General features: G+C 65.3%; 426 protein-coding genes, 7 tRNA genes, 1 other RNA gene and 2 pseudogenes (2 of these 436 running past the window's edge). 182 read left to right on the forward strand and 254 right to left on the reverse strand.

Translation table 11 applies throughout. The annotated features are described in order from the left end of the window. Window positions 1–1357, reverse strand: partial view of a methyl-accepting chemotaxis protein gene (locus tag DCM80_RS08205; RefSeq protein WP_257196514.1) — the 5' portion only. Its footprint begins 326 nt before the window's first position; only the first 1357 of its 1683 coding nucleotides appear in the window; the start codon lies at window positions 1355–1357; the stop codon falls past the left edge of the window. 283 nt (window positions 1358–1640) lie between these two features. Between DCM80_RS08205 and DCM80_RS08210 the strand changes: the two genes are divergently transcribed. Then, a complete protein-coding gene (locus tag DCM80_RS08210) occupies window positions 1641–2141 on the forward strand; it encodes a hypothetical protein (protein WP_257196515.1) in 501 nt (166 codons plus the stop codon). 11 nt (window positions 2142–2152) lie between these two features. Then, window positions 2153–2626, forward strand: a complete 474-nt coding sequence (locus tag DCM80_RS08215) for a hypothetical protein (protein WP_257196516.1) — start codon at window positions 2153–2155, stop codon at window positions 2624–2626. A 73-nt stretch (window positions 2627–2699) separates the two neighbouring features. Here DCM80_RS08215 and DCM80_RS08220 read toward each other — a convergent pair whose 3' ends face one another. Then, window positions 2700–3629 (reverse strand): GTP-binding protein, encoded by a 930-nt coding sequence (locus tag DCM80_RS08220; RefSeq protein WP_257196517.1) that lies wholly within the window; start codon window positions 3627–3629, stop codon window positions 2700–2702. 3 nt (window positions 3630–3632) lie between these two features. Then, window positions 3633–5123 carry an amidohydrolase family protein gene (locus DCM80_RS08225; protein ID WP_257196518.1) on the reverse strand — a complete coding sequence of 497 codons (1491 nt, stop codon included), beginning with the start codon at window positions 5121–5123 and terminating at the stop codon, window positions 3633–3635. Window positions 5124–5971: 848 nt separating this feature from the next. Here DCM80_RS08225 and DCM80_RS08230 point away from each other — a divergent pair. The 4 genes from DCM80_RS08230 to DCM80_RS08245 all read left to right on the forward strand — a co-directional run bounded on the left by DCM80_RS08230 (window position 5972) and on the right by DCM80_RS08245 (window position 8205). Continuing rightward, window positions 5972–6256: a type II toxin-antitoxin system RelE/ParE family toxin gene (locus tag DCM80_RS08230; RefSeq protein WP_257196519.1), complete on the forward strand. Its 285-nt coding sequence runs from the start codon at window positions 5972–5974 to the stop codon at window positions 6254–6256. Between the two features lie 40 nt (window positions 6257–6296). After that, window positions 6297–6593: a HigA family addiction module antitoxin gene (locus DCM80_RS08235; RefSeq protein ID WP_257196521.1), complete on the forward strand. Its 297-nt coding sequence runs from the start codon at window positions 6297–6299 to the stop codon at window positions 6591–6593. A 35-nt stretch (window positions 6594–6628) separates the two neighbouring features. Further along, window positions 6629–7063 carry a hypothetical protein gene (locus DCM80_RS08240; protein ID WP_257196522.1) on the forward strand — a complete coding sequence of 145 codons (435 nt, stop codon included), beginning with the start codon at window positions 6629–6631 and terminating at the stop codon, window positions 7061–7063. A gap of 158 nt (window positions 7064–7221) precedes the next feature. Further along, window positions 7222–8205 carry an alpha/beta hydrolase gene (locus DCM80_RS08245; RefSeq protein WP_257196523.1) on the forward strand — a complete coding sequence of 328 codons (984 nt, stop codon included), beginning with the start codon at window positions 7222–7224 and terminating at the stop codon, window positions 8203–8205. 22 nt (window positions 8206–8227) lie between these two features. Here DCM80_RS08245 and DCM80_RS08250 read toward each other — a convergent pair whose 3' ends face one another. The 3 genes from DCM80_RS08250 to DCM80_RS08260 form a co-directional block, all read right to left on the reverse strand. Continuing rightward, window positions 8228–10045 carry a DEAD/DEAH box helicase gene (locus DCM80_RS08250; protein WP_257196524.1) on the reverse strand — a complete coding sequence of 606 codons (1818 nt, stop codon included), beginning with the start codon at window positions 10043–10045 and terminating at the stop codon, window positions 8228–8230. A 107-nt stretch (window positions 10046–10152) separates the two neighbouring features. Further along, a tRNA-Glu gene (locus tag DCM80_RS08255) sits at window positions 10153–10227 on the reverse strand. Window positions 10228–10284: 57 nt separating this feature from the next. Beyond that, complete coding sequence (locus DCM80_RS08260) at window positions 10285–10629, reverse strand: hypothetical protein (protein WP_028134502.1); 345 nt, start codon at window positions 10627–10629, stop codon at window positions 10285–10287. Here DCM80_RS08260 and DCM80_RS08265 point away from each other — a divergent pair. The 3 genes from DCM80_RS08265 to DCM80_RS08275 all read left to right on the forward strand — a co-directional run bounded on the left by DCM80_RS08265 (window position 10520) and on the right by DCM80_RS08275 (window position 13337). Then, a complete protein-coding gene (locus DCM80_RS08265; RefSeq protein ID WP_373569410.1) occupies window positions 10520–11650 on the forward strand; it encodes an RluA family pseudouridine synthase in 1131 nt (376 codons plus the stop codon). The genes DCM80_RS08260 and DCM80_RS08265 overlap by 110 nt on opposite strands. Before the next feature lie 216 nt (window positions 11651–11866). After that, window positions 11867–12766: an RNA polymerase sigma factor RpoH gene (gene rpoH / locus DCM80_RS08270; RefSeq protein WP_257196526.1), complete on the forward strand. Its 900-nt coding sequence runs from the start codon at window positions 11867–11869 to the stop codon at window positions 12764–12766. Between the two features lie 229 nt (window positions 12767–12995). Then, on the forward strand, window positions 12996–13337 hold the full coding sequence (locus DCM80_RS08275; RefSeq protein WP_257196527.1) for a hypothetical protein: 342 nt from the start codon (window positions 12996–12998) through the stop codon (window positions 13335–13337). A 144-nt stretch (window positions 13338–13481) separates the two neighbouring features. On the opposite strand, the gene DCM80_RS08280 is transcribed toward DCM80_RS08275, so the two are convergent. The 4 genes from DCM80_RS08280 to DCM80_RS08295 form a co-directional block, all read right to left on the reverse strand. Then, window positions 13482–14108, reverse strand: coding sequence for a peptidoglycan recognition family protein (locus DCM80_RS08280; protein WP_257196528.1), 627 nt, complete (start codon window positions 14106–14108; stop codon window positions 13482–13484). 35 nt (window positions 14109–14143) lie between these two features. Continuing rightward, window positions 14144–15361 carry a GGDEF domain-containing protein gene (locus DCM80_RS08285; RefSeq protein ID WP_257196529.1) on the reverse strand — a complete coding sequence of 406 codons (1218 nt, stop codon included), beginning with the start codon at window positions 15359–15361 and terminating at the stop codon, window positions 14144–14146. A 1056-nt stretch (window positions 15362–16417) separates the two neighbouring features. Next, a complete protein-coding gene (locus DCM80_RS08290) occupies window positions 16418–17029 on the reverse strand; it encodes a LysE family translocator (protein WP_257196530.1) in 612 nt (203 codons plus the stop codon). A gap of 184 nt (window positions 17030–17213) precedes the next feature. Next, window positions 17214–17588, reverse strand: a complete 375-nt coding sequence (locus DCM80_RS08295; protein WP_028134496.1) for a response regulator — start codon at window positions 17586–17588, stop codon at window positions 17214–17216. A 123-nt stretch (window positions 17589–17711) separates the two neighbouring features. Between DCM80_RS08295 and DCM80_RS08300 the strand changes: the two genes are divergently transcribed. Further along, window positions 17712–18539 carry an SDR family oxidoreductase gene (locus DCM80_RS08300; RefSeq protein ID WP_257196531.1) on the forward strand — a complete coding sequence of 276 codons (828 nt, stop codon included), beginning with the start codon at window positions 17712–17714 and terminating at the stop codon, window positions 18537–18539. 142 nt (window positions 18540–18681) lie between these two features. Here the strand turns inward: DCM80_RS08300 and DCM80_RS08305 are convergent, their stop codons facing one another. Further along, on the reverse strand, window positions 18682–19488 hold the full coding sequence (locus DCM80_RS08305) for a lytic transglycosylase domain-containing protein (RefSeq protein ID WP_257196532.1): 807 nt from the start codon (window positions 19486–19488) through the stop codon (window positions 18682–18684). 155 nt (window positions 19489–19643) lie between these two features. On the opposite strand from DCM80_RS08305, the gene DCM80_RS08310 reads away from it, so the two are divergent. The 3 genes from DCM80_RS08310 to DCM80_RS08320 all read left to right on the forward strand — a co-directional run bounded on the left by DCM80_RS08310 (window position 19644) and on the right by DCM80_RS08320 (window position 21440). Beyond that, window positions 19644–20171, forward strand: a complete 528-nt coding sequence (locus tag DCM80_RS08310) for a hypothetical protein (RefSeq protein WP_257196533.1) — start codon at window positions 19644–19646, stop codon at window positions 20169–20171. A 212-nt stretch (window positions 20172–20383) separates the two neighbouring features. Further along, on the forward strand, window positions 20384–20728 hold the full coding sequence (locus DCM80_RS08315) for a hypothetical protein (RefSeq protein ID WP_257196534.1): 345 nt from the start codon (window positions 20384–20386) through the stop codon (window positions 20726–20728). A gap of 475 nt (window positions 20729–21203) precedes the next feature. Then, complete coding sequence (locus DCM80_RS08320; protein ID WP_257196535.1) at window positions 21204–21440, forward strand: hypothetical protein; 237 nt, start codon at window positions 21204–21206, stop codon at window positions 21438–21440. Window positions 21441–21593: 153 nt separating this feature from the next. Here the strand turns inward: DCM80_RS08320 and rpoD are convergent, their stop codons facing one another. After that, the gene (gene rpoD / locus DCM80_RS08325) at window positions 21594–23732 is read right to left on the reverse strand and encodes an RNA polymerase sigma factor RpoD (protein WP_257196536.1); all 2139 of its coding nucleotides are present in this window, start codon (window positions 23730–23732) and stop codon (window positions 21594–21596) included. Between the two features lie 376 nt (window positions 23733–24108). Beyond that, a complete protein-coding gene (gene dnaG / locus DCM80_RS08330) occupies window positions 24109–26121 on the reverse strand; it encodes a DNA primase (RefSeq protein ID WP_257196537.1) in 2013 nt (670 codons plus the stop codon). Window positions 26122–26788: 667 nt separating this feature from the next. On the opposite strand from dnaG, the gene DCM80_RS08335 reads away from it, so the two are divergent. Continuing rightward, entirely contained in the window at window positions 26789–27025 is a 237-nt protein-coding gene (locus DCM80_RS08335; protein ID WP_373569411.1) for a BrnA antitoxin family protein, read from the forward strand. Window positions 27026–27095: 70 nt separating this feature from the next. Continuing rightward, window positions 27096–27659, forward strand: coding sequence for a chlorite dismutase family protein (locus DCM80_RS08340; protein ID WP_257196539.1), 564 nt, complete (start codon window positions 27096–27098; stop codon window positions 27657–27659). Between the two features lie 97 nt (window positions 27660–27756). Here the strand turns inward: DCM80_RS08340 and DCM80_RS08345 are convergent, their stop codons facing one another. Next, complete coding sequence (locus DCM80_RS08345) at window positions 27757–28155, reverse strand: gamma-glutamylcyclotransferase (RefSeq protein ID WP_257196540.1); 399 nt, start codon at window positions 28153–28155, stop codon at window positions 27757–27759. A gap of 75 nt (window positions 28156–28230) precedes the next feature. Here DCM80_RS08345 and DCM80_RS08350 point away from each other — a divergent pair, with 75 nt between their 5' ends. Then, window positions 28231–29046 (forward strand): N-formylglutamate amidohydrolase, encoded by an 816-nt coding sequence (locus DCM80_RS08350; RefSeq protein WP_257196541.1) that lies wholly within the window; start codon window positions 28231–28233, stop codon window positions 29044–29046. A gap of 3 nt (window positions 29047–29049) precedes the next feature. Here the strand turns inward: DCM80_RS08350 and DCM80_RS08355 are convergent, their stop codons facing one another. Then, window positions 29050–29670, reverse strand: coding sequence for a LysE family translocator (locus DCM80_RS08355; RefSeq protein ID WP_257196542.1), 621 nt, complete (start codon window positions 29668–29670; stop codon window positions 29050–29052). 298 nt (window positions 29671–29968) lie between these two features. Next, window positions 29969–31414 (reverse strand): LVIVD repeat-containing protein, encoded by a 1446-nt coding sequence (locus DCM80_RS08360; protein ID WP_257196543.1) that lies wholly within the window; start codon window positions 31412–31414, stop codon window positions 29969–29971. 207 nt (window positions 31415–31621) lie between these two features. On the opposite strand from DCM80_RS08360, the gene DCM80_RS08365 reads away from it, so the two are divergent. Further along, window positions 31622–31936, forward strand: coding sequence for a helix-turn-helix transcriptional regulator (locus DCM80_RS08365; protein ID WP_257197902.1), 315 nt, complete (start codon window positions 31622–31624; stop codon window positions 31934–31936). Window positions 31937–32023: 87 nt separating this feature from the next. After that, window positions 32024–32536 carry an SRPBCC family protein gene (locus DCM80_RS08370; protein WP_257196544.1) on the forward strand — a complete coding sequence of 171 codons (513 nt, stop codon included), beginning with the start codon at window positions 32024–32026 and terminating at the stop codon, window positions 32534–32536. Between the two features lie 146 nt (window positions 32537–32682). Here DCM80_RS08370 and DCM80_RS08375 read toward each other — a convergent pair whose 3' ends face one another. Continuing rightward, window positions 32683–33453: a DUF2189 domain-containing protein gene (locus DCM80_RS08375; RefSeq protein WP_257196545.1), complete on the reverse strand. Its 771-nt coding sequence runs from the start codon at window positions 33451–33453 to the stop codon at window positions 32683–32685. Between the two features lie 245 nt (window positions 33454–33698). Between DCM80_RS08375 and DCM80_RS08380 the strand changes: the two genes are divergently transcribed. Then, window positions 33699–35924 (forward strand): ATP-binding protein, encoded by a 2226-nt coding sequence (locus DCM80_RS08380; protein WP_257196546.1) that lies wholly within the window; start codon window positions 33699–33701, stop codon window positions 35922–35924. Window positions 35925–36135: 211 nt separating this feature from the next. On the opposite strand, the gene DCM80_RS08385 is transcribed toward DCM80_RS08380, so the two are convergent. The 7 genes from DCM80_RS08385 to DCM80_RS08415 form a co-directional block, all read right to left on the reverse strand. After that, the gene (locus DCM80_RS08385; RefSeq protein WP_257196547.1) at window positions 36136–36579 is read right to left on the reverse strand and encodes a hypothetical protein; all 444 of its coding nucleotides are present in this window, start codon (window positions 36577–36579) and stop codon (window positions 36136–36138) included. Between the two features lie 2 nt (window positions 36580–36581). Further along, the gene (locus DCM80_RS08390; RefSeq protein ID WP_257196548.1) at window positions 36582–36950 is read right to left on the reverse strand and encodes a nuclear transport factor 2 family protein; all 369 of its coding nucleotides are present in this window, start codon (window positions 36948–36950) and stop codon (window positions 36582–36584) included. Window positions 36951–37031: 81 nt separating this feature from the next. After that, the gene (locus DCM80_RS08395) at window positions 37032–37499 is read right to left on the reverse strand and encodes a MarR family winged helix-turn-helix transcriptional regulator (RefSeq protein WP_257196549.1); all 468 of its coding nucleotides are present in this window, start codon (window positions 37497–37499) and stop codon (window positions 37032–37034) included. 8 nt (window positions 37500–37507) lie between these two features. After that, window positions 37508–39118: an acyl-CoA synthetase gene (locus tag DCM80_RS08400; protein ID WP_257196550.1), complete on the reverse strand. Its 1611-nt coding sequence runs from the start codon at window positions 39116–39118 to the stop codon at window positions 37508–37510. A gap of 210 nt (window positions 39119–39328) precedes the next feature. Then, window positions 39329–40465, reverse strand: coding sequence for an epoxide hydrolase family protein (locus DCM80_RS08405; RefSeq protein ID WP_257196551.1), 1137 nt, complete (start codon window positions 40463–40465; stop codon window positions 39329–39331). A gap of 127 nt (window positions 40466–40592) precedes the next feature. After that, a complete protein-coding gene (locus DCM80_RS08410; RefSeq protein WP_257196552.1) occupies window positions 40593–41048 on the reverse strand; it encodes a GatB/YqeY domain-containing protein in 456 nt (151 codons plus the stop codon). A 51-nt stretch (window positions 41049–41099) separates the two neighbouring features. Continuing rightward, window positions 41100–41810 carry an alpha/beta fold hydrolase gene (locus DCM80_RS08415; RefSeq protein WP_257196553.1) on the reverse strand — a complete coding sequence of 237 codons (711 nt, stop codon included), beginning with the start codon at window positions 41808–41810 and terminating at the stop codon, window positions 41100–41102. Window positions 41811–41956: 146 nt separating this feature from the next. On the opposite strand from DCM80_RS08415, the gene carA reads away from it, so the two are divergent. Then, a complete protein-coding gene (gene carA / locus DCM80_RS08420) occupies window positions 41957–43147 on the forward strand; it encodes a glutamine-hydrolyzing carbamoyl-phosphate synthase small subunit (RefSeq protein ID WP_257196554.1) in 1191 nt (396 codons plus the stop codon). 46 nt (window positions 43148–43193) lie between these two features. Here carA and DCM80_RS08425 read toward each other — a convergent pair whose 3' ends face one another. After that, entirely contained in the window at window positions 43194–43409 is a 216-nt protein-coding gene (locus DCM80_RS08425) for a hypothetical protein (protein WP_024340377.1), read from the reverse strand. Window positions 43410–43554: 145 nt separating this feature from the next. Here DCM80_RS08425 and DCM80_RS08430 point away from each other — a divergent pair, with 145 nt between their 5' ends. Further along, complete coding sequence (locus DCM80_RS08430; RefSeq protein ID WP_257196555.1) at window positions 43555–44076, forward strand: cupin domain-containing protein; 522 nt, start codon at window positions 43555–43557, stop codon at window positions 44074–44076. 124 nt (window positions 44077–44200) lie between these two features. On the opposite strand, the gene DCM80_RS08435 is transcribed toward DCM80_RS08430, so the two are convergent. Then, window positions 44201–44725, reverse strand: coding sequence for a Dps family protein (locus DCM80_RS08435; protein WP_257196556.1), 525 nt, complete (start codon window positions 44723–44725; stop codon window positions 44201–44203). A gap of 114 nt (window positions 44726–44839) precedes the next feature. On the opposite strand from DCM80_RS08435, the gene DCM80_RS08440 reads away from it, so the two are divergent. From DCM80_RS08440 to greA, 4 genes are all read left to right on the forward strand, one after another. Beyond that, a complete protein-coding gene (locus DCM80_RS08440) occupies window positions 44840–45541 on the forward strand; it encodes a class I SAM-dependent methyltransferase (protein ID WP_028134469.1) in 702 nt (233 codons plus the stop codon). A gap of 54 nt (window positions 45542–45595) precedes the next feature. Further along, window positions 45596–45671, forward strand: a tRNA-OTHER gene (locus DCM80_RS08445). A gap of 296 nt (window positions 45672–45967) precedes the next feature. After that, entirely contained in the window at window positions 45968–49432 is a 3465-nt protein-coding gene (gene carB / locus DCM80_RS08450) for a carbamoyl-phosphate synthase large subunit (protein ID WP_257196557.1), read from the forward strand. Window positions 49433–49637: 205 nt separating this feature from the next. Then, entirely contained in the window at window positions 49638–50111 is a 474-nt protein-coding gene (gene greA, locus DCM80_RS08455) for a transcription elongation factor GreA (protein ID WP_018643807.1), read from the forward strand. Between the two features lie 344 nt (window positions 50112–50455). Here greA and DCM80_RS08460 read toward each other — a convergent pair whose 3' ends face one another. Continuing rightward, window positions 50456–50935 (reverse strand): Lrp/AsnC family transcriptional regulator, encoded by a 480-nt coding sequence (locus DCM80_RS08460; protein ID WP_028134467.1) that lies wholly within the window; start codon window positions 50933–50935, stop codon window positions 50456–50458. A 264-nt stretch (window positions 50936–51199) separates the two neighbouring features. On the opposite strand from DCM80_RS08460, the gene trxB reads away from it, so the two are divergent. The 5 genes from trxB (at window position 51200) to DCM80_RS08485 (ending at window position 55201) form a co-directional block, all read left to right on the forward strand. Next, entirely contained in the window at window positions 51200–52165 is a 966-nt protein-coding gene (trxB, locus tag DCM80_RS08465; protein WP_028134466.1) for a thioredoxin-disulfide reductase, read from the forward strand. Between the two features lie 5 nt (window positions 52166–52170). Further along, window positions 52171–53094, forward strand: coding sequence for a LysR family transcriptional regulator (locus tag DCM80_RS08470; protein ID WP_028134465.1), 924 nt, complete (start codon window positions 52171–52173; stop codon window positions 53092–53094). A 462-nt stretch (window positions 53095–53556) separates the two neighbouring features. Continuing rightward, a complete protein-coding gene (dapA, locus tag DCM80_RS08475; RefSeq protein ID WP_257196558.1) occupies window positions 53557–54465 on the forward strand; it encodes a 4-hydroxy-tetrahydrodipicolinate synthase in 909 nt (302 codons plus the stop codon). Window positions 54466–54755: 290 nt separating this feature from the next. Next, entirely contained in the window at window positions 54756–54902 is a 147-nt protein-coding gene (locus tag DCM80_RS08480) for a hypothetical protein (protein ID WP_257176567.1), read from the forward strand. A gap of 152 nt (window positions 54903–55054) precedes the next feature. Then, window positions 55055–55201 (forward strand): hypothetical protein, encoded by a 147-nt coding sequence (locus DCM80_RS08485; protein ID WP_155253294.1) that lies wholly within the window; start codon window positions 55055–55057, stop codon window positions 55199–55201. Between the two features lie 191 nt (window positions 55202–55392). On the opposite strand, the gene DCM80_RS08490 is transcribed toward DCM80_RS08485, so the two are convergent. Continuing rightward, window positions 55393–56070, reverse strand: coding sequence for a ParA family protein (locus DCM80_RS08490; RefSeq protein ID WP_025032179.1), 678 nt, complete (start codon window positions 56068–56070; stop codon window positions 55393–55395). Between the two features lie 350 nt (window positions 56071–56420). Further along, complete coding sequence (locus DCM80_RS08495) at window positions 56421–56765, reverse strand: hypothetical protein (RefSeq protein WP_257196559.1); 345 nt, start codon at window positions 56763–56765, stop codon at window positions 56421–56423. 441 nt (window positions 56766–57206) lie between these two features. Between DCM80_RS08495 and DCM80_RS08500 the strand changes: the two genes are divergently transcribed. The 3 genes from DCM80_RS08500 (at window position 57207) to DCM80_RS08510 (ending at window position 60470) form a co-directional block, all read left to right on the forward strand. Next, window positions 57207–58373 (forward strand): CaiB/BaiF CoA-transferase family protein, encoded by a 1167-nt coding sequence (locus DCM80_RS08500; protein ID WP_257196560.1) that lies wholly within the window; start codon window positions 57207–57209, stop codon window positions 58371–58373. Between the two features lie 2 nt (window positions 58374–58375). Continuing rightward, on the forward strand, window positions 58376–59299 hold the full coding sequence (locus tag DCM80_RS08505; protein WP_257196561.1) for a CoA ester lyase: 924 nt from the start codon (window positions 58376–58378) through the stop codon (window positions 59297–59299). Between the two features lie 226 nt (window positions 59300–59525). Next, window positions 59526–60470 carry an AEC family transporter gene (locus DCM80_RS08510; protein WP_257196562.1) on the forward strand — a complete coding sequence of 315 codons (945 nt, stop codon included), beginning with the start codon at window positions 59526–59528 and terminating at the stop codon, window positions 60468–60470. Window positions 60471–60494: 24 nt separating this feature from the next. On the opposite strand, the gene tenA is transcribed toward DCM80_RS08510, so the two are convergent. Further along, window positions 60495–61169, reverse strand: coding sequence for a thiaminase II (gene tenA, locus DCM80_RS08515; protein WP_257196563.1), 675 nt, complete (start codon window positions 61167–61169; stop codon window positions 60495–60497). A gap of 116 nt (window positions 61170–61285) precedes the next feature. Here tenA and DCM80_RS08520 point away from each other — a divergent pair, with 116 nt between their 5' ends. Both DCM80_RS08520 and DCM80_RS08525 read left to right on the forward strand, forming a co-directional pair. Beyond that, window positions 61286–61447 (forward strand): hypothetical protein, encoded by a 162-nt coding sequence (locus tag DCM80_RS08520; RefSeq protein ID WP_257196564.1) that lies wholly within the window; start codon window positions 61286–61288, stop codon window positions 61445–61447. Window positions 61448–61526: 79 nt separating this feature from the next. Beyond that, entirely contained in the window at window positions 61527–61931 is a 405-nt protein-coding gene (locus DCM80_RS08525) for a nuclear transport factor 2 family protein (protein WP_257196565.1), read from the forward strand. Between the two features lie 57 nt (window positions 61932–61988). On the opposite strand, the gene DCM80_RS08530 is transcribed toward DCM80_RS08525, so the two are convergent. The 4 genes from DCM80_RS08530 to DCM80_RS08545 all read right to left on the reverse strand — a co-directional run bounded on the left by DCM80_RS08530 (window position 61989) and on the right by DCM80_RS08545 (window position 64411). Next, entirely contained in the window at window positions 61989–62465 is a 477-nt protein-coding gene (locus tag DCM80_RS08530; protein WP_257196566.1) for an RES family NAD+ phosphorylase, read from the reverse strand. Between the two features lie 9 nt (window positions 62466–62474). Next, window positions 62475–63185: an antitoxin Xre/MbcA/ParS toxin-binding domain-containing protein gene (locus tag DCM80_RS08535; protein ID WP_257196567.1), complete on the reverse strand. Its 711-nt coding sequence runs from the start codon at window positions 63183–63185 to the stop codon at window positions 62475–62477. A 247-nt stretch (window positions 63186–63432) separates the two neighbouring features. Beyond that, window positions 63433–63509: transfer RNA gene (locus DCM80_RS08540), tRNA-His, on the reverse strand. Between the two features lie 467 nt (window positions 63510–63976). Beyond that, entirely contained in the window at window positions 63977–64411 is a 435-nt protein-coding gene (locus tag DCM80_RS08545; RefSeq protein ID WP_257196568.1) for a phasin, read from the reverse strand. A 631-nt stretch (window positions 64412–65042) separates the two neighbouring features. On the opposite strand from DCM80_RS08545, the gene DCM80_RS08550 reads away from it, so the two are divergent. Continuing rightward, entirely contained in the window at window positions 65043–68522 is a 3480-nt protein-coding gene (locus tag DCM80_RS08550) for a PAS domain-containing protein (protein ID WP_257196569.1), read from the forward strand. A 5-nt stretch (window positions 68523–68527) separates the two neighbouring features. On the opposite strand, the gene DCM80_RS08555 is transcribed toward DCM80_RS08550, so the two are convergent. Beyond that, window positions 68528–69007, reverse strand: coding sequence for a nuclear transport factor 2 family protein (locus DCM80_RS08555; protein ID WP_257196570.1), 480 nt, complete (start codon window positions 69005–69007; stop codon window positions 68528–68530). 174 nt (window positions 69008–69181) lie between these two features. On the opposite strand from DCM80_RS08555, the gene DCM80_RS08560 reads away from it, so the two are divergent. Continuing rightward, window positions 69182–70162, forward strand: coding sequence for a LysR family transcriptional regulator (locus DCM80_RS08560; protein WP_257196571.1), 981 nt, complete (start codon window positions 69182–69184; stop codon window positions 70160–70162). A gap of 65 nt (window positions 70163–70227) precedes the next feature. Here the strand turns inward: DCM80_RS08560 and DCM80_RS08565 are convergent, their stop codons facing one another. From DCM80_RS08565 to DCM80_RS08615, 11 genes are all read right to left on the reverse strand, one after another. Next, a complete protein-coding gene (locus DCM80_RS08565) occupies window positions 70228–71400 on the reverse strand; it encodes a thiolase family protein (protein WP_257196572.1) in 1173 nt (390 codons plus the stop codon). A 341-nt stretch (window positions 71401–71741) separates the two neighbouring features. Next, the gene (serA, locus tag DCM80_RS08570; RefSeq protein WP_257196573.1) at window positions 71742–73331 is read right to left on the reverse strand and encodes a phosphoglycerate dehydrogenase; all 1590 of its coding nucleotides are present in this window, start codon (window positions 73329–73331) and stop codon (window positions 71742–71744) included. Window positions 73332–73415: 84 nt separating this feature from the next. Continuing rightward, window positions 73416–74588: a phosphoserine transaminase gene (locus tag DCM80_RS08575; protein WP_257196574.1), complete on the reverse strand. Its 1173-nt coding sequence runs from the start codon at window positions 74586–74588 to the stop codon at window positions 73416–73418. A gap of 79 nt (window positions 74589–74667) precedes the next feature. After that, on the reverse strand, window positions 74668–74859 hold the full coding sequence (locus DCM80_RS08580) for a hypothetical protein (protein WP_257196575.1): 192 nt from the start codon (window positions 74857–74859) through the stop codon (window positions 74668–74670). Window positions 74860–75031: 172 nt separating this feature from the next. Continuing rightward, window positions 75032–75490 (reverse strand): GNAT family N-acetyltransferase, encoded by a 459-nt coding sequence (locus DCM80_RS08585; protein WP_257196576.1) that lies wholly within the window; start codon window positions 75488–75490, stop codon window positions 75032–75034. Between the two features lie 16 nt (window positions 75491–75506). After that, window positions 75507–76097, reverse strand: a complete 591-nt coding sequence (locus DCM80_RS08590) for a glutathione S-transferase family protein (RefSeq protein WP_257196577.1) — start codon at window positions 76095–76097, stop codon at window positions 75507–75509. A 75-nt stretch (window positions 76098–76172) separates the two neighbouring features. Next, on the reverse strand, window positions 76173–76940 hold the full coding sequence (locus DCM80_RS08595) for an outer membrane protein (protein ID WP_257196579.1): 768 nt from the start codon (window positions 76938–76940) through the stop codon (window positions 76173–76175). A 183-nt stretch (window positions 76941–77123) separates the two neighbouring features. Next, on the reverse strand, window positions 77124–77957 hold the full coding sequence (locus DCM80_RS08600; protein WP_257196580.1) for an outer membrane protein: 834 nt from the start codon (window positions 77955–77957) through the stop codon (window positions 77124–77126). Between the two features lie 237 nt (window positions 77958–78194). After that, window positions 78195–79442 carry an MFS transporter gene (locus tag DCM80_RS08605; RefSeq protein ID WP_257196581.1) on the reverse strand — a complete coding sequence of 416 codons (1248 nt, stop codon included), beginning with the start codon at window positions 79440–79442 and terminating at the stop codon, window positions 78195–78197. Between the two features lie 361 nt (window positions 79443–79803). Further along, window positions 79804–81147: a phosphoglucosamine mutase gene (glmM, locus tag DCM80_RS08610; protein WP_257196582.1), complete on the reverse strand. Its 1344-nt coding sequence runs from the start codon at window positions 81145–81147 to the stop codon at window positions 79804–79806. Window positions 81148–81368: 221 nt separating this feature from the next. Then, window positions 81369–81536 (reverse strand): hypothetical protein, encoded by a 168-nt coding sequence (locus tag DCM80_RS08615; protein ID WP_257196583.1) that lies wholly within the window; start codon window positions 81534–81536, stop codon window positions 81369–81371. Window positions 81537–81644: 108 nt separating this feature from the next. Here DCM80_RS08615 and DCM80_RS08620 point away from each other — a divergent pair, with 108 nt between their 5' ends. Further along, window positions 81645–82781 carry an alpha-hydroxy acid oxidase gene (locus DCM80_RS08620; RefSeq protein ID WP_257196584.1) on the forward strand — a complete coding sequence of 379 codons (1137 nt, stop codon included), beginning with the start codon at window positions 81645–81647 and terminating at the stop codon, window positions 82779–82781. Window positions 82782–82895: 114 nt separating this feature from the next. On the opposite strand, the gene DCM80_RS08625 is transcribed toward DCM80_RS08620, so the two are convergent. The 7 genes from DCM80_RS08625 to DCM80_RS08655 form a co-directional block, all read right to left on the reverse strand. Continuing rightward, window positions 82896–83522, reverse strand: a complete 627-nt coding sequence (locus DCM80_RS08625) for a hypothetical protein (RefSeq protein WP_257196585.1) — start codon at window positions 83520–83522, stop codon at window positions 82896–82898. 56 nt (window positions 83523–83578) lie between these two features. Next, window positions 83579–84418 (reverse strand): shikimate dehydrogenase, encoded by an 840-nt coding sequence (locus DCM80_RS08630; protein WP_257196586.1) that lies wholly within the window; start codon window positions 84416–84418, stop codon window positions 83579–83581. Between the two features lie 114 nt (window positions 84419–84532). Beyond that, window positions 84533–86275, reverse strand: coding sequence for a SulP family inorganic anion transporter (locus tag DCM80_RS08635; protein WP_257196587.1), 1743 nt, complete (start codon window positions 86273–86275; stop codon window positions 84533–84535). A gap of 108 nt (window positions 86276–86383) precedes the next feature. After that, entirely contained in the window at window positions 86384–86656 is a 273-nt protein-coding gene (locus tag DCM80_RS08640) for a helix-turn-helix domain-containing protein (RefSeq protein WP_028134433.1), read from the reverse strand. A 328-nt stretch (window positions 86657–86984) separates the two neighbouring features. Continuing rightward, complete coding sequence (locus tag DCM80_RS08645) at window positions 86985–89033, reverse strand: elongation factor G (protein WP_257196588.1); 2049 nt, start codon at window positions 89031–89033, stop codon at window positions 86985–86987. A gap of 315 nt (window positions 89034–89348) precedes the next feature. Next, window positions 89349–89828, reverse strand: a complete 480-nt coding sequence (locus DCM80_RS08650; protein WP_257176538.1) for a DUF992 domain-containing protein — start codon at window positions 89826–89828, stop codon at window positions 89349–89351. A 291-nt stretch (window positions 89829–90119) separates the two neighbouring features. Next, window positions 90120–91322, reverse strand: a complete 1203-nt coding sequence (locus DCM80_RS08655; RefSeq protein WP_257196589.1) for a pyridoxal phosphate-dependent aminotransferase — start codon at window positions 91320–91322, stop codon at window positions 90120–90122. Between the two features lie 601 nt (window positions 91323–91923). On the opposite strand from DCM80_RS08655, the gene DCM80_RS08660 reads away from it, so the two are divergent. The 6 genes from DCM80_RS08660 to DCM80_RS08685 all read left to right on the forward strand — a co-directional run bounded on the left by DCM80_RS08660 (window position 91924) and on the right by DCM80_RS08685 (window position 95808). Further along, a complete protein-coding gene (locus DCM80_RS08660; protein WP_257196590.1) occupies window positions 91924–92574 on the forward strand; it encodes a glutathione S-transferase family protein in 651 nt (216 codons plus the stop codon). A 160-nt stretch (window positions 92575–92734) separates the two neighbouring features. Beyond that, window positions 92735–92911 carry a hypothetical protein gene (locus DCM80_RS08665; protein WP_164718788.1) on the forward strand — a complete coding sequence of 59 codons (177 nt, stop codon included), beginning with the start codon at window positions 92735–92737 and terminating at the stop codon, window positions 92909–92911. Between the two features lie 85 nt (window positions 92912–92996). Beyond that, complete coding sequence (locus DCM80_RS08670; RefSeq protein WP_257180935.1) at window positions 92997–93158, forward strand: hypothetical protein; 162 nt, start codon at window positions 92997–92999, stop codon at window positions 93156–93158. 126 nt (window positions 93159–93284) lie between these two features. Beyond that, window positions 93285–94094, forward strand: coding sequence for a PAS-domain containing protein (locus DCM80_RS08675; protein WP_257196591.1), 810 nt, complete (start codon window positions 93285–93287; stop codon window positions 94092–94094). A 71-nt stretch (window positions 94095–94165) separates the two neighbouring features. Continuing rightward, entirely contained in the window at window positions 94166–94621 is a 456-nt protein-coding gene (locus DCM80_RS08680) for a GNAT family N-acetyltransferase (protein ID WP_257196592.1), read from the forward strand. A 245-nt stretch (window positions 94622–94866) separates the two neighbouring features. Further along, the gene (locus tag DCM80_RS08685) at window positions 94867–95808 is read left to right on the forward strand and encodes an aldo/keto reductase (protein ID WP_028134426.1); all 942 of its coding nucleotides are present in this window, start codon (window positions 94867–94869) and stop codon (window positions 95806–95808) included. 13 nt (window positions 95809–95821) lie between these two features. Here DCM80_RS08685 and DCM80_RS08690 read toward each other — a convergent pair whose 3' ends face one another. The 3 genes from DCM80_RS08690 to DCM80_RS08700 all read right to left on the reverse strand — a co-directional run bounded on the left by DCM80_RS08690 (window position 95822) and on the right by DCM80_RS08700 (window position 98943). Continuing rightward, window positions 95822–96142 carry an antibiotic biosynthesis monooxygenase gene (locus tag DCM80_RS08690; protein WP_257196593.1) on the reverse strand — a complete coding sequence of 107 codons (321 nt, stop codon included), beginning with the start codon at window positions 96140–96142 and terminating at the stop codon, window positions 95822–95824. Between the two features lie 168 nt (window positions 96143–96310). Then, window positions 96311–97528, reverse strand: a complete 1218-nt coding sequence (locus tag DCM80_RS08695; protein ID WP_257196594.1) for a DUF1501 domain-containing protein — start codon at window positions 97526–97528, stop codon at window positions 96311–96313. 2 nt (window positions 97529–97530) lie between these two features. Further along, on the reverse strand, window positions 97531–98943 hold the full coding sequence (locus tag DCM80_RS08700) for a DUF1800 family protein (RefSeq protein ID WP_257196595.1): 1413 nt from the start codon (window positions 98941–98943) through the stop codon (window positions 97531–97533). 114 nt (window positions 98944–99057) lie between these two features. Here DCM80_RS08700 and DCM80_RS08705 point away from each other — a divergent pair, with 114 nt between their 5' ends. Next, on the forward strand, window positions 99058–99255 hold the full coding sequence (locus DCM80_RS08705) for a hypothetical protein (RefSeq protein ID WP_257196596.1): 198 nt from the start codon (window positions 99058–99060) through the stop codon (window positions 99253–99255). A gap of 392 nt (window positions 99256–99647) precedes the next feature. Here DCM80_RS08705 and DCM80_RS08710 read toward each other — a convergent pair whose 3' ends face one another. The 10 genes from DCM80_RS08710 to DCM80_RS08755 all read right to left on the reverse strand — a co-directional run bounded on the left by DCM80_RS08710 (window position 99648) and on the right by DCM80_RS08755 (window position 111197). Continuing rightward, window positions 99648–100982 (reverse strand): HlyD family type I secretion periplasmic adaptor subunit, encoded by a 1335-nt coding sequence (locus DCM80_RS08710; protein WP_257176225.1) that lies wholly within the window; start codon window positions 100980–100982, stop codon window positions 99648–99650. Window positions 100983–100992: 10 nt separating this feature from the next. Further along, the gene (locus DCM80_RS08715; RefSeq protein WP_257197903.1) at window positions 100993–102741 is read right to left on the reverse strand and encodes a type I secretion system permease/ATPase; all 1749 of its coding nucleotides are present in this window, start codon (window positions 102739–102741) and stop codon (window positions 100993–100995) included. Window positions 102742–102998: 257 nt separating this feature from the next. Next, on the reverse strand, window positions 102999–103268 hold the full coding sequence (locus tag DCM80_RS08720) for a GlsB/YeaQ/YmgE family stress response membrane protein (RefSeq protein WP_028138655.1): 270 nt from the start codon (window positions 103266–103268) through the stop codon (window positions 102999–103001). A 110-nt stretch (window positions 103269–103378) separates the two neighbouring features. Then, entirely contained in the window at window positions 103379–104356 is a 978-nt protein-coding gene (locus DCM80_RS08725; protein WP_257196597.1) for an ABC transporter ATP-binding protein, read from the reverse strand. Continuing rightward, on the reverse strand, window positions 104353–105768 hold the full coding sequence (locus DCM80_RS08730; protein WP_257196598.1) for an amidase: 1416 nt from the start codon (window positions 105766–105768) through the stop codon (window positions 104353–104355). Before DCM80_RS08730 ends, DCM80_RS08725 begins: the two co-directional genes overlap by 4 nt. Next, window positions 105765–105962 carry a hypothetical protein gene (locus DCM80_RS08735; protein WP_257196599.1) on the reverse strand — a complete coding sequence of 66 codons (198 nt, stop codon included), beginning with the start codon at window positions 105960–105962 and terminating at the stop codon, window positions 105765–105767. Before DCM80_RS08735 ends, DCM80_RS08730 begins: the two co-directional genes overlap by 4 nt. Further along, the gene (locus tag DCM80_RS08740) at window positions 105959–107017 is read right to left on the reverse strand and encodes an ABC transporter ATP-binding protein (RefSeq protein ID WP_257196600.1); all 1059 of its coding nucleotides are present in this window, start codon (window positions 107015–107017) and stop codon (window positions 105959–105961) included. Before DCM80_RS08740 ends, DCM80_RS08735 begins: the two co-directional genes overlap by 4 nt. 183 nt (window positions 107018–107200) lie before the next feature. Continuing rightward, window positions 107201–108103 (reverse strand): ABC transporter permease, encoded by a 903-nt coding sequence (locus tag DCM80_RS08745; protein WP_257196601.1) that lies wholly within the window; start codon window positions 108101–108103, stop codon window positions 107201–107203. Window positions 108104–108311: 208 nt separating this feature from the next. Then, a complete protein-coding gene (locus DCM80_RS08750) occupies window positions 108312–109265 on the reverse strand; it encodes an ABC transporter permease (RefSeq protein WP_257196602.1) in 954 nt (317 codons plus the stop codon). 273 nt (window positions 109266–109538) lie between these two features. Further along, entirely contained in the window at window positions 109539–111197 is a 1659-nt protein-coding gene (locus DCM80_RS08755; protein ID WP_257196603.1) for an ABC transporter substrate-binding protein, read from the reverse strand. 199 nt (window positions 111198–111396) lie between these two features. Between DCM80_RS08755 and DCM80_RS08760 the strand changes: the two genes are divergently transcribed. Then, entirely contained in the window at window positions 111397–112992 is a 1596-nt protein-coding gene (locus DCM80_RS08760; RefSeq protein ID WP_257196604.1) for an ABC transporter substrate-binding protein, read from the forward strand. Between the two features lie 127 nt (window positions 112993–113119). Here the strand turns inward: DCM80_RS08760 and DCM80_RS08765 are convergent, their stop codons facing one another. Both DCM80_RS08765 and DCM80_RS08770 read right to left on the reverse strand, forming a co-directional pair. After that, on the reverse strand, window positions 113120–115351 hold the full coding sequence (locus DCM80_RS08765) for a CHASE2 domain-containing protein (RefSeq protein WP_257196605.1): 2232 nt from the start codon (window positions 115349–115351) through the stop codon (window positions 113120–113122). A gap of 79 nt (window positions 115352–115430) precedes the next feature. Continuing rightward, a complete protein-coding gene (locus DCM80_RS08770; protein ID WP_373569394.1) occupies window positions 115431–123053 on the reverse strand; it encodes a LamG-like jellyroll fold domain-containing protein in 7623 nt (2540 codons plus the stop codon). 622 nt (window positions 123054–123675) lie between these two features. Between DCM80_RS08770 and DCM80_RS08775 the strand changes: the two genes are divergently transcribed. Further along, window positions 123676–124407, forward strand: coding sequence for a transglutaminase-like cysteine peptidase (locus tag DCM80_RS08775; protein WP_257196607.1), 732 nt, complete (start codon window positions 123676–123678; stop codon window positions 124405–124407). 112 nt (window positions 124408–124519) lie between these two features. Next, a complete protein-coding gene (locus DCM80_RS08780) occupies window positions 124520–125644 on the forward strand; it encodes a lysozyme inhibitor LprI family protein (RefSeq protein WP_257196608.1) in 1125 nt (374 codons plus the stop codon). Window positions 125645–125815: 171 nt separating this feature from the next. On the opposite strand, the gene DCM80_RS08785 is transcribed toward DCM80_RS08780, so the two are convergent. The 6 genes from DCM80_RS08785 to DCM80_RS08810 all read right to left on the reverse strand — a co-directional run bounded on the left by DCM80_RS08785 (window position 125816) and on the right by DCM80_RS08810 (window position 132663). Next, complete coding sequence (locus DCM80_RS08785) at window positions 125816–127015, reverse strand: ABC transporter substrate-binding protein (protein ID WP_257196609.1); 1200 nt, start codon at window positions 127013–127015, stop codon at window positions 125816–125818. A 138-nt stretch (window positions 127016–127153) separates the two neighbouring features. Beyond that, window positions 127154–128992 carry a long-chain fatty acid--CoA ligase gene (locus DCM80_RS08790; protein ID WP_257196610.1) on the reverse strand — a complete coding sequence of 613 codons (1839 nt, stop codon included), beginning with the start codon at window positions 128990–128992 and terminating at the stop codon, window positions 127154–127156. A 91-nt stretch (window positions 128993–129083) separates the two neighbouring features. Continuing rightward, window positions 129084–129872 (reverse strand): ABC transporter ATP-binding protein, encoded by a 789-nt coding sequence (locus DCM80_RS08795; RefSeq protein WP_257196611.1) that lies wholly within the window; start codon window positions 129870–129872, stop codon window positions 129084–129086. 3 nt (window positions 129873–129875) lie between these two features. Further along, complete coding sequence (locus DCM80_RS08800) at window positions 129876–130634, reverse strand: ABC transporter ATP-binding protein (RefSeq protein ID WP_257196612.1); 759 nt, start codon at window positions 130632–130634, stop codon at window positions 129876–129878. Beyond that, entirely contained in the window at window positions 130631–131782 is a 1152-nt protein-coding gene (locus tag DCM80_RS08805) for a branched-chain amino acid ABC transporter permease (RefSeq protein ID WP_257196613.1), read from the reverse strand. Before DCM80_RS08805 ends, DCM80_RS08800 begins: the two co-directional genes overlap by 4 nt. A 5-nt stretch (window positions 131783–131787) precedes the next feature. Further along, on the reverse strand, window positions 131788–132663 hold the full coding sequence (locus tag DCM80_RS08810) for a branched-chain amino acid ABC transporter permease (RefSeq protein WP_257196614.1): 876 nt from the start codon (window positions 132661–132663) through the stop codon (window positions 131788–131790). A gap of 273 nt (window positions 132664–132936) precedes the next feature. Here DCM80_RS08810 and DCM80_RS08815 point away from each other — a divergent pair, with 273 nt between their 5' ends. The 4 genes from DCM80_RS08815 (at window position 132937) to DCM80_RS08830 (ending at window position 136730) form a co-directional block, all read left to right on the forward strand. Continuing rightward, a complete protein-coding gene (locus DCM80_RS08815) occupies window positions 132937–133686 on the forward strand; it encodes an ABC transporter ATP-binding protein (protein ID WP_257196615.1) in 750 nt (249 codons plus the stop codon). Further along, the gene (locus DCM80_RS08820) at window positions 133683–135209 is read left to right on the forward strand and encodes a permease (RefSeq protein WP_257196616.1); all 1527 of its coding nucleotides are present in this window, start codon (window positions 133683–133685) and stop codon (window positions 135207–135209) included. Before DCM80_RS08815 ends, DCM80_RS08820 begins: the two co-directional genes overlap by 4 nt. Window positions 135210–135330: 121 nt before the next feature. Beyond that, window positions 135331–136143, forward strand: coding sequence for an MBL fold metallo-hydrolase (locus DCM80_RS08825; RefSeq protein WP_257196617.1), 813 nt, complete (start codon window positions 135331–135333; stop codon window positions 136141–136143). A gap of 65 nt (window positions 136144–136208) precedes the next feature. Next, window positions 136209–136730, forward strand: coding sequence for a hypothetical protein (locus tag DCM80_RS08830; protein ID WP_257196618.1), 522 nt, complete (start codon window positions 136209–136211; stop codon window positions 136728–136730). Between the two features lie 103 nt (window positions 136731–136833). Here DCM80_RS08830 and DCM80_RS08835 read toward each other — a convergent pair whose 3' ends face one another. The 3 genes from DCM80_RS08835 to pcaB form a co-directional block, all read right to left on the reverse strand. Further along, complete coding sequence (locus DCM80_RS08835) at window positions 136834–137283, reverse strand: cupin domain-containing protein (protein ID WP_028138677.1); 450 nt, start codon at window positions 137281–137283, stop codon at window positions 136834–136836. Window positions 137284–137565: 282 nt separating this feature from the next. Further along, window positions 137566–138822, reverse strand: coding sequence for an aminopeptidase (locus DCM80_RS08840; protein WP_257196619.1), 1257 nt, complete (start codon window positions 138820–138822; stop codon window positions 137566–137568). A gap of 113 nt (window positions 138823–138935) precedes the next feature. Continuing rightward, entirely contained in the window at window positions 138936–140297 is a 1362-nt protein-coding gene (pcaB, locus tag DCM80_RS08845) for a 3-carboxy-cis,cis-muconate cycloisomerase (protein ID WP_257196620.1), read from the reverse strand. Between the two features lie 369 nt (window positions 140298–140666). On the opposite strand from pcaB, the gene DCM80_RS08850 reads away from it, so the two are divergent. Beyond that, complete coding sequence (locus DCM80_RS08850; RefSeq protein WP_257196621.1) at window positions 140667–142226, forward strand: winged helix-turn-helix domain-containing protein; 1560 nt, start codon at window positions 140667–140669, stop codon at window positions 142224–142226. A gap of 21 nt (window positions 142227–142247) precedes the next feature. On the opposite strand, the gene DCM80_RS08855 is transcribed toward DCM80_RS08850, so the two are convergent. The 4 genes from DCM80_RS08855 to DCM80_RS08870 form a co-directional block, all read right to left on the reverse strand. Next, the gene (locus tag DCM80_RS08855) at window positions 142248–142964 is read right to left on the reverse strand and encodes a hypothetical protein (protein WP_257196622.1); all 717 of its coding nucleotides are present in this window, start codon (window positions 142962–142964) and stop codon (window positions 142248–142250) included. Window positions 142965–143050: 86 nt separating this feature from the next. Then, window positions 143051–143764, reverse strand: a complete 714-nt coding sequence (locus DCM80_RS08860) for a hypothetical protein (RefSeq protein WP_028138682.1) — start codon at window positions 143762–143764, stop codon at window positions 143051–143053. A 136-nt stretch (window positions 143765–143900) separates the two neighbouring features. Next, complete coding sequence (locus tag DCM80_RS08865) at window positions 143901–144149, reverse strand: hypothetical protein (protein ID WP_028138683.1); 249 nt, start codon at window positions 144147–144149, stop codon at window positions 143901–143903. Window positions 144150–144281: 132 nt separating this feature from the next. Beyond that, window positions 144282–145256 (reverse strand): nitronate monooxygenase family protein, encoded by a 975-nt coding sequence (locus DCM80_RS08870; RefSeq protein WP_257196623.1) that lies wholly within the window; start codon window positions 145254–145256, stop codon window positions 144282–144284. Window positions 145257–145381: 125 nt separating this feature from the next. On the opposite strand from DCM80_RS08870, the gene DCM80_RS08875 reads away from it, so the two are divergent. Continuing rightward, window positions 145382–146944: an AMP-binding protein gene (locus DCM80_RS08875; protein ID WP_257196624.1), complete on the forward strand. Its 1563-nt coding sequence runs from the start codon at window positions 145382–145384 to the stop codon at window positions 146942–146944. A 489-nt stretch (window positions 146945–147433) separates the two neighbouring features. On the opposite strand, the gene DCM80_RS08880 is transcribed toward DCM80_RS08875, so the two are convergent. The 7 genes from DCM80_RS08880 to DCM80_RS08910 form a co-directional block, all read right to left on the reverse strand. Then, window positions 147434–148207, reverse strand: a complete 774-nt coding sequence (locus DCM80_RS08880; RefSeq protein ID WP_257196625.1) for a thioesterase family protein — start codon at window positions 148205–148207, stop codon at window positions 147434–147436. Window positions 148208–148353: 146 nt separating this feature from the next. After that, entirely contained in the window at window positions 148354–149322 is a 969-nt protein-coding gene (locus DCM80_RS08885) for a nitronate monooxygenase family protein (RefSeq protein WP_028138687.1), read from the reverse strand. 265 nt (window positions 149323–149587) lie between these two features. After that, window positions 149588–150988: an aspartate ammonia-lyase gene (locus DCM80_RS08890; RefSeq protein ID WP_257196626.1), complete on the reverse strand. Its 1401-nt coding sequence runs from the start codon at window positions 150986–150988 to the stop codon at window positions 149588–149590. Window positions 150989–151024: 36 nt separating this feature from the next. Further along, window positions 151025–151552: a hypothetical protein gene (locus DCM80_RS08895; protein ID WP_257196627.1), complete on the reverse strand. Its 528-nt coding sequence runs from the start codon at window positions 151550–151552 to the stop codon at window positions 151025–151027. A 46-nt stretch (window positions 151553–151598) separates the two neighbouring features. Then, window positions 151599–152201, reverse strand: a complete 603-nt coding sequence (locus DCM80_RS08900; RefSeq protein ID WP_257178275.1) for a YqaA family protein — start codon at window positions 152199–152201, stop codon at window positions 151599–151601. A gap of 45 nt (window positions 152202–152246) precedes the next feature. Then, window positions 152247–152651 carry a phosphoribosyl-ATP diphosphatase gene (gene hisE / locus DCM80_RS08905; protein WP_257196628.1) on the reverse strand — a complete coding sequence of 135 codons (405 nt, stop codon included), beginning with the start codon at window positions 152649–152651 and terminating at the stop codon, window positions 152247–152249. 118 nt (window positions 152652–152769) lie between these two features. Continuing rightward, window positions 152770–153129: a hypothetical protein gene (locus DCM80_RS08910; protein ID WP_257196629.1), complete on the reverse strand. Its 360-nt coding sequence runs from the start codon at window positions 153127–153129 to the stop codon at window positions 152770–152772. Between the two features lie 228 nt (window positions 153130–153357). On the opposite strand from DCM80_RS08910, the gene DCM80_RS08915 reads away from it, so the two are divergent. The 6 genes from DCM80_RS08915 to DCM80_RS08940 all read left to right on the forward strand — a co-directional run bounded on the left by DCM80_RS08915 (window position 153358) and on the right by DCM80_RS08940 (window position 161053). Further along, the gene (locus DCM80_RS08915; RefSeq protein ID WP_257196630.1) at window positions 153358–154410 is read left to right on the forward strand and encodes an ABC transporter substrate-binding protein; all 1053 of its coding nucleotides are present in this window, start codon (window positions 153358–153360) and stop codon (window positions 154408–154410) included. 86 nt (window positions 154411–154496) lie between these two features. Beyond that, window positions 154497–156293, forward strand: a complete 1797-nt coding sequence (locus tag DCM80_RS08920) for a glucan ABC transporter ATP-binding protein/ permease (protein ID WP_257196631.1) — start codon at window positions 154497–154499, stop codon at window positions 156291–156293. A gap of 189 nt (window positions 156294–156482) precedes the next feature. Continuing rightward, window positions 156483–158000: a D-alanyl-D-alanine carboxypeptidase family protein gene (locus DCM80_RS08925; RefSeq protein WP_257196632.1), complete on the forward strand. Its 1518-nt coding sequence runs from the start codon at window positions 156483–156485 to the stop codon at window positions 157998–158000. A 188-nt stretch (window positions 158001–158188) separates the two neighbouring features. Then, window positions 158189–159874, forward strand: a complete 1686-nt coding sequence (locus DCM80_RS08930) for a long-chain fatty acid--CoA ligase (protein ID WP_257178283.1) — start codon at window positions 158189–158191, stop codon at window positions 159872–159874. Between the two features lie 12 nt (window positions 159875–159886). After that, window positions 159887–160459 (forward strand): DUF924 family protein, encoded by a 573-nt coding sequence (locus DCM80_RS08935; protein ID WP_257196633.1) that lies wholly within the window; start codon window positions 159887–159889, stop codon window positions 160457–160459. A gap of 108 nt (window positions 160460–160567) precedes the next feature. Beyond that, entirely contained in the window at window positions 160568–161053 is a 486-nt protein-coding gene (locus DCM80_RS08940; RefSeq protein WP_028138698.1) for a peroxiredoxin, read from the forward strand. 147 nt (window positions 161054–161200) lie between these two features. Here the strand turns inward: DCM80_RS08940 and rnhA are convergent, their stop codons facing one another. Genes rnhA through ispH form a run of 3 tightly spaced genes read right to left on the reverse strand, consistent with a single transcriptional unit; the run spans window position 161201 to window position 163620 of the window. Further along, the gene (rnhA, locus tag DCM80_RS08945; protein WP_257196634.1) at window positions 161201–161665 is read right to left on the reverse strand and encodes a ribonuclease HI; all 465 of its coding nucleotides are present in this window, start codon (window positions 161663–161665) and stop codon (window positions 161201–161203) included. Then, window positions 161662–162645 carry a homoserine kinase gene (locus DCM80_RS08950; RefSeq protein WP_257196635.1) on the reverse strand — a complete coding sequence of 328 codons (984 nt, stop codon included), beginning with the start codon at window positions 162643–162645 and terminating at the stop codon, window positions 161662–161664. The genes rnhA and DCM80_RS08950 overlap by 4 nt, the downstream gene beginning before the upstream one ends. A gap of 6 nt (window positions 162646–162651) precedes the next feature. Further along, window positions 162652–163620: a 4-hydroxy-3-methylbut-2-enyl diphosphate reductase gene (gene ispH, locus DCM80_RS08955; RefSeq protein ID WP_257178292.1), complete on the reverse strand. Its 969-nt coding sequence runs from the start codon at window positions 163618–163620 to the stop codon at window positions 162652–162654. 265 nt (window positions 163621–163885) lie between these two features. Between ispH and DCM80_RS08960 the strand changes: the two genes are divergently transcribed. Beyond that, window positions 163886–164581: a DUF1013 domain-containing protein gene (locus DCM80_RS08960; RefSeq protein WP_028138702.1), complete on the forward strand. Its 696-nt coding sequence runs from the start codon at window positions 163886–163888 to the stop codon at window positions 164579–164581. Between the two features lie 98 nt (window positions 164582–164679). On the opposite strand, the gene DCM80_RS08965 is transcribed toward DCM80_RS08960, so the two are convergent. The 5 genes from DCM80_RS08965 to DCM80_RS08985 all read right to left on the reverse strand — a co-directional run bounded on the left by DCM80_RS08965 (window position 164680) and on the right by DCM80_RS08985 (window position 170781). Next, window positions 164680–165423 (reverse strand): OmpW family protein, encoded by a 744-nt coding sequence (locus DCM80_RS08965; protein ID WP_373569395.1) that lies wholly within the window; start codon window positions 165421–165423, stop codon window positions 164680–164682. A 192-nt stretch (window positions 165424–165615) separates the two neighbouring features. Further along, window positions 165616–165885 carry a hypothetical protein gene (locus tag DCM80_RS08970; RefSeq protein ID WP_257196636.1) on the reverse strand — a complete coding sequence of 90 codons (270 nt, stop codon included), beginning with the start codon at window positions 165883–165885 and terminating at the stop codon, window positions 165616–165618. Window positions 165886–166118: 233 nt separating this feature from the next. After that, complete coding sequence (locus DCM80_RS08975) at window positions 166119–168023, reverse strand: propionyl-CoA synthetase (RefSeq protein WP_257196637.1); 1905 nt, start codon at window positions 168021–168023, stop codon at window positions 166119–166121. A gap of 399 nt (window positions 168024–168422) precedes the next feature. After that, the gene (locus tag DCM80_RS08980) at window positions 168423–169814 is read right to left on the reverse strand and encodes a tetratricopeptide repeat protein (RefSeq protein ID WP_257196638.1); all 1392 of its coding nucleotides are present in this window, start codon (window positions 169812–169814) and stop codon (window positions 168423–168425) included. Between the two features lie 202 nt (window positions 169815–170016). Continuing rightward, on the reverse strand, window positions 170017–170781 hold the full coding sequence (locus DCM80_RS08985) for a tetratricopeptide repeat protein (RefSeq protein ID WP_257196639.1): 765 nt from the start codon (window positions 170779–170781) through the stop codon (window positions 170017–170019). Window positions 170782–171229: 448 nt separating this feature from the next. On the opposite strand from DCM80_RS08985, the gene DCM80_RS08990 reads away from it, so the two are divergent. Further along, on the forward strand, window positions 171230–172000 hold the full coding sequence (locus DCM80_RS08990; protein ID WP_257196640.1) for a hypothetical protein: 771 nt from the start codon (window positions 171230–171232) through the stop codon (window positions 171998–172000). A gap of 59 nt (window positions 172001–172059) precedes the next feature. On the opposite strand, the gene DCM80_RS08995 is transcribed toward DCM80_RS08990, so the two are convergent. The 5 genes from DCM80_RS08995 to DCM80_RS09015 all read right to left on the reverse strand — a co-directional run bounded on the left by DCM80_RS08995 (window position 172060) and on the right by DCM80_RS09015 (window position 177262). Beyond that, a complete protein-coding gene (locus DCM80_RS08995; protein ID WP_257196641.1) occupies window positions 172060–172866 on the reverse strand; it encodes an SDR family NAD(P)-dependent oxidoreductase in 807 nt (268 codons plus the stop codon). Between the two features lie 91 nt (window positions 172867–172957). After that, window positions 172958–173371, reverse strand: a complete 414-nt coding sequence (locus DCM80_RS09000; protein WP_257196642.1) for a DUF1850 domain-containing protein — start codon at window positions 173369–173371, stop codon at window positions 172958–172960. Continuing rightward, window positions 173332–175452 (reverse strand): TRAP transporter permease, encoded by a 2121-nt coding sequence (locus tag DCM80_RS09005; RefSeq protein ID WP_257196643.1) that lies wholly within the window; start codon window positions 175450–175452, stop codon window positions 173332–173334. The genes DCM80_RS09000 and DCM80_RS09005 overlap by 40 nt, the downstream gene beginning before the upstream one ends. A gap of 163 nt (window positions 175453–175615) precedes the next feature. Next, window positions 175616–176563: a TAXI family TRAP transporter solute-binding subunit gene (locus DCM80_RS09010; protein ID WP_257196644.1), complete on the reverse strand. Its 948-nt coding sequence runs from the start codon at window positions 176561–176563 to the stop codon at window positions 175616–175618. A gap of 219 nt (window positions 176564–176782) precedes the next feature. After that, window positions 176783–177262, reverse strand: a complete 480-nt coding sequence (locus tag DCM80_RS09015) for a hypothetical protein (protein WP_257196645.1) — start codon at window positions 177260–177262, stop codon at window positions 176783–176785. A 191-nt stretch (window positions 177263–177453) separates the two neighbouring features. Here DCM80_RS09015 and DCM80_RS09020 point away from each other — a divergent pair, with 191 nt between their 5' ends. Further along, entirely contained in the window at window positions 177454–177762 is a 309-nt protein-coding gene (locus DCM80_RS09020; RefSeq protein WP_257196646.1) for a hypothetical protein, read from the forward strand. A gap of 289 nt (window positions 177763–178051) precedes the next feature. Here DCM80_RS09020 and DCM80_RS09025 read toward each other — a convergent pair whose 3' ends face one another. Next, entirely contained in the window at window positions 178052–179233 is a 1182-nt protein-coding gene (locus tag DCM80_RS09025; RefSeq protein ID WP_257196647.1) for a hypothetical protein, read from the reverse strand. A gap of 55 nt (window positions 179234–179288) precedes the next feature. Further along, entirely contained in the window at window positions 179289–179915 is a 627-nt protein-coding gene (locus DCM80_RS09030) for a CoA pyrophosphatase (RefSeq protein WP_257196648.1), read from the reverse strand. Between the two features lie 63 nt (window positions 179916–179978). On the opposite strand from DCM80_RS09030, the gene DCM80_RS09035 reads away from it, so the two are divergent. The 4 genes from DCM80_RS09035 to DCM80_RS09050 all read left to right on the forward strand — a co-directional run bounded on the left by DCM80_RS09035 (window position 179979) and on the right by DCM80_RS09050 (window position 183832). Then, window positions 179979–180404 (forward strand): PaaI family thioesterase, encoded by a 426-nt coding sequence (locus DCM80_RS09035; RefSeq protein ID WP_194404644.1) that lies wholly within the window; start codon window positions 179979–179981, stop codon window positions 180402–180404. A 293-nt stretch (window positions 180405–180697) separates the two neighbouring features. After that, window positions 180698–181708, forward strand: coding sequence for an aldo/keto reductase (locus DCM80_RS09040; protein ID WP_257196649.1), 1011 nt, complete (start codon window positions 180698–180700; stop codon window positions 181706–181708). Window positions 181709–181724: 16 nt separating this feature from the next. Continuing rightward, on the forward strand, window positions 181725–183065 hold the full coding sequence (locus DCM80_RS09045) for a tetratricopeptide repeat protein (RefSeq protein ID WP_257196650.1): 1341 nt from the start codon (window positions 181725–181727) through the stop codon (window positions 183063–183065). Window positions 183066–183238: 173 nt separating this feature from the next. Further along, entirely contained in the window at window positions 183239–183832 is a 594-nt protein-coding gene (locus DCM80_RS09050) for a hypothetical protein (protein WP_257196651.1), read from the forward strand. A gap of 48 nt (window positions 183833–183880) precedes the next feature. Here the strand turns inward: DCM80_RS09050 and DCM80_RS09055 are convergent, their stop codons facing one another. Continuing rightward, window positions 183881–185458 carry an oleate hydratase gene (locus DCM80_RS09055; protein ID WP_257197907.1) on the reverse strand — a complete coding sequence of 526 codons (1578 nt, stop codon included), beginning with the start codon at window positions 185456–185458 and terminating at the stop codon, window positions 183881–183883. A 76-nt stretch (window positions 185459–185534) separates the two neighbouring features. Further along, window positions 185535–187361, reverse strand: coding sequence for a long-chain fatty acid--CoA ligase (locus DCM80_RS09060; protein WP_257197908.1), 1827 nt, complete (start codon window positions 187359–187361; stop codon window positions 185535–185537). Between the two features lie 353 nt (window positions 187362–187714). Between DCM80_RS09060 and DCM80_RS09065 the strand changes: the two genes are divergently transcribed. After that, complete coding sequence (locus DCM80_RS09065) at window positions 187715–188023, forward strand: hypothetical protein (protein ID WP_257196652.1); 309 nt, start codon at window positions 187715–187717, stop codon at window positions 188021–188023. Between the two features lie 58 nt (window positions 188024–188081). Here the strand turns inward: DCM80_RS09065 and DCM80_RS09070 are convergent, their stop codons facing one another. From DCM80_RS09070 to DCM80_RS09085, 4 genes are all read right to left on the reverse strand, one after another. Then, entirely contained in the window at window positions 188082–189353 is a 1272-nt protein-coding gene (locus DCM80_RS09070; protein WP_257196653.1) for an NAD(P)/FAD-dependent oxidoreductase, read from the reverse strand. Between the two features lie 8 nt (window positions 189354–189361). After that, window positions 189362–190072: a RibD family protein gene (locus tag DCM80_RS09075; protein WP_257196654.1), complete on the reverse strand. Its 711-nt coding sequence runs from the start codon at window positions 190070–190072 to the stop codon at window positions 189362–189364. Between the two features lie 46 nt (window positions 190073–190118). After that, window positions 190119–190778, reverse strand: a complete 660-nt coding sequence (locus DCM80_RS09080) for an FABP family protein (protein WP_257196655.1) — start codon at window positions 190776–190778, stop codon at window positions 190119–190121. A 301-nt stretch (window positions 190779–191079) separates the two neighbouring features. Continuing rightward, a complete protein-coding gene (locus DCM80_RS09085) occupies window positions 191080–191328 on the reverse strand; it encodes a hypothetical protein (protein ID WP_257196656.1) in 249 nt (82 codons plus the stop codon). A gap of 296 nt (window positions 191329–191624) precedes the next feature. Here DCM80_RS09085 and DCM80_RS09090 point away from each other — a divergent pair, with 296 nt between their 5' ends. The 4 genes from DCM80_RS09090 to DCM80_RS09105 all read left to right on the forward strand — a co-directional run bounded on the left by DCM80_RS09090 (window position 191625) and on the right by DCM80_RS09105 (window position 193793). Beyond that, on the forward strand, window positions 191625–192170 hold the full coding sequence (locus DCM80_RS09090) for a sigma-70 family RNA polymerase sigma factor (RefSeq protein ID WP_257197909.1): 546 nt from the start codon (window positions 191625–191627) through the stop codon (window positions 192168–192170). Further along, window positions 192167–192808, forward strand: coding sequence for a ChrR family anti-sigma-E factor (locus DCM80_RS09095; RefSeq protein ID WP_257196657.1), 642 nt, complete (start codon window positions 192167–192169; stop codon window positions 192806–192808). The genes DCM80_RS09090 and DCM80_RS09095 overlap by 4 nt, the downstream gene beginning before the upstream one ends. Window positions 192809–192937: 129 nt before the next feature. Continuing rightward, on the forward strand, window positions 192938–193471 hold the full coding sequence (locus DCM80_RS09100; RefSeq protein ID WP_373569412.1) for an RNA polymerase sigma factor: 534 nt from the start codon (window positions 192938–192940) through the stop codon (window positions 193469–193471). A 19-nt stretch (window positions 193472–193490) separates the two neighbouring features. Beyond that, the gene (locus tag DCM80_RS09105) at window positions 193491–193793 is read left to right on the forward strand and encodes a hypothetical protein (RefSeq protein WP_257196659.1); all 303 of its coding nucleotides are present in this window, start codon (window positions 193491–193493) and stop codon (window positions 193791–193793) included. A 66-nt stretch (window positions 193794–193859) separates the two neighbouring features. Here the strand turns inward: DCM80_RS09105 and DCM80_RS09110 are convergent, their stop codons facing one another. Together DCM80_RS09110 and DCM80_RS09115 are read right to left on the reverse strand one after the other, a co-directional pair. Beyond that, the gene (locus DCM80_RS09110; protein WP_306594642.1) at window positions 193860–194249 is read right to left on the reverse strand and encodes a DUF2177 family protein; all 390 of its coding nucleotides are present in this window, start codon (window positions 194247–194249) and stop codon (window positions 193860–193862) included. A gap of 152 nt (window positions 194250–194401) precedes the next feature. Further along, the gene (locus DCM80_RS09115) at window positions 194402–195205 is read right to left on the reverse strand and encodes a DUF1295 domain-containing protein (RefSeq protein ID WP_257196661.1); all 804 of its coding nucleotides are present in this window, start codon (window positions 195203–195205) and stop codon (window positions 194402–194404) included. Window positions 195206–195373: 168 nt separating this feature from the next. On the opposite strand from DCM80_RS09115, the gene DCM80_RS09120 reads away from it, so the two are divergent. The 3 genes from DCM80_RS09120 to DCM80_RS09130 all read left to right on the forward strand — a co-directional run bounded on the left by DCM80_RS09120 (window position 195374) and on the right by DCM80_RS09130 (window position 198701). Next, the gene (locus DCM80_RS09120) at window positions 195374–196687 is read left to right on the forward strand and encodes an NAD(P)/FAD-dependent oxidoreductase (protein ID WP_257196662.1); all 1314 of its coding nucleotides are present in this window, start codon (window positions 195374–195376) and stop codon (window positions 196685–196687) included. 94 nt (window positions 196688–196781) lie between these two features. Further along, a complete protein-coding gene (locus tag DCM80_RS09125; protein WP_306594643.1) occupies window positions 196782–197480 on the forward strand; it encodes a DUF1365 domain-containing protein in 699 nt (232 codons plus the stop codon). A 3-nt stretch (window positions 197481–197483) separates the two neighbouring features. Continuing rightward, window positions 197484–198701, forward strand: a complete 1218-nt coding sequence (locus DCM80_RS09130; protein ID WP_257196664.1) for a cyclopropane-fatty-acyl-phospholipid synthase family protein — start codon at window positions 197484–197486, stop codon at window positions 198699–198701. A gap of 59 nt (window positions 198702–198760) precedes the next feature. Here DCM80_RS09130 and DCM80_RS09135 read toward each other — a convergent pair. The 12 genes from DCM80_RS09135 to DCM80_RS09190 all read right to left on the reverse strand — a co-directional run bounded on the left by DCM80_RS09135 (window position 198761) and on the right by DCM80_RS09190 (window position 207833). Next, window positions 198761–198836: transfer RNA gene (locus DCM80_RS09135), tRNA-Phe, on the reverse strand. 173 nt (window positions 198837–199009) lie between these two features. Next, a complete protein-coding gene (gene yacG, locus DCM80_RS09140; protein ID WP_257196665.1) occupies window positions 199010–199192 on the reverse strand; it encodes a DNA gyrase inhibitor YacG in 183 nt (60 codons plus the stop codon). Between the two features lie 139 nt (window positions 199193–199331). Continuing rightward, window positions 199332–199961: a Maf-like protein gene (locus tag DCM80_RS09145; protein WP_126260329.1), complete on the reverse strand. Its 630-nt coding sequence runs from the start codon at window positions 199959–199961 to the stop codon at window positions 199332–199334. A gap of 285 nt (window positions 199962–200246) precedes the next feature. Then, complete coding sequence (locus DCM80_RS09150; RefSeq protein WP_257196666.1) at window positions 200247–200714, reverse strand: low molecular weight phosphatase family protein; 468 nt, start codon at window positions 200712–200714, stop codon at window positions 200247–200249. Between the two features lie 6 nt (window positions 200715–200720). After that, window positions 200721–201218 carry a UPF0262 family protein gene (locus tag DCM80_RS09155; protein WP_257196667.1) on the reverse strand — a complete coding sequence of 166 codons (498 nt, stop codon included), beginning with the start codon at window positions 201216–201218 and terminating at the stop codon, window positions 200721–200723. Continuing rightward, the gene (gene hisD, locus DCM80_RS09160; RefSeq protein WP_257196668.1) at window positions 201215–202510 is read right to left on the reverse strand and encodes a histidinol dehydrogenase; all 1296 of its coding nucleotides are present in this window, start codon (window positions 202508–202510) and stop codon (window positions 201215–201217) included. The genes DCM80_RS09155 and hisD overlap by 4 nt, the downstream gene beginning before the upstream one ends. Before the next feature lie 159 nt (window positions 202511–202669). Continuing rightward, window positions 202670–203119: a DUF2948 family protein gene (locus DCM80_RS09165; RefSeq protein ID WP_257196669.1), complete on the reverse strand. Its 450-nt coding sequence runs from the start codon at window positions 203117–203119 to the stop codon at window positions 202670–202672. A 517-nt stretch (window positions 203120–203636) separates the two neighbouring features. Further along, on the reverse strand, window positions 203637–204461 hold the full coding sequence (locus DCM80_RS09170) for an alpha/beta fold hydrolase (protein WP_257196670.1): 825 nt from the start codon (window positions 204459–204461) through the stop codon (window positions 203637–203639). Window positions 204462–204589: 128 nt separating this feature from the next. Beyond that, window positions 204590–205099 carry a hypothetical protein gene (locus DCM80_RS09175; RefSeq protein WP_257196671.1) on the reverse strand — a complete coding sequence of 170 codons (510 nt, stop codon included), beginning with the start codon at window positions 205097–205099 and terminating at the stop codon, window positions 204590–204592. A gap of 191 nt (window positions 205100–205290) precedes the next feature. Then, on the reverse strand, window positions 205291–205599 hold the full coding sequence (locus DCM80_RS09180; RefSeq protein ID WP_028138744.1) for an EthD family reductase: 309 nt from the start codon (window positions 205597–205599) through the stop codon (window positions 205291–205293). Window positions 205600–205913: 314 nt separating this feature from the next. After that, complete coding sequence (locus tag DCM80_RS09185; RefSeq protein ID WP_257197910.1) at window positions 205914–207620, reverse strand: FAD-dependent oxidoreductase; 1707 nt, start codon at window positions 207618–207620, stop codon at window positions 205914–205916. Window positions 207621–207644: 24 nt separating this feature from the next. Then, window positions 207645–207833 (reverse strand): hypothetical protein, encoded by a 189-nt coding sequence (locus tag DCM80_RS09190; RefSeq protein ID WP_257196672.1) that lies wholly within the window; start codon window positions 207831–207833, stop codon window positions 207645–207647. Window positions 207834–208150: 317 nt separating this feature from the next. On the opposite strand from DCM80_RS09190, the gene DCM80_RS09195 reads away from it, so the two are divergent. Then, window positions 208151–208225: transfer RNA gene (locus DCM80_RS09195), tRNA-Thr, on the forward strand. Window positions 208226–208457: 232 nt separating this feature from the next. On the opposite strand, the gene mdoH is transcribed toward DCM80_RS09195, so the two are convergent. The 7 genes from mdoH to DCM80_RS09230 form a co-directional block, all read right to left on the reverse strand. After that, window positions 208458–210584: a glucans biosynthesis glucosyltransferase MdoH gene (gene mdoH, locus DCM80_RS09200; protein ID WP_257197911.1), complete on the reverse strand. Its 2127-nt coding sequence runs from the start codon at window positions 210582–210584 to the stop codon at window positions 208458–208460. Beyond that, window positions 210572–212077 carry a glucan biosynthesis protein G gene (locus DCM80_RS09205; RefSeq protein WP_257196673.1) on the reverse strand — a complete coding sequence of 502 codons (1506 nt, stop codon included), beginning with the start codon at window positions 212075–212077 and terminating at the stop codon, window positions 210572–210574. The genes mdoH and DCM80_RS09205 overlap by 13 nt, the downstream gene beginning before the upstream one ends. Before the next feature lie 344 nt (window positions 212078–212421). After that, window positions 212422–213549 carry an acyltransferase gene (locus tag DCM80_RS09210; RefSeq protein ID WP_257196674.1) on the reverse strand — a complete coding sequence of 376 codons (1128 nt, stop codon included), beginning with the start codon at window positions 213547–213549 and terminating at the stop codon, window positions 212422–212424. Further along, a complete protein-coding gene (locus DCM80_RS09215) occupies window positions 213534–214178 on the reverse strand; it encodes a GDSL-type esterase/lipase family protein (protein WP_257197912.1) in 645 nt (214 codons plus the stop codon). The genes DCM80_RS09210 and DCM80_RS09215 overlap by 16 nt, the downstream gene beginning before the upstream one ends. 1371 nt (window positions 214179–215549) lie before the next feature. Further along, complete coding sequence (locus DCM80_RS09220; protein WP_257196675.1) at window positions 215550–216023, reverse strand: cyclic nucleotide-binding domain-containing protein; 474 nt, start codon at window positions 216021–216023, stop codon at window positions 215550–215552. A gap of 106 nt (window positions 216024–216129) precedes the next feature. Then, the gene (locus DCM80_RS09225; RefSeq protein WP_257196676.1) at window positions 216130–216780 is read right to left on the reverse strand and encodes a ferric reductase-like transmembrane domain-containing protein; all 651 of its coding nucleotides are present in this window, start codon (window positions 216778–216780) and stop codon (window positions 216130–216132) included. A gap of 12 nt (window positions 216781–216792) precedes the next feature. Continuing rightward, window positions 216793–217296 (reverse strand): Twin-arginine translocation pathway signal, encoded by a 504-nt coding sequence (locus DCM80_RS09230; protein WP_257196677.1) that lies wholly within the window; start codon window positions 217294–217296, stop codon window positions 216793–216795. Window positions 217297–217560: 264 nt separating this feature from the next. On the opposite strand from DCM80_RS09230, the gene DCM80_RS09235 reads away from it, so the two are divergent. Continuing rightward, on the forward strand, window positions 217561–218568 hold the full coding sequence (locus tag DCM80_RS09235) for an LLM class flavin-dependent oxidoreductase (RefSeq protein ID WP_257196678.1): 1008 nt from the start codon (window positions 217561–217563) through the stop codon (window positions 218566–218568). 27 nt (window positions 218569–218595) lie between these two features. On the opposite strand, the gene DCM80_RS09240 is transcribed toward DCM80_RS09235, so the two are convergent. The 7 genes from DCM80_RS09240 to DCM80_RS09270 are packed head-to-tail and all read right to left on the reverse strand — an operon-like array spanning window position 218596 to window position 224924. Beyond that, a complete protein-coding gene (locus DCM80_RS09240) occupies window positions 218596–220278 on the reverse strand; it encodes a tannase/feruloyl esterase family alpha/beta hydrolase (protein WP_257196679.1) in 1683 nt (560 codons plus the stop codon). Window positions 220279–220307: 29 nt separating this feature from the next. After that, window positions 220308–221183 carry an amidohydrolase gene (locus DCM80_RS09245; RefSeq protein WP_257196680.1) on the reverse strand — a complete coding sequence of 292 codons (876 nt, stop codon included), beginning with the start codon at window positions 221181–221183 and terminating at the stop codon, window positions 220308–220310. A gap of 12 nt (window positions 221184–221195) precedes the next feature. Then, window positions 221196–221591 (reverse strand): RidA family protein, encoded by a 396-nt coding sequence (locus DCM80_RS09250; protein ID WP_257196681.1) that lies wholly within the window; start codon window positions 221589–221591, stop codon window positions 221196–221198. A gap of 24 nt (window positions 221592–221615) precedes the next feature. Then, a complete protein-coding gene (hpaH, locus tag DCM80_RS09255; protein WP_257196682.1) occupies window positions 221616–222419 on the reverse strand; it encodes a 2-oxo-hept-4-ene-1,7-dioate hydratase in 804 nt (267 codons plus the stop codon). 3 nt (window positions 222420–222422) lie between these two features. Continuing rightward, a complete protein-coding gene (locus DCM80_RS09260; RefSeq protein WP_257196683.1) occupies window positions 222423–223283 on the reverse strand; it encodes a fumarylacetoacetate hydrolase family protein in 861 nt (286 codons plus the stop codon). A gap of 54 nt (window positions 223284–223337) precedes the next feature. Then, complete coding sequence (locus tag DCM80_RS09265) at window positions 223338–223955, reverse strand: flavin reductase family protein (RefSeq protein WP_257196684.1); 618 nt, start codon at window positions 223953–223955, stop codon at window positions 223338–223340. Window positions 223956–223958: 3 nt separating this feature from the next. Continuing rightward, window positions 223959–224924 (reverse strand): tripartite tricarboxylate transporter substrate binding protein, encoded by a 966-nt coding sequence (locus DCM80_RS09270; protein ID WP_257196685.1) that lies wholly within the window; start codon window positions 224922–224924, stop codon window positions 223959–223961. Window positions 224925–225054: 130 nt separating this feature from the next. On the opposite strand from DCM80_RS09270, the gene DCM80_RS09275 reads away from it, so the two are divergent. From DCM80_RS09275 to DCM80_RS09295, 5 genes are all read left to right on the forward strand, one after another. After that, on the forward strand, window positions 225055–225846 hold the full coding sequence (locus tag DCM80_RS09275; RefSeq protein ID WP_257196686.1) for an IclR family transcriptional regulator: 792 nt from the start codon (window positions 225055–225057) through the stop codon (window positions 225844–225846). A gap of 261 nt (window positions 225847–226107) precedes the next feature. Continuing rightward, window positions 226108–227403 (forward strand): O-acetylhomoserine aminocarboxypropyltransferase, encoded by a 1296-nt coding sequence (locus tag DCM80_RS09280; RefSeq protein WP_257196687.1) that lies wholly within the window; start codon window positions 226108–226110, stop codon window positions 227401–227403. 4 nt (window positions 227404–227407) lie between these two features. Further along, window positions 227408–228190, forward strand: a complete 783-nt coding sequence (locus tag DCM80_RS09285) for an alpha/beta fold hydrolase (protein ID WP_257196688.1) — start codon at window positions 227408–227410, stop codon at window positions 228188–228190. Between the two features lie 67 nt (window positions 228191–228257). After that, window positions 228258–228761 (forward strand): DUF6496 domain-containing protein, encoded by a 504-nt coding sequence (locus DCM80_RS09290; protein WP_257196689.1) that lies wholly within the window; start codon window positions 228258–228260, stop codon window positions 228759–228761. An 82-nt stretch (window positions 228762–228843) separates the two neighbouring features. After that, complete coding sequence (locus DCM80_RS09295; protein ID WP_257196690.1) at window positions 228844–229575, forward strand: SDR family NAD(P)-dependent oxidoreductase; 732 nt, start codon at window positions 228844–228846, stop codon at window positions 229573–229575. A gap of 160 nt (window positions 229576–229735) precedes the next feature. On the opposite strand, the gene DCM80_RS09300 is transcribed toward DCM80_RS09295, so the two are convergent. From DCM80_RS09300 to phnG, 9 genes are read right to left on the reverse strand one after another with little or no spacing between them, the layout of a single operon-like run. Beyond that, window positions 229736–230347 (reverse strand): pyridoxamine 5'-phosphate oxidase family protein, encoded by a 612-nt coding sequence (locus tag DCM80_RS09300; RefSeq protein ID WP_257196691.1) that lies wholly within the window; start codon window positions 230345–230347, stop codon window positions 229736–229738. A 24-nt stretch (window positions 230348–230371) separates the two neighbouring features. Then, window positions 230372–230968: a phosphonate metabolism protein/1,5-bisphosphokinase (PRPP-forming) PhnN gene (gene phnN / locus DCM80_RS09305; protein ID WP_257196692.1), complete on the reverse strand. Its 597-nt coding sequence runs from the start codon at window positions 230966–230968 to the stop codon at window positions 230372–230374. Further along, complete coding sequence (locus tag DCM80_RS09310; RefSeq protein ID WP_257196693.1) at window positions 230965–232122, reverse strand: alpha-D-ribose 1-methylphosphonate 5-triphosphate diphosphatase; 1158 nt, start codon at window positions 232120–232122, stop codon at window positions 230965–230967. The genes phnN and DCM80_RS09310 overlap by 4 nt, the downstream gene beginning before the upstream one ends. Window positions 232123–232148: 26 nt before the next feature. After that, entirely contained in the window at window positions 232149–232847 is a 699-nt protein-coding gene (phnL, locus tag DCM80_RS09315; protein WP_257196694.1) for a phosphonate C-P lyase system protein PhnL, read from the reverse strand. Window positions 232848–232869: 22 nt separating this feature from the next. After that, window positions 232870–233667 carry a phosphonate C-P lyase system protein PhnK gene (gene phnK / locus DCM80_RS09320; RefSeq protein ID WP_257196695.1) on the reverse strand — a complete coding sequence of 266 codons (798 nt, stop codon included), beginning with the start codon at window positions 233665–233667 and terminating at the stop codon, window positions 232870–232872. Next, window positions 233660–234556 carry an alpha-D-ribose 1-methylphosphonate 5-phosphate C-P-lyase PhnJ gene (locus tag DCM80_RS09325; protein ID WP_257196696.1) on the reverse strand — a complete coding sequence of 299 codons (897 nt, stop codon included), beginning with the start codon at window positions 234554–234556 and terminating at the stop codon, window positions 233660–233662. Before DCM80_RS09325 ends, phnK begins: the two co-directional genes overlap by 8 nt. After that, a complete protein-coding gene (locus DCM80_RS09330) occupies window positions 234553–235656 on the reverse strand; it encodes a carbon-phosphorus lyase complex subunit PhnI (RefSeq protein ID WP_257196697.1) in 1104 nt (367 codons plus the stop codon). The genes DCM80_RS09325 and DCM80_RS09330 overlap by 4 nt, the downstream gene beginning before the upstream one ends. A 3-nt stretch (window positions 235657–235659) precedes the next feature. After that, window positions 235660–236268, reverse strand: a complete 609-nt coding sequence (gene phnH, locus DCM80_RS09335) for a phosphonate C-P lyase system protein PhnH (RefSeq protein WP_257196698.1) — start codon at window positions 236266–236268, stop codon at window positions 235660–235662. A gap of 4 nt (window positions 236269–236272) precedes the next feature. After that, entirely contained in the window at window positions 236273–236737 is a 465-nt protein-coding gene (gene phnG / locus DCM80_RS09340) for a phosphonate C-P lyase system protein PhnG (RefSeq protein WP_257197913.1), read from the reverse strand. 119 nt (window positions 236738–236856) lie between these two features. Between phnG and phnF the strand changes: the two genes are divergently transcribed. Next, a complete protein-coding gene (gene phnF / locus DCM80_RS09345) occupies window positions 236857–237585 on the forward strand; it encodes a phosphonate metabolism transcriptional regulator PhnF (RefSeq protein WP_257196699.1) in 729 nt (242 codons plus the stop codon). Between the two features lie 128 nt (window positions 237586–237713). Here the strand turns inward: phnF and phnE (DCM80_RS09350) are convergent, their stop codons facing one another. From phnE (DCM80_RS09350) to phnC, 4 genes are all read right to left on the reverse strand, one after another. After that, a complete protein-coding gene (gene phnE / locus DCM80_RS09350; protein ID WP_257196700.1) occupies window positions 237714–238559 on the reverse strand; it encodes a phosphonate ABC transporter, permease protein PhnE in 846 nt (281 codons plus the stop codon). Next, on the reverse strand, window positions 238556–239440 hold the full coding sequence (gene phnE / locus DCM80_RS09355; protein WP_257196701.1) for a phosphonate ABC transporter, permease protein PhnE: 885 nt from the start codon (window positions 239438–239440) through the stop codon (window positions 238556–238558). The genes phnE (DCM80_RS09350) and phnE (DCM80_RS09355) overlap by 4 nt, the downstream gene beginning before the upstream one ends. A 73-nt stretch (window positions 239441–239513) precedes the next feature. Next, on the reverse strand, window positions 239514–240449 hold the full coding sequence (phnD, locus tag DCM80_RS09360) for a phosphonate ABC transporter substrate-binding protein (RefSeq protein WP_257196702.1): 936 nt from the start codon (window positions 240447–240449) through the stop codon (window positions 239514–239516). Between the two features lie 73 nt (window positions 240450–240522). Next, window positions 240523–241332 (reverse strand): phosphonate ABC transporter ATP-binding protein, encoded by an 810-nt coding sequence (gene phnC / locus DCM80_RS09365; protein ID WP_257196704.1) that lies wholly within the window; start codon window positions 241330–241332, stop codon window positions 240523–240525. 173 nt (window positions 241333–241505) lie between these two features. Here phnC and DCM80_RS09370 point away from each other — a divergent pair, with 173 nt between their 5' ends. From DCM80_RS09370 to DCM80_RS09380, 3 genes are read left to right on the forward strand one after another with little or no spacing between them, the layout of a single operon-like run. Further along, on the forward strand, window positions 241506–242165 hold the full coding sequence (locus DCM80_RS09370) for a chloramphenicol acetyltransferase (protein ID WP_257196705.1): 660 nt from the start codon (window positions 241506–241508) through the stop codon (window positions 242163–242165). Further along, on the forward strand, window positions 242162–243355 hold the full coding sequence (locus DCM80_RS09375; protein WP_257196706.1) for an alpha-D-ribose 1-methylphosphonate 5-triphosphate diphosphatase: 1194 nt from the start codon (window positions 242162–242164) through the stop codon (window positions 243353–243355). Before DCM80_RS09370 ends, DCM80_RS09375 begins: the two co-directional genes overlap by 4 nt. An 18-nt stretch (window positions 243356–243373) precedes the next feature. Next, window positions 243374–244072, forward strand: a complete 699-nt coding sequence (locus DCM80_RS09380) for a DUF1045 domain-containing protein (protein WP_257196707.1) — start codon at window positions 243374–243376, stop codon at window positions 244070–244072. Between the two features lie 138 nt (window positions 244073–244210). On the opposite strand, the gene DCM80_RS09385 is transcribed toward DCM80_RS09380, so the two are convergent. From DCM80_RS09385 to DCM80_RS09430, 10 genes are all read right to left on the reverse strand, one after another. After that, window positions 244211–245149 (reverse strand): dihydrodipicolinate synthase family protein, encoded by a 939-nt coding sequence (locus DCM80_RS09385; RefSeq protein WP_257196708.1) that lies wholly within the window; start codon window positions 245147–245149, stop codon window positions 244211–244213. Between the two features lie 131 nt (window positions 245150–245280). Then, a complete protein-coding gene (locus tag DCM80_RS09390; protein ID WP_257196709.1) occupies window positions 245281–247362 on the reverse strand; it encodes a methyl-accepting chemotaxis protein in 2082 nt (693 codons plus the stop codon). Window positions 247363–247468: 106 nt separating this feature from the next. Continuing rightward, window positions 247469–248239: an enoyl-CoA hydratase gene (locus DCM80_RS09395; protein ID WP_257196710.1), complete on the reverse strand. Its 771-nt coding sequence runs from the start codon at window positions 248237–248239 to the stop codon at window positions 247469–247471. Beyond that, window positions 248236–248718, reverse strand: coding sequence for a MarR family winged helix-turn-helix transcriptional regulator (locus tag DCM80_RS09400; RefSeq protein ID WP_257196711.1), 483 nt, complete (start codon window positions 248716–248718; stop codon window positions 248236–248238). The genes DCM80_RS09395 and DCM80_RS09400 overlap by 4 nt, the downstream gene beginning before the upstream one ends. Before the next feature lie 48 nt (window positions 248719–248766). Continuing rightward, window positions 248767–250428, reverse strand: a complete 1662-nt coding sequence (locus tag DCM80_RS09405) for a tannase/feruloyl esterase family alpha/beta hydrolase (protein ID WP_257196712.1) — start codon at window positions 250426–250428, stop codon at window positions 248767–248769. A gap of 82 nt (window positions 250429–250510) precedes the next feature. Beyond that, window positions 250511–251755, reverse strand: a complete 1245-nt coding sequence (gene serA, locus DCM80_RS09410) for a phosphoglycerate dehydrogenase (protein WP_257196713.1) — start codon at window positions 251753–251755, stop codon at window positions 250511–250513. Between the two features lie 149 nt (window positions 251756–251904). Then, complete coding sequence (locus DCM80_RS09415) at window positions 251905–253137, reverse strand: rhodanese-like domain-containing protein (RefSeq protein ID WP_257196714.1); 1233 nt, start codon at window positions 253135–253137, stop codon at window positions 251905–251907. Window positions 253138–253208: 71 nt separating this feature from the next. Further along, window positions 253209–254390, reverse strand: coding sequence for a PepSY domain-containing protein (locus DCM80_RS09420; RefSeq protein WP_257196715.1), 1182 nt, complete (start codon window positions 254388–254390; stop codon window positions 253209–253211). A 2-nt stretch (window positions 254391–254392) separates the two neighbouring features. Then, window positions 254393–256717 carry a TonB-dependent siderophore receptor gene (locus DCM80_RS09425; RefSeq protein WP_257196716.1) on the reverse strand — a complete coding sequence of 775 codons (2325 nt, stop codon included), beginning with the start codon at window positions 256715–256717 and terminating at the stop codon, window positions 254393–254395. A 212-nt stretch (window positions 256718–256929) separates the two neighbouring features. Continuing rightward, window positions 256930–257814: a dihydrodipicolinate synthase family protein gene (locus DCM80_RS09430; RefSeq protein ID WP_257196717.1), complete on the reverse strand. Its 885-nt coding sequence runs from the start codon at window positions 257812–257814 to the stop codon at window positions 256930–256932. A 179-nt stretch (window positions 257815–257993) separates the two neighbouring features. Here DCM80_RS09430 and DCM80_RS09435 point away from each other — a divergent pair, with 179 nt between their 5' ends. Next, window positions 257994–259406, forward strand: coding sequence for an FAD-binding oxidoreductase (locus DCM80_RS09435; RefSeq protein ID WP_257196718.1), 1413 nt, complete (start codon window positions 257994–257996; stop codon window positions 259404–259406). 9 nt (window positions 259407–259415) lie between these two features. After that, complete coding sequence (locus DCM80_RS09440) at window positions 259416–260096, forward strand: GntR family transcriptional regulator (protein WP_257197914.1); 681 nt, start codon at window positions 259416–259418, stop codon at window positions 260094–260096. A 6-nt stretch (window positions 260097–260102) separates the two neighbouring features. On the opposite strand, the gene DCM80_RS09445 is transcribed toward DCM80_RS09440, so the two are convergent. Then, complete coding sequence (locus tag DCM80_RS09445; protein WP_257196719.1) at window positions 260103–260333, reverse strand: hypothetical protein; 231 nt, start codon at window positions 260331–260333, stop codon at window positions 260103–260105. 105 nt (window positions 260334–260438) lie between these two features. Between DCM80_RS09445 and DCM80_RS09450 the strand changes: the two genes are divergently transcribed. After that, window positions 260439–262460, forward strand: coding sequence for a YgiQ family radical SAM protein (locus tag DCM80_RS09450; RefSeq protein ID WP_257196720.1), 2022 nt, complete (start codon window positions 260439–260441; stop codon window positions 262458–262460). A gap of 10 nt (window positions 262461–262470) precedes the next feature. Here DCM80_RS09450 and DCM80_RS09455 read toward each other — a convergent pair whose 3' ends face one another. The 4 genes from DCM80_RS09455 to DCM80_RS09470 form a co-directional block, all read right to left on the reverse strand. Then, window positions 262471–262764, reverse strand: coding sequence for a DUF718 domain-containing protein (locus DCM80_RS09455; protein ID WP_257196721.1), 294 nt, complete (start codon window positions 262762–262764; stop codon window positions 262471–262473). A 354-nt stretch (window positions 262765–263118) separates the two neighbouring features. After that, a complete protein-coding gene (locus DCM80_RS09460) occupies window positions 263119–264780 on the reverse strand; it encodes a methyl-accepting chemotaxis protein (protein WP_257196722.1) in 1662 nt (553 codons plus the stop codon). Between the two features lie 23 nt (window positions 264781–264803). Continuing rightward, the gene (locus DCM80_RS09465; RefSeq protein ID WP_257196723.1) at window positions 264804–265124 is read right to left on the reverse strand and encodes a plastocyanin/azurin family copper-binding protein; all 321 of its coding nucleotides are present in this window, start codon (window positions 265122–265124) and stop codon (window positions 264804–264806) included. 22 nt (window positions 265125–265146) lie between these two features. Beyond that, window positions 265147–266232, reverse strand: coding sequence for a cytochrome-c peroxidase (locus tag DCM80_RS09470; RefSeq protein WP_257196724.1), 1086 nt, complete (start codon window positions 266230–266232; stop codon window positions 265147–265149). 267 nt (window positions 266233–266499) lie between these two features. On the opposite strand from DCM80_RS09470, the gene DCM80_RS09475 reads away from it, so the two are divergent. From DCM80_RS09475 to DCM80_RS09500, 6 genes are all read left to right on the forward strand, one after another. Next, window positions 266500–266958, forward strand: a complete 459-nt coding sequence (locus tag DCM80_RS09475) for an Rrf2 family transcriptional regulator (RefSeq protein WP_257196725.1) — start codon at window positions 266500–266502, stop codon at window positions 266956–266958. A 25-nt stretch (window positions 266959–266983) separates the two neighbouring features. Further along, window positions 266984–267667 (forward strand): class I SAM-dependent methyltransferase, encoded by a 684-nt coding sequence (locus tag DCM80_RS09480; protein WP_257196726.1) that lies wholly within the window; start codon window positions 266984–266986, stop codon window positions 267665–267667. A gap of 795 nt (window positions 267668–268462) precedes the next feature. Further along, a complete protein-coding gene (locus DCM80_RS09485; protein WP_257196727.1) occupies window positions 268463–268927 on the forward strand; it encodes a hypothetical protein in 465 nt (154 codons plus the stop codon). Window positions 268928–269100: 173 nt separating this feature from the next. After that, complete coding sequence (locus DCM80_RS09490) at window positions 269101–270123, forward strand: LLM class flavin-dependent oxidoreductase (protein WP_257196728.1); 1023 nt, start codon at window positions 269101–269103, stop codon at window positions 270121–270123. 100 nt (window positions 270124–270223) lie between these two features. After that, the gene (locus DCM80_RS09495) at window positions 270224–270685 is read left to right on the forward strand and encodes a DUF2846 domain-containing protein (protein ID WP_028138805.1); all 462 of its coding nucleotides are present in this window, start codon (window positions 270224–270226) and stop codon (window positions 270683–270685) included. A gap of 28 nt (window positions 270686–270713) precedes the next feature. After that, window positions 270714–271103, forward strand: a complete 390-nt coding sequence (locus DCM80_RS09500; RefSeq protein WP_257196729.1) for a hypothetical protein — start codon at window positions 270714–270716, stop codon at window positions 271101–271103. Between the two features lie 2 nt (window positions 271104–271105). Here DCM80_RS09500 and DCM80_RS09505 read toward each other — a convergent pair whose 3' ends face one another. Next, window positions 271106–271249, reverse strand: a complete 144-nt coding sequence (locus tag DCM80_RS09505; RefSeq protein ID WP_257198130.1) for a hypothetical protein — start codon at window positions 271247–271249, stop codon at window positions 271106–271108. 37 nt (window positions 271250–271286) lie between these two features. Here DCM80_RS09505 and DCM80_RS31240 point away from each other — a divergent pair, with 37 nt between their 5' ends. From DCM80_RS31240 to DCM80_RS09540, 7 genes are all read left to right on the forward strand, one after another. Next, a complete protein-coding gene (locus DCM80_RS31240; RefSeq protein ID WP_306594644.1) occupies window positions 271287–271436 on the forward strand; it encodes a type II toxin-antitoxin system RelE/ParE family toxin in 150 nt (49 codons plus the stop codon). A gap of 66 nt (window positions 271437–271502) precedes the next feature. Then, the gene (locus DCM80_RS09515) at window positions 271503–271784 is read left to right on the forward strand and encodes a helix-turn-helix domain-containing protein (protein ID WP_257196730.1); all 282 of its coding nucleotides are present in this window, start codon (window positions 271503–271505) and stop codon (window positions 271782–271784) included. A gap of 248 nt (window positions 271785–272032) precedes the next feature. Next, window positions 272033–272380, forward strand: coding sequence for a DUF1236 domain-containing protein (locus tag DCM80_RS09520; RefSeq protein WP_257196731.1), 348 nt, complete (start codon window positions 272033–272035; stop codon window positions 272378–272380). Window positions 272381–272473: 93 nt separating this feature from the next. Then, on the forward strand, window positions 272474–272833 hold the full coding sequence (locus DCM80_RS09525; RefSeq protein ID WP_257196732.1) for a hypothetical protein: 360 nt from the start codon (window positions 272474–272476) through the stop codon (window positions 272831–272833). A gap of 237 nt (window positions 272834–273070) precedes the next feature. Next, entirely contained in the window at window positions 273071–273679 is a 609-nt protein-coding gene (locus tag DCM80_RS09530) for a hypothetical protein (protein WP_257196733.1), read from the forward strand. Between the two features lie 58 nt (window positions 273680–273737). Then, window positions 273738–274091 carry a hypothetical protein gene (locus DCM80_RS09535; RefSeq protein WP_257196734.1) on the forward strand — a complete coding sequence of 118 codons (354 nt, stop codon included), beginning with the start codon at window positions 273738–273740 and terminating at the stop codon, window positions 274089–274091. Window positions 274092–274113: 22 nt separating this feature from the next. Continuing rightward, window positions 274114–274542, forward strand: coding sequence for a hypothetical protein (locus DCM80_RS09540; RefSeq protein ID WP_257196735.1), 429 nt, complete (start codon window positions 274114–274116; stop codon window positions 274540–274542). A 47-nt stretch (window positions 274543–274589) separates the two neighbouring features. On the opposite strand, the gene DCM80_RS09545 is transcribed toward DCM80_RS09540, so the two are convergent. The 8 genes and pseudogenes from DCM80_RS09545 to DCM80_RS09580 form a co-directional block, all read right to left on the reverse strand. Then, window positions 274590–275048 carry a hypothetical protein gene (locus tag DCM80_RS09545; protein ID WP_257196736.1) on the reverse strand — a complete coding sequence of 153 codons (459 nt, stop codon included), beginning with the start codon at window positions 275046–275048 and terminating at the stop codon, window positions 274590–274592. 10 nt (window positions 275049–275058) lie between these two features. Continuing rightward, a complete protein-coding gene (locus DCM80_RS09550) occupies window positions 275059–275277 on the reverse strand; it encodes a hypothetical protein (protein ID WP_028138811.1) in 219 nt (72 codons plus the stop codon). Window positions 275278–275383: 106 nt separating this feature from the next. Then, window positions 275384–276943 (reverse strand): hypothetical protein, encoded by a 1560-nt coding sequence (locus tag DCM80_RS09555; RefSeq protein WP_257196737.1) that lies wholly within the window; start codon window positions 276941–276943, stop codon window positions 275384–275386. An 81-nt stretch (window positions 276944–277024) separates the two neighbouring features. After that, window positions 277025–278173 (reverse strand): glycoside hydrolase family 5 protein, encoded by a 1149-nt coding sequence (locus DCM80_RS09560; protein ID WP_257196738.1) that lies wholly within the window; start codon window positions 278171–278173, stop codon window positions 277025–277027. Further along, complete coding sequence (locus DCM80_RS09565; RefSeq protein WP_257196739.1) at window positions 278170–280329, reverse strand: exopolysaccharide transport family protein; 2160 nt, start codon at window positions 280327–280329, stop codon at window positions 278170–278172. Before DCM80_RS09565 ends, DCM80_RS09560 begins: the two co-directional genes overlap by 4 nt. A gap of 215 nt (window positions 280330–280544) precedes the next feature. Then, window positions 280545–281310: pseudogene (locus DCM80_RS09570) on the reverse strand (sulfite exporter TauE/SafE family protein). A 148-nt stretch (window positions 281311–281458) separates the two neighbouring features. Further along, window positions 281459–281785 carry a rhodanese-like domain-containing protein gene (locus DCM80_RS09575; RefSeq protein WP_257196740.1) on the reverse strand — a complete coding sequence of 109 codons (327 nt, stop codon included), beginning with the start codon at window positions 281783–281785 and terminating at the stop codon, window positions 281459–281461. Window positions 281786–281805: 20 nt separating this feature from the next. Continuing rightward, window positions 281806–282138, reverse strand: a complete 333-nt coding sequence (locus DCM80_RS09580) for a helix-turn-helix transcriptional regulator (protein ID WP_028138816.1) — start codon at window positions 282136–282138, stop codon at window positions 281806–281808. 95 nt (window positions 282139–282233) lie between these two features. Here DCM80_RS09580 and DCM80_RS09585 point away from each other — a divergent pair, with 95 nt between their 5' ends. After that, window positions 282234–283118, forward strand: a complete 885-nt coding sequence (locus DCM80_RS09585; protein ID WP_257196741.1) for an MBL fold metallo-hydrolase — start codon at window positions 282234–282236, stop codon at window positions 283116–283118. A 101-nt stretch (window positions 283119–283219) separates the two neighbouring features. Here DCM80_RS09585 and DCM80_RS09590 read toward each other — a convergent pair whose 3' ends face one another. Then, complete coding sequence (locus DCM80_RS09590; protein WP_257178486.1) at window positions 283220–284263, reverse strand: zinc-binding dehydrogenase; 1044 nt, start codon at window positions 284261–284263, stop codon at window positions 283220–283222. A 13-nt stretch (window positions 284264–284276) separates the two neighbouring features. Then, complete coding sequence (locus DCM80_RS09595; RefSeq protein ID WP_028138822.1) at window positions 284277–284942, reverse strand: class I SAM-dependent methyltransferase; 666 nt, start codon at window positions 284940–284942, stop codon at window positions 284277–284279. A gap of 234 nt (window positions 284943–285176) precedes the next feature. Here DCM80_RS09595 and DCM80_RS09600 point away from each other — a divergent pair, with 234 nt between their 5' ends. From DCM80_RS09600 to DCM80_RS09620, 5 genes are all read left to right on the forward strand, one after another. Next, complete coding sequence (locus tag DCM80_RS09600; RefSeq protein ID WP_257178487.1) at window positions 285177–285503, forward strand: hypothetical protein; 327 nt, start codon at window positions 285177–285179, stop codon at window positions 285501–285503. 294 nt (window positions 285504–285797) lie between these two features. Beyond that, window positions 285798–286262: a GreA/GreB family elongation factor gene (locus DCM80_RS09605; RefSeq protein WP_257196742.1), complete on the forward strand. Its 465-nt coding sequence runs from the start codon at window positions 285798–285800 to the stop codon at window positions 286260–286262. A gap of 10 nt (window positions 286263–286272) precedes the next feature. Continuing rightward, entirely contained in the window at window positions 286273–286713 is a 441-nt protein-coding gene (gene rnk, locus DCM80_RS09610) for a nucleoside diphosphate kinase regulator (RefSeq protein ID WP_257178490.1), read from the forward strand. Between the two features lie 281 nt (window positions 286714–286994). Beyond that, entirely contained in the window at window positions 286995–287258 is a 264-nt protein-coding gene (locus DCM80_RS09615) for a hypothetical protein (RefSeq protein ID WP_257196743.1), read from the forward strand. 127 nt (window positions 287259–287385) lie between these two features. After that, window positions 287386–287745, forward strand: coding sequence for a BA14K family protein (locus DCM80_RS09620; RefSeq protein ID WP_257196744.1), 360 nt, complete (start codon window positions 287386–287388; stop codon window positions 287743–287745). A gap of 104 nt (window positions 287746–287849) precedes the next feature. Here the strand turns inward: DCM80_RS09620 and DCM80_RS09625 are convergent, their stop codons facing one another. From DCM80_RS09625 to DCM80_RS09635, 3 genes are read right to left on the reverse strand one after another with little or no spacing between them, the layout of a single operon-like run. After that, entirely contained in the window at window positions 287850–288875 is a 1026-nt protein-coding gene (locus DCM80_RS09625; RefSeq protein WP_257196745.1) for a tripartite tricarboxylate transporter substrate binding protein, read from the reverse strand. 22 nt (window positions 288876–288897) lie between these two features. Further along, a complete protein-coding gene (locus tag DCM80_RS09630) occupies window positions 288898–290985 on the reverse strand; it encodes an acetate--CoA ligase family protein (protein WP_257196746.1) in 2088 nt (695 codons plus the stop codon). A 3-nt stretch (window positions 290986–290988) separates the two neighbouring features. Continuing rightward, a complete protein-coding gene (locus DCM80_RS09635) occupies window positions 290989–291780 on the reverse strand; it encodes an enoyl-CoA hydratase/isomerase family protein (RefSeq protein WP_257196747.1) in 792 nt (263 codons plus the stop codon). Window positions 291781–291880: 100 nt separating this feature from the next. On the opposite strand from DCM80_RS09635, the gene DCM80_RS09640 reads away from it, so the two are divergent. After that, the gene (locus DCM80_RS09640; RefSeq protein WP_373569396.1) at window positions 291881–292672 is read left to right on the forward strand and encodes an IclR family transcriptional regulator; all 792 of its coding nucleotides are present in this window, start codon (window positions 291881–291883) and stop codon (window positions 292670–292672) included. 12 nt (window positions 292673–292684) lie between these two features. Here DCM80_RS09640 and DCM80_RS09645 read toward each other — a convergent pair whose 3' ends face one another. The 5 genes from DCM80_RS09645 to DCM80_RS09665 all read right to left on the reverse strand — a co-directional run bounded on the left by DCM80_RS09645 (window position 292685) and on the right by DCM80_RS09665 (window position 298168). After that, entirely contained in the window at window positions 292685–293587 is a 903-nt protein-coding gene (locus tag DCM80_RS09645) for a hypothetical protein (protein ID WP_257196748.1), read from the reverse strand. 66 nt (window positions 293588–293653) lie between these two features. Further along, window positions 293654–295519, reverse strand: coding sequence for an adenylate/guanylate cyclase domain-containing protein (locus DCM80_RS09650; protein ID WP_257196749.1), 1866 nt, complete (start codon window positions 295517–295519; stop codon window positions 293654–293656). Between the two features lie 363 nt (window positions 295520–295882). Then, window positions 295883–296239: a 6-carboxytetrahydropterin synthase QueD gene (queD, locus tag DCM80_RS09655; RefSeq protein WP_257196750.1), complete on the reverse strand. Its 357-nt coding sequence runs from the start codon at window positions 296237–296239 to the stop codon at window positions 295883–295885. A gap of 82 nt (window positions 296240–296321) precedes the next feature. Further along, a tRNA-Arg gene (locus DCM80_RS09660) sits at window positions 296322–296398 on the reverse strand. A gap of 276 nt (window positions 296399–296674) precedes the next feature. After that, the gene (locus DCM80_RS09665) at window positions 296675–298168 is read right to left on the reverse strand and encodes a sensor histidine kinase (protein ID WP_028138880.1); all 1494 of its coding nucleotides are present in this window, start codon (window positions 298166–298168) and stop codon (window positions 296675–296677) included. A gap of 363 nt (window positions 298169–298531) precedes the next feature. Between DCM80_RS09665 and rpmH the strand changes: the two genes are divergently transcribed. From rpmH to dapE, 11 genes are all read left to right on the forward strand, one after another. After that, window positions 298532–298666, forward strand: coding sequence for a 50S ribosomal protein L34 (gene rpmH, locus DCM80_RS09670; protein WP_008542748.1), 135 nt, complete (start codon window positions 298532–298534; stop codon window positions 298664–298666). Between the two features lie 26 nt (window positions 298667–298692). Further along, entirely contained in the window at window positions 298693–299094 is a 402-nt protein-coding gene (gene rnpA, locus DCM80_RS09675) for a ribonuclease P protein component (protein WP_028138881.1), read from the forward strand. Window positions 299095–299110: 16 nt separating this feature from the next. After that, the gene (yidC, locus tag DCM80_RS09680) at window positions 299111–300985 is read left to right on the forward strand and encodes a membrane protein insertase YidC (RefSeq protein WP_257196751.1); all 1875 of its coding nucleotides are present in this window, start codon (window positions 299111–299113) and stop codon (window positions 300983–300985) included. A gap of 160 nt (window positions 300986–301145) precedes the next feature. Next, a complete protein-coding gene (gene yihA / locus DCM80_RS09685; protein ID WP_257196752.1) occupies window positions 301146–301799 on the forward strand; it encodes a ribosome biogenesis GTP-binding protein YihA/YsxC in 654 nt (217 codons plus the stop codon). Continuing rightward, entirely contained in the window at window positions 301799–302164 is a 366-nt protein-coding gene (locus DCM80_RS09690; RefSeq protein ID WP_257196753.1) for a DUF423 domain-containing protein, read from the forward strand. Before yihA ends, DCM80_RS09690 begins: the two co-directional genes overlap by 1 nt. 204 nt (window positions 302165–302368) lie before the next feature. Then, window positions 302369–303256 (forward strand): acetylglutamate kinase, encoded by an 888-nt coding sequence (argB, locus tag DCM80_RS09695; RefSeq protein WP_028138885.1) that lies wholly within the window; start codon window positions 302369–302371, stop codon window positions 303254–303256. Between the two features lie 197 nt (window positions 303257–303453). Further along, on the forward strand, window positions 303454–304440 hold the full coding sequence (locus DCM80_RS09700) for a DUF1036 domain-containing protein (protein WP_257196754.1): 987 nt from the start codon (window positions 303454–303456) through the stop codon (window positions 304438–304440). A gap of 193 nt (window positions 304441–304633) precedes the next feature. After that, window positions 304634–305329: a pyrimidine 5'-nucleotidase gene (locus DCM80_RS09705; RefSeq protein WP_257196755.1), complete on the forward strand. Its 696-nt coding sequence runs from the start codon at window positions 304634–304636 to the stop codon at window positions 305327–305329. Between the two features lie 186 nt (window positions 305330–305515). Continuing rightward, the gene (gene dapD / locus DCM80_RS09710; RefSeq protein WP_257196756.1) at window positions 305516–306361 is read left to right on the forward strand and encodes a 2,3,4,5-tetrahydropyridine-2,6-dicarboxylate N-succinyltransferase; all 846 of its coding nucleotides are present in this window, start codon (window positions 305516–305518) and stop codon (window positions 306359–306361) included. A 196-nt stretch (window positions 306362–306557) separates the two neighbouring features. After that, a complete protein-coding gene (locus DCM80_RS09715) occupies window positions 306558–307184 on the forward strand; it encodes a DUF805 domain-containing protein (RefSeq protein ID WP_257196757.1) in 627 nt (208 codons plus the stop codon). Beyond that, window positions 307181–308347, forward strand: a complete 1167-nt coding sequence (gene dapE, locus DCM80_RS09720; protein WP_257196758.1) for a succinyl-diaminopimelate desuccinylase — start codon at window positions 307181–307183, stop codon at window positions 308345–308347. The genes DCM80_RS09715 and dapE overlap by 4 nt, the downstream gene beginning before the upstream one ends. A 48-nt stretch (window positions 308348–308395) precedes the next feature. Here dapE and truA read toward each other — a convergent pair whose 3' ends face one another. The 3 genes from truA to def form a co-directional block, all read right to left on the reverse strand. Beyond that, the gene (gene truA, locus DCM80_RS09725) at window positions 308396–309133 is read right to left on the reverse strand and encodes a tRNA pseudouridine(38-40) synthase TruA (protein ID WP_257196759.1); all 738 of its coding nucleotides are present in this window, start codon (window positions 309131–309133) and stop codon (window positions 308396–308398) included. Between the two features lie 118 nt (window positions 309134–309251). Further along, window positions 309252–310175: a methionyl-tRNA formyltransferase gene (gene fmt / locus DCM80_RS09730; protein ID WP_257196760.1), complete on the reverse strand. Its 924-nt coding sequence runs from the start codon at window positions 310173–310175 to the stop codon at window positions 309252–309254. A gap of 140 nt (window positions 310176–310315) precedes the next feature. Continuing rightward, window positions 310316–310843, reverse strand: a complete 528-nt coding sequence (gene def / locus DCM80_RS09735) for a peptide deformylase (protein WP_257196761.1) — start codon at window positions 310841–310843, stop codon at window positions 310316–310318. A gap of 171 nt (window positions 310844–311014) precedes the next feature. On the opposite strand from def, the gene DCM80_RS09740 reads away from it, so the two are divergent. The 3 genes from DCM80_RS09740 to DCM80_RS09750 all read left to right on the forward strand — a co-directional run bounded on the left by DCM80_RS09740 (window position 311015) and on the right by DCM80_RS09750 (window position 314178). Continuing rightward, the gene (locus DCM80_RS09740) at window positions 311015–312214 is read left to right on the forward strand and encodes a DNA recombination protein RmuC (protein WP_257196762.1); all 1200 of its coding nucleotides are present in this window, start codon (window positions 311015–311017) and stop codon (window positions 312212–312214) included. Window positions 312215–312346: 132 nt separating this feature from the next. Then, on the forward strand, window positions 312347–312649 hold the full coding sequence (locus DCM80_RS09745) for a GIY-YIG nuclease family protein (protein ID WP_257196763.1): 303 nt from the start codon (window positions 312347–312349) through the stop codon (window positions 312647–312649). 173 nt (window positions 312650–312822) lie between these two features. Further along, on the forward strand, window positions 312823–314178 hold the full coding sequence (locus DCM80_RS09750) for an MFS transporter (RefSeq protein ID WP_257196764.1): 1356 nt from the start codon (window positions 312823–312825) through the stop codon (window positions 314176–314178). A 103-nt stretch (window positions 314179–314281) separates the two neighbouring features. On the opposite strand, the gene DCM80_RS09755 is transcribed toward DCM80_RS09750, so the two are convergent. The 6 genes from DCM80_RS09755 to ffs all read right to left on the reverse strand — a co-directional run bounded on the left by DCM80_RS09755 (window position 314282) and on the right by ffs (window position 318186). Further along, on the reverse strand, window positions 314282–314650 hold the full coding sequence (locus DCM80_RS09755; RefSeq protein WP_257196765.1) for a hypothetical protein: 369 nt from the start codon (window positions 314648–314650) through the stop codon (window positions 314282–314284). Between the two features lie 110 nt (window positions 314651–314760). Then, a complete protein-coding gene (locus DCM80_RS09760; RefSeq protein WP_257196767.1) occupies window positions 314761–315192 on the reverse strand; it encodes a hypothetical protein in 432 nt (143 codons plus the stop codon). A gap of 27 nt (window positions 315193–315219) precedes the next feature. After that, window positions 315220–315822 carry a recombination mediator RecR gene (gene recR / locus DCM80_RS09765; protein WP_100174939.1) on the reverse strand — a complete coding sequence of 201 codons (603 nt, stop codon included), beginning with the start codon at window positions 315820–315822 and terminating at the stop codon, window positions 315220–315222. 1 nt (window position 315823) lies between these two features. Then, window positions 315824–316144: a YbaB/EbfC family nucleoid-associated protein gene (locus DCM80_RS09770; protein WP_257196768.1), complete on the reverse strand. Its 321-nt coding sequence runs from the start codon at window positions 316142–316144 to the stop codon at window positions 315824–315826. Window positions 316145–316170: 26 nt separating this feature from the next. Then, window positions 316171–317994, reverse strand: coding sequence for a DNA polymerase III subunit gamma/tau (locus DCM80_RS09775; protein ID WP_257196769.1), 1824 nt, complete (start codon window positions 317992–317994; stop codon window positions 316171–316173). Window positions 317995–318089: 95 nt separating this feature from the next. After that, an RNA gene (gene ffs / locus DCM80_RS09780) (signal recognition particle sRNA small type) lies at window positions 318090–318186 on the reverse strand. A gap of 210 nt (window positions 318187–318396) precedes the next feature. Between ffs and DCM80_RS09785 the strand changes: the two genes are divergently transcribed. The 5 genes from DCM80_RS09785 to DCM80_RS09810 all read left to right on the forward strand — a co-directional run bounded on the left by DCM80_RS09785 (window position 318397) and on the right by DCM80_RS09810 (window position 323238). Further along, complete coding sequence (locus tag DCM80_RS09785; protein ID WP_257196770.1) at window positions 318397–318816, forward strand: HIT domain-containing protein; 420 nt, start codon at window positions 318397–318399, stop codon at window positions 318814–318816. A 6-nt stretch (window positions 318817–318822) separates the two neighbouring features. Further along, window positions 318823–319761 (forward strand): NAD(+) diphosphatase, encoded by a 939-nt coding sequence (gene nudC, locus DCM80_RS09790; RefSeq protein WP_257196771.1) that lies wholly within the window; start codon window positions 318823–318825, stop codon window positions 319759–319761. 6 nt (window positions 319762–319767) lie between these two features. Then, window positions 319768–320718 (forward strand): sugar kinase, encoded by a 951-nt coding sequence (locus DCM80_RS09795; RefSeq protein WP_257196772.1) that lies wholly within the window; start codon window positions 319768–319770, stop codon window positions 320716–320718. Window positions 320719–320788: 70 nt separating this feature from the next. After that, the gene (locus tag DCM80_RS09800; RefSeq protein ID WP_126260215.1) at window positions 320789–321298 is read left to right on the forward strand and encodes an Lrp/AsnC family transcriptional regulator; all 510 of its coding nucleotides are present in this window, start codon (window positions 320789–320791) and stop codon (window positions 321296–321298) included. Between the two features lie 470 nt (window positions 321299–321768). Further along, window positions 321769–323238 (forward strand): methyl-accepting chemotaxis protein, encoded by a 1470-nt coding sequence (locus tag DCM80_RS09810; RefSeq protein WP_257196774.1) that lies wholly within the window; start codon window positions 321769–321771, stop codon window positions 323236–323238. Between the two features lie 37 nt (window positions 323239–323275). On the opposite strand, the gene DCM80_RS09815 is transcribed toward DCM80_RS09810, so the two are convergent. The 4 genes from DCM80_RS09815 to DCM80_RS09830 form a co-directional block, all read right to left on the reverse strand. Then, window positions 323276–324775, reverse strand: a complete 1500-nt coding sequence (locus DCM80_RS09815) for a phosphomannomutase/phosphoglucomutase (protein WP_257196775.1) — start codon at window positions 324773–324775, stop codon at window positions 323276–323278. Window positions 324776–324960: 185 nt separating this feature from the next. Further along, window positions 324961–325473, reverse strand: coding sequence for a TIGR02281 family clan AA aspartic protease (locus tag DCM80_RS09820; RefSeq protein WP_257196776.1), 513 nt, complete (start codon window positions 325471–325473; stop codon window positions 324961–324963). A gap of 251 nt (window positions 325474–325724) precedes the next feature. Continuing rightward, complete coding sequence (gene hrpB / locus DCM80_RS09825; RefSeq protein ID WP_257196777.1) at window positions 325725–328199, reverse strand: ATP-dependent helicase HrpB; 2475 nt, start codon at window positions 328197–328199, stop codon at window positions 325725–325727. 117 nt (window positions 328200–328316) lie between these two features. Continuing rightward, on the reverse strand, window positions 328317–329633 hold the full coding sequence (locus DCM80_RS09830) for a UDP-glucose/GDP-mannose dehydrogenase family protein (protein WP_257196778.1): 1317 nt from the start codon (window positions 329631–329633) through the stop codon (window positions 328317–328319). 202 nt (window positions 329634–329835) lie between these two features. Between DCM80_RS09830 and DCM80_RS09835 the strand changes: the two genes are divergently transcribed. The 3 genes from DCM80_RS09835 to DCM80_RS09845 all read left to right on the forward strand — a co-directional run bounded on the left by DCM80_RS09835 (window position 329836) and on the right by DCM80_RS09845 (window position 335063). After that, window positions 329836–330903: an acyltransferase family protein gene (locus DCM80_RS09835; RefSeq protein WP_257196779.1), complete on the forward strand. Its 1068-nt coding sequence runs from the start codon at window positions 329836–329838 to the stop codon at window positions 330901–330903. A 194-nt stretch (window positions 330904–331097) separates the two neighbouring features. Then, window positions 331098–334181, forward strand: a complete 3084-nt coding sequence (polA, locus tag DCM80_RS09840; RefSeq protein WP_257196780.1) for a DNA polymerase I — start codon at window positions 331098–331100, stop codon at window positions 334179–334181. Between the two features lie 246 nt (window positions 334182–334427). Then, on the forward strand, window positions 334428–335063 hold the full coding sequence (locus DCM80_RS09845; protein ID WP_257196781.1) for a LysE family translocator: 636 nt from the start codon (window positions 334428–334430) through the stop codon (window positions 335061–335063). Window positions 335064–335511: 448 nt separating this feature from the next. On the opposite strand, the gene DCM80_RS09850 is transcribed toward DCM80_RS09845, so the two are convergent. Continuing rightward, window positions 335512–335775: a hypothetical protein gene (locus tag DCM80_RS09850; RefSeq protein ID WP_257196782.1), complete on the reverse strand. Its 264-nt coding sequence runs from the start codon at window positions 335773–335775 to the stop codon at window positions 335512–335514. A gap of 138 nt (window positions 335776–335913) precedes the next feature. Beyond that, window positions 335914–336720, reverse strand: a complete 807-nt coding sequence (locus DCM80_RS09855; protein ID WP_257196783.1) for a creatininase family protein — start codon at window positions 336718–336720, stop codon at window positions 335914–335916. 152 nt (window positions 336721–336872) lie between these two features. Here DCM80_RS09855 and DCM80_RS09860 point away from each other — a divergent pair, with 152 nt between their 5' ends. From DCM80_RS09860 to DCM80_RS09885, 6 genes are all read left to right on the forward strand, one after another. Beyond that, window positions 336873–337895, forward strand: a complete 1023-nt coding sequence (locus DCM80_RS09860; protein WP_257196784.1) for an ABC transporter substrate-binding protein — start codon at window positions 336873–336875, stop codon at window positions 337893–337895. Window positions 337896–338104: 209 nt separating this feature from the next. Next, a complete protein-coding gene (locus DCM80_RS09865) occupies window positions 338105–338920 on the forward strand; it encodes an ABC transporter ATP-binding protein (protein WP_257196785.1) in 816 nt (271 codons plus the stop codon). Beyond that, entirely contained in the window at window positions 338917–339735 is an 819-nt protein-coding gene (locus DCM80_RS09870; RefSeq protein ID WP_257196786.1) for an ABC transporter permease, read from the forward strand. Before DCM80_RS09865 ends, DCM80_RS09870 begins: the two co-directional genes overlap by 4 nt. Continuing rightward, window positions 339735–340724: a 2-hydroxyacid dehydrogenase gene (locus tag DCM80_RS09875; RefSeq protein ID WP_257196787.1), complete on the forward strand. Its 990-nt coding sequence runs from the start codon at window positions 339735–339737 to the stop codon at window positions 340722–340724. Before DCM80_RS09870 ends, DCM80_RS09875 begins: the two co-directional genes overlap by 1 nt. After that, window positions 340724–341446 carry a protease inhibitor Inh/omp19 family protein gene (locus tag DCM80_RS09880; protein WP_257196788.1) on the forward strand — a complete coding sequence of 241 codons (723 nt, stop codon included), beginning with the start codon at window positions 340724–340726 and terminating at the stop codon, window positions 341444–341446. The genes DCM80_RS09875 and DCM80_RS09880 overlap by 1 nt, the downstream gene beginning before the upstream one ends. 170 nt (window positions 341447–341616) lie before the next feature. Beyond that, window positions 341617–342321 (forward strand): tetratricopeptide repeat protein, encoded by a 705-nt coding sequence (locus tag DCM80_RS09885; RefSeq protein ID WP_257196789.1) that lies wholly within the window; start codon window positions 341617–341619, stop codon window positions 342319–342321. A 5-nt stretch (window positions 342322–342326) separates the two neighbouring features. Here the strand turns inward: DCM80_RS09885 and radC are convergent, their stop codons facing one another. The 4 genes from radC to DCM80_RS09905 form a co-directional block, all read right to left on the reverse strand. Next, the gene (gene radC / locus DCM80_RS09890; RefSeq protein ID WP_257196790.1) at window positions 342327–343040 is read right to left on the reverse strand and encodes a DNA repair protein RadC; all 714 of its coding nucleotides are present in this window, start codon (window positions 343038–343040) and stop codon (window positions 342327–342329) included. 122 nt (window positions 343041–343162) lie between these two features. Then, entirely contained in the window at window positions 343163–344122 is a 960-nt protein-coding gene (locus tag DCM80_RS09895) for an MBL fold metallo-hydrolase (RefSeq protein ID WP_257196791.1), read from the reverse strand. Window positions 344123–344295: 173 nt separating this feature from the next. Then, entirely contained in the window at window positions 344296–345120 is an 825-nt protein-coding gene (gene map / locus DCM80_RS09900; protein WP_257196792.1) for a type I methionyl aminopeptidase, read from the reverse strand. Window positions 345121–345251: 131 nt separating this feature from the next. Next, window positions 345252–346568 (reverse strand): mechanosensitive ion channel family protein, encoded by a 1317-nt coding sequence (locus tag DCM80_RS09905; protein WP_257196793.1) that lies wholly within the window; start codon window positions 346566–346568, stop codon window positions 345252–345254. A gap of 207 nt (window positions 346569–346775) precedes the next feature. Here DCM80_RS09905 and DCM80_RS09910 point away from each other — a divergent pair, with 207 nt between their 5' ends. After that, window positions 346776–348569 carry a potassium/proton antiporter gene (locus tag DCM80_RS09910; RefSeq protein ID WP_257196794.1) on the forward strand — a complete coding sequence of 598 codons (1794 nt, stop codon included), beginning with the start codon at window positions 346776–346778 and terminating at the stop codon, window positions 348567–348569. A gap of 241 nt (window positions 348570–348810) precedes the next feature. On the opposite strand, the gene modC is transcribed toward DCM80_RS09910, so the two are convergent. From modC to mepA, 4 genes are all read right to left on the reverse strand, one after another. Next, complete coding sequence (gene modC, locus DCM80_RS09915; protein WP_257196795.1) at window positions 348811–349473, reverse strand: molybdenum ABC transporter ATP-binding protein; 663 nt, start codon at window positions 349471–349473, stop codon at window positions 348811–348813. A gap of 2 nt (window positions 349474–349475) precedes the next feature. After that, a complete protein-coding gene (gene modB, locus DCM80_RS09920) occupies window positions 349476–350171 on the reverse strand; it encodes a molybdate ABC transporter permease subunit (protein ID WP_257196796.1) in 696 nt (231 codons plus the stop codon). Between the two features lie 13 nt (window positions 350172–350184). Beyond that, window positions 350185–351000: a molybdate ABC transporter substrate-binding protein gene (gene modA, locus DCM80_RS09925; protein ID WP_257196797.1), complete on the reverse strand. Its 816-nt coding sequence runs from the start codon at window positions 350998–351000 to the stop codon at window positions 350185–350187. A 196-nt stretch (window positions 351001–351196) separates the two neighbouring features. After that, window positions 351197–352141: a penicillin-insensitive murein endopeptidase gene (gene mepA, locus DCM80_RS09930; RefSeq protein WP_257196798.1), complete on the reverse strand. Its 945-nt coding sequence runs from the start codon at window positions 352139–352141 to the stop codon at window positions 351197–351199. Between the two features lie 462 nt (window positions 352142–352603). Here mepA and DCM80_RS09935 point away from each other — a divergent pair, with 462 nt between their 5' ends. The 4 genes from DCM80_RS09935 (at window position 352604) to DCM80_RS09950 (ending at window position 356824) form a co-directional block, all read left to right on the forward strand. Next, window positions 352604–354766 (forward strand): EAL domain-containing protein, encoded by a 2163-nt coding sequence (locus DCM80_RS09935; RefSeq protein WP_257196799.1) that lies wholly within the window; start codon window positions 352604–352606, stop codon window positions 354764–354766. A 79-nt stretch (window positions 354767–354845) separates the two neighbouring features. Next, on the forward strand, window positions 354846–355568 hold the full coding sequence (locus DCM80_RS09940) for an RDD family protein (protein WP_257196800.1): 723 nt from the start codon (window positions 354846–354848) through the stop codon (window positions 355566–355568). A gap of 113 nt (window positions 355569–355681) precedes the next feature. Further along, the gene (locus tag DCM80_RS09945) at window positions 355682–355972 is read left to right on the forward strand and encodes a hypothetical protein (RefSeq protein ID WP_257198131.1); all 291 of its coding nucleotides are present in this window, start codon (window positions 355682–355684) and stop codon (window positions 355970–355972) included. 270 nt (window positions 355973–356242) lie between these two features. Beyond that, entirely contained in the window at window positions 356243–356824 is a 582-nt protein-coding gene (locus DCM80_RS09950) for a DUF1349 domain-containing protein (protein WP_257196801.1), read from the forward strand. A 69-nt stretch (window positions 356825–356893) separates the two neighbouring features. Here DCM80_RS09950 and DCM80_RS09955 read toward each other — a convergent pair whose 3' ends face one another. Beyond that, window positions 356894–358114: an MFS transporter gene (locus DCM80_RS09955; RefSeq protein WP_257196802.1), complete on the reverse strand. Its 1221-nt coding sequence runs from the start codon at window positions 358112–358114 to the stop codon at window positions 356894–356896. 193 nt (window positions 358115–358307) lie between these two features. On the opposite strand from DCM80_RS09955, the gene DCM80_RS09960 reads away from it, so the two are divergent. The 3 genes from DCM80_RS09960 (at window position 358308) to DCM80_RS09970 (ending at window position 361319) form a co-directional block, all read left to right on the forward strand. Then, the gene (locus DCM80_RS09960; protein WP_257196803.1) at window positions 358308–359609 is read left to right on the forward strand and encodes a serine hydrolase; all 1302 of its coding nucleotides are present in this window, start codon (window positions 358308–358310) and stop codon (window positions 359607–359609) included. Between the two features lie 145 nt (window positions 359610–359754). Continuing rightward, on the forward strand, window positions 359755–360717 hold the full coding sequence (locus tag DCM80_RS09965) for a tetratricopeptide repeat protein (protein WP_257196804.1): 963 nt from the start codon (window positions 359755–359757) through the stop codon (window positions 360715–360717). 191 nt (window positions 360718–360908) lie between these two features. Then, the gene (locus DCM80_RS09970; RefSeq protein ID WP_257196805.1) at window positions 360909–361319 is read left to right on the forward strand and encodes an SRPBCC family protein; all 411 of its coding nucleotides are present in this window, start codon (window positions 360909–360911) and stop codon (window positions 361317–361319) included. A 205-nt stretch (window positions 361320–361524) separates the two neighbouring features. On the opposite strand, the pseudogene DCM80_RS09975 reads toward DCM80_RS09970, so the two are convergent. Then, window positions 361525–361713 (reverse strand): annotated as a pseudogene (locus DCM80_RS09975) (elongation factor 4); the annotation flags it as partial. Between the two features lie 96 nt (window positions 361714–361809). Here DCM80_RS09975 and DCM80_RS09980 point away from each other — a divergent pair. Then, window positions 361810–362898 carry a GTP pyrophosphokinase family protein gene (locus tag DCM80_RS09980; RefSeq protein WP_257196806.1) on the forward strand — a complete coding sequence of 363 codons (1089 nt, stop codon included), beginning with the start codon at window positions 361810–361812 and terminating at the stop codon, window positions 362896–362898. A gap of 2 nt (window positions 362899–362900) precedes the next feature. Here the strand turns inward: DCM80_RS09980 and lepA are convergent, their stop codons facing one another. Next, on the reverse strand, window positions 362901–364712 hold the full coding sequence (gene lepA / locus DCM80_RS09985; RefSeq protein WP_257196807.1) for a translation elongation factor 4: 1812 nt from the start codon (window positions 364710–364712) through the stop codon (window positions 362901–362903). Window positions 364713–364825: 113 nt separating this feature from the next. On the opposite strand from lepA, the gene DCM80_RS09990 reads away from it, so the two are divergent. Next, window positions 364826–366451: a glycosyltransferase family 39 protein gene (locus tag DCM80_RS09990; RefSeq protein ID WP_257196808.1), complete on the forward strand. Its 1626-nt coding sequence runs from the start codon at window positions 364826–364828 to the stop codon at window positions 366449–366451. A 123-nt stretch (window positions 366452–366574) separates the two neighbouring features. Here DCM80_RS09990 and DCM80_RS09995 read toward each other — a convergent pair whose 3' ends face one another. The 5 genes from DCM80_RS09995 to DCM80_RS10015 all read right to left on the reverse strand — a co-directional run bounded on the left by DCM80_RS09995 (window position 366575) and on the right by DCM80_RS10015 (window position 370590). Beyond that, complete coding sequence (locus DCM80_RS09995) at window positions 366575–366892, reverse strand: HPr family phosphocarrier protein (RefSeq protein WP_257196809.1); 318 nt, start codon at window positions 366890–366892, stop codon at window positions 366575–366577. Next, complete coding sequence (locus DCM80_RS10000) at window positions 366889–367290, reverse strand: PTS sugar transporter subunit IIA (protein ID WP_028134014.1); 402 nt, start codon at window positions 367288–367290, stop codon at window positions 366889–366891. The genes DCM80_RS09995 and DCM80_RS10000 overlap by 4 nt, the downstream gene beginning before the upstream one ends. Before the next feature lie 133 nt (window positions 367291–367423). Beyond that, complete coding sequence (locus tag DCM80_RS10005) at window positions 367424–367978, reverse strand: HPr kinase/phosphorylase (RefSeq protein WP_373569397.1); 555 nt, start codon at window positions 367976–367978, stop codon at window positions 367424–367426. After that, complete coding sequence (locus DCM80_RS10010; RefSeq protein WP_257196810.1) at window positions 367975–369771, reverse strand: sensor histidine kinase; 1797 nt, start codon at window positions 369769–369771, stop codon at window positions 367975–367977. The genes DCM80_RS10005 and DCM80_RS10010 overlap by 4 nt, the downstream gene beginning before the upstream one ends. 117 nt (window positions 369772–369888) lie before the next feature. Next, a complete protein-coding gene (locus tag DCM80_RS10015; RefSeq protein ID WP_008542552.1) occupies window positions 369889–370590 on the reverse strand; it encodes a response regulator transcription factor in 702 nt (233 codons plus the stop codon). 241 nt (window positions 370591–370831) lie between these two features. Here DCM80_RS10015 and DCM80_RS10020 point away from each other — a divergent pair, with 241 nt between their 5' ends. From DCM80_RS10020 to DCM80_RS10030, 3 genes are all read left to right on the forward strand, one after another. Further along, entirely contained in the window at window positions 370832–371566 is a 735-nt protein-coding gene (locus tag DCM80_RS10020; RefSeq protein ID WP_257196811.1) for a HugZ family protein, read from the forward strand. A 79-nt stretch (window positions 371567–371645) separates the two neighbouring features. Next, complete coding sequence (locus DCM80_RS10025; protein ID WP_257196812.1) at window positions 371646–374252, forward strand: CHAT domain-containing tetratricopeptide repeat protein; 2607 nt, start codon at window positions 371646–371648, stop codon at window positions 374250–374252. 287 nt (window positions 374253–374539) lie between these two features. Further along, the gene (locus DCM80_RS10030; protein WP_028134019.1) at window positions 374540–376156 is read left to right on the forward strand and encodes a phosphoenolpyruvate carboxykinase; all 1617 of its coding nucleotides are present in this window, start codon (window positions 374540–374542) and stop codon (window positions 376154–376156) included. A gap of 205 nt (window positions 376157–376361) precedes the next feature. On the opposite strand, the gene DCM80_RS10035 is transcribed toward DCM80_RS10030, so the two are convergent. The 3 genes from DCM80_RS10035 to DCM80_RS10045 form a co-directional block, all read right to left on the reverse strand. Beyond that, window positions 376362–377177 carry an acyl-CoA thioesterase II gene (locus DCM80_RS10035; protein ID WP_257196813.1) on the reverse strand — a complete coding sequence of 272 codons (816 nt, stop codon included), beginning with the start codon at window positions 377175–377177 and terminating at the stop codon, window positions 376362–376364. Between the two features lie 25 nt (window positions 377178–377202). Next, on the reverse strand, window positions 377203–377337 hold the full coding sequence (locus DCM80_RS10040; RefSeq protein WP_257178688.1) for a hypothetical protein: 135 nt from the start codon (window positions 377335–377337) through the stop codon (window positions 377203–377205). A 65-nt stretch (window positions 377338–377402) separates the two neighbouring features. Continuing rightward, entirely contained in the window at window positions 377403–379928 is a 2526-nt protein-coding gene (locus DCM80_RS10045) for a glycogen/starch/alpha-glucan phosphorylase (RefSeq protein ID WP_257196814.1), read from the reverse strand. A gap of 187 nt (window positions 379929–380115) precedes the next feature. Here DCM80_RS10045 and DCM80_RS10050 point away from each other — a divergent pair, with 187 nt between their 5' ends. After that, entirely contained in the window at window positions 380116–380349 is a 234-nt protein-coding gene (locus DCM80_RS10050; RefSeq protein ID WP_257196815.1) for a hypothetical protein, read from the forward strand. A 20-nt stretch (window positions 380350–380369) separates the two neighbouring features. On the opposite strand, the gene DCM80_RS10055 is transcribed toward DCM80_RS10050, so the two are convergent. Continuing rightward, window positions 380370–381233, reverse strand: a complete 864-nt coding sequence (locus DCM80_RS10055) for a LysR family transcriptional regulator (RefSeq protein ID WP_257196816.1) — start codon at window positions 381231–381233, stop codon at window positions 380370–380372. Between the two features lie 112 nt (window positions 381234–381345). On the opposite strand from DCM80_RS10055, the gene DCM80_RS10060 reads away from it, so the two are divergent. Next, window positions 381346–382257 carry a DMT family transporter gene (locus DCM80_RS10060; protein WP_257196817.1) on the forward strand — a complete coding sequence of 304 codons (912 nt, stop codon included), beginning with the start codon at window positions 381346–381348 and terminating at the stop codon, window positions 382255–382257. Window positions 382258–382425: 168 nt separating this feature from the next. Here the strand turns inward: DCM80_RS10060 and DCM80_RS10065 are convergent, their stop codons facing one another. Together DCM80_RS10065 and DCM80_RS10070 are read right to left on the reverse strand one after the other, a co-directional pair. Beyond that, complete coding sequence (locus DCM80_RS10065; RefSeq protein WP_257196818.1) at window positions 382426–383196, reverse strand: TIGR02186 family protein; 771 nt, start codon at window positions 383194–383196, stop codon at window positions 382426–382428. Beyond that, the gene (locus tag DCM80_RS10070) at window positions 383193–384110 is read right to left on the reverse strand and encodes a sulfite exporter TauE/SafE family protein (protein ID WP_028134026.1); all 918 of its coding nucleotides are present in this window, start codon (window positions 384108–384110) and stop codon (window positions 383193–383195) included. The genes DCM80_RS10065 and DCM80_RS10070 overlap by 4 nt, the downstream gene beginning before the upstream one ends. A gap of 603 nt (window positions 384111–384713) precedes the next feature. Here DCM80_RS10070 and DCM80_RS10075 point away from each other — a divergent pair. Next, the gene (locus DCM80_RS10075; RefSeq protein ID WP_257197917.1) at window positions 384714–386678 is read left to right on the forward strand and encodes a carbohydrate porin; all 1965 of its coding nucleotides are present in this window, start codon (window positions 384714–384716) and stop codon (window positions 386676–386678) included. A gap of 223 nt (window positions 386679–386901) precedes the next feature. Here DCM80_RS10075 and DCM80_RS10080 read toward each other — a convergent pair whose 3' ends face one another. Beyond that, window positions 386902–388977 (reverse strand): methyl-accepting chemotaxis protein, encoded by a 2076-nt coding sequence (locus DCM80_RS10080; protein WP_257196819.1) that lies wholly within the window; start codon window positions 388975–388977, stop codon window positions 386902–386904. A 241-nt stretch (window positions 388978–389218) separates the two neighbouring features. Between DCM80_RS10080 and DCM80_RS10085 the strand changes: the two genes are divergently transcribed. After that, the gene (locus DCM80_RS10085; protein WP_257196820.1) at window positions 389219–390514 is read left to right on the forward strand and encodes a hemolysin family protein; all 1296 of its coding nucleotides are present in this window, start codon (window positions 389219–389221) and stop codon (window positions 390512–390514) included. A gap of 268 nt (window positions 390515–390782) precedes the next feature. On the opposite strand, the gene DCM80_RS10090 is transcribed toward DCM80_RS10085, so the two are convergent. From DCM80_RS10090 to DCM80_RS10100, 3 genes are all read right to left on the reverse strand, one after another. Continuing rightward, entirely contained in the window at window positions 390783–391022 is a 240-nt protein-coding gene (locus tag DCM80_RS10090) for a PilZ domain-containing protein (protein ID WP_257196821.1), read from the reverse strand. Between the two features lie 94 nt (window positions 391023–391116). Next, window positions 391117–392805: an FMN-binding glutamate synthase family protein gene (locus DCM80_RS10095; protein ID WP_373569398.1), complete on the reverse strand. Its 1689-nt coding sequence runs from the start codon at window positions 392803–392805 to the stop codon at window positions 391117–391119. Between the two features lie 303 nt (window positions 392806–393108). Further along, window positions 393109–393882, reverse strand: coding sequence for a ferredoxin--NADP reductase (locus DCM80_RS10100; protein ID WP_028133978.1), 774 nt, complete (start codon window positions 393880–393882; stop codon window positions 393109–393111). A 383-nt stretch (window positions 393883–394265) separates the two neighbouring features. Here DCM80_RS10100 and DCM80_RS10105 point away from each other — a divergent pair, with 383 nt between their 5' ends. After that, window positions 394266–395069, forward strand: a complete 804-nt coding sequence (locus DCM80_RS10105; protein ID WP_257197919.1) for a RimK family alpha-L-glutamate ligase — start codon at window positions 394266–394268, stop codon at window positions 395067–395069. A gap of 371 nt (window positions 395070–395440) precedes the next feature. On the opposite strand, the gene DCM80_RS10110 is transcribed toward DCM80_RS10105, so the two are convergent. Then, window positions 395441–395641 carry a hypothetical protein gene (locus DCM80_RS10110; RefSeq protein WP_257196822.1) on the reverse strand — a complete coding sequence of 67 codons (201 nt, stop codon included), beginning with the start codon at window positions 395639–395641 and terminating at the stop codon, window positions 395441–395443. A 546-nt stretch (window positions 395642–396187) separates the two neighbouring features. Between DCM80_RS10110 and DCM80_RS10115 the strand changes: the two genes are divergently transcribed. The 4 genes from DCM80_RS10115 to DCM80_RS10130 all read left to right on the forward strand — a co-directional run bounded on the left by DCM80_RS10115 (window position 396188) and on the right by DCM80_RS10130 (window position 401163). Then, window positions 396188–397189, forward strand: a complete 1002-nt coding sequence (locus DCM80_RS10115; protein WP_257196823.1) for an NADP-dependent oxidoreductase — start codon at window positions 396188–396190, stop codon at window positions 397187–397189. A gap of 153 nt (window positions 397190–397342) precedes the next feature. Continuing rightward, window positions 397343–398209 carry a cysteine rich repeat-containing protein gene (locus tag DCM80_RS10120; RefSeq protein ID WP_257196824.1) on the forward strand — a complete coding sequence of 289 codons (867 nt, stop codon included), beginning with the start codon at window positions 397343–397345 and terminating at the stop codon, window positions 398207–398209. A 195-nt stretch (window positions 398210–398404) separates the two neighbouring features. Continuing rightward, the gene (locus DCM80_RS10125) at window positions 398405–399553 is read left to right on the forward strand and encodes an FAD-dependent monooxygenase (RefSeq protein WP_257196825.1); all 1149 of its coding nucleotides are present in this window, start codon (window positions 398405–398407) and stop codon (window positions 399551–399553) included. Beyond that, entirely contained in the window at window positions 399550–401163 is a 1614-nt protein-coding gene (locus DCM80_RS10130; protein WP_257196826.1) for a benzoate-CoA ligase family protein, read from the forward strand. Before DCM80_RS10125 ends, DCM80_RS10130 begins: the two co-directional genes overlap by 4 nt. A 167-nt stretch (window positions 401164–401330) precedes the next feature. On the opposite strand, the gene DCM80_RS10135 is transcribed toward DCM80_RS10130, so the two are convergent. Both DCM80_RS10135 and maiA read right to left on the reverse strand, forming a co-directional pair. Further along, window positions 401331–401843 carry a MarR family winged helix-turn-helix transcriptional regulator gene (locus DCM80_RS10135; RefSeq protein WP_257196827.1) on the reverse strand — a complete coding sequence of 171 codons (513 nt, stop codon included), beginning with the start codon at window positions 401841–401843 and terminating at the stop codon, window positions 401331–401333. After that, complete coding sequence (gene maiA, locus DCM80_RS10140) at window positions 401833–402465, reverse strand: maleylacetoacetate isomerase (protein ID WP_257196829.1); 633 nt, start codon at window positions 402463–402465, stop codon at window positions 401833–401835. The genes DCM80_RS10135 and maiA overlap by 11 nt, the downstream gene beginning before the upstream one ends. Before the next feature lie 175 nt (window positions 402466–402640). On the opposite strand from maiA, the gene gtdA reads away from it, so the two are divergent. Further along, a complete protein-coding gene (gtdA, locus tag DCM80_RS10145; RefSeq protein ID WP_257196831.1) occupies window positions 402641–403681 on the forward strand; it encodes a gentisate 1,2-dioxygenase in 1041 nt (346 codons plus the stop codon). 112 nt (window positions 403682–403793) lie between these two features. Here the strand turns inward: gtdA and DCM80_RS10150 are convergent, their stop codons facing one another. The 4 genes from DCM80_RS10150 to DCM80_RS10165 form a co-directional block, all read right to left on the reverse strand. Further along, complete coding sequence (locus tag DCM80_RS10150; protein WP_257196832.1) at window positions 403794–404612, reverse strand: ABC transporter permease; 819 nt, start codon at window positions 404610–404612, stop codon at window positions 403794–403796. Next, on the reverse strand, window positions 404605–405378 hold the full coding sequence (locus tag DCM80_RS10155) for an ABC transporter ATP-binding protein (RefSeq protein ID WP_257196833.1): 774 nt from the start codon (window positions 405376–405378) through the stop codon (window positions 404605–404607). The genes DCM80_RS10150 and DCM80_RS10155 overlap by 8 nt, the downstream gene beginning before the upstream one ends. A 286-nt stretch (window positions 405379–405664) precedes the next feature. Continuing rightward, entirely contained in the window at window positions 405665–406669 is a 1005-nt protein-coding gene (locus tag DCM80_RS10160; protein ID WP_257196834.1) for an ABC transporter substrate-binding protein, read from the reverse strand. A 32-nt stretch (window positions 406670–406701) separates the two neighbouring features. Next, the gene (locus DCM80_RS10165) at window positions 406702–408066 is read right to left on the reverse strand and encodes an FAD-dependent oxidoreductase (RefSeq protein ID WP_257196835.1); all 1365 of its coding nucleotides are present in this window, start codon (window positions 408064–408066) and stop codon (window positions 406702–406704) included. 108 nt (window positions 408067–408174) lie between these two features. Between DCM80_RS10165 and DCM80_RS10170 the strand changes: the two genes are divergently transcribed. Next, window positions 408175–408447, forward strand: a complete 273-nt coding sequence (locus tag DCM80_RS10170) for a hypothetical protein (protein WP_257196836.1) — start codon at window positions 408175–408177, stop codon at window positions 408445–408447. A gap of 3 nt (window positions 408448–408450) precedes the next feature. Here DCM80_RS10170 and DCM80_RS10175 read toward each other — a convergent pair whose 3' ends face one another. Beyond that, entirely contained in the window at window positions 408451–409254 is an 804-nt protein-coding gene (locus DCM80_RS10175) for an enoyl-CoA hydratase-related protein (protein WP_257196837.1), read from the reverse strand. Between the two features lie 174 nt (window positions 409255–409428). On the opposite strand from DCM80_RS10175, the gene DCM80_RS10180 reads away from it, so the two are divergent. Next, window positions 409429–410403 (forward strand): ketopantoate reductase family protein, encoded by a 975-nt coding sequence (locus DCM80_RS10180; protein WP_257196838.1) that lies wholly within the window; start codon window positions 409429–409431, stop codon window positions 410401–410403. 4 nt (window positions 410404–410407) lie between these two features. On the opposite strand, the gene DCM80_RS10185 is transcribed toward DCM80_RS10180, so the two are convergent. The 3 genes from DCM80_RS10185 to DCM80_RS10195 form a co-directional block, all read right to left on the reverse strand. Continuing rightward, on the reverse strand, window positions 410408–411085 hold the full coding sequence (locus DCM80_RS10185; RefSeq protein WP_257197920.1) for an alpha/beta family hydrolase: 678 nt from the start codon (window positions 411083–411085) through the stop codon (window positions 410408–410410). A gap of 105 nt (window positions 411086–411190) precedes the next feature. Then, complete coding sequence (locus DCM80_RS10190) at window positions 411191–412747, reverse strand: long-chain-fatty-acid--CoA ligase (protein WP_257196839.1); 1557 nt, start codon at window positions 412745–412747, stop codon at window positions 411191–411193. Further along, a complete protein-coding gene (locus tag DCM80_RS10195; RefSeq protein ID WP_257196840.1) occupies window positions 412744–413487 on the reverse strand; it encodes a TetR/AcrR family transcriptional regulator in 744 nt (247 codons plus the stop codon). Before DCM80_RS10195 ends, DCM80_RS10190 begins: the two co-directional genes overlap by 4 nt. An 88-nt stretch (window positions 413488–413575) precedes the next feature. On the opposite strand from DCM80_RS10195, the gene DCM80_RS10200 reads away from it, so the two are divergent. Genes DCM80_RS10200 through DCM80_RS10220 form a run of 5 tightly spaced genes read left to right on the forward strand, consistent with a single transcriptional unit; the run spans window position 413576 to window position 417632 of the window. Then, window positions 413576–414757, forward strand: coding sequence for a lipid-transfer protein (locus tag DCM80_RS10200; RefSeq protein ID WP_257196841.1), 1182 nt, complete (start codon window positions 413576–413578; stop codon window positions 414755–414757). Window positions 414758–414762: 5 nt separating this feature from the next. Then, window positions 414763–415218: a MaoC family dehydratase N-terminal domain-containing protein gene (locus DCM80_RS10205; protein WP_257196842.1), complete on the forward strand. Its 456-nt coding sequence runs from the start codon at window positions 414763–414765 to the stop codon at window positions 415216–415218. After that, on the forward strand, window positions 415218–415625 hold the full coding sequence (locus DCM80_RS10210; protein ID WP_257197921.1) for a MaoC family dehydratase: 408 nt from the start codon (window positions 415218–415220) through the stop codon (window positions 415623–415625). The genes DCM80_RS10205 and DCM80_RS10210 overlap by 1 nt, the downstream gene beginning before the upstream one ends. Before the next feature lie 20 nt (window positions 415626–415645). Next, complete coding sequence (locus DCM80_RS10215) at window positions 415646–416473, forward strand: SDR family NAD(P)-dependent oxidoreductase (RefSeq protein ID WP_257196843.1); 828 nt, start codon at window positions 415646–415648, stop codon at window positions 416471–416473. 13 nt (window positions 416474–416486) lie between these two features. Further along, on the forward strand, window positions 416487–417632 hold the full coding sequence (locus tag DCM80_RS10220; protein WP_257196844.1) for an acyl-CoA dehydrogenase family protein: 1146 nt from the start codon (window positions 416487–416489) through the stop codon (window positions 417630–417632). A 16-nt stretch (window positions 417633–417648) separates the two neighbouring features. Here the strand turns inward: DCM80_RS10220 and DCM80_RS10225 are convergent, their stop codons facing one another. Next, entirely contained in the window at window positions 417649–418629 is a 981-nt protein-coding gene (locus tag DCM80_RS10225) for a helix-turn-helix domain-containing protein (protein ID WP_257196845.1), read from the reverse strand. A 141-nt stretch (window positions 418630–418770) separates the two neighbouring features. Between DCM80_RS10225 and DCM80_RS10230 the strand changes: the two genes are divergently transcribed. Continuing rightward, window positions 418771–419496, forward strand: coding sequence for an alpha/beta fold hydrolase (locus DCM80_RS10230; protein ID WP_257196846.1), 726 nt, complete (start codon window positions 418771–418773; stop codon window positions 419494–419496). 93 nt (window positions 419497–419589) lie between these two features. Here DCM80_RS10230 and DCM80_RS10235 read toward each other — a convergent pair whose 3' ends face one another. The 8 genes from DCM80_RS10235 to DCM80_RS10270 form a co-directional block, all read right to left on the reverse strand. Beyond that, window positions 419590–421578, reverse strand: a complete 1989-nt coding sequence (locus DCM80_RS10235; RefSeq protein WP_257196847.1) for a caspase family protein — start codon at window positions 421576–421578, stop codon at window positions 419590–419592. Between the two features lie 64 nt (window positions 421579–421642). Next, window positions 421643–422782 carry an amidohydrolase/deacetylase family metallohydrolase gene (locus tag DCM80_RS10240; protein ID WP_257196848.1) on the reverse strand — a complete coding sequence of 380 codons (1140 nt, stop codon included), beginning with the start codon at window positions 422780–422782 and terminating at the stop codon, window positions 421643–421645. Between the two features lie 140 nt (window positions 422783–422922). Further along, on the reverse strand, window positions 422923–424050 hold the full coding sequence (locus DCM80_RS10245) for a DUF2252 domain-containing protein (protein ID WP_257196849.1): 1128 nt from the start codon (window positions 424048–424050) through the stop codon (window positions 422923–422925). Between the two features lie 267 nt (window positions 424051–424317). Further along, window positions 424318–424394: transfer RNA gene (locus DCM80_RS10250), tRNA-Arg, on the reverse strand. Between the two features lie 106 nt (window positions 424395–424500). Further along, window positions 424501–425457: a tripartite tricarboxylate transporter substrate-binding protein gene (locus tag DCM80_RS10255; RefSeq protein WP_257196850.1), complete on the reverse strand. Its 957-nt coding sequence runs from the start codon at window positions 425455–425457 to the stop codon at window positions 424501–424503. 126 nt (window positions 425458–425583) lie between these two features. Continuing rightward, window positions 425584–425955 carry a dimethylsulfonioproprionate lyase family protein gene (locus tag DCM80_RS10260; RefSeq protein WP_257196851.1) on the reverse strand — a complete coding sequence of 124 codons (372 nt, stop codon included), beginning with the start codon at window positions 425953–425955 and terminating at the stop codon, window positions 425584–425586. A gap of 27 nt (window positions 425956–425982) precedes the next feature. Beyond that, window positions 425983–426621: an RraA family protein gene (locus DCM80_RS10265; RefSeq protein ID WP_257196852.1), complete on the reverse strand. Its 639-nt coding sequence runs from the start codon at window positions 426619–426621 to the stop codon at window positions 425983–425985. Window positions 426622–426640: 19 nt separating this feature from the next. Further along, entirely contained in the window at window positions 426641–428158 is a 1518-nt protein-coding gene (locus tag DCM80_RS10270) for an AMP-binding protein (RefSeq protein WP_257196853.1), read from the reverse strand. A 244-nt stretch (window positions 428159–428402) separates the two neighbouring features. Here DCM80_RS10270 and DCM80_RS10275 point away from each other — a divergent pair, with 244 nt between their 5' ends. Further along, window positions 428403–429023 carry a hypothetical protein gene (locus DCM80_RS10275; RefSeq protein ID WP_257196854.1) on the forward strand — a complete coding sequence of 207 codons (621 nt, stop codon included), beginning with the start codon at window positions 428403–428405 and terminating at the stop codon, window positions 429021–429023. Window positions 429024–429136: 113 nt separating this feature from the next. Here the strand turns inward: DCM80_RS10275 and DCM80_RS10280 are convergent, their stop codons facing one another. Both DCM80_RS10280 and DCM80_RS10285 read right to left on the reverse strand, forming a co-directional pair. Further along, the gene (locus tag DCM80_RS10280) at window positions 429137–429352 is read right to left on the reverse strand and encodes a hypothetical protein (RefSeq protein ID WP_257196856.1); all 216 of its coding nucleotides are present in this window, start codon (window positions 429350–429352) and stop codon (window positions 429137–429139) included. A 17-nt stretch (window positions 429353–429369) separates the two neighbouring features. Beyond that, window positions 429370–430377, reverse strand: a complete 1008-nt coding sequence (locus DCM80_RS10285) for a 2-dehydropantoate 2-reductase (RefSeq protein ID WP_257196857.1) — start codon at window positions 430375–430377, stop codon at window positions 429370–429372. A gap of 160 nt (window positions 430378–430537) precedes the next feature. Here DCM80_RS10285 and DCM80_RS10290 point away from each other — a divergent pair, with 160 nt between their 5' ends. Both DCM80_RS10290 and DCM80_RS10295 read left to right on the forward strand, forming a co-directional pair. Further along, a complete protein-coding gene (locus DCM80_RS10290) occupies window positions 430538–431134 on the forward strand; it encodes a YidB family protein (RefSeq protein WP_257196858.1) in 597 nt (198 codons plus the stop codon). Between the two features lie 41 nt (window positions 431135–431175). Then, window positions 431176–431448, forward strand: a complete 273-nt coding sequence (locus DCM80_RS10295) for a GlsB/YeaQ/YmgE family stress response membrane protein (RefSeq protein WP_196235992.1) — start codon at window positions 431176–431178, stop codon at window positions 431446–431448. 252 nt (window positions 431449–431700) lie between these two features. Here the strand turns inward: DCM80_RS10295 and DCM80_RS10300 are convergent, their stop codons facing one another. After that, window positions 431701–432486: an SDR family NAD(P)-dependent oxidoreductase gene (locus tag DCM80_RS10300; protein WP_257196859.1), complete on the reverse strand. Its 786-nt coding sequence runs from the start codon at window positions 432484–432486 to the stop codon at window positions 431701–431703. 239 nt (window positions 432487–432725) lie between these two features. Here DCM80_RS10300 and DCM80_RS10305 point away from each other — a divergent pair, with 239 nt between their 5' ends. The 3 genes from DCM80_RS10305 to DCM80_RS10315 all read left to right on the forward strand — a co-directional run bounded on the left by DCM80_RS10305 (window position 432726) and on the right by DCM80_RS10315 (window position 435988). Further along, window positions 432726–433802 (forward strand): acyl-CoA dehydrogenase family protein, encoded by a 1077-nt coding sequence (locus DCM80_RS10305; protein ID WP_257196860.1) that lies wholly within the window; start codon window positions 432726–432728, stop codon window positions 433800–433802. A gap of 16 nt (window positions 433803–433818) precedes the next feature. Further along, window positions 433819–434979 (forward strand): acyl-CoA dehydrogenase family protein, encoded by a 1161-nt coding sequence (locus tag DCM80_RS10310; protein WP_257196861.1) that lies wholly within the window; start codon window positions 433819–433821, stop codon window positions 434977–434979. A gap of 196 nt (window positions 434980–435175) precedes the next feature. Continuing rightward, entirely contained in the window at window positions 435176–435988 is an 813-nt protein-coding gene (locus DCM80_RS10315) for an enoyl-CoA hydratase/isomerase family protein (protein ID WP_257196862.1), read from the forward strand. 213 nt (window positions 435989–436201) lie between these two features. On the opposite strand, the gene DCM80_RS10320 is transcribed toward DCM80_RS10315, so the two are convergent. The 3 genes from DCM80_RS10320 to DCM80_RS10330 form a co-directional block, all read right to left on the reverse strand. Then, window positions 436202–436951: a hypothetical protein gene (locus tag DCM80_RS10320; RefSeq protein WP_257196863.1), complete on the reverse strand. Its 750-nt coding sequence runs from the start codon at window positions 436949–436951 to the stop codon at window positions 436202–436204. A gap of 2 nt (window positions 436952–436953) precedes the next feature. Continuing rightward, window positions 436954–437742, reverse strand: coding sequence for an enoyl-CoA hydratase (locus DCM80_RS10325; RefSeq protein ID WP_257196864.1), 789 nt, complete (start codon window positions 437740–437742; stop codon window positions 436954–436956). A 176-nt stretch (window positions 437743–437918) separates the two neighbouring features. After that, a complete protein-coding gene (locus tag DCM80_RS10330) occupies window positions 437919–439124 on the reverse strand; it encodes an ABC transporter substrate-binding protein (protein WP_257196865.1) in 1206 nt (401 codons plus the stop codon). Between the two features lie 274 nt (window positions 439125–439398). Between DCM80_RS10330 and DCM80_RS10335 the strand changes: the two genes are divergently transcribed. The 5 genes from DCM80_RS10335 to DCM80_RS10355 all read left to right on the forward strand — a co-directional run bounded on the left by DCM80_RS10335 (window position 439399) and on the right by DCM80_RS10355 (window position 444987). Next, complete coding sequence (locus DCM80_RS10335; RefSeq protein WP_257196866.1) at window positions 439399–440250, forward strand: thermonuclease family protein; 852 nt, start codon at window positions 439399–439401, stop codon at window positions 440248–440250. Between the two features lie 134 nt (window positions 440251–440384). Then, window positions 440385–441776, forward strand: coding sequence for a M48 family metalloprotease (locus DCM80_RS10340; RefSeq protein ID WP_257196867.1), 1392 nt, complete (start codon window positions 440385–440387; stop codon window positions 441774–441776). 245 nt (window positions 441777–442021) lie between these two features. Next, complete coding sequence (gene rpmB, locus DCM80_RS10345) at window positions 442022–442333, forward strand: 50S ribosomal protein L28 (RefSeq protein ID WP_247550343.1); 312 nt, start codon at window positions 442022–442024, stop codon at window positions 442331–442333. Window positions 442334–442549: 216 nt separating this feature from the next. Then, on the forward strand, window positions 442550–443737 hold the full coding sequence (locus tag DCM80_RS10350; protein WP_257196868.1) for a hypothetical protein: 1188 nt from the start codon (window positions 442550–442552) through the stop codon (window positions 443735–443737). Next, complete coding sequence (locus tag DCM80_RS10355; RefSeq protein WP_257196869.1) at window positions 443734–444987, forward strand: DNA cytosine methyltransferase; 1254 nt, start codon at window positions 443734–443736, stop codon at window positions 444985–444987. The genes DCM80_RS10350 and DCM80_RS10355 overlap by 4 nt, the downstream gene beginning before the upstream one ends. On the opposite strand, the gene DCM80_RS10360 is transcribed toward DCM80_RS10355, so the two are convergent. Further along, window positions 444952–445395, reverse strand: coding sequence for a very short patch repair endonuclease (locus DCM80_RS10360; RefSeq protein ID WP_257196870.1), 444 nt, complete (start codon window positions 445393–445395; stop codon window positions 444952–444954). The two genes, DCM80_RS10355 and DCM80_RS10360, sit on opposite strands and share 36 nt — an antisense overlap. Window positions 445396–445519: 124 nt before the next feature. Between DCM80_RS10360 and DCM80_RS10365 the strand changes: the two genes are divergently transcribed. The 3 genes from DCM80_RS10365 (at window position 445520) to DCM80_RS10375 (ending at window position 449378) form a co-directional block, all read left to right on the forward strand. Beyond that, window positions 445520–447202, forward strand: a complete 1683-nt coding sequence (locus DCM80_RS10365; RefSeq protein ID WP_257196871.1) for a DUF262 domain-containing protein — start codon at window positions 445520–445522, stop codon at window positions 447200–447202. A gap of 62 nt (window positions 447203–447264) precedes the next feature. Further along, entirely contained in the window at window positions 447265–448593 is a 1329-nt protein-coding gene (locus DCM80_RS10370) for a DUF2235 domain-containing protein (protein ID WP_257196873.1), read from the forward strand. Window positions 448594–449126: 533 nt separating this feature from the next. Continuing rightward, window positions 449127–449378 carry a PilZ domain-containing protein gene (locus DCM80_RS10375; protein WP_257178699.1) on the forward strand — a complete coding sequence of 84 codons (252 nt, stop codon included), beginning with the start codon at window positions 449127–449129 and terminating at the stop codon, window positions 449376–449378. Window positions 449379–449619: 241 nt separating this feature from the next. Here DCM80_RS10375 and DCM80_RS10380 read toward each other — a convergent pair whose 3' ends face one another. Further along, window positions 449620–450027, reverse strand: coding sequence for a hypothetical protein (locus DCM80_RS10380; protein WP_257196874.1), 408 nt, complete (start codon window positions 450025–450027; stop codon window positions 449620–449622). Between the two features lie 398 nt (window positions 450028–450425). Continuing rightward, window positions 450426–451506: the 3' portion of an NADH:flavin oxidoreductase/NADH oxidase gene (locus tag DCM80_RS10385; RefSeq protein WP_257196875.1), read on the reverse strand. The gene runs 32 nt beyond the window's last position; 1081 of the gene's 1113 nt are visible here — the last part of the coding sequence; the start codon falls outside the window, past its right edge; it ends in the stop codon at window positions 450426–450428.

Consider the following 451506-nt stretch of genomic DNA (forward strand, 5'->3'; position numbering starts at 1 on the left):
TGATCTGCGCGCCGATCTCGTCGGTTGCCTTCGCGGTCTGGCTCGCCAGCGATTTTACTTCACTCGCGACCACCGCAAAACCCTTGCCGGCCTCGCCCGCCCGTGCCGCCTCGATGGTGGCGTTGAGCGCGAGCAGATTGGTCTGCGAGGCGATCTGGTTGATGAGGTCGATGACCTCGCCGATCTTGTGCGCGGCCGCGGCCAGCCCCTGCACCGTGTCGTTGGTGCGCTGCCCGTCGGCGGCAGCCTTGTCGGCCACTGAGGCGGCCTGCGCGACGCGCTGGCTGATCTCCGAGATCGAGGACGACAGCTCACCGGCGGCGGAGGCCACGGTCTGCACGTTGCTCGACGCCTGCTGGCAGGCGGATGCGACGAAGCTGGCGCGGTCGCTCGCTTTGTTCGCGGTCTCCGACATGCCCTGCGCGGCCTGCTGCATCGCGCGCGCCTCGTTGAAGACGTCGCGGACGACGGCCTGGACGCTCGCCTCGAACTTGCCGGCGAGGTCGGTCATCGCCTTGCGCTTCTCGTCATCGGCTTTCCGCTTCATCTCTTCCTGTTCGGCATGCATCTGGCGAACGGCCGACGCATTGTCCTTGAACACGGCGAGTGCCTTGGCGAGGCCGCCGACCTCGTCGCGACGATCGATGTAGGGCACCTCGAAGGCGCTGTCGCCGGCGGCCAGGCGCTCGGTCAACGCGGTGATCCGGGCCAGCGGTCCGGTGACGCTGCGTCCGATCAGGAAGGAGGCTGCAAGCACCACGACCAGCACCGCCAGGCAGACATAGCCGAAAGTCATCGCGTTCTGGCGGAACGCCGTGTCGACATCGTCGAGATAGATGCCGGTGCCGATGATCCAGCCCCAGGGCGCAAAGCCCTTCACATAGGAGATTTTCCCGACCGGCTGGTCGAAGCCGGGCTTGGGCCAGAGATAGCCGTAGAAGCCCGCGCCCTGCTTCTTGACCACGTCGACGAAGCCCAGGAACAGGGCGTTGCCGGCGGGATCCTTCATGCCGGACAGATCCTTGCCGTCGAGCTCCGGCTTGATCGGATGCATGACCATCTTGGGGGTCATGTCGTTGATCCAGAAGTATTCGACCTTGTCGTAACGCAAGCTCTTGATCTCGGCCGTTGCGGCGGCCTGGGCCTGCTCGCGCGGCAGTTTCCCTTCGCTCTCGAGCTTCTGATAATGGGCGAGAATGCCGTAGCCGACGTCGACCATCTGCTGCGTCTTGGCCTGGCGATCGGCCACCATCTGGGTGCGCAGGGTCGACAGCGCGATCGGTGCCAGCGCGATCATGCCAAGCAGGCTGATGCCGACAATGAGGACCAGCTTGAAACTGATGCGGGAGAAAATCATCGGGGCTCGCAAAATTGGCGGTACAGATATGCCAATTTATCCCGTCCCCCTTAGCAAAGCCTTAAGCATTTCGGTTCCGCCAGCGGCCGCCGCGGGCCGCGGCCGCGCATCGCTTCCGTCGTCCGACGTCATGGCCCCCGCATTTGAATGTAAACCTCTTCAAATCTAGAACACCTCGATATCGGCCTTCCGCGCGTTGACTTGGCGGGGGCTCTGGCAGAACCATCGATGCAGACAACCAGCGCCAGCCGTGGCGTGAGAGCAGCCAAGGGCCAGAGGCTCCATGCATCCATCGACATCACCAAGGGCTCTCGACCTGCCCGCCCTGAGCGCGGCGGAACGGCTCTTCCTCTGGGGATTCCGGGCCAAGGCCCGCAGCGGAGGTGCCGTTCCGACCGCCACCGACATCCAGGAGGTGTACGACCATTTTCGCGTGGGCGATGCCGTGGCCTCGCTGGAATCCATCATCGAGATATTCGCCTGCACGGCCCATACGGCCATCGAGGTGCATTGCCCGACCTGCCCGCGCGTGTCGGACAGCGAGCGGCATATCCTACATGCCATCGCCGCGGCACAACAGGAACGCATCGACGTCGTGCGCGAGCGGTTCGAGAGCTGGCTGCCGCCGGTCGGCGCCGATTGGGCCCTGGCGCCCGTACAGGGGCTCGCGACCATCTTCCGCATGGCCGGCCTCATCCTGCCCGACCGCCAGGTGAGGTCTTTCGACCATGACCGCACCATGGCGATGAAGAGCTGGCTGGTCGGAAGCCCGACGCTGCACTGACGAGATCGTTCATGAGCTCCGATATTTGCGGTTCTGCGACGGCCCCGGACGCCGGCCAGCCGCGGCTCTGCCCGCTCCAGACCGCGCTTGCAATGCGTCCCTGCGTCGAAAGCTGCGACGAGTTCTGCCGCGTCGCGCTGTCGTTGTTCCGGTTCATCGGGGCGGCCTATACGACCGGCGCGTCCGATTGCTGGGAAGCGGCCTATCGCTTTGCCGACGAGGCGCCGGGCGTCTCCGACAGTCCGCTGCTGGTGGCACGCGCTGCCGCGCTGGTCCGAATCCTGCGCAGCGGCCGGCCATGCGAGTTGTGCTTCATGCCGCCGTCCTGCCGGCGGCTGTCGAAGGACGAGGCCGGATTGATGCAATTGCTGGCAGTCGCGCGACGCAAGCAGCCGGGCGAGCTCGAATCCATCGTCTGCCAGCTGGTCGGCTCCGGCAAGGAAGACGCGGCGACACGGGCGGTCAACGCGCTTGCCCTGTGCTGAGGCCTCGACGGGCCCTGGACGCACATTCTCGGCCTGCATCGAGTCATCCGAATCCTGATCCGCGTTCAGAGCCTTACTCGTTCGCAACGCATGCTGCCATGATGCTGTCGAGCTCGGCGCGCGAGAGCACCCCGAGCTCGACGATGAAGACGATCCGCGCGCGCGGAACGTTCGGCGCGGGCGCATTGCCGGGGGCCAGCGTGGCGCGGCCGCCGGCGAATTGAAACACCATCTGGCGGCCGGGCTGCTCGACCGTCTCGAACAGGCCTTTCGCGCGCGCCAGCTTCGGCGCCAGCGTGGCGATCGCTTGCTGCAGGCGCGGCAGCGAGAGCGGACGGTCGGAGGTCCAGCTCAGCGTCTCGAAACGGTCCTCCGCCGGCCGTTTCGGCCCGGGGCTGCGCGGCGCGGGCGCGCGATCGACATGCGCGGGAAACAGCAACGCGGACGGAATTGCGCCGTGTGGTGCATCCACGACCACCGCGGGAACGCGTTGCGCGCGGATGGCGGCGCGCATCCGTGTCGCCGCGCCCTCGTCCGCCAGATCGAGCTTGCTGAGCGCCACGATGTCGGCGACGCGCAATTGCGAGCGCTGGAGGGCATCGTCGAGGGCGGCCGGCGGTGTGCCGGCGTCGATCACGCACAGCACCGTCTCCAGCAGCGCCTCGCGCAGGATCACCGGATCCATCAGATTGCGGACGATATCGGCGGGATCGGCGACGCCGCTGGTCTCGATCACGATATAGTCGGGCTTCGGATCGCGCCGCAGCAGCGTCGAGAGCGTGCGCAGGAGATCGCCTTCCAGCGAGCAGCAGATGCAGCCATTGGCGAGGCTGACCACGCCGTCGCTGGCGCCCGCGATCAGCTCCGCATCGATGTTGATGGCGCCGAAATCGTTGACGACAGCGGCAATGCGTCGTCCTTGCGCATGCGCCAGCAGATGGTTCACGACAGTGGTCTTGCCCGCCCCCAGAAAGCCCGTGACCAGCAGAATGGGGACCGGCATGGGTCAGCCCTCGACGACGGGGCGGCGCACCGGTTTGCCCGGCCGCGCCGCGACGTCGAGAATGCCGTCGCTGATCAGCACCTCGCCGCTGACGATCAGGTGCCGCACGCCGTCGGAGGGACGGTTCATCGCCGTGAAGGTGGCGCGGTCCGAGAGCTTCTCGTAATCGAACACGACGATGTCGGCATCGGCATCTCTAGCAAGCCGGCCCTTGCTGCGCATCGCCGGCGTGCTCTGGGACAAGATCTCGGCCGGGATCAGCGCGCATTTGCGCACGCCCTCCAGCAGCGACACCGTCTTGCGCTCGCGCACCCATTCGCGGATGAATTTCGTGAAGCAGCCGGCCGAGCGCGGATGCGAGGTCGCATCGTCAGGCAGCGGCCAGGCATCGCCGGTGTAGGTCTTGCCGTCAGAGGTCGTCCACGGCATCGCGTCGGAGGCGATGGCGCCGCCAGGATAGAGCACCGACATGTCGAGCAGGTCGCGGTGATGCGCATTGTGCTCGGTGTCGAGGATATGCCAGAGCACCAGCGCGGACGGCTCCTCGGCCTGCGCCTTCAGCAGCTCCTCGCGGTCGTGGAAGCGATAGCCGTCGGTCACGCGCTGCACGGAATCGTAGCCGGTGCCGTTGCGCTCGACGAATTCGGGGTCGCTGAAGAAGGCGGCGGCCAGCACGGTCGATCCGGTGCCGTAAGGATAGGCCTCGACCGTGATCGGCAGGCCCTGTCCCTGCGCCTTTTCGATCAGCGCGCGGCAGCGCTCCACGTCGGTCTTGCTCGACGAGTTGAAATGGCAGATGTGCATGTGCGCGCCGGTGGCGCCGGCATAGCCGATCAGGCGGATATAGGCTTCCACCGCGCTCTCGGGGTCGATCCGCGACATGAAGGCGACGTGGGTGAAGGTCGGCACGTTCCTGGCCGCGGCCAGCTGGCAGACCGCGGTCAGCTCCTGCACGCCGGCGCCCGGCGCGTAAGCATTGAGGATGCCGATACCGATGCCGCCTTCGTTGAGCCCTCGCCCGAGTCGCTCGAGAATGCCCGAGACCTCGGCGTCGGTCGCGACATTGTCCATCCAGCGGCGGTCGCGCATGGCATTGCCGAACGCCTCCAGCGAACTCTCGGCATTGGAGCCGGTCATCGCGCCGATCCGGGCGAAGGCCCAGTTGGTGGCGGCGCCGTAGTTCAGCACGCGGCCTTTCCTCGCTTGCCGCTCATACCAGGATCCGACCGGCAGCACGCCGGCCTCGAGATCGAGCGTGGTCGTGACGCCGTCGAACGCCTGCATGCGATCGGCCGGGATCGACTGGCCGTGCGCGTGCAGATCGATGAAGCCGGGCGCGACCACGAGTCCGGTCGCGTCGATCACCCGCTCGGCGCCGCCGAGCGATGCGCCGACGGCAGCGATCTTGCCATCCACCACCGCCACGTCGCCGACGGCGTCCATGCCGCTTGCGGGATCCACCACCCGGCCGCCAGAGATCACCACGCCGCTCATATCGTCATTCCTCCACCTCGAGATCGCATCAAGGCAGATTCCCTAAGCGTCGACCACCTCCACTGGAGCCGACGCAGCATGCTCATAGGGAAGATCACTTGATGGAGATTGTTTGGCTGAGATCACTCGAGGGAGAGCACCTGACGGGCCAACCGCAGACATGCGCTTGCATCCTCGCGGCATGATTGCCCGAGCTGTGCTCCTCTTCACACCCTCTCGAAGGAAAGGGCGCAGGGAAGGCCGCCGGGCGCCGGCCGGCACCCGTAAAGACCCCCGTGCTGAACAGATGCACACGCAATGCACAGGGGAGACACAGGGCAACCGAAACCAGGCCTTCCCTGCGCGATGGTTTGACGGCCTATGCCGCGCTCTCCCGGGAGCCGAACTTTCCTTCTGGCCTCCCTCGCCCCGCGAATTGGATGATGCAGCCTGCCCGGTTGGGCTCGCCGGCATCTCCGCGAAAGGCTTGACCGTAGCAACGACGGCCAGGACCACACGGTTTCGCCGTACGCAAGCAGCGCCGTTCGTCTTTGCGGGTCGCGCCTGCTCACGAGGTTGATCTCGCCCTGCACGCGCAAGCCCCGCCTTTAACGCCGCCCGCGTCCATCGCAACTCCCAGCCCGCGCTCGAAACGACGTACGACCGCCCCTTTGGTGGGCTGGGATGGCCGACACATACGACAAATCCGAATTTCGGTAAAGTGGAATATTTTTGCCGGGAGGAGTTGACAAGGAATTGGGGTGCTTTGCCCGACGGGGCCCCAGGCCGACCTGACGAAGGGCCGGAATTGGTATCCCAACAAGATACGAAAGTCTTGAAATACGTATCTCCACGGGATACGTATAACCATGATCAAGAGCTTCAGCGGGAAGTTCGCCGAAGCGATACTTCAGGGTCGAACGATCCCGAAGGGTTTTCCGTCAGACCTCGCAAGGATCGCGCGCCGAAAGCTCATTATGGTGGACGCCGCCGATTTTCTCGAAGCCCTCAGGTCGCCGCCCGGCAACCGTCTCGAAGCCCTCAAGGGCGAGCTGGCGGGCAAACACTCGATCCGCATCAACGATCGGTGGCGGATCGTGTTCAGATGGACGAACGCGGGCCCAGAGGACGTCGAGATCATGGACTATAATTAGTTCGACGGGCCAAGTGTTGCCAACCGAAAGGAGTTCGCAGATGGCACGGAAACTTCCGCCGATTCATCCCGGCGAAATCCTGCGCGAAGAATTTCTCGTTCCGCTTAAGCTGACACCCTACGCGGTCGCCGCCGCGCTGAACGTGCCGCGCACGCGGATCGAGCGCATTGCGCGCGAAGAAAAGCCCGTCACGGCCGACACCGCGCTGCGGCTGGGAAAATTCTTCAAGACGGGTGCGGCGTTCTGGATGAATATTCAAACCCGCTTCGACCTCGAAACGGCGGAAGACGCGCTCGCACCTCAGATCAAGAAGATCGCATCTTACGAGGCCGTTTGAAGGAACTGCAACTGCGATAAGATCGTGTGCACCCAATGCCCGTAGCATTCAAAGATGTCCTCCAGGCTTTCGAGTTCGCCGACGTCAGCGGCGGCATGGGGGAGTGCCACACCTTCGTCTGCAGGGAGACGGGAAAGATCTACTACCAATTCGACGACGACAGTCTGCAAGACCTAGAGGAAGACGAACTGCCTGACGATATCGAAGACGAGGCCAAGTACTTACGGATCCCGAACTCTCGAGATTTCGACCTCGGCAAGCCTCTTGTGATCGCCTTTGTCCGCGAGCTGCTGCCCGATGATTTGGACGAGGTTCGTTATTTCTTCAGCAAACGCGGCGCCTACCAGAAGTTCAAGGCCCTTCTGTCACGACGAAGAGCGATCGGTGCCTGGCATGATTACCGGAACAAGGCGACGGAGCGGGCATTGCGCGATTGGTGCGAGGTCCATTCCATCGAGATCGTCGACTGACCTTGGCATTCACCTGAAAGCTACAAGGCAAGCGACGCGGCTCCGCCGCTATCTCGCCCCCATTGTCATTCAGAGAGCAGATGGGGCGGCGCCGTCGGGGGCAAAGTTCCCATGGGTTCCTTGTGATAAGTCGACGTCCTCTACAAACAAATCCTTCCATGTCGCGCCGCGCTTTGCTCGGCGCACTGATGTCCGCAGGCAGCGCGCTCGCGCTCGGCGGCTGCGCTGGCCTCGGCGCGACCGGCGCGCGCTACGACGCCTCGTCGCTCTCGGTCGATCCCACCCTGCTCGTCGCCACCACGCGCAAGCCCGTGAACGGGGCGCGCAGCAAACCCTGGTTCGGTCCGGAGCGCGCAACCAGCATGACCGTGGCGCGGGCCAAGCTGGTGGCGCCCGACGAGAGCCGCCTGTCGCTTGCCTCGGTCGGACTTGGCGGTTGGCGTCTCGATCGGATCGAACCTGTGCCGGCCGACGCCGGCGACCTCGCCGCGCAGGCCGGCGGAGGCGACGTGCTGATCTATGTGCACGGCTTCAAGCAGACGTTCGAGACGGCGGTGCTGGACGGCGCCTATCTCTCCGATGCCATCAGGTTCCGCGGCCGCACCATGGTGTTCGCCTGGCCCTCCAAGGCCGGGCTATTCGACTACGCCTATGACCGCGACAGCGCGATGTGGTCGCGCGACGATTTCGAGCGGGTGCTCTCTGCGCTGGTGTCGGCGCCGGGGACGGGCCGCGTGCACATCGTTGCGCACAGCATGGGAACCATGCTGACGTTGGAGAGCCTGCGCCAGCTCCATGCGCGATACGGCGAGACGGTGACGGGCAAGATCGGCGCGGTGGTGTTTGCCGCCCCCGACATCGACATGGACGTGTTCTCGTCGGCGGTCCAGCGCATCGGCCCGCTGGCGGGCAAGATCACCGTGATCGCCGCGACCAACGATCGCGCTTTGGCGCTGTCAGGCCAGCTCGCCGGCGGCATGACCCGCGTCGGCGCCGCCGAGAAGGCCGCCATCGCCCGCCTCGGCGTCCGCGTGGTCGACGCCTCGGCGGAAGGCTGGGGCATCGTCAACCACGACCTGTTCCTGTCGAACGGGCAAGTGCAGCAGGTGATCCGGCGCTCGATTGACGGGACGACGGCGTAACAGAGAGGCTGAAGGCGTCAGTCTAAGCGATCAAACGCTGCACCAACGCCGTTTCACTCGAGTACGTCAGCAGCGCCTCGTGCGTCGCGCGGGTCACACCGACATAGGTCAGTCGCACGCACTCCTCGACGGTCTCGCCATGGCGGCCGAGCAGGCCGAGGCCGGCAATGGCGACGCAGGGAAACTCGAGACCCTTGGCGGAATGCATGCTCAGGAATCGCACGGCCACGCGCTTGACCGAGACCCGGTTGCGGTTGTCCTTGGCCATGTCGATCGGCACGCCATGCTTGGCCAGGATCTGTGCGACCCGCCCACCGATCCAGTGCTCGGGGTAGAGGCACGCCATCTGCGACCACTCGTAGCCGGCCTTTTTCCGGTCCAGAAACCACTCGGCGACGCAGTGCGCTTCCGCATCGATGCTCACGCATCGCCGCACGTCCGGCTCCAGCCCCTGCCGGCCGGCATCTTCGGGCAGCAGGATGGCGTGCTCGTCATCGGCTGTCGTGCCGGGAGCGCCAATGACGTCCGCAGCGAAGCGTCTCGCGAAGGCGACGATTTGCGCAGTGTTGCGGTAGTTGACCTTCAGCACGGTGGTTCTGCCCTTGGCCTCGATTCCGAGCTGGCTCCACACCGGGCGTTCGCGCCCTTTGTAGATCGCCTGGATGTCGTCGTAGACGACCATCAGCGCCCTGGTGCGTGGGTTCACCATCTTGGCCGCCAGCGCGAGCCAACGCGGCTCGAAATCGTGTGCCTCGTCGATGAGGACGGCGTCATATTGCTCCGGCGGGATGTGGCCCTGATCGACCGCGTTCACGACCGCGGCAACGCTGGCGGCCAGCCGCTCGGCGTAATCCGGATAGTCCCGCTCGGAGGGCGCGGGGATTCCGTAGGTCCGCAGCATCCGGTAACACCAGGAGTGAAAGGTGAGAACCTGAACGCGGTCCTCCACGCCCCTGCTCTGCATGGCATCTTCGAGCCGCCCCGCGATGCCATTGGCGTAGCACAGGATCAGCACCGGCTTGGCCGCCGCGCGCGCCAGATACTCGGCTCGAAACGCCAGGATCAGGGTCTTGCCCGATCCGGCGACGCCGCGAATGATGCGATGTCCCTCCCCGAGACTGCGCGCGAATTGCTCTTGATGCAGGTCCATGACCGCAAGCGTCCGGTCCGAAGGATCGGCCTTGGGCGCATCGTCCAGAGGCAGGGCGATCTGCCGGATGCGGATCTCGGGAAACAGCAGCGCACGCAGCCGGTCGAACTGCGGCATGGACAGCGGCTCTCCGAGACGCGGATAGACCATGCGCCATAACCTGGACCGGAATTCCTCGGGATCGACGCCCTCCGTCATTTCGTCCTTGAACACACAGAGCTGCTCGGGGAACACCTCCTTGAGGTCGGTCTGATCGAACTGCTTGCGCGTGATGTTCGTGAACACGGCACCATAGCCGAACGGCACAAGTGTGCGGCCCGCGAGGCGATGACCGGGCGGAAACAGCAGCTGCCCGTCCCGCTCCAGCGTGCGCAGAACCTCGAATGTGTATTTGCGCGCCTGCTCGAGCGGATTGCTCTCCCGCACGTTGCCGCGAGTCGTCAGCAGCTCGACCTGCGTCTTGTCCGCCGAGACGATCGTCTCCAGACGCCAGTCCTTCACCTCGAGCACGAGCAGGCCGTTCGCGGGATGGACGATGATGAAATCCGGATGCCGGTTGAGAGGGCCGACGGGGAGATTGTGCCAGACGACGGCGTTCTCTTCGAGAAAATCCTTGAGCCGTTCCGCGAGTCGAAGCTCCCCACGGCTGTCGAAGCGCGCGAAGCCAAGGCTCGGGATCAGGATTGCCATTGCACGACCAATGCGGACCGCCTCATTGGCTACGCAAGTAGCAGGCGGTTTTCCAGGCTGACATGGTTGCCCAGAGTGTGCAGGTTTTCAATGGCTTAGGATTTGACTGGCGCTCCCTAGGGGAATCGAACCCCTGTTTCAGCCTTGAGAGGGCCGCGTCCTAACCGCTAGACGAAGGGAGCGTGAGGGCTAGCCAATAGCCTCGAAATTTGTCCGCCGCAAGGACCCCGGCGCGCCTTTTACGGCTCATTGGCGAATTTCAGCCGTCCGGCGGGCTTCAGGGTATGGGCGTCGAAGGTCCGGATCTCGATCACCCCGCCGAGATCCAGCGTGACCACGAGGCGGTCGCCGGCAACCCCGGTCGAGACGATCCTGGCGCCCTTGGGCAGGGTGGCGGTGACGTCGCCGGCCGCCTCGGGCGCCCTTCCCTCCGACTTGAAAAGGCGGTAGCCCACCGCGATCAGCACGGCGCAGATCGCCAGCGCCGTGGTCAACCCCGCGATCAGCATCATCCGCCGCACCCGCGCGAACAGCGCGGCCTGCTCGGGGGTCGGTTCGGGAACAGCAGTGTCAGACGTCGTCATGGAAAGTCTTGGCCCCAAGGGTCTTGGTTCAGCGCAGAGGTTAGAGGTCGTGGTCGCCGGCGACGAAGGTTCGGCCCGGCTCGACCGCGTGCTGGCGGCGCGCCTGCCGGAGCTGTCGCGATCAAGGCTCAAGACCCTGATCCTGGCGGGCGCAGTGAGCCTGAAGGCGGCCCCGGTCCGCGACCCCGCTTATCACGTCGCATCCGGCGATACGATCACAATCGACGTGCCGGAGGCGGCGCCCGCCGAGCCCAAGGGCGAGCAGATCGCCCTCGACATCGTGTTCGAGGACGACGACATCATCGTGATCAACAAGCCGAAGGGACTGGTGGTGCATCCTGCCGCCGGCCACGAGACCGGCACGCTGGTCAACGCCCTGATCGCCCATTGCGGCGCCTCGCTGTCGGGCATCGGCGGGGTGCGCCGGCCCGGCATCGTGCACCGGCTCGACAAGGACACCACCGGGCTGATGGTGGTCGCCAAGAACGACATGGCCCACGCCTCGCTGTCGGCCCAGTTCGCCGATCACGGCCGCACCGGCGAGATGCGGCGCGGCTACATGGCCTTTGCCTGGGGCGTTCCCGGCCGGCACCGCGGCACCGTCGATGCGCCGATCGACCGCCATCCGCATGCGCGCGAGAAGATGGCGGTGCGCCAGGGCGGCCGCGAGGCGGTGACACATTGGGAGATCCTGGAGAGCTTTGCCGGGCGCGACGGCAAGCCCGTGGCCTCGCTGCTCGCCTGCGAGCTCGAGACCGGGCGCACCCACCAGATCCGCGTCCACCTCGCCCATATCGGCCATCCCCTGATGGGCGATGCGGTCTATGGCCCGCATTTCAAGACCAAGGCGAACCAGCTCGGCCCCGAGTCGCAGGCCGCCCTGTCCGCGCTCGGACGGCAGGCCCTACATGCTTACCTTCTGGTATTGGAGCACCCCAGGAGCGGAGAATTACTGCACTGGGAGGCGGCTCTACCAGAGGATTTGCTTCTCCTGCAAAGCACCCTGAAAGCGGCGCTATGACGCAGCCCTTTTAAGAAAGGCGTTACATTACAAAAAGTTATAGCGGCCACACGGGGACGTGACGTCAGCAATCCTTCCCTTTTTGCCCCCCTATGGAGTATATTGCGCCTGCGTTGGAATGACCGACGCGGAACATCGCAGCCCGACCGGCTTTGACACAGCGGTCGTCTGCCTGGCCCGCCGCTATCGGGGGCCTGAACCTTTGGAGGGCGCACCATGGCCCGTACCGCTGCTTTGCCGGTCCTCAATGGAGAATCCGGCCTATCTCGCTACCTCGCCGAGATCCGCAAATTCCCGATGCTGGAACCCCAGCAGGAATACATGCTCGCCAAGCGTTGGCGCGAGCATGACGATCGCGACGCGGCGCACCAACTCGTCACCAGCCATCTCCGGCTCGTGGCCAAGATCGCCATGGGCTATCGCGGCTACGGCCTGCCGATCTCCGAGGTCGTCTCGGAAGGCAATGTCGGCCTGATGCAGGCGGTGAAGCGTTTCGAACCCGAGAAGGGGTTCCGTCTCGCCACCTACGCCATGTGGTGGATCAAGGCGTCGATTCAAGAGTACATCCTGCGTTCCTGGTCGCTCGTGAAGATGGGCACCACCGCGAACCAGAAGAAGCTGTTCTTCAACCTGCGCAAGGCGAAGAGCAAGATCAACGCGCTGGACGAAGGCGATCTGCGCCCCGACCAGGTGAAGATCATTGCCAAGCGCCTCGGTGTCACCGATCAGGACGTGATCGACATGAACCGCCGCCTCGGCGGCGACGCGTCGCTCAACGCGCCGATCCGCGACGACGGCGAGGCCGGCGAATGGCAGGACTGGCTGGTCGACAACACGCCCAACCAGGAAGCCATGATGGCGGAGCACGAGGAGTATGATCACCGCCGTGAAGCGCTGAACGGCGCCATGGGCGTGCTCAACCCGCGCGAACGCCGCATCTTCGAGGCCCGCCGCCTCGCCGATGAGCCGATGACGCTGGAAGACCTTGCCGCCGAGTTCGGCGTGTCGCGCGAGCGCGTCCGCCAGATCGAGGTCCGCGCCTTCGAGAAGGTGCAGTCCGCGGTCAAGGGCACGATCGCAAGGGCCGAACAGGCCGCGTTGGAAGCCGCGCACTGAGCGGGGCTTCGGCCGCGAAGAGAGATTGGCGGATCGAAAGAGACAGAATGCCGGCGGTGACGCCGGCTTTTTGTTTTGGGTGTAAGCATCGTTCGGATGCGAAGCCAGCCCCCCGCTGTCCTGCCGCGGCTTGACCGGGCATCCAGCACGCCGCGGCCTGCCTTGAACCCGCGCTGCCGATCGACCGACCCAGAATGATCGGACCGATAGCAGCCAGTGGACAAGCGCCGTGTCGATCATCCTGCAATCCACCGTCGGCGGCTTCGAAGCCGAGTTCATGCGCAAGCTGCCGCTGGTCGAGCAGGCGATGCGCGAGCACGGCCTCGAGCCGTCGGAGTTCGTGATCTCGAAGGATTATGCCGGCACGGCGACGATCCCGCTGTTGGGCCCGTTCTTCTACAGCTACAGCGTGTTCTTCGGCGGGGAGCAGTTCACCGTCACCGAGCCGAACGACATGGTGTTCCTGGACTACCTCTTCAAGCGCGTGCTGGCCGCGGACGCGCCGCCGGAGCTGCCGCGCCGGCCGGGACTGATGACGCGGCTGTTCGGCTGGATGTCGCAGCCGGTGTGAGCTCCGCCGTCATTCCGGGGCGCGCCTATTGGCGCGAACCCGGAATCCATCAGGCCGCGGAGTTGGTGGATGAATGGATTCTCAGATGCGCAATCGCGCACCGAAGCTCGCGACTTCGTCGCGCCCCGGAATGACGCCCGCTGTCTACTCCCCCCACATCCGCGCCAGGGTCGCGAGCCAGCAGCCTTCGCAATAACGCGCGTCCTTGTAGTCGATCCAGTTGTGGGCATAGACGCGGTCGAGGGGGATGCCGTAGCGCGTGCGCAGCACCTTGACGAGGATCTTCCACGCCGCGACCTGCGCCTCGGTTGGGCCTGCGGCAACATCGGGATAATTGCCGGCGAACTCGACGCCGATCGAATTGTCGCGCACGACCTGGCGGTAGGTCGGGCCGTTGTCGATGTACTTGTTGTCGTTGCGGTTGGCGCCGTCGCCATGGGTCGGCACCAGGTTTTCGGCGACTGCCCAATAGACCGTGCCGTCGGTCTCGACCCACACCGTGACGCCGCGGCGGGTCGGGGCCTTTGCCTGCGCCAGCGCGCCGCCGCGCGCCGAGCCCGCCGGCCCCTCGGTCTGGTGCACAATGATGTTGCGCCAGGGTCTTGCGTCGCGGACCTCACCCCACGGCGCCAGCCAGACGATTCTGAGGCCGGGAATCTCGGGCGTGCCGGAGGCGCGCGCGAGTCTTGTCAGTTCGGCGTCCTCAGCGACCGCGGGGAAAATCAGGCAGAGAGCGGCGAGAGCGGCCGCGAACAGGCGGGCAATCATCATGCGGGGTCCAACGGCGGCCGCAATCTAGCATGGTCTCAGGCGAAATAGTGCGAGGCCTCGCGCGAGCCGGCCTGTTCGGGTGACAGCGGCGGCGCCGGATCGTAGACGGCAAAGTCGTTCTTGCCGTTCTTCTTGGCGGCGTAGAGGGCGTGGTCGGCATTGGCCATCAGGCGGTCCGGGAACGCGCCGATGCCGTGATCCCACTGCGCGACGCCGATCGAGATCGCGATCGGGATGTCGTTGCCGGTGCAGGCTTCGGCATCCTGGCGGCAGACCTCGAGCACGCGGCGAGCGATCATCGCGGCCTCGCGCAGGGACGAGGACGGCAGCACGACGCAGAACTCGTCGCCGCCGGTGCGGGCGAGCATGTCGCCGGGCCGCAGCCGCGTCTGCGCCATCAGGGTGAAGTGCTTCAGGCAGGCATCGCCGGCGGCATGGCCGTGGGTGTCGTTGATGGTCTTGAAGCCGTCGAGATCGATCACCAGCAGCGAGAACGGCTGGTGGCTGCGCTCGGAGCGGGCGCATTCCTCGGTCAGGCGCTGCAACAGATGCCGCCGGTTGGCGACGCCGGTGAGGTCGTCGAGCAGCGCGAGGTCGGCGACCTCGTTGCGCAGCCGCTCGATCGCCATCAGCAGGCAGGCGAAATTCCAGCCCATGGCCAGAAACACCAGCAGCAGGATCATGATGGACTGCAAGCCGTTGAAGTTGATCGCCGTGATGGCGCCGCCATAGCCGAGCAGCGCCGCGCCGGAGCGGACGGCGTGAATCGACAGCAGCAGAAATCCCACGATCGCAGCGAGCCGGGCGCCGGGGTTCTCCCGGCCGCTCTGCTCGCCGATCAGCAGCGGCAGCGTCATCAGGATCGGGGTCGACTGGGCCAGCGAGTAGATCACGACCCGCATCGGCATGTTGTCGGTGACGACCAGGAAGAACGCGAGCCCGGCGGTCGCGAGCAGCGAATTGACGATGGCGGCCGGCCAGGACACCGGCCGGTGATAGAACCGCGCCACGCCCATGCAGGCGAGCCAGGACGAAAAGATCATGATGCCGCCGCCGGCGATCAGCGGGAAGCGCGGGTCCATCACGTCGCGCAGCATCGAGATCGCCGCGCCTGATGCGGCCAGAAACGCGGCCGCCGTCCAGTACCGCGCCGCCTCGAATTTGGGATAGGCGCGCGCCACATAGGCCCAGACCATGCCCAGCGCCAGGAAGTTGATGACGATGACGGTCCAGAGTGTCGGCACGCTCAGCATGGCGACTCCGGGACGCGCATGGTCCCGCCCTCTTCGTTTGGCAAACGTCCGTACATTACCCCGCCCCCGTGTTCTTGCGGAGGATCATGCGCGCGACGCGCTTAATGGAGTCTCACCGCAATCGCGCAAACTCCGGCGTTGGTTTTGGATTGATGAATCCCGAAAGCGGCCTCCGGCATCGTTAATCGAGCCCTGCCGCGGACGCGCGGGCCGCGCCGCGGCGCGGCGTGAAGCGGATTCGCGCGGCAAAATCACCTGAAAATGTATCTGAGCTGTGGATAACGTGATGACATGGATGTGACAGCGCGGGGCAGAGACCTGCGAATCTGCTGAGTTTGCGCCTGAGGATGTTGCGAGGCTGGCCCTCCGCCGAGCATCCCTCGTGTCGCGTTTCACCATTAACCCTTAAGAGGATCCTATGGCTAAGAAAGCGAAGAAGGCGACGAAGAAGAAGGCGAAGAAGGCCAAGAAGGCGAAGAAGAAGTAACGAGGCTTGTTCTTTGCCCGGGTGGAGCCTCGCTCCGCCCGGGCGTCGGGTCGGGGATTGAGGGTTTGATGTGGCGGGCGCGAGCCCGCTTTTTTATTGGCTTGCTCTCTCACTGGTACGACCGAGCAATAGCCAATAGCGGCTGCACCTGAACGGGCACGCCTCATCCTTCGAAACGACCGCCTCCGGCGGTCCCTCTCCATGAACACCGATTAGGCGCCGGTGGCTGGATAGGGAATGATTTGCTGACCGAGCTGACGAGCCAGCCGGCGCAGAATGCGGTGTTTGGTTTCCAATACTTTCTCCTCGTATTGAGCCACGCCGGGCAACCAGGCGCACCAGAGGATCAAGCAGCCACACTGTCTCCCGGCGGCGCTCCGCAGCCAACGATACCGTGTTCATGGTCCGTGTGCAGTGCCGGTTTTGGCGCTGGCGGCTCAGGATGAGGCTGAGCGGCACTATGGCACGTTGAAGCAGCCGCTACGCCCTCCGCCCTCATCCTGAGGAGCCCGCCTCGAGCCGGCGTCTCGAAGGATGGCGGCAAGGTCACGAACAACCTTGAGAAGAACCTACCGCTCCGCGAACGCCAGCTTGGCGCCGAGTGCGGCAAAACCGGCGGCGAAGCTGCGGCGCAGCCAGGCCATGACGCGGGGGCGCGAGATGACGCGCTCGCGCACCGAGGCGGCAGAGAAGCCGTAGACGGCGAACACCGCGAAGGTCATCGCCATGAAGGCGCCGCTCAATTCCAGCATGCGCGCCAGCACATGGGCCTCGTCCGCGGCGATGAACTGCGGCAGGAAGGCGAGGAAGAAGATCGACAGCTTGGGATTGAGGATGTTGATCAGGAAGCCGGTGACGACGACGCGGCCGCTCGAACGCTCGCTGATCCCGCCCTCGACCGAAAGCGCCCCGCTCTCGCGCAGCGCCTGCCAGGACATGTAGAGCAGATAGGCGACGCCGCCCCATTTCAGCGCGGCGAAGGCGAGCGCGCTGGTGTGGAGCACGGCGGCGAGCCCCAGCATCGCGGCACACATGTGCGGCACGATCCCGAGCGTGCAACCGAAGGCGGCGGCAAGGCTGGCGTGCGAGCCGCGCGTCAGCGCCACAGCCAGCGTGTAGAGCACGCCGGTGCCGGGCGAGGCGACGACGATGAGCGAGGTGAGCAGGAAGGACCAGGACATGGCCGAACCATAGCAGCCCGCCTCGCGACGCGGAAGCTGCGCCTTCAACCACGCGATGGCGGGCTGACAAGCGCTGAGCGCACCAACGAAGCAATTCCTGCGTCATTCCCGCGCAACGGCGAGCCGTTGTCGCTGGAGGTGCTCGCCACTTCGGCGAGCCTCGAAGGATGACGGATGAGGAGGATCAGGACAGCTGCGCGAGCTCGGCTTCACGCAGCACGTCGAGCGGCGCCCAAGGTTTTGCCCAGAATTTTGCGCCCGCGGGCAAGGGTTGCTTCAAGGGGCGGCCGGAGGTGACGACGACGTCGAGCCTGGGATTGCGATCCTTGGCGACATGGGCGAGCTCGACCCCATTCATGCGGCCGGCGAGCTGCACGTCGGTCATCATCAGGCAGAGCGCGCCGGCGCTCTTCTCGAGCACGCGCTCGGCGGCCTCGGCGCTCTCGCACTGGATCACTTGATAGCCGCTCTCTTCCAGCAGGAGACACAGCATCTCGCGCTGCATGACGTCGTCTTCGACGATCAGCGCGGTGGCACGAAATGGCTGCGCTTGTCCCATGGGCGTCCTCCAATGCTCGCTTGCGTAACGTATGTTAAGGATCAAATTCGCGTGGAGTTCGGTTCCATTATGAAAAAATGTAAAGCATAGTTCCATCTGCGGGAGTTCGACGGGGGAAACATTGTGACAGGGATTCGCGGCGCCGCCGCCATCACGGGAGCCGCCAGCGGCATCGGCCGCGCGCTGACCATCGAGCTGGCGCTGCGCGGCTGCGATCTCGCGCTCGCCGATCGCGACGAGGCCGGGCTGAAGACGCTGGCGGCAGAGATTGGATCGACCCGCAAGGTCAGCGTGCACCGCGTCGACGTCGGCGAGCCCGCCGACATCGCGCAATTCGCGGCCGAGGCGATTTCCGCGCATCCGGAGCTCGGCATCCTCGTCAACAATGCCGGCGTGGCGCTGATGGGCTCGTTCGACGAGATCGACCAGGCGCAGATGGACTGGCTGTTCGACATCAATTTCTGGGGCGTGGTGCACGGCACGCGCGCCTTCCTGCCGCATCTGACGACGAGAAGCGAAGCGCATATCGTCAACCTGTCCTCGATCTTCGGCATCATCGCCCCGCCGGGACAATCGGCCTATGCGGCGGCGAAATTCGCGGTGCGCGGCTTTTCCGAGAGCGTGCGGCACGAGCTCAGCGTTGCGGGAAGTCCCGTCAAACTGTCGGTGGTGCATCCCGGCGGCGTCGCCACCGCGATCGCGCGCAATTCCCGCAGCGGAATCGGCGTCACCGACAATGCCCGCCGCGCGCAGTCGATCGAGCGGTTCGAGAACGCGGCCAAGACCACGCCGAAGGACGCCGCGCTGCGCATCATCAAGGGCATCGAACGGAACGAGCCGCGCATCCTGATCGGCAACGACGCCCGCTTCATGGACCTGCTGCAGCGCTTCCGCCCGGGCACCTATTGGGCGCCGCTGCAACGGAAGCTGGAGAAGATGACGAAGGGGTAGTGAGTGACGCGATGGCGTCGCAGCACTCTTCGCTATCGTAGGGTGGGCAAAGCGAAGCGTGCCCACGATTTCTCACGATGACGCAAAGGTGGTGGGCACGGCGCGCTGCGCCTTTGCCCACCCTACGAGACTGAGTGTGCAGCTACTGCCCCGCCAGGCGATCGGCGAAATAGCCGATGGTCTTGCGATACACCACCGCCCTGTTCCACTCGCGCATCGCCTCGAAATTGGCGGTGCCCTCGCCGTAGGGCTGGCCCATCTTGAAGCCGCTGGTGTGCAGCAGGTTCGCGGTCGAGGCGAGCACGTCGGGGATGCTGTGGCGGAGATCGACATGGCCGTCGCCGTCGAAATCGACGCCGTACTTGATGTAGGACGACGGCAGGAACTGGGTCTGGCCGATCTCCCCGGCAAAGGCGCCGATGAGGTCGCGCAGCGGCAGGTCGCCGCGCTGCACGATCTTGAGCGCGGCGAGCAGCTCGCCCTGGAACAGATCGGTGCGGCGGCAATCATGCGCCAGCGTCGCCAGCGTGCGGACCACCGGCATCTTGCCGATGTCGCCCTTGCCGAAATCGCTCTCCAGGCCCCAGATCGCGACCAGGATGTACCTGGGCACGCCGAATTTCTGCTCGATGCGCGAGAGCAACGCGGCGTGGCGCTGCAGCATCGCGCGGCCGCCATTGATGCGGCCCGGGCCGACGCGGGTCGAGACGTATTGCTCGAAGGTCTTGTTGAAGGTGTAGCGCTGGCGGCGGTCGAAGGCGAGCACCGCGGGATCGGGGGCCACGCCACTGAGCGCCGAATTGGTGACGCTCGCCGAGACGCCGGCCGCCTGCGCCTCCTGGGCCATGGCGGCGACGAAGGTGTTGAAGTCGCCGCCGCAGCGCGCGGCCTGCGCCGAACCGCCGGCCAGACACAGCACCGACGCGGCGGCGAGAAGCGATCTCAGCATATTGAGCAATCCCCTTAAAAACACTGGCGCGAAGCAGCGCGGATCATGCCCGGGAAAGAGGCAAGCGTCAAAACGACAGGCTTGATCCGCGTCAAGCCGTCCCACTCCCTGCTTTCTAGATTGCAGTCAACAGGAGAACCGCAGGAGACTTACCCATGACCGGAATCACCCTGACCACCGAGCAAATCCGCAATGCGCCCGCAGCGGTGCGGCAATGGATCGAGCAGGAGGTGATCTCTTCGCTCGGCCTCACGCCCCGCGCGCCCGTGACGATCCCGCCCCAGGCGTCCCATCTCGTCGCCTGCAGCGTGGAGGACGTCGCCGGCGTGCTCGAGCACGTCAGGGGCGTGCTGCCGGCGGTCAACGTGCTGCTCGAGCTCGGCCGCCCCGGCATCAGCTTCGGCCAGCCCGCGGTGATGACGTTCCGCCTGATGGACATCCTGCACCACACCCGCCTGCACGACGTCGGCGAGGTCATCACCTGCCTCGAGATGATCAACCAGGCGCTGGTCGAGGTGAAGAAGGATCCGTCGGTGCGGTTCTGCGGCTTCGACAATGAAGGCCATTGCCTGATCGCACCGCAGACGCAAGCGAGCATCGCAACGCTGTGGCAGAATATGATGGAACGGCAGCAGGCGGCGCAGCAGCACGCAGCCGCCGGCCGGGCTGCGCCGGCGGCGTGAGGGAATGGTATCGCCGCACTTTCTCCCCGTCATTCCGGGGCGCGCGTAGCGCGAACCCGGAATCCATCGGGCGGCAGAGACGGTGTCGCGATGGATTCCGGGCTCGCGACTTAGTCGCGCCCCGGAATGACGGATGAGAGAGTTGGCACTATGATATCGTTGCTTCCGCAGTAACATCGCGCGACGCGTTGAGCCAGAATAAGCCACCAGCCATGAGCAACCATCAGCACCCTCGCGGACCCACCCGCTCCCTGCTCCGCATCCCCCTGTTCCGCCTGCTCGCCATCAACCTCGCGATCGGCGCCTGCGCCGCGGCGCTGCTCGTCGGCGGGCTGCTCTGGCTCAATCCCGGACATCTGCGCGAGCTGATCTTCGCCGACAGCTCGCCCGGCATCGCGCTGGGGCTGCTGCTGGCGTCCTTCCTCATCACCTTCGGCTCGGCCGCGATGGGCAGCGCGATCATGGCGCAGGGGCGGAAAGAGGACAGCGGCAAAGGCGGCGGACACGGATCGCGCCTCGCCGTGCAGGAGGTGGCGCAGCTCACGCGCACGCGATGATATCCGCGGCGCCATGGAGGCCGCTTCGTGCGTTCGATCACGTCATCTGCATGCAGGCAGGAGCACGTGCAGGCCAGCACACCTTGCCGACAACAGCGCGGCCTCATGCGTGCGGGAGGACGTGGAGATGAACAAAGTTGTTTGACAAGCCAACCAATTGCTTCGATGTGGCGCCACATCACACATCGCAGCCAACGCATATCTGATGCGCTCGCTGCGACACCGACGCGTCCACGATTCGCCTTGCCATCGCAGCGCGCCTTCTATAGCCTTCTATTTTAGGTTGTCGCCCCGCCAGCCCCGGGCGACACTGAAGACCAAAATAAACGGCGGGCCCGGCCCGCCGTTTATTGCGGCGAGCGGTTCCCGGGACAAAGCTTTCCGATGCGACCAGTGCCCGGCCACGGCGCCGCGCCGCCCCCGAAGGGCGCGCAAAGTCATTTGACTATGGCGCGGCTATCGACGACAAGCCGCCATGGCCAAAAAACCCGGAACCAATCCCAAAGGCGAATTCGCCTTCTTCAACGTCGTCTATGAAGACGATTCCCAACGCTCCAACCGCCGCGTCCCCGCCGAACTGCTCGGCGGCCTCGACGGCGACGAGCCCGCCCGCGGCTTCATCATGGAGCAGGACCGCGAGATCGCGGAAAAGAGCGGCAAGCCGGCGCTGGAGATCAAGCGACTCGAGCGGGTGGGAGCGAAGAAGAAGTAGGCCTGGCTGCCCCCCGTCATTGCGAGCGCAGCGAAGCAATCCAGAAATGCCTCTGCGGGAAAGACTCTGGATTGCTTCGCTACGCTCGCAATGTCGGCAAAGCAAAAACGGCGGGCCAAGGCCCGCCGTTTTGCTTTCGATCGCTGCCTGCGATCAATTATCCAAAAAGCTCCGCAGCTTCCGCGACCTCGACGGATGCTTCAGCTTCCTTAGCGCCTTCGCTTCGATCTGCCTGATACGTTCTCTCGTCACCGAGAACTGCTGCCCCACCTCTTCCAGCGTATGATCCGTGTTCATGCCGATACCGAAGCGCATGCGCAGGACGCGTTCTTCGCGCGGGGTGAGCGAGGCCAGCACGCGCGTGGTGGTCTCGCGCAGATTGGACTGGATCGCGGCGTCGATGGGCAGGATCGCGTTCTTGTCCTCGATGAAATCGCCGAGATGCGAATCCTCTTCGTCACCGACCGGGGTTTCGAGCGACAGCGGCTCTTTCGCGATCTTGAGGACCTTGCGGACCTTCTCCAAGGGCATGCCGAGCTTTTCGGCCAGCTCTTCCGGGGTCGGCTCGCGGCCGATCTCGTTGAGCATCTGGCGGGAGGTGCGCACGATCTTGTTGATCGTCTCGATCATGTGCACGGGGATGCGGATGGTGCGGGCCTGGTCGGCGATCGAGCGCGTGATCGCCTGCCGGATCCACCACGTCGCGTAGGTCGAGAACTTGTAGCCGCGGCGGTACTCGAACTTGTCGACCGCCTTCATCAGGCCGATGTTGCCTTCCTGGATCAGGTCGAGGAACTGCAGGCCGCGGTTGGTGTACTTCTTGGCGATCGAGATCACGAGACGGAGGTTGGCTTCCACCATCTCCTTCTTGGCCTGGCGTGCCTCGCGCTCGCCCTTCTGCACGGAGTGCACGATCTTGCGGAACTCGACGATCTCGAGGCCGGTCAGGGCTGCGAGCTGATGCACCTCGTGACGGAGGTCCTTGATGCGGTCCTTCTCGTGATGGACGAAGTTCTTCCAGCCCTTCGCGGAGAGCTTCGAGACGCGGTTGAGCCAGCGCGGGTCCAATTCAGAACCCGTGTAGTTGCGCAAAAAGTCCTCGCGCGCGACGCCGTGGCTGTCGGCAAGGCGCATCAGGCGGCCCTCGTGCGAGACGAGGCGCTTGTTGATGTCGTAGAGCTGCTCGACGAGCGAATCGATACGCGCCTGGTTGAGGCGCAGCGACTTCACCTCGACGATGATCTCGTCCTTCAGCTTCTTGTACTTGCGCTCCTGGTGCGGCGAGAGCGACTCGTTCTGGAGCTGGTTCTGGATGTCCTGCTCCTGAAGCTTGCGCAGCTTCTTGTAGCTGTCGGCGATCTTGTCGAAGATCTCGACCACTTTCGGCTTGAGCTCGGCCTCGATCGCCGCGAGCGACATCTGGTTCTCGAACTCGTCGTCGTCCATGTCGGACTCGGCGGCGGCTTCGCCGGGATCCTTTTCCTCGGCTTCGGCGGCACCGGGCGCAGCGGCGGCACGGAACGGGGTCGGCGACGGCGGCGCGGCCGGCGGGGCGACATGCGCGGGCGCCGCTGCGGACGCGGAGGCGTCACCGCCCTCGGCAGTGGCTTCGCCGTTCTCGCCCGTGGGGCCAGCGATCATCGCATTGTTCATGCCGGCCTTGGCGTCGGGGCCGGCATAGGTGGCTTCGAGATCGATGATGTCGCGGAGGAAGATCTTGCCTTCGTTGAGCTCGTCGCGCCAGATGATGATGGCCTGGAAGGTCAGCGGGCTTTCGCACAGACCCGCGATCATCGCCTCGCGGCCGGCCTCGATGCGCTTGGCGATCGCGATTTCGCCTTCGCGGGAGAGCAGCTCGACCGTGCCCATTTCGCGCAGATACATGCGCACGGGATCGTCGGTGCGCTCGCCCGGCTCGCTCTTCTTGACCTCGGTGACGGCCTTCTGGGTGACCTCGACGAGCTCGTTGTCGGTCTCGTCCTCGCCCTCGTCCTTCTCTTCCTCGCCTTCGGTGTCGTCGGCTTCGGTGACGTTGATGCCCATGTCCGAGAGCATCGACATGATGTCCTCGATCTGTTCGGGCGAGGTCTGGTCCGACGGCAAGACTTCGTTGAGCTGATCGAAGGTCACGAAGCCGCGCTTCTTGGCCTGCTTGATCATCTTCTTCACGGCGGCGTCGGACAGATCGAGCAAGGGCGACGGCGCGTCCTGGGAGTCCTTCTCCGGCGCGTCCGCTGCCTTGTCGTCTTTTTCCTTGTCCTTCGCCTGCAGCGTCTTTGCCTTGGTGGCCATCCATTGCTCCTAAACGCGCTTCATGCGAGGCGTCGCCGCGCCTTGCCTGAATTCACATGAACCTGTTGCTCGACGCTCTCGCTTCGGCAGCTCTCGACACGGAAAGGGCGGCGCACATGTCTCTCGCCACCCCCAACTTTCTCTCGCCGGAATTGCCTAACGCTTCGTCAGCCTCTTTGTCGCAGCGGATGCAGGTGTAGTGCCAACAGCGATTGCGCGGATTCATTCCTGACGCGTCTGTTCTGCCTGCGGCCGCCTCTGGGCCAAAGTGCTACAAGACCGTTAAGCCTCGATTAACCCTGTTTTTGCCGCCAAACCCAGGATTTGGCGAGTCTTTTAGCGGTACCTAGCCCGGCCGTCCGCATGATTCTTTCTATTACATGCTCTTCTGGAACCGACCCGACAGCTCGCCAAAACCCTCGATCAGGGCTTCGGTGCCGTCGACCTCGCCGATCCGAGCCTTGACGTCACGCAGCCAGGCCAAATTGGCCTCGCTGGGGTCCTCCCCCAAGGCCAGCTCGGCGTCCTTCAGCTCCCTAAGTAGTGAATGCCATTGCCGATGCAAGGCAACCAGCTGATGCCAGGTGGCAAGAACGTCGTCCCGCGCCGCCCCCTCGCGCGCGCCCCACACCGCCGCGGTGGTGATGCCGTTCTCAACCCTTTGAAGGACTTGCGAAAATCCACCCTTCGCGAGGTCTGACCGCATCTTCTCGGCCTGCTCCTCGGGGTCGGGCGAATGGTGATGGTCGTTGGCGAAGGCGGCGATGATGCCGGCCCTGAGCTTGTGGGCCTCGGGATGGGCCAGCTCCAGGGCCGCAACTTCCTCAAGGTGGTCGTGCAGCAGCCAGGGGTGGTTGATCAGGCATTGCAGGATTAGGGCCTCGCGGCGGGAGATGGCGCTGCGCTGGCCCTTCATGATCGGGCTGGCCGCCAGCTGGGGGCTGGCCGCCTGGTAGGGGCCCGCCGGTAGCGGGGTGGGGGCAAACGCGCCGCGGCCCCTTGCTCCGAATCCCTGGCCGCCGAATCGATTCGCCGCTCCGCCCCTGGGCTGGAAGGGGCGGCCGCCGCTTGGGCCCTGGCGGAAACTGCCGCGGCCGTTGAAGCCGCCGCGTCCGCCCTCGGGGGCGAAGGTGCGCTGCAGCCGCTCGACGAACTCGTCGCGGTAATAGCGCCGCACCACCTCGTCGCGGATGCCGTTGGTAAGCTCCCTGATGCGCGCCTCCAGCGCGGCGCGGCGCTCGGGCGTGGCGAAATTGCCGCCTTCGAGCTCGCGCGACCAGATCATGTCGGCGAGCGGGCGGGCCGCGCCGATCACCTCCTCGATCGCGCCGCGCCCACTGGTGCGCACGAGATCGTCGGGGTCCTGTCCTTCCGGCAGCAGCGCGAAGCGAAGGCTCTTGCCGGGTGCGAGGAAGGGCAAGGCGAGATCCGCGGCGCGATAGGCCGCCTTCTGGCCGGCGCGGTCGCCGTCGAAGCAGAGGATCGGCTCGTCCGCCATCTTCCAGAGCAGCGCGAGCTGGCTCTCGGTGAGCGCGGTGCCGAGCGGCGCGACGCTGCCGGCAAAGCCCGCGGTGACCATGGCGATGACGTCGACATAGCCTTCGACCACGATCAGGGGGCTGCCGTCATGGGTCGCTTTGCGCGCGGTCTGGTGGTTGTAGAGATTGTCGCCCTTGTGAAAGAGCGGCGTCTCCGGCGAGTTCAGGTATTTTGCCGGAACGTCCTTCTCCAGCGCGCGCCCGCCGAAGGCGATGACGCGGCCGCGCAGATCCGTGATCGGAAACATCACGCGATCGCGGAAGCGATCGTAAGGCACGGGAATGTCGTTGCCGGCGACCAGCAGGCCCGTCTCGACCATGTCGTCGACGGAGACGCCGAGCTTGCCGAGATGCTCCTTCAACGCGAAGCGATCCGGCGCGGCATAGCCGAGGCGGAACTGCAATTGCGTCGCCGGCGAGATGGCACGGTCGGCGAGATAGCCGCGCGCCTTGGCACCCAAGCGCGAGGCCAGCGTCTCCGCGAAATAGGTCGCGGCGAGGTCCATGACGTCATGCAGCGTGCGGCGCCGCTGCTCCTGCCGGGCCGCATCCGGCGTCACCGCCGGCAGCGCCAGGCCGGCCATGCCGGCGAGCCGCTCGACGGCCTCGGCAAACGGCAGGCCGTCGGTCTCCATCACGAAGCTGATGATGTCGCCATGCTTGCCGGAGGAGAAGTCGTGGTAAAAACCCTTCTGGTCGTTGACGTAGAAGGACGGTGTCTTCTCCTGCTGGAACGGCGACAGCCCCTTCCACTCCCGCCCCGCCTTCTTCAGCTTGACGCGCTTGCCCACGACTTCGGAGACCGAAAGCCGGGCCCGAAGCTCGTCGAGGAATTGAGGCGTGAAGCGCATGGGCTGTGTCTGGCGCAATCCGGAGTGAGTGGGCTGGGATCAGGGATATAGGTGCGGACTGGCTAAAGGCCAGGTTTGCGCGCGTTATCCGGGTTATTCGACCTATGCACAGGGCAAGAAATCTGTCGCGAAACAGAATCCCCATCCGTGGCTCCTAGACTGCCAGCTATGGACCAAGCAATTTCAATCCCTCCGAGTGGAACCGGAATCATTGACATCCAGCGATTACGTTTGTATATACAAAAATACGGTGAAGTCGCAGCTACGGCTTCAAACGTCATAGCAAAACCTCATGCGCGGCGAATGCAGTGCCATTTGGAAAAGCCATGACGGAAAAATTGCAGCTGCTGTTCACAGCCGTTCGCGACTTCGGACGGGATCCGAAGAAACGCGCAATCAACCTGCGGACCCACGGAATCGACTTCGAGGACGCACGCGGAATTCTCGACGGCTAAACTTTCATCCGCCGCTCGGATCGCAATGACGAAATCAGATACCAGATCTTCGGTTACATCGACGGGCGGGAAGTCGCGGTCGCCTGTGCGATCCGCAGGACGATCTGCTGGCTCATCTCGGCGCGCGCGACGCGACGAGCGGAAGAAGTATTACAATCGTTTCGAGGGACACTCCCAGGAAGGGTAAGACCGACTGGGCGCGCGTCGATGCACTGACTGACGAACAGATCGCTGAGGCCGTCGCGAACGATCCCGATGCAGTGCCGATCGACATCGATTGGTCGGATGCTGTTCTGGTCGTACCGCCCAAGAAGAAGGCCATTTCGATCCGCGTCGACGAGGACGTGCTCGATTTTTTCAAGCGCGAGGGCGAAGGCTATCAGCGCCGCATCAATGCGGTGCTGCGCTCTTACATGCAGCAGAAGTCCAAGCCCAAGAAGCGGGCCTGACCCGAAGCAAATCTTCTGGAGACCGCGACAGAGCCCTTGAACCCGCACCGGTTCCACGCTTCCATAGGCCATGTTCAGGACGTTTCGAGGCGGCCAGAGCGGGGGCTGGCGTGTGACCTCGCTTGCACCGGTGACGGGCGAGCCCCTGCCCTTCGTGCCAGCGCTGTCGGTGACCGACAGCGAGGCCGTGTCGTTGCCGCTGGTGCCCTCGCGCAATGCGTGGCGGCTGATCGGCGTTGCCAGCAGCCTGCGCTACACCGAGCGGGCCGAGAAGGAGAAGCTCGTCGCCGTGCAGGCCGGCCTCGGCCGTCCCGAGGCGACCTCCGCGGCGCTGATCCCGATCCGCAAGTCGCAGGCCTGGTGGGAGCTGACGCAGGAGGAGCGGCGCAAGATCTTCGAGGACAGATCGCACCACATCGCGAGCAGTCTTCGTTTCCTGCCGGCGATCGCGCGCCAGCTCTATCACTGCCGCGACCTCGGCGAGCCCTTCGATTTCCTCACCTGGTTTGAATTCGCACCCGCGCATGCCTCGCTGTTCGAGGAGCTGGTTGCGATGCTGCGGCAGACTGAGGAATGGGCTTACGTCGAGCGCGAGGTCGACGTGCGCGTGGTGAAGGAAGTGCTGTCGGCCTAAAGCGTGATGAGATTTGGATGAATCGTCATCGCGCTTTAGGTTGTTGTTTGCGCATGATCTTTCCGGAAAACCGCTGCGCACTTTTCCGGATCATGATTTAATGCTCCAGGAAACGTCCGGACTCGATGCGGGGCAGGTCGGTGACGGGCCAGTTGTAGACATAGGTCCAGGCCTTGTCCGCGGTGCCGTCGGGCGACGTCACCTCGACCAGCCGGCGCAGATATTCGGTCGGCTCGGGAAAGCCTTCGCCGCAGGCTTCGTACATGTCGAGCTCGCGCAGCAGCTCGTCCGGCACGCGCATCCGAAACAGCTCGCCATGGACGAGATCGGTGGCCGCGCCCGACAGCAGCAAGCCCGGATAATGCTTCACCAGAACGAGCCGGCCGCGGCAGGTCGCTTCGCCCAAGAATTCGGCGTGCCCCGCCAGCAGCCGCGCCATCGGATGGTCGAAGCCGCGCATCAGGGTGCCGTAGACGAAGAGGCGATCGGAGGTCATGCTGTTCCAACGTTGCGACGCCGAGGCAATATCGTTACTTCGTTTCAACACGTAATCGCTTCATAGGCAATCAGGATGGACCTGCATACGGCCGAGGCGGCCGATCAACTGCTCGGCGAGGGCGACGTTCCGCCCGTGCATGAGGTGAATGCGCGGGGGACGTCGCCTTTCCTGCTCACCTCGGATCATTACGGACGGGTCTTGCCCCGCGCGCTCGGCGACCTCGGCGTCGCCGAGGCCGAGCTGACGCGGCACATCGCCTGGGACATCGGCATTGCCGGCGTCGCCGAGCACCTCGCAACGCTGCTGGATGCCCATCTGATCGCGCAGCGCTATTCGCGGCTCGTGATCGACTGCAACCGCCCACCTGCCGCGGCAAGCTCGATCCCGGTCATCTCCGAAGCAACCGCGATCCCGCGCAACGAAGCCATTTCGGATGAGGAGCGCGCAGCGCGGCGGCGCGAGATCTTCGAGCCCTATCATCGTCGCATCGATGCCGCGATCGACCGCCGCGTGCACGCCGGCCGGCCGACCGTGCTGGTGTCGCTGCACAGCTTTACGCCTGTCTATGCCGGCGTCGCGCGGCCCTGGCACATCGCCGCGCTCTATAATCGCGACACCGTGCTGCCGCAGCTGCTGCTCAAGCATCTGCGCGCGGACGGCGACCTCGTCGTCGGCGACAACGAGCCTTATGCGGTGAGCGACCTCACCGACTACACCATCCCCGTGCACGGCGAAGGGCGCGGCCTCGTCAACACCGGCATCGAGATCCGCCAGGACCTGATCGCGGACCAGTCCGGCCAGCGGCAATGGGCCGAACGGCTGGCTGGGATCCTTGCAGCGATACTTGGCGAGATCACGGTCGAGCAGACCGCGAAGCGGCCGGTGTAAGGCTCACTTCGCCCGCGTCAGCGCCAGCCAGATGCCGCCGCCGATCATGAAGCCGCCGGAGATGCGCGACATCATCCGCGTGCGGCGCGCCGAGAAGAACTTTCGCGCGCGGCCGGCGGCGATGGCATAGAGCGCGTCCGTCATCACGGCGGTGACCATGAAGGTGGCGCCCAGCAGCGCGACCTGCGGAAAGTGCGGCTGGTTCATGTCCATGAACTGCGGGATGAAGGCGCCGAAGAACACCAGCACCTTCGGGTTCGACAGCAGCACCAAGAACCCCTGCAGGAAGAAGCCGCCGCGCGGCGGCGGAGGCGGCGTGTCGACCTCGACGCCCTCGACCGGCGCCCAGATCAGCTTGATGCCGAGCCAGATCAGGTAGGCGGCGCCGGCAAAGCGCACCCAGTCGAACCAATAGCCCATGGTCGCCATCAGCGAGGTCAGGCCGACCGCGACGATGCCGATGACGATGGCAAGTCCGGCCTGGGCGCCGGCCACGTTGGTGAGCGCGGCCCGCGTGCCGTGGCGCAGGCCGTTGGCGATCACGAGGGTCACGATCGGCCCCGGCAGCAGCGCCAGCGCAATGCAGGCGGCGACGAAGGCGAGATAGGCTTGCATGGACATCATGGGAGAGACTCGGGCTCAGGGCGGTTTGCGCTCATTAATGCATGGGACGGGCGGGAACGGAAGCGCGCTTATTCCGTCCCGCGCGCGACAAGGGCAACCGAGACCCAGCGCGAGCCTCGTCGTTCGAGACGACCGCTTCGCGGTCTCCTCAGGATGAGGCTAAGCAGCATCGGCGCGCGTTGAACTGGTGCCGCGCACTCTCCTCATCCCGAGGGCCCGCCAAGGGCGGGCGTCTCGAAGGATGGCCACAGTCGAAATCTCTCCACTTGCGATGGCCCTGGCACCGCGCCCCTCATCGTCAGTTCTTCGGCAAGCCCGCCGCCGCGCGGGCCGCTCCGGTCAGCTCGAGGATGTGCAGGCCGGTATTGGCGCGGTCGACGATGTAGATGTAGCCGCGGTCATCGGTCTCGACATTGTTGGTCTGGATCGCAACCTTGCAGCGCTCGCCGCCTTCGATCGGAATGCAGCGCCTGTCGGTTGCAGCGGTGATCGACGGAATGAAATGGCCGACCTCCCTGGGATGATAGGGATCGCGGATGTCGAGCGCGCGCACGCCGGCATTGAAGAAGGCGATGAAGGCCATCTTCTTGTAATAGACCGGCGCCATGCTCTCGTTCGACGAATGCGCGCCGAACCGGCCGCCGCGCTGGCAGAACTGCCCGCTCGCCTCCGGCACCGTGTAGCTCGAGATCATCATCGGCCGCGTCTCGGTGGTGACGTCGGCGAACCACACCATCTGCCGCGCCTCGCCGCATTCGTTGAGGATCGCTTCGTTCACAATAATGACGATGTCGCGGGTCTTGCCGTCCTTGTCCTCGGAAAATTCGGCAATCGGCATGTCGAGCATCGGAAACGTGGTGTGCGCGCCGTTGAAGGCCGACATCGGCAGCCGCGCAATCTCGGGATAGCGCAGATTGTCCGGCGTCGGCTCCTTTGCCCCGCTCAGGAGCTTGTCGCGGTCGACGATCTGCAAAATCCCGCCCTTGTTGGTGCCATAGCCGAAATAGACGCGGTTGCCGCTCGGCCCGGTCGAGATCGGCCCGTGCAACGCGGTCGGCACCGCGCCGGTCGAGCCTGGCTCCTGACCCGGCAGACCAAAGTCGCGGATCTTGTGCGGGCGCGCCGGATCGGAGAGATCGTAGACTTGCGTCATGCGCCGCGTGCGCCAGTCCGGCGGCCCCGAGACGAGGTAGGCAATGCCGGTGTCGCATTCCCACCAGCTCTTGTGCGTGTCCTTCAAGCCGCCGAGGCGCGTGATGAGCACCGGGCTGGCGGGATCGGTGACGTTCCAGATCTCATGCGCCTCGCTGCCGAAGGTCCTGAGCATGTAGACCGCATTGGGATCGCCCTTCGGCAAGGCCTTGCCGTCGCAGACCCGCACCATCTGCGCGCCGCCGGATTCGTACTTGCCCTCCTGCCCCGGCAGGTGCCGCAGATATTTCGGACGCGCGGGATCGGTGACGTCGACAATGGACGTTCCGTTCGGCTCGGCCTTGCCCGTCATCGGGTTGACGGGCGCGGGCACATCCTCCGTGCCGCCATGATGGCCGATATAGGCGATCCAGCGGTCGCCCTGGTGATGGATGGTCGGTTGATAGGCGCTGCGAGCCTGGAGGTCGTGATAGCCGACGAGCTTCATGTTGGACGCTTCAGGCGGCGCGCCGACGGTTTGCTTCTGGGCGTGGACCAGGTTGCTGCAGGCGAAGAGGACAACGGCGGCAGCAAGTGAAGCGCGACGGAACATGAAAGTCCTCCCGGAACCAGTCTGCGCTGGCTGAGATGAGAAGCTAGCACGGCGATTGCGCGCCACAAGAGCACGATCTCTCACGTTGTCATTCCGGAAACGGCGCAGCCATTATCCAGAATCTCGAGATTCCCGGTTGGCGTTTCGCGCGTCCCGGAATCACGTTCCGCTTGACATGCAACCATTTGGTTGCCTATCATCGTTGCCATGGACGAGGTCTTCAAAGCGCTCGCCGATGCATCGCGACGCTCGCTGTTGGACCGGCTTCACGCCAGGAACGGCCAGACGCTGAACGAGCTCTGCGAGGGCCTTGCGATGACGCGGCAGGCCGTGACCAAGCACCTTGCGATTCTGGCGGAGGCCAATCTCGTCACGACCATCAGGCATGGCCGGGAGAAGCTGCACTACATCAACCCGGTGCCGATCCATCAGATCGGCGAACGCTGGATTAAGAAATTCGAGCGCGGCAAGCTCACCGCGCTCGGCGAGCTGAAACGTCAGTTGGAGAAGCGCGATGAGTAAGCCGGACTTCGTCTACGTGACCATATCGGAAACCGGCGGGGCACCGAGGATCCCGCCCGCCACGCTTGGTATCGAGGGAGTTGCGTGATGAACCTCGATCAATTCAAACCGCTGACCGTCTACACCATCTACATCGCCTCGACGCCGGAGAAGGTGTGGGAGGCGCTCACCTCCGCCGAGTTCAGCCGGAAATATTTCTCCGGCTTTGCGGTAGAGATGGAGCCGAAGCTCGACGGCAGCTTCATCGTGCACGCGCCCGACGGCTCCGAGCACATCCGCGGCGAAGTGTTCGAATACGATCCGCCGAGGAGGCTCACGGTGAGCTGGAACGTCAATTGGCCGGACCTCGTGGAAAAGCTCGGCACAACCATTGTCACCTACGAGATTGAGCAGGCCGGCGAAGCCGTCCGCCTCACCTTGAGCCAACGCCACGACCGCGCGCTCAGCGACGACATCCTCTCCGGCGGCCGCACCGGCTGGCCCGCGATCCTCTCCGGATTGAAGAGCCTGCTGGAGACGGGCAAGGCGCCGCATATCGAGATGTCTCCGCCGGTGCGGTTGCTGGAGGCGCTGAAGGCTATGGGCATCAAGACGCCGTAGGCGTTCGTCGTTCCAGCGAAACTATCGTAGGGTGAGCAAAGCGAAGCGTGCCCACGCATCTGTTGCGGTATCGAGCTGGTCGTGGGCACGGCGCAAGTGCGCCTTTGCCCACCCTACGGCACTGCCCAAGGGACGAAGGCAGCGAGCTACACCGGCGCCACCAGGCGCCGGTAGAGATGCCAGGTCGCATGCCCGAGCACCGGCAGCGTCACGATCAGCCCGAGAAAATAGGGCAGCGCCGAGACGATCAGCAACATCACGATCACGGCGGCCCACGAGATCATCGGCAGCGGGCTCGTCACCACCGCGCGCACGCTCGTCACCATCGCCGTGACGAAATCGACCTCGCGGTCGAGCAGCAGCGGAAACGACACCACGGTCAGCGAGAACAGGATCAGCGACAGCACGGCACCGACCGCATTGCCGATGCCGAGGAACAGCAGGCCCTCGTTGGTCGTCAGCACCACCGTCATGAACTCCTGAAGGCTCGAGAACGAGGCGTTCAAGCCGAGCAGCAGCGCGATCAGGAGCCGCACCTGGTACATCCAGACCACGAACACGAACAGCGTGACGAACGCCATCCAGCCGATCTCGCTGCGCGAGCGCACGGCCGACCAGATCGCGCCGAAGGAGACCGGCTGGCCGCGCTCGCGGCGGCGGCTGACCTCGTAGAGGCCGATCGCCACGAACGGTCCGATCAGCGCGAAGCCGGCCGCCAGGGGATAGACCAGATAGACCATGCCGAAGGCGGTGAAGCACAGCATGATGGCGATGCCGCCGGCGGCGTAGAGCGCGCCGAAGCACAAACCGTAAAGCGGCAGTGCCTGGAAATCACGCAGCCCCTCGACCAGCGCTTCGGCGATGTCGTTCGCCGCGATGGGACGCACCACCGGATCGACCTTGCCCGAAACGGACATCAGCATCCTCCACAGCTCGGCGCGATCTTGCGTCGCGCGCGGCTTGAACGCGATATTAGCGCCACTGCGCGCAGGTGCAACTTAAAGCCGGATGATGGGAAGGAGCGGCGGCCGGCAGAGCCACGCCTCGAATTCTTTACTCTTCCATGTGATTTTCGAGCAGATTGCTATGGACTGAGCCGACAATCGTCCGCAAATTTTACCTTCGAACCAGCGCGCGATGATCAGAACGGACCGCCCAACAGATGAGCCTGCGTACCCGGTTACTGATCCTCGTCATCGCGGCCATGCTGGTACCGGCGATTCTGGTCGGACTGCGGTTCGTGCAGAACCGGACCAGCGAGATCGATGCGGCGCTGGCCAATCTGGCCGCGTCCGCCGACGACATCGCGAGCGATCTGGACGAGAAGATCCAGGGCACCGCCCAGCTTCACTATGGTCTCGCTCGTGCGCGCGACCTCGACACGCGCGACAAGGCGGCGTGCTCGGCGTTTCTGTCGGATGTCCGCGAGGAATATCCGCAGTTCACGGGTATCCTGACCATCGATCCTGACGGCAGACTGTTCTGCGACTCGCTGCGGACCAACCGCACGCTAGACCTGAACGACCGCGGTTATTTCAAGGAGGTCAAGACTCTTCAAAGCGTCGTCGCGGTAGAGCCGGTGTTCGGCCGCCTCACCGGACTCTCGGTGCTCCAGATCGCCTATCCCGTGCGATCAGAGACGGGCGCGCTGAAGTTCGTGCTGCTCGCGTCGTTCAACCTGAACAAGTTCGCGGAGTTTCACGACAAGCGGCTGCTCGCCGAAAAGGACATCCTCTTCGTCGATGCCAAGGGTACGGTCCTGGCCGCGCCCAAGGGCGGCGGCTGGCGCGAGCCCGTCGGCGGATCCATCGCGGGCTCCGACCTGTTCCGCTTCGCGGCAGCGCCCGACGGCGAGCCATTTCGGGAGGTGACCGACCGCGACGGCCACGCGCAGATCTGGGGCGTTTCCCGCAATGCCTCGATCCGCAAGGCCGGCCTCTACATCCTGGTCGGACGTTCCAAGGACGGACTGGTCGCGGCGGCCAACCGCCGGCTCTACGAGGACATGGCGATTCTCGCGGTGGCCTCATTGCTGCTCCTGGCCGGCTTGTGGATCCTCACCACGGTGAGTATCGGGCGCCAGGTCGGACGGCTCGCCGTGATGGCGAAAAGGCTCGGGCGCGGCGATCTCAGCGCACGAATTCCGCCGCCCCATCCGCGCGGGGAACTCGGCGGATTGATGACCCTGCTCAATGGCACCGCCGAGTCGCTCGAGCAGCAACGCGCCGCCATCGCCGACCTCAGCCACAAGCTCAGCCAGTCCCAGAAGATGGAGGCCATGGGCCAGCTCACCGGCGGCGTGGCGCATGACTTCAACAATCTCTTGACCGTCATCCTCGGCAATTCGGAGCATCTTGCCGACAGGCTGGCGGGCAACAAGGAATTGCAGCGGATCGCCGGCGACATCGCGACCGCCGCCGAGCGCGGCTCCGACCTGACACGGAGCCTGCTCGCCTTTGCGCGTAAGCAGCCGCTCCGGCCGAGAGAGGTCGACATCGCCGAAAAGATCCTCGGCATGGAGCAGCTGCTGCGCCGGACCCTGGGCGAGCACATCGAGTGCAACTTCTCGTTCGGGCCGGGTTTGTGGCTTGCCAGCGTCGATCCCGGCCAATTGGCAACCGCGGTCCTCAACCTCGTGCTCAACGCACGCGACGCGATGCCGGAAGGCGGCAAGCTGACCGTCGAGGTCCGCAACAGCTCGCTCGGCGAATCCGACCTCGACGTCAACGGCGAGCCGCGGCCCGGCGACTACGTCATGGTGGCGGTCAAGGATACCGGCAGCGGCATGAGCTCCGAAGTGGCGAGCCGCGCGTTCGAGCCGTTCTTCACGACCAAGGAGGTCGGCAAGGGGACCGGCCTCGGCCTGAGCATGGTCTACGGGTTTGCACAACAATCCGGCGGACTCGTGCAAATGCAGTCGGCGCCGGGACAAGGCAGCGTCGTCAGGCTGTTCTTTCCCCGGCTCGCAACACCGCCGAGCGAAGATCCGCCGCCCCCGGAGCGGACGATCACACATGCGGAGCGCGAGACCATCCTCCTCGTCGAGGACGACGACATGGTGCGCGCCTATGTCGAGAACGAGCTGAAGGCGCTCGGCTACCGCGTCATCACCGCGTCGAACGGGCCTGCGGCGCTGGCATTGCTGCACCGAAATGGGGAGATCCAGCTGCTGTTGACCGACGTCGTGATGCCCGGCGGCATGTTTGGGCCGGAGCTCGCAAGACAAGCAACGGCGCTGCGGCCCGATCTCAAGGTGCTGTTCACCTCAGGCTACAGCCAGGATCCCGTCAAGACGCCGGACGGGATCAACGCCCGCATCCTGACCAAGCCGTTCCGAAGGCAGGATCTTGCCGCGATGCTGCGGTCCGCCCTGGCAGCGAGGCCGTGATAATTACAATCGCATGGCCTTAGGTTGAATCGATGGCCGTGGGTCGTTTACCTCTCCCGCAAGCGGGAGAGGTCGCGCCGAAGGCGCGGGTGAGGGCTCTCTCCTCTTGGGGATTCCCAATGCGGAGACAGCCCTCTCCCCAACCCTCTCCCGCACGCTTGCGGGAGAGGGAGTGCATCTACCTTGTAGGCAAACCTGATCTCATTACACTCTAGATGCGCGATGCGAGCAGAAGCGCCACGGCGAAATTGGCCGCGAACAGGCCCGCGTCGATGACGAAGATCCTGAGCATCGGGCCCTTCAGCACCGGCCAGTAGGCGACCCCGACCCGGCCGCCGCGCATCAGCACCGGAACATTGTAGGCGAACTGGCTGAAATGGCAGGCGGCGAAGAACACGAACAGCACGAGCTGGGCTTCGACCGACTGGAAGAAGGACGGACGCGCCGCCAGAAGATAGAGCGACAGCAGCCCTATCGGCAGATTCATTCCGCCGAGGAACGCAACGCTGGCCGCCAGGGTCGGCGCGATCGGATTGCTGCGCTCTTCGCGCGGCAGCAATATCTTCAGCGTGTTGGTTTGAGCGATGCTGAACTGGATGAAGGCGCCGACGAACCAGAGCGTGTTGAGGAGCAGGACGATATCCGAAAGACGCATGGTCATTTTCCGTAGAAGGCTTCGCTGCGAACGACGCGGCCGGCATCGTCGAAATCCATGAATTCGCTGGCGCGGGTGTCGCCCAGCTGCCACCACACCGTCAGCCGCGCGATCGTATCGTCCCAGCTCCAGCTCAATATCTTCAGGTCGGCGCTTTCGATGTGGCCATAGGCCTTCCGCCAATAGGCGCGGATGTTCTTGGCCCCTTCCACGACCGCAGAGCCGGTCAGCGTCAACGCCAGAGGGCTGCGCATCTGCGCGTCGGCGGCAAGATGCGCGACGACGGCGTCGATATCGACCTTGCGCCAGCTCGCGCACCATGCCGCGACGAAAGACTCGGCGGCCGCGCGATTCATCGTCCGTCCGGTCATGACACGGCCCTCCCCTCGCTCGTTAGCGATGAGAGTGGCAAAGTCGGCTTCTCATGTCAACTATGTTGACTTGAGAAATCGTCAATTGTGGTCGGCGATCGCCTCCATGACGGCCATCCAGGCCGCGGCCCCGGGCGCCCCGACGCGATCGAACGCCTCGCGCATGACCTTGCGCTCGTGGTCCGAGGCACGCTGCTCGATGCGCTGCCCGGCGGCGGTCAGGCGCAGCAGCTTTGAGCGATGCTGCTCGGGCGCGCGCTTCGAGGTGACGAGCTTGCGCTCCAGCAGCAGATTGAGCGGCCGGTTCAGCGCCTGCTTGGAAATGCCGAGGACCTCGAGCAGCGCGCCGATCGCGATATCGGGCCGGCGCGCGACGACGTAGAGGATGCGATGGTGCGGACGCGACAGGCCCTGCTTGGCAAGATATGCGTCCGCCTCCAGCGTCATCCCGCGCCAGCCGTAATACATGAGCTCGAGCGCTGCATCGAGATCGTGCAGCTTGTCGAGCGAGGCGCGGTGAAGTCCCGCGGCTTGAGGCGCCTTTGCCATGATCAACGTCAGCCCTTGGCCCGCAGCTCGCGCCGCAGCACCTTGCCGGTGGCGGTCATCGGCAGCGTCTCGGCGAATGCGACGAAGCGCGGATATTCGTGCGCGGCGAGCTGCACCTTGACGAAGTCCTGGATTTCGCGGGCGAGCGCGTCGGTGCCGACAAAGCCCGGACGCAGCACGATCCAGGCCTTGATCGATTCGGTGCGGATCGGATCGGGGATGCCGACGACCGCGGCCATCGCCACCGAAGGATGCTTCATCAGCGTGTGCTCGATCTCGGACGGACCGACGCGATAGCCGGCGGTGGTGATGACGTCGTCCTCGCGGCTGACATACCAGAAATAGCCGTCCGCGTCCTGCACGCCGAGATCGCCGGTGAGCAGGAATTCGCCGGTATATTTCTTCGCGGTCGCCTCCGGGTTGCGCCAATATTCGAGCATGGTGACGGGGCACGGCTGGCGCACGCCGATGATGCCGCGCTGGCCGCGCGGCAATTCCTCGCCCTTGTCGTTGACGATGCGGACGTCGAAGCCCGGCGTCGCCTTGCCCATCGAACCCGGGCGGATCGGAAACAAATTGGAGTTGCTGCCGATCACGAGATTGCACTCGGTCTGACCGAACACCTCGTGCGCGTCGATGCCGAAGGTCTCGCGCACCCAGCCGAGCAATTCGCCGCCGAGAGATTCCCCGCCGGTGAAGATGCTGCGCAGCTTGACGCCGGTATGCTTCACGCCGGCCTGCCGCATCAGCTTCAGCGCGGTCGGCGGCAGGAAGACGTTGCGCACGCCGAGGTCGGCCATCATCTGCATCGCCGCCTGCGGCTCGAACTTGCGCGCACGATGGCCGACCAGGGGGATGCCGTGATACCAGAACGCGAACAGGCCGTTGATGAGACCGCCGATCCAGGCCCAATCCGCCGGCGTCCACATGAGATCGCCGGGCTTGGGCAGGAAGTTGTGGCACATCTCGACGTTGGGCAAATGGCCGAGCACGACGCGGTGCGCATGCAGCGCGCCCTTGGGATTTCCTGTCGTGCCCGAGGTGTAGATGATCAGCGCGGGGTCATCGCACGAGGTGTCGACCCGCGCGAAGTCGGGTGATGCCGCCTTCACCGCATCCCAGAACGATGTCGTGCCAGCCGGTGCACGCGTGCCGACGATATAGACGTTCTTCAGCTCGGGCAGGCGGTCGCGGATCTTCGCAAGCTTCTCCCAGCCGCCCTCGTCGGTGACGATGGCCTTGGCCTCGGAGTTGGACAGGCGGAATTCCAGCGCGTCCTCGCCGAACAGGGCGAACAGCGGGATCGAGATCAGGCCGGAGCGAAACGCCGCGACATGCGCGATCGGCAGTTCCAGCGATTGCGACAGGAAGACCGCGACGCGGTCGCCACGCGCCAGCCCGTCCGCCTTCAGCACATTGGCAAAGCGGCGCGACATCTCGGCGACCTCGTCGAAGGAGGTGCGGCTGGTCCCGCCGTTCTCGTCGACATAGATCAGCGCGAGCCGCCCGGTGCCGTCGGCATGGCGATCGCAGCACGCCTCGGCGATATTGAAGCGCGCCGGGATGTCCCAGCGGAAGTTGCGGACGAGTTCGTCATAGGTCGCGGCTTCGGTCAGCATGGCTTGGCGTTTTCCGGGGTCTTGTTATTCTTGTGCAGTCTAGTCTAGGGCCGCGAACGCACGGGACAAGCCCCGCGCCGTCATTCCGGGGCGCCGAAGGGCGAGCCCGGAAGCCATCGGGCCGCAGGAAACGCCGCTTGATGGATTCTCTCATGCGCAATTGCGCATCATAGCTCGACGCTGGCGCGTCCCCCCGGAATGACGAGACAGTTATCGCACCGTCGCGAAGAACTTCCTGACATCGCGTACGAACAGCTCGGGCTGCTCGAACGCGGCGAAATGGCCGCCCTTTTCCATCTCGCTCCAATGGGTGATGTTGGGAAAGTTCGGCTCCATCCAGCGCCGCACCGGCGTGATGATCTCCTTGGGGAACGCGGCGACGCCGGACGGCACCTCGACCACAGGCGTGGTGCGACGCTTGCCGAAACTTTCCCAGTAGAGCCGCGCCGAGGAGGTCGCCGTCTCCGTCGCCCAATAGAGCATGACGTTGTCGAGCAGCTCGTCCTTGCTGAAGATGTTCTCGGGGTGCCCGTCGCAATCGGTCCAGGCCCAGAATTTTTCCAGGATCCAGGCCGCCTGCCCGCTCGGCGAATCCGTCAGGCCATAGCCGAGCGTCTGCGGGCGCGTCGATTGCTGCTTGGAATAGCCGGAGTCGAAATCGGCATAGTGCTTGAGGCCGGCCAGCGCGCGTTTCTCTTCCGGCGCCGGCTCGCCCTCGATGCGCGGCGGCGAGTTGAAGGACAACGTGATGTGGATGCCCGCGCAGTGAGCCGCATCCTGCGCGCCGAGCGAGCTCGTCACCGCCGAGCCCCAGTCGCCGCCTTGCGCGCCGTAGCGCGCATAGTCCAGCCGCTCCATCAGCTTCGCCCAGGCCGCGGCGATGCGATCGACGCCCCAGCCGGTGGTATTCGGCTTGGCCGAGAAGCCGAAGCCCGGCAGCGAGGGACAGATCACGTGAAAGGCATCGGCGGGATCGCCGCCATGCGCAGCGGGATCGGTGAGCGGCGCGATCACCTTCTGGAATTCGACGATCGAGCCCGGCCAGCCATGGGTGATGATCAGCGGCAGCGCGTTCGGCTCCTTCGAGCGGGCGTGGATGAAGTGGATGTCAAGCCCGTCGATCTCGGTGGTGAACTGCGCGAAGCGGTTGAGCTTCGCCTCGCGCGCCCGCCAGTCGTAATCCCTGGCCCAGTAGGTGCAGATCTCCTGGATCCACTTCAGCGGCGCGCCCTGGCTCCAGTCGTCGACCAGCTCCGCTTCAGGCCAGCGCGTGCGGGCGAGGCGCGATTTGAGGTCGGCGAGGACGTTGTCGCCGACGGCGATGCGGAACGGCTTGACGGCGGTCATCGTGCCTCCCAGTTTCTTCTTGTCATTCCGGGGCGTGCGAAGCACGAGCCCGGAATCCATTGAGCAACGGATTCAGCAGCGCGATGGATTCCGGGCTCGACGCTTCGCGTCGCCCCGGAATGACAGCTCAGCCCGACAGCGCCGCCTTCACCAGGCCGCTGGCCTTGCCGAAATCCAACTGTCCCGCGTATTTCGCACGCAGCACGGCAATGACCTTGCCCATGTCCTTCATGCCGGCAGCACCGGTCTCGGCGATCGCATCCGCGATCGCCTTCTTCACCTCGTCGTCGGCCATCTGCTTGGGCAGGTAGGCCGAGATCACCGCGATCTCCTCGCGCTCCTGGGCCGCGAGCTCAGCGCGACCGCCCTTGTCGTAGAGCTCGACCGCTTCCTGGCGTTGCTTGATCATCTTCTGGAGCACACCGAGCAGGTCGGCGTCCGACAGCGGCGGCTTGCCGTTGCCGCGGGCATCGATGTCGGCGTTCTTGATGGTCGAGTTGACCATGCGCAGCGTGGACAGCTTGCGCTCGTCCTTGGCCTTCATGGCCTCCTTGACCGCATTGTTGATGTCGTCGCGCAGCATGGTCGTGGTCCCTTCGAAGATCTGACGCCTGATCTAGGCGGTTCGTGGCCCCTAGACAACCTCGGTTCCGAGCCATTCGGCGAGCGCGCGCACGGTCGCGTCCGGCTGCTCGGCCTGCGGCAGGTGCCCGCAGCGCTCGAGGATCACGAGCCTCGCGCCGGCGACGGCCTCGGCCATCTCCTTCGAGAACGCATTGGGAATCGTATTGTCGGCATCGCCCGTCAGCACCAATGTCGGACAGCTGATGGCGGAGAGCGACGGCCGCGAGTCCACCCGCGCGATGATCGCGGCCTGCTGCCGCAGATAGCCCGCGACGCCGACATCCTCGTCCTGTGCGTGCACGAGCTCGAGTATCCCGGCATCGTCGCGCCGTGACGGATGCACCAGCTCCGGAAAGCTCTCCTCGCGAATGGCGCGGAGCTCGCCGCGCCTGGCGCGCGCCATCAGGCCCTGGCGGCGCGCGGTCGCCTCGGGGGTATCGGGCCGCGCCTGGGTGTTGATCAGCGCGAGTTTTGCCACCCGCTCGGGCGCCTGGCGCATGATCTCGAGCGCGATGTAGCCGCCCATGGAATGGCCGGCGAGGGCGAAGCGCGGCGGCGCCTCGCTCAGCACCCGGGCCGCGATATCAGACATGTTGTCGTCGCGGATATGGTTGGCGATCATCACGGGGCCAAGCCGCCACAGCGCCGGGATGACGGGGGCGTAGATCCGGGCCGAGGAGGCCAGCCCCGGAACCAGCAGAATCGGGGTCGTCTGGTCCATTATTGCCTCGCAAGCCCCTGAGATTGCCGGAAATTATGCGGCCGAGCTTAAGGGCCCGATGAGGCCTGTCAAATATGCAAAAACGCATGTGAATCCGGCTTCTGGCGCTTTGACGGCGGCGCCCGCGGGGACTATGAAACGCGCTCATGACACAACATGACAACGATCCCGCCTGGCCGGACCACAAACCGACCGCGCTCCTCGTGCTCGCCGACGGCACGGTGCTCGAAGGCTTTGGTCTCGGTGCCGAAGGCCACGCCGTCGGCGAGGTCTGCTTCAACACCGCGATGACCGGTTATGAGGAGATCCTCACCGATCCCTCCTATGCCGGCCAGCTCATCACCTTCACCTTCCCGCATATCGGCAACGTCGGCACCAACGACGAGGATATCGAGACGGTGAACATGGCGGCGACGCCGGGCGCGCGCGGCGTGATCCTGCGCACCGCGATCACCGATCCCTCGAACTACCGCGCCACCAAGCATCTCGACCAGTGGCTGAAGGCGCGCGGCATCATCGGCCTCTCCGGCATCGACACCCGGGCTCTGACCGCGCTGATCCGCAGCAAGGGCATGCCCAATGCCGTGATCGCGCATTCCAGGACCGGCGAGTTCGACCTGCACGGCCTGAAGGAAGAGGCGCGCGAATGGCCGGGCCTCGAGGGCATGGATCTCGTGCCGATGGTCACGAGCGGCCAGCGCTTCACCTGGGACGAGACGCCCTGGGCCTGGGACAAGGGCTTTGGCCGGCAGGACAAGCCGGAGTTCAACGTCGTTGCCATCGACTACGGCATCAAGCGCAACATCCTGCGCCTGCTCGCCGGGGTCGGCTGCAAGGTGACGGTGGTGCCGGCGACGACCTCGTCCGAAGACATCCTGGCGATGAAGCCGGATGGCGTGTTCCTGTCCAACGGTCCGGGCGACCCGGCCGCGACCGGCAAGTATGCCGTGCCTGTGATCCAGGACGTCATCAAGTCGGGCACGCCGACCTTCGGCATTTGTCTCGGCCACCAGATGCTAGGCCTTGCGGTCGGTGCCAGGACCAAGAAGATGCATCAGGGCCATCACGGCGCCAACCATCCCGTCAAGGACGAGACCACCGGCAAGGTCGAGATCACCTCGATGAACCACGGCTTTGCCGTGGACGAGACGACGCTGCCGAAGGGCGCGACGCAAACCCACATTTCCTTGTTTGATGGCTCCAACTGCGGCATCCAGCTCGACGGCAAGCCGGTGTTCTCGGTGCAGTACCATCCCGAGGCCTCGCCCGGCCCGCGCGACTCGCACTATCTGTTCCAGCGCTTCGCCGATCTGATGCGGCAGAAGAAGAGCGCGTAAGGCGACAACACCGCCCGGCGGATAAGTCCGCCGGGGCCCGGCTCCGTCACGGACGCATGAACATGAAGTCCGTATCGGGATCGCAATTCTCGGCGATGAAGCGCAGCTCTGCCTGGATGTCGGCGACCGACCTCGTCTCCAGATATTTCGAAATCACCAAATTGAGCAATGCCCGGCAGACGGCCTCGTGCCCGAGGCCTGCAGTCTCCGCCTCGTCGACGGCCGCCGAGAAATGACGCTGCGCAACGTCGGATGCGTACATGGCGTTCCCTCCTCTTCGCTCGGACTTGCGTGCCCGCCAACGGCCGCCAGTGCCTTGATCTCGGTCAAGCCGGCGTATGGAGTGTCGTCAGGAACAAGAGCGCTTGCGCCCGCTTGATTCCGGTCCGTTGCCAGTGGGAGTCCCCATGTCCGTCGTCCGCGACCATGCCGAGCCGCTCGCCATCGTGTTCGAGGACGACGGCCTCGTGCCGAACAACATCCTCCCGTTCCTGGTCTACCAAAGCGCGGTGAAGCTCGATCCGAAGCACCCGGAAGCGACCATCGAAGACCTGTTCGAAGGCAATGGCTGGGGCGGCACATGGCGCAACGGCGTCTACGATTATCTGCATTATCACGCGACGGTGCATGAGGTGCTCGGCGTCGCGCGTGGCAGCGCGCGCGTCCGTTTCGGCGGCGACCACGGCCAGGAGCTGGACATCAAGGCGGGCGACGTCGCGATCCTGCCCGCCGGCACCGGGCATCAATGCATCAAGGCGAGCGACGATTTCTGCGTGATCGGGGCCTATCCGCCAGGCGCAAAGATGGAGATCACGCGCGCGACGCCGGAGAACCACGCCAAGGCGCTGACGACGATTCCCCAAGTCGCGCTGCCGCCAGCCGATCCCGTGACGGGGAGGGACGGCGCGTTGATGCGGCTGTGGCGGTAGTTACACGCGAAGGTGCGTAGGGTGGGCAAAGCGGAGCGTGCCCACGCATTATTTTGCGATCGAGAGAGATGGTCGGCACGGCGCGCGAAGACGCACGCCTTTGCCCACCCTACGACAGCGCAGCCTACGCCTCGTTGCCGCCTTCCTGCCGCGTCGCCTCGAACAGGAACCAGGTGCGGCGCTCGGTCTCGTCGATGAAGTTTTCGAGGATGCTGGCGCTGGCGACATCGCCGGCCTCGTCGCAGACCTCGTGGGCCTTGCGCATCGCGGCCGCGACGTGCTTGTTGTCCTGCATCAGCTCGCGCAGCATTTCCCGCGGCGGGACGTAGTCCTCGTTGTTGTCCTTGATGGTCTGGAGCTTTGCGACCTGGCCGATCGACTTCAGGGTGGTACCGCCGATCTTGCGGACGCGCTCGGCAAGCTGGTCGGTGGTGGCGAAGATCTGGTCGGATTGCTCGTCGAGCAGCAGATGGTAGTCCCGGAAGTGCCGCCCGCTGATGTGCCAGTGGAAATTCTTGGTCTTCAGATACAGCGCGAAGGCGTCGGCCAGAAGCACGTTGAGCGCCTCCGAGACCTTCTTGACCCCGTCGGGCGACAGATCGGTGGGGGTATCGAGATCGGGCGAGACCTTGTTGTTGGTTTTGCTCACGGGAGACCTTCCTGTTAGGACGCGGACATTGACGGCGCGCCGTCGCACCCCTAACGCAAGGCGGGCAGCGCCGGTTCCCGATCAGGAACCGTTTGGCCGGGACCTTCGGATACCATGGACGATTGGATTGATTATTACGACTCCACGCATACGATCTATGTCAGCAAGCTGCATCGCGACTTGCACTTCCAGATCATCGCGCGGGACATCATCGGCTACATCTCCTCGCCCGACGCGGTGGTGCTCGACTATGCCTGCGGCGAGGCGCTGTCGGCGAACCAGGTGGCGGCCGCCTGCGGCCAGCTGATCCTGGCCGAGCCCGCGCCAGGGGTGCGCGGCCGGCTGATTGCGCGCTTCGCCCCGAACACCAGGATCCGCGTCCGCTCGCTCGATGACGTCCGCAATATGCAGGACCAGTCGATCGACCTCGTGGTGATGAACTCGGTCGCGCAGTACATGGCGCCGGACGAGCTCGATGCCGCGCTGCTCACCATCCGCCGGATCCTGAAGCCCTCCGGCAAGCTGGTGCTGGGGGACATCCTGCAGCCCAATGTCGGCATGTTCAGGGACGTCTTGGCTCTGCTCGGCTTCGGCCTCCGCCACGGCTTCCTGAAGGACGCGCTGATCGGGCTGATCAGTACCGCGCTGTCGGACTACCGCCATCTGCGCACGCGCATCGGGCTGCAGCGCTACAGCGAGGACGAGATCACCGCCAAGCTGAGGGCCGCCGGGTTCGCGGTGCAGCGCGCCCACGGCAATATCGGCCATAACCGCTGGCGCATGACCTTCATCGCTCGGCCGCCCCTGGTTGGTTAAGCTTAACAATTAGCCGTTGTAGCTTGTCGCGCTGCAATCGGTCATGATCGCCGCGGCCCGGTGGCGGAAGCGTCTACGCGAGGGCGGTGCAACGCTCTTCATCCTGGTTCAAATCCAGGCCGGGTCTCCACGCTTCGCCCCTTCGGGGCTACGCGTGGCGCAGCCACGCCGAGGCCCCGCAGGGGCGAAGCGTGTCCGGCGTAGCTGGCGCGGAGCGCAAGCGAAGACGGACCTCCTCACCGGCCGCCACCCAGCCCCCTAACCCGTCAAAATTGCCGGTTGATGGGCATTTTTCGGGGTTTCGCCGCCCCGAAAACTGGTCTAAGACCCACCCGCGCGCGAGGGGAGACCACCGCGCTCTCGGCCACAGGGACGCGCAGCAGCGCGCCCTTTTTTTGTGCCCAAATTCCACTTCGGCGAGAGTTGATGCCCAAACGTACAGACATCACCACCATCCTGATCATCGGCGCCGGCCCCATCGTGATCGGCCAGGCCTGCGAGTTCGACTATTCGGGCACCCAGGCGGTGAAGACGCTGAAGGAAGAGGGCTACCGCATCGTCCTCGTCAATTCCAACCCGGCCACGATCATGACCGACCCGGAATTGGCCGATGCGACCTATATCGAGCCGATCACGCCCGAGATCGTCGCCAAGATCATCGAGAAGGAACGTCATGTCATTCCCGGCGGCTTTGCGCTGCTGCCGACGATGGGCGGCCAGACCGCGCTGAACTGCGCGCTGTCGCTGCGCCGTCAGGGCACGCTCGACAAGTTCGACGTCGAGATGATCGGCGCGACCGCCGATGCCATCGACAAGGCGGAGGACCGCCAGCTGTTCCGCGAGGCCATGACCAAGATCGGGCTCGAGACGCCGAAGTCGCGGCTCGCCAACGCCTCGGCCTTGAAGAAGTCGTTCCGCGACAAGTACCTCGCCGAGCGCGAAAAGCTCTCCGGTGCCGCGCTCGAGGAACATGAGCGGCAGTGGACGCTGGGCGAGAGCGATCGCCGCAAGCGCTACCAGGAATACGCGCTCGGACAGGCGATGATGGCGCTGTCCGAGATCGGCCTGCCCGCGATCATCCGCCCCTCCTTCACGATGGGCGGCACCGGCGGCGGCATCGCTTACAACAAGGAGGAATTCCTCGACATCATCGAGCGCGGCCTCGACGCGTCTCCCACCAACGAAGTGCTGATCGAAGAATCCGTGCTCGGCTGGAAGGAGTACGAGATGGAGGTGGTGCGCGACAAGAAGGACAATTGCATCATCGTCTGCTCGATCGAGAACCTCGATCCGATGGGCGTGCACACCGGCGATTCCATCACCGTGGCGCCGGCGCTGACGCTGACCGACAAGGAATACCAGATCATGCGCGACGCCTCGCTGGCGGTGCTGCGCGAGATCGGCGTCGAGACCGGCGGCTCCAACGTGCAGTTCGGCGTCAATCCGGAAGACGGCCGCATGGTCGTCATCGAGATGAATCCGCGCGTGTCGCGCTCTTCCGCTTTGGCGTCCAAGGCCACCGGCTTCCCGATCGCCAAGGTCGCCGCCAAGCTCGCGGTCGGCTACACGCTCGACGAGATCGCCAACGACATCACCGGCGGCGCCACGCCGGCCTCGTTCGAGCCGACCATCGACTACGTCGTCACCAAGGTCCCGCGCTTCGCCTTCGAGAAATTCCCCGGCGCCTCCACCACGCTGACCACGTCGATGAAATCGGTCGGCGAAGTCATGGCGATCGGCCGCACCTTCCAGGAAAGCCTGCAGAAGGCCTTGCGCGGGCTCGAGACCGGCCTCACCGGTCTCGACGAGATCGAGATCGAGGGCCTCGGCCGCGACGACGACAAGAACGCGATCCGCGCCGCGCTCGGCACGCCGACGCCGAACCGCATTCTCCAGGTCGCCCAGGCCATGCGCCTCGGCTGGTCGAACGAGGACATCTTCAAGTCCTGCAAGATCGATCCCTGGTTTCTCGGCGAGATGCGCGGCATCGTCGACATGGAGGAGAAGGTCGGGAAGCACGGCCTGCCCGGCAACGCCTTCGGCATGCGCACGCTCAAGGCCATGGGCTTCTCCGACGCGCGGCTCGCGGTGCTGGCCGATACGACGGAAGCCGAGGTCACCGCGAAGCGCCATGCGCTCGGCGTTCGCCCCGTCTACAAGCGCATCGACACCTGCGCGGCCGAATTCGCCTCGCCCACCGCCTACATGTATTCGACTTACGAGGCGCCGTTCGCGGGCCTGCCTGCGGACGAGAGCACCCCGTCCGACAAGAAGAAGGTCATCATTCTCGGCGGCGGGCCCAACCGGATCGGCCAGGGCATCGAGTTCGACTATTGCTGCTGCCATGCCTGCTTCGCGCTGCATGATGCCGGCTACGAATCCATCATGGTCAACTGCAATCCGGAGACGGTGTCGACCGACTACGACACTGCCGACCGGCTCTATTTCGAGCCGCTGACCGCCGAAGACGTGCTGGAAATCATCGCCAAGGAGCGCAGCAACGGCACGCTGCACGGCGTGATCGTGCAGTTCGGCGGCCAGACGCCGCTGAAGCTGGCACGCGCGCTGGAAGCCGCCGAAGTCCCGATCCTCGGCACCTCGCCCGATGCCATCGACCTGGCCGAGGACCGTGACCGCTTCAAGCGCGTGCTCGACAAGCTTCGCCTCAAGCAGCCGAAGAACGGCATCGCCTATTCGGTCGAGCAGGCAAGGCTCGTCTCCGCCGATCTCGGCCTGCCGCTGGTGGTGCGGCCGTCCTACGTGCTCGGTGGCCGCGCGATGCAGATCATCCGCGAGGAGAATCAGCTCAACGACTACCTGCTCGGCACGTTGCCAGAACTGGTGCCGGCCGACGTCAAGGCGCGCTATCCGAACGACAAGACCGGGCAGATCAACACCGTGCTCGGCAAGAACCCGCTTCTGTTCGACCGCTATCTGTCTGATGCCACCGAGATCGACGTCGACTGCCTCTGCGACGGCAAGGACACGTTCATCGTCGGCATCATGGAGCACATCGAGGAAGCCGGCATCCATTCCGGCGATAGCGCCTGCTCGTTGCCGCCGCACTCGCTCGGGCCCGAGATGATCGAGGAGCTGGAGCGTCAGACCCGCGAGCTCGCGCTCGGCCTCGACGTCGTCGGCCTGATGAACGTGCAATACGCGATCAAGGACGGCGAGATCTACGTGCTCGAGGTCAATCCGCGCGCCTCGCGCACCGTGCCGTTCGTCGCCAAGGTGGTCGGTACCCCCGTCGCCAAGATCGCCGCGCGCATCATGGCGGGCGAGAAGCTCGCCGATTTCAAGCTGAAGAAGGCGAAGCTCAAGCACGTCGGCGTCAAGGAATCGGTCTTCCCCTTCGCGCGCTTCCCCGGCGTCGACACGGTGCTCGGCCCCGAGATGCGCTCGACCGGCGAGGTCATGGGCATCGACCGCAATTTCGAGGTCGCCTTCGCCAAGAGCCAGCTCGGCGGCGGCACGCGGGTACCGCGCAAGGGCACCGTGTTCGTCTCGGTGCGCGAGAGCGACAAGACGCGGATCGCCGAGGCGGTGCGCGAACTGCATTCGCTCGGCTTCAAGGTGCTGGCGACATCAGGCACGCAGCGCTTCCTGGCCGACCAGGGCATCCCGACCGAGAAGGTGAACAAGGTGCTGGAAGGACGGCCGCACATCGTCGACGCCATCACCAACGGCGACGTCCAACTCGTCTTCAACACCACGGAAGGCCCGCAGGCGCTGGCCGACAGCCGTTCGCTGCGGCGCGCGGCCCTCTTGCATAAAGTGCCGTATTACACCACTCTTTCCGGGGCCGTGGCGGCCGCGCAGGGCATCCGGGCCTATCTGGGCGGGGACCTTGAGGTTCGTACCCTGCAGAGCTACTTTTCGGAAACCTGATTGCTAGCGGCGGTGAAACCGCCGCTAAGTGATTGGCAATGAAGCCACAATGGCCGGAGGAACTGTCCGGCCATGTGGGTTGTTCTGTTCCGGCACCAGACCCACATAGTCCCGGTGGGCGCGGTTCAGCCCCGGGAATACCGACGAATCAAGGTTGCCGCGCCCCGGTCTTCGTGGGGCGCGCAGCTGAAGGACGAGAGAAGAGATGGAAAAGGTTCCGATGACCCAGGCCGGCTTTGTCGCGCTCGGGGAAGAATTGAAGAAGCGCCAGTCGGAAGATCGTCCGCGCATCATCGAGCATATCGCGGAAGCGCGCTCGCACGGAGACCTGTCGGAGAACGCGGAATATCACGCCGCGAAGGAAGAGCAGTCGCATAATGAAGGCCGCATCGCCGAGCTCGAGGACAAGCTCGCGCGCGCCGACATCATCGACATCTCGAAGCTGTCCGGCGACACCATCAAGTTCGGCGCCACCGTGACCTTGGTCGACGAGGATACCGAGAAGAAGACGGTGTGGCAGATCGTCGGCGAGGTCGAGGCCGACGCCAAGAAGGGCCGCATCTCCATCACCTCGCCGCTGGCGCGCGCGCTGATCGGCAAGAAGAAGGGATCGACCGTCGAGGTCAACGCACCCGGCGGCGCCAAGGCGTATGAGATCACCAAGGTGGAGTGGCGCTAGAGATTTGCCGCTGCGCTACGTTGCGAAAAGGCCGCGCAATGCGCGGCCTTTTTTGTTGGGGCGCGTTGAACGCTGGCTCGCCATCCGTCATTGCGAGCGCAGCGAAGCAATCCAGACTGCAGCTGCGGAAAGATTCTGGATTGCTTCGCTGCGCTCGCAATGACGGCGTGGGTAGCAGCAGCGCCCTTCACTCTCGTGTCCCGGACAAGCTGCAACGCTTCAGCGTTGCGGCGCAGAGCCGGGACCCAGTCGGCGACACGGTCCGCCACAGCGCGATGGGCCCCGGCTCTGCAGCACACCGCCAAGGGGGCGTTGCGCTGCGTCCGGGGCACGAGAGCGGAAACTTACTTTCGCCCCTTCACCTCCAGCGGCACCGCCGCCTCGTATTTCGAATTGTGCAGCACCAATGACGTCCGCACGTTGCGGACGTGGGGCGCGGCGGTGAGATGCGTGACGAAATCCTGGAACGTCGCCATGTCGGGAGCGACGCATTTGAGGATGAAATCGACTTCGCCCGACAGCATCCAGCACTCGCGCACCAGCGGCTCGGCGCGGACGAAGTCCTCGAAGGCACGCAAATCCGCCTCGGCCTGGCTGGACAGGTGCACGGCGGCGAACACGGTCACGTCGAAGCCTAGCTTGCGGGCGTCCAACAGGCCGCGGTAGCCGTGAATATAGCCCTCCTCCTCCAGCGCCCGGACGCGGCGCAGGCAGGGCGGCGGCGAGATGCCGACGCGCTTGGCCAGCTCGACATTCGTGATTCGACCGTCGGCCTGAATCTCGGTGAGAATTTTCAGGTCGATCTCGTCTAGGTTCCGCGACACGTGATTGGAACTCCTGGCCTTTGCGACGGTATTTGGTGGCTTGTCGCAATCCTCATAACCAGTCTGCAACGCCAGCGCAATTTTATTGCGCGTGCATCGCAATCGACTTTTGTTCCCTGTTGGAAAAATCCGCCGATAGGGAATGCAATTCTTGCATAGCTCACCAGAAGGCTTAGATTAGCTCTGACATTTCAGCGCCCCGCAACGCCTCCCGGCATGTTCCGCGCCCGCGCTGCAAATCCCCCGTGAAAGGCGTCCATCGAAATGTCCGCTCCCGTTCATGCAAAGGTCGTCATTATCGGCTCCGGCCCCGCCGGCTACACGGCGGCGATCTACGCCGCGCGGGCGATGCTCGAGCCGATCCTGATCCAGGGCATCCAGCCCGGCGGCCAGCTCACCATCACCACCGATGTCGAGAACTATCCGGGCTTCGCCGACGTGATCCAGGGCCCCTGGCTGATGGAGCAGATGGAGAAGCAGGCGGTCCATGTCGGCACCCGGATCGTCACCGACCTAGTCACCAAGCTGGAGACGGCGCAGCGGCCGTTCCGCCTCACCTGCGACTCCGGCGACGTCTATCTCGCCGACGCCGTCATCCTCGCCACCGGCGCACAAGCCCGCTGGCTCGGGCTGCCGTCCGAAGCCAAGTTCCAGGGCGGCGGCGTGTCGGCCTGCGCCACCTGCGACGGCTTCTTTTACCGCAACAAGGACGTCGTCGTGGTCGGCGGCGGCAATACCGCGGTCGAGGAAGCGCTCTACCTCACCAACCATGCCGCGCAGGTCACCATCGTGCACCGCCGCGATCATTTCCGCGCCGAGCGCATCCTGCAGGAGCGCCTGTTCAAGCATCCGAAGATCAAGGTGATCTGGGACTCCGCCGTGGACGAGATCTGCGGCACCGAGAACCCGAACAAGGTCACCCATGTCCGCCTGAAGAACGTCAAGACCGGCGCGCTGACGGACGTGAAAACCGACGGCGTCTTCATCGCCATCGGCCACGCGCCGGCGACCGAGCTCGTGAAAGACCAGATCAAGCTGAAACCGTCGGGCTATGTCGAGGTCGCCCCGAACTCGACCGCCACTTCGGTGCCCGGCCTGTTCGCCGCCGGCGACGTCGCCGACGAGACCTATCGCCAGGCCGTGACGGCCGCAGGCCTCGGCTGCATGGCAGCGCTCGAGGCCGAACGTTTCTTGGCCCTGCGCGCCAGCGAGCGCGCGGCAGCGGAATAACGATCATGCCTCGAACACGCGACGGATTTACGGATATGGATTGGGACAAGCTGAAGGTGTTTCACGCAGCGGCGGAAGCGGGCAGCTTCACGCATGCGGGCGAGCAGCTCGGCCTGTCGCAATCGGCGGTGTCGCGCCAGGTCTCGGCGCTGGAGCAGGAGCTTTCGGTCTCGCTGTTCCACCGCCACGCCCGCGGCCTGATCCTCACCGAGCAGGGCGACCTGCTGTTCCGCACCGCGCATGACGTGTTCATGCAGTTGCAGGCGGCGCGCGCCAAGCTCACCGACAGCCGCGAGCGGCCGAGCGGCGACCTCAAGATCACCACCACGCCCGGCGTCGGCATCAACTGGCTGATCCCGCGGCTCGGCGAGTTCACCGCGCTCTATCCCGAGATCCGGATCTCGCTGATCGTCACCGACGAGGAGCTCGATCTGTCGATGCGCGAGGCGGATGTCGCGATCCGCACCCGCAAGCCGACGCAGCCGGATCTGATCCAGCGCAAGCTGTTCGCGATGGGCTTCCACGCTTATTGCTCGCCGGAATACATCAAGCGCTTCGGCACGCCGCGCACGCTGGAGGAGCTCGACTCCCACCGCATCATCACGCTCGCCGACGGCCACTTCGCGCCGCATCTGCAGAACCGCAACTGGCTGGTCGAAGCCGGGCGCAACGGCTCCGGTCCGCGCGAGGCCTATTTCAGGGTGAACAACATCCTCGGTCTCGTGCGCGCCTGTCAGCAGGGGCTCGGCATCGCCGCTCTGCCCGACTACCTCGTCGAGGAACAGAGCAAACTCGTGCAGCTGTTCGGCGAGTCGGATTCGATCCAGCTCGATACCTATTTCGTCTATCCCGAGGAGCTGAAGACGGTGGCGCGCGTGCAGGTGTTCCGCGACTTCGTGGTCAGCAAGGCGCAGCGCTGGCCGTCCTAATTTCCGCATGACTGACATGCGGCCTCGGCTGTTGCTGGAGGCCGCTCGTCAAGCCCATACTGTTTGCACGCTGAGCCTTCGCGTTGCGCATTTGTCCCCCTCCTCCAGTGGCGCGGGAGTTCAGTAATCCCTCTTGGAAGGTGATTGTGTCGGCCTCACGTGGCCAATACCTAAGCCGGGCCTTCGGGTCCGGCTTTTTTTCGTCCGGATCGGCCTTCGCCCTCCGCGTGTATTGACAGTTGCACGCATACCCCGCATCATTTGCAAATGATCACGAAGTCGTGCGCTATCTCGTTCGAGGCCGTCGCCTCGAAAAAAGGCCCCCATCCCGGGGCCTCGGATTTTTGCGCGCACTAGCAAGCTTCGTCATCGCTGCAAATCTTCGAAAACCCCGCCGCCTGGACGGGGTTTTTTTCATGTGCCCTCCGTCTCAGGTCTTTTTCCCGAGAAGGAGATGGAAACATGACTGGACTACAGGAACAATTGCACGGGCTGTGGTTGCCGCTGGTGACGCCGTTCCAGAACGGCGCCCTCGACGAGCGGTCGCTGCGGCGGCTGACGCGGCACTACAGCGCGCAAGGCATCGACGGCTTCGTCCTGGGCGCAACCTCCGGCGAAGGCATGACGCTGCGCGAGGCCGAGCTCGAACGTCTCGTCGCGGTCGTGAGCGAGGAGATGGCGGCCGGCCGCCGCACCTTGCCGGTCTGCCTTGGCCTGTCGGGCGCCGACACCGCGCGGCTGCAGGACCGTCTCGACGAGACCGCGGACTGGCCGATCGACGGTTATCTGATCGCGAGCCCCTATTACGTGCGGCCCTCGCAGCGCGGCCTGCTGGCGCATTTCGAGGCGCTGGCCGACCACGCGGCGTGGCCTCTCGCGCTCTACAACATTCCCTATCGCACCTCGGTGAACATCACCAACCAGACCATGCTGCGGCTCGCCGAGCACAGGAACATCGTGGGCCTGAAGGATTGCGGCGCCAGCCGCGAGCAATCCATCGCGCTGCTGCGCGACCGCCCGAAGCAATTCCGCGTGCTCACCGGCGAGGATGCGAACTATTTCGAGGCGCTCACCGACGGCGCCGACGGCGGCATCGTGCTGTCGGCGCATGTCGAGACCGCGACCTTTGCGGCCGTCTATGCCGAGCACAAGCGCGGCAACCACGAGGCGGCGCAGGCGCGCTGGCAGGAGGTCGCCGAGCTGACGCGCCTGCTGTTCACCGAGCCGAGCCCGGCGCCGGCGAAGTACTGGCTGTGGCGATGCGGCCTGATCGACAGCCCCGAAGTGCGCCTGCCGATGGTGGAAGTCAGCAGCGAGCTCGCCGCCGCGATCGATCGCGAGATCGAGCGGCGGACGAAGGTCGCGGCGTAGCGGCTTCTTTCGCCTCTCCCCGCTTGCGGGGAGAGGCCGGAACTTGCGCACGCAAATTCCGGGTGAGGGGGAGCCTCCGCGAGTCCAACTCTCACCGTGTTTGCCGAGACAGCCCCTCACCCCACCTCTCCCCGTAAGATGTTCAGACCGGGGAGAGGGAGCGATAGAGCGCTTCCCTTGGTTAACCGCGCCCCAACACCCTTCGCAACTGCCGCATGGCGCATCCACGTCTCGTTTACGCATCCGTCCCTATCGTTGCTCGCCAAGAGCTTCTCAGAGGGGGAATGATCATGGGGCATCGCATCCGGCCGACGGCCGCCCGGCAATTCGCGCCGGCCGATCTTTTGCAGGGAATTCTCGTCGTTTCGTCGTTCGGATTCTGGGCGGTGATGCTCGGCCTGATGCCGGTGCTGCTGTTTCGGATCTGGCTGGCCTGAAGGCGGCAGCGCGCGCGGATGGTTAAACGGCCGTCACAAATGCGTTCAAAATGCGCAGCAGCCTGCAAGCCGGAATCTTAAAACATCCCGGGTATCGTTCACGCCCATAAGCGAAGAAATCGCGGGGGCGTATTGTGAATAGTCAGAATGAAATGGCGTCGCATTTCGACGCCGGATACGGCAAGCTGTCCACCGAGCAGAGCTTCACCACCGAGGACATTCTCTGGGCCGTCGGCATCTGGTCGGTGATCCTCACGCTGTCGCCGGTCATCGTGTTCTACATGCTGATGGTGGCGTAAGCTTCGGCTTGCAGTTCAGCTCTCATTCCTCGTCGTAATGGCCGGGCTTGTCCCAGCCATCCACGGACTTCTACATGACGGCGAGAACGCGGATGCCCGGGACAAGCCCCGGGCATGACGGACCATCATCCAGAAACGCAAAACGCGCGGACACCGCGCGTTTTTCGTCCGGGGAATGATTTATAAAAGAATTAGGCTGCCTGCTTGTGCATTGCGCCGGATGCCGACGCCGTGCCGCGAATGGCCTTCACTGAACGCTCGATCGCCGCCCACAGCCTTGCGATTTCCTGGGCCGCACGGCTCTCGGCCTGATATTCCCGCGCGCCCTCGCCGTGGCTCAGCGCCATCAGCAGATCCGAACGGTTGGTGATCTGGCCGCCCCACACCGGCGCACGGAATTTCGCCAGGGCTTCGCGGGCGATGGTGACGATCGGGCTCTCGGCTTCGTCGCGCTTGGCCGGCGCTCCGTTGAGCACGACCGCATAGGGCTTGCGCGCGGCGCGGCACATCTGGATGGTCTCCTGCACCGCGTTGACGTCGAACACGCCGGGACGGGCGGGAATCACCACCATGGTGGCGTTCTTGATCGCGTCGTCGACCACGGCCGAGAGGTTCGGCGGCGTGTCGATCAACACCCATTCATAACCGTCGCGCTTGGCAGCGGAGACGATGCCGCTGACGGAGTTCACGGCCGCCTTGATCGGCGGTTCGTTGGTGCCGCGCAGCTTGTGCCACAGCGTCAGCGAGCCCTGCGGGTCCGCGTCCACGAGCATGACCTGCTTGCTCGCCTTGATCTGTGCGGCAAGATGTGCGGCGAGGGTACTCTTGCCCGAGCCGCCTTTACGCGATGCAAAAACAATAACGTTCATACCTTCGGCCTCCAGATTGACCCCAGGCCGCGAAAATGAATCACCGCGCTGATTCGTGAAAGATAAATTTATCGGGAGTTGCGCTGCGGTCACGAAATAACAAGGCGTGCTGGCTTTTGAGTCACACTGCAATATGCGAGGCGCGACACGAGCCGCCATCAGACGCTGCGTTGTGGGCGTTTTTTGAGCATTCGTTCGGCATCAAAACGGAATGCAACCTCGCCGCGCAAATCGGCCTCCGATTCTTTTCCGCGCTTTTCCGTCAATATCGCAAGCCTCGCGCCAGCCTGCGCGAACAAAAGGAGTCCGTTACCTTACGAGGTTTCGAAACAGGAACGGCCGCTGCGTCCTCAGCCGTCGCTGGTCTTCTTCTTCTTGGCCGCCGGCTTGGTGCTCTTCCTCGCGGATTTGGGCGCGATGTTGGTCGGCTTGCCGGCGCGCTGCTCGCCCGGCTCGGGTCCGGGACGGAAGAACACCCGGCATTGCGGCGAAAGCTGCGCCTTCTTCCTGATCATGCAGCCGGTGATGGCATCGACGTTCGGAACGAACTCGCTGCACAGCCGCATCGCATCCGGCGTGCAGGCCTGCTGCTCCTCCTGGGTGTAGGCGAAGCCGGCACCGGGCTGGACCAGCACGGCGAGGGCCATGGCGAGGGTTGCAGCAGCCAAGGATGTCTTGAAGCGAAGCGCCGGCATCGAATCCCCCACATGTCGAGTCGCGCGGATAGTGGGTGAACCGCTGTTCGTTGGCAACGGAGGGAGATGCGAAAGCCGCAAGCTGTGCGGTCTCGGCAACAGGCCATCTCCAGCGCTGTCGTCACCCGCGAAGGCGGGTGTTCCAGTATCGAGAGACGCCGGACGTTCCCCGGAAGCTGCGGCGTACTGGATCCCCCGCCTTCGCGGGGGATCACAGCTGGCGCGCGGGGAAAGACGGCCTCCTCCCACAAAAACTGCGAAAACAACCCCATGCACAGTAGCCAAGTCACGGTAATCGCTCGGCATTTTTTAGGATTAAGCGAAGCCCTGTTTGACTTGTCGGGCAAAACAGGGGCATCATGGCGGCATCAAGAAGATGCGCGTGGGGTGGCCGGCTTGTCTCCTGCGCCGGTCGAAAAGCGCACGCGAGGAGAAGGTCGCATGGAAGGGAATGAGGCGGAGCTGCCGCTGGCGGGTGTCACGGTGGTCTCGCTGGAGCAGGCGATCGCGGCGCCGCTGGCGAGCCGACACCTCGCGGATTGGGGCGCGCGGGTGATCAAGATCGAGCGGCCGGGCTCCGGGGATTTCTGCCGGGACTACGACCATGTGATGAACGGCATGTCGAGCCAGTTCGTCTGGACCAACCGCTCCAAGGAAAGCCTTGCCGTCGACATCAAGAGCGAGGACGGCCGCAAGGTGCTCGACGCCCTGCTGCCGCAGGCCGACGTGTTCATCCAGAACCTCGCGCCGGGCGCGGCTGAAAGACTCGGTCTCGACGCGGCATCGCTGCTCCAAAAGTATCCGCGCATCATCGCCTGCGACGTCTCGGGCTATGGCAGCGGCGGCCCCTACAGCGACAAGAAGGCCTATGACCTCCTGGTCCAGTGCGAGGCCGGCGTGCTCGCCATCAACGGCACCGAGGCGGAGCCGGCCAAGGTCGGGCTCTCCGTGGTCGATATCGCCACCGGCATGTACATCCTCAACGGCGTGCTGATGGCGCTGTACCGCCGCGAGCGGACCGGCAAGGGCACGGCGTTCCAAGCCTCGCTGTTCGATTCCATTACGGACTGGATGAGCTATCCAGCCTTCTACACCCACAGCACCGGCCGGCCGCTGCCGCGCACCGGGGCCCGGCACGCCACGATCGCGCCTTACGGCCCGTTCCGGGTCGGCGACGGCGCGACCGTCTTCTTCGGCATCCAGAACGACCGGGAATGGCGCTCGCTGTGCCGCATCGTGCTCGGCGATGCCGATTTCGCCGACGACCTGCGCTTCCGCACCAATCCGCTGCGGATGCAGAACCGCGACGAGCTGCAGGCGCATATCGAGCAGCGCTTTGCCGCGATGACCGGCGAGGCGGTGCTGCGGCTGCTCGACGAGGCCGGGGTCGCCAACGCGCATCTGAACTCGGTCGAGGCCTTCCTGGCGCATGAGCAGCTGCATGCGCGCTCGCGCGTGCAAAGCGTAGGATCGCCGTGCGGACCGGTGATGAGCTTCCTGCCCGCGCTGACCATTCCCGGCCTGAAGCCGCGGATGGATCCGGTGCCGAGCGTGGGGCAGCACAACGCGGCCATCATCAGTGAACTCGGCCTGGCGAAGGAGCCGTGACGATGGCGCAGCAGCGGCCCACGCGGGCCTACCTTGCCGTCCCCGCGCATCGCGCCCGTCTCGTCGCCAAGGCTGCGGCCTCGATGGCGGATGCGGTGTTCATGGACCTCGAGGACGCGGTGCCGCCGTCGGAGAAGAGCCTTGCGCTTGGCGAGGCCGTGCAATCCCTCGCCGCGCTCGACTGGGGCAACAAGCGTGTCACGGTCAGGATCAACGCCGTCGACAGCCCGTTCATCGGCGAGGAAATCCGCGCGCTGGCGGCGCTGCCGCGGCTGGATGCCTTGATCGTGCCGAAGGCGGAGCGCGCCGGCGACATCGCTGCGATTGCCGAGCAGCTGCGCGCGGCTGCGCCGGATCGCGCCGTGCCTGTTACGCTGGAATTGCTGATCGAGACCGCGCTCGGCCTCGTCAATGTCGACACGCTCGCCGCCGCGCACGACAGCGTGGCCGCGCTGCATCTCGGCGTCGGCGATTTCGCAGCCTCGATCGGTGCCCGCACCTCCGACATCGGCGTGTCGCCGGACGGCTACCGCCATGTCGGATCGGCGCAAAGCGGCTATGCCACAGCGCCGCTCGACCTGTTCGCCTATCCCATGATGCGCCTGCTGGTCGCCGCTCGCGCACGCGGCCTCCTCGCCATCGACGGCCCCTGCGGCGCGTTCCGCGATGAGAGGCTGACCGAAGGCAGCGCGCAGAAGGCAGCCGTGATGGGGTTCGACGGCAAGCAGGTCATCCACCCCGACCAGATCGAGCCGACGCTGCGCGCGTTCACACCGTCGGCTGCGGAGCTGGAACAGGCGCGGCGGATCGTCGAGGCCATGGAGCAGGCGGAGGCAAATGGCCAGGGCGCGGTGACGCTGGACGGCAAGATGATCGACTATGCCAATGTGCGCATGGCACGCCGGATCATCGCGCTGGGATCGTAGCCAGGGAAATCGCATTTGAAAGCTATTCCTGCGGCCATCCTTCGAGACGCCCGCTTTAAGCGGGCTCCTCAGGATGAGGACGGAGTGCGTGGTTGCTGTTTCAGAAGGCACTGACGCTGATTAGCCTCATCCTGAGGAGGCGCGTCAGCGCCGTCTCGAAGGACGAGGCGTGCTCGCCGGCCGCCGCCACAAGTCTTATGCGATAGCCCTGGGAGTATAGCTGCGCATGGCCACCTTGTTGATCGTCGCGCCGGTGTTTGCGCTGATCGCCGCCGGCTATGCCGCGGTGCTGTTTCGCTTCGTCTCCGACAGCGCGCACAAGGGCATCAGCGAATTCGCCTTCAGCATCGCCATCCCCGCCCTGCTCTTCCGCACCATCGTCGTCTCGGAATTCCCCGATGTCAGCCCTTACCGGATGTGGGGCGCCTATTACGGCGCGCTCGCGCTGACCTGGATCGCGGCGCTCGCGATCTCCGCGCTGCTGCGCGCGCGGCGCGGCAACAGCGAAGACGGTGTCGTGTTCGCGATCGGCTCGGTCTACGGCAACATCGTGATGCTCGGCATCCCGCTGGTGCTCTCCGCGCTCGGCAACGAGGCGGCGGGGCCGATGGCGCTGATCCTGTCGGTGAACACGCCGCTGCTCTGGCTCTGCGGCATCCTGCAGATGGAGCTGGTCAGCCGCAAGCGTACCGGCTCGGCGCTGTCGGTGATCTATCCCGTTCTGGCCGACCTTGCCCGCAATCCGCTGATGCTCGCGATCGGCTTCGGCGTGATCTGGCGCTTCACCGGCCTCGGCCTCACTCCCGTCGTCGACCGCACCATCGAGCTCTTGGCACAGGCGGGCTCGCCGACCGCGCTAATCGCGCTCGGCATCAATTTGTTCCGCTTCGAGGTGAAGGGCGAGAAGCTGAGCATCCTGGTGATGTGCGCGCTCAAGCTGCTGGCCATGCCGGCCGCAGCGTTCGTGCTGGCCAGACTGCTCGACCTGCCACCGATCGCCGCCGGCGTCGTCGTGCTGTTCGCGGCCATGCCGACCGGCGCGAACGCCTACATCTTCGCGGTGCAGTATCAGCGACTGGTGAACCCGGTGTCGGGCGCGGTGGCGCTGGGCACGCTGCTGGCGGCGGCGACGCTGCCGGTGGTGGTTTGGGTGGTGGCGGGAGGGAAGTAGGCGGCCTGTCGTTTGCCGACACCGCTATGCGACAGCCCGGCCGCCGCGCCAAGCCATCTCCCAGAAGTCTGCCTCCAGGCGGGTGGCTTCCTTGAAGATCGCAATCAGCTCGGCCTCGCGGGCCGGCGTGGCGTAGAGATCGGCGAGATGCTCCATATGCGTCCGCGCTTTGGCCGCGACCTCCTGGTACGGCACACCGGCATATTCGTTGATCCAGACGCGATAGGCATTCGTCGCGGCGTCAGCTTGCGGCCGCGACGCCAGCCGCGTTGCGATCTCCGCGTACCCGATCACGCAAGGTGCAAGCGCGACCTTGAGCGCCAGCAGATCGCCGCGCATTCCCGCGTCCAGCACGTAGCGCGTATAGGCCAGCATCTCGGCCGCCGGAGGGGCTTGTTCAAGGTCGTCCGGGGACAGGCCCCATTCGGCACAGAGCTTCACATGCAGGTTCATCTCGACATCAAGGATGGCCGAAAGGCCGGCCGTGGCTTCACGCATGTCGGCAAGCCTGGGCGACTTGTAGACCGCGAGCGCGTACGCGCGAGCAAACTCGATGAGGAACAAATAGTCCTGAACGAGGTAGTGACGAAACGCCGCTTCGGGGAGCGAGCCGTCCGCCAATCCGTTCGTGAAGGGATGCTCCGTATAGGCCCGCCACTCAGTGGACGCGGCCGTCTTGAGACGCTCGAAAAAACTCACGATCTTTTCCGCCTGCTTGCTTGTCCATCAAACGTCGTTGGCTCGCTACCGATAGCGCATTGCGAACGGAGGAGCTACGGTGGCAGCGGACAAAGCTGGCTTTGAGCATCCTGGTGATGTGCGCGCTCAAGCTGGCGGCCATGCCGACCGGCGCCAATGCCTACATCTTCGCGGTGCGGTATCAATGGCTGGTGAACCCGGTCGCGGGCGCGCTGGCGCTGGCGACGTTGCTGGCGGCGGCGACGCTGCCGGCGGTGGTGTGGGTGGTGAAGGGGTGAGGCGTCACCATTTCAATGATTTTGCCTTTGCACGCAAAGGTCGCTAGGCTGCCCCGATACGTGTTGCAGGGAGGGGCACATGGCGAACCGCGAAGACATGCTCGCATTGATCAGGGCCGGCTACGCCGCGCGTGACGGCGGTGACACTGAGAACCTCGTGTCGGCCTTTCATCCCGAAGGCGCATTCACCCTGATGGGCAACAAGAGTGCGCTCGAATTGACAGGAACAATGCAGGGCCACGCGACCCTGCGCGAAGCTTTCGGCCAATTCACCGCCGGCTTCGGCTTCGAAGGCCGCGAGATCCTGGCCGAGCTGGTCGACGGCGATCGCGTCGCCGTCCACTGCCGCGTCACCGTGCGTTGCCACCCGACCGGGAAGACGACCAGCACCGAGATCCTGGACCTGTTCAGATTTCAGGATGGCAAGATCGTCGAGCTGATCGAGTTTGCGGATACGGCGCAGATCAAGGAGATGATTGCATGAGGGCGCGACGGTGAAACTCTTGCACAGCCCCCGTGATCAGCAGTAAACCAATCAACCTCAGACGTTGCCCGTTCGCAACCCAAACAGCCGCTCGTCGTGAGGATAGCGCCCGACATGCGACACGCGGATGCGCGCCGCATCCACGTGTCTCGGATTGATGAGATAGTTTTGCGCGAACGGCACGATGACCGACGGCACCGACACCACGGCGGTGCGCACCTCGTCAAACCATGGCCTCAGCACGTCACGCGTCACCCTGGGATCGCCGGCCCACTTCTGCGATACTCTCTCAATATCGCTCAAGCTCACCCTTTCGACAGCCACGTTATTAGGCACGTCAATACCAAGCAGTTGATAGCTGGTCGGCAAGTCTTCTGCATCGATTTCCAGATGCACCATCACTTCGAGTAGCGCCGAAGCCGGATGATCCGCGGCATAGACCACGTGTCGACCGCGATCGTGCCAGCGGCCTTCGGCCTTCAGGCCGCCGATACCGGAAAGTTCCTCGAAATTGGAGATCCGCCAGATCCGCACGGCGAATCCTCAGGCAAGAATGCCATGGTCGATCCGATGCAACATCTCCTCGACCACGCGCGCGCCCGCTTCTGTCGCGAGGAATGCGAGCGGCGTCTCCCCGCCCAGGGCCTTCTTCGGCTTGCGCAGCCAGCGATGGCTCTTTGCGGCATCGCCGAACACGTTGGCGGCGAGACAGTCGACCCGACCCAACCGCACCGCCTTGTCGGTCTCCTCGACCGTCAGCGGCTCGCCATCCGATAGCCGCCGCGCCAGCGTGCGCTTCGGCACCACGAGGGCGTGGATTTCGTCGTCGCTGTAATTCGAGAGGCGCTTGAGCGCGGCGGGCTCGATGCGAAACAGGCTGTTGCCGTCGATGACGACGGCGAACAATTCGGCCGAGGCCTGCGGTTGATCCGCGATTCCACCGAGCCCGAGCGACGGCGCATCGGTGATTGTCGAGAGCCCCGTGACCGCATCGAAATGCCCGCGCACGACAACCGCGCCGGGTGGAATTTGATAGGTCTGCTCCGGCTCGGCGGCGGACAGGTGTTCTCGATCCGCAGGCTTCCGCGATGTCTCGGGAGCAGACTTGCGGGTTGGCTTCTTGTGGTCGAGCCGCTCTGTAAGGACCGGCGCCGCGATCGCCTTCAGCGGCTTGGTGGTCAGCGAGCCAGAACCACCAAGCCGGTGCGGGGCGGGTGAACCGGCCCCTTTGCGACGACGCGCATTCTTTGCCATCGAACTCGCCTCCGGACGCTTGTGCCAAATGCCTTAAAAGTTGGGCCAACTGGCATTTAAGCACACGTCCGAGTGCATTCAAAGCACCAGTCGGCGGATGGATGACCCGCGTGTGGGATTAGGCTCGGCGCATGGCTCATCGAAAGCTATCTTGCAATCCAGCTGATTGAAGATGCCACGCGAAATTCGAGGTGAGCTAGGTAGAGGCTGACGGAGTCGGCCACCGGGGCTTCGAGCAGGAAATGATTGGTACAGTTGGGTGGGCTCGAACCACCGACCTCCTGTTCCACAGACAGGCGCTCTAACCAACTGAGCTACAACTGCATCCTGGCGAGCCGCCCTGAAGGGTGCCTGAAAAGGCCATCGACTTAGGGGGCTGGACGGGGCGGAAACTAGGTGCAACGGCCCGGTTTGGCAAGGCCGCAATGGGGTGAAAAACCCGCGGAAATCATCGTCAGTGCGATGAAATCGGGCTGGATGGCGATGACCAGGGTGTCTCTCCCGGCTGCGGACCGACCCCTTGGGGGGAAAGCTCTCACCTGACAATGCTCCTGCGGCCATCCTTCGAGACGCCCGCTTTACGCGGGCTCCTCAGGATGAGGGCGGAGTGCGCGGCGGCAATTTGAGCGGACACCGGTGGCCATCAGCCTCATCCTGAGGAGACCGCGGAGCGGTCGTCTCGAAGGACGAGGCGTGCGCTCCGCGCGGTTGCCCTACGCTTGCGGCAGAGGCAAAGAAAAAAACCCGGGCACCTGGCCCGGGTTTCCTTCAGATCAAACCGGCCTGACCGCTCAGGCGGCGGGCGGCATGTACTTCGAGGCGGAGGCCTTGATCGGCTCGGCGGTCTCGGCGGCGACGCGCTGGGTCAGCTCGACCAGCTCCTTGGCCTGGGACTGCAAGGTCTCGAACTGCTTGCGGGTGTGGCCGGTCCACAGCTCCATCGCTTCCGACGGCGACTTGGCGCCGAACAGCTGCTGGGCGAAGTCGAGCTGGGCGTTGGAATTGGCCTTCATGAACTCGACCAGCTTGGCGGTGTACTCGCTCGCGCCCTTGGAGGCCGAGGTGAACACGGCCTCGACGGTGCCGTTGTGGGTCTCGGCGGCGTCCTTGAACTTGGCGTAGCTTTCGCGGGCCTGCGACACGCCCTTCTCGGCGAACGCACGCATCTGCTCGGGAACCTCGAACGGAATGATCGAGGCAGAAAACGGATCAGTCGCACCTGTCATGGTTGTCCCTCACGCTAATTGAAAAATGGAGTGAGCCTTCTGGCGCGCCCGCCGGCCCCTCATCGGGCCTTCGCATTCAGCGGGTACGAAGACTGGAAACGCGAAACGAATGAGATGGCTCGCCCAGCGCCCAGCACTATGGCTGCCTATCATGTCAATATTGTGCAGCGCAATGCGCCCGGAGGGTGCAATGCGATAATTTAATCTCGGGAAGGGTGAGGTTCCGGTAAGGGGGAACCGGGGGTTGAGGTGAGGAAGTGGCCGCTGCCGTCATTCCCCGGGCCCGAGCGAAAGCAAGGGAGCTTATGGTCCGCACTTGCGCACCTGAGAATCCATTGGGCCGCGGAGATGGATTCCGGGTTCGCGCTGCGCGCGCCTCGAAATGACGAGGGGGAGGCTCGCGGCTCGCGTTACAACCGATTGCTCTGGAGGCCCTCCCCCTCTCGAATCCCTTGGATGCACGCGACCGGCGGCTTGCGGGGGTGGCGGGATTAAGGTTATCGCGGCTTTGGGATACCGGCGGAGGGGCGAGCCGTGGACCTGCGCGCGGGCGCAGGCAATACTAACCCTTTCTTAAGGCTGTCATTCCCGGCAGCCGCCAGCGTCCAGCGTGAGACTTAAAGCCGGTCGGATGACGAGTTCGGATTTCCAGTTGCGAGGGGTGGGCGATCCGCGGCTGGCCGTGCATGCGACCTCCCCTCTGCCGGCCTGGCTGTGGTCGATCGACGGCGCGCGCGTGCTGTGGGCCAATCCGGTCGGCGCAAGGCTGTTCGGTGCGGCGCATAGCGCGGCACTCGCGGGCAAGGTGTTCGGCCCGGCGGACCCGCACCGCCGCCAGGTCGCCCGGCTCGCGCGCCAGCTGCCGGCGAACGGCAGCGTGCGGCTCGAACGTCTGCGCGGCTTCGGCGCAAGGCTCGGCACGCTGATGACCTGCGCCTGCAGCCGGCTCGACTTTGCCGACGGCAGCCATGCCGTGCTCGTCACCGCGATGGATCCGAGCCTGCGCGGCATGCCGCTGATCGAGCGGCTGCATCGCCTGGTCGAAGGAGCGCAGATGCCGATGGCGGCGTTCGCGCCCGACGGCCTGTTCGTCGGCGCCAGCGACGCCGCCCGCGCCCTGCTCGGCTTCCGCGATCTCGGCGAGGCCGGGCTCGAGAAGGCGCGCAGCGATGCGCTGCGCGACGGCCGCGCCGAGACGCCGATCGGGATCGGCCAGATGGTGCTGCAACGGGTCGGCCGAGGCGCCGATATCGGCCTGGTCGCGCTGATCGAGCCGGCTGCCGCCGCGCAAGCCAAGCCTGCCGAGCCTGTGCCGGCCGAGCTCGAGCCTGTGCCCGAGAGCCCGGCGGATGTCGCGAGCGAGGCGCCGGTTGAATCCGCGCCGCAAGCCGCCGCGACCACGCCGAGCGAGCCGCCGCCGTCGCAGCACACCTCGGCCGGGATCTCCTTGTTCGATGCATTCGCCGAGCCGGCCGAGACGTCCGCAGCCGAGACGATCGCGCCCGAAGTGCAGGAGACGGTCGAGCGCGCGGTCGAACCGACCGGGCGGGATCCGGCGCATGAGCTGGCCGGCCAGGCCGCCGACGTCGCGGCAAAGACTCCGGTTGAAAACCCGCCGGAAGCCATCGTGCCGCCGCAAGCCGCGCCGATCACATCCGGCATGGTCGAGCCGCCGTCGGGCCAACAACCGCCCGCACCGCGTCAGCATCCGCTGCGCTTTCTCTGGCAGACGGATGCCGAGGGCCGCTTTGTGCTGCTCTCCGACGAATTCATCCGCCTGATCGGCGCGCGTACCGCGAGCGGCTTCGGCCGTCCCTGGCACGAGATCGCCGCGGCGTTCTCGCTCGATCCAGAGGGGCGGATCGCGCAGGCGCTGGCCAGCCACGACACCTGGGCCGGCATCATCGTGAACTGGCCGACCGACGGCGGCGCGCAGCTGCCGGTCGAGCTCGCCGGCCTGCCGACCTACGATGCCGCGCGCGATTTCGCCGGCTTCAAGGGCTTTGGCGTCTGCCGCGATCTCGACGCGCTCAACCGGCTCGACGCGCTCAGGCGCTTCGAGCTGATCGCCGAGCCGCCGGCGCAACACGGCCCGGCCGCCGATGTAGTCGAGCCCGCGGCCGAGCCGGTGGACGAGCCCGAGGCGGAGCCGATGGCGGAGCTGCCGCCTCCGCCGACCGAGCCGCCGGAGCCTCAGCCCGAGCCGACCGCCGAAGCCGAACGACCCGAACCGACCTGCGACGCGACTTCACCGCCAAACGATCCGGACATCCCAGTGGAAACGCCCGTCGAAACCCCGCCCAATGTCGTTCCGTTCCGCCCGGCCGGCGATGTCAGATCAATCAGCGATCAGAGATCGCCGACGCTGACGCCGGTCGAGAACAGCGCGTTCAACGAGCTCGCCCGGCAATTGTCCGAACGGCTCGAGCGCGAACGCGAGACGATCGCGGACACCTCCGAGCCCGTGACGGAGATCACGACCGAGCCGCCGGCGCCGGAGCCCACGCCGCCGCAGGCTGCGGCCGAATGGCTGACCGAGCCGGCGCCGCCACCGCGCGGGATGAGCGCGCGCGACCGCGCGCTGCTCGATTTGTTGCCGACAGGCATCCTGATCTATCGGCTCGACCGCCTGCTCTACGCCAACCCTGCGTTCCTCGCGCGGATGGGCTATGCCGACATCCATGCGCTGGAGGATGCCGGCGGGCTGGACGCGCTCTATGTCGAGCCCGGCGTGTCCGCGGCGAGCAGCACCTCGCAGGGCGGCACGCCCGTCACGATCAGCGCCACGGTTGCGAACGGCGAGACGCCGCTCCCGACCACGAATGCGCATCTGCACACGATCGACTGGGACGGCGAGAGCGCACATGCGCTGATCTGCGCGCTGCCGCAGCCGGCAGCCGCCGAGCCTGTCATCGCAGCGGCGGTCGTCGCGGAGACGGTTGTCGCCGAAACCATCGTCCCGGAGCCGTTCGCTTACGCTGCCGAACCCGAGCCCGCGGTCGGCGAAGCCGAGGCGGAAGACCTTGCCGCAATCCTCGACACCACGGCCGAAGGCATCGTGATGTTCGATGCCGAAGGCAACATCCACGCCTGCAACCGCAGCGCCGAGGCGCTGTTCGGCTATGACGGCACGGCGCTGCTGGAGCAGAACCTCTTGACGCTGTTCGCGCCGGAGAGCCAGCAGATCGTCGTCGACTATCTCGAAAGCCTCAAGAGCCAGGACATTGCGAGCCTGCTCGACCACGGCCGCGAGGTGCTGGGCCGCGAGAAGAAGGGCGGCGTCATTCCGCTTGCGATGATCATGGGCCGCACGCGGCCCGACGGGCCGAACTTCTTCGCCGTGTTCCGCGACCTCTCCCAGAGCAAGGCGGGCGAGAGCGAGCTGGCGCAGGCCCGCCGCCTCGTCCACAGCGCGGCCAACGCCAAGGCCGACATGCTGGCGCGGATCAGCCACGAGATCCGCACCCCGCTCAACGCCATCATCGGCTTTGCCGAGGTGATGATCTCGGAACGCTTCGGCGCGCTCGGCAACGAGCGCTACGGCGAGTACATGAAGGACATCCGCGCCTCCGGCGAGCGCGTCATCGCCATCATCGACGATCTCCTGGAGCTGTCGCGGATCGAGACCGGCAAGCTCGACCTCACCTTCGCCGACCTCAACCTCAACGACCTCGTCGAAGCCTGCGTGACGGTGATGCAGCCGCAGGCCAATCGCGAGCGCATCATCATCCGCACCTCGCTCGCGCATGCGCTGCCGCAGGTGACGGCCGACGCGCGCGCGATGCGGCAGATCACCATGAACCTGATCTCGAACTCGATCCGGCTCGCCAGCGCCGGCGGCCAGGTCATCGTCTCCACCGCCATGACCGACCGCGGCGAGATCGCGCTGCGCATCCGCGACACCGGCCACGGCCTGTCCGAGCGCGAGGTCGCCGCGGCGATGGAGCCGTTCCGCACCCCGCCGCCGGGCGATGCCGCGGACAGCGCGGCGCTGAACCTGTCGCTGACCAAGGCCCTGGTCGAAGCCAACCGCGCCCGCTTCAACATCAAGAGCGCGGGCCACGGCACGCTGATCGAAGTGGTGTTCACACCGGTGCCGGCGAAGGCGTGAGGCGCTCACTGGCTTGCGGGCAGACCCCGCGCCAGCGTCGCCGCCTGCTGCAGGCTGATGCCATTGGCCAGCGGGTCGGCGTGGCGGTGCGCCAGGTGCCACTCGCTTCCCGCGCGCCGGTAGACGAGCGTCACGCGCAAGGCCCATTCCTGCGCGGGCAGCCCTCCGACCTCGACGCTGTCCCGCTCGATCAGCGCCAGAACGACCATGTCCTGCGAGCCATAGGTTTGGACGACCTCCTGCCTGTGCGTGCCGTTCCTGAAGAACCGGCCCATCCGCTCCCACCTTTCAGGCGTGTACTCCGCAGCCTTTGACGGCACCCCGCCGAACGGCGACATCAGCACGAAATCGTCGGTGATGGCGGTCATCTGCCGGTAGGCCGCAACGTCTCCGCGCATCAGCGCCGCGTTCGACTGCTGCGTATGAGCAATCAGCTTTGCGATCACGTCGTCGGCCGTCGCGGCCTCGGCGACGACGAGCGGCATGCACGCCATCCCCGCGAGCGTGTGACGCCTGGACATCGCAGCGGGCGGGGCTGCGCGATGAGGATCTTGACCGTACTTCATGCGGGGGACTCCAGTGTTGACGGTTCATGCGGTTGCACGGAGCGTGAATGTCACTTTGACCGTAATGAACCCCAGTGATATGATGTCAGGACCATGCTGAATCCTGCTCAGCTTGCGCGAATCGACGTCAGCCTCCTCGTGGTGTTCAGCACCGTGCTGGAGGAGCGCCAGGTCATGCGCGCGGCCGACAGGCTCAATCTCACGCCGTCAGCAGTGAGCCACGGACTGCGGCGGCTGCGGCGCATCTTCCACGACCCCTTGTTCCTGAAAACGCCGAGCGGCGTGAAGCCGACGGAGCGAGCGCTCGCGCTAGCTGGTCCCGTCGCCGAGCTCCTGGCGCGCCTCGACGCGATCGTGTCGGCGACCGCACCCTTTGACGCAAGAACGGCGAGGCGTTCGTTCACGATCGGCGCACCGGATGCGCTGGCCGCGGTCTTTCTCGGCTCGCTCCTCGAGATCCTCGGCCGGGAAGCAGCGGGGATCGACATCCGGCTGCTGCAATTGATGCCGCAACGTCAGGGCAAGTCGTCGAGTGAGGTCTGGCAGGACACGCTGACGGAACTCGATTCGCACCGGCTCGACCTCGCCGTGCTGCCGACCGGTCCGCTGCCGTCGCGTTACGCCGAGCGACTATTGTTCGAGGAAGACTTCGTCGTCGCCATGCGCAAGCGTCACCGCATGGCCCGCAAGGTCACGCTCGCCGCCTATCTGGCGGCACCGCACCTGCTGGTTTCAGCGATCGGCGATGCGCTCGGCATCGTCGACGTCAGGCTTGCCGAACGCGGCCATTCCCGCCGCGTGGCGCTGACCGTGCCCAATTTCATGATGGCGCTGGCGCAACTCGCCGAGAGCGATTTCATTGCGACCTTGCCGCGCCATCTGGTCGAACGCCATGCCGCGCGCTTCGACCTCGTGATGCGTCCAGTGCCGTTTCCGTGGACGCCGGACTCGGTGCGCGTCGTCGCCTCGCAAGCCGCGATCGCAGATGCCGGTGTCGCCTGGCTGTTCGAGACGGTGGCGCGCTGCATAGGGGCAGTGTCGCGCTCAGCGCCCAAGCGTCGCGTCTCCGCCTGATGCCGGATGACAAAAAGGGGCACGGCTTGCGCCCTGCCCCTTTGCGTTGATCGAGGCGTCTGGTTTCAGCTGTAGATCTCGAACAGGCCGGCGCCGCCCTGGCCGCCGCCGATGCACATCGTCACCACGCCCCACTTGGCCTTGCGGCGGGCGCCCTCCTGCAAGAGGTGTCCGGTGAGACGGGCGCCGGTCATGCCGAAGGGATGGCCGATCGCGATCGAGCCGCCGTTGACGTTGTACTTGGCGGGATCGATGCCGAGCTGGTCGCGGCAGTACAGGCACTGGCTGGCGAAGGCTTCGTTGAGCTCCCACAGGTCGATGTCGTCGATCTTGAGGCCGGTGCGCTTGAGCAGCTTCGGGATCGCGAACACCGGGCCGATGCCCATCTCGTCGGGCTCGCAGCCGGCGGTGGCCCAGGCAACGAAGCGGCCGAGCGGCTTGAGGCCGCGCTTCTCGGCGTCTTTGGCTTCCATCAGCACCACGGCGGCGGCGCCGTCGGAGAGCTGGCTGGCATTGCCGGCGGTGACGAACTTGCCGGGCCCCTTCACGGGCTCGAGCTTGGCAAGACCCTCCATCGTGGTCTCGGGCCGGTTGCACTCGTCGCGGTCGACGACGTAGTCGACGATGCTCTCGGCCTTGGTCTGCTTGTCGACCACCTTCATCCTGGTCTTCATCGGGACGATCTCGTCCTTGAACTTGTTCGCCTGCTGGGCCGCCGCCATGCGGCGCTGCGATTCCAGCGAGAACTCGTCCTGGTATTCGCGGCTGAGCTTGTAGCGCTCGGCGACGATGTCGGCGGTGTCGATCATCGCCATGAAGATGTCGGGGGCTACCTTGAGCAGATCGGGATCGACCGATTCCTTCGGCGTGCCGCCGCCCGGCATCGAGATGCTTTCGACCCCGCCGGCGACGATGCAGTCGGCACCGTCGGAGCGGATCGAGTTGGCGGCCATCGCGATGGTCTGCAGTCCCGAGGAGCAGAAGCGGTTGACCGAGACGCCGGCCGTGGTCTTCGGCAGGCCGGCGAGCAGCGCGGCCTGGCGGCCGATGTTCAGCGCGCCATGGGCGCAATTGCCGAGATAGCAATCCTCGACATAGTCCTTGTCGACGCCGGCGCGGTCCACCGCGTGCTTGATGGCGTGGGCCGCCAGCGACATCGGCGGCGTGATGTTGAACCCGCCGCGGCCGGATTTTGCGAGGCCCGTGCGCGCATAGGAAACGATGACGGCTTCACGCATGTGTTTCTCCCTTGTCGAACGATTTTGAACGGAGCGTAGTTACGAGGCGTTCTGGGCGCCATTGGTACACAAAGTTTGACGGGCACGGGAAACAAAAACGCCGCCTCCGGTGAAGGAGGCGGCGTTGTTCCGCGGGTCGGAATATGACGGTGGTTAGAACTGGCTCTGTCGGCTTGCTCTGTCACCTCTCCCCAGCGGGGAGAGGTCGGATTGCTTCGGCGCGCAATTGCGCGCCTGAGCAATCCGGGTGAGGGGCCGCAGCATTCGGTGAGAGCGTAAACTCCGCACCCGGATCGCATCTTGCGATGCGATCCGACCTCTCCCTTCGGGAGAGGTGAAGATCAGAACGTCAGCGCCTTGGCCTGCTTGACCTGCGGCAGCGCCTGCACCTTGGCGAGCAGGTCCGCCGGCACCGCGCCGTCGACTTCGACCAGGGCGATGGCATCGCTGCCGGGCGCGACGCGGCCGAGATGGAAGGTAGCGATGTTGAGCTTGGCGTCGCCGAGCAGGCTCGCGAATCGGCCGATGAATCCCGGCTTATCCTCGTTGGTCACGTAGATCATCGACTTGCCGAACTCGGCGTCGACCCGGATGCCCTTGATGTCGACGAGGCGCGGCTTGCCGTCGGCGTAGACGGTGCCCGAGACCGACCGCTCCTGCCGCTCGGTGGTGACGGTGACGGTGATCAGGCTCTCATAGTCGCTCTGGGCGGCGCGCACGATCTCGTCCACCACCATGCCGCGCTCCTTGGCGACGACGGGCGCGGACACGACGTTGACCTCGCCCAGCATCGGGCGCAGCAGACCCGACAGCACGGCCGAGGTGATCGCCTTGATCTTCATCTCGGCGACGTGGCCCTCATAGGTGATCTCGACCTTGAGGATGCCGCTCTCGGTGAGCTGGCCGGCGAACGAGCCGAGCTTCTCGGCGAGCGAGATGAACGGCTTCAGCTTCGGCGCTTCCTCCGCCGTGATCGAGGGGAAGTTGACCGCGTTCGAGATCGCGCCGGTGAGCAGATAATCCGACATCTGCTCGGCGACCTGCAGCGCGACGTTCTCCTGCGCTTCGGTGGTGGAGGCGCCGAGATGCGGCGTGCAAATCACGTTGGGATGGCCGAACAGCACGCTCTTGGTCGCAGGCTCCTCGACGAAGACGTCGAAGGCGGCACCCGCAATGTGCTTGGCGTTCAGTGCATCGACCACCGCCTGCTCGTCGACGAGACCGCCGCGGGCGCAGTTGATCAGGCGCACGCCCTTCTTCATCTTGGCGATCGCGGCCGCGTCGATGATGTTCTTGGTCTTTTCGGTGAGCGGGGTATGCAGCGTGATGAAGTCGGCGCGCTTGAGCAGGTCGTCGAGCTCGACCTTCTCGACGCCGATGTCCTTGGCGCGCTCCGGCGACAGGAACGGGTCGAACGCGATCACCTTCATGCGCAGGCCGAGCGCGCGGTCGGCGACGATCGAGCCGATATTGCCGCAGCCGACGACGCCCAGCACCTTGCCGGTGATCTCGACGCCCATGAAGCGGTTCTTCTCCCACTTGCCGGCCTGGGTCGAGGCATCGGCCTGCGGAATCTCGCGGGCCAGCGCCAGCATCAGGGTGATGGCGTGCTCGGCTGTCGTGATCGAATTGCCGAACGGCGTGTTCATCACGATGATGCCCTTGGCCGTGGCGGCGGGGATCTCGACGTTGTCGACGCCGATGCCGGCGCGGCCGATCACCTTGAGGTTGGTCGCCTTCTCCAGGATCTTGGCGGTCGCCTTGGTCGCCGAGCGGATCGCAAGGCCGTCGTAATTGCCGATGATCTCGGCGAGCTTGTCCTTGTCCTTGCCGAGATTGGGCTGGAAGTCGACCTCGACGCCGCGATCCCTGAAGATCTGAACGGCAGCGGGCGAGAGCGCGTCGGAAATGAGAACTTTGGGTTTGGTCATGGAGATGTGTCCTTCACACCCTCCCCTGGAGGGGAGGGCACCTAGCGGTGCGTCGACCCTCCCCCTCCAGGGGAGGGTAAGAACTCAGGCCGCCTTCGCGAGCGTGGCCTTGGTCTCGGCGAAGGCCCAGTCGATCCACTGCGTCAAGAGTTCGACGTCCTTGGCTTCGACGGTGGCGCCGCACCAGATGCGCAGGCCCGCGGGCGCATCGCGGTAATAAGCGAAGTCGTAGCCGGCGCCTTCCTTCTCGACCAGCGCAACCAGCTTCTTGGAGAAGTCGGCCTGCGCATCCTCCGAGAGCGAGGTGATCGCGGGATCGGTGAACTTCAGACACACCGAGGTGTTGGAGCGGATCGCAGCGTCCTTGGCCAGGAAGTCGATCCAGGGCGTCTTCGCCTTCCAGTCGGCCAGCACCTTGGTGTTGGCGTCGGCACGCGCGATCAGCGCCTTGAGGCCGCCGATGGACTTGGCCCAGTTCAGCGCGTCGAGATAATCCTCGACGCAGAGCATCGACGGGGTGTTGATGGTCTCGCCGACGAAGATGCCCTCGTTGAGCTTGCCGCCCTTGGTCATGCGGAAGATCTTCGGCAGCGGCCAGGCCGGCTTGTAGGTCTCGAGCCGTTGCACCGCGCGCGGCGACAGGATCAGCATGCCGTGCGCGGCTTCGCCGCCGAGCGCCTTCTGCCAGGAGAAGGTGACGACGTCGAGCTTGGCCCAGTCGAGCGGCTGCGCAAAGGCTGCGGACGTCGCGTCGCAGATGGTCAGGCCTTCGCGGCTCGCGCTGATCCAGTCGGCGTTCGGCACGCGTACGCCGGAGGTGGTGCCGTTCCAGGTGAAGACGACGTCGCTGCTGGGATCGACCTTGGAGAGATCGGGGATCTCACCATAGGGTGCGTTCAGCTTGGTGACGTCCTTGAGCTTCAATTCCTTGACGATGTCGCTGACCCAGCCTTCACCGAAGGATTCCCAGGCGAGCGTGGTAACGGGCCGCGCTCCGAGCAGCGACCACAGCGCCATCTCGACTGCGCCGGTATCCGAGGCCGGCACGATGCCGATGCGGTAATCGGCGGGCACCTCGAGTACTTCGCGCGTCAGATCGATCGCGAGCTTGAGCTTGGTCTTGCCGACCTTCGCGCGATGCGAGCGGCCGAGCGCTGCGTCCTTGAGATTTTGGGCGTTCCAGCCGGGGCGCTTGGCACAGGGGCCGGAGGAAAAATGCGGCACGTTCGGCCGCGAAGCGGGCTTCGCTACTTTCATCGTCTACCCTTCCAGATAGTAAGCCTCCCGTTGGGGGGAGGTGTCCCGCCGCGGCTGATACGGGAATCGGGCTGGGCAGTCAAGGAAGTTCCGGCGTCTCACGCTGGAGTGAAGGCGCGTCCGGAGCGATATCGGGGGATTCCACGACCGCGAGCGCATTCAGCAAGTCCGTGGCCTCGCTGATCAATTGCGCGGCGCGGCGGCGGCTGCCGACCTTCAAAATGCATCGGTCGTTGGCCTGCACGACATAAGCGTTGCCGACCTTGATCATGGAATAGCTTGTCATCGAAATCCCCGAACCGACCGAGCCCGGTTTCTGACGCTGCCTAGCACCGTTCGTTCCTTCATCAACGTGAACGACCGGCGGGTAGTTTACCGGCTCTTAACACGAACGAATGCGCGCTCTGAATTTGCTGATCGTGCAACGCTCGCGCGCTGCTGCCTCAAAAGCGGACGGTCATACCGACGTGACTGGCCGTGAATCCAAGCCGCTTGTAGAAGCGCTGCGCATCGGTTCGCGTCTGGTGCGTCAGCAATTCGACCAGATTGCAGCCGCGTGCCTTGGCTTCCGCCACGGCCCATTGCACCAATTGCTCGCCGATGCCGCGACTGCGACAATCGGTGGCAACGCGCACGTCCTCGAGCAGGCCGCGACTGCCGCCTTGCGAGCTGATGCCCGGCAGGATCGCGAGTTGCAGGCAGCCGATCACCCTGCCCTCGGCCTCGGCCACCACCAGCGCAAGATTCGGATCGCACTCGACCCGCGCGAACGCGTCGTAATAGGCGGCGGGCAACGGATCCTCAACGCGCTCCCGCGCGCGGCCGAGATGATCGTCGGCCAGCATCGCCACGATCGCGGGGACGTCGGCGCGGCGTGCGCTGCGAATGGAGACGGTGCTCATGTCGACAACTCCAAGCTCAGCGCGCCAGCGGAAGGCCGAGAAATGCTTCGACGTCGCCGATCCAGCGGCGGACCGAGGCATATTTGCCGAGGTCGAAGCCGCCTTCGTGCGCCACGCGGGTATAGGCGAGCAGCGAGACGTCGGCGAGCGAGACCGCTTCGCCGGCGAAGAAGCGGCTGGCCGCCAGATGCCGCTCCATGCGGTCGAGCGCCGTATAGCCGCGCTTGACCTTTTCGGGGTCGAGCTCGGATGCGTCCTTGCCGAGATAGACGAGCAGGAAGCGGCACACCGCGATATAGGGCTCGTGGCTGTACTGCTCCCAGAACAGCCATTCGTCCATCTTCGCGGCCGTAAAGGCGTCGCGCGGAACGAGCGCGCTGTCGCGGGCGAGATAGCGGATGATGGCGTTGGACTGCGCCAGTGTGCGGCCGTCGTCGAACGCGACCGTGGGCACCTGGCCGGCGCCGTTCATCGCGAGGAATTGCGGCGTGCGCGTCTCGCCCTTGCTGGTGTCGATCTCGACCCACTGATAGGGCAATGCGAGATGATCGCAGACCCACTTCACCTTCAGACAGTTTCCGGAATTGCTGTCACCGTAGACCTTCATCGCCGCCGCCCCGCTGTGGAGCGACAGAGCATCAGGACGGAGCGAAACTGTCAACCGCGGCGCGGCGAGCTCGTGTCAGAACTTGTAGCCGAGGCCGGCGCGGACGGAGTGGATGTTCGATTCGATGTCGGACGTCACGCGCTGATATTCATATTCGGCACGGGCGAACAGTCCGCCGACCAGCATGACATCGACGCCGGCGCCGGCGGAGTAACCGTAGAGCAGCTTGGTCTTGGTTGCGAACGACGTGGGCGCTGGCGGCAGCGTCGGCACCGGCGATGCCGAGACGGTGCGCTCGACAGTCTGGCTGCCGAGGCCGCCACCGAAGAAGGCGTAGGGCAGGAAGCATCCCCAGGCGTAGCCGGCGCGCATGCGCAACGAGCCGAAATCGGAGATGCCGACGACCGCCGATGAATCGGTGGTGGCAAGCAGCGCGCCCGTGTTGGGGTCGAATCTCTGGCCGACCGATCTCGACGTCGACTTGAAGCCGCCATGAATGTAGTTCGCCTCGACGCTGAGAACGACATCGTCCCATTGTCCGTTGTAGCCGGCGAAGGCGCCCCAGCCGGCGCTGCTGCTTTGCGCGCTGGCGAGACCCAACCAGGGGTAATTCCCGGTCGGCCTCCAAGTTGCCTGAAGGTCACTGTTGATGTTCGAGTCGATCTTAGATGTGACCGTGCCGTACTCGCCCTGGCCGCCGATGTAGTAGCCCTGCCAGTTCGCCCGGACATTGGTCAGCCCGTCGGTGAAGCTGCCGCGCAGGATCGGCAGGTCAGGCATATCGGCCGCGTTCGCGGCAGACACCGTCCCCAACATCGCTGCCGCCAACAAAAGCCCACGCATCGCAACGCTCCATCGAACCCGAACTGTTGCGATGATCATCGCCCGTTAACCTTAACCAATGGTTGCGCCGGAGGCCTTGGTCGGAGCCCGCCATGAAAAATGCACACAGCAAAGCGGCGCGGGATGATCCCGCGCCGTTAAGAGAGCTTAACCGATGAGGCTTGTCAGCGAGAAGGCTTGCGATCAGCCCTTGGTGACGAGCGGCGGCGGCGCGTAGACCGGCGGGCTGTTGAGATCCCAGCGCACACCGAGCTTGACGTCGTGCGAGGTGATGTCCTTGATCTTGATCGAGGTCGGGCCGGAGGCGCTGTTGTCGAACAAGCGATAATTGCCGGGCGCGCCGTCGCCGAGGTTCATGTAGCTGTAGGCCAGTTCGACCGTGAAGCCGGGATTGACCTTGTAGGCCAGACCGGCGTGAGCGGCCCAGGCCAGGTTCCACTTTCCGTGGTCGCCAAAGTAGGCGACGCTGTTGGACAGCACGCCGCCGGAATACGAGACGCCGTCGTCGCGGAAGCCGCTGATCTTGTTATAGGAGCCGCCGACACCGGCGCCGATGAACGGGGTGATGCACCACCAGGTGCCGAGATCGACATAGGCGTTGGCCATGACGACCCACTCGGACTTGCTGCCGCTGTAATTGTTGACGCCGACGAAGCCGGGTCCGACGACATTGTCGCTGCCGTGCAGAGTGGCCTTGCCGCGATACTGGCCGATCAAATCGGCGCGGAACCAGCTGTTGAAGCGATAACCGGCGCCGAGACCGAACAGCGGCGAGGAATCGAAACCGAGGCCTTCCGTCGTCTTCGAATACCCGGCCGGCAGGGCGCTCTCGATGCGCTTGGCGCTCTGGTTGGTCATGCCGATGTCGCCGCGCAGATACCAGCCGCCGAAGTCGGCGGGCGGAGCCGGCGGCGCATACATGGGAGGGGGCGCCGCGATCGGCATGTCCGCCGCGAAAGCCACCGACGAGATCAGGGTTGCCGCACCCGCGGCAAGGAGAGACTTAACGCTACGCATTGGCTTCGTCCTTTTGGCCGGTGAGGCAAACACGCAGGCCTCACGTTCTGGAAACTCACGGAGCGGACGATGCCAGCAAATGTTTAAGCGCCACTTAACCCTAATTTTTAAGGTTGATTTTTTCTCTACTCTCGCGCGCACGGCGCCTGAGCGTTCCAGGAATGCCGCATCGAGTGCGGCGGCTCGAGCGCAATTGCTAACGATCGGTGAAGGTGCGCTGCAGCGGGAGAGGAAGCGTTAACGCGTGTGCCGCGGCAGCTTGGGCAAGAACACCGCAAGCAGGCCGATCGCCGGCAGATAGGCGCAGACCTGGTAGACGAACTCGATCGAGGTGCGATCGGCGAGTTCGCCGAGCACGGCGGCTCCGAGGCCCCCGATGCCGAAGGCGACGCCGAAGAACACGCCGGAGATCATGCCGAAACGATGCGGCACCAGCTCTTGCGCGAACACGATGATCGACGACGTCGTCGAGGAGATGATCAGGCCGATGACGATGCTGAGCACCGCGCTGCCAACGAGCCCGGCATAGGGCAGCGCCAGCGTGAACGGCAGCGCGCCGAGGATCGAGATCCAGATCACGATCTTGCGGCCGAAGCGATCGCCGAGCGGGCCACCGAGAAACGCGCCGACCGCGTTCGCCGCCAGGAAGATGAACAGGTAGATCTGCGCGGCCTGCGTCGACACGCCGAAGCGGTCGATCAGATAGAAGATGTAGTAGCTCGACAGGCTCGAGACGTAGAGCTGTTTCGAGAACAGCAGCGCCACCAGCACGAGCAGCGCGACGGCGACGCGGCGCGAGTTCGGCGCGTCGGGATGGGCTTGAACCGCCGCCGTGTTCTTCGCCTTGATCTGCGGCGCGTACCAGCGCCCGATGCGCCACAGGATGAGGATGGCGAGGAACGCGATCGAGGAGAACCAGGCGATGCTGCCCTGCCCGAACGGCACCACGATCAGCGCCGCCAGCACCGGCCCCATCGAGGTGCCGAAGCTGCCGCCGAGCTGGAACACCGATTGCGCAAAGCCGTAGCGGCCGCCGGAGGCGAGCCGCGCGATGCGCGCGGACTCCGGGTGAAACACCGCCGAGCCGAGGCCAACCAGCGCGGCGGCAACGAGGATGACGAGATATTGCTGCGCGGCGCTGAGCAACAGCAGGCCGAAGAAGGTCGAGGCCATGCCGATCGCCAGCGAGTAAGGCTGCGCCTTCTTGTCGGTGTAGTGCCCGACCACGGGCTGCAGCAGCGAGGCCGTGAACTGAAAGGCCAGCGTGATCATGCCGATCTGCGCGAAATCGAGCGCGTAGGTGTCCTTCAGGATCGGATACACCGAGGCGATCAGCGACTGCATGGTGTCGTTGAGGAAGTGCGAGAAGCTGATGCCGGCGAGCACGATATAAGCCGGCCCCGCCGCCTTGGCGGCGGGTGCCACGTCAGCGACGACGACGGGCTCGGTCAGCGTTTCCTCTGAGACGACGACAGGCTTGTTCAATGCAGCGATCCCGGCGCGGCGAACCGCCGCGACTTCGTAGGTACGATGCTGGCGGCGGCCGAACCACCGCCAATCGCAAATGGCTGGGATGCATGGGTTCTACCCTCCCCTGGAGGGCAGGGCTATCGCATATGAGTTTTCGGAAGTGCCTGAGCAAGCGCCTCGTCCTTCGAGACGACCGCTTCGCGGTCTCCTCAGGATGAGGCTAAGTGGCACCGCGCTCGCTGAAGCTGTTGCCGCGCAAATGGTCCTCATCCTGAGGGCCCGCCGGAGGCGGGCGTCTCGAAGGATGGCCGCAGACGAGTTTCCCGCCGCGTTCCCTTATATGCGATTGCCCTGCCTTGGGAGGGGGAGAACGACCTTACGCCGCGGCCTGGCCCAGCGCGGAGACGATGGTGTCGACGACGTCCTCGACCAGGATGCGGTCCTCGCCCTCGCCCATGACGCGGATCACCGGCTCGGTGCCGGAGGAGCGGATCAGGAGGCGGCCGTGGCCGTTGAGCCGCTTCTCGCCGTCGGAGATCGCCGACTTGACGTCGGAATCGTCGAGCGGCTTGCCGCCCTTGTGGCGGACGTTCTTGAGGATCTGCGGCAGCGGATCGAAGCGATGGCAGACCTCGGACACGGGACGGCGCAGCTTCTGCACCACCGCCAGCACTTGCAATGCGGCCACGAAGCCGTCGCCGGTGGTGGCGTAGTCGGACAGGATGATGTGGCCGGACTGCTCGCCGCCGAGATTGTAGCCGCCGCTCAGCATCTGCTCGAGCACGTAGCGGTCGCCGACGGGCGTGCGCACGAGATCGAGCCCCTGCCCGTTCAGGAAGCGCTCGAGCCCGAGATTGGACATCACGGTGGCGACGATGCCCGGCCGCGACAGCCGGCCGTCCTCCTTCCAGCTCTGCGCGATCACCGCGAGCAGCTGGTCGCCGTCGACGACGTGGCCGCGCTCGTCGACCAGGATGACGCGATCGGCATCGCCGTCGAGCGCGATGCCGATGTCGGCGCGCATCTCGCGCACCTTCTTCGACAGCGCTTCCGGCGAGGTCGAGCCGCAATCCTTGTTGATGTTGAAGCCGTCGGGCTCGACACCGATCGGCACGACGTCGGCGCCCAGCTCCCACAGCGCTTCGGGCACCACTTTGTAGGCGGCGCCGTTGGCGCAATCGATCACGACGCGCAGGCCGTCGAGCGAGAGGTCGCGCGGCAGCGTCCGCTTGGCGAATTCGATGTAGCGGTCGTGCACGCCGTCGATACGGCGGGCGCGGCCCAAGCTTGCGCTCTGCGCAAGCCTCTTCTCGATGGGCTCGTCGAGCAGCTGCTCGATCTGCCGCTCGACGTCGTCGGAGAGCTTGAAGCCCTGCGGGCCGAACAGCTTGATGCCGTTGTCCTCGAACAGATTGTGCGACGCCGAGATCATGACGCCGAGATCGGCGCGCATCGACTTGGTCAGCATCGCGACCGCCGGCGTCGGCATCGGGCCGACCAGCAGCACGTCCATGCCGACCGAGGTGAAGCCAGCGACCATCGCGTATTCGATCATGTAACCGGAGAGGCGGGTGTCCTTGCCGATCACGACACGGTGGCGGTGGTCACCGCGCTGAAACGCAAGGCCTGCGGCCTGGCCGACCTTGAGGGCGAGCTCCGGCGTGATCAGTCCGTTGGCGCGGCCCCGAATCCCGTCCGTCCCGAAATATTTGCGGCTCATATCGTCCCCCAACGCAACGATCAGGGAGTCCCCTCGACAAATACGGGCTGCCCGAGCAGGCCCCGCATCCCTGATTTGCTGGGGTCTTATAAGCCTTGCGCGGCTAACTTGGCTTCAAAAAATATGATGAATCATTACGGAACCAAGCCCGCCGCGATTCCGATAACGTCTTGTTAACGCTTCATTTCCCGCGATCCTGCTGGAATCAGGCGGAACCGGCGCTAGGTGCTGCGCTTGACGTGGCCGTCCTGCCGGCTCGGCGCCGGCTGGGTGACGTTGACGGGATCGGAGCCCGGAAAGGTCTCTTCCAGCCCCTCCTCCAGCGCTTCCTCGAGATCATGCTTTTCCTTGATCTCCTCCGGTGAAGGTCCGGCGTGCGGTTTGGTCATGGCGGCCTCCTGCAAAACCTCGCGCAAACGATTTGGCTGTGCATCCAACCATGCTAGATGACCTCGAAATCTTCTGATGCAAGACGCTTGAGGGCCGGGGAAACGAGCATGAAGCATATCACCTGTATCGACGATCTTCGCGCCCTGCATAAGCGCCGCGTGCCGAAGGCGTTCTTCGACTATTGCGACCGCGGCTCCTATGCCGAGGAGACGCTGCGCGCCAACCGCGAGGACATGCAGGCGATCAAGTTCCGCCAGCGTATCCTGGTCGACGTCTCCAGGCGCGACACCTCGACCACGATCCTGGGCGAGCCCTCGACCATGCCGCTGATGCTCGCGCCCGTCGGCCTGCTCGGCATGCAGCACGGCGACGGCGAGATCCACGCCTGCCGCGCCGCGCAGGCCGCCGGTATCCCGTTCACGCAGTCGACCATGTCGATCTGCTCGATCGAGGACATCGCCGCCAGCGTCGAGAAGCCGTTCTGGTTCCAGCTCTACGTGATGAAGGACCGCGGCTTCATCAAGGAATTGATCCAGCGCGCGATCGCGGCCAAGTGCAGCGCGCTGGTGCTGACCGTGGACCTGCAGGTGATCGGCCAGCGCCACGCCGACATCAAGAACGGCATGACGGTGCCCCCCGAATGGTCGCTGTCGAAGCTGCTGGATTTCGCCAGCAAGCCCAGCTGGGTCTCCGGCGTGCTGCAGGGCAAGCGCCGCACCTTCGGCAACATCGCAGGCCACGTGAAGAACACCGAGGATCTCAACCGCCTGGCCGAATGGACCGCCTCGCAGTTCGACACGTCCTTGAGCTGGAAGGACGTCGAGTGGGTCCGCAGCATCTGGCCGGGCAAGCTGATCATCAAGGGCATCCTCGACGTCGAGGACGCCGAGGAAGCCGCCAAGACCGGTGCGCAGGCCCTCGTCGTGTCCAACCATGGCGGCCGTCAGCTCGACGGCGCGCCGTCCTCGATCGAGGTGCTGCCCGAGATCGCGGATGCGGTCGGCGACAAGATGGAGATCATGTTCGACGGCGGCATCCGCTCCGGCCAGGATGTGATGCGCGCGCTCGCACTCGGCGCCAAATCCTGCATGATCGGCCGCGCCTATGCCTACGGCCTCGGTGCCGGCGGCCAGGCCGGCGTCGCCAAGGCGATCGACATCATCCAGAAGGAGCTGCTCACCACCATGGGCCTGTGCGGCGTCAACCGGATCGACGAGATCGACGATCATATCATCGCGATGTGAGCGCGCAGGCGCCGCAGGGTGGGCAAAGCGCAGCGTGCCCACCACCTTTCGCCGAACGAGAAAAGACGTGGGTACGGCGCTTGCGCGCCTTTGCCCACTCTACGATTGTCCCCCTCACATCGGCGGCGTCAGGCCGTCGCGACCGACGCTGACGCGGTTGGTCTCGAACGAGCCATCCGGCAGTTGCTTGATGAAGGCGATGACCTTGGCACCCGGCTTCAACTCGGATCTGTCGCTCGGCACGAAGGTCACGACCGGCGTGTTGTCGGCGACGAACACCTTCTTCTCGCCGTCCTTGTACTTGACCCGCAGCGTATGACCGTCATTGCCGACGACGCTTTCGGCCACCGTCGCATTGGTCATGCTGGAATTCGGCTTGAGATCCCAGGGCCGCGAGCCTTCGCCGGTGCCGCGCATGCTCTCCGGAAACACGTGAACCTCGACCGCGTTCTGGCTGCCTTCGGGCCCCGGCACGGTGGTCGCGCCGATGAACGAACCCGGCTTGATGTCGGCGAGTGAAATCCTGGTAATCCCCGATACGTTCACGTCGGAAGCAAGGCGGAGCTTCACTTCCTCGCCGCTGCGTGACTTGACCTGCAGGGTATCGTTGCTGACGCTTTCGATGGTGCCGCGCACGCGCGTCGGCACCGGCGCCCTCTGGGCGAAGGCGCAGTAAGTCGATATGGCCACCATCGCGACGGCGATCAGCGGACGGGTGAAAGTTGCACGTTGCACAGACATGACGGTCTCCGATTGCCCCCACGGAAGGAGAACTCCGAAGCACCTGCGCTATTCTCTCAAGTCTTTGTGAGATCGGCCTCGACCAACGCGCGCAGCTCGGCCGTGACCTCGGGCCGGCGGCCGAACCACAATTCGAAGCCGCGCACCGCCTGATGCAGCAGCATGCCGAGTCCGTCGGCGGTCCTCAGGCCGCGCGCTGCTGCGGCAGCGAGCAACGGCGTCAGCAGCGGGACATAGACGAGGTCGGCAACGACGGCCGCCTGCGGCAGGCTCGCGACATCGACATCGAGTGACGGCTGGCCATGCATGCCGAGCGACGTCGTGTTCACGAGAAGTTTTGCGCGCGGCAGCACGTCGTCGAGACCATCCCATGTCACAGCATGCACGTTGGGCCCGAACTGCTCTGACAGCGCCTCGGCCCGCGCGACGGTGCGATTGGCAAGATGCACGCGCTTGATGCCGCGTTCGAGCAGCCCGAACACGACCGCACGCGAGGAACCGCCGGCGCCCAGCACCAGCGCCTCCTCGGCCGCGTCCCAACCGGGCGCACTGGCGTCGAGATTGCCGATGAAGCCTTCGACATCGGTATTGGTCGCGTGCAGCTCGCCATCGGCAAACCACAGCGTGTTGGCCGCGCCCACGGCCTTGGCGCGGGCGTCGGGCGTCGACAGCGCCAGCACGCTCTCCTTGTGCGGGATGGTGACGTTGGCGCCGACGAAGCCGCGCAGCGACAGCCGCAGCACGAAATCGCGCAAGTCCTCGGGCGGAACCGCCTCGATGACGTAGCCGCCTTCGATGCCCAGCGTGCGCAGCCAGTAATGATGGATCAGCGGCGAGCGCGAATGCGCGGCCGGCCATCCGATCAGACAGGCTGCAGGCGTTCTGGGCGCGGTCATCTTTCCCTCGGGGTCGTGCTTCCGAGGCGATCCATTTCGCGTCGCGCCCGCTCTGTCAAGCGCACGGGCGCCACAGCGCCGGTCAGGCCGGCCGGGCGCGGGAAAGGCGTGCCGTCAGCTCGCGGCAGTCTCCTCGCTTGCGCCGCCCTTGATGTCGGCGATCGCGCGCTCGAGGCTCTGGCGATAGCGCGCGCGCGGCGGCGTCACGCCATGGGTGAGCAGCGCGCGGCGGACGGCCGGCGAAGCCCCCGTGATGAACAGCTTTATGCCCTCACGGTGCGCCTTGGCGGCGACGCGGCCGAGCACATTGGCCGCCGTCGAATCCAGGAACGGCACCGCGGCGAAGTCGACCACGAAGGCCTTGCGCTTGTCGGCGACGGCGTCGAGCACGCTTCCGATGGCCGAGGCTGCGCCGAAGAAGAACGCACCGGTGATGCGATAGACCAGCACGTCGCGATCGACCGCAAGCGCGGGATCGTAGGGAACGCGGTCGCCGTTGCCGTCGTCGGGACGGTCGGCGACGGCCAGCGGCGAGCGCTCCTCGATGCCTGCCATCTCCGCCATGCGATGGATGAACAGCACCGCGCCGAGCACGAAGCCGACCAGGATGCCTTCGGTCAGGTCGCGGAAGATCGTCAGCAGGAAAGTCGCGAGCAGCACCACGGCATCGCCCCATGACGAGCGCAGCAAGGTGCCGAACTCGTGCTTCTCCGCCATGGTCCAGGCCACCACGACCAGCACCGAGGCGAGCGCGGCGAGCGGGATGTAGCTCGCGAGCGGCGCCGCAATCAGCATGAACAGCAGCAGGAAGACCGCATGCAGCATCCCCGCGAGCGGCCCGCGGGCGCCGGCGCGGATGTTGGTGGCGGTGCGCGCGATCAGACCGGTGACGCAGATGCCGCCGAACAGCGCCGAGCCGATATTGGCCGCGCCTTGCGCCACCAGCTCGCAATTGGAGCGGTGACGGCGCCCGGTCATGCCGTCGGCGACCACCGCAGACAGCAGCGATTCGATCGCGGCCAGCAGCGCGAACGCGATCGCGTCCGGCAGCACGGCGGTCGCCTTCGCAAGCGAGAACGCGGGCAAGGCCGGCGAGGGCAATTCGCGCGGAATGCCGCCGAAGCGCGAGCCGATAGTCTCGACCGGCAGCGAAAACACCGCACACGCGACGGCCGCGAACACGACCGCGATCAGGATACCGGGCCAGGACGGCCGCCAGATCCGCAAGGCCGCGATAATGGCGATGCTGACGACAGCGACCGCGACCGCGGATGGATTGAGGGTATCGAGGCTGCCGGCGAGCGCGAGCAGCTTGGGCACGAATTCGCTGGGCTCTTTGCCCGCGAGCGTGATCCCTGCGAGATCGCGGAGCTGGCTGGCGAAGATGATCACGGCGATGCCGGCGGTGAAACCGACCGTCACCGGATAGGGAATGAACTTGATGTAGGTGCCGATCCGCAACATCCCCGCGGCGATCAGGAACAGGCCCGCCATCATGGTGGCGAGGATGACGCCGTCGACGCCATGGCGCTCCGCGGTCGCGGCGACCAAGACGATGAACGCGCCGGCGGGACCGCCGATCTGGAACCGGCTGCCGCCCAGCAGCGAGGCGATGAAGCCGCCGACCACGGCAGTGTAAAGGCCGCGGTCCGGCGTCACGCCCGAGGCGATCGCGATCGCCATCGACAGCGGCAGCGCCACGATCGCAACGGTCAGGCCGGCGAAGACGTCGGCGCGGAAATCCTCGAGGCCGTAGCCTTCACGCCAGACGGTGACGAGCTTCGGCAGATACAGTTCGGCAAAGGTCGGCTGACGCGGCTGGTGCAGCCGGCCCGCGTGATCACTCGTGATGCTCATCTCGGCAAATTGCTCCGCTGCCCCCCGATGCTCCCAAGCATCGTGCGTCCCGTGTTGCGACCGATGCGCCAGCCCATCCTGATCCCGAGCGCGATCAACGCGCCCCGATCATGCTCCGACACGGCGTGGCGGTCCGGGCTCCCTCAGGCGAACGCCACGCCCGCCGCCGTCGCTGCGGACCTGCTCGCCGATCAGCTCGACACCGGCCCGCTCGAACGCCTCGACCACCTTGATCAGGGTCTCGACCACGCCACGCACATTGCCGGTCGAAGCCTCCATCCGCTGGATGGTCGGCAATGACACACCGGCAAGCTCGGCCAGGGTTTTCTGGTCAATGCCGAGCAGCGCGCGGGCTGCCCGCATCTGGAATGACGTGATCACCTCGACCTCACTTACCAGAACCCATAAATAATATTTAGAACATATACAATGATATAAAATACATCATTTGGCGGCAAGCGCAAGTGGCTGCCTGTCTGTCTCCTCCGGTATTGCGAGGAGCTCTGGCGACGAAGCAATCCAAGCTGTTTCCGCCGAGACAGCCTGGATAGTTTCGCTTCGCACGCAATGACGGTGGTTTGGGCGCCGGCGCGGCCTGAATGACAGGCGCACCCCCCACACCACGCGCCCTCCCCGTTAGAACGGGGAGAGGCGTGAGAGAGAGCGGTGCCTCCCTTACTGCGCGCCCCTTACGAGGCGAGGGACAGCTTCACGCCGCGTGCTGATGCGCGGCGATGATCTGGTCGGCGGCGCGGCCGGTGACTTCGGCCATGTGGTCGAACTGGCGCGTGAAGCTGCCGGCGCCGGCAGTGGCCGAGCGCAGCTCCACGATCAGCTCGCCGATCTCGGCTTCCGGCATCATGGCGCGGACGCAGTCCCAGCCGCTCCAGCCCTCGCGGGTGTCGAAGCCGAGGATCTGGCCGCGCCGCGCCGACAGGATCGCGTTGATCCTGGCGGTGGCCTCGGTCGGGCATACGATCTCGACCACGTGGATCGGCTCCAGCAGCACCGGCTGGCATTGCGGCAGGCCTTCGTTGAGCCCGATCCGCGCCGCCGTGCGGAAGGCGAGATCGGAGCTGTCGACGCTGTGATAGGAGCCGTCGGTCAGCGTCACCTCCACGTCGGTGACGGGGAAGCCGAGCGGACCGCGCGCCAATCCGTCGACGACGCCTTCTTCGACCGCCGGGATGTAGTTGCGCGGCACGGCGCCGCCCACCACCTTCTCGGCGAACTTGAAGCCGTTGCCGCGCGGCAGCGGCTTGATGTCGAGCACGACGTCGCCGAACTGGCCGTGGCCGCCGGACTGCTTCTTGTGCCGCCCGCGCTGAGTGATCGGCTTGCGGATGGTCTCCTGGTAGCCGATCGCGGGCGGATGCGAGGTGACCTTGACACCGAAGCGGTCGCGCAGCCGCTCGCCGGCGACGCGCAAATGCATTTCGCCCTGCCCCCACAAGACGGTGTCGTGGGTCTGGGCATTCTGCACGACGACCAGGGAGGGATCCTCCTCGTGCAGCCGCGCCATCGCCTGGCCGAGCTTGACGTCGTCCTTGCGATCGGCCGCCGCGATCGAAATCGCGAGCACCGGGGGCGTCGGCTCGATCGTGATCAATGCCGCGGGCGGCGTCTTGCCGTTCGAGATCGTGTCGCCGGTCTTGATCGGATCGAGCTTGGCAAGCGCCACCGTGTCGCCGGCCTCTGCCGCGGCGCGCTTGGTGTCGTAGGCGCCGTTGACGGCGAGGATGCCTGAGATCCGCCCCGCACCTCCGGAGGACGATTGCAGCGTCGCGCCGTCGTCGAGGTGGCCGGCGAGCAGCCGCGTCAGCGACAGCTTTCCGCCATGCTGCGAATGCAGCGTCTTGAACACATAGCCGAGCGCGTCCTTGCTCTCGGGCACGCCGAGGCGTTTTGCGGTCTGTGCGATGCCGGGCGCTTCGTGACGCAGCGCCTTCATCAGGCGCAGCACGCCGTTCTCGCGCGCGGCGGCGCCCAGCAGCACCGGACAGATCAGCCCGTCGCGCAATTCGCGGGCGAGGTCGTCGAACACCGCATCGCGCGGCGGCTGGATGTCTTCGAGCAATTGCTCCATCAGCGCATCGTCGTGATCGGCGAGCTTCTCCAGCATCGAGAAGCGGGCTTCCTTCTCGCGATCGAGATCGCCGCCTTCGAGCGCGACCACCTCGGAGGCCTTGTGCTCGCGATAGATGAAGGCGCGCTCCAGCGCGAGGTCGACGAAGCCCTCGATCAGCTCGTCCTTCCAGATCGGGATCTGGCGCAGCACCAGCGGCACGCGGGAGGCGGGCTGCAGCATCGCGAGCGTCTCGCGGATGCGCTGGCTGGCGCGGTCGATCTTGTTGAGGAACAGGAAACGCGGGATCTTCAGCTCCTCCAGCTCGCGCAGGATGATCTGAAGCTGCGGCAGCTTCTTCTCGTCGGCCTCGCAGACCACGATGGCGGCGTCGACCGCGGGCAGCGCGGCGCGCATGTCGTGGGCGAACTCGACGGAACCGGGGCAATCGAGGAAGGTGTAGCTGTCGCCCATGAAATTCGTGGTGGCGGCAGTCAGCCCGACGGTCATCTTGTGATGACGGGCCTCCGGCGTGGCATCGCCGACGGAGGTGCCGGCATCGACGCTGCCGGCGCGCGGGATTGCGCCCGTTCGCGCCAGGATCGCTTCGAGAAGTGTGGTCTTACCGCTTTGGAAAGGGCCCACCAGCGCGATGCACCGTGGACCTCGGGGACTTCTGACGTCTTGTCCCATTTCGCCGCCTCCTTGATGTGGAGCTCGGCCCGTGATTGGGTCGGCAAACGCAGATGCTCTGCCCCTCCCCGAGATTTGGCAAGCATCAAACGTCGCTGCGGTGCGTCGTCAGTTCGATCAAGTCTTATAATTCCAAAAGCCGTCGGCGCCGTGTTCCACCTCTCCCGAAGGGAGAGGTCGGATTGCATCGAAGATGCAATCCGGGTGAGGGGTTACAGTCTCACCGAACGCTGCGGCCCCCCCCCCGGATTGCTGCGCAATCCGACCTCTCCCCGCTGGGGAGAGGTGACGAGAGGGCCTCGCCCGCAATATGCTTTAACGGCCCGGACGGAGTTCCAGGCTCTCGAGGCCGGCGGCGATGTTGAACCCGACCTGGCCCTGCACGCTGAGCGGCTGGAGCGCGATCGAATTGTTGGAGCCGCCGACCAGCACGTTGCCGCCGAGACCGACGCCGACCGAGGCGCTGCCCTGCGCGCCCACATAATTGCCGGAGAGGTCGCCGGGGCCGAGCCGGTCGACCGGTGCGAACACGCCCCACGCGAGCGCAGTCTCCTGGGTGATGCCGATGTCGAGGCCGACCTTGCGGATCGTCGCGACGTAGCGGTCATCGGGCAAGCCGTCGGCGCGCAGCACGCAGCCGAGATGAGTCACCGATCCCACGATGAAGCCGACGCTGGCACCGCCGCGGCATTCCAGTACGCCCACCCGCGCCATCCGCTGCTGCGCGCTGGTATTTGCGACGGAGGCAACGAGGCCGGCAGCGATGAGGCCGGCGAAGAGAAACGAACGGCGCATGAATATCTCCCGCGATGATGTGATGCGAGCAGAGAGAGCGCCCCACCCGTGTTGCGCGATGGTCTATGCCACAACAGCCGCGGCCGTGCCAGATCGCACGCCGCAAATCGGTGCGCGGTCTTGCCTTCTCCCCTTGTGGGAGAAGGTGGCGCGAAGCGCCGGATGAGGGGTTGTCTCCGCGAAACGCTGTCGCGAGAGAATCACACGCCGAGAGAACCCCTCACCCGTCTCGCCGCTTCGCGGCGATCCACCACAAGGGGAGAGGGGTTCACCTCACTTGCCGCAACAGTCTCAGCGCAGATTGCCGCAGAAGCGTTGGATGCGCTTGCAGGCGTCTTCGAGGTCCGAGGTCTTGGTCGCATAGGAGATGCGGAATGCAGGTCCGAGGCCGAAGGCCGAGCCCTGCACCACCGCGACGCCTTCGGTCTCGAGCAGCTCGGTGACGAAGTCCTCGTCATTGCCGATCACCTTGCCCGACGGCGCGGTCTTGCCGATCGTGCCAGCGCAGGACGGATAGACGTAGAAGGCGCCCTCGGGACGCGGGCACTCGATCCCCTTGGCCTGGTTGAGCATGGAGACGACGAGGTCGCGCCGCTCCTTGAACACCTTGTTGTTGGCGGGGATGAAGTCCTGCGGACCGTTCAGAGCTTCCACCGCTGCCCACTGGGCAATCGAGGACGGGTTCGAGGTCGATTGCGACTGGATCGTTGCCATCGCCTTGATCAGTTGCGCCGGACCGCCGGCATAGCCGATGCGCCAGCCGGTCATGCAATAGGCCTTCGACACGCCGTTCACGGTGAGCGTGCGGTCGTAGAGTTTCGGCTCGACCTGCGCGACCGTGGTGAACTGGAAGTCGTCATAGACGAGGTGCTCGTACATGTCGTCGGTCATCACCCAGACATGCGGATGCTTCACCAGCACGTCGGTGAGCGCCTTCAGCTCCGAACGCGTGTAGGCCGCGCCGGTCGGGTTCGAGGGCGAGCACAGGATCACCCATTTGGTCTTCGGCGTGATGGCGCGCTCGAGCGCCTCGGCCTGCAGCTTGAAACCGGTCGCGGCGGTGCAGACCACGGGCACCGGCTCACCGCCGGCGAGCGCCACCATCTCGGGATAGCTGACCCAATACGGCGCGGGAATGATCACCTCGTCGCCCGGATTGATGGTGGCCATCAATGCGTTGTAGAGCACCTGCTTGCCGCCGGTGCCGACGATGATCTGGTTCGGCTTGTAGGTGACGCCGTTCTCGCGCTGAAACTTGGCGATGATCGCCTCCTTCAGCTCGGGAATGCCGTCGACCGCGGTGTACTTGGTCTTGCCGGCTTCGATGGCGTGGATCGCCGCCAGCTTGATGTTGGCGGGCGTGTCGAAGTCGGGCTCGCCGGCCCCCAGGCCGATGACGTTGCGGCCCGCCGCTTTCAGCGCGCGTGCTTTATCCGTGACCGCGATGGTCGCGGACGGCTTCACACGGTCGAGCGCAGCGGCAAGGAAGGACATCGTCATCTCCTGACAAGCGTCGTGAAACCTTTCGCCTCACGACTCCGATTGTGGGAATGCAGCCACCCTAAAACGTGAGCCGCTGCACCGCAAGAAACTTCGGCCCGATCCCGAGAAAGTTTACGGATCTGGAGCGGGTCGAGGCAGCATTCCCGCAATTTTCCGCAAACCTGCCGCGCAAACCCCTCATATCCGGCAAGGCTTGTCCTCGGAGCAATTTCAGGCCGTTCGCGATCGAGCAGACGGCCCATGCCTGGGCTCGCCATCGTCGCTGGAGCTTGGCTGGCTCGACACCAAGTGCCGAGCGCGACCTCGGCGTAACGGGTCAGTGCCGGCCAATACGATGTGAAGTTTCAGCGCCTCGTAACTGCCGCTCAGCCATTCACACAAGTGCGCGCGAGGATATGTCCCCGCGTTGACGCAAGCGTGAACTGATTTGCATGGCCACGCGGAAATGATCTTCCGCTGCATTGCAATGCGGTAGGGTTTTCGAATTTTTCTATTGGCTGACCCTTGCGGCGGATTCGCATCGGCATCATTGTTTAGCCGCGCTCAGGGGCAACGAGCGCCGCGTCTCCCGTCTTCGGAATCGAACTCCAGAATGTACAAGCTCTATTCGATGCAACGCTCCGGCAACAGCTACAAGGTCCGCCTTGCGCTGGCGCTGCTCAATCTGCCCTACGAAGCGATCGAGGTGGACATTCTGCGCGGCGAGAGCCGCACGCCGGACTTTCTGAGCAAGAACCCGTCAGGACAGGTGCCGCTGCTCGAGGTCGGCGATGACCGTTATCTCGCCGAGTCCAACGCCATCCTCTGGTACGTCGCCGTTGGCACTCCGCTGGCGCCCGAGAATCGCATCGACCGCGCCGAGGCGCTGCAATGGATGTTCTTCGAGCAGCACGCGCTCGAGCCGAACATCGGTGCCGCCTATTTCTGGCTGTCGCTGGTCAAGGGCGGCCGCGACCTGCAGACCCATTCGCTGGAAGACTGGATGGAGCGCGGCTATGGCGCGCTCCAGGTGATGGAGAATCACCTGAAGACCAACGCCTATTTCGCCGCGCGCCAACTCACGGTCGCCGACATCGCGCTGTACGGCTACACCCACCTGGCCGACCGCTGCGACTTCGATCTTTCAACCTTTCCGGCAATCCGGGACTGGCTGAAGCGGGTGGAATCCGCGCCCGGCTTCGTGTCGATGGACTGGCGACCGGCCGACGTGGACGACCCCGCCAGCATTGCCGCCAGCGCATGACCTGCCCCGCCCCGCTGCCCTGGGGAATAGCGGGCATAAAGGTATTATTTGCCGCATTCCGGCCATTTTCAGTAGGATAGCCGCCGCAATGTTGCCGGCTCGAGCTGGGAAATTGTGGAACGTTGCGGGTGATTCGCTCGCGCGTTGAAGGATTTAGACCATGACACGGGCGTCCGGCACGGCCGGCTTTCAGGGCCATCCCGCTACCGTCGCGTCTTCCCGGCTGACCAACGCGGTTGCGGCCTCGCTCGCCGTCGCCGCACTCTCGCTGTGCCTGATCGTCACCCTGACGGTGCTGTCGACCAAGGCGACCATGGCGATGGGCCTGCCGGTCTGATTCCCGTTTCATCCCGGTCCTGTCTTCAAGGCGCCGCATGCCCCGCGCCGGCCGGCATCGCGACAGGACCTCGATGAAATCACCTGTGGTAGTCGTTGCAATCACCTTGACTGCGGCCATCCTGGTCGCGGCGTCATTGTTGATCGTCGTCGGTACGCGCAAGGCGCCGGGGACGTCGACGCTGAATGCGCCTGCGCTGCAACAGCCGCTCAAGCACACGCAGCTCAAGCACACGCACTTGGCTTAAAATCATCCGAAAGCCTTAGGCTTGCGAGCAAGCGCGCCCTAAGCACACTGCACGAATCCGCATCGCAACAGCGCAACGATCAGTCAGACTTGCGGTCTTACCTCCGTCGTGAGGGCGAGACTGTCCATGCGGTTCGGATGGCGTGCGATCTCCGGTCCGGTGCTGACGGCAGCAACCCTGCTGCTGGCGATGCCGTTCGATCGCTTGATCCCCCCGCCCACGCCGGCGCCGCTGCTCGTCGGTATCGTAGCGCTCGCCGGCGCATTGTCGGGTCTCGGCTCCGCCGTCACCAGCGCAGCCATCGCGGTGTCCGGTGCAACGCTGCTCGTGATCGGCCGCCACGGCGTTTCCGCCTCCATCGCCGATCTGGTCCAGCTCGCCCTCCTGGCCGTCACCGCTGCCGGCACCGCCGGCATCACCGGCCTGATGCGCCAGCGGCTGCTCGGCACGTTCGCGGCCGAGCGCCGAAGCCACGCCACCGCCGTGCGGCTGTCGGCCGCGCTCGACCAGGTCGATATCGGCATCGTGCTGCTCGATGCCGAGACACGCGCCGAGTTCATCAACCGCGCGTTCCGCGATTATTTCGCCTTGCCGGACCAGATCGCCGACGGCAAGCCGCCCTTCATCGCGCTGATGTATCACGGCCGCGACACCGGTGCGTTCGAGCTGCCCGAAGACGAGCTCGGCACGTTCATCGCGCAGCGCATGGAGATGGTGCGGACCGGCGATGCCACGCCGATCAACATCGCCCTGCGCAGCGGCGACGTGCTGCGCTTCGCCTGCACGGCGCTGCCGGACGGCGGACGGATGCTCAGCTACACCCCGGTGACCGACCTCGTGCGTCACACCGATGCGCCGTCACGCGCCGACTATTACCGCTCGCTGCGCGATCCCACCGCCCGCGGCCTGATCCGGTATCTGCGCGTCGCGGAGTGATGCAACTGCGCGATTGATCGCCGCACCGATCATCCCGTATGAAAGACGCTTCATCGATCGCGGAAATCCACATGTCCCTCACCGTTCGCTCCGTCACCAGGCAGGACTATGATCAATGGCTGCCGCTATGGGACGGCTACAACGCCTTCTACGGCCGCTCCGGCCCGACCGCGCTCGCTCCCGAGATCACGCGCATGACGTGGCAGCGCTTCTTCGATGCCTACGAGCCCGTGCATGGCCTCGTCGCCGAGAGCGACGGCAAGCTGCTCGGCATGACGAACTACCTGTTCCATCGCAGCACCACGGCGATCGAGCCGTCCTGCTATCTGCAGGATCTGTTCACGCTCGAAGCCGCGCGCGGCAAGGGCGTCGCCTCGGCCCTGATCCACGGCGTCTACGAACGCGCAAGGCTGGCGGGATCGCCACGCGTCTACTGGCAGACGCACGAGACCAACCTGACGGCACAGCGCCTGTACGACAAGGTCGCGGAGCGTTCCGGCTTCATCGTCTATCGCAAGCTGTTCTGAGCCTTGCGCGCACCCTGTGGATAACTCCAGCTGTCACCGGCGCGTAACATAGCGGGGCTACGCTGCCCCTGCGTCTGATCTGGCCCCCCGTCACCGGTCAAGCGCCCCAAAGCGGTCCCCGTCAGTCGCCGCGTCTGACCGGGGCCGCATTTTTTTTGTCCGCATGGCAGCAGCGCGGGCGGACTTCTTGCTGGTGCAGCGCACCGCGGCCAGAATGAGCGCCCTCTTCTGACAGGATCATCTCAATGGAAATTCGCAATCTCGGCGCCTCCGGCCTTCGCGTGTCTGCGGTCGGGCTTGGCTGCAACAATTTCGGCCAGCGCACCGATCTGGAGACCTCGCGCAAGGTGATCCATCGCGCCCTCGATCTCGGCATCACGCTGTTTGACACCGCCGACATCTATGCCGGCATGGGCGGCTCGGAGACGGTGCTCGGCACCGTGCTCGGCGACCGCCGCAAGGACATCGTGCTCGCCACCAAATATGCCAAACCGATGGCGACCGACGGCACCAGGCAGGGCGCCTCGCGCCGCTACATCATGGAGGCCGTGGAAGCGAGCCTGAAACGGCTGAAGACCGACTACATCGACCTCTACCAGCAGCACGATTACGATCCGCTGACGCCGATGGAGGAGACGTTGCGCGCGCTCGACGATTTGATCCGGCAGGGCAAGGTCCGCTACATCGGCAATTCCAACTTCCCGGCTTGGCGGATCGCGGAAGCCGAGTTCACCGCGCGCGCGATGAATGTCAGCCGCTTCGTCTCGTGCCAGGACGAATACAGCCTCCTGGTGCGCGACATCGAGAAGGACCTGCTGCCGGCGGCGCAGGAGTACAGGCTCGGCCTATTGCCGTTCTTCCCGCTCGCCAGTGGTCTGCTCACCGGCAAGTACCAGCGCGGCGCCGCGGCCCCCGCCGACACGCGCTTTGCCAAGGCACCGGCACTGCGCGACCGCTACGTCACGCCGCGCAACGAGGACATGGTCGAGAAGCTCCAGGCCTTCGCCAAGGCGCGCGGCCGCAGCATGCTCGAGCTCGCCTTCTCCTGGCTCGCCGCGCGCCCGCAAGTGTCGAGCGTGATCGCCGGCGCGACCCGCGTCGAGCAGATCGAGGAGAACGTCAAGGCGATCGCCTGGAAGCTCGGCGCGGACGAGATGGCCGAGATCGACAGGATCACGCTGGGTTGAAACCCGCGACCTATTACTTCGCGCCGCCCACCGTCTGTATCACCTCGAAGCCCTCGAACTGGGGATGACCGAGGTAGGCCGGCTTGGTGTCGCCGGCCCGCGCATGCGCGGCGCGAAACGCCTCCGACTTGGTCCAAGCCTCGAACGCCGCATGGTTCGCCCAGACGGTGTGCGAGGCATAGAGCGTGTGGTCCTCGGCTTCCGGCCCGCGCAGCAGATGGAATTCGACGAAGCCCGGCACCTTGTCCAGGTGCGTGTCGCGCGTGAGCCAGACCTGCTCGAAGGCGGCCTCGGAGCCCTTGACGACACGGAAGCGGTTCATGGCGATGTACATGGGGGGTGATCTCCTGGTGCTCGGCTCATCATGTCGTCATTCCGGGATGCGCCGCAAGGCGCAGGCCCGGAATCCATAATCTCGATAGGGAGTATGGATTCTCAGGTGCGCAATTGCGCACCATAGTTCGCGCCAAGAGGCGCGCCCCGGAATGACGGTGTTTGTGGGTTAGGTCACAAGCCCCTTCATCGGCCTTGCGCTTGCGCTGTCCGGAAACACCGTCTCGGCCAGCACGCGGTCGGACAGGCCGAACTGGTCCTGCAGCACGCCTTTGATCACGGAGCGCAAATCCGTGGTCGGCTTGAGGTCGCGGCCGTCGTGGAGGTTCGCAAGCTTGAGGCCCGGCCAGTCCGCGACGACGCGGCCGCCCTTCACCGCGCCGCCGGCGAGCAGCGCGATCGTGCCGGTGCCGTGATCGGTGCCGTCGGTGCCGTTGATGCGCGCGGTGCGGCCGAATTCGGTGGCGACGACGACCACGCTGTCGCGCCAGCGCTCTCCCAGGCCGCTTTCGAATTCGGCGAGCGCGCCGTCGAGCCCGCCGAGCAGAAAGGCAAGACGCCCCACAGGGCCGCCTTCATTGGCATGGGTGTCCCAGCCGTCGAAGGCGAGCGCTGCGATGCGCGGGCCGTCGTCCGCCGCCATCAGCTTGGCCGCGCCGCGCGCGACCTGGCGCATCTGCGCCACCGCATTGCCGGGCTTGCGTTTCATGTCGTCGCCGCTCGCGGCCTTGTCGAGCTGGAGGCCCTGCGACAGCGCCGTCGCCAGCGCGGGATCGCGGTGACGGTAGAGATCGACGAGGCGCATCGCGGTGTCGTCATCCGCCTGCGGCAGCGCCACCGGCGCCCATCCGACGGTCGGCGCGTTGCCACGCAGCACCAGCGGCGTGGTGGGTCCGACCGCAAGACCGCTCGATACGCGCTCGCCGCGCGGCAGCGCCTCCAGCGCGCGGTTGAGCCAGCCGGACTGCACGCGGCCCGGCCCGGCATAGCCGCTTTCGAGCACGTCCTGTCCGTCGAAATGCGAGCGATCGCGATAGGGCGTCGCCACCGCATGGATCACCGCCGCGTGGCGATCGCGATACATGCGCGAAAATTCCGGCATGGCCGGATGCAGCGCGAAGAAGGAATCGAGCGGAATCGCGGGATGGGCGCCGTCCGCGCCGAGCGCGATCGAGCCGTGCAGGCCGGCATAATCGGGATCGCCGATCGGCGCGACGGTCGAAAGCCCGTCGAGCGCCCCGCGCAGGATCACCACGATCAGCCGGGGATCGCGCCCGTCGGCCGCGCGTGCGAATTTCGGCAGGTAAGCCCAGGCCGCGAACGCGGCGCCGCCGAGCAAGAGACCGCGGCGCGAGGTGAGGAGCCGGTTCTCGACGCAGTCGATCATGATCATCTCCTCTGCATTTCCGGCGACATCAGCAGCAGCGCCAGCGCCTGCTGCCGCGACTCCGCCCGTTCGACGGTTCTGCGCGTTTCGATCGAGGCCGCATCGGCCGCCGCGAATTCGAGAAGGTCGAGCGGGTCGATATTGCTGCCGAGCCGCGCGCCGATCTGCGCGGCGATATCGAGCCTGAGCTTGATGCCTTCAGGCGCGGCCCAGGCGGCATTGGTGTCGGGAAAGCCGTTGGGGCCGGGCGGCGACCATAGCGGCTGACCGAGCAGGTTGAGGCCGTTGAGATAGCGACCCGGGTCCTCCGGCACCTGCGCGAGCAGCCGGCCGCTCGCGACCAGGAAATCGTAAGGCGAGCGCATCTTGGTCAGCGGCGCCCTCCACGCTTCATCGGCATCGACCAGCGCCATGGCAAGTGCCTTGAGATCGCCGTCGGTCTTGACGAAGACGTCGCGCAGCCGCGCGACCAGCCCCGGCGGCGGATCGTCGGCAACGAAGTGACGAGCGAACTTGCTGGCGATGAAGTTCGCGCTCGAGGGATGCCGCGCGATGTCGGCGAGCGCGGCCTCGCCCTGCGCGAGCCCCGCCGCCTCGTAGGTCTTGCCGAGCAGCACCTGCGGCCCCGGCTGGTGCGCATTGGCGTTGAACACGAAGGCGCCGGGGGGCCCGAGCTGGCCCTTTCGTCCGGCGAAGGTCCAGCCGGTGATGATGCGCGCGAGCGAGGTGACGTCGTCCTGCGTATAGCCGCCGCCGACGCCGAGCGTATGCAGCTCCATGATCTCGCGCGCGAGATTTTCGTTCAGGCCGCGCTTGCGATTCTGGCCGGCGCGCGAGTCCGGGCCGAGCGATTGCTGGTTGTCGAGGAAGAACAGCATGGCCGGATGCTGTTCCACCGCCCTCAGCATGTCGGCGAAGCGCCCGAGCACGTGCGGCCTGATCGCCTCGCGCTCGAACGCGCCCGCCCAGATTCGCGCCAGCTCGCCCTTGCTCGCCGAGATGCAGAAATGGTTGGACCAGAACACGACGAGCCGTTCGGTGAAGCCGCACTCTGCCAGCGTCGCGCGCTGCAACCGCGCCAGCGCTTCAGCGCGGAAGGTCTTTTGAATGACGTTGAGCGGCTGCGGCGCAGGCTTCTGTTCGGTCGGCGCCGGCATGTCGGCGGACGCGGCGGTCTTTGCCGCCTCGCGCGCCTGCTTGACCTGATCCTGATAGGCGAAGACGGCCTGCCCCAGCTGCGGCGTCGATTGCAGACCGGGCGCCTCCAGCAGCACGCCGCTCGGCCGCGCGAGCTCCGCCTTCACGAAGCCGCGCGGATCCGAGCTTGCGTTGATCAGATCGCCCGAGGCGCCGCCGCGGGCACCGAAGCCGAAACGGTTGAGCGCAACGAGCGCGGCTTGCGAATCGCGGGCCATCGATTTGTCCTTCGCGTGCCGGGAGCCGCTTTCCGAGTCCGCGCGCGACGCCTAATATACCGCAACGACGCATGAACCCGACATGAAAATCACGGCGAAGCTTCGGCGCAAATCATGACAAATCCGAAAGAATCCTCACCGCCGAAACCGCGCCGGCTCGTCTGCTCACGCTGCGGCACCGAGTTTGGTTGCGATCTCTCGGGCAATTGCTGGTGCGCGGAAGAGGTTGCGAAACTACCGATGCCGGTCGCCGGCGAGGATTGCCTGTGCCGGGAGTGCCTGCGCAAAGCGGCGGCAACGGCAGTATCGTAGAGCCTGTGAGCCATTTGGGCATTTGACATCAAAGTGGGGTGAGCGCCGGTCCCGTTGATGTCAGGACATCGGTATCGGATGTCGGGTATGGCTGTGCTGCCTATGCTTTTGCGAGCCGGTGTGGGGCGCGGTTCCTACGTCGGTGCTCAAGGCACAGGTGGGCAAGGCTGCTCCCGGCGGATCGGCCCGCACGGCCAGTCTACTCCAAAAGGCCGTCTCGAACCTCTCAAGGGTACAGGGTGGGCAAAGCGAAGCGTGCCCACCATATGCTCGTTACGTGAAAGGTGGTGGGCACGGCGCTTTGCGCCTTTGCCCACCCTACGAGATCAAGCGTGCCGCACGAGATCCCGGACGCGCGTCAAGCGCGCTCCGGGATTACGTGCTTTCGCGCGTCACTTCTCCCTGAACGCGCGCATCAGCTGGTCGTGCAGCGGCTTCATCAGATAGGACAGCATGGTGCGGTCGCCGGTCTGGACGAAGGCTTCCACCGGCATGCCGGGAATCATCTTGACGTCGCCGAGACGGGCGATCTCTTCCGCCGGCATCGAGACGCGGATGGTGTAGTAGCTCTGCCCGGTGCGCTGGTCGGTGGTTACGTCGGGCGAGACGCGGCTGACGAGGCCGTTGAGCTCGGGCGTGGTGCGCTGGTTGAACGCGGAGAGGCGCAGCAGCGTCTTCTGGCCGATCTGGAGCTTGTCGATGTCGACCGGATTGACCTTGGCCTCGACCTGGAGGTCGTCGGTCTGCGGCACGATCAGCATGAGAGCATCGCCGGCGGTGACGACGCCCCCGACCGTGTGCACGTTGGATTGCAGCACCATGCCGTCCTGTGGCGCGCGGATGTCGATGCGGCGAAGCTGGTCTTCGGCGGCGACCTTGCGCTCGATCAGCTCGCCGATCTTGTCGTTGGTCTCGCGCAGATCCTTGGAGACTTCGCTGACCACGTCCTTGTCGACCTGGATGATCTGCAGCTCGGTCTCGGTGATCTTGCCCTTGGCCTGGGCGCGCGCGGCGATGTACTGCGCGCGCTCGCCGTTGAGACGCGCCGAGTCGCGTTCGAGCTGGGTCAGGCGCGAAAGCTGCACCAGACGCTTGTCGTAGAGATCGCGCACGCCGGTGAGCTCGTTCTGCACCAGCGCGATCTCCTGATCCTTGGCCTTCTCCTGGGCGCTGAGACCGGCGATCTCCTCGTTGAGCTGGGTGATGCGCTCGCGCAGCTGCGCCTTCTGTCCGGCACGGCCGTTGACGCGGACGTCGAACAGCTTGGTTTCGGCGGAGAGCAGCAGCTTGACGTCGGGATCGCCAGCGCGGTCAAGCAGGGTTTGCGGAAATTCGATCCTGTCGACTCCGCGCTGCTCGGCCTGCAACCGGGCCGCGCGCGCCTGCGCGGCGTCGAGATTCTTGGTGACGATGGCAAGGTTGGCCCTGGTGACGGTGTCGTCGAGCCGCACCACGATGTCGCCGGCCTTGACCAGGTCGCCGTCGCGGGCGCGCACCTCGCCGACCACGCCGCCGGTCGGATGCTGCACCTTCTTAACGTTGGATTCGACCACGATCTGGCCCGGCGCGATCAGCGCGCCCGAGATCAGCACCGTCGACGCCCAGCCGCCGAGACCGACGACCAGCACCAGCACGATGCCGAGTCCGAGCAGCAGGTGAAACTTGATCGAGTCCCGGACGGTGTTCTTCGCGGCAGGCTTCGGGCCGCCGATGGCCATCGTGCTCATGGCTTGGTGCTCATGGTTTGGCCACTCCGCCTTCGCTGACGATCTTGATCGGCGCCGGCGGCGTCGCCCGCGGCTGCAGCACCTGGGCCAGCACCTGTTCCTTCGGGCCGAACGCCTGCATGCGACCGTCGCGCAGCACCAGGATCTGGTCGACCGCCTCGACGCCGATCGGGCGGTGCGCCACCACGACGACGATGGCGCCGCGCTCGCGGGCGGCGCGGACGGCGCGGGTCAGCGCCTCATCGCCTTCGGTGTCGAGATTGGAGTTGGGCTCGTCGAGCACGATCAGGAACGGATTGCCGTAGAGCGCGCGCGCCAGCGCCACGCGCTGCGCCTGGCCTGCCGAGAGCGCGGTGCCCTGCTCGCCGACCTGCGTGTTGTAGCCCTCGCGCATCTTGATGATCATCTCGTGCACGCCGGCTTCTTTCGCCGCCGCGATGATGGCGTCGGACGTCGCCTCGGGATCGAACCGGCTGATGTTCTGGGCGATGGTGCCGCCGAACAATTCGACGTCCTGCGGCAGATAGCCAATGTGCCGGCCGAGCATGTCGGACGACCATTGATCGAGCGCGGCGCCGTCGAGCCGCACCTTGCCGCGCACCGGCTGCCAGACCCCGACCAGCGCACGGATCAGCGACGACTTGCCGGAGCCGCTCGGGCCGATCACGCCGAGCCCGTTGCCCGCTGTGAGCGTGAAGTTGATGTCCTGCACGATGAGGCGCTGGTCGCCGGGCGGCACCATGGCGACGCCTTCGACCGAGAGCCGGCTGGTGGGTGGCTGCAACTGCGTCGGCATCGCCTGCGCCGGCATTTGCTCCAGCAGGCGGGTGAGGCGATGCCAGCTCTGGCGCGCTGCGACGAAGGATTTCCAGTGCGCAATGGCGAGGTCGACGGGTGCCAGCGCGCGGGCGGAGAGGATCGAACCTGCGATGATGATGCCGGCGGTCGCCTCCTGGTGGATGACGAGATAGGCGCCGACCGCGAGCACGGCCGATTGCAGCATCATGCGCAGCACCTTGGCGACCGCGCCGAGCCCGCCGGCGACGTCGCTGGCGCGCTGGTTGCCGGCGAGATATTTTTCGTTGGCCTCGCTCCAGCGCTGGTTCATCCGGCCGGCCATGCCCATCGACACCATGACTTCGGCGTTGCGGCGGCTGGCCTGGGCGAGATCGTTGCGCTGGGCGGCAAGGCCCATCGCCTCCTTCGCCGGCTGGCGGGACATGAATTCGGTGACCAGGGTCAGGCCGACCAGGATAATGGCGCCGATCAGCGCGGTGACGCCGATCATGACGTGGAAGGCGAAGCAGATGGCGAGGTAGAGCGGCAGCCAGGGCAGATCGAAGAACGCGCTCGGGCCCATGCCGCCGAGGAAGGAGCGGACATTGTCGAGATCACGCAGCGGCTGCAGACCTTCGTTGCGGCTGCCGACCAGCAGCGGCAGGCGCACGATGGTGTCGAACACGCGCTTGTTGAGCGCCTCGTCCAGCGCGGTGCCGATCCGCCCAAGGATCCGGTTACGGATCATGTCGAGCACGCCCTGCGCCATATAGAGGAAGCCGGCGAGGATGATCAGGCCGACCAGGGTCGGAATGCTGCGGCTCGGCAGCACCCGGTCGTAGACCTCCAGCATGAAGATCGACCCGGTCAAATAGAGCAGGTTGATCATGCAGCTCATCAGGCCGACGCCGACGAACGCCGTGCGACAGGCGCGCAAAGCGTCACCGAGCTCTGAACGGCGGACGCCGGAGGCTGCCATCAGTCTGGTCTCTTTCTGGTGGGGCCAAAGCCCCTGATTTCACGGGCAATTCAGGCTACGCGTCCCGAATTAACATCATGTTGGCGCTGCGTCCAACGCGGGCCGGTTCATTCAGAACCCCGATGGGCCACATCTACTCCCGACGGCCGGGCACGCAAGCCCGGTATTTCACAGTCTTTGCGGCTTTTTGGTGCAGAGGTGGCCGCCCCTCCCCAGGTCTGGAAGAGGCGGCAGTTCCGATCGATCGACCCGGGCGGCTGCTAGAGCCGGCCGCCGCCCCGCACCAGCCGCACCACCAGCAGCAGGATGACCGCACCGATGGCGGAATAGACGATCTCGGAGACCAGGCCCGTGCCGAGGCGGATGCCGAGCCTGGGAAACAGAAGGCTCGCCACCAACGCACCGCAGATGCCGATCACGATGTCACCGATCAGGCCGAACCCGGCGCCCCGCACGATCTTGCCGGCCAGCCAGCCGGCGACCAGGCCGACGAACAGGATGACGAGCAGGCCCTCATTGGAAATGTGCATCGGCGCGGTCCCTCTCCTTCAACGCCCGGCATGGAACGGGAACCGGGATGAATGGAGTCTGAATGACATGAGGCTCGCGCTGCCGCGAGCCTGGTTGATCTCGTCCAAAGCTATGACACCGCAGTGAAGGGCTCCGCCAGCACACATCGTGCCGCCCGCCCCGGGCCAACCTCCACATTCGCAGGCAGCCGCTCCAGGCAACGCGGCTCGGCGAGCTTGCAGCGCGGGGCGAAGGAGCAATTGTGGGGCATTTCGGCCAGCGAGGGTGGCGTGCCGGGGATGGTCTCCAACCGCTGGCCGCGCCTGGCGCCGTGGATGGTGGAGGCAAGCAGGCCCTTGGCGTAGGGATGCATGGGGGTGCGGACGATGTCGCGCAAGCTGCCCTGCTCGACGATCTGGCCGGCATACATCACCGCGACACGGTCGCAGATCTCGATGGCGACGCCGATGTCGTGGGTGACGAAGATCACCGACATGCCGAACTCGCGCTGTAGCTCGCGCAGCAAGAGCAGGATCTGGATTTGCACGGTGGCATCGAGCGCCGTGGTCGGCTCGTCCGCCAGCAGGATCTTGGGCCTACAGGCCAGCGCCAGCGCGATCATCGCGCGCTGGCGCATGCCGCCCGACATCTCGTGCGGATAGGCGTCCAGCCGCCGCTTGGCGGAGGGGATGCGCACGACCTCGAGCATCTCGAGTGCACGAGCCCTGCCCTCCGCATAGGTCTTGCCCTCGTGGCGCACGACGCTTTCGGCGATCTGCGCGCCGATGGTGTAGACCGGATCGAGCGCGAGGGCAGGCTCCTGGAAGATCATCGAGACGGTCTGGCCGCGGAACGACGACAATTGCTCGTCGTTCATGGCGAGCACGTCCTGCCCCATGACGTTGACCTTGCCGGAAATCTGCGTGCGCTTCTTCGGCAACAGCCGCATCAGCGCGCGCAGCGTCACGCTCTTGCCCGAGCCGGACTCGCCGAGCAGGCCGAGCACCTCGCCATCACCCAGCGACAGGCTGAGGTCGTTCACGGCATAGACCGTGCGCTCACCGGTGAAGCGGATGTTGAGGCCGGAGATCTCGACGAGCTTGGTCATGACGGCAGTTTCGGCAATCGATCGTGATAATCGGTGACGCGCTGGAAGGCGGCGCCGATGGTGAGCAGGGTCGCCTCGTCGAAGGAGCGGCCGATCAGTTGCATGCCGACCGGCAGGCCGCTCCTGGTGAAGCCGGAGGGCACCGTGAGCGAGGGCAGGCCGAGGAAATTCACCGGGCGGGTGAACAGCGTCAGCCGTTGCAGCAGCGCCGGCGCGTTCGGGCCGCCGCCGACATCGCTCCCCTCGATCGTCGGCGCCGGCACCGGCGAAGCCGGCGCGATCACCGCATCGACGCCTGCGGTTGCGGCGTTGTGTGCAGCCAGCGCGGGGCCGCGCCAGCGCATGGCCTCCAGATAGGTGATGGCGGGAACGGCGAGGCCGTTCTGAAGCCGCATCAGCACCTGCGGGCCATAATCCTGCGGGCGCTCGATCATCCAGCGCTTGTGGAAGGCGGCAGCTTCCGCGGCGAGCACGAGCTGGCTCGCCGAGGACAATTGCCGCTGATCCGGCAGCTCGACCTTGACGATGTCGGCCCCCTCGCGCTTGAGCAGCGCGATGGTCTCGTCCAGCACGCGCGCGACCTCGGCGTCGAGATCGTCGACGTAGAACGAGGCGGGCACGCCAATCCTGAGGCCTTTTAGCGAGCCCTTGGTGGCGGCGACGTAATCCGACAGCGGCTCGCGGCTGCACGTCGAGTCGGCGGGATCGGGACCGGCCATCAGTGCCAGCAACAGCGCACAATCTTCGGCGGTGCGAGCCAGCGGACCAACCGTGTCGAGCGATTGCGACAGCGGCATCGCGCCAGCGCGGCTGACACGGCCGACCGTGGTCTTCAGCCCCGTCACGCCGCAGAAATGCGCGGGCATGCGGATCGAGCCGCCGGTGTCGGAACCGAGCGCCGCATAGGTCAGCCGCGCCGCGACTGCAGAGCCAGAGCCCGACGACGAGCCGCCGGTGATGTGGGCGACGTTCCAGGGATTGCGCACCGCGCCGTAATGGGCGTTGTGGCCGGTCGGGCCATAGGCGAATTCGGCCAGGTGTAGCGTGCCGAGGCGGACCTGGCCGGCATCCTTGAGCCGTTGCAAGGCGGTGGAGGTCACTGATGGCACGAAGTCGCGGCGGATCAGCGAGCCGCAGGTCGCGACGTGACCCGCGTCGTAGTACATGTCCTTGTGCGCGAGCGGCACGCCGTGCAGCGGACCGCGGACCTTGCCCGCAGCGAGCTCGGCATCGGCGGCATCGGCCGCCTTCAGCGCGGATTCTCCCTCAATCGACATGAAGGCGTTGAGATGCGGCTGCCATTGCGCGATACGGTTGAGCAACGCGCGCGTCGCCTCATGCGAGGACAGCTGCTTCATCGCGATCGCACGCGCGACCTCGGTGAGCGTCATCAGTGCGGGCTCAAGACTCATTTCGACACCTTCTGCGTCTGCACGATCGGGTAGAGCGCGGGCTCGAGATCGAACGGCAGCGTACCGGCGATGGTCGCAAAGCCTTCGAAGGCAGGTCCGATGGAGTTGGAGATGCGGGTCGCGGTCTCGTCGTCCACGGGCACGCCGGCGATTTGCGCGATGGGCTTGATCTCTTTGGGTGTCGGTCTCGTCATGCGGTCTTCTCCCTGGGCGCGCGGCTATGGCCAGAACCCGGAATCGCCATGTAACACGCGGCCTCGTGGCCCATCTTATCCAGCGCCGTCAGCTTTGGTGTCGCATTTGCGCAGAGCGGCTCCGCAAACGGACAACGGGTGTGGAAGCGGCAGCCCGGGGGCGGGTCGATCGGGTTCGGCGGATCGCCCGTGATCGGTGGCGTCTCGGTGCGCCTGTCGGGGTCTGAGGACGGCATCGCGGCCAGCAATGCGCGGGTGTAGGGATGTGCGGGACGATCCCAGACCTGGTCGACCGGACCGAGCTCGACCACCTCGCCGAGATACATCACCAGGACCCGATCCGAGATGTAGCGGACGACGTTGAGGTCGTGGCTGATGAAGAGATAAGTCAGGCCGAACTCGCGCTTGAGATCGGCGAGCAGGTTGAGCACCTGCGCCTCGACGGATTTGTCGAGCGCGGAGACGGCTTCATCCAGGATCACCAGCCGCGGTGACAGCGCCAGGGCACGTGCGATGTTGACCCGCTGGCGTTGGCCGCCGGAGATCTCGTGCGGGTAGCGATTGGCGAAGGTCTCGGGGCGCAGTCCGACCTTGCCGAGCAGCTCGCGCGCGAGGCTGCGCGCCGCGCCATCGGCCATGCCGTGCACCTTGGGGCCGAAGGCGATCGACTCCTCGATCGTGAGTCGCGGGTTGAGCGAGGCGTAGGAATCCTGGAACACCATCTGCATGCCGCGGCGCAGCTCGCGCAGGCTCAACGACTGTCCCACGGTCATGCCATCATAGATGATGTCGCCGGTATCGCGCGGCATCAGATGCATCAAAAGGCGCGCGGTGGTGGACTTGCCGCAGCCGGATTCGCCGACGATGCCGACGGTCTCCCCCTTGGCAACGGCAAAGGAGACGTTGTCTACGGCACGCACGGTGCGCTTGGCAGCGAACAGCCCGCCCCGCACCGGGAAGTGCTTGGTCAGGCCGTTGACCTGCAGCAGCGGCTGCGCGACGCCCCCGACGTCCTCAACCGGCTCGAGCATTTCGACGGATGTGCTCTCGCTCATGGCAGCAGTCCTTCACCTCTCCCCATCGGGGAGAGGTCGGCGCGAAGCGCCGGGTGAGGGGGCGCGGCAAACTCGGGGGAGCGTAACCCCTCACCCGGATTGCACCTGACGATGCAATCCGACCTCTCCCTTCGGGAGAGGTGAGCGGAGCGCGCGGCGCTAGTCAGCATCTCCATCACCATCTCAGTTCCTGATGTCCATGGCGCTGCGCAGGCCGTCCGAGAGCAGATTGAAGCAGATCGAGACCGCAAAGATCATCGCGCCGGGCAGGGCTGCGACCCAGGGATTGACGTAGATCGCGGTGCGCAGGGTGTTCAGCATCAGGCCCCATTCCGGCTCCGGCGGCTTGGTGCCGAGGCCGAGGAAGGACAGGCCGGCGGCCAGGATCATCGAGACCGAAATGAGACTGGTGGCATAGACGAAGATCGCGCCGAGCACGTTGCCGAGGATGTGCACGCGCATGATGGTGAAGGCGCCGGCGCCCGAGGCCCGCGCGGCTTCGACGAAGTCCATGTTGCGCACGCCGGTGGTGACGCTTTCGGCGACACGGGTGATCTGCGGCACGAACACGACGGTGAGCGATACGATGGAGTTGAGGATGCCGGCGCCCAGTGCGCCGGAGATCGCGATCGCCAGCAGCACGGAGGGGAATGCATAGAATACGTCGACCGTGCGCATGATCGCGGTGTTGAGCTTGCCGCCGACATAACCGGCAATGAGGCCGAGCGAGGTGCCAATGCCGAAGGCGAGGATCACCGGCAGGATACCGATCACCAGCGACAGTCGGCCGCCATAGACCAGCCGCGCCAGCATGTCGCGGCCGAGCTCGTCGGTGCCGAGCGGATAACCAGGCGTGCCGATGTGACGGAGGCGGCGGATCATCGAGCCCTTGTAGGGATCTTCGAGGCCGAGCCAGGGCGCGAAGATCGCCGAGAGGAAGATCAGCAGAAGCACCAGCGCGCAGGCCATGCTGACCTTGTCGCGCCGGATGCGGCGGCCGACGGTCGCCCAATAGCCGCGTGCCTTGGTCGCGGGCGCAGCCTGGAGCGCGGCGTCGGCGGTGGCGGACAGGGGAAGCTCGCTCATCGGCTGGCTCCCGTTGCGCATTGCCCCACTCGGTGCAAGTCCGGAAGGCAGTGCACCTCTCCCGCTTGCGGGAGAGGTCGGCGCAACGCGCCGGGTGAGGGCTCTCTCTTCTGGGGGAGTCTTCCTTGTCGAGGCACCCTCTCCCCAACCCGCTCGCGGGGGAGGGAGCGCACTGCCTTCGCGGCGATAGCTGGGCTCGATTTCATCGTCAGCCCCGCTTGATGCGCGGGTCGATCGCGGCTTGGGCGATGTCGACCAGGAGATTGAGGAAGACGAAGAACAGCGCCAGGATCAGGATCGTGCCCTGCAGCAGCGGCAGGTCGCGCTGGAAGATCGCGGAATTCAGCAGGAAGCCCGAGCCCGGCCAGGAGAACACGGTCTCGATCAGGATCGAGCCGCCGAGCATGTAGCCGAGCTGAAGCCCCATGACGGCCAGCGCGGTCGGCGCGGCGTTCTTGATGACGTGGCGGAACACGCCGGTTTCGCGCAAGCCCTTGGCACGCAGGGCCTCGACGAAATCCTGACTAAGAATGTCGCCGGTGAGCGCACGCACGGTGCGGGTGACGATGCCCATGGGAATCACCGACGTCGTGATCGCCGGCAGCACCAGATATTTCAGATGCGCCCAGTCCCAGGCCCAGGAATTGGAGCCGCTCGGGCCGGCGCCGACCGCGGGCAGCCAGTTCAGCTGCACCGAGAAGATGATGACGAGCAGCATGCCGAGCCAGTAATGCGGCACCGACACGCCGGCGATGGCGAAGGAGGTCGCGACCTTGTCGATCCAGGTCTCGCGGAAATAGCCGGCGATCAGGCCGAGCAGGATGCCCATGGTGAAGCCGATGATGGCGGCCGCGATCGCCAGCGTGACGGTGTTGCCGACCGCGCGCATGACCTCGGCGAGCACGGGGCGTCCCGTCGCGATGGAATTGCCGAGATCGCCATGCAGGGCACGAAGCAGCCAAAGCCCGAACTGCACCGGCAACGGCCGGTCAAAGCCATAGGCGCTGCGCAGCTGCGCGGCGAGCTCCTGCGAGGCATCGGCCGGCAGCACCGCCACGAGCGGATCGCCCGGCGTGATGTGCACGAGCAGGAAGCACACCAGCGCAACGCTGATGACGATCGGGACGACATAGACGATGCGTCTGGCGATATAGGCGAGCACGTTGTTTCTTTCTTCCCTTCTCCCCTTGTGGGAGAAGGTGGCATAGGCCGCCTCCGGCGGCCGTTTCTTAAGTTGACGCCGAAGCGAAGCTTCGGCTACGGCGCCGGATGAGGGGTTGTTGCCGCGGATGCAGTCAGTTCATGCGAGTGAGAGGCTCTCCGCGGAGAGAGACCCCTCACCCGGCTTCGCTTCGCGAAGCCACCCTCTCCCGCATCCGCCTTCGCCAAGGCTTCGGCGGACAGGAGGGGAGAGGATGCACTGAGCAAGTCGAGACTATTGCTTTATCGACACCGGCGAGAAGTCGATGAACCAGCTCTTCGGCTGCACGACGCCTGTCACCTTCGGGCTCATGGCGCGCGGGCCGACGTCGTGGGCGACGTAGAGGAAGGCGGCATCGTCGACGGAGGCCGCGTGCAGCTCGGCGAGCGCGGCGTCGCGCGCGGCGGGGTCGAAGGTCTGACGCGCCTTCTTCACCAGCTCGTCGAACTTGGGGTTGTTGATGAAGCCCCAATTGTTCGAGACCGGCGGCGCCATGCCCGATTGCAGGAAGCGCACCAGCGCGAAGAACGGGTCCATCGCCGCATAGGTGACGTTGGTGGCGTTCGAGCCGTTGGCGCTGGGATCCTTGGCGCCGCGGCGCCAATTGGTGAACAGCGTATTCCACTCGATGACGTCAAGCTTCACGTCGAAATAGCATTCGGCCAGCGCCTGCTGCAGATATTCGTTCATCGCCAGCGGCTGCATCTGGCCGGAGCCGGAGGCCGAGGTCTGCGTCTTCACCGTCAGCTTCTTGTTCGGGCCAAAGCCCGCTTCCTGCATCAGCTTCTGGGCGGCGGCCTTGTCGTATTTGATCTCGAAGGTCGGCTTGCCGCGCCAGGGATGGCCGGGCTCGAAGGTGCCGGTCGCGGGCACCATCAGGCCGGCGAGCAGGCCGTCCTTGAGGCCTTCGCGGTCGATGCAGAGGTTCGCGGCCTTGCGCACGCGGATGTCGTTCCAGGGCGAGCCTTCGACGCGCGAGAACTGCCAGGGCCAGACATGCGGCTGCTCGTTGGCGTAGAGCTTGAAGCCCCGCTGCTTCAATTCGGGAATCGCGTCCGGCGCCGGTGCCTCCACCCAATCGACCTGCCCGGAGAGCAGCGCCGCGGTGCGCGCGTTCGCTTCCGGCATCGGCAGCAGCACCATCTTGTCGACCTTGGGCACGCGTGCCTTGTCCCAATAGCTCGCGTTCTTCACCAGCTCGAGCCGCTCGCGCGGCGTGAAGCTCGCCATTTTCCACGGACCGGTGCCCGCGGCGTCCTTGGCAAACGCGGTCCAGGCCGCCTGCGACTTCGCCTTGGCATCGGCACCTTCCGCCTTGTCGTAGAAGTGCTGCCACTTCGCCGGGCTCGCCATGAACAGGTTGGTGAGGTTGATCGGCAGGAAGCTGTCGGGCTCCTTGGTGGTGAGCTCGACCGTCATGTCGTCGATCTTCTTAGCCGACGCCAGCGTCGGCATGCGCGAGGCCGTGACGCCGACCTGGCTGGCGTCGAATTGCGGCGCATCCTGCTTCAGCACCTTCTCGACGTTCCACACCACGGCGTCCGCGTTGAACGGCGAGCCGTCGTGGAAGGTCACGCCGGGGCGAAGCTTGAAGATCCACTTGGTCTTGTCGGCATCGTCGACCTTCCACTCGGTCGCAAGGCCGGGGATCACCACGCTTGCCTTGTCGGCAGAAGACAGGTCCCAGCCGGTGAGCGCGTCGTACATGGTGAGGCCGGTGAAGCGATTGCCTTCAAAACCCTGATCGGGCTGGCCCAGCGTGCGCGGAATATCGGCAGCGGTCATGCCGATGCGCAGCACCGTCTCAGCACTGGCCACGCGCGGCCAGGCGGCCGCCGTCGTTAGAGCGAGCACCGCGATCAATGCCGCGCGTGTGTTCTTCTGAGTAAGCATCGCCTCAATCCTTTTCCGGCTTCGATGACTATTTTTGATGCAATCGCATGCAATGGCTATGCCAAAGAGAAACTTATTCTGCAATTTGGCCCTGCGACGACAAGTCCTTGTAGGCATTACGCAGGTGCACGCGTCGCCCTGCCTATTCTGGCATCAAGATTGCAAGTTTGGTCTCGAAATCCCCTGGGAGCTCTGGACCATGCGTCTTCGTCTGTCGATTTGTCTCGCCGTGCTTGCGCTGGCGTCGTCCGCAATCTCGGCGCGCGCCGAAACCGTGCTGCGCTACGGCATCTCGATGGCGGACATCCCGCTGACCACGGGTCAGCCCGATCGCGGCGCCGGCGCCTATCAGTTCACGGCCTACACGATCTACGATCCGCTGGTGGCCTGGGAGATGGATGTCGCCGATCGTCCCGGCAAGCTGGTGCCAGGGCTCGCGACCGAGTGGAAGGTGGATGACGCCGACAAGACCAAATGGCGCTTCACGCTTCGCAAGGGCGTCAAGTTTCACGACGGCAGCGAGTTCAATGCCGATGCGGTGATCTGGAATCTGGACAAGGTGCTCAACGACAAGGCGCCGCAATTCGACAAGCGGCAGAGCGCGCAGGTGAAGACCCGCCTGCCCTCGGTCGCGAGCTACGCCAGGATCGACGACTTCGCGGTGGAGATCACCACCAAGACGGTCGATTCCTTCTTCCCCTATCAGATGCTGTGGTTTCTGGTGTCGAGCCCCGCGCAGTACGACAAGCTCGGCAAGGATTGGGACAAGTTCGCCAGCCAGCCTTCCGGCACCGGCCCGTTCAAATTGACCAAACTGGTGCCGCGCGAGCTCGCAGAACTCAGCAAGAACCCCGACTACTGGAACAAGAAGCGCATCCCGAAGGCCGACAAGATCGTGCTGGTGCCGATGCCGGAGGCGCTGACCCGCACCAATGCGCTGCTGGCGGGCCAGGTCGACCTGATCGAGACGCCGGCACCGGACGCGGTCCCGCAACTCAAGGCCGCCGGCATGAAGCTCGTCGACAACGTCACGCCGCATGTCTGGAACTATCACCTGTCGGTGCTGCCGGGCTCGCCCTGGACCGACATCCGCCTGCGCAAGGCGCTGAACCTCGCAATTGATCGCGATGGGGTGGTCGGGCTGATGAACGGCCTCGCAAAACCCGCCAAGGGCCAGGTCGATCCGTCCAGCCCGTGGTTCGGCAAGCCTGCCTTCGAGCTGAAATACGATCTTGCCGCGGCGAAGAAGCTGGTCGAGGAAGCCGGCTACTCCAAGACCAAGCCGCTGAAGGCCACCTTCATCATCGCGCAAGGCGGCACCGGCCAGATGCTGTCGCTGCCGATGAACGAATTCCTGCAGCAGAGCTTCAAGGAAATCGGCATCGAGATCGACTTCAAGGTGGTCGAGCTCGAGACGCTCTACACGCATTGGCGCAAGGGCGCGGCCGACGAGATGAATGCCGGCATCACCGCCAACAACATCGCCTACGTCACCTCGGACCCGCTCTACGCCATCGTCCGCTTCTTCCACTCGGGACAGATCGCGCCCGTGGGCGTCAACTGGGGCGGCTACAAGAACGCCAAGGTCGACGCGCTGATCGACGAGGCCAAGCAGACGTTCGATTCCGCCAAACAGGACGAGCTGCTGGCGCAAGCGCACGCACTGATCGTCGACGATGCCGCGCTGGTCTGGGTCGTCCACGACACCAACCCGCACGCGCTGTCGCCGAAGGTGAAGCAGTTCGTGCAGGCCCAGCACTGGTTTCAGGATCTGACGACGATCGGGACGGAGTGAAGGCGGCAAACGCCGCTGCCGTAGGGTGGGCAAAGCGCAGGCGTGCCCACCATTTCAACATTGCGGCGAGAGATGGTGGGCACAACGCTTGCGCCTTGCCCACCCTACGGCGGCGCCGATGCGGCGACTACTTTGTCAGCAGCGCATATGCTCCGGTCCAGTTCTCCGGCGGCGGATTGAGCTGGAAATCCTTGATGCGCGCCTCGTAGAGCTTGAACAGCTTTTCCAGCGTGTCGGCGTCCTCGCTCTTGCGGCCGCGTTCGATCGCATCGAGGGCGCCCTGCCAATCGCGGCTGCGATAGCAGCTGAGCATCTCGATGGTGATGTTGCGCAGGCGCTGGAACGCGGCGGAATGCATCACATCCTCGCGGCCGGCGATGGCGTAGATCACCTCCGGCTCGGTCTTGCCCTTGACCATGATGAAGTCGAGCTCGAGGATCGCGAACTTGTCCTTGGCGGCGAGCGCCGTGCGGGAGCCGACGATGATGGGAAAGCCGTATTCCTTCGACTGGCCCTCCAGGCGCGAGGCGAGGTTCACGCTGTCGCCGAGCACCGAATAGTTCTTCTTCAGGTCGGAGCCCATGTTGCCGACCACGCCGATGCCGGTGTTGAGGCCGATGCCGACATTGAGCGGAATGTAGACGTGGCCGCCCTCGGCGGCTTCCGCTTCGCGCTCCTTGTTGACCGCGTCGATCTGCTCCAGCATCTGGATCGCCGCCTCGCAGGCGTTGACCTCGTGCTCGGCATCGTCGAGCGGCGCGTTCCAGAACGCCATGATGGCGTCGCCCATGTATTTGTCGATGTAACCCTTGCGCTCGATGATGACGTCGGTCAGCGGCGTCAGAAAGCGGTTCATCAGCGCGATCAGGCCTTGCGGGTCGTGCTTGTAGCTCTCCGAGATCGTGGTGAAGCCGCGCACGTCCGAGAACATGATCGTCATCTCACGCTCCTCGCCGCCGAGCACGAGCTTTTCCGGCGACTGCGCCAGCTGCTCGACCAGGACCGGCGACATGTATTGGGCGAACTGCCCGCGGATCTGCACGCGCTGGCGCTGCTCGCGCACGAAGCTGGCGAAGATCAGCGTCAGATAAACCGCCGTGGTCGAGAGCAGCGGATAGGTGAAATCGATGAGGTAGCGGTACTGCGCGTAGAAGAACCAGGACACGCCGACCAGGATGGCGGCGAAGGTCGCACCCGCGAGCACGAGGCGCACCGGACCGAGATTGGGCGTGAAGATGATGACGAGCACGCCGATGATCAGCGCGGCGAGCAATTCGACTCCGAGCGCATAGTTGGGCTGCGAGATCACCGCCCCGCTCAGCACGCTCTCCAGCACCTGGGCGTGGATCTCGACCCCCGGCATGGTCGCGGACACCGGCGTGGTCTTGATGTCGTTGAGCCCGGCCGCGGAGGTTCCGACCAGCACCAGCTTGCCGGCGAACCTGCTTCGCGATTCGCTGTTGTCGAGCACGTCGGCGGCGGAGACGTAGATCGAGGGATCCCGGCGTGCGTAGTGCACCCAGAACTGGCCGTTCTTGTCGGTGGGAATCTCGAGGCCCTTGAGGCGCACAGCCCGCACGCCGGTCTTGTCGGTCCGGACCAGCAGCGTCGGCGTGCCCGTGACGACGCGCAGGATCTCGAGGCTGAGCGAGGGCATGATGTGGCCCTGCGCGCGCATGATCATCGGCACGCGGCGGATGAATCCGTCCCGCTCTTTCCTGATCGAAAACAGCCCGCGGCCGGCTGCAACCTTCTCGATGACCGGCACGTTGCGCAGCAAGCCTGGAAATTCGAACAGGAAGCGTTCGGCACCCTCCTCCCCGACCGTCGCCACTCCCGTGAACGGAAGCGATTTGTCGAGTTCGGACAGGACGGCCGGAAGCCCGGTCTCGCCGAGCACCACACGCGAGCGCTTGATCGCGTCGGCGAGAATCTGGTCGTTGGTTGGCAGCTCACGCAGCTTGGCGCGCGTGGCGTCGTCGAGATGGCGCATCTGGCCCGCAACCAGATCCGGGTTGAGCCGGTCGGGCTCCGAAAACACCACGTCGAAGCCGATCGCCACCGCACCGCTGTTGGTGAGGTTCTGGATCAGGTCGGCAATTCGCGTGCGCGGCCACGGCCACTGGCCGAGCTTGGCGAGGCTCTTGTCGTCGATGTCGACGATCACGACCGGCCGCGCCGCCTTGTGGCGCGGATCGATCAATTGAAACATGTCGAAGGTGCGCAGCCGCAATTCCTGGATCGGCGGCGGATCCCAGAGGCGCGCGCCGGCGAACAGCACCAGCAGCGCAAGGCACATCAGCCGCGCAAAGCCCAGCTTCCGCGCAAACCACCGTCGCAGGATCTTGAGACGTTTCATGGGGGTTGGATATCACGCTTTTGCGGCGGGCGGCAGCGCGGATCGTGTGGATGGACGATCGTGGCCCATCGCGCAGCGATCAGGCATGGACGATGAAGTCGCTCGCATGGACCTGGGCGACGCCCTTCAGGAGGATGGTGTCCGTCGCATTGATCGCGATCAGGGTGTCCGACCCTGAGGCCGTCGAATGCTGGCCTATCCACAGGGCATCGATATCGGTTGGCACGACCGCCGTCAGATCAATGTGGTCCGTCCCGGACGTGAAGTTCACGATCGTATCGTGGTCGGAGTCTGCCGCGAACACGAACTGATCCACAAACCCGGTCCCGAAGAGGACGTCCTTGCCGTCCGTGCTGGCGAGACTCACCGGGCCTTGTTCGCTCAAGTTGAAGATGAGGTTCACCGTGTCAGTCGCGCCCTGACCGTCGGTCACGGTCACGGTTACTTTGTCCGTCGCGGGCGCACTCTGGCTCGGCTCAGTGTAGGTCACGGCGAGGACACCGGAATTCAGTGACGCGCTCGCAGTGGCGCCGGACTCGGCCACCGCAGTGGCGGTCAACGCGTCGTTGCTATCTGCGTCAGCGACGGACAGGCCGTCGACGGTCACGAAACCGCCGCTTTCGGCAACAGTCATCGCGCCGACTTCAATCAGCGGCGCGTCGTTGCTGCCCACGATGGTGACGGTGACGACGCCATTGCCGGTGCCGGTCGCGGCATGCCCGTCATCCGGAACGATGGTGTATTGGAGCGACAAGGTCTGGCCGGCGGCGAGGAAGTCGAAGGCCTGGTTGCCCGAATTGAACTGCCACGTGAACTGGGCGTGGGTGGCCGTGCCGTTGAGGATTTCGCCGGGCGGGACGGTGAAATAGCTCAAGAGGTCCGCATGCGTCAGCCCGCCGACGCTGCCTTGTTGCAGCACTCCGTCGAGAGTGACCTGCATCTGATCAATCGACACTGTGACGTGATCGGTCGCGTCGGCGTCAGAGAGTGTCAGCACGCCATGGGTTTGCAGCCCGGCGTTGGTTTCCGTGAGATCGGCAAGGTCGATGCCGAGGCTTTGGCCGGCATTGACCTTGTTGGCGACCGTGGTCCCGCTGCTGCCGCCGAGCTGGTAATACGCAGCCAGATTGGCCTCGTTGCCGATGAGCGCGGTGAAGTCGATCGACTGGATCTGCTGCTGCGTGAGCGCGGTGGTCCAGACGCTGACATCCGCGATCGAGCCCGTGAAACCTTGCTCCCCGAACCCTGGGGCGTACCTGTCGCTCGCCGCCCCGATCATCATGTAGGACGGATCCTGACCGCTACCGACCGCGTTCGCGCTTCCACTGTGGGAATAGACGGCATTGCCATCGACGTAGAGCGTGTAGGTGCCTTGGTGGCGCGTCAGGGCGAGGTTGTACCAATCTCCTGCCGTGAGCGCGAAGCCGGTATCAAGGATGTCGACACCGCCTTCGAGGATCTCGATCTCCAGATGGCCGCTGACGACCGTCCCGATCAGACCGAAACCGGCCGTCGAGGTATTGCCGTTGTAAAACAAGACCTGGCCGTCGGGCGCAGCGCCTCCGTTCCAGTTCACCCAGCCATCCAGCGTTACTCCATCGGATGCAACCGTCGGCACCTCGCCGACGGCGATGGTCCGGCCGTCGAATTCCATGTGGTCCGACGTGGCATAGGAGATGGCCGGCGCGTCGTTGCTGCCGGTGATGGTGACGGTGACGGCGGCAGTGTCGGTCCCGCCCTTGTGGTCATCGAGGGTGATGGTCGACACCACGGTCGCGGTCTGCCCTTCGCCGAGGAAGTCCAGCGCCTTGTCGGCGATGGAATAGCTCCAGGCGATCGCGCCGTTGTTCTTGTTGCCCGGCTGCTGAATCGTCAGCGCCTGCTCGAGGGCGATGATATCGGCCGGCGACAGCGTCAGCTGCGTGGTGTGATCGGCATCGAGCCACGTCACCGCTTGGCTGGTGATCGTTGCTGTCGGACGGTCGGTCAAGTCGATATCGGTGAAGTGGATCGTACCCGTCCCACCCGAGGCCGGATCGAGCGTGGCGGAGCCGGTGGTGTCCGCAAGCTCGGAGAAGCTCACGGTCGGTGACGCCTCGGCCGCGGCGAAGTTCGGCGCATCATCGTTCGCGTTGAACGTGATCAAGGTGCCGCCATGGCCGTCGCTGCTGCCGGCAAAATGCCCGTTGCTGTAGTCGGCGCCGGTCAGGTTGAGGCTGATGTGGTTGCCGTCGGCGTCGGTGACCGTCAGCACGCCGCCGGTCGAGGGATCGGCGTTGGCGACATAGACCGCGCTGGTGCCGACGCCGTATTTGATGGTGGACAGGTCGATCGTGTCGTCGGCGGACAGTTGCGCAATCGATCCGCCAAAGGTCGCCGTGTCGATCTGAAGCGCGGCGCCGTCATCCTCGTCATCCTCGTCATCCCCGAGCGTGATCGTCTGCGTGACCGTGCCCTCAAGCTTCAAGAGCGCGCCGTCATGGACGGTAACCGACCCCGTGCCGGACAGCGAGCCGAACAGCGTGAGAGTGCCGTCGTTGACTTCGATGGTGCCGGTGTTGGTGATCGCGCCGGAAATCTTCGTCGTTCCCCAGCTGTCGATCTCATGTGAATTGACGATGCTCAGGCCGCTGCCGGTAATCCAGGCCCCATTGAGCAGGTCGATGTCACCCGCATTGACGATCGAGGACGCATTGCCGAAGACGCTGGTGCCGGAGACGGTCCAGATGCCCCCCGCCTGATTGTTGAAGGTGGCGGTGGCAACCGAAATGTTGCCGTTGATGTCGCCGGAATTGTTGATCGTGACGGAGCCGCCGGTCTCGACGATCGCATACGTCGTCGAGGTCACCGCGCCTGCATCGTCGGGCCCGATCGTGCCGGAATTGTCGATCGTCACCGTGCCGGTCGCATTCCCTTGAATGTAGATCGCGGCGTAGCCGGTCGGAGCTGTGATCGAGCCGGAATTGGTGATGTGTGTGGATCCGGTCGCGTCCACCGCGTTCTGGGTGACGCTGATGCCGGCCAGGCTGGTGCTGGTGATATCGCCATGATTGACGATGGTGACGTCGCCGCCGCCGGTCGCAAGAGCCGCCACGCCGACCGATCCAGTGGCGGAGCCATTGTTGGTGACGCTAACGTCACCCCCGCCGTGATCGAACGCGCCGATCGCGATGCCTGCGGCGTCAATATCCGAACTCTCGCCGGTCGTGACCGTGACGTTCCCGGCGCCCCAGGTGAACGCCTCGATGCCGTAACCTGCGTCGGCTATGATCGTCGCATCGCTGGTGACGATGACATCGCCGTTGACTGCGCTCGAGAACGCGCCGGTGCCGCCAGGCTTGTAGCCGGCGATGATCCCGCCCGGCGTAGTGCCGTCGTTGTTCAGGGTCGAGCCGGAATGGATCGCGCCGTGCGCCTCGACCGAAATCGTGCTGCCCACGGCGGCCGCGATCGCGACGGCGTAATTGACGGCGACGATGCCTGAGCTGCCCGAGGTAATGTTGTCGCCGTCCGCCAGGGTGACCGTAATGTCGCCAGCATCGAGGCTGAAGGCCCTGATGCCGTAGCTCGTCGCACCCGAGATCGTGACGTCCTCGCCGAGCGTGACCGTCACGTCGCCGGTGCCGCCGCTCAATGCCGCGGCGTTGATGCCGATGCTCTGAGCGCCCGAGACCGAAATCGCCGTCCCGGCGAAGCTGTTCACCGTGACGTCGCCGTTTCCGTAATTAAAGGCGTTGATGCCGTAACCGGCCACGGCGGTGATGTTGGCGTAATTGTTGACGATCACGGTGGCATTGACCAGCGTGTTCGCGCTGGTGCCGTTCGTGGCACCGGTATAGCCGGCCTCGATGCCGGCCGGGGCATTGCCGGCCAGGTTCGGGCTGCTGCCGGAATTGATCGTGCCGTGGGCGTTGACCGTAATGGTGCTACCAGCCGCGGCGTCGAGCAAGGTCGCACGATTGACCGCGACGATACCGGAGCTGCCCGAGGTAATGAGGCTGCCCGCCTCAGTCGTGACGGTCTGGTTGCCGCTGCCATAGCTGCGCGACCGGATGCCGTAGACCGAGCTGCCCGTGATCGCGCCGCCGGCGTCGATGGTGATGTCGCCGTCGCCCTGCGTGACCGCGTCGATACCGTATGCACCGCCCCCGGCGCCGCCGAGCTGGGTAACCGAGATGTCACCGTCGTTGGCGGCGTTCGAATTCTCGACCAGCACGCCGATCGAATTGGCGCCGATGCCGGTCGCCTTGCCGGTGACATTGCTGACCGTGATGTTGCCGGTGCCGGTCGTCCCGTCGCTCAGCCAGATGCCGTGGCCGGCGAGGCCGGTGACGTCGCCGGTCGCGGTCAGCGTGATGTCGCCGACGCCGTCCTGGGTAACGACGATGCCGTTGATCGCGCCCTTGAGCGTGCCCGTCGGCGTCAGCACGACGTCGGCATGCGCCGCCTGCGATACCGTAAAGTCGAGCGCATTGCCCGTCGACGCTGTGATGTCGGCGTCGCCGGTGATCGTGAATATGCCGTCGGCCGAGATCTCGCCCGAGATGGTGCCGGTGAAGCTTTGGCCGGCGACCTTGTCGAGCTGCAGCGTACCGGTGCCGCCGGCGAACGTGACATTCTGCGCATCGGCGCCGCCGAGCTGGAGCTTCGCGCCATTGTCGATGATCAGCGTGCCGGCGCCGATGATGCCGCCGGCGAGGTTGAGCGTGCCGGCCTGGACCCTGATGGTGCCGCCGGTGTTGGTGACACCAGCCGAGATCGTGCTGGAGCCCGAGACGCTGTAGAGATTGCCGGCATTGCTCAGGCTGCCGCCATTGATCGAGACCCCGGTCAGATAGAGCGTTGAGGCGTCATCGACCGAGATCGTCCCGCCGGTATTGGCGACGACGGCAGCCGTCAGCTTCAGCGTGCCGCCGGTCACCGCCTCGATCAGGCCCTGATTGGTGATGGCGTGGATCGTAGCCGGATCGATCGTCAGCGTGCCGCTGGTGACGGACAGGATGCCGGTGCTGGCGATCGTGATGTCGGCATCATCGATGGCGCTGATGCCGGTCGATTCCAGCGTGCCGAGAATGACGACGGTGCCGCCGTCGACCGTCGCACCGTCGACGATCAGCGTCGCGCCGGCATCGGTCCGGATGGTGCCGCCGGCATTGGCGACATCGCTCTTCAGCACCAGCGTGCCGCCGGTCAAATCGATCGTGCCGGAATTGGCGATGACGGTCAGCGTGTCGATCGTGCCGCCTGCTTGCAGGGTAAGCGTGCCCGCGTTCGTGATCGTGCTGGTGTTGGTGACGACCGCGCCGGATGTCCGGGTGATCGTTTCGACATCGATCGCCCCGCCGACGGTGACGTGGCTTCCGAGCGAGTTGGTGAACTTCGCGTCGGCATTCAGGGTGAGCTTGCCGCCGATGGTCAACGTGCTGTTGTTGATCACCTCGGGCACCTTGTGGCCCGGCGTGGTGTCGTAGTCGTCGAGCGTCAACGACTTGGCGAAGGCCGCCACGTCGATCGTCACCGGATAGGACGGGGTCAGGCCGTGGAGCTGATCGGTGATGACGATGACGTCGTCCTGGTCGGTCGGGACCGTGCCGGTGGCCCAGTTGCCCGCGTCCTTCCAGAAGCCGCCGGACGGAGCGCCGGGCTCCTCGGTCGCGATCCACACCACGGCAGGCGCATCAGTCCCGGTGATCGTGACGGTGATGGTTTGCTGCGAGGACCCGCCTTGCGAGTCCGTGAGCGTCACGGTGTAGACCAGCGTCAGCACCGCACCCTCTGGGATGAAATCGGCGAGATAGACCGGCAGATCGGCCAGCGACCAGTTGATGGTGCCGGTGCCGTCCCCGGTGCTGTCGGCGCCGGCCGCGATCGCGACGGACATCGCGCTCTGGAACGCCGCAAGCGGTCCCGGCGGCACGTCGCCATCGGGCAGAGTCGCACTCGTCAGCGCCACCGACACGGTATGGTTGTCGGTGAGGTCGACGTCGTTGAAATTCAGCGTGCCCGACGTCGGAACCTCGCTGGTGAGCGGCCCACCCGGCACGCTGGTGCCGCCCTCGAAGGTGATGATCGGGACATCGGTGGTGATCACCGGCTTGTCGTTGGTCCCCGTGATCGTGATGGTGATCGGGATGAACGCCGATTCGGGGCTCACTGCGAAATTGGTATCGACGCGGACCATGTAGGTCAGCGTCACGGTTTCGCCGGCGGCGAGGAAGTCGAAGACGTGGTCCGGGATCGTGTAGGTCCAGACCGCCGAGCCGTTGTTGTTGTTGCCGGCGTCGGGGACGACGCTGATCTGGATCTGCGTCGCTGCAATGCCTTGCTTCTGCAGATCGGTCAGCGAGCCGGTGACGTCGTGCTGGCCGGCGTCCTTGTAGACATAGTTCGGCGCTTCGGCGAGGCTGATACTCACCGTCGGCCGATCGCCGAGGTTTTGGTCGACGAATCGGATCAGGCCGGAGATCGTGTCAGCGTCCGTGGCGCCGGTGGCGCCGGCGCGCTCGGTCAACGCGAACGCCGTCTTCACAATGCCGCTGGCGTCGAAGCTCTGCGCAATCGGCTGGCCGGGGATACGCACGATGGGCGGCGTGGGCGTGCTGGGCCCCTCCTGCCCTTGCGGATTGAGGTTGACGAAGGTCGCGATCGCGGTCGGGCCGGAGCTCGACTTGAACACCACGTCGAGGCTCATCGGCGTGAGCGTGTCGGTGAAGTTCGTGGTCAGCTTGGTGTTGGTGTTGTTGTCGGAGAACTTCAGCGTGAACACGTCGGTGATCAGCTTCTGCACGTCCGGCGACATCAGCGCATTTGTGATCGAGACGTTGCCGCCGCTGATCTGGATCATCTGGCCGGCCTGATTGACCGTCGCGATCGGCAGCAGCGTGACCTTGTCGAACAGGATGTAGGAGCCGGTCGTGCCGTTCGGCTCGACCAGCACCTGGAAGCTCGCTTGCGGCTGCGGATCGCCCCCGCCGGCGGGAACGACGAAATTGATCTGGGTGAGCACCGCGGTGCCGCGGATACCCATGGTGGCGACCGGGGTGTCGATCTTCATGTCGCCGTGCTTGGCGGTCTCGCCGGCGACGAAGGTGATGGTGCCGGCGACGAGGCTCAGCAACGAGGAATTGCTCGACCCGTTGGGGTCGTAGACCATTTCGTTCAGCACCATCCGCGCATTCGAGGACAGGCCGAACACGGTGCCGTCGATGAAGGTGATGCCGAGGGTCGAATCGGCGCCGGTCGAAACCACGTCGCCCTTCTCGACGTTGTCGCCGTTGTTCAGGATGACCGAGACGCCGTTGCGGATCGCGGTCGCGCTGCCGACGAGCTTGGTGACGTGGCCGATGACCTGGCCCGCGCCAGCGCCGGGCGCGGCTTGCGCCACCTGGACATGGCCGGTGAGCGCGCTGACGATTTCGCCGGTGAGGTGGGCGCCATCGGGCGAGGCGAGCGCGGCGCGCTTATCGCCCCGGAAATAATCGTGAACGACGAACTCGTGCCCCTCATGGGACAGGACGAGATCGAGGCCTGTGCGCTTGAACTCGCCGTTGAAGATCAGGTTGGGGTCAGGAACGACGAACGCGCCCTCGGGCACATGCCCCTGCGCTTTCGCCGTAAAGGAATCGACATGGGCGTCGCCGGGCGAGCGGAAACCCTTGCCGTCCAAGGAAATCGCGCCGTCAAACTGGCCAGCGTAATTCAACCGGGCACCGTCAAAAGGGTTAAAATTTAAGTAAGTATCAACTGCCTAAGCTTGCATAGCATTAGCAAGTCCTTAGCGATACCACCTATTGCTTGTGTGATTCCGCATCACTTGGCTTCAGGAGCCCCCACGGATACGGCTTTCGTAAGAGGAGAGGAAGTAATACGTCAAATACTCTGAAGTCGAATCCGGCCGTTTTGCGCGCATTTCCAGTCATCCAAAGTAATCTGCTGTATAGTCGCGGGAGCAGATACTTATGTCATCTTCCCGTCGCGAAGTCCCGCCACATCCTGCGGCAAATACGGAGTTAAATCTGTGACCTAACTAACAGAACCCCATGAAATTGGGGGGTGTTAGCCATCGCGCGCAGATTCGGCCCTCCCACAACCTGTGTCTGCATTTGCCTCCGTTTGGCGGCAGCCGGACACCTCCTAGCCGGCGAATCGTAAAATTTTACGCAATCTGGACTGGTCCATTTCATCCTGTCTCCCGGTTTTGCCACCCCAGCCGGGCGCGTTAAGCAGAACAAAACCGCCCGTCTCGCACTATCTCCCCGAAAGCAACAAAGCCCGGCACGTCGAGGTCGAGGGGGACCCGGCGAAGCCAGGGAAGGGGATGTCAGATGGAGACCGCTGCTCGCTCGCGCGCCTGGCGCGCAATCCTTGTGCTATGCGGACTGATCCTTTTCGGATCGGCCGCCGAGCTTCGCGCCGGCTCATTGCTGTCGCCGGGAGCCGGCGTTCTCGTGCGCAAGTCCGCCGAGCCGTTCGGCGTGTTCGCCTTCGCCATTTCGTCCGGCAGCCTGCGGCAGAAATGGCTTGCGCTGAAGGACCGGCTCGACGACGACATGGTGCAGCTGGCGCTGTGCGACGGCGACCGGGACAATTGCACATCGCCTGCGGCCCTCAAGCTGCTCACCATCGTCGACCAGGCCCGTGCTCGCGACGGCCGCGCCCGCCTCGGCGAGACCAACCGCGCCATCAACCTGGCCATCCGGGCCGCCAATGACGGCATCGACGACGTCTGGAGCTCGCCGCTTGCGACCTTCGCGAACGGCACCGGCGATTGCGAGGACTACGCCATCGCCAAGCTGGCCGCGCTGCGGCTGGCCGGAATTGCCGCCGAAGACCTTCGCATCGTCGTGGTGCGCGACCTCAGGGCCGGTGAAGATCATGCGGTTGCCGCGGCAAAGCTCGACGGCCACTGGCTGATGCTCGACAACCGCCGCATGGCGATGCTCGAGGACGACGCTGCGCGCAGCTACCAGCCGCTGTTCGCACTCGACCGGTCGGGCGTGCTGAAATATGTCGACGAGCCCGTGCGATTCTCCATGGTCGCCGCCGAGGTCCGTTGACCGGTCCGGCGGACTCATAGCCCGGACATCGCCTCAGAGGTCCCCACAAGGCCATTCCACCGCGCCCTGCGTGACGCTAGCATGGCCGGGGCCGTGCCGGGGGACGAAGAGAATGCGCATCACCGTGCTGTCTATGCTTGCGCTACTGGCATTGCCGGCCGCACCGGCCTTGGCGCAATCCGCGCCGTCCGACCGCTCCATCGCCGATCAGCTTCCGCTCTTCACCAAGAACAACTGCCAGCAGATTCGCGACCCCGGCAACCAATTGTTCTGCGGTGATGTCGCGCTCGCGGCCGCCGCCGAGAAGCTGAGCACGGCGATCGAGGCGCGGCTCGCGCGCCTGCCCGATCGCCTGCCTGCGATCGAGGAGAACGCGATCTGGATCCGCCAGCGCAACCTCGGCTGCGGCATCGTCGGGCAGAGTCCCGTCCGCGCCGACGATTTCGATCGGGTGAAGGCGTGCCTGCTCAAGGTGACCGAGGAGCGCGCCGCGATCGTGCGCGATCCCGACTTCGACTGCCTGGCAGCCAACACCGCGGCGGGCGCGCTGATCTGCGCGGACCCGTCGCTGGCGCTGGCGGAGACGGAGCTCAATGGCCAGGTGCTCGGCCTGATCGGCAAGCTGGACCCGACTGCGGCGCGCTTTGCCTTCGCCGAATATGGTAGGTGGACCCGCGAGCGCGATCGCAAATGCAATCTGGTCGGCAAGGACAACGTGCCGCTGCAGGAGCTCGAAACCGCGGAGGACTGTCTCGCCGATCATCTGAGGCGCAAGACCGAGGAAATCCGCGCGGCCAAGGGAGACCCAAGGAAGGCGTTCGGCCGGCAAATCGCGGCCCGCCTCCCCGACACCGACGCGATCGACTTCTGCGCGGCGCGGATCCATGCGGCCAATTCCTGCGGCAATTTCCTGCGCATCAACCGCGTCTACGCGCTCGACAGCCAGGTGACCGAGCAGGAGGCGCAGGTCACGGGCGAAATCGAGATGGCCGTGCTGGCGCCCTTCACCATGTGCAGCAAGGTCGCGACCACCTGCACCGGCACCTGCTGGGACGCAAGGACAGGCCGTCCGCAGGCAGGCGCGGCCAACAACGGGCGCTCGGCGGAATCGTTCAACGTGACGCGCCGCCTGCGCATCCAGCGGACCTTCGCTTTCGTGAAAGCCGCCGACGGCTGGCGCTGCCGGGAGGACGAGCTGGCCCCGGTGAATGCGGGAACGGCGGGCGGGGGATCGTAGCTTGTCTCTTCTCCCTCTCCCCGGTCTGAACATCTTCGCGGGGAGAGGGTTGGGGTGAGGGGCTGTCTCTGCGATCACGGTGAGAATTGGACTCGCGGCGAGTCCCCTCACCCGCATCGCATCTTCGATGCGACGCGGCCCCTCCCCGCACGCGGGGAGAGGCCGGAAGCATCAGAACATCAGATTGTCCTTCACCAGCACCCAGCGGCCGCCCTTGACCTGCTGCACCTGGGTGATGGTGTTGGCGAGGTGGTCGGTCTTGGAGAACTTGGTCGGCGGCGAGTTGAAGATGTCGAGGAATTTCTCGCCCGATTCCAGCGCATCGAGCATCTTCTGGCCCGTGAGATCCTTGCCCGCCTTCTGCGCATAGAAGGCGAAGGTCATCATCGCATTGTAGCCGATGATGGCCTGCGTGTTGGCGTCGGCGCCGAACATCTTCTTGTAGTTGACGAGCCAGTCCTTCACCTTGCCCTTGGCCGTGTCCTCATAGGGAATCTCGAAGCCGCTGGCCGCGTAGAGCCCCTCGACGGCTTCCTTGCCCAATGCAGGAACCTCCATCACGTTGGTGGGAGTGGCACCGAGGAAGGTGACGTCCCAGCCCAGCTTCTTGGCTTCGGACATCGCCCCGATGGTCTCGCGGAGCACGGTGCCGAGCACGACGAGGTCGCAGCCGTCGGACTTCATCTTGGCGACCTGCGCGCTGAAATCGGAGGCGCCGCGCTTGTAGCTCGTGATCGAAGCCGGCTGCGCCTTCATGGCGGTGAGCTGCTGATTGAAGCCGTCGAGCACGTTCTTCCCGTACTCGTCGTCCTGATGCATGATGCAAGGCTTCTTGAAGCCCTTCCATTCAATCATGTACTTCACGGCCGCCCGCGTGCTCTCCACGTAGGGCAGCAGATTGTTGAACTTCAGCCGCTCCTGCGGCTTAGCCGGGTCGAACTTGAAGGTGAACTCGGCCGCCGTCAGCGGGAACAGCTGCAGCACGCCGGCGTCGAACAGAATGTCCTGCGCGGCGAGCACGGTCGGCGATCCCATCGGTCCCACCATCGCGAAGATCTTATCGCGCTCGATCAGCTTCTGCGAAGCCAGCACGGCCTTCTTCGGATCGTAGCCGCTGTCCTCGACGACCAATCGGATCTTGCGGCCGTTGACGCCGCCGGCCGCGTTGATCTCCTCGGTCGCCATCTTCATGCCGTTGGAGACCGGAACGCCCCATCCCTTGATCGGACCCGACAAGTCCTGGTGCGTGCCGACGACGATCTCCGTCGCCGAGATGCCCTCGTTGGTGACCTTGGTCTGCGCCGCGGCCGGCAGACAGGTGAGCACCATTGCACTCACAGCAAGGCCGAACGCGCTGAACGATTTCGACATTGACGTCTCCTCTCCTAAAGGCCCGTGTTACGCGAAGGGCGGGGGCCGTCGCTCCTTCGCTTTCTCAGATGCGACTTTTCTTTGCGCATGCCCCTTCTCGGAAAACCGGTTTCCACTCTTCCGGGGCATGCGGATGCGTCATGCTACGGCGCGCTGGCGATACATCGCTTCGATCTCGGCGGCATAGCGCTTGTTCACGAAGCCGCGCTTCAGCTTCATGGTCGGCGTCAGCTCCTCGTCTTCCGGCGTGAGCTGGCGCTCGATCAGGTAGAACTTCTTGATGGTTTCGACGCGAGCAAAATTGCCGTTGACCTGCTCGATCTCGCGCCAGATCAAGTCCTGAATCTCCACCGCCCGGCACAGGCTGGCATAATTGGTGAAGGGAATGTCGTGGTCCTGGGCGAACTTCTCGACATTCTCCTGGTCGATCATCACGAGGCAGGTCAGATACGGCCGCTTGTCGCCGATCACGACGGCATCGGAGATGTAAGGCGAGAACTTGAGCTGATTCTCGATCTCGGACGGCGTGATGTTCTTGCCGCCGGAAGTGATGATGATGTCCTTCATCCGGTCGGTGATGCGGACGAAGCCTTCATTGTCGATGGTGCCGACGTCGCCTGTGTGCAGCCAGCCGCGTGAATCGATGGTCTCGGCGGTCTTCTCCGGCTGGTTCAAATAGCCCATGAACAGGAAGTCGCCCTTGATCAGGATCTCGCCCTCCGGCGACAGCGCGACCTCGCCCCAGGGCACCGCGGTGCCGACCGAGCCGAGCTTGATCCGCTCCGCCGGCATCATGGTGGCGACGCCGCAATTCTCGGTCTGGCCGTAGACTTCGTGCACGTCGATGCCGAGCGCGAGATACCAGCGGATCAGCTCCGGCGCGATCGGCGCTGCGCCAGTGAAGGCGATGCGGCAGCGGTCGAGCCCGATCATGCGGCGGATGTTGCGGAAGGCGATGCGATAGGCGAGACCGTTGACGATGCGCAGCGATAGCGGCGGCGGCTTGCCCTCGAGCCTGTAATCGACCATGCGGTAGCCGATGCCGATGGCGCGGCGATAGACCCATTGCTGCAGCGGCGTCGCGTCCTTCAGCGCGATGGTGATCGCTGAGTAGAACTTCTCCCAGATGCGCGGCACCGCGAGGAAGACGGTCGGCTGCACCTCGCGTAAGTTGTCGGGCACGGTCTCCGGGCTCTCTGCGAAATTCATCACCGAGCCGAGCGCGACCGAGATGTAATAGCCGCCGATGCGCTCGGCGACGTGGCAGAGCGGCAGGAAGATCAGCCTGTCCTCGTCCTCTCGCGCCGGGATGAAGTCGTTGGCGTGCCGCATCTGGTGGGTGACGCTGCGGTTGGCGTGCATCGCGCCCTTGGGCGGGCCGGTCGTGCCGGAGGTGTAGACCAGGATGGCGAGATCGCCGGCGCTACGGCTGTCGATCATCTCCTGCCACAGCGCCTCGCGCCCGACCATGTGATTGCGGCCGAGCGCGCAAAATTCGTCGAGCGACATCACCATGTCGTCGGAGAAGCCGCTGAGACCCTCCATGTCGAACACGATGATCTTCTGCAAGGACGGACAGCGCGCGCGGCAGGCGAGAATCTTGTCGAGCTGCTCCTCGTCCTCGGCGAAGATGACTTTCGTCCCGGAATCGTTGACGAGGTATTCGACCTGGGACGAGGAATCGGTCGGGTAGATGCCCGAGGAGACGCCGCCGGCGCACAGAATGCCCATGTCGGCATGGACCCATTCCGGGACGGCGTTGGCGATGATGGAGGCGACCTCGCCGGGCCTGAAGCCGGTCGCATGAAGCGCGTAGGCAATCTCCTTCGAGATTTCCAGCCATTGGCGCCAGCTGGTCGGCTGCCAGATGCCGAACTTCTTCTCGCGGATAGCCGGCCGATCGCCCCGCGTCTCCGCAGCGCGCAAAAAGCTCTTTGCGATCGTATCAGCGACCGTCAGCACCGCCGGTCCGGCCATGCGCGTCTCCTCCTTGTCGCTCTGCCCTCCGCTGCCTGCCTTGCCGGCGGTCTTTGCTTGCGGGCAATCCCATCTTACTGCCGGCGCTTCCTCACCGCCACGTCTTCTTCTTCTTCCAGCGCCGCTCGCCGCGCGCGCCGGCTTCCTTGGCGCCAAGGTAGAACTCCTGGATGTCCTGGGAATGCATCAAGCGGTCGCAGCTGTCGTTCATCACGATGCGGCCGATCTCCAGCACGTAGCCGTAATGCGCCGTCTCCAGCGCCACCTTGGCATTCTGTTCGACCAGCAGGATCGACATGCCCTGCTCCTCGTTGACCCGGCGGATGATGGTGAAGATCTCCTTCACCAGGAGCGGCGACAGGCCGAGCGAGGGCTCGTCGAGCAAGAGCAGCGTCGGCCGGTTCATCAGGGCGCGCCCGATCGCGAGCATCTGCTGCTCGCCTCCGGAGAGCTGGCCGGCCGGCTGGTTGATGCGCTCCTTCAAGCGCGGGAAATAGCCGTAGACGCGCTCCAGGTCCTCCACCACGCCGTCACGGTCCTTGCGCGGATAGGCGCCCATCATCAGGTTCTCGCGCACCGACAGGAACGGGAACACCTCCCTGCCCTCCGGCACATGGCTGAGGCCGAGCCGGACGATCCGGTCCGCCTCCATGCGCTGGATCGGCTTGCCCAGGAATTCGATCGAGCCCTTCTGCGGGTCGAGAATGCCGGAGATCGTCTTCAGCACGGTGGTCTTGCCGGCGCCGTTCGCCCCCAGCAGCGTGACGATGCGGCCGCGCGGCACCTCCAGCGAGATGCCGCGGATCGCCATGATCGGCCCGTAATAGCTCTCGATGTTGGAGAGCTTGAGGATGATATCGGGTGTCGCCGCAGCATCCATGCGTCAGGCTCCCAGATACGCGGCGACGACGTCGGGGTGCTGCTGCACTTCGGCGGGCGAGCCCATCGCCAGCACCCTGCCGTAGTTCAGCGCGATGACCCGGTCGGAGACGCGATTGACCAGCGACATGTCGTGCTCGACCATCAGCACGGTGATGCCGAGTTCGCTCTTCATGTCGCGGATCCAGAACGACATGTCGTCGGTTTCCTCGACGTTGAGGCCGCTTGACGGCTCGTCGAGCAGGATCAGCTTCGGCTCCGAGCACAGGGCGCGCGCGAGCTCGATCACCTTGCGCACGCCGTAAGGCAGACCGGAGATCAGCTTGTCGCGATAGGGTTCGAGGTCGAGGAATTCGATGACCTGCTCGACCCTGCGGCGGTGCACCTTCTCGTTGGCCCGCACGCTCGGCAGGAACAGCAGCTCCTGCCAGAGCTGCGTGGCCGAGTGCCGATGCCGGCCGACCAGGAGGTTGGCGAGCACGGTCGCGTTCTCGAACAGCTCGATGTTCTGGAATGTCCGGGCGATGCCGAGCTTGGCGATGTCGTAGGGCGCCTCTTCCGTGATGTCCTGGTCCTCGAAGAAGATCCGGCCCGACGTCGGCCGGTAGATCCGCGATATCAGGTTGAAGATCGAGCTCTTGCCCGCGCCATTCGGCCCGATGATCGAGAGGATCTCGCCCTTCTCGACCGCGAAGGATACCGCATCGACGGCCTTGAGGCCCCCGAAATGCAGCGACAGGTTCTCGGCGCGGAAATAGCTCATCGGTTCCGCTCCGACTTCACGTAGATCTTCTGCCGCTTGAAGGTGGCGCGCTTGTAGAGCGGGAACAGCTGGAAGAAGAGCTTGATCTTCAGCCAGCGGCCGTAGAGGCCGAGCGGCTCGAACAGCACGAACAGCACGATGATGATTCCGTAGATCGCGCCCTTCAGGCCGTTGAGCGAGGCGAACGCCGCGACCTTCGACTGGATATCTCCCGCCATGGCCGGGCCGGCGCCAAAGGCCGCCGCGATCCCGGCGATCACGCCGGGCATGTCGTCCTTGAGGTAGGTCAGGAACGGATCGATCATCACGATGAAGATCGCGCCCAGCACCGCGCCGTGCAGGCTGAAGGCGCCCCCGATCAGGATCACGATGATGAACTCGATCGAGAGCTGCAGCGTGAACATTTCCGGCGAGATGAAGGAGAGCTTGTGGGCGAACAGCACGCCGGCAAAGCCCGTGATCGCCGCCGAGATCGCAAAGGACTTCACCTTGTAGAGCGCGACATTGACGCCCATGCTGCGGGCCGCGGTCTCGCTGTCGCGGATCGCCACAAAGGCGCGTCCGGTCGGCGAGCGCAGCAGGTTGAGCGCGCCGACGATGGTCAGCACCAGGACGGCAAGGCAGAGATAATAGAAGGTCGGGCTGTCGCGGGGTACCGTGACGCCGAGCAGCGACAGCGTCTTGACCCGCATGCCCTCGTTGCCGTGGGTGACGCTCTCCCAGCGCGCCAGGATCTCCTCGACGATCAGGGCAAAGGAGATCGTGGCAATGACGAGGTAGATGCCGGTGAGGCGCAGGGCGGGAAAGCCGACCATCGCGCCGATGATGCCGGTCAGACCGCCGGCGGCCAGGAAGTAGACCGGGAACGGCACGTTGTATTTCTGCAAGTAGGCGGCCGTGTAGGCTCCGATGGCGAGGAACGCAGCGTGGCCGAGCGAGGCCTGGCCGGTGAATCCGGTCAGGATCAGAAGCCCGACGCCGACGATCGCATAGATGCAGACGAAGACCAGCTGGCTCATCAGGTAGCTGGAGAGCACATAGGGCGCGATCAGCAGCAGCGCGAGCAGGATGCCGTACGAGACCCAATAGCCCGAATGCGGGAACAGCTTGATGTCGTCCTCGTAATCGGTCTTGAACAGGAAGCGCATGGCGTTCAGACCTTCTTGCGGACGTGGTGGCCGAACAGGCCTTCGGGCTTCAGGAGCAGCACGGCGAGCAGCACGAGATAGGGCGCCACGTCCTTCCAGCCCTCGGGCAGGTAGAAGCCCGCCATGCTCTCGATCACGCCGATCAGGACGCCGCCGACCACCGCGCCCGGGATCGAGCCGAAGCCGCCGAGCACCGCGGCCGGGAACGCCTTGAGGCCGAGCACGAGGCCGACATTGGAATGGATGAAGGTGATCGGTGCCAGCAGCACGCCGGCGCAAGTCGCAACCGCCGCGCTGATCGCCCAGACGATCGACACCACGCGCTTGACCGGAATGCCCATGTAATAGGCCGCCAGCATGTTCTCGGAGCTGGCCCGCATCGCGGTGCCGAGCGTGGTCTTGTTGAAGAACAGCCACAACAACGTGCACAGGATCATCGTCGCAGCGATCACCGACAGCTTGTCGTAGGCGAGCACCAGCGAGCCGATCCGCAGCACGCCCTGGCTGAACGGGGTCTCGATCTTCAGATCGTCGGTGCCCCAGATCATGCCGGCGATCGAGCGCAGGAAATAGCCGAGGCCGATGGTCGCCATGATAATGGAGAATTGCGGATAGCCGAGGATCGGCCGCACCACCACGCGCTCCGCCAGCATGCCGAACAGCGCCATCGCGGCCACCGCACCGGCAAAGCCGAGCCAGTAGTTCAGACCCATCATGCCGATGAAGGTGAAAGCGAAGAAGCCGCCGAGCATCATCAGATCGCCCTGGGCGAAATTGACGACCTCGGTGGCCTTGTAGACGAGCACGAAGCCGAGCGCGATCAGCCCGTAGACGCAGCCGAGCGCAACACCGCTGACCAGCTGCTGAACGAAATCCAGCATTGACGCGCGTCCTCCCGATGCAACCGGCGGCTCTTCCCGACCGCCGTGCCGCATCTTGTGTCCAGTCGCTACGCAGTCGTTTCGCTGCGTTAGCGCCATTTGTCCGGAACCAATTCAGCCTGAACCGCTCAGCGCTGTCAACAAACGGTGACTTGTAGGGGTGACTTGCCTTTAGTCCAATCCGGATGACGGAATTTGCTGCAGCGCGATTCACCGCGCCGAAACATCTTCGGATCATGGTCGGAAGCGATGCAAAACCGGATGGTGGCCGTCATGAAGCCGGACAGCTCGGCGCTCGAAGTCATGGGGTTAACGAAGCGTTTTGACCGTCTGGCGGTCGACAGCCTCGATCTGACCGTCCACGCCGGCGAATTCTATGCGCTGGTCGGCCCCAACGGCGCCGGCAAGACCACGACTTTGCGCATGGTTGCAGGCCTGCTGCGCCCCGATGCCGGCCGCGTCTCGATCTTCGGCATCGATGCGCTCCAGGATCCCGTAGCCGCCAAGCAGGTGATGGCGTGGGTCTCCGACGAGCCGATGATCTACGACAAGCTGACCCCGCTCGAATATCTCGAATTCGTCGCCGGCCTCTGGGGCATCGCGCCGCAGGTCTCCGAGCCGGTCGCGCAGGACCTGCTCTCCTCGCTCGGGCTCGCGCCGCACCGGCACGAGCGCTGCGAGGGGTTCTCCAAGGGCATGCGTCAGAAGGTGGCGCTGGCCGGCGCGCTGGTGCACGATCCCCGCCTCATCATCCTCGACGAGCCGCTGACGGGGCTCGATGCGGTCTCGGCCCGGCATGTGAAAGGCCTGCTCAGCGAGCGGGTCCGGGCCGGCTGCACCGTCATCATGACCACGCATATTCTCGAGGTGGCCGAGCGCATGGCCGACCGCATCGGTGTGATCGCTTCGGGCCGCCTCGTCGCCGAGGGCACGCTGACCGAATTGCGCCAGCAGAACGGCGATGCCGACACCAGTTTGGAGGATCTCTTCATCGCGCTGGTGACGCTGCCGGAAGCCGCATGAGCTCGGCGACCGCGCTCTCCTGGTTCGCCCGCCACGAGCTCCGGCTCGCCTGGCGCGAATGGTTCGCCATGATGACCGGCGGACGGCGCAAGCGGACGCGCGCCGCTATCATCGGCCTGGTCTGCTTCGCCGCGCTGCTGCACCTGCCGGCCTGGGCGGTGATCGGCCGTTTCGCCGATCTGCAGCTGCCGCTCGACAAATCCTCGCTGATCGTGATCTCGGCGACGATCTTTCTCGCCTGGACCTTGATGCTGTCGCAGGCGATCGAATCGGTGACGCGGGTGTTCTACGCCCGCGCCGATCTCGACCTGATCATGTCCTCGCCGGCACGGCTCGCCAATCTGTTCTCGGTCCGCATCGCCGCGATCGCGCTGACCGTCACCGTGATGGCGCTGCTGTTCTCGACGCCCTTCATCGACGTGCTCGTGATCGGCGGCGGCGCGCGCTGGCTGGCGGCGTTCGGGGCCGTCGTCGCCATGGGCCTGTCGGCCGCGGCGATCGCGATCGCCGTCACCATCCTGTTGTTTCGCCTGATCGGCCCGGCGCGGACGCGCCTGATTGCCCAGATCCTCGCCGCGATCATTGGCGCCGGCTTCGTGATCGCGCTCCAGGTCGCCGCGATCATGTCCTACGGCACGCTGTCGCGCTTCACCATTTTGACCTCCGGCACCTTGGCCGCCTACGCCCCCGACGTCGACAGCATCTGGTGGTGGCCGGCGCGGGCCGTGATGGGTGACAACGAGGCCCTGCTGCTGCTGCTGGCGCTCGCTCTGGTGCTGCTCGGAAGCGTCATGGCGATCTTCTCGCACCGCTTCGCCGACACGGCGATCGACGCCGCGGCCTACGGCGCGTCCGGCGGCAGGCGGACGAAGGAGCGGCCGTTCCGCAGCGGCTCGCGGCAACAGGCGCTGCGGCGCAAGGAATTCTCGCTGCTCTGGCGCGATCCCTGGCTGATCTCGCAGACCCTGATGCAGCTGCTCTATCTGGTGCCGCCGGCCCTGCTGCTCTGGCGCAATTTTGGCGACAGCTCGGCGGCGCTGACGCTGATCACGCCCGTCATCGTGATGGCGGCCGGGCAGCTCGCCGGCGGACTTGCCTGGCTGACCATCTCGGGCGAGGACGCACCCGACCTGGTCGCAACGGCGCCGTTGACGCCATCCAGCCTCATCCGCGCCAAGATCGAGGTGGTGCTGATCGCGATCGCCGTCATCTTCTGCCCGCTGGTCGCAACACTCGCTTTCGCCTCGCCCTATCAGGCCGCGATCAGTGCCGGCGCGATCATCGTCAGCGCGGCCTCCGCGACGGCGATCCAGCTCTGGTTCCGGGTGCAGGCCCGGCGCAGCCAATTCCGGCGCCGCCAGACCTCGTCGCGGCTGGCGACCATTGCCGAAGCCTTCTCCTCGATCGGCTGGGCCGCGACGGCGGCGCTGCTGCTCGTGCTCCCCGTCGCGGGCCTCATCAGCGGCCTGATCACCGCGAGCCTTGTTGCGGTCACCTGGAAGTTCAGCCCAAGACGGGACTAGAGGGCGGGACTAGGACGAGGGGGCGGCAGGTGCGACACTGACGCGCTGTTGATCGCCGGCAGTTGGCGCGGCTCGGCATTGCACGCTACACTTTGTCTTGGGCGTCATCGGGGACGGATTCATGTGGCGACTTGTTTCGGCGGCTTTGGCGCTGTTCGGCGCAGCTCTCTCACCTGCCCTCGCCCAGCAGCCCCAGCGCAGCGAGTGCCTGGCGATGGCGAACGCGGCACCCCGTGCGATGCCGGTCGCATTCCGGCAGGCGGCGGCCGCGGCCGAGGTCGAGATCAGCTATGCCGGCCATTCCACCTATTACATCGACACGCCCGGCGGCTTGCGCATCGCGACCGATTACAGCGGTGCCTATCAGGTGGGACGGCTGCCCGACGTCGCCACCATGAACCGCGCCCACAGCACCCACTACACTCTTTTTCCCGACAGGCGCATTCCGCACGTGCTCCACGGCTGGAGCGACGACGGCAAGCCGGCGATCGTGTCGGAACGCATCGGCGATGCCTTCATCCGGAATGTCACGACCGACATCCGCCGCTATTTCGGCGACGATGCCGGCTCCGACATGATCCGCGACGGCAATTCGATCTTCATCTTCGAGGTCGCGGGCCTCTGCATCGGCCATCTCGGCCACCTCCATCACAAGCTCGACGACAGCCATTTCGCCCAGATCGGGCGGCTCGATATCGTGATGGTGCCGATCGACGGCACCTACACCATGTCGCTGGACGGCATCTCCGATATCACCAAGCGGTTGCGCGCCTCGGTGGTGCTGCCGATGCACCGCTTCGCGACCCCGCTCGACGACTTCATGCGCCGGATCGGCCAGCATTTCGAGATCGACCGGCACTCCGGGCGGTCATTCCGGATGTCGCGGGATGCGCTGCCGTCGAAGCCGACGGTGATCATCCTCGACGGGGTCTGAGACGCAATTTTCTCCAAGCCGGCCGCCGGCCGGTCGTGTTGATCTGCCTGCAACAGGAGAGCGACATGACCGACTTTGCCAGACTGTTGCACGCGGACGGACCGAACCCCGAGCATGCGGCGGCGCTTCAACTCTATGGCCGCTTCGTCGGCGACTGGGATGCCGAGATCACCGCCCATGGATCCGATGGCACGAGACACACGGCTCCCGGCGAGATTCATTTCGGCTGGGTGCTGGAGGGCCGTGCCGTCCAGGACATCTGGATGATACCCCGGCCGACGGGCGCGCCGGCCTTCCCGATCGCCGGCAATTGGTACGGCACGACGCTGCGCGTTTATGATCCAACCATCGATGCGTGGCGGATTTCCTGGTTCGATCCCGCGCGCTGCGTCTTCCGCCACCAGATCGGCCGTCCGCGCGGAGAGGACATCGTGCAGGAAGGCACCACCGAAGCCGGCGAACTGACGCGGTGGAGCTTCACGGAGATCAGCCAGGACTCCTTCCATTGGCTCGGCGAAACCAAGCCCGCAGCGGCGCAGGATTGGCGGCTGACCGTGGCAGTCAAAGCACGACGGCGCTGGCCCTAGGCATCGGCCGGCCGTGATATCGAAACGAGAAGAGGGGCCGGGATGTCGATCCGGCCCCTCTTCGTCGTGGCCGCTGGGAAGCGTCCTTGAAAGCTTTTTGTCCTTAGCCGGCACCCATCAGCGAGGCCGGACGGGGCGCGCCGGTGGAGACGAACATCTTCTTCAGCTTGTTGACGACGCGGATCAGGAAGCCGATCATCACGGGATTGGTCTTGCGGCAGAAGGCGATCTTCTTGACGTGGCCTTCGACATGCCATTTGGCATGCGCGCCGTCGCGGAAGAAGATGACGTCGCCGGGGCCGTAGCGCTTCGGCGGCATGCCGTCGCTCTCGAGCACGATCGATCCTTCCATGATCATGATCGTCTCGTCGATGTCGTAGTACCAGTTGAACCGTCCTTCAGTGCAGTGCCAGACGATGGTCTGGGCGGTGCGGTCTTCGCTGGTGGACAGGACGCGCGAGCGCGCGACCGGATTGCCCTCGATGATCCAGGACGGCTCGATCGGGCTCGGCTCGAGGTCCACATTGAAACTGCCGACTTCAATCAATGCCATTTGCTTCCTCGGAAATGATATTTTGCGGCCGGCTCCGGCCGGGAGTGTTCGAAAGACGCACGGACGCTAGTCGTCCGTTTCTAATTCTTTCTTACATCGATTCCGAGAATCAGCCGGAAGCAACACGTGCAGACGGTTAACGTCGCAATTCCCCTGCAAATCCGCGGACATGACCAGATCCATCCCGGGTGCGACAAAGTGCGCAGGCACCGGAACGGAGCCCGAGAATGCCGTCGCGGCCGCGCTCCGCCGCTCGTCAGCGCTCAAACAGGGTGATCCAAACTACTTCGCCCACTCGCCCTTGCGGAATACCGGCACCTTGCTGCCGTCGGGCAGGATGCCGTCGATATCGGTCTCGGCGGAGCCGATCATCCAGTCGATATGGATCAGGCTCTGGTTGCCACCTTGCGCCGCGATCTGCTGCGGGGTGAGTTGCGCGCCATTCACGAAGCATTTCGAATAGCATTGGCCGAGCGCGATGTGAGATGCCGCGTTCTCGTCGAACAGCGTGTTGTAGAACAACAGCCCGCTCTGCGAGATCGGCGAGGAATGCGGCACCAGCGCCACTTCGCCGAGGCGCCGCGCGCCCTCGTCGGTGTCGAGCACCTTGTTCAGCACCTCCGCGCCGCGCGAGGCCTTTGCGTCGACGATCTTGCCGTCCTCGAAGCGCACCGCGATGTTGTCGATCAGCGTGCCCTGATAGGACAGCGGCTTCGAGCTCACGACATGGCCGTAGACGCGGCGGCAATGCGGCGTGGTGAAGACCTCTTCGGTCGGAATGTTGGCGTTGCAGCTGATGCCGTTCTTGGAGAGCGAGGCACCGCCCTCCCATTCGTGGCCGTCGGCCAGGCCGATGGTGAGGTCGGTGCTTGGTCCCGAATATTGCAGGGCGCGAAAGCGCTGGCCGTTGAGCCAGTTGGTCCGCTCGCGCAGCACCGCATTGTGGCTGGCCCAATTGGCCATCGCATCCTCGCGATCGACGCGGGACGCGGCGAAAATCGCATCCGCGAGCTTGCCGACCGCGACCTCCTCGGGATCGTTGGGGAAGACCTGCTTGGCCCAGGACGGGCTCGGATAGGCGATGATGTTCCAGTTGGTGTCGAAATTGACGATCTTCTCCAGCGCGGGCTGATACGCCATCGAATTCGCCTTGCTCGCGCGCGCCACCTTGGACGGATCCTCGCCCGACAGCAGCATCGGATTGTCGCCGACGATGGCGAGCCGCGCGGTGTTCTCCGAGAACGCCTTGGCCATACCCTCATAGAGCCAGCCGGCGGCACGATCGAAACTGCCGTCATGGCCGTGGCGGTAGCGCGCCAGCGTCATCTCCTCGTCCGACAGGATCGGCGTCACGATACCGGCGCCGGCCTTGTAGGCATGCACGGCGATCCGCCTGACCAGCGGCAGCGCGATCGCGGGCGCCGTGAGCAGCAGATCCTGTCCCGGCCGCAAGCCCAGGCCCACCTTCACCGCCACCTCGGCCAGCCGGTCGAGCTTCGCGGGATCGATGGGAGCGTTGGAATTGCGGTGATCAGTCATGCCGGGCCCTCTGCCGAAAGTCTCTGGTTCAATCTAAGCCTAGCACCGCAAGGCGCAAGTGCGCGAGCACCTTGCGACACGGAGAAGATACGCAGTTTCACGCATATTGGTTTTCAACGCGTTGCCGATTTCAGCACCCGGTCAACCATGGCAGGCGCGAGCCCGAGGTAATTTTTCGGTGAGGTGAGCGCCTCGATTGTGACACGGTCGATGCGGCTCGAGACGCGGGCGTCGGAGGACAGCGCATCCGCCAGGCTCAAGCCCTTGTCGTTGGCGAGCCGGCAAGCGTCATAAACCACGTCATGGGCCTCCTGCCGGCCCAGCTGCGGCGCGAGCCCCATCATGACCGCTTCGGCCACGATCAGGCCGCGGCTGATCGCGAGATTGTCGTTCATCTTCGTCTCGTCCACGATGAGGCCCGCCAGTGCGAACTTCGCCTGATGCAGCGCGCCGGCCGTCAGCACGAAGCTTTCGGGGATGGCCATCCATTCGGCGTGCCAGGGACCGGTGGCGCGCTCGAAATCCTGCACCATGGCGTCGAGCATGAGGCCGGCGTGCTGGCGCACCGCTTTGGACGCCGCCAGCATCAATTCCGACGAGATCGGGTTGCGCTTCTGCGGCATGGTCGAGGAGGCGCCCCGCCCCTTGACGAAGGGCTCATAGACTTCGCCGAACTCGGTCGAGGCCATGATCATGATGTCGAGCGCGATCTTGCCGAGCGAGCCGGTGACGAGCGCAAGGAAGTTCACGGCCTCGGCAAAGCCATCGCGCGCGACGTGCCAGGTCGAGACGGGAACGCCAAGCTTCAGCTCTGCGCAGAGTGCCTCCTGCACCTCGAATCCCTTGTCGCCGAGCGAGGCCAGCGTACCGGCGGCGCCGGCGAACTGGCCGACCAGCACGCGCGGCTTCAACTGCGCCAGCCGCTCGGCGTGGCGATCGAACATGGCCAGCCAGATCGCGGCCTTGTAGCCGAAGGTCACCGGCAGCGCCTGCTGGAGGTGAGTACGGCCGGCCATCGGCGTGTCGCGGTGGCGTCTCGAGAGGTTCGCCAGGATGCCGCGGAGCTCGTCGATGTCCCGCGCCACGATATCGAGCGCAGCGCGGAGCTGCAGCACCACGGCGGTATCCATGATGTCCTGCGTCGTCGCGCCCCAATGCACGTAGCGGCCGGCGTCGCCGCATTGCTTCACCATCTGATGCACCAAGGGGAGGATCGGATAGCCGACGATGTCGGTCTCCTGCCTGAGCAGATCGAAATCGAGCGCGGCGACGTCGGTCCGCGCCGCGATCGCCTCGGCCGCCTGCTGCGGGATCACGCCACATTTGGCTTCCGCCTTCGCCAGCGCCACCTCGACCTCGGCATAGCGTGCGACCGTCGCGACGTCGGAGAACACCGCGCGCATCTCGGGTGTGCCGAAGGCGTCGCGAAAAAGCATGGAATCGAGCACGGTGGTGGAAGCGCTGAAGGCGGGCATGGGCTTTTCTTCGTGGTTGGCGTTTTGGTGGGAGATAGCTTACGCAGTCGGCGCGGCGCGGCAAAGGGCATTCACCGTTCGCCACATCCACCGCAGGGCGGCGTATAACGGCACGTCACGCTTTCACCCCCTCATCCTGAGATGCGAGACATGGGACGCAACGCGTCCCATGGAGAGGCGCGAAGGATGACCGTCTTGGGTGGCGAGCGGTTACAACCTGGTCGCAGTCGTATTCCCTCCGAAAACCGCATGACTGCCATCACGCAATCTCGATGAACCAGGCGGGCCTTTCGGCAGACACATGGCTTTCGACCCAAATTTCTTTTCATTTAGCCCATCCGATATCGCAATGAGGCCCGAGTTTTCGACGTGCAGTTTCTGTTCCAGGACCACCTTCTCGATACCGACCGGCGCGAGCTGAGCCGCGAGCAGGTTCCAATTGCCGTGGAGCCGCAGGTCTTCGATCTCGTCGTCCACCTCATGCAGAACCGCGACCGGGTGGTCAGCAAGGACGAGTTGATCGACAAGATCTGGCACGGGCGCAGCGTCTCCGAATCCACCCTGACCAGCCGGATCAACGCCGCACGCAAGGCGATCGGCGACAGTGGCGCGAGCCAGGCGCTGATCCGCACCATCGCCCGCAAGGGTTTTCGCTTCGTCGGCGATGTCGAGGCCAAGGTCAGCGCGACCGCGCCGGAGCATGGCCGCGCCGCCGGGGCGCCGCGCGCTGCGCTGGCGCTTCCCGAGCGGCCCGCGATCGCCGTGCTGCCCTTCACCAACATGAGCGGCGAGGCCGGACAGGATTATTTCTCCGACGGCATCAGCGAGGACATCATCACCGCGCTGTCGAAGCTGCGCTGGTTCTTCGTCATCGCGCGCAACTCATCCTTCGTCTACAAGGGCCGCGCCGTGAATATCCGCGAGGTCGCGCGCGAGCTCGGGGTGCGCTACGTGGTCGAAGGCAGCGTCCGGCGGAGCGGCGAGCGGGTGCGCATCTCGGCCCAGCTCAACGACGTCTCGACCGGCAGCCATCTCTGGGCCGAGCGCTACGATCGCGAGCTCGCCGACATCTTCGCCGTGCAGGACGAGATCACCGAGGCGATCGTCGCCGCAATCGAGCCGCAGCTCTATGCCGCCGAGAGCTTTCGCGCCGAGCAGAAGCCGCCCGGAAGTCTCGACGCCTGGGATCTCGTGATGCGGGCATTGTCGCACCATTGGCGTATTACCCGCGAAGACAACGCCGCCGCGCAAGCGCTGCTCGAACAGGCCGTCGCGATCGATCCCGCCTATGGCAAGGCGCTGGGCCTGCTCGCGACCAGTCACATCTTCGGCGCGCATATGGGCTGGGCCGACATGGAAGTTACGCTTCCCATCGCCGAGCGCTCGGCGCTCGCGGCGGTGGAAGCCGACCGCGAGGACGCCTGGGCCCATCACGGCCTCGCCTACACCTATCTGTTCCGGCGCCGCTTCGACGACTCGCTGGCCGAGTTCGAGCTGGCGCTGCAGCTCAACCCGAATTTCGCGATGGCGCATGCCTTTCACGGCGTGACGCTGTGCTATGCCGGCCGATGGCAGGACGGCGACGCCGCCGCGCGCCGGGCGCTGCGGCTCAGTCCGCGCGATCCACTCGCGGCGATCTATTGCGGGGTTGCGGCCTATGCCCGGTTCGTCGGCCGCGACTACGAGGGAGCCGTGCAGATGGCGCGGGAATCGCTACGGCAACGCGGCGATTTCGTCGGCGCGCACCGCGTGCTGACGGCTGCCGCCGGGATGTCAGGAGATCCGGCGCTCACAGCGTCCGCCCTGGACGGTCTACGCCGCGCTCAACCCGGGGTCTCGCTCGCCTGGATCACCCGCGAGCTGCCGATGCTGCGGGACGAGGATCGGGCGCATTACCTGGAAGGATTGCGGCGCGCGGGGCTGACGTGACAGCGGCTCGACAATGATGCGCTAATCGTCGTCGGGCCCGAACAGCCTGATCTGCGGGAAGCCGCCGCGCGGCCGGCCCGCATAATCGCGCGCATCGGAATCTTCGCGGATGTTGCGCGCGACGTCGTCCCAATCGGTGCGGTCGCGCATTCCGCGCTGCTCGCGGCCCTCATAGTATTGGCGGCGCTCGGCCCAGCGGTCGCGCCGCTCGGTCCGGCGCCGCTCGGACGCAGCGCGCCTCACGTCGGAATCCTTCGCCTTGGCATAGGCGTTGTCAGGCGAAGCGGCCGGATCGATCGACGCTTGCTGCTCGCCGGGCTTTGCGGCTTTCGGTGACGATGCGACCGCTGGCTTTGACTGTTCCTTGGGCGGCTCAACTGCAGCCGCCTGCGAAGGCGGGGCGGCCGGCGGTTCGGCATTGGCCTGAGCGGGCTGCGCGTCAGGCCTTGCGACTTCGGGCTTTGCGGCTTCAGACTTGGCTTCGGCCTGCGCCGGTGCGGCGATCATGGCGCCGAAGGCTTGCGAGCCGGTGAGATAATTGACCCGTTCGGAGGGCGCGTTTGTCGCCGCCGGCGCCGCGGCGGATTCGGCGCGCTGCGCCATCTTGCTGGTGTCCGGGCCCTGTTTGGACGGGACCGGATTCATGATGTTGCCGGCCACGATCCCGCCGCCCAAACCAATGGCGATCGCTGCAACGATGGTTCCGGCACCGACGAAATAGGCTGTCGAGGCGCGCATTGATCCACTCCCTCTTTGGAGCGAGCAACGCGCGTCGATTGCCGGATGTTCCTGGTACGGAAGCAGTTCCCAAAGGAACTTCAGCGTCAGATCTGCTGCGCGACCTTCTCGAGCCCGATGAGGCGAGCGAGCTTGCGCACTTCCTCTTTCTGGTCGTCACGCAACTGGAACAGCAACGGCATGGCCGCCGACTTCAACTGCTGGACCTCATCGCAGTTCGGGTCGATCTGAGCGCTGGGTGGCGCGTTCGGATTTGAGAGCTTGTTGGCCGAGATCTTGCGGACAACGTTGCGCAGCGCGCTCTCGACCGAGGGCCAGTAATATTCCTGCGACGAGGACAGTTTCAGGCGGTCCCTGATCCCCGCAATCTGTGCGTCGGACAGCAGCGTATAATTCTTCTGCGGCTGCGGCTTGGCCACCACCTTCGGCTTGGCGGGGACTTCGACGGCTGGAACCTCCGCCGCGGCGGGCGCCTCGGACACCGCCGGCTTGGGCATCGGGAAATCGGACGGCGTTGCAGCGGCGAAGGCCTGGCGCAGCGGCTCGGTCAGCAAGGGCGCTTGCGAGAGCCTGTCGGCGGGCACCTGGACCGGCTCGAATGCGGCCGATGCCAAGGCGAGGGTCGGGACCAGACGGTCGGCCTTGGCGGCGCGGTTGGTTGCGAGCGGCTTGGGCGGAGGCGTCTGGGCGATCATGTCTTCGCTGACGCTGGGGACGCTGTCGCGGCCGAGAATGGCGGTGGTGGCGGCGCCGAGGACGAGGAAGCAGGTCAGCACAACGATGGTGATGGCTTTGGACAAACGTCTCTCCGGGAACGGACGCTTCACGAGTTTGTTAACGATGCCCGGCAAAAGGGCACGAATTATGGCTTGAGTGTGCCTTCGTTGCGACAATCAGCATGTCTGCAGCGACATTCTGCGTAAAAGGCAAGGGAAATCAGGCAGCTGCAGCCAGTTCGTAGGCGTCCTGGATGTCCGCGACGATCTCCGAGGCCTCCCAGACCGCGCGCGGCTCGACCGATTGCAGCGCCACCGTCCAATTGCCGCCCCGGCGGGTGCGGGGGACGCTGACGATGTCGAAACGGACGTTGCGGCACAGCGGGTGGCGGGCCAGGGCATGAGCGACGCGGACGCGGATTTCGTCCAGCGAAGCCGCCGTCTTGGTGTTGAGATAATCGAAGTCCATCGCCTGTCCCTCTCGGTCCTGATTGGCGGCCGTGAGAGGATTCTTGGCGGGCGATGGTTAATCTGCCGTTAAGTGGGCGGGGACGGAAGAGCGCGGGATTAACCGTGATCGAGGACGAGCGGAGCCGCAATTCTACGGGGAGCGGCGCGCCCTCGCCTCACGATATTCGGCCACCGTCCGCGCAACGAGATCATCGACCGCGAGCACGTCGGTGACGCCCGAGCTGGAATGCCCACCGCTCCAGATGTCGCGCCAGCGCTTCGGACGGCTCTCGCGCGCGGCAACGTCTATATCCGCAGCGATGTCGATCGCTCCGTGCGCCGGCAGATCGTCGGGATCAAGCCCGGCGGCCACGATCGACGGCCTCAGCATGCTGGTCTGCAGGCCCGTGAACGCGGTCGTCAGCAGGATGTCGTCGGCGCTGCTCTCGACCAGCATACGCTTGTGGCGATCGTCCGCCATGCTCTCACGCGTCGCAATGAACTTGGTGCCCATGTAAGCGAGATCGCAGCCGAGCACTTCGGCCGCATACAGCGCGCGGCCGTCGCTGATGCCGCCCGCGAGCACGATGACGCCGTCATAGAACGCGCGCACCGCGCGGACGAAGGCGAACGGGTTGAGCCAGCCGGTCTGCCCGCCGGCGCCCGCGGTGAGCAGCACCAGCCCATCGGCACCTGCTTCCGCCGCACGTTCGGCATGACGGATGGAAGCGACGTCCGCCAGCACCAGCGCACCGGCATCGTGCAGCGGCTTGACCATTGCTGCGGGCGAGCCGACCGAGGTGATGACGATCTCCGGCCTGTGCCGCAGCAGCACGGCGAGATCATGCTCCAGCCGCGCATTGGAGCGGTGCACGATCAGGTTCGGGCAGAGCGGCGCTGCCTTGCGGCCGGTCTGGTCTTCGTGCTGGCGCAGCCGTGTCTCGATCGTGGTCAGCCATTCCTCGAGCTGGTCCGTGCTGCGGCAATTCGCGGTGGGGAAGCTGCCGATCACCCCATTGCGGCAGGCCGCGACGATGAGTTCGACGCCGGACACCAGGAACATCGGCGCTGCGATCAGCGGCAGAGCGAGACGATCGCCGAAGCGTTGCAGCCGATCTGACGTCACGCAAATCTCCTTGTCACGCATGCCTCCCTCGCGCGGGCCTTGTCGTTTCCTCCCGCAGTCTCTGTGCTAGCGTCGCCGGCAACATTGGCACGTCAGAAGCCGGTGACAAAGCAACGAGGAAACATATGACCGATCCGCTGCACGCATCGTCACCGACTTGTGCGCAGACGCTACGGGCGCTGTCGCGCTATCCCGGCCGCACCGCCTTCGCCTGGCCCGGCGGATCGTTGAGCTACCGGGGCGCCATCGATCTCATCGGGCGCATCCAGGGCGTGTTCATGCGTCTCGGCCTGCCGCCAGGTGCGCGCGTCGCCTTCCTCACCGCGAACCGCGCCGACACCTGGTGCGCCGGCGTCGCCGCGCAATTATCGCGGCTCTGCATCACCTGGCTGCATCCGCTGGGATCGCTGGAGGACCAGCTGTTCCAGCTCGAGGATTCCGAGGCCGAGATGCTCGTGGTCGATGCCGCCGCCTTCCGCGACCGCGGCGGCGAACTTGCAGCAAGGGCGCCCCGGCTGAAGGCGGTCTTCACGATGGGGCCGGCCGGCTACGGCGCCGATCTGTTGGCCGCCATCGAGAGCGCCGGACACGCCAGCGCGCGGAGCCTCGCCGGCCTCGACGATCTCTCCACGCTGAACTACACCGGCGGCACCACCGGCAAATCCAAGGGCGCGCTACGCTATCACCGCGAGAATGCCGGAGCCGCGGCCGCGATCCTCGCCGACTTCGAGATCCCCGACGCGGCACGCTATCTCACGGTTGCGCCGATCAGCCATGTCGCCGGCACCAAAGTGCTGCCGACCCTGATGCGCGGCGGCACCGTGCACATGCTGAGGGGATTCGATCCCGAGGCGGTGATGACGACGATCGCACGCGAGCGCATCAATTTCACGCTGTTCGTGCCGACCATGATCTACGTGCTGCTCGATCATCCCGCGCTTGAAAAGACCGATCTCACCTCGCTCGAGCTGGTGCTCTATGGCGCGTCGGCGATGTCGCCGAGCCGGCTGATCGAGGGCATCGATCGCATCGGACCGGTGTTCTCGCAGCTCTACGGCCAGACCGAGTGCTATCCGGTCTCGGTGCTGCGCAAGGCGGATCACGATCCCAAGACGCCGGAGCTGTTCCTGTCCTGCGGCTTCCCGATCGCGGCCTGCGAGGTCAGGATTCTCGATGACAACGACGAGGAGGTGAAGACAGGCGAGGCCGGCGAGATCTGCGTGCGCGCCCCGCATGCGATGGCGGAGTACTGGAGGCGGCCCGACATCACCGCCGAGACGCTCAGGAACGGTTGGGTCCACACCGGTGACATCGCGCGTCAGGACGAGCGCGGCTATATGTTCATTCTCGACCGCAAGAAGGACATGATCGTGTCCGGCGGCTTCAACATCTTCCCGCGCGAGGTCGAGGACGTGCTATCGCAACATGCCGATGTCGCCATGGTCGCGGTCGTCGGCATTCCCGACGAAAAGTGGGGCGAAGCCGTCACCGCCATCGTCGTGCCGCGCGAGGGCGCAACGCCGGACCCGGACGAGCTGATCAACCTGGTCAAGACACGAAAGGGCTCGGCGCATGCGCCCAAGCAGATCCGGTTCGTCAAGCAATTGCCGATGACCGGCGTCGGCAAGGTCGACAAGAAGGTGTTGCGCGCAGGCTTCTGGAGCGGCCGGGACCGGATGGTGGGATAAATACCCGGGATTCTACGGGGCCGTTGTGTCCCCGACACCACAACGCGGAAAGGAGTGGTTGGCGGCGCGGCCCACGCAATTGCCGGCGAATCGGGGAATCACCTAGACCGCTGCTGGGGCTGGGAAGCGGAGAGTGAGATGAGAGTCGCTTCCCTGGAAAGTGTGGTCGCCGCGGTCACGTTGATCACGGCTATCATCGTGGTGCTGTGGGAGATCAAGATCTTCTACGGAATGTGAACTGGCAGGATGCCCGGGTCGAACCCGACCTCGCATCCCTTCCGCGGCGGCGGAAGCCTGCCGTTCAGTTGCGCAATGCGCGACATAGCTTTCTCACGATCGGTGTCATTGTCCGGTTTGACCGGACGATCCAGTATTCCAGAGACAGTCGTTGTTGAATCGAGAGGCCGCGGCGTACTGGATGCCTCGGTCAAGCCGAGGCATGACAGTGAGGTCGACGCGCGAGCATCGCTCGCTCGTCATGCCGTCGCCTCAGCGCTTCTCGATCACCAGACTCTGCACCGCGCGGCCGAAATAGCCCTGGCGGTCGGCGAGGCGCGACATGGCAAGCCCGCTGCCGTCGGCGCCGATCCAGGACTCCCCGTCGAGCAGGATCCACTCGCCGACCGGCTGACGCGCGAAGCTCACGCTGAGGTCGGCATTGATGTAGGTCCAGGCGCGGAAGTCGAGCGTCGAGGCGGTGCCGTTGGAGAAATCGGCGGCGACCACGGCGCGCATGGCCTGCGAGATCGCTTCCCCCTCGATCAGCGGATGGTCGACGCGAAACCAGATCGCGCCGGCGCCGGCCTGGCCGAAGCGGCCGCGCGCGGCACGCATCGAGACCGAACGCACGAACGGGCTGGTGGCGGCGTGACCGTCCTCGGCCAGCGAGTCCTCCGGCGAGGGCAGCGTGACCGGAAGCTCCTCGACCTCGTCGGGCAGCGCCAGGGCCTGGCGCCGGATCTTGAGCACGGTTGCGCCGACCACCTGGACGCCGTCGGCCAGCAGCTTGATGTTGCAGAGCTGGATCTTGCGGCCCTCGCGCAGGACCTCGGTAGCGATCGTGAGCGGCGCCACCGGGACGGGGCGCATCAGGTCGATGGTGACGCGCGCGATGTCCATCGGAGCAGGCGTCGGGATGCGCTCGGCCGCCCACGTCACCAGCGAGGCCGGCGCCGAGCCGTGCTGCATGCGCCGATCCCAGGGACCGGCGGCATCCGGGCTGGTGTGGACGCTATTTCCGTCGACGCGGTAGATCGCGGTCATCCGTTCAACCCGTCTCAGTTGACGTTCCCCGGACGCTGCGCAGCGCGTAGCGGTGCGCTGCCGATCCGGGGTCCATACGTTGCTGCAGTGGGTCCCGGCTCTGCGCAGCAGCGTTGCACGCTGCAGCGCGTCCGGGACACGTGAAACTACAACGGCGGATCGATCGCTTCGTCATATTCCTTCTTGAAGCGCGCGATCAGCTCGGCTGCGGGCACCACTTTGTCGATGCTGCCGATGCCCTGGCCGCTCCCCCAGATCTCCTTCCAGGCCTTCGGCTTGGCGCGTTCGCCGGAGGCGTCGGTGCCGAAATTCATCTTGGAGGGATCGGAGGTCGGAAGATTGTCCGGATCCATGCCGGCAGCCAGGATCGAGGGCTTCAGATAATTGCCGTGCACGCCGGTGAAGAGGTTGGAATAGACGATGTCGTCGGCGCTCGAGCCCGCGATCATCTCCTTGTAGCGCTCGACCGCGTTGGCTTCCTTGGTGGCGATGAAGGCCGAGCCGATATAGGCGAAGTCGGCGCCGAGGATGCGTGCGGCGCGGATCGCCTTGCCGTTGCCGATCGCGCCCGACAGCGCGATCGGGCCGTCGAACCATTTTCGCGTCTCGGCCACGAAGGCGAGCGGCGAGATGGTGCCGGCGTGGCCGCCGGCCCCCGCCGCGACCAGGATCAGGCCGTCGGCACCCTTCTCGATCGCCTTGTGCGCGAACTTCTGGTTGATCACGTCGTGGAAGACGATGCCGCCCCAGCCGTGCACCGCCTGGTTCAGCTCCTCGCGGGCCCCGAGCGAGGAGATGATCATCGGCACCTTGTACTTGGCGCAGAGCTGCATGTCGTGGTCGAGCCGGTTGTTCGACTTGTGCACGATCTGGTTGACAGCAAACGGCGCCGACGGCCGTTCCGGATGAGCGCGGTCATAGGCCGCGAGCTCCTCGGTGATCCGTGCCAGCCATTCGTCGAGCAGCTCCGGCGGGCGCGCGTTCAGCGCCGGAAACGAACCGACCACCCCCGCCTTGCACTGCGCGATCACGAGATCGGGCACCGAGATGATGAAGAGCGGCGAGCCGATCACGGGGATCGACAGGCGCCCCTTGAACAAGGCAGGCATGGACATTGCGAGACGATCCTCTCTTTTGGCCGGTCATGGAAGGTTGGGCGCCATACCAACAAGGCAATCTTTCCACTGTCAAGTATTGCGTTTTGACGCCGTGGCGGAGGCGCCAGCGATACTATTCCAAGGCGTGGAATTCTCTCGGCGTCATTCCGGGGCGCGCCGAAAGGCGCGAGCCCGGAATCCATTGGGCGTCAGTATGCGCCGTGAAATGGATTCCGGGTTCGCGCTTCGCGTGCCCGAAAATGACGAGAGGACAGACCAGCTCCTACTCAATCAGATCCGGATTGATCAGCCGCTCGAACGAGAACATCTCGTCCCACTTCTCCTGCGTCAACAGCTGGCGTTCGACCACCACGATCTGGTGCAGCGACTTGCCGCTCTTGTAGCCCTCGCGCGCGATCTCGGCGCATTGCTTGTAGCCGAGCAGCGGCTTCAGCACCGTGACGATGCCGAGCGAGTTCAGCACCATGTTGCGGGTGTGCTCCTCGTTGGCTGTGATGCCGACCACGCAATTCTCGCGCAGGCTGTTGACCGCGCGCTCCATGGTTCGGATCGAGAAGAACAGCGCGAACGAGATCACCGGCTCCATCACATTGAGCTGGAGCTGTCCCGCCGAGGCCGCCAGCGTCACCGTCGTGTCAAGCCCGATGACGAGGAAGCTGGTCTGGTTGACCACTTCGGGGATCACGGGATTGACCTTGCCGGGCATGATCGAAGAGCCCGGCTGCAGCTGCGGCAGGTTGATTTCGTTGAAGCCGGCGCGCGGGCCGGAGGCGAGCAGGCGGATGTCGTTGCAGATTTTCGTCAGCTTGCTCGCCGTGCGCTTCAGCACGCCCGAGAGTTGCACATAGGCGCCGGTGTCGGAGGTCGCCTCGACGAGATCGCCGGCGAGGATGAAGTCGACGCCGGTGAGCGCGCTCAGATGCCGGACCGCGAGTTTGGGATAACCGACCGCGGCCGTGACGGAGGTGCCGATCGCAGTGGCGCCGAGATTGATCTCGCGCAGCAGCGCACGCGCTTCCGAGATGCGCTCGACCTCCTCGCCGATCGTGGTGCCCCAGCCGCGGAATTCCGCACCGAGCGACATCGGCACGGCATCCTGCAGATGCGTGCGGCCCATCTTCAGAACACGGTCGAACTCGCGCCCCTTGGCGAAGAAAGCTTCCTGGAGCTGGCGCAGCGCGGTCATGTAGCTCTCGAGCCGCAGGATCAGCGCGAGGCGAAAGGCGGTCGGATAGGTGTCGTTGGTCGACTGGCCGTAATTGACGTGGTCGTTGGGGCTGACGTGCTGATAGTCGCCCTTGCCGAAGCCGAGCGATTCCAGCGCGAGATTCGCGATCACCTCGTTGGCGTTCATGTTGGTGGAGGTGCCGGCACCGCCCTGGATGAAATCGGTGACGAACTGATCCATCATCTCGCCGGCGATGACGCGGTCGCAGCCGAGGATGATCGCGTCCGCGACCCTGGCGTCGAGCACGCCGAGATCGCGATTGGCCATGGCGGCGGCCTTCTTGACGTAACCGAGCGCCTTCACGAAGTAAGGCTCCTGGTTCATCGGAATGCCGGTGATGTGGAAGTTCTCCTTACCCCGGATGGTCTGGACGCCGTAGTAGATGTCGTCGGCGATCTCACGCTGTCCGAGGAAGTCCTGCTCCGTCCGGCTCATGGGCGCTCCTTGTTGCTTGCGCGCGAGACCATCACGTCAGTTCTGGCATAGGGCACTGGTCACGAAAGTATCGGTGCGGCAGTCGTCCGGTTTGCGTTGCCGGCCGGGGATCAAGACCTTGGCCGAGCATTTTTCCGCGGAATCGGCATTCAGGCTCTTGCCTTCCTTGTAGCCCTTGCCCTGGCAGAGCTGGTCGGCGGCCTGCTTGCAGTCTGGCGCGCCGTTCGACGAGACCGGGCAGGCCACGCGCCCCGACACCATGGTCGAGGGCTTGGCCAGCCGTGACAGGTCATTCATGGTTTCACTGGGGCTTTTGATCGGCGGCAGGATCGAAGGCAACTTGTCGAACAGCTTGCCCATTTCATTGATCAGCCCGGGATTTTCCTCTTGCGCCGGCGGCGCCGATGGAGCGGGTGGCGGCGCGGCCTGCGCGCCCGGCGCCTGCAAGCCGAGGGATGGTGGCGCAGATTGCGTCAACGCGGTCCCGCCACCGAGCAGGAGCGAAAGCACCGCGAGAATCAACGTGGCCGGTCGCATGACCTGTTTGCCGGATCGATCCGTCATGACCACAACCGTAGCCGAACCAGAGGTGACGGCAAAGCGCGGAGGTCTAGATCAGCTTGATCGCCACCACGAAGCCGAGCACCAGGACGATGGCGCCGAGGGCAACCCAGAGTCCGAGATGCCGCTCGATCCTGACCCGGATCCAGTCGCCGTAGCGGTTGAGCAGGATCGCGACGACAAAGAAGCGTCCGCCGCGCGCGACGATCGAGCACAGGATGAACAGGAGGATGTTGTAGCCGGCAAAGCCCGAGGTGATGGTGACGAGCTTGTAGGGAATCGGCGTCAGCCCCTTGAGCAGGATGATGACGGCACCCCATTCCGCATAGGAGGCCCGGAAGGCGTCGACCTTGTCGGCGAGGCCGTAGACCTGGATCAGCCATTGGCCGACCGAGTCGAACAGCAGCGCACCGATGGCATACCCGACCACGCCGCCGAGCACCGAGGTCACGGTGCAGATTGCGGCGTAGAGCCAGGCGCGCTGCGGGCGCGCCAGCGACATCGGAATCAGCATCACGTCCGGCGGGACCGGAAAGAAGGAGCTCTCGGCGAAGGATACGGCCCCCATGATCCAGAGCGCGTATGGCTTGTGGGCGGCGTCGATGCACCAATCGTAGATACGTTTCAGCATGGCGCCGCGATGAAGCACCATGGGACGGATTTGTCCATGCCGAGATTGGGGCGAATTGTGAGGTTTCTAGTGGCGCTTGCGCGCGGCGCGCCCCTCGAGCGCGACAATTGGCCGCCTGGCGGCCACGCGCGGTGACGCGACCTTGGGCAGCTTCATCGAGGATTTCGGCAGCTTCTCGGCGATGCCGAGCATGTCTTCCCGCCGCGTCATCTCGCGCCAGACGTCCTCGGGGCGCACGCCGGCAGAGGCCCAGAGCACGGTGAGATTGTACAAGAGGTCGGCGCTTTCCCGGATCACGGCCTCGGAGTCGCCATTGACGGCATCGATCACGACCTCGATGGCCTCTTCGGCGAGCTTCTTGGCCATTTTCGAGGGCCCGCGCTGAAACAGCCGGGCGGTCCGCGATGTTGCCGGATCAAGATCCCTGGCCGCGAGCACAGCCAGATATAGCCGCTCAAGCGAATCACTCATGGTACTCAAAACTACTCTAAACAAATGGCGGGCGTGTTAACGCTCGGCAATGAAAGCAGAAAACAGGCCGGCGCGGCAAGCGCGACGGCCTGTTCTCCGATGCCGCAGGGCCGATCAGTTAATAGCAGCTGTAGCCCGAATAGCCGTGGGCGCAGACGTTCGTGTAGCCACCATAGCGATGGCGGTTGTAGGAGCCGTAATGGGGTCCGTAGCCAGGGCCGCTGTAGTAGACCGGGCCGCTGTCGTAATAGTAACCCGGACCCGGATCATAGGCGTAGGCATCGCGGCTGGCTGCGATCGCCAGGCCGGTCGCGGCCAGGCCGAACATCGCTGCGGCAGCGGCGGCGCCGCCACCACCGCCATGCCAATGACGACCGCCCGCGTAAGAGGCGGTGGGTGCAGCGGCGGTCAGAGCCACCACGGCGGCGGTAGCGAGAATGGCCTTGCGGCCCGCAATCTTGGAGAATCGGTCGAACATGTCTTGGGCCCTCCTTTGGGACCTGGGAATGGACGCCTGCGGACAGGCTCATGCTTTCAAACCCGCATGACCTAAGTTGGGTTCCCCAACCCCAACACAAGCTGAACGGGGTTGCGTAATCGTGACGCAACCGCCGCTCATCCGCCGTTCATGTTCGCGCGCGCACGGTGTCGCCGGCCGGCGCTGCGAGCGTCACGAAACCATAACAATGCGGGACCGGCGCAACTGATGTCGGAATTCAAGACGATCGCGCTTCGTTGCCTGCTGGCCTTCACGATCTCGCTTGCGACACTGATTCCACGCGGTGTCAGCGCGGCCGAGACGCCTGCGCCGTCCTCAATTGCCATTCACTTCAGCTTCGACCGCCCGCCCGACGCAAGCATGGCGCCGTTCTTCCTTGCGGCAAAGGACGGCAGGTTCGGCACCGAGCGTCTGAACGTGTCCTTCAGCAGCGCGGCCGGATCGCCGGAGGCACTCGCCCGCGTCGCCAAGGGCGCCAGCGAGCTTGCGCTCGTCGACATCAACGAGCTGATCCGGTTTCGCGACAAGGAGGACGCGGCGCCGGTCAAGGCGGTGTTCGTGCTGTTCAACCGCGCGCCCTACGCGATCATGGCGCGCAGGAGCCGCGGCATCCATCTGTTGCCCGATCTCGACGGCAAGACCGTCGGCGTTGCCGAGGCCGACCTGTCGATGCGGCTGTGGCCGGCGCTGGCGCAGCAGAACGGCATCAAGGCATCGCGCGTCAAATTCCACAAGATCAGCGCGGCGGTGCGCGAGCCGATCCTCTCCGCGGGACAGGTCGATGCCGTCGCGGGTTTCAGCCACCTCTCGGCGGTGAACCTGCGCGACCGCGGCGTGCCCGGCGCAGATCTCGTGGTGCTGCGCTATGCCGATTACGGCTGCGAGGCCTATGGCTTCGCCGTGGCGGTCAATGCCGCCTTCGCCGCAGCAAAGCCGGACGCCGTGAAAGGCTTCGTCCGCGCCTTGATCGCCGGCATCGCCACGACCGTGAAGGAGCCGGCGCGTGCGGCGGACGACGCCGCGAGCCGCATCGGCGGCGGCGACCGCGACCTGGAGCTGCAACGCTTGCGCACCGTCCTTGCCGACAACGTCCTGACCGACGAGGTCAAGCGCAACGGTCTCGGCGGCATCGAGCCACGGCGCCTGGAACGCTCGATCGACCAGATCGCGCAGGACTTCAAATTCCGCAAGCGGCCGACCCCGGGTGACGTCTTCGACGACCAATTCCTGCCGCCGGTCGCCGAACGGCTGATCAATTGAGAAAAATCGGCGGCTTCCGCTATATCTCGCGCGCGATCCCGGCTTAGAATACGGGCTCCGTCGTCCGCTCGAGCTTCGTCACCCGCATGTCCATCCTCCGTCTCTATACTCGCGTTCTCGAATTACTCGGCAGCGAGGCGCGGCTGGGCTGGCTGCTCGCGGTCGCCAATCTGCTGCTGGCGGGCTCGCAATTCGCCGAACCCGTGCTGTTCGGCCGGATCGTCGACGTGCTCTCCGGCAAGACCGTGGCCGGCTCGAACTCGGCCTGGCCGTTCCTGGCCGCCTGGGTCGCGTTCGGGCTCTTCACCATCCTGTGCAGCGCGATCGTGGCCTTGCAGGCCGACCGGCTCTCGCACCGCCAACGCCAGGCGGTGCTGACCGACTATTTCGAGCACATTCTGCAACTGCCGCTGACCTTCCACTCCGGCACTCATTCGGGCCGGCTGATGAAGGTGATGCTCAACGGCACCGACGCCTTGTGGCGGCTGTGGCTCGGCTTCTTCCGCGAGCATTTTGCCGCGATCCTCTCGGTCGTGGTGCTGCTGCCGCTGTCACTCTACCTGAACTGGCGGCTCGCCATCCTGCTGTTCGTGCTCTGCATCGTCTTCACCGCACTGACGACCTTCGTGGTGCGCAAGACCTTCGGCATGCAGATGGAGGTCGAGGAGCAATATAGCAAGCTCTCTGCGCGCGCTTCCGACGCGCTCGGCAACGTCGCGCTGGTTCAGAGCTTCGTCCGCGTCGAGGCCGAGGTGAAGGGCCTGCGCTCCGTCGCCGATCAATTGCTCGAAGCCCAGATGCCGGTGCTGTCGTGGTGGGCGCTGGTCACCGTCATCACGCGCGCCTCCACCACCATCACGGTGCTGGCGATCTTCACGTTCGGCATCGCGCTGCACGACCAGGGACTGACCTCGGTCGGCGAGATCGTGATGTTCGTGAGCTTCGCCACGATGCTGATCCAGAAGCTCGAACAGGTCGTGAGCTTCATCAACAACGTGTTCATGGAAGCCCCGCGCCTGCGCGAGTTCTTCAATGTGCTCGACGCCGTGCCCGCCGTGCGCGACCGGTCCGACGCGATCGACGCCGGCAGGCTGTCCGGCCTCGTCGAGTTCAACGACGTCACCTTCTCCTATGACGGCAAGCGGCCGGCGATCGAGGATCTCACCTTCACCGCGCTGCCCGGCCAGACCATCGCGCTGGTCGGCCCGACCGGCGCCGGCAAATCGACCGCGATCGCGCTCTTGCACCGCGCCTTCGACCCGCAATCCGGCGTCATCAAGATCGACGGCATGGACCTGCGCGGCGTGACGCTGACCTCGCTGCGGCGGAACATCGGCGTCGTGTTCCAGGAAGCGCTGCTGTTCAACCGGTCGATCGCGGAGAATTTGCGCGTCGGCAAGCCGGATGCGACCGAGGCCGAGATGCGCCAGGCGGCCGCGCGCGCGCAAGCGCTCGAATTCATCGAGCGCAGCGGCGGCTTCGAGACAAATGCCGGCGAGCGCGGGCGCATGCTGTCCGGCGGCGAGCGGCAACGCCTGTCGATCGCCCGCGCGCTGCTGAAGGACCCGCCGATCCTGATCCTGGACGAAGCCACCTCGGCGCTCGACGCCGTCACCGAGGCCAAGGTGAATGCCGCTCTCGACGAAGTGATGAAGGGCCGGACCACCTTCGTCATCGCCCATCGCCTCTCCACCATCCGCAACGCCACGCGGATCCTGGTGTTCGAGAATGGCCGCGTGACCGAAAGCGGAACTTTCGATGAACTCGTGGCCAAAGGCGGCCATTTTGCCGAGCTCGCCAGGGCTCAGTTCATGGTGCAGGAAAACGCACGGGCCAGCGTGACGACCTCCGAGGTTGCCGCGACGGCCGCCAAATCCCCCTAGCAAGTCCCCACAGCGCCGTCGAAATTCGGCCTATTTCATTGCGGAATACCGCACCCGGCCCCCTATTCTCGACGCATCAGCCGGTATAGGTTCGCTGCGCCGCAAGCGGCGGCGCTGGATTTCAGAACCGACAATCAGATCACGAGAGCCGCCGGGAACCGGCGGGCCTCCAAGGACCGGAATCGGATAGTGCACGCCCTACGCCCGCTGCTTCGCAAATCCTTGTTCAACCTGTTCGCTGCGAGCTTCGCATGTGCCGCGCTGCTGGCGCCGCGCGGAGCGAGCGCCGAGGCGCTGCTGCTCATCGAGGCCGACAGCGGCAAGGTGCTGCAGGCGGACAACGCGACCATTCCCTGGTATCCGGCCTCCGTCACCAAGATCATGACCGCCTATGTGACGCTGAAGGCGGTCAAGGAGGGCAGACTGACGCTCGACACGCTGCTCACGGTCTCGCCGGTCGCCGCCGCGCAATCGCCCTCGAAGATGGGGTTCCGTCCGGGAACGCAGCTCACCGTCGACAACGCGCTGAAGATGGTGATGGTCAAGTCGGCGAACGACATGGCCGTGGTGCTCGCCGAAGGTGTCGGCGGTTCGGTCGACGGCTTCTCTGCGATCATGAACGACACCGCGAGGAAGCTCGGCATGACGCAGACCAGCTACGTCAATCCGAACGGCCTGCCCGCCGAGGGCCAGATCACGTCGGCGCGCGACCTCGGCATTCTCGCGCGCGCGTTCCTGCGCGACCTGCCGGAGTACGAATATTTCGTGCACATCCCGGCGATCCGCTTTGGCAAGCGCGTTACCGGTAATTTCAACAAGCTGATCGGCCGCTATCCCGGCGCCGACGGTTTCAAGACCGGCTTCATCTGCGCCTCCGGCTACAATCTCGTCGCCTCGGCCACGCGCAACGGCCGCCGGCTGATCGCGGTGGTGCTGGGCGCGAGCTCCGGCACCGCGCGCGCGGTGAAGGCCGCGCAGCTGCTGGAGCGCGGCTTCAGCCAGGACACTCTGACATGGCTTCGCCCCTCGCTGGGCACGGTCGATAACCTCGTGCCGGTCGACGCCTCGCCGCCGAACCTGCGCGACGAGATGTGCGGGCCCCACCGCAAGCGGCCGGCCAGCGACGACGACGATGCGCTGATTGCCGCCAATGGCGGCGCCACCGGATCGGCGTCCGCGACCGGCGGCGAAGCCCAGGTGACCTTCTTCACCGCCGGCCTGCAGCCGCCCCTGATGAAGGCCTCCGAGCTGATGGCCTCGGCGCCGGCGCCGACCGAGCCCGTGCTGGTCTACACCGGCCCGACTCGCACCGGCCCCGCCCTGATCGCGGCGGTCGCGGCCGATGCCGACCAGCAGGCGGCGTCCTCCAAGCCGCGTGGCAAGAAGTCGCGCGTGGCCAAGAAGCCGGATGCGGCCGACAAGCCGAAAGACGCGGCGGGCAAGGACGCCAGCAAGGACACCAAGGCCGCGGCGGTGAAGCCGGATGCCAAGCCGGCGGGGGTGAAGAGCAACGGCGGGAACAACGGCAAGAACGACGCAAAGAGCGACCACAAGATTGCGGCGAAGCCGGCAGCGCCCAAGCATGCTGCCGCCAAGCCTGATGCGGCGGCTAAACCCGCCGAGAAGCCTGCGGCCGGCGGCGATCCGAAGCCCGCCAAGCCCAAGGCCGCGACCAAGCCCGCGGCCAAGCCGGCCAACAACAGTTAACGGCGCACCCCGGGCCGATCCGGCCCGGCTTCGCACCTGCGACAGCCATTCGCGACGATTCCAGTAGCCACTTCCCGACCTTTGCCCTAAGCGTCGACGGCTTGCCACCGGTTCCGGCAGGCTCGATACTGGCGGCAATGCGGCAAGCCCGAGACACAACGGGCTCTGGTCAATGAGGGGAGTTTTCCATGGAGCGCATCTGGCTCAAGCAATATCCGCCCGGCGTGCCCGCCGATATCGAGCCGACCCAATACGCATCGCTGGTCGACCTGCTGGAGGAGAGCTTCACCAAGTTCGCCGATCGCAAGGCGTTCATCTGCATGGACAAGTCGATCAGCTACCGCGACCTCGACCAGATGTCGGTCGCACTCGCGGCCTATCTGCAGGGCCGCGGACTGCAGCGTGGCGCCCGCGTCGCCCTCATGATGCCGAACGTGCTGCAATATCCGGTCGCGACCGCGGCGGTGCTGCGGGCCGGCTTCGCTGTCGTCAACGTCAACCCGCTCTACACCCCGCGTGAGCTCGAGCACCAGCTCAAGGATTCCGGCGCCGAAGCCATCATCGTGCTGGAGAATTTCGCCCACACCGTCGAGCAGGTGATCGCCAGGACGGCGGTGAAGCATGTCATCGTCGCCAGCATGGGCGACCTGCTCGGCTTCAAGGGCGTGATCGTCAACCTGGTCGTTCGCCGCGTCAAGAAGATGGTGCCGGCGTGGTCGCTGCCGGGCTCGGTCTCATTCAACGACGCCCTGTCCGCCGGCCGCGGCATGACCTTCAGCAAGCCCAAGCTCTCGCCCGGCGACGTCGCCTTCCTGCAATATACCGGCGGCACCACCGGCCTCTCCAAGGGCGCCACCCTGCTCCATCGCAACATCGTCGCCAACGTGCTGCAGAACGATGCCTGGCTGCAGCCGGCGCTGGCCGCGCCGCCGCATGTCGATCAGCTCATGATCGTCTGCGCGCTGCCGCTCTATCACATCTTCGCGCTGACGGCCTGCTACCTGCTCGCGGTGCGCGCCGGCGGCTGCAATCTCCTGATCCCCAATCCGCGCGACATCCCCGGCTTCATCAAGGAGCTGGCGAAATACCAGGTCAACAGCTTCCCGGCCGTCAACACGCTCTACAACGGCCTGATGCACCATCCCGACTTCAAGAAGCTCGACTTCTCCAAGCTGAAGATCTCCAACGGCGGCGGCATGGCGGTGCAGCGTCCCGTGGCCGATCAATGGAAGGCGGTCACCGGCTGCTTCATCGCCGAGGGATACGGCCTGTCGGAGACGTCGCCGACGCTGACCTGCAATCCGGCAACGGCAACCGAATTCACGGGATCGATCGGCATCCCGGTGCCGTCGACCTGGATCTCGATCCGCGACGACGACGGCAACGAGGTCCCGCTCGGTCAGGCCGGCGAGATCTGCGCCAAGGGTCCGCAGGTGATGTCGGGCTACTGGAACAGGCCGGAGGAGACCGCCAAGGTGATGACCGCGGACGGCTATTTCCGCACCGGCGACATCGGCATCATGGACGAGAAGGGCTACACCAAGATCGTCGACCGCAAGAAGGACATGATCCTGGTCTCCGGCTTCAACGTCTATCCGAACGAGGTCGAGGAAGTGATCGCGGGCCATCCGGGCGTGCTCGAATGCGCCGTGATCGGCATCCCCGATTCCAAGTCGGGCGAAGCGGTGAAGGCTTTCGTGGTGAAGAAGGATCCCAACCTCACCGCCGAGGCGGTGATCAAGTTCTGTCAGGAGCAGCTCACCGGCTACAAGGTGCCCAAGCAGATCGAATTCCGCACCGACCTGCCCAAGACCAATGTCGGCAAGATCCTGCGCCGGCAGCTGCGCGACGAGAAGAAGGCCGAGGCGGCGTAAGCTGCTCCGCTGATGACGGACGTCGGTGACATCGCGCCATCAGGCATTCTTGCCTTCTGGCGCGAAGCCGGCCGCGAGCGCTGGTACGCGCGCGACGACGCTTTCGACGCGGAGATCCGGCGCCGCTTTCTTGCGCTGTGGCAGAAGGCGGCCGCCGCCGAACTGGCATCATGGGAAGACAGTGACGCAGGCGCCCTCGCGCTCGTCATCGTGCTCGACCAGTTTCCCCGCAACATGTTTCGCGGCACGCCCGAGGCCTTTGCCAGCGACGCGCTGGCGCGCGAGGTCGCCCGCCGCGCCATCGACCGGGGTGTCGATGCCAGGGTCGATCCGATCCTGCGCGAATTTCTCTATCTGCCCTTCATGCATTCGGAGCACCTGCCCGACCAGCTGCATTGCGTCGCGCTGTTTCAAGACGCCGAAAATGCCAACAAGGCCGACAATGCCGAGAACCTGAAATACGCCCGGGAGCATGCCGACATCATCCGCCGCTTCGGCCGCTTCCCTCACCGCAACCGCGTCCTCGGGCGTACGTCCACGGCGGAAGAGCAGGCCTTCCTCGACAGTGGCGGTTTTGCCGGCTGATGACATCGAGGTGAAGGACCGCCGCCTCCGCCGCTTTCACCGCCGGCAATATTGTGCAGGCCCGCCGCACGGTCTAAAAAGCGGGACCGATTTTCAGGGAGACTGACGATGGCGATCCAGATTGGCGACAAGCTGCCCGAGGCGAAGTTCCGCGTGATGACCGCGGAAGGCCCGCAGGTGAAGACCACCGACGATATCTTCAAGGGCAAGAAGGTGGCGCTGTTCGCGGTGCCCGGCGCCTACACCGGCACCTGCCACAAGATGCATCTGCCGAGCATCTTCCTCAACGCCTACGCCATGAAGGACAAGGGCGTCGACAGCATCGCGATCGTCTCCGTCAACGACGCCTTCGTCATGAACGCCTGGAAGCGCGACACCGACCAGCGCGACGAGGCCACCTTCCTCGCCGACGGCAACGCCGACTTCACCAAGGCGATCGGCATGGAGCTTGACGCTTCCGCCAACGGCCTCGGCATCCGCTCCAAGCGCTATTCGATGCTGGTCGAGGACGGCGTGGTCAAGAAGCTGAACCTCGAGGCGATGCCCGGCAAGGTCGAGGTCTCCGGCGGCGATACGCTGCTCGGGCAGCTGTAAGCGCGTCGCGACAACAGACGCTGTCATGCCCCGGCTCGACCGGGGCATCCAGTACGCCGCGGCCTCTCGGCTCAATCACAAGCGTCTCTGGAATACTGGATCGCCCGCCTTCGCGGGCGATGACAGTTGAGGGTGAGGCGATGCAGCCTACTCGCTCACCCGCTGCTGCAACCGCGCCTTCACGATGCCGTCTCGCGCGAGTTGATCGGCGCGCTCATTCTCGGGGTGGCCGGCGTGGCCCTTGACCCAGTGCCAGCGGATCTCGTGCTGCTTCAGCGCGGCGTCGAGGCGCTGCCATAGCTCGACATTCTTCACCGGCTTCTTGTCGGCGGTGCGCCAGCCGTTGCGCTTCCAGCCGAAGATCCAGCCGGTGATGCCCTGCCGGACGTACTGGCTGTCGGTGTAGAGATCGACGATGCACGGCCTCTTCAGCGCTTCGAGCGCCGAGATCGCCGCCATCAGCTCCATCTGGTTGTTGGTGGTGTGCGGCTGCCCGCCGTTCAGCTCTTTCTCCTTGTCGCCGAACCTCAGGATCGCGCCCCAGCCGCCCGGCCCCGGATTTCCCGAGCAGGCGCCATCGGTATAGATCGTGACATTCGGACGCTCGCTCACGCCACAAGCCCCGAGGGCATCAGCCCGTAGTCGCGCACGCTGCCGACGCCCTGGTGAAAGCGCAGCTTGCGGACATATTCCAGCGGATCCTTCGGCTTCACCAGCGCACCGGGCGGCACGTTGAGCCAGTCGACCAGCCGCGTCAGCAGGAAGCGGATCGCCGCTCCGCGGGCCAGCAGCGGCAGCGCGGCCTCTTCCGCCTCCGAGAGCTTTCGCACCCGGCCATAGGCGTTGAGGAAGGCCCTCGCCTTGGTGACGTTGAAGGAATGATCCGGCTCGAAGCACCAGGCGTTGAGGCAGATCGCGACGTCGTAGGCCAGCATGTCGTTGCAGGCGAAGGTGAAGTCGATGATCCCGGACAGCTTGTCGCCGAGGAAAAAGACGTTGTCGTTGAAGAGGTCGGCGTGGATCACGCCTTCCGGCAGATCGGTCGGCCAGATTCCGCTCGAGAGATGATCGAGCTCGGCCGCGAGGAAGGCGCGCAGGCCCGGCTGCACCTCGTCGGCGCGGTGTGAGGCCGCATCGAACAGCGGCCGCCAGCCGGAGACCGACAGCGCGTTGGCGCGCCTGATCCCGAAGTTCGCCCCGGCCAGATGCATCTTCGCCAAGCCCTCGCCGACGCCGGCGCAATGCGCCACGTTCGGCTTGCGCGGCCACATGCCTTCGAGAAAGGTGATGATGGCCGCAGGCCGCCCCGACAGCTCGCGCAGCGCCTCGCCGTCGTGTCCCTTCACCGGCAGCGGGCAATTGACGCCGTGCTCGGCCAGATGCGTCATCAGCGCGAGGAAGAACGGCAGATCGTTCTTCGCCACGCGCTTCTCGTAGAGCGTGAGGATGAACGACCCCTGACTGGTATGCAGCAGGAAGTTGGTGTTCTCGACGCCCTCGGCGATGCCCTTGTAGGAGAGCAATTCGCCGAGCTCATATTGCTTCAGGAAATCCGCAAGCTCGTCGGCGGCGACGTCGGTATAGACCGCCATCAAGGTCTACTCGGCGGCGGCTTCGGGACGTACCTGACGCGGCAGCGGGAAGAACTCGTTCTCTTCCGCGGCCGAGACCGTCTCCACATGCAGCGTGTAGCGCTCGGCGAAGGCGTCCATGATCTCCTCGACGATCACCTCAGGCGCGGAGGCGCCCGCGGTGATTCCGAGGCTCGTGAGGTTGCCGAACTTGTCCCAGTCGATGTCCGCGGCACGCTGCGCCAGCACCGCGATCTTGCAGCCCTCGCGCTCGGCGACCTCGCGCAGGCGCTGCGAGTTCGACGAATTGGGGGCACCGACGACGATGAGCGCGTCCACCACCGGCGCCACCTTCTTCACCGCGAGCTGGCGGTTGGTGGTGGCGTAGCAGATGTCTTCCTTGTGCGGGCCGTTGATGTTGGGGAAGCGCTCCTTCAAGAGCGCCACGATCTCCGCGGTGTCGTCGATCGACAGCGTGGTCTGGGTCACGAAGGCGAGGTTGTTGGGATCCTTCGGGGCGATGGTCTTGGCGTCCTCGGCGGTCTCGATCAGGGTCACGGCACCAGCCGGAAGCTGGCCGAGCGTGCCGACCACCTCGGGGTGGTGGGAATGGCCGATCAGGAAGATCTCGCGGCCACGCTTGAAATGGATCGCGGCCTCGCGATGGACCTTGGTCACCAGCGGGCAGGTCGCATCCAGCGAGAACAAATTGCGGGATTGGGCGTCGGCCGGCACCGATTTCGGCACGCCATGCGCCGAGAAGACCACCGGCGCGGACGTATTCTCCGGGATTTCGGCGAGTTCCTCGACGAAGATGGCGCCCTTCTTCTTCAACCCGTCGACGACGTATTTGTTGTGCACAATCTCGTGGCGAACATAGACGGGGGCGCCGTATTTATCGAGCGCCCGTTCCACGGTGTCGATCGCCCGGACCACCCCGGCACAGAAGCCGCGGGGAGAACAAAGCACGATCTTGAGGTCTGGTTTGGCTGACATTGAGCGATCTCGGGACCGAATCACCCGTTTCGCCTTCTGGCGGGGGCGGTCGATGGATGGAATAGGGCTTAAAACGGTCGGGTTGAACTATACCGCGATTTCTAAGGGAATTGGGCCCCCTTTCGGGCGCTGTCAAGGCACTATCTATAGCAGAACCATTGCGTGGCCAGCCCCTCCCGGCTTATATAGCGCGAATTCCCTGTCATCGCTGATGACCACCGGTTTCGCCTCCAAAGGGGTGGGCGAAGCACAAAGGAGATTTGCCATGAGCAACGCACCTCTGATGCCCAAGGCGACCGCCGTCTGGCTGCTCGACAACACCGCGCTGACGTTCGACCAGGTCGCCGATTTCACCAAAATGCATCCCCTCGAGGTGCGCGCGATCGCCGACGGTGATGCGGCCCAGGGCATCAAGGGCATGGATCCCCTCTCCAACGGCCAGCTCACCCGCGAGGAGATCGAGAAGGGCGAGAAGAATCCGGATTACCGGCTCCGCCTGCAGGAGAGCAAAGTGGTGCTGCCGCCGCAGCCCAAGCGCAAGGGCCCGCGCTACACCCCGGTGTCGCGCCGCCACGAGCGTCCGAGCGCCATCCTCTGGCTGCTGCGCAGCCATCCCGAGCTCAAGGACGCCCAGATCATGCGTCTGGTCGGCACCACCAAGAGCACCATTGCCAGCGTGCGTGACCGCACCCACTGGAACACCTCCCAGCTCACCCCGATCGATCCCGTCACCCTCGGCCTCTGCTCGCAGATCGAGCTCGATTTCGAGGTGCAACGCGCCGCGAAGGAAAAGCCGATCGATGCGGCCTATGGCGGCGCCACGCTGCTGCCGGCCTCCGAGACCACCCGCAAGGACGAGTACGAGTCCGCGGAGAAGTCCAGCGACGACCTCAACGTCGATGCCGTGTTCGCCAAGCTGAAGACGCTCGGTGGCAAGAAGCAGGACGACGAGGAGGAGTAATTCCTGCTTCGACGATACCGCACAAAAAAACGCGGCAGGGAAACCTGCCGCGTTTTTCGTGTGAGATCGCGGGCGTCGAGACGAACGCCGCAAGCGCCTCAGAACTTGTAGGTCACGCCGGCGCCGACCAGCCACGGATCGATATGCGCGGTGCCGGTGACCGGCAGGCCGGAGACGGTCGCGCTGAAATCCGGACGCAGCCAGAGCTTCTTGACGTCGACGTTGAGACCCCAGTGCCGGTCGATCATGTAGTCGAAGCCGAACTGGACGGCGCCGCCCCAGGCGTTGCTGACGTGCAGGTTGGTGGTGGTGGCGACGATCGCGGGCGGACCGGCGATGGCGGCGGGCGCATTGGCCGCCGAATTGTTGAAGAACACGGTGTAGTTCACGCCGGCGCCGACATACGGCTTGAACGCGCCGAACTGGTCGAAGTGATATTGCAGCGTCAGCGTCGGCGGCAGCAGCGTGGTCTTGCCGATCGGCAGGCTCGCGAGCGAGCCGGTGCCGGTGATCGAGTGCCGGGTCACGCCGAGGATCAATTCGGCCGCGATGTTCTTGGTGAAGAAATAGCTGATGTCGAGCTCGGGGACGACCTGGTCGCTGATCGAGAGGCCGGAGTTCGGCGAGGACAGCGAGGGCACGCCCGCCACATTGACGGTCGAGCCGCCGCCGTCCGGCAACACGCCGAGCACGCGCAGGCGAATCATCCACGGATTGAAAGCCTCCACCGGCGGCGGCGCCTTCTTGTAAAGCAAATCGGCGGCCTGCACCGATGCAAACGTGCCCACGAGCATCGCGCCAAAAGTCGCAAGCCGCGCCAGGTTTCTTGTCGTTCTCTGCATTTCAATCCCCTTCAGCCATTTCCCGCGCATCGTTGCGCGACATGAGCGTCAGAGCAGAAAGGGGCCGCTGGGGGATTTGATCCCGATCAATTCAGGCGAAGGCCGCCACGATTTGGCCACGGCGTTGCAGATGTGTCACGAAATGCACGAAGGCGAGACGCGCCAGGCGGCAACATGGTGCCGCATCCCGCGTCAGGGCCGCTCGGGATGGTTCAGCATGTATTCGCCGAGGTCGCGCTGGCGGCGGTCGGCGCGCGCGGTGGCGGCGTTGCGCTGGACGTCGCGGTCCTTGCGGCAGGCCACGTATTCCGGCGAACCCTGCGCATAGCCGCGGCCCTGGCACACCGCGTCGTCATCGTCGCCGCCCACAGCCACCGCATTCTGGTAGCGCGAGGAGCAGGCGGAGAGAACGACGGCGAGAGCCAAGACGGTCAGCAGGCGTGGCGCGGCGGCGAGTGGCATACGAGATCCCCTGTTGGCCGGCCCTGTTTAGCGCGGAATACGGAGATTGTAAGTCCCGGGACGCTACTTGCGCGCACGCTGTCATTCCCCGCGCAGGCGGGGAATCCAGTACGCCGCGGCGGTCATTGGGTCACACTGCTGCCGCGGCGTACTGGCTCCGCTTCCGCGGGCGATGACAGTTGAGGTTGGAGAGACGGCCTCGCGCCTCACTGGCACGACTGTCAGAGCAAACCTCACACCCGCCCCTTCAGCGCCTCCCCGATCTCGTCGAGCGCCTTGGGATCCTCGATCGTCGCCGGCATGGTCCAGGAGTCGCCGTCGGCGATCTTCTTGATGGTGCCGCGCAGAATCTTGCCGGAGCGTGTTTTGGGCAGGCGGCCGACGGTGATGGCGAGCTTGAAGGCGGCGACCGGGCCGAGCTTGTCGCGCACCAACGCAATGATCTCCTTCTCGATCTCGGCCGGCGCGCGTTTCACGCCGGCCTTGAGCACCAGGAAGCCGCAGGGCACCTCGCCCTTGATCGCGTCCTTGACGCCGAGCACGGCGCATTCGGCGACATCGGGATGCGAGGCCAGGATCTCCTCCATGCCGCCGGTGGAGAGCCGATGGCCGGCGACGTTGATGATGTCGTCGGTGCGGCCCATGACGAAGACGTAGCCGTCCTCGTCCTTGTAGCCGGCATCCGAGGTTTTGTAGTAGCCGGGGAATTCGCTCAAATATGCTTCCTTGAAGCGCGCATCCTGATTCCACAGCGTCGGCAAACAGCCCGGCGGCATCGGCAGCTTGATGACGATCGAGCCCATCGTGTTGGGCCCCACGGGCTTGGCCGCCTCATCGACCACGTCGACCTGATAGCCCGGCATCGGTACCGTCGGCGAGCCGTGCTTCACCGGCAGCATGCCGAGTCCGACCGGATTGCCGGCGATGCACCAGCCGGTCTCGGTCTGCCACCAATGGTCGATCACCGGCACCTTCAGCTGCGCTTCCGCCCATTCGACCGTCGGCGGATCGGCGCGCTCGCCGGCGAGAAACAGGGTGCGGAATTTCGAAAGGTCGTATTGCCGGATGAATTGTCCTTCCGGATCCTCCTTCCGGATCGCGCGGAACGCAGTCGGCGCGGTGAAGAACGCAACCGCCTTGTGCTCCGAGATCACGCGCCAGAACGCGCCGGCGTCGGGCGTGCCGACCGGCTTGCCCTCGTACATGATCGTGGTCGCGCCGTGCAACAGCGGGCCATAGACGATGTAGCTGTGGCCGACCACCCAGCCGATGTCGGAGCCGCACCACCACACCTCGCCCGGCTTGACGCCATAGAGGTTGAACATCGACCATTTCACCGCGACGAGATGGCCGCCATTGTCGCGCACGACGCCCTTCGGGATGCCCGTGGTGCCCGAGGTGTAGAGGATGTAGAGCGGATCGGTCGCCGCAACGGGCACGCAAGCTGCCTTCTTGCCCTCGTTCAGCGCCTTGCGGCGCAGGCTCGCCCAATCGTAGTCCCGGCCCGGCGTCAGATCGCAGGTGAGCTGCGGACGTTGCAGCACGATGCAGGCTTTCGGCTTGCTGCCGGCAAGCTTGATCGCCTCGTCGAGCAGCGGCTTGTACTGCACGATGCGGCCGGGCTCGATGCCGCAGCTTGCGGAGAGAATGAGTTTCGGCTGCGCGTCGTCGATGCGGGTGGCAAGCTCCTTCGCGGCGAAGCCGCCAAACACCACGGAATGCACCGCCCCGATCCGCGCGCAGGCGAGCATCGCGACCACGGCCTCCGGCACCATCGGCATGTAGAGGATGACACGATCGCCCTTGGCGACGCCGAAATCATGCATGATGGCGGCGAGCGCCTGCACCTCGTTCAGCAGCTCGGCATAGGTCAATCTGGTGACGCTGCCGGTCAGCGGCGAATCGTGGATCAGCGCGACTTGGTCGGCGCGGCCGCCCGCGACATGGCGGTCGAGCGCGTTGTAGCAGGTATTGACGACACCGCCGGTGAACCAGCGGCCGTAGGTTCCCTGGCCAGGGTCGAAGATCTTCCTGGGCGGCTCGATCCAGTCGATGTCTTTGGCGGCCTCGGCCCAGAAGCCCTCGGGGTCGGCGAGCGAGCGCGCATGGACCTCGTGATAACGACTTTTACCGTTCATTGCGCGCTCCCGTTCCCTTTATTCGCCCGGCCCCGAACCTCGTGGCAGGACAGACGCCCCGCCATGACCAGGATCAATGCCGGCCTTGTTTGAGGGCTATTTTCCCGGGAACGGGCCGCGGTTCAAGCTGAAAAGAGACAGGTTCTCCCCGCTTGCGACAGGGTCGTCGCATGTGGCTTCTTTGAAAGACCTGAGCGCGCGCCTCGTCCTTCGAGACGACCGCTTCCGCGGTCCCTCAGGATGAGGCTTAACGGGCCTCGGCGCCCGCTAAAGCAGCTGCCACACACTCCGCCCTCATCCTGAGGGCCCGCCGGAGGCGGGCGTCTCGAAGGATGCGCCGCAGCGGAGCGACACCAAGGCCATGGCCCTGCCGCACGCGGGGAGATGCGAAGGGGCGCCTCAGCTCTCCATCGCGTTCAGCCGCAGCAAGCGATCCTGCATGACCTTCTTCAGGTCATAGCCGGGGCGACGGAAGCTCGCATCGCGCGTGACGAGGAAATCGCGCTGGGACTTGCGCAGGCCATCCGCCGCGCGTTTGCCTGCGGATTTCAGCACACGCGCATAGGCCTCGGCGATCTGACGGTCGAGCACGCCAAGCTGCGGATCGGCGCAGATCACTTGCTCGACCTCGCGCTTTGCGGTGGCGCAATCGAATGACGGACCGCGGTCGTCGGGCGAGCGCGCGTGCATGGGCCCCGGGGACGCCGCGCCGAACTTCGCGATCTCGGCAATCATGGCCCGGCGGCCATTCGCTGCGTTCTCGTTGCCGGGGTCTAGCTTCAGCGCCATCTCGTAATCCGCCAGCGCCTTCTTACGCTCGCCCATCTTCTTGTAGAGCACGGCACGGTTGTTGTAGGTCTTTGCGAAATTCGGATCGAGCTTCAGTGCGGCCTCGTAGTCGCTCAGCGCGGCCCCGAGCTCGCCCTTGAATTGATAGGAATCGCCGCGGTTGGTCAGGAAATTGGCGCGCGGCTCCCGCCGGATCGCGAGGTCGTAGTCGGCAATGGCCTTGTCGTACTCGCCCATCGCAGCATAGGTCAGGCCACGGTTGTCGTAATACTCCGGCACCTTGGGATCGCGCCTGATCGCTTCGCCGTCATCGGCGACCGCCTTGTCGAGCTGGCCGAGCTTCTTATAGGCCGCCCCACGATTGGTATAGGTGCGGGGCCGGTCGGGGTCGAGCCGCAAGGCCTCGTCGAAGTTCTTGATCGCCTTCTCGTTGTCGCCGCCGAGATAGTGGGCCACGCCGCGGTCGGACCAGGCCTGCGCATAGTCCGGCTTCAGCTTGATCGCCTGGTCGTAGTCGGCGAGCGCGCGGTCGAGCCGGCGCTGATTGGTGTAGACGACGCCGCGCAGCTCGTAGGCCTCTGCGTCTGCGGGGTCGAGCTCGATCGCCTTGCTGAGGTCGGCCGCGGCGCGGTTGAGATCGCCGCCGGCCTCGCGCAGGAGGTCGCCGCGCAGGCGCCAGGCCTTTGCATTCCTGCCGTCGAGCGCAATGGCGCGGTCGAGGTCCCGCAGGGCCTGGGTGAGGCCGCCCGAAGTCCGGGCATGGGCATCGGCGCGAACCAGCAGGGCCGCGGCGCGATCGGAGGCGGGATTGGCGGCCTGGTCGATGATGGTCGTGCAGGCGGGCAGCAGCTCCGCTGGAGCAGCCTTGCTGCCCGTCACGCAGTCGGTCCCGGCCGAGGCCGGCGCAACGAGGACGAAACTCATGGCAGCGCCGAGAAAAAAGGCGCGAAACGAACTCTTGGCAAGCCAAAGCGCTTGCGCGGAATGATGCGTGCCGCACATGGCAGTTTGCTCCGTGACGTCAGGTTTTCACCATTGTCGCGGCGGGCAAGGGATGGGTTCAATTCGGGCCTGTCCACGCCGGCGTGGCCGGGCTCGACCCGGCCATCCACGCCTTACCCTCAGCACTAAGACCGTGGATGCCCAGGCCTTCGCCGCGCCGAAGCGGCTTCGGCCGCGCCGGCGGGACAAGGCGGGCATGACCTCAATACCCGTCCACCCCGTTGATCTGTTGCAGCCGCTCCTGCATCGCCTTCTTCAGATCGTAGCCCGGCCGGCCGTACGCCGCGTTGCGGCGGGCGATGAACTCATCCTGCTCGCGCTGGAGCTTCCTGGCATCCGCCGGGTTGCGCGCCTCCCGGATCGCGCGCGCGTTGGACCCGAAAATCTCGCGGTCGAGATCGGCCAGCTCGCGATTTCGACAGATCGCCTTCTCCACGGCCCGGACCGCATTCCGGCAGTTGAAGCTGGGCTTGCCGGCGACGGCCATCTGCGCGCCGATGCGCTCGAGCTCGCGCGCCATCGCCTTGTGATTGGCCTTGGCCTTCTCGTGGTTTGGATCGATCTTCAGGGCCGCAGCGAAATCCTGCACCGCCTTGGGCCTGTCGCCCTTCCTGAGCCAGAGCTCGCCACGCGCATTGAAGATGTCGGCAAGCGTGGGATCGAGCAGGAGAACGCGGCTGTCGTCGGCGATGGCGCGGTCGACCTGATCGTGCCGCGCGTAGAGAGCCGCGCGCGCGACCAGCACCTTGATCAGGTCCTCCTTGGCGGTCTTCTCATTGTCGATCACGGCGGCGCAGGCCGTGGCGGCCCTGTCCATCTCGTCGGCCGCGGCCGCCGCGAGGCATGATTCGACATCGATCTTGATCACCGCTGCCGGCTCGCCGCCGGTCGCAGCCTGGGCGGCGCCGAGCGAGAGCGCGCAGAGCACCACGGCACCTGACGATTGGATCAGTTTCTGAACGCGCATGCTCGTCGCAGTCGGAAATTTTGCTTTCGGTCTTGGTTCGGTCTTGCCTTACGCCTTGCCTCGGGACCGCACAATCCATGACGGCCGGATTGGTGCTAGCTTGTGGCACCGCGCACATCGGTTTCGGGGATCATCGTGTCGACATTCGAACGGATCATCGCGTTCTGCTCGGCGCCATTGGCCTTATCGGCGCTGACGCGGCGGATCAAGTCCCCTATCCGGCGTTTCTCGCCGTCGGCGGCGCGCTGATCGCCTTCGTGCCGTCCAGTCCGCCTGGACGCTGGAGCGCAACCTCGCGCTGGCCTTTTTGTCGCACCGGTCCTGCTCGACGCCGGATTCGACACCTCGCTGCGATCGCGCAGAATTGAGCGCTCACGCTTGTGCGGGACGAGCGCGGAGGATGAACGGCCACGTTGAACCAAACCCCACCATCCCAGACTCACTCGTGATGACGACCCTGACCGACGACCGTCGTGTGCGCGCGCGTGATGCGTCGCCTGCACGATATTTTTATCTGCATATGTCCCTGGCCTGCGCGGCCACCGCGTTTCTCGGTTTCGCGCCGACCTATTGGGTCCCGCTCGCGCACCGGACGTTGTCCGCAAGCCCCGTGATTCATTTTCACGGATTCTTGTTCTTCACCTGGTCGCTCTATTTCGTGCTGCAGAGTTGGCTCGCGGCCTCGGGTCGTGTGGTCAATCACCGCTCGCTCGGCATCGCCGGCGTGTCGCTCGCCACCGCGATGACGATCTTCGGCTTCCTCGCCTCCGTGCACGTGATGCAGCATTCTGCCGCGCTCGGGCAGCGCGAGGCCGGCATTGGCTTCTCGATCGTGCCGATGAGCGGGATCGCGTTCTTCGCCATCGTGTTCGTGCTCGCGATCGTGAACACGCGCAGGCCCGAGGTTCACAAGCGGCTGATGCTGCTTGCTGCGGTCTCGATCCTCGACGCCGCCATCGCGCGCTGGTTCCTGACCTTCCTGGCGCCTCCCGGACCTCCCGGCCCGCCGCCGGTGCCGGTCACGATCCCGCCGGCCGTCGTCGCATCGCTGCTGCTCGTCGTCGCCATGGTGCGCGACTGGCGCGCCGAAGGCCGCGTGCATCCGGTCTATATCTACGGCACGCTGGCGTTGCTGGCGGTGAAGGTGCTGAACTGGCCGGTCAGCGAGAGCGCGGCGTGGCATTCGTTCGCCGGTGGCATCCTGGCGCTGGCGCGATAGCTCTCGCTGTCGTCCCGGACAGGCGTAGCGTAGATCCGGGACGACAGCGGAGATTGACGCTAAGCCCCCGCCTTGCAGGTGATGCCGCCGTCGACCACGAGCTCGATCCCCGTCACATATTTCGACTCGTCCGAGGCCAGGAACAGCGCGGCGTTGGCGACGTCGAAGGCATCGCCCATGTGCCCCATCGGCACCTGCGCATCGCGGGCGCGCCACATCGCCTCGACGTCGCCCTTGGCGTAGCTGGCGGCGAGGCCTGCGGAATGCTCGACCATCGGCGTCTTCATCAAGCCGGGCAGGATCGCATTGACGCGCACATGGTGGCGCGCGAACTCGATCGCGGTGGTGCGCGTCATCTGGTTCATCGCCGCCTTCGAGGTGCCGTAGGTGACGTAGGAGATGCCCATGTGGCGGATCGAGGCAATCGAGGAGATGTTGATGATCGAGCCGCCGCCCTGCTTCACCATCACGGGGATGACATGCTTCATGGCGAAATAGGCGCTCTTGAGATTGACGCTGAAGACGCGGTCCCAGCTTTCCTCGGTGACCTCGACCACGCTGCCCATCTCGGCGATGCCGACATTGTTGTCGAGCACGTCGATGCGGCCATAGGCCTTCAGGCACGCCGCCACCATGGCCTCGATCTCGCTCGCGCGGGACACATCGGCCGTGAACGCCGTCGCCTTGCCGCCCTCGCTGGTGATGATCTTCGCGGTCTCCTCGGCCGCAGCGCCGTTGCGGTCGATGCAGAACACCTGGGCGCCCTCGCGCGCGAAGGTCACCGCGGTGGCCTTGCCGTTACCCCAGCCGGGCCCGATCGAGCCGGCCCCCACCACCATCGCAACCTTGCCCTTGAGCCGATCCATCGCATGTCTCCCGCTTGTTGTTCTTGTAGCCCGGATGAACGGAGCGACATCCGGGGACAATTGTCCCCGGATGTCGCTCCGCTCATGCGGGCTACGGGTTGTCGCAGACCTTCATCGTGGTGACATTAGCACCAATGGGATGCCCGATAATCTCCGACAGCGTCCGGCATTGTCCGTCATGGCACAGCCGCCATTCCCCGGCCGCGCCGGAATTGCCGAGCACGACCTGCTGCATGGCGGGGCGCTTCGGCTGCCACTGAAACCAGCCGTCGACCAGCCGTGCCTCCGGCGGCGGCTCCATGCCGGGGCCGGTGCCCTTGACGCGGGCCTGCACCAGTTCGAGACCGGCGGCGGTGACGCGCCAATCCTCCTGCCAGTCGACCTTGGCGACCGAATGCGTCCAGACCAGCGTAAAGGCGGCCAGCGCCAGCGCCTTCACGCCCAATGCCGTGGCGAAGCAGAGGCTCACACCGCCTCGACCGGCGCCGGCGGGCGCTGCCGCCATTGCCACAGTGCGAGCGCCGCGGCGAGCACGAAGCCCGCGGTGTCGCTGAACGGGAATTCGCCGAGCAGGCAGAACGCCGCACCGAGCGCGACCAGGCGCTCGATGAGCGTCAACCGCGTGAACAGGAAGCCGATTGCGGCCATGCCGAACAGGCCGATCGCCACCAGTGCCTTCAAGGCCGCCAGCGCCACCGCCCCGTAGAAGCCGAGCTGGGCCGCCATGGGATCGCCGCCTTGCAGCATCAACGCGGGAGAATAGACGAAGATGAAGGGGATGACGTAGCCGGCGAGCGCGATGCGCATCGCCTCCCAGCCGATCTTGTCCGGGTTCTCCTTCGCGATCGGCGCTGCCGCGAGCGCAGCCAGCGCCACCGGCGGCGAGAGGTCGGCCATGATGCCGTAATAGAACGCGAACATGTGGCTGGCGATCAGCGGCACCCCCAGCTTTGCAAGGGCCGGCGCGGCGAGCGCGGCGGTGATGATGTAGGTCGGGATGGTCGGGATGCCGGTGCCGAGCAGGATCGATAGCAGCATGGTCATGACCAGCGCCAGGAACAGGCTCTTCTCGCCGAGCCCGATCACCCAGCCGCCGAAGATGGTGCCGACGCCCGTCTGCGACATCATGCCGATGATGACGCCGACGATGGCGCAGGCCATGCCGACGGTGATGGCGGATTTGGCGCTCTCGGCCAGTGCGTCGCGGCAGGAACGCAGCGCGGCAAAGCCGCCGCGGACGAAGGCGGTGATCACGATCAATCCAACGACGACGCTGGCGACCGGCGCGATCTGGAGGCCGTCACGCGACAGCGCGGCGACCACGAGCGCGAGTCCGATCCAGAAGATGTAGCGGATGATGGTTGCCGAGACGCCGGCCGTGATGCTGGTGCCCAGGATCAGCGCCACGGTCAGCGCGAGGCCCATGCTGCCGGCATAGAGCGGCGTGAAGCCCTCGAACAGCATGTAGATCAGGGCTGCGAGCGGCAGCACGAGATACCAGCGCGTCACCAGCGCCTTCCACGCGCTCGGGATTTCCGAGCGCTTCATGCCGACGAGGCCGTGCTTGCCGGCCTCCAGATGCACCATCCAAAACGCGGAGGCGAAATAGAGCATCGCCGGAATCGCGGCCGCCTTGACGATCTCCGAATATTGCACGCCGAGCGTCTCGGCCATGATGAAGGCGACCGCGCCCATCACCGGCGGCATGATCTGCCCGCCCATCGAGGCTGTGGCCTCGACGCCGGCGGCGAAGGCACGGCGGTATCCGAACCTGATCATCAGCGGAATGGTGAATTGGCCGACGGTGACGACGTTGGCGACGCCCGAGCCGGAGATCGTGCCCATCATGCCGGAGGCGAACACCGCGACCTTGGCCGGGCCGCCGCGGGTGCGGCCGAACAGGCCGAGCGAGACGTCGGTGAACAGCTGGATCATGCCGGCGCGCTCCAGGAACGAGCCGAACAGGATGAACAGGAAGATATAGGTGGCCGAGACGTAGATCGGCACGCCGTAGAAGCCTTCGGTGCCGAACGACAGGTGCGTGACGATCTGGTCGAAGCCGTAGCCGCGATGGTTGAGCGGCGAGGGCAGATATTGACCGAAGAACCAGTAGACGAGGCACGCGCCGCACATCAGCGGCAGCGCCGCACCCATCAGGCGCCGCGTGCCCTCGAAGATCAGCACCGCCAGCAGCGTGCCGACCACGAGATCGAGCCGCGTCGGGTCGCCGTCGCGCGCGATCAGGTCGGCGTAGAATATCCATTGGTAGAGCCCGCAGAGGAAGCCGGCGCCGCCGATCGCCCAGCCGAGCGCGCGGCCGGCATTGCTCCTCGCCGTGAAGTTGGCGATCAGGCCGAACGTGAGCAGAACGAGGAAGCCGACATGGACGCCGCGCACCACCTGGCTCGGCAGATAGTTGAAGGCGGCGACATAGAGCTGGAAGGTGGCGAAGGCGATGCCGATCCAATAGGCGAGCGCGCCCCAGCCACGCGGGCCGAAACCTTCTGGAAAGCCGTGCTCGAAATTGTCGAACTCGACCTTGACCTTCTCGGGCGCCCTAGCCGTGCCCTCTGCCTTTTCCAGCATGTCGCTCGTCCTTTGCCGTCCAGCGCTCTTAAGCTTGGCACGGTCCGCCCGCGCCGTCATGCCCGGGGCTCGTCCCGGGCATCCACGATCTCTCTCACTTGCCCCTAGAACGTGGATGGCCGGGACAAGCCCGGCCATGACGTCCGACGAAAGGGAGCCGACCTTACTTGATCAGCCCTTTTTCCTTGAAATAGCGGATCGCGCCGGGGTGCAGCGGAACCGGGCTGCCGCTGGCCGCGGTCTCGAGCTTGATCTCCTTGCCGGCGGCGTGCGCGTTCACGAGCTCCGGCAGCGATTCGTAGACCAGCTTGGTCATCTGATAGGCGAGATCGTCCGACACGGCGGAGCTGGTGACGAGATAGTTGATCACCGCCGCCGTCGGCACGTCCTTGTCCTGGCCGGTATAGGTGTTGGCCGGAATGATCGCGGAGACGAAGGGCGGGCCGATCTTGTCGACCGTCTCCTTCGGCACCGACACCACCGTGATCGGGCTCGAGGTCGACAGGTCCTTCAGCGAGGCGACGCCAAGCCCGGCCGATTGCAGCGTCGCGTTGAGCTGCCGGTTCTTCATCAGATCGACGGATTCGGCGAAGGGCAGATACTCGACCTTGCCGAGATCCTTGTAGCTCATGCCGGCCGCCGCCAGGATCGCACGCGAATTCAGCTCGGTGCCCGACTTCGGCGCACCGACAGAGAGGCTCTTGCCCTTGAGGTCGGCCAGCGTCTTGATGCCGCTGTCGGCGGTCGCGACGATCTGGATGTAGTTCGGATAGATCGCGCCGATGGTGCGGAGCTTGTCGAGCTTGGTCTTGAAGCCGGCTTCCTCCTCGCCGTTCCAGGCGGCTTTCAGCGAATCGCCCAGCGTGAAAGCCAGTTCGCCGCGACCCTGCTGCAGCAGGATCAGGTTCTCGACCGACGCCTTGGTGGCCTGTACCTGCGTCTTCACGTTCGGGATCTTGTCGCCGTAGATTTTTCCGATCGCGACCCCGAGCGGATAATACACGCCGGAGGTGCCCCCGGTCAGCACGTTGATGAAGGATTGCGCCTGCGCGCAAGGTGCCGACGCCGCCAGAGCAAGAGCCGCGGCAACGCCGAAAATGGTCCGTTTCATGGTTGTTGTTCTCCCCAAACCAGTCGCGAAATTGGCTGGATGAGGCATGCGGGTCAACCCATCCAAAAGACAAAACAGGCGTGCGGTAACGATCCGGCTTGATTTTTCGGGAACCCGGCGGTTGCGGGGATCTTTCCTCCAGGGATTGTCCCAATGCGGAGACACCCTTTTCCCAGCCCTCCCCCGCAAGCGAGGAGGGAGCACACCGTCGCCGGCACTCTACTGGAACGTCATGTCCAGGCACTTCGAGATGTCGGAGCCGAGGCCGGAGGAGATGGTGATGCAGCCGCGCACCTTCTGCGCGCCGACGTCGGCGGCCCAGACCGAATAACCGCCGGGTCCGAAGAACGAGTTGGTGTTCGGCGGCTCGGTCTCGGTCGCATCGAAATCATACTTCCCGTCGGTCTCGAAGATGCGCGGCTTCTTGATGCAGCCGCCGTCGGTCTGGACGTTGATGACCTCCTTGTTGTCGCGGGTCAGCGCCAGCGAGACCTGGCAGCGGAAATATTCCGAGGTCTTGGTGTTGAAGAGATAGGTGTAGGATTTGCATGTCGCCGTGTTCAGCTTGCCCGGGGCAAGGCCGCGGCTGCACGAAATGCGCTGGTTGTGGCTGAGCTGGTAATCATCGGCCCGGGCGACCGGCGCCAGCGCCGTCAACGACAATGCAGCAGCCCAGCAAAGTTTGATCACATGGCGCATCCGAATCATCCCTATCGATAATCTTGTCGAGTTGCGTTCTAGACGGAAAGCGGAACATAGTCGCGAGGGGACGGAGGGAAAATCACAAACTGCGGGACAAAACGTGATGCGCTGCGGCGCTATTGCAAATTGACCCGGATACATCGTTCGTGATTTGTTCGGCCGATGCCCACGACGGGGAGGATGGGATCATGGCGTTTTCAACGAAGGCACTTGCACTAGTTTCGGTCGCATCGGCGACGCTGCTCGCCGCGCCCGCATGCGCGCAATCGACGGCAACGCCCTGGGAGCTCAAGCCCGACATGGGCTATGCGTATGACAGGGACGGCAAGACCTATTCCTACAAGATGGGCACCAGCAATGCCGGCGACCTGCTGAAGGGCGCCAAGAAGGTGCCGAAGGGCACGCTGTTCTTCATCGGCCAGAACGGCCAGCTCTACATGCGCAGCGGCCCCTACCTCGAAGGCGACGGCAAGTTCAAGTTCGGGCCGGATCAGTAGGGGGGACGCAGGCGCCAGTTTCGTAGATTCCATGGGCGGTGAGCGTGGCCTTTCCGGTAGGTTTGGGTTTCCACACTCGAACCCACGGAGAGTCAGATGCAAGCATCGACAGCCACGCTCACCACCGACCATAATGGCACAATTTTCCAGATGCTGTCCAGGATGCCGAAGGCACCGGCAACGCCGGCGCAACGCGTCCTGGACTGCATCGAGCACGGCGCTACCATATCGCTCAAGGGCGATCTCCCCTTGACCACGGGTAGGAGGTCCTACGGCAGCTTGCCAGCGGCTAAAACGCCGCCGCCAATTCCCTGGCGCCGGGCTTGCCGCTGTTCACGTCCATCCGATCGTCCGTCACCGCCAGCAGCTTGGCCACCGTGTTGTGGCGGATCGCGACCGGATTGCGCTCATAGCCGCCGCGCTGGAAAAAGTTCGAGGTCGGCACCTGCTCGCGCATGGCCTGCGGCATCGTCACCATGTCGAGCCCGGTGCCGTCGCCGGTGAGGTTCATCATCTCGAGCTCGGCCGCGGAGAGCGGGCGCGAATGTCCCTTGGCCCGGGCGAAATGCACCGACGTCAGCAGCTTGTGGGTCTGCAGCATCGGCCCGATATCGATGTCGAGCACCATCGCATGCATGGCCCAGCCTTGGGGAGTGCTGCCCATCTTCTCGTGCTCCGACCAGGTGTCGGGCACCGATTTGGCGTGCGTCACCATTTTCTTCAGGACAGCGAGCTTGTGCTCGAGCGCATGCCGCGCCGGCCCCGACGTCCGCGCCACCTTCTCGGAGAGCGCGCGAATGATTTCGTGCCCCTGCTCCGCCAGCAGCTCGACGCTGTTGGTGGTCAGGAGCTGGTTGTAACCCATCGCGGTCGAGATCGCGCGCTTGCCGCCATGCTCGATTCCCGCCTGCACGTCGTGGCTGCCGGTGCCGCCGGTCTCGAAGGCGTAGACCCGCACGGCCTGCTCGCGCGTCAGCCCGGAGGCGAGCGCGTAGCGCGCATAGGCGCGCTTGAACTCGACCTCGCTGGACGGGCGCTGCGGCGTGAACTGGTAGAGCTCCTGCGCCGCGCGCAGGAAATCGGCGACGACGGGAATGGGCTTGCGGGGCGGCCGCTCCGGCGTTTCCTCCGGCTCCGGATTCACCGGCTTCTTCGGACCATTATAGAGCGGCGGATGTTGCAGCACGTAATCGTCGAGCGTCACCTGCTGCCCGCTGCGCCGCTTGGCGTTGCGCCCTTTTCGCTTCTCCGAGATCTGGCTCCAATAGGCGCTTGCCTCGGCGTCGAAGGCCGCGCGCGCGGCCTGATATTCGGCGAGCTTGCGGCGATATTCGAGCACGGCCGGCGAGGCCCCGGCGCCTTGCGCAAAGAATTGCGACAGCAGCTGGGCGTTGGCGCCGCGGACGGACGGTGCGATCAGGACAAGCGCAAGTGGAACCAGCGCCAATGTGTTTCGAATCGATCGATGCATGCCGCCCTCTTAGCAGGCGTCCGGTAACCGTCACGTTAACGCGCCGTTTACCATGTCACTTCCAGGCGAACACCGGCTGTTCCAGATCGGTAACGCGGGTGTGCCGTCCCGCCAGCACCTCGCGGAACTGATAGATCAGCGCCGCCGTCGGCGCGTGGATCAGGCTCATCTGGTGATGGAACCGGATCACGCGGCGCGTGCTTTCGGGAATCGCCGTGAAATCGAAGGCCTCGTCGCGTTCGATCGTGTCGAGTGCGATGCGATGGACGGAGGCGACCTCGTCCGGATTCGGAATGATCGCGGCACTGTCGACCGCCCAAACCACGACCGGCGTGATCAGATAGCCGGAGCGGGTCGGATAATCGTCGAGCAGGCCGAGCACCGCCTCGGCCGGAAGCTTGAGCGCGAGCTCCTCGTCGAGCTCGCGCAGCGCTGCCTCGACCGGCGTCTCGCCGGCATCGCAGCGTCCGCCGGGCAACGCCCATTGGCCGCGATGCGCGCGCAGGTGTGAGGCACGCTTGGTGAGCAGGAAGGCGGTGTCGCCACCGTCGCTGGATTCGGTCAGCGCCAGCACCACCGCGGCGCGCTTCAGCGCCGACGGCACGGCCTCGTCGGGCAGCCGCGCGAAGGATGCGCAGGCCTCTGCGATATTCCGCCGGGTGGCATCGCCGAAAGGTCTCATGGTGCTTGACTACACCACGTCCCGCCTCGATGAAACGAGGATGCAAGCACAGGAATGGACGAGATGACCAACAAGGCCGCGGCAAGGCTGAAATCAGAGGGCTGGAGCATCCTCGAGACCACCGGCTTCATGCATCTGGTCGGCCCGTTGTGGGAGCGCAAGGTTGACGGCCATTACGAGTTCGCGCTCGCGACCGAGGACAAGCACCACAACCGCCGCGGCATGGTCCAGGGCGGCGTGATGATGACTTTCGCCGACCGCACCTGCGGCATGACCGCCCGCTACGTCTCCGGCAAGGAGTTCATGGCCACGGTGCAGCTCGACACCCATTTCGTCGAGGCCGGCCAGATCGGCGACATCCTGATCTCGCGCCCGCGCGTGGTGCGCTCGACCCGCAGCCTGATCTTCATGAGCACCGAGGTGACGGTCGACGACCGCTGCATCGTGATGGCGAACGGCGTGTTCAAGATTCTGAAAGGACCGGGGTAGGCTCGCGTTAGGCTGTGCTAACCACACCCACCGCTGTCGTCGCCCGGCTTGACCGGGCGACCCAGTACGCTGCGGCTTCTCGGCTCCATCACAACCGTCTCTGGAATACTGGATCGCCCGATCAAGTCGGGCGATGACACCGAATATGCGGCATGAGCGTGCCCGCCGTCATTGCGAGCGCAGCGAAGCAATCCAGAATCCCTCCACGGACACATTTCTGGATTGCTTCGCTGCGCTCGCAATGACGGAACTGGGCGGCTATGCTCATACAGAGGAAGCAGCAAGGATAGTCCATGCACTACCGCCAGCTCGGCCGCTCCGGCCTGAAAGTGTCGCCGATCTGCCTGGGCACCATGATGTTCGGCGGGCCGACCGATGAAGCCGCCTCGAAGCGCATCATCGACAAGGCACGTGGGGCCGGCATCAACTTCATCGATACGGCCGACGCCTATTCGAAAGGCGCATCCGAACAGGTCGTCGGCCGCGCCATTGCCGGCGACCGGCATGCCTGGGTGCTCGCGACGAAGCTCGCCAACCCGATGGGCGATGATCCCAATCGTGTCGGCCTGTCACGGCGCTGGGTGCTGCAGGCCGCGGACGAGAGCCTGAAGCGGCTCGGCACCGACCACATCGACATCTACTATCTGCACAAGGAAGACCATTCGACGCCGCTGGAGGAGACGGTGCGCGCGATGGGCGATCTGATCCGGTCAGGCAAGGTTCGCTATTTCGGCGTCTCCAACTACCGCGCCTGGCGCGTCGCCGAGATCTGCAACATCTGCGACCGGCTCGGCATCGACCGTCCCGCGGTGAGCCAGCCCTATTACAACGCCATGAACCGCATGCCCGAGGTCGAGCACTTCCCTGCCTGCTCTTATTACGGCCTCGGCATCGTCCCCTATAGTCCCATGGCGCGCGGCGTGCTCACCGGCAAGTACAAGCCGGACGCCACCCCCGACAGGGAGACCCGCGCGGGGCGCAACGACACCCGCATGATGCAGACCGAATGGCGGCCGGAATCGCTTCAGCTCGCGCAGGAGATCAAGGCGCATGCCGAGAGCAAGGGCATCACCGCCGGCCAGTTCGCGGTTGCCTGGGTGCTCAACTCCGCCTTCGTCTCCTCGATCGTCGCGGGTCCCCGCACCGAGGAGCAGTGGGACGGCTACATCAGCGCGCTCGACTATCGCTTCACCGCGGAGGACGAGGCGCTGATCGACCGGCTGGTCACCCCGGGCCATCCCTCGACGCCGGGCTACAACGATCCCGCCTACCCGATCGAAGGCCGCCGCGCCCGGACGGCATGACCTATCGGAGACGACGATGGCGCATCAAGACCGCTACGGCCTACCGCTCTCCACCGCATCCGATGCGGCTGCCGGTGCCTACCGCGACGGCGTCGACCTCATGCTGTCGGGGTGGACCGGCATGGCGGAGACGCTGGAGCGCGCGATCGCGGCCGATCCCGACTTCGCGCTGCCTCTGGTCGCCCGTGCCCGCGTGCACGCCTTCTACCAGCAGGGCGATCAAGCGCGGAGCAAGGCGGCGCTCGCACGCGAGCTGGTGGCCAGGCGCGGCACCGAGCGCGAGCGCTCGCATGTCGAGACGCTGGCGCTGTCGATCGAGGGCCGGCTGCCCGAGGCGATCGCATCGACGCTGAGGCACATCGAAAGCTGGCCGCGCGATGCCTTGGTGCTGTCGCTGCCGCTCGGGGCGTTCGGCCTGTTCGCCTTCTCGGGCATGGCCGATCACGACCGCGCGCGGCATGAGTTGTGCGAGCGCGTCGCGCAGCATTATAGCGAGGACTGGTGGTTCCTGACCATGGCCGGCTGGGCAATGACCGAGAATGGCGACGTCGCCCGCGGCCGCGCCGTCACCGAGCGCGGCTTCAATTTGCGCCGGGCGAACGCCCATGCCGCGCATGCGGTGCTGCACGCGATGTTCGAGGACGGCTCGATCGAGGCGGCCGATCGCCTCGTCGACGACTGGATTCCAACCTACGACCGCGCCGGCCTTCTGCATGGCCATATCCGCTGGCACCAGGCGCTCGGCGCGCTCGAGCAGGACGATTCGGCACGCGCGCTCGCGATCTATGCCGACGTGCTTCAGCCGGCGGTCACGCAGGCGCCGCCGCTCAACGTCATCACCGACGCCGCTTCGCTGCTCTGGCGCCTGTCGGCGTACGGTCATACCGTGCCGAACACGCTGTGGCAGGACGCCGACGCCGCCGCGCAGAAGATGTTTCCGAAGTCGAGCCTGTCCTTCGCCGACGTCCACATGGCGCTGTTCGCGGCCGCGACGCAGAACCACGCGGCGCTGGCCGCGCGCCTTGCGACGATCGAGCAGCGGCTCGCCGAGGGCAAGCTGCCGGGCGGCCCCGTCGTGCCGGCGATCATCCGCGCGCTGGCGGCCTTTGCCGACGAGAATTACACCTCTTGTGTGCAGACGCTCGCGCCTGTGCTCACCGAGGTCGTGCGGATCGGCGGCAGCCACGCCCAGCGCGAGCTGATCGAGGACACCTACATCGTCGCGCTGATGCGCAGCGGCGAATTGCCCCGCGCCCGCGCCCTGCTGGACGCCCGCCTGCACCGCCGGCCATCCCTTCGGGATCGGCGCTGGCAGATGGCGATGGCTAGTTCTGCCACGAAAAAAACACCGGCCTGACGGCAAGTGCCGGGCGGACGGGTTGGCGATGTCAAGCGAATCGCCGTCGGGGTGGCGCGGTGGTATTCCAGGCGGGTCTTGCAGAACAAACGGGATCGCAACCAATTTGCGGTCCGATGGTTATGCTGCGGAACTTTTCCGCCGCCACGGCCCTCCGGCACACGAGCCCGACGATGCGCCCTCGCCGACCGGTTCTCGCCGCCGCCTTGACCATGGGCTGGGTCGTGGGCTTGGCAAGTCCTTGTTTTGCCGAGACTTCCAACCCGATCCCGGTCAACAATCCGCCGGCGCAGCAGAATTCCTTCATCGACCTGCTGGCGCTGATGTCCGGCCATTGCAAGACGTTCAAGGTCGCCGGCCGCACCTTTGCCTGCAAGACGGTGGCCTATGCCCATGGCGACAAAGGCCGGGTCAATTTCGCGGTCGCGGTCGACGATCCCGCCGACGACAGCCACGTCGTGTCGTTCTCCGGCGAGAACGGCCAGCGTGCCGACGACAATTCCTACGAGCTGCGGATCGACCGCATGCTGCTCAACTCCAAGCACCGCCCCAAGGTCGACGGCCTGCCGGTGCCGGCCGAGCAGACCTCCACCGGCCTCTGTCGCCAGACAGGCAATTTCGCCGCCAGGAAGGTGAACGACGTCACCTGCTCCGCCACCGACAGCGAGGGCCGGCGCTACGAATTGCTGTTCGTCTCGGACGGCACGCCGGTCAGCGTGCGCCGTATCCGCCAATCGGCACCGTCGATCCAGGACCCGTTCAAGTAGCTCGTCTCACCCCTCTTTCCGTATGAACGGGGCGAGGGAGAAACAGCTTCACGCGAACGCTTTCTCCAGCGTCGCGAAGATCACCGACAGCGACTTGTCGTGCCGCGTCACCGGAGGCACCGGGCGATCGACCTTCATGAGCTGGTAGACCGCCATCTGCGCCGCACGCACCGAATATTCGACGGTGAACACGACGTCGTCGGGGATCTCGACGAACTGGCTGACAAAGGCGAGATTGACGGAATTCTTCGGCACCGGCAGCGGCCGGTCGGCCAGGTTGCGCGGCATGAACATGCTAGTGATGTAGGGCATGCGGCAGGGGATGCAGATTGCATCCTCCAGCACGACGGGATCGAAGTTCAGGTGGCCGCTGAGCTCCTTCAGGATCTCGGCGCCGCCGCACTCGGACATCGGCTTGGCGACGAAATTGCCGACGCGGTCGGGATGCAGCGCATAGCCCCAGAACACCTGCACGTTGCTCGGCTGCCCCGTGAAGTGCGGCTGGTGATAGAGCACGACCGACATCAGCCAGTTCGAGTCCTTGAACGTGACGAGACCGCCGGTGCCGGCCCGGTTGCCCGAGAACGCTTCCATCCGGTCGAAGAACCGTGGATCGCGGCAGGTGACGGTGAACGACAGCCAATAGGATTCGGGGATCGAACTGTTGAACGCGGACGGATTGCCGAATTCGGGACGTCCTTGCGCGATCGTCTCCCACAACGCCCAGCCCTGGCTGTCCTTCTTGGTCAGGCGCGGCGGCGGCTCGGTCATCGTGCCGAGGCTCGAGGCGTCCGTCATCGAGCCGTTCTGGAAGAACACGACGTCGTTGTCCTCGAGCCGGACATTGGCCGTGCGGCTGTCACGGTCGAGCGTGAGCTGGCGCACGCGCAGGCGTGCGCCGTCGGCCTCGAACGCCATGTCGGTGACGCGCGTGTCGCGCACCAACTGCACGCCCTGGCGCTTGAGCCAGTCGGCGAGCGGCCGCACGATCGCGTCGTATTGATTGTAGACCGTGCGCTTGACACCGGCGAGCGTCTCGATGCGCGGAAATTCGTTCATGAAGCGATGCAGATAACGCTTCAGCTCGACCGCACTGTGCCAGGGCTGGAAGGCGAAGGTGGTCTGCCACATGTACCAGAAATTGGACTCGAAGAATCCAGGCGACAGCCAGTCGGTGATGCGGCTGTTGCCGAGCGCCTCTTCCGAGGCCTCGGTGAACCGCAGCAGCTCCATCCGGTCGCGCGCGGAAAAGCCCATATTCGAGACGTCGATCTTGAAGCGGTTGCGGTCGACCAGACGTGCCCTGGAGTGCGCCGGATTCTCCACGTTGAAGGCGACCGTCTCGTCGCGCACGCTGAGGCCGGGATGCTCCAGCGAGGGAATGCTCGAGAGCAGGTCCCAAGTGCATTCGTAATGGTCGGTGGTGAGCATGCGGCCGCCGCGCAGCGAATAGGCGCCGTTCGCAAGCTGCGCGCCGTCGAGGCTGCCGCCGATCAGCGGCTGCGCCTCGTAGATCACGATGTCGCGCCCCGGCAGCTGCGCATCGCGAACGAGGAACGCCGCGCCTGCGAGCGATCCAATGCCACCGCCGATGAAATACGCCTTCATGACTTGCCTCGACTGCAGTTCGAATGTCGCGGCAAGATTGCATGGTGTGGCGGTCGCCAAAGTTGCGCTGGATCAAGGGGGAGACGAAGCGCAATCACGTCGACGTTATCGGGCTCGGCTTCTTCGCGTAGATGTGCTCGATCTCGTCCGCGAAGCGGCGCTCGAGCGCGGGCCGCTTGTTCTTTAGCGTCGGCGTGAGCAGGCCCGCCGCAATGGTCCACGGATCCAGCGTCCACCACACCGCCCGCGGCGTCGCGTAGGACGGATGGGCCTTCACGGCCGCGGCGATCCTGGCCAGCAGCGCCGCCCGTTCCGCCGCGCCGCCTTGCTGGCCGCGCGCCGCAAGCCGTTCCTTCTCCTCGACCCAGGCTTTGGCATTCAGCACGACCAGAGCGGCGAGGAACGGCCGCTGCTCGCCGACCACCAGCGCCTGCTCGAACAAGGGATCGGCAAGGATCGCGGTCTCCAGATCCACCGGCGCGATCTTCTCACCGGTGGAAGTGACCAGGATGTCCTTGATGCGGCCGGTGATGGTGATGCGCCCATGCTCGATGCGGGCCTGGTCGCCGGTGTGCAGCCAGCCATCGGCGTCCTTGGCGCGGCGCGTTTCCTCCGGCTTGTGCCAGTAGCCCAGCATCACGCTGGGGCCGCGCACCAGCAATTCGTCGTTCTCACCCAACTTGACTTCGACGCCGTCGAGCACGTGGCCGACCGAATGCGGATCGTTGTCGTCGGGGGTATTGACGGAGACCACCGGCGAGGTCTCGGTCATGCCGTAGCCCTGGAGCACGTCGAGCCCGAGCGCGAGAAACAGACCGATGACGGGCTCCGCGATCGGTGCGCCACCGGAGACCGCGACGCGCAGGCGGCCGCCGAGCTGCGCCAGCACCTTGTCGGCGACCAGGCGCTTGAGCAGCGGCCAGGCCAGCCGGTCCAGCAGTGACGGCACGCCATGGCGCTGCCGCGCGTCGAAGCGCCGCCCGCCGACGGCGATGGTGAGGTCGAGCAGCGTGCGTTCGATCCAGCCCGCCGATGCGCGATGCTGCAGGATCAGCGCGTAGATCCGTTCGTAGATCCGCGGCACCGAGACCAGCACCGTCGGCCGTACATGCTGCAGATCCTCCGAGAGCTGCGGCACCGAGCGCGCATAGGCGACACAGGCGCCGATCGAGATCGGGTAGTAATAGCCGCCGGTGCGCTCGAACGTGTGCGAGAGCGGCAGGAAGGACAGGAAGACGTCGTGCGGCTCGGCTTTGACGCGGCGCGCGATCGCCTTCACGTTGGCGACCACGTTGCCATGCGACAGCATCACGCCCTTCGGCCGCCCCGTGGTCCCCGAAGTGTAGACGATCGCCGCGAGATCGTCCGGCTCGATCGCGACATCGGGCAGCGGCGCGGTCGCGCCAGGTGCTTGCGCCAGCCAGTGGTCGAGCCCGACAATGCGCGCATCCGGCGTGATGAGCCCGCCTGCATCCGCGCAGACGACGCGCTTGAGATGGTCGAGCGGCTGGCCGGTCGCCACGATCGCCTGCCAGCGCTCCAGCGTATCGATGAACAGGACCAGCGCGCCGGAATCGGCGAGGACGTAGGCGATGCTGTCGGGATTGTCGACGGCGTGCATCGGCACCGGCACCAGGCCACGCGACAGCGCCGCCTGGTCCATGGCGATATGCGCGACACCGTTCGGCATCAGGATGGCGATACGCTCGCCCGGCGCGAGCGCCTCCGCGGCGAGCGCCCGCCGCCACAGCTCGAATTCCGCATCGATCTCGCGCCAGGACTGGCTGACCCAGCGCTGGGCGGCCGCGTCGAAATGACGATAGGCCTCCGCCGCCGGCGTCGCCTTGACGCGCCAGCGCAGCAGCTGCGGCAACGTCCTGATCCCGGCAAGGCCGTCCGGTTGACCCGCCGGCACCGGCATGGCGCTCTCTTGCATCGCATCGATTCCCGACATGTGGTGCCTCGACACTAGCCCGGCCAATCCTTGCTGCTTTGATCCTCAGCAAGGCGGCCATGCGTTGGAGCGGTCATGACGCGCGACCGACTGCTTCTGCAGCCCTCGGATTTCGAGAACTGAGATGATCGCATCGATTCGTCGCTTCGTGAGATCTGGGGCAATACTAAGGCAGAGCGGGCGCGACAATCGATCGCGCAACGTTGTCTCGTTCACGAACGTTAACGTACGTTCATCGGAACCATTATCTGCGTCGTTTCGACGCCGGAACGCGGCGTGCGCACGCCCGTTGTGTCACGACATCCAACTGGAGTGATGACATGAAGTATCTCATTGTCGCGATGGCGGTCGGAGCTGCGGCGCTTGCCGGCGGATCGGCGGCGAACGCGGCCGGCAGTTCGAGCGCCAAGCAGGGCGTTCAGGAAAGTCAGACCACCGACATCAGCGCGCACCGCAGGCACCATCGCTGGCATGGCCACCATCATCATTGGCGGCACAGCCACTACCGGCCGTACTACCGAAGCTACGGCTATTACCCGCGCCATCACGGCTATTACGGCGGCGGACCTTACGGATATTATCGTGGCGGCCCCGGCGTGACGTTCAGCTTCGGCGGCGGACGCTGGTGAGACAGGAGGCCCGCAGCAATGCGGGCCTCCCTCTTTTTATGCCCGGATGATCCCGGCTTTATTCTCGCAGAATTATACCGGCCGTCTCCAGGCCGCTCGCCAGCGCCGCTTCCACCGTGCCCATGTCGGGCCCGCGATAGAGCGCTTCACCGGAGAACAGCACCGTCCCATCGGCTCGCGACAGAATCGCCTGCGCCGCCCGAGTCCGCGGTGTCGCCCAGGAATAGGCGCCGCGGGCAAAGGGATCGTGCGCCCAGTTAGTGGCCTCCGCCGCCACGAGCTCGCCCGCGACGTCCTCGCGCGGCAGCCTGAAGATGGCCGCGAGCGAATCGAGTCCGGCCTCGATCAGTCCTTGCGAATCGAGGCTGTCCAGTTCCGCGGTGCGCGGGCCGCCGAACCAGCCGGTGAGCATCGCATGCCGGCTCGGATATTGCGTCCACCACACCGGGATCCTCTCGTCCGACAGCAGAAAGGTCATGGCTGCGAGATCCCGTTGCCGCTCGCGCCACCATGGCCGCGCGAAGCGCAGCAGGATCTTGATGACATTGCCGAAGCCGATATCGTCAGTGGCGGCAAGCTTCGCACGCGAGCTCGCCGGCAGGGCGATCTCGCGCAGCAAGGGCAGTGGCACCGTGAGGATCACCCGGTCGGAGCCGTGCACCTCGCCGCCGGCGCAGCGAACGACAACGTCGCGTCCGTCCTCCTCGATCGCCGTCACCACGCAGCCGAGATCGATGGCGACGCCATGCCTGCGGCAGTCCGCCGCCAGGAAGTCGACCAGCCCGCCATAGCCGCCGTCGATGCGCGCCTGCGGAGCATGCCCGCCATCCATCCATTCCTCGCGCAGCGCCAGCGTCGAGGCGCGCTCGGGGTCGGCCGCGTCGTAGCCCTCGACCATCCGCTCGATCGAATGGCGCATCGGCGCATAGTGGTCGCCGGCAAAATGCCGGCGCAGGAATTCGGCAACGGGGAGATCGTCCTGCAAATCCCTCAGCACGGCTTGCAGCTCGGCCTCGTGGGGATCGTCCTGCGGTTCGCGCGAGAGCGTCATCCCGTCGAAGCTCCACTGCTTGCCTTCGATCTCCTGAAGCGAGAGCCCGGCCTCGCGCAGCAATCTCCGCGTGAGCGGTGCTTCGCCGTGGACGAATTCGGCGCCGCCCTCGGCGACATAGCCGAACTCCGAGGCCGGCAGCGGATGGATGCGGCCGCCGCAGCGCGGGCGCGCCTCCAGCACCGTTACCTTGCGGCCGGCACGCGCCAGCTCGCGCGCCGCCATCAGGCCCGCAGCACCGGCGCCGACGATGACGATGTGCTTGGACGTATCGGACATGGCGGGCATCACCGGCCTGCGGCCGGCGGATCGTTCCTGATCAGGTAGCGCAGCAGCAGGACCCCGCCGCCGAGTTCGCGCATGCTCTCCAGCGTCATCGCCGCGATCGGCGCGCGCTTGTCGCTGTCAGCTTCCGTCGAGGAGAATACGAAGGGCGCGCCGGTGGCGCCGTCGATCGCGGGACTGAGGATCAGGTTGAATTCGTCGATCAGGCCGGCACGCAGGAATGCCCCATTGGCGACGCCGCCGCCCTCGACCAGAAGGCGCTTCACGCCAAGCTCGCGGTGGAGGATGTCCAGCACCAGCGCCAGGTCGATCTCCGACTTGCCGGCGAAGATATAGGACACGCCCTCGCCGCGCAGCCCTGCGAGATGCGAATCCGGCACGCTCTCGGTCAGCACGACGACGATCGGGTCGCCGCCGATGTCCGAGCGGCCCCAGCCGATCTTGCCCTGCGCATCGAGCACGACGCCATAGGTTTTCGCGTCGCGCCGCGCGAACCAGTTTTGGCGCGGAAATGTCTCATGCGTCTCCGTCGAGTACGGCTTGCCCTTGGCGAACTCCGACCCGGTGACGCGGCCGATGACCCAGGCATCGCCGCCGAGCTCCTCATGGATCTTCTCGAACCAGTCGGTGCCCGCGCCCTTCGGGCGCCAGCGGCTGGGATGGGTGCGGCCGTCCAGGCTGGAGTGCATCAGACAGATCACGTAGGGCTTCATGCAACTCTCCGGAAATGCGCTTTACAGCGTCGGCCGATCGCTCTTGTCATCGCCCTTGTCTTCCTTTGGCGCGATCGCTGACGATCGTTGCGAGCGGATTGGGCTCTGGCGGCGCGACCAGCTGCAGCGTGTTGGTGTCGCGATGATTGAACGGTGCACCGCGCACGAACAACTCGGTCTGGATCAGATAGGTCCAGCTGCCGTCGTCGTTGAAGGTGATGTCGCAGCGATAGGAATCGGTGCGGAACGCCTGTTCCAGGAAATCGGTCGAGCAGATCCCGTAGGCGGTGTCGCCGCGCCTGGCGGTGACCGAGATGGTCCTGTCGCCGGCTGCGGCCTTGCCCGAGGCCAGCAGCACCTGCCCGCGCGGAATCGCCAGCGTCTGCATGATCAGCCCGGTCGCGGGCTCCCACAGCCAATAGCCGACCTGGTCGTGAAAGGTGATGTCTTCCTCGGGCGTGTTGATGTGGATGTGATAGCGCAGCCCGTAGAGCAGCTGCGGGCCGTTGGCCTGCGGATCGATCGGGTCCATCCGAATGCGCTCGATGAAGGTCCGCCGTTCCGGCCCGTCCGCCTTCGGATTGATGTCGATGCCCTTGTCCGCCTGCCAACGGCCGGCGAGGCGGCGCAGCGGACCGAGATTGGCAAGGCCGTCCGGCGAGACGTCCTCGGGCTCGGTGAAGATGTCGGCGGGAATGGGAAGCATGGGAGTCCTCGCGAGAAGCTGCGGGCACAGCCATAGCATGGCGGCGCGAAGCTGGCGTGTGCTCACGCCTCACAATCGCGAATGGACGTCGGCGTTGCGCGCGGGGCGATCGTCGGGCTTTTGAGGAAGACCGTGCATTGCCTGTCGCGGTAGCGTTCTCGGACAATACGCCGGATGGCCTGCATCAGGCGGAAGGGTGCCGAGCCTGTTCGTTCAACTGGTCACGCGCTGACGGTCGATGCGTCGATCTCGCCAGGCGCGCGACATCGCTGCCGCTTTCCGATGTCGGCGACGGCCGCTCTCAAGCCGCTTCCGACAGCGATTTCGCGCGCTGCTCGAGCATGGCGATCGTGGCGACCAGATTGTCCCGCCGCGCGCGAAGGTTAAGCGCGAGCAGCGGATAGTTCGGCTGCTGCGCGTCGAACACCCCGGCTTTGGCCTCCACTTCGAGAATATCCGTATTCAAGAGTCGAACGCGCCACCACAGATCGGCGATCAACGCATCGAGCCGGAGCTCGCCGGCAGTACCAGTACGGGACACTTCTTGCATCGCTTGCCTCAACCTGAAACGGGCCTCTCCGCCGAGGCCCGGCTTTGGTCAGGACTGAGCAAGCGGAGTGCCAAAGCCGGAGGCCGCCGGCAGACCATCCGGAACTCGCAAAAACCCGCGTTCCGCAGTGATCCGGCGGCCGGCCCCGGTCGTTCTCAGCCAAAGAGGTCGCTTGTCGAGGCGCTATGATCGCTGCTATCCGGGCTTTGAATGTGCCAATCCGGGCTGAGGCTGGTTTTCCCCGGAGGGTTGCGGGGCGGCTGTCGATTGGTGCGAGCAAAGGGCCGAAGACAAAGGTGGATTGGGCTGATTTGATCGGACGCGTCGCCTCTGACGGCGACCGGGAGGCTTTCAAGCGGCTGTTCGAGCATTTCGCGCCCCGCATCAAGGGGCTGATGCTCAAAGCCGGCTGCAGCCCCGACGAGGCGGAAGAGATCGCCCAGAACAGCATGATCGCCGTATGGCGGAAGGCGCACCAGTTCGATCCTGCGACCGCCGGCGCGCCGGCCTGGATTTTCACGATCGCGCGCAATCTCCGGATCGATCTGTTCCGCCGCCGGGCCCGGGTCGACCGCCTGGAAGCCGGATCCGAGCTGCCTGATGCAGCGGATCAAGCCGAACCGGCCGATATCCTGATTTCGCGCGGGCAGGAAGCCGCACGGATCGCATCAGCCATAAAGCAACTCTCGGCGGAGCAATCCACGGTGGTGAAGCTATCGTTCATCGAGGAAAGACCGCATCCGGAAATCGCGAGCGCGCTCGGGATTCCGCTCGGGACGGTCAAGTCACGGATCAGGCTTGCGATGAACCGGTTACGCGACATTTTGGACGAAGAAGCATGACGATCAGCCATCATCCGCCGGAAGATCTTCTGGCCGATTTCGCGGCCGGCAGGCTGGAAGAGGCCCATCATCTGGTCGTCGGGGTCCACGTGGCAGGCTGCGCGCGCTGCGCCCGCTTCGTGCAGGCCATCGAGCAGCTCGCGGGCGCCGCGCTGGAGGATGTCGAGCCGGTGCCCACCGCACCGGATGCGTTCGATCGCGTGATGTCGCGAATTCACGACGCTCCGGCACACACAGCCGCGGCCCCCCTCACGTCGGACATGGATGATGATATTCCGCCGGCACTGCGAAGATATCGCATCGGCAAACGCCGGCGTGTCGCGCCGGGCCTCAGCCTGCGACCGATCGAGCTGTCCGGCTCGGGCACGGCCCGTGCCTTCCTGCTTCGGTCGGCGCCAGGCTCGCGGATGCTCGAACACACCCACACCGGCACCGAGTTGACGCTCGTGCTCGAGGGCAGCTTCAGCCATGAGGGCGGACGGTTTGGCCCTGGGGATTTCGACTACGGCGACGATGAGATCGATCATCGCCCCATCGTCGGCACCGAAGGCCCCTGCCTTTGCCTGGTCGCGATGACCGGCGACCTGCGCATGAACGGCTTGCTCGGCCGACTGATCGGGCCCTTCGTGCGGCTGTAACCTGCTTCGTCCTTCTCCCGCCGGGTGATCCGGCCCTGCGCCCCGAGCGTTTCGTAGGAAACGCAAGGGAGACAGGACATGGCCAGTTCAAGTCCGGCAAGTCAGGTGCCGAGCGAGAGGTTGCAGGACGTGCTGGCCCGCGTCTCCGCAGGCGAGCCACGCGCCTTCGCAGAGCTCCATACGCTGACGCGCGGCAGACTGCGAAGGATCGCGCTGGCCGTTGGAGCCTCGCCGCACGATGTCGATGACATCCTCCAGGAAAGCTTCCTGAAGATCTGGCGCAACGCCGCTCGGTTCGATTCTGGTCGGGCATCGGCCATGACCTGGATGTCCGCAATCGTCCGAAACACCGCGATCGATCATCTGCGGATCAGGAGACAGCCAAGTCTCGAACTGGACAAGGCGCTCATGGTCCCGACGGCGGCCGGGCCATCGCCGACCGAGGATTTCGATTACGCCGGCGCCGAACCCATTGCCTTGGGAGCATTGGCTCGCCTGCCGGCAGATCGCCGCAGGCTGGTCGCTCTGGCTTATCTCGAAGGTGAGAGCCGCGCGAGCCTGTCTCAGCGCTTCGGCGTGCCGGTCGGCACCATCAAGACCTGGCTGCATCGGACCATGTTGTTGGTGCGCAAGGATTGCCTTGCCGCATCGGCCGCGGCCTGAAGCCGGCAAGAGCCCGTGCATGGACGCCGAGATCATTGAATTTCCCGAGCGTGGACGCGAGAACCGACTTGTCGCCGCGACGGCAAGGCTCGAAGCGATTGTGCGAGAAGTCGAAAGTATCGCATCCGACGAGCCTGCAGCCGACGCCGATCGGCTGCTCGCAATGATGGAGCGCATGGGCGATCGACTGATCGATCTCGCGTGCCTTTTGCTCGACCAGGAGTCGAAGCTGCAAGCTCAGAGGGCGTTCAAATCCCTGTCCGACAAGATCGCGGAAACCCGGGAAGCGTTCGGGCAGCTCGGAGACCACAAGCAGACCTGACGCGAGATCAACCCAGCTCTCGCGCCAAGCCTTCCAGCTCTCGCGCTAGGCCTTGGTTGCGCGGGATCAGTGCGCCAGCTTCTGCGCGACAACGAATCCGATCCAGGCACTGATGCCGGCGAGAAGAGTTCCCCAGCAAACGTCCGCAAGGGTCAGCCCGGTCGACCAGTTGCGCAGCGTCGCCTGGTTGGTCAGATCGTAGGTCGCGTAGGTGAAGCAGCCGAGCAGCAGGCCGGAGGTGAACGCGCGCAGCGCGCCGCCATCCTGCTGTGCGGGCAGCACGGCAAACCAGATTAGGCCGACGGGATACAACAAGTAAAACGCGGCCGCGGCCGCCAGGTTGGGCTGAGCCCGCAACATATCGCCCAGCACCGGCCGATACAGCCTCTCGACCATGAGCGTGAGCCAGACCATGTCGATCGCAACGAAGGTCACGGCCACCGCAAGATAGGTCAAGAAAAGGTTCATGCCCGTGTTCCCAGTCCGGCTGCATCTGACCGACTCATCGCGCCGGTCGTCAGGTTAACGACGCGCAAGCCGTGACGGATCACATCGGCAAGTCGCTTGCCTTTGCGCCCAGTCAGCAGTCCGCAATCGCCAGAACATGATCACACAACCTGTCGCACCGGCCATGGGAAGAATGCGCTGGTGCGCGCCTGATACTGACGATATCGCTCGCCGCGCGATTTCAGCATCTGCTCCTCGAGCGGCGGTATTCCCGTCACATGGACCAGGATCCAGTACATGATCACTGGCGCCGCCAGGCTGGCCCAACCCCATGCATATCCGGGCGACAGCGCGATGACCGGGTATGCCAGCCACCCTAACCATTCGAAGAAATAATTCGGATGGCGCGACCAGCGCCATAGACCGACATCGCAGACAAGCCCGGCATTGGATGGGCTGAGCTTGAAGCGCCGCAGCTGCTGGTCCGCCAATGCCTCCCCGGCGACGGCGATCAGGATGATGACGATGCCGGCATAGTCCTGCAGGCGCAGTTCAGGCGCCGGCGCGTGCGCCGCGAGGAAAACGGCGAACGGCAGCGGCACCGAGACCAGCGCCTGCGACTGTAGGAACAGGAACATCCGGCGAGGCGCCGCAGCTCCCCATTGCCGCGCGTAGTTCGCATAGCGTGGGTCGTCGATCCCCGCTGCGGAGCGGCGTGCAATGTGCGTCCCAAGCCTCACCGACCAGAGCAGCACCAGCGCTCCGACCAGCAGCCGGCGAGCCGGGGAACCTCCGTCGAGCGGCCATAAAGCTGCACCCGCGCCGACGAGACCGGTCGCGTAGGACCAGATCGCGTCGACCCAGCCGGAATTGCCGGTGCGCTGCTGAACGACCCAGGCCAGCGCCATCAAAAGGCAGAGGGCCAAGGCAATGCCGCCGATCGCCTGAATGTGCAGAAGAATCATACCCTCACCGCAATCGATATCTCTGGATACGGCCGCTGGGGGCGCCGGTTTCGATGTGCGGAGGGGCGCCGGACGGCCAGCAAAGTGATCTGCGCCATCTCGCCAAGCGTTCCCTGACGGTTGTTTCGAGGACCGTCGCTGACGGTACCGCAGTGGGGGCGACAGAGAATGCGTTTGGCCGTGATCGGGACGGGAATTGCCGGCAATGCCGCCGCGTGGCTCCTGTCGAAACGTTACGCCGTCACTGTTTACGAGCGTGAGCTACAGCCGGGGGGACATAGCCATACCGTTCGTATCGACTATGACGGTGAGCCGATCGACGTGGACGTCGGCTTCATCGTGTTCAACGAGGCGAACTACCCGCAATTGACCGCGCTGTTCGCGCATCTGGGCGTGAAGACCATCGAGACCTGCATGAGCTTCGCCATGTCCGTCGATCATGGCCGATTCGAATGGCGTGGCGGCGGCGAGACCGCGTTGCAGACGGCCTGCGGCCTGTTTGCGCAACCGCGCAACCTCGCATCGCCGTCCTACTTTCGCATGCTGGCCGAGGTCATGCGGTTCAACCGGCAGAGCGTCGCCGATCTGCACGCGGGCCGGCTGCACAACCTGACGCTCGGCGAGTATTTGCGCAAGGAATCATTCGGTTCGCGCCTGTTCTCCGACTATCTCGGCCCGATGGGGGCCGCCATCTGGTCATCCTCATCGGATGACATTCAGTCTTTTCCGGCGGAGAACTTCGTCGCCTTCTTCAACAATCACCGGCTCTTGCACCTCGATCGACCGCGCTGGCGGACCGTGGAGGGTGGCAGCCGGCGCTATGTCGACAAGCTGACCGCTTTGTTCAAGCACAACATTCGGCTAGGCTGTGCAGTGACATCGATCAACCGAGCTGGGCCTGGCGTGACCGTCCGCGACAGTCATGGCGGTGTGGAAAGTTACGATGCCGTTGTGATGGCCTGTCACAGCGATCAGGCCCTGGCGGCCCTGTCGGATGCCGACCCGCAGGAGCATTCTATTCTCGGGGCGATCAGATATGCCCCCAACACCGTCTATCTGCACCGTGATCCCCGTCTCATGCCCCGCCGGCGTCAGGCATGGGCATCCTGGAACTTCCTGCGGTGGCCGCGGCAAACACCCGCCCACAACGATGTCGCGGTGACCTATTGGATGAACCGGCTGCAGGGCATCGACGAGCGCAAGCCGTTGTTCGTCAGCCTCAACCCTCCCTTCGAGCCGGCGGCCCATTTGACGTTTGGAAAATTCAGCTTCGCCCATCCGCAATATGACCTGGCCGCATTCGCGGCGCAGCGGCGACTCCCCACGATTCAAGGGCGTCGGCGAACCTGGTTCTGCGGCGCCTGGACCGGCTACGGCTTTCACGAGGATGGCTTGCATGCCGGCATCTCGGTTGCCGAGGCACTCGGCAGCGAGGCTCCATGGCGTCAACCGGCCCCGCTGCTGGCCGAGGCTGCCGAGTAGCACGATGGCCCGAACGACACCGACCAGAGCGGAGGATACGAGGGCGCCCGCCGCACTCTATTGGGGAAAGGTGATGCACGCGCGGTGGCGCCCCGTGCAGCACAGGTTCACCTACCGCGTGATGAACCTGCTGATCGATCTCGACCGGCTGAAGGAAGCGGAGCGCCAGTCCTGGCTGTTCGGCATCAATCGCGCGGCACCCTTCAGCTTTCACGAGCAGGATCACGGTGACGGCAACAACGCGGGCCTCAGCCAATACGTCCGCCGCATCGCAGCAGAACGCGACATCGACCTCACCGGCGGCCGCATTCTGCTGCTCTGTTATCCCAGGGTCCTGGGCTACGTGTTCAACCCGCTTTCGATCTATTTTTGCTATAGCGCATCCGGCAATCTCGCGCTGTTGATCTACGAAGTCCGCAACACGTTCGGAGAGATGCATTCCTACGTCCTTCCGGTGCAGGGGGCGGAGCCGGGCTGCGCCATCCGCCAAAGCCAGACGAAGGAGTTCTACGTTTCGCCTTTCATGGAGATGGAAACACATTACCGCTTCAGCGTTTCTCCCCCGCAACAGGATGTGAAGGTCAGAATCGTGCAGAGCAGCGAACAGGGCGCGATGTTTGCGGCGGCATTCTGCGGGCGACGTCGTGCTCTGACCGGCCACTCCCTGCTGGCGGCGTTGTTCGCCTTGCCCTTCCTGACCATCAAGGTCATCGCAGCCATCCACTGGGAAGCGATGCGGCTCTGGTTGAAGGGTGTTCCTTACGTGCCTCGTTTGAAACAACGCGAGATCTGAACCATGGACCTGGCAGCCACCCATCAAGACCTTCACTTTGATGGCGTCCCGTTCTTTGCCCGCCTGGCTCTGCGCCTTGCATCGCAACTTCGGTGCGGCACCATTCACGTGCGCCTTCCCGACCAGAGAATGGTCACGTTGCGTGGCCAGCTTCCGGGCCCGTCGGCCACGATCGAGCTCAACAATTACAGGTTCGCCCGCAGCCTCGTCATCGGCGGCGATATCGGCATGGCCGAGGCCTATGTTCGAGGCGACTGGTCCACGCCCGATCTTGCCCAGCTTCTCTACGTGTTCTGTCTCAACGAAGACCTGGTCGACAGCGCCTTTGACGGAAACATGCTGGTTCGCCTGTGCCGGCGGGCGCTTCATCGCCTGCGCCGGAATACCAAGGAGGGATCGAGGCACAACATCCACAAGCATTACGATCTCGGAAACGAGTTCTTCGCCGCGTGGCTCGATTCCAGCATGACCTACTCATCGGCGCTGTTCCCGGCCGACACCGCCGACCTTCCCGCCGCCCAACAGCACAAATACGAACAGCTGGCGCAGGCCATCGAATTGCAGCCCGGCCAGAGCGTGCTCGAGATCGGATGCGGTTGGGGCGGCTTCGCCGAATTCGCCGCCAAGACCTACGGCGCCAGCGTATTGGCCCTCACCATCAGCAAGGAGCAGCATGAATTCGCCCGTCGCCGGATCTACGAGGCCGGGCTCGCCGAAAAGGTCGAGATTCGATTGCAGGATTATCGCGATCAGGACGGTCGCTTCGACCGCATTGCTTCCATCGAGATGATCGAGGCCGTTGGCGAGCAGTTCTGGCCTGCCTATTTCAACCAGCTGAAGCAGCGGCTCAAGCCCGGCGGTCTCGCCGGCATCCAGGCCATCACGGTTCGCGACGAGCTCTTTGGAAGCTATCGGCAGCGTGTGGACTTCATCCAGAGATACATTTTTCCGGGCGGCATGCTGCCGTCGGCCAACATCCTGCGCGCGCTCGGCGAACGCTTCGAGCTGCCCGTCATTCGCGAGCGCCTGTTCGGACAGGACTACGCAAGGACGCTCTCACTCTGGCGTGACAATTTCAGCCAAGCCTGGACCGACCTGACCACGCTCGGATTCGACGAGCCCTTCCGCCGGCTGTGGGAATATTATCTGTGCTATTGCGAGGCGGGCTTTCGGGCCGGGAAGATCGACGTCGGGCAGCTGGTGTTTGCGCGGCGGGGGTGAGGGAGCGGGTGGCTCCGCTGGTCGCGACGATGGCTATCGTGTGTTTGGGCTCAGGCGAATGGTGCCCAGGGGCGGAATCGAACCACCGACACTGCGATTTTCAGTCGCATGCTCTACCAACTGAGCTACCTGGGCGTGCTCCAAGAGAGGGGCCAAAGCCCATCGAGCGGGCGGGTTATAGTGGGCCGGAAGCGGCCTGTCCACCCGGCTTCGCCAACAGGCTTCGCCGGGCGCGGCCCGGCTGTGCACAAGCTGCTGCGGCTGGCGCGCGGCGGGGCGGGCGGTCAACTAACTGATTGATATCATTCTTATTCCACGTCATCGACGTCGTCGTCGCGGCCGGGGATGACGTAGCTGCCTTTCAGCCAGCGGTTCAGGTCGACGTCGCGGCAGCGCGAGGAGCAGAACGGGCGGGTGGCTTCCGATTGCGGCTTGCCGCAAATCGGGCAGGTCTTGAGTGGGCTGGCGGGCTTTTTGACCTGGTCGTCCATGATCTCGACAGCTTGCGCGGATTAAGGGTTCAAGAGCCTGTCGGCGAACGGGTTCCCGGCGACGGCATATGCGCCCCATCGGACATTCTACTGTGCATGGGGTTGTTTTCGCGATTCTGTCAGGCCGCGGCTGGCCGGCTCACACGGCGGTGGAATTGAGCCAGCCGAAGCGGATCGGAAAACCCTCGCCGCCGAGCAGCGTGGTGGTCTCGTAGAGCGGCAGGCCGACGACGTTGGTGTAGGACCCGACCATCTTCACCACGAAGGAACCGGCGATGCCCTGCACGGCGTAGCCGCCGGCTTTGCCGCGCCATTCGCCGGAACCGATATAGGCCTGGATGTCGTCCTCCGAGAGGCGCTTGAAGCGGACGCGGGTCTCGACCAGGCGCTGGCGGAAGGCTTCGCGCGGCGTGACCAGGCAGATCGCGGTATAGACGCGGTGGTTGCGGCCCGACAGCAGGCGCAGGCACTGCGCCGCTTCGTCGACCAGATTCGCCTTGGGCAGGATGCGGCGGCCGACCGCGACCACCGTGTCGGCGGCGAGGATGAAGGCGCCGCGCAGCTCGTCGTCGAGCTGCACCGATTTCAGCGCCGCATCGGCCTTGGCCCGCGCCAGCCGGTTGGCGCAGGCACGCGGCAGCTCGCCCCGCCGCGGCGTCTCGTCGACATCGGCCGGCCGGAGCGCATCCGGCTCGATGCCGGCCTGGTTGAGCAGCGACAGGCGCCGCGGCGAACCGGAGGCAAGTACGAATTTGGGGCGGCCAAGCATCAGGTGATTTGGGGGATGAAGCGGGGGTGAATTGCGCGCGGAACCTATCGGAAGGGGGCTGATTTCACAACCCGGGAACCCAGGCTTTGGTGATTCGAGATTGCCGAGATGGCTGTGCCCGCGGTCTGTGACGCGGGTGTTACGGAAGGCCTCGTGTCCCGGACGCGGCGCGGCATGAAATGCTGCGACGCTGAGCCGGGACCCATGAGCTTGCGCCTGGAGGTGAGATGGGCCCTGGCTCTGCAGCGCACCGCGAAGGGGCGCTGCGCCTCGTCCGGGGCACGATCAGCCTGACGCCGCCCCCACCTTGGCGAAGCGCCGGCGGATGCGCATCAACAGCTGGTCGCAGACGTCGCGATAGGCCGCCAACTTCTGGTCGCGGCTGCCTTCGATGGTGGTGGGATCCTGCGTCGGCCAGTACTCGACCTCGGCCGCGAGCGTCCGCGTCAGCTCCAGCGCCTTGTGATGCGCTTCCGGCGAGAGCGTGATGATGAGGTCGAAATTCAGCCCCTCCCAGTCCTCCAGGTCCTCGAAGGTCTGCGGCTTGTGGGCGGAGATGTCCTGGCCGAGCTCGGCCATCACGGCCACGGCGAACGGATCGAGCTCGCCCTTTCTGGTGCCCGCCGACTTCACATAGAGCCCCTGCGGAAACATGTGCTGCAGCAGGCTTTCGGCCATCGGCGAGCGCACGCTGTTCATCGCGCAGGCGAACAGCACGGACTGCGGATTGCTTGCGCGTGGGGGCGCAGCCATCCGTGTTTAACCTTTCCAGTGCAGGACGGTAATGAGCGTGAACAGCCGGCGCGAGGTCTCGAAATCGACCCGCACCTTGCCCTTCAGCCGCTCCTGCAGCGTGCGCGATCCCTCGTCATGGATGCCGCGACGACCCATGTCGATGGCCTCGATCTTGTCCGGCGTCGCGGTGCGGATCGCCTGGTAGTAGCTGTCGCAGATCATGAAATAGTCCTTCACGATCCGCCGGAACGGCGTCAGCGACAGCAGATGCGCGACCACGGGCGTGCCGTCCTCGCGGCGGATGTCGAACATGAGGCGGTTGCCGGTGATGCCGATATGCAGCGTGAACGGACCCTTGCCCTCCGCGCCCTCGGGCGCAAACAGGTTCTGCTCGATCAGGTCGTAGATCGCGATCGCACGCTCGTGCTCGATGTCAGGCCCGGAACGGCCGATCGATTCCTCGTCGAGCGTGACGCCGACGATGCGATTGTTGGAGTCGTCCTGATCGGGCGGCTTTGTCATGACAGATTGAGGCGCAATCCAATCGAGCGCGAATGAGCGTCCAGCCCCTCCGCCTTGCCGAGCGTCATCGCGGCCGGTCCCAGCGCGCGGAGCTGGTCCGGGCCGCATTTCAGGATCGAGGTACGCTTCATGAAGTCGTGCACCGACAGGCCTGAGGAGAATCGCGCCGAGCGCGCGGTCGGCAGCACGTGGTTGGAGCCGCCGACGTAATCGCCGATCGCCTCGGGCGTGTGCGGCCCGAGGAACACGGCACCGGCGTTGCGGATCTCCGCGGCAAGCGCATCGGGATCGGCGGTCATGATCTCGAGATGCTCGGCGGCGATCGCATTGGCGAGCGGAATGCTGTCGGCCAGATTCTTCACCATGATGACGGCGCCGAAATCAGCCCAGGACGCGCTGGCGATCGCGGCGCGCGGCAGCGTCTTCAATTGCGCCTCGACCGCCTTCTCGACGTCGGCGGCAAGGCGCGCCGAGTCGGTGATCAGGATCGATTGCGCGCTGGCATCGTGCTCGGCCTGCGCCAGCAGGTCGGCGGCGATCCAGTCGGCATTGCCGGTGTCGTCGGCGATCACCAGCACTTCGGACGGGCCGGCGATCATGTCGATGCCGACCTTGCCGAACACCAGCCGCTTGGCGGCGGCGACGTAGGCATTGCCGGGGCCGACGATCTTCGCGACCGGCGCGATGGTCGCGGTGCCGTGCGCCAGCGCGGCCACGGCCTGCGCCCCGCCGACGCGGTAGATCTCCGTGACGCCGCCGAGATGCGCGGCCGCCAGCACCAGCGGATTGAGCTTGCCGTCGGGCGAGGGCACCACCATCACGAGGCGCGAGACACCCGCGACCTTGGCAGGCACCGCGTTCATCAGCACCGAGGACGGATAGGCCGCGGTGCCGCCGGGCACGTAGAGGCCGGCCGATTCGATCGCGGTGTAGCGCCAGCCGAGCTCGACGCCGAGCGCGTCGGTGAAGCGCTCGTCCTGCGGCAATTGCCGCCGGTGGTAGGTCTCGATGCGGTCGCGCGCGAGCTCGAGCGCATCCAGCGTCGCGGCATCGCAGGCCTTCGTGGCCGCCTCGATCTCGGCGGCGGTGACGCGCAGGCCGGAGGCATCCAGCTCGAGGCGGTCGAACTTTGCGGTGGCCTCGAGCAAGGCGGCGTCGCCGCGCTTGGCAACGTCGTCGACGATGGCGCGCGCGGCAGCCTCGACGTCGGCCGAGGCCTCGCGCTTGGCAGCGAGGAAGGCCGCGAATCGCTGGTCAAAATCGGCGCTGCTGCGGTCGAGGCGAACGGGCATGTCTGGCTTGATGTCTGGCTTGGCTTCTGGCTGGTCCTGGGGCGGATTGGCGCACCAGGTCCCATGCTCAATGGCGCGGCGGGGAAGCGGCGTCAACCCTCGTAGGGTGCCGATCTCCCCTCAGGGCCGGGGGGTGGTGGGGCTGGTTTACGGGCCGCCTCACGTCTCACCCTCGATCTCCATCCCCGTTCCCAGTGCGTCCGCCCCGAGATCGGTCAGCTCGCATTCCAGGCATTCGACATCGAGCCGGATGGCGCCGCCTTGGGCGAACAAAAGCAGCGCACTGCCGGCAGGCTCCTCCTCGCGCCCGCCCCTCGGGTGAAACTCGATGCCGACGAGGTCCAGCACCTTGTCCGGAGCAGCCAGGTCGATGTTGCGCGACTTGCAGGCCAGCACGCGGTCGAAGCGCAGCGCGGCGACCAGCCGGCGCGGCTCGGCCTCGCCCTCCAGCGTCTGCTCCCAATCCAGCCGGCTCATTCCGACCACAAGCCGCTTCTCGCTTTGTCGCCAGATGATGTCGGAGGCCTGGACATGGGCGTCCTGGACATGGGTCGAGATCACGGCGAGATCGTCGGCGTCGAGTGCGATCAGTTTGAGCTGGGGCGACATCGCCGGCGCTTCTCCTTCGGAACGGACCGGCCTCAACGCGCACGGGCCGCAAAATTTCCGCACAAACTAACGGACCGGCCGGCTAGAGGCTATTGATATCCGCCATCTCCAGCACCTTCCGCGGATACCCCTCCCGGGCGAGGCCAGGGCAATCGCATATGGGGCTGATCTCACCTGTGGCCATCCTTCGAGACGCCCGCCGTTGGCGGGCCCTCAGGATGAGGACCGGGTGCGTGGCAGGAGTTTCAACTGGCACCATGCTGCTTAACCTCATCCTGAGGAGCTTGCGTAGCAAGCGTCTCGAAGGACGAGGCGCGCGCTCAGGTCCCGCAATGCGCCATATGCGATAGCCCTGCGGGCGAGGCGGATCATGGCGCGGCGCGAAGCGCCGGATGAGGGGTCTCTGTCCGCATGCTCAATGCCAGAGGCTCTAGCGGAGAGAGCCCCTCACCCGTCCGCTACGCGGCGAGCCCCCCTCTCCCACGAGGGCAGAAGGCAAGAGGCGCGCGCGCTCCCCTCACTCCTTGAAGAACGCCAGCAGATCGGCGTTGATGGTGTCGGCGTGGGTGGTCGGCATGCCGTGCGGAAAACCCTTGTAGGTCTTCAGGATGCCGTTCTTCAGCAGCTTGGCCGAGAGCGGGGCGGAATCGGCGTAAGGCACGATCTGGTCGTCGTCGCCGTGCATCACCAGCACGGGCACGTTGATCTTCTTGAGGTCCTCGGTGAAGTCGGTCTGCGAGAACGCGACGATGCCGTCGTAATGCGCTTTCGCCCCGCCCATCATGCCCTGGCGCCACCAGTTCTGGATCACCGCTTCCGACGGCTGTGCGCCGGGGCGGTTGTAGCCGTAGAACGGGCCGGCGGGGAGGTCGCGATAGAATTGCGTACGGCTGGCGGCGAGCTGCTTCTGGAGATCGTCGAACACGCTCTTCGGCAGGCCGCCGGGATTGGCGGGGGTCTGCACCATCAGCGGCGGCACCGCCGACAGGATCGCGGCTTTCGCCACCCGGCTCTCGCCGTGGCGCGCGATGTAGTGCACGACCTCGCCGCCGCCGGTGGAATGGCCGACATGGATGGCGTTCTTGAGGTCGAGATGCGCGGTGACGGCCGCAAGGTCGTCGGCATAATGATCCATGTCGTGGCCGTCGGCGACCTGCGCCGAACGGCCGTGGCCGCGGCGGTCATGGGCGACGACGCGGTAGCCGCGCGTGACGAAGTATAGCATCTGCGCATCCCAATCGTCCGACGACAGCGGCCAGCCATGGCTGAACACGATCGGCTGGCCAGAGCCCCAATCCTTGTAGAAGATCTCGACGCCGTCCTTGGTGGTGATGGTGAGCATTGTGGAACTCCTTTTGAGCTCGAGTCATTCCGGGACGCGCGCTAGCGCGGACCCGGAATCTGGAGATTATTGTGCGGGATTCCGGGTTCATCGCTGCGCGATGTCCCGGAATGACGAGATGTCAGCGATCAGGCAAACGCCATCGGCTTGAAGCGGCGCCAGGCGCCGATGGTGAGCACCACGAAGAACACCAGCACGATGCCCTGCACCACCGCGAACACCGGACCCGACGGCGGCGCCGGCGGCACGGCGGGCGCGAGCGCGGCAAGCGCCGGCACCTTCAGGAACGACTGGATCACCAGCACGAACACGTTGAAATAGAGCGAGATCATCGCGGTCACGATGTAGACCGGACGCCAGGCCCCGGCGAGCTTCATGCCGTAGAGCGCGACGCAGGCGATCGCGAGCAACGCCAGCGAGATGATGCCGATGACGTGCGAGGGCAGCAGCTTCTCGAACGGAAACAGGAAGCCGGTGGCGCTGGTGAGGATGGTGAAAGCCAGGAAGATCGCGGTGAGGCCCGGCATCGATTTCGAGCCGAGCAGGCCGAACATCACGACAAGGCCGGCGGCGATGGCGATCAGGCTGATGACGACATGGACCATCGTGAAGGCGGGCAGGCTCAAGCCAAGGACCATGACATCTCCTCCTACGCTCCATTGAGGTTCAGGAGAATAATATTACGGTCCTCATCGGATTACCACCTGCGTTGTCGTCGCACGGATATGCGAAGCCATGCGTCATCGTGCGAATCGACAAACGCATGGCTGAATTTTTTGCACCGCTGTCACAAACGTGAGCAGCCCTCAACGAAAGTCGAGTCGTATTCTCACACGTCCTTGGTGTCGAAGATCAGGAGGTCGGCGCCGCCGCTGGCGAATTTCGGCACGTCCGCGCCGGTCGCCTTGCCTTCCGGGCTGCCGAATGCGGCCTGGATATCGGCCACGCTGTCGAAAGTGAGGATGGCGACGAGATGGATTCCGGACGGCCCGGTCGGGGATGCGACCGGCCCCTTGCTGACGGCGTACTTCTTCAGGCCGGGAAGTTTCTTGGCGAGCGGAATGTGCGTCTCGGCATAGTATTTGTCGAAGGCGGCAGCATCCTTGGGCGTCTTATAGAGCACGACAACTTCAGCCATTTAGTCCTCCCTATGAAACTTGTTCTGTTGGATCCTCATGGTGAGGAGCGTGCGAAGCACGCGTCTCGAACCATGCAGGCCCAGATGCATCCGGGCCTTCATCCTTCGAGACGCCGCTGGCGCGGCTCCTCAGGATGAGGGGATAGTCTGTAGTTGCCGGCAATATGGCAAGCCTCATTCGACTTGCCATCTGCTTGTCTTGTCCTTGACTAGAGCCTCGTTCCGCTTCCGATGGAATCGGAACGAACCTCTAGATTCTTGTTTTGACGCGTTTTCTTAACGCGAACCGGAATCCACTTCGCTCGAAAACGCTATTAAAGCGCCGGTTTTGCGGCATCGCCGAGATAGCCGTGCAGAGAGGCCACGACCTGGGCGCCCTCGCCGATGGCGCCGCCGACGCGCTTGACCGAGCCGGAGCGGACGTCGCCGACGGCATAGACGCCGGGCACCGAGGTCTCCAGCGGCGCCACGAGGCGGCCCTGGTTCTGCTCGGACTGCGCGCCGGTCACGACGAAGCCGCCGCGATCGAGCGTCACGCCACAGCCGTCGAGCCAGGCGGTGGCGGGATCGGCGCCGACGAACAGAAACAGATTGCGGATGTCGGCGGAATCCACGTCGTCGGACAGCCGGCTCTTCCAGTGGATGCGCCGCAGCAGCGAGGCCTCGTCGCCCTCGAGCGCCGTGATCTCGGTGTTGAACATCAATTCGATGTTCGGCGTCGCTTCGATGCGCTCGATGAGATAGCGCGACATGCTGGCGCCGAGACCGCCGCCGCGGATGATCATCAGGACGCGCCTGGCGTGACCCGACAGGAACACGGCGGCCTGGCCCGCCGAATTGCCGGCACCGACCAGCGCCACCTCCTCGCCGGCGCACAGCCGCGCCTCGATCGGCGAGGCCCAATACCAGACGCCGCGTCCCTCGAACTTGTCGAGGTTTGCGATCTCTGGCCGGCGATAGCGCGCGCCGCTCGCCACCACGACCGAACGCGAGCGCAAGGGATCGCAGCCGTCGAGCGCCACCGCGAACGCGCCGTCCTTGCGCGTGCAATCGAGCGACTTCACTGTCACGGGAATCATGATGTCGGCGCCGAATTTCTGCGCCTGCGTGAAGGCGCGCGCAGTCAGGGCCTGTCCGGAAATGCCGGTGGGAAAGCCCAGGTAATTCTCGATGCGCGCGCTGGCGCCGGCCTGGCCGCCGAAGGCGCGGATGTCGAGCACGGCGACCGACAGCCCTTCGGACGCAGCATACACGGCAGTGGCGAGCCCGGCCGGCCCGCAGCCGACGACGGCGACGTCGTAGATGCGGTCGTCCTTGGCGCCGCCGATCATGCCGATGGCGCGCGCAAGCTCGGTCTCGCTGGGATTGCGCAGCACCGCGCCATCGGCCGCGACGACCAGCGGCCAGTCCTCGGGCCTGGGCGAATAACGCGCGATCACCTCGGCGGCGTCGCGATCGCGCTCGGGATCGAGCAGATGATGCGGCTGGCCGTTGCGGGTGAGGAAGCCCTGCAATCGCACCACGCCGGCCGAATGCGGCGGCCCGATCAGCACCGGGCCGCCGATGCCGCCCTGGATCAGATTGACCCGGCGCAGGATCAGCGCGCGCATGATGCGCTCGCCGAGCTCGGCTTCGACGACCAGCAGCGCGCGCAGCCGGTCCGGCGGCAGCAGCAAGGTCTCGACATCGCCCTCGGCGCGGCCGTCGACCAGCGCCGGCTGGCCCGAGAGCTGGCTGAGCTCGGCCAAAAATTGCCCCGGCCCCTGGTCGATGACCGGCGTGACGTGACCAAGCCCGTCGCGCTGGGTGATGGCGACATGGCCTTTCAGCACCACGAACATGCCGGGCCCGGGCTTGCCGGTCTCGAACAGGAACTCGCCATCCTCGTAGCTGTGGACCTCGCCGAAATGCCTGATCCGCTCGATCTCGGCCGGCGTCAGCGTGGGAAAGGTCTGTTCGGGCCGGGTGAACCGCGACATCAGCGCGTCACCGTTGGTTCGTTGCCGTCCGTCTTGCCCCATCGTCATTCTCACCATTCCAATGTCTCACGTGCCGGCTTTCCCGGCGGTGCCCTTATCGAGGCAACCATCGTCGTCTGGAGCGAGCTCAGCGCCAGCGGCGCGTTCGCGCGCCTGCAGCTTTCGCCGCTTCAGGTTTTCGCGCAGCGCCGATTTCAGCCGGTCATCCCGAGCCGTCTTCGCTTGGCGCGCGCTCTTCTCGTTCTCGTCAATCATTGGGGATCCGATACCGGCCATCGGCGATAGCATGCCCGGAGATTGCGGCAGCTCAAGAGGCTGCTTGCGATCCGACCGTGCGAAACTCGAAATGGACCGAATCCGATCGCTTGGCCACCTGGCCAGTTGGTGGGATCAGCGGACCTCGAATCGGCGGAAAGCCGATGGTTTCGAGCCAAAACGAGCATTTTGGCCCCGATATCGACCCGATTTTCTCGATTTGACCGGCCTAGCAAGCTTGCGCGGGAGGGGGGCTTGTGGCAGATATCGGCCCGCTTGGCAGGGCCCTTCGGGCGCCCGATTCTTCACCAGCACATGCTGCCGTAGCTCAGTGGTAGAGCACTCCATTGGTAATGGAGAGGTCGACAGTTCAATCCTGTCTGGCAGCACCATCCATCCTGCTGTGAACGTTGATTTATTGGACATTCGGTTCTGAGTGCCAACAGAATCGAAATGCCTCCCTAAGAAGTCGCTTGGACTCCAAAGAGCGTACTTGCGCAGCGGCGCAGTAAGTGGATCCCGTTTCACTTGTCGCGCGTCAGACTGAGCCGGCCTGCATCAAGATCATCACCATTGGCGCTTTGGCTCGAGCCCAAGCCGAGTCCGCCAAGCGCCATTGCGCGTTCACCACTTCTGCAACACGGTCGAGAGCGCCGGCCCGTCGTTCAAGATCGAGAATATCTCCCGCGAGGACAGATGCTCTGCGGCCTCCTCGAAAGTCTCGCTCGCATCGATCTTGGCACGGCCGACCGCCAGGTTGGCGTCGACCGTGTCAGGCCCGGCGGCGCGAGGAGGCGGTAGTTGCGCCAGATGGAAGGCCAGGAGCGCGGGATCTCCCCGCAGCTCTTCCAACGCGGATTTGAGCCCTGCCTCCGCGGAGACGCTCAATTCGTTCGCCCGGCGCAGCACCGGTGGCGGCTCTCGGTCTTCAGGAGTGACAAACAATCTTTCCGAGGCGGGCATGGCGGTCAGCGCGCCAATGGGAACGGCGAACAGCAGCCCGACGATGACCGGCGACATCCAAAGCAGAAGGGGAAGCGAAACGGCGTAGGCACTTGCGGCCATCGCAACGCCGCACAGCGTTGGAACGCCGTATTTCCGATAGAGTTCGCGGCGCTCCACCGTGCCGTCGTCGCGCCTTTGCGTCTGCCAGCCCGCATCGCGGCCGGCCAGAATCTCGACCACCCCGATCGACTGGAAGATCATCATCACGGGCGCTATCAGCGCCGACACGACAATCTCGGCCAAGACTCCGGCCGAGGTACGCAATGCGCCGCCGAACTGCCTGCGCGCTGATCGCCGCGTCCAGACGAGGATCAGGCTGAGCAGCTTCGGCAACAGCAACAGGCCCATGGTGGCGACGAACACCCAGATGGCGAGCACGGGATCCTGGGCCGGCCAGGTGGGAAACAACGAGAAGCCTTTTGGGAAATACTCCGGACGCACGAAGCGGGCCTGGAGGGAGATCAGCATTCCCAGCAACAGGAACAGCAGCCAAAGGGGCGCTGTCAGATATGCTCCTATGCCCACCATGAAATGCAGGCGCGAGACCCAGTGGAGACCTCGCGCTGGCACGACAGCCAGATGCTGAAGATTGCCCTGACACCAGCGTCGATCGCGCGCCGCAAAATCGAGCAGCGAAGGGGGCACCTCTTCGTAGCTACCGCCGAGCGTTGGCAGCATGTAGATGCCCCACCCGGCCCGCCGCATCAACGCAGCCTCGACGAAATCGTGGCTGAGGATGTGCCCGCCGAACGGCTTCCGGCCCCGCAGCTGCGGCAACGCAGCCGCTTCGGCGAACGCCTTCACGCGGATGATGGCGTTGTGACCCCAGTAATTGCCTTCGGAGCCGTGCCACCAAGCGACGCCGGCGGCGATCAGCGGACCGTACAGGCGGCCGGCGAATTGCTGGACGCGGCTGAACAGGCTTCGCGCATTGACGATCATGGGCAGCGTCTGGACCAGCCCCGCGGTCGGATTGGTCTCCATGGCATGGACCAACCGCACAATGGTCTGCCCGCTCATGAGACTGTCGGCGTCGAGCACGATCATGAAGTCGTAGACGGCGCCGAACCGGGTGATCCACTCGGAAATGTTGCCGGCCTTGCGCGCCGTGTTGTCGGCCCGGTGACGATAGTACAGCCGCGGCGTTCCGACCGCCTGTCGCAATGCCAGCAGCGCCTTTTCCTCGGCGACCCAGATGTCGGGATCGGTGCTGTCGCTCAGAACGAACCAGTCGAACAGCTCTCCGTGCGAGGTCGCGTCCACGGATTCGATGATGGCGCGAAGCCGGGCCGTCAATCGGTGCGGATCCTCGTTGTAGGTGGGAAGCAGCATGGCCGTGCGGCTTGCGATCGCGGGCAGCTCCACACCAGGCGCGAAGGCATCCCCGTCAGGACGATGGGTCAGCAGCACGAAGAAGCCCGCCACCGCGGAGGCGAAGGAAAAGGCGACCCAGGCGAGCAGGACGAGGAACAGCGCCAGCACCATGGCTTCGAGGACGGTGACGCCGCCGACCTGCAGCACGCGATACATCTCGTACCCGCCCGCCCCGGTCAGCGCGGCCGTCGAGAGCAGGATCAAGCCGCGCCGCCAAGCGATGGTGGTCGCAGCCGGTGCAGGAACACGGTCCGGTACCCGATTCTTCCTGAGATCGCCCGGAGCCATGGCAAGCGGGGACTCGCGCGGCAGCAGGCGTTGGCTCGCGATATCGCCCGCGATTGATCGCGGTGCCGGGTTCAAGGTGCCCATCGATAGACCCAGACTTCCGACAATTGCTTGTCGCCTTCGGTCAGAAACGCCCGCAACTCGATCGGCTCGCCCTTGACCTGGCACTGGAAGCTCAACCGCCAGCCACCGGTGTAGGGGTTGGGCTGCGTGACGATGTTCTTCACGTCAGACTTCTCCGACGTGACCACGCCCTTGACCCTCGCAGGATCGATGCCTTTCAGGTTGTCCCCGACCAGATCGAGGACGAACAGGCGGGCGTCTTCGCCCCTCGCGCCGATACCTGTGCGCGTGAAGCGGGCGAGTGAATGCGGCTTTGGGCTGTCCGGTCCCCAATGCAGCCGGTAGGTGTAGTTGTGTTCACCCTTGGCCTGCAGCGGGTTCTTCGGTCGCCAGAACGCGGCGATGTTGTCGTGGACCTCCTCCTTGGTCGGGATCTCGAACAGCATGACCCCGCCCTCGCCCCAGTCCCCGATCGGCTCCATCCAGAGACTTGGGCGCCTTTCGAAGCTGGATTCGATGTCCTGATAGGCAGCGAAGTTCCTCTCCCGCTGCATCAGGCCGAAGCCGCGGGGATTGAGATCCTGGAAGGTGCTGATCTGGAGGTCACGGGGATTGCTGAGCGGCCGCCACAGGCTTTCGCCCTTGCCGTTGAAGATCGCGAGCCCGTCGGAATCGTGAACGGAGGGACGGAAATCGTCGATATCGTTGCGGTCGTTCGGGCCGTAGAAGAACATGCTGGTCATCGGCGCAAGGCCGGCCCGCTGCATCTCGACACGCGGGTAGACCGACATCTCGACGTCGAAGACCGTCGTGTCCCCGGGCCGAACAGTGAACCGATAGCTGGCCGCGCAGCTCTTGCTGTCGAGCAGAGCATGGATCACCAGCGAGGTCGCACCCGGCGCCGGCCGCTCGAGCCAGAACGCCTTGAACAGCGGAAATTCCTCGCCCTTGGCTTCGCCGGTATCGATTGAGAGCCCCCGGGCGGAAAGCCCGTAAGTCTGCCCCTTGGCGACGGCGCGGAAGTAGCTCGCGCCCAGGAACACGCAGACCTCGTCGTAGTAGTCAGGGCGATTGATCGGCGCATGGATGCGGAAGCCGGCGAAGCCGAGATCGGTCTCCTCGAACGCCGCCACCTTCTCGCCGAAGGAAAAGTCTTCCTTGCGGTATTTGATCTCGCTGGCCTTTCCGTCCGCAACCTCGAAGATGTTCACCCGGTTCTTGTAGAAGAAGCCGCGATGGAAGAACTGCGCTTCGAACGGAAGATTCTTGCCGCGCCAGAGCGCGCGCTCGGGTAGGAAGCGGATCGAGCGGTACTGATCATAGTCGAGGTCCTTCAAGCCGCCCGGCAGCTTCTCGTCCGGCCCCTCGTACGGCTTGCTCGCCAGCATCCGCGCCAGGTCCCTCACGGTGGACGGCCCGAACGCATTGTCCGGCGGGGCAGCCAAACTGCGTCGGGAAGCAAGCAGCAAAGCCGGCAGCAACGCCGACCCTTGGACTAGCTGGCGTCGGTTCACGTGCACTCCTCGCTACTGCTGCCGCGGCCAAGCAACGACCACCGCGCCCGTGAGTTCCACCGCGCGCTCGCAAACAGCTCAGGGCAAAGGCAAAGCAACTCGCCCTGTTGATCCGCCTCGAAATCAACCGAGATTGACGGATATCGGGTTGCCGCGCGGCGACTCTCAAGGGTGCCACGCAGAGACAGATCGCTGGACTCAAAACATCAATAAAATCAAGACGAGACAGCATTGACTTTCATAGTTCAATCCCGCCTGGCAGCACCATCCATCCTGCTGTGACCGTTGATTTATCGCGCATTCGCGCCGGAGGGAGGGTAGGCCTGCGGAGCACCGCGGCGTGCTCAGGCCATGGCGGGGCGGCGGACAGCCTCACCGTGCAGCGGCAGCAACGAGGCACGGATCAGCCGCTGCGCCGGTTCCTCGAAATAGCGATAGGTGACATGCGACGCCAGCAGCGTGATGCCGATGAAGGTTGCAAAGAACACCTCGTCGTAGAGCGGGATCGGGACCTGCATCAGGGAAAAGCCGAGCACCATCGCCAGCTGGATCGGGAAATGCAGCAGATAACTTGAATAGGTCACGTTGCCGGCCGCCTCGACGATGCGTTGAAGCCGGGCCGGCAGGACGATGTCGCGCGAGAGACTATAGAGCAGCAGCGGTGTGCAGATCAGAAGCAACAGCAAGCCGATCGATCGCAGCTGGCCGCCCATCAGCCAATATCCGCAGACCACGGCCACGACAGCGAGCCAGATGGCGCCTTCGGCCGCCCGCGCACGAGCGGGCGAGGACTGCAGGGATTGGCGCGCCATCGCCGCGAGCCCGCCGACGTAGAAGTAGGTAAAGCAGTCCGCGACCTCTCCGGGAATCGTCAGGCAGACGGCGATCAGCGCCACATTGAGCCACCAGGAGCGGGTCCCCAGCAACAGCATGAAGAAGACGAAATAGACCAGCACCTCGACCGACACCGACCAGATCGGGCCGTTGAAGCTCAGCGCATCCTGCGACGTCGCGGTGCCGGCCATCAGGAGCTGCAGCACGAAATGCGTGAGATCGTTGTTCTGGTACACGAACGACGATCCGTGAAGCCCGGCGTAGAGGGGCTGCAGCAGGGCCACGAGCAGGAGCGTGGCGAGGTGCAACGGGTAGAGCCGCGAGAAACGCAGGACGAAGAACTTCCAGCCGTCGAGCACCCGGTCGGCGATCACGTCGCGATACTTCCAGAAAAAGATGAAGCCGCTGATGCACCAGAAGACGCGGACCGCATAGGGCCCGCTCCCATAGAGCGGGGCGAGCAGCCAATGGAGCGGCAGTTGATCCTGGAGAAGCCCCACTTCCCTGTCGCCAACGAAGGCGAATTGGCGATAGTGAAACACCAGGATCGCGAACGCCGTCAGGAACCGCAACAGCTCCAATCCGAGCAGCTTGTTCGCTCGCGCAGGAGCAATCAGCGGCGTCAGCTCGCCTTGCATGCGACGGATGCTCCCTGCAGGACGGCTTGATTCCACAGCTGATAGCCGGCAGCGTTCAGATGCACCCCGTCGATCGTGTGCGGCACCGGCATGGGGGACAGCGCGGCAAAGGTCGCGCCGCCACGGCTGGCGAGCTCGGGCAAAGCGGAATTGTAGCTTTCGATCAGGCGCATCGCTTTCGCCTGCGCCTCGGCGGCCAGACTCGGTGAAACCTCGAGTGGCGGGACCGCCAGCACGACAATGCGGGCTTTCGTCTCCGAAAGCTTCGCCAGGAGTGCGCTGTAGTTCGCCTTGAACTCCGCCAGATCGCGCGCAGCTCCGAGCCCGTCGTTGATACCCAGGGCCACCACGATCGCAGCGGCAGGCCTGCCGTCGAGCACATCCATCAACCAATTGCCGAGGTCGCTGGTGGTGGAGGCGCCGCCCAGGCCGGCATTGACGATGGCATGACCGCAGTGCTCGCGCGGCAGCGTTGCGGCTTCGACCAGGCTGTCACCGAGAACGATGATGGGATCGTCGACCCGGGCCAGCGTATAATGAACGATGATCTGGCGGTTGCGTCGATGCGATTCGAAGAACGCCTGCTTCTTGGCGACGGAGGTTCCCGCCGCAACAGCACCGATCAGCACGACGGCCAAGCCGATAAGTATCCTGTTCATGTACCGGCTCGAAACGTGCCCAAGTGTTGTGTACCCAAGTGTTACGCATCCAGGTGTTTAGCTTCGAAGTGCCGGGTGGCATCGACCGAGGCATCGCCTGCTCTTCGACGTCAACGGCGCCACGCAGGAGTGCCACACAAGATCACATCGCCGGCCCAATAAAATGCGATCAAATTGATGCAAATTGGAATGAATGCGTGCATCTGTCCGGCAGCATCATTCGCCTCGCGCCGACCGCGCACGGATCGGCATTCTCGCGGCCTGAAACGCCCGAGTTTTGCTCTTCGCTTTCGCCCTTTCAGTGAAGAGGGCGCAGGGAAGGCCGGGTGCCGACAGGCACCCGCGGTCCGCTGCGCGAAGATGCACACGCAGGAAGAACCGCACAGCAGCATACAGGTGGTGCCGATCACTCGGCCTTCCCTGCGCGATGGTCGGACGGCTTATGCCGTGCTCTCCCGGGAGCCGAACTTTCCTTCTGGCCTCCCTCGCCCCGCGAATTGGATGATGCAGTCTGACCGGTTGGGCTCGCTCGCACCTTCGCGGAAGCTTGACCGTAGCAACGACGGCCAGGACCACACGGTTTTGCCGTACGCACGGCCCGCCATGTCGCCGCAGTATTCCCGGGCCCCGTCGACGGAGCCGGAAACTTACAGACGAGACAGAGCCTAGCAGCGCCGTTCGTCCGCACGCGGCCACGGGCTCACAGGGACTACCCGCCCTGCCCGCACCTCTCGTGCCGACGCTGCCGCGTCCATCGCAAGCCCGGCTCGCGATCAAGACGACCTCGAGATCGCCCCTCCTGGTGAGCCGGGATGAGCGACACATACGACAAAACCGAATTTCGGTAAAGTGGAATATTTTCGCGGAAGGGGCTTGACGGAGTATTGGGCGTTTTGCCCGACGGGTCGCTGCCGCTACGGTGCAGGACGATCGCGCATGAATGAAACGGGGACTGTTTGCGAGCTTGCTCCGCCTCTCCCGCTTGCGGGAGAGGCCGACGCGCTCGCAGAGCGCGGCGGGTGAGGGCTCTCGCCGCGCAGGGACGGCCTCCGTCATTCTCAACAATCCCTGCGCAGAGATACCCTCTCCCCAACCCTCCCCCGCAAGCGCAGGGCTATCGCATATGGCGCTTTGCGAGACCAGAGCGCGCGCCTCGTCCTTCGAGACGACCGCTTTCGCGGTCTCCTCAGGATGAGGCTAAGCAGCATTGGTGCTCGTTGAAACTGGTGCCGCGCACCTGGTCCTCATCCTGAGGGCCCGCCAACGGCGAGCGTCTCGAAGGATGGCCACAGGCGAGATCGCTGCCATATGCGATTGCCCTGCCCTACACCCGACCCTCCGTCAACCGTCGCTCACCAGCCGCGCGGCGAATCGCTCGTCCGACCGGCGCAGGCGCCGGCACAGCTCGCGGTTGATGTTCTGCAGGACGATCACGTAGGCGTGGATGTCGGCCTTGTAGCAGGCGTAGAGATCCTGGGCGGTCAGCTCGTACAGCACCGTCGGCGCCTCCGCGACCACCGTTGCCGAGCGGTTCTGCATTTCGATCAGCGTCATCTCGCCGAAGAAGTCGCCGCGCTCGAGAACGGAGATCGGGATGACGCGGCCCGAACTCGCCCGCTTGCTCACCGCGAGCCGGCCGGATTTGACGATGAACATCGAGCGTCCGGGCTCGCCTTCCGCGACGATTGTCGCGCCGAGCTCGAAGCGGCGCTCGGTCAGCATCGACACCAGGAGGTCGAGACCTGGGTCCGACAGGCCGCCGAAGAACGGCGTCGCGAGCAGGAACGCTTTCAGATCTGGGGCCGTGGCGTTCATGGCGCGAGGTTACGCCCCGTCGTCATTCGGGACAAGCTGAGCGACGTAGCCGGATGGAGCGCAAGCGTAGTCCGGGGCCGTAGGCCGCGCGTACAGCGGTCCCGGATTACGCTTGCGCTCCATCCGGGCTACGGCTCTCCCCGTGCAGCGACCGTCGCTTTCGCCAAACCTTCAGGTCCATCATGACCTTCACGGTCGCCGCAACGACCACCACGCACAGCACGGCCTTCGAAAACGTCTCCATCGTTCCCTCGATCAGGAGGCAATGGACCACGCTGCCCACGACGATGACGATCGCCAGCGGCATGTGAATGAAGCGCCAGGTGCGCGGCCGCAGCTCGAGCCGCCGGCGCAGCAGGGCGAGGAGCGCGACAATGAAGATCGCCCACATCGCGGTCACGCCGAACGGCGAGAACGGCGTCGGCGACGAATAGGTCAGCGCGTCGATCATGTCAGGCGGGCTGGTGATCCAGAGGCCGGCGACGTGGATCATGACGGCCAGCACCAGCGTGCCGCCGATCCAATGATGGGCCCGCCGTCCGCGATAGGCCGACAGCGGCGCCAGATATCCGCCGATCAGCAGCGGCTGAACCAGCACGAGGCCGAGCGCGATGATCCCGGCGAAGCCGGCGAGGATGTAGACCGGATCGCGCCAGGCGAGCTGCTCGCTGGTCGCAGCCAGCGCAGTCGGCACGCCGATGGCCAAAGCCAGGGCGACCCAGATCAGGATCGCCCGCGCCGATCTCCATCCCGCCATCCGCGCGCCCGATCAGGCCGGCTGCAGCACGAAATGCGCCTCGAGGCTGCTGTCCTTGGCGCTCCGCATCACCGGCCGCAGGAACACGGTTTTGAATTCGCCGCTGTCATAGGCGAGGTGGCCGTGCGGCTGGCCGAAGATCGGAATGATCTGCGGCATTTCCAGCCGGAACTTGCCGTCCTTGTCGGTGAGCGTGGCACCGTGGCTGTGCGGCTCGTGCTCCCGGCCTTCGACCGTGTGCGCCCAGATCTGGATGCGCTGGCCGGCCAGCGGCGCGCCGTCGCCGGCGCGGCGCACGGTGCCGCTCATCCAGAAGCCGCCCTTGCCGATGCGATCGACGATCGCCGCGCCCTTGCGGTAATTGTTCGCCCCGCCCGACATCGATTCAGTGGGCGCGAGGCCGTTCGCATGGGCGGGCACCAGCAATCCGGAAACGCCGGTCGCGAAAACCCCGCTCGCCAGGACGGAGCCGCCGGCGACGAGGAGATTGCGGCGGTTGAATGCGACGGTGGTCATGTCGGTTCCTCTTGGCGAGCGCGAGGTGCTCCACGAAGGCTACAGCAACAGGCGGGAAACGCCCAGTTGGAACGGACGGCGCCATAGGTCGCAATAACAGTGTTGTGAACGGAAGGGCGACGGATGCGTCGGATAGAGCAAGCGCAGCGAATCGCGTCGAGGCCGCGATCAGCGGCGGAGCATGATCGGTTTCGCAAGTACCCTACCGATCCGGCGCACCGACACTACATGTGATGGCGCAGCCCTCCACCCGGTACCCCCCACATGATCCCTTTCTCCGTGCTCGACCTCGCGCCGATTTGCCAGGGCGGCGATGCCGCGCAGGCCTTCCGCAATTCGCTCGACCTCGCCCGACATGCGGAAGGCTGGGGCTACAAGCGGTTCTGGCTGGCCGAGCATCACAACATGACGGGGATCGCGAGCGCGGCGACATCCGTGGTGATCGCTCACATCGCCGGCGGCACCAGGACGATCCGCGTCGGCTCCGGCGGCATCATGCTGCCGAACCATTCGCCGCTGGTGATCGCCGAGCAGTTCGGCACGCTGGAATCGCTCTATCCCGGCCGGATCGATCTCGGGCTCGGGCGGGCGCCCGGCACCGACCAGTTCACCGCGCGGGCGCTGCGACGGGACCTCGCGACCACGTCCGAGAATTTTCCGCAGGACGTCTTGGAGCTGCAGGCGCTGCTCGGCGACGTGCAGCCGAACCAGGCGATCCGCGCGGTGCCCGGCATGGGCACCAAGGTGCCGCTGTGGATTTTGGGATCGAGCACCTTCGGCGCGCAGCTGGCGGCGATGCTGGGCCTGCCGTTTGCCTTCGCCTCGCATTTCGCGCCGCAGATGATGATGCCGGCGCTGCGCGAATATCGCGCGCGGTTCGAGCCGTCGGCACAGCTCGAAAAACCCTATGCGATGATCGGCGTCAACGTATTCGCAGCAGACACGGACGAAGCGGCGCAGCGCATGTTCTCCTCGCTGCAGCAGGCGTTCATCAACCTGCGCCGTGGCACGCCGGGCCCGCTGCCGCCGCCGACTGGCGACATGGACGCGCTGTGGTCGCCGGCGGAGAAGGCCATGGTCGGCCAGTCGCTGTCCTGCACCGCGGTCGGCTCGCCCGATGTGGTCGAAGCCAAGCTGAAGGCACTGATCGCCGAGACCGGCGCGGACGAATTGATCACCACCGGGCAGATCTACGATCATGCCGCACGGCTGCGCTCGTTCGAGATTGCGGCCGCGGTGCGGGACCGGATCGCGAAACAACCGGTCGCGTGAGCCCGGTCCGCCTCGCCTCGCGGCCGCCTAAGGCGCGGCGCAGGTGAAGTTCTCGGACTGCTCGATGCTGCCGTGGCCGAGATAGCGCGCCTGGCGCGGATAGGGACACAGCGGCCGGCTACGGTCCGGCCAAGGCGTTTTCGCACCCGCGCGGGCCTCGATGCGCTCGGGCGCGCGTCCCTGCTCGACCCACGCGACCAGCGGTGTCAGCACGTCGAAACTGTCGGTGGCGGGACCTCCCGAGCAATGGTTCATGCCCGGCACGAGGAAGAGCCGGGCAAAGTCGGCCGTCTCCCTCTCTCCGCCCACCGCGTTCGTGAGGCGCTTGTACCAATCCACGGTATCAAGCGCGGAGAAAGTGGGATCGCTGACGCCGTGATAGAGCAACAGCTTGCCACGCCGCGCACGGAAGCCGGAAAGATCGACCGAATTGGCCGAGATCGTCTGCACCGAGCTCTCGGGCATCGCCGCGCTGGTGCCGAAGATTCTTGCATGGGCCTCCGTGACGTCGACGGAGCGATAGAAGTCGTAAACGGCCTCCGCTTCGCTGGCCAGGGGCGCTTGCGGCGGCGTCATATAGAGGTAGGCCAAGGTTGCGCCAAAGGACACGTTGAAGGCGTTGACGCGGCTGTCGGGCGCTGTGCCGAGAATCCAGCGCCGCCATCCCTCCGTGGCAATGCCGGCATCATAGGGATAGGACGCATAGATCCGGCGACCTTGTGCCGTGGTCGGTCCGTCGAAATAGGTTTCGAGCGCTGCGACCTGCGTCGAGGACAGACAGCTCGCGGTCTTTTCGACGGGACATTGCAGCGTGCGCGGGGAGAAACGGCACGCGGCCACGTTGTCGATGATGCCGTCGGCAAGTCCGTCGGTTGCATCGCAGGATTGAACGATCGCCCTGGAGAGCAGATCCATGTCGGCCTGCGACAAGGCCTGCGCCAGGATCGGACGGCCGTCCGATGCCTTGGGCGAGATCGCCGCGAAGGCTTGCGTCGCTGCAGCGCCTGCAAGGCCCTTCTCGGGCATTCGAAAAGCGGGCGCGCCCGCCGCGACCCCGTCGAAATGATCCGGAAAGCGTTGCGTCACCACCATGCCGTGCCGCCCGCCATTGGAACAGCCGAGGAAGTAGGAATAGCGCGGCAAGCGACCGTAATAAGTCTGGATAAATTGCTTCGCGCGCCGGGTCACGACGTCGTCGGCGCGATAGCCGAAATCGATGCGCGCCTGCGGATCGAGGCCGAAGCTGGCGCCTCCGAGCGGGCCGGGCGCATTGCTGTGGCCGGCATCCGTCGTAACCGTCGCGTAGCCCTGGTTGAGCGCGCTCGGCTGTCCGCCGCCGGGCTGTGCGTCTCCGTTGCCGAGGACGCCGTCAGTGCCGCCCTGCCCTTGAAACACGAAGCGGCCGTTCCATGCCTCCGGCAATCTGAGATGCAGGCCGATCGCAAACTTCTGGCCGTCGGCGACGGTTCGCTCGTCCAGATGAGCGATCACCTCGCAATGCGCGGGCAAGCCGCTCGCCGCCGGCCGCTGTTGCGCCTCGCTGACACGCATCGCCGCGCCGGCTTCCGCCTTGAGCCGGTCGCATGCCGTCACGGGCGAGATCGTGTCGCCGCCGGCCGCCGGAGACGCGATGGCGACGACGCCCGCGATGCAGCCAAGCGCGGCCTGCCAGACCTGACGATGCAGCCTTTTCCGTACCGAGACGATCATCCGACAACCTCCGATCGCAGACGCTCCGGCTAATCCGCAAACCCGAAAAGCTTTGCCGGATTGTGCACGAGAATCTTCTCCAGCTCGGCCTGATCAGGCGCGTAGCGGTACATCAGCTCAAGCAGGTCGGCATCGTTCGGCGGCTGCTTGACCGAGACCGGATGCGGCCAGTCGCTGGCCCAGACGCAGCGGTCGATTGCGGCTTCGATATAGGCGCGCGCGATCGGGATCACGTCGTCGTAAGGCGCGCCGGTCTTCGAAGTCTTCTCGCCGAGCGACAGCATGACCCAGAAATTGCCCTTCTTGAGCAACTCGAGCATCTTGCGCAGGTTGGGATCGTTGCTGCCGGCCTCGGGGTCAGGCCGCGCCATGTGGTCGATCAGCACGGGAACGTCGAGGTTCTCGTACTTGGCGACGCTCGACATGATGCCGTCCTTCTCGGGCTGGATCTTGGCGTACCAGCCGAGTTCGCGGATGCGCGCGATGGCACGGGCGAAATCGGCGTCCGACAGCACGGCGCCGAGCTCCTGGCGGAAGCTGAAGCGCGCGCCGCGCACGCCTGAAGCATGCAGCTTGGCGAGATAGGCATCGTTCGCCTCGGCGAACACCAGCGCGTTGGCGCAGCCGCGATAGTTCGGCCCCATCGCTTCGAGCCCGTCGAGCACGACGGCGTGATCGGCGCCATAGGTCGTGGTCTGCACGATGATGCCGCGCTCGATGCCGAGCGTCTTGTGCATGCGCAGCGCCGCTTCCCAGGTCGCACTCGGCATCCGATAGGCCGCGCCGGGGCGCTCCGGATATTTGTCGATCGGACCCAGCACGTGGAACTGGCTGTCGACGGTCTTCGGCGGCGGCGCCTTCAGGGGGCGGCGGGGATTGGGATCGAACGGCAGATAGGTCGGCATGCAAGCGCTCCTTCAGTCGATCACGGCGGTGAAGTCGCACTGCACCAGCGCGCCGCCATCCATGTTGTCCATCGGCAGCGCGTGGCGCGCCGGGCGCGAATGCTCGTCCGGAAACATCTTGAGCCATTCGACGTTGATGGGCCCGCGGTTGCCGCGGTCCTTCAGCCACACCGTCATCTTGATGATGTCGTCCGTGCTGCCGCCCGCGGCCTCCACCGTCGCCTTCATGTGCGCGAACATGTTGGCGCATTGCGCCTCGAGGCTTTCGGGCATCGCATTGGTCGCGGGGTCGCGGCCGAGGATGACGCCCGACATCACGAGATTGCCGATGCGGCAGGCGTTCGGAATCGGGTTGACGTGCTTGAAGCCGCCGATGTGGATGCTCTGGCGCCGCTTCTGACTTGTCATGGTGCGCTCCCTTTTATTGTTGGTTCAGACGAACTGGCACGACACCGAGCCGAACGGACCGTAGTCGGCATGAAAGGTGTCGCCGCGGCGGATATCGACCGGCCGCGTGAACGATCCCGCCAGCACCACTTCGCCGGCCTCGAGATGCTCGTCATGCGGCGCGAGGCGGTTGGCGAGCCAGGCGATGCCGTTGGCAGGATGATTGAGGACGCCGGCGGCAAGGCCGGTCTCCTCGACCTCGCCGTTGCGGAACAAGAGCGCGCCGATCCAGCGCAGATCGGCATCCATCGAGCGGATCGGCCGGCCGCCGAGCACCAGCGCGGCATTGGCCGCATTGTCCGAGATGGTGTCCATGACCTTGCGGGTCTTGCCGGTCTCGGGATCGACGCGATGCATGCGCGTCTCCAGGATCTCCAGCGCGGGCGTGACGTAGTCGGTGGCGTTGAGCACGTCGAAGATGGTGCAGTCGGGCCCGCGCAGCGGCGCCTTCAGCACGAAGGCGAGCTCGACCTCGATCCGCGGCGCGTGAAAGCGATCGAACGGGATCGGGGTCGCATCGGCGTAGAACATGTCGGCGAACAGCACGCCGTAGTCAGGCTCGGAGATGCCGACCGCGTTCTGCATCGCCTTCGAGGTCAGGCCGATCTTGTGACCCTTGATGATGCGGCCGCGGCCGAGCTGGAGCTTGGTCCAGGCGCGCTGGACCGCGTAGGCATCCTCGATGCTGAAATCCGGATACTCCTTCGAGAACATCGGGATCAGCGATTTCGTGCGCTCGGCCTCGTCGAGGCGCGCGGCAAGGCGTTCGATCGTCGCAGTGTCCAGCATGATCTAGCTCTCCGCGACGACCTTGTTGCGCAGCACGCCGATGCGGCGCGACTCGACCTCGACGACGTCGCCGACCTTCAGCCAGCGCGGCGGATCGAAGCGCGCGCCCGCCCCGGTCGGTGTGCCCGTCACGATCATGTCGCCGGGCTTGAGCGTCGCAAAGGTGGAGAGATAGGAGATCAGGAAGTCGAACGGGAACATCAGCCGCTCAGTCGTGTCCTGCTGCCGTACTTCCCCGTTGACGCGTGTGACGATGTCGTGCGGACCGCGGGGGTCGAGCTCGTCCGACGTGACGATCCACGGGCCGATGCTGCCGGAGCGATCGAAATTCTTGCCCTGCGTGACGTTGAACTTGCCGTGGCGCAACCAGTCGCGGATCGTACCCTCGTTGCACAGCGTCATGCCGAAGATGTGCGACCACGCCTGGTCGCGCGGAATGTGACGACCACCCTGCCCGATCACGATGACGAGCTCGCCTTCGTAGTCGAGCTGGTCGGAGACCTCAGGCTTCTCCAGCGGCTGGTCGGAGCCGGTCATCGACGACATGCTGCGCACGAACAGGCTGGGATATTTGGGCAGGTCCGAACTGTCCTTGTATTCGGCGTTGCGCTCGGCGTAGTTGACGCCGATGCACCAGAGCTTCTCCGGCGCCAGCACCGGCGGCAGCAGGACGAGCTCGTCCAGCGCGTAATCAGGCTTCTGTCCGGCAACGACTTCCTGCGCGTCGGCTAGCGCGTTGGCCGCGATCAGCGCCTTGACGTCGGAATAGTCACGGCCGATCCGCCTGGTGAGATCGACGACGCCGCCTTCGACGGCTGCGCCATAACGCGGCTCTCCGTCCAGGAGATAGCTCAGGAGTCGCATGGTCATTTCTCCGATGAATGTCGAGGCGGCCGGGCCGGCGACCGGCCCGCGCGCTCAGTCTTTCGATTTGGGCGTCTGGAACACCGTGTTCAGCGTCACGATCTCGCCGAGGCGGGCGTAGCGGGGACCGCCGATGCGCGCGATCGGATCGAGCGCCCTGGTTTCGACCTTGCCGTCGTTCACGAGGCCGTCGCGCAAATGGAACATCACGACCTCGCCGACGATGAGCCGGCTCTTGGCATCACCGAATTCGAGGCATTGCCGGAAACGGCACTCCATCGCCACGGGCGCGGCGGCGAGCCGGCGCACCTTGATGCGATCGCAGGGCAGCGTCTCCAGGCCGAGATGCTCGACCTCGCTAATTTCAGGCGGATGCTCGACCGAGCTGTCGTGCACCGCATTCATCAGCGGGGTATCGGCGATGTGGATGACGTATTCCTCGGTGTCGAGGATGTTGTGCGCGGTGTCCTTGTAGTCGGCGCCCTTGCGGCCGACGCTGATGGCGAGCATCGGCGGCTTCTGCGAGACGAAGGTGAAGGCGCTGAACGGGGCGAGGTTGAGCACGCCCTTAGCTGACAGGCTCGTGACCCACGCGATTGGGCGCGGCACCACGATGCCGGTCATCAGCCGGTAGATGCGCTCCGCGCCGAGCTCGGTGGGATCGATCCGCATCGATCAGTCCGCCCTGATGTTGGCCTTGCGCACGACCGGAATCCACTTGGCGTCCTCGCGCTCGAGATAAGCCTTGAATTCGGCCGGCGTCATCGGCGTGGCCTCGCCGCCGAGCTTCTCGAACTTGTCGACCACGGCGGGGTCCTTCAGGATCGCGAGCAGCGTCTCGTGCAGCTTGTCGATGACGGGCGCCGGTGTGCCCGCGGGCGCGAACAGGCCGGTGAAGGTCTGGCCGTCGAAATCCTTGTAGCCGAGCTCGGCGAAGGTCGGCACGTCAGGCAGCGACTTCAGCCGGTGCGGGCTGGTGACGGCGAGGGCGCGGAACAGGCCGGCCTTGATGTGCTGCAGGCTGACCGTGAGCTGGTCGAAGGCGAACTGCACCTGGCCGCCCAGGAGATCGTTGATCGCCGGCGCATTGCCGCGATAATGCGCGGTGACCCATTGCACGCCGAGGTTCGACTGCATCAGTTCGCTGAGCAGGTGGTTGGTGGTGCCGGGGCCGGGCGAGGCCATGGTCAGCTTGCCGGGCTCGCGCTTGGCGAGATCGAGGAATTCCTTGAGCGTCGTCGCCGGCACCGACGGATGCACCTCGAGCACCAGCGGCGTCATCGAGATGGTCGAGATCGGTAGGAAGTCCTTCTTCCAATTATAGGCGTCGCGCTTGTTGATCTCGGTCGCGAACAGCACCGGACCGTTGGCGCCGACGAACAGCGTGTAGCCGTCAGGCGCGGACTTGGCGAAGGCTTCGCCCGCGATCATGCCGCCGGCGCCGGCCTTGTTCTCGATGACGAAGGGCTGGCCGAGCTTTTCCTGCAGCTTGTCGGCGACGATGCGCGCGGCGCTGTCGACGTTGCCGCCGGCGGGATAAGGCACGATCAGCTTGACGTTGCGCGCCGGCCATTGCTGGCCCGACGCGGGGGCCGTCAGCATCGCGGCAGCGGCAGCTATGGCAATCCAGATTAATCTCATGTTAACCTCCCGGGCAGCGCTTCAATTTCTTGCCGAGTGCCCTGCCGTTCCGCAGGGCAACTCGATTCCGCGGCAATCTCCAGACGCGCGCTTTACCTGTCGAGTGAATTGTGGCGTTGTTGTCCATATTATGGACAGAACCAAGATCGCTCACGATACGACACCACCGCGGCAGGGCGCACAGGCGATCCGGCGCGCGCTCGCGGTGCTGCGCATCCTTGCCGCAGGCCGCGAAGACGGTGTGCCATTGGCCGAGGTCGTGCAGGCGACCGGCCTCACCCGCCCGACCGTGCATCGCATCGTCCACGTGCTGATCGAGGAAGGCATCGTCGAGCGCAACGCGCGCAGCGGCCGCTACGCGATCGGCAACCAGGTGCCGGAGCTGGCGCTGGCGCGGCCGCGCCCCTCGCGGCTGCTGATTGCCGCCAGTCCGTCGCTGCGGCGCGCCTCCGCCGAGATCGGCGACACGCTGTTCCTGACCGTGCGCACCGGCAACGACACGCTGTGCGTCGACCGCAGGATCGGCGTCTACCCGATCCAGGTGCTGTCGATCGAGGTCGGCGCGCGGCGACCGCTCGGCGTCTCCAGCGCGGGCGTCGCCATCCTGGCCGCGATGCCGGCGCAGGAGGCGCGAAAGATCGTCGCGGCCAACGAGAAGCGGTTCGAGGCTTACCGGACCGATACGGCGACGGTGCTCGGCGAGATCACCGCCGCGCGGCGGCTGGGATACGGCATGAGAGAGATCGGCCTCGTGCAGGGCACGAAATCGATCTCGACCTGGATCAAGACCCCGGACGGCCGCCCCGCCGCGGCCATGACCGTCTCCGCAGTGCGAACGCGGCTCGGCCCAAGGCGCGAGCAGGAGGTCGCGGAGATCTTGTTGCGGGAGGCGAAGATCATCGAGCAGGCGATCGGGGGATAGGCATGGACGGCGGCGCTTCTTCGCCTCTCCCGCTTGCGGGAGAGGCCGACGCGCTCGCAGAGCGCGGCGGGTGAGGGCTCTCACCACGCAGGGACATGCGCTGCGATCCTCGACAATCCCAACGCGGAGACACCCTCTCCCCAACCCTCCCCCGCAAGCGGGGGAGGGAGCGCACCGTCTTGGCGGCACTGTCAATGGCTGACTTCGCACGCCATTCTGTGGCACAACGCCCCCACCGCCGACCGACCAACGAGGCCATGCATGCCCGCGCCAAAACCGCCTGCCTTCGAGACCCTGAGCCTGCATGCGGGCCAGCATCCGGATCCCGTGACCGGCGCCCGGGCGGTGCCGATCTACCAGACCACGTCCTACGTGTTCCAGGATTCCGATCACGCCGCGGCGCTGTTCAACCTGGAGCGCGCCGGCCACATCTATACGCGCATCTCCAATCCGACCACCGGCGTGCTGGAGGAGCGGCTCGCCGCGCTCGAAGGCGGCGTCGGCGCGATCTGCACCGCGAGCGGCATGGCCGCGCTGCACCTGGCGATCGCGACGCTGCTCAATGCCGGCGATCACATCGTGGCGTCGAGCTCGCTCTATGGCGGCACCATCAACCTCTTGGCGCACACGCTGCCGCGCTTCGGCATCACCACCACGTTCGTCAAGCCGCGCGATCTCGAGGCGTTCCGCAGCGCCATCAAGCCGAACACGAAGCTCGTCATCGGCGAGACCATCGGCAATCCCGGGCTGGAAGTGCTCGACATCCCCAAGGTCGCGCAGATCGCGCATGACGCGAAGATTCCGCTGCTGATCGACAACACCTTTGCCACGCCCTATCTCAGCCGGCCGATCGAGCTCGGCGCCGACATCGTCATGCATTCGGCGACCAAATGGATCGGCGGCCACGGTATCGCGATCGGCGGTGCGATCATCGACGGCGGCCGCTTCGACTGGCGCTCTTCCGGCAAGTTCGGCGTGCTGACCGAGCCCTATGGCGGCTATCATGGCATCGTCTTCGACGAGCAGTTCGGCACGGCGGCCTTCATCATGCGCGCCCGGACCGAAGGCCTGCGCGATTTCGGCGCCTGCCTGTCGCCGACCAACGCATTCCAGCTGCTGCAGGGCGTCGAGACGCTGGGCGTGCGCATGGACCGCCACATGCAGAACACCCACCTCGTGCTGGAAGCCCTGAAGTCCAACAAGGCGGTCGACTGGGTGCTGCATCCCTCGCTGGAGACGCATGCGGATTATCAGCTCGCCAAGCAGCTGCTGCCGCGCGGCGCCGGCTCGATCATCTCCTTCGGCATCAAGGGCGGACGGCCCGCCGGGCGCAAATTCATCGAGAGCCTGCGCATGATCAGCCATCTCGCCAATGTCGGCGATGCCAAGACGCTGGTGATCCATCCCGCTTCGACCACGCATCAGCAGATGGACGCCGAACAGCTCAAGGCGGCCGGCATCGGCGAGGAGCTGGTGCGGCTCTCGGTCGGCATCGAGACCGCAAGCGACATCATCGACGATCTGGCGCAGGCGCTGCGCATCTCGCAGAAGGTCTGACACCATGAAGCTCTCCGTCAACGGCGCTGATGTGTTCGTCGCAACCGGCGGCCGCGACTTCGACAAGTCCCTGCCTGCGGTCGTGTTCATCCACGGCGCCGGCTTCGACCATTCGACCTGGGCGCTGCATACGCGCTGGTTCGCCCATCACGGCTTCGGCGTGCTGGCGCCAGATCTGCCCGGTCACGGCCGCTCGGCCGGACCTTCGCTCGGCAGCATCGCCGAGATGGCGGACTGGACCGCGACGCTGCTCGATGCGGCAGGCAGCTCGAAGGCGCATCTGATCGGCCATTCCATGGGCTCGCTGATCTCGCTGGAGACCGCCGCCCGGCATCCCGACAAGGTCTCCGCGCTGAGCCTGATCGGCACCGCCGCGACCATGACGGTGGGTGCGGATCTGCTGAAGGCCGCCGAGGCCAACTCGCAGGATGCCAACGACATGGTCTCGATCTGGGGCCTCGGCTTCAACGCCGAGCTCGGCGGCAGCCTCGCGCCGGGCCTGTGGATGCATGGCGGCGCGCAGGCGGTGCTGAAGGCGTGCGAGCCGGGCGTGCTGTTCAAGGATCTGTCCGCGTGCAATTCCTACACGAATGCGCTTGCCGCCGCGGCGAGCGTCAAGGTGCCGACAACGCTAATCCTCGGCGAGCGGGACATGATGACGCCGGCGAAGGCGGGCAAGGCGCTTGCGGCCGCGATCCCGCATGCGAAGACCGTCGTGGTGCGCGGCGCCGGTCACATGATCATGGCCGAACGTCCGGACGAGCTGCTGGCGGCGCTGAGGTACTGACTGGATCGATCTTCTGCCTTGCGCGTTGCGGTGAGACATCCTTCTCAATCAAGAAGGGAACTCGACCATGCCAAGACAGGAAGTCATTCGCAAAGCCAGGCAGGACAAGCGCGCCGGCAAGTCGGCGAGCACGCAGGCCGGCGAATTCGTCAAGGACGAGATCGACAGGATCAGGAAGGGCAAGCACGGCGCACGCTCGACCAAGCAGGCCATCGCGATCGGCCTGTCCGAAGCACGCCGCGCCGGCGTCGACCTGCCGCCACCACGCAAGGGACGCACCAAGAAATCGACGCGCCGCAGCGCCAAATACGCCTATGAGGTCGGCCAGGGCAAACGCACACCGAAGCGCCGGCCGAAGGTGTCGCGCGCCGTCGAAGGCGTGCTGAAGAAGGAACCGCGCTCGACGGCGTCGCGGAGTGCACTGTCCAAGCAGGGCAAGCGTGCCGCGAGCGGGCGAAGCGCTGCCTCGCGCTCAGCGGCTGCGCGCAAGGCGAGCCACACCAAGGGCGCCAAGGTCCGCTCCGCCGCAGCAAAGAAGGCAGCGCGCACCAGGGCGCGCCGCCGGAGTTGATGCCCTCTAGCGACCTTGTGAGTTGAACGCCAGCGGCTGCCGCCTGACGATCCGGCCGTCCATCGCATGAATCGGAGCTTGCATGTCAGAGACTCTGAAGGGGCGCACCGCGCTCGTGACCGGCGGCTCGCGCGGGATCGGCGCCGCGGTCTGTCGCGCGCTGGCGGAAGCAGGCGCTGCCGTGGCGATCAATTGCCGCGAGCAGATCGGGCAGGCCGAGCAGCTGGCTGGCGAGATCGTCAAGCAGAGCGGCCGCGCCATCGTCGTCGCTGCTGACGTCTCGCAGCGCGAGGCCGTGGCCGGAATGGTCGAGCGGGTGACGGCCGGGCTCGGGCCGGTCGACATCCTGGTCAACAATGCCGGCATCGCCATCACGCGCGGCATCGACGATCTCACCGAAGACGATTTCGACCGCACCATCCTGGTCAACCTGAAATCCGCCTTCCTGTGCACGCAGGCCGTGCTGCCGTCGATGCGATCGAGGAAATGGGGCCGCATCGTCAACATCTCCTCGGGCGCGGCGCGCGGTGCCGGCTCGATCGGCCCGCACTACAATGCGTCCAAGGCCGGCATGGAAGGCCTCACACGAGGCTATGCCGCGCGGCTGGTGAAGGAGGGCGTTACCGTCAACGCAGTGGCGCCGTCGCTGATCGAGACCGACATGATGAGCAGCCAGCCCCAACTCGTCAGCCGCATCCCGCTCGGCCGCTTCGGCACGGCGGAGGAGGTGGCGAAAGCGGTGATGCTGTTGGTCGACAATGCCTACATGACCGGGCAGACCGTGGCGCTCAGCGGCGGGATGGCGTTTAATTGAGGGGAAGCGGCGACGCGTACGCCGCCGCCAGGCTCGGGAGGTGCCGTAGGGTGGGCAAAGCGCAGCGTGCCCACGATTTGCGTGTAACTAGAGAGAACTCGTGGGAACGGCGCAAGTGCGCCTTTGCCTACCCTACAATTCCGGACTCGTCGATTGGCCCTCACCACATCGTCGCAGCCGCCCGCTCGGGCCAGGCGCGGTCATACTCCGCGCCGCCGACCTTGTTATCGCTCATCTCGGCGAGGATCTGGCCCGGCGTCGGCAGCGTCTTGGGGTCGATGCGCTTGTCGGGATTCCAGAGGTCGGAGCGCACGATGGCGCGGGCGCACTGGAAGTAGATCTCGTCGACATGCATGACCATGACGCTGCGCGGCGCCTTGCCTTCGACCTTGAACGAGGCCAGGAGCTCGGGATCGATCGAGAGATGCGCGCGGCCATTGGCGCGGACCGCATTGCCTGAGCCGGGGATCAGAAACATCAGCGACACCCTGGGATCGCGCACGATGTTGCGCAGCGAATCGACCCGGTTGTTGCCGCGGCGGTCCGGCAGCATCAGCGTCTTGGGATCGTGGACACGGACGAAGCCGGGCAGGTCGCCGCGCGGCGAGCAGTCGATACCTTCCGGCCCAATGGTGGCGAGCGCGGCGAACGGCGCCTTCTCGACGAAGACACGATAGAGCGGCGTGACGTGGTCAGCGACTTTCACGGTCGAGGCGTCATTGGTGGCGCCGTAGATGGCCTCTAGCTGCTCGACCGTTTCGATCACCGACATTCCGTTCTCTCCGTGGTGGACCGGCTATTCCTGCCGGCCTTCGCTCCTGATGACGCGCACGAGCTCGCGGCTGTGATCCTCTGCGCGGCCGGCGTTGAGGATGGTGATATCGGCCTGCGCCGTCGTGTCGTCGATACTGCGGGTGAGACGTTCGGCAAGATCGCCATCGCTCTGCCGCGCCCGTGCGGCGAGCCGTTGCGCCAGCACCTCGGGCGGTGCCGTGATCGCGACCACCACGACATTGACATAGGTCTGGCGCAACCTGCCGATCACCGTGCGCGAGACGTTGGCGACGACCGTGCGTCCGGCGCTGATATGGTCGTCGATGTCGCGCGGCAGCGCGTAGGAATGACCGTGTGCGTCCCAGTGCACGGCGAAATCGCCGTGCTCGCGGGCCCGGCGGAATTCATCCGACGTCAGCGCGACGTTGTCCTCGTCGGCGGAGGATTCGCGCGTCACGGCCCGGCGCGGAAACACGACGCCGGGATCACTGGCGCAGGCCGCCTGCGCCAGCCGCAGCAGCGTGTCCTTGCCGGCGCCGCTGGGGCCGACCACGAGCACGAGCCGGCCGGGGCCGATCGCCCCTGCTTTCTCCTCGGCCGTGGTCGCGGTCTCGCTCATGCGACCCGGTGTCCCTCGCGCCAGACGCTGCGGACCACGGGAACGTCTCCTGCAACATGCACGCGGATCAGATCGGCGCGCTTGCCGGTCGCGACCTCGCCGCGATCGGTGAGGCCGACCGCCTCGGCCGGCGCCTTCGTCACGGTGCGGATCGCATCGGGAAGGCTGATGGCCGGGACATGGTTGGGCAGTTGCAGCGCGCCCATCAGGAGGCTCGAGGGGATGTAGTCCGACGACAGGATATCGAGCAGGCCTTCGCGGGCGAGATCGACCGCAGCGATGTTGCCGGAATGCGAGCCGCCGCGCACGACGTTCGGCGCGCCCATCAGGATGTCGATGCCGGCCTGGTGCAAGGCGCGCGCGGCTTCCAGCGTGGTCGGGAATTCCGCAACCGAGACGCGGTCGCGCACGGCATCCGCGACGTTCTCCTCGGTGGTGTCGTCGTGGCTGGCGAGCGGGATGTCGTACTGATGCGCCAGCGCCACGATCTCGCGCATATTGGTTGCGGCATATAGTTTCTGGTACTCGAACCGCTTGGCGAACAGCTCGTCGAGCTCGGCATCGGTCTTGCCGCCGCCCTTGCCGCGATAATAATCGCGCAGCTTGACCTCATCGCGGAACTGGCGCTGGCCGGGGGTGTGATCCATCAGCGACATCAGCTTGACGTCGGGACGGTCGATCAGCTCCCTGGCCTCCTCGACCACGCTCGGCATCGGGATCTCGCAGCGCAGATGCAGGAAGTGATCGGCGCGCAGCAGGCTGGCCTCGCGCGCGGTGGTGATGGCGGCGGCAAGCACGCCGGCGCGGCCGTCGACCTCCTCGGCGCCATCCTCGCGCCAGACCCGGAGCGAATCGAACACGGTGGTGATGCCGGACGTGGCGAGCTGGCCGTCATAGGAGACCACCGCCGCGACCGGATTCCAGAACACCTTCGGCCGCGGCACGTAATGGGCTTCGAGATGGTCGGTGTGGAGCTCGATCAGGCCCGGCATGATGAGGTCGCCGCCGGCATCCTCGGCGCCTGCGGGCGCCCGGCCCTCGCCGATCTCGGCAATGCGGCCATCGGCGAGAGCGAGCCAGCCCTGCTCGATCACCCGGTCGGCCAGCACGATCCTGGCGTTGGCGATCACAATGTCCTTCGGCTTGGCGTTCATTTCCAGATCCTTCAATTCCACGTCCCTCAGGCCGCGGCGGCAAAGCTGGTGACGTCGACGATGCGGTCGGCAATCAGATGCCGGATTTCGTCGTCATGGACAATGGCGACCATGGCGACGCCCCGGCACTTCTTCTCGGCAATCAGCTCGACTACGACGGCGCGGTTGGCGGCGTCGAGCGAGGCGGTCGGCTCGTCGAGCAGCAGGATCGGCAGGTCCGAGATGAAGCCGCGCGCGATGTTGACGCGCTGCTGCTCGCCGCCGGAGAAGGTCGCGGGCGGCAGCCGCCACAGCCGCTCGGGGATGTTGAGACGATGCAGCAGCTCGCCGGCACGGGCCTGTGCGTCGGCGCGGACCATGCCGTTCACGATCAGCGGCTCGGCGACGACGTCGATGGTGGCAACGCGCGGCACCGCCCGCAGGAACTGGCTGACATAGCCGATGGTGGCGCGGCGGACGTTGAGCACCTGCCGCGGCTCGGCGCTGGCGAGATCGATCAGCGCGCCGCGATGGCGGATGCCGATCCGGCCGGAGTCGCAGCGGTAATTGCCGAAGATCATCTTCAGGATCGACGACTTGCCGGCGCCCGACGGACCCGACAGCACCACGCACTCGCCCGGATTGACCTGGAAGGTCACGCCGCGCACGACCGGCAGCTCGATGCCGCCCTGCAGGTGCATCGTGAAGGTCTTGTTGGCATCGACGACGTCGATCATGGCGGTCATTGCAGAACCCATATCGAGAGACTCATGGCGGCAGAATCGAGGAGACGAGGAGTTGCGTATAGGGCTCGCGCGGATCGTCGAGAACCTGGTCGGTGAGACCGGTCTCGATGACGCGGCCGCCCTTCATCACCATCACGCGATGCGACAACAGGCGCGCGACCGCGAGATCGTGGGTGACGATGGTGACGGCAAGATGCAGCTCGGCGACGAGGCTGCGCAGGAGATCGAGCAGGCGGGCCTGCACGGAGACGTCGAGGCCGCCGGTCGGCTCGTCCATGAACACCAGCCGCGGCTCGGTGACGAGGTTGCGCGCGATCTGGAGCCGCTGGCGCATGCCGCCGGAATAGGTGCGCGGCGCATCGTCGATGCGCGCGACATCGATCTCGACCCGGGTCAGCCAGTCCGACGCGGTGTCGCGGATGCGGCCGTAATGGTTCCAGCCCACCGCCATCAGTCGCTCGCCGACATTGGCGCCGGCCGACACCGCCATGCGCAGGCCCTGCGCGGGATCCTGGTGCACGAAGCCCCAGTCGGTGCGGAACAGGAAGCGCCGCTCGGCCTCGCCGAGCGTGGCGAGATCGCGGGTGACGCCGTCGCGCATGCGGTAGGAGACGTGGCCGCCGCTGGCCGCAAGCTGGCCCGACAGCAGCTGGAGCAACGTCGACTTGCCGGAGCCGGATTCGCCGACGATCGCCAGCACCTCGCCGGGATAGAGCGCGAACGAGACGTCGCGGCACGCGGCGATGCGGCCGAACGACTTGCTGAGGGATGTCGCGACCAGCAGCGGCTCGTCGTTCTCGCGCATCTCTGGATCAGCCATTCGCGCCTCCTTGCGCCTTGTCCTTGTACGGCGCGGCGCTGAGGCTGCCGTGATGGCCGGCGGCCTGCCGGCCCTCGCAATAATCGGTGTCGGAGCAGACGAACATGCGGCTGCCCTTGTCGTCGGTGACGATCTCGTCGAGATAGGAATTCTCCGCGCCGCACAGCGCGCAGGGCGCGTTGAAGCGGTAGGGCTCGAACGGGTGATCCTCGAAATCGAGCGACACCACCTGCGTGTAGGGCGGGATCGCGTAGATGCGCTTCTCGCGGCCGGCGCCGAACAGTTGCAGCGCCGGGCAATTGTCCATCTTGGGATTGTCGAATTTCGGCGTCGGCGACGGATCCATCACGTAGCGCGCGTTCACCTTCACCGGATAGGCATAGGCGGTGGCGATGTGGCCGAAGCGGGCGATGTCCTCGTAGAGCTTCACGTGCATCAGGCCGTATTCGGCGAGCGCGTGCATGCGCCGCGTCTCGGTCTCGCGCGGTTCGAGGAAGCGCAGCGGCTCCGGGATCGGTACCTGATAGACCAGGACCTGGTTCTCGCTCAGCGCCGCCTCGGGAATGCGGTGACGGGTCTGGATCACGGTCGCCTCCTCCGTCGCCGTCGTGGTGGCGACGCCCGCGGTCTTGGCGAAGAATTTCCGGATCGAGATCGCGTTGGTGGTGTCGTCGGAACCCTGGTCGATCACCTTGAGGACGTCGGAAGGCCCCAGGATCGCGGCGGTGACCTGCACGCCGCCGGTGCCCCAGCCATAGGGCATCGGCATCTCGCGGCTGGCGAACGGCACCTGATAGCCGGGGATCGCGATCGCCTTGAGGATGGCGCGGCGGATCATCCGCTTGGTCTGCTCGTCGAGATAGGCGAAATTATAGGCCGGCGCGTTCATTCCGCGGCCTCCTTCATGGCATCGGGCGTTTGGGCATCCGCGAACTCCTTCCGCAGCTTGCGCAGCAGGCCGAGTTCGGACTGGAAGTCGACATAATGCGGCAGCTTGAGGTGCTCGACGAAGCCGGTCGCCTGGACGTTGTCCGAATGCGACATCACGAATTCCTCGTCCTGCGCGGGGGCACGCACCTCCTCGCCGAGTTCACGGGCGCGCAGCGCGCGGTCGACCAGCGCCATTGACATGGTCTTGCGCTCGCTCTGGCCGAAGGCGAGGCCATAGCCGCGGGTGAAGCACGGCGCCTCGGTTGCGGAGCCCTTGAACTGGTTGACCATCTGGCATTCGGTCAGCTCGATCGCACCGAGCGGCACGGCGAAGCCGGCGTCCTCCGCAAAGAATTCGACCTCGACCTCGCCGAATCGGATCTCGCCGGCAAAGGGATGGTTGCGGCCATAGCCGCGCTGGGTGGAATAGCCCATCGCCAGCAAAAAGCCTTCGTCGCCGCGCGCCAGATTCTGCAGGCGCAGGTCGCGATCGGCCGGAAAGTTCAGCGGCTCGCGGGTGAGATCGCCGACGCCGGCGCCCTCATCCGCCTGCGGCGAGGATTCGATCAAGCCGTCGCGGCCGAGAATATCCGTCACGCGCGGCGTCGGCGCCGTGGATGCGTCGGCCGTGGCCGGCGCCTCCGGCGCAAAGCCTTGCGCGAGCGAGGGATCGAGCAGGCGGTGCGTGTAGTCGAAGGTGGGGCCGAGGATCTGGCCGCCGGGAATATCCTTGAAGGTCGAGGACACCCGCCGCTGCACCCGCATCGCGCCGGTGTCGACCGGCTCGCTGGCGCCGAAACGCGGCAACGTGGCGCGGAAGGCGCGGACCAGGAAGATCGCCTCGATCAGGTCGCCGCGGGCCTGCTTGATCGCCAGCGCCGCGAGCTCGCGATCGTAGAGCGAGCCTTCGCTCATGACGCGGTCGACGGCGAGGCCGAGCTGCTGCGAGATCTGGTCGAGGGTGACCTCCGGAACGCTTTGGTCGCCGCGCCGCTTGTGGGCGAGCAGGCGATGGGCGTTGTCGATGGCGCGTTCGCCGCCTTTGACTGCGACATACATGCTTCAGCTTCCCTTGCTCACGACGCGCGTGGTGCGGGGGATCGCGACCAATGCGTCATCGGCGACCAGCACGACATCGATGCCGCGCGGGAACAGCGCCTCGTTGACCTGCAGGCGCTCGAACAGATCGAACGGCTTGATCGACGCATCGAGCCTCGCGGCGCCGTCGATGCCGGGACCGCGCAGCTCGAAGCTGCGGCCCGCGTCGAGGCTCTCCACCTGGAGGATGATCGTGGTGGAGCGATCCGGATATTCGCTGGTGCCGAGCGCGAAGCGTTCGAGCGGCGGAAGCGCGGCGCCGTCGCCGATCAGCGCGAAGCTCGCCACCGAGCTATCCTGCACCAAGGGCGCGCCGGTGTGGAACTTCAACCATTTCGCCGCGTCCGGGTTCGCCGCCATCCGCGCGTCGAGCCAGAGCGGCGTGTCGTGGTCGAACAGCGTCAGCGCGATCGCGGCGGCGCCGCGCATCATCGTATCAGGCGCCCCCGCCATCGGCACGATGCGCTGGACCGAGCCAGGCCGCGCCATCGCGTCCATCACCGAGCGAAAGGTCGATTGTGCCGACAGCACCTTGTCGGCGAATCCCGGCGGCAATTCGGCAATCGTGGTCATGATCTCAGCCCTCACCGCGCACCATGGTGTAGAAATCAACCTTCGTCGCGGCGGTCTCGGCCGCCGCCTGCTTGCGGCGAATCATAAGCTGCTCGCGCAACGGCGCGATTACATCCCGCTCCACCGCGCCGCCGAAGTCGCGGGACTGCACCAGCGCATCGCACAGCGCGATCAGCCGCGCCTTCTCACTATTCCGCCCGAGCGTGTAGCCGAAACCGACCTCGCCACTCGCGAGCTTCACCGCTGCGCGCGACACCGTGGCTTCGCCGAGATTGAACGGCGCGCCGTCGCCGCCGGCCCGGCCGCGCAGCATGACGAGGCCGTTTTCCGGCGCGCGCAAATCCTGATGGTCAGGGATGCTTAAGTCGCGGAGGCGGGCGGCGATCTCGCCCGCCTCCGCGTGCGCCAGCACGGCCATCGCGGCCTTGCGCTGGGCTTGCTTGGTATTGTGCTGGGTCACCTGGTCCACCGAACCTTTGACAGAACTTGCCGCATCGAAGTTGTCTATGATACTAGACAACTTCATACGGACGCGCCATGACTGTTTCGTGACAAGTGCGTGATTTCTGGGCTAGGCTGACCGGCGATATGAGCATGCAAGACACTGCATCGTCCGGCGTCGCGCTGTGGCGCCTCGTTGCCGACGGCATCGAGCGCGGCATCGCCGACGGCCGTTTCGCGGCCGGCGACAAATTGCCGGGCGAGATGGAGATCGCCGAAACCTACCGCGTCAACCGCCACACCGTGCGGCGCGCGCTGGCCGCCCTCGCCGAGCGCGGCCTGGTGCGCGCCGAGCGCGGCAGTGGCACCTATGTCGAGGCGCAGAAGCTCGCCTATCCCCTGCGCTCGCGCACGCGGTTCTCCGAGATCGTCGGTGCCGGCGGCCGCGAGCCGCGCGGCCAGTTGATCGAGGCCTCCGACGACGTCGCCACCCGCGAGCTGGCGCGCGAGCTGGGCTTGAAGGCCGGCGCGCCCCTGGTGCGGATCGAGGCGATCCGCCTCGCCGACCGCACCCCGATCTGCGTCTCCACCACCTGGCTGTCGGCCGAGCTGTTCCCGAATGCGGGCGCCGTGTTCGCGGCCACGCGCTCGATGACCAAGCTGCTCGCGCATTACGGCGTACGCGACTATCGCCGCGGCGCGACCCGGATCACCGCCGGCATCGTGGACGCCACCGACGCGGCCCGGCTGGATCTCGCGCTGGGACGCCCGATCCTGGTGGTCGACGCCACCGACCACGCCCTCGACGGCAGGCCGCTGATGACCAAGCATTCGCGATTTGCCGCGGAGCGGGTGGAGTTTTTGGTGGAGTCGTAGGGGGAGCGCTCTCCGCGACACCGGTCTCGTAGGGTGGGCAAAGGCGCACTTGCGCCGTGCCCACGATCATTCTCCATCGCTAAAGGTGGTGGGCACGCTTCGCTTTGCCCACCCTACGGCACCTGTGGTCAGGCGACAGCGCGCTTGCCGATGATCGCAAAGCGCAGCTTGCCCGAGACGAAATCGATCGCGGCGACCGCGACCAGGATCATCAGGATCAGGAACGACACCTTCTGCCATTCCAGCACGCGGATCTGCTCGGCGAGTTGCAGGCCGATGCCGCCGGCGCCGACGATGCCGATGATGGTCGCCGAGCGGGTGTTGGATTCGATGTAGTAGAGCACCTGGCCGGCGATGACGGGCAGCACCTGCGGCATCAGGCCGAAGCGGATCTCGTGCAGGGCACTGCCGCCGGAGGCGCGGATGCCCTCGACCTGCTTCTGGTCGGCACCCTCGATCGCCTCCGAGAACAGCTTGCCGAACGCACCGAAATCCGACACGGCGATCGCCAGCACCCCGGCAAACGGCCCGAGGCCCACGACATTGATCCAGACCAGCGCCCAGATCAGGGTGTCGACGCCGCGGATCGAATCCAGCACGCGGCGCACCGGAAAGCGCAGGAGCTTCGACGGCACCACGTTGCGCGCCGCGAGCAGGCTGACGGGGAGCGCGAACATTGCGGCCAGCGTGGTGCCAAGCAGCGCGATCGACAGCGTCTCGCCGAGCGCCTTGAGATAGACCGGCAGCGAGGAGCCGGGATCTGGCGGGATCATCATCAAAGTGATCCAGCCGAGCTGGCTGAGGCCGGCGAAGAACCGCGAGGGCGAGAAGTCGAGATCGACCAGGCCGTAGATCAGGATCGCGAACGCCGCGACGATCATCGCCGGCATCGCGAGCCGCGCCGAAGCGGGACGGTCGAACACGTCGGGATAGCGGGCGCGAAGCTCTCGCGGATCGACCTCGTGCGGCGTCACGTCCGCGCCTCCTTGCCGAACAGGCGGCCGCGCAGCCAGCAGGTGCCGATGTCGATGATGAAGACGGTGACGATGATGGTGAGCAGGATGGCGCTGACGTCGGAGTAATAGAACTTGCGAATGGCGACGACGAGCTCCTGGCCGATGCCGCCGGCGCCGACGAATCCCATGACGGAGGCTTCGCGGACGTTGATCTCGAAACGCAGCAGCGCGTAGCTGGCATAGCCCGCCGTCACCTGTGGCACCACCGCGAAGCGCATGCAGGACAGCCAGCTCGCGCCGGTCGAGCGGATGCCCTCGACCGGCTTCATGTCGGCGTTCTCGACGATCTCCGAGAACAGCTTGCCGAGCGCACCGGTGGAGTGGATCGCGATCGCGAGCACGCCGGCCATCGGCCCGAGCCCGAAGGCGATCACGAACACCAGCGCGAACACGATGCCCGGAACGGTGCGCGCGAATTCCAGCAGGCGCCGGACGATGAAGCGCAGCCAGGGTGCGGGCGAGGTGTTATCGGCGGCGAGGAAGTTCAGGCCGAATGCGAGGGTCGCGCCGATCAGCGTGCCGACGTAGGAGATCAGCAGGGTCTCGCCCAGCATCTTCAGCCATTTGCGCCAGCCCCACAGCCATTCGCCGACATCGGTCCAGACGCGCTGGCCGCTATCGAGCGTGAAAATGCGGTCGAAATAGCTGACGAAGTTGCCGAAATAGCTGAACAGCGTGCGCAGATTCACTTCCGCGCCGATCGCGGCGAGAACCAGCGCCGCGGCGAAGATCGCGGCGCCGAACAGGAGGCGGAGCCGCCGGCGTGCCACCGCCTGGCGATAGGCGGCGTTGAGCACGGCGAGCTGCTGCTCGGGAAGGATCGAAACCGCTGTTGTCATGGGCTCGAGATGAAGTCCCGTCAAAGAAAGAGCCGGGTCGAAGGACCCGGCTCCAGTGGCATCGCCCCGATACTCAGGACGCCTTCTTCTTACGCAGGGCGTCGACGAACTTGATCAACTCGATCGTGCCATCCCAATCCTTGGTGGTGGCGGGATGGAAGCCTTTCTTCTGGCCGTCGGAGAGGCGATCGAAAGCGGCCTTGTCCTTGGTCGGCGCGTCGAAGAACGCCTTCGCAATGGCGGCCCTGGCGTCTTCCGGCAGGTCGGAATTGTAGGCATAGGGGCCGTTGATGATCGGCGCCGACTTATGGACGATGCGGAAGTCGCCCTTCTTCATGGCCGAGCCGTCGGCGTTCTTCAGCATGCCCTTGGTCAGCATCTGCGCCAGCGTCGAATCGTCGTCGCTGGTCCACTGGTTGGCGGCAACCTCGACCGTGCCTTGCGCCAGCGCCAGCATCGCGTTCTCGTGGCTGCCGGTGAAGACGACCTTGCCGAAATAGCTGTCGGCGTCATGGATACCCAACTTGTCGAGCTCGAAGCGAGGCACGTTGTTGCCGGAGGTCGAGTTCGGGTCAACCAGGCCGAGATTCTTGCCCTTGAGCTGATCGAGGGTCTTGTAGGCGCTGTTCGCCTTGACGAAGAACACCGAATAATAGCCGGTCGAGCCATCGGCGTTGATGTCGTTGGCGAAGGCGTCGGTCTTGACGCCGGTCAGGCGGGCGCGGGCGAACGAAGCCGAGCCGTAGCTCGCGATATGGATGTTGCCGGCGCGCTGGCCTTCGATCACGGCGGCGTAGTCGTTGGCGATGCGCAGCGTGACCTTCACGCCCAGCTCCTTGGAGAGATAGCTCACGAACGGCGCCCAACGCTCGGTGACGCCGGAGGCATTCTCGGCCGGGACGACCGCGAAGGTCAGCTCGGGATATTTGGCCTTCCAGTCGGCGGCGAGGGCCGAAGTCGTGAATGCGAGCGCGACGGCGCCGGCAAGGACCAGTCTGCGAGTGATCATGATACCCTCTTCATCGGTTGGGGTCGGTTGACGCAAAAACTTGCAAGGAAGACTTGCAACGAAACAGATCTGCTCAGGCGGCGGCCGCCGTCCCGAGCGCGGGAACGCCCGCGGGCGCCGGCGCAGGCACGGCGCCCATGACGTCGGCAGCTTCGAGATCGTAGAGCTCGCGTGCGACGTGATCGGTCAGCGCGGCCGGCGCGCCGTCGAACACCACGCGGCCCTGCGCCATGCCGATCAAGCGATCGCAATAGCTGCGGGCGAGATCGAGCGAATGCAGGTTGCAGAGCACAGTGATGCCGAAATGCTTGTTGATGCGCAGAAGCGCATCCATCACGATCTTGGTGTTGCGCGGGTCGAGCGAAGCGATCGGCTCGTCGGCGAGGATGATGTCGGGCTGCTGCACCAGGGCGCGCGCGATCGCGACGCGCTGCTGCTGACCGCCGGAGAGCTGGTCGGCGCGCTGGGCGGCGAGCGAGGCGATATCGAACTGCTCGAGCGCGGACATCGCCAGCGCCTTGTCCTGCTCCGGCCACATTTGCGACAGCGAGCGCCAGGCCGGCATCGTCGCAAGCCGCCCCATCAGCACGTTGGTGAGGACATCGAGCCGGCCGACCAGGTTGAACTGCTGGAAGATCATGGCCGAGCGCGCCCGCCATTGCCGCAGCTCCTTGCCGCGCAGCGCGGTGACGTCGATCCCGTCGAACAGGATGCGTCCCTCGGTCGGGGTCACCAGGCGGTTGATGCTCCGCAGCAGGGTCGATTTGCCGGCGCCGGACCGTCCGATCACACCGACGAAGCCGCCGGGAGAAATTTGAAACGAGGCATCGTCCACCGCGGCTTTCGCGCCGAAGCGACACGTCAGACCATCCACCACCAGCATGCAGGGCTCCAGATTAACTGGGGCCAATCGCTAACGCCGGCGCTTGACACTTGTGTGACAGGCACGTTGCGGTGCGGCGATCCTGCACAGCTCATTCCCTGTCATCGTCGTGTCATGACATCGTCATCGAGCCGCATGAAGAGGTACGCCCGCCCTCGCATTCCGGATTCGACATGGCCGCCAAAGCTCTTTCAGTTCAGCCGACCATCGATCCCTCGGCCAGGCTGCACGAGGCCCGGCTCGGCGCCTATACCGAGGTCGGTGCGCGCACCATCCTGCACGAAGTGGCGATGGGCGATTACTCCTATGTCGTGAACGATTCGCAGATCACCTACACGACGATCGGAAAGTTCTGCTCGATCGCGGCGATGACGCGCATCAACCCCGGCAACCATCCGATGCATCGCGCGACGCAGGCGCACTTCACCTACCGCTCCAGCGCCTATTTCGACGGCGAAAGCGACGATGCCGATTTCTTCGACTGGCGGCGCCAGCATCACGTCCAGATCGGCCACGACGTCTGGATCGGCCACGGCGCGATCGTGCTGCCGGGCCGCAACATCGGCACCGGCGCGGTGATCGCGGCCGGCGCCATCGTCACCAAGGACGTGCCGGCCTACACCATCGTCGCCGGCAATCCGGCCCGAATCGTGCGGCGACGGTTCTCCGAGGAGATCGCCGGGCGTCTCGCGCGGCTTGCCTGGTGGGACTGGGATCACGACAAATTGCGCGAGGCCCTGCCCGATTTCCGCAAGCTCGGGATTGAAGATTTTCTGGCGGCATACGAAGCACGGGCAACTCTCCCTGCCAGCAAACGAAGCGCGGTCGCGTGACAGACATCTTGCTTGAAGGCGGCCGGACCCTGATCGGCACCGAATTCGTCGAAACGTCATTGGCGGTGTCCGGGCAGGACATCACTGCGATGGACGCCTCTCGCGGCCGGGCGCGGCTGGCGATCGATGCACGCAACCTGTTGGTGCTGCCCGGCATCGTCGATCTTCACGGCGATGCCTTCGAGCGGCAGATGATGCCGCGTGCCGGTGTCGACTTCCCGATCGACGTCGCGCTCGCCGACAGCGACCGCCAGGCCATCAGCAACGGCATCACCACGGTGTTCCACGCCACCACCTGCTCCTGGGAGCCGGGTCTGCGCAGCGCGGACAATGCGCGCGGACTGATGGAGGCGATCGAGCGGCAGCGCCCGCAATTCGCCGCCGACACCCGCTTCCATCTGCGGCATGAAACCTACAATCTCGACGCCGAGGCCGAGATCGCGCAGTGGCTCATGGAAGGCCGCGTCGACCTGTTCGCTTTCAACGACCACATGGACGGCACGGTCGCCGACATGGCCAAGCCGCGCAAGCGCAACCGCATGGTGGAGCGCACCGGGTTGTCGGGCGAGGAATTCGACCGGCTGGTCGAGCGTGTGGTCTCGCGCGCCGACGAGGTGCCGGCTTCCGTTGCGCGTCTGGCCGCCGCGGCCCGCGCGGCCGGGGTGCGAATGCTCTCGCACGATGACGCGACGCCGGCGATGCGCCGGCAGTTTCGCGAGCTCGGCGCTTTGATCGCCGAGTTTCCGATCAACGAGGAGACCGCGCAGGCGGCGGCAAGCCACGGCGATGCCATCGTCTACGGCGCGCCGAACGTCGTGCGCGGCGGCAGCCACACCGGCTGGACCAAGGCCTCGGACATGATCGCCAAAGGGCTCTGCTCGGTGCTGGCATCGGATTACTACTATCCCGCCCAGCTGCTCGCCGCGTTCCGGCTCGCCGCCGACGGCGTGCTGCCGCTGACGGAGGCCTGGAATCTGGTCTCTGCCGGCCCTGCGCGCGCGACCGGCCTGACCGATCGCGGCGTGCTCGCGGAAGGCCGCCGCGCCGACATTCTGCTGGTCGACGACGACGTGCCGCTGCGGCCGCGGCTGATCGCGGTGATATCGGGCGGCAAGCTGGTCCATCTCACCGATGCGACGCGGCTCCTGAGTGCGGCGGCGATGCCGCGCGAAGCTGTCGCCGCGGCCTAAACCGGCTATGCTCGCGCGATGACAGGCTTTCCCCGCTACGCGATCTATTTTGCCGCAGGCAACAACAGCCCCCTCTCCCGCTTCGGCGCCGAGCTGCTCGGCTACGATGCCTATGCCGGCAGCGAACTGCCGTTTCCGCGCGAGGCGCTGGAGGTCGCGCCTGACTGGCGCGACATCAGCGCCGATCCGCGCAAATACGGCTTTCATGCCACGCTGAAGGCACCGATGGCGCTGGCATTTGGCAGGACCGAAGCCGAGCTGATGACCGCCTGCGCGGCCTTCGCCGGCAAGTCGCGGCCGCGTCCCGTGATCCGGCCAGTCGTCGATGCCATCAGCGGCTTCATCGCCGTCATTCCAGCCGAGCCGGTCGCGGCCCTGCAGCAGCTCGCCGCCGATTGCGTCCGCGAATTCGACGCTTTCCGTGCGGCGCTGACCGCGGAGGATCGCGCGCGGCGCAAGCCGGAGAAGCTGAGCGAACGGCAGCGCGACTATCTCGACCGCTGGGGCTACCCCTACGTGATGGAGGAATTCCGCTTTCACATGACGCTGACCGGACGGCTCGATGCGGAGCGGCGCGGACCGATCCTGGAGATGCTGCGGGCGCGGTTTGCGGCGCTTGGAATTGAGACGCTCGAGATCGACCGCATCGCGCTGTTCAAGCAGGGTGATGCAAGGGCGCGGTTTCGCATCATCGGTGAGTGGATGCTGACGCGTTAGCTGAGGTGGCGCGTCGCATTCAGCGTTCGTAGGGTGGGCAAAGGCGCAGCGCGCCGTGCCCACGATCTTTCTCTCAATAGCAACAGGTGGCGGGCACGCTTCCGCTTTGCCCACCCTACGGCAGTGGAGCCTTGGGCGCTACTTCCCCCACCGCAGCGCCAACGCATCGCGCTCCTTGGCGAGCTCCAGCAACCCCGCCCGGGTCGCCGGATGCAGCGGCTGGAGCGGATGGCGCACCGCGTCCGACTTGATGACGCTGCCGGCCTGCATCATGACCTTGCAGGCGATCAGGCCGCATTGGCGGTTCTCGTAATTGATCAACGGCAGCCAGCGTTCGTAAGCGGCCTTTGCCTTGTCGCGGTCGCCGGCGAAATAGGGATCGATGATCTGGCGGATGCCGTCGGGATAGCCGCCGCCGGTCATCGCGCCGGTGGCACCGGCGTCGAGATCGGCGAGCAGCGTGATCGCCTCCTCACCGTCCCACGGGCCTTCGATGTCCTTGCCGCCCGCCTCGATCAGGCCGCGCAGCTTTGAGGCCGCGCCCGCTACTTCGATCTTGAAATAGCGGATGTTGGAAAAGTCGCGCGCCAGCCGAGCGAGCAGCTCGACCGACAGCGGCGTGCCGGCCACCGGTGCATCCTGGATCATGATCGGAATGTCGATCGCGTCCGAGAGCACCCTGAAGAACTCGACGATGCCCTTCTCAGGGACCCGGAAGGTCGCGCCGTGATAGGGCGGCATCACCATCACCATGGCGGCGCCCGCCGCCTCCGCCTGCTTGCTGCGCGCCGCGCACACGGCCGAGCTGAAATGGGTGGTTGTGACGATCACGGGAACCCGTCCCGCGACATGCTCCAGCACCGCATGCATCACGCTCTCGCGCTCGACATCGGTCAGCACGAACTGCTCGGAGAAATTGGCGAGGATGCAGAGGCCGTGCGAGCCGGCATCGATCATGAAATCGATGCAGCGGCGCTGCCCCTCGAGGTCGAGCTCACCGCGCTCGTCGAAGATGGTTGGCGCGACCGGGAATACGCCGCGATAGGGGCGCTGGGCCTGGTGGGGGGTGACCGGCATCGAACTCTCCATCCCTGATGTGTCTTGCGTCCGGCGCTGCGCTCACGGCGCGAGGCGGCACAGATGTAGCCGCCGCGCGGACCGGCGGCAATGCCGAACGCACGATCTCAGAATGGAAGAATGAGGCGAAACTAGGCGGTCTTCACCGCGCCCAGGAAGCCCTCGACCGCGACGCGGAGACGATCGGCGTCGGCCGACATCTTCTTGACGGATTCCGACAGAACCGTGCCGGCATTGCCGGTCTCCTGGTTGAGCCTGGCGACGCTGCCGATGGTGTCGGTGACCTCGCGAGTGCCTTGCGCGGCCTGCTGGAAGTTGCGCGAGATCTCGGTGGTGGCGGCGCGCTGCTGCTCGACGGCGGCGGCAATCGCCGTCATCTTCTCGTTGATGCCGCTGATGGCGCCGCCGATCGAACGGATGGCGGCAACCGCCTGGCCGGTCGCGGCCTGGATCTCCTCGACCTGGCGCGAGATCTCTTCGGTCGCGGTCGCGGTCTGGGACGCCAGGCTCTTGACCTCGCCGGCGACCACGGCGAAACCGCGGCCGGCCTCGCCCGCGCGTGCGGCTTCGATGGTGGCGTTCAAGGCCAGAAGGTTGGTCTGGCCGGCGATGGCGTTGATCATCTTGACGACTTCGCCGATGCGGCTCGCCGTCTGGTCGAGGATCTCGACCGTCGCGTTGGTCTGCTCGGCCTGCGCGACGGCCTCGCGGGCCTCGCGGGCGCTGGACTGCACCTGCGCCGAGATCTCGCCGACGGATGCGGAGAGCTCCTCGGTCGCTGCGGCGATGGTCTCGAGATTGTTGGTGGCCTGTTCGGCGGCGGAGGAGACCGCCGCGGTCTGGCTGCTCGACTGCGACACCAGCGAGCGGACGCCGGTGGCGGTGGCATCGAGCTCGCGCGTCGAGGCCGCAACGCTCTGGATGACCGCCTGCACCGTGTCGTCGAAGCTGCGGCAGGCGGAATCGACGGTGCCGGAGCGCGCGAGCTGCAGCGCCTGCTGCGATTCACGCTCCCGGCCCAGCCGTTCCGCGGTGGCCGCGCTCTCGCGCAGGCTTTCGAGCGCGGCGGCCATGGTGCCGAACTCGTCGGGATGCCGGGATTGCGGCACCGGCGTCGCATAGTCGCGCGCGCTGATGCGGGCGATGGCATCGAGGATGGCGCGTACCGGCCGCATCAGGCGATTGCGCACCACGAACACGCCGGCCAGCGTCACGGCCAGCGCGAGCAGGAACGCGAACGACTGCACGATGAGATTGGTGAGGGCTTTGGCCTGGACGGCTTCCGCACGCGCGATCGACTGGTCGAGCGCCGTATTGGCGACCGCGACGATCGGCGCGAACGGCGACTGGCACAGCGCGTTCCATTCCGAGGCCGGCATTGCCGGCTTGCCGCTGCCGTCGAGATTTTTGGTGAGATCGCCGATCTGCTTGAGCACGCCGTCGGTCTTGGCCCTGGCCTGCTTCGCGGTATTGACGAGGTCTGACGTCACGTCGGGCGCGGCCAGCAGTTCCTCCAGGCCGGTCCAGCCGGCGGTGACGATGCCGTTCCAGCCGGCCACGGTCTGCTTCTGGGTCTCGTCGAGCGGCTTCGACGTGTTGACGTTGGGACGGAGGGTCGAGCACTGGATGCCGTAACGGTCGCGCACCTGCCAAGCCAGGCGGCGGGCCTGGATCATGCGGGCGATGAAGGGATCGTTGGTCCAGGCGCGGTTCGACACCGCAGTGGATGCCAGATTCGCGGTCTCGATCACCTTGGTGATGCCATCATACCACGGCGCGGTGCGCTCGACCTTGCGCTCGGCACGCGGCAGCTTGGCCTCGTCGTAGAACAGCTGGAACTTCGGCGCGGCCTCGCTCCAGCGCTGCTTCAGCGTGCTGGCGAGCTCGTCGCGGCGGGCGAACTCGACGGTAGAGAGCGCCGCGACGATGGCATCGTAGCCGGCCTGCTCGGCCTTCTCGGCGGCGCCGAGCTTGGCACGCGGATCGTCCTCGCCGAGCAGCGCGCTCTGCGCATCGCCGCGATTGTTGCGCAATGCGAGCACGCCGTGGAAGATCGCCTTGTCGGCAGCCGCGAGCCGCTCGGTCTCCAGGCTGTCGCTGTAGCGGCCGAACGCCCCGACCATCTGGAACGCGGTGCTGGCCAGCGCGCCGGCGGCCAAAAGCGCCATCAGAACAAGAAGTAGCTTGCTTACCGATTTCTTAAAAATTGACATGGCTAAGGGGACCTGCTCTCCACGAGCGGTCACCTTGCATCGTGACATGCCAAAAGTCCGTTAAGCTTATATCAAATGTTAAACGCCGGCCTTTCGAGCCACTGATTCACGCGACCTTGGTGAAATCAGGCGACCGACGCTCGGCGAAGGCGGTAAACGCTTCGCGCGCCTCGGCGGTGCGCAGGCGCTGGGCGAACTGCTCGCCTTCGGCCTGCATCTGCGCCACCAGCACCTCGCCGTTGCGCATCAGGCGCTTGGTGGCGGTGAGGGCGCCGGCCGGTTGCCGGGCAAGGCGCTGCGCGAGTGCGAGCGCCTCGGCATCGAGCTTGTCGAGCGGCACCACGCGGTTGGCGATGCCCCATTGCAGTGCCGTCTGCGCCGGCACCGCCTCACCCAGCGCGAACATCTCGTAGGCACGGGCATGGCCGATGCGCGCCGGCATCAAGAGGCTGGAGGCCGCCTCCGGCACCAGCGCGAGGCTGACGAAAGGCGTCGACAATTGCGCGTTGTCGGCGAGCACCACGAGGTCGCAATGCAGCAGCATCGTGGTGCCGACGCCGACGGCACGGCCCTGCACCGCCGCGACCAGCGGCCGGGTGCAGCGCGCCAGCGACTGGATGAAGCGGATGACGTTGCGGCTGCCTTCGGACCTGCCGGTTGCGACCGCGGCGAATTCGCCGACGTCGTTGCCGGCGGTGAACATGTCGCCCTCGCCGCGGATCAGGATCACGCGGGTGAAGGTGTCGCCCTCGGCGGCTTCGATGGCGTCGGCGAGCTTGCCGTACATCGCATCGGTCAGCGCGTTCTTCTTGTCGGGACGCGCCAGCGTGAGAGTGAGAATTCCGCCGTTGGTCTCGATGCGGACGTGCTCGGTCATGGGTTTGCTCCTTCGATTCGTCTGAAGGCCTTGTCGTCCGAAGGCCTCGGAAACTTGTCCTGAATGCTGGTCAGCCAGCGCGCGACGATGTCGATCTCGGCGGCCGTGAACCCCTCCGTCAGGGCCGCGTTGATCTCGGCCGCGCCAGCTTTCGCCTGCGCCAGCACGCTGCGTCCCTTCGGCGTCAGGAAGATGCGCCAGGCGCGGCCGTCCTCGCGGTCGGCCCGCCGCTCGATCAACCTCGCAGCCTCGGTGCGGTCGACGAGGCCGGAAATGCCGGCCGGCCCCATGTCGAGCGCCGCGCCCGCCTCGCCCATCAGGACACCGTCCTGCTTGCCGAGGATGAACAACAACCCCGCCTGCGCCGGCGTCACCTCGCTCTCGGGCCGCGCCGCCATCCAACGCTGCAAGCGGCGCTGCGCGACACTGAGCAGGTAGATCAGCCGATGATGCCGCGCGTCGGCGCCATTATTTCGCATGCGAAATATCTAGCTGAGCGCGAGGTCATTGTCAAACGAGCCGTTTGGCTACGGCGCGCAGGTGAAGCTCGCCGCTTCCGTCACCGGTCCCGATTTGTAGTGCGGCCAGGCCGGCCAGCGGCACAGCGGCAGCGCGCGCAGCGTCGTGAACGAGGGCGCCTCGACCTTCTGCTCGGCCACTTCGAGATCGCCCGGCGCCTTGCCCTTCTCGACCCAGTCGACCAGCACGCTGAGCATGTCGACATTGGCCGGTGCGCCGGAGCCGACATGGTCGACACCGGGTGCGGTGTAGAGCCGCGCGAACTCGGCCGTTTCGGCCTTGCCGAGCTTGCGCTCGACGCTCTCGAAATAGCGAATGCCGGCATAGGGGCTCTGGGCGTAGTCGGCCATGTGCTCGAGCATGATCAGACGGCCGCCGCGCGCGCGGAAGCGGCTGAGATCGGGATTGGTCGAATCCATCAGCTTCGACACTTCGAGCAGCCGCGCCTTGTGCTCCTCCACCTTGTAGGTGGTGACGTCGAGCTTGGGATCGCGCGCGAACACATATTGGATGCCGCCGGCGCCGTAGATCCAGGCGATGCCGTTGTTGGGCGCGGGCGGTTGTGCCGGCGGCGCGGTGCCGAGCCACCACGCGGTCCAGCCGCCGGTCGGGCCGATCGCCGGAATATCCTCGCCCGAGACGCCCCAGCCCGGATAATCGTCGAGGCCGTTTTCGAGCGGGAACGGGAATTTGTAGGTCGCGTGCAGCGTCTCGATCGCCTTGATCTGCGCATCGGTGAGACACCGATCGCCGCTTTGCCCGGTCGCGCAACGCAGCGTCTCGACCTTGAAGGCGGCCTTGCAGGCGACGGGGTTCTGCACCAGCGCATCGTCGGAGCCGTCGGCCTTGTCGCAGGCCGCCCGCACCGCCTCGCCGACGAGCTTCACCTGCGCCGGATTGATCCAGCCCGCCCCCATGGTGACGAGACCCGACCGCGTGCCGGCGTGCTGCAGGCCGACCCAGTTGATGACGGGCACGCGGGCGAAGATGCCATCGAAGTCATCGGGATAGCGCTGCGCCATGGTGAGGCCTTCGCGGCCGCCCTCGGACGAGCCCATGAAGTACATCTTGTCGGGCTTCCTGCCGTAGGCGCGCTCCATCAGCGCAACCGCAACGTCGCGCACTCTCTTGTAGGCGCGGTGGGCGAAGTTCTCGAACGCCTCGTCGTTCAGCGCGAAGACCTGCGGCGGCTCGCCCGGCTTGGTCTCGTGGCCCGAGTCGGTGCCATAGGTGACGAAGCCGCGTGCCAGCGGCGACGGCTTGTCGAAGGGATGGGCCGGCGGCAGCGCAAGGCCGGTGATCAGCACGCCGTTGAAGCCGCCGCCGCCATATTGCAGCGAGCGTCCGTTCCATTCGACGGGAAGGTTGACCTGGAATCTGATCGGCGGCGCCTTGGGATCGATGGGGTCGATATGGCCGAGCACCTTGCAGAAGGCCGGGTTGGCCGGCGTGATACGCGCCGACGGCGTCGGTCCGCGTTCGGCGACAATGAGCTGTGAGGGCGCCTGAAGCGTTGCGGAATCGATCTTCACGGCATCGGCGCCGCCAACGAGGCCCTTGCAGACCGTCTCTGCATCCGCTGTCAGCGTCGCGGCCCCCGCGACGTTCGCGCTCAGCGCCGCCGCCGTACCCACCAGCCATGCGCACAGCTTCGCTCTTGTCAGCGTCATCGTTTCCACCCGGTTTGTAGTTGTTATTCAATCCACCAGAGGCCGCATTCAATGCGACCGCCGGCTCACCGTCAATGACGCTTTAGTGCTCGAACACCAGCCGCGCGCCGATCGTGCCGTCGAGGCTGCGGATCTGCTGCAGCAGCGCGGCCGAATCCTGCCCCGCGAGATCGGCATCGAGCACGACGTAGCCGAGATCGCCCGATGTCTCCAGATATTGCGCGGCGATGTTGATGTCGCGCTGCAGGAAGACCTCGTTGAGCCGCCGCAGCATGCCGGGCACGTTGCGATGGACATGGCTGAAGCGCGCCCCGGAGGGACGCAAATGCAGCTGCACTTCCGGAAAATTCACCGCGCCCATGGTCGAACCGGTGATGAAATAGTCGACCAGTTTTCGCGCGACTTCCCCACCGATGCGCTCCTGCGCTTCCTCGGTGGAGCCACCGATATGCGGGGTGAGGATGACGTTCTCGAGGCCCTGCACCGGGCTCTCGAAGCGATCCGCGTTCGACGACGGCTCGACCGGAAACACGTCGATGGCGGCGCCGGCGAGGTGGCCGTCGCGCAAAGAGCGCGCCAGCGCATCGAGATCGACCACGGTGCCGCGGCTGTTGTTGATCAGGAACGAGCCCGGCTTCATCGCCCGCAGCTCTTTCTCGCCGATCATGCCCGCAGTCTCCGGCGTCTCCGGCACGTGCAGGCTGACGACGTCGCTCTGCGCCAGCAGCTCGTCCAGTCGTTCGACCGGCTCGGTGTTGCCGTGGCGGAGCTTGTCGGTGCGATCGAAATAGATCACGCGCATGCCCATGGCTTCGGCCAGCGTCGAGAGCTGCGAGCCGATATTGCCGTAGCCGACGATGCCGAGCGTGCGGCCGCGCACCTCGCGGCTGCCGGTCGCCGACTTGTCCCAGCCGCCGGCATGGGCCGACACCGAGCGCGGGAAGATCCGCCGCAGCAGCATCACGATCTCGCCGATCACGAGCTCGGCGACGCTGCGCGTGTTGGAGAACGGCGCGTTGAACACGGGAATGCCGCGCTTGCGCGCCGCCGAGAGATCGACCTGGTTGGTGCCGACGCTGAAGCAGCCGACCGCGAGCAGCTGGTCGGCGGCGGCGAGCACCTCATCGGTGATCTGCGTGCGCGAGCGGATGCCGAGCAACGACACGCCGTCGAGGGCCCGGCGCAGATCCGCGCCGTCGAGCGCCTTGGTCAGCCGTTCCACATTGGTGAAGCCCGCGCTCCTGAAAAGGTCGACAGCGCTATCATTGACGCCTTCGAGCAGCAGCGCCTTGGCGTTCCGCTCAGGGCCTTGGCCTGGGGCTGACATGGTGTCTCCGTAGATGATGAGCTTTGCCTGAGCACATAGACCGCGGAGGATGCGCAGCACAATAGGGGCAGATACGGGAGAAGATGGCGGGATGTAGCTGAGCTTGGCATCCCACCAACTCCGTCATCTGCACGCGACGGCCGGCAGAATCAAATCACGTAGAACCCGTGCGTGCCGTCGCGGCGGAGCTGCTCGACGAGGCCATATTCCCAATCGAGATAGGCCTGCATCGCGGCTTGCGCGACGTCGGTACCTTCATAGGGCCGGCGGTAGCGGTGGGCCGGATCGGGTCTGGGCAGCACGCGCGGCGGGCCGATCTCGAGCGTGGCGTCATAGCCGGCTTCCAGCACATAGACCTCCCACCCCATCTGCGCCAGCCACGACGCCGTCATGTCGGCGCGGACGCCCCTGTCGTCGGTGAGCAGAATGCGCGCCCCGCGCACTGGAGCCGCCATGTCGGTTTCCTGCACGAGCTGGCCGCCCGGATAATGCCGGAAGCCCGGGAGGTGACCGGCCGTGTATTCCTCGGCCTCGCGTACGTCGAAACGGTAGAGCGTGCGATCCGTCTGCGCGACCAGCGCCGCCATCTCGCGCGCCCCGATGTGGCGAACGCCGGCACGATAGGCGACATCGCGTGCATTGGCAGGGCCACCGGCGAACGGCCCGATCTCGCCACGCCTGTCGGCCCCGTGGTCGAGCCTGTGCCGCGCCAGCGTCCAGCCGATGGTGCCGTTGCGCAGCGCGCGCACCTTGTTGGGCACGCCGGCATTGATCAGCGACTGGGTGCCGATGATGGAGCGGGTGCGCCCGGCACAATTGACGATGATGGTGGTGTCAGGATCCGGCGCGGCCTGCCCTGCCCGCAGCACCAGCTCGGCGCCGGGCACGCTGACCGAGCCCGGAATGTTCATGGTCGCATATTCGTCGAAACGGCGAACGTCGAGGATGGCGATATTGGCCTCGTCGGCGATCAGCTTGGCGACCTCGTCGGCGCTGAGCGAGGGCGTGTGCCTGCGCGATTCGACCAGCTCGCCGAACGCTTTCGAATAGGAATTGACGTCTGCGAAGACCTCGTAGCCCGCCGCGCGCCACGCCTTCAGCCCGCCGTCGAGCGCGCTGATATGGGTATAGCCGAGCGCGGCAAGACGCTCGGCGCCGCTCGCGACCAGCTCCTCTCCATCATCATAGAGCACGATCGGCACTTCCTTGCGAGGTAGCCTGGTCTCGGCCTCGATCGCGATCCGGTCGACGGCCATGTTGGCCGCGAATAGCGGATGCCCGGTCGCAAAGCCTGCCTCGTATCTGAGATCGAGCAGCGCGATCTCCTCGCGCAGCAACAGTGCGCGGCGGATGTCGGCGGGAGTGACGGTCGGGAGCTTCATGGCACGGACCCTAGCGAAGACAGGCCATGGGCTTTTGACCGATTGCAAGCGCGTTGGCTAGCCTTGTCGGCTCACTCGCCGGGAACGAGCCGCCCGAGCGGTGGCGGCGTCGAACGGCGCAGCCTGCGGCGCGACAGATAGAGCAGGATTCCGGTGACCGAGAACAACGGCATCAGGATCGCGGCGATCATGAACGCGAGCTTGCCCGGCCAGCCCAGGATTTCGCCGCGATGGGTGTCGTAGATGGCCGCGATGATCGTCTCGCCGAACGTCTTGTCGGCATAGCGCTCCGCGGAGACCAACTGCCCCGTGACGGCGTCGATGCGAAATTCGTCGCGCGCGGTTTCGAGCAACGAGGCCTTCCCCCAAGAGCGGATGCGGATCGTCTTACCCGGTCCGCCCGGCAGCGTCAGCAAGGCCCTGGAGAACCGATCGCCCTCCTCGCGCTGGAACGTGGTCCATGCCGGATCGAAGCCGATTGACGGCACCGGCCCGGAGTTGGCCAGGCGCGGCGGCTTTGCCGCCATCTTCGCTGCGGCGGCGTGCGGACGCGCCAACAGCCAGGTCACGCCGTCCTTGTACCATTCGAAGGAGAAGTAGAGCCCGGTGAGCGTCATCGTCAGATAGACCGGCAGGAGCCATGTCCCGATCACGGTGTGCAGCGAGCGATGCAATCCGCGGCCGCTGAGTCCAAAGTTCGGCTTCAACCACATCTTCACGCTGCCTGCCCGGCGCGGCCAGCGCAGCACCAGGCCCGACACCAGCATGACGATCAGGCCAAGCGCGATAGTGCCGGTAATCCGTCGTCCCCAGCCCTTGCCGTCGCCGGGGATGAGGAGCCAGCGATGCAGCCGGCGCACCGTCGCGAAGAACGCCTCGCCGCGGGGCGAGCCCAGCACGCGCGCGTCGTAGGGATCGACATAGAGCGAGGTCGGCCGGTCGCCCCGTTCGTCACGCGCAAAGCGGACATGGACCGCCGCCGACGGATCGCTCGACAGCGTGACCGCCGAGACCTTGCCGAGATCCTGTCCTGCCGTCAGCCGCGTCACCAGCTCGTCAGGCATCAGCGCCGGCGCCTGACGCGGCGCGACCTGCATGATGCCGGAATTGAGATGATCGACGATCTCGTCCTCGAAGCTCATGATCGCGCCGGTCAGCGCGATCACGGACAGCAGCAGCGCGAGGATCAGGCCCGCGATGGAATGGACCTGGAACAGGACCGCCTTGATGGTGCGTCCAGTCCGTGCCGCCATGGCTAGAACTTCACCGTCGCCGACAGCGACACCCGCCGCGCGTCGCCGAGGGCGACGTTCAAGGCATTTCCGGTGCTGGACGTATAGTAGAGCTTGTCGAACAGGTTCTTGACGTTGAACTGATAGGTCACGGGCAGATTATCGATCTTCGTGTCGTACGTCGCAAAAATGTCCGCCACGGTATAGGCCGGCATGAAGAAGGTGTTGGCCGAATCGCCCGCCCGATCGCCGACATAATGCGCACCGCCGCCCAGCCGCAGGCGTCCGGGGAGCCTGTCGCCGAAATCGTAGACGAGATAGAGCGAGGCCGTGTTCATCGGAACATTGAACAGCCTGGCATTGCCGACGACGGGATCATCGATCAGCCGTGCGTCGGTATAGCCGTAACTTCCGATCATGCTCCATTCGTCGGTCAGTCTGCCCGTCACGTCCAGCTCCACGCCGCGCGACCTGGCCGCACCGGTCGTGCGCGCCGCAGACTTGCCGCCGCCGATATCGTCCAGCACCAGCACGTTCTTCTTCTGGATGTCGTAGACCGCCAGAGTGCCCGACAGCCGCTTGTTGACGTCGAATTTCAGGCCGGTCTCCCACTGCGTTCCTGCTTCAGGCGCGATGGTGGAATCGACAACGAAGCCGGCCGTGAACGGCGGAATGACCGACGTCGGCTTCAGCGACTGCGTGTAGCTCACGTAATAGGAGAGCTGATCGTTCAGCTTGAAGATGACGCCGCCGAGCGGCAGAACCTTGTCGCCCGAAAGATCGGTCGCGGTGACGAAACGGGGTCGCCCTTTTCCCGCGAGTTGCTCATATTCCATCCAGCGCACACCGCCGATCACGGACAGCCAATTCGTCAGGTGAAACGTGTCCTGGGCAAAGAAGCTGCGGGTGCCGAGCTTGTCGGTCTGCTCGCTGTCGGTCGCCGAGACCGTCGTGCCCGGCGCGACCAGTCCATAGACCGGGTTGTAGAAATTGAAGCTCGGTGTCGCCTGGCGAATCAAATCGTGGCGATCGATCGTACGGTACAGCGCCTCGCCGCCGAACAGGATCTCGTGGCGGAAACCGCCCAGCCAGACGTCGCCCTGCAGATAGGAGGTGCCGTAGCTGGCGTTGCTCAGCGAGTTGCGCGTCCCGTCGTTGCTGCGGGTTTCAACACCGGTCGTTGCGTTGACGCCGGTGATGCGAAGCTGGTTCGCGCTGAAGGTCTCGGTGTTGTAGCTGTAGGCCGCCGTGACCTTCCAATTGTCGTCGAGCTTCTGCTCGACGGAAGCCTGCACCAGGTCGGACGTGCCCCACATGTTGTTGAAGGGCTCGTCGAGCCGGCGCGTCTTCGGGATCGCCAGTGGAGCGCCCTTGACGAAGGCCGTGCCGCGGTCGAACGGAGTGATGAACTCGCGGTGCTCATAGGTGAGCTGCACCGTCGTTGTATCGCCGTACCAGGCCAGCGACGGGTTCACCAGCATCTCGCGATGGCGGCCGAAGTTGCGCCAATAGTCCTCGCTGACGCCATAGCCGATGAAGCGATAGGCGAGGCCCTGATCACCGATCGGGCCGGTGACGTCGATCGTGCCGTCGGCGCCGCTGCGGTTGTTCGCATAGGTCGAGCCGAGCAGCGCGACCGAGCCGTGCTGGTAGAGCTCCGGCCGCTTGCTGATGGTGTTGACGATGCCGCCGGGGTCCATGATGCCGTAGAGCAGCGAGGCCGGCCCCTTCAGCACCTCGACGCTTTCGACGGCAGGATTGAGACTGCGGCCCTGCACCAGCGGCATGCCGTTGCGCATGATCGAGCCGTCGCGATTGTCGCCGAAGCCGCGGCGGATCACCGCGTCCTGCGTGCCCGCAAGCGTGTTGGCCTGGGTGATCCCGCTGATGTTGACCAGCGCATCGTCGATGTTGCGCGGCAACTGGTCTTTCAGCACCTGCGCTGGCACGACGTTGACGGTCTGCGAGGTATCGAGCGGCGAGGCGCCGCTGCGCAGTGTCGTCGCGCTCGGCATTGCGCGGTAACCGAGCTTGGCGGCCTGCTGCGCCGCGGCGTCCGCTGCGGCGCGCTCGGACAGCGTCGGCGCGGCGGGTGCCAGGCTGCGATCGCGCCGGCGGGCGGCGCTCTGGGTGCGGCGAGAGGATTGATCTGCGGCGCGCGCCGGTTTCGACCGCGGTGTCGGAGCCTCCACCGTCACGGGCGGCAGGGCCGATTGCGCCTGCGCGGTCGTCGTGCTGGAGTGGCATTCGGCGAGCAGCACGGCTGCTCCAATGAGAAGACCTGCCCGGCGCTTGCCGGCACGGTAACGATGGCTGCTGACGCGTTGGCCATCCGGATGAGCACGCACGTTCGATTCACTTCCAGGTCAGACACGGCATTGAAGCTCGCGCGTCTAACAGCCACCGTGCGCGAAGAGAACCGCAGGCGGAGTTGAATCGCTCTAGTATTGAATCGTTCTAAGAAACGGGCGCCAGTGAACGGCAATCTCCAATTGGCGTCGGGCGGCCCGCGACACGTCGCACGCGAACTCGCGGCGACGTATCAGGATTTCGTGCGGTCTCACGCGATGGCAGGCGCCGTCAGCTCGTCGAGCTTGCGCTTCAACGCAGCGCCGTCGGATGATGCGCGCAGCGGCGGACGCACCCGCAGCCAGGCTGCATCGCCGGTCTGTGCCGCAAGGATTGCTTTCAGCGCGGCGGTGGACGACGGCGTCTTCAGCACGACATCGATCGCGGCCTGCATGCGCGCTTCGACGTCCTTGCCGTCGACCATGGCCTTGACCAGCTCGGGCACGACATTGGCCATGCCGCAGATGGTGCCGGCCCCGCCGACGGCCATCGCGCGGGCGATATCGGCCTCGTTGCCGACGGTGATGGCGAGCTCCGGGGCTGCGGCACGGAAGGCCTGGAATTGCTTGAAGTCGCCGCTGGAATCTTTCAGGCCGGCGATCACCTTGCCGTAGCGCTTGCGCAAGCTGGCAGCGACGCCGGTCGGAATCGCGACGCCCGACACCTGCGGAATGTGGTAGAGATAGGTGCGCAGCCTTTCGTCGGCGACGCCGTCGATGATCGCGGCGAAGGCATCCTCGATGCCGTCAGGCGTGACGTTGCGATCGAAGTAAGGCGGCAGCACCAGCACATGACGCAGGCCAAGCTCGAGCGCCGCGCGTGCGAGAGCGATGCTGTCCGAGAAGGCGGGAAAGCCGCCGCCGATCCCGATACGGTCGGCGGCAACGCCGGCCTTGAGCATCGCCTCCACGGTCGCGATGCGCTCGGCGACGCTGAAGGTGGTGCCCTCTCCGGTGGTGCCGAACAACACGACGCCATCGACGCCTTTGCCGAAGAGCTGTTTGGCGTGAGCTGCGAGCTTTGCCGAATCCACGCTGCCGTCGGCCGCCAGCGGCGTCGCCGATGCCACCCAGAACCCGCGAATTGCCTCGGTCATCACACTGCCCTTTGCTTCGAGCCCGAACTAAGCCGCTGATCTTCAACGATCTTCCGAGGCCTAATCGGGCGTTGTTTTTACTTTACTTTTCGTCTTGTACCTTACATACAAGGCATACGCAAACCCTTTCCACCGCGAAGGCGCGCCTGTGGCGCGGCCGGCTTCCGAGGAGGTCTCGCATGAACATGGTGAGCTCCATCGGGCGACCCGAGCAATTGCTCGGCGCCCTGCGCGACAAGCTCGGCGCGGCTGCGGTGTTGACCGGCACCAACGTGCCGGCGCGCAATTGCAACGACTGGAGCGCGAGCCTGCCGCAGACGCCGCTCGCGGTGATCCGTCCCGTCGACGCGCAAGGCGTGGCCGACGCGATTGCCACCTGCCGTCAGGCCCATCTGCCATTCGTGCCGCAGGGCGGACTGACCGGACTGTGCCGGGGCGCTTCGCCCGAAACCGGCTGGGTCGCGATTTCGCTGGAGCGCATGACCGGCATCGAGGAGATCGATGCGGCCTCCGCGACGATGACGGTGAAAGCGGGCACGCCGCTGGAGACGATCCAGAAGGCCGCGGATGAAGCCGGCTTCTTCTTTCCGCTCGATCTCGGCTCGCGCGGCTCCTGCGCGATCGGCGGCAATCTCTCCACCAACGCCGGCGGCAACCGCGTGATCCGCTACGGCATGACGCGCGAGCTGGTGCTCGGGCTCGAGGTCGTGCTGCCCGACGGCACCATCATCACCGGTCTCAACAAGCTGATGAAGAACAACGCCGGCTACGACCTCAAGCACCTCTTCATCGGCTCCGAAGGCACGCTCGGCATCATCACCCGCGTGGTGCTAAGACTGTTCCCGAAGCCGCGCTCGACCATGGCGGCGCTCTGCGCGCTGAAGGACTATGCCGCGGTGGTCGCGCTGCTCGGCGCGGCGCGCAGCGGGCTCGGCCCGCTGCTGTCGGCCTTCGAGGTGATGTGGCCGGACTATTGGGACGTGATCACGAATCGCGCCGGCGTGAAGCCGCCGGTCGCCGCAGGCCACGGCCTCTACGTGCTGGTCGAGGCGCAGGGCACCGACGAGAGTGTCGACGCGCCGCGCTTCCAGGCCTGGCTCGAGGAGCTGATGGAGCGCGGGCTGTTGGCCGATGCCGCCGTGGCGCAATCGCTGGCGCAGACGCAGGCGTTCTGGCGCGTGCGCGACATCTGCGCCGAGTTCGGCCAGGTGCTGGGGCCGCACATCTCCTACGATATCGGCCTTGCGGTGGCACGGATGGACGAGTTCGTCACGCGCTGCAAGGCGGCGCTCGCTGATGGCATCACGGGCTGCGAGAGCGTCTATTACGGCCATATCGGCGACGGCAATCTGCATCTGGTCTCGTGGGTTACCGGCCTGTCGGTCGCGCAGCAGCCGAAGGACGAGATGGACGCGATCATCTATGGCCTCGTCCGCGAGATGGGCGGCAGCGTCTCAGCCGAGCACGGCATCGGCACGCTGAAGAAGCAATGGCTGGGCCATGCCCGCAGCGAGGCCGAGATCACGCTGATGCGGACGCTGAAGGCGGCGCTCGATCCCGACCATCTGCTCAATCCCGGCAAGGTGATCTGAGGCATGCAGATGCGCTCGCTCAAGCTCGATGCGCCGAAATCGCTGTCGCAGCGGGTGATGCAGCGGCTGCGCCAGGCGATCATCGACGGCGAGTTCGCGTTGGGCGCCGCCATCTCCGAGGAGATGGTGGCCAATTCCTTCGGCGTCAGCCGCACGCCGGTGCGCGAGGCGATGGGCCAGCTGCAGGCGCAAGGCCTCGTCATGATCCGGCCGCAGGTCGGCAGTTTCGTGTTCACCCCGAGCGCGGACGACATCAACGCGCTCTGCACCTTCCGCATCGCGCTCGAGCCCAAGGCCGCCGAGCTCGCCTATGGTCACGATCGCGACGGTGCAATCGCGGCGATGACCGAGGCGATCGCGGCGATGGAGCCGGCGGTCGCGGCGAAGGACAACATCGCCTATGGCCGCGCGGATGCCGCCTTTCACGAGGCGCTGTTCGCCCATTGCGGCAACCGCTATCTCGCCGAATCCTATCAGCTGGTCTCCGGCCGCGTCGCCGCGCTCCGCACCAACCTGACCTCGCCGATCGACGTGCGGACCCGCACCTCGTTCGACGAGCATCGCAAGCTGCTCGATCTGTTCGCGCGCGGCGAGCTCGCTGCCTTCGCGGAATTGATGACCACGCACATCACCAATTCGGGCGTGGTCTATGCCAGAGCCCTAAAGGTGGAGACGCCGAAAGCGGATTGAACGCGATCATTTCGCGTCCTTCGAGCCCGGCCTGTCGAGGAAATCCAGCGCGGTGTTGATCTGCTCGAGCTGGTGCTCGATTTTGTCGCGATCTTCGACCGACGGCGCCTTTTCGAGCTGTTCCACGAGCTTCTGCTTCCGCAACAGCAAGTTCTCTATGACCGTGCTCACAGCTCCCCCATCGCCACCGGCGGATGTCGCGGGCGCGCGCGAGCCGGGCTCGCCGCAACCCTCCATCCAAATGTCCGCGGAGACGGATGGTTCCTGGCGACCCGGGAACCCGCGATCTTTCGCGCCTCCGTCGGTTGTATTCGGGAGCCCGGGGTCCTATGCGTATCCGCCATGGACACCCAGATCGCCACCGCCGCAAAGCCGCTGATGGCCCAGGCCCAGCCGCGCAAGCCGGCGCCGTTCCTCCCCATGAGCCGCGCCGAGATGGATGCGCTCGGCTGGGACGCCTGCGACATCGTGCTGGTGACGGGGGACGCCTATGTCGACCATCCGAGCTTCGGCATGGCGATCATCGGCCGCCTGCTGGAGGCGCAAGGCTTTCGCGTCGGCATCATCTCGCAGCCCGACTGGCACTCGGCCGAGCCGTTCAAGGCGCTGGGCAAGCCGAAAGTGTTCTTCGGCGTGACCGGCGGCAACATGGATTCCATGGTCAACCGCTACACCGCGGACCGCCGCATCCGCAGCGACGACGCCTATACGGCCGGCGGCGAAGGCGGCAAGCGGCCGGACCGCTGCACCGTCGTCTACGCCCAGCGCTGCCGCGAGGCGTTCAAGGACGTCCCGATCGTGCTCGGCGGCATCGAGGCCTCGCTGCGCCGGATCGCGCATTACGATTATTGGTCCGACAAGGTGCGCCGTTCGGTGCTGGCCGACGCCAAGGCCGACCTGCTGCTCTACGGCAATGCCGAGCGCGCCGTCGTCGAGGTGGCGCATCGGCTCGCCGCCGGCGAAGCGCCGCGTTCGCTCGACGACGTTAGAGGCGTCGCGCTGTTCCGCAAGGTGCCGGAGGATTACACCGAGCTGCACGCCGACGATCTCGATTCCGCCGACGAGGGCGCAACACGAAAGACCGGCGCGACGGTGATCCGGCTGCCGGCGCTGGAGCAGGTCGAGCAGGACAAGGAAGCCTATGCCCGCGCCTCGCGCGTGCTGCACCGGGAGAGCAACCCCGGCAATGCGCGGCCGCTGGTGCAGCGTCATGGCGACCGCGACCTCTGGCTCAACCCGCCGCCGATTCCGCTGACCAGCGAGGAGATGGACGCGGTCTACGACCTTCCTTACGCGCGCGCGCCGCATCCGTCCTATGGCGAGGCGAAGATCCCGGCCTGGGACATGATCAAGTTCTCGGTCACGATCATGCGCGGCTGCTTCGGCGGCTGCACCTTCTGCTCGATCACCGAGCACGAGGGCCGGATCATCCAGAACCGCTCCGAAGGTTCTATTCTGCGCGAGATCGAGAAGATCCGCGACAAGACGCCGGGCTTCACCGGCGTGATCTCCGACATCGGCGGCCCCACCGCCAACATGTACCGGATGGCGTGCAAGGACCCCAAGGTCGAGGCGGCGTGCCGGCGGCCGTCCTGCGTCTTCCCCGAGATCTGCCCGAACCTCAACACCTCGCATGACGACCTCATCCGCCTCTATCGCAAGGTGCGCGAGACCCGCGGCATCAAGAAGGTGATGGTCGCCTCCGGCGTGCGCTACGACCTCGCGGTGGAGAGCCCCGAATACATCAAGGAGCTCGTCACCCATCACGTCGGCGGCTATCTCAAGATCGCGCCTGAGCACACCGAGCGCGGCCCGCTCGACAAGATGATGAAGCCGGGCATCGGTGCCTACGACAAGTTCAAGCGGATGTTCGACGAGGCGGCCGAGCGCGCCGGCAAGAAATATTACCTGATCCCCTATTTCATCGCGGCGCATCCGGGCACGACCGACGAGGACATGATGAACCTCGCGCTCTGGCTGAAGAAGAACCGCTATCGCGCCGACCAGGTGCAGACCTTCCTGCCCTCGCCGATGGCGACGGCGACGGCGATGTACCACACCGGCGTCAATCCCCTGCGCGGCGTGCGCCACGGCGGCAGCGACAAGGTCGAGGCCATCAAGGGCCTGCGCCAGCGCCGCCTGCACAAGGCCTTCCTGCGCTACCACGATCCCGACAATTGGCCGGTGCTGCGCGAGGCCCTGATCGAGATGGGCCGCCGCGACCTGATCGGCTCGCAGCCGCACCAGCTCGTGCCTGCGCACCAGCCGCCCGGCACCGGCAAGGCCGCGGGCACGCGGCGACCGGTGCGCCCCAGCGGCAGGACGCAGAAGTTCACGACCAAGGGCCTGCGGGTGATGAAGTAGCGGCTGGCTCTTAGAGAGCCAGCACGACCTCGCCCGACACGGCATCGGTCACGCCGCGTCCATTACCCTGGTCCTCGAGCACGGACCTGAAGCTGTCGAGGGTCTTGATCATCGCCGATCGCGCGGCGACCAGCGCATCCTGGCTGGACCACGTGCCGATGAGGCAAAAGGTCTGGTCTCCGGTCTTGATGATGACGCCATGCTCGAGGCCGGGCCATTTGGCCTTGCCGTTGCGATGCGCGTCGAGAAAGGCGGCCGCCTCGCCCTGCTTCACCTTGAACTTCACCACGTTGTAAACCTGCATGACGCGCCTCCGAAAAATGGATGGATGAAAACGGGCGCCGTGTGAGGGACAGGACGAAAAGTCCATGACGTCGCCCCGATCGAATGTTGCGCCTCGCGCGTCGGGCCGTCACCGTGACAAATCGGCATGCCGGGCCGCTTGCAATGGTTCAGGCCAGCCAGGACAAAAATTTCGAAAACAACCCCATGCACAGTAGACGGGGTGAGCAGGATCAATGACTTAGGGCGTGCGCAAAGCGATTGATTCCCGGCGATGAGCACGTTGCTGCGTCGGGCAAAGCAGGCGCAGGGTGACATCATGCACACTCCCGGATGGAGAGGCGCCCTCTCCATTCGCCGCTCGCGGCCGCCTCGCTCAGGCCGCCACGTTGGCGAGGAAGCGATCGACCGAAGCCCTGAGCTGGACCGCCTGATTGGAGAAGTCATGCGCGGTGGCGAGGACGAGGTCCGCGGAGCGATTGGCGTTGTCCGTCGCCTCAGCCGTGCCGGCAATGCTGCGCGCGACCACGGCCGTGCCGTTCGCCGCCTGGCCGATATTTCGCGAGATCTCGCCGGCCGCGGCGTTCTGCTGTTCGACGGCGGCAGCGATGCGCCCGGTGAAGCGGTCGATGTCCCCAATAATGAGCGCAATGGCGCCGACATTCTCGACGGCCTGGCGTGTGGCGGACTGCACGTCGGTGATCTGCGACGAGATCTCCTCGGTCGCCTTCGCCGTCTGGGTGGCGAGAGCTTTCACCTCCGAGGCCACCACGGCAAAGCCGCGGCCCGCCTCGCCGGCGCGTGCCGCCTCGATCGTGGCGTTGAGCGCCAGGAGGTTGGTCTGCCCCGCGATGGTCCGAATGAACCCGACGACCTCGTCGATCTGCTGTGCCGCGGTGGCCAGCCTGCCGATGGTCTCATTGGCGGCTTCGGCCATCGAAGAGGCACGCTGCACGATGGCCGCGGCGTCGGCCAGTTGCGACGTAATCGCCTGAACGGAGGCGCCGAGCTGGCTGGCGGCGCTCGCGACGGTCTGCACGCTGGCGGAGGTCTCCTGAGCCGTCGAGGCGGCCTGGCTCGACTGCAGTCCGGCGGTGCGCGCGGTGGAGGCGAGGTTCTGCGCCGTATCCGTGAGCTCGCCGGTCATGCGATCGGTATTGCTCAGCACCGCCCCGAAGGCGGAGCGGAAGGCATCGATCTCGGATTCGAGGCGCTGACGGCGACCGGTCTGCTCGGCGCTGCTTTGGTCCTTGGCCGCAATCAGAGCGAGATCCTCGTCGGCGCGAGCCTTGAGGCTGGTCTGCATGACGGCGAGAGACGTCAAGAGACGGCCGAGCTCGTCGCGACGACGCACCGAGATGTCGTCCGTGAGATTGCCGGCCGCAACGCGCTCCGCGATGCGCACCGCCGCCGAAATCGGCCGGCTCATGGAGTAGGAGAACGCCAATGCGATGATCAATCCGATCGCTACCGTCCCCACGGCGACCGAAAGCATCGTCGTGCGGGCCTGCTGCACCGCGGCCTCTGCGGCCGTGCGGAATTCATAACCATAGGCGGCGACGAGCTCGACCAGATCGTCGATCGAAGTCATCAGCTTGTCGCCCTGTTGAGCGAGCAAAAAGCTGGTCGGGATTTCGTTCACGCCTCCGGGAGACGGCTTGAGGATCTTCAGGGCAGCGACCGACCAATCCTTTAGCTCGCTCTCGACCTTTTCGCGCGCGGCCGCGACGGGCGGTGATGGCGCTCGATCGCGCACCACGCCGAGATCGTCAAAGCTGCTGCGCACCAGTTTCTCAAACTTTTCGACCATGCCGCTCGAGGCGCCTGCGACGAGGCTACGCTGGAGCACCAGGCGCGCCTCGTGCAGCGCGGCATGTGCAGAACGTGCATGGTTGATGCCCATGAGCGGGCCGTCATAGAGCCGGACCACGGTGTCGCCGGCATTGCCGATGGCCCGGATGCCGTAGAATGCGATGGCGCAGGCGAGCAGAACCACGACGCTGAAGGCACCGAAAATCTTGTAACGTATCGACATCATCAATCTCCGGTGCCCAGGCGGTGCTAGTCGGTCACCTTGACCGTCATCTTCATGCGCGGATGGATCGCGCAGATCACCTGCACGTCGCCGGCTTCCTTGAAGGTGACGTCCGTCGAGGTCCCCGGCGTCTGAGACCCGAGGTTGAATTCGTTGCCCTTACTGGCCGACATGATGTTGTGCGGCACGGTGTCGTCGTTGAGAAACGTGACCGCTCCGCCCTTCTTGACCGAGATCGTTTCGGTCGAAAACAGTCGGCCTCGCTGATGGATCACCTCGGTTGCGGCGAAAGCGCCCGCCGACAAGCCGCAGATGATGACTCCAGTGAACAGGACGAGGGTGCGCATGGGCTATCCTTTGAGTGAAATGCTAACGAGGCAGGACCGGCACGGCAGTGGGGCCGAGTTCGCTGGTCAGGGTCTTGAGGAATGCGACGAGGTCGGCCTTCTCCTGCGCCGTCAATCCGAGGGGCCGCATCAGATCCGACCGGCTCGGCCGGTCCACTCCGGCATGGTCGTAATGATCGATCACCTGCTCGAGCGTCGCCAGCGAGCCGTCATGCATGAACGGGCTGCGGCGATCGATCTCACGCAAGCCAGGTGTCTTGAAGGCGTGCTGCATCTTGATCACGGCAGGCAGAAATTCGCCGCGACCGACGTCCTTGCTCGGCAGGCCGATGTCCTGGAAGCCTTCGTTGGTGAAGTTCCAGCCTTCGTGACAGGCGGCGCATTGCGCCTTGCCGTTGAACAGCTCGAAGCCGCGCTTGGCGTCCGCGGAGATCGCCTTCTCGTCGCCCTCGATCCAGGCGTCGAACGGCGCGCGCTCGGAGACCACCGTGCGCTCATAGGTGGCAATCGCTTGGGCAAGCGTGCTCGGCTTCATACCCTCGCGGGGGAACGCCGCCTCGAACATCGGCTTGTATTCGGGAATCGCGGCAAGCCGTTCCATGAGCTGGTCGAGCTTCATGTTCATCTCTCCCGCTGCCTGAATCGGACCAAGGGCCTGCTCTTCCAGGGTCGGCAGTCGCCCATCCCACATGAAGATCGCGCTCCAGGCGGCATTGATGATGGTCGGCGAATGACGGCCCAGATTGACCATGCCGTGACCGACGCCGACTGCAAGTCCATCCCCCCAGCCGAAGCCCGGGCTATGGCAGCTCGCACATGATTGCGCCGACGTCACCGACAGGCGCGTGTCGAAATAGAGCTTCTTGCCCAGCGCCGCCTTCTCAGGCGTGTAGGGATTTTCCTTGGGGAACGGAATCGTCGACGGCCGGCGGTATTGAGCTTTCAGCGCGTCCAGGCCGCTCTGAGCGTTCTGGGTGATCTCGACCTTGCGGCTCTCGCCGACAACTGCGGCGCCGAAACCGACGTTGCTGAAACCGACGAGACTTGAAGCTGTGGAGGCGATCGCCGCCGCGAGAAGCGCCGCATGGGAGAGGCCGGACTTCGACATGCATTATCCCCGGAGGATGTCATTCGACATCGAAAAGCTTCGGCGTGCTAAACGTTTAAGCAACATGCCCAAATTGCGGGCAAAACGTTAAGCTAAGCTTTCTCAGCCGGGCGTTCCGGCACAATTTTTCGGTATTTCGGCAATTTGTGGATGCGGGAAAAACTGGCAACAACCTGCACATGGCACCGGCAGCGCGATCTGTCGAACGGCACCCCGCGACCTGCCTGCCCACTTGACTCAGGTCGGTCATGTAACATATAAAGTTACATGAAACGAGACAGCCGATTATCCGGCGTGCTGCACGTCCTCTTGCACATGGCCCAGCAGCCGGGGCCGTTCACGTCCGAGACGCTGGCGAAAGCCATGGACACCAATCCCGTGGTGATCCGACGCATCATGGCGGGCCTGCGGGAGATCGGTTACGTGCGCTCGGAGAAGGGGCACGGCGGCGGCTGGACCCTCGCCTGCGATCTGTCGAAGGTCACGCTGCGCGATATCTATGCCGCGCTCGGCAGTCCCTCGCTGCTGGGGATGGGCAATCGCACCGAAGCACCCGGCTGCCTGGTCGAGCAGGCCGTCAATGCCGCGCTCGATCAGGCCTTTGGCGATGCGGAGGCGCTGCTGCTGGCGCGCCTCGGCGAGGTGACGCTGGCGATGCTGAGCGAGGACCTCCGCACGCGGCTCGGCTCTCGAAAGAATCACGACATCGGCGCGCATCGCGCGTGAACGGCTCCAATCACGGGACAACATCATGACCGACATTCAAGCCGCATTCTCCGATCCGCAATTCGTGGCCCGATACACCGAAGGGCCGCGGCGGTTCGTGCCGGGCTATGACGCCATGCAATCCATGGCATCCATTCTGCTGGCCGAGAGCGTCCCCAGCGATGGGCAGGTGCTGGTCCTCGGCGCCGGCGGCGGCCTGGAGCTCAAGGCCTTTGCGCAGGCGCATCCCGGTTGGCGTTTCGACGGCGTCGACCCGTCCGGGCCGATGCTGGCGCTGGCCGGGCAGACCCTGGGAGAGCTCGCATCACGGGCGCGCTTTCATCAGGGCTATATCGATGATGCCCCGGAGGGACCGTTCGACGGCGCCACCTGCCTGCTCACTCTGCACTTCGTCGATATCGCGGAGCGGCGCCGCATTGCTTCGGAGGTCCGCCGCAGGCTCAAACCACGCGCGCCCTTCGTGGTCGCGCATCTGAGCGCGCCCGACGGCTCCGAGGAACGCCCGCGATGGCTGTCGCGATACTCCGCGTTCCTGGCCTTTTCCGGCGTCGAGCCCGACAAGGCGGCCGCCGCGCGAGACGCCGTCACCAACCATCTGGAGATCCTCACGCCGGCCCAGGACGAGGCGGTCCTGCGCGAGGCCGGCTTCTTCGACCCGGCCTTGTTCTACACCGGCTTCGCCTTCCGCGGCTGGGTGGCCTACGCGTGAGGCGGCAGGACATCTGGCGAGACGTCTTGGGAAGCTGCTGGGATGAACCCCGCAGCGTCCCCTTCTTCAATCACAAGGCGACGATCTTGTTACCGTCGGGTCGGATCGTTGGACCCGCCAGGACGGATCGTCTGGGGACCGCCCTGGCCGGCGTTACCCGCGCCATTCCCGCCGCTCGCAGCGCTGGATCCGCCGCCCCCGGCACCAATACCGCCCGGCCCCGGTCCGGCTGCGCCGGTCGTTCCGCTCGCCGAGCCGGTGCCGGCTGCTCCGGCTCCCGCACTCGCGCTGCCCGCTCCACCTGTGCCGGTTCCTCCGGCTCCCGCGCTGGCACCCGCGCCGCCCGCTCCACCTGCGCCTCCGCCTGCGCCCCCTGCACCGCCTGCCTGCGCATGGGCAAAACCGATCGACGCGCCGGCAAGCAACGCACACATGGCCACTGAGAAGATTGTCTTTCGCATTGTTCAGACTCCGGTTGACGATGACATGCCAATCGAGGCCGCATGCAAACGTTCCTATGAGATTTGTCGCAGGCTTCCGCAGCTCGCGGAAGCGATCATGCATCGAACAGGATCTAGTTCCTGCGGTCAGGACGGTTTCATGCCGTCACGCGCCGACGCCAGCGACAAATCGTAGCCGCCATTCGATGACGCGAACGAAGCACGTCAGCTGACATCGGATCGCCAGCGTTAACCCTATCGGCAAATGATTCGCCTCAGCTCGGCGGCCGTCGGCAAAGTTGCCTTATTGGCGCGGAGAATTTTCGGCGGCACTAACCGAGGTTAGAGGCGCGTTATGCTGAGAATGGCGTTGTTGGGCCTCCTCATCCTGCTGAGCGTGGGAATGCTGTCAGCCATGGAGCTCAGCACTCCACCGCGACGCGCCGCCGCCATCATCGCGCCGCCAGCCGAGCAGAGCGCGGACATCTCTGCATCGCATGATGCGCTGGCGAAGGCCGATCGTCTCGAAATTGCCGCTGCGAGCAGCGCGACGCTGGCAGAGCCAGCTTCGGTCGATAACGCAGCTGCTCCGCAAGACATCCATGACGGTCCGTCAGCGCCGACACCGATCGTCCGTCAGCGAAGCGAACCGAAGCCGATCGCGACCGCCGAACGTCCCAAGCCGAAGCCAAAGGCAACCGTCGTCAAACGAAGCGACAATGTTCAGCGCGCAAAGGCCGCCAGCGAGACCGAACAGTGTCGGCTCAAGGCATTCGGCGGCTTGCTCAAGGCATTGAATTTCACCGGCTGCGAAATCTGAGCCCGCTTCCACAGCGGAATGGCTTTGGGTTCATCGATTGCGGCGGAGGTTCACCTCTCCAGTTGCGGCAGAGGGAGTGCACCTCCGGCGTTTTGCAGGTTCACGCCCGTGTCGCCGATCTTTCCCTCGGCCGCCGTCTCGCAAATTCCGCCGAGCATCCCTAAATTGCCCCCATGAAAAAGATCGGATTCCTCTCCTTCGGGCACTGGACGCCCTCGCCGCAATCGCAGACCCGTTCCGCCGGCGACACGCTGCTGCAATCCATCGAGCTGGCGGTCGCGGCCGAGCAGCTAGGGGCCGACGGCGCCTATTTCCGCGTGCACCACTTCGCGCGGCAGCTGGCCTCGCCCTTCCCGCTGCTCGCCGCCGTCGGCGCCAAGACGAGCCGCATCGAGATCGGCACGGCTGTCATCGACATGCGCTACGAGAACCCGCTCTACATGGTGGAGGACGCCGGAAGCGCCGACCTCATCGCCGGCGGCCGGCTGCAACTCGGCATCAGCCGCGGCTCGCCCGAGCAGGTGATCGACGGCTGGCGCTACTTCGGCTATCGCCCGGCCGAGGGCCAGAGCGATGCCGACATGGGACGCCGTCATGCCGAGGTCTTCCTCGACCTCTTGCGCGGCGAAGGCTTTGCCGAGCCCAATCCGCACCCGATGTTTCCGAACCCGCCGGGCCTGTTGCGCCTGGAGCCGCATGCGCAGGGCTTGCGCGAGCGGATCTGGTGGGGCGCCGGCTCGAACGCCACCGCGGTGTGGGCGGCCAAGCTCGGCATGAACCTGCAGAGCTCGACGCTGAAGAACGACGAGACCGGCGAAGCTTTTCACGTGCAGCAGGCGGCGCAGATCCGCAGCTTTCGTGCGGCGTGGAAGGAAGCAGGCCATGCGCGCGAGCCGCGCGTGTCCGTCAGCCGCAGCATCTTCGCGCTGACGAACGATCGCGACCGCGCCTATTTCGGCGGGGAGCGCGGCGGCGAGGACCAGATCGGCTTCATCGATCCGCAGACCCGCGCGATCTTCGGCCGGAGCTATGCGGCGGAGCCGGACGCGCTGGTCGAGCAGCTCAAGCAGGACGAGGCGATCGCGGAGGCGGATACCCTGCTGCTGACCATTCCGAACCAGCTCGGCGTCGATTACTGCGCGCATGCGATCGAAGCGATCCTGAAGCACGTCGCGCCGGCGTTGGGGTGGCGCTGACATGAGCTGGCGCGGCACGACCAGAAGTCGCGATTGCCTTCGCGCACCACCCCCGCCAATGATCCCCCCGGGGACTGTTGGACTGAATCAGGGGGTTGGGATGGGCTTGCGTCCGGGGATCTTCGTTGCGGCTTTCTTGCTTGCGGGGTGCGCGTCAGGGCCGATGGGCAGCACGGCTCTGACGGATAATGTGAAGGCAAATACTGCAAGGCTGGTGGTCTATCGTTCATCCGCGCTGGGTTTCGCGATCCAGCCAAGCTATTCGGTCGACGGACGCTCCGTTGGAGGCAGTCAGGCTGCGGGTTTCCTGGCCTGCGACCTGCCTCCTGGCCGTCACGAGGTTGCCGTCAATAATCTTCCGCTGAGCAGCAATCTGTTCGGGCAGGGAAGCGAGAAGGTGAGCGTCGATTTGCGCGCCGGCAGCACCACCTATCTCTCCGCCCAGCCGCAGATGGGAATCATCACGCCCGGTGCAATCACGTTGATTCAGGTCACGGAAAGCCAGGGCCGCGCAGACGTCGCCAGCTTGCATCAGAGCAACAGCTCATGTGGCAAGGCATGATCTGAGGCGCTCCGCTGCCGACACGCGGATGAAACGCCTCGTCCTGCAAATCATCCTGCGCCTTGGGCGCTATGCGGTCCTTCCCGCCGTCGCGCTGGCCTGCACGATCCTCGCCGGTTGGCTGATGATCATGGACCGGCACACGATTGCGGCGCTGGCCACGGCACCGATCGTGTTCACAATCTTCATGGCGGCGATGGCTCTCGCCATCGGGCTCCTGTTCCTGCCTTCGCGCAAGCATCGCAGCTTCGAGGCCGACGAGGAGACCGCCCCGGGGCTCTGGGCCGTATGGAAGGAGCTCGATCGCAGCTGCGCTGGGGTGGCGTCGCGGCACTGCTGTACGCGTCCAACCCGTTCGCGCGAGCCGCAACCCAACTCACGCTTGGCGCCTCTTGCTTCGATCTCAAAAATGAGATAACGTCAGACCGCCCCTGGCAAGTCACGATCCTCAACGAAACCGTTGTCGCGGAGATCGCCGCGCTTCCGGCCGACATGCAGGCACGCTTTCTGCGGCTTGCCGAGCGCATTGCCTCGGCTGGCCTGGAAAGCCTCGGCGAGCCTCACGTCAAGCACCTTCGAAGGGAAGCTTTGGGAGTTGCGGTTGACGGGACGTGACGGAATTGCCCGCGCCCTCTACGTCACCGCGATCGGTCGACGAGTCGTCGTCTTGCGCGCGTTCATGAAGAAGACGCAAAAGACCCCACGTACCGAGATTGAACTGGCGTTACGGAGAGCCAATGAGATCACATGAAAATCTCGCTCGAATAGAAGGTTAGTTTTTGTCATAGGCGATCGCGCCAAATGGAAAGAAGGTCACATGACGATCCCGTTCGACAAGCTCAAGGCTCGCCTTCTGGCCAACCCAAAGGTCAAGGCCGAGTATGACGCGCTCGCTCCGGAATTCGAGATTGCCGCTGAACTGCTCCGGGCTCGCCTGCGGGCTGGCTTCTCACAGGCCGAATTAGCCACCCGCATGGGCACCAGCCAGTCGACGATTGCCCGACTTGAGAGCGGGCAAACGCTGCCGAGCACGAAGACACTCTTGCGCTATGCCGAGGCTACCGGCAGCAAGTTCCGGGTACGTCTATCGGCAGCCTGATCTGCCACCCGGCCACTCACCTCGGCGCCTTCGCGTTCACTGCATGGTGCCGATGAGATAGATGCCGCCGCCGACGACCAGGATGGCGGGCACGGCCCAGAGAATCAAGACGGGCATTTTCCTCTCCTCCAATCAGCTGCTCCCGAAAATGCAACGGGAAAAAGCGGCAAACGTTCCGCCGCGAAGGGAACAGGCAGGTGGATGGCGAGTTCATCGCAGCGCCGCATGCAGCGGCGAGGGAGAATGCGATGAAGAGATTCATGCTGATATCGGCCGCCGCCCTGGTGGTGTCGACCAGCGCGATGGCGCAAACCACTGTGACGACGACGACGACCGGCGCCGGGCACGGCGCAACCGTGCAGATCGAGCCGGAATACCGCACCAAGATCCGGTCCTACGTCACCGAACGCAAGATCCGCCCGGTCGAAACGCGCGAGAAGATCGTGGTTGGCTCGCCCGTGCCGCGCGACGTCGAGCTCGCGACCGTTCCGAGCGACTGGGGCCCGTCGCTCACCAAATATCGTTACGTCTATTCGGGCAGCCACGTGATGCTGGTCGACCCCGAGACCCGCATGGTCGTCCAAGAGGTCGACTAACGCCGCTGTGGCGGGCCGTGGAGGAGCGGCCCGCCGCGCATGTCCAATTGTTTGATTGCCCGGTGGCGCCTGATGCCGATCGTTCGATATATCATGTTTGCCAGCTGTTTCATTCTGGCTGCGCTGTTCGCACTCGATCGCTCCCTGCCACCGCTCGCCGAGCTGTCTCCAGGGACCGATGTCGATCGCAGCGTCATTCGCATCCGCTCGGCACGCGCCTGGCCCGAAAAGATCGTCCTCGACACCTCCACCCAGATCGCGACCACCGTCTCCTCGCCCTTGCTGTCAACCGAGCGGCAGGACGATCATGCCGGCCAAGCGTTTGCGACAGCGACGCCGGGGCAGTCGGACACGAAAATCATGGTCGCACCGCCCGACGCTGTTCGCGCAACCAGCCTCCGTTCGAAGCGGACAGCGCGTACGGCGTCTTCCGCATCTTCGATCGTCAGGTGATGGCCGGAGCGTTCTGACAGAAGCAGGCCTCGGCAGAGGCACGCAACGCACAGCTTCGCGCATCGGTCACATGAACAATCAATGAATGAAAGCGTGCCTCGCCGCCTCGCGCCGAGGAACTTCGCATTGTTGCTGATTCATTGCGTCAGCATGTCCGACATGAGGAACGTTTGCGCGATTGCCAGTTTATCCCGAGCCTGATTTGGCACTTTTTAGCAAACCCTGGAGGAGACTGACATGAGGATCCTGAAGCTTTCCGCGGCTGCGGCCGCGCTGCTCGCCGGCACGGCGCTCGCCGTGGCACAATCGAGCTCGACGATCGGCACCGGCGGTTCGTCGGCCGGCGGCGGCACCAGCAGCTCGACGGTCGGTACCGGCGGCTCTTCCGCCGGCGGCAGCGGGTCGGGCTCCGCCTCGACGCTCGGCACCGGCGGCTCGTCGGCCGGCGGCGGCACCAGCAGCTCGACCGTGGGCACCGGCGGCTCCGCAGCCGGAAGCGGCACGGGCAGCGGCTCGGCATCGACGCTCGGCACCGGTGGCTCATCGGCCGGCGGCGGGAAGAGCTCGTCGAGCGTCGGCACCGGCGGCTCGGCGGCGGGTAGCGGCACGGGCAGCGGCTCGGCCTCGACGCTCGGCACCGGTGGCTCATCGGCCGGCAGCGGCAAGAGCTCGTCCAGCGTCGGCACCGGCGGCTCGGCCGCAGGCAGTGGCTCGACCGTTGGTCAGTCGGGCGCGTCGAAGTCGCCCGGCATGGGCGACGGCAAGTCCGGCAGCCATGCCAGCGACATGGGCATGGAAAAGGGCAAGGGTCACAACAAGGACGAGTGGAAGAAGGACAAGAACTAGTCCGATCCCGGGAGCGGCCGCGTGCCGCTCCCTTTCTCCATGTTGAGGAGGAGCCGCAATGAACAAGTCAATCGTTGCGATCATGGCGCTGGCCTTGATGGGTGGCGCTGCATCGGCGGAAACTATGGAAAAGACCGGCAAGACGGCATCGGGCGAGACCTGCAAGGTCACGGTGGTGAAGCACGCGGACGGCAGCATCAGCGCGGCCGGCTCGTCGGGTTCGGGCACCACCGGATCATCGGCGTCGAGCGGCTCGCTGTCGAGCTCGAGCTCGGCCGGCGGATCGTCCGTGAATGTGCAGGCGGGCGGTGGCCATGTCTCGAGCTCCTCGTCGACGTCGGGCGGTCCTGGCAGCACCAGCGCCAGCACCATCACCGTCAACGGCTGCACGATCTCGACCTCGTCACCTTGAGATTCATCGAAAGGATCGAAACATGAAGACTTTGCTTACGACCTCGGCGGTCGCACTGCTGCTCGCCGCAGCTTCACCGGCGCTCGCCCAGAAAAGCATCACCGGCGGCAGCGCGGGCTCGGCCGCGGCGGGCGGCACCTCGGCCTCCACGGTTGGCACCGGCGGTACGTCCACCTCGGCGACGGGCAGCACCGGCTCGTCGATCGCGGCCGGCGGCAGCGCTGCGGCGGTGAACGGCAAGACGCAAACCGGCGTCAGCATGAACAAGGGCAACGGGCCGGTGATGAATTCCAACGCCCGCGCGCAAGCCCATGAGGGCGGCACGTTCAGCCGCTCGCATACGCGGACCAAAGTCAAGGCCGGACAGGAGGTGGGCTCGACCACCAAGACCATGTCGCACGTGCCCGGCTCGAAGCCGACCATGTCGACGACGTCGACGACCTCGCGCTAAACCTCACCACCAGCCGCCCGAACTGGCTCGGGCGGCTGTTTTCCGGTTCAGTCGGCGCTCAGGCTGTGGCTGATCCGCGTGACGACTCGATCCCAACGCCGCTTCTCGGCCGCGGGATAATTGATCAGCACGCAGTGCACGTAGCCGCGCGAAAAATTGCAGCGGTTGTACCAGATCATGTCGCGCTTGATGCTGGAGACCACGAAGAATCTCGGCGTGATCCGTTGATAGATGATGCCGGACGGCGGATTCTTCCTGGCCAGGAACTCAGCCGGCGAAAGACCCTGCCGGTTGGAAACGGCCTGGACGGTGAGATCGGCCCTGCCGTCGGCGGTGCGAAATTGCTGGCCGTGACCATCGGGCTTGCCGGCCAATTCGGTGAAGACCGAGACAGGAACGTCGACCGATGTCCTGGACTCGGCGATCCGGTAGGTCGTCCAGCTCTCCGCGCGGGCGGCCGACAGCGTGGCAAGCAGCGTCAGGGTGGCAGCGAGCGTCGTTTTCATATCCGCCTCATCAGTTGCGGGGCATCAGTTGCAGCTCCATCAAGGCAATCCGTTGCAGGTCGGCGAGATCACGCTCGCCCGCGCCCGCGGTGCGCAGGATGGATTCGGCGAGCGCATTGACGTGCGAGGCGTGGACCGGCTCCGGCAGGCTCGCGACCGCAGCCTCCAGGGCGCGCGTCATGATCTCGATCACCTCGGGGGAAAATGCAGCGTTGGAAAAGTTCTTCATCGTGCGCGCCGACCGCTGATGCGGACCACGGCTCAACGCCGGGAAAAAATGGAAGTTCCCGCCACAGCGTCAGGCCGGCGAGCAGGACCCCGAGCCCGAGGCCGAGCTACGTTGCGGGCTGGTAGTGCGTGAGAGGCTCGATTTCCGTATCCTGGCTGGCGACCGCCTGCATTCTCACATGGCTGCCGATGACGAGCCCGGCGAGCGAGAGCATGAGGCCGAGCGCGAGCGGCGCGAACAAGGCTTCTTCCTGGAACAATCCGTTGACCAGCACGACCATGACGCCGAAGCCGGCGAGACCCTGCGTCAGATAACCCGACGAGGCGTAGAGACGCCAGGCCTTGAGCGCCACCGCGACATAGAAGCCCAGCGGCACGAAGGCGGCGATACCCATCTGGTACAGCAGCACGCCGATCGCGCTTTCGACCGCGCCGTCGATCGTTCCGGCCGCCTGCGCGGCACTCCAGTCGATGGAGAAATAGCTGTCCGACAAATTGCCGCCGATGCCGAGACCGCGACCGAAGGGTCTCTGCACGAAGCCATCCAGTCCGCCCATCAGCCCGATGACGTGATAATCGCCGATCTGCAGGCCGACGCGGATCGCCAGAACCGCAAAGGCGATCAGGCCGAGGAAGCCGAGCAGCAACGTCACCACGGCGCCGAGCAGCCGGGTCGCGATCCACGCCGCGGCCACGAAGATCGCCACGATGAGCGCACCCTTCACGCTGCAAAAGACCAGCAGTGGCAACGCCGCGAGCGCCAGCAGCGGCCGTCCTACCGAGAACAGGAACAGGGCGCAAAAACCGACTCCGTAGGCGAAGCTGATCGGGTGCATGTTCGGACCGTTGATGCGCAGCATCTTCGACAGGCCGAACCCTTCGAGCAGGGGCGTGTTCAGGAAGTCGAAACTGAAGCGATCCTGGAGGGTGACCGGCACGTTTCCGGTCTGGCGCATCTGGGTTTCCCAGACGCCCGAATGGGTCGCCTTGAGCTCGTCGAAACCCCAGAACGTGTAACCGTTGGTGATGGCCAGCCAAACATCGCGGAAGACGAGTTCGACATAGCCGCACAACATGAGGATGACCGCGAGCGTCACCAGGAACGGCGTGATCCGCACCTCATAGGTCGCCGCCGTCAGCAGCGACAGCTGGAACAGGAACAGCGGCAACACGATGTTGCGCAGATAGACCGCCGCCGGCTGCCCGTCCTGGCTGAAGCCGATCGCGAAATACAGCGACACCACGGCGAGGGTGACGACACCCCAGCGCATGATCCGGTTCACTTCCTCCGATTGATTCCTCTGGCCCAGCACGTAGAGGCCGAACGTCGCCAGCCACATCACGGAGCAGACGAGGAAATTGTAGCCCTTGATGAAGTCGAGATCCGACGGCAGCGGCACCAGCGGCGACAGGATCGAGACGAACAGGTTCTGGAAGAACAGGACGAAGATCGCGATGGCCGGCGCATAGCTCGGGACCGCCACGACGATGGCGATGCCGACGAGCACCTCGACGGCAATGGCGAGGATCGGATTGGCGAGGTGCAGGATCGGAGCGGAGCCGATCGTTGCCGTGGCCAGGCCGAAGATCAGGACCAGCTCGCGCCAGGCCGGCGGCGATGAGCCGGCCTGCGCCGTCTCGACCTGCGGTGAATTCCCGGCGCTCATCGATCGTCCCTTGGCATCGCGCGGCTGGCACGATAGCGGGGCGATGTGTAAGGATGCGTTAACGATAGCGGATCCGCGCCGTCAGCGGCGGCCGGCCCGGGGCGCGCCGAGCAAGGCCCGCATCACGTCGGGATCGGGCCTGCCGGTGTTGCGATCGACGAGGCCGAAGCCCTGCGCCAGCTCCCAATGCGCCCAGCCCCAGCAATGATCGCGGGCGTAGGCTGTGACCTCCGCCAGCCAGCGCAACCGGCTCTCTCTGGGCGCACCGGCCTTCAGCACGCCGAATTCGTTGACGATGATCGGCCGTGCGAATTGCCGCTGCCATTGCAGCGCGGGCGCAAGCCAGCGATCGGCCGTCGGCTTGTCCCTGGCGGCGGCGACCGCGACGTCGAGCATGCCCAGCGCCTTGGTCGCGCCCCTCAGCTCAAGATCCTTGCGCAGGACCTGAACCTTGGGATCGCCGGAATTGATCGGATAAGGCAGATCGATGATGTCGTGCAGCGGATCCTGTGCGTCCCAATGGGCCTGATGGGTGAACACCATCGGATCATAGAAGTGGATGGCATAGACGACGTCAGGGTCGGGAAGCGGACGGAATCGCGGCAGCGAGTCCGCCCGCTGCCAGTTGACCGGACCGACGACGAGGGTATTGGCGGGAAGCAATTTGCGCACGAAGGCGGCGAGCGCCTCGACCTCGGTCTGCCATCTGTCGGCGTCGATGTCGGGCTCGTTGAGCAGCTCGGCGAAGACGCGATCGGCCGGATAGGATCGAATGACCCCGGCAAGACCGCTCCAGGCTTCCTGCATTTGCTGCAACGCCGCGTCCGGATCTTCCTTGTGCAGGTGGTTGAAGCGCTCACCGGGATGAAGATCGACGGAGATGGCGTAGCCGAGCGCGGTGAGCTGCTTCAGCGCCTTGTCGAGCACGCGCAGCGTCGCCTCGCGCTCGTCCTTCGCGGCGAAACCAGGCATCACGCGCTCTGCCGGCACCGGCAGCCGGACATGGCTCATTCCCGCCCTGCGCAGCTGCTGCAACAATTCGGCGCTCGGGGTTGCACCGTTGATCCAGCCGTCGGCATTGAAGCCGCGAGACAATGCGGAGAGCCTGCCAGGTGCGACCGTCTGCGGCACGGGTACGCAATCGCCGGCGAGGACCGGCGGGCCCGACGAGGTCGACAGCAGCAGCATCGCGCCGGCCAGCAGGCGACCACGCCAGCCTGCGATCGTCACACCGCAAGTCCTAAGGCGCCGCCCTCGGGGTGCGGCGCCTGCGAGCCGGCAGGCGCATGATTGACGACGAGTCCGGTCGGCACGGCCTCGTACCGCAACAGCGCCGCGGTGACGCGGCGCATTGCCGCCGAACCGAGCTCGCCGGCGCGCGCCACCAGGACGATCAGGTCCGCATGCGCCGCCAGCGCGATGGCATCGGGCTGCAAGGCGAGATTGCCGGCATGGACGATGATTAGGTCGAACTCCGAACGGATATCGTCCTCAGGCCGCGCATCGGCCTTGCGGCCGGCGCTGAGGAGCTCGTCGATCGACTGCAGTCCCGCCGTGGTCGACCCATCATTCCATTCCGTCACCGGAGGCTGGTGGCCGGCGAATTCCCCCTGCAACCGGATCAGGACGCTCATCATGCCGCGCGTCACGGCGGCGCGATTCAGCGAGCGCGCAACGGTGTTGCCGCCGGCGCTCTTGCCGACCGACAACACCAGGGCGACCTTGCAGCCGCGCACCGGCACGCGATCGATCCGCTCGAGCAGCGGTCGCAGATGGGGACCGAGATCGAGCTCGCCGGGGGAAGCAATCGGCTTCTGCCAGACGGTGCTGGTCGCGGTCGTGGACGACAGATCGGGGATGCGGGCCCAGACGGGAAGCCGCGGCATCGCGTCCGGCCGGGCCGCAGCCGAAGGCTGGGCTTGCGGCTGGAGCTGGGATTGGATCTGCCGCGCCTGCGTCTCCGTCGCGGCTGCCTGCATGGGAGCCTCGGTCGGCGCGGACTGATCGGACATGCTGGTCGTCACCGCAACGACAGCGGTCGACGTCAGCAGCGAGCCGATCGCCAGCGCCGCCAGCAGCAGCGCGAGCGGCGGGCGCGTCGGGCGCAGCGGCGGAATGGCCGCCGAGGCGATCTTGGTCTGCGAGGCCTGCAGCTGACGCTGCTCGTCGGTGGTCTTGAACCGCGACAGGAACTGCTCGTAGATGTTCCGGTTGGCATCGGCGTCGCGCTGCAGCTCCTGCAGCTTCACCAGCGCCTGGCCGTCGACCAGCATCTTGGTCTCGACCTCTTTCAGCTGCTTTTCCAGCGCCTTCTGCTGCTCCAGCTGGGCTTCATATTCGGACTTCGCCGTCTCGATGTTCTTCTTCCGCTCGACCTCGATCTGCCGGTTGATATCGGCGAGCTGGCTGTAGGAGATCGCGAGATCGGGATGGCGGTCGCCAAACACCGCCTTCTTCTGCGCGATCTGGTCATTCAAGGCCGAGCGCTGCGCCCGCAGCATGCTCAGCAGGTCCTGCTTGACCGGCCCTTCGACATTGGCCTTGAGATCGCGTTGCACCTGATCGTAGCGCGCCTTGGCTTCCTCGGTGCGCAGCCGCGCGGCGGAGACCTGCTGATTGAGATCGGTCACCCGCAATTGCTGCGTGGTGGAATCCTTGCCGGCATTGAGGATCTTGTGCTCGAGCCGGAAGGCGGCGACGGCGTCTTCCGATGCGCGCAGGCGCTCGTTCAGCGTCTTCAGCCGGTCCTTGAGCCAATCGGCGGCCTCGTCCGTGGCGGCGGTGCGGACGCGGCCCTGGCTGGCGACGAACGCCTCGGCGATGGCGTTAGCGTAGGCGGCGGCGCGTTCCGGGCGGTTCGAGGTGAACGAAATCGCAATGACGTAGGTGAGCCCGCGGCGCGTGATCTCCAGACGGTTGCGAAATTTCTCGAGCAGGCGTGTCATATCGGTATGGCCGCCCGCGATGTCGTCGTCGGCGGCGATCTTGAGCTGCTCGATCAGCGGGCGGAGAAAGCCGTCCGATTTGGCGATCTCGATCTGGCTCTGAAGCGCCGCGGCGTCCTGGCCGATGCCCGGCAGGACGTCCTGCTCCGTGGTGATGCGCAGCTCCCGGGGATCGAGCACGACCAGGGCCGTCGCGGCATAGCGGACCGGCAGGATCATGAGAACGATGACGCCGAGGGCGAACAGTGCCAGCGCCAGCGTCAGGATGCGCCGGCCGTTCTCGCGCAGGAACGCGAGCGCGCCGGAGACGGTCAGCGATCCCTTGATCAGCGCCGGCGCGGCGCCGTCAGTCCTCGTCCGCGCAGCCTGCGGCGCTTCCCACGAAGCCGCTGGCTCCGTCGGGGCGATGCTTCGCGGAGATGCGCGGCTACCGAACGCCATGGGGTTGGACTCGAAATCAACTGACTGTCATAGCTCAGAGGCTTGCGACACCGTAAATATCCATGGTTAACCGCCGGTTACGGCCGGCGACGCGAAGCCGTCAGGAGGCGCGGCTCGGCCATGCCGGCGGCGACGGCGCCCGGAACCGCCGGCGGTGCAGGCCGATCTTGGCGCACACCGCGCCGAGGCGACCCTGAAGAATCACCAACGACGGATCAAATCCAGCCCAGGCTACGGAGCAGCATGTAGGCCGCGACTGCGAATATGAGCACCGCAAATACGGCGTTCAACGCACCCTTGCGGCCAGCAAGGGAGGTTGCGGACCGCGCGCCGAGAAGCCCTCCAACAACGCCGCCGACGATGAACAGCCCTGCGAGAGACCAATCCACAAGGCCGGACACGGCGTAGTTGGCCGCAGTTGTCAGCCCGAACGCGGTCACCGCCAGGAGCGAGGAGCCAACCGCGTACAAGATCGGCATGCCGGTGGCGGCGATCAGCGCGGGCACGATCAGGAAGCCACCGCCGATCCCGAAGAAGCCGGACAAGGCGCCTGTGGCGAGGCCCAAGCCCACGAGCTTCGGAAGATTTTCCCGATTGAGTCTCACCGACGGCTCCCCCTCGCCGGAACGGCCCCTCAGCATCAGCGCGCCGACGACCATCATGACGATGGCGAACAAGGCGAGAAAATTCTGACCATCGATGATCTTGCCGAGAGTGGAGCCAAGAAAGGCACCGGCTATGCCGGCGAGCGCGAACACCGAGGCGCAGCGCCACTTCACGTTGCCGGCGCGGACGTGGTTCGCCAGACTGGCGGCGGCGTTCGCCGCCACCGCGGATCGCGACATGAGGATCCGCCACCCCGACCAGATAGATCAGGAGCGGGACGGCCAAAACCGAGCCGCCGCCTCCGACCAGCCCGAGCGAGAAGCCGACCAGCGAGCCGGAGGCGACTCCAAGCGCGCCTTGGGTCAGGGTTAGCATCGTGAGCTCCTCAATTGCGATCATGCCGCGACGGCACGTGGTCGTCCGGTAATGCCGGGGTGCTCACATCAAGACGGCCATGCAACGGGAGGCGGCCGCCGCGACGATCGGTCCGGCACCAGCCTGCATGTGGCGTTGAGCCCGCGGCTCAACGGCGCCCGCCTTCAACCGGGAGCCCCGCCTTGCGCCATGCGTCGAGCCCGCCTGCCACGATGAAGGCCTCGCAGCTTCGGTCCAGTTTCGACGCGAGGCGGGACGCATTGATCTGGGTACGGGCGCCGCTCTTGCAGTGGAAAATGACCTGCTTGCCCTGATGCGCCGCAAGGTCGGCCTGATCGAGCTTCGACAGAGGCAGGTTTCGAGCGCCCACGATCCGTTCGCGGGCATGTTCATCGGCTTCACGGATGTCAATGAGGATCGCGCCTTTCTCGACGAGATTGCGCGCTTGTGCGGGATTGATCGAGGGTAGCGACATTCCTGGCTCCTTTTGTTGATTCATCGGCGTTTCGCTCTGACGGGTGCGCAAAACAGCCTGTAAAGCGTGGCGAAGAGCTGCTCGATGCGCGGATCGGCAATGCGATACCAGAGCGTTTGGCTCTCCCTTCGGAACGCGACGAGCCCCTCCTCGCGCATTTTCGCGAGGTGCTGGGACAGGGCCGATTGCGACAGGCCGACGGCTTCGGCGAGGGAACTGACGTTGTCCTCGCCGAATTCAACCAGTCTGCACAGGATCATCAACCGGCGCTCATTGGCGAGCGCCCGCAAGATGCCGGCAACCTCGACGGCCTGTTTCTCGAAAGTTTCCGGATCAAACGTCGGGGACGCCATCGGTCCACCTCTTTTACTTTAGATGTTGCTTATTTAGAATCTGCTAATATATCCGTCAAGACCCAATCGGACGCTGACATCAGGAGGTTCCAGACATGTCACGACCCATCATCCAATCGTTCTTCGACGAGCCGACTAACACGGTGAGCTACGTGGTCGCCGATCCCGCGACCAAAAAGGCCGCCATCATCGACCCGGTGCTCGACTATGACCACAGTTCGGGCGAGGCGGATACGCGATCCGTCGAGGCGATGCTGAAGGCCGCCGAAAATGCCGGCAACACCATCGAATGGGTGCTGGAGACGCACGCGCACGCCGACCATCTCTCAGGCGCGCCGTTCATCAAGGCGAAGACCGGCGCGAAGATCGGCATCGGGGAGCACATCAAGGACGTCCAACGCATCTTCCGGCCGATCTTCAACGCCACCGACCTAAAGACCGACGGCAGCGATTTCGATCATCTGTTCCGCGACGGCGAGCGCTTCAGGATCGGCGAACTCGAGGTCGAGGTGCTCTATACGCCGGGGCACACCCCGGCGGACATCTCCTACAAGATCGAGGACGCCGTTTTCGTCGGCGACACTCTGTTCATGCCGGACTACGGCACCGCGCGCGCCGACTTCCCCGGCGGCGACGCTCACAAGCTTTACCGTTCGATCAAGCGGCTGCTGGCGCTGTCGCCGGAAACACGGCTGTTCATGTGTCACGACTACAAGGCGCCCGGCCGTGATGCGTTCGCGTGGGAGACCACGGTACGCGAGCAACGCGAGAACAACGTCCACGTCAAGGACGGTGTATCCGAAGACGAATTCGTAGCGATGCGGCAGGCGCGCGACACCAAACTGTCGGCACCGAAGCTGCTGCTGCCTTCCATTCAGGTCAACATCCGCGCCGGCAAATTCCCGCCTGCCGAAGCCAATGGGGTGCGCTATCTCACGATCCCCGTGAAGCTGAAGGGCGGCGCGCAAACCTGCGTATAGGTCCAACGCGGTCGCACATGATGCGGCCTCTCGACAAGCGAGAGGTGGCGGCGCAGCAATTCGGATGCCTGCGTGGAAGCCGTGCGTCCCCGCCGCCGCGCTCAGCTGATGTTCAGCAGGATTCGTCCCGACGTGCCGCTGCGCATCAAGTCCAGCGCGTCGTTGACGTCGTCGAGCGCGAATTGGTGGGTCACGATGCCGCGGTAGTTCACCTTGCCGGCGTCGCTGAGGCGAACGAGGCGCGGGATATCGCGCGCCGGCTGGCATTGCCCGCCTTCCGAGCCCTTCAGCACCTTCTCGAAGTGGAGCGGCAGCGTGTAGATCTCGGCCTTCTCGCGCGGCACGCCGACCAGGATGCAGCGGCCCTTCTTCGCGGTGATCTCGTAGGCGAGCTCGATCAGATTCTTGACGCCGGTGGTCTCGACCACTTTGTCGGGTCCCTCAGTGCCGGTGATCGACCGGATTTCGGCGGCGACATCCTTGACCGCCTCGGAGTTGATGGTGTGGGTGGCGCCGAACTGCTTCGCCATTTCGAGCTTGTTGTCGAGGCGGTCGATCGCGATGACGGGATAGGCGCCGACCATCGCGGCAAATTGCACGATGTTCAATCCGACCCCGCCGACGCCGAACACCACCACGGCTTCGCCGATGGCGATCTGGGCGTCGTTGTTGACGACGCCGAGCGCGGTCGTCACGGCGCAGCCGAGCAGCGGCGCGCTGGTGCGGTCGATCGTATCAGGAACCGGCGTGACGCGATTCTCCGACACCACGGCATATTCGTTGAAGGTGGTGACCCAGCCGGCATTGAGGCGCTTGCCGCGCCAGGAATAGACCGGCGTGTTGGACTGGACGCCCTTGCCCGGCCGCCAATGCATGACGACGGTGTCGCCCCGCTTGCAGGAGACCACGCCCGGTCCGGTCTCGACGATCGTCGCCAGCGCCTCGTGCCCCAACAGGTGCGGCAGGAACTTGTCGACGCCCTTGACCGCGTCGATCTCGTTGATCTGCGCGCCGCAGATGCTCGACGTATGCACGTGCGCGAGCACCTGGCCGTGTTCGAGCCTGTCCGGCAAGCTGAACTCGTCGACGATCAGCGGCTTGCCCGATTCGACGAGGATGGCCGCCTTGGCGGTCTTGATGTCCATGAGGAGCGCCCGATCACTCGAAATAGATGAATTCGTAGTCGCCGGTGTAACCGAGCTTGCCGTACAGCCAGATCCATTCGGAGGTGTGCAGGATGGACTCCGCCGTCAGCGCCCAGCATTCGAGGTTGTGCAGTTCGGCGACGGTCCGGTAGCCCTCGACCATGACGTATTTGTTCTTGCCGACCCGCTCGATCTCCTTGAGCGCCGCCTCGAGCTCATAGAGCCGCAGATTGTGCAGGGTGCCGAGCGAGATGACGAGGTCGAAACTGTCGTCACCGTAGGGATAGATGTCCTGGGCGCGATAGTTGAAGAGGTAGGGCTTCACCTGCTCATGCGCATTGGCAAGACCGTGCTTGGAGATGTCGAAGCCGACGACCTTCAAGCCCGGCAGAATCTTCTGCATCTCGTAGAGCAGGAAGCCCTTGCCGCAGCCGACGTCGAGAACGCTGGATCCGTCCTTCAGACCATAGGTTTCGATCAGCGCCTTGGCGACCGGCGCCCAGCGTCCCTCGATGAAGCGGTATCCGCCGTAGCCGAAGCGGCGGTCGCCGTCCCAATAATCGGCCTCGTATTCCCGCGCCTTCAGCGAGCAGCCGATCTTGTCGTCGTTCATGCGGGCCATGTAGTCGCGCTTGGTCGCCGTATGCAGTGGCGTCACGATATTCAGGAGTCGTCCCATTGAGTCCTCGGATTCCAGGCGCGTTGCGATTGTCGCGACAGGCCGGAAAGGCTCGGATCGCAACTTGCGAATCGCTTTAGCATCTGGCGACGTCACCATCATTGCTTCAGATCAATGACGTGGACTCCGGCGCCCGCGCCGCCGGCGTCCGGCATCGGTTTCTGGCGCCGACGGCGACACCAAGACGCATGGAACAGAATGCGAGGCGCGGCGTTCGCTGCAAGGGAGCCCGTCATGCCGACCAAGCCGACCATCGCCCGCATCTGGCGCGGCCGTACCCGCCGCGAGCTCGCCGACGCCTACCAGGCTTATCTGCAGGCCGAGGGCATTCCGCCGCTGCGCAAGACCGCGCTTGGCGTGCAGCAATTGCGCGAGGACCGCGACGAGGAGACGTGGTTCACGACCATTTCCTATTGGGCGGACATCGCAGCCATGACGGCTTTCACCAAGGGCGAGCCCACCAAGGTCCATCATCTCGCGCGCGACGCGGAGTTCCTGATCGAGCTGCCGCAGCGCATCGAGATCCACCGCATTCTGATCGACGAACAAGGGCTACGGTAAAACTGCGCTGCGGCATCTGAAGCTCACATCGCCGCCAGATTGCCGCTTGGTGGCAATATCCAACCAGCTCGCGGCTGTGCCGTTTCGCCGCAATGTCTCCGGCGGAATAAGTGATTATATCTGGCACGTCATGGCATATGTCGTCGACATAGACGCGCGCACCGCGCGCTTCGGTCTTCACGCCGGCCGCCTCCAAGCAGGCGGTTAGCCGGACGGTGCTTGCGCCGTCCGGGCTCTTTTCCAGCTTTCGTGACCTCTCCCTGCGAGGTCGTATTGAAGCAGAAGGAGTGTGCCGTGCTGCCTTTTCCAAAGATCGCGCTCGCCGCATCGGACTATCCCCGTCTCGAACAGCTCGCCCGCCACGCCGCCCAACGAGGTGATCTGGACGGGATCTTCCTCCTGGGCGAGATCAACCGCGCCGACATCGTGCCGGACGAAATGAACGATCTCGATTCCCGCGTGACTGTTGGATCATGGGTCACTTTTTGCACCAATTGGGGCGTTCCGCGCCGCACCGTGCAACTGGTCTGGCCCGAGGAGTGCTGGTCGGATCCCGCCCGCATCTCGATCCTGTCATCTCTGGGAGCGGCTTTGATCGGCCTGCAGGTCGGCGATCACATGCCGTACCTCGTCGCGGGGTGCCTGAACGTCGTCAGGGTTCAGAGCGTCACGCGATCAAACCCGAACGTGGTCAATCTGTTTCCGGCGGGTCGGCGCAGCACGCCGCTCGACGACGATCCCGGACCCACTGCAGCCTAGGAGACATCAAATGCACAATTTCGAAGCCGAGATTCGACGAGACCAGCCCGCGTTGCCGCCGATCAGGATCGCGGAGGACGATTCGCGGCGTCTCAGCTCGCTGGCGAATTCGACCATGGATCTGTTTCCCAATGTCGCCCAGTTTCTGGCTCGCGAGCTGGACCGCGCGACGGTCGCGGGAGAGAACGACTTGCGCGGCGTGGTCAGGATGGGCTCCAAAGTGACCTATCGCGATGACAAGGGTGCGAGCCGCGAGATCGTGCTGGTCTATCCGCACGAGGCCAACATCGCGCTCAGCCGGATCTCGATCCTGACCCCCGTCGGGGCGGCCCTGATCGGACTCTCGGTGGGACAGCGCATCGCGTTCGAGACGCCGGACAAGCGTATCAGAGGACTGACCGTCCTGGCTGTCTCCGAATCAGAAATGATCGACAGACCCGACCGAGCATGACTCTCTCGCAATGGCGGGCGCGCCGCTCCGGATGCGCCCCTTTGCGAGCGGTGACCTGCCGCACGGATTTGACGGACGACGACCTGGAAGTTGCTCCTGGAAGTTGCTCCTGGAAGTCGCTCCTGGAGTTGCTGCAGCACAACGAATTCGCTTCCGAGCCTCGCTACCATGTTCCGGCAGGCGAACTCACGGGAGCGGCGAGGGCGAGGAGGTCGGCCGTCAGGGAACACCTCGTCGCCCTCCGCAATTGCCCCTCGTCAGGCACGGGAACGGAAACAGCCATGAAGAATATCGGTGCCGGTCAGATTGCCCTGTTGGTTGCGCTCGGAGCCATGTTGATCCTCACGGGCGTCTGGGGATTTTCGGTCTGGGAATCCAGCAGCGGCGTCGAGATGGGCAAGCACGGCTGGATCGCGCTTGGTCTCGGAGCTTTCTTCTCCCTGCTGATCGGCTGCGGGCTGATGGCCCTGATGTTCTTCAGCAGCCGCAGCGGTCACGATGAGGTCGCCGATCCCTTCCGCCGCCGGGACGGCGAGGACAAGTAGCGGCACGTCGGCCAGCATCCTTACCCATTATTCATTTTCCGCGACCGTCTGTCGCTGATCCCGCGCTGAAGGAACGGAGCGGGCAAGCGGCCGTTGCTCCGATATCCTCAACAACATGGAGCCCGACATGACAATGCGCAGAACTTTCGTCGCCCTCGCGGCCGCTGGAGCGATGCTCTCGACTGCAGCTTCGCCGGTGCTCGCGGCGCCCCTGCCGATCGCGAATCCGGGTGCTGACTCCGGCGTGCAGCAGGTGCAGTACCGGCATGGACACGGGCATCGGCATGGCCATTACGGGCATCATCACCGTGGGAACGGCGCGGCCGTGCTTGGCGGCCTTGCGGCCGGTGCAATCATCGGCGGCGCAATCGCCAGCAGCCAGGCTCAAGCCAACGCCACGTCCTACTGTGCGCAGCGCTATCGCTCCTACGATCCCGGCTCAGGAACTTATCTGGGTCACGACGGCCTGCGTCACCCCTGCCCGTGACGCGCGCATGAGCCTTCGGCAGCCTCCTCGCTCTGAGAGAGGCTGCCGACTTTCGGCAAGGGCTTGCGATTCATTCAAAGGCGAAACAAGCGCATCCCGCGCGTCTATTGCACCTCGATATTCGCGTCCTTGATCAGCTTGCGCCAGCGTTCCTCCTCTTGGGCGACATAGCGATCGAGCTGTTCCGGAGCGCTGCCGACCATGATGAGGCCTTCGTTCGCCTCCAGCTTCTTGAAGGCACCGGACTGAACCGCCTTTGCGATGGCTTGATTGAGACGCGCGATCACCGGAGCGGGCGTCCTGGCCGGAGCATACAATCCGTACCAGGATTCGGCGGCGTAGCCGGGCACCCCTGCCTCGGCGACGGTGGGCAATTGCGGAAACGCCGCTGAACGCTCGGCGGATGTGACGGCGAGCGCCCGGAGCTGACCTGCAGCCACCAGCGAGGCCGCACTTGCCACCGTGGTGAACATCACGTCGATCTGCCCGCCCAGGAGATCGCTGATCGCCGGCGCCGCGCCCTTGTAGGGCACCGCCGTCATCTTGACCTTCGCCATCGCATTGAACAGCTCGCCGGCGAGATGCGCCGAGGTGCCGGTGCCGAAGGTTCCGAAATTGAGCTTGCCGGGATTGGCCTTGGCCTCCGCGATCAAATCCGAGATCGAGTTGATCTTGGATGCCGGGTTGACCACGACGATGTTGAACGAGCGCGCGATCAGCGAGATCGCCGCGAAATCCTTGTGTGGATCGAACGGCAGCTTGTTGTAGAGGCTCGGATTGACCGCGTGGGCGAAAGTCGCCATCAGCAGCGAATAGCCGTCAGGCTCGCTGCTCGCCACCGTCTGGGTTCCGATAATGGTCCCGGCGCCCGGCTTGTTCTCGATGATGACAGACTTGCCGAGATCCCCCTGGATCTCCTGCGCTGTGGTTCGCGCCATGATGTCGGTGCCGCCGCCGGCTGCAAAGGGCACCACGATCTTGACGATCTTGTCGGGATATTCCGCGCGCGCCGGCGTCAGTCCGAGCCCTGCGAAGATCGCACAGGAGAGAATGACGAGACCTCGCCAGTGCCGCACGGCGGGAGCTTTCCCACCAGCTTCGTCGTGCTTGATGATATCGCCAATGGCCATCTGGAGATCCCTCCGGTTTTGCTCAGACATTGAGAACAACCAATCCGTCCGCGGCCTTCACGCCCTGGCCCGCCGGCAGCACGAACACCGGATTGATCTCCGCTTCGGAAAGCCGGTCACCGAGCTGCGCAACCATGCGCGAGAACGCGACGACCGCGGCTGCGAGCGCTTCGACATCGCATGCCGGCCAGCCGCGAAAGCCGTCCAGCAACGGCCAGGTGACGAGATCGCGCGCCATCGCCCGCGCCTCGGACAGATCGAGGCCGCCGTTCGGCGGAAGCAGACGCATCGTGGTGTCCTTGAACAATTCGGCCGCGACGCCGCCCATGCCGAGCAGGATCGCGGTTCCCAGGGAATCGCGATGCATTCCGAGAATGATTTCGACGCCACCTGAAATCATCTCCTGAACCAGGAATTGATCGGCCCGCTTCCCGGTCCTGGCCTCGACCTCATCGGCCATCGCCGCCAGGCGGCCGCCGATCGCGTCAGTGGTCAGATTGACCGCGACGCCGCCGACGTCGCTCTTGTGCGCGATCTCGCGCGAGAGGATCTTGAGCACGACTCGGTCGCCGAGACAGCGCGCCGCCTGTTCCGCTTCGCGCGCGGTTGCGACCACCTTCTCCGCTACGACAGGAATCCCAAAGCGTGCGAACAGCGCCTTGGCCTGCGCTTCATCCAGTGGTCCAGCCGGGAAATCGCCGGCATCAACGATCGTCAGGGACGAGGCGGGTGTCTGGACCTGCTCCGGCCTTGCGGCCCGCAACAGCCCATCGAGCGCGGCGGTGCAACTCTCCGCGGAGGTATAGGCTGGGACACCGCGCCGCGTGAGGACGGAGACGACCTCGGGCGCATAGGGACTGACATAGGCAATGACCGGCTTGTCGCTGAGCGGCAAGCAGTCGTGGATGGCGTCGGCCATCAGGGCTGGCGATCCCACGGCCGACGAGCCGGCAATGACCACCAGCGCGTCATAGGACGGACTTGCGAGCAGGATGCGGATGGCGCCGCGCAGCAGCTCCGGCTGCAGGCCGGCCAGGGTCACGTCGATCGGATTGCGATCGAGATTGGCGTGCGAGCCCGACTGCAAGGCCCGCAATTGCGCGGCCGTTTCCGCATCGGGTGCGGGTGTCGTAAAACCGGCGACGCCGAGACTGTCGGATACGATCGTGCCGGCACCGCCGGTCGAGGTGAGGATCGCAACGCGCCGGCCGGAGAGTTTCCGTCCCGCGGCAAGGACGGCAGGAATGTCGAGCAGGTCTTCGAACGTCCTGGCGCGGATCACGCCGAGCTGCCGGAACAAGGCGTCGTACATGCGGTCGGAGCCGGCCAGCGCGCCGGTGTGCGAGACGGCCGCCTGCGCGCCCGCCTCCGATCGCCCGATCTTGAAGGCGACGATGGGCTTGCGGGCGCGGCGCGCCCTCAGGACCGCCTCCCGAAAGCGAAGCGGATTGCGGATCGCCTCGATGTAGAGTGCAATGACTCTGGTCGCATCGTCTTCAGCGAGGACGTCGATGAAATCGGCGAGCTCGAGATCGGCCTCGTTGCTGGTCGACACCAGCTTGGACAACCCAATTCCGCGTGCGGCGGCGCGCGACAACACGGCACCGAGAATCCCTCCGCTCTGCGAGATCAGCCCGATGGCCCCCGCCGGGAAGTGATCCATCGCCAGCGCGCCCGACGCCGACAGCACGATATTGTCGGTGAGATTGACGAGGCCGATCGTATTCGGCCCGAGGATCCGCATGGACCCCGCGGCCTGCATGAGCTGATGCTGGCGCGCGGCACCCTCCGCTCCGGTCTCGGTGAAGCCGCTGGCTAGAACGATTGCCGCGGCAGCCCCCCGCTCGGACAATTCGCGCACCGCGATATGCGCGCGCTCGGCGCCGACGAGGACAAGGCCAACGTCAGGCACATCAGGCAGCGAGGCGACGTCCGCATAGCATTTGAGGCCGCCGATCTCTCCAACCTTCGGATTGACGGGATAGATCTCACCCGCAAAGCCGTGCTTCTGGAGATAGGACACCGGTCGGCCCGACGTCTTCGTCGGATCCGCGGATGCACCGATGATTGCGATGCTGCGCGGCCGGATCAGGCGTTCGATCGCGCTCATCGCTCACTCCTTCGACGAGGATTGCGCGAGGAACGCCGCCACGGCGTCGCGGTGTTCCGCGCTGGTGTAGCAGATGGCCTGCGCCTGGCTGCCGAGATTGAAGATATCGTGCGCGGAATGCTCGAAGGTCTCGTTCAAGATCTTCTTGCTCAGCGCCAGCGCGGTGGGAGACCCCTGAGCCAGCTCGGCCGCCCAGGCCTGCGCGGCCGGCAGCAGCTCGGGCGAGGCCACTTTGCGATCGACGATGCCGAGCGCGAGCGCCTCGTCGGCCTCGACGATTCGGCCGGTGAAGATCAACTCCTTGGCCTTCGCGAGCCCGACCCGGCGCGGCAGGACATACAGCCCGCCGCCGTCGGGGATCAAACCGCGCTTGATGTAGGACCAGGTGAATTTCGAGCGTTCCGTGGCCATGACGAAGTCGCAGGCCAGCGCGGTGTCCGCACCTAAGCCCGCAGCGGCGCCGTTGACGGCGGCAATGGTCGGCTTCGGCAGGCCGAGCAGCAACGACTGCACGTGGTGCACGCCCTGCTGACGGCTCCATCCGTTGAAGGCGACCTCACCCTGCGGCGCCTCGAGCCGGCGTTTCATGCCGCTGATGTCGCCGCCGGCACAGAATGCGTTGCCGCGTCCGGTCAGCACCAGAGCTCTGATGGACCTGTCGCGCGCCACGGTGTCGAGCGCGCTGAGAAACTCGGCGCGCATCTCGTCGCTCATGGCGTTGCGGCGTTCCGGGCGATTGAAGGCGATGGTCGCGACGGCGGCTTCGACGGAAAATTCGATGAGCTGATAGGACATGGCGTTTCCTCGTCAAGCCCGCGCGGCCGGGCATTCTTCTTCCCCCTGCTGATAGCGGCTTGCTCCCGCCGGAGCATCCGCCTAATTCCACTGAGTGGAAATGTTGGCGGAGCTGGGCATGATGCAGGCGCGCAGATATGCGGGCGGGGTTGACGGCAACCGGTCGCTCGAACGAGGGATCGAGATCCTCCGGGCGTTCCGTCCCGGCGTCGACACGCTGGGCAACGGCGAGATTGCGGAGCGATGCGGCTTGCCGCGATCGACGGTCAGCCGGCTGACACGAACGCTGGTCAATTCCGGCATGCTCGACGAGGTCCGTAGCGAGCGGGCCTACCGCCTGGCCGCGTCGGTCGTCAGCATCGGCCACGCGATGCGGACGGGGTCACCGGTGCTCAACGCGATCGGGCCGATGATGCGGGCCGAATCGGCGAGGCGCCGGCTGAACGTCGGGCTAGCGACCGCGGATCGCACCATGATGGTCTATCTGGAATCGATCCGCTACAGCCCGCGCGCGGCGCTGCGCAACGTGGTCGCCGGCCAGCAGGTCCCGATGGATCTGACGTCGCTGGGCCGCGCTTACCTCGCCGGCATTGCAGAGGCCGATCGCGAGCATTTGCTGAAGCAGTTCAAGCGGCGCAGCACGGCCGCCACCAGGGCGCTGCTCGCGGACGTCAGGAGATCGATCAGCTCCGTCGAACGCGACGGCTATTGCGCCGTGTCCTGGCAGCCCGCTGTGCTCGCCGTCGCAACGCCCATCGTGCTGCCCGGGCTTCCGGTCTACGCCCTCAACATGAGTCTGCAAAATGTCGACCGGTCCGATGCGCTGGCGAGCGAACTCGGCGCGTACCTCAACGCCTTTGCAGCGAAGTGCAAGGAGGTGCTGGCGGGCTGAAACGACGCCCCCTTACAGCTTTCCATAAACTCGCGCCGCGACCGCCTTGAGGCGCTCGACCGAGCCGGACTCCGGATGCGGCTTCACCGGCGCGAACAGGATTGAAGCCTGCCTGCCGTTCTTCCAGACATAGATGTTGACGGCGTTGCCGTTGCCCTTGGTGCAGGAATGCTCGCCGAACGCTTCGCTGCCGAACTCGGGGATCGCCACGTGCTTGCAGGGACCCGCGCGCTTCATCATGCCGATGGCGGTGTCGCGCGAGGTCGCGATCACCGCGACGGTCATGGTGTTGGCCTCGCGATCGAACATCATGCAGCTGCCCGCGCCGGTCCGCTGCACCGTCAGCGTGCTCGCGTCGAGAAAGCCGTCGGCATCGGCGGCCGTGAGCCACTCGCAATTGCCGAAGCGCTCGCTGCTCTTGCTCACGCTGCCGACGGCAATGCGCGCGGCTTCGGTGAGCGGTCCGAGCAGCGCATCGTCGGCACGCCGGCCGATCGGATAGACGGTGAGCTGGAGAATATAGTCGCCGGACAAGGCGACCACCGAGGCCTCCTGGCGCTCCGCGCCGGCGGCGCTCGTTCCGCGCTGGCCTTCATCGCCGATCCCCGTCACTGCGCTCAGCTTCATGCGCTCGGCCAGCGTCTTGACGAAGGTGGCGTACAATTCCCTGGCGCGGTCCTTGTCGGGATTGCGGAACACGGAGAGCATCATCGTGTCGCCGCGCCCGGCCTGGTAGATGCAGCCGCGGCCGTCCTGATTGGAGATCAGCGACCATTTGAGCGCCGGCATCGCGCGCGCCAGCTCCTGGGCGCTGATGAACGGGCAGGTCTCTGCCGCGCGCGCGGGGAGCAGCGAGGCGGCTGCGACTCCAAGGAACAAGACGAGGCGGGAGAATAGATGATGGATAGTGCGCATCGGACGAACTTACTATCGAAACGGCGCGCCCGACGAGATGAAACTGAGATGCTACACAAAATCCTATTACGCAGCCCCCGGTGCCTTCGCCACCGTCAGGTCCATTAGGAACTGCTCCATGAGCGGCTTATTGCCAAAACGGCGATAAGAACGCTCTGCCTCCAACGAGAATGTCGGTTGGGCCGCTACCAGGTTTGCCATCGTCAGCTGCGCCGCTTCGATGTCGCCGCGCCGCCCTAGTAGCGCAGCCTGGATTAGCAGGCAGTTGGCATCGCGCGGCGCCCTTACAAGGCATTCGGAGATCACGGCAGCCGACTCGTCGCGACGATCAGCGGCGTAAAGGGCCTGGCCATGCACATAGGCGTAATATTCCGGCGCCATGGGATGAAGGCGACGTGCCCGCTCGGCATTGGCAACGGCGTCCGCGTAGTCCCCGAAACGGACTTGCGCTTTTGCCAATGCCATCATGCTATCCGGGTCATTGGGATTCAGTTCGACGGCGCGCTTGGCGGCCTGCAAGCCGCCCGCATAATCGCCCTGCACCGCCAGCCCGAAGCTGATCACCTGATAGCCGAGCGAGAGGTTGGGATCGAGGCGCACAGCCTGGCGCGCTTCGCTGAGACCTAGTTCCAGCTCATGCGCTGTCGCCCGGCCGTTCGACCTCCTGGCCACATCCGCGATGTAAGTGAGAGCCAAGCCCGCACGGGCGGTGGCATAGGCCGGGTCCATTTCCAGCGCACGCTGATACATGCCGCGTGCCTCCATAAGTGCTTCCGCATCCTGGACGCCATGCCGGTATCGATGACGCGCCCGCAGGAGAAGATCGTAAGCCTGAAGATTGTCGGTCGGACGTTGCGCGGCAGCAATGGCTTCACTTCGGCCGATATACGGCGCGAGCTGGGCGACGATTTCCGTGGTCAGCTCGCTTTGTACCGTGAAGACGTCGGCAACCTGCCTGTCGAAGCTGCGCGACCAAAGGTGCGCGCCCGATTTCACGTCGATCAGCTGCGCCGAGACGCGAAGCCGGTCCCCCTCGCGGCGCGCGCTGCCTTCTACCACGTAGGAAACGCCCAGCTTTGCTCCGAGCTTGCGCATATCGCTTTCTTGCCCGCGCACGGCATATGTGGAGTCGCGCGCGATGATCTGAAGCTCGGAATTCCTTGCAAGCGCCGTGGTCACATCCTCGGTCAGCCCGTCTGCAAAGTACGACTGGTCGCCGCCCATGGCCGCAAAGGGCATGACCGCAACTGACGGCCGCGGGTCGGCGCGGGTCTGGTCGAACAACAGGGCGGCCGGGAGCCGGCTGACCATCGCCGCCAGGGAAAGCGGCTGGATTTGGGTGCCGATGAGGACAAGGGCTATTGCGGCGACGCCATACGACCAGCGCGCAGCGGTACCGTGTAGAACGCGCGGAATTTTTCGCCAGCGAGACCACGAAGATTGCGCGCGCCGTACCCGGTAGACATTAAGACGCTCGGGAATGTTTTTGGCGCGCCTGCGGCCCACACGCGCGAACACCTCGCCGCGATTGCGGTCTGCGGCCATGACGACAGCGCCGCTGACAAAGATGCTACCGGGATCGGCCATCGCCTCAAGCCGTGTGGCGACATTGACGCCGTCGCCGTACATATCGCCATTATCCTCGATGACATCACCGAGGTTGATGCCTATGCGCAGCTCAAACGGGGCGTTGTCGAACCCTTGCTGGATGGCAGTGCCCGCATCAACGGCTTCGTTGACGCTGGGAAACATCGCCAGAAAGCCGTCCCCGGTCATCTTGAAGATGCGTCCGCCATGCTGCGCGACCGTGGGCTCGATCAGATTGTCGAAGACCGTGCGCAGCTCTTTATAGGTGGAGGCCTCGTTTTCGGCCATCATCAGGCTGTAGCTGACGATGTCGGCGGCCATGATCGCGGCGAGCTTGCGTTCCATCAACGGTTTCCCTGTACAGGGCCAGGCACAAACTGGCGTTGCGGACATTCGACGCCAGCTTGAAACTAAACCGTCCGACCCGCATACGGGTATCAACACAGCTCATATGTGCGTGAGTGATGAGCCCCCTCCCCGGCGGCGTGCAGGCAGCGGCGCTCCGCGCAGACGGCTGATCCTGAGTTTCCCTGCGGGTTCCCAGGGTTAGAAACGGCGGCTGCTGGCGTTCGCCGTTCCATACCGACGCGGCGCGCAGGGAACGCTTCGAACGTCCCCGGCCGATTCGCAGGCTGATGCTCCATCCACACCATGAGCGGCTACAGCTCATGGTAGTGAGGCCGGCGCCGGGTCAGCGCCGGGCCGACGTCATCGCCCCTGATATTCGGCCCAGCAATCCGCCGTTTCATAGACGCGGACCGCCGAGAGCTGCGAGAGGCTCGGCTGCAACCGGTCCCAGATCCAGATCGCGATATTCTCGGCGGTCGGGTTCTCCAGCCCTTTGACCTCGTTCAGGCAGTGATGGTCCAGCGCCTCCAGGATGCCGGCGAAGCATTTTTCGATATCGAAGAAATCGGCGACGAAGCCGGTGTGCGGGTCGACCGGCCCGTCCAGCTGGACCTCGACCCGGTAGGAATGTCCATGCAGCCGGTGGCATCGATGGGTCTCGGGCACGTTCGGCAGCCGATGCGCCGCCTCGAACTTGAACGCCTGCGATATCTTCATTCCGCTCCTCACACGGCGAAGCCATCCGGTCTCGGCCCGTCTGGCGACCAGATGCTGCTTTGTCCTGACCTTCGTCGAAGAATGGCGCGCCCGGAACGATTCGAACGTCCGACCCTCAGATTCGTAGTCTGATGCTCTATCCAGCTGAGCTACGGGCGCGTGTTTCGCAAACAGCGCGGGCATAGCCCGCGACGCAGCCCCCGGCGGAGCCGGAGGGGGTGCGAAAGAGCGCTCTGACTAACCGCTCTTGTCCCGATTGGCAAGGTCCGGGATGGGGAGATTTTTGCAGATCTCTACGTCATTCCGGGGCGACGCGAAGCGGCGAGCCCGGAATCCATAACCACCAGCCGGGGTTATGGATTCCGGGCCTGGCCCTTCGGGCCATCCCGGAATGACGGAAGCAAAGAAATTGCCGCCCACTCGGCCGCTGGCCGACTAGGCCCGCTGCCGCTCGTTGCGGATGGAGAGCAGCTCCACGGGGCGGTCCGGGATGACGATACGGAAGGTGGCGCCGATGGTGCCTTCGACCAGGTGGATCTCGCCGCCATGGGCGCGAACCAGCTCGGCGGCGATGGCAAGGCCAAGGCCGCTGCCGCCGGGACGGCCCGAAGTCTGGAAGGCCTCGAACAGGCGCTCCCGCGTCTTCGGGGGCACGCCGGGACCGGTGTCGGAGACCTCGAGGATCGCCACCGCGCCTTCGCGCTTTCCGGTGATCCGGATCTGCTGCGGACCGCCGTCGCCGGAGGAATGACTCTCCAGCGCCTGGGCGGCGTTGCGGACGAGGTTGAGCAGCACCCGGAACAGTTGGTCGGGATCGGCATCGACCGCCAGCCCGCGCTCGATTGCGGCAACCCAGGCGATCGAGGCGTCGGAGGCGAGGCCTGCGGTCTCGCGCACCTCCAGCACGACCGGCTCGATCAGGATCATGCGGCGGTCGGGCGCGGCCTCCTGGGCACGGCCGTAGGACAGCGTGGACTGGCAGAAGGCGATGGCGCGCTCGAGCGAGCGCACCAGCTTGGGTGCAAAGCGCTGCACCCGCGGATCCGGCACGCTGGCGAGCTGGTCCGACAGCAGCTGAGCCGAGGCCAACAGATTGCGCAGATCGTGGTTGATCTTGGACACGGCAAGACCGAGGGCGGCGAGCCGGCTCTTCTGATGCAGCATCGACATCAGATCGCGCTGCATGTCCGACAATTCCCGCTCGGCGACCCCGATCTCGTCGCTGCGTTGGCTCGGCACGATGATTCCCGCCGAGCTTTCGGGATTCTCGTGGAAACCGACCAGGCTCGCGGTCAGCCGCCGCATCGGGCGCACGAAGAGATAATGAAGCGCGAGATAGACGAGGCCGGCGGTCAGCGCCGCGATGACCAGCGCGACCACCACGAGGTTGCGGGAGAAGCGGTACATCTGCTGCCGCAGCGGCAGCTCGTCGGTGACGACCTCCATGAACTGGGCCGTGCCGACGCCGGGCCCGACGATCCGGATGGCCTGGTTGCCGGTCTCCAGCATCATCCGGAACGAGCCGGTGATCGCCTCCCATGCCGTCATGTCGCGCAGGTCGATATCATGCTCGATGGTGGCGGGAAGGTTGTCGCTGGCGAGCAGCCGGCGCTGCTGGCCCATCTTGATGGCAACCGCGCGGGCATTGATGCTCTTGAGGATCTGGCGCGACAGCGAATCGGGAACCATGCCGAGCGGCGCGGCATCCAGCACCAGCGCCGCTGTGTTCGCCGCCGCGACGCGGTCGTTCAGCCGGTTGACCCAGAAATTGGCAATGGCGGGCACATAGAGCAGGACCGCCGCGATCATCACCAGGGGAACGGTCAGCAGCAGCAGCTTGCCCGACAGCCCGAGGCCGCCGCGGGAGCGCATCACCGGCTGCTCCGGCTGATCCTGATCCTGGATCGGCTGGCGGTCTGTCGCTGCCACGAAATTCGCCCTCGCTGCCTGGCGGGTGAAGGATTGGCTGTAGAAGGATGCGACCCAGCCCCGGCCCGGTCAAATTACAGATCGCTAATCTGCCGAGGTGGGATGTAAGCGCTGATATGGCTACTCGCCACCTCAAGGGTTAAAAACCCCGCACAAACAGCGATATTCACGAAAATCGCGCGCTTGTGCGGCGTTGACGAAAACAAGGCGCTCGCTTATAAGCCGCGCAAATTGTCCGCGATGACCCGGTGCGACACCGGGAGCGGCTCTCTTGGGGCCGGAAAAGGGCCCGTTTTGGGCCGCATCTTCCGGACTTTACCATCAATTCTACAGGCAAATTGCCCGGTCAGCGGAGAAAAACCCGTGAAGCGGACTTATCAACCCAGCAAACTGGTGCGCAAGCGCCGTCACGGTTTCCGTGCCCGTCTCGCCACTGCCGGCGGCCGCAAGGTTCTCGCCGCCCGCCGCGCGCGCGGTCGCAAGCGTCTGAGCGCCTGAGCCAGACCCCCTTTTGGGATTTCATCATGGATCGGCTGAGGCAGCGGGCGGATTTCCTCGCCGTTGCCAATGGCGCGCGGGTGAACAATCCTGCGTTCGTCCTGCAAAGCCTTGACCGTCGAAGTCTTGCCCGCGATGACGACGGCCCGGTCCGGATCGGCTTCACGGTCACCAAAAAGAACGGCAACGCCCCCGAGCGCAATCGCATCCGGCGCCGGCTTCGCGAATTGGTGAAGCGGCTCGATCCGGTGTCGATGCAACCCCATCATGATTATGTGCTGGTCGGCCGAAGGGACGCGCTCTCGCGCCCCTTCGCCACCATGCTCGACGATCTGCGCATAGCGTTCACGAAGCCCGCGCGGCATACGGCCAAAGCGCGCGGCCACAGGCCGGGTCCCGCCGCAGCGACCAGCCGCAAACCAGATTGATGACGAGACAATCGAGATGACCGACAATCGTAACACCATCCTCGCCGTCATTCTGTCCGGCCTGGTGCTGATCGCGTGGCAATATTTCTACAACGTGCCGCAGATGGAGAAGCAGCGCGCCCAGCAGCAGACGCAGGCCGAGCTGCAGAAGGGCAGCACGCCCCAGCCGAGCGCGTCCGCGACGCCAGGCGGCGCGCCGGCGACGCCAGGCGGCGCGCCGCAGCCCGGCGCGGCCCAGCCGTCGACGCCGGCGGTGAACCAGGTCCAGCCGGTCGTCGCCCGCGAGACCGCCATTGCAGCCAGCCCGCGCGTGAAGATCGAGACGCCGCGGATCGTCGGCAGCATCTCGCTGAAGGGCGGCCGCATCGACGACATCGCGCTGGTGCAATATCGCGAGACGGTCGATCCGAAATCGCCGCCGATCGTCCTCTATTCGCCCTCGGGCACGGCGGAGCCCTATTACGCCGAATTCGGCTGGGTTGCGGCGACAGGCGTGACGGCAAAGATGCCGGATGCGCAGACCGTCTGGCAGCAGGAGGGCGGCGGCAGCCTGACGCCGTCGACGCCCGTGGTGCTGAAATGGGACAATGGCGACGGCCTGACCTTCCGCCGCACCATCGCCGTCGACGACCATTATCTTTTCACGGTCAAGGACGAGGTGAACAACGTCGGCAATGCGCCTGTCACGCTCTATCCGTTCGCGCTGATCTCGCGCCACGGCGCGCCGCAAGTTTCCGGCTATTACATCCTGCATGAAGGCCTGATCGGCTATCTCGGCGACGAGAAGCTGAAGGAATATGCCTACAAGCAGGTCGACGAAGCCAAGCAGGTGAATTTCAACAACGTCACCAATGGCTGGCTCGGCATCACCGACAAGTACTGGGCCTCGGCGCTGCTGCCCGACACCAATGCGCGGCTGCAGGCGCGGTTCTCGTCGAACCCCGTCGGCAAGGTTCACACCTATCAGACCGACTATCTGCTCGACCCCGTCACGGTCGCGATCGGCGGCACCGCGACGGCGAACGCGCGGCTGTTCGCCGGCGCCAAGGAAGCCGGCGTGGTCGGCATCAACTTCCCGCTCGCCGGCCATGGCGGCTACAACAAGGAGCTCGGCCTCAACCATTTCGATCTGCTGATCGACTGGGGCTGGTTTCACTTCCTCACCAAGCCGATGTTCCTCGGCCTCGACTTCTTCTTCCGCTTCTTCGGCAATTTCGGCATCTCGATCCTGCTCGTCACCGTGATCGTGAAGCTGTTGTTCTTCCCGCTGGCGAACAAGTCCTACGCCTCGATGGCGAAGATGAAGTCGGTCCAGCCCCAGCTGCTGGCGCTGAAGGAGCGCTACCCCGACGACAAGGTGAAGCAGCAGCAGGAGATGATGGAGATCTACCGCAAGGAGAAGATCAATCCGGTCGCCGGCTGTCTGCCCGTGCTGATCCAGATCCCGGTGTTCTTCGCGCTCTACAAGGTGCTGTTCGTCACCATCGAGATGCGGCACGCGCCGTTCTACGGCTGGATCAAGGACCTCTCGGCGCCGGATCCGACCAACCTGTTCAACCTGTTCGGACTGATCCCGTTCGATCCGACCACGATTCCGGTGTTCGGCCATTACCTCGCGCTCGGCATCTGGCCGATCATCATGGGCATCACGATGTGGTTCCAGATGAAGCTGAACCCGACGCCGCCGGATCCGACGCAGCAGATCATCTTCAACTGGATGCCGCTGATCTTCACCTTCATGCTGGCGGGCTTCCCCGCGGGCCTCGTGATCTACTGGGCCTGGAACAATCTGCTCTCGGTGGTCCAGCAGAGCTACATCATGCGCCGCAACGGCGTGAAGGTTGAGCTGTTCGACAATCTCAAGGCGACCTTCGCGCGGAAGGCGACGTAGGTCTCCGTCAGCAGGTGTCCGCTCACGTCATGCGGGCACCATGCCTCCACATCGTCATGCCCGGGCTCGTCCCGGGCATCCACGTTTTGGAAGCGCGCCCAGTCACAAGACGTGGATGGCCGGGACCAGCCCGGCCATGACGAAAGGATAGAGTCTTCGCATGACCGACGACAAAGATGCGAAGCTGATCGAGGCCGGGCGCAAGCTGTTCGCCCGCGACTGGCAGTTCATCTGGGCCTCGCCCTCGATCCAGACGCTGCCGCCGATGGCGGGGCTGGAGGTCGCCTTTGCCGGCCGCTCCAATGTCGGCAAGTCGAGCCTGATCAACGCGCTCACGGGGCGCAACGCGCTGGCGCGCACCTCGCACACGCCGGGCCGCACCCAGGAGCTGATCTTCTTCGAGGTCCCCGGGAAGACCGACCTGCGTCTCGTCGACATGCCCGGCTACGGCTATGCCAAGGCGCCGAAGAGCCAGGTCGCGTCCTGGACCGAGCTGATCCACAAATTCCTGCTCGGACGCGCCAGCCTCGCCCGCGTCTACGTACTGATCGACGCGCGCCATGGACTGAAGGACGTCGATCTCGAAGTGCTGGACACGCTCGATCGCTCCGCCGTCAGCTACCAGATCGTTCTGACCAAGGCCGATCAGGTGAAGGCGTCCGAGCTGCAGGCGCGCATCGCCGAGACCGAGGCCGCGCTGGCCAAACATCCGGCCGCGTTCCCGAACGTGCTCGCGACATCGTCGCGCAGTGCGACCGGCATGGAGAGCCTGCGCGCCGCGATGGCGAAGCTCTTGGAAGAGCGAAGCAAGTAATGCCGGCCCATCGCCTCCTGATCGGGCTTGCCGGATTGATGGGCGCCGCCGGCGTCGCGCTGGCCGCGGCCTCCGCCCACGGCGCGGATGCGAGCCGGCTTGCCACGGCGAGCGCCATGCTGCTGTTTCATGCAACGGCCATCCTTGCGACCACAGCGCTGCTCGCGCGCGGCCTTCTGCATGGCGGAATTGGCCTCGTCGCCGCATTCGGCCTCGCGAGCGGCGCCGCGTTGTTCGCGGGCGACCTCACCTTGCGGCAATATGCCGGGCATTCACTGTTTCCGATGGCGGCGCCGACCGGCGGAACGGTGATGATCGCGGGCTGGCTGGCGCTGACGCTGGCGGCGGTGGCGACGAGGAAGTAGCGCTCGTGCCCCGGACGCAGCGCAGCGCGTGAGCGGTGCGCTGCTGAGCCGGGGCTCATGTGGCTTTTTGGGTCCCGGCTCTGCGGCGCGTCACTGCGTGCCGCACCGCGTCCGGGACACGCGATCGCATGCCAGCCACACTTTGCGCCGCGCCCGCCAATCGGATAGAACGCGCACCGACCGTCCCGCCAGCGAGACCGCGACATGACCGACATCTCCCCGCTCGACCAGGCCCGCATCCTGTCCGAAGCGCTGCCGCATATGCAGCAATATGACGAGGAAACCATCGTTATCAAATATGGCGGCCATGCCATGGGCGACGAGGAGACCGCGAAGAACTTCGCCCGTGACATCGTGCTGCTGGAGCAGACCGCGATCAATCCCGTCGTGGTGCATGGCGGCGGACCGCAGATCGCGACCATGCTGAAGCGCCTCGGCATTCAGTCGGAATTCGCGGCCGGCCTGCGCATCACCGATGCCGCGACCATCGAGATCGTCGAGATGGTGCTCGCCGGCTCCGTCAACAAGCAGATCGTCGGCTACATCAACGAGGCCGGCGGCAAGGCCGTCGGGCTGTCGGGCAAGGACGGCAACATGGTGAAGGCGTCGAAGACGACGCGCACCATCGTCGACCCGGGCTCCAACATCGAGAAGGCGATCGATCTCGGCTTCGTCGGCGACCCCGAGAAGGTCGATCTCACGCTGCTCAACCAGCTGATCGGCTACGAGCTGATCCCGGTGCTGGCGCCACTCGCGACCTCCAAGGACGGCCAGACGCTGAACGTCAACGCCGACACCTTTGCCGGTGCGGTCGCCGGCGCACTGAAGGCCAAACGCCTGTTGCTGCTCACCGACGTGCCGGGCGTGCTCGACAAGTCGAAGAAGCTGATCCCGCAATTGTCCGTCAAGGATGCGCGCAAGCTGATCGCCGACGGCACCATTTCCGGCGGCATGATCCCGAAGGTCGAGACCTGCATCTACGCGCTGGAGCAGGGCGTCGAAGGCGTCGTCATCATCGACGGCAAGATGCAGCATGCGGTGCTGCTCGAGCTGTTCACCAACCAGGGCACGGGAACGCTGATCCACAAGTGATGCGGGAGACGCCACGCACGAGAGCCGTCATGCCCGGGCTTGTCCCGCCTGCGCGGCCGAAGCCGGTTCGGCGCGGCGAAGGCCCGGGCATCCACGACCTTTCTTCTCGTGGCAAAGACGTGGATGGCCGGGTCAAGCCCGGCCGTGACGACGCGAGAGAGCGTCATCCACATCGCTCCCGCCTCACCCGATTCCTGATGACGCTGCCGGCCGCGGCCGTCTCGTTTTTCTTCTCCTCCGCCCCGGCCTTCGCCGACCTCAAGATCTGCAACCGCATGTCCTATGTGGTCGAGGCCGCGATCGGCATCGACGACAAGGCGGCGACCGCGACGCGCGGCTGGTTCAGGATCGATCCCGCCACCTGCCGCGTGGTTGTGCAGGGCACGCTGACCGCCGACCGCATCCTGCTCAACGCCCGCGCGCTCGGCGTCTATGGTGCCTCCCCGATCCCGCAGAGCGGCCGCGACATGCTCTGCGTCGCCCAGGACAATTTCGTCATCGCGGCCGCCCGGCAATGCCGCACCGGCCAGGCCCAAGCCGCCTTCACGCAAGTGACGCCGACGCAAGCCGCGGACGGCCACCTCGTCGCCTACCTTGCCGAGGATTCCGAATATGACGACGAGCAGGCGCGGCTTGCCGGCATCCAGCGCCTGCTGGTGATCGCAGGCTATGACGCCGCGCCGATCGACGGCGTCGACGGGCCGAAGACCCAAGCCGCGCTGTCCGCGTTCCTGAAGAGCCGCGGCCTGTCGTCGGACATCGTGGGCTCGCCGAGCTTCTTCAAGACCATGGTCGATGCGGTGCAGACGCCGTCTGCGGCCGGCCTCACCTGGTGCAACGACACGCCGCACAAGGTGATGGCGGCGATCGCGACCGACGACGGCAAGTCCGTCACCAGCCGCGGCTGGTATCGCATCGATCCCAAGACCTGCTTGCACCCCGACGTGACTGGCCAACCGAAACAGATCTTCAGCTTCGCGGAGGCCGTCGACGCCGACAACCGCACCGTTAAGCTGAAGGACAGGCCGCTGAATTGGGGCGGCGACCGGCAGCTGTGCACGCGCGAGACCAAGTTCGAGACCAATGAGCAGACCGATTGCGGCGCGCGCGGATTTGCGGCAACGGGCTTTGGTACGGTCGACATGTCCAGCGGCGGCAAGACGCTGCGCTTTGCGGTGCCGTGATGGGTGTCATGACAAGCCCGCAAGCTTCAACAAGCTCCGCTGTCGTCCCCGCGAAGGCGGGGACCCATAACCCCAAGGGAGTGGTTGTGGCGCGAAGCTGGCAACCCCGAGTCTTCGCCCAACGCCTCCCTGTGGTTATGGGTCCCGGGCTCGCGCTTCGCGCGCCCCGGGATGACGAGTCGAGAATGTTGATATGAATTCCCCCCGCACCTTCGACCACGTCGACACCTGGGTGTTCGACCTCGACAACACGCTCTATCCGCATCACGTCAACCTGTGGCAGCAGGTCGATGCGCGGATCGGGGAGTTCGTGTGCAACTGGCTGAATGTCGGCCCGGAAGAAGCACGCAACATCCAGAAGGATTATTACCGGCGCTTCGGCACCACCATGCGCGGCATGATGACCCTGCATGGCGTTTCCGCCGACGACTATCTCGCCTACGTCCACAAGATCGACCACTCGCCGCTGGAGCCGAACCCCGCGCTCGGCGAAGCCATCGCAAGATTGTCCGGGCGCAAGCTGATCCTGACCAACGGCTCGGTCGACCACGTCGATGCGGTGCTGGCGCGACTCGGCTTCGCCGGCCATTTCGACGGCGTGTTCGACATCATTGCCGCCGAGTTCGAGCCGAAGCCGGCGGCGCAGACGTATCGGAAATTCCTCTCCGACCATTCGGTCGATCCGACCCGCGCCGCCATGTTCGAGGACCTCGCCCGCAACCTCACCGTCCCGCACGCGCTCGGCATGACCACGGTGCTGGTGGTGCCGGACGGCACGAAAGAGGTGGTGCGCGAGGACTGGGAACTGGAGGGCCGGGACGCCGTCCATGTCGACTACGTCACGGATGACCTGGCGGGGTTTTTGGGCGGACTGTCCCACCCCAAGTAGCCGTCATACCCCGCGAAGGCGGGGTATCCAGTGGTCACCGCCATCTCGATTCATCACGACCGCCGCGGCGTGCTGGATCACCCGCTTTCGCGGGTGATGACACCGAACCAAGCTTGACTCCGCCCCGCCAAATCCCGAAAAAGCGCCTCAATCCACCAAAATTCCCGTTTCCCAGAGGAAATCCCGATGTCCCTGTCCGCCCTCGAATCCACCATCAACAGCGCCTTCGACGCGCGTGACGGCATTTCGACCTCGACCAAGGGCGAGGTGCGCGAGGCCGTGGACCAGGCGCTGGAGACCTTGGACAAGGGTGAGGCGCGCGTTGCCGAGCGCGGCACCGATGGCAAGTGGAAGGTCAATCAATGGCTGAAGAAGGCGGTGCTGCTCTCGTTCCGCCTCAACGACATGGGCGTCATCAATGGCGGCCCGGGCAAGGCGACCTGGTGGGACAAGGTGCCCTCGAAGTTCGAGGGCTGGGGCGAGAACCGTTTTCGCGATGCCGGTTTTCGCGCGGTGCCGGGCGCCGTTGTCCGCCGCTCGGCCTTCATCGCCAAGAACGTCGTGTTGATGCCGTCCTTCGTCAACCTCGGCGCCTATGTCGATGAGAGCACCATGGTCGACACCTGGGCCACCGTCGGCTCCTGCGCGCAGATCGGCAAGCGCGTGCACATCTCCGGCGGCGCCGGCATCGGCGGCGTGCTCGAGCCGCTGCAGGCCGAGCCCGTGATCATCGAGGACGATTGCTTCATCGGCGCGCGCAGCGAGGTCGCCGAGGGCGTGATCGTGCGCAAGGGCGCGGTGCTGTCGATGGGCGTGTTCCTGGGCGCCTCGACCAAGATCGTCGACCGCGAGACCGGCGAGATCTTCATGGGCGAAGTCCCCGAATATGCGGTGGTGGTGCCCGGCGCCTTGCCCGGCAAGCCGATGAAGAACGGCCAGATCGGACCCAGCACCGCCTGCGCCGTCATCGTCAAGCGCGTCGACGAGCGCACGCGCTCGAAGACCAGCATCAACGAGCTGCTGCGGGATTGACGGGAATTTCTCCTCCTCCCCCTCTCCCCGTTCTGAACATTCTTACGGGGAGAGGGTTGGGGTGAGGGGCCCCACACGCTGGATCGTCGAGAGACCTGTACCCCCTGACAAGCGGCACCAGCCTGCCCCGTCGAACCGACCTCCCCTTCATCGCGACCAATCTTCGGGCGGCCCCGTTCCGCCCGGAGCCGCTCGCATGGACTGGACCTGGTATCTCTTCCGCTTCGACGGCCGCATGGGGCGCGCCGGGTTCTGGTGCTGCCTGATCTCTGTCCTGTGCGGCACGATCCTGCTGTTCTTCCTCTGCCTGGGCGTCATGGCCGCGCTCGGCAGCGAGGTCAAATCCTTCAATCTGAATGCTGACGACGTCTTCAATATCGTCGATCCCGCGGCCTATCGATGGTCGCTGCTGGACAATCTGCCGGTGCTGCTGCTCAAGCTGGCCGCAACCGGGCTGATGCTCTGGATCTATCTCGCGATCGTCGTGAAGCGCCTGCATGACCGCGACAAGAGCGCATGGTGGCTGCTCGCCTATTTCGTGCTTCCAGGCCTCTACGCGCAGTTCGAGGATCGCCTTCCGGACACCTACTGGATGCTGCCGCTCGGGCTGGGCAGCGTGGTCCTCTCCGTCGCCGCTTTTGTCGAGACCGGATTCCTGCGCGGCACCAAGGGGCCCAACCGGTACGGTCCCGATCCGAAAGCCGAGGACGATTCCGCACCCGCGGCGATCTCCGCAAGAGGCTGGGACCAGAGCCGCGAGATCGAAATTGTCCCGCGCCATGCTAGCCCACCCGGCGGCATGCATGTTAAGCGGGGCGCATGACCGATGCTCTGTCCATTGCCCGCGACCTCATCCGCTGCCCCTCGGTGACCCCTGAAGATGCCGGTGCGCTCGGGGTGCTCGAAAAAGTCCTCGGCGCTGCCGACTTCACCTGTCACCGCGTGACGTTCAGCGAGCCGGGCACGGCCGACGTCGACAATCTCTATGCGCGGATCGGCACCGAAGGGCCGCACATCACCTTTGCCGGCCACACCGACGTGGTGCCGCCTGGCGACGAGAGCGCCTGGAGCGTCGGTGCCTTCTCCGGCGAGGTGAAGGACGGCGTCCTGCACGGCCGCGGCGCGGTCGACATGAAGGGCGGCATCGCCTGCTCGGTCGCGGCGGTGCTGGAGCATCTCGCCGCCAACGGCGGCCAGCCGCGTGCCGACGGCAAGGGCTCGATCTCGTTCCTGATCACCGGCGACGAGGAAGACGTCTCCATCAACGGCACCATCAAGCTGCTCAAATGGGCCGCCGCGCGCGGCGAGACGTTCGACCATTGCGTGCTCGGCGAGCCCTCCAATGTCGAGACGCTCGGCGACACCATCAAGGTCGGCCGCCGCGGCTCGCAATCCGGCACGCTCGTCGTCGACGGCGTGCAGGGTCACGTCGCCTACCCGCATCGCGCTTCCAATCCGGTGCCGGACATTTCGCGGCTGATCGTAGCGATCTCCGACGAGCCGCTCGACCATGGCAGCGCGCAATTCCAGGCCTCCAATCTCGAGTTCGTCTCGGTCGACGTCGGCAACAAGGCCTTCAACGTCATCCCCGGCGAGGCGCGCGCCAGATTCAACATCCGCTATAACGACAATCACACCCAGGCGAGCTTGCGCGAGCTGGTCGAGACGCGCCTCGCCAAGGCCTGCGGCAACCGCATCAAGGCCCGCATCGTCTGGGAGCCCTCGAACTCCAACGTGTTCGTGACCAAGCCGGGTGCGTTCACCGATCTTGCTGTGTCCGCGATCGAGGAGGTGACGGGGCGCAAGCCGGAGCTGTCGACGTCGGGCGGCACGTCGGATGCGCGCTTCATCTCCAGCTATTGCCCGGTGATTGAGTTCGGGCTGGTCGGACAGACCATGCACCAGGTCGACGAGCGCGTGCCGGTTGCCGATCTGGAGAAGCTGACGCGGGTCTATCGCGGGATCTTGGCAAGGTATTTTGCTTAAGGCACTACTCGCCGCCCAACCCACCGCCGTTGCGGAGCGGGCGCTAGTCTAATAATCCACCTTCATCAAATACAGCCCCTCCGGCGGCGCGACGATGCCGCAGGCGGCGCGGTTGCGGGCGGCGAGGGCCGCGGAGAGATCGTCGGCAGTCCAGCGGCCCTCGCCCACCCACACCAGCGATCCCACCATCGAGCGGACCTGGCTGTGCAGGAACGAGCGCGCCGAGGTGACGATCGTGATCTCGCGACCGTCACGCGTGACGTCGAGCTGGTCGAGCGTCTTCTCCGGCGATTTGGCCTGACACTCGGTATCGCGGAAGGTGGTGAAATCATGCTTGCCGAGCAGGCGCTGGGCTGCCGCATGCATCGCCTCGGCATCGAGCTTGCGCGGCACGCGCCAGGCGTGGCCGGCGTCGAGCGCGAGATTGGCGCGCGTGTTGATGACGCGATAGCGGTAGTGCCGCTTCACCGCCGAGAAGCGCGCCTCGAAGCTGTCGGGCACGATCTCGGCCTCGAGCACCGCGATCGGATGCGGGCGCAGATGCGCGTTGAGCCCGTCGCGAAGACGGCCCGGCGGAAACTGCTTGTCGACGTCGACATGCGCGACCTGGCCGCGCGCATGCACGCCGGCATCGGTGCGGCCGGCGCCATGCACCCGCAGATCCGCCCCCGTCATCGCCTTCACGGCCGCTTCCAGCGCGCCCTGCACCGAGGGCAGCGTGTTCTGCACCTGCCAGCCGAAGAACGGCGCGCCGTCATATTCGATGGTGAGCTTGTAGCGGGGCATTTTATCCAGTTTCACTGTCATTGCCCGCGAAGGCGGGCAATCCAGTACTCCGCAGCCTATCCGTTCAGCCGAGAAGCTCGGCGTACTGGATACCCCGCCTGCGCGGGGTATGACAGTGTCAGGTGAATTTGGCTCCCGCCTTCAACGGCACGCCGCGCAGGAAGTCGGCGGCCTGCATCCGGCCCTTGCCCTCGCGCTGGAGCTCGACGATGCGGATCGCGCCCTCGCCGCAGGCGACGGTGAGATGATCGCCGAGCACCGCGCCCGGCTCGCCCGCGCCTTGCGCCAGCTGACAGCGCAAGATCTTGACGCGCGCGTTCTCCAGCTCGGCCCAGGCGCCGGGAAACGGCGACAGGCCGTGGATGTGGCGCAGCACCTCGTGCGCCGGCTTGCGCCAGTCGATCCGCGCCTCGGCCTTGTCGATCTTGGCGGCATAGGTGACCCCGTCCTCGCTCTGCTTCCTGAGCTGGAGCCCGCCGCGATCGAGCGCGGCCATCGCCCGCACCATCAGATCGGCACCGAGACGCGAGAGCCGATCGTGCAGCTCCGCCGCCGTCATGTTGTCGGTGATCGCGAGCCGCTCGGCCATGGCGACGTCGCCGGTATCGAGACCGACATCCATCTTCATCACCATCACGCCGCTCTCGGCATCGCCGGCCATGATCGCGCGGTTGATCGGCGCCGCGCCGCGCCAGCGCGGCAGCAGCGAGGCATGCAGATTGTAGCAGCCGAGTTTCGGCGCATCGAGGATCGCCTGCGGCAGGATCATGCCGTAGGCGACCACGACGGCGGCATCCGCCTCGAACGCACTGAACTCGTCGAGCGCCTCCTGGGTTTTCAACGTCTTCGGCGTCAGCACGGGCACGCCGAGCTTTCGCGCGGCTTCCTCGACCGGGGTCGGCTGCAATTGCAGCCCGCGCCGTCCGCCCGGCTTCGGCGCACGGGTGTAGACGGCCACGATTTCATGGCCATGCGCGACCAGCTCGAGCAGCGTCGGCACGGAGAAATCGGGCGTGCCCATGAAGATGAGGCGGAGGGGCATGTGACGAGACAATCCTCGAACAACAAGCAAGGTACTCGTCATGGCCGGGCTTGTCCCGGCCATCCACGTTCTTCCTGCTCGGAGCCGCAAAGAACGTGGATGCCCGGCACAAGGCCGGGCATGACGGCGGAGGACGTGGCCTACTCGCCGGCGCGCTTGGCGGCCTTCTCGAACTTCTTCATGACGCGGTCGCGCTTGAGCTTGGAGAGATAATCGACGAACAGCACGCCGTTGAGATGGTCGATCTCGTGCTGGATGCAGGTGGCATAGAGGCCTTCGGCGTCCTCCTCGTGCACCTTGCCGTCGAGATCGGTGAAGCGCACGCGCACCTTCGCCGGGCGCTCGACCTCCTCGTAATATTCGGGGATCGAGAGGCAGCCTTCTTCGTAAACAGAGAGTTCCTCCGAGGCCGCGATGATCTCCGGATTGATGAAGACGCGCGGCAGCGGCTTGGTCTCGCCGTTTTCGTCGCGCTTGGCGAGATCCATGGTGATCAGCCGCAGCGGCTGCGCGACCTGAATCGCGGCGAGGCCGATGCCGGGCGCGTCGTACATGGTCTCGAACATGTCGTCGGCAAGCTTGCGGATCTCCGAGGTGACCTTCTCGATCGGCTTGGAGACCAGGCGCAGCTGCTTGTCGGGCAGGATGATGATTTCTCTGAGGGCCATGGCCGCGATTTAAGCCCCATGCCCGATGCGGTCAATGCGGCCAGGAACCCTGTTAACCCCTCGCTAACCATAAAACTTCAGGTTTCGTTAACCATAAAAATTAACGGAGCATTCACCATAAATGTTCGCTATTCGTTCGTACGCCCAGGCGAATCGGCTAGAAGGGTCGGCATGAACGACATCATTTTCATGCTCGGCGACTGGCCGGTGCGCGTCGTGGACGCGCTGATCGGCTTCGGCGCCCTGGTTCTCATCCTGCTGGTGGTGATCGCGGTCGTGATCGCGCGGTCCGGGCGGCGCGGCGCGGAACTCGCCATGGCGCACGCGATCCGGGCCGACGAGCTCGAGGAGCGCCTGAGCGAGGTGCTGCGGGCCCAGAGCGAATCCTCCGGCCGGGTCGACGCCATGACCCAGGCGCTGGCCGGCCGCCAGGCCGAGATGGCGCGGGCGGTCAACGAACGGCTGGATTCGGTCACCCACCGCGTCGGCCAGTCCATGGAACATTCGACCCGCAACACCATGGAGAGCCTGCGCGCGCTGCACGAGCGGCTCGGCATCATCGACAGCGCGCACAAGAATCTCACCGACCTCACCACCCAGGTGACCACCTTGCGCGACGTGCTCGCCAACAAGCAGTCGCGCGGCGCCTTCGGTCAGGCGCGGATGGAGGCGATCGTCCAGGACGGGCTTCCCAAAGGCTCCTACGAGTTCCAGTTCACGCTCTCGACCGGCAAACGGCCGGACTGCGTCGTGTTCCTGCCCGACCAGCGCCCGCTCTGCATCGACGCCAAATTTCCGCTGGAGGCGATGACGGCGCTGCACGATGCCCGCACCGACGAGGAGAAGCGCCTCGCCACGCAGCGGCTGCGCGGCGACGTGATGAAGCATGTCAGCGACATCGCCGAAAAATATCTCGTCGCCGGCGAGACCCAGGAGATGGCGCTGATGTTCGTGCCGTCGGAATCGGTCTACGCCGAAATCCACGACGGTTTCGACGACGTGATCCAGAAGGCCTATCGTGCCCGCGTCGTGCTGGTCTCGCCCTCGCTTCTGATGCTCGCGATCCAGGTGATGCAGCAGATCATGAAGGACGCGCGCATGCGCGATGCCGCCGACCAGATCCGCACCGAGGTGATCAAGCTCGGCGACGATCTCGGCCGGCTGCGCGACCGCGTGCTGAAGCTGCAGAAGCATTTCGCCGACGTGAACGAGGACGTCCGCCAGGTGCTGATCTCCGCCGACAAGATCGAGAAGCGCGCGGGACGCATCGAGGAGCTCGATTTCAGCAAGAGCGACGCCCCGGAGGGACCGCGGCTGGTGGCGACCGGCGCAAGCGAGCTGTTTCCAAGGAAGCTTCAGGCGGGAGAGTGAGATTAGGGCACGCTGTCGTGCCCCGCGAAGGCGGGGCATCCAGTACGCCGCGGCGGTTGTGATCGAACCGAGACGCTGGTGGTTACTGGATCGTCCGCCTTCGCGGACGATGACACCGAGAGGGTGAGTCGCATGGGCGGACGCCATTACTACGTCTACATCCTGGCCAGCAAGATCGGCGGCACGCTTTACATCGGCGTGACAAACGACCTCGTTCGCCGAGTGGCGGAGCACAAGTCAAAGCTGATCGAGAGTTTCACGGAAAAGTACGATGTCTCACGACTGGTCTACTTCGAACAATTCGACGATCCTGAAAACGCGATCAAGCGCGAAAAGCGGTTGAAGAAGTGGAACAGGGCATGGAAGGTTCGACTGATCGAGCAGCATAACCCGAACTGGGATGATCTCTATCCCGGGATAGCCGGGCCACCATGATGCTGTCATGCCCCGCGAAGGCGGGGCATCCAGTACGCCGTGACAGTCATTGTTGAACCGAGGTGCTGGTGATTACTGGATCGTCCGCCTTCGCGGACGATGACACCGAGGGTGTTGAGGCTTCTCTCGCCTCGCCGCGAGTCTTTTCCCCCAGAATCTGCTAACACCACCCCATGACCGCACCCGACGCGACTTCGCCCGCTGCCGCTCCTGCAACCTCCTGGCGCGACAGCCTTGCCGTTTACCTGCAGCCGCGGGTGCTGATCGTGCTGTTTCTCGGCTTCTCCTCGGGGCTGCCGCTGGCGCTGTCGGGCTCGACGCTGCTGGTGTGGATGGCCGAGGCGGGGGTCGATCTCGGAACGATCGGGCTGTTTGCACTGGTTGGAACGCCGTACACGCTCAAATTCCTATGGGCGCCTCTGGTCGATGCCCTGCATGTCCCGTTCTTCACGCGCAGCTTTGGCCGCCGGCGTGGATGGCTGGTGTTCTCGCAATTGCTGCTGATCGGCGCGATCCTGCTGCTGGCGCTGACTGATCCGGCGCGCTCGCCGCTGTTCGTCGCGCTTGGTGCGCTCCTGGTCGCGACGATGTCCGCGACGCAGGACATCGTGGTCGATGCTTTCCGCGTCGAGAGCCTGCCCGAAAGCGAGCAGGCCGCCGGCATGGCGGCCTATGTCGCCGCCTATCGCATCGGCATGCTGATATCGACCGCGGGCGCCCTGTTCATCGTCACCGGCTTCGAAGCGATCGTCCCTCGTGGCGCCGCCTGGATGTGGGGCTATGTGGTGATGGCGGCGCTGGTGCTGATCGGCACGGCGACGGCCCTGGCCGCTACCGAGCCCGCACAATCCGGGCGCGCCGAAGCCGCCACGCAGGACGAGGACGCGCTCACGCGGGTGTTCCACGCGGCGCTGGGCGCGTTCTCGGAATTCCTGCGACGCAAGGAAGCATGGGTCGTGCTCGCCTTCGTCGTGCTGTTCAAGTTCACCGACGCGTTTTCCGGCAACATGACCGTGCCGTTCGTGATCGACATCGGCTTCACGCGGAACGACTATGCCGTGATCGTCAAGGGCGTCGGCATCGTGGCGACCCTGGCCGGCGGCTTTGCCGGCGGCTTCGTGGCCCGGCGCTATTCGCTGGCCACGAGCCTGTGGATCGGCGGCATCGTCCAGGCGATGTCCAACCTGTCGTTCTCATGGCTGGCGCTGGTCGGCGTCAATGAATGGGCGCTGACCCTCGCCATCACCTCGGACAATTTCTGCAACGCCATCGGCACCGTGATCTTCGTCGCCTATCTGTCGGCGCTGTGCCAGAACCCGCTGCACACCGCGACCCAGTATGCGCTGCTGACGGCGCTCGCCGCCGTGGGACGCACCTATTTGTCATCGGGTGCGGGCTATCTGGCGAAGGCGACGGGCTGGCCGATGTTCTTCGCGATCTCCGTCCTCGTCGCCATTCCGAGCCTGATGCTGCTGGCGTGGCTGCAGAAGCGCGGGCATTTCGAATCGCTGGAGCAGGTGCGGGTGTAAGCCTAAAGCGCGATGCGATCAGGATGAAGCGTCATCGCGCTTTAGCTTGTTGTTTAAGCATGATCTTTTCGGAAAACCGCGGCGCACTTTCCCGGATCATGCTTCAGCGCTGCATCTCTTTCCGAACGCGTCCGTTGAGCCCCTCGAAATCGACGACCAGCGCATCGCAAGCGGCCTTGGAGGCTTCGCACAGGACGTTCATTCGGATGACGACTTCGCTTCCTTCCTGCACGACGCGGCGCTGAATGGCTGCCGGATAGGCCGGATGTCCCTTGGGCGGAAACGACCACAGGCTCAGCGTGGCGCCATCCTCGATCACGGTCCAGCCGGATTGAACGGACGTCTTCACCCCCGGCTTGGCGCGCAGCGATTCGAGCGCGGCTGCGGCAGTCGGATAGGAGGCGGTGTCCGGTGCAGCCGCGACCGACGAAGGAAACGCGACGACGAAACCAAGCAGGGCGGCAAGGGTCATTCCACGCACGGCTGAGCGATCTCCCCAAGGCTCGATCGCTTGCACTATGCGCGACGCACAACCGGAGATCAAGGCATGGTCCCCGTCACCGGCCCGGCGATGCCGCCCTACTACTTCTTGATGATGCTCCACTTCGTGATCACGGCTTCGCTCATCTGGCCGGCATCGCTGGCGCAGGCGATCTCGTCGACCTTGACCGAGATTTCCTTGCCGACGAACGATTTCAGCTGCGTGGCCTGCGCGTCGGTGGAGGTGACGAGCTGGAAGGTCTCGGGGCCGGTCTCGAGATTGCATAGCCCGTTCGGCGCCGGCAGGCGACGCGGCTCGGAGGTGATCTGATACATCGGAACCCGCTTGCCGTTCTTGACGTCGCGCACCTTCATGGCGTTCAGCTCGCCCGACAGCACGTCGCCATTGTTGATCGGCTTGCCGGGCTTCGACGGCGGCGGGGCCTCGTCGCCCGGCTGCGCGGAGATGGCCGGGGTCACCAGCATCGCCATCGTCGCAACCAAAGCCAATCGTGTGGCGAAAAGTTTCGTCATGTCGTCCGTTCCGTGATCTGTGAATGGCTAGAACAGGGTGCGCTGCCGCATCGCTGCCGATAGCGTACCTTCGTCGAGATAATCAAGCTCGCCGCCGACGGGAACTCCATGAGCGAGCCGCGTCACCTTCACATTGGCGTCCTGAAGCAGGTCGGTGATGTAGTGCGCCGTGGTCTGACCGTCGACCGTCGCATTCAGCGCCAGGATGATCTCGTGCACCTCGGCAGCATGGGCGCGCGCGACCAGTGCGTCGATGGTCAGATCCTGCGGGCCGACGCCGTCGAGCGGCGACAATGTCGCGCCCAGCACATGATAGCGCCCTTGAGTCGCATTGGCCCGCTCCAGCGCCCAGAGATCGGCGACGTCTGCGACGACGACGATGATGGCGGGATCGCGCTTCGGATCGGTGCAGACGGTGCAGGGATTTTGCGTGTCGATGTTGCCGCAGGTCTTGCAGACCTGAACCTTGTCCAGCGCCACCTGCATGGCGGAGGCCAGCGGCATCATCAACGCTTCGCGCTTCTTGATTAGATGCAGCGCGGCGCGCCGCGCCGAGCGCGGACCAAGGCCTGGCAGCCGTGCAAGCAGCTGGACCAGCCGCTCGATCTCGGGACCTGCAACAGCGCCCATATTACTGGCCGAACAACCCCGGCGGCAGGCCGAGCCCCCCGGTGAGAGCCTGCATCTTCTCCTGCATCGCGGCCTCCGCCTTGCGGCGCGCATCGCCCATGGCGGTGACGAGCAAGTCTTCCAGCACCTCGCGCTCTTCCGACTTCATCAGCGAGGGATCGATCTTGACGGCCTTGACGTCCATCTTCGCGGTCATGCGCACGGCGACGAGGCCGCCGCCGGAGATGCCCTCGACTTCCACGTTGGCCAGTTGCTCCTGCATCTCCTGCATCTTGGATTGCAGTTGCGCCGCCTGCTTCATCATGCCGAGAAAATCAGCCATCGGTGTCTGTCCTTGAAAAGCTCGGCTCAGAGATCGTCGCCGTCGGAACCGTCGGGCGGATCGTCACTGCCATAGTCGGTGTTTATATCGGATTCCGGTGTCTCGGGGGCAAGCCTGCGGACCTCGACGACCTTGGCGCCGGGGAAACGCGACAGCACCTCCTGTACGCGCGGATCGGCCTCGGCGGTCCGCGCATGCTGCTGCTTGGCGGCCTGGTTCACCGAGCGCAGCGTCGGCTGGCCCGGCTCGTTGGAGACGATGATAGTCCAGCGCCGGCCGGTCCACAGCTCGAATTTCTTCGCAAGCTCCGAGATCATGGTCTTGGAGGCGTTCGGCTCGAGCGCGACTTCCAGCCGGCCCTCCTCGAAACGGACGAGGCGCATATCGCCTTCGAGCGCGCCCTTGGTGATGAGATCGCGCTTCTGCCCGGCCAGCGCAACGAGCTGGGTGAAGCTCGTGATGCGCAGTTGCGGCGCCGCTCCTTGCGGATCCGGCGCCGGCGCCGCCATCTGCGGCCGCGCTCCACCGCCCCCGAACGAAGGCGGCGACGAGGTCGGCATGCGAACCGGCGCCGCGGACGCCACCGGCGCGGCCGGCGCGCTGCTGCGCGCCGCACTGCCGCCGCTCACGACCGGCGAGCCGCCGCCGTTCTGCTCCAGCATCTTGATGGCTTCATCGGGCGTCGGCAGGTCGGCGACATAAGCGATACGCACCAGCACCATCTCCGCGGCCGCCGCCGGCCGCGTCGCGGCCTGCACCTCGGTGATGCCCTTGAGCAGCATCTGCCACATCCGCGACAGCACGCGCATCGAGATCTTGGAGGCGAAATCCTTGGCGCGCACGCGCTCGGTCTCGCCGTAAGCGACGTTGTCGGCGGTCGCCGGCACGATCTTCACGCGGGTGACGAAATTGACGAATTCGGCGAGATCCGACAGCACGACGATGGGATCGGCGCCGACGTCGTACTGGTCGCGGAACTCCTTGAAGGCGGCCGCGATGTCGCCCCGCGCCAGCGAATCGAACAGGTCGATCACGCGGGTGCGGTCGGCGAGCCCCAGCATCTGCCTGACCGCATCGGCCTTCACGGTGCCTGCCGCATGCGCGATCGCCTGGTCCAGCAGCGACAGCGAATCGCGCACCGAGCCTTCGGCGGCGCGCGCGATGATGCCGAGCGCCTCCGGCTCGATCTCGACGTTTTCCTTCGCGGCGATGGTGGCGAGGTGCTTCATCAGCACGTCGGCGTCGACGCGGCGCAGGTCGAAGCGCTGGCAGCGCGACAGCACGGTGACCGGAACCTTGCGGATCTCCGTGGTCGCAAACACGAATTTGGCGTGCTCCGGCGGCTCCTCCAGCGTCTTCAGGAAGGCGTTGAACGCCGCCGTCGACAGCATGTGGACTTCGTCGATGATATAGACCTTGTAGCGGGCGCTGGCGGGGGCATAGCGCACGCTGTCGTTGATCTGGCGGACGTCGTCGACGCCGGTGTGCGAAGCCGCGTCCATCTCCAGCACGTCCATGTGCCGGCTTTCCATGATCGCCTGGCAATGCACGCCCAGGGTCGGCATGTGGATGGTCGGGCCCTTCACCGAGCCATCCAGCATCTCGTAGTTGAGCGCGCGGGCCAGGATGCGCGCGGTGGTGGTCTTGCCGACACCGCGGACGCCGGTGAGGATCCAGGCCTGCGGAATCCGTCCGGTCTCGAACGCATTGGAGACGGTGCGGACCACCGCCTCCTGGCCGATCAGATCGTCGAATGAGGACGGACGGTATTTGCGCGCCAGCACTCGGTAAGGCGCGTCGCCGGCCGGACCGGCGCTATCGGGATTGGAAGGGGCGCCAGCGTCGGTCATCGGTCGATCCGCAATGAAATGTCTCTTGGCCGGCTTTTGCGGAAAGGAGCGCGCTGGCGGCTGCTGCCGCCGGCGCTGGTTCGCTCGAAAAACAGGTAGGAGACTGACGAGCGACCCGATCCGGACCTCGTTAGGGCTGCTTCCTTCCGGACCTGACCCGGTTGGCGAGTGGCTCGTCCACCGCCAATCTCCCGGTCCCTATTTGGGGCCAAAGGGAGCGGAAAGCAAGCGGGGTCTACGGCTGTTCCGGCGGCCGTTCGGGGACTTTCAGGCCCGAACCGCGCCGTTCCGCCCTCGAACGGCGCGCCCTACCCGGTCCGGCGCATAAGGACCACGGCGCATACGCATGTTGTCTGGGGACCTGGTCTCTGCGACGGTAAGAATCAATCCAGAGAAGCCTTCATGTCCGAACCCGCCTGGTCGCTGCACTCGCGCCTGAAAGAAGACACCATCGACATCGGCGATTTGCCGCTGTCCAAGGTGCTGGTCATCAAGGACGCGCATTATCCCTGGCTGCTGCTGGTGCCGCGGCGGCTAGATGCGGTCGAGATCATCGATCTCGACGAGGTACAGCAGGCGCAACTGATGACGGAGATCTCCCGCGTCTCGCGCGCGCTGAAGGAGGTCACCAAATGCGACAAGCTCAATATCGCAGCCCTCGGCAACCTCGTGCCGCAGCTGCACGTCCACATCATCGCGCGCCGCACCAGTGACGCGGCCTGGCCGCGCCCGGTCTGGGGTGTGATGCCGCCATTGGCGCACGACGCCGCAGAGGTTCAGAATTTCATCAGTGTGCTTCGCCGCAAGATCTGGTTGGGTTGATCGATAATGTCAGCATTCGACGCATTTCCGCTGGGGCAACCGGCCTTCATCACCAACATCCTCGACCGCGCCGCGCATCTGCGCCGCGACGAGGAGAAGCTGTTCGCGATGGAGCAGAAGCCGAGCTCGCGCGCCTATGTCGTCTACCGCGACTCGCTGCTGGTGAGGCGCGAGGGCGACAAGGTCCGCGCGCTGCTTACGATCGACGAGGCGCTGAAGTGCGGCGCCAATCCCGGCACGATCTTCCTTGGGCTTCGCGACGGCGCCGCGATGTTCGGCATGGGCCTGTCGCAGGCCGCGGCCGAGAAGCTGGTGGGACGCGAGGACTACACGCTGACCGAGCTGCGCGGCATGGCGATGCAGGGCGCGATCCCGCCCGGCGAGCTCTCGGCGATCGCGATGGCGAAGTCGATGGTGAGCTGGCATCAGCGCCACGGCTATTGCGCCAATTGCGGCGCGCGCAGCGCGATGAAGGAAGGCGGCTGGAAGCGCGACTGTCCGGCTTGCAAGGCCGAGCATTTTCCGCGCACCGACCCGGTCGTGATCATGCTGGTGGCGTCCGGCGACAAGTGCCTGCTCGGCCGCCAGAAGCAGTTTCCGCCCGGCATGTATTCCTGCCTCGCCGGCTTCGTCGAGGCCGCCGAGACCATCGAAGACGCAGTGCGCCGCGAGATCCTGGAAGAATCCGGCATTCGCTGCACCGACGTGCAATATTACATGACCCAGCCCTGGCCCTATCCGTCGTCGCTGATGATCGGTTGCAGCGCGCGGGCCGTGAGCGAGGACATCGTGGTCGATCGCATGGAGCTGGAGGACGCGCGCTGGTTCACGCGCGAGGAGGCCGCCCTGATGCTGACGCGGACGCATCCGGACGGGCTCGCCGGCCCGCATCCTTTCGCCATCGCCCACCACCTGCTTGGCCGCTGGGTCCACGACAAGAGCTGACCGCCGATGGCGCAACTTAAGGCCGCGCCGCGCATCCTCTGCATCGGCATTCCCGTGCGCGACCTCACCTTTCGGGTCGCGGCCGTGCCCGCGCGCGGCAGCAAGGCCAACGCCACGCATCTCGCCGAGATCTGCGGCGGCAATGCGCTCAACGCCGCCATCGCGATCACGCGACTTGGTGGCCGCGTCGCCTTCGCAGGGCCGATGGGTGACGTTCGCGAGACATCGAGCGGCTTCATCCTCGCGCAGATGGCGCAGGAGGGCATCGACACCACGCACATCGTGCGCATGCCCGATGTGACTACGCCGGTCTCCGCGATCATGATCGAGCCTTCGGGCGAGCGGACGCTCACGATCTATCGCGATCCCCGTCTATGGACCGTGAAACTGCCCGACGCCGACAATTTGCTCGCCGATTGCCGGGCCCTGCTGGTCGAAAGCCGCTGCGCCGCGTTCGCGATCGCCCTCTGCACCGAGGCACGCCGGCGCGGCATTCCCGTCATCGTCGGCGTCGACCGCGCGATGTCGTTGCAGGACGGCCTGCTCACGGCGGCATCGCATCTGCTGTTCGCCAGCGAGCAGGTGCAGGAGACCGCCGGCATCGCCGACGACGGCGAGGCCCTGAGGCGCCTGGCCGGGCTGACGCCTGCCTTCCTCGCGGCCACCCGAGGTCCGGATGGCACGATCTGGCTGAACGAGACAGCCGCGATCGAGGAGACGCCGGCTTTCGCGGTCCAGGCGGTCGATACGCTTGGCGCCGGCGACGTCTTCCATGGCGCCTTCACGCTCCGCTTGGCCGAGGGCGAGCACGTGCGGGAGGCGCTGCGATTCGCCGCGGCCGCCGCAGCGCTGAAATGCACCCGCCACGGCGGCGGCCTAGCGGCCCCGCAACGTATTGAAGTTGAAGAACTTTTGTGCCGCGCCCCAATGCTGGGGCCCGGAGGGGCGCCGCGATAAGGGGCTTGCTCTAGAAATATTTTCTCTATATCAGAGAAATATACCCCAGAAATGGAACAAAGTTCTTCAAATGACCGATGTTGCCGTCCAGATCCCCGAGACCAGCCGCCGACTCGATGCCATCGACCGCAAGATCCTGATGGTCCTTCAGGAAGATGCCTCGCTGTCCGTCGCCGAGATCGGCGATCGCGTCGGCCTGTCCTCGACCCCCTGCTGGAAGCGCATTCAGCGGCTGGAGGCCGACGGCGTGATCATCAAGCGCGTCGCCCTCGTCGACCAGAACAAGATCGGCCTCGGCATCTCCGTGTTCGTGTCGGTCGAAAGCTCCGACCATTCCGACGCCTGGCTGAAAAAATTCGCCGAAGCCGTCAGCGCCATGCCCGAGGTGATGGAGTTCTATCGCATGGCCGGCGACGTCGATTACATGCTGCGCGTCGTGGTCGCGGACATGCAGGCCTACGACGTGTTCTACAAGAAGCTGATCAGCGCCGTGCCGCTGAAGAACGTCACCTCGCGCTTCGCGATGGAAAAGATCAAGTCCGTCACCGCATTGCCGATTCCCGCGGTGGTGGCGGCTTAGGTTGCCATCCAACGTCAAGGGCAATTTGGCGACGCGTCTTTCTCGCCCCTCAGTACGCTTCTCGGTATCTCGGTAAGCAAGCATTAACCGGGAATTAGTGGCACACACCTAGCCTTGCGGCATGGAGGGGAGAGCAGCGATTCCGTCGCGGCGGTGGCCTGCCTGGGCGAATTCGGCAGCGTTGCTGGTCGCAGGGTGGACTGCGCTTGCAATCCTCACCTTACAGGTTCGTCCGGGCGCGACAATCGTCGCAGTTGCGTTTCCGCCTTGGTGGAGCACGCAACAGGTGTTTCAGGCCGCGGGATCGGCGCAAGCAGGGATCGTCAGGGCAACTGCCCTCCCCACTCTTCTCGTCGTCCGCCCGGATGACCATGACGGACTGAGCCGCCTGCACGAGGCCGGCGCCTGGTTCGTGATGGACGCGCAAGCGGTTTCAGCATGCTTTGGCAGATAGCCCCGGGGAAGACGAAATGATTGTCGAGAACGATGGATTGGAATCACTGCGCCAGACCACCAGCAAGGTCCTTGCCGCAGTGCTCTGGCTGCACCTGCCGATCAGCGTGATCATCGGCCTCGTGCTCGGCAAGGCCTGGCTCCTCCCCGCAATCTTCATGACGATCTTCGCACTCGCGGCGACGCTGTCCTGGCGCATGTCGGGCAACGGCCTCTCCACGCGGCTCGTGTTCGCCGTCGCGCTGATGAGTGACGTGTCGACGTTCACCTGGCAGCTCGAGGGGCATCCCTGGCAGATCGACATGCACATGTACTTCTTCGCGGCTCTGGCCTGCATCGTGGCCTATTGCGACTACCGGCCGATTGTCGCCGCGACAATTGCGGTCGCTCTGCATCACATCGCGCTGAACTTTCTGCTGCCCGCGGCGATCTATCCCGGCGGCTCGGACTTCGGGCGCGTCGTGCTGCATGCCGTGATCCTGCTGATCGAAGCCGGCGTGTTGATCGCGCTCGCGCTCAAACTCCAGGAGCTGTTCGAGACCACGGCCGTGAAGACGGCCGAGGCTCGGACCGCGATGGCTGCGGAAGCGCGGGCCAACAGCGAGCGCCACGAGATCGAGCAGCGCGCCAAGGAGGAACGTGAGGCAGCCAAGCAGCGGCTCGCCAGCAATTTCGAGCGCAGCATCGGCGGCATCGTACAGGCGGTGGCGATCGCCGCCGGCGAAGTGCAGCAATTGTCATCGGCGATGAGCAGCAACAGCGCGGATACCGCGCGCCAGACCGCCGCCGCGGCCTCGGCATCGAACCAGGCCTCTCGAAATGTCGAGACTGTGGCGGCTGCCACCGAAGAGCTCACTGCGTCGGTGAGCAGCATAACGCAGCAAGTTTCCCGCTCCGCAGAGATCGCGGCCAAGGCCGCGAGCGAAGCGCGCCGGACCAACGAGGTGGTCGAGGGCCTCGCCAGCGGCACCCAGAAGATCGGCGAAGTCGTCACGCTGATCCAGACCATCGCCAGCCAGACCAATCTGCTGGCGCTGAATGCCACCATCGAAGCGGCCCGTGCCGGCGAACACGGCAAGGGTTTTGCTGTCGTCGCGAGTGAAGTAAAGGCGCTGGCGAACCAGACCGCGAAGGCGACCGAGGAGATCTCGGCGCAAGTCCAGAGCATCCAGAGCGCAACCAGCGACGCGGTCAACGCGATCCAGGCGATCGGCGCAACCATCGCGGAGATCGATCAGATCTCCGGCCAGATCTCCTCCGCGGTCGACCAGCAGGGCCTGGCGACGCGCGAGATCGCGGGGAGCCTGCAGCAAGCTGCCACCGGCACGCGCGAGGTGAACAACAATATCGTCGGAGTCAGCAAGGCGTCCGAGCAGGCAGGCCAGGCCGCCTCGAAGATGCACCAGGCTGCCGCCGGACTGTCATCACAATCCGAGCGCCTCAAGGCCGAGGTCGACGGCTTCCTCGGCTCACTGCGGACGGCGTGAGGCGGGCTGCGGCAAACACCGCAGCGCCAGCCTCCACTCAGATCGTCTGATTGTACTCGCCGACTTCGGGATGCGTGCGCAGCACGCTGTTCACCATCTCGAACATGTCGTGCATGCGCTGCTCGGAGACCGGGCTCTCCACCACCACGACGAGCTCGGGCTTGTTGGAGGAGGCGCGCACCAGGCCCCAGCTGCCGTCCTCGACCGTGACGCGCACGCCGTTGACGGTGACGAGATCGCGGATCGACTGTCCCCCGATCTTCGCGCCCTTGGCCTGCAGGCCCTCGAAGTGTTTCACCACCTTATCGATCACGCCGTATTTGGTCTCGTCGGCGCAGTGCGGCGACATGGTCGGCGACGACCAGGTCTTCGGCAGCGCGTCCTTCAGATCCGCCATCGACTTGCCCGGCGCGCGGTCGAGCATGTCGCAGATCGCGATCGCCGAGACCAGGCCGTCGTCATAGCCGCGGCCATAGGGCTTGTTGAAGAAGAAATGGCCCGACTTCTCGAAGCCCGCGAGCGCGCCCGTCTCGTTGGTGCGCCGCTTCATGTAGGAATGACCGGTCTTCCAATAGTCGGTCCTGGCGCCCTGCTTCTGCAGCACGGGATCGGTGACGAACAGGCCGGTCGACTTCACGTCGACTATGAAATGCGCGTCCTTGTGGATCGCGGACATGTCGCGCGCCAGCATCACGCCGACCTTGTCGGCGAAGATCTCCTCGCCGGTATTGTCGACGACGCCGCAGCGGTCGCCGTCGCCGTCGAAGCCGAGACCGACGTCGGCCTTGTGGTGCAGCACCGCATCGCGGATCGCGTGCAGCATCTCCATGTCTTCCGGATTCGGATTGTATTTCGGGAAGGTGTGATCGAGCTCGGTGTCGAGCGGGATCACCTCGCAGCCGATTGCCTCCAGCACCTGCGGCGCGAAGGCGCCGGCGGTGCCGTTGCCGCAGGCCGCGACCACCTTGAGCTTGCGCGTCAGCTTCGGACGAGAGGTGAGATCGGCGATGTAGCGCGCCGGGTAATTCTCGTGGAATTGGTAGGAGCCGCCCGCCTTGTTCTTGAATTCGGCATTGAGCACGATCTCCTTCAGCCGCGTCATCTCGTCGGGGCCGAAGGTGAGCGGGCGGTTGGCGCCCATCTTCACGCCGGTCCAGCCGTTGTCGTTGTGCGAGGCCGTGACCATGGCGACAGCGGGCACGTCGAGATCGAACTGCGCGAAATAGGCCATCGGCGTCACCGCCAGGCCGATGTCGTGCACCTTGCAGCCCGCCGCCATCAGGCCGGAGATCAGCGCATATTTGATCGAGGCCGAATAGCCGCGGAAATCATGACCAGTGACGATCTCCTGCTTGACGCCGAGCTCGGCGATCAACGCGCCCAGCCCCATGCCGAGCGCCAGCACACCCATCAGGTTGATTTCCTTCTGAAACAACCAGCGCGCATCGTATTCGCGAAACCCCGTCGGCTTCACCATCGGCTCGGATTCGAAGGCGTAGGTGTTGGGCAGCAGGACGGATTTCGGCTTCGGGAACATTGAGACGGTCTCGTGAATGGGCAGGAATGAGGCAGCCTTAGCGAATGCCAGGCCACAGCGGAAGGCGGGAATGCAGGCTTATGGCCGATAATTGCGGCAGTTTGGTAACGAAGAAACGTTACCGCCGGGGCATCCGAAGCAAGGACTTTTTTGAAAGAGCGGCGCCCGATCGCGGCAGGCTCTGCCTATTGCTCCAGCACCATCTGGCCGTTGGCATATTCGAACCGCTTCAGGCGGGACAGGAAGGAGAGGCCGAGCAGGTTCTCCGACAGCGCCGCGTCGGGCAGCACCATGGCGTCGACGTCGCGCACGATGAGACCGCCGACGTCGAGCATGGCGATGCGGGCGCGGGCGGCCTTGATGGTGCCGTTGGCGGTGGAGACTGTGGCGTTGTACTCGCTGCGCGAGGGACGCAGGCCAAAGCGAGCCGCCGAGGTCTCATTGAGCGCGACCACGGAGGCGCCAGTGTCGATCATGAAGCCGATGCGCTGGCCGTCGATCCGGCCCTCGGTCTGGAAATGACCGCGGCCGTCGCGGGAAATGGCGAGGCTGCGGCCGCCGGTCGGCGCGGTCGACGCAACCGCGACCGTCGTGCGCGGCGCTGAGGTGGCGGAAGCCGAGCTCATCTTGTCCGCCATCTGCGCCATGAAGGTGCCGAGGCCGATCATGACGGCCGCCATGATCATAATGTTACGCATCACACCACTTCCGAGCCTAAAGCCCGATTTCACCACGCGGCACGCCCGACCGCGAGCAAAGCCGCCGTTGGAGCGCCGCTATTTTGACGAAAAGGATGAGCGGAGGGTTAATGCGGTGGTGTCACGGCGACCCAGGTCCTCATCCTGAGGAGCCGCGAAGCGGCGTCTCGAAGGATGGCCGCACGCGAGATCCGGACCTGCATGGCTCGAGACGCGCGTTCCGCGCTCCTCACCATGAGGGTCAAATTCTGTCACGTCCCGCGCGGCTTCGCCCGCCGGGTCGGCAATGCATTGGCCGGATCGTCGGGCCAGGGGTGGCGCGGATAGCGACCGCGCAGGTCGGAGCGCACCGCGCTGTAGCTGCCGCGCCAGAAGCCTGGGAGATCACGCGTCACCTGCACCGGGCGCTGTGCCGGCGACAGCAATTCCAGCACCAGCGGCACCTTGCCGGCCGCGATCGAGGGATGGGTGTTGAGGCCGAACAATTCCTGCAGCCGCACCGCGATGGTCGGCCCCTGCTCGGCCTCGTAGTCGATCGCGAGCACGCTCCCCGTAGGCGCCTCGAAATGCGTCGGCGCCTCGCGGTCGAGCCGCGCGCGCATCTCCCAGGGCAGCAGCGCCATCAGCGCGTCCGAGAGGTCGCCCGGCGAAATGTCCTTGAGCGCGATCTTGTCGTAGAGCGCCGGCACCAGCCAGTCGTCGCGCCGGGCGATCAGCCCGGCGTCGGACAGATCCGGCCAACTGTCGCCCTCGGCCTTGCGCAGGAACATGACACGGTCGCGCCACTGCTTGGCGGCCTTCGACCAGGGCAGCCGGTCGAGCCCCGCGGCGATCAACCCATCTGCAAGAATGCGCGCGGTGTCCTCGGATGGCGACACGGCAAGGGTCGCTTCGGACAGCGTGATCGCATGCAGCACGCGCTTGCGCCGCGCCCGCAGCGCCATCGCGCCGCGATCGAACGAGATCTCGTCGGCGGTCTCGATGTGCTCGGCGAAATGCCGTTCGATCTCGCCCTCGGTGATTTGCGCGGCTAGCAGGATCCGCCCGCTCGCCGCCGTGCCCGTCATCTCTCCGATCGCGATATAGGGCGCGCGGGCGAGCGAGGAGGTCTGCTCGACGGACGCGCCGCGGCCATTCGCGAGCACGAAGCTGGCATTGCCGCGGTTGCGCGCGACGCGGTCCGGAAAGGCATAGGCGAGCATCAAACCGGTCGAGAGCTCCTCCGGCGGCCCGGCCTTCTCGGAAGCCGCCACCTGCGAGGCCCAGCGCCGCGCGAGGTCGCGCGCGCTGGCGGCACGCGGCGAGCGGTCACGTCGGAACTGGTCGCGGCGATGTTCGAGATCGACGCTGTCGCCGCCAAGGCCGCGCTCGGTGATGATGGCCGCGATCTCGGCGGCGGCCTCGCCTTCGCCCGCACGGTGCGAATCCACGATCATCCGCGCCAGCCGCGGCGGCAGCGCCAGCGCGCGCAGGCTTTTTCCCTCCGCAGTGATGCGGCCGTCGGCATCGAGCGCATTGAGCTCCGTTAGCAGGCTCTTCGCTTCTTTCCACGCCGGCCCCGGCGGCGGATCGAGGAACGACAGCGCGGCAGGGTCGCTGACGCCCCATTGCGCGAGATCGAGCACCAACGAGGATAGATCCGCGCTGAGGATTTCCGGCTGGGTGTAGGGCGCAAGCGAAGCCGTCTGCGGCTCGTCCCAGAGCCGGTAGCAGACACCGGGCTCGGTACGGCCGGCGCGACCGCGGCGCTGGTCCACCGCCGCGCGCGAGGCGCGCACGGTCTTGAGCCGCGCCAGGCCGATATCCGGCTCGTAGCGCGGCACGCGGGCGAGTCCGGAATCGACCACGATGCGCACGCCCTCAATGGTGAGCGAGGTCTCCGCGATCGATGTCGCCAGCACCACCTTGCGCGTGCCCTTGGGCGCCGGCGCGATGGCGCGGTCCTGCACGGCGGCGTCGAGCGCGCCGAACAGCGGCACGATCTCGATCGAGGCGTCCTGCACGCGCTCGCCGAGGAAATTCTGGGTGCGGCGGATTTCGGCGGCGCCCGGCAGGAAAGCGAGCACCGAGCCGCTGTCAGCGCGCAGCGCGGATGCGATCGCGTCCGCCATCTGCCGCTCGATCGGCGCATCCGCCTTGCGGCCGAGATAGCGCGTCTCGACGGGGAAGGCGCGGCCCTCGCTTTCGACGACGGGCGCATCGCCGAGCAGCTTGGCCACGCGCGCACCGTCGAGCGTTGCCGACATCACGAGGATGCGCAGATCCTCGCGCAGGCCGGTTTGCGCATCGCGGGCCAGCGCGAGGCCCATGTCGGCATCGAGCGAGCGCTCGTGGAATTCGTCGAACAGGATGGCGGCGACGCCGGACAATTCAGGGTCGTCGAGGATCTGGCGGGTGAAGATGCCTTCGGTCACCACCTCGATGCGCGTGGCGCGCGAAATCTTCGAGCCGAAGCGGACGCGGTAGCCGACGGTCTCCCCGGTGCGTTCGCCGAGCGACTTGGCCATGCGGTCGGCGCTGGCGCGCGCCGCGATACGGCGCGGCTCCAGCACGATGATCTTCTTGCCCCTGGCCCAGGGCGCATCGAGCAAGGCCAGCGGCACGCGCGTGGTCTTGCCGGCCCCGGGCGGCGCCACCAGCACGGCGGCATTGCTAGCCTCCAGCGTGCGCGAGAGCTCGTCGAGCACGGCATCGATCGGGAGGGGCGTGTCGAAACTGCGGGGCAAGTGTCCGTCCACTCGTCATGCCCGGCCTAATGCTGGGCATCCACGTCTTGGACTAGAAACAGACGTGGATGGCCGGGACAAGCCCGGCCATGACGGAATTATGCGCGAGGCGGCTCATCAGCCCTGCACCGGCGGGCGGCCGACGCTCTCATAGACGAAGCCGGCGGCTTCCATGTCTTCGGGGCGGTAGATGTTGCGCAGGTCGACGACGACGGGCTGCGCCATGACGCTCTTCAGCCGGTCGAGATCGAGCGCGCGGAACTGGACCCATTCGGTGACGATGACGAGCGCATCGGCGCCTTGCGCGCAGGCATAGGCGTCCTCGCAATAGGTGATGTCGGGCAGTTCGCCCTTGGCCTGCTCCATGCCGACGGGATCGAACGCCTTGACCTTCGCGCCCATGTCGATCAGGCCGGTGACCAGCGGGATCGACGGCGCATCGCGCATGTCGTCGGTGTCGGGCTTGAAGGTGAGGCCGAGCACGGCGACGGTCTTGCCGCGCAGATTGCCGCCGAGCGCCTGGCTCACCTTGCGTGCCATCGCGCGCTTGCGGTTCTCGTTCACGGCCAGCACGGATTCGACGATGCGCAGGGAGACGTCGTAGTCCTGCGCGATCTTGATCAGCGCCTTGGTGTCCTTCGGGAAGCAGGAGCCGCCGAAGCCGGGACCGGCATGCAGGAACTTGGTGCCGATGCGGTTGTCGAGGCCGATGCCGCGCGCGACCTCCTGCACGTTGGCGCCGGCTTTCTCGGAGAGATCGGCGATCTCGTTGATGAAGGTGATCTTGGTCGCAAGGAACGCGTTGGCGGCGTATTTGATCATCTCGGCGGTGCGCCGCGCGGTGAACATCAGCGGTGCCTGGTTCAGCGACAGCGGGCGATAGATATCGCCCATCACCTTGCGGCCGCGCTCGTCGGAGGTGCCGACCACGATACGGTCAGGGAATTTGAAGTCGCGGATCGCGGCGCCCTCGCGCAGGAACTCGGGGTTGGAGGCGACCACGACGTCGGCGCTGGGATTGGTCTCGCGGATGATGCGCTCGACCTCGTCGCCGGTGCCGACAGGCACGGTCGACTTCGTCACCACCACGGTGAAGCCCGACAGCGATTGCGCGATCTCTTTCGCAGCGGCGTAGACGTAGGACAGATCGGCGTGGCCGTCGCCACGGCGCGAGGGCGTGCCGACTGCGATGAACACCGCATCGGCGTCTGCGACCGGCTGCTTCAGATCGGTGGTGAAGTCGAGCCGCTTGGCTTTGACGTTGGTCGCCACCAGCTCGTCGAGGCCGGGCTCGTAGATCGGGATCTCGCCGCGGTGGAGCGCCGCGATCTTCTTCTCGTCCTTGTCGACGCAGGTGACGTCGTGACCGAAATCGGCAAAGCAGGCGCCGGACACCAGTCCCACATAGCCCGTGCCGATCATCGCGATACGCATGAAAATCCCTGTTTTTAGATTGGTTAACGAAAATGAAACCCCGGCGCGGGGCGGTTTAGCATTTTCTCGCAGGGAAGGAACAGTCCGCAGCGAAAAAAGCGGCACGGGAAGTGAATCGGTAAAGAAGTGGGAAACCGTAGCGGCCCCACACTGACCCAGCCCCGAACAGGACGGGGCGGAACACGCCTCGAAAAGAGACACCATGGCACCATCAGGCACAATCGCAGGCAGCGGAGGCGTTGCGGCCACGGCTGCCGCACGTGTCGACTGGGTCGACTACGCCAAGGGCATCTGCATCATCATGGTCGTGATGATGCATTCGGTGCTGGGGGTCGAGCTCGCCGCCGGCGAGACCGGCTTCATGCATGTGCTCGTAGCCTTCGCAAAGCCGTTCCGGATGCCGGATTTCTTCCTGATCTCGGGCCTGTTCCTGGCGCTCGTGATCGACCGGGACTGGCGGACCTATCTCGACCGCAAGGTGGTGCATTTCGCCTATTTCTATGTCGTCTGGGTGACGATCCAGTTCGGCTTCAAGGCACCCGGTTTCGCGGCGGAGACGGGCTGGCACCACGTTGGCCTCTTGTATCTCGAATCCTTCGTCGAGCCGTTCGGCACGCTGTGGTTCATCTATCTGCTGCCGATCTTCTTCGTCGTCACAAAACTGACACGCAAGCTTCCGCCGCTCGCGATCTGGCTCGTCGCCGCCGCGCTCGAGACGGCCCGCATCACGACAGGCTGGACCGTCATCGACGAGTTCTGCGCCCGCTTCGTCTATTTCTATTCGGGTTATCTGTTCGCGCCTTATGTGTTCGCGCTCTCGGATCGCGCGCGAAAGCATCCGGCGCTCGCGCTCCTGGCGCTCGCGACCTGGGCGCTTGCCAATGCCGGCCTCGTCGTGTCGGGGGCCAGCGAATGGAAGCTGGTCTCGCTGGTGCTTGGCTTTGCCGGCGCCTGCGCCATCATCACGACGGGCACGCTGCTCGCACGCGCCCAATGGATGAATTTCCTCCGCTTCTGCGGCGAGCATTCGATCGTGATCTATCTCGCCTTCTTCTTGCCGATGGCGGCGACCCGGACGCTGCTGCTGCGCACCGGCATCATCCCCGACATCGGCACGGTGTCGCTGGTCGTCACCGTCGCCGGCGTGCTCGGTGCGCTCGCGATCTGGCAGGTCGCGCTGCGCTTCAATGCGCGCTTCCTGTTCGAGCGGCCGGACGCGTTCTGGATCGCGCCGAAGAAGGCGGCGCCGGTGTTGCAGGCGGCGGAGTAGCTGCGATCCCGCCGTCGTCGCCCGGCTCGACCGGGCGCCCCAGTATTCCAGAGACAGCAATTATTGACCGATGCGCCGCGGCGTACTGGATTCCCCGCTTTGGCGGGGAATGACAGTGGGGATAGCTGCGCCGACGCCTCAAAAACTCGGGGTCTGAGGCTGTCAAAGCCCGCAAAAATTCATACATTGCGGCCATGCCCAAGACATCGCCGAAGACCACCGCCAAAGCCGATACCAAAGCCGCGCCCAAGGCCGCCGCCAAGGCCTCCGCGACAGCTGCTGCCAAGCCTGCTGCCAAGCCGATCGCGGCCAAGGCCGCCGGCAAGGGCGACCACGTGTTCCTGGTTGACGGTTCCTCCTACATCTTCCGCGCCTACCACGCGCTGCCGCCGCTGAACCGCAAGTCCGACGGGCTGCAGGTCAACGCCGTACTCGGCTTCTGCAACATGCTGTGGAAGCTGCTTCGCGAGATGCCCGAGGACAACCGGCCGACGCATCTGGCGATCATCTTCGACAAGTCGGAGATCACGTTCCGCAACAAGATCTATCCCGAATACAAGGCGCACCGGCCGCCGGCGCCTGACGACCTGATCCCGCAATTCGCGCTGATCCGCGAGGCGGTGCGCGCCTTCGACCTGCCCTGCCTGGAACAGACCGGCTTCGAGGCCGACGATCTCATCGCGACCTATGTGCGGCAGGCCTGCGAGCGCGGCGCCAGCGCGACCATCGTGTCCTCCGACAAGGACCTGATGCAGCTCGTGACCGATTGCGTCACGATGTACGACACCATGAAGGACCGCCGCATCGGCATATCAGAGGTGATCGAGAAATTCGGCGTGCCCCCGAACAAGGTGGTGGAGGTGCAGGCGCTGGCCGGCGATTCCACCGACAACGTGCCCGGCGTGCCCGGCATCGGCGTCAAGACCGCGGCGCAGCTGATCACCGAATATGGCGACCTCGACCAATTGCTGTTCCGTGCCGGCGAGATCAAGCAGCCCAAGCGCCGCGAGGCGCTGCTCGAGAATGCGGAGAAGGCCCGCATCTCGCGGCAGCTCGTGCTGCTCGACGACAAGGTCGAGCTCGAGGTGCCGCTCGACGATCTCGCCGTCCACGAGCCGGACGCGCGCAAGCTGATCGCCTTCCTCAAGGCGATGGAGTTCACCACGCTGACGCGGCGCGTCGCCGAATATGCGCAGATTGATCCCGCCAATGTCGATGCTGACCCCGGCTATTCGAGCGGCGCCAGCGTGTTCACGCCGCTGCCGTCCTCGGACGTCGTGCCCGCACCGGGCACCGGCACACCGGCGCAAGCCGCACCGAGCCGTCCCAACAAGTCGGCAAGCAAGGAGGACAAGGCTGCGAGCCCGAAGGGTGCGCCGATCTCGCTCGCCGCGGCGCGCGAGGAGGCGCTGCGCAAGCTTCCCGTCGATCGCAGCAAATACCAGGCGATCAAGACGCTCAAAGAGCTGAACGCCTTCATCGCCCGCGTCCACGATGCCGGCCATGTCGCAATCGAGATCAAGGCCAATTCCATCGATCCGATGCAAGCCGATCTCTGCGGCATCGCGCTGGCGCTGGCGCCGAACGATGCCTGCTACGTGCCGCTGGCGCACAAGCAGTCCGGCGGCGGCGCCGGCCTGTTCGACGCGGGCCTCGCGCCCGACCAGGTCAAGCATGCGGATGCGATCGAGGCGCTGCGGCCGGTGCTGGAATCGGCAGGCATCCTCAAGATCGGCTTCGACGTCAAATTCACCGCCGTGATGCTGGCGCAGCACGGCATCACCCTGCGCAACATCGACGATGCGCTCCTGATCTCCTACGTGCTCGATGCCGGCCGCGGCTCGCAAGCGCTGGAATCGCTGTCCGAGCGCTGGTTCGGTCATGCCATGATGAAGGAGAACGAGCTGCTCGGCAGCGGCAAGGGCAAGATCACCTTCGACCAGGTGCCGATCGACAAGGCCGCCGCGCTGTCGGCCGAAGGCGCCGACGTCGCCTTGCGGCTCTGGCGCGTGCTGAAGCCGCGCCTCGTCGCCGAGCACATGACCACCGTCTACGAGACGCTGGAGCGGCCGCTGGTGTCGGTGCTCGCGCGCATGGAGCGGCGCGGCATCTCGATCGATCGCCAGGTACTGTCGCGGCTGTCCGGCGACTTTGCCCAGACCGCCGCGCGCGTCGAGGCCGAGATCCAGGAGATCGCGGGCGAGCCGGTCAATGTCGGCAGCCCCAAGCAGATCGGCGACATCCTGTTCGGCAAGATGGGACTATCCGGCGGTACCAAGACCAAGACCGGCGCGTGGTCGACCACCGCGCAGGTGCTGGACGAGCTCGCCGAGCAGGGCCACGACTTCCCGAAGAAGATTCTGGAATGGCGCCAGGTCTCGAAACTGAAATCGACCTACACCGACGCACTGCCGACCTATGTCAATCCGCAGACCCATCGCGTGCACACGACCTATGCGCTAGCGGCCACCACCACGGGCCGGCTGTCCTCGAATGAGCCGAACCTGCAGAATATCCCTGTGCGCACCGAGGACGGCCGCAAGATCCGCCGCGCCTTCATCGCAACGCCCGGACACAAGCTGGTGTCGGCCGACTATTCGCAAATCGAGCTGCGGCTGCTCGCCGAGATCGCCGACATTCCCGTGCTGAAGCAGGCGTTCCGCGACGGCCTCGACATTCACGCCATGACGGCGTCGGAAATGTTCGGCGTGCCGATCAAGGGCATGCCGAGCGAGATCCGCCGCCGCGCCAAGGCGATCAATTTCGGCATCATCTACGGCATCTCGGCGTTCGGCCTCGCCAACCAGCTCGGCATCGCGCGCGAGGAAGCCTCGGCCTACATCAAGAAATATTTCGAGCGCTTCCCCGGCATCCGCGCCTACATGGACGAGACGCGGGACTTCTGCCGCAGCCACGGCTACGTCACCACGCTGTTCGGCCGCAAATGCCATTACCCCGACATCAAGGCCTCCAACGCCTCGGTGCGCGCCTTCAACGAGCGCGCCGCGATCAACGCGCGGCTCCAGGGCACCGCCGCCGACATCATCCGCCGCGCCATGACGCGGGTCGAGGACGCGCTTGCCGCGAAGAAGCTGTCGGCGCAGATGCTCTTGCAGGTGCATGACGAGTTGATCTTCGAGGTGCCCGACGCCGAGGTCGAGGCGACGCTGCCGGTCGTGCAGCACGTGATGCAGGACGCGCCGTTCCCGGCGGTGCTGCTCTCGGTGCCGCTGCACGTCGATGCGCGCGCGGCAAGCAATTGGGACGAGGCGCATTAGGGCTGCTTTCCCCGGATGCTGCGCAGCGCACCGCCCTTCGCGGCGTGATGCGCTGCTGATCCGGGGTCCATGTCGTACCACTGGGTCCCGGCTCTGCGGCGCACCGTACCGGACGATGCTTCGCATCGCCGGGAACGCTGCGCCGCGTCCGGGACACGAGATACTCAATTGTCCTCCGTGCAATTGCGCGATGGCCGGGCACGCCCTGGCATATTAGAACCGGTGCATCTCCGCACCGGTCCCGCCATGCCCCACACCTCCGCCCTGCTCGGCTTCGCCCTCGTCAGCCTCGGTCTCGTGCTGACGCCGGGACCGAACATGATTTACCTGATCTCGCGCTCGATTACGCAAGGCCCCGCCGCGGGCATCGTCTCGCTCGGCGGCGTCGCGCTCGGCTTCGTGTTCTACATGCTGTGCGCCGCGTTCGGCATCACCGCGCTCTTGCTCGCCATTCCCTTTGCCTATGACGCGCTGCGCTTTGCCGGTGCGGGTTATCTGCTCTGGCTCGCCTGGCAGGCGGTGAGACCGGGCGGGCGATCGCCGTTCCAGGTCAGAAAGCTCGCGATCGACAGCCCGCGCAGATTGTTCGCGATGGGCTTCGTCACCAACCTGCTCAATCCGAAGATCGCGATGCTGTATCTGGCGCTGCTGCCGCAATTCATCGATCTCGCCGCCGGCAGCGTGCTGACGCAGTCGATGATGCTGGGCACGATCCAGATCGCGATCAGCGTCAGCGTCAATGCGATGATCGCGCTGGCCGCCGGCTCGATCGCGCTGTTCCTGGCGAACCGGCCGAGCTGGATGCTGGTGCAGCGTTGGCTGATGGGCACCGTGCTGGCCGGGCTCGCGGTGCGGATGGCCGTGGAAGCGAAGAAGGTGTGAGGGCTTTCTTCCTTCTCCCCTTGTGGGAGAAGGTGGCGCGAAGCGCCGGATGAGGGGTGTCTCTCCACGCATTCGAATGAGAGTTGGACTCGCGGAGAGAACCCCTCACCCGTCTCGCCGCTTCGCGGCGAGCCACCCTCTCCCACAAGGGCTACGGCATTCACACATCGTTGTTGAAGACCGAAAGGATGTCTGATTCCGTGTCCATCCTGGACAGGAGGATGGCATGGAGCTCGGACTGGGACGGTTTGGCGACCGTCGCCTGGAAAAAGGGGTAGTCCCAGCGTTCCTCCGCGAAGGACAGCGCGGTCCCCGTCGACGACACGACGTGGTTGGAGGGCAGATAATTCGGAAAGGAGATGTCGCCTTCGACGCCGAGCAGCAGGCCCGAAGCGAGGCGCCCGTGTCGGACGCAGGATCCACGTGAGATCGGCCTCAGGTACTCAAATCAGTAGCAGGTACGAACGCGGCCGACGTACTGGCCGAAGGCGTTGTACTGGGCCACCCAGCCGCAGCGGTGATAGCCGTGATAATAGGGGTCGTTGGTGGCGGCGATCGCAGAGCCGACGACGGCGGCGGTGGCGATGCCGGCGCCCACACCCCAGACCCAGCCGGGCTGCTTGGCTTCGGCCTGCGAGGTGGTGGACACGATGCTGCCGGTGAGGGCGAGCGTGGCGAGAGCGGCGGCGGCAAGCTTGGTCTTGATCGACATGAGAAGCTCCATCCAGGTGAGGCGGTCCGTTGTGGCCCGCGTGCTCAGTTGGACGGAGGCTCCTCGCATCCGGTTCGAAAGCGGCAAATCCGCTGCCGGAGCCGAGACCTTTCCCGAATGATTCCAGGAATATAAGGGCTAACCGAGGGGCCCCTTGGCGAGCCTGTTCACGTCGAAGTTATCGACCTCGCCCAGCAGCTCGCAAAAGGCGCGCGCGCCCTGGTCGAGCAGCTGCTCGCCCTTTGCCGGCTCGGCCAATGTCGCGTTGCCGATGGCGCCGCTGGCGTTGAGATCCTGCGCCTGCCAGGCGAACGGCGCGGGCCGCTGCGTCGACAGCCAGCGATATTGCTTTTCCAGTGCGATGCTGCTCGCGGCAAAATCGGCGATCGCGGCTCGACGCACCTGATCGGGATAGCGCGCCAGCATGATCGAGGTCTCGATCGCGCCGCCATGAATGCCGTGGCGCACTTCCTCCGCCGGAAACAGTCTGTCGGCGCCCGACAGCCGCGACCACGACGTCGTCACCACGAACAATTTCTGGTGCGCGCGAAGATCCTGTGCGACCAGCATCATCGCCGCGCTGTTGCCGCCATGGCTGGTGATGATGACGAGCTTCTTCACGCCGCGCCGCGCGATGTCCTCGCCGATTCCGGTCCATCGCTTCAGCGCGACCTCGGTCGGCAGCGTCTGCGTGCCCGGATAGTCGATATGCTCGATGGAGATCCCGACCGGCTCGACGGGCAGGAACGTCACCGGGACGCTTGCGGGCAACAGCTCCCGCGTGCGCGCCAGATAGGCGTTCGCGATCAGCACGTCTGTCGTCAGCGGCAGATGCGGGCCGTGCTGCTCGGTCGCTGCCAGCGGCAGCACCGCGATCCAGCGCGCCGTCTCCGCCGGGGGCACACCGGCCCAGCGGATCTCGGTCCAGTCGCGGGACGGCGTCATCAAGGTTTCTTTGCCCGAATTTGTCACGTAATTTGGGTATCAGGGGATGCGGACCCGGCCGGCTCGCGTCCCCTGATGTCATGCGGTTCTATCGCGTTGCGCTCATATGAGCCAGACGCGATTGGGCTTCAAGCGAACGACGGAGTGCCATTATGACCCATTTTCATCTGCGGCGGACGCTCACGGCGGGCCTCTTCGCCGCTCTCGTCGCTCTCGCACCGGCGCGGGCCGAGACGCTCGACAAGGTCACTTTCGGCACCAATTGGGTCGCCGAGGCCGAGCATGGCGGCTTCTTCCAGGCGGTCGCCGACGGCACTTACAAGAAATACGGCCTCGACGTCACCATCGTCCCCGGCGGTCCCAACGAGAACAACCGGATGTTGCTGATCGCCGGCAAGATCGATTTCTTCATGGCCGCAAACACCCTGATGTCGTTCGACGCGGTCGCCAACAACGTCCCCGTCGTGACCATCGCCGCGATCTTCCAGAAGGATCCGCAGGTGATGCTGACGCAGCCGGATGCCAAGGTCGGCAAGCTCGAGGACCTCAAGCCGCTGACGTTGTTCGTCTCCAAGGAGGGCATGGGCAGCTATTTCCAGTGGCTGAAGTCCGAATACGGCTTCAGCGAGAAGAACGTCCGCCCCTATAATTTCAATCCGCAGCCCTTCATCGCCAACCCCAAGAGCGCGATGCAGGGCTACGTCACCTCCGAGCCCTTCGCGGTCGAGAAGGCGGCGGGCTTCAAGCCCAACGTGCTGCTGCTGGCCGACTACGGCTTCAACACCTATTCGACCCTGATCGAGACCCGCCGCGACATCGTCGAGAAGAAGCCCGATCTGGTCCAGCGCTTCGTCGATGCCTCCATGGTCGGCTGGTACAATTACCTCTATCGCGACAATTCCGCCGGCAACGCCATGATCAAGCAGCTCAATCCAGAAATGACCGACGATCTGCTCGCCTATTCCGTCGCCAAGATGAAGGAGCACGGCATCGTCGATTCCGGCGATTCCCTGAAGAACGGCATCGGCGCGATGAGCGACGAGCGCTACAGCTCGTTCTTCAACAAGATGGTCAAGGCCGGCGTCGTGAAGGCGGATCTCGACTTCCGCAAATCCTACACGCTCCGCTTCGTCAACAAGGGCGTCGGCCTCGAGCTGCGTCCGAACAAGCCGTAACGCATGCTGAGCTCTTGCGGAGGTGGCTCGGCGTCCTGCACCTCTCCCGAAGGGAGAGGTCGCATCGCATCGCCAGATGCGATGCGGGTGAGGGGTTACGCTCCATCCGTTGTGCCGCTCTCCCTCACCCGCGCCTGCGGCGCGACCTCTCCCCGTCGGGGAGAGGTGGAAGACGCCGCGCGACTGTGCCTCCCAACAGCCGGCGATCGATGATCGAGCACTCAACGTCATCCGCGGTCGGGACTGGCCTGACGCATCTCGCCGTCAGCCTGCGCGGCGTGACCAAGACCTATGACAACGGCGTCATGGCGCTCGGCCCGTTCGACCTCGCGGTGCGCAAGGGCGAGTTCATCTCGCTGCTGGGCCCGTCCGGCTGCGGCAAGTCGACGGTGCTGCGGTTGATCGCGGAGCTCAGCGCGCCGTCCTCCGGGATCGTGCGGGTGGCGCGCCGCGAGGGCGAGCTGCAGCCGGGTCACGGCATCGGCTTCGTGTTCCAGGAGCCGACCCTGATGCCCTGGGCCAGCGTGCGCGAGAACGTGCGGCTGCCGCTGAAGCTCGGCGGCGTCGCGAAGGCCGAGGGGCGCGCGCGGGCCGACGCCGTCTTGGCCAGCGTCGGCCTTGCCGATTTCGCCGATGCCTTTCCGCGTGAGCTCTCCGGCGGCATGAAGATGCGGGTGTCGCTGGCGCGCGCGCTGGTCACCGATCCCGACATCCTGCTGATGGACGAGCCGTTCGCCGCGCTCGACGAGATCACGCGCTTCCGCCTCAACAACGATCTGCTCGCGCTGTGGCGGGCTCTCGGCAAGACCGTCATCTTCGTCACCCATTCGGTGTTCGAATCCGTCTATTTGTCGCAGCGTGTGGTGGTGATGACGGCACGGCCGGGCCGCATCCAGGCCGATATCCGCATCGAGACGGTCGAGCCGCGCGGCGAGGAATTCCGCACGTCGACCGCTTACGGCGACTATTGCCGCAGGGTCTCCGGCGCGCTGGCGCCGTCTTATTCGGGGCGCCCGCTGCTATGAGCGCCCCGCCCGAGAGCATTTCCAGGCCGCAAGGCGCGCAGCGTGCGCTGCGCCTGGTGCTTCCCGTCATCGTGTTCGCGGCCGGCCTTATCGCCTGGGAGCTGGTGGTCCGCCTCAAGGAGATCCCGCCTTACGTGCTGCCGGCGCCCTCGATCATCATTCTGACGCTGATCAAGGATTGGCAGGTGCTGTCGCAATCGCTCGGGACCACGCTGCTGACCACGCTCGAAGGGTTTGTCGCGGCCAGCATCGGCGGCATCGCGCTGGCGCTGCTGTTCAACCAGTCGAAATGGGTGGAATACTCGCTGTTCCCCTATGCGATCGTGCTCCAGGTCACCCCCGTCATTGCGATCGCGCCACTCTTGCTGATCTATCTGGAACAGCAGACCGCGGTTGTGGTCTGTGCCTTCATCGTCGCCTTTTTTCCCGTGCTGTCCAACACCACGCTCGGGCTCAATTCGGTCGACCGCAACCTCGCCGGCCTGTTCCAGCTCTATGGCGCATCGAAGCCGCAGACGCTGCGCTTCCTCAAGCTGCCGGCGGCGCTGCCTTACGTTCTCGGCGGCCTGCGCATCGCAGGCGGCCTGTCGCTGATCGGCGCGGTCGTGGCCGAGATCGCGGCGGGAACCGCGGGCGCCGGCTCCGGGCTCGCCTACAGGATCGCGGAATCGGGCTATCGATTGAACATACCCCGCATGTTCGCAGCGCTGCTGCTGTTGTCGCTGGCCGGGATTGTCATCTATGGGGTGCTGGCGCTAGTTTCGCACCTCGTTTTACGGCGCTGGCACGAGAGCGCGCTTGGAGAGGAAAACTGATGGCTGCCGGTTCGATTTCGTCCGAAAAGATCGACCTTCTGATCTATGGGCCGGTGCGGCCGATCCTCGAGAATGGGTTTTCCGATCATTTCGTCGTGCACAAGGCGGAGACGCACGGCGACCTCGAACGGCTGACGCCGGCGATCCGCGAGAAGATCCGCGGCGTCGCCGTGACCTATCACACCGTGCGGGCCGACAGGGGGGCACTGTCGCAACTGCCCAAGATCGAGATGGTGGCGAGCTTCGGCGTCGGCTACGACCACGTCGATGCCAAATACGCCGCCGAGCACAACATCATCGTCACCAACACGCCCGACGTGCTGACCGAGGAGGTCGCCGACGTCGCGATGGGCCTTCTGATCGCCACCTTGCGCGAGTTCATCAAGGCCGACCGCTACGTCCGCTCCGGGCTGTGGCAGACGCAGAACTATCCGCTCAGCGTCGGTTCGCTGCGCGACCGCAAGGTCGGCATCGTCGGCATGGGCCGGATCGGTCAGGCCATCGCGCGACGGCTCGATGCCTCGCTGGTGCCGGTGGTCTATCATTCGCGCAACCCGTCCAAGGACGTTTCCTACAAGCACTACCCTGATCTGATCGAGATGGCGAAGGCGGTGGACACGCTGATGGTGATCGTGCCCGGCGGCGCCTCCACCAACAAGATGATCAATGCCGACGTGCTCAAGGCGCTCGGCCCGCGTGGCGTTCTGATCAACGTGGCGCGCGGCTCCGTGGTCGACGAGCCGGCGCTGGTTCAGGCGCTGAAATCGGGCACCATCCTCGCCGCAGGTCTCGACGTGTTCGCGGCCGAGCCGAACGTGCCGGACGAGCTCAAGGCCATGCAGAACGTCGTGCTGCTGCCGCATATCGGCTCGGCTTCGGTGGTGACGCGCAACGCGATGGACCAGCTCGTGGTCGACAACCTCAAGTCATGGTTCTCAGGCAAGGCGCCGTTGACGCCGGTTGCGGAAACGCCGTTCAAGGGACGCTGATGCGAAGTCTTCGGGCCGTTGCATTCGCCGTCGCGGCCTCTTTGGCCGCGATCGGCGCCGTCGCGGCCTGCCTGGCCGCGATCGGCGCTGCGCATGCGCAGGATGCGGCGAGCCTGAAGAAATCGATGCCCGGGCAGTGGGAGCTCTCGACCACCGAGCGCAGCAAGACCTGCGTTGTCACGATGAAGGGCGATGCCGCAGGCCAGGGCTACAAGCTGGAGCTGGAGCCGGCCTGCAAGACCGCGCTGCCTTTCACCAAGGACATCGTCGCCTGGAGCGTCAGGGGCCTCGACATCGTGCGCCTGCAGGATGCGGCCGGTGAAGCCGTAATCGACTTCACCGAGGTCGAGGCCGGCATCTTCGAGGGCCTGCGCCAGGGCGAGGGCGTCTACATCCTGCAGGATCTCGCCGCGGCCCGCTCGATGGCCAAGTCGATGGACCAGATGATCGGCGATTGGGCGATGGTGCGCGGCAACGGCCAGCCGGTGTGCGGGCTGACGCTGACCAACACCGAGGCGAGCCCCGACAATTTCCAGGTCTTCCTCAAGCCGAGATGCGACGCCGCCATCGCCCAGTTCAATCCGGCGCAATGGCGGCTCGAGCGCGGCCAGATCATCCTGATGTCGAAATCGGGCGATGCCTGGCAGTTCGAGGCCGACGACAACGCGCAATGGCGGCGCGTCCCCGATACCGCCGATCCCCTGATCATGCTGCGTCAGTAACCGGCCCGGCATTCGCCGTCGCCGAAGCCGTGCAGCGCTGGATCGAGCCGTGACCGGACGAGCCCGGACGGACCAAAATCCGCTGGTTTGGGAGTTCTTGCCGAATTTCGAACTTTTCCTGCGTCTCGGGCGACCAAGGCGGAATGGCTCAAACACGATCGGGCTTTGACATGAAATTCGTTGCCCTGGCTTTTTCGTGCCTTCTGCTGCTCGCGATGCCCGCCAGCGCGAATGACACGCGCACCTTTGATGCGATGGTCGTGTTGGCCAATCGCGGAGATGCCGAGGCGCAATATCATGTCGGCATGATGCACAACAATGGCATCGGCACGCAGCAGGACCGCAGCCAGGCATTCGAGTGGTTTCAGAAATCGGCCGCCGGCAACGACCCCTTGGGGGCCTACAAGCTCGGCTGCTATTATGACGGGCAAGGTGCCGGCATTGTTGCAACCGATGCCGATCAAGCACTGAAATACAAGCTCGTGTCCGCCAGGGCCGGCTATGCGCGCGCTCAGCACGACGTTGGCCTGATGTATGACCGACAAGGCAATTCGGACGAAGCGCTGAAATGGTGGAAGATGGCTGCCGATCAGGGGCTTCCCGAGGCCCTCTTCAGCCTGTCTCGCGCCTATTCGGCCGGCAAGGGGACGCCGAGAGATTTGTCCCTATCATATGCGTATTTCAAGCTGTCGAAGGTGGCGCCGGCCAGGAATGTGAAAGAGATGGCGTCGATGTTGTCCAAGCCCGAGCTGGAGAAGGCCGAGAAGCTCGTTGCCGAATGGAAGCCGCAACCGACCGCCTTGACGCTCAAGGCACTCAGCGGGTTCAGGGCCGCTGAAGAGCATTTGAAGGTCGCCAAGAACCCGGTGTTCTGACCTGGTCAGATCAACCGCATCCCGCGCAAGCTCGCATGTCCGCTCTTGCCGACGATGATGTGGTCGTGCACCGCAATCCCCAGCGGCTTTGCGATGTCGATGATCGCCTTCGTCATCTGGATGTCGGCCTGCGAGGGCGAGGGATCGCCGCTAGGATGATTGTGCACCAGGATCAGCGCGGTCGCCGATAATTCCAGCGCGCGCTTGATCACCTCGCGGGGATAGACCGGGGTGTGGTCGACGGTGCCGGTCTGCTGCACCTCGTCGGCGATCAGCTGATTGCGCTTGTCGAGGAAGAGCAGGCGAAACTGCTCCTTGTCGGCGAACGCCATGCTGGAGCGACAATAGTCGATCACCGCGTTCCAGGACGACAGCGCGTTGCGGCTGTTGACCTCGCCCTTGGCGACGCGATGCGCCGCGGCGGCAATCAACTTGAGCTGGTTGATCGCGGATTCGCCGATGCCGTCGACCTCGCGCAGCCGCGCCACCGGCGCATGCACGACCTCGGCGAACGAGCCGAACGTCTTGATCAGCGCCTTCGCCAGCGGCTTGGTGTCGCGCCGCGGCAGCGCGGGAAACAGCGCCATCTCCAGCAGTTCGTAGTCGCTGAGCGCATCCGCGCCCGCATTGTAGAAGCGTTCGCGCAGCCGCTCGCGATGGCCGTGATAGTGCGGCGCATCGGCGGATGGAGCGTCTGGTTGGTCATTCTTGCGTGGCATCGGCGCAAGCATGCCGCGCCGGGCGGTTTTTGCAACTCTGAAGTGTTGGGGGATGACCCGGCAATGGCAAAGAAAAAAGGCGCCGCGCGAACACGGCGCCTCATTCAGGGCGTGCGGCGCGATCAGGCCTTGACGGCGGCGAAGGCGTAGCCGTTGCCGTCCTTGGTCAGCGTGCCGACGTTCGGAAAGCCGAAATGATAGCCGGCGATCATGCCCTTTTCCGCGATCACGCGATCGAAGAAGGCGCGCCGCGTGGCTTCCGCCTTCGGTCCGTCGCTGTCGAAGCCGGAGAACCAGCCGGGATTCCTGACGAACAGCTGGTGGATGCCGGTGACGTCGCTCTGGATGAAGAGCTGCTGCCCGCCGGAGGCCACCAGGAAGGACATGTGGCCGATCGTGTGACCCGGCGTGGCGATGGCCTTGACGCCGGGCGCCAGGTCGGCGCCGTCGCCATACTGCTTGATGTTCTTCCAGGTCGGGAAGGTGGCCTGAATCCGCTTGACATGGGCGCGGTTGGCTTCGGGCACCTTCTCCACCAGGGCCGCATCGGTCCAGAACTTGTACTCGACTTCGGGCATCATGATTTCCGCGTTCGGAAACACCTGCGCGTTGGTTTCCTTCACCCACAAGCCCGAAATGTGATCGGGATGGAAATGCGAGATCACCACCGTCGACACCGTCGCCGGATCGAGGCCGGCCGCCTTCATGTTGCCGGCGAGCTTGCCGACGCTGGCGGGACCGTTGCCGCCGAAACCGGTGTCGAACAGGATGACCTTGCCGCCGGTCCGGATCGCGGTGACCGTGAAGGGATTGTCGATCTTGTCGGGTCCGATGCCGGCTGCGGTCAGCGCCTTCTTGACGTCGTCGAGCCCGGCATTCTTGACAATGCCGTCGGTCACCGGCCGTTCGATCGAACCCTCATGCAGGCTGAACATGTCGATGTCACCGACCTTGTAGGTAAGGCTCTCGGCGGCGCGCTGGGCCGAGGCGGCACCGATGAAGGACACGGGCCCCTGGAGACCGAAGACCAGCGCTGCCCCCGTGCTACCGAGGACCAGATCGCGACGTGAAACCTCGAACATTATGGTGCTCCCTTTGAGTGAATCCTCGGAAGGCGCTTTACACCGGTTGAAAGCGCCCGCGATGGTTCGACACCGGGATGCGTTGCCTATTCCCTGGCGATGGTCACGCGGGGAACGGCAAGATGACGCAGGCTGTTGCTGTATTGAGAGCGATTTGCAACAAGGGTTGCAGCTTACGCTGCCGCGATCTGCTTCTCGCCGTGCCGCTCCGACAGCGTGAAGATCTCGACGCCGGTGGCGGTGACGCCGACGGAGTGCTCGAACTGCGCCGACAGCGAGCGGTCGCGGGTGACGGCGGTCCAGCCGTCGGAGAGGATCTTCACGTGCGGCTTGCCGAGATTGATCATCGGCTCGATGGTGAAGAACATGCCGGGCTTGAGCTGCACGCCTTCGCCCGGACGGCCGATATGGATGATGTTCGGCTCGTCGTGGAACATGCGGCCGAGGCCATGGCCGCAGAAGTCGCGCACCACGCTCATGCCCTGTGGCTCGACGAAGCTCTGGATGGCGTGACCGATGTCGCCGGTGGTGGCGCCGGGCTTCACCGCGGCAATGCCGCGCATCATCGCCTCATACGTCACCTCGATCAGCCGCTCCGCCTTGCGGGCGATCGGGCCGACCGCGTACATCCGGCTGGAATCGCCGTACCAGCCGTCGACGATGAACGTGACGTCGATGTTGACGATGTCGCCTTCCTTCAGCGGACGGTCGCCGGGCATGCCGTGGCAGACCACGTGGTTGAGCGAGGTGCAGGTCGAATAGCGATAGCCGCGATACATCAGCGTCGCCGGATAGGCGCCGTGGCTGAAGGCGAACTCGCGGACGAACTGGTCGATGCGCTCGGTCGGCACGCCGGGCCCGACGATGTCGGTGAGCTCGTCCAGGCACTTGGCCACCAGCGCGCCCGCCTTGCGCATGCCGGCAAAGGCGGCCGGCCCGTGCAGCTTGATCTGTCCGGTCTTGCGCAGCGAGGTATCGGTGGCTTCGACGTAGCTCATGCTTGTGCAGTCTTCCTTGGGCGGTCCGGCTGATCGCGATTATCGGCGGAAAGGCTTGATTTCAGGCCCCAATTTAATGATTGCGGGCCTTCATGCAAGCTGGAGGGTGCCGACCGGGCGGCGAAAGCGACCTAATTCGGGACTTCTACGGTGGTTTCCACGGGGAGGGCGCCGCCGCGGATGCGGATTTCGCGGACCGGATAGGGAACTCGGATGCCCTCCTGCTTGAAGGCGTCCCACAGCGCCAGCATCACGTCGCTCTTGACGGTGTCCATGCCGTCGGGGTCCGCGAGCCAAAGGGTGAGCGAGAACTTCATGCCGGCCTCCGCGAACTCGGTCAGAATGCAGTTCGGCGGCTTGCCCTTCTGCGCCCGGGGATGAGCGGCGGCGGTCTCGGCGGCGAGCTTGCAGACGAGCCGCGGGTCGGCGTCGTAATTGGTGCCGAAGGCGATCTTCACCAGCGTGTTCTTGTCGGTATAGGTCCAGTTGACGACCTTCTGCGTCACCAGATCCTCGTTCGGCACCAGGAACTCGCGGCCGTCGCCGGCGGCGACGGAAATATAGCGCGTCTTCATCGCGCTGATGCGGCCGGTATTGTCGCCGATGGTGACGAGATCGCCGGGCTTCACCGACTTGTCGGCGAGCAGGATGATGCCGGAGATGAAATTGGCGACGATCTTCTGCAGGCCGATACCGATGCCGACGCCGACCGCGCCGGAGAACACCGCGAGCGCGGACAGGTCGATGCCGACCGCGCCGAGCGCGATGACGATGGCGACGGCCAGGAGCCCGATGCGGATGATCTTGACCAGCAGCACCTGCACCGACGGCGTCAGGTCGGTGGTGGCGTTGATCCGGCTCTCGGCGAAATTGCTGGCGATGTTGGTGGCCCAGAGCGCGATGAGGAGGAGCGCGCCGGCCTTGATCGCCAGCAACGGGGTCAGCCGGAGGCCGCCGAGCACGATCGCGTAGGCATCGAGCAGCTCGACGGTCGCATCGAACTGCCCGAGGATGGACAGTGCGGCGACGAACCACGCCGTGATCGACACCAGCTTGACGATGAAGGCATTGCGCAGCACCGAGGTCAGGAGCCGGATCGCGAGCCAGGCGAAACCAAGCTTGGCCGCGACCATCAGGAGATAGGAGCGGCTTGGCCAGGTCGCGTGATACATCACCACGCGCGAGACGATCACGAGCAGCGTGAATACCGCCGTCGAGGCGCTGGCGACCATGACCCGCACGAAATGCCTGAGCGGCAGCGGCCAGCGCAGCGCCAGCGAGGTCAGGTCGACCCGGCTGCGAATGGCGGCCTCCGCCGCATAGGCGATGCCGGCGGCGGCCAGAATGAGGCCGAATTGCAGGTAGAACCAGGGCGAGGAGATCTCCGCCCCGACGCTGCGCGCGGTGGTCTGCACGAACTCCATGAAGTCCTTGAGGTCCATGTCCATCGGTCTCGTCGGCAAGCGGGGAGGATATTGATTCGAGGGAGCCGCAGAATCCCACAAAGGGCGCGGCCGGGCCACCGATACACCGGCATGTGATGGACGTTAAGGCCGTAAAAGACGGGCAGATTGCCGCGAGATGCGAAAATGGGTTGGCGCGTGAGTCTGCCGACGATAAGGATGCCATTCCAGCTGTTTTAACCCGGAAGGTGGATGGCCTCCCTCGACTCCGTCAGCCTCGCCATATTGCTCGGCGCCGTCCTCGTCATGGCCGGTATCCTGTCGAGCCTGCTTGCGCTCCGCTTCGGTGCGCCCTTGCTGCTGGTCTTCCTTGCGGTCGGCATGCTCGCCGGCGATTCCGGTCCCGGCCAGCTCCAGTTCGACGACGTCCGCACCACCTATCTGGTCGGCTCGGTGGCGCTGGCCCTGATCCTGTTCGATGGTGGCCTCAGGACGCGCTTTGCCAGCATCCGCACCGTGCTTGCGCCGTCCGTGGTGCTCGCGACCGCCGGCGTGCTGCTGACCGCGTTGATCACGGCGCCTTTCGCCAAATTCGCGCTCGATCTCAACTGGACGGAATCGCTGCTGGTCGGCGCCGTGGTGGCCTCGACCGATGCCGCGGCCGTGTTCCTGCTGGTGCACACCCAGGGCCTGCGGCTGCGCCCGCGCGTCGGCGCGACGCTGGAGGCGGAATCCGGCACCAACGACCCCTTCGCGATCTTCCTCACGCTCATGCTGGTCGAGTACATCTCGGTCGGCTCGAGCTCGCCCGGCCACGTGCTGACGGAGTTCGTTCAGGAGGCCGTGCTGGGCGCCATCGTCGGCTTCATCGGCGGACGCCTCGTCGTCATCGCGCTCAACCAGGTGGCACTGCCGCAGGGCCTGCACGCGCCCTTCGTGACCACGGCCGCGCTGGTGATCTTCGGCGCCTCCCAGATCATGCACGCCTCCGGCTTCCTCGCCGTCTATCTCGCCGGCATCATCATCGGCAACCGGCCGACGCGCGCGCATAACCACGTCGTGGCCTTCCTCGATGCCGCGACCTGGCTGGCGCAGATCGTGATGTTCGTGCTGCTCGGCCTGCTGGTCTCGCCGAGCAGGCTGGGTGACAGCATCGTGCCGGCGGTCGCCGTCGCGTTCGTGCTGATGCTGGTGGCGCGGCCGATCGCGGTGTTCGCCTGCCTGGCGCCATTCCGCTTCAACTGGCGCGAAAAGATCTTCATCGCCTGGACCGGCCTGCGCGGTGCGGTCGCGATCTTCCTGGCCTCGATCCCGATGCTGGTCGGCCTGTCCAAGGCCTATCTCTATTTCGACGTCGCCTTCGTCGTCGTCATCATCTCGCTCTTGCTGCAGGGCTGGACCCTTGCACCGGCCGCGCGAAAACTGCACGTGGCGCTGCCGCGCGCCGAGCGCGGCCCGCGCCGTGTCGAATTGGATCTGCCCGGCCAGCTCGAGCAGCAGCTGGTCGGCTATCCGGTGCGCCCCAAGAGCCTGTATTTCCGCCGCGGCCTGATCCCGTCCTGGTCCAAGCCGACGCTGGTGATCCGCAACGAGAACATCCTGACGCCGCTGGAGGCCGACCCGATCGCGCCCGGCGACTACATCTATCTGCTGGCGCCGCCGGAAAAGGCCGAATCGCTCGACCGCTTCTTCGTCGACATGCAGCCGAGCTCGGCGCCGGATCCGCATCTGCTCGGCGACTTCATGGTCTCCGGTGAGCATACGCTCGCCGAGCTCGCCGAGATCTACGGCGTGACGGTGAGCGAGGAAGCGCGCAAGCTCACGCTCGCGGATTTTTTCGACATCCATCTCGACCACGCGCCGAAAGAGGGCGCCGAGCTGCCGCTGGACGAGATCGTGCTGGTCGCGCGCAGCATCTCCGGCGGCCGCGTCAGCGTCGTCGGCCTGCGCCTGCCGGAAGAAGACGAGACGCCCCCGCCGCTGACCCGCGCGCAGGCGCTGCGGAAGAAGCTCTCGGATATGTGGGCCTCGGTGGCCGGGGTTTGAGCTGCCGTAGCGTGGGCAAAGCGAAGCGTGCCCACGCATTTTTGCGATCGAGAGAGTTGGTGGGCACGGCGCAAGGGCGCCTTTGCCCACCCTGCGATGGCTACGCTCGCAATGATTCGTGTCCCGGACGCGCCGCAACGCGCAAGCGTTGCTGCGCAGAGCCGGGACCCATGGCGCGGCGTGGGCCCCGGCTCTGCGACGCATCACTGCGTGCTGCGTCGCGTCCGGGGCACGAAACGCCTCACGCCAGCACCTTCACCCCGCCGACACTCGTCACCCGGCCCTGTTTCAGCATCACGATCTGCGTCGCGAGCTGGCGCAGCTCGGCGGCGTCGTGGCTGACATAGACCATCGGCACGTTGGCCTCGTCGCGCAGCCGCACCAGGTAGGGCAGGATCTCGAGCTTGCGGCCCTCGTCGAGCGCGCCGAGCGGCTCGTCGAGCAGCAAGAGGCGTGGCCGTGACAGCAGCGCGCGTCCGAGCGCGACGCGCTGGCGCTCGCCGCCGGAGAGTTTTCCGGGACGACGATCGAGCAGGGCGCCGATGTCGAGCAGGTCGATGATGCGCCTGTGTTGGGCGGGATCGGGCGCAAGGCCGTTCATGCGGCGGCCGTAGTCGAGATTCTGCGCGACGTCGAGATGCGGGAACAGCCGCGCGTCCTGAAACACGTAGCCGATGCGGCGGCGATACGTCGGCACGTGGATTCCGGCCGCGATGTCGTCGACGGTTTCGCCGTCGATCACGATGGTGCCGCGGTCGGGCCGCAACAATCCTGCGATCATGTTGACCAGCGAGGTCTTGCCGGCGCCCGACGCGCCGAACAGGCCGATGACGCGGCCTTCGCTGGTGAAGGACGCCTGAAGCGAGAACTCGCCGAGCTTCTTCTCGACATCGACCCGCAGCATGGTCAATTCCCGTGCAGTCGCGCGGTGGCGCGGCGGGCGAACCATTCGGCCGATATCAGCGCGCCCAGCGCCAGTGCGATCGAGACGATCACCAGCCGTCCCGCCGCGGCGTCGCCGTCCGGCGTCTGGATCAGCGAGTAGATCGCCGAGGAAATCGTCTGGGTCTCGCCGGGAATGTTGGAGACGAAGGTGATGGTGGCGCCGAACTCGCCGATCGCCTTGGCGAAGCCGAGCACCATGCCGGCGAGCACGCCGGGCAGCGCCAGCGGCAGCGTCACGGTGAAGAACACTTTCCAGGGCGCGGCGCCGAGCGTCTCGGCGGCCTGCTCCAGCCGGCGGTCGATCGCCTCGATCGACAGCCGCATCGGGCGCACCAGCAGCGGAAACGCCATCACGCCGCAGGCGAGCGCCGCGCCGGTCCAGCGGAACGAGAACACGATCCCGAGATGGTCGGCGAGGAAGCCGCCGACGAGGCCGCGCCGGCCGAAGCTGAGGAGCAGCAGATAGCCGGTGACGACAGGCGGCAGCACCAGCGGCAGATGCACCACGGCATCCAGCACCGACTTGCCCCAGAAATCCCTGCGCGCGAGCAGCCATGCCAGCGCGATGCCGAACGGCGTCGCGACCAGCGTGGCGATGATCGCGACCCTGAGCGAGAGCAGGATCGCGGTCCATTCGGCGGGAGAGATCTCGAACATCGAGTGCTGAATATCAGATTGTCGGGCTGACCAGGAACTTGAAGCCGTATTTTTCCAGGATGGACTTGGCCACCGAGGAGCGCAGGAAGGCGAGATAGTCGCCGGTGCCGGCCTTCGCGATCGTGGTCGCGGCGACCGGATAGATGATCGCGGGATGCGAGTCCGCCGGGAAGGTGCCGACGATCTTGACGCCGGGCTCGACCTTGGCGTCGGTGGCATAGACGATGCCGAGATTGGCCTCGCCGCGCGCCACCAGCGTCAGCGCGGCGCGCACGCTCTCGGCCATCGCGAATTTCGCTTCGGCTGCCTGCCAGGTGCCGAGCTTCTCGAGCGCCGCCTTGGCATATTTGCCTGCGGGCACCGACTTGACGTCGCCGGTCGCGACCCGGCCGTCGCCGGCGAGCTTGGCGAGGTCGAAGCCCCTGGCAATCGCGACGTTGTCGATCCTGGAATCCTTCGGCGCGATCAGCACGAGGCTGTTGCCGAGCAGATTGACCCTGGATGGCTCATTGATGGTCTTCCTGGCGATCGCGTAATCCATCCAGTCGGTGTCGGCCGAGACGAACACGTCCGCCGGCGCGCCCTGCTCGATTTGGCGGGCGAGCACCGAGCTCGCGGCATAGCTGACCGAGAACTTGACGCCGGTCCTGGCGGTGTAGGCGGCATCGACCTCGTCGAGCGCGTTCTTCATCGACGCGGCGGCGAACACGGTGATGGTCTTGTCCTCGGCTGCGGCCGGCGAGAGGGGGGCGGCGGCAAGGATCACGAAGGCAAGGATCACGAAGGCAAGGATCACGAAGGCAGTGAGTAGTCCGGACAGACGAAACATGGATGCGCTCCGTGCGAGCTCGCGCGCGCAGGCGGCGCACGCAAATCTGGCGTTGATTGGGTCAGATGCGACGGGCGGACGCGCCGTTCCACGGCTCCACTTTGGCTTACGGCCAGCGTGGGATATCGCAGCAGCGAAGATAGCAGGCCAGGTCGGAAGGTCAAACCGGGCGCGGTGGGCGAGGGGACAGCGTATCCTACGGCTTCGCATCGCCTGCGTTCAGCACCGCCTTGCAGGCCGCGGGCATCTGCGCCAGCGTCATCGGCGGCTTCGGCTTTGGCGGCTCCGGCGGCGGCTTGGGGTGCAGCACGGCGTCGGAGAACCAATAGGCGAGATCGGCGGGCTTGCAGCCTTCGTCCTCGGCCTGCGACGGCTGGCCCTCGCACTCGCCGGCGCCGGCCGGGCAGCGCATGCGGATGTGGAAATGGTAGTCGTGGCCCCACCAGGGCCGGATCTTCGACAGCCAGGCGCGGTCGCCCTTGGCCTCGCGGCACAGCGCCTTCTTGATCGCGGCGTTGACGAAGATGCGCTGCACCGCCGGCTCCCGCGCCGCATCGCGCAGCACCAGCACATGGCCCGGCGTGAACACTTTCGGATCGATGTCGAGCCGGTCCTGGCGCACCATCATCACCGCCGACATGTCTTCGCGCTCCTCGCGCGAGAGCCGGCGGTCCGGCATCGGCGTCAGCCAGATGTCGGCGTCGAGACCGATCTGGTGGCTGGCATGGCCCGACAGCGCCGGGCCGCCGCGCGGCTGCGCGATATCGCCGACCAGGATGCCCGGCCATCGCGCGTCCTTGTGCGCCTTGGCCGCGAGCCGCTTGATCAGCGCGATCATCTCGGGATGGCCATAGCTGCGGTTGCGCGACAGCCGCATCACCTGCCAGTGATCGCCGTTGACCGGCATCTGCTCCGCGCCGCCGATGCAGCCCTTGGTGTAGGAGCCGATGACATGGGCGGGCCCCTTCGACGGCAGCAGCTTGCGCGCGAACAGCTCCTTGGCGGCCAGATCCGGGTCATTCGGATTGGCGAGCGGCGGCAGCGGCTTCGGATTCACGCTGCCCTTGTCCTGGGCCAGCGCGCCGCCGGCGGCCAGGGGGACGAACCAGAGCAGGAGGAGGATGATGCCGCGGCGACTCATGCAGATGTCCTTATAGCCCAATGCTGCATCAGGGGTAAGAATGAGGCTGGAGCCGGCCGCCGGCTCGGCGCTGCCCGTTAAATCGCGTGCCAGGCCGCGTTTCTTAAGGCGGCAATAACCGTATCCTGCATTGACCAAAATACGTGCGCGGCGCGAGGAAAATCCGCGGCTCGCATGCAATCGCGCCTGATTTCGGAACTGATACAAGCGCGCGCGCAATTTTGCATCAGGCCGACCAACGATTGCGGCTCCAGACACAATGTGACGGCGCCATGCCGCCATGGCCACGCCGCGCAAACAGGCAGCAAGGTCCGCCTCGCGCGGACCGCGGCCGGGCAAGATTACTTTTTTTTCAGACACTTGCCCCAAGACTTTTTCATTCAGGACTTGCGCGGGCGGGCGCAACGGGAACGAGTGAAGTTGGGTTTGAAGTCTCGAAAAGCAAAAAAGCGAAGGCAAGGCTTGCCTGCCCGGGCCGGCCGCTCGCCGCGCAAGCCGCGCTTCGCATGCGCAGCGCGACCCCTGTCCGAACGCGACGAAGTCCTGCGCAGCCGCGCCGAGGCGGAAGCCGCGATCGCGGACGCGCGCAAATCGCATGAGCGGCTGCGCCAGGCCATCGACATCCTGCCGCAGGGCATCGTGTTCCTCGATGCCGAAGGCCGCTACGTCCTCTGGAACAAGAAATACGCCGAGATCTACAGCAAGACCGCCGATCTGTTCGAGGAAGGCGCACGCCTCGAAGACACGCTGCGCATCGGCGTTGCCCGCGGCGATTACCCGGAGGCCGTGGGCCAGGAGGACGAGTGGATCGCCGAGCGGCTGCAAAAACTCTATCAGCCCGGCGCGCGCCACGAGCAGATGCTGTCGGACGGCCGCGTCATCCTGATCGACGAGCGCTTGACCGATGACGGCGGCGTGGTCGGCCTGCGCGTCGACATCACCGAGCTGAAGCAGCGCGAAGCCTCGTTCCGCCTGCTGTTCGACGGCAATCCCGTCCCGATGATCGTCTGCGCGCTGGACGACGAGCGCATCCTCGGCGTCAACGATGCCGCGGTCGCGCATTACGGTTACAGCCGCGCCGAGTTCGAGCGGCTGAAGATCCGCTCCTTGCAGGCCTTCGACAGCGAGCCGCCCTGGACCGCCGACCGTTCCAGCGAGGAGCAGGCCGGCCGCACCTGGAAGCACGTCAAGGCCGACGGCGCGCTGATCGACCTTGCGATCTATTTCCGCGAATTGACCTATGCCGATCGGCCCGCGGTGCTGCTGGCGCTGATGGACATCACCGAACGCAAGCGCGCCGAGGCGCGGCTCGCCTTCATGGCCCAGCATGACTCCCTGACCGGCCTGCCCAACCGAACCCTGCTGCGCCAGCAGACCGACGAGATGCTGCTGCACACGCGGCGCAGCCCCGAGAAGGTCGCGCTGCTGATGCTGGGGCTCGACAATTTCAAGGCGGTCAACGACACGCTCGGACACGCGGTCGGCGACAAGCTGCTGCGCGGCGTCGCCAAGCGGCTGCGCTCGACCTTGCGCGAGGAAGACGCGCTGGCGCGGCTCAACTCGGACGAGTTCGCGATCGTGCAGAGCGGCCTGATGCGGCCCGAGGACGCGGTCGGGCTGGCAAAGCGCCTGCTCGAGGCCATCGCCGATCCCTATCTGCTCGACGGTCATTCCGTGGTGATCGGCGCCTCGATCGGCATCGCGATGGCGCCGGGCGATGGCGACGATTCCGAGAAGCTGCTCAAGAGCGCCGACATGGCGCTGTCGCGCGCCAAGCAGGACGCGCGCGGCAGCTTCGCCTTCTTCGAGGCCGCTTTGGATGCGAAAGCGCAGAGCCGCCGCAAGATCGAGGTCGAGCTGCGCGACGCGATCCAGAACGACGTGCTGCGTCCGTATTATCAGCCGCTGATCGACCTCCAGAGCGGCCGCATCACCGGCTTCGAAGCGCTGGTGCGCTGGCCGCATGCCGAGCGCGGCATGGTCTCGCCCGCCGAGTTCATTCCGGTCGCCGAGGACACCGGCCTGATCAATCCGCTCGGCGGGCTGATGCTGCGCCGGGCCTGCCTCGATGCCGCGGCTTGGCCGGACGACGTCCGCGTCGCCGTCAATCTGTCGCCGCTCCAGTTCCGCAGCGGCAATCTGCTCTCGATGGTCACGGAGGCGCTCAAGGGGTCAGGCCTGCCGCCGCGGCGGCTCGAGCTCGAGATCACCGAGACGCTGCTCCTGGAGAAGAGCGCGCAGGTGCTGGCGACGCTGCATGCCTTGCGCGCGCTGGGGGTGCGGATCTCGATGGACGATTTCGGCACCGGCTATTCCAGCCTCAGTTACTTGCGCAGCTTTCCGTTCGACAAGATCAAGATCGATCAGTCCTTCGTTCGCGATCTCGGCGCCAACCGCGAGGCGCAGGCCATCATCCGCTCCATCGTCAGTCTCGGCAAAGGCCTGGGCGTCACCATCACCGCCGAAGGCGTCGAGACCGAAGCCGAGCTGAGCTGCCTGCGCGCGGAAGGCTGCCACGAAGGCCAGGGCTTTCTGTTCAGCAAGGCCAGGCCCAATATCGAGATCGTCAGCCTGCTCGCCGCACAGCGCGGCATCGACGGCGACGAGGATGCGCTGGTGGCGTGACGAGCCTTGGTGTGCAATCAAGTCTGCCACGCGCTCCGCCTTTCACGACGAGTTCCAACGAACGTAACGGCTTTTTCCCATGACCTCCGATGCACCTCCGCCGGCCGGACCGGCCTATGCCCGCTTCTCGCGGCGGTTCAGGGCCGTTCTGGTCGACTGGATGCTGGCGACGGCACTGTTGTTCGGAGCCTTGACGATCGCCAGCCATGTCGCGAGCGATGCGCTCGGCCGCGGTCTCGGTATCGCGGTGGTCGTCATTCTCCTGCTCTATGAGCCGGTGTTGGTCTGGCGCATCGGCGGCACGCTCGGACATATCTGGACCAATTTGCGCGTCGTCGACGATCGCGGCGGCAATCCGAGCTTCGCCAAGGCTCTTGCGCGCTTTGCCATCAAGAGCATCTTGGGCTGGTATTCGTTCGTGGTCATCGCTGCCACGCGCCGCAACCAGACGGTTCACGATCTGGTCACGCATTCGACCGTCCAGATCCGCGATCCCGCCAAGGCGAAGCCCGGCCAGTTCATCACCGAGCGGCGTCAGGATGATCCAACTATGCCCTCGCGGTTACGGCGCACGCTCGTGACGGTGGTCTATGTTGCGCTCAGCCTCTTCCTCTATATCGGCGTGCTCGCGGCCCTGGTCCGGTCCGGCGTGCTGTCGCGCGCGTGCCTCTACCAGGACATTTGCAACGGAAGCGACCGCATCGCCGATACCGCCGCGGCCGTGGTCCTGCTCCTGATGATTGCCCTGGTCATCGTCATGGGCTGGCGGGGCCGGCTGCTCGGTGCTCGCAAGGCAGCCTGACGCTGCGAAGGCGTGTCGTTGTCTGCGTGTCGGAATGTAGGGAACACGCTGCTCACTCCGTCAACCTGTCCCCGCTTGGAGGTTTCGGCGCGTCCCGGGAGATGCGAAGCAACGTGGCGTGGTCGAGACAGGCCGTGATCATTGCGCAGACGCTGCACGGGCCGCGGCACCAGGCGGCCGAGGCATCCGCCTCGGCAATTCCCTCCGGCAGCTACATGAAGGTCCTGATGGAGCCTCGCTGCCAAGGTGTCGAGACCGAAGCCGAGCTGAGCTGCCCGCGCGCGGAAGGCTGCCACGAAGGCCAGGGCTTTCTGTTCAGCAAGGCCCGGCCCAATATCGAGATCGTCAGCCTGCTGGCGGCGCAACGCGGCATCGGCGGCGATGACGCCGCGCTGGTGGCGTGAGCGGCGGTCGCCGTCTGGCGATGCCGATGTAACCGGACGCGCCGCTCTCTCCATCGTCTCGACACGAGGCCGAAACTCGAAGTCCGACCAAGGGGCGGACTCATGACGCCGGCTTGCTGACGCAAAGCCTTCGACAATGGCGGACCTGAGGTCGGCCAGCCGCGTTGGGCTCCAGGAGAAGGTGTCCCACCCATGTGCCGAGTACAAAATTCTTTTTCTGCGCGCTTGGTTGTTGGACAGGGGGCGTCCGGTTCAGAGGGAGCACGACGAATGTTTGGTAAGTCTGACGGCACTTGGTTGAACGAGCCGAAAGCATGGTCCGAAAAGGAAAACCTCCTTGAACTGGTAACGGACCAGGCCACTGACTTCTGGCGCGAGACACATTACGGCTTTGTCCGCGATAGCGGACATTTCCTCGGTTTTGAGACGGGAGATGCGTTCACGGCCGAACTTCGCATCCGAGCTGATTTCAAGGCGCTCTACGATCAAGCGGGCCTGATGGTGCGTATAGACGAACGTCGCTGGCTCAAGGCGGGGATCGAGTTTTCGGACGGACGCGCCATGCTGTCGAGCGTGCTGACTGCGGGGCAATCGGACTGGGCAACAGCCCACTATGAGCACGACGCCAGTGACTTCCGATTGCGTGTCACGGTTGCGCATGGTGTTCTTCGTTTGCAGGCCTCGACCGATGGAAAGGTGTGGCCTCTCATGCGGCTCGCGCCATTCGCGGAGAGTTCCTCCTATCTCGTTGGCCCTATGGCCTGCACGCCGGAGCGGTCGGGATTAGCGGTCGCCTTTTCCGATTTTCGGCTGGTGCCGCCGCTTGGCAAGGAGCTTCATGATCTTGAATGAGGAGCACGAGCGAAAGCGAGTTGACGTCCGCTAGCCAGGGCAAATTGGCGATGTCCTCGCTCGTCGAAATCAGGCCGCGGCGCGGCCGAGGGCGAGCGAAGGCCCGCGCCTGGTCGGGAAGCTCAGCGCCACCGCGACGGCGGCCAGCCCGATCGCGAACGAGCCGGCGTGCAGCCAGGTGTATTGCTGGAAGCTGTCGAACACGAGCCCGCCGGCCCAGGGTCCGAGCGCCATGCCGAGGCTGGCGAAGGCCGACACCGCGCCGAACACCGTGCCCATGATGCGGGCGCCGAAGAACTCGCGGACCAGCACGGCATAGAGCGGCATCACCCCGCCATAGGCGAGGCCGAACACGACCGACAGCGCGTAGAATTCGCCGAGCTGCGCCACAGCAAGATAGGTCGCGATGCAGATCGCCTGCACCAGGAGCCCGCCGACCAGCACCGGCTTGGCACCGATGCGATCGGCCAGCGCGCCCAGCAGCAGGCGGCCGCCGAGGCCCGAGACGCCGGCGACGCTGTAGACCGTCACCGCCGTGAGCGGAGCGATGCCGCAGACCATCGCGTACGAAACCATGTGGAAGATCGGGCCGGAATGCGCCGCGCAGCAGGCGAAGTGCGCCGCCGCGAGCGCGATGAATTGCGGCGTGCGCAACGCCTGCGCCGCGGTCAGCTCGACCTCCGGCGCCGCGTCTGCGCTCGCGTCGACCCCCGCCGCCGGCGCCGGACGCACCAGGAAGCAGGCGGGGATCAGCAGCGCCCAGGCTGCACAGCCGATCACCAGCATGGCGGTGCGCCAGTCATAGGTCGTGATGAGCCAGCTCGCGGCCGGCGCGATCGTCACCGGCGACACGCCCATGCCGGCGGAGACGAGCGCTACAGCAAGGCTGCGGTTCTTCTCGATCCAGGCGCTCGCCAGCGCCATCATCGGCGCATAGAAGCTGCCCGCGGCAATGCCGATCAACACGCCGAAGCAGAGCTGGAACTGCCATAGGCTGGTCGCCTGACTCGCGGTGACGAGGCCGAGCCCCAGCAACAGGCTTCCCGCGAGCACCACGATGCGGGTGCCGAACCGGTCCGACAGCGCGCCCCACAGGAACGCGGCAAATCCCATGAAGAGGAAATCCAGCGTCGCCGCCGCCGATACCCCGGCGCGCGACCAGCCCATGGCGTCCGAGATCGGCTGCAGGAACACCGCCAGCGACAGCATCGTGCCGAACCCGACACACGTCATCAGCGCGCCTGCGGCGACAACGACCCAGCCATAGTCGAAGCGTGACGGCTTGCTCATGCGTTTCCTCGGCGCTGTTGCTCTTGTTGATGCTGCGCGTGGAGGGATGGTGGCCCATCCGCTTCCGGAGAGCAAGGCGCGCTGGGCGCACGGCTGACACCGCCTGCCCGTCATGATAGCGTGCCGCTCGCCACCGGCCTGCTTTGTTGTTCTCACTAACGCACCCGCAAGAACGCGTGAGGAGGCAAGTCCAATGACATGGGAAGCGCTCTGCAGGCCGCGCAATTGCCGCGGGCTTGTCTTGTCTGCGATGCTCGCGGCCGCGGTTGCGGCATCTCCAGCCTGCGCAGACGACGGCCGCAGCTCCGCCCGCGAGCCGGGGCCGGTGTTTTCGGATAGCGGCCCGGATGCCGAGCTCTACGGCGCGGCTGAGGGCTATCCGATCGGCACACGCGGGGGCGCCCCCCAGCTTGACAGGCTGGTCGGGGCCTACAGTCATTTCGACGAGCTCTATCGCTCGCGCCCTGTTCGCAGCGCAACGGCGACCTGGTCATTCAAGCGCGCGCCGGAGCCGCCGATTGCCTATAGCTTCGATAACCAGCGGCTGAGCATCGCGGATTACCTCAAGCGCAACCCGGTGACGGGACTTCTGATCGCCCGGGACGACACCATCCTGTTCGAGCACTATCAATATGCACGGACCGACCGCCACCGCTTTGTCTCGCAGTCCATGGCGAAGACGCTGGTGGCCATGCTGGTCGGGATCGCGGTCTCGGAGGGGCGGATCAAGTCCATCGACGACCTCGCCTCGACCTACGTTCCCGGCCTTGCGGGAACGGAATATGGAAACACATCCATCCGTGCCCTGCTGAACATGTCTTCAGGCGTCGCGTTCTCGGAAGTCTATGACGGCAAGGACGACATCGCCCGGCTCGGGCGGGCCCTGTTCGTCGACGAACCGAAGGACCCCGCCGCAATCGTCGCGCAATTCAATACCCGAACCGCACCGCCGGGGACCAGTTGGCACTATGCCAGCGTTGAAACGGAAATCCTCGGCCTGGTCCTGCGCGCCGCGACGGGCACGCCGGTTGCCGACTATCTCCACGACCGGATCTGGGATCCCATCGGCACCGAAGCGGATGCCTCGTGGGCGATCGACGGCAGCGGGCAGGAGATTGCGTTCTGCTGCTTCAACGCAACCTTGCGCGACTATGCGCGCCTCGCCCGCCTGCTCGCGCATGACGGCGCCTGGGAAGGTCGTCAATTGATCCCCCGGCAATGGCTGCTCGATGCCACGACGGTCAGGCCAGAGGATGGTCATCTCGCGCCGCGCGTTGCCACGCCCTTTCTCGGTTACGGCTATCAGGTGTGGCTCCTCCCCGGCGAGCCGCGCAGATTCGCCCTGCTCGGCATCCGCGGCCAAATCATCCTGGTCGATCCCGCCTCCAAGCTCGTCATGGTGCACACCGCCGTTCGCAAGAAGCCGACCGAGCCCGGTGGCCTCAGGGAGCCGCTGGCGCTGTGGTCTGCCGTGCTTCAGCAGCTCGGGCACTGATGAATTGCCGATGCCTGCCAATGGCATACAGCCGCGCCCGGCGCGGTCCGTCGCGTCGGAAAGCCGCGGCTGCATTGAACCTGTCCGGCTTCCGGGAGCACCAACGGCGCGTAGGTCCCTGATGTCAGCGACGAGGGAAGGCGCGATGAAGGCTCTGAAAGCATCCATCTGTGTTGCAGTCACGGCGCTCGCCTTGAGCCTGTCCTTCGGCGCGCCATCCCATGCCGAGGAGGACGAGGCGGGCACGCTGACCCGGCAGATGAAGCAGCTTTATCGGGCCGGGAAGTACATGGAAGCGCTGCCTCTGGCCCAGAAGTCGCTGGCTCTGCGCGAGAAGGAGTTCGGCCCTGATGATGCGCATGTCGCGATGCCGCTGAACGACCTCGGCACGATCCACTACAATCTCGGCCAATACGCCGTTGCCGAACCGCTGTACAAGCGCGCGCTGGTGATCCGGGAGAAGACGCTCGGTCCGAACCATGCCGAAGTCGCAATGGTGCTGAACAATCTCGGCGATCTCTATCGCGCGGAAGAGCGTTACGCGGAAGCGGAGCCGCTGCTCAAGCGCTCGATCGCCATCAGCGAGAAGACGGTCGGCCCCAATGATGCGTCGATCGTGCTGGCGTTGAGCAACCTCGGCGCGGTCTACAGCAATCAGGGCCGGTACGATCAGGCTATACCGCTGTTCAAGCGAGGCCTCGCCGTGCTGCAGAAGGCGCTCGGCCCCGACGATCCCGAAGCCACGGTGCTGATGAACAATCTGGCCGACGCCTATATCAATCGCCATCGCTATGCCGATGCCGAGCGCCTGCTGAAGCGGTCGATGGCGGTGACCGAGAAGGCGTTCGGCCCGGATCATCCCGACATCGCGCAGGCACAGAACAATCTGGCTGCACTCTATGGGCGTCAGGGCCGTAACGCGGAGGCCGAGCGCCTGTACAAGCGGTCGGTGGCCACTTTCGAGAAAACCCTCGGCCCCAACCATCCGGATCTCGCCGGCGTTCTGGAAAACCTCGCCAGTCTCTACAAGTATCAAGGCCGCTATGCCGATGCCCAGCAGGTCCTGAAACGGTCGATAGCCATCCGAGCGAAGACAAGGCCGATCTGAACCAGGATGGTAGGGCGTTTGCCCACATCACGTTCTCCAACTTTTTTGGCACATTGACGCCGAACCATGTCGGCATGGGCCGGTCTCGATCGTCCTTGGGTCGACACGTCGCGGACGTGCTGGAATGGACCCGGCACATGTGACGAGATTCCGTCAACTCGAGCCGTCAAAGTCGCATTGGAGCAATGCCCATGAGGATCACCGTCGAAACCAGCGTAGCTGCCCCGATCGATCAGGTCTGGCAGGCCTATACGACGCCAGCCGACATCGTGAAGTGGAATACGGCGTCCGACGACTGGCACACGACCAGGGCGACGGTTGACCTGCGGGAAGGCGGCGCCTTCTCGTCCCGGATGGAGGCCAAGGACGGCAGCATGGGCTTCGACTTCGCCGGCACCTACACTGGGATCGTCGAGCACAAGCGGATCGAATATGCGTTCGGCGATCGCAAGGCCGAGGTCGAGTTCGTGCCGGGCGCGAAGGGCGTCGTCGTCCGCATCGTCTTCGATGGCGAGACGACGCACTCGGAGGAGCAGCAGCGGAGCGGTTGGCAGGCGATCCTCGACAATTTCGCACGGTACGTCGAGGCGAAGAAGGCGTGATCGATCAGGCTGCGGACGGGAACGCCCGCATCACACACCCTGCGATGCTGCCGCCATTCCTCTGTTTTGCCCGACGGAGCAAACCGGATTCGTAAAATCGAAAAGGCGCAATGCCGCCAAGGGGGCGGCTACTGTGCATGAGGTTGTTTTCGCAATTTTTGTTGGCTGACCCCGAACAGGGGGCGACCGTGCCGAGAGCCTCGCCTCAGCTGTCCACCTTCAGCGCCGCAATGAAGGCTTCCTGCGGGATGTCGACCTTGCCGAACTGCCGCATCTTCTTCTTGCCTTCCTTCTGCTTCTCCAGAAGTTTGCGCTTACGCGTGATGTCGCCGCCGTAGCACTTCGCGGTGACGTCCTTGCGTAGCGCGCGCACCGTCTCGCGGGAGATCATCTTTGCAAGCGCCTATAAGGTATTGAAACTACCAATAGTTGAATGTAACGTCGAAGCATTGTTTCATTGCAAAATTGCTTGGCGCTATTGGGAGGATGCATGGACAGCGAGACTCTACTCTTGCCTCCTGAGATCGGCCTTTCGTCCGAGGGACAATCCCAGTTATTTGAGACGAAGAAAAATGAATTCAAAGAGTATTTTGCGGGCAACTCGCAACTTTTCGTTGCCGCGGAAAAGGCCTTCCGCAATTTGATCGCGCAGTTGACCGATACGGAAGATTTTGAGCAGCCGAAAGTAACTTCGCGGATCAAGGATCGCGATGAGTGCATAAAAAAATTCAGTCTCAAGTACAGGAATGAGGCTGAGAAGAAAGATGACTATCACATCAAAGACTACATAACGGACCAAATTGGTGTCCGTGTGATCTGTCTTTATGAGACAGACATACCGAAGATCGAACACATAGTTCGGAATAACTTTGATATTGTTTCGGTGACTGACAAAACCCAGGTGCTTCTGAGTGATGTCCGGTCCTTTGGATACAAGGGACTTCACTTCGACATCAAATTGAAGCGTGATCGCCTGGCTCTTCCTGAGTATTCACGGTTCGATGGGGTATGTGTCGAGCTTCAGCTCAGGTCCATCGTACAAGATGCTTGGAGTGAAGTTGAGCACAAGCTCCGATACAAAAAGCAGTCTCCTCCGTCATTGCAGAGAAGGATTATTCGTCTTGCCGCTCTGTTTGAACTGGCTGATCAAGAATTCTCCGCGCTCAACGCCGAAACGGAAGTGGCGTTAATCGAGGCAACCGCTCGAGAGGATGCCGGTGTTCCGGTCTTACAGGACGCAGCGCTGGATGCCTTCTCTTTCCTTGCCATGATGAAAAAATTCCATCCAAAATATCGCTTTGACGACGAAGCAATAGACGGCTTCGTGGACGAAATTAAGAGCATGGATAAGAGCTTCTCGCTCGGGAGTCTTAAGGAAGCAATTTCAAAATACCGCAATCATGTTTGGGACTTTAAGCAGGACCAGCGAAAGAAGGACATAAATATCAATCCGTTCACTGAGATACGCCACGTTCTATATGCCTACGATAAAAAGAAGTTCGAGGATATGTTGTATCCTCAACAGCGCGAAACCTTCGTTCATTGGCTGGCGCACAACAACATAAAAATCTGGAACTAGCCTCAGCTGTCGACCTTCAGCGCCGCAATGAAGGCTTCCTGCGGGATGTCGACCTTGCCGAACTGCCGCATCTTCTTCTTGCCTTCCTTCTGCTTCTCCAGAAGTTTGCGCTTACGCGTGATGTCGCCGCCGTAGCATTTCGCGGTGACGTCCTTGCGCAGCGCTCGCACCGTTTCGCGGGCGATCACCTTGCCGCCGATCGCCGCCTGGATCGGGATCTGGAACATGTGCGGCGGGATCAGCTCCTTCATCTTCTCGACCATGGCGCGGCCGCGGCCTTCGGCGCGGGTGCGGTGGACCAGCATCGAGAGCGCGTCGACCGGCTCGGCGTTGACCAGTATCTGCATCTTGACGAGGTCGGCCGGCTTGTAGTCGGTGAGGTGATAGTCGAACGAGGCGTAGCCCTTGGACACCGACTTCAGGCGGTCGTAGAAGTCGAACACCACTTCGTTCAGCGGCAGATCGTATTTCACCATGGCGCGGGAGCCGACGTAAGTCAGCTCCTTCTGCGAACCGCGGCGGTCCTGGCACAGCTTCAGCACGCTGCCGAGATATTCGTCGGGCGTCATGATCGTCGCCTCGATCCAGGGCTCCTGGATCTCCGCGATCTTGACCACGTCGGGCATGTCGACGGGATTGTGGATCTCGAGCTCGCTGCCGTCGGTGAGCTTCATCTTGTAGATGACGCTCGGCGCGGTCGCGATCAGGTTGAGGTCGAACTCGCGCGACAGCCGCTCCTGGATGATCTCGAGGTGAAGCAGCCCGAGGAAGCCGCAGCGGAAGCCGAAGCCGAGGGCGGCCGAGGTCTCCATCTCGAAGGAGAAGCTGGCGTCGTTGAGCCGCAGCTTGCCCATGGCGGCGCGCAGCGTCTCGAAGTCGTCGGCATCGACCGGGAACAGGCCGCAGAACACCACGGGGATCGCCGGCTTGAAGCCCGGCAGCATTTCCGTGACAGGCTTCCTGTCGTCGGTGATGGTGTCGCCGACGCGGGTGTCGGCGACTTCCTTGATCGCGGCGGTGATGAAGCCGATCTCGCCGGGGCCGAGCTCGTCGACCTGCTGCATCTTCGGCGTGAAGAAGCCGACGCGCTCGACGTCGTAGGCGGCGCCCGTGCCCATCATGCGCACGCGCTGGCCCTTCTTCATCGTGCCGTCGACGACGCGGATCAGAACGACGACGCCGAGATAGACGTCGTACCAGCTGTCGACCAGCAGCGCCTTCAGCGTCGCGTCGCGGTCGCCCTTCGGCGGCGGCAGGCGGGTGACGATCGCCTCCAGCACGTCGGGGACGCCGAGGCCGGTCTTGGCCGAGATCATCACCGCGTCGGAGGCGTCGATGCCGATGACGTCCTCGATCTGCTGCTTGACCTTCTCGGGCTCGGCGGCAGGAAGGTCGACCTTGTTCAGGACCGGGACGATCTCGTGATTGTTGTCGAGCGCTTGGTAGACATTGGCAAGCGTCTGCGCCTCGACGCCCTGGCTGGCGTCGACCACGAGCAGGGAACCTTCGCACGCCGCCAGCGACCGCGACACCTCGTAGGCGAAGTCGACATGGCCGGGCGTGTCCATCAGGTTGAAGATGTAGTCCTTGCCGTCCTTGGCGCGGTATTGCAGACGCACCGTCTGCGCCTTGATGGTGATGCCGCGCTCGCGCTCGATGTCCATGGAATCGAGCACCTGCTCCTTGCCCGCCATTTCGCGGTCGGAGAGGCCGCCGGTCATCTGGATCAGGCGGTCGGCCAGCGTCGATTTGCCATGGTCGATATGGGCGACGATGGAGAAGTTGCGGATGTTGGAAATGGGGACGGTCGTCATGGGCGCGGGATACCACTCACATCCCCCTGCGGCAACCTTATTGCTGTAATTTCAGGGCCTTTGTTCACGCCAAGCTGATTCCACGATCGCCCAAAACGCGCTAGCAACGGCCCATGTCGATCACGTCTCTTCCCACCACAAGGGCACGCGCAAAGACCCGCCTGAGCTTGACCCGCGTCCGGGCCTGGCTGGTGGCCTGCGCGGTCCGCCCCGAGGCGAGATTGTGGCTGGTGATCCAGCTCGCGATCCTGCATGCGGTGCTCTGGACCTTCATCCTGATCAATCTCAAGGCGGCGCAGGACGTTCACATGGACGTCGCTGAAGCCTATGGCTGGGGCCAGAAATTCCTCTGGGGCTACGGCAAGCACCCGCCGCTGTCGGGCTGGGTCGCAGGCGCCTGGTTCACGGTGTTCCCGGCAGCGGACTGGGCAACTTATGCGCTGGCGATGGCGACCGTCGGCGTCGGCATGGTGATCTGCTGGCTGGTGGCCTTGCGCGTGGTGGACGCGCGCCGCGCCTTCCTGGTCGTGGTGATGGTGGCGCTCTACCCGATCTTCAATTTCAAGGGTTTCAAGTACAACCCGGATCTGCTGCAGCTCGTTACGCTACCGCTGCTGGTGCTCGCTTATCTCAACGCGTTCGAGAAGCGGAGCTGGCAGTCCGGCGTCTTGCTCGGGCTCGCCGGCGCGCTGGCGCTGATGACCAAATATTGGGTGCTGACCATGATCGGCGCCATCGGGCTTGCCGCGCTGATCCATCCGGAGCGGGTGAGATTCCTGCTCTCACCGGCGCCATGGGTGGCGATCGCGACGATGGCGCTGGCGATGATCCCGCACATCGTCTGGCTGGCCGAGGCGCATTTCGTGCCGCTGACCTATGCCGGCGACACCTACAGCCTCCAGGACAAGAGCCAGGTGCATCAGCTCGTCGCCGGCTACTTCCTGCATAATTTCGGCTTGCTGGCCTTGCCTTTGGCGCTCGCCGGGCTGGCGATGGCGCTGGTGCCGCCGTGGCCGGCGCTGCTGGTGCGCGCGCCCGCGCGCATCGTCACGCGGGCGTGGCGGCACGGCGCCAATTCGGGCGTCAATGTCTCGCAGGCGCTGAACGTCTGGATCATCCAGATCGTCGTCGCGTTCGGCCCGCCGCTCGGCGCGCTGGTCTTCAGCATCTACATGAAGACAGATTGGGGCATCTCGCTGTTCTTCCTGGTGCCGCTGGCGCTGGTCGCGATCCCCACCTTGCGCGTGCAGAGCGCGAGCCTGTTCAACATCGCCGCGATCTGGCTCGTGCTCAGCGTCGCGACGCTGATCGCCTCGCCCTGGATTGCCGCGCGCGAGATGACGGCCAATGCCGGCAACACCGCGACCTATGGCGCGCGCTCGGAGCTCGCGCGCGAGCTGACCCAGGCCTGGCACGCGCGCTTCGCCTCGCGCTGGGCCGTCGTTGCCGGCACGATGGAGACGATCCAGCCGATGGTGTTCTACAGTGCCGATCACCCCAGCCCGTTCACGCCGAACGAAGCCTGGGCCTCCGGGCTGACCTCGCTCGACGACGTCAAGCGCTACGGCTTCATCGGCGTGGTCGATGCCAGCGACGAACGCCTGCCCAAGTTCGAGAAATGGATCTCCGAGACCGCGCCGAACGCCGAGCGCATCGTGATGACCACGCGCCGCTTCACCCACGGCAAGCCCGGCCCGTCGATGAGCTGGAATGTCTACATCGTACCGCCGGGGAAATAGTCGAGCTGTCGTAGTGTGGGCAAAGGCGCACTTGCGCCATGCCCACGATCTCTCTCGGTCGCGAAAAGATGCGTGGGCACGCTTCGCTTTGCCACCCTGCGGCACTGCGTGCGTTAGAGAGGGCTAAATCCCTTCCTCGTTGAACTTGCTTTCAACGAGCTCGGTGATCGCCGCGAGCGCAGCTTCGGCGTCCGCGCCGGCGGCGGCGACCGTGATGGTGGTGCCGGGTCCTGCGGCGAGCATCATCAGACCCATGATCGACGTGCCGCCGACGGTCTCGCCGCCGCGCGTCACCCACACTTGCGCGTCGAAGCGCTCGACCGCCTGGACGAATTTGGCCGAGGCGCGGGCGTGCAGGCCGCGCTTGTTGATGATCAGGAGATCCTTGGAGATCGCGCCCGCGGGCACGCCTGTCCCCGCTTGTGACGCATCGCCGGTCATTTGCCGGCGAGCACGCGGCTGGCGATGGTGACGTATTTGCGGCCGGCTTCCTGGGCCATCGCGATCGCGTCGGGCAGCGTGCGCTCCTCGCGCACCTTGGCGAGCTTCACCAGCATGGGCAGGTTGATGCCTGCGAGCACTTCGACCTTGGGCCGGCTCATGCAGGATATTGCAAGGTTCGACGGCGTGCCGCCGAACATGTCGGTGAGGATCGCAACGCCGTCGCCGGAATCGACGCGGTTAACCGCTTCGATGATGTCGCTTCGGCAGAGATCGGAATCGTCTTCGGCGCCGATCGTGATCGCTTCGATTTGTTTTTGTGGGCCCATGACATGCTCAAGCGCTGCCTTGAATTCGTCGGCAAGGCGCCCGTGGGTCACAAGTACTAGACCAATCATCGGAAAACTCCTCGCGGGCGCTTTTGGTGCACCGCACGAACGCGCCACTTTGACCATCCAGAGCCCCCGCGCAAGAGGGGATGTTGCGTATCTCCCTGAATCTAGACGGATGGATGAGGGGAGCTGCGCCGGTCTATTCGGTCGCGATAGTGGGGTTCATATGGTTACCATTTCCCTTCAAACAATCGCCTGAAGAGTTAACGGAAGATGAACTCTTGGTAGTGGTCAAGGCGGCAACAACCAAGGGGAGGGGTGATTGGTCGCGGCCCACCGGGATTCGCGGTATTTCGACACCAGAAATGCTGGTTTTCAGGGCTTCGGGCGGCGGCAGGCGCTCAGCGTCGGCGGCGTCCAGGTCGACCACGAGACCGACGGTCGCATGCTCCACGAAGTCGCAGCAGCGGATCCCGAGGCCCCGGATCTCGATCAGGCCCTTGAGGCGCGGCGCCGGGCGGACCTCGATTTCATCGCCGAGTGTCGCCAGATGGACACGGTCATCCCCGACCAGAACGGCCCTATCGACCACGCCCGCGCGTCCCGCCATGATCAAATCGAAGGCAAGGCGCGACTTGCCCGAGCCGGAGGGCCCGCGGATCAGCACCGCCACGGGCCCGACCTTGACTGCGGAGGCGTGAACGCTGGGCTCGGCCTCGATCAAGCTGCCGTCGTTCAATCTGCCCTGGCTCATAGCGCCGGCAGCCTGACCACGAAGCGCGCACCTGCGACCGTCGGGACGCCCTCGTCATCCGGCGGGCCGGCACGGTTCTCGGCCCAGATGCGTCCGCCATGGGCGTCGACGATCTGCTTGGAGATCGACAGGCCGAGGCCGGAGTTCTGGCCAAAACCCTGATGCGGACGGTCGGTGTAGAAGCGCTCGAAGATGCGCTCCAGCGCGTCGTCGCGAATGCCGGGGCCGTCGTCGTCGACCACGATTTCGATCTCGGAGCGCACGCGGCGGCAGGTGAGGCGCACCTTGTTGCCGGCTTCCGAGAACGATTGGGCGTTGGAGAGCAGGTTGGAGACCACCTGTCCGAGCCGCGAATCATGGCCGCTGACGGCGAAGGTGTCGCTCGGGCTGCGGCCCTCGAAGCGCGTCTCGACCGCGACGTCATGGCCGAGCTTGGTTTCATTGGCGACGGACACCAGCGTGGTCAGCAGGCGGCGCAAATCGACCGGGATCGCATCCTGGCGCTGCAATTCGGCATCGAGGCGGCTGGCGTCGGAGATGTCCGAGATGAGGCGGTCGAGCCGCTTGACGTCGTGCTCGATCACCTCGAGCAGGCGCGCGCGGCTGGTCTCGTTGCGCGCCAGCGGCAGCGTCTCGACCGCCGAGCGCAGCGAGGTCAGCGGGTTCTTCAATTCGTGGGCGACGTCGGCGGCGAACATCTCGATCGCCTCGATGCGGCTGTAGAGCGCGCTCGTCATGTCGCGCAATGCGCCTGAGAGATGGCCGATCTCGTCGCGGCGGCGGGTGAAATCCGGAATCTCGATGCGGGCCTTGATGCGGCGGCGGACGCGCTCGGCGCTGTCGGCGAGCCGGCGCACCGGACCTGCGATCGTGCTCGCGAGCAGCAGCGACAGCATGATCATGACGGCGGCCGCGACGCCGCCGACCTTGAGGATGGCGAGGCGCTCGGCGGTGACCATCTGGTCGATGTCGTCGCCTTGCGTCGACAGCATCAGGGCGCCGTGAATCGCGCGCGAGCGCAGCACGGGGACCGCGACCGAGACGATCACCTCGCCGCGGGCATTGACCCGCACCATCGAGCGCTTCTGGCCCTGGAGCGCATCGCCCACCTCCGCATAGCCGTTGCCGTTCTCGGGACCGAGCTCGCGATAGAGCGGCAGGTCGCCGCGGTTCAGCCAGGTGCGGACCGCGACCATGCCGCGCTCGACGATGCCGGGCTTCTCGGCCGGCGGCGGCAGATTGTAGCGCAGCACGTTTTCGAGGTTGCGGCTGTCCACCAGCAGGCTGCCGTTCGGATCGTAGATGCGGGCGCGCGTCTTGGTCGGCGAGATCAGCGTGCGGAGCACCGGCGCGACCCGCTCCGGATTGATCGGGAAATCCAGCGGCGAATATTCGTCCGAGCCGCCATAGGTCTCGCCCGGCTTGAGGTCGAGCAGCCGGTCGGGATCGATGGTGATGGCGTTGGTCTGCACCGTGGCCGAGGCCGCGATCGCGCCGGCGATGATCTCGGCCTGCACCAGCAGGCTCTGCGCGCGCGCGTCGATCAGGCCGGCGCGGAATTGCGACAGGTAGAGGATGCTGGCGACCAGCGCGACGAGGCCGGCGAGGTTGAGCGAGACGATGCGGCGGGTGAGGCTCGAAAAGGACAGCGCGAAGAAGAACTGCCCGGCCCGCTTCAGCCAGTTCAGCGGTCGGAAGCCCTGCGGCTTGGCTTCGGCAAATGGCTCCTGAACGCCGTCGGATGCGACGTCGCCGGCGCTCTGGTTGGGATCAGGCTGCGTTCGATCCAGCAATGCTTACGCCTGCGTTAGGACAGCTCGTTGAGGGTCCCTGCATCCTAGAGCGATCCCGGTCCCGATGGAACGAGAACCGGAGATGCTCTTGAGTCTTTCGCGAAGGCGCCTGCCGCTTCAGGCTTCCTTGAAACGATAGCCGACGCCGTACAACGTCTCGATCATCTCGAACTCGTTGTCGACCACCTTGAACTTCTTGCGCAGCCGCTTGATGTGGCTGTCGATGGTGCGGTCGTCGACATAGACCTGGTCGTCATAGGCGGCGTCCATCAGCGCGTTGCGGCTCTTGACCACGCCGGGCCGGGTCGCCAGCGCCTGCAGGATCAGGAATTCGGTGACGGTCAGCGTCACCGGCTCGTTCTTCCAGGTGCAGGTATGCCGTTCGGGGTCCATGCGCAAAAGGCCGCGATCGAGCGCCTTGGCGTCGTTCTCCTTCGGCGCGACGGTCGGGTCCTTCGGCGCCGAGCGGCGCAGCACCGCCTTGACGCGCTCGACCAGAAGGCGCTGCGAGAACGGTTTGCGGATGAAATCGTCGGCGCCCATCTTGAGGCCGAACAGCTCGTCGATCTCCTCGTCCTTGGAGGTCAGGAAGATCACGGGCAGGTCGGATTTCTGCCTGAGGCGGCGCAGCGTCTCCATGCCGTCCATGCGCGGCATCTTGATGTCGAGGATGGCGAGGTCGGGCTGGGTGGTGCGGAAACCGTCCAGCGCGGAGGCGCCGTCGGTGTAGGTCATGATGCGGTAGCCTTCGGCTTCCAGCGCGATCGAGACGGATGTGAGAATGTTGCGGTCGTCGTCGACCAAAGCGATTGTGGGCATGAGCCTCTGCTTTCTGCTTTCCGTTTGGGTCGTGGCTTGAAACGGCGAGCAATCCACTGATGCGCCGCATACATGGGTGCCGAAGTCGGCGTTCGAACCTTGTCACCGAGCAATGCAAGCTGGGCTGAAGTGTGACCAAGTTCCACGAAACACGGCAGATTCGCCGCATGTCGACCCATAACCGGGCCCCCGTTTACCCGAAAAAAGGCCTCCCTTGCAACCACCTGAGCTGAGAAAGCCGATGCAACCGACCCCTGATTTCGACCCCGCAAAGCTCGCCAAATCCCTGCTGCGACGATCGCGCCAGGGGGCGCTGGCAACCCTCATGGCCGGCAGCGGCGACCCCTATTGTTCCCTGGTCAATCTGGCCAGCCATCCCGATGGCTCGCCCATTCTGCTGATCTCGGGCCTTGCCGTGCATACCAAGAACATCCTGGCCGACAGCCGGGTTTCGCTGATGCTGGACGAGCGGGCGGAAGGCGATCCGCTCGAAGGCGCCCGGATCATGCTGTCCGGCCGGGCGGAGCCGGCCGAGGCCGAAAAGGACCTGCTCCAGCGGCGGTATCTCAATGCCCATCCATCGGCGGAAGGCTTTGTTTCCTTTAAGGATTTCTCGTTCTTCCGGATCCGCCCCACGGGAACCCATCTGGTCGCCGGTTTTGGCCGGATCGTCGATCTCCAGCCCGAGCAGTTCCTCACGGATCTCACCGGGGCCGAGGATCTGCTGGCGGCCGAGGAGGGCGCCGTCGTGCATATGAATGCCGACCATCGGGAGACCATGGGCCTCTATGCGACCAAGCTGCTGGGGGCCGACCCGGGTGATTGGCGCTGCACCGGCTGCGATCCGGAAGGCCTCGACATGCAGGACGGCCAGATCGCGCTGCGGCTGGATTTCCCGGAGCGGGTGACCGACGGCACGTCGCTGCGCAAGATGCTGGTCCGCCTTGCTGGCGAAGCGCGCAGCAAGATGGACTGAAGCGCAGCGCTTTGAACGCTCTCCTCCGCCGCGGCGACCCAACACCGGTATGGTTCGAGGTCGGCCGCGAGAGGGGTTCATGACACGTCGTCGTTTGACGCTGGTCGCAGGTCTGGCGCTCGCGATCACCGCATCGCTGGTGACCCCCTGCCTCGGGCAGAAGGGTCTTCTTGCCGAGAAGGGTCTTGCCGCCGAGAGCGCGCGGCTCAACGCGCTCATCCGCGCCGGAAAATATTCGGAGGCGCTGCCGCTCGCGCAGGCGATGGTCGCTGGCCTCGAGAATGACAACGGCCGCGATCTCTCCGGCGCGTTGAACAATCTCGGCCAGGTCCATGCCGCTCAGGGGCGAGACGATCTGGCTGAGCCGCTCTACAAGCGCGCGATCGCGCTCATGGAAAAATCGCTCGGCCTCGACAACGCATTGGTTGCAGCCGAGCTGACCAATCTCGCCGCGCTCTATCAGCGGCAAAGTCGCTTCGCAGAGGCCGAGCCGCTGTTCAAGCGTGCACTGGCCGTGCGCGAGAAGGCGCTGCCGCGCGAACATCCCGACGTCGGTCAGTCCCTCAACAATATCGCCACGCTCTACGCCAAGCAGCAGCGCCCGGCCGACGCCGAGCCACTGTTCCAGCGGGCGCTCGGGATTTACCAGAAGGCTGCCGGGCCCGAGCATCCCGCGGTCGCGACCGTCCTGAACAACATCGGCCAGGTCTATCGCGACCTCAATCGCAATGCCGACGCCGAGGCGCCGATCAAGCGCTCGCTGGCGATCCGCGAGAAGGTGCTGGGGTCCGATCATCCCGACGTCGCGCGCTCGCTGAACAATCTCGCCGGCCTCTACGAGCATCAGCAGCGCTATGCCGATGCCGAGCCGCTCTATCGCCGTGCCCTGTCGATCCGCGAACGCGCGCTTGGGGCGGATCATCCGGACACCGTGATCTCGACCGGCAATCTTGCTTATTTCCTCTACGTCTCCGGGCGCACCGCCGATGCTTTGCCGCTCGCGGACAAGACGCTTGCCAGCGGTCGCGCGCAGCTGCGCATCGTGCTGCCGATCCTGCTATCCGCGCGGCAGCAGCATCTGCTGCCCGACGACAAGGCGTGCGACAAGGCGCTGGCGGCGGTCCAGCGCGGCACGCAATCCTCCGCCGCCGCTGCCGTGAACAAGCTCGCGGTGCGGATGGCCGCCGGCAGCGACCGCCTCGCCGAGCTCGTGCGCCAGGATCAGGATCTCGCCGCCGAGTCCGAGGCGCTCGACAAGGCGATCGTCGCGGCGGTGTCGAAGCCATCTGCGCAGCGCGACCGCGCGGTCGAGCAGCGCAGCCGCACGCGGATTGCCACGATTGCGAACGAGCGTGCGGGCTTGCAGAAGACCCTCACGCTCGAGTTTCCCGACTACGCCTCGCTCTCCAACCCGCTGCCGCTGGCGGTGAAGGACATTCAGCCGCTGCTGTCGGCCGACGAGGCGATGGTGATCTATGCCGTCGTCGACAGGCAGAGCCATGTCATCGCGATCACGCGCGAGGGCGCCGACTGGAAGGAGATCCCGCTCGGCGCGGACACGGTGACGCAGCAGGTCGCCGCCTTCCGCAAGGGGCTGGATGTCGGCAAGGCGCGCGATGCCTCCGGCAAGTCGGGCCTGTTCGACCTTGCGCTGGCCCATGAGCTCCATGGAGCGCTGCTCGGCCCGGTCGAGGCGTTGACGAAGGACAAGCGCAATTTGCTGGTGGTGCCCTCGGCGGCGCTGACGGCGTTGCCGTTTCATCTGCTGGTCACGGAGAAGCCGCAGGCTGCGATTCCGGACCGGCTCGAAGGCTATCGCGATGCCGCCTGGCTGCTGCGGCGTCAGGCCGTCTCGGTGCTGCCGTCGGTGATCTCCCTGAAATCGCTGCGTGCCTTTGCCCGCAAGGATCAGAGCGTGAAGCCGATGACCGGCTTCGGCGATCCCGTCTTCAACCCCGCGGCCGAAGATCCGTCCGACCGTCGCGCAGCCGGCGGCAAGGTCGCCGTGCGCAGCATCGCGACGATCGCCTATACCGATTTCTGGCGCGGCGCCGGCGTCGATCGCGCGCGGCTGGCGCAGGCGCTGCCGCAACTGCCCGATACCGCCGACGAGCTGAACGCGGTGGCGAGGGACGTCGGCGCGGCCAAAGCCGACATTCATCTCGGCCGCGATGCCAGCGAGACGACGCTGAAGCGTGCAGCGCTTGCTCAATACGGCATCATCTATTTTGCCACCCACGGTCTCGTCGCCGGCGACGTCAAGGGGCTGGCCGAGCCCTCGCTCGCGTTGTCCATTCCCGATCAGCCGTCGGAGTTCGACGACGGTCTTCTGACCGCGAGCGAGGTGGCGCAGCTCAAGCTCAAAGCCGATTGGGTGGTGCTGTCCGCCTGCAACACCATCGCCGGCGACAAGCCCGGCGCGGAGGCGCTGTCGGGATTGGCGCGCTCGTTCTTCTACGCTGGTGCCCGCGCGCTTCTGGTCTCGCATTGGGCCGTGGATTCGGAGGCCGCCACCCGCCTGACCATTTCGACATTCGAGCTGCTCAAGAACGAGCCAAAGATCGGTCGTGCCGAGGCCTTGCGCCGCGCGATGTTAACGTTTGTCGACGACGCCACTTCGCCGCGCAACGCCTACCCAGCCATGTGGGGACCGTTCGCGCTGATCGGCGAAGGCGAGGTAAAATGAAATGATTCCTGAGAGATTGTGCGTCGCAATAACCTGACGTAACGCGCAAACACGCATTTGGTTGCGCGATCATTTGTGTTTTCTGGTTGCCCCCGCTCAGAGCTGACATGCGCGACGTTTGGCGCGGTCCTTGAATAAACCAAATCCTGCGGGATCAGCTTGGCAACGCCAGCGTTCATGATTATTAGGTCGTTCAGCCGAGGCCGAATGGCCCATTCATCACGGTGACTGCGATGGCGTCCAAACTTGGTCGCGCAGGGTGTCGCGGGTTCTAGGAGGATTTTTTCGTGCAAGAGACGGGCGTGCGCAACGGTGCATTCGGCGCCGACAAATTCGGCTTAAAGAATCTCAAGCAGGTTCACTGGAATCTTGGTGCGCCGCAGCTCTATCAATACTCGCTCGCGGCCGGCGAAGCGGTGCTGTCCGCTGACGGCGCACTCTGCGCCGACACCGGCGAGTTCACCGGGCGCAGCCCGAAGGACAAGTTCACGGTGCGTGACGCCACCACCGACAAGAAGATGTGGTGGGCCGGCAATCAGTCAATCACCGCGGAGCAGTTCGAGACGCTCTACCAGGATTTCCTCAAGCACGCCGAAGGCAAGAAGCTGTTCGCGCAGGACCTCTACGGCGGCGCCGACCCGGCCTACCGGATCAAGACGCGCGTCTTCACCGAGCTCGCCTGGCACTCGCTGTTCATCCGCACGCTGCTGATCCGCCCCGAGGCGATCGAGCTGTCGACCTTCGTGCCGGAGCTCACCATCATCGACATGCCGAGCTTCCGCGCCGATCCCAAACGTCACGGCTGCCGCTCGGAGAACGTCGTCGCGATCGATTTCGCCCGCAAGATCGTCCTGATCGGCGGGTCTTATTATGCCGGCGAGATGAAGAAGTCGGTCTTCACGACGCTGAACTATTACCTGCCCGAGCGCGGCGTGATGCCGATGCACTGCTCGGCCAATGTCGGCGCCAAGGGCGACACCGCGATCTTCTTCGGCCTGTCCGGCACCGGCAAGACCACGCTGTCGGCCGATCCCAACCGCACCCTGATCGGCGACGACGAGCACGGCTGGGGCCCGAACGGCGTCTTCAATTTCGAGGGCGGCTGCTATGCCAAGTGCATCAAGCTGTCGAAGGAAGCCGAGCCCGAGATCTTCGCGGCTTCGACCCGCTTCGGCGCGGTGCTGGAGAATTGCGTGCTCGACGAGGACACCCGCGTGGTGGATTTCGACGACGGCTCCAAGACCGAGAACACGCGCTCGGCCTATCCGCTCGACTTCATCCCGAACGCCTCGCGCACCGGCCGCGCGCCGCAGCCGAAGAACGTGGTGATGCTCGCCGCCGACGCCTTCGGCGTGCTGCCGCCGATCGCCAAGCTCTCGCCGGCGCAGGCGATGTATCACTTCCTGTCCGGCTACACCGCCAAGGTCGCCGGCACCGAGCGCGGTCTCGGCAACGAGCCGCAGCCGGAATTCTCGACCTGCTTCGGCTCGCCCTTCCTGCCGCTCGATCCATCCGTCTACGGCAACATGCTGCGCGACCTCATCGCCCAGCACAATGTCGATTGCTGGCTGGTCAACACCGGCTGGACCGGCGGCAAGTATGGCGTCGGCTCGCGCATGCCGATCAAGGTGACGCGCGCGCTGCTCACCGCCGCGCTCGACGGAAGCTTGCGCAACGTCGAATTCCGCACCGACAAATATTTCGGCTTCGCTGTCCCGACCGCGCTGCCCGGCGTGCCCAGCGAGATCCTCAACCCGGTCAACACCTGGAAGGACAAGGACGAGTTCGACAAGACCGCCCGCGCGCTGGTCGGCATGTTCCAGAAGAACTTCGCCAAGTTCGAAGCCCAGGTCGATGCCGACGTGCGTGCGGCCGCCCCGGACGTGAAGCTCGCGGCGGAGTGATTTCGCTCGGTTCGAGTTGCAAAAGGGCGGCCCCAAGGCCGCCCTTTTTTCTTTCCTTCTCCCCTTGTGGGAGAAGGTGGCGCGAAGCGCCGGATGAGGGGTTCTCTCCGCGAACTCAATAGAGCTTGATCGCGGAGAGAACCCCTCACCCGTCTCGTCGCTGCGCGACGAGCCCCTTTCCCACAAGGGGAGAGGGTAAGAAAGCTCACGCCTTGAAGTACGCGATCTGCGTCGTGGTCGCGAGCAGCCGGCCGTTCGGCGACCACAGCTCGGCGTTCTGGTCGGCGTAGCTCTTGTGCATGATCTTTGAATCGGCCGTCGCCAGCACGCGGGTGATGTCCTCGCTCGCGAGCTCCGCGCTGTCGGTGTGGAAATACGTCGTCAGCGACACCGTGCCGAACGGCACCAGCTCGCGCCGCGCATGGAAGATGCGGCCGAAGAAGGCGTCCGACATCGACGTCAGCGACAGCATGTCGAGCTTGCGCGGCGTGCGGTCGCTGATCCAGATCTTCGAATAGGTGCTGGCGGGCTCGGCCTGCTGCGGGCCGATCCGCATCTCGCCCTCGACGAAGCGGAATTCGTACTGGTTGGCCCAGGACGCCTGGATCTTCGGAAACGGCATCGTCTCCTCGAACGGCTTGGCCTCCGGATATTGCGCCACCCGGTGCTCCCAGGACGGCCGCCGCTCGGCGAACACGGCCGTGGCGAGCGTTGCGACCTCGCCGCCGCCCTGGCTGAGCTCGACGCACCAGTGCTGGCTGGAGCGGTTGGCCTTGACCAGCCGCACGTCGAGATCGAACGCGCCCTTGGCGATCGGCGCGCAATAATTGACGGTGAGCGCCAGCGGATCGCCGGCGGCCTGCGGATGCTCGATCAGCGCGCGGAGGATCGTCGCGGCCGTGGCGCCGCCGAACGGGCCGACGAAGGCCCAGTAATCGTCGCTGGTGTGCCCCTGCCAGCTGGAGTCACCGGCGGTGATGCGAGTGGCTTCGTCGAAGGGGTGCGCGAGCTTGGCGTGCATGGGAGTCCTCGGTGTCGCCCATCCGTCATTGCGAGCGCAGCGAAGCAATCCAGACTGTCTCCGCGGAAAGATTCTGGATGGCTTCGCTGCGCTCGCAATGACGGCGTTTGAGGTGGCGGCGTCGGTTCACCGACTCCGCCTTGGGGATGATGGCAGTCATATCATCATCCGCCTTGCGAGATGCAAATAACCTCGCAGGTAATCCCGCTTCCATCTCGCGGAAAATCAGCCTGCGACGTTCCTCAGATCCGGCAGCAGCGGCGTGGTCGGGTTGACCGGCACGTTCCAGATCTCCTCGGCGTATTCGCGGATGGTGCGGTCCGACGAGAACCACGCCATGCGCGCGACGTTGAGGATCGAGGCGCGCGTCCAGGCCGGCGAGACCTGCCAGCGCGCATCGACCGCGCGCTGCGCCTCGTAATAGGAATCGAAATCGGCGCTGACCATGTAATGGTCGAGATAGCGCAGCGCGTGCGCGATGGATTCGAAACGGCCGGGATCGCCGGGCGAGAACTCGCCGCCGCCGATCGCGTTGATGGCGCGCTGCAGCTTCGGCGAATTGCGGATCACGTCGGAGGCGTCGAGCCCCTGCTTGCGGCGGATCATCACGTCGCCGGCCTCCATGCCGAAGATCGCGATGTTCTCAGGCCCGACATGGTCGCGAATCTCGATATTGGCGCCGTCGAGCGTGCCGATGGTGATGGCGCCGTTCAGCGCCAGCTTCATGTTGCCGGTGCCGGACGCTTCCATGCCGGCGGTCGAGATCTGCTCGGAGAGGTCGGCCGCGGGAATGATCACTTCGGCCAGGCTGACATTGTAGTCGGGCAGGAACACGACCTTGAGCTTGCCGGCGATCGCGGGGTCGTTGTTGACGATTTCGGCGACGTCGTTGATCAGCTTGATGATCAGCTTGGCGTAGCGGTAGCTCGCCGCCGCCTTGCCGGCGAAGATCTTCACCCGCGGCACCCAATTGCCGTTGGGATCGTCCTTGATCGCCTGGTACAGCGCGACCGTCTCGATGACGTTCAGGAGCTGGCGCTTGTACTCGTGGATGCGCTTGATCTGCACGTCGAACAAAGCGGTCGGATCGACCTTGATGCCGAGCCGCTCGCCGATCAGGCGGGCGAGGGCGGTCTTGTTGTGAAGCTTGACGCTGCGGAACCTCTTCTGGAATTCGACGTCGCTGGCGCGGGCCTCGATCAGCGAGAGCTGGGTGGGATCGTCGAGCACGGCCTCGCCGCAGGCTTCGCGCAACAGGTCGGTCAGCTTCGGGTTGGCCAGCATCAGCCAGCGGCGGAAGGTGATGCCGTTGGTCTTGTTGGTGATGCGGCCGGGATAGAGATGGTTGAGGTCGTGGAACACGGTCTCGCGCATCAGGTCGGAATGCATCGCCGAGACGCCGTTGATGCGGTGTGAGCCGACGAAGGCGAGCTGACCCATGCGCACGCGGCGGCCGCTCTTCTCGTCGATCAGCGAGACCGAGGCGCGGAAGTCGATGTCGCCCGGGCAGCGCGCCTCGGCGAGCGCCAGGTGCTGCACGTTGATGCGGTAGATGATCTCGAGGTGTCGCGGCAGCAGCCGCTCGAACAGCTCGACCGGCCAGGTCTCCAGCGCCTCCGGCAGCAGCGTGTGGTTGGTGTAGGAGAGGGTGGCGACGGTGATCTTCCAGGCCTCGTCCCAGCGGAAATTGTGCAGGTCGACCAGGATGCGCATCAGCTCGGTGACGGCAAGGCTCGGATGGGTGTCGTTGAGCTGCACCGCGACCTTGGACGACAGGCTGCGCAGCTGGCCGTCGGAGGCGAGATGCCGCTTCACCAGATCCTGGAGCGAGGCCGAGACGAAGAAATATTCCTGGCGCAGCCGCAGCTCGCGGCCCGCCGGGCTCTCGTCGTTCGGATAGAGGAATTTGCAGATCGCCTCGGCGCGCGACTGCTCGGCGCTGGCGCTGACATAATCGCCCTTGTTGAAGGCATCCAGCTTGAGCGGATCGGGCGAGCGCGCCGACCACAGCCGCAGCGCGTTGACGTGCTGGCCGCGCCAGCCGACGATCGGCGTGTCATAGGCGATCGCCTGCACCGTCTCGGCGGGATGCCAGATCGCGCGGTCGCGGCCCTTGTCGTCGACATGCTCGACGCCGCCGCCGAAATTGATGTCGTAGATCACCTCGGGCCGCTGCAATTCCCAGGGATTGCCGAAGCTCAGCCATTCGTCCGGATATTCCTGCTGCCAGCCCTGATTGATGATCTGGCGGAACAGGCCGTAATCGTAGCGGATGCCGTAGCCGATCGCGGGGATCGACAGTGTCGCCATGCTCTCCATGAAGCAGGCGGCGAGGCGGCCCAGGCCGCCATTGCCGAGCGCGGCGTCCGGCTCGCATTTGCGCAGCTCCGGCAGCGAGACGCCGAGATCGCCGAGCGCGACCTCGAAGATCTTCAAAAGGCCCATGTTGTTGAGCGCGTCGCTGAACAGGCGGCCGATCAAAAATTCGAGCGAGAGATAATAGACGCGCTTGCGGCCGGCGTCGTAGCTGTGCTTCTCCGCGGTGAGCCAGCGATGCACGATGCGGTCGCGCAGCGCGAGCGCTGCGGCCTGATACCAGTCGTGCCTGGTGGCCATGCCGGCATCCTTGCCGATGGCAAGCCGCAGCTTCGCCAGGATTGCGCCCTTGATCTCGGCCAGCGCGAGTTCGTCGATGGGCTGCCCCGGGGCCGGAAAACTGGGTTGGAACGATGAATCCTGCAAAGCCGTCATTTCCTAGGTCGAACTCTTACCAATCTACGCGTCGTGCCCTTGCACCGGAACGGTGGCAGTGCATTGCGCTGGCGCTAATTTATGCAAGGAACGGGCCGAATTGGGAACCCGGGTGAGCACGGAGAAACCTACGATTCGGTGCTAGATTACGAAACAATTCAGCCATCAGTGTGGAGAGGAGACGATCATGAGACTGATGATTGACATCGCCGCTGCGGCCCTGCTCGTCCTCTGCATCAGCGCCTCCGGCGCGGCGTTTGCCGCCGGCAAATCCGGCCGCAGCGCCGATGGTCTCAGCTGCGGCTTCACGGCCCCGCAGAAGGCCTCGCCCGCGGCTCGCTGCGCTGCGATCAAGCGCCAATGCGGCGGCAAGTTCTATGCGAATGCGTGCGGGGATAAACTGCTGTCGGCGGCGAATTGAGCGCCTGACCTCGAGCGGGCTCAAGCCGCCTTCGCCTGCACCGCATCGCAAAATTCGGCGAGACGATCCGCAAGCCGCAGCGTGGCCGGGCTCGCATCCGGCGCAGCCATCAATGCGACCTCGGTCTTGTTGATCGGTGCAAAACCTTCCTTCGCCGTCAGCACGCGGTGATCGGACTGGATCGACATCTCCGACAGGATGCTCAGCCCCATGCCGGCGGCGACCGCGGCCTGGATGCCGGCGAGGCTCGAGGAGGTATAGGCGGTGTGCCAGGCCCGGCCCGCGCTTTCCAGCGCATGGATCGCGCCGGCGCGGTAGATGCAGCCGAGCGGAAAGCCGATCAACGGCACCGAGGGAACGTCGACATCGACGGGATGGCTCTTGCTGGTGACCCAGTGCACCCGCTCCGGCCACACCGCGATCGCGCCGTTCGCGCCGGCCTCGCGCTTGTAGAGCGCAAGGTCGAGCTCGCCGCGCTCGAGGTCGCGCGCCAAGTGCTTGCTCTGGTCCGCCCGCACGTCGAGCCGCAGGCCGGGATGCGAGCGCGCGAACGCGCCCAACAACTTGGTCAGCCGGTACGCCGCGAAATCCTCGGGGATGCCGAGCCGGACCGTGCCTTCGCCATCCGGCCGGCGCAGCACGTCGCGCGCCTCCTCCGCCAGCGAGAGCAGACGGCGCGCATAGGAGAGCAGCCGCTCGCCGGCCTCGGTCGGCCGCACGCTCTTGCCGTCGCGATGCAGCAGTACCTGGCCGATATCGTCCTCCAGCCGCTTGATCTGCTGGCTGACGGTCGACTGTGTGCGGTGGACGCGCTCGCCGGCGCGGGTGAAGCCGCCGGCCTCCACCACCGAGACGAAGCTGCGCAGCAGCTCAAGATCCAGCATTGCCGCTTTCATTCGAAAATCAACTGATCGGAAGTTAATCATTTAATTTCCAAATGACAAGCGGCGTCCCTAGATCGAGGGCCGGAACAAGAACATCCCGAGAATGCCCCTCATGTCGCTCGCCCCCTCGATTTCGGTCCCAGGCACCCGCTTCAACACGCTGCCGCTCGCCATCGGCCTGTTCTGCCTGCTCTGGAGCTACGCCTTCGTCGCGGGCAAGATCGGCGTCACCCATTGCCCGCCGCTGATCCTGCTCGCCGCGCGCTTCTCGCTCGCCGGCATCTTGATCCTGGGCGCAACGCTGATCCGCGGCGATGCCTGGTCACTCTCCTGGCGCGATGCCGCGATCTTCGCCGTGCTCGGCATCGCCAACAACGCGCTTTATCTCGGTCTCGGCTACACCGGCCTGCAATCGGTCTCCGCCGGCCTCGGCGGCCTGATCGTCTCGGCCAATCCGGTATTCACAGCCGCGTTGGCAGCGCTGCTGCTCGGTGAAGGCATGACCTGGCGCAAGGCAAGCGGCCTCGTGCTCGGCGTCGTCGGCGTGACGGCGATCGTCTGGCATCGTCTCTCGGTCGGCACCGACTCGCTGCACGGCATCCTGTTCACGCTGGCCTCGCTCGCCTCGCTCGTCGCCGGCACCATCCTGTTCAAGCTGCTCGCGCCGAAGGGGTCGTTGTGGATCGGCAACGGCGTGCAGAACCTGGTCGCCGGCATCGTGCTGACGCCGGTCGCGCTCACTTTCGCCGACATTCACGCGATCGATGTCACACCGAGCCTGATCGGCGCCTTTGCCTTCCTCGTGCTCGGCGGCTCGATCCTCGCCTACTGGCTCTGGTTTCATCTGCTGAAAGTGTGCGGCGCCACCGCCGCCAGCGCCTATCACTTCCTGATGCCGCCGCTCGGCATGCTGTTCGCGTATCTCGTTCTCGGCGAGCACGTCGAGGCGCGCGATCTGCTCGGCATCATTCCTGTCGCGCTCGGCATCTATCTGGTGACGCGGCCGGCGAGGGTGTCGGCGTGAGCAGGGCGCCACAACCTCAACTGTCATCCCCCGGCTCGACCGGGGCATCCAGTACGCCGCGGCGGTTGTTGTGAGCGAGCTCTCCGACGAAGGCCTCTGGAATACTGGATCGCCCGGTCAAGCCGGGCGATGACGAGCGAAGAGGGATGCGCACGGAGTGACGCGCCCTCAATCCTTCCTGAACACGATCGACGCCATCCAGCCCGTCATCAGTGCCATCGCCACCGTGGCGAGGCCGTACAGGAACCCGTTGTGCCGCGCGGTCGTGGCGACGAACTGCTCGAAGCCGACCTTGACGATCTCGAACGCGGTCTCGGTCTTGCCGATGAACGCGCCGTTCGCGAACAGCTTGATCTCGACCTCGTAGGTCCCGATCGGCACCTCCGCCGGCAGCGGAATGCCGGTCCGGAACAGCGTCGGCGTCAGGAACGTCACCGCGCTGCCGTCTTCGCGATAGAGCCCGCGCTGGGTACGCAGGCGGATGAAGGCCGAGCGGAACGCGTCGTTCGGCACCACGTCGGCGAAGTCGCCGCTGACCCGTTGCGTCAGCAGCACGTTGTTCAGCCCGATTTGCTGCCGCCGTGCGATCTCGGGCGAGGTGATCGTTTCGAAGGGACGGTTGGCGAACAGCGCCAGATAGCTCGGCACCTGCAGGAACTGACGGTAGTCGGTGTTGATCCAGATTCCGAAGGTACGTTCCTTCCGTCGCGTCACCATGTCGGCGCGCGGGCCCATCACGGTGACGACGAGATCGTAGGCGGTGCGGTCCGCCGGCGTCGTCGCATCCTTCTCCACCGAGCCGAACAGCACCAGCTCCTCGCCGGAATAGTTCGGTGTCACCGTGACCCGGTGGTTGGAGACCGACACGATCAGCCGCTCGGCGCGTGCGGCGCCGCCGAGCAGCAGGACGAGAAGGATGGCGAGAAGCGTGCGCATCATCCGCTCACTCCCAGCTCGCGGATGGTGAAGAGGTCCGAGGGCTGGATCACCAGCTCGATTGCGAAGCGGATTCCGACCGAGAGGATCAGCAGGCCGAGCAGCAGGCGCAGCTGCTCGCCGCGGATCTTCTGCCCGGCGCGGGCCCCGAACTGCGCACCGGTGACGCCCCCGATCATGAGGATGAGCGCCAGCACGGCGTCGACCAGGTGATTGGTCGCCGCATGCAGCATGGTCGCGAACAGCATGGTGACCAGCGTCAGCACCATCGAGGTCCCGATCACCGTCGAGGTCGGCACCCGCAAGAGATAGATCATGATCGGCACCAGGATGAAGCCGCCGCCGATGCCCATGATGGCGCCGATGAAGCCGATCACGATGCCGACCACCACCACCGGGATGACCGAGAGATAGATCTTCGAGCGCTTGAACCGCATCTTCAGCGGCAGGCCGTGGATCCAATTGTGCGTGCGGCGCGGCGGCAGCGCACCGCGACGGGTCCGCATCAGAGCGCGCAGGCCTTCCGAGAACATCAGGCTGCCGACGGTGGTGAGCAGCACCACGTAAGAGAGCGCGATCATCAGATCGAGCTGGCCGAGCGCACGCAGCTGCGTGAAGGTCCACACGCCGAGCGCCGTGCCGGTCACGCCGCCGCAGAGCAGGACGCTCGCCAGCGCCGGATCGATCGCGCGCCGCCGCCAATAGGACAGCGCGCCGGAAAACGAGGAGGCCGCGATGTGGCTGGTGACCGAGGCGACCGCGACCGCGGGCGTGATGCCGATGAAGATCAGCAGCGGCGTCATCAGGAAGCCGCCGCCGATCCCGAACATGCCCGAGACGAAGCCGACCGCGGCCCCCATCGCCAGCACCAGCAAGACGTTGACGGGAAGATCGGCGATCGGAAGATAAAGCTGCATCGAAGGACCACGCTCCGGCGAGACGGACGATTGCGCAAATGCCCGCCGGACGGTCGGAACGATTGCCGCGTCCCTCAATAGCGGAATTCGGTGCGGGGAGGGACCCTAGAATTCGGGCGTGGTGAATGGGGGCGCGAGTGGTGATATCGCGATCGTCACCACAACGAAATCTGCGCTCCCTCCCCCGCGTGCGGGGGAGGGTTGGGGAGAGGGTATCTCCGCAGTGGGACTCCCCAAGAGGAGAGAGCCCCCACCCCGGCCCTCCCCCGCAAGCGGCATGAATGACCCCGCCCGGCTGTCCCCCCGGGCGGGGTCATTCATGTTGGAGCCCGCTGGATTGTTGCAGTCTCGTCATACAGCGGTGCGATCCATCCTCAGGGGCGATCCAGATTTAGTTGCTATTGCGAATTAGTCGCAATAAGACTTATCGCAGGGTCAGCAGCTTGGGACGAAGTCGGCTCGGCCGAGGTCATCTCGGCGGCGCGCAGGCGCCCAAGATTGATGACAAGGCCGCCGCAAATCGGCAGGGATGTCGCGGCGGATGGATGACATTCGCGTTTGGGGGCGTGCGTTTTGACGTTGAGAGATCACCGCTACAGGACCTTGCGGACGGCCGCGGCGATTGCCTCGGGCGTGCTGGCTTTTCCCGCAACCGGCCGCGCGGCCGATCTGCCGCTCAAGGCGCCGGCGCTGAAGGCGGTCTACGACTGGACCGGCCTCTATATCGGCGCGCATGCCGGCGTCACCCGCGGCACGTCCACGGCGACGCTGACCGATCCCACATTCGCAACCGACAACAACGTCTTCACCGGCGCGACCGGCGGCGTCCAGGCCGGCTACAATTGGCGCCTCGCTTCGGGCCTGCTGCTCGGCGTCGAAGGCGACATCTCCTTTCCGAATTATCTGCCCTCCAACCACGTCGTGTCGTCGACGGGGACCGCGCTGTCCTTCGCGGAGGAACGCTGGGACTATGTCGCGAGCCTGCGCGCGCGGCTCGGCTATGCCAGCGGCAATTGGCTGGTCTACGCCACCGGCGGCGCGGCCTTCACCGGCGAGCGTTTCCTCTCGACGCCGAACGGCGGCACTGAAGAGAAGGTGCTGCACACGCGGTTCGGCTGGACCGCGGGCGGCGGCGTCGAATACGCCTTCGCGCCGCATTGGACCACGCGGCTCGAATATCTCTACAGCAAATACGACAACGCCAGCGTCACCTTCCCCTCGGGCGGGCAATATTCCTCGTCGATGGATCTTCACAGCCTGCGGCTCGGCCTCAATCGCAAGATCGACTGGCCGGGCGTGCCGACCTACAACCCGAAGTCGGATGTGACCGACACCGAGTCCAGCCGCTGGGAGATTCACGGCCAGTCGACCGCGCTGGGCCAGGGCTACCCCGCGTTCCGCGCGCCCTATACCGGACCGAACAGCCTGCTGCCGTCACCGGATTTTCAGCAGACCTGGAGCAATTCGCTCTATCTCAATGCGCGGCTATGGGACGGCGGCGAGGTCTACTTCAACCCCGAGCTGCTGCAGGGATTCGGTTTCAACAACACGACGGGCGCCGCCGGCTTCCCCAACGGCGAAGCGCAGAAGTCCGGCTTCCCCTATCCGCACTTCAACGCCTCGCGGCTGTTCGTGCGACACACCTTCGGCTTCGGCGGCGAGCAGGAGGAGCTTGCCTCCGGGCAGCTCCAGCTCGCGAGCAAGGTCGACGTCTCGCGCCTGACCCTGCAGGTCGGCAAGTTCTCCGTGGTCGACGTGTTCGACGGCAATTCCTACGCGCACGATCCGCGCAAAGACTTCATGAACTGGTCGATCTGGGCCTCCGGCGCCTTCGACTACGCCGCCGACAAGCTCGGCCTCGGCTACGGCGCCACGGCCGAATTGAACCAGAAGCAATGGGCCCTGCGCGCCGGCTATTTCCTGATTGGCGCGGAATCGAACTCCAGCAATTTCGACATGAATGTCGGTCGCCGCGGCGAGTATGTCGCGGAGCTCGAGACCCGCTATTCGCTGCTCGGCCAGCCCGGCAAGCTGCGCGTGCTCGGTTTCGTCAACAGCGCGTTCTCCGGCAGCTACCGCGAGACGCTGGACAATCCCGCGTTCGGCGTCGACATCAGCCAGACTCGCCGCGGTCGCATCAAATACGGTTACGCGCTCAACCTCGAACAGGCCGTCATCGACGACATCGGCGTGTTCGGCCGCTGGAGCTGGAACGACGGCCGCAACGAGATCATGGCCTTCACCGACATCGACCGCAGCCTGTCCGGCGGCGTCTCGGTGAAAGGCACGAGGTGGGGCCGGCCCGACGATGTCGTCGCCATCGCCGGCGCAGTCAACGCGCTGTCGCAGGACCATCGCGACTTCATCGCCGCCGGCGGCCTCGGCCCGCTGATCGGCGACGGCCGGCTCAACTACCGCAGGGAACGCGTGCTTGAGACCTACTACGCCTATGCGCTGAACAAGGCGCTGACCTTCACCGCCGACTACCAGCTGATCGTCAACCCCGCCTACAACGCCGACCGCGGCCCAGTGTCGGTATTCTCAGGACGGCTACACGGCGAGTTCTGAGCAGCGACTGGGGTGCCATTTGAGCGCGCGCCTCGTCCTTCGAGACGCCCGCTTGCGCGGGCTCCTCAGGATGAGGCTAAGCAACATCAGTATTCGTTGAAACTGCAGCCGCACGTTCCGCCCTCATCCTGAGGGTCCGCCAACGGCGGGCGTCTCGAAGGATGGCCACGGGCGAGATCGCTCCCATATGCGATTGCCCTGCCCGCAAGCGGGAGAGGTGAACCTACGCCGCGCGGATCGCGTCCAGGAACTTGCCGACCTCGACCTTGAGACGGCTGCTCTCGCCGGACAGCGATCTCGCGGACGTGAGCACGTTGGCCGAGGCCGAGCCGGTCTGGCTGGCGCCGCGCTGCACGTCGACGATGCTGGCGGAGACCTGCTGGGTGCCGCGTGCGGCCTGCTGCACGTTGCGGGAAATCTCCCGCGTCGCCGCGCCCTGCTCCTCGACCGCCGAGGCGATCGCGGAAGCGATCTCCGACATGCGGGTGATGGTGTCGCCGATCGCCTTGATGGCGCCGACGGACTCCTCCGTCGCGGTCTGGATTCCCGAGATCTGCTGGCTGATCTCGCCGGTCGCCTTGGCGGTCTGCTCGGCGAGCGCCTTGACCTCGGAGGCGACGACGGCAAAGCCGCGCCCAGCCTCGCCGGCGCGCGCCGCCTCGATGGTGGCGTTGAGGGCGAGAAGATTGGTCTGGCCCGCGATCTGGCTGATCAGCTCGACGACATCTCCGATCCGCCCTGCGGCCTTGGCGAGCTCGCCGACATGGTCGTTGGTCCGCCCCGCCTGCTGCACCGCCTCGCCGGCGATGCGCGCGGAATCCTGCACCTGGCGGCTGATCTCGTCGACCGACGAGGCCATCTCCTCGGCCGCCGCGGCAACGGTCTGCACGTTGGTGGAGGCCTGCTCGGAAGCGGCCGCGACGGTTGCGGTGACCTTCTCCGATTGATCGGCCGTGCTCGTCAGCGTGCCCGCGGATGCTTCCAGCTCGGACGAGGCCGACGACACCGTGTTGATCACATCGCCGATCATGGCTTCGAACTCGCGCGCGATCTGATCCATGCGCTGGCTGCGCCGGAGCTTGGCCTCGGCCTCGGCCGCAGCGGCCTCGTCGGCGGCCTTCTTGGCGAGCAGCGAATCCTTGAAGTGCTGCAGCGAGCCCGCCACCTGGCCGATCTCGTCGTCGCGACCGGTCGTGGGGATCTCGACATCGTGCCGTCCGGCGGCGAGCGTTCCGATCACGTCCGCGATCCGGCCGAGCGGGGTCACCACGCGCTTGCGCAGCATCATGGTGACGCCACCGAGCGTTCCGAGCAGGGCCAGCACGGCGACGCCGGCCAGCGCGAGCATCGCGAGGGCGCCGTTCCGCGCCGCCGTGGCGCGCTCGGCCGCTTCGGCCAGCGCGGCGTCGCGCACGCCGTAGAACATTTGGATGGCAGGAACGATGACCTTCGCCAGCTCCTCGGCGTTGACGCCATACTTGCCGTCGCCGCGGGCCGCGGACATCTCCTGATCCACGACCGGGCCTGCTTTTCCGAAATAGGACTCCGTCGCCGCCTTCAGCGCGGCGGCGATCCGGGGCGGATTGCCGAGCTGCTGCATGCCGGCCTCGATGCGCTCGCGGTCGGCTTCGACGCGTCCCTGCATGCGGTCCATCAACGAGATTTCGGCCGCCTGCAGCGGTCGGCGTGCCGACAACGCCGGCGACAAGGTGGCGGCGCGGCTGCCGGCCGAGACACGCAGATCCTGCGCGGTTCGCGCCAGGCTGAGGAGCGCTGCCAGCGAGGAATCGGCGTTGACGACCTGGCCTTCGAGCTGGTTCATGATCGGCTCGATGTTGCTGATGACCTCGGCAACGGCGGGAAGGAAGCCCTTGACCACAGCGCTGTCGCGCGCCGCCAGGGGGACACTCATCGCGCGATCTGCCGCCGTGTAGACGTCCTTGAGCCGTCGGGCGGCGCGATCCAGGGCGTCGATCATCCCTGCGCTGTCATCGAGCACCATGATGGCGCGCCTTGCCGCCTCGAATCCGGCATCGGCCGCTTTGGCGGCCTTCCCGGTAACTTCGATCTGGGCCGGTGTCGCAGCGCCTTCCTGGAAGATCGGGGAGATGTAGGGCGCACGAAGTCCGGCGACGTGCTGGCTGACGGTCAACATCGCACCGAAGGCGTCGACCGTCTTGATCGCGTCGGAGCGGTTCGTGAAGATGCGCGTCTGGGGTATCAGCACCTCGGCGCCGAGGACGACCGCAAAGACCGTCACCGTCAGCATCGACAGTGCAAAAAGCTTCCCGATTCGCATCTTGGGTCTCCCGACTACATTTCTGCTATGTCGAAAACCTAGCTGCCGGCCATGAAGGGGGCGTTAAGCATCGCTCCGTAGTTCCGCGGAGTGTCAGGCCGTCGCGGATCCCGGGGAGGACTGCGTCGCTTTGGGTTCCGCCCGGCAGCGGAGGCGGTAAAATTGACGGCATTTCCGCTCTGAATACCTATATCGAGGCAGTGCCGATCATGCGGCCACACCCCCTTACCTTGGAATCGCAATGCTCTCGCTCGAACTCGTCATCGTCGTCGTCCTGATCGTGATCAATGGCCTGCTGTCCATGTCCGAGCTGGCCGTGGTCTCGTCACGTCCGGCGCGGCTGTCGCTGCTGGCGGCCAAGGGCGTGCGCGGCGCCGAGCGGGCACTGGCGCTGGCGGCCGATCCCGGCAAATTCCTCTCGACGGTGCAGATCGGCATCACGCTGGTCGGGGTGCTCTCCGGCGCGTTCTCGGGCGCGACGCTCGGACAGCGCTTGACGCAATGGCTGCTCGAGCTCGGCTTCTCCAAGGGCATTGCCGACATCGTCGGCGTCGGCCTCGTCGTCACCCTCATCACCTACGCCACCCTGATCGTCGGCGAGCTGGTGCCGAAACAGGTGGCGCTGCGCGACCCCGAAAGCATCGCGGTGAGGGTCGCCCCCGCGATGCACGTGCTCGCGAAGGTCTCGCTGCCGCTGGTGTTTCTGCTCGACGTCTCCGGCAAGCTGATCCTCACCTTGCTCGGCCGCGGCGGCAAGGCCGAGGAGAAGGTCTCGGAGGACGAGATCCATCATCTTGTCAGCGAGGCCGAGAATGCAGGCGTGCTCGAGCCCGGCGAGAAGGAGATGATCGCCGGCGTGATGCGGCTCGGCGACCGGCCGGCCGGCGCGGTCATGACGCCGCGCACGGAGGTCGACGAGATCGACCTGAGCGCCCCGCCTGAGGAGATTCGCGAGATCATCGCCAACAGCCCGCACTCGCGCTTTCCCGTCTCCGACGGCGACCGCGACAAGCCGATCGGCGTGCTGCAGGCCAAGGACCTGCTGGTCGCCTATATGAACGAACGCAGTCCCGACCTGCGCGCGCTGGTGCGCGAAGCGCCCGGCATCCCGGCGTCGGCGGACGCGCGCGACGTGCTGACGATTCTGAGGACCGCTCCGGTTCATGTCGGTTTCGTCTACGACGAATACGGTGGCTTCGAGGGCATGGTGACGGCCACCGACATCCTCGAGTCGATCGTCGGCGCCTTCCATTCCGAAGCGGGACCGCCGGAGCCGGCCTATATCAGGCGCGCAGATGATTCGTTCCTGATCTCCGGCTGGATGCCGGTCGACGAATTCGGCGATCTGCTCGGCATCGAATTGCCGCCGCACCGCTACAACACGGTGGCGGGCCTCGTGCTACAACAATTCAGCGCGCTGCCCGAGGCCGGCGACGCCTTCGACTTCGGCGATTGGCATATCGAGGTGGTCGATCTCGACGGGCGGAGGATCGACAAGATCCTGGCGAGCCGGTTGAGCGAGGTCGAGACTGGGTGAATTGAGCGAGAGCGCGAATGCGTACGCAGGTGCGGCGCATGCTGCCGCATCCATCTCCGCTCGTCGTCCCGGACAAGCGCACCCTGAGCGCGCGCAGATCCGGGACCCATACTCCCGGGACGTGATTGGGCGAAAGCTAGCCGTTCGGTATTGCTACCAACTGCGACCGATAGATCACGCGGTATGGATCCCGGATCTGCGCTCCGCTCCGCTGCGCTTGTCCGGGATGACAGTTGAGCTTGCAGCACGCACTCGCGCCCAACTCACCTCACCCGAACCTCACGCCAATCCGCTTCTCCTTGCGCCAGACCACGGTGCATGACAGATGCGTTGCATCCGCCGGAACGAACAGGATGAAACGCTCGGGAATGCCGAGCGGGCTGGTGACGTCGAGCGCGGCGCCGGTGTCGGACAGGTTGCGCACGGTGCAGTCGATCGCGCCGCCGCCGAACTCGATCGTTCCGGCCTTCAGCACGCGATGCCTTGCCTTGTCGCGCCGTTCGTCCATGGGTCCAACTTACACCCAAAGTTGAACCAACCGTTAAAAGCCCGCCGCGCTCCCGCCGCACCTTGCGCACGCCGGTATCGCGGTGGGGCAACTGCTACAGCGCCGGCTGGAACGTGTCCGCCCGTGCCAGGCGCCAGGCGTCGCTGAAGCGCGGGTCCGCGGTGCCTTCGAGCAGCTCGCCCGGGCGCAGCTCCGGATAGAGCTGGGCAAAGGATCGCACCTGGGTCGTCGAGGTCCGCTGGCTGAAATGGATCGGTCGCAGCTGCTGCGGATGCTCGAGGCCGGCCGCGGCGATCAGCTCGGTCAGCGAATGCAACGTCGCGTGGTGATAATTGTGCACACGGTCGATCTTCAGCGGCACGTAGAGCGCACGCGCGCGTGTCGGATCCTGCGTCGCCACCCCGGTCGGACAGCGGTCGGTGTGACAGCTCAGCGACTGGATGCAGCCGAGCGAGAACATGAAGCCTCGCGCCGAGTTGCAATAGTCTGCGCCGATCGCCATAGCGCGCGCCATGTCGAAGGCGGTCGCGATCTTGCCGGATGCCCCGATCTTGATGCGGTCGCGCGCATTGATGCCGATCAGCGCGTTGTGGACGAAACTGACGCCCTCGCGCATCGGCATGCCCAGATGATCCATGAATTCCAGCGGCGCCGCACCGGTGCCGCCTTCATTGCCGTCGACGACGATGAAGTCCGGATAGATGCCGGTCTCGAGCATCGCCTTGCAGATCGCCAGGAATTCCCAGGGATGGCCGATGCAGAGCTTGAAGCCGGCCGGCTTGCCGCCCGAGAGACGGCGCATCTCGGCGATGAACTGCATCATCCCTGACGGGGTGGAGAACGCGCGGTGCGAGGCCGGCGAGATGCAGTCCTCGCCCATCGCGACGCCGCGGATCTTGGAGATCTCCTCCGAGACCTTTGCCGCCGGCAGCACGCCGCCGTGGCCGGGCTTGGCGCCCTGACTGACCTTGAGCTCGACCATCTTGATCTGGTCGTCGCTCGCGACGCGCGCGAACGCCTCGGGATCGAAGGTGCCGTCGAGATGACGGCAGCCGAAATAGCCGGAGCCGATCTCCCAGATGATGTCGCCGCCCATCTCGCGGTGATAGGGGCTGACGCCACCCTCCCCGGTGTCGTGCGCGAAGCCGCCCTTCTTGGCGCCGGCATTGAGCGCCCGCACCGCGTTGGGGCTGAGCGCGCCGAAGCTCATCGCGGAGATGTTGAAAACCGAGGCCGAATAGGGCTTCTTGCAATCGGGACCGCCGATGGTGATGCGGAATTTCTCCTGGGCATGCGTCTTCGGCGAGACCGAATGGTGCATCCACTCATAGCCCTCGCGGTAGACGTCCTCCTGGGTGCCGAACGGGCGCTTGTCGAGCTCCATCTTGGCGCGCTGATAGACCACCGCGCGGGTGTCGCGCGAGAACGGCATGCCGTCCTTCTCGCTCTCGAAGAAATATTGCCGCATCTCGGGCCGGATTTCTTCGAGCAGGAAGCGGATATGCGCGGAGATCGGATAATTGCGCAGCACCGCGTGGCTCTTCTGCAGGAGATCGCGCACGCCGAGCAGCGTCAGCGCGCCGAAGATCAGGATCGGCACCAGCATGATGTCGAAGATCTTGCGGTCGGCGAGGCCGATACCGATCAGGAGCGCGGTGACGACCGCGCAGATCGTCAGCACGATGAAGCGCGGCGAGAAAGGCAGCAGCAGGGTCTCCATGATCCCCTCTTCCGCCAGCGGCAGGCGTTTGGGGGCTTGCTGCGTCTTGTTGTCCTCGGCCACGATCCGATCCTCTCGCCAGAAGGCGCTACAATACGCCTCCACCGGTCATACGGATATGACGCGGCCCTTGTTTCAGGCTAGCGAATTCGGCCGAGACAAATCAATCAGCCTGATGGCGGTTTTGCGGTGCAGCAGAGGGGCGGGATGGAGGCGGCAGTCGATCCTGAGCAGACGCCGCGATGGGTCGCCAGTGGGACGCACGCACTTCCACATATTCAGTTGTCGTCCCGGGCAAGCGTAAGCGCCGACCCGGGACGACAGCTGAGTGGATAATTAGGCGTTCGGCACGATGGCGTGCGGCGGTTACCGCTCGACGAACGCCTTCTCGATCACGAAATGGCCGGGCTTGTTGCCGCTGCCCTCGATGAAGTCGCGGCTCTCGAACATCACCTTCAGCTCCTCCAGCATCGCCGGGCTGCCGCACATCATGATGCGGTCGGTCGCGATGTCGAGCGGCGATTGCCCGATGTCGTTGAAGATCTGCTCGGAGCTGATGAGGTCGGTGATGCGGCCGCGGTTCTTGAACGGCTCGCGGGTCACGGTCGGATAGTAGACGAGCTTGTCCGCGAGCAGCTCGCCGAACAGCTCGTCCTCGCGCAAGGTGGCGACGAGCTTCTCACCATAGGCGAGTTCGGAGACCTGGCGGCAGCCATGCACCAGCACGATGGACTCGAACTGCTCGTAGACCTCGGGATCCTTGATCAGGCTCGCGAACGGGGCAAGGCCGGTGCCGGTCGAGAGCAGCATCAGCCGCTTGCCGGGAAGCAGGTTGTCGGTGATCAGCGTGCCGGTCGCCTTGCGGCCGACCAGGATGGTGTCGCCTTCCTTGATCTTCTGCAGGCGCGAGGTCAGCGGGCCGTCCTGCACCTTGATCGAGAAGAACTCGAGCTCTTCCTCGTGATTGGCGCTCGCCATGCTGTAGGCGCGCAGCAGCGGACGGCCGTCGACTTCGAGGCCGATCATGGCGAACTGGCCGTTCTGGAAGCGGAAGCCGGTGTCGCGCGTGGCGCGGAAGCTGAACAGCGTGTCGGTCCAGTGCTGAACGGAAAGAACCTTCTCTCGGTAAAACGCGCTCATGATTTTCGATATTCCGAATTATTGCGGTTTTCGGGCAACAGCGTTGCCCAGCCCCGAACACAGGGCGGACACCATTGCCATGGCGGAGGATTTCGCGTGTGTGATCTACGCCATTGAGACCAATAATCAACCTCGTTTCGGCGGCAATTGATGCCGATCAAACCGGCATTTGCGGCGGAATTGGACGCATCATTAATGAATCTGCTGCCTCGCCTGCAGGACAGGCAATTTCTTTTCCCTCCGGGGCTCGATTGCAGCACTTAATTTCCGTCGCGCTCGCAAGAATTTCATTAAGAATAGCTCTGATTTTCCGCGCGATTGACGCCGTTGCCCGCATTTTTGCGGCTTTCGGCGACGGGGAACGACAAGACATGACAGGCGATTTGGCAGGCGGCGAGCGCATCTTCGTGCAGGCGATCCGGCGCTATTGCACGGACCACGGCATCGCCGTCGATGTCCGTGCCGGCGGCTGGCTGATCGCGATGCGCCGGGGCCAAAAGCGCCGCTTCGCCTTCGGTTACGACATCGGCCTCAACAGCGCGATCGCGCACCGTCTCGCCAACGACAAATCGGCCACTGCCGAGGTGCTGAGGCTGGAGCTCGTGCCCTGCATTCCGCACCAGCTCTTCCTCAATCCGAAGCTGGGCAGCAACGTGGTCGGCGCCGGCTGGCGGGAGGCCATGCTCGAGCTGCTTGGCGACAATCCGCAAGGGGTGGTGGTGAAGCCGAACGAGGGAACATCGGGCCGCTCGGTGTTCAAGGTGGCGACCGAGGCAGAACTCGACCGCGCGGCCAATGAGGTCTTCTCGATGAGCACCGGACTCGTGATCACGCCCTATGTCGCGATCGAGGACGAGGTGCGTGTGGTGCTGCTGGATGACGTGCCGCGCGTCGTCTACAGCAAGCGGCGCGGCACGGATTGGCGACACAATCTCGATGCCGGCGCAAGGCCGATGCTGCTCGAGGATGGCGATGTCCGCACGGCCTGCGTCAAGCTCGCGGTCGACGCCGCGCGCGCCATCGGCATTGTCTTTGCGTCGATCGACGTGGTTCGCGTCGACGGTGCATGGCGCGTGCTCGAGATCAATTCCGGCGTGATGATGGAGGCCCTGGCGAAGCTGCATCCGGAGCTGGTGCAAGCGACGTACGACGCGGCGCTGGACCGGGTGTTCGAGCCAGAGCACTGAGCCGCCAGCGCCGGCCGCCGATATCCTGCGATAGCCAATCGGCAAAATGGAACGAGGCCCGGAATACCGAGCCTCGTTACCCCGGCAACTGCATCGAGTTTCAGAGAGAGCCGTCAGGCTCCAAGACGTTATCGCACGTCCTGCTCGTATCGGTTGCGCCAGCGCAAACAACAAAGAGATACGGCGACGCGCACGCTGCGATTCTCGCAAGACCGCATCGGCCGCCGACAGGCTCCCGGTCCGCTAGATCAGGCAGGCGAGAAAGACGACCGCCCCGCTGAGGACGACTGCGACGGACCAAAATGCCGGGTCAAACGGCTCGGTGGCAACGCCGCTCTCGATTCTGCTCACTCGCATCGCGGATCTCCGGGTCAGGGAGCGGCGACGATGGACAAAGCGCTCAGAACCACCGGCTTGCCAGGCTTGAATACGGCGGTTCTCTCGATCGATACGGTTCTCGCGCCGGCGTGGAGGGAAACGGCAAGACCGGCGACGGCCGTACCAACCAGCAGCGCGACGATGACGATCCGCGCGTGAGTGGCGCGGTCGGCGCTATAAATCGAATGATTCATTGGGCTCTCCGAACTCTGTTCCGCAAGGCATTGTTAAACGGAACCGCCGGGCCGCGCGATTGAGCGGCTTATCTTAGGGCGAGTCCCCTAAGTAGTCTGCCGGAGAGAATTCAACCTCCGAAGTTGCAACGTCAACGTCGCACCGTCCGCTTCGCAACAAGAAATCCGCGACTCCCATCTTTCGGACTGCGGACAGGAACGAAGCGCACCAATTGGCTTTGGCGATGTTCGCTCTCGCCTGTACGGCCGTGACACTGGTGGCGGGGCAGCTTTACATGCAGCAGCGCATGGATTTGCGGACTTTCACCGGCAGACACGAGCCGGCGCGATCGCTGGGAGTTTGGCCGGCTGCGGCGATGCGCGGTGATGCAAGACCAGATTTCGTCGGGACGAGGCGGCCCTGGTGTCCAGCCGTTGGCAGGATGTTCCCGTTGTGAAAGCGAACGCGGCGCTCTAGCCTTCGTGCGGCGCGCAACACATGCGGCTCGCACGTCTCGTTTGCGGCGGCTGCACAATCATCGTCAAGACATCAATGAGGGAAACGCCATGAGCGGCAACGCCAATCGCCAGATCCTGCTGGTCGAAAAACCCGGCGGCAAGCTCGGCCTCGAGCATTTCAGGATGATCGACGGCGCAATGCCGGAACCGAAAGACGGCGAAGCCCTGCTGCGCGTGCGATACATTTCACTCGACGCCGCCAACCGCGCCTGGATGCACGGGGCGACCTATCGCTCCGCGGTCGAGGCCAACAGCGTGATGGCCGGCGGCGCCATCGCCGAGGTCGTCAGCTCGAAGGCGCCGGACCTGGCTGCCGGCGACATCGTGTTCGGCGACGCCGGCTGGCAGGAATACGCCGCGGTGCCGGCGAAGCATCTCACCAAGATGCCGAAGCTCGAGCCGATGACGCATCTGCTCAGCGTGTTCGGCATCGCCGGCCTCACCGCCTATTTCGGCCTGCTCGATATTGGCAAGCCCAAGGAGGGGGAGACCGTGGTGGTCTCGGCGGCGGCGGGCTCGGTCGGCTCCATCGTCGGGCAGATCGCCAAGATCAGGGGATGCCGCGTCATCGGCATCGCAGGCGGCGCCGACAAGTGCAACTGGCTCACCTCCGAGCTCGGCTTCGATGCCGCCGTCGATTACAAAGACGGTTCATTGTTCAAGGCGCTGCGTGCGGCTGCTCCTGATGGCATCGACGTCTATTTCGACAATGTCGGCGGCGACATTCTCGAAGCCTGCCTGCCGCAGATGAACAATTACGGCCGCATCGCCTGCTGCGGCGCGATCTCGCAATATGACGGCGTGCCCGCAGCGCACGGCCCGCGCGGCGTGCCGGGACTGATCGTGGTGAAGCGGCTCGTCATGCAGGGCTTCATCGTGATGGACTACATGAAGGAGAGCCAGCGCGCGCTCGCCGATCTCCAGGCCTGGGTCAAGTCCGGCAAGCTGAAGGTGCAGGAAGACATCATCGCCGGCCTCGAGAATACGCCGAAGGCGCTGATCGGATTGCTCGCCGGCGAGAACCGCGGCAAGCGCATGGTCAGGCTCTGACCACGCCGGCACATCGTCATCGCGGCGTCACAATCTGCTTGCGGTAGCAGCCGAAGCGGCCAATGATATCGCTCGCGAAGCATCACTCGCGACGATTGCGCGCGACCTTGATAAAGCGTCGAACAATATCGACAGGGGCAGGAATTCATCCGGATGGTCAACACGTTGAAACAAGTCGCAACGCGCAAGGCGTTGCTGGCGGCGGCACTGTTCGCAACTGCAACAGGAGCGTTCGCGCAAGCGCCGACCGACGCCCAGAAGAGCGCCATCCGGTCCGCGTGCCGCTCGGACTTCATGGCGCATTGCTCGAGCGTGACGCCTGGTGGCGCCGAAGCGGTTCAATGTCTGCAGAAGAACCTGTCGAGCCTCTCGTCGGGATGCCAAACCGCGGTTCGCGCGATCGCTCCGCCGGCGGCGCCGAAGACCGAAGCGGCGCCCACTCCGCCGAAGACCGAAGCTGCACCCAAGGAAACGGTCAAGGAAGCGGCCCCCAAAGCCGAGCCGGCGACGGCACCTGCCGCACCGAAGGCTGAATCCGCTCCCGCTGCGAAGCCGGCCGCAGCGCCACCGGCGCCGAAGGCCGCCGCGCCCAAGCAGCCCAGCAGCGCGCAGCTTGCTGCGATCAAGAGCTCCTGCCGCGGCGATTATCCCAAGGTCTGCGCCAGCGTGCCGCCCGGCGGAACGGCCGCGCTCGAATGTCTGGAGAAGAATAAGGCCAAGGTCTCGCCAGCCTGCGAGAAGGCCGTGAGCGCTGCGACCGGTGCTGGCGCGGCCGCCACCGCTGCGCCGCCGGGGGGCGCGGCAGCCGCGCCTGCCGCGGCGCCGACCGTGCTCGTGCTGCGTCCCTTGCGGCCGCGCGAACAGCTGTTCGTCGCCCAATCGGCCTGCGGCGCCGACATCCGCACCATCTGCGCCGGCGTCGAGGCCGGCGGCGGCCGCATCGTTCAGTGTCTGGCCAGCAATGCCGCGTCGCTGTCACCGGCGTGCAGGGACGTGCTGGCGCGATTCGCGGCGCGATAGCCCGCCTGACCCGCGAATAGCCAAGCCGGCGCGGTTTGGCTATGATTCGGATCTAACGGTTCGGATGCTCGCAAAACGTGTGTCCGACGATGAGTTTCGGCGCCCGCTCGGCGGATAATTCCGCTGGCGCCGGACGCCGGAGCACATTAGTCTACCTCTAGATAGTAAGCATACTGTCAATTAGGGAGGCAGACGTTGCGGATCGCCGTGATTGGCGGGGGGCCCGGTGGGCTCTACTTCGCCTATCTCTGGAAGAAGCGTCATCCCGAGGACCAAGTCGACCTGTTCGAGCAGAACCCGGCCGACGCGACCTGGGGCTTTGGCGTGGTGTTCTCCGACCAGGCGCTGGAATTCCTGCGCGCCGACGACCCCGAGACGGTCGACGCGATCGCGCCGCACATGGAGAGCTGGGAGAACATCACGCTGAACCTCGGCGGCGACAGCGTCGCCATCGACGGGGTCGGCTTCTCCTCGATCGGGCGGCTGGAGCTGCTGCGATTCCTGCAGCAGCGCGCGCTCGACGTCGGCGTCACGCCCCGCTTCGACACGCAGATTCACGCCATCGACCAGCTCCATGGCCACGATTTGATCGTCGCCGCCGACGGCCTGAACTCGCTTGTGCGCCGCGCCTATGAGGGCGATTTCGGCACCTCGCTGTCCTACTCCTCCAACAAGTTCGTCTGGTACGGCACCTCGAAGCGCTTCGACACGCTGTCGCAGACCTTCGTGAAGACCGACCGCGGCGCCTTCAACGCCCATCATTACCGCTACTCGCCGGCCATGAGCACCTTCCTGGTCGAATGCGACCACGCGACCTGGCAGGCCTATGGCTTCGCCTACAAGGACGTCGAGCAGTCCAAGGGCGTCTGTGAGGAAGTGTTCGCGGACACGCTTGGCGGCCATTGCCTCGTCTCCAACAAATCGGTCTGGCGCAACTTCCCCTGGGTCTGGAACGAGCATTGGTCGTTCAAGAACATGGTGCTGCTCGGCGACGCCCTGCACTCGGCGCATTTCTCGATCGGCTCGGGCACGCGGCTTGCCATCGAGGACGCCATCGCGCTGGTCAAGGCGCTGGAATCGGATGCGCATCTTGCGACCGCCCTGCATCGCTACCAGGCCGCGCGCAAGCCGGTGGTGCAGAAGCTCGTCAACGCCGCGCGCACCTCGGCGTTCTGGTACGAGCACTTCGCCCAACACATGAAGCTTTCGCTGATGGATTTCGCCTACAGCTACATCACCCGCTCCGGCCGTATCGACGATTCCCGGCTGCGTGCGATGTCGCCGGCCTTCATGGCCCGTTACGAAGCGGCCAAGGGTGGAAACAACGGCGGAGACGAGGCATGAGCGACGAGATTCGCGACCGGGTGCCCGCCGACAGCGCGGGGGCACGCGAGATCGGCTTTGCCGTTCCCGAGGTCTACAACGCCAGCCGGGTGCTGTTCGACAACCTCGCCAAGGGCCGCGGCGACAAGCTGGCGCTGTTGGGCCCCGCGGGCACGCGGACCTATGCCGAGCTGTGCGCGGAAGCCTGCCGCTGGGGCAACGGCTTTGCTTCGCTCGGCCTGAAGCGCGGCGACCGCGTGCTGCTGTTCCTCGACGACACGCCAGCCTATCCGGCCGCGTTCTTCGGCGCGGTGCGGGCCGGCTTCGTGCCGCTGCTGATCAACACGCTGACGCCGCCCGACCTGCTGCAATTCTATCTCGCCGATTCCGGGGCGGAAGTTGCGGTGGCGGACGCCGAATTCTGCGCGCGCTTCAATGCGGAGGCCTGCAAGGACACCAGGCTGCATACGCTGATCGTCGCCAACGGCGCGGTGGGCGATCACGCGGCGCCGAGAGCGGTTGCGGCGGCCGACTGGCTGGCGCAATTCCCGACCCAACTGGCCGAAGCCTCCACGCATCGCAACGAGATGGCGTTCTGGATGTATTCCTCCGGCTCGACCGGCCGGCCCAAGGGCATCGTGCATCTCCAGCACGACATGGCCTACAGCGATCTCGCATTCGCGCAGAACATCCTGAAGCTGACGCCGGACGACATCTGCTTCTCCGTGCCGAAGATCTTCTTCGCCTACGGCTTCGGCAATTCCATCACCTTCCCGTTCTCGGCGGGAGCTGCGACGCTGCTGCTCCCGGGCCAGCCGAAACCCGCCGCGATCTTCGCCGCGATCGCGCAGCACAGGCCGACGGTCTTCTTCGGCCTGCCGACGCTGTATACGGCGCTGACCAAGGCCGAGGGCGCGGACAAGACCGACTTCTCGTCGCTCCGCATGGCTCTCTCCGCCGCCGAAGTGCTGTCGGCCGAGGTCTTCAACGGCTGGAAGGCGCTCACCGGCCTTGAGATCGTGGAAGGCCTCGGCTCCACCGAGGTGCTGCACATCTATCTCTCCAACCGGCCCGGGCAGAAGAAGCTCGGCGCCGCGGGCCTGCGCGTCCCCGGCTACGAGGTCGCGCTGCGCGACAAGGACGGTCGCGAGGTCGGCGACAACGAGGAAGGCATCCTGTGGGTCCGCGGCGATTCCAACACGCCGCTGTACTGGAACCGGCCGGACAAATCCGCCGAGACCATCCGCGAGGAGGGCTGGATCTACACCGGCGACCGCTTCGTCAGGGATTCCGACGGCTTCCACTTCTTCCGCGGCCGCGCCGATGATCTGATCAAGATCTCCGGCCAATGGGTCTATCCGCTCGAGGTCGAGCTGTGCCTTGCCGACCACCCCGAGATCCGCGAATGCGCGGTGTTTGCCGCCGAGCTGCCGGATCGCCGCATGACGCTGAAGGCGGTGGTGGTGATGAACAACCGCGCTGCCAACCAGGGTGACACGACGCGGCGGCTGCAGGATTACGTGAAGGGCAGGCTGCTGCCCTACAAATATCCGCGCGAGGTCATCTTCATCGACGAGCTGCCGAAGACCGGCACGGGGAAGATCGACCGGCAGGCGCTGCTGAGAATGTGAGGCGAGGACGGCTGATCCACGCACCGCAATCGTAGGGTAGGCAAAGCGAAGCGTACCCACGACTTCGGATCCGTTTGAGAGAGATCGTGGGCACGGCGCAAGGGGCGCCTTTGCCCACCCTACGAGATCTGAGCATGGGCGCGCGCGTCGCCCCACTCACTTCCCCCTCATCCCGTCTTGCCCAGATGCTCCAGCGCATCCTCGGCCCGCAGCGGCACGCGTGAGGCCTCGTTGTTGAGGTCGACGAGCTGCGACAGGAGCCCCATCAGCGTCTTGCGGTCGGCCGGCTTCAGCGGCTCCAGCATGCGCGCCTGGGCGCGCTCGACGGCGGGGATGATCTCGCGCAGGATCGCCGCGCCTGACTTGGTCAGATAGAGCAGCTTGATGCGCTTGTCCTCGGGCGCCGGCTTGCGCTCGACATAGTCCTTGGCCTGCAGCCGCTCGATCACGCTGCCGAGCGTGGAGCGGTCGAAGGCGATCACCGCCGACAGCCGCGTGGCGTCGATGCCGGGATGGGTGTGGATCGCGATCAGCGCCGCATATTGCACCGGGGTCAGGTCGAACGCCTTGCACTCCTCCATGAAGATCGAGACCGCGATCTGCTGCATGCGCCGGAACAGATAGCCCGGCGCGGCATAGACAGCGTCGATCGTGATCGGAGCGGCAGGCTTACTCGGCATCGGGCTGCTTCTCCGGCGCAGCTTCGGCGAACGCCGGCAGCGCCTTGGCGGCGGCTTCGGCCTCGAGCAGGCGCGGATAGGCCGAGACGTCGACGCCGAAGCGGCGCGCATTGGCGAGCTGCGGCACGAGACAGAGATCGGCCAGCGTCGGCGCATCGCCGAAACAGAACGGGCCCGGCTCGTCCTTGATCAGGATCTCGCAGGCCGCCAGGCCTTCGCGGTTGGCCCAGGCGGCCCAGTCCTGGACCTTGTCCTCGGCCAGGCCGAGCTCGCGCAGCCGCGCCAGCACTTTCAGATTCTGCAGCGGATGGGTGTCGCAGGCGATCGCCAGCGCAAACGCCCTCACCTTGGCGCGCTGCAGCGCATCCGTCGGCAGCAGCGGCGGACGGGGATGCGTCTCGTCGAGCCATTCGATGATGGCGACCGATTGCGTCAGCACCGTACCGGCATCGTTCTCCAATGCCGGCACCAGACCTTGCGGGTTGATGGCGAGATAGGCGGGCGCGCATTGCTCGCCCTTGCGCAGATGATGCGGCAGATGCGCGGCCTTGAGGCCCTTCAGGTTCAGCGCGATCCGCACCCGATAGGCGGCGCTGGAGCGGAAATAGCCGTGCAGCTTCATCAAGACCTCCCTCTTTCCGTCATTCCGGGGCTCGCGAAGCGAGAACCCGGAACCTCGAGATTCCGGATTCGATGCTATCGCATCGCTCCGGAATGACAGCAACAACATCTGCCAGCATTGACGGTACCTAGATCGTCAGTATACTGTCAATCAACAAACGATCGGGAGCGCCGCCATGGAAGCCGTGACCAAGACGCCGGAACGGGAAGCGTTCTACAACAAGATCGACGGCGAAAACCTCACCGCGCTGTGGACGGTGATGAGCGATCTGATCACGCCGGAGCCGAAGAGCGCCTGCCGGCCGCATCTGTGGAAATTCGACGTCATCCGCGACTATATGATCGAAGCCGGCAAGCTGATCACCGCCCGGGAAGCCGAGCGGCGCGTGCTGGTACTGGAGAATCCCGGCCTGCGCGGCCAGTCCAAGATCACGACCTCGCTCTATGCCGGCGTGCAGATGGTGGTCCCCGGCGACGTCGCGCCTGCTCATCGTCACAGCCAGTCCGCGCTGCGCTTCGTGCTCGAAGGCAAGGGCGCGCACACCACGGTCGACGGCGAGCGCACCGCGATGGAGCCGGGCGATTTCATCATCACGCCGTCGATGACCTGGCACGATCATTCCAACGAGACCGACCAGCCGATGTTCTGGCTCGACGGCCTCGACATTCCCATGGTGCAGTTCTTCGACTGCTCGTTCGCGGAAGGATCGAAAGAGGACCAGCAGAAGATCACCAGGCCCGCCGGCGACAGCTTTGCGCGCTACGGCCACAATCTGCTGCCGGTCGACGTGAAGCGCTCATCGAAGACCTCGCCGATCTTCAGCTATCCCTATGCCTATACGCGCGAGGCACTGGAGAAGGCCAGGACCAGCCAGGAATGGGACGCCTGCCACGGCCTGAAGCTGAAGTTCAGCAACCCCGAGACCGGCGATTTCGCGATGCCGACCATCGGCACCTTCATCCAGCTGCTGCCCAGGGGCTTCAAGACCGCGCGCTATCGCTCGACCGACGCGACCGTGTTCTGCCCGATCGAAGGCAAGGGCCGCAGCCGCATCGGCGATGCCGTGTTCGAATGGGGCCCGCGTGATCTGTTCGTGGTGCCGAGCTGGCAATGGGTGACGCACGAGGCGGACGATGACGCGGTGCTGTTCAGCTTCTCGGACCGCCCGGTGCAGCAGAAGCTGGATCTGTTTCGCGAGGACCGCGGCAACGCGTGACGGTCTCGTAGGGTGGGCAAAGGCGCAACGCGCCGTGCCCACGTCTTCTCGTGATCGTGAGAGGTGGTGGGCACGCTTCGCTTTGCCCACCCTACGCCGGCGGTGATCGCGGCTACCGCCAGTGCAACAACCGCATCTCCAGCCAGCCGATCACCTTACCGATCGCGAGCCCGAACACCGACAGGATGACGACGCCGGCGAGCAGCTGATCGGTCTGCATGAGATTGCCGGCCTGGAGCACGAAGGCGCCGATGCCGTATTGGGCGCCGATCATCTCGGCGCTGACGACGAGCAGCAGCGCGACGGAGGCGGTGATGCGGAAGCCGGCGAGGATCGCGGGCAGCGCGCCGGGCCAGATCACCTTGCGCACGATGGTGGCGAAGGGAACGTTGAAGCTCTGCGCCATGCGGATCAGGTTGCGCGGCACGGCGTCGACGCCGCTATAGACCGAGATCGCGGTCGAGAAGAACACCCCGAGCGCAATGGTCGCGATCTTCGGCTCCTCGCCGATGCCGAGCCAGAGGATCAGCAGCGGCAAGAGCGCGATCTTCGGAATCGGGAACAATGCCGAGATGAAGGTGATGCCGACGCTGCGCGCCAGCCGCGACAGGCCGATGGCGAAGCCGACGGCAACGCCGGCGGCCGTGCCGAGCAGCCAGCCGACGCCGATGCGCAGCAGCGAGGCGGACACATGCTGCCAGAGCGCGCCGGAGATTGCGAGCTGATAGATCGCCCGGACGATTGCAGCAGGCGTCGGCAGAAACAGCGCATTGACGAGCCCGGCGCTGCCGGCGGCCTGCCAGATCGCGATGACGAGGGCGAGCGCGATCCATCCGCCGTAGCGGCTGCTCGCGGGCACGAAGCCGGCGCCGCGGAAACCGACGCGCCGCGTCGCCTCGTCCTTTGCAGGGAGGCCCGCCCGATCAAGCATGCTGGACCTCGCGCTCGGCATCGATCGCCTCGTTGCGGATCAGCGACCATATCTGGGTCTGCACCGCCAGCAGCTTCTCGCGCGCCGCGGCTTCGCCGCGCTCGATGCGCGTCATCGGCACGGTCACGACCTCACGGATGCGGCCGGGCCTGCGCGACAGCACCACGATGCGATCGGCGAGCCGCGCCGCCTCTTCGAGATTATGCGTGACATAGACAGCGCCCATGCCGCCATCGGCCAGCAGGCGGACGAAATCCTCCATCAGCAGCTCGCGGGTCTGCGAATCCAGCGCCGACAGCGGCTCGTCCATCAGCAGGATGGCCGGTCGCACCGCCAGCGCGCGCGAAATGCCGACGCGCTGGCGCATGCCGCCAGAGAGCTGCTTCGGATAGGTCTTGCGGAAATCGGTCAGGCCGGTGCGGTGCAAGGCATCGTCGACCAGCGCGCGGCGCTGCGTCGCCGAAAGCTGGGCATGCAGCAGCGGGAATTCGACGTTCTGCTCGACCGTGGCCCAGGGCAGCAGCGCGAAATCCTGGAACACGAAGGTCAGCGGATTGAGGCTGTCCGCCGGCGGCGAGCCGCGCAATTCGGGCGCGCCGGACGAGGGCTGCAGCAGCCCGCCGAGGATCGACAGCAGCGTGCTCTTGCCGCAACCCGAGGGCCCGACGACCGCGACCACCTCGCCGGCGCCGACGGTGAAGGAGACGTCATCGAGCACGGCGAGATCGCCGAAACGATGGGAGATGTGGCTGGCGATCAGGTCCATGTGCCGCGCGTGCGCTCTTCACCCTCCCCTGGAGGGGGAGGGTCGGCTCGCATGTCGCGAAGCGAAATGCGAGCCGGGGTGGGGTGACGGTCTATCCACGATTGCGCTGACAATGCCCGCCCTCGAACTTTCCGCGGGTGCTCGGGGCGAATGACGGACGGACCGCCGCCCTGGCTCACCCCACCCCGCTCGCACCGGACGATGCTGCGCATCGTCGGTGCGATCGACCCTCCCCCTCCAGGGGAGGGTGGCAGGTTGCCCGTCGCGAGTGTCCGCATCGTCAGCATCAATCCGCCTTCACAAATTCCTTGGCGATGATCGCATCCGCGTCAAAACCCTTGTCGGCGAAGCCCTGCTCCTGCAGCCATTTGATCTGGTTGTCGACGTTCTTCACGTCGAGCTTGCCGTCGGGATCGATATAGGCGCAATTGCCGACCACCTGCTCCACCGGCAGATTGGTGTACTTGGCGATGATCTCGAGCAGCGGCTTGGTCTTGTCGTTGATCGGCGCGACGCCGTCCTTCATCGACGCGAGGATGACGTCGTAATATTCGCGGTCGGCCTTGGCCAGGGCGCCGAGCAGCTTTGTCACCAGCGCCTTGTTGGTCAGCGTCTTCGGCGATGCGAACACCGCCCCCAGCTGCCACGGCGTCTCGTCGCCGACCCAGCCTAAGAATTTCGCGCCGCCTTCGTCCATGAGCTTGCGCGCGGTCGAGATCGGCAGCAGCGCCGCATCGACGGTCTCGCCCTTCAGCGCCGCCGCCGCATTCGACAGCGATTGCAGCGGCACGATCTTCACGTCCGCGAGCTTGAAGCCGTATTTGTCGGCGAGCAGGCCGAGCGAATAGTGAAAGCTCGATCCGACCTGCGTCATCGCCACGCGCTTTCCGGCGAGATCCTTTGGCGTCTTGAGGCCGGCCGCATAGGCGTTGTTGCTGGCGAAATAACCGATCAGGGGATAGCCCGCCTTCTCGCGGCTCATGCCGCCGATCACCTTCAGCGTGCCCTTGCCCGCGAGATTGTAGAGACCCGCGGTGAAGGCGGTGATGCCGAAATCGACGTCGCCCGACGTGGTCGCGACCGCGATCGGCTGGGCCGCGTCGAAGAATTTCAGCTCGACCTCGAGGCCGGCCTCGCGGAAATAGCCCTTGTCCTGCGCGATGAAGACGGGCGCGGAGGAGGACAGGCGGAGCACGCCGATCCTGGCCTTCAGCGCGTCCTCGGCCCTTGCACCGCCCATCGCCGTGATCGCCAGAAGGCCCGCGAGTGCGAGCCGCACCATTCCGATCATCCGTTTCCTCCGCTTTGTTCTCTTGCCGCCCGTCACAATCCTTCCGGCACCCTTTGGTCCCGGCCGATGAAGGCACCCTGTTGTTTCAACGTTTCCTGCAATTTTTCAATGGGGATTTCGCGTGGAATCCGGTTTCCTGAGAGCGCCAGCGCGGCGGCGGAGCCGGCGGCCTCCCCCATCGCGAAGCAGGCCCCGGACACCCGCGCCGCGGACTGGCCCTCATGGGTCATGGAGGCGCAGCGGCCGGCGACCAGCAGGTTGTCGACGCCTGCGGGCACCAGCATCCGATAGGGCAGCTCGTTATAGCCGCGGGATTCGGGGATCGGCGGGAAGGTGAAGACGACGTCGCCGGGCACATGGGCCTCGATCGGCCAGCCATTGACGCCGATGGAATCGTCGAACGAGGCGCAGCCGAGCACATCCTCGCCGCTGAGCTGGTAGCCACCCATGATGCGGCGGGTCTCGCGGATCCCGAGCTGCGGCGGCAGGTCCACGATGTAGGACTTTTCGAAGCCCGGCACGGTGCGCAGGAACTCGAACGCGGCGAGCGCCTGCTTGCGGCCCTCGATCTCACCGCGGGTGAGATCGTCGGGCTCGACGCCATTGATGGCGTGGCCGTCCTCGCGCGCCACTTGCGTGAAGTTCACCCGCCATTCGATGCCGGATTTCTGCGGCCGCACGATCGCGCTTCTCCGCGGAAATTGATGCGTGCCGGCGGCGAGGGCCTTCTCCATCAATTGCGGAATGGTCCGCCAGGCGTCGCCCGCCCGCGCAGGATCGATGCCGTTGAGACGGAGCATCATCGAGGGGTACATCGGATGACCGTGCGCGTCGCCGATCTCGAACGGCGCGCCGGCCCAGACCGCGAGGTCACCGTCGCCGGAGCAGTCGATGAAGATCTCCGCGCGCACCGCCTGCCGGCCGGCCTTGGTCTCGACCAGCAGCGCGTCGATGCGGCTGCTGTCGCCCATCACGACGCCGGCGCCGAGCGCGTGGAACAGGATGTGCACCTTGTGGCTGGCGAGCAGCTCATCGGCCGCGATCTTGTAGGCGGCGGTGTCATAGGCCTGCGCAAACACCTTGCCGAGGATCAGGTGCGGCGTGTTCAGGCCGCCCAACCGGTCGATCCGCGCCAGCAGCTCGGAGGCCATGCCCTGCACCAGCCGCCGGTGCTCGCCATGGACATTGCCATGCAGGCCGCAGAAATTGGTGACGCCGGCCGCTGTGCCCATGCCGCCGAGGAAGCCGTAGCGCTCGATCAGAAGCGTCTTCCGCCCGGCGCGCGCCGCGGAGGCCGCCGCCACGATGCCGGCCGGACCGCCGCCGAGCACCACGACTTCGTATTCGCCGTAGAGCGGCACCTGCCGTGCCGGTTCCTCGATCGTCATGGCCGGCATGGCGCGTTCCTTCCCGAACCTTTGAATGGGATCACGGATTAGCCGGCAGACGGCATCGTCGCAAGATCGCGGTTGCCCGCCGTCGGTGAACCTGAGACAAGTGCGGCCATGGATTCGATCATCGTCAGATGCTGTTTCGCCGCCCTGCTCGTCTTCGCGGCCTGCGCCGCTCCCGCCGCTGCCGTGGAGCAGAACTGCCGCTTCATCCAGGCCAAGCCCGAGCGTGAAACCTGCTACAAGCGGCAGGAGGACGAGCTCGCGGCAAGGCGCAAGCCTGCGCCCGCGACCGACGCGAGCAACACGCTCGAAACGCTGCGGCAGATGCGGCAGGACGACGACGCCGTCTATCGCAGCATCAACAACATCTGCCGCGGCTGCTGACGTTCAGCTCTTCCCACCGCCCCACCTCCCCGCCCGCTTCTCCGCGAACGAGGCCAGTCCTTCCGCGGCCTCCGCGCTCTGCCGCTTAAGCGAATGCAGCTGCACGAGCCGGGTGTAGGCGGCATCGTCCACCGCCATGCCGCCGAACGAGCTTTCCAGTGCGAGCTTCTTGGTCTCGGCCATCGCTTCCGGGCCGTTGGCGAGCAATTGCTCGACCACCTTGCTGCCGGCAGCTTCGAGCTCGGTGAGCGGCACCACCTCGTGGACGAGGCCGATGCGGCGAGCGTCCTCGGCGCCAAAACGCTCGCCGGTGAGCGCGTAGCGGCGGACCTGGCGGACGCCGATGGCATCGCAGAGCTGCGGGATGATGATCGCCGCGGTCAGGCCCCAGCGCACCTCGGTGATCGAGAACAGCGCATTGTCCGCGGCGATCACGACGTCGCAGGCCGCGATCACCCCGGTGCCGCCGCCGAAGCAGCCACCCTGCACCAGCGCAACGGTCGGTATCGGCAGCGTGTTGAGCCGCTGCACCGCTTCGAAGGTCGCGCGCGAGGCCGCCTCGTTGGCCTCCGCGGATTGTGGCCGCACGCCGTTGATCCATTTGAGGTCGGCGCCGGCCTGGAAGTGTCTGCCGTTGCCCTTGAGCACGACGACGCGCAGGTGAGGCTTCGTCCCGAGATCGTCCATGGCCGCGAGCACGCCTGATATCAACGCGCCGTCATAGGCGTTGTTGACCTCGGGGCGGTTCAACGTGACGGTCGCAACCCCACGCTCATCGAGGGTCCACAGGACGGGGCTGGCAGTCATCGGCGATCCTCCGGTCGTTTGATTGGCGTGCACTATGGCCGAGGCGATGCGTCCCGATCCATATCTTTCCAGCGTGGGGCGGTCGCGCCCATCGCATGGCGGCTTGTGCCATGCTCTACCCGGGTGGCGCCAAGGGACGGGCAAGGGACAGACAAGGGACAGGACGGAATCATCATGCGCATCTGCATTTTCGGCGCGGGCGCCGTCGGCAGCCACATCGCGGTCCGGCTCGCCCGCGCCGGCCATGACGTTTCCTGCGTGATGCGGGGTGCGCATCTGGAGGCGGCGCGCGCAGGCGGCCTCAAGCTGCGCGTCGGCGATTCCGAGGTCGGCGCCAAGGTGAACGCATCAGGCGATCCGGCCCAGCTCGGCCCACAGGACGTCGTGATCTCGACGCTGAAGGCCACTGCCTTGACCGGACTGGTGTCCAGCATCAAGCCGCTGCTGCAGGACGATACCGCCATCGTGTTCGCGCAGAACGGCATTCCCTGGTGGTACGGCATCGGCCTGCCGCCGCGGCATCCGACGCCGCCGGACATCTCCTTCCTCGACCCCGGCGGACGCCTGCGCGCCTGCATTCCGAAGGAGCGCATCATCGGCGGCGTCGTCTTCTCCTCCAACGAGGTCACCGCGCCGGGCGTGGTGCAAAACCTCACCCCGGACCGCAACCGCCTCCTGATCGGCGAATGCGACGACCGCCATAGCGAACGCATCACCAGGCTGCGCAATGTCTTCAACGACGCGCGGCTGGAATCGCCGCCGGTGGCCGATATCCGCGAGGCGATCTGGTCAAAGCTGCTGACCAACATGTCGCTGTCGGTGCTGTGCCTGCTCACCGGCCAGACCGCGCGTGGCGTGCGCGACGACCCCGCTTTCGCCGAGGTCATCCCGCGCATGCTGAACGAGGCCAACGACATCGCCCAGCACTTCATCCCCGAGGTCAAGCGGGTGACCCGCAGCGGCCCCGCCCCCAATCACAAGCCCTCGTTATTGCAGGATTACGAGCTCGGCCGCGCCATGGAGATCGACGTGCTGGTCCGGGCGCCCGCCGCCTTCGCCCGCACCGCCGGCTTGTCGACGCCGACGCTCGACCTGATCGCCGCGCTGGCGATCCAAAAAGCGCGCGACAAGGGGCTCTATGCGGCGTGAGACTTCAGGCGATTCGATCGATCCAGGCCGCGAGCGTGTCCAGCACCTCGGTGAGCGCCTCGTCGTTGGTACGGCCGGATTTTTTCAGCACCGCGAACGAATGGTCGCCGCCCGCGATCTCGTGCAGCGTCGCCTTCGCCCCCAACGCCGCAACGACGGGCCTTAGATGGCCGAGATCGGCAAGCTCATCGCGCGTGCCTTGCAGGAATAGCATCGGGACGATGATGCCGGCGAGATGCTCGGCGCGCTCAGAGGACGGCTTCTTCGCGGCATGCAAGGGGAAGCCGAGGAAGGCGAGCCCGCTCACGCCTGGCAGCGGAGACTTCGACTGCGCTTGCGAGGTCATGCGGCCACCGAATGACTTGCCGCCGGCGAATAGCTTTAACCCGGGACAGAGCCGCGCCGCCTCCGCGACGGCCGCGCGGATCGCAGCGTGCGCCACTGCGGGCTGGTCGGGACGCCCCAGCTTCTTCTCCATGTAGGGGAAATTGAAGCGGAAGGTCGCGATGCCGCGGTTCGCAAGCTCCTCCTCGACCCTCTCCATGAAGGAATGGCGCATGTCGGCCCCGGCGCCATGCGCCAGCACGTAGCAGGCACGCGCACGGCCCGGCTGCCTCAGGATCGCAGAGACCGTGCCGATGCGTTCGATGTCAAGCTTGAGCTCGCGCGTCTCGACCAAGATTGGATGTTCCCGATGAGTCCCGCAAGAGATACCCGCGCGTCCGCGATGTGGAAACATGAAACTTCGCCCGCATCCACGGCGGCACGCCTTAACGCGTGGGAGCCCTCAGCTGACCCGCCGTTCCCGGCCATCCCAGAACGGCCTGCGCAGCTCGCGCTTCAGCACCTTGCCGGCGCCGGACAGCGGCAGCGGTGCCTCGGTGATCTCGATGCTGCGGGGACATTTGTAGCCGGCAATCAACGTCTTCGTGAACTCGATCAGCTCGCCGGGCGAGACCTCCACGCCGCTGCGTCTGACCACGACGGCGTGGACCTGCTCTCCCCATTGCTCGTTGGGAATTCCGATGACGGCGCATTGCAGCACCGACGGATGCTGCGCCAGCGCGTTCTCGACCTCGACCGAGTACACGTTCTCGCCGCCCGAGATGATCATGTCCTTGACGCGGTCGACGACATAGATGAAGCCGTCCTCGTCCATGTAGCCGCCGTCGCCCGTGTGCATCCAGCCGTCGATGACGGCGCGCGCGGTCTCCTCCGGCCGCTCCCAATAGCCCATCATCACGGTGTCGCCGCGCACCACGATCTCGCCGACGGCGCCCGCCGGCACCGACCGGTCGTTCTCGTCGACGATGCGCACCTCGCAGCCGAGCGTGGCGCGGCCCGCACCGCGATGACGTCCCTTCTTGCGCCCCTCCCCGACATGCTCGTTCGCATGCAGCAGCGTCGCGATCGGCGACAATTCGGTCATGCCATAGGCCTGGGTGAAGCGCACATGCGGCAATGCGCGCGCGGCACGGTCGAGCACCGCCTCGCTGATCGGCGAGGCTCCGTAGATGATGTGCTGGAGCGACGACAGGTCGTACTTTCCGATCGCGGGATGGTCGACCAGCATCTGGATCATGGTGGGCACCAGCAGCACGTCGGTGACGCGCTCGTTCTGCATCGCAGCCATCACGCCTTCGGGCGTAAAACCCTGAACGATCACGTTGGAGCCGCCGGAGAGCAGCAGCGAATACATCGCCGCGCCGTTGGCGAGATGGAACATCGGCGCCGCATGCAGATAGGTCGTGCTCGCGGGAAACAGCCCTTCGCCGAGGGCGTTGAGCGCATTGGCCATCAGGTTCTGGTGGCTGAGCATCACGCCCTTGGACCGCCCGGTGGTGCCGCCGGTATAGAAGATGCCGGCGAGATCCTCGCCCTTGCGCATGGCATCGGCGACCGGAGCGCTGCCCGCAACCAGATCCTCATAGCTCTCCATCCCCGCCGGCACCTCGCCGTCGTCGGCATAGACCAGCTTCAGCCCCGGAATGGCACCGGCGAGTTGCGCGCCGACCTGTGCGAAGGCCTTGTCGACCAGCAGCACGGAGGCGCGGCAGTCGCGCAGCGCATCTTCGTTTTCGAGGGCACTCCAGCGGATGTTGAGCGGCACGATCACGCCGCCCGCCCAGCCGGTCGCCAGATAAAGCTCGAGATAGCGGTCCGAGTTGAAGGACAGCACGGCGACCCGATCACCGTCGTTGATCCCGCGCGTGCGCAGGCCGCCGGCCAGCCTGGCGACGCGTTCGCCGAGCTCGCCCCAATTGCGCCGCCGCTGGTCATAGACGGTGGCCAGCCCCTTCGGGTTGATCTGCAGCGCGCGCCGCAGCCCATGTGTGATGTTCATCGTGTTCCTCCTCCTGTACGCTTCTTCCCTATCGTCCCGCGCCCTGAGTTGCGCCGTTGCGGCGCCCTCGGCGTCTTCTTTGTCATCTGCTGCCGGCCCGCGGTCGCCAGGCCTTCCGTCAGCCGAACCGTGAACTCGTCGGCGATCTCGGTCGGCGAGAGCTCGCCGTCGCGGCGATACCAATGGCCGATCCAGTTGAGCGCGCCCGCAATCGCGAACGCGGCAAGCTTGGGATCGCAAGGCTTGATCGAACCGTCGTCGATGCCGCCGGCGATGTACTTCCGGAACGTGGCGTCGATCCGCTTCTTGGCGGCACGTGCGACGGCGGCGTTCCGCTCGGTCAGGTCGCGCAGATCGAAACGCACCAGGCTCGCGCCGAAATCGGTCGCCATCAGCGCGGCATAGGCATGCACCAGCTTGCGCAGCTTGGAGAGGCCCGAACCGCCGCCGGCGTTGATCTCCGTGATGACGCTGTCGACGAGCTCGGCGCCCATCGACCAGCATTCGAACAGGATCTCGTCCTTGCCGCGGAAATAATTGTACAGCGCGGGCTTGGTGATGTTCAGCCGTTCGGCGACCTCGTTCAGCGTCACGCGGTGATAGCCCTGCTCCAGGAACAGCTGCACGGCGGCGCGCAGCACCGCCTCGCGCTTTTCGTCGCGGGCGCGGCGGCGGCTCTCGAACGGCAGCCACGGCGAAGCCTGCGGCGACGAGGACGGAACGGGCGGCGCGGAATCCATGCTGGGTCGTTGACTCTCGTGGGCATCGACCGATATGTTACCCGCGGGTAAGAAAAAGTCCAACGGGTAATTTGTTTGGGAGGAAGCGATGTCTGACGTCATCGTCGCAGGGGTCGGCATGATCCCCTTTGCCAAGCCGGGCGCCAGCGCGCCGTATCACGAGATGGGGACGGAGGCGGTCAAGCTGGCGCTCGCCGATGCCGGCCTCGGCTATGACAAAGTGCAGCAGGCCTATGCCGGCTACGTCTACGGCGATTCCACCTGCGGGCAGCGCGCGCTGTACCACGTCGGGATGACCGGCATTCCCATCGTCAACGTCAACAACAACTGCTCGACCGGCTCCACCGCGCTGTTCATGGCGCGGCAGATGATCGCAAGCGGCGCGCTGGACTGCGTGCTGGCGGTCGGCTTCGAGCAGATGAAGCCGGGCGCGCTCGGAAGCGTCTACACCGACCGCCCCAGCGCGTTCGAGGAATTCGACGCGGCTGCCGACCAGCTGATCGACGCGCCCGGCATTCCGCTGGCACTGCGTTATTTCGGCGGCGCAGGCCTCAGCCACATGAAGAAATACGGCACACCGCTCGATGCCTTCGCCAAGGTGCGCGCCAAGGCGAGCCGTCATGCCAGGAACAATCCGCTCGCGCTGTTCCGCAAGGAAGTCAGTGCGGAGGACGTCATGAACGACCAGGTGATCTGGCCGGGCGTGATGACGCGCCTGATGGCGTGTCCGCCGACCTGCGGCGGCGCTGCCGCAGTGCTAGTGTCCGAGCGGTTTGCGGACAAGCACGGCATCGGCAAGGAGGTGCGCATCGCGGCGCAGGCCATGATCACCGACACGCCCTCGACCTTCAAGGCTGGCGACATGATGCAACTGGTCGGCTACGACATGGCCAAACAGGCGGCAGGCCGGGTTTACGAGAGCGCCGGCATCGGACCTGATGATCTCGACGTCGTCGAGCTGCACGACTGCTTCGCCCACAACGAGCTCATCACCTACGAGGCGCTGGGTCTCTGCGGCGAGGGTGAAGCCGGCAAGTTCATCAATGACGGCGACAACACCTATGGCGGGCGGATCGTGACCAATCCGTCCGGCGGATTGCTGTCGAAGGGACATCCGCTCGGCGCCACCGGGCTTGCGCAGTGTTACGAGCTGACGCGGCAGCTGCGCGGCACGGCCGGCGCCACGCAGGTCGAGGGTGCCAAGGTCGCGCTCCAGCATAATCTCGGCCTCGGCGGCGCCTGCGTCGTCACGCTCTACAAGCGGCACTGACATACATGGTCGATCAGTCCGCCGTAGGGCGCAGCTTCACGCCCGTCACCGCGCGCGTGGAACCGGGCCGTCTCCGCTACTTCCTCAACACGCTGGGTGAGCAGAACCCGGTCTACCGCAACTCGGATGCGGCGCGGGCGGCTGGCTTCACCGGCATGCCGGTGCCGCCGACCTATTTGTTCTGCCTGGAGATGATGGACGTCGACGACCCCTTCGAGATGTTCACCGCGCTCGGCATCGATCTCGCCCGCGTGCTGCATGGCGAGCAGAGCTTCGTCTATCACGCGCCGGTCCTGGTCGGCGATACCCTGACGTTCCGGCCGCGCGTGGCCAGCGTGACGGACAAGAAGGGCGGTGCGATGACGCTGATCGGCATCCGGTGCGAGGTGACCAACCAGGACGGCGTGCATGTCGCCGATACCGCGCGCACCATCGTCGTCCGCAACGAGGTGGCGTCGTGATGGTATCCTCAGTCATCAAGCCCGGCGACCGTATCGTCCACAAGGTCTTTCCGCCGATCGCCCGCCACACCCTCGCACTCTATTGCGGCGCATCGGGCGATCACAATCCGATCCATGTCGATAGCGACTTCGCCAAGGCGGCCGGATTTCCTGACGTGTTCGCCCACGGCATGCTGGTGATGGCCTATCTCGGGCAGGCGCTCACGGACACGGTACCGCCGTCGAAGCTCCGCAGCTTCGCGACCCGGTTCGTCGCGATCACCCAGCTCGGCGCCACGCTCACTTGCGAAGGCACCGTGACCGAGCTGTTCGCCGAGAACGGCGAGAATCGCGCGCGGCTTGCGCTCACCACCAAGGATGATCGCGGCGAGGTCAAGCTCGAAGGCAGCGCCATTATCGCGCTGTGACAGCAAGAGGACTCATTGGAATGGCAAAACTGCAAGGAAAGGTCGCGCTCGTCACCGGCTCCGGCCGCGGCATCGGGCGCGCGATCGCACTCAAGCTCGCGCGCGAAGGCGCCAGGGTGGTCGTCAACGATCTCGATGCCGAGCCGGGGAGCGCCGTGGTCGCGGAGATCAAGGCGCTCGGCGGCGATGCCGCTGCCGTGAACGGCAGCGTCTCGGAGGCCGGTTTCGCCGACCGCTTCGTCGGTGCCGCGCTGGACAGGTTCGGCGGGCTCGACATCATCGTCAACAATGCCGGCTACACCTGGGACTCCACCATCCAGAAGATGACGGACGAGCAATTCCAGGCCATGCTCGACGTCCATCTGGTCGCCCCGTTCCGACTCCTGCGCGCAGCCGCCGAGCCGATCCGCGTCTTCGCCAGGAAGGAGGCCGAGGAGGGACGCGAGGTATTCCGCAAGGTCGTGAACATCTCCTCGATCGCAGGCCTCTACGGCAATGCCGGTCAGGCGAGCTACTCCTCGGCCAAGGCCTCGCTGATCGGGCTGACCCGGACTATGTGCAAGGAGTGGGGCCGCTACAAGGTCAACGTCAATTGCGTTGCTTTCGGCCTCATCAACACCCGTCTGACCCAGCCGATCGAGGCGCAGCAGAAGACCATCGACGTCGCCGGCCGCGACATCAAGGTCGGGGTGCAGCCGCAGATGCTGGAGGCCATGTCGCGCATGATCCCGCTCGGACGCGGCGGCACGCCGGAAGAGGCGGCCGACGCCGTCTATCTGTTCTGCAGCCCGGAATCCAATTATATCAGCGGTCAGGTGGTGGTCGCCGGCGGCGGCCTGATTGTCTGAGAGCGAGGCGCTGATGCAATACCGATCGTCGTGGATGACCGAAGAGCTGGACACGTTCCGCGACCAGTTCCGGAAGTATCTTGCCAAGGATCTGGCGCCGCATGCCGAAAAATGGCGCGAGCAGAAGATGGTCGACCGCTTCGCCTGGCGCGGGCTCGGCGAGATGGGCGCGCTGCTGGCGAGCGTGCCGGAGGAATATGGCGGCCTCGGTGCCACCTTCGCCTACGACGCCGCGGTACTCGACGACCTCGAAAGCACCGTGCCGGAGCTGACCACCGGCGTCTCCGTGCACAGCGCCATCGTCGCGCATTACATCCTCAATTACGGCTCGGAGGAGCAGAAGAAGCGCTGGCTGCCGAAGATGGCCTCCGGCGAGATGGTCGGTGCCATCGCCATGACCGAGCCCGGCACCGGCTCGGACCTGCAAGCGGTGAAGACCACGGCGAAGAAGCAGGGCAATTCCTACGTCATCAACGGCCAGAAGACGTTCATCACCAACGGCCAGGCCGCCGATCTCGTCATCGTGGTCGCGCGCACCGGCGAAGCCGGCGCAAAAGGCATCTCGCTGATCGTGGTGGAGACCGCGGGCGCCGACGGCTACAAGCGCGGGCGCAACCTCGACAAGATCGGCCTGCATGCCTCCGACACCTCGGAACTGTTCTTCGACAACGTCACCGTGCCGCCGGAGAATTTGCTCGGCAAGGAGGAAGGCCAGGGCTTCGTCCAGCTGATGCAGCAGCTGCCGCAGGAGCGGCTTGCGCTCGCGGTCGGCGCCGTCGCCTCGATGGAGCGCGCGGTCAAGCTCACCACCGACTACACTAAGGAGCGCAAGGCGTTCGGCAAGCCGCTGATGGATTTCCAGAACACCGCCTTCACGCTGGCCGAACGCAAGACCGAGGCGATGATCGCGCGCGTCTTCGTGGACTGGTGCATCGAGCGCCTCGTCGCCGGCGATCTCGACACGGTCACGGCGTCGATGGCCAAATATTGGTGCTCGGAGAAGCAAGTCGAGACCGCCGACGAATGCCTGCAGCTGTTCGGCGGCTACGGCTACATGCAGGAATACCCGATCTCGCGCATCTTCATCGATTCCCGCATCCAGAAGATCTACGGCGGCACCAACGAGATCATGAAGCTGTTGATCGCCAGATCCTTGTAGATCAGGTCGCTGTCAATCATCGCGCGCGCCAGTCGCGCGGCCGGCAGCCGAAGCGCTGCTTGAAGCGCCGCGTGAAGTGGGAGAGATCCGAGAAGCCCCAATCGAACGCGATGGCGCCGATCGCACGATCCGCCATCGCGGGATCGCTGAGATCCCTGGCCGCGCCGTCGAGCCTGTTGTCGATGACGTAGTCGGTGAAGCTGCAGCCCGATCGAGCCAGCAGCTTGTGCACGTAGCGCTCGCTGATGCCCACGGCGCCGGCGACATCGGCGACCGCAAGGCCAGGCTCGCGGAGCCGCCGGTGAATGGCGCGCTTCAATGCCAGCGTGGTTGCATCGGCGAGACCCTCCGTCTCCGCAGCACCTGCCCGGCCACGCCGCGACAGGCTGACGGCGACCAGCTCGATCAGCGCCCGGAACAGCCGCGTCCCCTCGTCTTCGGTCATCCGCAGCGCGCCGTCGGCGAGCGTGCGCGCGGTCTCGACGATGAGGTGGCCGACGACGGCATCGTCGGAGAGACGTGCCGCAGGGACGTCGAACGAAGCCGGCAGCCGTTCGCGCAAGGCCTCGGACGGCACCCAGAACGAGGCGACGCGCAACTGCGGACCGCGGTCGTGCAGAAGCGCAAACTGCCGATCGCTGTCGAAGATGCCGACCTGTCCGGGTGCCAGGCTGATCTCGCGATTGCCCTGCTGGATGCGGCAGCGGCCGGCCAGCTTCAGGTTGAGGTAGAAGCAGCTGCGGTCGGATGCCGCGATGTCGGCCGCAGAGCGCCGCACTACATGCTCGGGAAAGCTGACGCGGTTGATCGCGGCCTCGCCGAGGCGGACGTGCTCGACGCTGGCGGGAAAGCCGGGTGCGGCCGCCGGCTCCGGCGTCAAATCCATGAAGGCCTGGCAGATCGCCTCACGATAATAGGCAAATTGCTCGGCCGGCCGGACGCCAGCAGTATCCCAGGCCGATTGGCGTGACGGCATGGCGTGCTCGACCTGCTGCATCGGTTCACTCCGAGACCAATCCTGTTCGCTTCCAGCCAAGCGCCTTATCAGCCGCCAGTCCATAATTGACGCGCGGCGGCACCGCTGCCGGCCCAAGCGGCGCGGCGTCAATCTAATCACAGTCTCGGGAGGAGCCACAACATGTCGACCTACGTCCTCGTCCATGGCGCCTGGCACACCGGTGCCGAGTTCGAGCCTGTCGCCGCACCGATCCGGGCGGCCGGCCATCAGGTCCATACCCCCACCATCAAGGGCAACCGTCCGGGCGATGCTAAGACGATAGGGTTGAAGGAAGCGATCCAGTCGATCGCCGACTACCTTGCCGAGAACGATCTGAAGGACGTGATCCTGCTCGGCCATTCCTATGGCGGCATGATCATCACCGGCGTGGCCGACCTTGCTCCCGATCGAATCCGTCGTCTGGTCTACTGGAATGCCTTCGTGCCTAACGACGGCGAATGCCTCAACGACATGGTGCCGCCGCATTATGTCGGGCTGTTTGACGCGATCGCCGCCGAACGCGGCGACGGCTCGGTCGTGTTGCCATTCCCGGTCTGGCGCGAGGCCTTCATCAACGACGCCGATCTGGAGACGGCGCAGCGCGCCTACGACGTCCTCAACCCGCATCCGCTGGCGACCTTCACCGACAAGATCACGCTCAAGAGCAATCCGGCCGAGATGCCGCTGGCCAAGTCCTACATCAACTGCACGGAAGATACCGCGCTGCCGCACAGCCATGGCTGGCATCCGCGGCTGTCGGAGAAGCTCGGCCTATTCCGCCTGGTGCAAGTGCCGGGAAGCCACGAACTGTGCTTCTCCGATCCGGCGCGCCTCGCCAAGGCGATCATGGAGGCGGGACGCGACTGATCGGCGCGCAGGACCTCCATGGCCGCGATGCCGTCAGCGCCCGAACGACGTCTTCGGAGACGAATCTCGCGATTCCCGATCAGGTGCTCGACATCATTTGCTGACAAAGAAGAAGTCCTCTCTGCCCGGCAGTGATCCATAAGTGTAGGGCTCTTGCCGTCCCGCGGTCGCTTCCAACACATCGTCGCGGACGAGCCGAAAGACCTTGTTCATTTCCACGCCAGGCGTTGCAATGCGCTGAACCAGCGCTATTGCAAAGGGCGAATTCCGTCCTTCCCCGTCAAGGGCAGTCTGGCCATGCTTTGCCGCGAAAACGACGAGCGAAGCGCCCTTTACCTTGATTTCGCCAAGTCCCCGCCCAACCGCGCGAGTCCCGATCTCGCCGACGTTGCTCGCATCGAGCGTCACGGCTTCGCGCGGTCCCGTTCGCTTGATCGTATCCGCGAATGGGTTGTTGCGACAGGCGTCCAGCACGATCAGCTTCAGCTTACGCGCGCCATCTATCGATGCCATCACTTGATCAACGGGCACCGCTTCGAACTGCACGTCTCGGTCAGTCCTCAGCACAACGTCGATCGGAAGCAAATAGTTTCTTCCCGCCATCTCGATGCCGTGGCCCGAATAGTAGACGACGGCCCAATCGGCAGCGTCAGAAGCGCGCGCGAACCCCTGGAGGGCCGCCGTAAGTCGCTCCTTCGTCGTATCTGTCGCCACCATCACTTCGTCGAAACCAATGTTTCGAAGAGCGGCTGCAACGGCTTCAGAATCGTTCAGGGGGTTCTTAAGAACTCCGGCTTTTTGATAGGCGGCGTTACCGAAGACGAGTGCGACCCGGCGGCCTTGACGCTCGGAACCGGGCGGCAAACGGGGAGCGGTCAATACTGGCGCAATCAGGGGCGACGTGGTGACCGCAAATGGGGCCACAGGCTTGCCCGTCGTGACGGGTATGACGGGCTGGGCTTCACCCGAATCCAACGCCGCAAGCCTCGCTCTCGCGGTTATTTGCGCTTCGAGATTGGTGTCATATTGCTGCGCGGGAAATCCAAGGGCTTTTTCGAAATCACTCCGGGCTCTCTTCAGATCGCCCATCCGCTCATAGGTTAGCCCGCGACCAGTATACGCGGTAGCAAAATCGGCCCGCGAACCGATCGCTCTATCAAAATCCTCGAGTGAGCGAGAAAACTCCCCCCGAAATCGGAAAAGGTCTCCGCGCGCGCAAAGTGCGATAATCGGCTCCACCTTGTTTTTCTCGAACAATGCAATCGACCGAGTGAGATCCGTGAGCGCGGACTCCAGATCCCCGCCTTTCAAGTGATACTTGCCGCGATGAGCTAACGGCCCCGCCTGGCCTTCCGGATCAAGTTTGAGTCTCGTATTGATGTCTTCGATGGCGCGGCCGTATTCTCCCTTGCCACTGAAGGCTACAGCCCGGTTGCCATAAGCCTCTCCGCTCTTCGGATTGAAGGAGATAGCGCTGTTTGCATCGCGAATGGCGCTGTCGAAATCTCCGAGACCGTTAAAGACGCTTGCGCGGTTGTTGAAAGCAACGTCCTTCTTGTCCGCCAGATCGATCGCTCGCTGCAGATCCCTGAACGCCTGATCGAAATTCTTGGTCTGGATTGAGATGAGGCCGCGACGGTTATACAGGTCGGTCTGATTTGGATAGACCGCCATGGCTTCTTCGACGACCGAGAGCGCCTTGTCGTAGTCCAGAAAGCAAAAGAGATAGATCTCGATCTTTCCCAGGAACCCGTGCATTCGAAAGAACTGCCGATCCTCCGCGCTCATCTTCTTGCGTGCGACGAGCGGATCATTGAGAAGTAATCGCATGGACTCATTCTCGTCGGCCAAGGCCCGCTCGCAATCTTGTTTTGCAAGCCAGGCTTTTGCACGGACGTGAAGATGGACAAAGCTGTCCCAACTCCGCTTTTGCAGAAGGTCTGTGCAAGCCCGGATTATTCCATCAGCGTCGTAGCCCCTGTTTTTGCAGTTATCGCGCGATTGCGATGCAGCCAAACAATCCGGCACGAGCAGCAACGAGGCGATGGTGACGAGCAGGGTGAATACCGCAGGCCTTCGCATGAATCTCATGGCGGAAGGAGCGAAAGGGGCCCGAACGATATCTCTCACTGCCGCCTCACATGCTTCAATTCGGATGCCACCAGCGGCCGCCGATGACGACGCCCTCGGAGACGATCTTGCGGTCGCCAATCAGATGCTCGCCGACCACGTCCTCATAGTCGAACTGGCCTTGCTTCACTGTGATAAGCGTGGCATCGCCGACGCTGCCGGGCTTGAGGCTGCCGAGCTCGGGGCGGCGCAGCGCCATCGCCGCGTTCACCGTCGAGGCCGCGATCACGTCGGACAGCGCCATGCCCATGCACAGGAACTTCGACAGGGTCGTGACCTGGTCGAAGGCCGGGCCGTCGATGCAGAGCTGATGGATGTCGGACGAGATGGTGTCGGGATAGAAGCCGTTGGCGAGCATCGCGCGCGCGGTCTTGAACGCGAACGAGCCCTTGCCGTGGCCGATGTCGAACAGCACGCCGCGCTCGCGCGCCTCCAGCACCGCCTTCTTCACCGTGCCTTGCGCGGTCGCCGGTGTGTTCGGGAACGGGCGGAACGCGTGGGTCAGCACGTCGCCGGGGCGCAGGCGGGCCAGCACCTCCTCATAGCTCGGCGGCGGATGGTCGATATGCGCCATCAAGGGCATACCGACCTCGTTCGCCACCTCGAGCGCGATGTCGAGCGGCACTGCCCCCGACGTGCCCGAAGAATGCAGCCCGACGCGCACCTTGATGCCGACGATGAGATCGCGATTGGCATCGGCCACCTGCGCGGCCTCGATCGGGTTCATCAGCCTGAGCTCCTCGCTCTCGCCGACCATGATGCGGTGCGAGAAGCCGAAGATGCCGGCATGCGAGACGTGCAGGTAGGCGAGGATGCGGACCTGGCTCGGCTCGATCACATGCTTGCGGAAGCCGGCGAAATTGCCGGGCCCGGCGCTGCCGGTGTCGACCGCGGTGGTGACCCCGGAGAGGCGACAGAACTCCTCGGCGTCGATGCCGAGCGAGGTGCCGCCCCAATAGACATGGGTATGCAGATCGATCAGCCCCGGCGTGACGATGTATTTCGAAACGTCGCGCACATCCGTGCCGGGATCAGCCTTGAGTCCGGTGCCGATGGCGGCGACCTTGCCGCCGGCAAAGCCGACATCGGTCACAGCGTCGAGCTTCTGCGACGGGTCGATCACGCGGCCCCCACGCAGGATCAGGTCGAAAGGCATCAGGGTCTCCGGGATTGGCAGGGCGTGGCAAGGCTGGTGCGGGCGCGCCGCTCCCTGCCTCGATCGGATCGCCTATAGCAAATCTTGCACCAACCAGGCAAAGCGCGGGAATCACCGAGAGCGAGCCCGGCATTCACCGGTCAACCGTGCCTGCGCCACTCCCTGAAATCACCTTCGACGAATGCGGCAGCAGCCTTTGCGGCAGCATGGAGCCAATTATCGTCGCGCTTTCTCAGGTCTGCGGCGATCCTCTCCGGTGCGCCTCCGGCGGCGTGAATGGCGCCGATGTCGAAGCCCATGACGTTGAGCAGATCGAGCTCCACCTCCATGTTCGCGTGATCCCCGAGATTGATCTTGCGGGAATCGGGCGCAAGGCGCCGGATCACGAAGCCGCTCTGGCGCTCGAGCGTGAGGTGCGGATCGGGCGCGCGATATGGACCCGTTGCGAGGTCGAGAAAGCGCAGCTTGCCGTGCTTGTCATGCGCCCAATCCCAGGCTGACGGCACCAGCGCCTTGGCCTCCCTGACGACTTGGCCGCCGCGCCATTCGGCGATGGCGACGAAACGCGGCCGGCCCAGGCTACCGGCACCTGCCACGCGCCTCGCGAAGCGGCCAAACGAGGCATCGGGCGGCAATTTGCTGCGGAGCGCGGCAGCCACAGGGGGGCGCGGCTTCGCCCGCGGATATTTCCCCACCTCGTCCCAGAACTCCTGGCGTTCGTCGTCGGTACATGCCACGTAAGCGCGCATCCAGCTCGCCTGCTCATCCAGGAGCGAGGGTCGCGGCCGCGTCAGACCCTTCTTGTAACCATCGAGGATCGCCTTGGCGGCGCCGCCATTGCCGACGTGGGTCATGGCCCTCGCCTTCCTCTTCTTGGCCTTCGGGGCGAGCCGCGCGCTCGTCGCAAGGCGCACCAGATCGAAGGGATAGGCCATAATCGCGGCCTCGTCGAAATCGTTGACGCCCCAGACGAGACGCCCCTCCACGTCGCGCCAGGTCCCGAAATTTTCGATATGGGTGTCGCCGATCGACGGCACGCGCGGCGCGTCCTTCAACTCCGGGCAGATCGCTTCGATACGTCTGGCCCAGCGGAAGAAGGTTGCACGAAGGAAGACGAACGGGTCGTCCTTCATCCTCTTGTGCTTTTCTTCGAGGTCGCGCGCGACGACTTTGCATTCGGAGCGCAGCCAGCGCTCGAACTCTTTGTTGTCGTCGAGAAATGAACGCGGCGCGATCGCGCCGGTTCGGTTAGACGTTTGCTTGATCACGGCGAGAGCTTCCCGAAGCGAAGATGGCGAGCAGCCCGCGGACAGGACTTGCTGCACGCTGCTACAAGGAACGAGACACTCGACCATTCAACCAGAGAGCGAGCAGGATAGCCCCGCCGTTACGCGTCCGCCAGCCGGAATGATCTGACCTCGCCACCGTCGGCACGGGACGACGGGCGAGCAGGCCGGTGACTCCAGAGGATGGGGAAGATGGACGCAAGCCGCGCCCCAGGATCGGCCGGCAATCACGTCACGCATCTGAGATAATGGCGATCCCGGGAAGACTCGAACTTCCGACCTACGGTTTAGGAAACCGTCGCTCTATCCGGCTGAGCTACGGGACCGCGGAACCCGCCGCACGGTCGGGTTGCCTTGGTGTACATATCAAAGCGGCGGCGGGATCGGAAGCCCTCTGCCCCGGCCAATGCGCAAGGACCGCGGCCCGGCCAGTTACGCCCTGATATTGTTGTCCTTCACCACCTTGCCCCAAGTGGCGACCTGCTTGTCGAAGAAGGTCTTGAAGGCGGCGCCGTCCTGGAGCAGCAGCGTCATGTGCTGCGTCTCCTTCAGCTGGGTGGCGGTCGCGGGCTGGCTCAGGATCTCCTTGGACGCGGCCGCGAAGGCTGCGACGACGTCGGGCGGCGTGCCTGTGGGCGCGAAGATGCCCCACCAGGCCAGCGTCTCGAAATCGGGAAAGCCCGCCTCGATCGCGGTCTGAGTGTCAGGCAGGGCCGCCAGCCGCTCGCGGCCGAGCTGCAGGATCGGACGCAGCATGTTGGTGCCGAGCTGGGCGGCGACCAGCGCCGCCGATCCCGCGATGAGATCGACATGGCCGCCGAGCACGTCGTTCATCGCCGGCCCGCCGCCGCGATAGGGCACGTGCGTGATCTCGACGCCGGCCTTGCTGCCGAGCACCGTCATGGCGAGATGGCCGAGCGTGCCGATGCCGACCGAGGCGTATTTCACCGCACCCGGCGTTGCCTTGCAGGCGGCCACGACGTCGGCAAAGCTCTTGTAGGGGCGGTCGGCGCCGGCCGCGATCACGTAGGGCGCGGTGCCGATCAGCAGCACCGGCATCAGCTCGCGCTCGACATCCAGCGGCGGCTTGTCGAGGATCGACGGGATCACCGCATGGGAATCGAACGTGACCAGGAAGGTCGAGCCGTCCGCCGGGCTCTTGGCGACTTGCGCCGCGCCCAGCGCCCCGGCCGCGCCTGACTTGTTCTCCACCACGACGATGCGATTGAGCTTGGTTTGCAGGCTGCTCTGCAGCAGCCGCGCCATCGCGTCGGTCGAGCCGCCCGGCGGGAACGGCACGACCAGCGTGATCTTGCTCCCTTGCGCCATCGCCGGCGTCATTGCGAGAATGGCCGGCGCGGCCAGGAGCGTGCGTCGTGTGATCGTCATGGTCCCCTCCCTTTGATTTCAGCGCCCGGCTTTTTTGCTCTTGGCGCTGGAGCGTGATCCGGAAAAGCGTGCAGCGGTTTTCCGACAAGATCATGCTCAAAAAAATAGCTTAAAGCGGGAAGCGCTTCAGCTCGTGCCGAAGCCCGACCCCGCTTTCTTGTATTCTGGCCGAGGCGGACTGAAGATGTCCAGCACCCGGGCCCCATCGGGGCCGGCACGCATGGTGTGCGGCACGTTGCCAGGCGTGCGCCAGAAATCGCCCTTCTTCACCGGAATTTCCTCATCGCCCTGGACGCGGATGGCGGAGCCGTCCAGCAGCACGCCCCATTGCTCCTCGGGATGATGGTGCAGCGTGCCCTGCGCATGCGGCGCCAGCGTCACCACCGACAGCATCGCCTGCTCGCCGGAGAAGATGCGCGTGGTCACGCCGGCAGCGAGCTCGCGGAAGAGGCCGTCGCTGGGATCGTCGATGTTGTGGAATTCGTCCTTCTGGCTCACGCCATCCTCTCCTTCATTCTCGTTCGATCAGGACTTGCCGTAAGAGCCCTTGTAGCGGCCCTCGCGGATCGCCTTCAGGGTCTCCTCCTCGCGCGCGACCTGGGTCCGCACGGCTTGCAGCAGCGCCGCGGCCCCCGCGGCGGGAAACGACACCACGCCGTCCTCGTCGCCGACCACGATGTCGCCGGGCGCAATCACGCTGCCGCCGATCGACACAGGCACGTTGATCTCGCCCGGCCCGCTCTTGTAGGGACCGCGATGGATCACGGCACGGGCGTAGCAAGGAAAATCGTCGGCCGCGAACGCGGCGACGTCACGGATGGCGCCGTCGATCACATAGCCTTCGGCCTTTCGCCATTGCGCGATGTTCTTCATGATCTCGCCGACCAGCGCCCGCGTCTCGTCGCCGCCGCCATCGACCACGATGACGTCGCCGGGACCGACCAGCTCGAGCGCACGATGGATGGCGAGATTGTCGCCCGGACGGGTGCGCACGGTGAAGGCCGTGCCCACCAGCTTAGCCCCGCGATGATAGGGTTTCAGCCCGACCGCGCCCGGCAGCCGGGCCAGATTGTCTGAAATGACCGAGGTCGGCGCATCCCGAAAACCCTCGATGATCTCGGCCGGCGGCTTCGGCACGCTGTTGGCGGCGATGGTGATCGTCATATCCCTTGATCCTTCCTTCTTACTCGGCGGGCGCCCGCGTCTTCATCGGCCAAATCCGGAAAGCACGCCCTTCCTTCATCCACGCCGCGCGCTCGTCGCGCAACAGGGTGCGGCGAACTTTTCCGGAATCGTCGCGCGGCGGGACGCTGACGAACTCGAAGCTCTCGGGATGCTTGTAGCGGCTGAGCCGGTCCTTGAGGAAATCCGCCATCCCGTCCGCAATGACCTGCCCGTCCGCATCGCCCTCCGGCTCGATGATGGCATGCACGCGCTGGCCCAATTCCGGATCGGGCAGTCCGACCACGACGCAGGAGCGCACGCCGGGAGCTTCGGAGACCGCGGCCTCGACCTCGGCCGGATAGATGTTGGCACCGCCGCGCAGCACCATGTCGGCGAGGCGATCGCCGAGATAGAGATAGCCGTCTGCATCCAGCCTGCCGATGTCGCCGAGCGATTCCCAGCCGTCGGCACGACGCTTCGGCTCGGCGCCGAGATAATGATAGGTGGCGTCCTTGCCGTCATTGTTGAGGAAATAGATCTCCCCGGTCTCGCCTGGCGCGACGTCGTTGCCGTTTTCGCCGATGATGCGCAGCTTCGCCATGTCGCCGATCTTGCCGACCGAGCCCTTGTGCGTCAGCCATTCGGTGCCGGAGATGATGCAGGCGCCCTGCCGCTCGGTGCCGCCATAGAGCTCCCAGATCCGCTCGGGTCCGAGCCAGGCGATCCAGTTCTCCTTCAGCCACGGCGGCATTGGCGCGGCCATGTGGAAGACGGTCTGCAGGCTCGACAGGTCGTAAGAGTTGCGCACGTGCTCCGGCAGCGCCCAGATCCGATGCATCATGGTCGGCACGAAATTGACCCATTGCACGCGCTCGCACTCGATCTGCCGCAGCGTCTCCTCGGCGTCGAACTTGGTCAGTCCCGTGAGTTGGCCGCCGACGAACAGCGCGTAATGCGACACGATGAACGGCGCATTGTGATAGAGCGGACCGGGATTGAGCAGCGAGACTCCGAAGGGGATGTTGAGCGGCGGCGGCGCGACGGTGTCGGTCACCGCCGGATGATGATCGAGGATCACTTTTGGCCGCCCGGTCGAGCCGCCCGAGGTCATCGCCTTCCAGTAGCGTGCCACCGGGGGATTGAGCGGCTCGTCCGAAAATCCCTCCGGCACGAAATCCCCCGGCAAACGGTTCGGCGCGTTCCAGTCGGCTTCGCCGCCGACCACCAGCGCGGGCTTGAGGATGTCGAGCACCGCGGCCGCTTCGCCGCGCGGCAGCCGCCACGACAGCGAGGTCGGCGTTGCCCCGCACTTCCACACCGCGAACGAGGTCTCGAAGAACGCATTGCCGTTGGGCAAGCCGATCGCGACGAAATCGCCGGGCTTGACGCCCTTGGCCGCAAACGCCCGCGCGCGCCGGTTGGCGCCGCGCTCGAGCGCGTCCCATGTCAGCGTGTCCTGCCCGTGACGGACGGCGATCGTGCCATGTGGCTTGCGTTCAGCGTGCCAGCGCGGCACGTCGGACAGGGGTAGCAGCATCGGGCGTTTCCATTTCGCGTTCTTGGTTCGTGTTATTTGGCGTCGCCTCAGGCGAGACGCCCGCAAAGCGAAGTGTAGCAGCCGGCCGGCGCGACGCTGTGACTCCTGCGCCACGTCAAGCACAAAATGTCAGCATCGCAGCCATGAAATTCCTGGGTTCCACGGGTGACAAGCCGGCGATAAAGAGGCAAAAATCCGACTCGACTCAGTTTGGGTTGAGTTTTGCAGGGAATGCTCTCGTAGAATGTCGTCCGTGATCGCATTGCGTCGTGCGGCGCTGTTTCCCGTAGCCATGGCAGGATTTTTTCTGCTGACGCTGCCGCATGCCCAGGCCCAATGGTGGAAGCGCGCGCCAGTCGATTTCGAGGAATGCGCCGACGCCGCCGAGAAGGCTGCGACCAAGGCCGAGAAGACATCCGCGCTCGCCGATTGCAACGCCAAATTCGCCGGCCGCCGCAAGCCGGGCGGCGGCTATTCCTATTACGACTTCCTGCAGGATCGCACCTTCGACATCGCCGGCCCCAATCCGACGCCGGAGGAGCAGAAGAAGATCGACGAAGCCTACACCGCCTATCTCGCCAGGGAGCGCCGCAACAACGAGGCGGCGCAAGCGACCGCGCGTCAGCAACGCGAGCAGCAGGAGCAACAGGCGCGGCAGATCCAGCAGGTCGCATTGAGAACCGAGGTCGCGCGCGTGCCGGTGCCGGTGGAGCGGCCGAAGGTGCAGCAGACCGTCGGCCAGCGCAAGGGCGCGCCCTGCGCCAAGGGCTCATTCTCTTGCGAGTGGCCGCGGCTGTCGGAAAGCTTGAACGACCTGAAGAAGCTGTTCAGCCCGACCCCGAGCAAGCCTGCGAAGAAGAGCTGAAGCCGCAGACTTGTAGGGTCGGCAAAGGCGCGCAGCGCCGTGCCCACCATCTCTCTCGGTCGCAAGAATACGTGGGCACGCTTCGCTTTGCCCACCCTACGAGAGGGGCGCGCTTAGTTCGTGCGCTTCTTCTTGCGCTGCTTTGGTTTGACCACCGGCGCATCCACTGGCGCTACCGTCGTCGGCGAACTGCCCAACTGCGATCTGCTTTCCTGCAACCGCCTGTCATAGCCGGGAGAGTTCTGGACTGTCGGTGGCCTTGCATGGACGAGCGTCGAGGAGCCGCAGAGCATCAACAGCGCCAGTCCCATCATCGAGCAACGCTTCATCACACTTCTCCTCGTGCTCAAGTCCCGCCGCGGATCTGCTGCGGCGTCAGGCGCGGCGGTCCGTTGCCGGCCGCCTCGGCCTCCCTGATCAGCGCAACAATACGGCGCATCAGCGGCACCTCGACATGGTTTTGCTCGGCGAGCGCGATCACGGCGCCCTGGAGATAGTCGATCTCGGTCTTGCGGCCCTGTTTCAGGTCCTGCCACATCGAGGAGCGCGCCTCGGGATCGATCTTCATGGTCCGCCCCAGGATCGCGCTGAAGATCGCATCCGGCAGCCGCAGCAAGGTCGGAGACCAACTCATCGGGATCGGCGTCGAGGACACCGGCGCGATGCCGGCGGCCTTCAGCGCGGCAAGTCCCTCCGCCATCTGGTCGGCGAACAGCCTGCGCCAGTCGCGATTGGCCAATTGCGCGGCGAGCGGCATGTCGGAGAGCGCGCTGAGCGCGTTGTTCAGATTGATGATCAGCTTGCCCCATTGCACGCCGGTGATGTCAGCGCTTGCGCGCACGGCGAGGCCAGGCACCGAGAGCGCAGCGGCCGTGTTCGCGGCGTCCTCTCCGATATGGATGTCGCCTGAGGTCGAGCGGTGGAAACGGCCCTCGCCCATCGCGATCACGTTGAAGGGCACCATCCCGGCGAGCACGCGGCGGCCGCCGAGACGTTCGCGCAGCACCGCGACATTGCCGATACCGTTCTGGAGCGAGACGATGACGGCATCCTCGGGCGCATGCTGCGCGATCTGATCCGCGATTGCGGCGGTGTCGGCGCTCTTCACGGTGACCAGCACGATGCCGGCATTGTGGAAGATCGCAAGATTCTCCGACAGCGCGAGCTGGCCTGCGCTGAGCTTTTTCTTGGAGCCGTCGAAATCGGTCAGATGCAGGCCGAACCGCTCGATCTCGGTCTTCACCCGCGGCCGCACCAAGAGCGCGACACGGCGGCCGCCGACCGCCAGCATGCCGCCGACGAAACAGCCGATGGCGCCGGCGCCGGCCACCACGATCGGTCGATCCGCAACCACTGAGCCTGCTCCCTGAACGTCCTGCTCTCGATAGCAGAGGCGGGGCCGACAACCAATCGCGTCGCCGCCGACTTGTAACGGTCATGACGGCCCCATATGTTTTCGCCCCGGGGCAGTCAGCGGCGAGCGCTCGCCGAACGAGACGCCAAAGGAGAGCACCATGGGTCTACTCGACGTCCTCAACGGCATGCAGAACGGCCCGCGCGGCCCCTCTACGACGAGCACCGAGAAATCCTCCGGCGGCATGTCGCCGATGACCATGGCGCTGCTCGGCCTGCTGGCCTGGAAGGCGTTCAAGCACATGACCGCGAACCAGTCCGGTACGGCACCGCAGCCGTCGCCGACGCCGGCGCCCCCGCCGGTCAACACGAACACCGCCGACAGCGGCGGTCTTGATAACGGCGGTCTTGGCGGTCTCGGAGGCCTGCTCAAAGGCGGTCTCGGCGGCCTGCTCGCAGGCGGCGCCGCCGGCACCGTGCTCAGCGGCGGCCTCGGCGACCTTCTCAACCAGTTGCAGCAGGGCGGCCATGGCGACGCCGCGAAGTCCTGGGTCGGCAAGGGCGAGAACAAGCCGATCGCGCCAGGCGATCTCGCCAGCGCGCTCGGCGCCGACCAGATCGACAGCCTGTCCGCCCAAAGCGGCCTGCCGCGCGAGGATCTGCTCAACGGCCTCAGCCAATATCTGCCGCAGGTGGTCGACCATCTGACGCCGGACGGACGGCTGCCGACCGAGGACGAGCTCTCGGGCAGGATCTAATCAGACCTCGATCGACGCGCTTTCGGGAAGGGGAGCACTTCATGAGCATGGGCGGCCTGTTGTGGATCATCGTCGTCGGCTTCATTGCCGGCCTCATCGCGCGCTGGCTGGCGCCGGGGCCGAACAATCCGAGCGGCTTCATCCTCACCACCATCCTCGGCATCGCCGGCGCGTTTCTGGCCACCTGGATCGGCCAGGCGATCGGCCATTACAGCCCCGACCAGGGTGCCGGCTTCATCACCGCAACCATCGGCGCGGTGGTGGTGCTGTTCATCTGGAATCGGCTGGTGGCGAGCGGCGTGATCAAGGGGTGACGCTTGGTCGTGTAGCGTGAGTCTCGCGCCTCAAATTCCGCCGTCGTCCCGGACAAGCGCGCCCTAAGCGCGCGCAGATCCGGGATCCATAACCACAGGCCGGAATTTGGCGAAGGCTCGGAGTGACCAGCTTCACGCAACAACCACCCCTGTGGTTATGGGTCCCCGCCCCCCGTGCGCAATTGCGCACTAGGCGGGGACGACACCTGTATTTGCCGCAGCAGTGGAACGTCACTGCGACAAGACACCCAATCACGTCACCAAATGCATCCCCGCATCCATGCGCACGACCTCGCCGGTCATGTTGCTGGACGCCGGCATCGCCAGGAAGCAGACCAGTTGCGCGATGTCCTCGGCGCTTGAAGCGACCTTCAGCGGCACCTTCGCCACCACGCTGTCGCGCACCTGCTTGGCGCCGGCCTCGCCGCGGCCCTTGGTGAACCAGGGCGTATCGATATAGCCGGGGCACACCGTGTTGACGCGGATCAGCGGCGCCAGCGCGCGCGACAGCGACAGCGTCATGGTGTTGAGCGCGCCCTTGCTCGCGGCATAGGCGATCGACGAGCCGACGCCGCTGATGCCGGCCACCGAGGACACGTTGACCACGGCGGAGGGCCGCCCCGAGGCTTTCGCGCCGGCCTCGAGCAGGCTGCGCGCGGCGCGTACCATCTGGAACGGGCCGATGGTGTTGACGCCATAGACCCGCTGGAAATCTTCAGCCGACAATCCGTCGAGATCGGCGTGAGCGACATGCTTGGTGGTGCCGGCATTGTTGACGAGGATGTCGAGCCGGCCCCAGCCGCTGGCGGCCGCGACGATCTTGCGGCAATCCTCGTCCTTCGAAACGTCGCCCTGCGCAACCAGCACCTCCGCCGCGCCGGCCTTGCGGCAGACGTCCGCGGTGACCTCGGCCTCCTTCTGGCTCGACGAATAGTTGATGACGAGCCGCGCCCCGCTGCGCGCGAGAATCTCGGCCGTCGCCGCGCCGAGCCCGGAAGCAGACCCCGTCACGATTGCGCACAGATTGTCCTTGGCCATCCTGATTTCCTTCCCCGTGGCTCTGATCGTTCGCGCCCTGTTTAGCGAGTTTGCGGCGCCCTGCAAATCGAGCAAACTCCGCTAAGCGGAATTAGCTTCCCCTCGATCCTTGCGCCCATGCCCGCGCCGCAGGTTGGCCTGCGATCAACGCTTGTCAGGGCCATGGCTTTTTCGGATCATCGGGCGCAAGAAGACCTGCGCGCCCCGGGAGGCGCCAACGGCAAAACACGGGGAACGCTGTGGCGGAGAGTGACAACATCGTCGTCGAGACCGCGGAGAAGATCTTCGCCGATCTTGCCGATCCGCAAACCATCAACAACGACAAGAAGGGTGCGTGGCAGGCGCCGCTATGGCATGCGCTGAGCGAGGCCGGCCTGCCATTGTCCTGGGTGCCCGATGAGCTCGGCGGCTCCGGCGCGAGCCTCGCCGACGGTTTTGCGCTGTTGAACGCCGCCGGCCGTTTCGCCGTCGCGGTTCCCCTGGCCGAGACCATGCTGGCGGGCTGGCTGTTGGCGCAGGCGAAGATTGCTTCCCCCGAGGGCGAGATGACGGTGCTGCCGGCCTCGCCGAAGGACCGCATCAGCCTCGATGCCGACGGTTCGCTCTCCGGCCGCGCCCGCGGCGTGCCTTTTGCGAAGGCGGCGAAGCATTTCGCGGTGCTGGCGCACGGCAAGGATCATGGCAAGGATGGTGTCGCGATCGCGCTGGTCGACGCCGGCAAGGCGCGCATCGAGCCGGGCCTCAATGTCGGCTACGACCACAGCGATACCGTGACGCTCGACAAGGTCCAGCCCGTCACGCTCAAGCCCGCGCCTGATGGCGTTGACCAGACCCATCTGATGCTGATGGGCGGCGTCGCGCGCAGCCTGCAGATCGCGGGCGCACTGGAATCGATGCTGGACATCTCCGTGCGCTATTCCAACGAGCGTGTCGCCTTCGAAAAGAAGATCTCGAAATTCCAGGCCGTGCAGCACAATCTTGCCCGCCTCGCCGGCGAATCCGCAGCGGCGCTTGCGGCGGCAACGTCCGCGGCCGACGCCATCGCGAATGCCAGGACGTTCAACGACGAGGTCTATCTCGAAGCGGCCTCCGCCAAGATCCGCTGCGCGGAAGCCGCGGAGAAGGGCGGCGCCATCGCGCATCAGGTGCACGGCGCGATCGGCTTCACCATCGAGCACATCCTGCACCGCTATTCGCTGCGGGCGCTGGCCTGGCGCGACGATTTCGGCTCGGAGAGCCATTGGGCCGTCGAGCTCGGCAAGTTGGTGGCGAGCCGCGGCGCCGACGAATTGTGGCCGCTGGTGGCGTCGCGCTGATCAGGGAGAGAAACACATGACCGCTGCGCTTCGTTTCGATCCGATCCGACTGCCCGAAAAGTGCGAGCAATTGCGCAAGGAAGTGCGCGCCTTCCTCGCCGAGGAGATCGCCGCCGGTACCTTCGACCCGCACAAGCCCAACCGTGAGGATACCGACGCGCCGGAATTTTCCCGCCGGGTCGGCGCCAAGGGTTGGCTCGGGATGACATGGCCGAAGAAATATGGCGGCCAGGAGCGCTCCTTCCTCGAGCGTTACGTCGTGACCGAGGAGATGCGCGTTGCCAACGCGCCGACGCGGCGCTTCTTCGTCGCCGACCGCCAGAGCGGTCCGGTGCTGCTGAAATATGCGCCCGAGCATATCAAGATGGAGATCCTGCCGCGGATCTGCCGCGGCGAGATCTGCTTTGCCATCGGCATGAGCGAGCCGAACTCCGGCTCCGACCTGTTCGCGGCGAAGACGCGCGCGACCAAGACCGACGGCGGCTATCTCATCAACGGCACCAAGATCTGGACCTCCTCGGCGCATATCGCCGATTACATGATCGCGATCTTCCGGACCTCGCCGCCGACCAAGGAAAACCGCCGTCACGGCCTGACCCAGTTCCTGGTCAAGATGAAGCAGCCGGGCATCAAGGTGAACCCGATTGGCCAGATCACCGGGCAGCACGAGTTCAACGAGGTCGTCTTCACCGACTTCTTCGTGCCCGACGACCACGTGCTCGGCGAGGTCGACGGCGCCTGGAAGCAGGCGACCAGCGAGCTCGCCTATGAGCGTTCGGGCCCCGAGCGTTTCCTCGAAACCTATTATGTGCTGACCGAGCTGGTGCGCGCGGTCGGCCCCAATCCGGACACGCGCAGCGCCGAGGGCATCGGGCGGCTGGTGGCGCAACTCCACACCATGCGGCGGATGTCGGTCTCGGTGGCCGGCATGCTCGAGGCCGGCAAGGAGCCGGTGGTCGAGGCGTCCATCGTCAAGGACATCGGCACGGTCTGGGAGCAGCAGCTCCCGCACCGCGTCCGCGATCTCGCCGCCTTCGTCGAGGAGACCGCGACCAACCGCGAGACGCTGGAGCGGCAACTCGACTTCGCGATCAAGACCGCACCGAAACTCACCATCCAGGGCGGCACCACGGAGGTGCTGCGCGGCATCATCGCCCGCGGCCTTGGCTTGCGCTAACACGCATGGACGACGCTATCGCGGCTCGCTCCGATCACCTCTCCCATAGGGAGAGGTCGATTTGCGCCAGCAAATCTGGGGAGGGGCTGGGCTTCACCGAGGGATTGCAACCCCTCACCCGGCGCTACGCGCCGACCTCTCCCCCTGGGAGAGGTGGTTCTTCGCTACGGATATATCGAGTTACGGGAGGCAAATAATGAGCACCTACACAGACATCGGCGTCGAGAAAATCGGACATGTCGGCACCATCGAGATCCGCCGCCCGCCGCTGAACTTCTTCGACATTTCGCTGATCAACCAGATCGCGGACGCGCTCGACGAGTTCGACCGCGACATCGAGATCCGCGCCTCGGTGCTGTCGGCACAGGGCAAGGCCTTCTGCGCCGGCGCCAATTTCCAGGATCCGGCGCGGCAGGCGCAGGAAGCGCGCGAAGCCGACAAGAAGGGCGACCCCGCCGACAGCCTCGGCGCGATCAACCATCTCTACATCCAGGCCGTGCGCATCTTCCGCGCCAAGAAGCCGATCGTCGCCGCCGTGCAGGGCGCCGCCATCGGCGGCGGCCTCGGCCTCGCGGTCTCCGCCGATTTCCGCGTCACCTGCCCCGAGGCGCGCTTCTCCGCGAATTTCACCAAGCTCGGCTTTCATCCCGGCTTCGGCCTGACCGTGACGCTGCCCGAGCTGATCGGCAAGAACAACGCCGAGCTGATGTTCTACACCAGCCGCCGCGTCACCGGCGAGGAGGCCTACAAATGGGGCCTCGCCAACGAGCTGGTGCCGCAGGACCAGGTCAAGGCGGCCGCCATGAAGCTCGCCGGCGAGATCGCAGAATGCTCCCCGCTCGGCCTCCTCTCCACCCGGGCCACGATGCGCAACGGGCTCGCCGACCGCGCCATGGCGGCGACCAACCACGAGCTCGCCGAGCAGACCCGCCTGCGCGCGACGGAGGATTTTAGGGAAGGCGTGAAGGCGACGGAAGAGCGGCGCGCGGCGAATTTTAGGGGAAGGTGATTGCGGCGCGATCTCGCCGTATCACCTTGACATCGCCGCAACCTCCCCTGTCATCCCCGCGAAGGCGGGGATCCATAACCACAGGGAGAAGTTTGACGAAGTCTCGAAGTTATCATCCCGCGTCATAACCTCGCCCTGTGGTTATGGGTCCCGGATCGGCGCGCGCCTCGGGGCGCGCTTGTCCGGGACGACAGCGGTACTTGCGGCAAGAGCTCAAGCCGTTAGCCGAAACGTCACGCCGCCGAGCAAGAACTCATTCCCCGCCACCGCATGCCCCTTCGCTCGCGCGGCATGCAGCACGCGCGACGCGTCAGTTACCCGAAACTCCAGCGCGCTCATGATCTCGCTGGCGCCCTTCACGAAGCGGAAGGTGGCGTTGGGTAGCTTCAGCGCGGCGCCATCAGCCGCAATTCCGATGATCTTGCCCCAATGCTCCGCCAGCCCTTGCGGGTCCGGACTCTGCATCTCCACGGCCGTCAGCGCCTGCGTCACGTCCTTGCGGATGAAGTTCTGCCAGTCCGGTCCCGCCGGCGGATACGCGCCCAGAATATCGTCGCTGCCTTCGGTGTGATTGAACTCGATGAAGGCGGCGCGGCAATCGCGGGGATGGAGCTGCACGCCGTGATAGGGCGCGTGGTCGATGACGTTGGCGGTGCGCACGCCCATCGCGTTCGCATGGCGTCCGCGCTCGTCGGGATCGTTGCAGCAGAAGATCGCCATATAGCCGCCGCGACCGCCGGTCTTCTCGATGAAGCGGCCGGCCGTGGTGCCGTCCTTGAAGGGCGCGACCACCTCCAGCAGGATCGTGTCGACCGGGAGCAGTGCATTCTCCAGGCCGTATTTCGCTACATTGCCGTCGCGGTAGCAGACGGCAAGGCCCATGATCTCCGCGATGTCGGAGACGACGGGCGCGAGCTGCGGCGCGACGAGGCAGATCTGCCGTAGCCGCATATAGGGCGCCATGGTCACGCGCCCTTGAAGGTCGGCTTGCGCTTCTCGACGAAGGCCTTGGCGGCCTCCTTGTGGTCCTCGGTGTCGCCGCAGCGGGTGTGGTGGATGGCCTCGCCGTCGAAGCAATCCTCCAGCGCCAGATGCTCGGCATTGTTGATGTTGCGCTTGATGAAGCCGAGCGCGATCGACGGCCCTTGCGCCAGCGACAGCGCGAGCTCGTGCGCGGCGGCGTCGATCTCGGCATCCGGCACCACCTTGGTCACCATGCCGATGGCGTGGGCTTCCCTCGCCGTGAGCACCGGCGACATCAGATAGAGCTCGCGCGCCCGCGCGCTGCCGAGCAGCTGGGTGAGGAAATAGGTGCCGCCGTAATCGCCGGAGAAGCCGACCTTGGCGAAGGCCGTGGTGATCTTGCAGGATTCCGCTGCGATGCGCAGGTCGCAGGACAACGCCATCGACAGGCCGGCGCCGGCCGCGGCGCCGTCGAGCTGCGCCACCACGGGCTTGGGCATCTGGTGCAGGATGCGCGAGACCTCCATGCCGCGACGCAGGTTCGCAAGCTTCTGCTCGAACGGCAGCGGCGCGCGACCCGCCGCCATCGACTTGACGTCGCCGCCGACGCAGAACGAGCCGCCGGCGCCCTTGAACAGCACGGCGCGCACCTCAGGATCGTCGGCCGCGCGGCGCGCCGCCTCGACCAGCCCGACCACCATCTCCGGATTGAGCGCGTTCTTCCGCTCCGGGCGATTCATGGTGATGGTGAGCAGCCCGCTTTCGAGCTTCTGCAGGACCATGTCGTTCATGGGGCGTCTCCCTTGTTGTTTTGCTCCGTCATTCCGGGGCGCGCCCCTTGGCGCGAGCCCGGAATCCATCTCTCAACAGTCACTGCGGCCCGATGGATCCCAGGCTCGCGACTTCGTCGCGCCCCGGGATGACGAACTGTTGTTGGGCGCGCTTTTTGCCACGTCGGCTCACGCCGTCACTTCTTCACCAGCGGACAGCGCGACTGCTCCAGCGGCTGGAACGCCTCGTTGCCGGGCACGGTGGCGAGCAGCTTGTAATCGTCCCAGCGGCCCTTCGACTCCGACGGCTTCTTCACCTCGAACAGGTACATGTCGTGGATCATGCGGCCGTCCTCGCGGATCTTGCCGTTCTTGGCGAAGAAGTCGTTGATCGGCGTCTCCTTCATCAGCTTCATCACGGTCGCCGCGTCGGTCGTGCCGGCCGCCTTCACCGCCTTCAGGTAATGCGTGACGGAGGAGTAGACTCCGGCCTGCGCCGAGGTCGGCGGCCGCTTCACGCGCTCCTGGAAGCGCTTGGAGAAGGCGCGGGTCTCGTCGTTCATGTCCCAGTAGAACGCTTCCGCCAGCAGCAGCCCCTGCGCGGTCTCGAGGCCGATCGAGTCGATGTCGGTGACGAAGACGAGCAGCGGCGAGACCTTCTGGCCGCCCTTCATGATCCCGAACTCGGCCGCCTGCTTGATGGCGTTGACGGTGTCGCCGCCGGCATTGGCGAGCCCGATCACTTTGGCCTTGGAGGCCTGCGCCTGCAGCAGGAAGGACGAGAAATCCGAGGTGTTGAGCGGATGGCGCACGCTGCCCAGCACCTTGCCGCCGGTCTTGGTCACGACGGCACTGGTGTCCTTCTCCAGGTCCTGGCCGAAGGCGTAGTCGGCCGTGAGGAAGTACCAGCTGTCGAGGCCCGTCTTCACCGCCGCAAGACCGGTCACATTGGCCTGGCCGTAGGTGTCGAACACGTAGTGGATGGTGTAGGGACCGCAGGCCTCGTTGGTGAGGCGGATCGAGCCCGGACCGTTGAACATGATGATCTTGTTGCGCGCTTTTGCGATCTCGCCGGCCGCAAGCGCGGTCGCGGAGGCCGCGACGTCGTAGATCATCTCGACGCCCTGATTGTCGAGCATGTCGCGGGCGATGTTGCCGGAGAGATCGGCCTTGTTCTGATGGTCGGCCGCGAGCACCTGGATCTTGCGCCCCAGCACTTCGCCGCCGAAGTCCTCCACCGCCATCTTGGCCGCGGTCTCGCTGCCGGCGCCGGTGATGTCGGCATAGAGGCTCGACATGTCCAGGATGCCGCCGATCTTGAGAGGCGGCTTGTCCTGGGCCTGCGCGGCGCTCGCATTGAGGGCAAATGCAGCGGCAAAAATGCCCGACAAAACAGTCTTCATGGAAAACGATCTCCCTTATCGCGCCGTGCTCTGATGGCGGCTTGGTTATTGCTCTTGGCTGGTTCTGACTATCGCTATTGCCGCAATCATGCCGCATGCGCAACAGCGCAGCAAGCGCGAGCGGCGATGCGCACGAATTGCCGCGCATGTTTTCCGCAAAGCGGAATGGTGAGATGCGGAAGAGCGCCTCCGCCGTCATTGCGAGGAGCTCTTGCGACGAAGCAATCCAGAATCTCTCCGCGGAAAGACTCTGGATTGCTTCGCTGCGCTCGCAATGACGGAGGGCGTAGAAGCCCCTTCGCGACCCACCTCGCTTGAGTTATGGTCGGCGCGCAACGCAACCTCTCCGGGTCACGTGACGCAACTGCTTCATCTCAGCGTCGTCTTTCTTCTCATCGTGGGTCACACCGCGTTTGCTGCGCCGTGCCAGTTCGAGTCCCAGGGCGAAGGCCGCGTCGCCGCCATCGTCGATGCGCGCAGCTTCCGTCTCGACGACGGCCGCGAAATCCGTCTCATGGGGATCGAGCCCATGGCGACGACGAAGCAGGCGCTGGTGTCGCTGCTCGCCGGCCGCGACGTCAGGCTCCGCGGCAGCGACGACACGCCGGACCGCTATGGCCGCCAGGGTGCGCTGGTCTTCATCGGCGAAAGCGACAATCCGGTGCAGGCCATGCTGCTGGCCCAGGGCGAGGCCATGGTCTCCGCCGAGATCACGGACAACGACTGCGCGGCCGCCCTGAAGGCGTCGGAAGCAGCGGCGCGGCGCCAAAAAATGGGCAGTTGGACTGACCCGTCGGCCATAAAAAACGCGGAAAGTCCGGACGATATTTTGGCAGGGATCGGGCGCTTTGTGGTGGTCGAGGGCAAAGTCCTGTCTGTCCGGCAAGCTGGGGCAACGACCTACCTCAACTTCGGACGAAGCTGGACACGAGGCTTTGCGGCGACTATCTCCAAGCGCACGCTGCCGGCGTTTGAAAGCGCTGGAATTTCCCTTAAGTCCTTGGAGAACAAGCGTATTCGAGTTCGGGGCTGGGTCGAGGGGAATACGGGGCCGCGCATCGACATACGCCTCGTAGGGCAGGTCGAGTTGCTGGGCGCAAACGAGCCGACAGGGGTAAGGCCTTAAGGTAGGCCGGACACGGATTAAGCGACGTGAATGGGGTGCTAGAACGGCACGGACGAGGTGATGGCCGCCGCCTGCGGGCTGCGTCGGCTGCGCTTGGCCTCGTCCTGAGCACAGCGCTGGCGGGTTGCGGCGATATGGGCCGGTTCCAGGCTGCCGCGACCCCTCCGGCCGTCGCGATGCCCAAGCCCAAGCCGGCCGTCGCGCAGACCCCCGCCACCGAGAAGGAGCACGAGCGCATCCTGGCGAGCTATGGCGGGACCTATGACGATCCCAGGCTCGAAGCGCTCGTCAGCAAGACCGTCGACCGGCTGGTAGCGGCGTCCGACCGTCCCGACCAGGGCTACAAGGTCACCATCCTCAATTCCGGCGCGGTAAACGCCTTCGCGCTGCCGAACGGCCAGCTCTACGTCACGCGCGGGCTGCTGGCGCTGGCGAGCGACACCTCGGAACTGTCCTCCGTGCTCAGCCACGAGATGGCGCATGTGCTGTCCAAGCACGCGGCGATGCGCGAGGACCAGGCGCGCCAGGCCGCGATCGTCACCCGCGTCGTCACCGACATGAGCAACGATCCCGATCTCACCGCGCTGGCGCTGGCCAAGACCAAGCTCACCATGGCGAGCTTCTCGCGCAAGCAGGAGCTCGAGGCCGACGGAATCGGCGTCGGTATCTCCGCCAAGGCGCATTTCGATCCCTACGGTGCGGCGCGCTTCCTCTCGGCGATGGAGCGCAATGCCGAGCTGAAGGCCGGCAAGTCCTCGCTCGATCCGCGCGCGCAGGATTTCACCTCGTCGCACCCGGCAACCCCGGAGCGCGTGCAGAACGCGCAGAACATCGCGCGGCAATACACTGCGCCGGAAGGCGCCGAGCGCGACCGCGAGAGCTATCTCGCCGCGATCGACAACCTCGTCTACGGCGAAGACCCCAGCGAAGGTTTCGTCCGCGGCCGCCGCTTCCTGCATCCGAAGCTTGGCTTCACCTTCCAGGCGCCGGAGAATTTCACGCTCGACAACACCGCGCAGGCCGTGATCGGCGTGCGCGAGGGCGGCGCCCAGGCGATGCGTTTCGACGTGGTGCGCGTGCCGGCCGAACAGTCGCTCGGCGACTATCTGAACTCCGGCTGGATGGAGGGCGTCGAGAAGTCCTCCACCGAGGACATCACCATCAACGGCTTCCCGGCCGCGTCCGCCACCGCCAAGGGCGACCAGTGGCAGTTCAAGGTCTACGCGCTGCGCTTCGGCAGCGACGTCTATCGCTTCATCTTCGCGGCAAGGCAGAAATCGACCGAGAGCGAGCGCAACGCGCGCGAGACCGTCCAGTCGTTCCGCCGCCTGACGCTCGACGAGATCCAGGCCGCCCGCCCGCTGCGCATCAAGGTCATCACCGTGCAGCCCGGCGATACCGTGGAATCGCTGTCCCACCGCATGTCCGGCGTCGATCATCCCGCCGAGCGCTTCCGCGTGCTCAACGGCCTCGATCGCACCGCGCAGGTGAAAGTGCGCGACCGTGTGAAGATCGTGGCGGATTGAGTCAACGGCCGGTGCCGTAGGACCTCCTACCCGTGGTCAAGGGGAGATCGCCCTTGAGCGATATGGTAGCGCCGTGCTCGATGCAGTCCAGGACGCGTTGCGCCGGCGTTGCCGGTGCCTTCGGCATCCTGGACAGCATCTGCTATACGTCCGCCCGCTCCCTGCAAGGACAAAAGAATTTGCCCCCGTGGCGCCCAAAATGGCGGCCGCACCCGTTGGGGGTTCGAAGCATAAGGATTTCTGCCATGTCTCGCCGCTGCGAACTGACGGCCAAGGGCCCCCTCGTCGGCCACAAGGTCAGCCATTCCAACATCAAGACCAAGCGCCGCTTCCTGCCGAACCTCGTCAACGTGACGTTCATCTCGGAAGCCCTGGAGCGCAACGTGCGCCTGCGCGTCTCCACCAACGCGGTGAAGAGCGTCGACCACAATGGCGGCCTCGATGCCTTCCTGCTCAAGGCCAACGCCGACGCGCTCTCCCCGCGCGCCCTCGAGCTGAAGCGCGCCATCCAGAAGAAGGTCGGCCCATCGACCGCGCCGGCGAAGAAGGCGAGCTGAGTTTTACGGAATTGGGCGGGGGCTAGGTTGCGTCGCGTGGCGTAGGCTTAGCCGAGTAAGAGTTTGAGTAGCGGCCGGATCGGGAGATCCGGCCGTTTTTGTTTGTGAAGAAGACGCCGCCGCTCGATTGCAAGATGGCATTTCCTCTAGCCGCAGGCGAAGGTCTCCTCGATAATTGGCGAGACGACTTGGACCGAAGCCAATGCGGAAGCTTCCATGATGTTTGAAGGGCCGAGGACGTATCGCGTTCAGAGATCGGATCGCGAACCGCTCGTTCGATTCATGCGCGAAGCGCTTGAAGCGCGCGGCTGCCGGATCATCTATGCCTCGGAGCCGGACCGCGCGCCCTTTGTGATCGCGTTCGAAACACTGGCCGGCGAACGAATGGGCGTCGTCGCGTACGCCTTTCTCGCCACAAGAACACCTACAAAAAATCGGCCGGACGATGAACGAAGCTTCCAAGTCAAGTATGGGAGCAAGCTCGAGAACAATCTTCACGAGATTTACCAAGATCCACTTGGTCTGCTCACAACGATATTCTTGGGAATCTCACCAGATGAAGACTTCTTCGTCGCAGTTGATCCCGAGCTACACAATCCAACGAAGTTCTTTATCCGGATTGAATTCAAGGACCAGAATGCCGACGACATCAAGCGCGACGGCTGGGCTACATGGGAGAGAAGCCGAATCAATCGGGAGGATGAACCGGTCGAAGTGATGATCGGAGGCACAAAGGAGCACTTCCTCGATCTGATCAGATTTGAGCGAGCCGCCCTAAGGCTTGATCCAGGGAACCGCCAGCTGCTTGCCCAAAAGCGAGAATTGTTTGCTCAGGTTCCTTTGTTGTCAGGCGCCAGCCTCACCTTGACTGATGTCCCCCAGCATCCGCTCGCCCAAGAGCTGGGTTTGGGACCAGGCGAGGTCCTAGACGTCATCGCCAATGCTCAACGCCTCAAGATGGCTGTTCGCGGCTGGGTAGCCGAGCGACATCTCAGGGATGTTCTCTCCGGCACACCTGGAATTACGTATTGTGAGCCCATCAACAAGGAAGGTGCCGCCGATCTTCATGTACGGTTGGATGAGGGACCCTTACTCACTATTGAATGCAAGAACGTGCTGCGACAGACTGACAGCAACAACTTACCAAGGCTGGATTTCCAAAGGACGCGTGCGTCGAAGAAAGATCCTTGCTCACGCTATTACGCACCGACAGACTTTCATGTGGTGGCAGCTTGCTTGCATGCTGTGACCGAGAGTTGGGAATTTCGATACATACTTCCACAAAGTCTGCCGCCCCATCGAAAGTGTGATGGAAAGCTTTCAAGCAATCTGCGAATCGACAACAATTGGCAATCTGATCCAATACCGATCTTTCAAGCCGCAGCGAACATCATAGCGCCATGAAGAAGCTCACCGCGATCAGCTTGTACACCGGAGCCGGCGGGCTGGATTACGGCTTCGAGGCTGCCGGATTTCGAACGGCAGTGGCAGTCGAGATGGACGAGCGTTGCATCGAGACGCTTCGGGCGAATCGTAAATGGCCGACCATCCAAGGGGATATCAACTCCATCAGGACGGACGAGATTCTGGGTAAAGCCAGGCTACGCTGTGGCCAGCCCGACATGTTGATTGGCGGGCCCCCATGTCAACCGTTCTCAAAGTCCGGCTTTTGGGCTACCGGCTCGACGAAGAGACTCGCAGACCCCAGAGCATCCACGCTGGAAAATTACTTACGAGTCTTGGAGGAGACACAGCCTAGGGCGTTCCTCATGGAGAACGTCGAAGGCCTTGGGTTCAAAGGTAAGGACGAGGGACTTCAGCACATTCGCCGTCGGCTTGAGGAAATCAATGCCAAACGCGGTACAAGCTACGCCATATCCACCGCTGTGCTCAATGCTGCCGACTTTGGTGTTCCGCAGTTGCGCCGCAGATTATTTATTGTCGGAAGCCGCGACGGTTCCCCGTTCCGCTTCCCAGCGCCAACTCACGCTTCCTCTGTCGAGCTTCTAAAAAGCCAGCAGCGGCATCTCACCGCTTGGGATGCATTGCGATCCGTTCGACTTTCGAAATCTGAGACCGTCTCACTGCGCATGAAGGGTAAGTGGGCGAACCTCCTGCCCAGCATTCCGGAAGGCCAGAACTATCTTTGGCACACGGAACGAGGGGGCGGAGAGCCGTTATTCGGCTGGAGACGCCGCTACTGGTCGTTTCTCTTGAAGCTTGCAAAGAACTCTCCCTCCTGGACGATTCAAGCGCAGCCTGGCCCAGCAACAGGTCCGTTTCACTGGGACAACAGGCTACTGAGCGTCCGTGAGATGGCGCGCCTGCAGACATTCCCGGATGACGTTCGGATCTCTGGTACTTATGCAGATGCTCAACGTCAGCTCGGGAATGCAGTCCCCTCGTTGCTCGCCGAAGTCCTCGCGCGTGAAATCAGCTCTCAATTGCTAAGCCGTGCGGTCAAGGGACCACTCGGGCTTGCGATCAAGCCATCAAAGGCACCAATCCCCGCCGCTGTGGAAGTCGCACCTGTTCCGGCGGAGTACCTTCCACTCCGAGGCGAGCACGAAGCCCACCCCGGAACCGGCAGAGGCTATCGCGCTGTTTCGCGGGAAGGACTAGGCGCCGAGGAATTCTTTGAGCTTACCCCTTAGCACTTCCAGCTCTGCAAGCTCGCATTCCCAAACAACAAGGGTGCTCCAGCCCAATTCGGAGAGAGCAGCGAGCGCTAAGCGATCGCGTTCTTGATTGCGTGCAAGCTTTGGGAGCCAGTACTCGGGGCGGGCTGAAGGACGTTTTGCGAGCTTGCAACCACTGTGCTGGTGCCAGAAGCAGCCATGCACCAAGATAGCTTTCTTTTTCTTGCGCATGACTATGTCGGGGCTGCCCGGCAAATCTCGCGCGTGAAGGCGGTAGCGCGCACCTAGCCCACGCAGCAATTTTCGGACCACCAGCTCCGGCGTAGTGTCGGTCTTTCTTATGCTCCGCATCATCTGCGAACGTGTGGCCGACGAAATTGGGGTCTTGCGAACTCGAATAGATTTCGCTTTTCCCTCAGCCATTAGTATCACCCAAAGCGAGCGCCATTAGCTTTTACTGCCGCAAAAGTTGTGCCAATTTGCTTTTGTCTCGAATCTTGGGCTGCCAAGCACGCACATACTTTTTCAGTTCGAAGTGAGGGAGAGGATGAATATCAAACCGTCAGAGTCAACTATCCGAGTGATGTTCCAATCCGCCTTTTACAAGATACCTCGATTTCAACGACCGTACTCCTGGGATCGCGGCAACATCGAGGAGTTCTGGACGGATGTGCTCGAAGGCACTGCTTCGAGCTACTTCATTGGCTCCATGGTCTTCTACAAGAAGGCAAACGAGACATTTGTAGTAGATGGCCAACAGCGCTTGACTACCTTGACAATATTCCTCGCTGCTCTTCGCGACTCGCTTCGAGACACAGGTGAGGCAAGTCTTGCAAAGGGAATCCAAAATGTAATTCAGCGCAAAGATATCAACGATGAATTCCGATATGTCTTGCTTACAGAAACTTCGTACCCCTATTTCCAGGATCGCATCCAAAGCTTCAATTCGCCTGAACTCGATGATGCCGCGAGTTCGGAGGAAGAGGGAATGGCCGGCGCTTACGAGTATGCACGACAAAAATTTCGAGAGATCGTCGAAAGTCATTCCGAGAAAAAATCCATTCAAAGAAAAGTAGCAATTCGGAACGCCCTACAGAGCCTTCGTGATCGATTGCTTGATCTGCAAGTGATCATTATTCAGCTCGACAATGAAGACGAAGCTTACATCATCTTCGAAACTCTCAACACTCGGGGCAAAGACCTCGCTGTACAAGACTTACTGAAGAACCATCTTGCTCGCCTCCTTCCTGCAAGCTCGGCAGACGTCGATGCGACACGCAAACGCTGGAATCATATTGCAGAAGAGATATCTCAATCCGAATTAGACATGTCGAACTACGTGCACCACTTTTGGCTTTCGCGCGAAGATTACACATCCCTGAAGACTCTCTTCAAAAGAATTCGATCTAAGATTGGAAAGCAGAATGCCAAGCAGTTTCTGAGAGATCTAGAGGAGGGCGTTGAAACATATCGCCGCATTTTTGATCCAAGCGCCTTCGAGTGGTCAACCGAGGAACGTCCTATTGCGAGGTCGCTGGCAGCATTACAGACCTTTCGTGTCCGGCAGCCAACTCCCCTCGTCATTGCTCTGCTGCGAGCCCACTCCATGGACTTTATCTCGCTTAAGCAACTTAGAGCGACGCTTCATGCGATTGAATCGTTCCACTTCCAACATACCGCTATCGCCTCCCTCTCATCTTCTGGGGGGATATCATTCATGTATGCGGCAGCAGCTCGCGATTTGTACACAGAGACCTCGGCGCAAAAGCGCGCATCACATCTCCAAATGTTTCGAAAAAAGCTTTGCGAGCGTATCCCAGAGGAAACCACGTTCGTTGCGCAATTTGTTGAGGTTCGCTTTTTGTCAAGCGATAGCAAGCAGCGTCCAATTGTTAGATATATCCTTGAGAAGATGGACCATCACTTCAGGATTGATAAGAGTGCCGACTACGAAAAGATGACTATCGAACATATTGCCCCGGAGAATCCTTCAGGCCAAAAATCGTCAAAGCTTGATCCCGGGAACATCGGAAATCTTATCTTCGTTTCAAAAGATCTAAATGAAAAACTTAGGAACAAGGAATTCACGGCGAAGAAGAAGCTTCTTTTGGAAGCGGGCATTCCGCTCGATCACGTCTTGAAAGGCGCCACTCAGTGGACCACCAAGGAGATCACAGAACGAGCCGCACTTATGGCAAAGATCGCCTATGAAAGAATCTGGAAGCCATGATCTATGGCCACACTCCTTTTCCGCTATACTCGCCCCGGTAGCATCCCCCCGAGGCGCATCCGATGGACACCGCGCGCGAAGCCGCCCCCCACCCCGCCCCGAAAAACCTCGTCATCTGCTGTGACGGCACCGGCAACGAGATCTCGGAGAACATCTCCAACGTCCTGAAGCTGTATCGCTGCCTGCGCAAGACGGACAGGACGCAGCCGCGGCAGATGGTGTTTTACGATCCCGGGGTCGGCACGGTGACGGAGCCGACGACGTGGCATCGCCTCAAGGCCAACGTCAACCTGGTGCTGGGGCTCGCCACCGGCTACGGGCTCGATGACAACGTGCTCTCGGCCTATTGCTTCCTGGTCGAGCATTACGCGCCGGGCGACCGCATCTATCTGTTCGGCTTTTCGCGCGGGGCCTACACGGTGCGCGTGCTGGCGGGGCTGATCCACAAGATCGGCCTGATCCGGCCGGAGCAGGCGAACCTCGCAGGCAGCGGCCTCGTCGCCTACAAGCAATATTCCGGCACCGGGCGCGGCAACGCCATCGAGGACGTCGAGAACGTCGCGTTCGACGACCAGGGGGCGCTGCCGAAGGACGAATTCGATCTCGCCGCGCAGTTCGCGCGCATCACCTCGACGCGCTGGCCGACCATCCACTTCATCGGCGTGTGGGACACGGTGGCGAGCGTGATCGTGCCGCGCGCCGACCGGCTGTTCTGGCCGAGCCTGGAGGAGCTCGCCTTCACGCTGCGCAACCCGAGCGTCAGGATTTTCCGGCAGGCGATCGCGATCGACGAGCGCCGCTGCATGTTCCGCCTCAAGAAGTACTGGGAGCCGCAGGAGTTCTGGAGCAACCGCTACGTGCCTGATGAAAAGAAGGTACCGCAGGACATCCTGCAGGTGTGGTTCGCCGGCGTGCACAGCGACGTCGGCGGCGGCTATCCGGAGGCCGAGAGCGGCGAATCGAAATATCCGCTGCTGTGGATGCTGGACGAGGCGGAGAAGGCGGGGCTGAACTTCAACCCGGCGACCATCAAGCAGCTCGCCTGGGGCATCCCGCGCAAGAACTCGCCGTTTCACTATGTCGCGCCGGCCTATGCCGGCAAGACCGGCGAGCTGCACAATTCGATGACGGCCGCCTGGCGGCTGCTGGAGTACATTCCGAAGCGCGCGAAGTACCGGGAGTGGCCGGAGCGGAAGGTGGTGTTCGGCTTCTACATCCCCGATTGCGAGCCGCGCCTGATTCCCGACGGCGCGCATGTGCATGAGAGCGTGCTGAAGCGGATGGCGGTGGAGCCGGAGTATCGGCCGGTGAATTTGCCGAAGGATTATGTGACGGTGCCGATGCCGGTGGCGCCGCGGGTGGAGCCGGCGGGGGAAAGCGTGAGGGGGTGATGGGGGCGCGCCGCTCTCACCGCGTCATTGCGAGGAGCCCTTGCGACGAAGCAATCCAGACGACCGCCGCGGATACATTTCTGGATTGCTTCGCTGCGCTCGCAATGACGGGGTGGAGGCAGTGCTATCGCATTTCCCGCTGTGCAGGATCTGAGCGCGCGCCTCGTCCTTCGAGACGACCGCTTTCAGCGGTCTCCTCAGGATGAGGCTCAGCAGCATGGGTGCTCGTCGAAACAGATGCCGCGCACCCGGTCCTCATCCTGAGGGCCCGCCAACGGCGGGCGTCTCGAAGGATGGCCGCAAGCGAAATCGCCTCCATGTGCGATGGCCTCGGAGGGTGGCCCGCTACCGCTACATTCTCCCGTCGCCGATACTTTTCATTAAAATTCTCCCGCGCGCCTTAGCCGGATCGCATCATCTGCCTTCCATCATGGTCTCTCGAACACGCCACGAAACTTGTGGTTCGGCATGATCCTTCCGGAAAACCGCTTCACACTTTTCCGGATCATGCCGCGAGCGGAGCTGGAGGAGACTTGCCGCAATTCCCACGCAAATATGCCCGCGTGAAGCCGGCCGGGCTGGTGTCGCGCCAGGCCAAGATCATCACCGATGCGCGCGCGCCGGTGATCCCCTGCACGCTGATCGATTATTCGCCGGGCGGGGCCTGCGTCGATCTCGGCGGCCAGGTCAACATCCCCGACCGCTTCGAGCTGCTGCACGTCAACACCAGGAAACGCTGCCGCATCGCCTGGAAGCGCGGCACAAGGGTGGGCGTGGTGTTTTAGCGTCTTTCTTACCCTCCCCTGGAGGGCGCTTTGCGAGACCAGAGCGCGCGCCTCGTCCTTCGAGACGACCGCTGTCGCGGTCTCCTCAGGATGAGGCTAAGCAGCATTGGTGCTCTTTGAAACTGGTGCCGCGCGCCTGGTCCTCATCCTGAGGGCCCGCCAACGGCGGGCGTCTCGAAGGATGGCCACAGGCGAGATCGCTCCCATATGCGATTGCCCTGCCCTGGAGGGTGAAGAGACGCTACTTCCGCATCCTGGCCTTGGCGCCGGCGACGATCTGCATGGCGACGCCGGCGATCCAGCCGGCGAAGACGAGCCAGGTCCAGCCCATGTGCGGATCGAGCCGGAGCACGATGACGACGACGGAGACGAAGGCGGTGAGCGTGGCGAACAACGTGCCGGCGGAGCTCATGAATTCGGCGGCGTCGATCTGGCTGTGCGCGTCGTCGAACGGCATTTGCGGCGTGTCGATGCCGAGATAGAAGCCGACGGCGCCGAGCAGCATCATCAGCAGCAGGAAGCCCTGCGTGGTGAGCTGCGGGATCTCCGATCCCACATGGGCCCCGATGAACAGCCCGCACGCGGCGCCCGCCATCGCGAGGCCGACACGCTCGAAGATATGAGCCGTTTTGCGGACGGGATAGCGCATGGGCGGGCCTCCGTGATGCATCGTGAGACGGAGGTTAGGCCAGTTTTGGAGGACGTGGAAGCTCAGGGGAGTTCCGGATATGGCGGTGTGAACTCCCTCTCTCCGCAAGCGGCAGGGCAATCGCGTATGGATTTCACGAGGACCGCTGGCTTGCTCCGCCTCTCCCGCTTGCGGGAGAGGCCGACGCGCCCCGGGCGATGCAAAGCATCGTCCCGCGCGCGGCGGGTGAGGGCTCTCGCCACTCGGGGACATCCTCAGTTAATCTCAATAGTCCCAGCGCGGAGACACCCTCTCCCCAACCCTCCCCCGCAAGCGGGGGAGGGAGCCGACTGCCGATGCCGCCGCATCGTGCACACCATTTGCGACTGCCCTGCCGCAAGCGGGGAGAGGTGAAGAAGCTACCGCGCCCCGAACGTAGTCTTGCCGAACAGCGCCTTTTGCGTGGAGGGCTGCGAGCGCCAATATTGCGGCGGGGCTTCGACCTCGCCGCCGAGCTCGGCGGCGGCGTGCCAGGCCCAGCGCGGGTCGTAGAGCATGCCGCGGGCGAGCGCGACCATGTCGGCCTTGCCCGACGCGACGATCTCCTCGGCCTGCCCGGCTTCCGTGATCAGGCCGACGGCGATGGTGGGCAGGCCCGTCTCGCGCTTGATCGCTTCTGCGAACTGCACCTGGTAGCCGGGGCCGAGCGGGATCTTCTGCAGCGGCGAGACGCCACCGGAGGAGGCATCGATCCAGTCGACGCCGCGCGCCTTCAAGGCGTTGGCGAAGGCGATGGTTTGCTCAAGGTCCCAGCCGCCCTCGACCCAGTCGGTCGAGGACACCCGCATGCCGACCGGCTTGTCCGCGGGAAAGGCGGCGCGCACCGCGTCGAACACCTCGAGCGGAAAGCGCATGCGGTTCTCCAGGCTGCCGCCATATTCGTCGGTGCGCTTGTTGGAGATCGGCGACAGGAATTGATGCAGGAGATAGCCGTGCGCGCCATGGACCTCGATGGCGTCGATGCCGAGGCGCGCGGCGCGCTTCGTGCTGTCGACGAAAGCCTCACGGATGCGCTTCAGGCCCGCGGCATCGAGCGCCAGCGGAGAAGCCTCGCCTTCCTTGTGCGGCACCGCCGATGGGCCCACCGTCTGCCAGCCGCCCTGGCTTTGCGGAATCAGCTGGCCGCCGTCCCAGGGCCGCGCGCTGCTCGCCTTGCGGCCGGCATGGGCAAGCTGCATCGCGATCGCGGTGGAGCTATGCTTGCGCACCGAGGCGAGGATCGGCGCGAGCGCGGCCTCGCAGGCATCGCTGTAGAGCCCGAGGCAGCCCGGCGTGATGCGACCGATCGCCTCGACATGGGTCGCCTCGATGCAGAACATCGCCGCGCCCGACAGGCTGAGATTGTTGATGTGGGTGAAGTGCCAGTCGTTGGCGACGCCGTCATGGGCCGAATATTGGCACATCGGCGACACCACGAGGCGGTTCTTCAAGGTCAGGCCG

It is taken from the genome of Bradyrhizobium sp. WBOS08 (genome assembly GCF_024585125.1).
Lineage (GTDB): Bacteria > Pseudomonadota > Alphaproteobacteria > Rhizobiales > Xanthobacteraceae > Bradyrhizobium > Bradyrhizobium japonicum_B.

Bases quoted from the DNA above. Each gene is read 5' to 3' on its own strand.
- DCM80_RS08210 (WP_257196515.1), top strand. From the start codon at position 1,641: ATGCATCCATCGACATCACCAAGGGCTCTCGACCTGCCCGCCCTGAGC.
- DCM80_RS08215 (WP_257196516.1), top strand. From the start codon at position 2,153: ATGAGCTCCGATATTTGCGGTTCTGCGACGGCCCCGGACGCCGGCCAG.
- DCM80_RS08220 (WP_257196517.1), bottom strand. From the start codon at position 3,629: ATGCCGGTCCCCATTCTGCTGGTCACGGGCTTTCTGGGGGCGGGCAAG.
- DCM80_RS08225 (WP_257196518.1), bottom strand. From the start codon at position 5,123: ATGAGCGGCGTGGTGATCTCTGGCGGCCGGGTGGTGGATCCCGCAAGC.
- DCM80_RS08230 (WP_257196519.1), top strand. From the start codon at position 5,972: ATGATCAAGAGCTTCAGCGGGAAGTTCGCCGAAGCGATACTTCAGGGT.
- DCM80_RS08235 (WP_257196521.1), top strand. From the start codon at position 6,297: ATGGCACGGAAACTTCCGCCGATTCATCCCGGCGAAATCCTGCGCGAA.
- DCM80_RS08240 (WP_257196522.1), top strand. From the start codon at position 6,629: ATGCCCGTAGCATTCAAAGATGTCCTCCAGGCTTTCGAGTTCGCCGAC.
- DCM80_RS08245 (WP_257196523.1), top strand. From the start codon at position 7,222: ATGTCGCGCCGCGCTTTGCTCGGCGCACTGATGTCCGCAGGCAGCGCG.
- DCM80_RS08250 (WP_257196524.1), bottom strand. From the start codon at position 10,045: ATGGCAATCCTGATCCCGAGCCTTGGCTTCGCGCGCTTCGACAGCCGT.
- DCM80_RS08260 (WP_028134502.1), bottom strand. From the start codon at position 10,629: ATGACGACGTCTGACACTGCTGTTCCCGAACCGACCCCCGAGCAGGCC.
- rpoH (WP_257196526.1), top strand. From the start codon at position 11,867: ATGGCCCGTACCGCTGCTTTGCCGGTCCTCAATGGAGAATCCGGCCTA.
- DCM80_RS08280 (WP_257196528.1), bottom strand. From the start codon at position 14,108: ATGATGATTGCCCGCCTGTTCGCGGCCGCTCTCGCCGCTCTCTGCCTG.
- DCM80_RS08285 (WP_257196529.1), bottom strand. From the start codon at position 15,361: ATGCTGAGCGTGCCGACACTCTGGACCGTCATCGTCATCAACTTCCTG.
- DCM80_RS08290 (WP_257196530.1), bottom strand. From the start codon at position 17,029: ATGTCCTGGTCCTTCCTGCTCACCTCGCTCATCGTCGTCGCCTCGCCC.
- DCM80_RS08295 (WP_028134496.1), bottom strand. From the start codon at position 17,588: ATGGGACAAGCGCAGCCATTTCGTGCCACCGCGCTGATCGTCGAAGAC.
- DCM80_RS08305 (WP_257196532.1), bottom strand. From the start codon at position 19,488: ATGCTGAGATCGCTTCTCGCCGCCGCGTCGGTGCTGTGTCTGGCCGGC.
- DCM80_RS08310 (WP_257196533.1), top strand. From the start codon at position 19,644: ATGACCGGAATCACCCTGACCACCGAGCAAATCCGCAATGCGCCCGCA.
- DCM80_RS08315 (WP_257196534.1), top strand. From the start codon at position 20,384: ATGAGCAACCATCAGCACCCTCGCGGACCCACCCGCTCCCTGCTCCGC.
- DCM80_RS08320 (WP_257196535.1), top strand. From the start codon at position 21,204: ATGGCCAAAAAACCCGGAACCAATCCCAAAGGCGAATTCGCCTTCTTC.
- rpoD (WP_257196536.1), bottom strand. From the start codon at position 23,732: ATGGCCACCAAGGCAAAGACGCTGCAGGCGAAGGACAAGGAAAAAGAC.
- dnaG (WP_257196537.1), bottom strand. From the start codon at position 26,121: ATGCGCTTCACGCCTCAATTCCTCGACGAGCTTCGGGCCCGGCTTTCG.
- DCM80_RS08340 (WP_257196539.1), top strand. From the start codon at position 27,096: ATGTTCAGGACGTTTCGAGGCGGCCAGAGCGGGGGCTGGCGTGTGACC.
- DCM80_RS08345 (WP_257196540.1), bottom strand. From the start codon at position 28,155: ATGACCTCCGATCGCCTCTTCGTCTACGGCACCCTGATGCGCGGCTTC.
- DCM80_RS08350 (WP_257196541.1), top strand. From the start codon at position 28,231: ATGGACCTGCATACGGCCGAGGCGGCCGATCAACTGCTCGGCGAGGGC.
- DCM80_RS08355 (WP_257196542.1), bottom strand. From the start codon at position 29,670: ATGATGTCCATGCAAGCCTATCTCGCCTTCGTCGCCGCCTGCATTGCG.
- DCM80_RS08360 (WP_257196543.1), bottom strand. From the start codon at position 31,414: ATGTTCCGTCGCGCTTCACTTGCTGCCGCCGTTGTCCTCTTCGCCTGC.
- DCM80_RS08365 (WP_257197902.1), top strand. From the start codon at position 31,622: ATGGACGAGGTCTTCAAAGCGCTCGCCGATGCATCGCGACGCTCGCTG.
- DCM80_RS08370 (WP_257196544.1), top strand. From the start codon at position 32,024: ATGAACCTCGATCAATTCAAACCGCTGACCGTCTACACCATCTACATC.
- DCM80_RS08375 (WP_257196545.1), bottom strand. From the start codon at position 33,453: ATGTCCGTTTCGGGCAAGGTCGATCCGGTGGTGCGTCCCATCGCGGCG.
- DCM80_RS08380 (WP_257196546.1), top strand. From the start codon at position 33,699: ATGAGCCTGCGTACCCGGTTACTGATCCTCGTCATCGCGGCCATGCTG.
- DCM80_RS08385 (WP_257196547.1), bottom strand. From the start codon at position 36,579: ATGCGTCTTTCGGATATCGTCCTGCTCCTCAACACGCTCTGGTTCGTC.
- DCM80_RS08390 (WP_257196548.1), bottom strand. From the start codon at position 36,950: ATGACCGGACGGACGATGAATCGCGCGGCCGCCGAGTCTTTCGTCGCG.
- DCM80_RS08395 (WP_257196549.1), bottom strand. From the start codon at position 37,499: ATGGCAAAGGCGCCTCAAGCCGCGGGACTTCACCGCGCCTCGCTCGAC.
- DCM80_RS08400 (WP_257196550.1), bottom strand. From the start codon at position 39,118: ATGCTGACCGAAGCCGCGACCTATGACGAACTCGTCCGCAACTTCCGC.
- DCM80_RS08405 (WP_257196551.1), bottom strand. From the start codon at position 40,465: ATGACCGCCGTCAAGCCGTTCCGCATCGCCGTCGGCGACAACGTCCTC.
- DCM80_RS08410 (WP_257196552.1), bottom strand. From the start codon at position 41,048: ATGCTGCGCGACGACATCAACAATGCGGTCAAGGAGGCCATGAAGGCC.
- DCM80_RS08415 (WP_257196553.1), bottom strand. From the start codon at position 41,810: ATGGACCAGACGACCCCGATTCTGCTGGTTCCGGGGCTGGCCTCCTCG.
- carA (WP_257196554.1), top strand. From the start codon at position 41,957: ATGACACAACATGACAACGATCCCGCCTGGCCGGACCACAAACCGACC.
- DCM80_RS08425 (WP_024340377.1), bottom strand. From the start codon at position 43,409: ATGTACGCATCCGACGTTGCGCAGCGTCATTTCTCGGCGGCCGTCGAC.
- DCM80_RS08430 (WP_257196555.1), top strand. From the start codon at position 43,555: ATGTCCGTCGTCCGCGACCATGCCGAGCCGCTCGCCATCGTGTTCGAG.
- DCM80_RS08440 (WP_028134469.1), top strand. From the start codon at position 44,840: ATGGACGATTGGATTGATTATTACGACTCCACGCATACGATCTATGTC.
- carB (WP_257196557.1), top strand. From the start codon at position 45,968: ATGCCCAAACGTACAGACATCACCACCATCCTGATCATCGGCGCCGGC.
- greA (WP_018643807.1), top strand. From the start codon at position 49,638: ATGGAAAAGGTTCCGATGACCCAGGCCGGCTTTGTCGCGCTCGGGGAA.
- trxB (WP_028134466.1), top strand. From the start codon at position 51,200: ATGTCCGCTCCCGTTCATGCAAAGGTCGTCATTATCGGCTCCGGCCCC.
- DCM80_RS08470 (WP_028134465.1), top strand. From the start codon at position 52,171: ATGCCTCGAACACGCGACGGATTTACGGATATGGATTGGGACAAGCTG.
- dapA (WP_257196558.1), top strand. From the start codon at position 53,557: ATGACTGGACTACAGGAACAATTGCACGGGCTGTGGTTGCCGCTGGTG.
- DCM80_RS08480 (WP_257176567.1), top strand. From the start codon at position 54,756: ATGGGGCATCGCATCCGGCCGACGGCCGCCCGGCAATTCGCGCCGGCC.
- DCM80_RS08485 (WP_155253294.1), top strand. From the start codon at position 55,055: ATGGCGTCGCATTTCGACGCCGGATACGGCAAGCTGTCCACCGAGCAG.
- DCM80_RS08490 (WP_025032179.1), bottom strand. From the start codon at position 56,070: ATGAACGTTATTGTTTTTGCATCGCGTAAAGGCGGCTCGGGCAAGAGT.
- DCM80_RS08495 (WP_257196559.1), bottom strand. From the start codon at position 56,765: ATGCCGGCGCTTCGCTTCAAGACATCCTTGGCTGCTGCAACCCTCGCC.
- DCM80_RS08500 (WP_257196560.1), top strand. From the start codon at position 57,207: ATGGAAGGGAATGAGGCGGAGCTGCCGCTGGCGGGTGTCACGGTGGTC.
- DCM80_RS08505 (WP_257196561.1), top strand. From the start codon at position 58,376: ATGGCGCAGCAGCGGCCCACGCGGGCCTACCTTGCCGTCCCCGCGCAT.
- DCM80_RS08510 (WP_257196562.1), top strand. From the start codon at position 59,526: ATGGCCACCTTGTTGATCGTCGCGCCGGTGTTTGCGCTGATCGCCGCC.
- DCM80_RS08520 (WP_257196564.1), top strand. From the start codon at position 61,286: ATGTGCGCGCTCAAGCTGGCGGCCATGCCGACCGGCGCCAATGCCTAC.
- DCM80_RS08525 (WP_257196565.1), top strand. From the start codon at position 61,527: ATGGCGAACCGCGAAGACATGCTCGCATTGATCAGGGCCGGCTACGCC.
- DCM80_RS08535 (WP_257196567.1), bottom strand. From the start codon at position 63,185: ATGGCAAAGAATGCGCGTCGTCGCAAAGGGGCCGGTTCACCCGCCCCG.
- DCM80_RS08545 (WP_257196568.1), bottom strand. From the start codon at position 64,411: ATGACAGGTGCGACTGATCCGTTTTCTGCCTCGATCATTCCGTTCGAG.
- DCM80_RS08550 (WP_257196569.1), top strand. From the start codon at position 65,043: ATGACGAGTTCGGATTTCCAGTTGCGAGGGGTGGGCGATCCGCGGCTG.
- DCM80_RS08555 (WP_257196570.1), bottom strand. From the start codon at position 69,007: ATGCCGCTCGTCGTCGCCGAGGCCGCGACGGCCGACGACGTGATCGCA.
- DCM80_RS08560 (WP_257196571.1), top strand. From the start codon at position 69,182: ATGCTGAATCCTGCTCAGCTTGCGCGAATCGACGTCAGCCTCCTCGTG.
- DCM80_RS08565 (WP_257196572.1), bottom strand. From the start codon at position 71,400: ATGCGTGAAGCCGTCATCGTTTCCTATGCGCGCACGGGCCTCGCAAAA.
- serA (WP_257196573.1), bottom strand. From the start codon at position 73,331: ATGACCAAACCCAAAGTTCTCATTTCCGACGCGCTCTCGCCCGCTGCC.
- DCM80_RS08575 (WP_257196574.1), bottom strand. From the start codon at position 74,588: ATGAAAGTAGCGAAGCCCGCTTCGCGGCCGAACGTGCCGCATTTTTCC.
- DCM80_RS08580 (WP_257196575.1), bottom strand. From the start codon at position 74,859: ATGATCAAGGTCGGCAACGCTTATGTCGTGCAGGCCAACGACCGATGC.
- DCM80_RS08585 (WP_257196576.1), bottom strand. From the start codon at position 75,490: ATGAGCACCGTCTCCATTCGCAGCGCACGCCGCGCCGACGTCCCCGCG.
- DCM80_RS08590 (WP_257196577.1), bottom strand. From the start codon at position 76,097: ATGAAGGTCTACGGTGACAGCAATTCCGGAAACTGTCTGAAGGTGAAG.
- DCM80_RS08595 (WP_257196579.1), bottom strand. From the start codon at position 76,940: ATGCGTGGGCTTTTGTTGGCGGCAGCGATGTTGGGGACGGTGTCTGCC.
- DCM80_RS08600 (WP_257196580.1), bottom strand. From the start codon at position 77,957: ATGCGTAGCGTTAAGTCTCTCCTTGCCGCGGGTGCGGCAACCCTGATC.
- glmM (WP_257196582.1), bottom strand. From the start codon at position 81,147: ATGAGCCGCAAATATTTCGGGACGGACGGGATTCGGGGCCGCGCCAAC.
- DCM80_RS08615 (WP_257196583.1), bottom strand. From the start codon at position 81,536: ATGACCAAACCGCACGCCGGACCTTCACCGGAGGAGATCAAGGAAAAG.
- DCM80_RS08620 (WP_257196584.1), top strand. From the start codon at position 81,645: ATGAAGCATATCACCTGTATCGACGATCTTCGCGCCCTGCATAAGCGC.
- DCM80_RS08625 (WP_257196585.1), bottom strand. From the start codon at position 83,522: ATGTCTGTGCAACGTGCAACTTTCACCCGTCCGCTGATCGCCGTCGCG.
- DCM80_RS08630 (WP_257196586.1), bottom strand. From the start codon at position 84,418: ATGACCGCGCCCAGAACGCCTGCAGCCTGTCTGATCGGATGGCCGGCC.
- DCM80_RS08635 (WP_257196587.1), bottom strand. From the start codon at position 86,275: ATGAGCATCACGAGTGATCACGCGGGCCGGCTGCACCAGCCGCGTCAG.
- DCM80_RS08645 (WP_257196588.1), bottom strand. From the start codon at position 89,033: ATGGGACAAGACGTCAGAAGTCCCCGAGGTCCACGGTGCATCGCGCTG.
- DCM80_RS08650 (WP_257176538.1), bottom strand. From the start codon at position 89,828: ATGCGCCGTTCGTTTCTCTTCGCCGGCCTCATCGCTGCCGGCCTCGTT.
- DCM80_RS08655 (WP_257196589.1), bottom strand. From the start codon at position 91,322: ATGTCCTTCCTTGCCGCTGCGCTCGACCGTGTGAAGCCGTCCGCGACC.
- DCM80_RS08660 (WP_257196590.1), top strand. From the start codon at position 91,924: ATGTACAAGCTCTATTCGATGCAACGCTCCGGCAACAGCTACAAGGTC.
- DCM80_RS08665 (WP_164718788.1), top strand. From the start codon at position 92,735: ATGACACGGGCGTCCGGCACGGCCGGCTTTCAGGGCCATCCCGCTACC.
- DCM80_RS08675 (WP_257196591.1), top strand. From the start codon at position 93,285: ATGCGGTTCGGATGGCGTGCGATCTCCGGTCCGGTGCTGACGGCAGCA.
- DCM80_RS08680 (WP_257196592.1), top strand. From the start codon at position 94,166: ATGTCCCTCACCGTTCGCTCCGTCACCAGGCAGGACTATGATCAATGG.
- DCM80_RS08685 (WP_028134426.1), top strand. From the start codon at position 94,867: ATGGAAATTCGCAATCTCGGCGCCTCCGGCCTTCGCGTGTCTGCGGTC.
- DCM80_RS08690 (WP_257196593.1), bottom strand. From the start codon at position 96,142: ATGTACATCGCCATGAACCGCTTCCGTGTCGTCAAGGGCTCCGAGGCC.
- DCM80_RS08695 (WP_257196594.1), bottom strand. From the start codon at position 97,528: ATGATCGACTGCGTCGAGAACCGGCTCCTCACCTCGCGCCGCGGTCTC.
- DCM80_RS08700 (WP_257196595.1), bottom strand. From the start codon at position 98,943: ATGGCCCGCGATTCGCAAGCCGCGCTCGTTGCGCTCAACCGTTTCGGC.
- DCM80_RS08705 (WP_257196596.1), top strand. From the start codon at position 99,058: ATGACAAATCCGAAAGAATCCTCACCGCCGAAACCGCGCCGGCTCGTC.
- DCM80_RS08710 (WP_257176225.1), bottom strand. From the start codon at position 100,982: ATGAGCACGATGGCCATCGGCGGCCCGAAGCCTGCCGCGAAGAACACC.
- DCM80_RS08720 (WP_028138655.1), bottom strand. From the start codon at position 103,268: ATGCACATTTCCAATGAGGGCCTGCTCGTCATCCTGTTCGTCGGCCTG.
- DCM80_RS08725 (WP_257196597.1), bottom strand. From the start codon at position 104,356: ATGACCAAGCTCGTCGAGATCTCCGGCCTCAACATCCGCTTCACCGGT.
- DCM80_RS08730 (WP_257196598.1), bottom strand. From the start codon at position 105,768: ATGAGTCTTGAGCCCGCACTGATGACGCTCACCGAGGTCGCGCGTGCG.
- DCM80_RS08735 (WP_257196599.1), bottom strand. From the start codon at position 105,962: ATGACGAGACCGACACCCAAAGAGATCAAGCCCATCGCGCAAATCGCC.
- DCM80_RS08740 (WP_257196600.1), bottom strand. From the start codon at position 107,017: ATGAGCGAGAGCACATCCGTCGAAATGCTCGAGCCGGTTGAGGACGTC.
- DCM80_RS08745 (WP_257196601.1), bottom strand. From the start codon at position 108,103: ATGAGCGAGCTTCCCCTGTCCGCCACCGCCGACGCCGCGCTCCAGGCT.
- DCM80_RS08755 (WP_257196603.1), bottom strand. From the start codon at position 111,197: ATGCTTACTCAGAAGAACACACGCGCGGCATTGATCGCGGTGCTCGCT.
- DCM80_RS08760 (WP_257196604.1), top strand. From the start codon at position 111,397: ATGCGTCTTCGTCTGTCGATTTGTCTCGCCGTGCTTGCGCTGGCGTCG.
- DCM80_RS08765 (WP_257196605.1), bottom strand. From the start codon at position 115,351: ATGAAACGTCTCAAGATCCTGCGACGGTGGTTTGCGCGGAAGCTGGGC.
- DCM80_RS08775 (WP_257196607.1), top strand. From the start codon at position 123,676: ATGGAGACCGCTGCTCGCTCGCGCGCCTGGCGCGCAATCCTTGTGCTA.
- DCM80_RS08780 (WP_257196608.1), top strand. From the start codon at position 124,520: ATGCGCATCACCGTGCTGTCTATGCTTGCGCTACTGGCATTGCCGGCC.
- DCM80_RS08785 (WP_257196609.1), bottom strand. From the start codon at position 127,015: ATGTCGAAATCGTTCAGCGCGTTCGGCCTTGCTGTGAGTGCAATGGTG.
- DCM80_RS08790 (WP_257196610.1), bottom strand. From the start codon at position 128,992: ATGGCCGGACCGGCGGTGCTGACGGTCGCTGATACGATCGCAAAGAGC.
- DCM80_RS08795 (WP_257196611.1), bottom strand. From the start codon at position 129,872: ATGGATGCTGCGGCGACACCCGATATCATCCTCAAGCTCTCCAACATC.
- DCM80_RS08800 (WP_257196612.1), bottom strand. From the start codon at position 130,634: ATGAGCTATTTCCGCGCCGAGAACCTGTCGCTGCATTTCGGGGGCCTC.
- DCM80_RS08805 (WP_257196613.1), bottom strand. From the start codon at position 131,782: ATGCGCTTCCTGTTCAAGACCGATTACGAGGACGACATCAAGCTGTTC.
- DCM80_RS08810 (WP_257196614.1), bottom strand. From the start codon at position 132,663: ATGCTGGATTTCGTTCAGCAGCTGGTCAGCGGTGTTGCGCTCGGCTGC.
- DCM80_RS08815 (WP_257196615.1), top strand. From the start codon at position 132,937: ATGAAGCCGGACAGCTCGGCGCTCGAAGTCATGGGGTTAACGAAGCGT.
- DCM80_RS08820 (WP_257196616.1), top strand. From the start codon at position 133,683: ATGAGCTCGGCGACCGCGCTCTCCTGGTTCGCCCGCCACGAGCTCCGG.
- DCM80_RS08825 (WP_257196617.1), top strand. From the start codon at position 135,331: ATGTGGCGACTTGTTTCGGCGGCTTTGGCGCTGTTCGGCGCAGCTCTC.
- DCM80_RS08830 (WP_257196618.1), top strand. From the start codon at position 136,209: ATGACCGACTTTGCCAGACTGTTGCACGCGGACGGACCGAACCCCGAG.
- DCM80_RS08835 (WP_028138677.1), bottom strand. From the start codon at position 137,283: ATGGCATTGATTGAAGTCGGCAGTTTCAATGTGGACCTCGAGCCGAGC.
- DCM80_RS08840 (WP_257196619.1), bottom strand. From the start codon at position 138,822: ATGACTGATCACCGCAATTCCAACGCTCCCATCGATCCCGCGAAGCTC.
- pcaB (WP_257196620.1), bottom strand. From the start codon at position 140,297: ATGCCCGCCTTCAGCGCTTCCACCACCGTGCTCGATTCCATGCTTTTT.
- DCM80_RS08855 (WP_257196622.1), bottom strand. From the start codon at position 142,964: ATGCGCGCCTCGACAGCCTATTTCGTCGGTGCCGGAACCATCGTTGCA.
- DCM80_RS08865 (WP_028138683.1), bottom strand. From the start codon at position 144,149: ATGGACTTCGATTATCTCAACACCAAGACGGCGGCTTCGCTGGACGAA.
- DCM80_RS08875 (WP_257196624.1), top strand. From the start codon at position 145,382: ATGACCGATCCGCTGCACGCATCGTCACCGACTTGTGCGCAGACGCTA.
- DCM80_RS08880 (WP_257196625.1), bottom strand. From the start codon at position 148,207: ATGACCGCGATCTACCGCGTCGACGGAAATAGCGTCCACACCAGCCCG.
- DCM80_RS08885 (WP_028138687.1), bottom strand. From the start codon at position 149,322: ATGTCCATGCCTGCCTTGTTCAAGGGGCGCCTGTCGATCCCCGTGATC.
- DCM80_RS08890 (WP_257196626.1), bottom strand. From the start codon at position 150,988: ATGAGCCGGACGGAGCAGGACTTCCTCGGACAGCGTGAGATCGCCGAC.
- DCM80_RS08895 (WP_257196627.1), bottom strand. From the start codon at position 151,552: ATGACGGATCGATCCGGCAAACAGGTCATGCGACCGGCCACGTTGATT.
- DCM80_RS08900 (WP_257178275.1), bottom strand. From the start codon at position 152,201: ATGGTGCTTCATCGCGGCGCCATGCTGAAACGTATCTACGATTGGTGC.
- hisE (WP_257196628.1), bottom strand. From the start codon at position 152,651: ATGAGTGATTCGCTTGAGCGGCTATATCTGGCTGTGCTCGCGGCCAGG.
- DCM80_RS08910 (WP_257196629.1), bottom strand. From the start codon at position 153,129: ATGTTCGACCGATTCTCCAAGATTGCGGGCCGCAAGGCCATTCTCGCT.
- DCM80_RS08915 (WP_257196630.1), top strand. From the start codon at position 153,358: ATGTCGGAATTCAAGACGATCGCGCTTCGTTGCCTGCTGGCCTTCACG.
- DCM80_RS08920 (WP_257196631.1), top strand. From the start codon at position 154,497: ATGTCCATCCTCCGTCTCTATACTCGCGTTCTCGAATTACTCGGCAGC.
- DCM80_RS08930 (WP_257178283.1), top strand. From the start codon at position 158,189: ATGGAGCGCATCTGGCTCAAGCAATATCCGCCCGGCGTGCCCGCCGAT.
- DCM80_RS08935 (WP_257196633.1), top strand. From the start codon at position 159,887: ATGACGGACGTCGGTGACATCGCGCCATCAGGCATTCTTGCCTTCTGG.
- DCM80_RS08940 (WP_028138698.1), top strand. From the start codon at position 160,568: ATGGCGATCCAGATTGGCGACAAGCTGCCCGAGGCGAAGTTCCGCGTG.
- DCM80_RS08950 (WP_257196635.1), bottom strand. From the start codon at position 162,645: ATGGCGGTCTATACCGACGTCGCCGCCGACGAGCTTGCGGATTTCCTG.
- ispH (WP_257178292.1), bottom strand. From the start codon at position 163,620: ATGTCAGCCAAACCAGACCTCAAGATCGTGCTTTGTTCTCCCCGCGGC.
- DCM80_RS08960 (WP_028138702.1), top strand. From the start codon at position 163,886: ATGAGCAACGCACCTCTGATGCCCAAGGCGACCGCCGTCTGGCTGCTC.
- DCM80_RS08965 (WP_373569395.1), bottom strand. From the start codon at position 165,423: ATGCAGAGAACGACAAGAAACCTGGCGCGGCTTGCGACTTTTGGCGCG.
- DCM80_RS08970 (WP_257196636.1), bottom strand. From the start codon at position 165,885: ATGCCACTCGCCGCCGCGCCACGCCTGCTGACCGTCTTGGCTCTCGCC.
- DCM80_RS08975 (WP_257196637.1), bottom strand. From the start codon at position 168,023: ATGAACGGTAAAAGTCGTTATCACGAGGTCCATGCGCGCTCGCTCGCC.
- DCM80_RS08980 (WP_257196638.1), bottom strand. From the start codon at position 169,814: ATGTGCGGCACGCATCATTCCGCGCAAGCGCTTTGGCTTGCCAAGAGT.
- DCM80_RS08985 (WP_257196639.1), bottom strand. From the start codon at position 170,781: ATGCGCGTTCAGAAACTGATCCAATCGTCAGGTGCCGTGGTGCTCTGC.
- DCM80_RS08990 (WP_257196640.1), top strand. From the start codon at position 171,230: ATGACGACCCTGACCGACGACCGTCGTGTGCGCGCGCGTGATGCGTCG.
- DCM80_RS08995 (WP_257196641.1), bottom strand. From the start codon at position 172,866: ATGGATCGGCTCAAGGGCAAGGTTGCGATGGTGGTGGGGGCCGGCTCG.
- DCM80_RS09000 (WP_257196642.1), bottom strand. From the start codon at position 173,371: ATGGCGGCAGCGCCCGCCGGCGCCGGTCGAGGCGGTGTGAGCCTCTGC.
- DCM80_RS09005 (WP_257196643.1), bottom strand. From the start codon at position 175,452: ATGCTGGAAAAGGCAGAGGGCACGGCTAGGGCGCCCGAGAAGGTCAAG.
- DCM80_RS09010 (WP_257196644.1), bottom strand. From the start codon at position 176,563: ATGAAACGGACCATTTTCGGCGTTGCCGCGGCTCTTGCTCTGGCGGCG.
- DCM80_RS09015 (WP_257196645.1), bottom strand. From the start codon at position 177,262: ATGCGCCATGTGATCAAACTTTGCTGGGCTGCTGCATTGTCGTTGACG.
- DCM80_RS09020 (WP_257196646.1), top strand. From the start codon at position 177,454: ATGGCGTTTTCAACGAAGGCACTTGCACTAGTTTCGGTCGCATCGGCG.
- DCM80_RS09025 (WP_257196647.1), bottom strand. From the start codon at position 179,233: ATGCATCGATCGATTCGAAACACATTGGCGCTGGTTCCACTTGCGCTT.
- DCM80_RS09030 (WP_257196648.1), bottom strand. From the start codon at position 179,915: ATGAGACCTTTCGGCGATGCCACCCGGCGGAATATCGCAGAGGCCTGC.
- DCM80_RS09035 (WP_194404644.1), top strand. From the start codon at position 179,979: ATGACCAACAAGGCCGCGGCAAGGCTGAAATCAGAGGGCTGGAGCATC.
- DCM80_RS09040 (WP_257196649.1), top strand. From the start codon at position 180,698: ATGCACTACCGCCAGCTCGGCCGCTCCGGCCTGAAAGTGTCGCCGATC.
- DCM80_RS09045 (WP_257196650.1), top strand. From the start codon at position 181,725: ATGGCGCATCAAGACCGCTACGGCCTACCGCTCTCCACCGCATCCGAT.
- DCM80_RS09050 (WP_257196651.1), top strand. From the start codon at position 183,239: ATGCGCCCTCGCCGACCGGTTCTCGCCGCCGCCTTGACCATGGGCTGG.
- DCM80_RS09060 (WP_257197908.1), bottom strand. From the start codon at position 187,361: ATGCCGGTGCCGGCGGGTCAACCGGACGGCCTTGCCGGGATCAGGACG.
- DCM80_RS09065 (WP_257196652.1), top strand. From the start codon at position 187,715: ATGAAGTATCTCATTGTCGCGATGGCGGTCGGAGCTGCGGCGCTTGCC.
- DCM80_RS09070 (WP_257196653.1), bottom strand. From the start codon at position 189,353: ATGTCCGATACGTCCAAGCACATCGTCATCGTCGGCGCCGGTGCTGCG.
- DCM80_RS09075 (WP_257196654.1), bottom strand. From the start codon at position 190,072: ATGAAGCCCTACGTGATCTGTCTGATGCACTCCAGCCTGGACGGCCGC.
- DCM80_RS09080 (WP_257196655.1), bottom strand. From the start codon at position 190,778: ATGCTTCCCATTCCCGCCGACATCTTCACCGAGCCCGAGGACGTCTCG.
- DCM80_RS09085 (WP_257196656.1), bottom strand. From the start codon at position 191,328: ATGCAAGAAGTGTCCCGTACTGGTACTGCCGGCGAGCTCCGGCTCGAT.
- DCM80_RS09095 (WP_257196657.1), top strand. From the start codon at position 192,167: ATGACGATCAGCCATCATCCGCCGGAAGATCTTCTGGCCGATTTCGCG.
- DCM80_RS09105 (WP_257196659.1), top strand. From the start codon at position 193,491: ATGGACGCCGAGATCATTGAATTTCCCGAGCGTGGACGCGAGAACCGA.
- DCM80_RS09115 (WP_257196661.1), bottom strand. From the start codon at position 195,205: ATGATTCTTCTGCACATTCAGGCGATCGGCGGCATTGCCTTGGCCCTC.
- DCM80_RS09120 (WP_257196662.1), top strand. From the start codon at position 195,374: ATGCGTTTGGCCGTGATCGGGACGGGAATTGCCGGCAATGCCGCCGCG.
- DCM80_RS09130 (WP_257196664.1), top strand. From the start codon at position 197,484: ATGGACCTGGCAGCCACCCATCAAGACCTTCACTTTGATGGCGTCCCG.
- yacG (WP_257196665.1), bottom strand. From the start codon at position 199,192: ATGGACGACCAGGTCAAAAAGCCCGCCAGCCCACTCAAGACCTGCCCG.
- DCM80_RS09145 (WP_126260329.1), bottom strand. From the start codon at position 199,961: ATGCTTGGCCGCCCCAAATTCGTACTTGCCTCCGGTTCGCCGCGGCGC.
- DCM80_RS09150 (WP_257196666.1), bottom strand. From the start codon at position 200,714: ATGGCTGCGCCCCCACGCGCAAGCAATCCGCAGTCCGTGCTGTTCGCC.
- DCM80_RS09155 (WP_257196667.1), bottom strand. From the start codon at position 201,218: ATGACAAAGCCGCCCGATCAGGACGACTCCAACAATCGCATCGTCGGC.
- hisD (WP_257196668.1), bottom strand. From the start codon at position 202,510: ATGCCCGTTCGCCTCGACCGCAGCAGCGCCGATTTTGACCAGCGATTC.
- DCM80_RS09165 (WP_257196669.1), bottom strand. From the start codon at position 203,119: ATGTCGCCCCAGCTCAAACTGATCGCACTCGACGCCGACGATCTCGCC.
- DCM80_RS09170 (WP_257196670.1), bottom strand. From the start codon at position 204,461: ATGCTCACCATCACCACCAAGGACGGCGTCGAGATCTTCTACAAGGAT.
- DCM80_RS09175 (WP_257196671.1), bottom strand. From the start codon at position 205,099: ATGGTCCTTGGCTTGAGCCTGCCCGCCTTCACGATGGTCCATGTCGTC.
- DCM80_RS09180 (WP_028138744.1), bottom strand. From the start codon at position 205,599: ATGGCTGAAGTTGTCGTGCTCTATAAGACGCCCAAGGATGCTGCCGCC.
- DCM80_RS09185 (WP_257197910.1), bottom strand. From the start codon at position 207,620: ATGGGGCAAGACGGACGGCAACGAACCAACGGTGACGCGCTGATGTCG.
- DCM80_RS09190 (WP_257196672.1), bottom strand. From the start codon at position 207,833: ATGATTGACGAGAACGAGAAGAGCGCGCGCCAAGCGAAGACGGCTCGG.
- mdoH (WP_257197911.1), bottom strand. From the start codon at position 210,584: ATGGGCACCTTGAACCCGGCACCGCGATCAATCGCGGGCGATATCGCG.
- DCM80_RS09210 (WP_257196674.1), bottom strand. From the start codon at position 213,549: ATGCAAGGCGAGCTGACGCCGCTGATTGCTCCTGCGCGAGCGAACAAG.
- DCM80_RS09220 (WP_257196675.1), bottom strand. From the start codon at position 216,023: ATGAACGCCACGGCCCCAGATCTGAAAGCGTTCCTGCTCGCGACGCCG.
- DCM80_RS09225 (WP_257196676.1), bottom strand. From the start codon at position 216,780: ATGGCGGGATGGAGATCGGCGCGGGCGATCCTGATCTGGGTCGCCCTG.
- DCM80_RS09230 (WP_257196677.1), bottom strand. From the start codon at position 217,296: ATGACCACCGTCGCATTCAACCGCCGCAATCTCCTCGTCGCCGGCGGC.
- DCM80_RS09235 (WP_257196678.1), top strand. From the start codon at position 217,561: ATGATCCCTTTCTCCGTGCTCGACCTCGCGCCGATTTGCCAGGGCGGC.
- DCM80_RS09240 (WP_257196679.1), bottom strand. From the start codon at position 220,278: ATGATCGTCTCGGTACGGAAAAGGCTGCATCGTCAGGTCTGGCAGGCC.
- DCM80_RS09245 (WP_257196680.1), bottom strand. From the start codon at position 221,183: ATGCCGACCTATCTGCCGTTCGATCCCAATCCCCGCCGCCCCCTGAAG.
- DCM80_RS09250 (WP_257196681.1), bottom strand. From the start codon at position 221,591: ATGACAAGTCAGAAGCGGCGCCAGAGCATCCACATCGGCGGCTTCAAG.
- hpaH (WP_257196682.1), bottom strand. From the start codon at position 222,419: ATGCTGGACACTGCGACGATCGAACGCCTTGCCGCGCGCCTCGACGAG.
- DCM80_RS09260 (WP_257196683.1), bottom strand. From the start codon at position 223,283: ATGCGACTCCTGAGCTATCTCCTGGACGGAGAGCCGCGTTATGGCGCA.
- DCM80_RS09265 (WP_257196684.1), bottom strand. From the start codon at position 223,955: ATGCGGATCGATCCCACCGAGCTCGGCGCGGAGCGCATCTACCGGCTG.
- DCM80_RS09270 (WP_257196685.1), bottom strand. From the start codon at position 224,924: ATGAGATTAATCTGGATTGCCATAGCTGCCGCTGCCGCGATGCTGACG.
- DCM80_RS09275 (WP_257196686.1), top strand. From the start codon at position 225,055: ATGGACAGAACCAAGATCGCTCACGATACGACACCACCGCGGCAGGGC.
- DCM80_RS09280 (WP_257196687.1), top strand. From the start codon at position 226,108: ATGCCCGCGCCAAAACCGCCTGCCTTCGAGACCCTGAGCCTGCATGCG.
- DCM80_RS09285 (WP_257196688.1), top strand. From the start codon at position 227,408: ATGAAGCTCTCCGTCAACGGCGCTGATGTGTTCGTCGCAACCGGCGGC.
- DCM80_RS09290 (WP_257196689.1), top strand. From the start codon at position 228,258: ATGCCAAGACAGGAAGTCATTCGCAAAGCCAGGCAGGACAAGCGCGCC.
- DCM80_RS09295 (WP_257196690.1), top strand. From the start codon at position 228,844: ATGTCAGAGACTCTGAAGGGGCGCACCGCGCTCGTGACCGGCGGCTCG.
- DCM80_RS09300 (WP_257196691.1), bottom strand. From the start codon at position 230,347: ATGTCGGTGATCGAAACGGTCGAGCAGCTAGAGGCCATCTACGGCGCC.
- phnN (WP_257196692.1), bottom strand. From the start codon at position 230,968: ATGAGCGAGACCGCGACCACGGCCGAGGAGAAAGCAGGGGCGATCGGC.
- DCM80_RS09310 (WP_257196693.1), bottom strand. From the start codon at position 232,122: ATGAACGCCAAGCCGAAGGACATTGTGATCGCCAACGCCAGGATCGTG.
- phnL (WP_257196694.1), bottom strand. From the start codon at position 232,847: ATGACCGCCATGATCGACGTCGTCGATGCCAACAAGACCTTCACGATG.
- phnK (WP_257196695.1), bottom strand. From the start codon at position 233,667: ATGGCTGATCCAGAGATGCGCGAGAACGACGAGCCGCTGCTGGTCGCG.
- DCM80_RS09325 (WP_257196696.1), bottom strand. From the start codon at position 234,556: ATGAACGCGCCGGCCTATAATTTCGCCTATCTCGACGAGCAGACCAAG.
- DCM80_RS09330 (WP_257196697.1), bottom strand. From the start codon at position 235,656: ATGTATGTCGCAGTCAAAGGCGGCGAACGCGCCATCGACAACGCCCAT.
- phnH (WP_257196698.1), bottom strand. From the start codon at position 236,268: ATGACCACGATTGCCGAATTGCCGCCGGGATTCGCCGACAAGGTGCTG.
- phnF (WP_257196699.1), top strand. From the start codon at position 236,857: ATGAGCATGCAAGACACTGCATCGTCCGGCGTCGCGCTGTGGCGCCTC.
- phnE (WP_257196701.1), bottom strand. From the start codon at position 239,440: ATGACAACAGCGGTTTCGATCCTTCCCGAGCAGCAGCTCGCCGTGCTC.
- phnD (WP_257196702.1), bottom strand. From the start codon at position 240,449: ATGATCACTCGCAGACTGGTCCTTGCCGGCGCCGTCGCGCTCGCATTC.
- phnC (WP_257196704.1), bottom strand. From the start codon at position 241,332: ATGCTGGTGGTGGATGGTCTGACGTGTCGCTTCGGCGCGAAAGCCGCG.
- DCM80_RS09370 (WP_257196705.1), top strand. From the start codon at position 241,506: ATGGCCGCCAAAGCTCTTTCAGTTCAGCCGACCATCGATCCCTCGGCC.
- DCM80_RS09380 (WP_257196707.1), top strand. From the start codon at position 243,374: ATGACAGGCTTTCCCCGCTACGCGATCTATTTTGCCGCAGGCAACAAC.
- DCM80_RS09385 (WP_257196708.1), bottom strand. From the start codon at position 245,149: ATGCCGGTCACCCCCCACCAGGCCCAGCGCCCCTATCGCGGCGTATTC.
- DCM80_RS09390 (WP_257196709.1), bottom strand. From the start codon at position 247,362: ATGTCAATTTTTAAGAAATCGGTAAGCAAGCTACTTCTTGTTCTGATG.
- DCM80_RS09395 (WP_257196710.1), bottom strand. From the start codon at position 248,239: ATGACCGAGCACGTCCGCATCGAGACCAACGGCGGAATTCTCACTCTC.
- DCM80_RS09400 (WP_257196711.1), bottom strand. From the start codon at position 248,718: ATGCGAAATAATGGCGCCGACGCGCGGCATCATCGGCTGATCTACCTG.
- DCM80_RS09405 (WP_257196712.1), bottom strand. From the start codon at position 250,428: ATGACGCTGACAAGAGCGAAGCTGTGCGCATGGCTGGTGGGTACGGCG.
- serA (WP_257196713.1), bottom strand. From the start codon at position 251,755: ATGTCAGCCCCAGGCCAAGGCCCTGAGCGGAACGCCAAGGCGCTGCTG.
- DCM80_RS09415 (WP_257196714.1), bottom strand. From the start codon at position 253,137: ATGAAGCTCCCGACCGTCACTCCCGCCGACATCCGCCGCGCACTGTTG.
- DCM80_RS09420 (WP_257196715.1), bottom strand. From the start codon at position 254,390: ATGGCGGCACGGACTGGACGCACCATCAAGGCGGTCCTGTTCCAGGTC.
- DCM80_RS09430 (WP_257196717.1), bottom strand. From the start codon at position 257,814: ATGACCGAGGCAATTCGCGGGTTCTGGGTGGCATCGGCGACGCCGCTG.
- DCM80_RS09435 (WP_257196718.1), top strand. From the start codon at position 257,994: ATGAACATGGTGAGCTCCATCGGGCGACCCGAGCAATTGCTCGGCGCC.
- DCM80_RS09440 (WP_257197914.1), top strand. From the start codon at position 259,416: ATGCGCTCGCTCAAGCTCGATGCGCCGAAATCGCTGTCGCAGCGGGTG.
- DCM80_RS09445 (WP_257196719.1), bottom strand. From the start codon at position 260,333: ATGGAGGGTTGCGGCGAGCCCGGCTCGCGCGCGCCCGCGACATCCGCC.
- DCM80_RS09450 (WP_257196720.1), top strand. From the start codon at position 260,439: ATGGACACCCAGATCGCCACCGCCGCAAAGCCGCTGATGGCCCAGGCC.
- DCM80_RS09455 (WP_257196721.1), bottom strand. From the start codon at position 262,764: ATGCAGGTTTACAACGTGGTGAAGTTCAAGGTGAAGCAGGGCGAGGCG.
- DCM80_RS09460 (WP_257196722.1), bottom strand. From the start codon at position 264,780: ATGATGTCGATACGTTACAAGATTTTCGGTGCCTTCAGCGTCGTGGTT.
- DCM80_RS09465 (WP_257196723.1), bottom strand. From the start codon at position 265,124: ATGCGCACCCTCGTCCTGTTCACTGGAGTCATCATCTGCGGCTTGTCG.
- DCM80_RS09470 (WP_257196724.1), bottom strand. From the start codon at position 266,232: ATGTCGAAGTCCGGCCTCTCCCATGCGGCGCTTCTCGCGGCGGCGATC.
- DCM80_RS09475 (WP_257196725.1), top strand. From the start codon at position 266,500: ATGAAACGAGACAGCCGATTATCCGGCGTGCTGCACGTCCTCTTGCAC.
- DCM80_RS09480 (WP_257196726.1), top strand. From the start codon at position 266,984: ATGACCGACATTCAAGCCGCATTCTCCGATCCGCAATTCGTGGCCCGA.
- DCM80_RS09485 (WP_257196727.1), top strand. From the start codon at position 268,463: ATGCTGAGAATGGCGTTGTTGGGCCTCCTCATCCTGCTGAGCGTGGGA.
- DCM80_RS09490 (WP_257196728.1), top strand. From the start codon at position 269,101: ATGAAAAAGATCGGATTCCTCTCCTTCGGGCACTGGACGCCCTCGCCG.
- DCM80_RS09495 (WP_028138805.1), top strand. From the start codon at position 270,224: ATGGGCTTGCGTCCGGGGATCTTCGTTGCGGCTTTCTTGCTTGCGGGG.
- DCM80_RS09500 (WP_257196729.1), top strand. From the start codon at position 270,714: ATGAAACGCCTCGTCCTGCAAATCATCCTGCGCCTTGGGCGCTATGCG.
- DCM80_RS09515 (WP_257196730.1), top strand. From the start codon at position 271,503: ATGACGATCCCGTTCGACAAGCTCAAGGCTCGCCTTCTGGCCAACCCA.
- DCM80_RS09520 (WP_257196731.1), top strand. From the start codon at position 272,033: ATGAAGAGATTCATGCTGATATCGGCCGCCGCCCTGGTGGTGTCGACC.
- DCM80_RS09525 (WP_257196732.1), top strand. From the start codon at position 272,474: ATGTTTGCCAGCTGTTTCATTCTGGCTGCGCTGTTCGCACTCGATCGC.
- DCM80_RS09530 (WP_257196733.1), top strand. From the start codon at position 273,071: ATGAGGATCCTGAAGCTTTCCGCGGCTGCGGCCGCGCTGCTCGCCGGC.
- DCM80_RS09535 (WP_257196734.1), top strand. From the start codon at position 273,738: ATGAACAAGTCAATCGTTGCGATCATGGCGCTGGCCTTGATGGGTGGC.
- DCM80_RS09540 (WP_257196735.1), top strand. From the start codon at position 274,114: ATGAAGACTTTGCTTACGACCTCGGCGGTCGCACTGCTGCTCGCCGCA.
- DCM80_RS09545 (WP_257196736.1), bottom strand. From the start codon at position 275,048: ATGAAAACGACGCTCGCTGCCACCCTGACGCTGCTTGCCACGCTGTCG.
- DCM80_RS09550 (WP_028138811.1), bottom strand. From the start codon at position 275,277: ATGAAGAACTTTTCCAACGCTGCATTTTCCCCCGAGGTGATCGAGATC.
- DCM80_RS09555 (WP_257196737.1), bottom strand. From the start codon at position 276,943: ATGAGCGCCGGGAATTCACCGCAGGTCGAGACGGCGCAGGCCGGCTCA.
- DCM80_RS09565 (WP_257196739.1), bottom strand. From the start codon at position 280,329: ATGGCGTTCGGTAGCCGCGCATCTCCGCGAAGCATCGCCCCGACGGAG.
- DCM80_RS09575 (WP_257196740.1), bottom strand. From the start codon at position 281,785: ATGTCGCTACCCTCGATCAATCCCGCACAAGCGCGCAATCTCGTCGAG.
- DCM80_RS09580 (WP_028138816.1), bottom strand. From the start codon at position 282,138: ATGGCGTCCCCGACGTTTGATCCGGAAACTTTCGAGAAACAGGCCGTC.
- DCM80_RS09585 (WP_257196741.1), top strand. From the start codon at position 282,234: ATGTCACGACCCATCATCCAATCGTTCTTCGACGAGCCGACTAACACG.
- DCM80_RS09590 (WP_257178486.1), bottom strand. From the start codon at position 284,263: ATGGACATCAAGACCGCCAAGGCGGCCATCCTCGTCGAATCGGGCAAG.
- DCM80_RS09595 (WP_028138822.1), bottom strand. From the start codon at position 284,942: ATGGGACGACTCCTGAATATCGTGACGCCACTGCATACGGCGACCAAG.
- DCM80_RS09600 (WP_257178487.1), top strand. From the start codon at position 285,177: ATGCCGACCAAGCCGACCATCGCCCGCATCTGGCGCGGCCGTACCCGC.
- rnk (WP_257178490.1), top strand. From the start codon at position 286,273: ATGCACAATTTCGAAGCCGAGATTCGACGAGACCAGCCCGCGTTGCCG.
- DCM80_RS09615 (WP_257196743.1), top strand. From the start codon at position 286,995: ATGAAGAATATCGGTGCCGGTCAGATTGCCCTGTTGGTTGCGCTCGGA.
- DCM80_RS09620 (WP_257196744.1), top strand. From the start codon at position 287,386: ATGACAATGCGCAGAACTTTCGTCGCCCTCGCGGCCGCTGGAGCGATG.
- DCM80_RS09625 (WP_257196745.1), bottom strand. From the start codon at position 288,875: ATGGCCATTGGCGATATCATCAAGCACGACGAAGCTGGTGGGAAAGCT.
- DCM80_RS09630 (WP_257196746.1), bottom strand. From the start codon at position 290,985: ATGAGCGCGATCGAACGCCTGATCCGGCCGCGCAGCATCGCAATCATC.
- DCM80_RS09635 (WP_257196747.1), bottom strand. From the start codon at position 291,780: ATGTCCTATCAGCTCATCGAATTTTCCGTCGAAGCCGCCGTCGCGACC.
- DCM80_RS09640 (WP_373569396.1), top strand. From the start codon at position 291,881: ATGTTGGCGGAGCTGGGCATGATGCAGGCGCGCAGATATGCGGGCGGG.
- DCM80_RS09645 (WP_257196748.1), bottom strand. From the start codon at position 293,587: ATGCGCACTATCCATCATCTATTCTCCCGCCTCGTCTTGTTCCTTGGA.
- DCM80_RS09650 (WP_257196749.1), bottom strand. From the start codon at position 295,519: ATGGAACGCAAGCTCGCCGCGATCATGGCCGCCGACATCGTCAGCTAC.
- queD (WP_257196750.1), bottom strand. From the start codon at position 296,239: ATGAAGATATCGCAGGCGTTCAAGTTCGAGGCGGCGCATCGGCTGCCG.
- rnpA (WP_028138881.1), top strand. From the start codon at position 298,693: ATGGATCGGCTGAGGCAGCGGGCGGATTTCCTCGCCGTTGCCAATGGC.
- yidC (WP_257196751.1), top strand. From the start codon at position 299,111: ATGACCGACAATCGTAACACCATCCTCGCCGTCATTCTGTCCGGCCTG.
- yihA (WP_257196752.1), top strand. From the start codon at position 301,146: ATGACCGACGACAAAGATGCGAAGCTGATCGAGGCCGGGCGCAAGCTG.
- DCM80_RS09690 (WP_257196753.1), top strand. From the start codon at position 301,799: ATGCCGGCCCATCGCCTCCTGATCGGGCTTGCCGGATTGATGGGCGCC.
- argB (WP_028138885.1), top strand. From the start codon at position 302,369: ATGACCGACATCTCCCCGCTCGACCAGGCCCGCATCCTGTCCGAAGCG.
- DCM80_RS09700 (WP_257196754.1), top strand. From the start codon at position 303,454: ATGACGCTGCCGGCCGCGGCCGTCTCGTTTTTCTTCTCCTCCGCCCCG.
- DCM80_RS09705 (WP_257196755.1), top strand. From the start codon at position 304,634: ATGAATTCCCCCCGCACCTTCGACCACGTCGACACCTGGGTGTTCGAC.
- dapD (WP_257196756.1), top strand. From the start codon at position 305,516: ATGTCCCTGTCCGCCCTCGAATCCACCATCAACAGCGCCTTCGACGCG.
- DCM80_RS09715 (WP_257196757.1), top strand. From the start codon at position 306,558: ATGGACTGGACCTGGTATCTCTTCCGCTTCGACGGCCGCATGGGGCGC.
- dapE (WP_257196758.1), top strand. From the start codon at position 307,181: ATGACCGATGCTCTGTCCATTGCCCGCGACCTCATCCGCTGCCCCTCG.
- truA (WP_257196759.1), bottom strand. From the start codon at position 309,133: ATGCCCCGCTACAAGCTCACCATCGAATATGACGGCGCGCCGTTCTTC.
- fmt (WP_257196760.1), bottom strand. From the start codon at position 310,175: ATGCCCCTCCGCCTCATCTTCATGGGCACGCCCGATTTCTCCGTGCCG.
- def (WP_257196761.1), bottom strand. From the start codon at position 310,843: ATGGCCCTCAGAGAAATCATCATCCTGCCCGACAAGCAGCTGCGCCTG.
- DCM80_RS09740 (WP_257196762.1), top strand. From the start codon at position 311,015: ATGAACGACATCATTTTCATGCTCGGCGACTGGCCGGTGCGCGTCGTG.
- DCM80_RS09745 (WP_257196763.1), top strand. From the start codon at position 312,347: ATGGGCGGACGCCATTACTACGTCTACATCCTGGCCAGCAAGATCGGC.
- DCM80_RS09750 (WP_257196764.1), top strand. From the start codon at position 312,823: ATGACCGCACCCGACGCGACTTCGCCCGCTGCCGCTCCTGCAACCTCC.
- DCM80_RS09755 (WP_257196765.1), bottom strand. From the start codon at position 314,650: ATGACCCTTGCCGCCCTGCTTGGTTTCGTCGTCGCGTTTCCTTCGTCG.
- DCM80_RS09760 (WP_257196767.1), bottom strand. From the start codon at position 315,192: ATGACGAAACTTTTCGCCACACGATTGGCTTTGGTTGCGACGATGGCG.
- recR (WP_100174939.1), bottom strand. From the start codon at position 315,822: ATGGGCGCTGTTGCAGGTCCCGAGATCGAGCGGCTGGTCCAGCTGCTT.
- DCM80_RS09770 (WP_257196768.1), bottom strand. From the start codon at position 316,144: ATGGCTGATTTTCTCGGCATGATGAAGCAGGCGGCGCAACTGCAATCC.
- DCM80_RS09775 (WP_257196769.1), bottom strand. From the start codon at position 317,994: ATGACCGACGCTGGCGCCCCTTCCAATCCCGATAGCGCCGGTCCGGCC.
- DCM80_RS09785 (WP_257196770.1), top strand. From the start codon at position 318,397: ATGTCCGAACCCGCCTGGTCGCTGCACTCGCGCCTGAAAGAAGACACC.
- nudC (WP_257196771.1), top strand. From the start codon at position 318,823: ATGTCAGCATTCGACGCATTTCCGCTGGGGCAACCGGCCTTCATCACC.
- DCM80_RS09795 (WP_257196772.1), top strand. From the start codon at position 319,768: ATGGCGCAACTTAAGGCCGCGCCGCGCATCCTCTGCATCGGCATTCCC.
- DCM80_RS09800 (WP_126260215.1), top strand. From the start codon at position 320,789: ATGACCGATGTTGCCGTCCAGATCCCCGAGACCAGCCGCCGACTCGAT.
- DCM80_RS09810 (WP_257196774.1), top strand. From the start codon at position 321,769: ATGATTGTCGAGAACGATGGATTGGAATCACTGCGCCAGACCACCAGC.
- DCM80_RS09815 (WP_257196775.1), bottom strand. From the start codon at position 324,775: ATGTTCCCGAAGCCGAAATCCGTCCTGCTGCCCAACACCTACGCCTTC.
- DCM80_RS09820 (WP_257196776.1), bottom strand. From the start codon at position 325,473: ATGCGTAACATTATGATCATGGCGGCCGTCATGATCGGCCTCGGCACC.
- DCM80_RS09830 (WP_257196778.1), bottom strand. From the start codon at position 329,633: ATGCGTATCGCGATGATCGGCACGGGCTATGTGGGACTGGTGTCCGGC.
- DCM80_RS09835 (WP_257196779.1), top strand. From the start codon at position 329,836: ATGGCACCATCAGGCACAATCGCAGGCAGCGGAGGCGTTGCGGCCACG.
- polA (WP_257196780.1), top strand. From the start codon at position 331,098: ATGCCCAAGACATCGCCGAAGACCACCGCCAAAGCCGATACCAAAGCC.
- DCM80_RS09845 (WP_257196781.1), top strand. From the start codon at position 334,428: ATGCCCCACACCTCCGCCCTGCTCGGCTTCGCCCTCGTCAGCCTCGGT.
- DCM80_RS09850 (WP_257196782.1), bottom strand. From the start codon at position 335,775: ATGTCGATCAAGACCAAGCTTGCCGCCGCCGCTCTCGCCACGCTCGCC.
- DCM80_RS09855 (WP_257196783.1), bottom strand. From the start codon at position 336,720: ATGACGCCGTCCCGCGACTGGACCGAGATCCGCTGGGCCGGTGTGCCC.
- DCM80_RS09860 (WP_257196784.1), top strand. From the start codon at position 336,873: ATGACCCATTTTCATCTGCGGCGGACGCTCACGGCGGGCCTCTTCGCC.
- DCM80_RS09865 (WP_257196785.1), top strand. From the start codon at position 338,105: ATGATCGAGCACTCAACGTCATCCGCGGTCGGGACTGGCCTGACGCAT.
- DCM80_RS09870 (WP_257196786.1), top strand. From the start codon at position 338,917: ATGAGCGCCCCGCCCGAGAGCATTTCCAGGCCGCAAGGCGCGCAGCGT.
- DCM80_RS09875 (WP_257196787.1), top strand. From the start codon at position 339,735: ATGGCTGCCGGTTCGATTTCGTCCGAAAAGATCGACCTTCTGATCTAT.
- DCM80_RS09880 (WP_257196788.1), top strand. From the start codon at position 340,724: ATGCGAAGTCTTCGGGCCGTTGCATTCGCCGTCGCGGCCTCTTTGGCC.
- DCM80_RS09885 (WP_257196789.1), top strand. From the start codon at position 341,617: ATGAAATTCGTTGCCCTGGCTTTTTCGTGCCTTCTGCTGCTCGCGATG.
- radC (WP_257196790.1), bottom strand. From the start codon at position 343,040: ATGCCACGCAAGAATGACCAACCAGACGCTCCATCCGCCGATGCGCCG.
- DCM80_RS09895 (WP_257196791.1), bottom strand. From the start codon at position 344,122: ATGTTCGAGGTTTCACGTCGCGATCTGGTCCTCGGTAGCACGGGGGCA.
- map (WP_257196792.1), bottom strand. From the start codon at position 345,120: ATGAGCTACGTCGAAGCCACCGATACCTCGCTGCGCAAGACCGGACAG.
- DCM80_RS09905 (WP_257196793.1), bottom strand. From the start codon at position 346,568: ATGGACATGGACCTCAAGGACTTCATGGAGTTCGTGCAGACCACCGCG.
- DCM80_RS09910 (WP_257196794.1), top strand. From the start codon at position 346,776: ATGGCCTCCCTCGACTCCGTCAGCCTCGCCATATTGCTCGGCGCCGTC.
- modC (WP_257196795.1), bottom strand. From the start codon at position 349,473: ATGCTGCGGGTCGATGTCGAGAAGAAGCTCGGCGAGTTCTCGCTTCAG.
- modB (WP_257196796.1), bottom strand. From the start codon at position 350,171: ATGTTCGAGATCTCTCCCGCCGAATGGACCGCGATCCTGCTCTCGCTC.
- modA (WP_257196797.1), bottom strand. From the start codon at position 351,000: ATGTTTCGTCTGTCCGGACTACTCACTGCCTTCGTGATCCTTGCCTTC.
- mepA (WP_257196798.1), bottom strand. From the start codon at position 352,141: ATGAGTCGCCGCGGCATCATCCTCCTCCTGCTCTGGTTCGTCCCCCTG.
- DCM80_RS09940 (WP_257196800.1), top strand. From the start codon at position 354,846: ATGACCTCCGATGCACCTCCGCCGGCCGGACCGGCCTATGCCCGCTTC.
- DCM80_RS09950 (WP_257196801.1), top strand. From the start codon at position 356,243: ATGTTTGGTAAGTCTGACGGCACTTGGTTGAACGAGCCGAAAGCATGG.
- DCM80_RS09955 (WP_257196802.1), bottom strand. From the start codon at position 358,114: ATGAGCAAGCCGTCACGCTTCGACTATGGCTGGGTCGTTGTCGCCGCA.
- DCM80_RS09960 (WP_257196803.1), top strand. From the start codon at position 358,308: ATGACATGGGAAGCGCTCTGCAGGCCGCGCAATTGCCGCGGGCTTGTC.
- DCM80_RS09965 (WP_257196804.1), top strand. From the start codon at position 359,755: ATGAAGGCTCTGAAAGCATCCATCTGTGTTGCAGTCACGGCGCTCGCC.
- DCM80_RS09970 (WP_257196805.1), top strand. From the start codon at position 360,909: ATGAGGATCACCGTCGAAACCAGCGTAGCTGCCCCGATCGATCAGGTC.
- DCM80_RS09980 (WP_257196806.1), top strand. From the start codon at position 361,810: ATGGACAGCGAGACTCTACTCTTGCCTCCTGAGATCGGCCTTTCGTCC.
- lepA (WP_257196807.1), bottom strand. From the start codon at position 364,712: ATGACGACCGTCCCCATTTCCAACATCCGCAACTTCTCCATCGTCGCC.
- DCM80_RS09990 (WP_257196808.1), top strand. From the start codon at position 364,826: ATGTCGATCACGTCTCTTCCCACCACAAGGGCACGCGCAAAGACCCGC.
- DCM80_RS09995 (WP_257196809.1), bottom strand. From the start codon at position 366,892: ATGACCGGCGATGCGTCACAAGCGGGGACAGGCGTGCCCGCGGGCGCG.
- DCM80_RS10000 (WP_028134014.1), bottom strand. From the start codon at position 367,290: ATGATTGGTCTAGTACTTGTGACCCACGGGCGCCTTGCCGACGAATTC.
- DCM80_RS10005 (WP_373569397.1), bottom strand. From the start codon at position 367,978: ATGAGCCAGGGCAGATTGAACGACGGCAGCTTGATCGAGGCCGAGCCC.
- DCM80_RS10015 (WP_008542552.1), bottom strand. From the start codon at position 370,590: ATGCCCACAATCGCTTTGGTCGACGACGACCGCAACATTCTCACATCC.
- DCM80_RS10020 (WP_257196811.1), top strand. From the start codon at position 370,832: ATGCAACCGACCCCTGATTTCGACCCCGCAAAGCTCGCCAAATCCCTG.
- DCM80_RS10025 (WP_257196812.1), top strand. From the start codon at position 371,646: ATGACACGTCGTCGTTTGACGCTGGTCGCAGGTCTGGCGCTCGCGATC.
- DCM80_RS10035 (WP_257196813.1), bottom strand. From the start codon at position 377,177: ATGCACGCCAAGCTCGCGCACCCCTTCGACGAAGCCACTCGCATCACC.
- DCM80_RS10040 (WP_257178688.1), bottom strand. From the start codon at position 377,337: ATGACTGCCATCATCCCCAAGGCGGAGTCGGTGAACCGACGCCGCCAC.
- DCM80_RS10045 (WP_257196814.1), bottom strand. From the start codon at position 379,928: ATGACGGCTTTGCAGGATTCATCGTTCCAACCCAGTTTTCCGGCCCCG.
- DCM80_RS10050 (WP_257196815.1), top strand. From the start codon at position 380,116: ATGAGACTGATGATTGACATCGCCGCTGCGGCCCTGCTCGTCCTCTGC.
- DCM80_RS10055 (WP_257196816.1), bottom strand. From the start codon at position 381,233: ATGCTGGATCTTGAGCTGCTGCGCAGCTTCGTCTCGGTGGTGGAGGCC.
- DCM80_RS10060 (WP_257196817.1), top strand. From the start codon at position 381,346: ATGTCGCTCGCCCCCTCGATTTCGGTCCCAGGCACCCGCTTCAACACG.
- DCM80_RS10065 (WP_257196818.1), bottom strand. From the start codon at position 383,196: ATGATGCGCACGCTTCTCGCCATCCTTCTCGTCCTGCTGCTCGGCGGC.
- DCM80_RS10070 (WP_028134026.1), bottom strand. From the start codon at position 384,110: ATGCAGCTTTATCTTCCGATCGCCGATCTTCCCGTCAACGTCTTGCTG.
- DCM80_RS10080 (WP_257196819.1), bottom strand. From the start codon at position 388,977: ATGCGAATCGGGAAGCTTTTTGCACTGTCGATGCTGACGGTGACGGTC.
- DCM80_RS10085 (WP_257196820.1), top strand. From the start codon at position 389,219: ATGCTCTCGCTCGAACTCGTCATCGTCGTCGTCCTGATCGTGATCAAT.
- DCM80_RS10090 (WP_257196821.1), bottom strand. From the start codon at position 391,022: ATGGACGAACGGCGCGACAAGGCAAGGCATCGCGTGCTGAAGGCCGGA.
- DCM80_RS10100 (WP_028133978.1), bottom strand. From the start codon at position 393,882: ATGAGCGCGTTTTACCGAGAGAAGGTTCTTTCCGTTCAGCACTGGACC.
- DCM80_RS10110 (WP_257196822.1), bottom strand. From the start codon at position 395,641: ATGAATCATTCGATTTATAGCGCCGACCGCGCCACTCACGCGCGGATC.
- DCM80_RS10115 (WP_257196823.1), top strand. From the start codon at position 396,188: ATGAGCGGCAACGCCAATCGCCAGATCCTGCTGGTCGAAAAACCCGGC.
- DCM80_RS10120 (WP_257196824.1), top strand. From the start codon at position 397,343: ATGGTCAACACGTTGAAACAAGTCGCAACGCGCAAGGCGTTGCTGGCG.
- DCM80_RS10130 (WP_257196826.1), top strand. From the start codon at position 399,550: ATGAGCGACGAGATTCGCGACCGGGTGCCCGCCGACAGCGCGGGGGCA.
- DCM80_RS10135 (WP_257196827.1), bottom strand. From the start codon at position 401,843: ATGCCGAGTAAGCCTGCCGCTCCGATCACGATCGACGCTGTCTATGCC.
- maiA (WP_257196829.1), bottom strand. From the start codon at position 402,465: ATGAAGCTGCACGGCTATTTCCGCTCCAGCGCCGCCTATCGGGTGCGG.
- gtdA (WP_257196831.1), top strand. From the start codon at position 402,641: ATGGAAGCCGTGACCAAGACGCCGGAACGGGAAGCGTTCTACAACAAG.
- DCM80_RS10150 (WP_257196832.1), bottom strand. From the start codon at position 404,612: ATGCTTGATCGGGCGGGCCTCCCTGCAAAGGACGAGGCGACGCGGCGC.
- DCM80_RS10155 (WP_257196833.1), bottom strand. From the start codon at position 405,378: ATGGACCTGATCGCCAGCCACATCTCCCATCGTTTCGGCGATCTCGCC.
- DCM80_RS10160 (WP_257196834.1), bottom strand. From the start codon at position 406,669: ATGATCGGAATGGTGCGGCTCGCACTCGCGGGCCTTCTGGCGATCACG.
- DCM80_RS10165 (WP_257196835.1), bottom strand. From the start codon at position 408,066: ATGCCGGCCATGACGATCGAGGAACCGGCACGGCAGGTGCCGCTCTAC.
- DCM80_RS10170 (WP_257196836.1), top strand. From the start codon at position 408,175: ATGGATTCGATCATCGTCAGATGCTGTTTCGCCGCCCTGCTCGTCTTC.
- DCM80_RS10175 (WP_257196837.1), bottom strand. From the start codon at position 409,254: ATGACTGCCAGCCCCGTCCTGTGGACCCTCGATGAGCGTGGGGTTGCG.
- DCM80_RS10180 (WP_257196838.1), top strand. From the start codon at position 409,429: ATGCGCATCTGCATTTTCGGCGCGGGCGCCGTCGGCAGCCACATCGCG.
- DCM80_RS10190 (WP_257196839.1), bottom strand. From the start codon at position 412,747: ATGAACATCACACATGGGCTGCGGCGCGCGCTGCAGATCAACCCGAAG.
- DCM80_RS10195 (WP_257196840.1), bottom strand. From the start codon at position 413,487: ATGGATTCCGCGCCGCCCGTTCCGTCCTCGTCGCCGCAGGCTTCGCCG.
- DCM80_RS10200 (WP_257196841.1), top strand. From the start codon at position 413,576: ATGTCTGACGTCATCGTCGCAGGGGTCGGCATGATCCCCTTTGCCAAG.
- DCM80_RS10205 (WP_257196842.1), top strand. From the start codon at position 414,763: ATGGTCGATCAGTCCGCCGTAGGGCGCAGCTTCACGCCCGTCACCGCG.
- DCM80_RS10210 (WP_257197921.1), top strand. From the start codon at position 415,218: ATGGTATCCTCAGTCATCAAGCCCGGCGACCGTATCGTCCACAAGGTC.
- DCM80_RS10215 (WP_257196843.1), top strand. From the start codon at position 415,646: ATGGCAAAACTGCAAGGAAAGGTCGCGCTCGTCACCGGCTCCGGCCGC.
- DCM80_RS10220 (WP_257196844.1), top strand. From the start codon at position 416,487: ATGCAATACCGATCGTCGTGGATGACCGAAGAGCTGGACACGTTCCGC.
- DCM80_RS10225 (WP_257196845.1), bottom strand. From the start codon at position 418,629: ATGCAGCAGGTCGAGCACGCCATGCCGTCACGCCAATCGGCCTGGGAT.
- DCM80_RS10230 (WP_257196846.1), top strand. From the start codon at position 418,771: ATGTCGACCTACGTCCTCGTCCATGGCGCCTGGCACACCGGTGCCGAG.
- DCM80_RS10235 (WP_257196847.1), bottom strand. From the start codon at position 421,578: ATGCGAAGGCCTGCGGTATTCACCCTGCTCGTCACCATCGCCTCGTTG.
- DCM80_RS10240 (WP_257196848.1), bottom strand. From the start codon at position 422,782: ATGCCTTTCGACCTGATCCTGCGTGGGGGCCGCGTGATCGACCCGTCG.
- DCM80_RS10255 (WP_257196850.1), bottom strand. From the start codon at position 425,457: ATGACGATCACACGACGCACGCTCCTGGCCGCGCCGGCCATTCTCGCA.
- DCM80_RS10265 (WP_257196852.1), bottom strand. From the start codon at position 426,621: ATGACGATCACCATCGCCGCCAACAGCGTGCCGAAGCCGCCGGCCGAG.
- DCM80_RS10270 (WP_257196853.1), bottom strand. From the start codon at position 428,158: ATGCTGCTACCCCTGTCCGACGTGCCGCGCTGGCACGCTGAACGCAAG.
- DCM80_RS10275 (WP_257196854.1), top strand. From the start codon at position 428,403: ATGTCGTCCGTGATCGCATTGCGTCGTGCGGCGCTGTTTCCCGTAGCC.
- DCM80_RS10280 (WP_257196856.1), bottom strand. From the start codon at position 429,352: ATGAAGCGTTGCTCGATGATGGGACTGGCGCTGTTGATGCTCTGCGGC.
- DCM80_RS10290 (WP_257196858.1), top strand. From the start codon at position 430,538: ATGGGTCTACTCGACGTCCTCAACGGCATGCAGAACGGCCCGCGCGGC.
- DCM80_RS10295 (WP_196235992.1), top strand. From the start codon at position 431,176: ATGAGCATGGGCGGCCTGTTGTGGATCATCGTCGTCGGCTTCATTGCC.
- DCM80_RS10300 (WP_257196859.1), bottom strand. From the start codon at position 432,486: ATGGCCAAGGACAATCTGTGCGCAATCGTGACGGGGTCTGCTTCCGGG.
- DCM80_RS10310 (WP_257196861.1), top strand. From the start codon at position 433,819: ATGACCGCTGCGCTTCGTTTCGATCCGATCCGACTGCCCGAAAAGTGC.
- DCM80_RS10315 (WP_257196862.1), top strand. From the start codon at position 435,176: ATGAGCACCTACACAGACATCGGCGTCGAGAAAATCGGACATGTCGGC.
- DCM80_RS10320 (WP_257196863.1), bottom strand. From the start codon at position 436,951: ATGGCGCCCTATATGCGGCTACGGCAGATCTGCCTCGTCGCGCCGCAG.
- DCM80_RS10325 (WP_257196864.1), bottom strand. From the start codon at position 437,742: ATGAACGACATGGTCCTGCAGAAGCTCGAAAGCGGGCTGCTCACCATC.
- DCM80_RS10330 (WP_257196865.1), bottom strand. From the start codon at position 439,124: ATGAAGACTGTTTTGTCGGGCATTTTTGCCGCTGCATTTGCCCTCAAT.
- DCM80_RS10335 (WP_257196866.1), top strand. From the start codon at position 439,399: ATGACGGAGGGCGTAGAAGCCCCTTCGCGACCCACCTCGCTTGAGTTA.
- DCM80_RS10340 (WP_257196867.1), top strand. From the start codon at position 440,385: ATGGGCCGGTTCCAGGCTGCCGCGACCCCTCCGGCCGTCGCGATGCCC.
- rpmB (WP_247550343.1), top strand. From the start codon at position 442,022: ATGTCTCGCCGCTGCGAACTGACGGCCAAGGGCCCCCTCGTCGGCCAC.
- DCM80_RS10350 (WP_257196868.1), top strand. From the start codon at position 442,550: ATGATGTTTGAAGGGCCGAGGACGTATCGCGTTCAGAGATCGGATCGC.
- DCM80_RS10355 (WP_257196869.1), top strand. From the start codon at position 443,734: ATGAAGAAGCTCACCGCGATCAGCTTGTACACCGGAGCCGGCGGGCTG.
- DCM80_RS10360 (WP_257196870.1), bottom strand. From the start codon at position 445,395: ATGGCTGAGGGAAAAGCGAAATCTATTCGAGTTCGCAAGACCCCAATT.
- DCM80_RS10365 (WP_257196871.1), top strand. From the start codon at position 445,520: ATGAATATCAAACCGTCAGAGTCAACTATCCGAGTGATGTTCCAATCC.
- DCM80_RS10370 (WP_257196873.1), top strand. From the start codon at position 447,265: ATGGACACCGCGCGCGAAGCCGCCCCCCACCCCGCCCCGAAAAACCTC.
- DCM80_RS10380 (WP_257196874.1), bottom strand. From the start codon at position 450,027: ATGCGCTATCCCGTCCGCAAAACGGCTCATATCTTCGAGCGTGTCGGC.